The following is a 335569-nucleotide window of genomic DNA, read 5'->3' on the forward strand; positions in this document are numbered from 1 at the left end:
GCTGCAGTGGGTGCTGGATATCGCCTACTTTGACCGGCTGGGCCTGCCCCGCCTCGCCTAACCTCAACCTCTCGAACCGCCCGGTGCGGACCCGCACGCCGGGTGGTGTGGCAGGGGCGCAGCCACGATGGCTGTCCCCTATGCCGATTGCCCCGGGGATACCCCACTTCATGGCGCGGGTGCACAGTTGTACGGTTTCCGGCTGCCACAGTACAATGGTTCGCCGCAGTCCCACCCTCAGGGGCGGAGCCCGCGCCGGTGCACACGCCGGACGCGCCCCGTGCCCGCAACAGGTCACGCGCATCGATATGAGCATTGGCTGCATTCCCTGATTTGGTATTCCGCCGCAAGACCTCTTGCCTGAGCTGTACCCGGCCGGCCCCGTCAGGCGCCCTGGCCCGCAGCGTTTCTCGGATTTCCCTGGCGCGATACCGTGTACTCCAAAACGCAAATCGATCCGGTAGTTAGCTTCCGCAACTCGCAGGGCGAGCAGGTGCGGGGCACGATCATCAATCTCCAGCGCAAGTCGCTGGTGATGGAAATCTACAATCCCTATTCCATTGTTCAGGTCAGCGAGGTGCTGAGCGAACTGAGCGTGCGGATGGGTACGAAGAACGCCTATCTGGGCAAGGCCGTCGTCATGAGCCTGGTGAATACCGGTCTGACTGCGGTGGTGTCCCTGACGCTGATCGATGAATGGCGCGAGCTGACGGATGTCAACGACGCACCCAAATCGGTCGCGCGCGAGGCCGAACTCTTTGTCAAGGACTGGGATACGCGCTTCAACATCCGGCGCGACTACCAGATCGTGGTCAACGAGATGCGCGCGTATCTTTCGGAAGTCTCGCGCTGGGTCGAGCAGGTGGACCTGACCGAGTCCCTGCCGAAGAAGGAAGGGCGCCTGCGCGAAGACGTGTTCTATGAACTGGCCGTGCCGCTGATGGGGAAGGTGAAGACCTACCTCGACTGGCTGGAGGGCGAGGCGGAACAGGTGGACCCGGAAATCGCGCCCGTGCACCGCACCTACGCGCAGGCCGCGCTGCACCCGTTGCTGCTGCGCGCGCCATTCGTCTATCGCACCTTCACCAAGCCGCTCGGCTACGCCGGCGACTACGAAATGGTGAACCAGATCCTCAGCGATCCGCAGCAAGGTCCCACCACGTATTTTCAGATCGTCAATACGGCCTTCCTGAAGGCGGCGGTGGCGACGGCGCACCGCAACCGGATCGACCTGCTGGTGGACTTCCTGACCCGCCAGGCCGAACGTGCGCGGGCCGCGGGCCGCCCGTTCCGCGTGCTGAACGTGGGCTGCGGGCCGGCGTTCGAGATCCAGCGTTTCGTGCGCGAGTATGCCAATCCGGAGCTGTTGTCGTTCCAACTGGTGGACTTCAGCGAGGAAACCCTCGAATACACGCGCGGATCGGTGGAACGCTCCGCTGCAGCGGCCGGGCACAAGGCATCGGTGGAGATGGTGCACCAGTCCGTGCACGACCTGCTCAAGCGCCGCATTTCGCCGGACGACCCCGGCGCGCGTGAGTTCGATGCCGTCTATTGCGCTGGCCTGTTCGACTACCTGTCCGACAAGGTCTGCGCACGGCTGCTGTCGTATTTCGCGTCGCGCACCAAGCCGGGCGGTCAGTTGCTGGTGACAAATGTCCACGCCGACAATCCCGAGAAGTTCGGGATGGAGCACCTGCTGGAGTGGTATCTGATCTATCGCGACGAGGCCGGAATGGCCTCGCTGTTGCCGGAGAACTCGCATGCCCACCGACTCTATGTCGATGAAACCGGCGTCAATGTCTTCGCCGAAGCCACCATCCAGTGAGAGTGAAGCGGTAATCCCTGTTCCATCGATGAGCGCCAATCAACTCTATGCGGGATACCAGTCCGAACTGGCGGACTTTCGCCTGGCGTTCAGCCGGGGCGGAGCGTACACGGCCATCGTGCTGGTGATGCTGGGCATGGGACTGGACTTTGGCCAGTACCCGCAGTGGCAGTTGCCCTTTGCCGTGGCGCGGGTGCTGGTGTCGCTGATGATCGCCGGCGTGGTGGTCATGCTCTACAGCCAGGCCGGACGGCGCTATGCGCCGTGGCTCACGCTGACATGGCTGCTGCTGCCGCAGATCATGATCGCGTGGATGATCTCGCAGACCGAGGGTGTGGAGTCCCCGTACTACGTGGGCCTGAACCTGGCCATCTTCGCTTCGGGTATCGCATTACCGTTCGGGCTCTGGCAGAACCTCGTCTTCGGCATCCTCTCCTATCTGCTCTACGCGCTGGCCTGCCTGCTGCACCCGGGCGGCATCGAGCCGGTAGGCACCTTCATTGTCAATTCGCTGTTCCTGCTGTTCGCCGCGGCGGCCAGCGGCGTCTACACGTTCTTCAATGAGCGCGCGCGCTTCATGCTGTTCCGCCTGAAGGCCGAGGTCGCGGACAAGAACACCGAGCTGGAAGTGATCAATCGCAAGCTGGTCGACATCAAGGGCCAGATGCTGCAACAGGAAAAGATGGCGGCCATTGGTACGCTGGCGGCGGGCCTGCTGCACGAGGTCAATAACCCGGTGAATTTCTGCCTGATGGCGATCGAGGTCGCCATGGAAGAGCCCGCGGCCAAGGCCGAGCCGGCGCTCGAGGAATGCCTCGTGGACGCCAAGCAGGGGATGCAGCGGATCCAGCATATCGTGTCGGACCTGAAGACCTTCGCGTACCGCAAGCCCGGTGCCGAGGTGGAAGGCACGCCATTCTTGTTCGAGAAAGCGCTCGACTCGTCGGTCCGGCTGACCGCGCACGAACTGCGCGGCGTCAAGGTGACTCGCGAATTGCCGGACGACACGCTGGTGATGGGTGACGAGGCCGCGATCATCGGCGTGCTGATCAACCTCTTTTCCAACGCGGCGCTGGCCATGCGCAAGGTTGGCACGCAGAACCCGGCCATCCATACCACGGTGAAGTGGGCCGCCGGCCGACTGCACGTCAATGTGCGCGACAACGGCCCCGGCATTGCGCCGGAGCATCTGGCGCGCGTCTTCGAACCCTTCTTCACCACGCGCGAGGTGGGGCAGGGGCTGGGCCTGGGCCTGTCGATCAGCTATGCGGTGATCGAGCGCCATGGCGGCCAGTTGTTTGCCGAAAGCGAACTCGGCCAGTGGGCCGCGTTCAGCTTCGACCTGCCGCGCGCGGAGTGAGGGTTCCATGACTGACACGAGCCAGCCGCGCCCGATCATTCTCTACGTCGATGACGAGGAGATGGCGTGCAAGTATTTCGCGCGGGCGGTCGGCAGCGAGTACGAAGTGTTGTCGGCCACCAGTGCCGACCAGGCCGTCGGCATCCTGCGCGCGCACCACACGCAGATTTCCGTCCTGGTGACCGATTTCCGCATGCCGGGCCGCGACGGTGGCGACTTGCTGCGCCAGGTCGCGCAGGAATATCCACAGATCGTCCGCATCCTTGTCACCGCCTATGCGGACAAGGACATGCTGCTGGAGACCGTTAATACCGGCGAGGTGTTCCGCATCCTGGAGAAACCGATCTCGGTGAGCGATGTGCGGGAGGTCCTGCGCATGGCCGGCGAGCGTCATCGCGAGCGCGCGGTACGGCAGCAGCGGCTGATGGCCATCGACGAGACGCTGGCCTTCCTGGCGCACGAACTCAATACGCCGCTGGCCGCGATCGCCAATTTTGCGCGTGGCATCGAGACCCGCGTGGCCGGCGAGTACAGCCCGCAGCGGCACGCCGAAATCGGCCAGGCCGCAGGCGCCATGCATGACAACGCCCAGTATTGCCTGGCCGTGCTGTCGTCGTTCCTCCAGTCGGTGCGCAGCAGTGCGGGCGGCGCCACGCCCCGGCCCGGCCCGGGAGGCGACATCACCGCCGGCGCATTGGTGGCATCCCTGCTGGATACCTATCCGTTTGCCGATAACCAACGTAACTGGGTGCAAGTGGAAATGCACGGCGACTTCCCGGTGCTGACGCTCCCCAACTGCGTGGCGCTGGTGTTGTCGTCCGTCATGAGCAATGCGTTGCGAGCGCTGGCCGACGTCGACGAGCCTGTGCTGCGCTTCGTGGTCGTCGCCGGCGAACGCCCGGAGATCCGCATCGCCGACAACGGGCCTGGCATCCCGCCCGAGGTGATGGACCGGCTTCTGGTGGATCCCGTGACCACCTACGCATCGGCCGGCGGCAGCGGACTCGGCATGATTTTCTGCAACCGCGTGATGCAATCCTTTGGTGGCGGCATCCGGATCGCGTCCGCGTCCGGTGCCGGCACGACCGTTACCCTCGATTTCCCCAATTTCAAGAATCGTATGCACAGGAGTGATCGATGAGCGAACCGAATACTACGCAGGCACCCCCGGCGATTCTGTTCGTCGATGATGAAGCCACGGCCGTCAAGTATTTCCAGCGCGCCATCGGGCAGCTGGCGCCGGTGGTGACCGGCGGGTCCGTTGAAGAAGGCAAGGCCCTGCTGGACGCCCATGGCGACAGTCTTGCGGTGCTGGTGTCCGACCAGCGTATGCCGGGCGAGTACGGCAACGAGCTGCTGCGTTACGCACGCGAGCGCTATCCGCATATCGTGCGGATCCTGACGACGGCGTACTCCGAGCTCGACCAGACCGTGGAAGCCGTCAACCAGGGGCAGATCCATCGCTACATCAAGAAGCCGTGGGACATCACCGCGCTGCGCATGGAACTGAAGCAGGCGCTGGAACTGTCCGGGCTGCGCAAGGAGCGCGATCAGCTGGTGCGTGAGAAGCTGTCGGTGCTGCAGAAGCAGACGGTGGCCACGCGCATCGGCATGGTGCATGCCCTGTGCGCCAGCCTGGTCGGCCCGGGCCGCTTCCAGCCCGTGGAAACCTACCTGGCCGGTGCGTCGCTGGCTGGCGCGCGCAATGCCGAGCCGGACTGGCAGCGGATGGACTACGCCGATCTGGTCGGCGCCGAGAGCCAGCGCAGTGGCACGTTCGGCCATGCCGTGGGCACGAAGCTGGCGGAACTGCGCTCGCGCCTGGCTGGCCGCGGGGCTGGCGATGCAGCAGCGGTGCTGGCGGAGACGCTGGGTGAGGCGACGGTCCGGCGCGACGGCGACGCCGTCACCTGGACCGCGCCGGCGACGCTCAGCGAATTCGTGGACAAGCCGGTGGGCGAGGCCGTCTCCGCCGAGCATGCGGGCTGGCTGGCCGTGCTGCTATGGCTGGAAGAGGCCGGCGGCGCCCTGCAGTTGCGGCGCGAGGGGGATGCCATTACCGCCCGAGCCGTCACGCGAGCAGAATCTTTCGCATCGGACCGACTGGCGGTATGGATCGAGCAGCTCTCGGAAACCTGACCGTCGTTGCCACGGCAGAAACGCAAAACGCCCCGCTTCTCATGCGGGGCGTTTTGTTTGGTCGGGCCATCCGATGCGGACCAGGCCTTTCTGATACAGGCAGGCGGCGCCCAAAGAGGTTGTTTCAGAATGAAGCGAAGCGGTCCTGGCTAGGGCGGAGCAGGGGTTTCGGATCGCATGCGATCCGCCTGCGTAGCGACATGCGCCTGCCAGCGCATGTGCGCCCTGCAAGGGTGCGGCCGCAGACACCATACAAGTGGTACGGCAAGCGAGTGTGGCAAAACCAGGCAACGACGCCAGGATCTTTTTGAAACGACCTCCAAAAGAGAAAGGCACCCGCAGGTGCCTTTCTAGTCTTCGTCGACGATTTCCTCGTCAGGCCTGGGCCCCGAAGTTCGGATCGTTGCGATCGGTGGGGTCGCCCGGCTTCTTCTCGCCCTTGACCAGGTCCTCGCGCTTCACGCCCAGCCACATGGCCAGTGCCGCTGCCACGAATACCGACGAATAGATACCGAACAGGATACCGACCGTCAGGGCCAGCGCGAAGTAGTGCAGCGTCGGGCCACCGAAGAAGAACATCGACAGCACCATCATTTCGGTCGAGCCGTGGGTGATGATGGTTCGCGAGATCGTGCTGGTAATCGCGTTGTCGATGATCTCGTGCGTGGTCATCTTGCGGTACTTGCGGAAGTTCTCGCGAATCCGGTCGAAGATCACCACCGACTCGTTCACCGAGTAACCCAGCACGGCCAGGATCGCCGCCAGCACGGAGAGTGAAAACTCCCACTGGAAGAACGCGAAGAAGCCCAGGATGATCACCACGTCGTGCAGGTTGGCGATGATGCCCGCCACCGCGAACTTCCACTCGAACCGGAACGACAGGTAGATCATGATGCCGGCCACCACGCACAGCAGCGCCAGCAGGCCGTCCGTCGCCAGTTCCTTGCCCACCTGCGGGCCCACGAACTCCACGCGCTGCAGCTTCACTTCCGGCGTGGCGGCCTGCAGCGCGCCCATCACCTGTTCGCTCTGCTGGGCGGATGTGACCGTCTTGCCGTCCGGGCCCTTCTGCAGCGGCAGGCGGATCATCACGTCGCGCGAGGTGCCGAAGTTCTGCACCTGCACGTCGCTATAGCCGAGCTTGCCGACCTGGCCGCGGATCTTTTCAAGATCGGCCGCCTGCTGGTAGTTGACCTCCATCACCGTACCGCCGGTGAATTCGATCGACAGATGCAGGCCCTTGTGCCAGAGGAAGAAGACAGCGGCGGCAAACGTCAGGAAGGACACCACGTTGAAGACCAACGCGTGCTTCATGAACGGAATGTCGCGCTTGATGCGGAAAAATTCCATGATGTTGTCCTGATATGTCTGGCTTACTTGGCGACCGGAGTGTCGGCGTCCGGCTTCCAGATCTGGCCGATGGCCACGCTCTGGAGCTTCTTCTTGCGGCCGTACCAGAGGTTGACCAGGCCGCGATTGAAGAACACCGCCGAGAACATCGAGGTCAGGATGCCCAGACAGTGCACCACGGCAAAGCCGCGCACGGGGCCGGAGCCAAAGGCCAGCAGCGCTAGGCCGGCGATCAGCGTGGTGACGTTCGAGTCAAGGATCGTGGCCCAGGCGCGATCGAAGCCGACCGCGATGGCCATCTGCGGCGAGGCACCGGCACGCAGTTCTTCCCGGATCCGCTCGTTGATCAGCACGTTGGCGTCGATGGCCATGCCCAGCACCAGCGCGATGGCGGCGATGCCCGGCAGCGTCAGCGTGGCCTGCAGCATCGACAGCACGGCGATCAGCAGCAGCAGGTTCACGCCCAGTGCGGCGACCGAGAACACGCCGAACAGCATGTAGTACAGCACCATGAACGCGGCGATGGCGCCAAAGCCATAGGCCACCGAGTCAAAGCCCTTCTGGATGTTGTCGGCGCCGAGCGACGGGCCGATCGTGCGTTCCTCGATGATCTCCATCGGTGCGGCCAGCGAACCGGCGCGCAGCAGCAGCGCCAGGTCGTTCGCGGCTTCGGTGGAGTAGGAGCCGGTGATCTGGAAGCTGGAACCAAGCTCGGACTGGATCGTCGCCACGGTCAGCACTTCGCCCTTGCCCTTTTCGAACAGCACGATGCCCATCGGCTTGCCGATGTTCTCGCGCGACACGTCGCGCAGCACGCGGCCACCCTGGGCATCCAGCTTGATGTTCACGGAGGGGCGCTGGTTCTGGTCGAAGCCGGCGGAGGCGCTTTCGATGCGGTCGCCCGTGAAGATCACCTGCTTCTTCAGGATGACCGGGGCACCGTTACCCTGCGTGAACAGCTCGCTGCCGAATGGCACCGGATCGCCCGCGCGCGGGTTGCGCGGTGCATCCGGGTCGGCGAGGCGGGCCTCCAGCGTGGCGGTGCGGCCGATGATGTCCTTGGCCTTGGCGGTGTCTTGCACGCCCGGCAGCTGCACGACGATGCGATCGGCGCCTTGCTGCTGGATCACGGGCTCGGCCACGCCGAGTTCGTTCACACGGTTATGCAGGGTGGTGATGTTCTGCTTGACGGCGGCGTCCTGCACGGCCTTGCGGGCGGCGTCGGTAAAGGTGCCGACGACGTTGTTGCCGTCCATCGCGAAGGCCAGTTCGCGCAAGCTGTCGGCCAGGATGGTGCGCGCGCGTCCGGCTTCGTCGGCGTTGTTGAAACGCACGGTCAGGCGGTCGCCTTCGCGATCGATGCCGCCGTGGCGGATGTTCTTGTCACGCAGCAGCGTGCGGGCATCGCCGGACAGGCTGTCGAGCTTCTTGTCGACCGCGCCCTTCATGTCCACCTGCAGCAGGAAGTGCACGCCACCGCGAAGGTCCAGGCCCAGGTACATCGGCAGCGCGTGCAGCGCGGCCAGCCAGCGCGGGGACCCCGACAGCAGGTTCAGCGCGACCACGTAGGTGGGGTCGGACGGATCCGGGTTCAGCGAGCGGGACAGCACGTCCTTGGCCTTGAGCTGCTCGTCGGTGGTGCGGAAGCGTGCCTTGACCGAGCCGGACTGGCCAGCCACGTCGAAGAACATGCCATCCGGCTGAAGCTGGCTCTGCGCCAGGATCTCTTCGACATGCTTCTGCATGGCCAGGTCGACCTTGACCGTGGCCTTGGCCGACGACACCTGCACGGCGGGTGCCTCGCCGAAGAAGTTCGGCAGGGTATAGATGATGCCGATGGCCAGGGCCACCAGGATCACGATGTACTTCCAAAGCGGATAACGATTCATCTCTGGCCAGTCATTGCGGTTGGCGTGGCCGACTCTGGCGCGCGATACGCGCCGGATCGGCCGGACCGGTTGGCAAACAGCCGCCTGGCAGCCCTCGCCGGGTCCGATGCGGACCCGCGGGCCGGTTCAGGCGGCTGCAGGGGCATGCGCAGGCGTGGCGCCATGGGCATGCCGGAAAAGGCTGGAGCGGGGTCGGATCAGAGCGACTTCAGCGAGCCCTTCGGCAGCACCGTGGTGACGGCGTTCTTCTGCACGGTGATCTCCGTGCCTTCGGCCACTTCCAGCGTCACATACTGGTCAGCCACCTTGGTCACACGACCCAGGATGCCACCGGCGGTCACGACTTCGTCGTTCTTCGCCAGTGCTTCCAGCATTGCCTTGGATTCCTTCTGGCGCTTCATCTGCGGGCGAATCATGATGAACCACAGCACTGCGAACATCAGGATGATGGGCAGGAAACTCATCAGGCCACCGGCCGCGCCGCCGACACCGGCAGTCTGGGCAAAAGCGTTCGAAATCAGCACGTTACTTCTCCGTCACAAAGTTCAATCAGGGAATCGGGCATTCTATCACCCGGTGTTGTCCCGCCTAGGCATTCTAGGGCGAATTGCGGGTTTGCTCGGGGTGCCTTCCAAGTACTTTGTCGCACGTTACGGAAGGTCACCCGGACAGGCAGATATTCGACCGCCGCGCGGCGGAAAGTTCGCCTGCCTGTCTTGAAACTAGAACATTGGCTGGGCGCGTGCGGATCAGCGTGTGCCGCGCGCGCGGTGCTCCGCAAACTGGCGGCGGAACGGCTCGAAACGGTGTTCCTCGATGGCCGCGCGCATCTCGCGCATCAGTTCCAGGTAGTAATAGAGGTTGTGAATGGTGTTGAGGCGCGCGCCAAGGATCTCGCCGACCCGGTGCAGATGGTGCAGGTAGGCGCGCGAGAAGTTGCGGCAAGTGTAGCAATCGCAACTTTCGTCGAGCGGGCGAGGGTCGTTGCGGTGCGCCGCGTTGCGGATCTTGACGTCGCCAAAGCGCGTGAAGAGCCAGCCGTTACGCGCGTTGCGGGTCGGCATCACGCAGTCGAACATGTCCACGCCGGACGCCACGCCGGCCACCAGGTCTTCTGGCGTGCCGACGCCCATCAGGTAGTGCGGCTTGTTGGCCGGCAGGCGCGGGGCCACGTGCTCCAGCACCCGCATCATGTCTTCCTTGGGCTCGCCCACGGACAGGCCGCCGATCGCGTAGCCGTGGAAATCCAGTTCCGACAGGCCCGCCAGCGATTCGTCGCGCAGGTCTTCGAACATGCCGCCCTGGACGATGCCGAACAGCGCATTCGGGTTGGCCAGGCGGTCGAATTCGTCGCGCGACCGCTTGGCCCAGCGCAGGCTCATGCGCATCGACCGTGCCGCTTCGTCGTGCGTGGCCGGGCGGCCCTCGATCTCATAAGGGGTGCACTCGTCGAACTGCATGACGATGTCCGAATTCAGCGTGCGCTGGATTTGCATCGAGATCTCGGGGGACAGGAACAGTTTGTCGCCATTGACCGGCGACGCGAACGTGACGCCATCCTCCGTGATCTTGCGGAGCTCGCCCAGCGAAAACACCTGGAAACCGCCCGAGTCCGTCAGGATCGGCTTGTCCCAGCCCACGAACTTGTGCAGGCCCTGGTGCGCGTCGACGACGTCCAGTCCCGGGCGCAGCCACAGATGGAACGTGTTGCCGAGGATGATCTGCGCACCGATCTCGTTGAGTTCGAGCGGCGACATCGCCTTGACCGACCCATAGGTGCCCACGGGCATGAAGATCGGCGTCTCCACGACACCGTGGTTCAGGGTGACGCGCCCACGGCGGGCATTGCCGTCGGTTGTCAGGAGTTCGAAGTTGAGCATGGCGTTTTCTTGTATTCGGTCAGACCTGGCGGGTCAGCAGCATGGCATCGCCGTAGCTGAAGAAGCGGTAGCGTGCCTCCACGGCGTGGCGGTAGGCCGCGCGGATGGCCTCCACGCCGGCCAGCGCGGACACCAGCATCAGCAGCGTGGACTTGGGCAGGTGGAAATTGGTGATGAGCGCATCGACCAGCCGGAAACGGTAGCCCGGCGTGATGAAGATATCGGTGTCGCCGCTGCCGGCGGCCAGCGTGCCGTCGGCGGCCGCGGCCGATTCCAGCGCACGCAGCGACGTGGTGCCCACGGCAATCACGCGGCCGCCGCGCGCGCGGGTCTCGCGCACGGCCTCGGCCAGTTCCGATGAAATCGCGTACCACTCGGCGTGCATCTTGTGCTCGGCGAGATTTTCGGTCCGCACCGGCTGGAACGTGCCGGCGCCCACGTGCAGCGTCAGGAAGGCGCGGCGCACGCCGTGGGCATCGAGCCGGGCGAACAGCGCATCGTCGAAGTGCAGGCCGGCCGTCGGGGCGGCCACGGCGCCCGGGTTGCGGGCGTAGACGGTCTGGTAGCGCGTCTCGTCGTAGGCGTCCGGGTCGTGGGTGATATAGGGCGGCAGCGGCAGGCGGCCATAGCGTTCGATCAGGTCCAGCGCCGGTTCCGGGAAGCGCAGCGTGAAGAATTGGTCCACACGCGGGCCAACGGTCACTGCGAAGGCGTTTTCGGTCAGGTGCAGCTTGCTGCCCTCGGGCGGCGTCTTGGACGCGCGTACCTGGGCCAGCACGGTGTGCGAATCCAGCACACGCTCCACCAGCACTTCCACGCGACCGCCGCTGGGCTTGTTGCCGAAGAAGCGGGCTTTGATCACGCGGGTGTCGTTGAAGACCAGCAGGTCGTTGGGATTCAGGAATTCCAGGATGTCGCTGAATGCGCGGTCGATCAGCCGCACGGCGTCGGCGCGATCCTCCGGGGCGGTCCGTTCGACCACCAGCAGGCGGCTGGCGCTACGGTCGGGCAGGGCGGACTGCGCGATCAGTTCGGGCGGCAGCGGGAAATCGAAGTCGGACAACGTCAGCATGGCAGGCACGGCAGGGGTGGGTGGCATCCCGGCTGGGGTGCCACCGCAGGCATAGGTACAATCGGCGAATCCGACATTGTAAGGCTTGGGCGCCCGGCGTCGCCCGGCCGCCCGTGATTGACGCCTATATTCCCGCGCTGATGCCAGGCACCGCCACCGATCCGATCGCTGATTCCGCTCCCGTCCCCGCCGACAAGCCGTCCCGCGGCGGCAAGCCCGCGAAGACCGCCGACGCCCGGCCGTCCTCGGCTGCGGCACGCCTGGCCAAGCTGGGGCTGCGGCGCAGCGTCGATCTAGTGCTGCACCTGCCGATGCGCTACGAGGACGAGACCACGCTGGAGCCGATCGGCGAGGCCATCCGGCGTGCCGGGATCGGCCTGCCGGCACAAGTCGAAGGGGAGGTGATTTCCAACGAGGTCACCTTTCGCCCGCGGCGCCAGCTGGTGGTCCGGATTGCCGACGACACCGGCGAACTGACGCTGCGCTTCCTCAATTTCTACGGCAGCCAGACCAAGCAGATGGCGGAAGGCGTGCGCCTGCGCGTGCGCGGCGAAATCCGCGGTGGCTTCTTCGGTGCCGAAATGGTCCACCCGGCGGTACGGCCGGTGACGGCGGGCGAGGCGTTGCCGGACCGGCTGACGCCCGTCTATCCGGCCACGGCTGGCATCTCGCAAGCCTATCTGCGCAAGGCGATTGGCGGCGCGCTGTCTCGCACGCCGATGCCGGAAACGCTGCCTCAGTCCGTGCTGCACGGCCCGCTCGCCGGGCTGAAGCTGGCGCCGCTGACCGATTGCCTGCGGCTGCTGCACAACCCGCCCCCGCAGGAAAGCGAAGCCGCGCTGGCGGACCGGTCGCACCCCGCCTGGCAGCGGATCAAGTTCGATGAACTACTGGCGCAGCAGATCTCGCTGCGCCGGTCACAGGCCGCCCGGCGCGAGAAGAACGCGCCCTCGATGCCGCGCCGCGCCGATGGGCTGCTCACCCGCTTCCTGGCCGCGTTGCCTTTCCGGCTGACCGGTGCGCAGCAGCGCGTGGTCGAGGAAATCGCCGCCGACATGACCCGGCCGCATCCGATGCATCGGCTCCTGCAAGGCGATGTGGGCAGCGGCAAGACCATTGTGGCGGCGCTGGCCGCGTGTCAGGCCATTGACGCCGGCTATCAGGCCGCGCTGATGGCGCCGACCGAAATCCTGGCCGAACAGCATTTCCGCAAGTTGTCCGCATGGCTGGAGCCGCTGGGCGTGCCCGTGGTCTGGCTGGCCGGCAGCCTGCGCGCGAAGGAGAAGCGTGAGGCGGCTGCGCGCGTGGAATCGGGGGATGCCCAACTGGTCATCGGCACCCATGCACTGATCCAGGACACTGTACGTTTCGCACGGCTGGGATTGTCGGTGGTCGACGAGCAGCACCGCTTCGGTGTGGCGCAACGGCTGGCGCTGCGGGGCAAGGCGGGCGAGGCCGATGCGCCGGGAGGATCGGAGGGATCGGCAGCCAACAAGGCGGCGCCGCAGGTACCACACCAGTTGATGATGTCCGCCACGCCGATTCCGCGCACGCTGGCCATGACGTACTACGCGGACCTGGACGTCTCCGTCATCGACGAACTGCCGCCGGGCCGCACGCCAATCGTCACGCGGCTGGTCAACGACGCGCGTCGCGACGAAGTCATCGAACGCGTGCACCATGCCGCGGCGGAGGGTCGCCAGGTCTACTGGGTGTGCCCGCTGATCGAGGAAAGCGAGGCGCTGCAGCTGCAGACGGCGGTGGAAACCTTTGAGACCCTGGTGGCCGCCTTGCCCGACCTGCGCGTAGGGCTGGTGCATGGCCGCCTGCCGCCTGCCGAAAAGGCGTCGGTCATGGACGATTTCAGCGCCAACCGGCTGCAGGTGCTGGTGGCCACSACCGTGATCGAGGTGGGCGTGGACGTGCCCAAYGCCTCGCTGATGGTGATCGARCAYGCCGAGCGCTTSGGCCTGGCSCAGCTSCACCAGYTGCGTGGGCGGGTCGGGCGGGGCAGCGCGGAATCGGTCTGTCTGCTGATGTATCAGGCGCCGCTGTCACCCACGGCGCGGGAGCGGCTGGCGACGATGCGCGAGACCACCGATGGCTTCGAGATCGCCCGGCGCGACCTAGAGATCCGCGGCCCGGGGGAATTCCTCGGGGCGCGCCAGTCGGGCGAGGCCATGCTGCGCTTTGCCGACCTGAATACCGACGCGTGGCTTGTGGACTATGCGCAGGAGGCTGCGGAGATGATGCTGGCGCGCTTTCCGGATGCCGTGGAAGCCCATTTGTTGCGCTGGCTGGGCGGCCGCGAGCACTTTTTGAAGGCCTGATTGGCGGCTCGGCGTGATCGCCACACTCGCGCATGTGTTGCGTAAGAGACTTTGATACGGCGATCTGACAGATGGCGGAATCGAAGTTAAAATCTATCGCCTAACCGAACCTGATAAGTCATGACGCTCACCGAACTCAAGTACATCGTCGCGGTCGCGCGCGAGCGCCATTTTGGCCGTGCGGCCGAGGCGTGCTTCGTTTCGCAGCCGACGCTGTCGGTCGCCATCAAGAAGCTGGAAGACGAGCTGACCGTGCAGATATTCGAGCGCGGGACCTCGGAGGTGTCGGTGACCGCCATCGGCGAGCAGATCGTGGCCCAGGCCCAGCGCGTGCTGGAGCAGACCATGGCCATCCGCGAGATCGCCAAGCAGGGCAAGGACCCGCTGGCCGGCCCGCTCCGCGTGGGCGTGATCTATACCATCGGACCGTACCTGCTGCCGATGCTGGTCAAGCAGATGATCGGTTCTGTCCCGCAGATGCCGCTGATGCTGCAGGAGAACTACACCAACAAGCTGATCGAACTGCTCAAGCAAGGCGAGATCGATTGCGCGATCATGGCCGAGCCGTTCCCCGATTCCGGCCTGACCGTGCGCCCGCTCTACGACGAACCGTTCGTGGTTGCCGTGCCGCGCGGCCATCAGATGGCGCAACAGCGCCAGGTCGATCCGGACGAGCTCAAGCAACAGACCATGCTGCTGCTGGGCAGCGGCCATTGCTTCCGCGACCATGTGCTGGGCGTCTGCCCCGAACTGTCGCGCTTCTCGCAGGCGGCCGACGGCATCCAGAAGACGTTCGAGGGGTCGTCGCTCGAGACGATCCGCCACATGGTGGCCAGCGGCGTCGGTATCACGGTGCTGCCGCGTACCTCGGTGCCTGACATGAAGCCGCGCAACGACATGCTGGCTTATGTGCCGTTTGCCGATCCGGTGCCGGATCGTCGCGTGGTGCTGGCCTGGCGCAAGAGCTTCACGCGCCTGCCGGCCATGGAGGCACTGGCCAATGCCGTGGCGGCTTGCGATCTGCAGGGTATCCACAGGATCGGCGATGCGCAGGCGGTCGAGGCGGAAGCCGCCTGACGGCACGACAATTCGCGGTATTTGTCACTTCAAACGCAAACGGCAGGGTCCAGACCCTGCCGTTTTTGTTTGGTGCTGGCCATCCGAGACGGGATCATCTGGCCGCCCGAGCGACGCGTCTGAGACGAGATAGTCATTTGCTATTCTATAGTTATAGATTATCAAATACAAAGATCGATAAAAAATAACTACACTTCACTCAGCCAGTGCCTCAGGCGATTCCGTCGGAACGCCGGGCAACCAATCATTGAAGTGGAGGACCCCATCATGGCGATGATCAATCTGTTCGCGACCGAATTCCGGCAACTCCGCGCGGACGCGGCCCATGATTCGCGCGATCGCGAGGCCGGCCGGCTGCGCCGCAAGCTCGTGCGCAAGGAGATTGGCATGGCCATCGTCACGCTGGGCGCGATGGCGATGTTCCTCGATGCGGCGCGGGGGTTGTCCTTTCTTGCGACCTGATCCTGATGCGATAATGGTCGCTGCCGTCCGCGCAACAAGCGGACTCGAATCCTCGTGGCTAGACCAGAACGGAGCTGAACGACCATGGCAAAGAAGAATGAGATGAGCGTGAATATCGGGATATCCGACAAGGACCGCAAGAAGATCGCGGAAGGCCTGAGCAAGCTGCTGGCCGATACCTATACCCTCTACCTCAAGACCCATAACTTCCACTGGAACGTGACGGGTCCGATGTTCAACACGCTGCATCTGATGTTCGAGACGCAGTACACCGAACTGGCGCTGGCCGTGGACGCCATCGCCGAGCGCATCCGCGCGCTGGGCTACCCCGCACCGGGCACCTACAAGGAATACGCCAAGCTGTCCTCGATCGCCGAGGAAGAAGGCGTGCCCGAGGCCACCGACATGATCCGCAAGCTGGTGGAAGGCCAGGAAGCTGTTGTGCGCACCGCGCGCTCGCTGTTCCCGGTGATTGATGCCGCTGGCGACGAGCCGTCGGCCGACCTGCTGACCCAGCGCATGCAGACGCATGAGAAGACCGCATGGATGCTGCGCGCGATGCTGGCGTGAGCCCTGTCTCGCCAGACCCGGCCGCCCGCGTGGTGGCCGGCACAACGCGTCACGGCTTGCCATGCCGGGACGCGTTTTTTGTTTAGCTTTCCCAGAAGTTACCGCTGTCACCATGTCCGAACGTTCCGCCGCCCCCGCCCAACCCGGCCGTCTCGCCCTTTACGCGCGTCTGGTCCGGATCGACAAGCCCATCGGCACGTTGCTGTTGCTGTGGCCCACGCTGTGGGCATTGTGGATGGCCGCCGGCGGGCCGCCGGGCTGGGGCATTTTCTGGATCTTCTTCCTTGGCACGTTCCTGATGCGATCGGCCGGCTGTGCGATCAACGACTGGGCCGACCGTGACTTCGACAAGCATGTGAAGCGCACGAAGGAGCGACCGCTGACCGCCGGGCGCATTGCCGCATGGGAGGCGCTGGCCGTGGCTGCCGTGCTGGCGCTGATCGCTTTCGCGCTGATCCTGCCGCTGAACGGGCTGACCAAATGGATGGCCGTGGTGGCGGCGTTCGTCGCCGGCACCTATCCGTTCTTCAAGCGGTTTTTTGCGATTCCCCAGGCCTACCTGGGCATCGCGTTCGGATTTGGCATTCCGATGGCATTTGCCGCCATCCAGGGGCAGGTGCCGCCGGTGGCGTGGCTGATGCTGGCGGCCAATGTGTTCTGGGCGGTGGCCTATGACACGGCCTACGCGATGGTCGACCGCGACGACGACCTGCTGATCGGCATCAAGACATCGGCGATCACGTTCGGTCGCTTCGACGTGCTGGCCATCATGCTGTGCTACGCCGCCTTCCTTGGCCTGATGGCCTGGGCGGGCGTGCTGCTGGGATTCGCGGCAACGTCGGCGTGGGCCTACTATGCTGGCCTCGTGGCGGCGGCCGCGATGGCCGGCTACCACTACACGCTGATCCGCGACCGGGACCGCATGCGCTGCTTTGCGGCGTTCCGCCACAACAACTGGCTGGGCGCCTGCGTGTTCGCCGGGACGGCCGCAGCCTATCTATTGAAGTCGGCCTGACTGTTGGCGTCGGCCTGACAAGGCCGTTGGAGCCATATGCGGCTGCGCGGCAGTGATGGCGCGCGGCTGACAAGGCCCACACCGGTGATACAGCCGACACGGCTGGTACGGGTGACACGGTCATGTCACCCGTGGCCCCAATCTTCTCCGCTAGCTGGCGGGAGACCAGAGCCGGTACCTCAATCCTTCCCGAACTCCGCGCCCATTTCCTTGCCGCGCGCCGCCGCCGCGTGCATGGCGCGCACGAAGGCGTCCTTCACCTTGTCCGCTTCCATCGACACCAGCGCCGCGTGGGTCGTGCCGCCCTTGGACGTCACGCGCTCGCGCAGCGTCGATACCGGCTCGGGCGACTCGCCCGCCAGTGCGGCAGCGCCACGGAAGGTCTCCACGGCCAGCGTACGGCCCTGCTCGGCGGAGAGGCCGAGTTCCGTCGCCGCGCGCTCCATGGCCTCGATGAAATAGAACACGTAGGCCGGGCCGCTGCCCGACAGGGCCGTCACGGCGTCGATCTGGTCGTCGCCATCGACCCACACGCATTTCCCCACGGCCTCGGCCACCGCGGTGGCAATCGCGCGGTCCCGCTCCGACAGTCCCGGTGCCGCGGCCAGCCCCGTCATGCCCATGCCGGCCAGCGCCGGCGTGTTCGGCATGGCGCGCACCAGACGCGTGCCGCCCAGCCAGCGCTGCATGTCCTGCAGGCGGATGCCGGCGGCCACGCTGATGATCAGGTTGCCGGCGCCGGCTTTGGGCAGAAGCGGTGACAGCTGAGCGGCGGCATCGCGGAACTGTTGCGGCTTGACGGCCAGCACGATCACGTCGCTGGCGCCAAAGGCGGCGTCGGGTGCCGCCAGGGCGTGGACGCCCAAGGTCTGCGTAAGCCGCTGGCGGGCGTTGGCCGACGGATCGATGACACGGATGGCGCCGGCGGGCACGCCACGGGCGACGAGGCCGCCGATCAGGGCGGAGGCCATGTTGCCGCCGCCGAGGAAGCCGAACGTAAGAGAGTCGAGCATGTCTGTCCTAAGAGGCACTATCAAAATGATTCTGGCGTCGTTGCGCGGCCTTGCCGTACCACTTGTACTGTCTGCGGCCGCGCGCCTAGCCAGAACCGCTGGCGCTTCATTTTGATAGCGCCTCTAATGTCTACCCGCACGATGCCTGTCAGGCGCGTGCGCCGAAAATCGCGGTGCCGATCCGCACCAGTGTGGCGCCTTCGGCGATGGCGGCGTCCATGTCAGCGGACATGCCCATCGAAAGCGTGTCGACGTTTAGCCCGGATTGCCGTAGTTGATCAAGCAACGCGCGCAGGGCGGCAAACGGTTGACGTTGCGCGGCGGGATCCTCGGCCGGCGCCGGAATCGCCATCAGCCCGCGCAGTTGCAGGTTCGGCAGCGCCGCCACGGCCCGCGCCAGCGGCAGCACGTCCTGTGGCGCCACGCCACTCTTGCTGGTTTCCTGGCTGATATTGACCTGGATGCAGACCTGAAGGGGCGGCAGGCCGTCCGGGCGCTGCGCGGAGAGCCGCTCGGCGATCTTCAGGCGGTCGACGGTGTGGACCCAGTCGAACTGCCCGGCCACGGACCGCGTCTTGTTGCTTTGCAGCGGGCCGATGAAATGCCACTGGATCCGGCTGCGCAGGTCATCCAGCGCGGCGATCTTGTCGAGCCCTTCCTGGACGTAGTTCTCGCCAAACGCTGTCTGCCCGGCCTGGAAAGCTTCGCGCACCGTGGCCGGCGGGACTGTCTTGGAAACCGCCAGCAGGGTGACCGTCGAAGGGTCCCTCCCGGCTTGTTGTGTGGCCGCCGCGATGTCATTTTTCACGGCTTGCAAGTTGGCGGCGATTACAGACATAATCCGGCGAACATACCAAAGAAGTAAAACAATAAGTCATTAATTTAGGGTGGGGTCATTATAGATGGACATCGCGCAGCTATTGGCTTTTGCGGTAAAGAACAAGGCATCCGATCTCCACCTCTCGGCAGACATGCCGCCGATGGTGCGTATCCACGGCGACATGCGTCGGATCAACGTCGCGGCGATGGCGCACAAGGACGTCCATGCCATGGTGTACGACATCATGAGCGACGTTCAGCGCAAGGCGTACGAAGAACGCCTCGAGGTTGATTTCTCGTTCGAAATTGCCGGCCTGTCCCGTTTCCGGGTCAATGCCTACACGACCCAGCGCGGTTCGGCGGCGGTGTTCCGGACCATTCCCTCCAAGGTACTGACGCTTGACGACCTGCACGCGCCGGCCGTCTTCGCCGACCTCTGCATGAAGCCGCGCGGGCTGGTGCTGGTGACCGGACCAACCGGCTCCGGCAAGTCCACCACGCTCGCGGCGATGGTCGACCATCGCAACGACAACGACATGGGTCACATCCTGACGGTGGAAGACCCGATCGAATTCGTCCACAACTCGAAGAAGAGCCTGATCAACCAGCGCGAGCTGGGGCCGCATACGCACTCGTTTGCCAATGCGCTGCGCTCCGCGCTGCGTGAGGATCCGGACGTGATCCTGGTGGGCGAATTGCGTGACCTGGAAACGATCCGCCTGGCGCTGACCGCCGCGGAAACCGGCCACCTGGTCTTTGCCACGCTGCACACCAGCTCCGCCGCCAAGACGATCGACCGGGTGGTCGACGTGTTCCCGCCGGAAGAGAAGGACATGGTGCGGACGATGCTGTCCGAATCGCTGGAAGCCGTGATCTCGCAGACGCTGTTGAAGACGCGCGATGGCAATGGCCGGACCGCGGCGCACGAGATCATGATCGCCACGCCCGCCATCCGCCACCTGATCCGCGAAAACAAGATCGCGCAGATGTACTCGATGATGCAGACGTCGAGCGGCCTGGGCATGCAGACGCTGGACCAGTGCCTGGGCGACCTGATCAAGCGGGGCATGATCAACTACAACGACGCCAAGGCGATTGCAAAGAATCCCGACGCTTTCGTGGGATAAGGAGTCGACACCATGCTCGATCGCGATTCCGCCGCCAAATACATCAACGACCTGCTGGAGCTGATGGTCAACAACCGCGGGTCGGACTTGTTCATCACGTCCGATTTCCCGCCGGCCATCAAGGTGGACGGCAAGATCACGCCGGTTTCCCAGCAACCGCTCAATCCCACGCAGGCGCTCGGCCTGGTGCGTTCGATCATGAACGAGCGCCAGATCAAGGAGTTCGACGAGACCCGCGAGTGCAACTTCGCCATCACCGCGCCGAATGCGGGCCGCTTCCGTTGCTCCGCGTTCATCCAGCAGGGCAAGGCGGGCATGGTCGCGCGGACGATCAACACACGCATCCCGTCCGTGGAAGACCTGGATCTGCCGCCGGTGCTGCATGAGATCGTGATGGCCAAGCGCGGCCTGGTGATCGTGACCGGCGCCACGGGCTCGGGCAAGTCCACCTCGCTCGCCGCGATGCTGGATCACCGCAATGCGCATTCGTACGGCCACATCATCACGATCGAGGACCCGATCGAGTACGTGCATGCGCACCAGAACTGCATCGTCACGCAGCGCGAGGTCGGCATCGACACCGAGTCGTGGCACATCGCGCTGAAGAACACGCTGCGTCAGGCGCCCGACGTGATCCTGATCGGCGAAATCCGCGATCGCGACACGATGGAGTACGCGATGCAGTACGCGGAAACCGGCCACCTGTGCCTGGCCACGCTGCACGCGAACAACGCCAACCAGGCGATCGACCGGATCGTCAACTTCTTCCCCGAGGAAAAGCGCCAGCAGTTGCTGATTGACCTGTCGCTGAACCTGAAGGCGATGATCTCGCAGCGCCTGCTGCCGCGCGCTGGCCGCAAGGGTCGCGTACCTGCCGTCGAGATCATGATCGGCACGCCGCTGGTGGCCGACCTGATCTTCAAGGGCGAGATCCATGAGCTCAAGGAAGTCATCAAGCGGTCCCGCGAGCAGGGCATGATCTCGTTCGACCAGGCGCTGTTCGAGCTCTACGAGGCGGAGAAGGTTACCTACGAGGACGCACTCAAGAACGCGGACTCGCTGAACGACCTGCGCCTGATGATCAAGCTGCATAGCGCCCGCCATCGCGACGCCGACCTCGGTGCCGGCACCGAGCACCTCAACGTCATCTGAGCGGCATTCGCAGGAACCTGACGGGCGCGGTATCCTCACACCTGTCAGGCCCAACACCCCAAGCGGAGACCGCCATGAGTAACGTCTACCAGTTCGAAGCCAGTTCCCTGTCCGGCACACCGGTGCCCCTGGCCGATTTCCGAGGCAAGGTGCTGCTGATCGTCAACACCGCCAGCGAATGCGGATTCACACCGCAGTACGCCGGGTTGCAGACGTTGCAGGATGCCTATCACGAGCGCGGGCTCGACGTGCTCGGCTTTCCCTGCAACCAGTTCGGCAAGCAGGAGCCCGGCGACGCCGCGCAGATCGGCCAGTTTTGCGAATCGCGCTTCCAGGTCAGGTTCCCGATGTTCGACAAGATCGAGGTGAATGGCCCGGGTGCGCATCCGCTCTACAAGTGGCTGACGTCCGAAAAGCGTGGCGTGCTGGGCACGCAGGCGATCAAGTGGAACTTCACCAAGTTCCTGCTGCGCCGCGACGGCACGATCTTCAAGCGCTACGCGCCGACGACCAAGCCCGAGGATATCCGCGCCGATATCGAAAAGCTGCTGAGCGATCCCGCGGCCTGACGCGCGCGATCAGCCTTGCGTGCCGGATTGCACCGCGCGCAGGAAGCCGTTGAGCGAGCGGTCCGGCGTCTCGTGGAAATGATCCTCGAGCATCTCGATGGCGCGGCAGCGGTCCAGCCGGAAGCTGCGATAGTCTGACCGCGTCGTGCACCACGCGGCCAACAGCCAGACATTGCCCCAGAAGAACAATCCCAGCGGCTGCACCACGCGCACCGTGGTGCGCTGCTGCGCATCGCTATAGTCGATCTGCAGCAAACGCTGGGCGCCGATGGCACTGTGTACGGTGTCGAAGGCGTCTCTTACCGCCGGCTGGTTGACGTACTCGGGCGCGAAGATCCGGCTCTGCTGGGCTGCCACGCGCCGGTGCGGCGGCAGCGCGGCCATCAGTTTTTCCAGTGCCGGATCGGCAGCCGCGGCCAGCGCGCCGCCGCCCCACGCCTTGAGCAGGCGCAGCCCGGCGACCATGGCTTCCACTTCCAATGCAGTGAACATCAGCGGCGGCACGTCGTAGTCCGGCCGCAGGCGATAGCCGATGCCGGCTTCGCCTTCGACCGGCACGCCCGAGAGGGAAAGCGCCTGGATGTCACGGTAGACCGTGCGCTCGGAGACCCCGAGCCGCTGCGCGAGCAGTGCCGCCGTGGTCAGGCGGCGCCCGCGCAGGACCTGGACGATCTGGAAGAGACGGTCGGCGCGGCGGCTCATGGGCGGCTTGTCAGTGCGTCACCGGCTCGTGCAGGCCGATCCGGTTGCCTTCGCTGTCGGTAATGTGGGCATAGCGGCCCATGTTGTCCGGCAGTTGCACGGGACCATGCACGGTGCGGCCGCCGGCGTAGGACACGCGGGCCAGCACGTCATCGAGCTGCGGCGCATTGAGGTACGGGACCGGGCCATAGAACGCGCTGGAGCGGTAGCGTTCGCCGGACACCAGCGCGCCCGCGGATTCGGCGTGGGTGAATACGGCCAGATCGACATCACCCATGGTCTCGCGGCGCAGCGGGCTCTCGAATACGGCCTCGTAGAACTCGACGGCGCGGCGCATGTCGGTGACGGGAATTTCCAGCCAGTTGATCAGGGCATTGGCCATGATGGCTCTCCTCTCGGGGTATTGGGAGAACGCATGATGCGCGGGGGCTCCTGACAGCGTCCTGTCAGGAGTATGTCAGGGGCCTGGCAGGCATTGTCAGTGGGGCATCCATGTTGCCAGCACGGGTACCAGGATCGCCGTGAGGACGCCGTTGAGGCCCATGCCGAGTGCCGCGAATGCGCCGGCTTCCTGGCTCACCTGGAACGCCCGCGCGGTGCCGATGCCATGCGCCGCCACGCCGGTGGCGAAGCCACGCACGGTGTAGTCGCGCACGCGCAGCAGGTTCAGCAGGCCGGTGGCGCTGACGGCACCGATGATGCCGGTGGCCATCACCAGCACGGCGGTCAGCGACGGCAGGCCGCCGATCTTTTCCGATACGCCCATGGCGATCGGAATCGTCACGGATTTCGGCGCCAGCGACCGCACGACCTCCGGCGAGGCCCCCAGCGCGTACGCGATGCCAACCGCCGACACCACCGCCACGATCGAGCCGGCCACCAGGCCGCACAGCAGCGGAATCACATGCGTGCGTAGCTTGGGCAGTTGCAGGTAGAGCGGCACGGCCAGCGCGACCGTCGCGGGGCCCAGCAGGAAGTGCACGAACTGTGCGCCGTCGAAATAGCTCTTGTAGGGCGTGCCGGTGACGGTGAGCACGGTGACCAGGATCGCCACCGAGATCATCACCGGATTGGCCAGCGGCGAGAAGCGCGCGCGCTCGTAGATACGGTACGCAAATACATAGGCGATCAGCGTGGCGGTCAGCCCGATCAGGGGGCTGGCGGCCAGATAGACCCAGATCTCGTTCAGGCGCGGCGACATCATGGCTGGGCCTCCGTCGGTTCGGCGGCATCGGCCACCGCCTCCGGGGGCTTGCGCATCAGCGCGCGCGTGACCAGCGCGGTGACGGCGATGGCCAGCCACGTGGAGACGACCAGCGAGATGACGATCGGCATCCATTCTCCGCCGATGCGGCTGGCGTGGACCATGATGCCGACGCCGGCGGGCACGAACAGCAGCGACAGATGCTTGAGCAGGTCGCTGGTGGTGTTCTGGATGATGGGCAGCAGGCGGTTGTCGAACACCAGCCAGCCGAAGAGCAACAGCATCCCGATCACGGGGCCGGGCACGGGCAGGCGCAGCGCGTAGCTGATCACCTCGCCCACGGTCTGGAAGACCAGCAGGATGGCAAACGTCTGGAGCATGGGGGCACGTCGGGGTCAAAATGTGCCGACATGGTACTCCGATGGCGCCGGTTATGGCGCCAGCGCCCCACCCGGTTGCGGGGCGCGGCGCCGGCGCCCCCGTGCCGGCTACGCCTGCGGGCTCACCATCCGGTCCACCAGTTCCACCCAGTGCATGACCGGCGTCTCCGTGCCGCCCTGGAGATGGGTGATGCAGCCGATATTGGCCGACACGATCGCCTCGGGCGACGTCGCTTGCAGCTTCGCCAGCTTGTCGTCACGCAGCTGGTACGACAGTTCCGGCTGCAGCACCGAATATGTCCCCGCTGAGCCACAGCACAGGTGGCTGTCGGCGCAGAGCCGGACCTCGATGCCGAGCCCTGTCAGGAGGGCCTCCACCTTGCCGCGGATCTGTTGGCCGTGCTGGAGCGTGCAGGGCGGGTGGTAGGCTACGCGGCGGCTGTCGCGCGGTACGGCGCCGGCAAGCTTGTGCAGGTCGTCCGCGAAGGCCGGCAGGATTTCCGACAGGTCGCGCGTCAGCGCCGATACACGCGCCGCGCGTTCGGCATACCGCGGGTCGTTGCGCAGCAGGTGCCCATAGTCCTTGACCATCGCGCCGCAACCCGAGGCCGTCATGACGATGGCCTCCGCACCGGCCTCGATATGCGGCCACCATGCGTCGATATTGGCGCGCATGTTATCGAGCCCGCCGTCGTGGTCGCCGGTATGGAAACGAATCGCGCCGCAACAGCCGGCCTCGCGCGCGATCACCAGTTGCACGCCGAGCTTGTCCAGCACGCGCGCCGTGGCGACATTGATGTTGGGCGACATGGCCGGCTGCACGCAGCCATCGAGCAACAGCATCTTGCGTGGATGGACCGTGCGTGGCCACGTGCCGGCGGTGGCGGTGTGCGCGGGCACCTTGTTGCGCAGCGTCTGCGGCAGCAGCGGGCGCACCATCTGGCCGAGCTTCAGCGCCGGGCCGAACAACGCCGGGCGCGTCAGCCCCTCGCGCAGCATCCAGCGCGCGAAGCGCTCCTTGGCCGGACGGCGAATGCCTGCCTCCTCCAGCCGGTCATCGACGACCTGCCGGCCGATATCGACCAGCCGCCCGTACTTGACGCCCGAGGGACACGTCGACTCGCAATTGCGGCAGGTCAGGCAGCGGTCCAGGTGCAGGCGTGTCCTTTCGGTGATTGCATTGCCTTCCAGCACCTGCTTCATCAGGTAGATCCGGCCACGCGGGCCGTCCAGCTCGTCGCCGAGCAACTGGTAGGTGGGGCACGTGGCGGTGCAGAAACCGCAATGCACGCACTTGCCGACGATGGCTTTGGCTTCTTCGCCTTCGGGGGTGTTGCGCAGGAATTCGGCCAGGGTGGTTTGCATGGTGGGGACGTGTCGCCGGACGGTGAGAGGGGGTCAGAGACCGGTGTACATGCGCTGCGGATTGAAGATGCCCGCGGGATCGAACGTGGCCTTCAGGCGCTGATGGATGGCGGCCAGCGGCGAGGACAGCGGCGTGAACACGCCCACGGACTTGTCGCCGTTGCGGAACAGCGTGGCGTGGCCACCCGCGGCCTGGGCGATGGCGCGCACGTTGTCGGCCGACGCGGCATGGTCCTCGGGCGCCAGCCACCAGCGCTGGCCGCCGCCCCATTCCACAAGCTGCCCGCCAGGCAGGTCCAGCGGCGGCGCGACGGGTGGCACGGCGATGCGCCACAGCGCGCGGCCCGACTGCGTGGGGGCGAAGAAGGCATGCGTCTGTTCGCGCAACGCGGCCCACAATGCCTGCGCTTCGGCGGCATCGACGACATCGCCGCCAAGCTTTTCGCGCGCGGCCCGCACGGCGGCGGTGGCACCGGAAAGCCGCACATGCAGCGTGCCGTCGTGCCATGCCGACGCGGCAATCGGCAACGGTTGCCCGCCCCAGGTATTCAGGCGGTCGATGGCGTCGGCCTGCGTCACGGCGAAGCGCAGCGTGGCGTCGGCGAACGGCACCGGCAGCACCTTCAGCGACACCTCCAGGATCAGGCCCAGCGTGCCGAGCGATCCGGCCAGCAGGCGGGAGACGTCGTAGCCGGCCACGTTCTTCATGACCTGGCCGCCGAAGTCCATGATCTCGCCGTGGCCGTCCATCAGCTGGGTGCCAAGCACGAAGTCGCGCAGGGCACCCACCGACTGCCGACGCGGACCGGACAATCCCGCTGCCACCGCGCCGCCGAAGGTCGCGGCGCCCGGAGCGCCGAAATGCGGCGGCTCGAAGGCGAGGATCTGGTGCTTCTCCGCCAGCGCGGCCTCGATGTCCGACAGCGGCGTGCCGCAACGCGCGGTGATCACCAGTTCGGCCGGGTCGTAGTCGACGATGCCGGCGTAGGGCCGCGTGTCGATCACCTGGCCGTCGAAGGACTGCCCGTAGAAGTCCTTGGTGCCGCCGCCGCGCAGGCGCAGCGGGGTGCGGGATTCCGTGGCCTGGCGGACCGTGTCGCGCAGGGAGTCGAGGATGGTTTGCATGTGGGGATCTTGTGGGGTCTTATCGGGAGTCGGGTCGCGGCGCCTAGTGGCCAGGCGGAAGAGGTGGCAGCGGATGGCCGCAGTGCTTGCAGAAATCCGCGTCCACGTCGTGCCCTTCGAACAGGCATTCCGGGCATTGCCGCGTGGTCGGCTTGTTGCGCAACAGGGTGGCCGCCAGCTCCGCGCCGACGATGCCGGTGGGGAAGGCGATGATCCCGTAGCCGAGCAGGATGGTCAGCGAGGTGATGAACTGCCCCAGCGGCGTCTTGGGCACCACGTCGCCGAAGCCCGTCGTGGTCAGCGTGACCACCGCCCAGTAGATGCTGACCGGGATGCTGGTGAACCCGTGCTGCGGCCCCTCGACCACGTACATGATCGTGCCGAGGACCACCGTGATGATCCACACCGTGCCGAGAAAGACGAAGATCTTGCGCCGGCTGGCGACCAGCGCGCGGTACAGCATCTGCGATTCCTCGAAGTAAACCGTGAGCTTGAGAATCCGGAACATCCGCAGCAGGCGCAGCAGGCGCACGTCGATCAGATAGGCCATCTCGGGCACGAAAAACGCCAGCCAGGTCGGCATGATCGAGATGAAGTCGATGATGCCGAAGAAGCTGAATACGTAGTGCAGCGGACGCTTCACGACGACGATGCGCATCACGTACTCGATCGTGAAGAACACCGTGAACATCCATTCCAGCACCAGCATGTGGTACCGGGCGTTGTTGTGGATCGAGGGCACGCTGTCGAGGATCACCACGCCCACGCTGGCCAGGATGGCGGCCAGCACGATCAGGTCGAAAGCCCGTCCGGCACGCGTGTCGGACTCGTAAATGATGGTGTATCCGCGCCGGCGCCATCCCGACTCGGGTCGACCGAGCCTGCGGGCGGCGGATTCGTCCTGGAGTGGGTGGCGCATGGGGGTGCTCACTGGCAATGCTCGCGGTCAGAAGCGCGGCAAATCCGGGTGCGGCAGCAGCCCGCGCTTGATGTGCATCTTGCCGTACTCGGCGCAGCGGGCCAGCGTGGGAATGGCCTTGTCCGGGTTGAGCAGCCGGGCGGGGTCGAACGCCGCCTTGACGCCGAAGAAGGCCTCGCGCTCGGAGGGGGAGAACTGCACGCACATCGAGTTGAGCTTTTCCACGCCCACGCCGTGTTCGCCGGTGACGGTGCCCCCGAGTTCCACGCAGGACTCCAGGATGTCCGCGCCAAACAGCTCGGCACGGTGCCATTCGTCTTGATCGGCACCATCGAACAGGATCAGCGGATGCATGTTGCCGTCGCCCGCGTGAAAGACGTTGATGCAACGCAGGGCGTACTTGCGCTCCATCTCCTCGATCCGCTTGAGCAGCGTGCCGATGTGCTTGCGCGGGATCGTGCCGTCCATGCAGTAGTAGTCGGGCGAGATGCGGCCCGCGGCGGGAAAGGCATTCTTGCGGCCACTCCAGAAGCGCAGGCGTTCGGCCTCGCTTTGCGACACCGTGATGCGCGTGGCGCCGGACTGGCGCAGCACCTCGCTCATGCGTTCGATTTCCTCGGCCACTTCCTCGGGCGTGCCATCGGATTCGCACAGCAGGATCGCGGCGGCGTCCAGGTCATAGCCGGCCTTGACGAATTCCTCCACCGCGACGGTGGCCGGCCGGTCCATCATTTCCAGCCCGGCGGGGATGATGCCGGCGGCGATCACGTCGGCCACGGCATTGCCGCCTTTCTCCACGTCGTCGAAGCTGGCCATGATCACCTGTGCCAGTTGCGGTTTGGGGATCAGCCTGACGGTGACCTCGGTCACCACGGCCAGCATGCCCTCGGAGCCGATCACGGTGGCCAGCAGGTCCAGGCCCGGCGCGTCCGGAGCCTCGGAGCCGAAGACGACGACATCGCCGGCCATCGTCACCGCGCGCACGCGCAGCACGTTATGAACGGTCAGGCCGTACTTCAGGCAGTGCACGCCGCCGGAATTCTCGGCGACGTTGCCACCGATCGAGCAGGCGATCTGCGAGGAGGGGTCCGGCGCGTAGTACAGGTTGAATGCCGCGGCCGCCTCGGAGATGGCCAGGTTGCGCACGCCGGGCTGGACCACGGCCGTGCGCGAGCGCGGATCGACCGCGATGATTCGCTTGAACTTGGCCAGCGAGAGCACCAGGCCGCCGGCAATCGGCATCGCACCGCCGGACAGGCTGGTGCCCGACCCGCGCGGCACCACGGGCACGGACAGTTCGTGGCACAGGCGCAGGATCGCGCAGACTTGCTCCTCGGTATCGGGCAGCACCACGGCGTCGGGCACCTGGCGGTAGGCGGCCAGGCCGTCGCACTCGTAGGGAACCGTGTCCTCGGCTTTCCACAGCACGGCGGCTTCCGGCAGTATGCGGGCGAGCCCGGCCAGCAGCGTGGCACGGCGGCTGTCGGCGGCATCGCCGGCAACGGTGTGGGCGTCTTGCGGGGCGTTCATGGCAACTCCTGTGACGGACCGGCCGCTGCGCACGACTTCACTCGCCCGGCCGGGACGGCAGACTATAGCGCAGGCACCTTGCCACGGGAGCCTACGCCCACGTGAATTCGGCATGGCAAGCCGATCAAAATGGCTCATGCCGGGCGCCGCAGTGTGGCGGGCGCCAGTTCCAGCCTAGTGGCCCGGACGCTACCAGTCCAGTCCGAGCAGCCAGTCGACGAAGTAACGCGCCTCCGGCTTGAGTGGCGCCTGTTCGCGTTCCACGATGTAGTAGCCGTGCGGCGAGACCGACTCCACATCGAGCAGCTTCACCATCTGCCCGGCCGCCAGCCATTGCCGGGCCATGCGCTGGCGCACCAGCCCCACGCCCTGGTTGGAGACGATGGCCTCCAGCATCAGGCCGATGTCGTTGAACTGGGGGCCGATCTGGGGCTCGGGCCAGTCCAGTCCCGCGTGCTCGAACCAGGGCCGCCACGGTTCCAGGGGGCTGCGCAGCAGCACCAGGTTGTGCAGGTCCTCGGGCTTGACGATGGCGCGTCCGTCCACGCGTTCGTAGTATTCGCGGCCGCAGGCCGGAAAGACGGGCTCCACCAGCAGCTTGGTGGTCTTCAGGTCCGGGTAGCGGCCCGTGCCATAGCGGATCTCGACGTCGGTGTCCTCGGCCTTCACATCGAGGAACGGCACGGCCAGGTGCAGCTCCAGGTCGATGTGCGGATACAGCGCGCCGAACTCGGGCAGGCGCGGCACCAGGTGCTGGCGCCCGAACGTTGGCGGAATGGCCACGCGCAGCCGCGTGCGCAGCTTGTTGTACTCGGGACGCGCCAGCTCGTTCAGCGACTTGAGCGCGTCCTGCACATTGCGCTGGTAGCGCGTGCCCGCTGCCGTGAGCCGCAGCGCGGCGTTGGAGCGGACAAACAGATCATCGCCCCACAGCTCTTCCAGGTTCTTGATGCGGTGCGACACCGCACTGGGTGTCACCGACAACTCTTCCGCCGCCCGCGCGAAGCTGCCGAGCCGTGCGGCGGCCTCGAACGCGATCAGCAGGTGCAGCGGCGGGACGCGGTGGAATACCGATGCCATGGCGCGGGTCCCCGCTCAGCGCGCCGCGCTGAAGATCTTGCCGGGATTCAGGATGTGGTTCGGATCCAGCGCGTCCTTGATGGCACGCATCAGGTCCAGCGCATCCTCGCCATGTTCCTGCACGAGGAAGCCCATCTTGTGCAGGCCCACGCCGTGCTCGCCCGTGCAGGTGCCGCCCATCGCCAGCGCGCGCTGCACGATGCGGCGGTTGATCTCCTCGGCCTCGGCCATTTCCTCGGGCTTGTCCGGGTCGACGAGGATCGCCACGTGGAAATTGCCGTCGCCGACGTGGCCGACGATCGGGCAGGGCAGCGACGACGCGTTGAGGTCCACTTCCGTTTCCATCACGCAGTCCGCCAGGCGCGAGATCGGCACGCAGACATCGGTCGTCACGGACTTGCAGCCCGGCTTGAGCTGCAGCATCGCGAAGTAGGCGGTATGGCGGGCATTCCACAGGCGGCTGCGGTCCTCGGGCCGCGTGGCCCATTCGAAACCCTGGCCGCCGTGTTCCGCGGCGATCTGCTGGACGGTCTCGGCCTGTTCGCGCACGCCGGCTTCGGTGCCGTGGAATTCGAAGAACAGGTGCGGGGTTTCCGGCAGGGTCAGGTTGTCATGGCGGTTGATCGCCCGGATCGCCAGGGCGTCGACAAATTCCACGCGCGCCACGGGCACGCCCAGCTGGATCGTGTCGATGGTCGCGCGCACGGCGCTGCCCATGCTAGGAAACGCGCAGACCGCGGCGGAGATGGCCTCCGGTTGCGGATACAGGCGCACGGTCACTTCGGTGATGATGCCCAGCGTGCCCTCGCTGCCGACGAACAGGCGCGTCAGGTCATAGCCGGCCGACGACTTGCGGGCATTGGTGCCGGTGCGGATGACGCGGCCATCGGCCGTCACGACGGTCAGCGCCAACACGTTTTCGCGCATCGTGCCGTAGCGGACCGCGTTGGTGCCGGACGCGCGCGTGGCGCACATGCCGCCCAGCGACGCATCGGCGCCCGGATCGATCGGGAAGAACAGGCCGGTGTCCTTGATCTCCTGATTCAGCTGCTTGCGGGTGACGCCGGGCTGCACGGTGACGGTCAGGTCCTCCGGATGCACGGTCAGCACGCGGTTCATCTGCGACAGGTCCAGGCTGACGCCGCCGGCCACGGCCAGCAGGTGGCCTTCCAGCGACGACCCGGCGCCGTAGGCAATCAGGGGTACGCCATATTCGTTGCAGAGCCTGGCCACGCCGGCCACTTCCTCGGTGGAGTGGGCAAACACCACAGCATCCGGCAGCGCAGGCGGGAAGGGCGACTCGTCGCGGCCATGGTGCTCGCGCACGCCCGGGGAGACGGAAAAGCGGTCGCCAAAGCGGGCGGACAGGGTTTCGGCCAATGCTGCCGGGAACGGACGGCGCGTGAGCGCGGCGGCGGGGGTGGGGTGGTTCATGCGTGTCTCCGGCGGGTCCGTGCGGGTTTGCGGCGGGCGGACGGCGGTCCGGCCCCTGCCGGCGACTGGCGCGCGACCCGGTTGGCATTGGAACGAATGCCGCCATTCTACGCCGCCCGCGTCACCTGGCGGCTGGCCATCGCCCCGGGAAGCCACCCCCATGGGGGCCGAAGCGCGCCATAATTGCGCCACTTCGATATCGACAAAGGGAGACTGGCATGGGCAACCGCCTGTCCAAGATTGCCACCCGTACCGGCGACGCCGGCACCACGGGGCTTGGCGATGGCAGCCGCACCGGCAAGAACAGCCAGCGGATCGCGGCCATCGGTGACGTGGACGAGCTCAACTCGCACATCGGTCTGCTGCTGACCGAGCCGGACCTGCCGGAGGACGTGCGCGGCGCATTGCTCCATATCCAGCACGACCTGTTCGACCTGGGCGGCGAGCTGTCCATCCCGGGATACACGCTGGTGAAGCCGGAACAGGTGGCGCAACTCGACGACTGGCTGGCGCACTACAACGCCAACCTGCCCCGCCTGGCGGAGTTCATCCTGCCCGGCGGCAGCCGCGCCGCAGCCCAGGCCCATATCTGCCGCACGGTCTGCCGGCGGGCCGAGCGGGCGCTGGTGGCGCTTGGCGCGACCGAGGCGCTCAACGAGGCGCCCCGGCAGTACCTGAACCGGCTGTCCGACCTGCTGTTCGTGCTGGCCCGCGTGCTGAACCGCTCCGCCGGCGGTAGCGACGTGCTCTGGCAACGCGCCCGGCAATCCTCGTAAGTTATTCAAAAGGCACTTAAGAGGGCGAGGGCTGCGGGGGCGATTAGCCGAGAAAATTACTCGGAATTGCCATTTCTGCCCTTGAAAAGCCCTCGGCCGGCCACATTTCGCACTCAGGTTGAATTGCAGTCCCTGCCACGACGCAGGACTCAATAGGAGAGAACACTATGGGTAAGATCATCGGTATCGACTTGGGTACCACCAACAGCTGCGTGTCCGTGCTGGAAGGCAACACGCCGAAAGTCATCGAAAACTCGGAAGGCGCACGCACCACGCCCTCGATCATCGCCTACATGGAAGATGGCGAGATCCTGGTCGGTGCCCCCGCCAAGCGCCAGGCCGTCACGAATCCGCGCAACACGCTGTACGCCGTGAAGCGCCTGATCGGCCGCAAGTTCGAAGAGAAGGAAGTCCAGAAGGACATCGGCCTGATGCCGTATTCCATCGTCAAGGCCGACAACGGCGACGCATGGGTGGGTGTGCGCGACCAGAAGCTGGCGCCGCCGCAGGTGTCTGCCGAAGTCCTGCGCAAGATGAAGAAGACCGCCGAGGACTACCTGGGCGAGCCGGTGACCGAGGCCGTGATCACCGTGCCGGCTTACTTCAACGACTCGCAGCGCCAGGCGACCAAGGACGCGGGCCGCATCGCCGGCCTGGACGTGAAGCGCATCATCAACGAGCCGACCGCCGCCGCGCTGGCGTTCGGCATGGACAAGAACGAGAAGGGCGACCGCAAGATCGCCGTGTATGACCTCGGCGGCGGTACGTTCGACATCTCGATCATCGAGATCGCCGACGTGGACGGCGAGAAGCAGTTCGAAGTGCTGTCGACCAACGGCGACACGTTCCTCGGTGGCGAGGACTTCGACCAGCGCATCATCGACTACATCATCGGCGAGTTCAAGAAGGACCAGGGCGTCGACCTGTCGAAGGACGTGCTGGCGCTGCAACGCCTGAAGGAAGCCGCCGAAAAGGCCAAGATCGAACTGTCGAGCTCGCAGCAGACCGAAATCAACCTGCCGTACATCACGGCGGACGCCTCCGGTCCGAAGCACTTGAACCTGAAGATCACGCGCGCCAAGCTGGAAGCGCTGGTCGAGGAACTGATCACCCGCACGATCGAACCGTGCCGCACCGCCATCAAGGATGCGGGCGTCAAGGTCAGCGAGATCGACGACGTGATCCTGGTGGGCGGCATGACCCGCATGCCCAAGGTGCAGGAACAGGTCCGCGAGTTCTTCGGCAAGGAAGCGCGCAAGGACGTGAACCCGGACGAAGCCGTGGCCGTGGGTGCCGCGATCCAGGGTTCCGTGTTGTCGGGCGACCGCACCGACGTGCTGCTGCTGGACGTGACGCCGCTGTCGCTGGGCATCGAGACGCTGGGTGGCGTGATGACCAAGATGATCAGCAAGAACACGACCATCCCGACCAAGCATGCCCAGGTGTTCTCGACGGCTGACGACAACCAGCCCGCAGTGACCATCAAGGTCTTCCAGGGCGAGCGCGAGATGGCCACCGGCAACAAGCTGCTGGGCGAGTTCAACCTGGAAGGCATTCCGCCGTCGCCGCGCGGCATGCCGCAGATCGAGGTCTCGTTCGACATCGACGCCAACGGCATTCTGCACGTGGGCGCCAAGGACAAGGCCACCGGCAAGGAAAACCGCATCACCATCAAGGCGAACTCGGGTCTGTCGGAAGACGAGATCCAGCGCATGGTGAAGGATGCCGAGGCCAATGCCGAGGAAGACAAGCGCGCCCGCGAGCTGGCAGACGCCCGCAACCAGGCGGATGGTCTGGTGCACTCGACGCGCAAGGCGCTGACCGAGCACGGCGACAAGCTGGAAGCCGGCGAGAAGGAAAAGATCGAAGTGGCGATCAAGGATCTGGAAGACGCCGTGCGCGGCGGCGACAAGGCCGAGATCGAGACCAAGATCAACGCGCTGTCCGAAGTCAGCCAGAAGCTGGGCGAGAAGGTCTACGCCGACATGCAGGCGCAGGCTGGTGAAGCCGGCGCGGCCGGTGCAGCGGGTGCCGCAGGTGCGGGCGCCGCGGGTGGCCAGCAGCACGCCCAGCCGCAGGACGATAACGTCGTGGATGCCGAGTTCAAGGAAGTGAACGACAAGAAGTAAGCGGGGTTGCGGGCGGCGGCGCGGGTGATGCCGGCGCCGCCCCCGTCCCGACGCCGGGCGATGGTGATCTGATCCAAGGTGAAAACCGCGGTCGGACGCCTCGCTCGGCTTTTTTGCTTATCGCCAGGCGGGTGCTGGACTTGCCCGCCGGGCCAATGAGGTAAGAGCCACCATGGCAAAACGTGACTACTACGAAGTGCTCGGGGTAGGCAAGAACGCGAGCGACGACGAGATCAAGAAGGCTTATCGCAAGCTCGCGATGAAGTATCACCCGGACCGCAATCCGGACAGCAAGGACGCCGAGGAGCATTTCAAGGAGGTCAAGGAGGCCTACGAGATGCTCTCCGACACCGAGAAGCGCGCGGCCTACGACCAGTATGGCCACGCCGGCGTGGACCCGAACATGGCCGGCGGCTTCGGCGGCGGCGGGTTTGGCGGGGGCGGCTTCGCCGAGGCGTTCGGCGACATCTTCGGCGACATCTTCGGCCAGCAGGCCGGTGGACGTCGCGGCAACGGTCCGCAGCCCTACCGTGGCGCCGACCTGCGCTACAGCATGGAGATCTCGCTGGAGCAGGCCGCGCATGGCCACGAGGCGCAGATCCGCGTGCCGCACTGGGACGACTGCGAACACTGCCACGGCAACGGCGCCGAGCCGGGATCGTCGGTGGAAACCTGCCCGACCTGTAACGGCGTGGGCCAGGTGCGCGTGTCGCAAGGCTTCTTCACGATGCAGCAGACCTGCCCGAAGTGCCACGGCAGCGGCAAGTTCATTCCCAAGCCGTGCACCAAGTGCCACGGCCAGGGCAAGCTCAAGTCGCAGAAGACGCTGGAGGTGAAGATCCCCGCCGGCATCGACGAAGGCATGCGCATCCGGTCCTCCGGCAACGGCGAACCGGGCATCAATGGCGGCCCGCCGGGCGACCTCTATGTCGAGGTGCACATCAAGCCGCACACGGTGTTTGAGCGCGACGGGGACGACCTGCACTGCCAGATGCCGATCTCGTTTGCCACCGCGGCGCTGGGCGGCGATCTCGAGGTGCCGACGCTGGGCGGTCGCGCCAGCTTCCCGGTGCCGGAAGGCACGCAGGCCGGCAAGACCTTCCGCCTGCGCGGCAAGGGCATCAAGGGCGTGCGATCGGGCTATCCGGGCGACCTCTACGTGCACGTGAACGTGGAAACGCCGGTGAAGCTGACCGACGCCCAGAAGGACATGCTGCGTCAGTTCGACCGCTCGGTGCACGAGGGCGGATCGCGCCACAGCCCGCAGGAGCAATCCTGGCTGGACAAGGTGAAGAGCTTCTTCAGCTGATCCCGCACCGGCCATCGGCAGCGGATCGATCCGCTGGCGGGACGATGAAACCGGCTACGTGACAAACGTGGCCGGTTTTTTTTCGCCCGCGGCGGCGATAATGCGGCATCGACGCATCCTGCAGAGTCTTCCCCTCTGCGTTTCTCTCTCGTGGTACCGCAGTCCCTCATTCCCTCTCCGTTCGTCCTGCTGGACGATGCCGCCGCCGCGCCCGGCGTGGCGGCATCGCGCCTGTACACCGGTCTTGTTCGCGAGGACATCGTCCCGCAGGGCACGGACCCCGCCGCGCTGGACGGGCTGCTCGCCCAAGGCTGGCGGGACGGCTTGCAGGCGACGCTGTTCGCGCCCTATGAGTTCGGCGGCGCGATTGTCGGCGCGCCCGTGCACGTGGGCGACGCGCTGCCGTTCCACGATGGCGCGCTGCGCCTGCTCTGGTTCCGGCATATGGCACGGCTGGACACCGGCGGCGTGGCCGCATGGCTGGCCGCGAACGCCCAGGCGGGACCCGCGGGGGCGATGGATGTGCAGGCCGATACGTCGCGCCAGACGTATGCCGAAGCCATCGCCCGTATCCACGACTACATCGAGGCCGGCGATACCTACCAGGTCAACTTCACGCAACGGCTGCGGTTTTCCGCATTCGGGGACCCCGTCGCGTTCTACGCCGCGCTGCGCGCGGCGCAGCCGGTGCCGTTTGGCGTGCTCGCGCAATTGCCGGGCGATGGCTGGGTGCTGTCGCTGTCGCCGGAATTGTTTGTCGAGCATGACGGCGCGGGGCACCTGGTGGCCCGGCCGATGAAAGGCACGGCGCCGCGATCGGGCGATGCGGAGGAGGATGCGCGCGCGGCGCGGAGGCTGGCCGCCGACGCCAAGAATCGCGCCGAGAACGTGATGATCGTCGACCTGTTGCGCAATGACCTGGGGCGCATCGCCGTGCCCGGCAGCGTGGCGGTGCCGGATCGCTTTGTCGTGCAGCCGTTTGGTCGCGTGCTGCAAATGACATCGACCGTGACGGCCACCGCGCGGCCCGATACGGGATTTGGCGCACTGATGCGCGCGCTGTTCCCGTGTGGATCGATCACGGGCGCGCCGAAGCGCCGCACCATGCAGATCATTGCCGAGCTGGAGTCGTCTCCACGCGGACTCTATACGGGGGCCATCGGCTGGATGGACGCGCCAGTCACGCCCGGCGGTTGTGGTGCGTTCGGGATGTCCGTGGCGATCCGCACGCTGGTCCTTGGCCCGCGCGGCCACGATGGGCTGCGTCGGGGCGAGATGGGCGTGGGCGGCGGCATCGTTCATGACAGCGTGGCCGACGACGAATATGCGGAGTGCGGCTGGAAGGCCCGCTTCCTCACTGGCCACGATCCCGGTTTCACATTGTTCGAGACCATGCACGCGCACGATGGCGTCGTACTGCATCGCGAGCGCCACCTCTCGCGGCTCGGGCATTCGGCGGCGACGTTCGGCTATGCGCTCGACCTGCCCGCCACACGGGCGGCCCTGCAGGCCGAGGCGGCGCGACTGGGGGATGGCGACTGGCGCTTGCGCATGAGCGTGAACAAGGCGGGCACATTGGCGTTTGCGAGCGGTGCGCTGGTGCCGCTGGCGGAGACGATTGTCACGCTGGATCTGGCCGACATCCCGTTGCCCGACGCCGACCCGATGCGCCGCCACAAGACCAGCGCCCGTGCGACGTTCGACGCAGGCTGGCAGGCGGCCGAGCGCGCGGGCGGCTTCGATTGCCTGTTCTTCAACACGCGCGACGAATTGCTGGAAGGCGGACGCAGCTCCGTGTTCCTCAAGGTGGATGGCCGATGGCTGACGCCGCCGCTATCGGCGGACATCCTGCCGGGCGTGATGCGGGCGGTCGTGCTGGAGGCAGGCGACGCGTTGATCGACGGGCCAGTCGAGGAAGGCGTGGTGACGCGCGAGATGGTGCGGCGTGCCGGGGCGATCGTGATCGCCAATGCCTTGCGTGGAACGATGCGGGCACGGTTGCGCTGAGGGGAGGGACGCCGGCCGGCGCGGCAACCGCTAGCGGTGTTTCGTATCGAGCTGTCCCTCGCCCAGCTTCCATCGCACCACGCCGGGCAGGTTGATCAGCTCGCGGTCGTGACACACCATCACGACGCAGCGGCCCTCCGCCACCAGTTCGCCGATCAGCGCGATTACCTGTTCGCGTGCGTGACCGTCGAGGCTCGACGTCGGTTCGTCGAGCAACAGCAGCTCGGGTTCCAGCACCTTTGCCCGCGCCAATGCCACGCGCTGGATCTCGCCTCCCGACAGCTTGTCTGGCGCCGTGTCCTGCACGTGTACGATGCCGGCCCAGCCCAGCGCGGCGCCCACGCGGCGGTTGATCTCGTCGTGCGGCAGTCCGCGGGCGCGCAGCCCGTAGGCGATGTTGTCCCGAACCGAGGTCCGGAACAGGTAGGGATGCTGGTGCATGTAGGCGACCTGCCGGCGCAGCGCCTGCGGCAGTGGCGTCAGCGGTGTCGTGCGCGGCGTGCCATCGGCTTCGGTCCACGTCACCGTGGCACCCGGCGCGGGCTCCAGCCCCGCGATCATGCGCAGCAATGTGGATTTGCCTGCGCCATTGACGCCGGTCAGCGCTACCGCCGTCGCACGCCGGAATACCAGCTCGGCAATGTCGAACAGGTGCCGCGTGCCGACGCGCCGCGTCAGCCCGCGCACCGTCAGGAGCGGCGCATGAGTGGATTCGCTCATCGGCGGAATCCTCCGGCGCCTTGCAGCCACGCCATCAGCACGTTGACGATCAATGCCAGTCCCACCAGCACGATGCCCAGCGCAATGCCTTGCGCGAACTCGCCCTTGCTGGTTTCCAGCGCGATGGCGGTGGTGATCGTGCGCGTGGAGCCTTCGATATTGCCGCCGATCATCAGCGCGGAGCCCACTTCGGCGATCACGCGACCGAAACCGGCCACCACGGCCGCCATCAGACCAAATCGCAACTCACGCAGCACGGTCAGGAAGGTGCGCCAGCGGCTTGCACCCAGCACCCATGCGGTTTCCCGCAGACGCGGGTCGGCGGCCTGCAGCGCGGAAAGCGAGAACGCCAGAATCACCGGAAACGCAATCACGGCCTGCCCGAGCACCATGCCCGCCGGCGTGAACAGCAGGCCAAAGCCGCCCAGCGGCCCCTGGCGCGTGAACAGCAGGTAGAGAACCAGTCCGACCAGCACGGTCGGAAACGAGAGGGTGGCCTGCGCCACCACCACCACCGCGCGCCGGCCCGGGAACTGATGCGTGGCAACCAGGTACGCGGCGCCGATGGCCGGCACGGTGGCCAGTGCGAGGCCCGACACGGCCACCATCAGCGAGGTCCAGACGATGAACCACAGCGCGCCGTCGCCACTGGCCAGCAGGCGGAAAGCGGCGAGCGTCGCGGTGCCGATCTCCACGTGGCGCTCAGGCCGAGAACGTGTGTTCCGCCGCCGGGAAGCTGCGGTCCTTCACCGCGGCCACATAAGCGCGCACGGCCGCTTCGACCGAGGTCTGGCCCTCCATGAAGTTGCGCACGAACTTGGCCTTGCGGCCCGGGTAGATGTTGATCATGTCCTGCAGCACCAGTACCTGGCCGGAGCATTCCACACCCGCGCCGATGCCGATGGTCGGGATCGTCAGCTGGGCCGTCACCTCGGCGGCCAGCGTGGCCGGCACCGCCTCCATCACGATCAGTTGCGCGCCCGCGGCCTGCAGCGCCAGCGCATCACGCTTGAGCTGGGCCGCGCCCTCGTCGGTCTTGCCCTGGACCTTGAAGCCGCCCAGCGCGTGCACGGACTGCGGAGTCAGGCCGATGTGGGCGCACACCGGGATGCTGCGCTCCACCAGGAATTTCACGGTCGGGGCCAGCCAGTCGCCGCCTTCCAGCTTGACCATCTGCGCGCCGGCGCGCATCAGCGCCGCGGCGCTCTCGAATGCGCGCTCTGGGGTCGGGTAGGTGCCAAAGGGCAGGTCCGATACCAGCAGCGCGGTCTGGTTGCCGCGCGCCACGCATTCGGTGTGATAGACCATATGGTCCAGCGTCACCGGCAGCGTGGTCTGCTGGCCCTGCATCACGTTGCCGAGCGAATCGCCGACCAGGATGACTTCCACGCCGCAGTAGTCGAGCAACGCGGCGAAGCTGGAGTCGTACGCGGTCAGCATGACGATTTTCTCGTCGGCGGCGCGCATGGCCTGCAGTTTGGGAATGGTGACGGTCTTGCGGGAGGGATCGAGGAGGTAACTCATGGCAGTGCCCGTGGATGTGACGGCCGTGCTGCGCGTGGCATTCATCGGCATCAGGACGCCGGAAGAAGGCCGGGCGCGGCGGTGCGGCCGGCGGTGGCCTCCCGGAATCGGTTCCGGCGGCGACCGCTGTCGTTATCGTGTTGTGCTGCCTGGGCCTGAGGCGGTCAGGGCGCCGCGAGATTCAGGAAGGCCTTGCGGCCCCGCATGTTCTCGATGCGCGACAGTAGTGTACGGAAATCGCCGTCGTTGTCCACCGGATTGAAACGTGCCGTGTCCACGATCAGCACCGGTGCGTCGTCGTAGCGATGGAACAGTTCGCCGTACGCTTCCGTCAGGCGCTGCAGGTAGTGCTCGTCGATATTGGCTTCGCCCGCCAGGCCGCGGCGCGCGATGCGTTCGCGCAGCAGCGAGGGCGTGGCCTGCAGCATGATGACCAGGTCCACGCGCTGGGCGGGCAGCTGCATGCGGGCGACGAGCGCATCGTAGAGGGCGAGTTCGTCTTCCTCGAGCGTCAGCGAGGCGTACAGGCGATCGCGCGCGTAGAGGAAGTTGGTGACCATGCGCTGGCTGGCCAGCAACGCGGCGTGCCACTGCGCCAACTGCGTGGCGCGCTGGTTGAGGCAGGCCAGCTGCATCGGCAGGGCATAGCGCTGCGGCTCGCGGTAGAAGCGTTCGAGGAAGGGGTTGTGGCGCGCGCCGTCGGGCAGTTCGCCCGCGTGCAGGTATTGTGCGAGCCGTTGGGCCAGCGCGCTCTTGCCCGAGCCGACAGGGCCTTCGACGACGATGCGGCGCAGATGATCGAGCATGGGTCAGGCGTGGCGCGTTGCCATCATGCCTGGGTGCCGCCTTCCTGCAGGCGCGAACACTTGCATGAGGAGAATTTCTCGATGCGCTGGTCCTGCACGCCGGCCAGGAAACTGGCGGCGGGGCCGCGGCCCGGGATGGCGAGGTTGGCATCGAGTTCGATCAGCGGCACGAGCACGAATGCGCGTTCGGTGATGCGGGGATGCGGCACCGTGAGGTGCTCGGTATTGATGGTTTCCGCGCCGAAGAGCAGCAGGTCCAGGTCCAGCGTGCGCGGTGCGTTGCGGAACGGGCGCTCGCGGCCGAACTGGTCTTCGATGTGGTGACAGATGCGCAGCAACTGCAATGCCGTGAAGGACGTCTCGATCCTGACGACGGCATTGAAGTAGTCCCCGCCAGTGGCGTCGACCGGCGCGGTGCGATAGAACGAAGACTTGGCGGCCACCGTGACGCCCACCTGCTGGGCCAGGCACACGATGGCATCCTTCAAAGCCTGGCGGGCGTCGCCAAGATTGGCGCCGATACCGATGTAGGCCAGTGTCATGTTATTCCTCCGGCTGGGCGCGGCCGGACTGGTCTGCGGCCTGACCCCCTCCTGCCGCGTCCGTGTCGCCCCGGGAAGAAACTTTATCTGATTTCCGCGGACTGCGCCGACGGCGCTTCTTGCGCGCCGGGCCCTCGCCATCGGGCCCGCCCTGGCCCTCCGGGCCGCCCTTGCCGCGTGTCTGGCGAACGGCGTCGATCAGGTCCTCACGCTCCTCGGGCGGCGCATTCTGGAAATCGGTCCACCACTGGCCCAGTTCGGCCGGTTGTTCGCCGGATTCGCAGCGCAGTTGCAGGAAGTCGTAGCCGGCGCGGAAGCGGGGCGATTCCAGCAGGCGGAATGGCATGCGGCCCACGCGCTTCTCGAAGCGCGGCTGCATGCCCCAGATGTCACGCATGTCGGTCACAAAGCGGCGCTGGATGGCCAGCTGGCCAGTCTGCTTTTCCAGCACCATGTCCATGGCGGTATTGAGCGCGGCGATCGGATGCTCGCCTTCGTCGCGCTGCTTGTTCCAGCGTTGCAGCACGTGGTGCCACAGCAACGCCGCAAACAGGAAGCCGGGCGAAACCGGCTTGCCGGCCTGCACGCGGCGGTCGGTGTTGTCCAGCGCCAGTTGCACGAAGCGCTGGCCCATCGGCTGTTCCAGCGCCACGTCGAGCAGCGGCAGCAGGCCCTTGTGCAGGCCCGCCTTGCGCAGTTCCTGCAGCGATGCCCAGGCGTGGCCGGACATCAGCAGCTTGAGCATTTCGTCGAACAGACGCGCGCTTGGCACGTTGTGGATCAGCGTGGCCAGCCCGGCGATGGGCTCGCGCGTGGCCTCGTCGATCGAGAAACCGGTCTTGGCTGCGAAGCGCACCACGCGCAGCATCCGCACCGGATCTTCACGGTAGCGCGTGAGCGGGTCGCCGATCATGCGCAGCGTGCGCGCGCGGATGTCTTCCATGCCGTGATGGTAGTCATGCACGGTTTGCGCGGCCGGATCGTAGTACATCGCGTTGATGGTGAAGTCGCGGCGCTCCGCGTCTTCCGCCTGCGATCCCCACACGTTGTCGCGCAGCACGCGGCCGCTGGCGTCGATCGCATGGGTCTTGGTGTCGAGTTCGGCGCGCTTCAGGCGGCGGCCCTCGGGCAGCGTCTCGCTGGCGATCGCGTCGACCAGTGCGCGGAACGTGGAGACCTCGATGATCTCCTGCTCCCGCCCACCGTAGAACGTCACGTGCACGATCTGGAAGCGCCGGCCGATGATGCGCGAGCGGCGGAACAGCGCCTGCACCTGGTCGGGCGTGGCGTTGGTCGCCACGTCGAAGTCCTTGGGCTTGATGCCTACCAGCAGGTCGCGCACGGCGCCGCCCACGATGAAGGCCTGGAAGCCGGCCTGCTGCAGCGTGGAGGTGACCTTGACGGCGTTGCGCGAGATCAGCGTGGGGTCGATCTGGTGTTCGTCCACGCCGACGATGCGCGGCGCATGCGCGCGCCCGGTGCGACGCTGCTTCGGGCCAGGTTTGCCGAGCAGCCGGTTGATGAGCTTCTTGATCACGTCAGAACAGGTCCATGATGCGCCAGCCGGCCGCGGCCGCATGGTGGCGCAGGCGGTCGTCGGGGTTGGCGGCGATCGGCTCGCTGACCTTTTCCAGCAGCGGCAGGTCGTTGGCGGAATCGCTGTAGAACGTCGTGGTCCCGAAGTCTTCCCACTTGGTGCCCAGGCTCTTGAGCCAGCTCTCCACGCGGGTGATCTTGCCCTCGCGGAAGCTCGGCACGCCGAAGACCTCGCCCGTGAAGGCGCTCTCGGCCTTGCCGTCCAGCGTGGCGGGCTCCGTGGCGATCAGGTGCTTGATGCCGAAGGCCTGCGCGATCGGCGCCGTGACAAAGCTGTTGGTGGCGGTGACCACCGCGCACAGGTCGCCGGCTTCCAGGTGCTTGTAGACCAGTGCCCGGGCCTGCGGGGTGATGACGGGGTCGATAACCTCACGCATGAAGCGGCTGCGCCACTCGTCCAGGCGATCGCGAGGATTGGCTGCCAGCGGCGCCAGCGCAAAGCGCAGGAACGCCTGGATATCCAGGGTGCCCGCCTTGTATTGGCCATAGAACTCGTCGTTCTTGCGGCGATAGGATTCCTCGTCGACAACGCCCATGCGGACCAGGAAGCGGCCCCATTCGTGGTCGCTGTCGGTGGGGATCAGGGTGTGGTCGAGGTCAAACAGTGCCAGATTCATGGGCGGCGATTTTACATGACGTTCAGGGGGCGGTCCGGGCGGCCAGGGCCGATAAAGGGGCCCGGGCGCACGTGGAGCGGGTTTTTTGCCAGCATCAGGCGCAAATGCGGGTATCAGGGGGCAGACGCTTATTCCCGGAATTCGGCGAACATCTCGCGCAGCAGCGGCAGCGTGACGGCACGCTTGCGCTCCAGCGAATAGGTGTCCAGGGCATCGAGCAAGGCCATCAGGCTCGGCATGTCGCGGTAGTGGCGCGTCACCAGCCAATGCGGGATTTCGGGCGACAACTGCAGCCCGCGCTCGCGCGCGGCCTGTAGCAGCGCCGCCACCTTGTCGTCGTCGGACAGGGACGCGACCTGGTAGACCAGGCCCCAGCCCAGTCGTGTGCGCAGATCTTCACGCACGGGCATGGCGCGCGGCGCCAGGCCGCCCGCCACGACAAGGGCGGTCCGGACGTGCGCGCGGACTTCGTTGTACAGCGAGAACACCGCGATCTGGCGCGCCTCGTCCAGCAATTCCACGTCGTCGACGGTGTAAAGCTGACAGGAAGGGTCGAAAATGAAATCGGACAGCGCGTGGTGCGGGCTCAGGTAGCGGCAGTTCAGGCCGGTATGCAGCGCCGCGTCACAGACCGCATGCAGCAGGTGAGTGCGGCCGGAGCCGACCTCGCCCCACAGGTAGATCAGCCGGTCGGTGGCGTGCTCCTGCGCGATCAGGCCCGGCAGTTCGCGCAGGCGCTGCACCGGCTCGCGGTTGGCGGCCACATAGAAATTCTCGAACGTGGACGGCGGCGGGCTGCCAAGTTCGAGAGAGAGCTGCTTTTGACGCGATGACATGACGGATTCGTTACTTGCGCGAGGCACGCCTCAATTTCGATACAGATCGCTGGCCATATAAACGCGCCGCACCTGACGGGCGCCGACCAGCAGTACGGCGCAGGTCGGCAGCGCCAGCAGCACCCCGAAGAAGCCAAACAGCTGCCCGAACGCCAGCAGGGCAAAGATCACCACCAGCGGGTGCAGCCCGATGCGCTCGCCGACCAGGCGCGGCGTCAGGTAGAAGCTTTCCACGAACTGGCCGATGCCGTATACCACCGCAACGGCACCGAGCCCGTACCAGTTGCCGAACTGCAGCAGCGCGGCCAGGATCGCCAGCGCCAAGCCCAGCCCGAAGCCAATGTAGGGGATGAACACGGCCAGCCCGGTGAACACGCCCACCGGCACGCCCACTTCGAATCCGGCGATGGTCAGGCCGATTGCGTAAAGCGCCGCCAGGATCACCATCACCAGGATCTGGCCGCGCAGGTATTGCGACAGCAGCGCATCGGTCTCGTTGGACAGCTCGCGCACCTTCGGCACCCAGCGGCGCGGCACCAGGCGCTCGATGCGCCGCATGACCATGTGCCAGTCCATCATCAGGTAGAACATGACGATGGGGATGATGAACAGCATCCCGGCGACGCTGATCAGCGCCGAGCCGGAGACCTTGGCGTAGGCCAGCAACACCTGCAGCAGGTCTTCCGGGCTGGCCGCAAAGCGGTCCTGCAGCATGTTGCGCAGGCCTGGAAAGTCAAAGCGCACGCGCACACCAAGCTCCGCCAAGCGCGGGGCCACCAGTTTGTTGAGCTTCTGCAACAGGATCGGCAATTGCTCGCGCACCTGCGGAATTTCGCGCTGGAGCACGGCAATCAGCAGCAGCACCAGCAACACCAGGATCACCGCCAGCAGCCCGATCATCAGCGCCACGCCGATGGCGCGCGGCACGCGGTGGCGCTGCAGCCAATCCACGCCGGGCGTGAGGATGTACGCGAAGATAAAGGCGAACAGGAACGGCGTGAGCACGGGCGCCAGCGCCACGATGGTGGCGAACAGGCCCGCGGCCACGACGATCCAGAGCAGGATACGTTTGGAATCTTGCGAGAGCAGGGGGGCGTTCATCGATAGGGTCCGGGGCGGGCAGTTGGCGGTCCGCTGGCAGGGAATGGCCGCAAAACTGGTAGCCGGGAGCCTGTATCCGTTAAAATTGCGATTCTACTGGACTCGCGCCCGCACTCCGCGCCCGATCCGGCGGCTTACATCGATGTATGCCGCCCCGGTTCGCGCCCAAGGTGCCATCGTCGAGCGCCGGATACCACACTTTACCTCCTCAAAGACAAGCAGGATCTCATGAGCGCATCCCCGACCGCCGGCCAGGCAGGCCTTTCCTACCGCGACGCCGGTGTTGACATCGATGCCGGCGACGCGCTGGTCGACCGCATCAAGCCGTTTGCCAAGCGCACCATGCGCGAGGGCGTGATGGCCGGTATCGGCGGGTTTGGCGCGCTGTTCGAACTGTCGAAGAAGTACCAGGAACCGGTTCTGGTGTCCGGCACGGACGGCGTGGGCACCAAGCTCAAGCTGGCCTTCCAGCTGAACCGCCACGACACCGTGGGCCAGGACCTGGTGGCCATGAGCGTCAACGACATCCTGGTGCAGGGTGCCGAGCCGCTGTTCTTCCTCGACTACTTCGCTTGCGGCAAGCTGGACGTGGACACCGCCGCCACCGTGATCCAGGGCATCGCTCGCGGTTGCGAACTGGCCGGCTGCGCGCTGATCGGCGGCGAGACCGCCGAAATGCCGAGCATGTACCCGGACGGCGAGTACGACCTGGCCGGCTTTGCGGTCGGTGCGGTGGAAAAGCGCAAGATCATCGATGGCAGCACGATCGTCCCGGGCGACGTGGTGCTGGGCCTGGCCTCGTCGGGCGCCCACTCCAATGGCTATTCGCTGGTGCGCAAGATCATCGAGGTCGCCAAGCCCGACCTGAACGCCGATTTCCACGGCCAGCGCCTGCAGGACGCCATCATGGCGCCGACCCGGATCTACGTGAAGCCGCTGCTGTCGCTGATCGAGACCCTGCCGGTCAAGGGCATGGCCCACATCACCGGCGGCGGCCTGACCGAGAACGTGCCGCGCGTGCTGGCCGACAACGTCACCGCCGTGATCCGCCAGGACGCCTGGACGCTGCCGCCGCTGTTCCAGTGGCTGCAGGCGCAAGGCCGTGTGGCCGATGCCGAGATGCACCGCGTGTTCAACTGCGGCATCGGCATGGTCGTGATCGTGGCCAAGGAAGACGCCGAACGCGCGATTCGCCACCTGCAAGCGGCCGGCGAGGCCGTGTGGCAGATCGGCGAGATCAAGGAACGCGAGGAAGGCCAGGCGCAGACTGTGGTGGTCTGATGGCCTGAGCATGGATCGGCGGTGCGTCACGCGCGGTCCGCGCCGACAAAAGAGAACGCCCGATGTCATGCATCGGGCGTTTTTTTATTGGCGCGACGTCGGCTTAATCTGGCCGGCCCAGTTTCGCCAGCGCGTCGCCGGTGACCCGGCAGATGCGCCAGTCAGGCATCACGTCGGCACCCATCGCCCGGTAGAAATCGATCGACGGCTGGTTCCAGTCCAGCACTGACCATTCAAAGCGGCCACAGCCACGTTCCACGGCAATCGCCGCCAGATGCCGGAGCAGCGCCTTGCCCAGCCCATGGCCGCGCCAGGCGGGATCGACGAACAGGTCTTCAAGGTACAGCCCCGGCTTGGCCAGGAACGTTGAGAAATTGTGGAAGAAGAGGGCAAAGCCAACGGCCTGCTTGCCGCCGTCGGCGTCCACTTCCACGAGCACGGCCTCGGCATGCGGGCGCGGGCCAAACAGTGCGTCGCCGATTTTCTGCGGCGTGGCTTCCACCAGGTGCGTCAGCTTTTCGTACTCGGCCAATGCATGGATCAGGCGGAACAGCGTCTCGCTGTCGGCCGGCGTGGCGGGGCGGATCGTGAAGGCAGTAGCGGTCATGGGGCAATGCGGGGATCAGTCGGAACGACGATTATCGTCGATGCCTCGCATGCTCACCATCAGGCGCGCTCACCATCGCGCGCCGTTACAGCGTGGGTCGTCACCATCCCGCGGCGCGCGCGACCTGCGCGACGTAGTCGGGCGCCAGGCAGTCCACGGCCAGCCGCTCGGGCGTGCTGCGCAGCCAGGTCAACTGCCGCTTGCAGAGCTGGCGGGTTGCCGCAATGCCGCGCTCGCGCATCGTGGCGTAGTCACAATCGCCATCGAGGTATTCCCACACTTGCCGATAGCCCACGCAGCGAATCGACGGCAGGCCCGGATTCAGGTCGCCGCGCGCGCGCAGGCGTTCCACTTCCCCGATCAGGCCGCCGGACAGCATGGCATCGAAGCGGTCGGCGATACGGGCGTGCAGCACCGCGCGATCCGAAGGCTCCAGCGCGATCACGCGGAAGCGCGCGTCCGCGGCACCGGTGAACGTGCGGGCGTCGGCCTGGCGGGCGAGCAGGGCGGACATCGGCTGGCCGGTCAGGCGGTGGATTTCCAGCGCGCGCTGGATACGCTGCGCATCGTTGGGCGCCAGCCGTGCCGCCGTCACGGGATCGACCCCGGCCAGCATCGCGTGCAATGCCGGCCAGCCGCGCTCGGCCGCCAGCGCATCGAATTCCGCGCGCACCGTCGCATCCGCCTGCGGCAGGTCGTTCAGGCCCTGCGTCAGCGCCTTGTAGTACAGCATCGTGCCACCGACGATCAGCGGCGTGCGGCCCCGGGTGCGGATCTCCACGATCAGCCGCTCCGCATCGGTCACGAATTGTGCCGCCGAATAGCTGTCGGCCGGATCGATGATGTCGATCAGATGGTGGGGCACGCTGGCCAGTTCGGCCGCCGTCGGCTTGGCGGTGCCAATGTCCATCTCGCGATAGACCAGCGCCGAGTCCAGGCTGATGATCTCGACGGGCGTGCGCGCGGCCAGCGCCAGCGCGGCGGCCGTCTTGCCGGAGGCGGTCGGGCCCAGCAGGCAGACGACCGGCGGGTGACCGGATGAGGAGGATTGCAGGGACATCGTGACGCTTGTGGTTGACCGTGCCTGGGGATCGCCGCTGGCCGGCCGGACCTGCTGGCAGCGCTTGTTAGCCGTGCGCGCTGGTGGCGCGTGTCGGTGCCGCCTGTTTGCGACCCTTATCTGGCGACGCTTATTGGCCGCGCAGGAACAGGCGGTCCAGCTCCGCCACCGTCAGTTGCACCCAGGTCGGACGGCCGTGGTTGCATTGGTCCGCACGCTCGGTTTGCTCCATCTGGCGCAGCAGCGCGTTCATCTCTTCCAGCGTGAGCTTGCGATTGGCGCGTACGGCGCTATGGCAGGCCAGTGTCGCCAGCAGTTCGTTCTGGCGCTCGGCCAGCACGCGCGAGCCGCCGTAGGCCTGCAAGTCGCGCAGCACGTCGCGGGCCAGCGCCTCGGCGTCGGCTTGCCGGAGCAGGGCCGGGATGGCGCGCACGGCCAGGGTAGTCGGCGAAACCGGGGCGATATCGAAGCCGAGCAGTTGCAGCGTTGCCTGATGCTCCTCGGCCGCGCCGATCTCCACCGGGTTAGCGGGCAGCGTGACCGGGATCAGCAGCGGCTGGACGGCCAGTTCGCGGGCGTCGAGTGCGGTCTTGATCTGTTCGTAGAGGATGCGTTCGTGGGCCGCGTGCATGTCGACCAGCACGAGCCCGCGCGCGTTCTGTGCCAGCACGTAGATGCCATGCAACTGGGCCACGGCGTAACCGAGCGGGTGGTCGGCGTCGCTCGCGTCTTCGGCGGCATCGTTGAAGGGCGACGCCGTGCGCGCCGGCAAACTGTCCAGCAGGCTGGGCGGTTGATCGGCACGGGCGGCCTGCGCGTCAGCCAGCCAGGCCGGCGGCCGCGCGGCGGGCTGCCACGGGCGCGTGCCGCCATCGGCGTCGCCAGTGGCATCGCGCACCATGCCCAGGTACGCCTGACGGGGCTGGGCGATGCCGAGTTCGGTCTGGCGGCCGGCGGAATAGTTGATCCATTGCGGGGCGGCGCCAGGCACACCGCCGGGGCGCGCGCCGTCGAAGGCGGGACGTGCCCCGGCCATCGCCTCGCCGTCCGTATGCAGGCTGTCGCCCTGTTCGCCAGCCTGGCGCGCCAGGCAGCGTTGCACCGCGTGATAGACAAACTGGTGCACCGCGCGCGATTCGCGGAAGCGCACCTCGATCTTGGACGGATGCACGTTCACGTCGACCATTTCGGGCGGCAGGTCCAGGCACAGCACGTACGACGGGAAGCGGTCGCCGTGAAGCACATCCTGGTACGCGCTGCGCACGGCATGGGTGAGCAACTTGTCGCGCACGAAGCGGCCGTTGACGAAGAAGTATTGCTGGTCAGGCCGCCCGCGCGAAGCCGTGGGCAGGCCGGCAAAACCATACAGATGCAGCGTGCCGGCTTCCTCGTCCAGCGGCAGCCGGGCGCGGGAGAAATCGCCGCCGAGCACCTGCGCCGTGCGTGCGGCGACGTCGCCAGAATTCCAGTGCTCGAGCGGCTTGCCATTATGGTGGACGGAAATCGTGACGTCAGGCCGCGCCAGGGCCGCTCGCCGGATCATCTCCAGGCAGTGGCCCAGCTCGGTTTGTTCCGATTTCAGGAACTTTCGGCGCGCCGGCGTGTTGAAGTACAGGTGCTGCACGTCGATCATCGTGCCGACGCCGCCGGAGGCGGGTTGCAGGTGGCCGGTGTCTGCGCTGACCTGCGTGGCGTGGGCTGCGTCGGCCGTGCGGCTGGTCAGCACGAGATGGGAGACGGACGCGATCGAGGCCAGTGCCTCGCCGCGGAAGCCGAGCGTCAGCACGGACTCCAGTTCGTCGAGCGAGGCGATCTTGCTGGTGGCGTGGCGCATCAGGGCGACGGGCAGTTCGTCGGCCGGAATGCCGCAGCCATTGTCGGTGATGACAATACGCCGCACGCCGCCTTCCTCAAGCCGGATGCCAAGCTGCGTGGCGCCGGCATCGAGTGCGTTTTCCAGCAGTTCCTTGACGACCGAGGCCGGCCGCTCCACCACTTCGCCGGCGGCGATCTGGCTGATCAACTGGTCCGGCAGGGGACGGATCGGGCGGCTGGGCTGGGCGGTGCGGTGGGCGTCTGCAGGCATGCGGCGATTATACGTGCGGCCGGACACGTTTTCGGCACAGCGAACCGGCCAGGGTGACGGCTACGCCCGGGCGCTCTTGTATGATGAAGACCTTCTTGGATTGGGGACAGATTTGGATACCGCATTGCAACTGATCGACATGGTCCTTCACGTCGACAAATTCCTTGGGCAGTTCGTCCAGGACTACGGCGTCTGGGTGTACGGCATCCTGTTCGCGATCGTATTTGCCGAGACGGGCCTGGTGGTGCTGCCATTCCTGCCGGGCGATTCGCTCCTGTTTATCGCCGGCGCGATGTGCGCCACGGGCGCGATGAACGAATGGATGCTGGCGGGGCTGCTGCTGGTGGCCGCCGTGACCGGAAACACGGTCAACTATTTTGTGGGCAGCTGGATCGGGCCCAAGGTGTTTGACCATCAATGGCGTTTCCTGGACCAGCGCGCGCTACGCAAGACGCATGACTTCTATGAACGTCACGGCGGCAAGACGCTGGTGATGGCGCGTTTCATCCCGATCGTGCGGACCTTTGCGCCGTTCGTGGCCGGGGTGTCGCAGATGACGTTTGCGCGCTTCCAGATGTTCAACCTGATCGGCGCGGTGGCCTGGGTGTTCGGCCTGGTGTTCGCGGGCTACTTCTTCGGCAACCTGCCGTTCATCAAGCAGTACCTGAACCTGATCGTGCTGGCGGGGATCGGCGCGGCGGTGGTGCCGCTGGTGCTGGGCGGGTTGTGGAAGCTGGTGCGCGGCAAGACCCGCGCATCCGCCGACAATCACTAGTTGAGGCTGCGGCTCATCATCCGCAGGGCCGGCATGCGATCCCGGATCTGGGTCGTGTCGGCCGCATCGGGGCGGGCCTGGAGGTAGGCTTCCAGGTCCTCCAGCGCCGGCCGGAAGCATTCCAGGTTGGCATAGGCCAGGCCTCGGTCGCGCACTTCCTCGATCGAATTCGGCAACAGGATCACCAGGCGGTTCTGCACGGCCAGCAAGCGTTGCCAGCGCGATTCCTGCAGGTAGATCGCCTTCAGGTTGCGCAGCATGCGGGCAATGATCTCGCGGTGGCTGGCCATCTGCAGGAACAGCCCCAGCGGGACCTGGTTCGGGTCCGAAATGCCCTCCCGTTCGAGGTAGGGGTCCAGCATCTCCTGCAACTGTTCCTTGGATAGCGTCTCGCCGGTCAGCGGATCGAGCACCACTTCGCCAGCCGGAATCGACATCCGCACCAGGAAATGGTTGGGGAACGACACGCCCTTGAGAGGAAGGCCGATCTGCTGGCCCAGCTCCATGTACAGCACGGCCAGCGAGATCGGGATGCCCCGGCGCTGCCTGACCACCACGTTCAGGTACGAGTTGTCGGGGTCGTAGTAGTCGTTGGCGTTGGCGCCGAAACCCAGGTCGCGGTAGAAGAAATGATTGAGCAGGCGCAGGCGCTGGATGGCCGGAGTGCCTTCGGCGATCCGCCGCTTGAGCCGCATGGCCAGCACATCCAGTGCGGCGAGTTCGGCTTGCAGGTCGAGGTCCGGGTAGGCGTCCTGGGCGATGGAGAGCGCGGTTTCCGTGAGCGGAATGCCGTCTTCGTCCGCCACGAGGCTGGCGAAGTAATCCAGGACTTTCGTGGATGTCATTGCGGGTTCCTGACTAGCCGGCGCGACGCCGGAAGGCTGCATAGCGCAGGCCCATGAGCCACAGTGTACCGAAGTAGACCACCGCCGCAAGTACCAGGCACGAGGCCATCAGCGCGATCCGCAGCGATGGCGTGGCGCCCATGCCGACCCAGTCGAAGTTGCGGGCAAACCAGAGCAGCATGCCGGCCAGGAGCAGCACGGCCGCCAGCAGTCTTGCCAGGAACAAGCCCCAGCCCGGCGCGGGCCGGTAGAAGCCGCGGCGGCGCAGGCCGAAGAACAGCAGCAGGGCGTTGACCGTGGCGCCAAAGCTGATCGACAGTGCCAGTCCCGCATGGCCGAAGATCGGCACGAAGACATAGTTCGACGCCTGCGTGATGACCAGCACCAGCAAGGCAATCTTGACCGGCGTGCGGATGTCCTGGCGGGCGTAGAAGCCGGGCGTCAGGATCTTGATCAGGATGAGGCCGAGTAGCCCCACGCCGTACGACACCAGCGCCTGACGCGTCATCTCCACCGCATGGGCATTGAATTTGCCGTAATTGAACAGCACGGCGGTCAGCGGCGTGCCGAAGACGAACAGGCCCACCGCGCACGGCACGGCCAGCAGGAACGTCAGGCGCAGTCCCCAGTCCAGCAGCCCCGAATATTCCTCGCGATTGTCCTCGGCGCTGGCGCGCGACAAGCTGGGCAACAGGATCGTGCCCAGCGCCACGCCCAGCAGCGCCGTGGGAAATTCCATCAGCCGGTCCGCATAGGTCAGGTACGAGACGCTGCCCGCGGCCAGGTGCGAGGCGATATTGGTGTTGATGATCAGGCTGATCTGGGCCACCGACACCGCCAGCAGCGCCGGCAGCATCTGCCGGATCACGCGGCGCACCCCGGCGTCAGACCAGGCGGCGCGCAGGTTGATGGACACGCGGGGCATCACGCCGAGCTTGCGCAGCGCGGGAACCTGGATCGCCAGTTGCAGCACGCCGCCCGCCAGCACGCCCCACGCCTGCGCGTAGATTGGCTGGCTCATGTGCGGGCCGACAAACAGCGCGGCAATGATCAGGCACAGGTTCAGCAGTACCGGCGTGAACGCAGGCACGGCGAAATTGCGCCACGTATTGAGAATGCCGGACGCCAGGGCGACCAGCGAGATCAGGCCGATGTACGGAAACATCACGCGCGTCATGAAGACCGCGGCGTCGTACGTTTCGGAGTCGCCCCGGAAGCCGGTGGCCACCACGGTCATCACAAGCGGCGCGGCGATCACGCCCAGCAGCGACACGCCCATCAGCACCCAGGTCATCACCGTGGCCACGGCGTCCACCAGGTGCCGGGTCTCGTCGGGCCCGCGCTTGCCGTGGTACTCGTTCAGGATGGGCACGAAAGCCTGCGAGAAGGCGCCTTCGGCGAACACGCGGCGCAGCAGGTTGGGAATGCGGAACGCCACGTTGAAGGCGTCGGTCATGTCCGAGGCGCCGAACGCCCGGGCAATCAGGATTTCGCGCACCAGCCCTGTGATGCGCGAGAGCATCGTCAGGCTGCTGATAGTGGCAAGCGCTTTGAGCAGGTTCAAGATGAATCGGGAAGGGGTGCGTGGGGCCGGGCCACCGGAACGACCGGCCGGCGACCGCATTTCAGACGTGCATCGGGCCGTAAAGTTGCCGCAACGCCACGCCCGGCCGGGAATGTGGCGCCTATTATACGGATCGGCCCGCCCGCCACGCCCGTCGCGCGGCAGGCACGGATCATCCTTGCCTACGCGTGCAGCGTGTGTGTATAATCGCCGATTCGCAAGGACAGTCGCGTTCCGGATTCGTGTGTCAGAGCATCCCGGGTCGCACGATGTGACTTAATTGTTGCGTCCCAAATTATTGCGTCCCCCGGGCGCGCATTCTGAATTCAGGAAGATATCTACATGGCAAATTCCGCACAAGCTCGCAAGCGCGCGCGTCAAGCCGTCGCCCAGAACGCTCATAACTCCAGCCTGCGCTCGCGTCTGCGCACCGCCGTCAAGGCTGTTCGCAAGGCCATCGACGCCGGCGACAAGGCTGCCGCTGCTGAAATCTTCAAGCAGTCGCAAACCGTGATCGACAGCATCGCCGACAAGAAGATCGTGCACAAGAACAAGGCTGCACGTCACAAGTCGCGCCTGTCGGCTGCTATCAAGGCCATGGCCGTCTGATAGCTGCCAGGGTCGCCACGACGGCCCTGCGGTACGGTCGGGGTTTCGGCCCCGGCATGAAAAAAGCTCGTCATCGCGACGAGCTTTTTTGTTTTTCGGCGACCGGATCTGCCTGGTGTGTCGTTCCACGGCGTGATCCCTGATCCCTGCTTCACTCTCGCCCTGTTGCCCGGGCATCCTCCCGGAGGTCGTTGCGCCCGGTCAGTCGCCCAGCGAGCAGGCTTCCACCACCTGCAGGTTATTGTCGCGGGCGAAATTCAGGACGAAGTCGAGCGCCTTGGGCTCGATGGCGCGCAGCCGCGTATCCACCACCACGTTCTTGATCCCGGCAACGATGACCGGCCGTACGTACGGCGAGTAGGTCAGGCGGGGATCCCCGGTATCCCCCTCGGGACGGAATTGCGCCATCACGCCGCACAGCCGCTCAGCCCAGTCGCTCGGTCGGAAGGTCTTGCCTTCCTTGGTAATGCCTTGGATGAAGTATTCGCGAACGTTGGGGGTGGTCATGGGACTGCGGGGATCAGGCTGGTGACTCGACGGTAAACCCGCCGGACGGGCGCCCGTTTGACGCGGCCGGAGGGCGATTGGTTCGCGCTCATCCAGACGGGAAAGCGGGGCGTCGGTGTCGGCGGGGGCACTTTTGATGCCGGCGGCGGGCGGTGGCATGGGTATGCCGGGCCCCGCGTGAATCAGCCAGTATTATATCTTATATAAGACTTGCGCATAGGGGCGAATCCTGTCGGAAACCTGTCATTGGCCGCCAGGGCCGGGTCGGCCCGGGCTCGCCAAAGCTGGAATAATCCCTTATGATTCTTGCAATTACATTGCGTAAGCGACGCGAAAGGCGGCTCCGCGACACGCTCCGGCCCTCCGGCATGACCTCCCCAGGCATCCGGGCCGCGAGTCCCCAGCGAGTCGCCTTCTTTGTTTTATGAGCTCAACCCCGATCAAGCATTACCTCCAGTTCAGCGACCTTAGTGCCGACGAGTACGAGTACCTGCTGGACCGCGCGCGGATCCTCAAGGCCAAGTTCAAGAACTACGAGACATGGCACCCGTTGCATGACCGCACGCTGGCCATGATCTTCGAGAAGAACTCCACGCGTACGCGCCTGTCTTTCGAAGCGGGCATCCACCAGTTGGGCGGCCACGCCGTGTTCCTGAACACGCGCGATTCGCAGCTCGGCCGTGGCGAGCCGATCGAGGACGCCGCGCAGGTGATCTCCCGGATGGTGGACATCATCATGATCCGTACGTTCGGTCAGGACATCCTGGAACGCTTTGCGGCTCATTCGCGCGTGCCGGTCATCAACGGGCTGACCAACGAATACCATCCGTGCCAGGTGCTGGCCGACATCTTCACGTACATCGAGCAGCGCGGCAGCATTGCCGGCAAGACGGTGGCGTGGATCGGCGATGCCAATAACATGGCCTATACGTGGATTCAGGCTGCGGAACGCCTGGACTTCACATTCCATTTCTCGGCGCCTGCGGGCTACCAGCTCGATCCGGCGATGGTGCCGGCCTCCGCCGCCAGCCGGGTCAAGGTGTTCGACAACCCGCTCGACGCTTGCCTGGGTGCGCACCTGGTGACGACCGACGTCTGGACCAGCATGGGCTTCGAGGCCGAGAACGAGGCGCGCAAGCGCGCGTTCAAGGACTGGATGGTGACTACCGCGATGATGGATCGTGCCGCCGCCGATGCGCTGTTCATGCATTGCCTGCCGGCGCACCGCGGCGAGGAAGTGGAAGCGGCGGTGATCGACGGCCCGCGCAGCGTGGTGTGGGAAGAGGCGGAAAACCGCCTGCACGTACAGAAAGCACTGATGGAATACCTGCTCTGCGGCCGTTACTGAACGTGCCGGCGTGAGCCAATCGAAGGGGCCGCCATGGCCCCTTTTCTACGTCTATCGAAACCGAAAGATCCGAGGAGAGTGAGAATGAGTCAGTTCGACAACGTGTCCGTCGTCAAGAAGGCTAACCTGTACTTCGACGGTAAGTGCGTGAGCCACACGGTGCTGTTTCCGGATGGCACCCGCAAGACGCTGGGTGTGATTTTCCCGGCGACGCTGACCTTCGGCACCGGCGCCCCGGAGATCATGGAAGTCAACGCCGGCAGCTGCCGCGTGCGCCTGGCCGGCACGGAAGAGTGGAAGACGTATGGCGCCGGTCAGCAGTTCAGCGTACCGGGCAACAGCAAGTTCGACATCGAAGTGACCGAGACGCTGGACTACGTCTGCCACTTCGGCTGATTCCGTCCGAAGCAAACGTTGCTTACAGAATGACGGGCTCCGGCTCGATCCGTACGCCAAAGCGTGCCTGGACCGTATCCGCGATACGGTCCGCCAGTTTCAGCAACGTGGCGCCCGTGCCGCCGCCGTGGTGCACCAGCACCAGCGCCTGCTTGCCATAGACGCCCACCGGGCCGTCGTCGAGCCCCTTGAACCCGCATTGATCGATCAGCCAGCCTGCCGCCAGCTTGTAGCCGCCGTCGGGCTGCTGATAGCTGACCAGCGTCGGATGCCCGGCCAGCAGCGCGTCGCGCGTGGCCGCATCGACCACGGGATTCTTGAAGAAGCTGCCGGCGTTGCCCACCTGCGCGGGATCGGGCAGCTTCCGCGAACGGATGGCAATCACGGCGTCGCGGATTTGCGATGCGTCGGGCGAATCGACGCCTTCCAGCTCGCGCGCCAGCTCGCCGTAGTTCAGCACCGGCTGCCACGCCTTGGGCAGACGCAATGTGACGGCGGTGATGATGTAGCGGTCGCGCCCCGCGCGCTTGAACAGGCTGTCCCGGTAGCCAAAGGCACACTGCTCCAGGTCCAGCGTCACGAAATCGCCAGTCTGGCGGTCATAGGCCCGCAGGCCGGCGAATCGCTCGCGCAACTCCACGCCATAGGCGCCGATGTTCTGGATCGGGGCGGCGCCAGCGGTGCCGGGGATCAGGGCGAGGTTCTCGAGCCCGGGCAGGCCGTCCGCGATGGTCCGCCCGACCAGGGCATGCCAGTTCTCGCCGGCGCCCACGGTAACCCGCCAGCTGGCGTGCTTGTCCGTGGCGTCATCCGCCCGGGTTTCCGTCACTTCGTAGCCGGGGATCTCCATCAGGAGCACCAGCGCGTCCAGGTCGCCGGTCAGCACCACATTGCTGCCGCCGCCCAGCACCACCACCGGCAGCGTGCTGGCGCGCGGGTCCGCCAGCGCGGCGACGAGGTCTGACTCGCTGCGGATGTGGGCGGCCAGCCGGGCGCGTACGTCGAAACCGAATGTATTGTGTCGACGCAGGGGATAGAATTCGTGGAAATCTGCCATGCAAGGAAGGGATTCTGGCCGCCACGGCGGGCGGCCCGGACTGCGGGTAGGCCCGATTATACGTAACCGTTATGGACGATCCGCCGCAACAGCCGGCGGATGCGCAACACCAGGAGAATCGAAATGCCGTCGTTTGACGTAGTGTGCGAAGCAAACATGGTCGAAGTGAAGAATGCCGTGGAGCAATCCAACAAGGAAATTTCCACGCGCTTCGACTTCAAGGGCTCGGACGCCCGGGTCGAACACAAGGAAAACGAACTGACCGCGTTTGCCGACGATGACTTCAAGCTCGATCAAGTCAAGGATGTGCTGATCAACAAGATGGCCAAGCGCAACGTGGACGTGCGCTTCCTGGACTATGGCAAGACCGACAAGATCAGCGGCGACAAGGTCAAGCAGGTCATCACGATCAAGAAGGGCGTGACCGGTGACCTGGCCAAGAAGATCGTCCGCATGATCAAGGACAGCAAGATCAAGGTCCAGGCCAGCATCCAGGGTGACGCTGTGCGCGTCTCCGGCACCAAGCGCGATGACCTGCAATCCGTGATCGCGCTGCTGCGCAAGGACGTTTCCGAGGCCCCGCTGGACTTCAACAACTTCCGCGACTGAGCCTCGCAGGCCAGTCGTCAGGGCGCGGCCAACCCGCCGCGCCGTCCTGTCTTATTGCGCGGGCCGCGACTGCGGCAGGCCGCCAATCTTTGCGCCGGGCTTGATGCCCTTCTGCGCGAACCACCCCTTGTTCATCTCCAGCGCATAGCGCACGGCCGCGCGCGGGCAGTGATTGTCCTCGGTCTGCGGTGCCATGTCCTCGATGTTCACGATGCTGCCGTCATCGGCCAGGAAGGCGATGGAGAGCGGCAGGTTCGTATTCTTCATCCAGAAGCAGTGGCCGGCCTTTTCCTCGAACACGAACAACATGCCGGTATTGGCGGGCATCGACTGGCGGTACATCAGGCCGCGCTCGCGCGCTTCCGGAGAGGCCGCGACTTCTGCCTTGATGGCGTACATGCCGGCTGTCAGCGAGACGACGGGCAGCGCGGACTGCGCCTGCGCAAGGGTCGTCAGGACGGTGGCGCCGACGGCCACGAGGGTTTTAAGCACAGGGTGCATGGCGAAGGACTGGAGTTGGAGGTTCAACCGCAGGCGAGAGCATAGCGCAGCCCGTCAAAAGCGTGCGCGCATGAAAAAAGGCAGGTCGCACGGGGCGAACCTGCCTTTGATGCGCGAACGGCCCCGGCATGTCGCCGGCGCCCGTCGCGCTGCCGCCTTACTGCGCGGCCGGAGCCGAAGCTGCCGCCTTCTTGGAGGCGTGCTTCTTGCTATGCTTCTTGCTGGTCTTCGCGGGCTTCGCAGCTTCCTTGGCGGCCGGCGCGGCGGCGTCAGCAGCGGGAGCCGAAGCCTGGGCGAAAGCGCCGGTAGCGAACAGGCCAACAACCAGGGCAGCGATCAGTTTTTTCATTGCGAGTACCTCGAGGATATTTGTCCAGTATTTGGAGAGTTGACGCGTATTGACGTGTCAGCCACAAAAACGGGATGTCCGAGCGGGGCGTTGACGTCGGAGTTGTCAGGATTTGTAACGGCGTCTTACCGGTGCTGCCGGCCGTTGCGCCGTCTGTGTATCCACCTGTTTGTTCCCCCGATTGCCCACCTGTTTTTCTGCTCGTTTCACAGCCGGCTTTCTCGTGCCCGGGCTGCGCGCCAACGTCGCGGGTGGGCGAGAGGTCGGGCTGGGTAGCCCCACCACGCCCGGATCGATTTCGCACCATTGGCCTGGCTCCAGCCCCAGCGCTGGCAGCGACAGGTTGCCGATCGCCACGCGTATCAGCCGCAAGGTGGGGAAACCGACGGCAGCGGTCATGCGACGAACCTGTCGATTCTTGCCCTCGCGAATCTGCAGTTCCACCCACGACGTGGGAATGGCCGCGCGGTAGCGAATCGGCGGGTGGCGAGGCCACAGCCATGCCGGTTCATCGACTACGCGAGCCGCCGCAGGTAACGTGCGGAAATCGCCCAGGTCCACCCCCGTGCACAACTGCGCCAGCGCGGCAGCATCCGGCACGCCTTCCACCTGCACGAGGTAGGTCTTGACGAGCTTGTGGAGCGGATCGGCGATGCGTGCCTGTAGCGCGCCGTCGTCGGTCAGCAGCAGCAGGCCTTCGCTGTCGGCATCGAGTCGCCCCGCCGGATAGACGTCCGGCACGGACACGCAATCGGCCAGGGTCGGCCGCGTGGGGTGCGCCGAGAACTGGCTCATTGTGTTGAAGGGTTTGTTGAGGGCGATCAGCGTCATGGGCGCGAAGTATGCCCCAACCCGTCAAGTTGGCGGACGATCGCAGATTGCTGCATAATATGAGATTAGTCTTATGTCTTATATAAGACTCATAGTCGATCATCTGTGGTGCGGCGCGACATGGTGAGTCACGGGCCGAACCGAGAACGCCCGTTACAATGCCTCGCGGCCCCTTTGCATTGCGTTGCCGGACCACGTGCCTGGCGACCGTCACAACCCCGTTCCGTAGTGGAGACGTCCATGTACCAGCACATCAAGGTCCCGGCAGGCGAGAAGATTACGGTGAATGCCGATTACTCGCTCAACGTGCCGGACAATCCCATCATCCCCTATATCGAAGGTGACGGCACCGGTCTCGATATCACGCCGGTGATGATCAAGGTCGTGGACGCGGCCGTGGAAAAGGCCTACGCCGGCAAGCGCAAGATCGCGTGGATGGAGATTTACGCGGGCGAGAAGTCCACCCGGGTGTACGGCCCGGACGTCTGGCTGCCGGACGAAACGCTGGACGTGCTCAAGGAATACGTGGTGTCGATCAAGGGCCCGCTGACCACGCCGGTCGGCGGCGGCATCCGCTCGCTGAATGTCGCGCTGCGCCAGCAGCTTGACCTCTACGTCTGCCTGCGCCCGGTACGCTATTTCAAGGGCGTGCCGTCGCCTGTGCGCGAGCCGGAAAAGACCGACATGGTGATCTTCCGTGAGAACTCGGAGGACATTTATGCCGGTATCGAATGGGAAGCCGAGAGCGAGGGCGCGAAGAAGCTGATTGCCTTCCTGCAGAACGAAATGGGCGTGAAGAAGATCCGCTTCCCGGAGACTTCGGGGATTGGCGTCAAGCCGGTGTCGAAGCAGGGCACCCAGCGGCTGGTGCGCAAGGCCATCCAGTATGCGATCGACAACGACAAGCCGTCGGTGACGCTAGTGCACAAGGGCAACATCATGAAGTTCACCGAAGGTGGCTTCCGTGACTGGGGCTACGAGCTGGCGCAGAAGGAATTCGGAGCCGCGCTGGTGGACGGCGGCCCGTGGTGCAAGTTCAAGAACCCGAAGACCGGCAAGGACATCGTCATCAAGGACGCCATCGCCGACGCCTTCCTGCAGCAGATCCTGCTGCGCCCGGCCGAATATTCGGTGATCGCCACGCTGAACCTGAACGGCGACTACGTTTCCGACGCACTGGCTGCGCAGGTGGGCGGCATCGGCATCGCCCCGGGCGCGAACATGTCGGATTCGGTGGCGATGTTCGAAGCCACGCACGGCACGGCGCCGAAGTACGCGGGCAAGGACTATGTGAACCCGGGTTCGGAAATCCTGTCGGCCGAAATGATGTTGCGCCACATGGGCTGGACCGAAGCAGCGGACCTGATCATTTCGTCGATGGAGAAGTCGATCCTGTCGAAGAAGGTTACGTACGACTTTGCCCGCCTGCTGGAAGGTGCGACGCAGGTATCGTGCTCGGGCTTCGGCCAGGTGATGGTCGACAACATGTAACGGGCTCTCAGGCTGCATTCGGCCTGCTGCGCAAAACCCCGGGCGGTCAGACGGCCTCCGGGGGTTTTTGTTGCCGGACACCCAATCGACCATCCGGACTCCTGAACTCCTTTCCCTTCGTGACAGCTGCCGATGCAGCGCCTCGGAACCGAGGCGCTGGCGGCATGCGAAGCCATCCACTACAACATCAGGATTGGCTGATAGATGAGGAGGCTCACATGGAAGACCCCTTCCGACGCACGGCTTTCGGGGCCGCGGTCTATTACAAGGATCCGGTGGCTGCGCTGGACTGGCTCGAACGTGCGTTCGGCTTCCGACGCGTGATGGTGATCTCGGATCAGGACGGCAAGCTTGTTCATTCGGAAATGCGCTTCCGCGACAGCTATCTGATGGTCGGCAGCGAGTGGGCGGAGTACACGGCCAGCCCGGCGTCGCTGGGCGGCAAGAACACGCAGTCCGTCCATGTTCATATGCCGGATGGGCTGGACGCGCATTGCGAGCGCGCCCGGGCGGCCGGCGCGACCATCGTCAGGGAGCCGGAGGACCAGTTTTATGGGGACAGGGTCTATGCCGCCCGGGATCCGGAGGGGCACGTCTGGAGCTTCGGTCAGTCGGTGCGGAAGCTCAGTCGCGAGGAGGCCGAAAAGGCCAGCGGGCTGAAGATCGACGGCTGGTCCGACTGAGGGAAATGCGGCGTGGGAAGATCGACCGGCCGACCGGTCGGTCGGGTCGCACAAATTGCGCGAACGGCATCGACAGCCCCAAAGCAAGACGCCCGGCTCATCACCGGGCGTCTTGTCGGATGCGTAGCGTACCGCCTTGCAGCGTGTCCCGGCAGGCATTGCCATACCGTGACACAGGATCCCGTTCCAGGGGACAGTGTCCCCCCTCGCATCCTGGTGACCGCCGCGGCTCTGCGTCCGGTGCGGTCGCGGCGCTCTTTTACTGTGCTGCGTCCTGGATGTTGGTGGCTTGCTTGCCCTTGGGGCCTTGAACCACTTCGAACACGACGCGCTGGCCTTCCTTCAGCGTCTTGAAGCCCGCCATCTGGATTGCCGAAAAGTGCGCAAACAGTTCTTCCTCGCCATCGTCCGGCTTGATAAAGCCGAAACCCTTGGCGTCATTGAACCATTTGACGATACCGCTTGCCATAAACTCCCCCAACGAAAAAGCTGATTTCAAGCGGGGAAACCGATGGCCAGCCGAATGACACGTCGGCGCGCATGCCGGACCGGATCCTGTCGGATCCGGCAGACCAGAATGCGTCGCTGAATGGAATTCGCGGGGCAATCCGCCTGAAACCGCCAGGTCAATGGCGGAAAACGGTTTGCCGACGCCGGTCGTGGGCCTCCCTGCTCACGGAATCATCCTGGCCGGCCTTATTCGCTTGGCTCGCTGGCCGGGCCTGGATGTGCGACCGATTTTTCTGTCAAACCAACATACTGTCAAGCTGGCAGATTCCCCACTCGGCGTAGGGTGTGGTGGGATTGAAACGGCGTGGAATGGTACCTTTGGCGGGATGGTGGATCCGCGTTCGCGGGCACCGGTGGTGGGCACCAAAGCCGGCATGTCAGGTCAGGATCCATGCACCAGCAACGTGCGTCTAACGCCCTCTGTGCGGCTGGGCACGTAAGAATTTTCCGATGAGTGGGGCCTTGAATACGTGCCCATTTCCCCAAATTGCAGACTTGCGAGTAAGAGTTAGAATAAAGCCATGGCGACACGGCTGGCGAATACCCCACAACGCGAGGCAGGCACTGTCATCGAGCGGAAAGAGCAGCAGCTCAAGCCGCCTGCGATGTACAAGGTGGTCCTCCTCAACGACGACTACACTCCGATGGAGTTCGTCGTGATGATCCTGCAGCAGTATTTCAGCAGGGACCGGGAAACGGCGACGCAGATCATGCTGACCGTTCACCGGGAAGGCAAGGGCGTCTGTGGTATCTACACGAGAGATATCGCGGCGACCAAGGTCGAGCTTGTATCAACCCATGCGCGGCAGGCGGGGCACCCGTTGCAGTGCGTGATGGAGGAAGCATGATTGCGCAAGAATTGGAAGTGAGCCTTCATATGGCTTTTGTCGAAGCCCGCCAGGCGCGCCACGAGTTCATTACCGTGGAACACCTGCTGCTGGCGTTGCTCGACAACCCCACGGCTGCCGAAGTGCTGCGCGCTTGCGCGGCCAACATCGAGGACTTGCGCACCAGCCTGAAGAACTTCATTGCCGACAACACGCCGGTTGTACCCGGTACGGACGAGGTGGACACGCAACCTACGCTGGGTTTCCAGCGTGTGATTCAGCGCGCGATCATGCACGTGCAATCCACGTCCAACGGCAAGAAGGAAGTCACCGGCGCCAACGTCCTGGTGGCGATCTTCGGCGAGAAGGACTCCCATGCCGTCTACTACCTGCAGCAGCAGGGTGTGACGCGCCTGGACGTCGTCAATTTCATCAGCCACGGTATCCGCAAGGACCAGGCGGAGCCGGCCAAGCATGGTGAAGGCAATGCCGAAGGCGAGGGCGGTGACGGCAAGGAAAGCCCGCTCGAGCAGTACACCCAGAACCTGAACTCGCTGGCCAAGGCCGGCAAGATCGATCCGCTGATCGGCCGCGAGAGCGAAGTCGAGCGCGTGGTGCAGGTGCTCTGCCGCCGGCGCAAGAACAACCCGCTGCTGGTGGGCGAAGCCGGCGTGGGCAAGACCGCCATCGCCGAAGGTCTGGCATGGCGCATCACCAAGAACGAAGTGCCCGACATCCTGGAAAAGGCGGTCGTCTACTCGCTCGACATGGGCGCGCTACTGGCCGGCACCAAGTATCGTGGCGATTTCGAGCAGCGCCTGAAGGGCGTGCTGAAGTCCCTCAAGGACAATCCCAACGCGATCCTGTTCATCGACGAGATCCACACGCTGATCGGCGCGGGCGCCGCCTCGGGCGGTACGCTGGACGCCAGCAACCTGCTCAAGCCGGCGCTGTCGTCGGGCCAACTCAAGTGCGTGGGTGCCACCACGTTCACGGAATATCGCGGCATCTTCGAAAAGGATGCGGCACTCTCCCGTCGTTTCCAGAAGATCGACGTGGTGGAGCCGTCCGTCGACCAGACCGTCCAGATCCTGCGAGGCCTGAAGTCGCGGTTTGAGGAGCACCACGGTGTCAAGTACGCGGCGTCAGCGCTGACGGCCGCCGCGGAACTGTCGGCCCGCTTCATCACCGACCGTCACCTGCCGGACAAGGCCATCGACGTGATCGATGAGGCTGGCGCCGCGCAGCGCATCCTGCCGAAATCCAAGCAGAAGAAGACCATCGGCAAGACCGAAATCGAGGACATCGTTTCGCGCATTGCCCGCATCCCGCCGCAGAGCGTCAACCAGGACGACCGCAGCAAGCTGCAGACCCTGGAACGCGACCTGAAATCGGTGGTGTTCGGCCAGGACCCGGCGATCGAGGCGCTGGCATCCGCGATCAAGATGTCGCGCGCGGGGCTGGGCAAGACGGACAAGCCGATCGGTTCGTTCCTGTTCTCGGGGCCGACGGGTGTCGGCAAGACCGAAGTGGCCAAGCAACTCGCGTTCATCATGGGCATCGAGTTGCTGCGCTTCGACATGTCCGAATACATGGAACGCCATGCGGTCAGCCGACTGATCGGCGCGCCGCCGGGCTACGTCGGGTTTGACCAGGGCGGCCTGCTGACCGAGGCGGTCACCAAGAAGCCGCACTGCGTGCTGCTGCTGGATGAGATCGAAAAGGCGCATCCGGATATCTTCAATATCCTGTTGCAAGTGATGGACCATGGTTCGCTGACCGACAACAACGGTCGCCGGGCCGACTTCCGCAACGTCATCATCATCATGACGACGAACGCGGGGGCGGAGACCATGAACCGCGCCACGATCGGCTTTACCAGCGCCCGCGAGCAGGGCGACGAGATGGCCGACATCAAGCGCATGTTCACGCCGGAGTTCCGCAACCGCCTGGACGCCACCATCAGCTTCCGCTCGCTGGACGAGGAAATCATCCTGCGCGTGGTGGACAAGTTCCTGATGCAGCTGGAAGAGCAGCTGCACGAGAAGAAGGTGGAAGCCAGCTTTACCGAGAAGCTGCGCAAGTTCCTGGCGAAGAAGGGCTTCGATCCGATGATGGGTGCCCGTCCGATGCAGCGCCTGATTCAGGACATGATCCGCAAGGCGCTGGCCGACGAACTGCTGTTCGGCAAGCTGGTATCGGGCGGCAAGGTGGCCGTGGACCTGGACGACAGCGACCAGGTCAAGCTGACCTTCTCCGAGGCCGACCCCGAACCGCCGGAGGCACCGGAGAGCGAACAGCGCGCCGAAGCCTGACGCACGGGGCTGGATGTGCGGGGTTGAAAATGCAATCGGCCGGGTAGAACCCGGCCGATTGTTTCACTTCTGGGCGATCAGCGGCGCCTTCGCCTGCAACGTGGGCGATCATCGGGCAAAATACAGGGCGGCATCATGCCGCCTTTTTCTTTTTTGTACCGCGGTCGCCTGGCCGCCCAGCCCGAGTCCCTGATGTCTTCTGCCGAACGCACGCGGCTGCGCCGTATGCTGCTCAAGTCGCTTCCGATGGGTGTCATGCCCGCCTCACTGGCGTCGCTTGCTTCCTTCGCCCAAGCCGAGACCGCTGCCGGCGGCCGTCCGATCTCGATGGTGTTGCCGTTTCCGCCTGGTGGCAGCGTGGACATCGTGGCGCGCCAGTTGCAGCCGGGCCTTAAAGCGGGCCTCGGGCAGACCGTGGTGGTGGATAACAAGCCCGGCGCGGGCGGACTGATCGCCAGCAATGTGGTGGCACGCGCCAAGCCGGACGGCAATACGCTGCTGATGGCGTTTGATACCCACGCGATCAACCCGTTTGCATACAAAAATCTGCCCTACGACACTTTCAAGGACTTCACGCCAATTACCCAGTTGGTGCGTTTTCCTCTGGTGATCGCGGCGAATCCTGCGCTGCCCGCGTCGAACGTCAGGGAACTGATCGAGCTGGCCCGTGCCAAGCCGAACGGCGTGCGCTACGCCTCGTCGGGCATCGGCAGCCTGAACCAGCTGGCCGCCGAGGCGCTGGCCACCGAGGCCGGCGTGCATTTCCTCCACGTACCCTACAAGGGCGGCGGTCCGGCCGTGCAGGCCGTGCTGGCCGGTGAGGTCGACCTGTTCTTCAGCAGCTTCGCGGCCGTCCAGGCCCACATCGCGGCCAAGACCATCAAGGTGCTCGGCGTGACCGGCACCAGTCGGATCAAGCAGATGCCGCAAGTGCCGACCGTGGCCGAGCAGGGCTTCAAGGGCTTCGAGGCCTATTCGTGGATCGGTGTGTTCGGCCCGGCCGGCATGCCGCAAGAGACCGTTGCGCGCCTGCATGACGCGCTGGCCGGTTCGATTCGACAGCCAAAGGTGGTGGAGGCGCTGTCGGCGCAGGGGTTTGAGATCGCCGTCGGCACGCCGACGGAACTTGGCAACCTGGTGCGGCACGAACACGACAAATGGCAGGCGGTTGCCCGCAAGGCCAACATCCAGTTCGACTAAGACATGCATCAGCCATTGGAACCGTTTGACCACGCCGTGGTGGTCTGCGGCGATCTGGACGCCGCCGCGGCCAACTGGCGTGCGCTGGGTTTTACGCTGACGCCGCGCGGGTATCACACGCTCGGGTCGCAGAACCACTGCATCATGCTGGCGCGCGACTACCTGGAGCTCCTGCACGTCACGGCGCCCAACCCCAGCCGCCAGTATTACTGGGACGCCCAGCAGCGGGGCGGCGGGTGCGCGGCCACGTCATGCAAGAGCCGTGATGCATTTGCCACGGCTGACCGCCTGCGCGCGGCTGGCTACAAGACCTCGGACCCGATCGAATTCTCTCGCCCCGTCCGGCTGGACGATGGCAGTGAGCAGCCGGCCACATTCCGCGTCACGGCGCTGGATGACGCCCCCGGTGCCCGCTATTTCGTCTGCGAGCACCGGACGCCCGAACTGTTGTGGCGTCCCGAATGGATGAGGCACGCCAACGGCGCCAATGCCATCGCGGCAATGTATCTGGTGGTGGAGGCAGGACAGTTGGAGGCGGCCGCAAAGGCCTATGCCGAGATGACCAGCGGGGCACTGACGATGCCGGCGCCACTGGCGCAAGCCGGTGACCAGATCGCCAGCATTGCGATCGACGGCGCGGCGCTGGTGATTGCCACCCCGCAGGCGCTGGCGTCCGCGACCGGTGTGCCCCAGATCCGCCGCGTGGAGCCCGGCTATGCGGCCATCCGGCTACGCACCAGTGATCTGGCGAAAGCACGCGCTCACTGGGCGGCTAACCAGGTGCAGGTGATCGACCTGACGCCGGCCACGTCGCTGGTTCCCGCCGACAGCGCCAACGACGTGGCGCTGATCTTCGATCAGACGGCGTAACGCTCCCGGGGGCAGTTCGACCTCTTAGCCCGCCTTGACGTGGGCGACGCCGGTCGAGCCAAAGCCGCCAGCACCGCGGGCGGAATCTTCCGAGAACTCGGTGACGGTGGTGAACACCGGGCGCAGCACCGGCACGAACATCATCTGCGCGATACGCTCGCCGGGCTGGATCACGATCGGCTCGGAGCCGGGCGCGTTGCGATTCCACACGCTGACCATGATCTGACCCTGGTAATCGGCATCGATGACACCAATCGAATTACCCAGCACCAGGCCCTTCTTGTGACCCAGGCCCGAGCGCGGCACGATCGTCGCCGCCATGTACGGATTGCCCATGTGCACGGCGATGCCTGCCGGCACCAGTTGCGCGGGCGTGCCAGCCTCGATTGTCACGGGGCCGTCCACGCAGGCGTGCAGGTCGATGGCCGCGGCCATGTCGCTCTGGTAGCCGGGCAGGCCCCAATCGTTCAGGCGGGCGTCCAGCACCTTGATCTCGACGGACGGGTTCAGGGGAGCGGTCATGAGTTCGGTTTCCTGCAAAAATCTGACAAAGGCGGCATCTTACCGCGTCGGCAGCCCGCGGCGTTCAGGCGCCCCCGGTGAGCTCGAACGCTTCGGCCAGCAACTGGTAGGTGCGCAGGCGCGCCTGGTACGACGCGGCCACGCTCAGCACCACCAGCTCATCGGCGGCAAAGCGCTCGCGCAGCGCCATCATCCGCGCGGCTACGCGCTCCGGCGTGCCGCAGATCGTGCGGGGCCGCTCGCGTTCGATGATCATGCGGTCGCGCTCGGTGGGCGTGAAGTCGGCGGCCTGCGCCAGCGACGGAATCGGCGCGTTGACGCCATAGGCCATCTGCAGGCGCCGCACGTCGACGGCGCGCTCCAGCGCCGCAGCCTCCTCATCGGTATCCGCGCAAATCACGAAAATCGCGGCCGCGCTATACGGCTGGTCCTCATAGCCGGGTTCGAAATCCTCCCGGTACTGCTGGGCCACCGCATGGCCGCCTTGCGCATTGATGAAGTGGGCGAAGGCGAAGCGCAGGCCGAGGCGGGCGGCCAGCGCGCCGCCGAAGTCGCTCGATCCCAGCACCCAGAGTTCCGGCCGGGTATCGATGGCCGGCTGCAGCAGCACGCCTTCGGCCAGGTGGTCGGGGGGTACCTCGCCGCGCAGCAGCCACACCAGGTCCTGCACCTGCTGCGGAAACTGGTCGCCACGGTTGTACAGGCCCGTTGCCACAGCCTGCGCGGTGCGCATGTCGCCGCCCGGTGCGCGGCCCACGCCCAGGTCGATCCGGTTCGGGAACAGGCCTTCCAGCATGCGGAATTGCTCGGCCACCTTGAACGGGCTGTAGTAGGGCAGCATCACACCGCCCGAACCGATCCGGATACGTTTTGTGACGCTGCCCAGGCGGGCGAGCATGACCTCGGGCGCCGGGTTGCAGACGCCGTGCAGGCCGTGGTGTTCGGCGCACCAGTAGCGCGTGTAGCCGAGGTCATCGGCAAGCTGCGCCAGGTCGACGGTAGCCGCCAGCGCATCGCGGGCAGTGTGGCCGGCGATGACCGGGCTCTGATCCAGCACCGAGAGGCGCAGCTTCGGACGATTCTCAGACATGGCGACGATAGGCCCAGTGAAATGCGCAGCGACGCGCGCGATGAAACAGATGAAGTTGGAAAGGTGCCCGGCTCAGACCGGCTTGCGCGGCAGGCGCTGACCGATGGCCGCTACCAGTTGGCGAGCGAGCGAAAGCTTGTCCGCGCGGGGCAGGCGCGTCATGCCGTTGGCATCGAACAGCACGATCTCGTTGTCGTCCATGCCGAACGTGTGGTGGCCGATATTGCCGACCAGCAGCGGCACGCCCTTGCGTTGACGCTTCTGCTCGCCGTACTGCTCCAGGTTCTCGCTCTCGGCGGCAAAGCCGACGCAATACGGCGCATGGGCGCGCGCCGCCACCGTGGCCAGGATGTCCGGGTTTTGCACGAACTGCAGTGTCGGGGTGTCGGTGTCGTTGGCTTTCTTGAGTTTTTGTCCGGCCACCTCGGCAGGACGCCAGTCGGCGACGGCTGCCACGGCGACGAAAACATCCACGTCGCGCAACTGGGCCATCACGGTGTCATGCATCTGCTGGGCGCTGCGCACGTCGGTGCGGACCACGCCGCGTGGCGTGTCCAGTGCGGTGGGGCCCGCCACCAGCAGCACCTCGGCGCCGGCCTCGCGGGCCGCGCGGGCAATCGAAAAGCCCATCTTGCCTGATGACAGGTTGGTGATGCCGCGTACCGGGTCAATGGCCTCGAACGTCGGGCCGGCGGTGATCAGCACGCGTTTGCCGGCCAGTGGCTTGGGCTGGAAGAACGCAATCAGGTCCTCGACGATTTCTTCAGGCTCCAGCATCCGGCCATCGCCGATTTCGCCGCAGGCCTGGTCGCCGGTGCCCGGGCCGAGAATCGCTACGCCATCGGCACGCAACTGTGCCGCATTGCGTTGCGTGGGCGCGGCGGCCCACATCTGGCGGTTCATGGCCGGTGCCACCAGCAGCGGGCATTCGCGCGCGATGCACAGCGTGGTCAGCAGGTCGTCGCAGAGACCATTGGCCAGCCTGGCCAGGAAGTCGGTGGAGGCGGGGGCGATGAGGATGGCGTCGGCCTCGCGCGAGAGGTCGATATGCGCCATGTTGTTGTCGATGCGGGCATCCCACTGCGACAGGAACACAGGCCGTCCGGACAGCGCCTGCATGGTCACGGGCGTGATGAAGTGGGTCGCCGCCTCGGTCATCGCCACCTGCACGGTGGCGCCGGCCTTGGTGAGCAGCCGGACCAGCTCAGCCGACTTGTAGCAGGCGATGCCGCCGGTCAGGCCAAGGACGATGTGCTTGCCGCTCAAATCCATGGGAGGACTCTTCTGAAAACGGGGGTTTCGCATGATACCGCCGGGACGGCGGACGTGCCGAAGGCGGCGATCGGAGGGGGGCGCCGGGCCACAAGGAGCGTGGCCCGGCGTCTGGCAGGCTGGCGGCGCAGTGCTGCCTCAGTGCCGGCGCACGCGCCGCAGTTCGTCCACGATCAGCAATACGGCGCCCACCGTAATCGCGCAATCCGCCACGTTGAACGCGGGGAAGTGCGTGTTGCGCAGGTGGAAGTCCAGGAAATCGATCACGTGGCCGTGGATGATGCGATCCACCACGTTGCCGACGGCGCCGCCAAGGATCAGCGATACCGCCAGGCAAAACAGCTTCTGGCCCGTGTGGCGATACAGCAGCCAGACGATGAACGCACCGACCACCACGCCCAGCAGCGTGAAGAACCATCGCTGCCAGCCGCCGGCATCGGCCAGGAAGCTGAACGCGGCCCCCTTGTTATAGACCAGCACCAGGTTGAAGAAGCGGGTCACGGGACGCGACTCGCCATACTGGAACGATCGCGTGATCACGACCTTGAAGAACTGGTCGATCATCACCACCAGCAGCGCAAAGGCCATCCACAGCCACGGGGTAACGTTGCTGCTGCCTTTGCTCTTGCTGCGGGCGGGCGTCGATCGCGCCGGGCGGGTGGAAGACGATGCCATCAGGCGTGGCTCCTGTGTTCACCGGCGCCGAACAGATTGCTGTCGCAGCGGCCGCAAAGGGTGGGATGTTCCGGGTTGTGGCCAACGTCGGCGCGGTAGTGCCAGCAGCGTTCGCACTTGGCGTGCGCGGATGGCGTCACCGTGACCATCAGGTCCCCGCCTTCCGGCGCGGCCGCGACCTTTGCCGCCGACGTCAGCAGCACGAAGCGCAAGTCGTCGTGCAGGCTCTGCAGGGCGGCCAGTACCGGGCCGCCGGCCGCGATGGTGACCTCGGCCTGCAGCGACGAGCCGATCTCGCCTTCCACACGCACCGCTTCGAGCTGCTTGGTGACCTCTGCACGCACGTCACGGATATCGTGCCACTTCTGCATCAGCGTATCGGCGTCGTCGATGGCCGGCACATCGTAGTAGGTGCTGGTGAAGATGGTGTCCTTGTGCTCCGTGCCATGGGCGAAGATCTGCCACGCTTCCTCGGCCGTGAACGACAGGAACGGTGCCATCCAGTGCAGCATCGCCTGCGTGATGTGGTACAGCGCGTTCTGCGCGGCGCGGCGGGCCTTCGAGTCCGGTGCCGTGGTGTACAGGCGGTCCTTCAGCACGTCCAGGTAGAAGCCGCCCAGGTCTTCGGAGCAGAACGTCTGCAGCTTGGCGACCACCGGGTGGAATTCGTACGACTGATAGTGCGACAGCACTTCCTTCTGCAACCGGTCCGTCAGGGCCACGGCGTAGCGGTCGATCTCCAGCCATTCCGACGGCGGCAGCGCGTGCTTGCCGTGATCGTAATCGGTCAGGTTGGCCAGCAGGAAGCGCAGCGTGTTGCGGATGCGGCGGTAGCCCTCCACCACGCGCTTCAGGATTTCGTCGGAGATCGACAGTTCGCCCGAGTAGTCCGTCGAGGCCACCCACAGGCGGATGATTTCGGCACCCATCTTGTTGGCGACATCCTGCGGCGACACCGTATTGCCGACCGACTTCGACATCTTGCGGCCTTCGCCGTCCACGGTGAAGCCGTGGGTCAGCAGCGCCTTGTACGGCGGCTTGCCATACAGCATCGACGCGGTCAGCAGCGACGAATGGAACCAGCCGCGATGCTGGTCCGAGCCTTCCAGGTACAGGTCGGCCAGGCGACCGTCCGGCTCGTCGGCGGAAGGATCGTAGAGATCTTCACGGTGGGATCCACGGATCACGGTCCAGTGCGTGGTGCCAGAGTCGAACCACACGTCCAGCGTGTCGCGGTTCTTTTCATACAGCGCGGCTTCCTCGCCGAGCAGTTCCTTCGGATCCAGCGTCTGCCAGGCCTCGATGCCGTGCTGCTCGACGCGCCTGGCGACTTCTTCCAGCAATTCCGGCGTGCGCGGGTGCAGCGCGCCGGTTTCCTTGTGCAGGAAGAACGCCATCGGTACGCCCCACTGGCGCTGGCGTGAGAGCGTCCAGTCCGGGCGGTTGGCGATCATGTTGTGCAGGCGTTGCTTGCCCCAGGCCGGGAAGAACTCGGTGGCCTCGATGCCGGCCAGCGCGGTCTCGCGCAGGGTCGGGCCGTTGTCCACCGGATCCACGTCCATCCCCGCGAACCATTGCGACGTGGCTCGGTAGATGATCGGCGTCTTGTGACGCCAGCAGTGCATGTAGCTGTGCTCGTACTTGTGCGAGTTGAACAGGTTGCCGGATTCGCGCAGCACGTCGACGATCTTCGGATTGGCATCCCAGATCGACAGGCCGCCGAACAGCGGCAACGTGCTGGCGTAGACGCCATCGCCCATCACCGGGCTGATGATTTCCGAATCGGGCATGCCGTGCGCCTTGCACGACTGGAAGTCTTCCACGCCGTAGGCCGGTGCCGAGTGGACGATGCCGGAACCCGTGTCGGTGGTCACATAGTCGCCCAGGTAGACCGGAGCGGTACGCGCATAGCCGGCATCCATCTTGGCCAGCGGATGATGGAAGCGGATTTCCGACAGGGCGTCGCCACGTGCGGTGGCCACGACGTGGCCCTGCAGCGCGTAGGTCTTGAGCTGTTCCTCGACGCGATCCTTCGCCAGGATCAGGAAGCCGCGCGGGGTGTCCACCAGTGCGTATTCCACTTCCGGGTGCATGTTCAGCGCCTGGTTGGACGGGATCGTCCACGGCGTGGTGGTCCAGATCACGACCCAGCCGGGCTTGCCTTGCAACTGTGCCAGCGGCACGTGGAAGGCGTGAGCGAGTTTGTCGGCCTCCGCGAACGGGAAGCCCACGTCGATCGACAAATCAGTCTTGTCCTTGTACTCGACCTCGGCCTCGGCGAGTGCCGATCCGCAATCGAAGCACCAGTTCACGGGCTTCAAGCCGCGAAAGACGTAGCCCTTTTCCATGATCTTGCCCAGCGCACGCAGCTCGTCGGCTTCGTTGCTGTAGTTCATGGTCAGGTACGGGTTGTCCCAGTCGCCCAGCACGCCCAGTCGCTCGAAATCCTTCTTCTGGCGGGCGATCTGCTCGGTGGCATAGGCGCGCGCCTTGGACTGGACTTCCTGGACGGGCAGGCCCTTGCCGAACTGCTTTTCGATCTGGATCTCGATCGGCATGCCGTGGCAGTCCCAGCCCGGCACGTAGACCGCGTCCAGGCCGGTCAGGCCACGGGCCTTCACGATCATGTCCTTCAGGACCTTGTTGACGGCGTGGCCGATGTGGATGTCGCCGTTGGCGTACGGAGGGCCGTCATGCAGCACGAACTTCTTCGCGCCCTTGCGCGCCGCGCGGATCTTCTTGTAGAGCTGCTTGTCTTGCCATTGCCTGACCCACAGCGGCTCGCGCTTGGGCAGGTCGCCACGCATGGGGAACGGGGTGTCCAGCAGGTTGACCGGGTACTTGCTTTTCTCGGGCTTGGCGCGTTTGTCGTCGGACATGTCAATTCTCGGGGCAATTCAGTCGGGCGCGTCGGTCGGATGACCGCCGTGCGCGTGTCAGTGAGGTAAGGCAGGGCGGGTCCCGGCAGCTGCGGTGCGCAGCGCTGCCGGCCGCTAGCTAATTCGGTCGGTGGCGGAAGTGGCGAAGTCGCGCCGGCCGGCGGCTGCGTCAGGCGCGGTCAGGCCAAAGAACGCGCGAGCGTCGAGGGTGTCCTTCGCGATGGCGGCCGTCAGCGCGTCAAGGGTGTCGAAGCGTTCCTCGTCGCGCAGCTTCTTCATGAATTCCACCCGCACCAGCTTGCCGTACAGGTTTTCGTTGAAGTCGAACAGGTGGACTTCCAGCAGCACGCGGCCCGCGTCTTCGACGGTCGGGCGCACGCCAATGCTGGCCACGCCGGGGAGCGGGTGGTCGGCAAGACCGTGCACCTGCACGACGAAAATGCCGTTGACGGCGGGACGCTTGTGCGAAATCTTCAGGTTCAGCGTGGGAAAGCCGAGGTCCCGGCCCAGCTTGCGGCCGTGGATCACGTGGCCGCTGATGGCATAGCCGTGGCCCAGCAGCCGGCGCGCGTGTTCGAGGTCGCCACCGGCCAGCGCCTGGCGCACGGCCGAGCTGGAAATCCGGATGCCGCCCTCGGAGACGGAGCCCATTTGCTCGACGTCGAATCCGTACTGGCGGCCCGCTTCCCGCAGGTAATTGAAGTCACCGGCGCGTTTGGCGCCAAAGCGGAAGTCATCGCCCACCAGCAACCAGCGCGTGTGCAGGCCATGCCAGAGCACGTTTTCCACGAAGGCTTGCGGGGACTGGGCGGCGAAATGGGCGTTGAAATGTTCCACCACCACGCGATCCACACCATTGCGGCGCAGGGCGTCCAGCTTGTCGCGCAGCAGGGCGATGCGGGTGGGAGCGTGTTCCGGCGCGAAGAATTCCCGCGGGTGGGGCTCAAAGGTCATCACGCATAGCGGCAGGCCGCGGGCATCCGCGGCCGCGCGGGCGCGTGCGAGCAACGACTGGTGGCCGCGATGCACACCGTCGAAATTGCCGATGGTGAGCGCGCAGGGCGCCCGGCTCTCGGCGTTGGGCAAGCCGCGGAAGACTTTCACGAGGACGGCGAAAAATGCGATTTGGGTAAAGGGAGCATTATAAGGCGAATGACCCGGCTTCTCCCCTGTTGGCGGCAGGCGCGTGCCCGCCGGGGATGCGCCCTGCCCACAACTGACCGATTTGTGCGGAATTCGGCTGCCGGGGCGTGGCGCGGCGCCGCAAAAGGCGGCATGATATGCGCGACTCAGATCACAACCGCGCGATCCCTGCAACGACCGCCTCATGCAGGCCTCCGGCCACGGCGCCGTCTTGCAGCCAATGTCTTCGCCTTCCTTGCCTGGGCCACACTTGAACGCGCTGCTCAACAAATTGCTGCCCCCACCCGGGCCACAACTCGACACCGAGACACGGGCCAAGCTGCTGGCCACCGTCCACCGGGTATCTCCGACGGGTATTGCCGCATCGGTCCTGCTGCCGGCTTTGACGGCGGCCGCCTTCTGGAACGAGGCCAGCCACGTCGCGCTGGTCATCTGGTGCGCCATCATGCTGGCGCTGACTGCCGGAGGTACGTGGTTCTACCTCGGCTACCAGCGTGACAGCGGCAAAATGAGCCGTTCGGCGCACACGCGCAAGTGGTGGAACAACATGCGCGCCATCGCGTTCCTGACTGGGCTGACCTGGGGCAGTTCGGCGCTGCTGCACCTGTACACGAGCTCGGTGGTGTTTTCCAGCGTGCTCTACCTGCTGACACTGGGCGTGCTGGCGGGCGGGGCGACCTCGCAGTCGCCGGTGCCATCGAACCTGGTCTTTGCCGGCGTGCCGATCCTCGTGCCCAATGTGCTGCTGGCCGATTTCGCTTTCCCGGGACACGGCGGCTATGTCCAGTTGTTGCTGGCCGTCTACGCGCTGATGCTGGCGCGCCACGCACTCAACCTGCAGCAGACGCTGGTGCGCGCCATCCAGCTGGAAAGCGGCAGCCGGCGGCTCGCCAAGCAATTCCAGGAAGAAAAAGAACGGGCGTTGCATGCGAGCGAGGAGAAATCCCGCTTCCTCGCGGCGGCCAGCCACGACCTGCGGCAGCCGGTCCACGCGCTGGTGATGCTGGTGGAAGCGTTGCGTGCGCGCAACCAGTCGAGCTCCCTGCATCCGCTGGTGGAGCAGGTGGCGGCCGGCACCCAGACCATCGATCTGCTGTTCCGATCGCTGCTGGACCTGTCGAAGCTCGAAGGCCGCAAGGTCTTGCCGACGCTCGAGCCGTGCGAGCTGGGCGCGCTGATCAACGACGTCATGAGCCAGTTTGCCGCCGATGCGCGCGAAAGCGGGCTGTCGCTGAATCCGCGCGTGCCGGACGAACTGTATGCGATGGCGGAGCCGGTGCTGCTGCGGCGCGCGCTGTTCAACCTGGTGCAGAACGCGCTGCGATACACCAAACGCGGCGGGATCCTGGTGACCGCGCGCCAGCGCCGCAAACATATCCGGCTGGAGGTGTGGGATACCGGCGCAGGCATTACACCCGAACATCTGCCGGACATTTTCTCGCCGTATTACCAGGTTCATAACCCCCAGCGCGATCCGTCGCAGGGACTGGGCCTCGGGTTGGCCATCTTCAAGGAATGCGTCCGACTGATGCGCGGCACGTACGGCGTGCGCTCGGTGCCTGGCAAGGGTTCGGTGTTCTGGTTCGCGCTGGCGCCGGTGCCGGCCGAGACCGTGGCGAGCGTGCGCGCAATGCGGGCCAATGCGCAGGCGGCGGAAGCCAAGCCGGAGCGCTTGCGCGGTACGGTGCTGGTCGTCGATGACGACAGCCAGATCCGCAAGGCGTGGATTGCGCTGATGGAAGCGTGGGGGATTCGCGTCGCCTGTGCCGCGCATGGCGCCGACGCCGACGCCCTGTTTGCCAAGGGCCTGAAACCGGACATCATCTTCTGCGATCTGCGGCTGCCCGGCAGCGAAAATGGCCTGGACTTGCTGGAACGATGGCAGACCACGCAGCCGCAGGCACGCAGCGCGTTGCTGACGGGCGACCTGAAATCCGCCGCATTGAACGCTGCGGAGGAGGCGGGCTACTTCGTGCTTCCCAAGCCGGTGGATCCAGCCAACCTGCGCATGTTGCTGCGGCGGTGGTTGCACCCGGCGTAATGGTATGGATGGGTATCGTTCTGCCATGCAAAACGCCGCCACGAGGGCGGCGTTTGTTTTTGCTGGCGTCGGATGCGCGAGTTGCCTTTACTGACGCAGGCGGAATCGTTCCATGCGCGACATGACTTGCATGCGGGTGCGCACGCCCAGCCTTTGCAGGATCGCAGACACGTGTTCCTTGACCGTGTTCTCGGTCAGGCCCAGCTTGCGGGCGATGACCTTGTTTGGCAGTCCTTCGAGCACCAGCGCCAGCACGGAACCCTGGCGCGGCGTCAGGCCAAGTTCGGCCGGCGTGACCGGAATGCCATGCGCGGGGCCGAATGACTGGGAGCGTCCGGAAAGTGCTTCGTCGGAAGGAAAGCTGGTGTCGCCAGCCAGGACCTTGCGTACGGCCGCAGTGAAGGCGTTGGCATCGAGGTGCTTGCCGACGAAGCCGCACGCGGACAGCGCGCGGGCGCGGCCCACGATTTCCGGCGTGGCCTCGGCCGACATGAAAATGAAGCGCGCGGCCGGAATCACGGTCTTGAACGTCTGCATGGCATCGAAGCCAGTGCCGTCGTTCAGCCAGATATCAAGCAGCACGATATCGGGACGAAGTCCCTGGTGCAGTGAATGGAGAGCTTCCTTGGCGCTGCCGGCAGCATGGACTGCGACATCGGGCATGACTTCCGCGAGAAACGCGGTAGTACCAGAGAGGGCCATAGGATGATCATCGACCACCAACAAAGTCGGTGCAGCGTTCGACATGCGTATTCCCGTCTAATTTCCCGTCTCGTCCTTGTTGTCACCTACCTTGCAGAAGGGGGCGCGTGGACGTAGGGCCCACTCTATCAGAGCGGGTGAGGCGTCACAATCCATCACACAGGGGTATATGCATCGTACTGCATGCATATGGTGCAGCCTCCGTGCGGGGTTTGGCGTGAATTAAGTACCTAATGCGCTCGCTTTGCAAGAGTTTGCATCCCAGCTTGGTAGAATCGCGCCGATGAAAAATATTGTGATCCTGATTTCCGGGCGTGGAAGCAACATGGAAGCCATCGTCCGTGCCTGCGAAGCCGAGCGATGGCCGGCACGCGTGGCGGCTGTGCTCTCGAATCGCCCGGACGCTTCCGGCCTGCAGTTTGCCGCCGAACATGGTATCGCCACCGGCGTGGTGGACCACAAGCAGCACCCCGATCGTGCCAGTTTTGATGCCGCGATGCGCGACGTCATCGACAGCTACCAGCCCGACCTAGTCGTCCTGGCTGGCTTCATGCGGATTCTGACGCCTGAGTTCGTCGATCATTATTCAGGGCGGATGCTCAACATTCACCCGTCGCTGCTGCCCAGTTTTCCCGGCCTGCACACGCACCGCCAGGCCCTGGAAGCCGGTGTCAAACTGCATGGCGCGTCGGTCCATTTTGTCACCTCGGAACTCGATCACGGCCCAATCGTGATTCAGGCAGCACTTGATATTCTGCCTGGCGATACTCCGGAGTTGCTGGCCGAGCGTTTGCTCGACAGCGAGCATGTCATCTACCCGCGCGCAGTGCGCTGGTTCGTCGAAGACCGCCTGCACGTGCAGGACGGTGTCGTTCAAGTTCAACCGGCCGAGCCACAGTGGTTCATGGCCATCTCCGCCAAGGCGGCAGGAAATCAGCCATGAGTCGTAATCCCGCAACACCCCAGGACAACCGTCAGCGTTCGCGTGCCAGCAAGGGCAAGTCGAGCCCCATCCGCAGGCCGTCCACGCCGCGCCCGCAAGGTGTGGATGGCGCCCACGGCCGCGCGCCGGGTGGCCTGCAGGCTTTCCATCTGCAACACATCGACCGCCTGCTGGGCAAGGTCCTGTTGTTCGCGCGTCCCTCCGATGCCGTGGTGAGCCACTACTTCCGCGAGAACAACAAACTGGGTCATCGCGACCGCGGCATCATCGCCGAGGCGATCTTTGCAGTGTTGCGTCGACGCGTCGAATTCGGTCAGTTTGCCGAGAGCGGCTCGGGTGCGGCAGCGCGCCGGCTGGGCCTGCTCGGGCTTGCCGCCACGCTGGGTCGGGATGTGCTGAGCCCGTTCCTGTATCCGGAAGAGGCCACCTGGCTGGACCGGCTCACGACGATCGAACGCTCCAGTCTGTCCCCGCGCGTGCGCACCAACCTGCCGGAATGGCTGTACGACGATCTGGTCGGGCGCCATGGCGAAGCCTTCACCTCAGCCCTGGGCGACGCATGGCTGCGCCCGGCGCCGCTGGACCTGCGGGTCAACACGGCAAAGCTGTCGCGTGAAGAGGCGCTGGCTGAACTGGAGACCGCAGGCATTGCCGCGGAACCGGCCCCGATGGCTCCGGCCGGTATTCGCCTGAAGGGGAAGCCCGCGCTGAACCAACTGCCGCTGTTCATCAATGGCGGCGTGGAAGTGCAGGACGAAGGCAGCCAACTGCTGTGTCACCTGGTGGCCCCCAAGCGCGGCGAGATGGTGGTGGACTTCTGTGCCGGCGCTGGCGGCAAGACACTGGCACTGGGCGTGGCGATGCGCTCGACGGGCCGTCTCTATGCTTTCGATGTGTCGGAAAAGCGCCTGGCCAACCTGAAGCCCCGGCTGGCGCGCAGCGGCCTGTCGAACGTGCATCCTGTACTCATCGACTCCGAACGTGACGCCAAAATCAAGCGACTGGCCGGCAAGATCGACCGTGTACTGGTCGATGCGCCGTGCAGCGGCTTGGGCACGCTGCGCCGCAATCCGGACCTGAAATGGCGCCAGACGCCGGAATCGGTGCTGGAACTGACCGCCAAGCAGAGCGCAATCCTCGACTCCGCCGCACGCCTGGTGAAGGGTGGCGGACGCGTGGTCTACGCCACTTGCAGCGTGCTGGAGGCGGAAAACGAGGCGATCATCCGCGATTTCCTCGCGAGCCACGAGAATTTCCGCCTCGTGCCGGTAGCCGAGGTGCTGGCCGAGCAGAAGATCGATATCCCGTCTTTGCCGGCAGAAGGCGGCATGTTGGCGCTGTATCCGCACATCCACCAGACGGATGGCTTCTTTGCCGCCGTGCTGGAACGCACGCGCTGATCCATGAGTCCGGATTCACTGGAACAGCTCAGGATGTCGCATTCCATGTTTGGCAAGATGCTCGATGACCTGATCCGCGATGCGGGCGGGCCTGGCTTCTTCTGGCAGCTCGGTGTGCTGGCCGGCTGCCTGCTGGTGGCATGGCCGCTGGCGCGCTTCGTGGTCAAGCGTCTGGATGCGCGCTACGAGACCTCGAGCTTTTCGCTTCGTCTGGCTGTGGTCAGCCTGGAGCGGGCCATGTTCCCGCTGTTCGGCTGGCTACTGGTGTTGACGGCGCGCTTCGCGCTCGCGCCACTGGTGTCGGTCAGCGTGCTGCGGCTGGCGTTGGTGCCGCTGTTTGGCATCACGTCGCTGTACGTCACCTTCTACATCCTGCGGCGCGTGATGTCCGGCAACGGGCAATTGCACGGCATGCTGGTTCTGGTGGAGAAGGTGCTGACCACGCTGGTATGGATCGGCATGGCGCTGTACGTGCTTGGCGTCCTGCCGGACGTCATCGCATGGATGCAGGCGGTGCGCTTCTCCATCGGTGGCAAGCAGCACATCAATCTGGCCGATACGCTGATGGCGGTGGTCTGGATCCTGCTGACCGTGCTGGTGGCGATGTGGTTCGGTTCCTGGCTCGAGGACCGGCTGATGCGCGCCCCGAGCCTGGACACCAATCTCAAGGTGGTGCTGACGCGTATCGCCAAGGCGTTGCTGCTGCTGGTGTCGCTGCTGCTGAGCCTGTCGCTGGTGGGGATCGACCTGACCGTGCTGTCGGTCTTTGGTGGGGCGCTGGGTGTGGGTCTGGGTCTGGGTCTCCAGAAGATCGCCAGCAACTACATCTCGGGCTTCATCATTCTGCTGGACCGCTCGGTCAAGCTGGGCGACCAGATCACGGTGGACAAGTACACCGGCATCGTGTCGCAGATCCGCACGCGCTATACCGTTGTGCGGAACGGGGATGGTGAGACGCTTGTGCCGAATGAGCAACTTGTAGCCCAGTCGGTCCAGAATCACTCGTTCTCCGGCACCAATGTGCGCGTTGCCACCCGGGTGCAGGCTGACTACAGTGCCGATCCCGAGACGGTGATCTCGCTGTTGCAGGAGTGTGTGCGTGATCTGCCACGTGTGCTGCCCGAGCCGGCCCCAGCGGCCTTCCTGGTCCTGTTTGGCGACAGCGGTATCGAGTACGAAGTGGCCGTCAACATCGCCGATCCGCAGAATGGAAAACTTGGTGTGCAATCGGCGATGAACCGCGCAATCTGGCGTACGTTCCAGCAGCACGGCATCTCCATCCCCTATCCCCAGCGAGAGGTCCGGGTGTTGAATCAGGCGCAGGCAGTGCCATCTGTCCTGGAAGGCGCCTCCGCGGGAGAGTGAGTGCTGGGCGGCGCTGGCGGCACACCGGGAACGAAAGCCTTGGCGGGGCCTCCAAATCGGGGAAAAAGCGGATGTCCGAGCCGCCGCAATCCGGTAGAATGCCGGGTTGTCGCGGGTTTGCGATGCAGCCCGCCACCCCACACCAGACAACCGCCAGATTGCAGCGGTTCGTGCCTTCGCCCGGCACCCCCAAGGGTTTTGCCAGGCGCCAGAAAGCAATCGCAATCGCTGATTTTGCAGTCCTTTTTCTGCGCGTTAGATGCGTTGCACTGCGTGCCGCATAGCAAGACACCTGTATAACCGACGGAGAACAGTTTGTTCGACTCAATTCTTGACTGGGCCGCGAACGGCCTTGCCAACTGGTCCTGGTGGGAGATCGTGATCTACACCCTCGTGGTGACGCACATCACGATCGCCGGCGTGACCATCTTCCTGCACCGCTGCATGGCGCACCGGTCGCTGGATCTGCATCCGATTGCCCAGCATTTCTTCCGTTTCTGGCTGTGGCTGACCACAGGTATGGTCACCAAGGAATGGACGGCGATCCACCGCAAACACCACGCCAAGTGCGAGACCGAGGACGATCCCCACAGCCCGCAGACCCGCGGCATCCGCAAGGTGCTGCTGGAAGGCGCCGAACTGTATCGCGCCGAGGCCAAGAACAAGGAAACCATTGCCAAGTTCGGCCATGGCACGCCCAATGACTGGGTCGAGCGCAACGTGTACTCGCGCTTTGGCTGGCAGGGCGTCGGCCTGATGCTGATCATCGACCTGGCGCTGTTCGGCCTGGTCGGCATGTCCGTATGGGCCGTGCAGATGCTCTGGATCCCGATCCACGCCGCCGGCATCATCAACGGCCTGGGTCACTGGTGGGGCTATCGCAACTACGATTGCGAGGACGCTTCGACCAACGTGTCGCCGTGGGGCTTCATCATCGGTGGCGAGGAACTGCACAACAATCACCACACGTACCCGACGTCGGCCAAGTTCTCGGTCAAGTGGTACGAGATCGACGTGGGCTGGTGGTACATCCGTGCGATGCAGTCGGTGGGTCTGGCCAAGGTCAAGAAGACCCCGCCGAAGGCGCGCCTTGGGGATGCCCGCCCGGTCGACCACAACACGCTGGAGGCGATCATCGCCAATCGTTACGACGTCATGGCCCGCTATGCCAAGGCCGTGAAGTCCGCGTACCGGGAAGAACTGCAGAAGCTGAAGGAAGGCCGCACGGCCGAGTACAGCAGCTTCAAGCCGGCCCGCAAGTGGTTCCACCGCGAGGAAGCCAAGCTGGCCGCGCCGCAGCGCCAGCAACTGGCCAGCATCGTGGAGCAGAACAAGGCGCTGCATACCTTCGTGGAAATGCGCCGCGAACTGTCCGCGATCTGGGGTCGCTCCAACCTGACGCGCGAGCAACTGCTGCAGCAACTGCAGGCCTGGTGCCACCGCGCCGAGGCCAGTGGTATCCAGGCGCTGCAGGAGTTTTCCCTGCGCCTGCGCCGGTACGCCTGATACAATCCCGACGCGCCCGCATGGCTAAAAGCCCCGCCCCTGGCGGGGCTTTTCTTTTCGCTAAACTCCCCCATGTCCTGGTCAGATCGCGTGACGTCAAGCGCGGCGGCCTACGGGTGCACCGAGGAGTACTGCAGAGATGACCCCACAAACGATCAAGACCGTCGAGTTCGAAAAGCCGAACCTGGTGGATGCCGAGAACGCCGCAGGCGCAAGCTGTGTGGCGCATGCCTGGGCCAAAGTGCCTCCCGTGCTGACGCCCGATGAACGCCAGGCGCTCAAGGCGCGTATCCGCCGCTTGCTGAAGGAACGCAACGCGGTCCTCGTCGCGCACTATTACGTCGACGGCGACTTGCAGGACTTGGCCGAGGAGACCGGCGGCTGCGTGTCCGATTCACTGGAAATGGCCCGCTTCGGTCGCGACCACGAAGCCAAGACGCTGGTGGTGGCTGGTGTGCGCTTCATGGGCGAAACCGCCAAGATCCTGAGCCCGGAAAAAACCATCCTGATGCCGGACCTGGACGCCACGTGCTCGCTGGATCTGGGTTGCCCGGCTGACGAGTTCGCCGCGTTCTGCGACGCACATCCGGACCGCACTGTTGTGGTCTACGCCAACACCAGTGCTGCCGTAAAGGCGCGCGCGGACTGGATGGTGACCTCGAGCATCGGCCTGAAGATCGTTGAGCATCTGCACGCCCGTGGCGAGAAGATCCTGTGGGCGCCGGACAAGCACCTCGGCAGCTACATCCAGAAGCAGACCGGGGCCGACATGCTGCTGTGGCAAGGCTCTTGCCTGGTGCATGACGAATTCAAGGGCATTGAACTGGATCTGCTGCGCAAGGAACATCCGAACGCCAAGATCCTGGTGCATCCGGAATCGCCGGCCAATGTGGTGTCGCAAGCCGATGTGGTCGGCTCCACCAGCCAGCTGATCGCTGCCGCCCAGACGCTGGACGCCAACGAGTTCATCGTCGCCACCGACAATGGCATCCTGCACAAGATGCGCATGGCCGCGCCCGGCAAGCTGTTTATCGAGGCGCCGACTGCCGGCAACAGCGCGACGTGCAAGAGCTGCGCGCACTGCCCGTGGATGGCCATGAACGCGCTGACCAATCTGGCCGAAGTCCTGGAGACTGGCCGCAACGAGATTCACGTCGACCCGGCCATCGGCCGGCGCGCCGTTACCTGCATCGATCGCATGCTCGATTTTGCCGCGCAACAGAAGGCCAACGTCCGCCCCGCCGCCGACCTCGCCAAAGAGGCCGCGCTGTTCCAGGGAGTGGGCCCGGCATGAGCGTGAATCCGGTATTCGACAGTTACGGCCCAGCACTGCGTGCGGCGCTGGAAGCGAACGTCAAGGCGGCAATTGCCGAGGACGTCGGCAGCGGTGACCTGACCGGCCTCCTGGTGCCTGCCGAGAAACTGGCGCGCGCGCGCGTGATCGTGCGAGAGCCCGCCGTGCTGTGCGGTCAGCCGTGGTTCGAGGCCTGCATGACGGCCGTCGATTCGCGCTTGCAGGTGCGCTGGCTCAAGGAAGAGGGCGCGCGCATGGCGCCCGACGACGCGGTTTGCGAAATCACCGGCCCTGCCCGTGCCTTGCTGACTGCCGAGCGGCCATCGCTGAATTTCCTGCAACTGCTGTCCGGCGTTGCCACAGCCACGCGCCGCTACGCTGACCTGATCGCGGGCACTCGGGCACGGGTGCTCGATACACGCAAGACGCTGCCCGGCCTGCGGCTGGCGCAGAAATATGCGGTCAAGCTGGGCGGGGGCGAGAATCAACGCCTGGCGCTCTATGACGGCATCCTGATCAAGGAAAACCATATCGCCGCAGCCGGCAGCATCACGGCTGCGATGCAGGCGGCTTTTGCGCTGGGCAGCGATGCAACGGTGCAGGTCGAAGTCGAGTCGATTGCTGAGCTTGAAGAAGCGCTCAATGCAGGTGCGAAGTCGATCCTGATCGACAACTTCACGCTCGAGATGATGCGCGAGGCCGTGGCGATCAATCGCGAGCGGGCATTGCTGGAGGTGTCCGGCGGCGTGAACTACGAGACGATCCGCGCATTTGCGGAAACGGGCGTGGATCGCATCTCGGTAGGTGCGCTCACCAAGGATGTGCGCGCGACGGACTACTCGTTGCGGATCATCGGCTGAAAGCAGTCGGGCCCGGCAATGCGGACCCGATGCTCGGTTGTGGGAGGGAAGGCCTGCTCGTCAGGCCTTTTGTTTTTTCTGCCGATGCTGCGCGGCGCGGCCCGTCAGCGGTTGTAGCACCGTCGGCAGCGCCTTGGGCAGCGTGTCCGGATAGTCACGGCTGAAATGTAGGCCGCGGCTTTCGTGGCGCGAGTACGCGCTATCGACGATCAGCGATGCCACTTCGACCAGGTTGCGCAATTCCAGCAGGTCCCGCGTGACGCGGAAGTTCGCGTAATACTCGGCAATTTCCTCGCGCAACAATCCAATGCGGTGCTGGGCGCGCTCCAGGCGCTTGTCGGTGCGCACGATGCCCACGTAGTTCCACATCATGCGGCGCAGCTCGTCCCAGTTGTGGGACACGACCACTTCTTCGTCAGCATCCGAGACGCGGCTTTCATCCCACGCCGGCAGTGTGATGTCCGGCGCGCCGGCCTTGTCCTGCGCGGCAATGTCCTCGGCCGCGGCTCGGCCGATCACCATGCATTCCAGCAGCGAATTCGATGCCAGGCGATTGGCGCCGTGCAGGCCCGTGCAGGCCGTTTCGCCCACGGCATACAAGTTGGCGATGTCCGTGCGTCCGGACGTATCGGTCACCACGCCGCCACACGTGTAGTGGGCCGCGGGCACAACGGGAATCGGCTCGCGCGCGATGTCGATGCCAAACTCCAGGCAGCGAGCGTGGATCGTCGGGAAGTGTTCCTTCAGGAACGACTCCGGCTGGTGCGTGATGTCCAGGTACACGCAATCCAGGCCACGCTTCTTGATCTCGAAGTCGATCGCCCGGGCCACCACGTCGCGCGGCGCCAGTTCGGCACGTGCATCGTGTTCCGGCATGAAGCGGGTGCCGTCCGGCAGCTTCAGCAGCCCGCCTTCGCCTCGCACCGCTTCGGAAATCAGGAAGGACTTGGCGTACGGGTGATAGAGGCAGGTCGGGTGGAACTGGATGAATTCCATGTTCGACACACGGCAGCCCGCGCGCCAGGCCATGGCGATGCCGTCGCCCGTGGCCGTGTCCGGGTTGGTCGTGTAGAGATAGACCTTGCCGGCGCCGCCGGCGGCCAGCACCGTGTGCGTGGCCGTGATCGTGCGAACGTCGCCCGTGGCGTCATTGAGCACGTAGAGGCCATAGCAGCGATTGCCCGGCAGGCCCAGCTTGCTGGCCGTGATCAGGTCGATCGCGAAATGGTCCTCGATAATCGTGATATTGGGGTGCTGCCGCGCCTGCTCGGCCAGCGTGGTCACCACGGCATGGCCGGTGGCGTCCGCCGCGTGGATGATCCGGCGGCGGCTGTGGCCGCCTTCGCGGGTCAGGTGGAAGCCCAGCTCGGCCTGCGCGTCGCGCGTGAACGGCACGCCCCGGTCGATCAGCCACTGGATGGCTTCGCGGCCATGCTCGACGATGTAGCGCGTCGCGTCCTCGTCGCAAAGACCCGCGCCGGCAACGAGCGTGTCCTGCGTGTGTTCGTCATGGCTGTCGCCGGAATCCAGTACCGCGGCGATCCCGCCCTGGGCCCAGTCGCTGGCGCCTTGTGTCATGGCGCGCTTGCTGAGGATGACAACCCGGTGGGAATCGGCCAGCTGCAGCGCGACGGTGAGGCCGGCCAGCCCGCTGCCGACGATCGCGACATCGAAGTTCATGGTGCAGGGATCGCGTGGGGGCGAAAGAGCGTTGGGGAAAGCTGGCAAGTGTACACCCGCATGCATCCCGGCGTGCTCTCAATCCCTTGTGGCGCAAGGGTTTGCCGCGTAGTCATCCCAAACTTCGGGCGGGCTTCCGCCGGCCGCAAAAACAAAAAGCCCCGCTTGGAGCGGGGCTTTTTGCCAGAAAACCGGATCAATTACTTGATCTTGGTTTCCTTGTAGGGCACGTGCTTGCGGGCGACGGGATCGAACTTCGAGATCTCCATCTTTTCCGGCATGGTGCGCTTGTTCTTGGTGGTCGTGTAGAAATGACCCGTACCTGCGGTCGATTCCAGCTTGATCTTGTCGCGTCCGCCTTTGCTGGCCATGGTGTACTCCTACTATTTAGACTTCGCCGCGTGCGCGCAGGTCGGCGAGCACGGAGTCGATGCCTTTCTTGTCGATCAGGCGCAGGCCGGCGTTCGAGACGCGCAGGCTCACCCAGCGGTTTTCCGATTCAACGAAGAAGCGGCGATTCTGCAGGTTGGGCAGAAAGCGGCGCTTGGTCTTGTTGTTTGCGTGGGAAACGTTGTTGCCGACCATCGGCGCTTTCCCGGTCACTTGACAGACGCGTGCCATGAAGCACTCCTAAATCTTATTCGTGGACAATGTTCGCAACAGATCAACAAAAGGCGCGCGGGCCCGGACTGCAGCGGATTGAGACTTCAGCAAAACGAGCATTATAGACCGGAAACGATTGGCGGATCAACGCCTTCCGTACTTTTCGGAAGGAGGTGTTGCGCCGTGCCGCTTGCGTCACGCGAGTGAGGCGAGGGGAGCCGGTCATGCTCTGCGAACGAGTAGATATCGCTGCCGGCGACAATGTAATGGTCCAGCAGCTCGATGTCCAGCACGGACAGCGTCCGCGCCAGGGCCCGTGTGCTGGTGAGATCGCTGCGGCTTGGCACGGCTTCCCCGCCGGGGTGGTTGTGGGCCACGATCACGTAGGCGGCGTTGTGCACCAGGGCCTCGCGGGCCACTTCGCGCGGGTAGACCACGGCTTCGCACAGCGACCCGCGCGCCAGTTCCACGCTGGCCAGCAGCCGGTAGCGGGAATCCAGGTAGAGGCAGTGGAAGACTTCATAGGGCAGGTGGGCCAGCGTCATCCGCAGGTAGGCGCGGACCGCGCGAGAGGAATCGAGCCCTCCGGATTCCTTGAGCGTTTCGGCGAGCGATCGCCGCGCCAGCTCCGGCACGACCCGCAATTGTGCGTACTTCACTGCACCCATGCCCTTGACGCCGGCAAGGGCATCGCCATCCGCGGCGAATAGCCGCGTCAGCGATCCAAAGCTCGTCAGGAGTTCACGGGCCAGATCGACAGCGCTCTTGCCCGCGCTGCCCACGCGCAGGAAGACGGCCAGCAATTCGGCGTCGGACAGCGCGCTGGCGCCGGATTTCAGCAGTTTTTCGCGCGGCCGCTCGCAGGCGGGCCATTGGGGAATTGACATCGAATCGTCTCCGTTCAGCGCCACACTTGGCGGCAGGATGGCGACACGGAGGGCGGCGCGTCGGCGTCGGTTGGTCCAGTCGAATACAATACGGGTTGTTGACCGGTTGAGCACCCATGAATCTGCAAACTTTTGCGTCGGAAGCGGCAGGCGGCGACGCGGCTGCCCGCAAGACCGTCGGGGCGGACTCGTTCCTGACGCTTCACTACAGTATCGCCCTCGAGAACGGCACCGAAGTCGTGAGCACGTTCGAGGAAAAGCCCGCCACGTTGCTGCTCGGCCAGGGCCAGTTGGCCCCTACGCTGGAACAGGCCCTGCTCGGCATGCCCGAGGGCGAGCGCACGACCTATCGCCTTGCGCCCGAGCATGCGTTCGGGCCGCGCAATCCTGAACTACTGCAGTGGGTTTCTCTGGCCACGCTGCGCGAGAACAGTTCGTTCGAGGAAGACTATTCGCCAGGCGATCTGGTCGAATTCAATGCACCTGGCGGCGGAAAGTACGCCGGCGTGCTCAAGGAATTCGGAGACACCGCGGCGCTGTTTGATTTCAACCACCCACTGGCCGGACAGACCATCTTGTTCGACGTCCAGTTGATCGGAATTCTCTGATGTCAGTCGTCGAGTCGGACCACCGCATGCACGAAATGACCATCTCCAGCGACGCCGAGATCCTGATGGCGCAACCGCGCGGCTTCTGTGCCGGCGTGGACCGCGCGATCGAGATCGTCGAGCGCGCCCTGTCCCGGTTTGGTGCACCGATCTACGTGCGCCACGAGATCGTCCACAACGCCTACGTGGTGGCCGACCTGCGCCGCAAGGGCGCCGTCTTCGTGGACGAACTTGACGAGGTGCCCGAGGGATCGACCGTCATCTTCAGTGCCCACGGGGTCTCCAAGGAAGTACGTGCCGATGCCACCGCGCGTGGGCTGAACGTGTTTGACGCCACCTGTCCGCTGGTGACCAAGGTGCACGTGGAAGTCGGGAAGATGCGTGCCGAGGGCTGCGAGATCATCATGATCGGCCACAAGGGGCATCCCGAGGTCGAAGGCACGATGGGCCAGTCTGAACTGGGCATGCTGCTGGTGGAGTCGGTCGAGGACGTGAACCAGCTGGCCGTGTGCGACCCGCTGCAACTGGCCTACGTCACACAGACCACGCTGTCCGTGGACGAGACCGCCGAGATTGTGGCCGCGCTGAAGGCGCGCTTTCCCGAGATCCGCGAGCCCAAGAAGCAGGACATCTGCTATGCCACGCAGAACCGGCAAGACGCCGTGAAGTTCATGGCGCCGCAGGTGGAAGTCGTGATCGTGGTGGGCAGCCCGAACAGCTCCAATTCCAACCGCCTGCGCGAACTGGCGGACCGTCTGGGCGTGCCTGCCTACATGATTGACGATCCGGAGCAGCTCAAGCCCGAGTGGGTGGCGGGCAAGCGCCGGATCGGCCTGACCGCCGGCGCTTCGGCGCCGGAGGCGCTGGCCCAGGCCATCGTCGAGCGCCTGCGTACGTTTGGCATCAAGAACGTGCGCGCGCTGGAAGGCGTGGAGGAAAACATGTCCTTCCCGCTGCCGCGCGGCCTTGCCAGCGTGTCCGTGAAGTCCTGATCTTCGCGACCCGGACGTTGCCCTGGCGGCAACGTCCGCGATCCTTCCGCCGCATCCCGCTGTAGTCACCCTCTGCGTCACCCTCGGCATCACCGCCAACGCGGCCTCGCCCGCAGTCCTTCCTCTTTCCCCGTTTTTCCAGTGCTTGAGCAGCCCGCTCCGTTGCACGGTCCCGGTGCGCATGGCGGATAGGGTCTGCGCACGGACGATTGCTGGCTACAGACATTTCCCGCCCGGAAGCCCGTATCCCGCCGATTTGCTTTTCAATACCTGTCTTAACACCCAGACAATATCAGGGTAATCCCCGAGAATGGGGTTTTCCCTATTATGGTGCGACGCTACATTCTGCACATTAGAGAAGTTGCCCGGTAATTGAAATGAAATACCTAATTAATAACGTGCCATTATGGGTGGCGCTGACGCGGCTTAATTGGTGCCGCATGAGGCCCCGCCGGGCCCTAGGCACGATTCTTGTAAGGATAAAGGACGGGTCCGCCGAATGGGCGGAGATTGCCCCAATCTGTGCATTGGGGAAATTCCCTAGCTCATTTGGTGGGTAAATGGTTCAGGTTGTTGCGTCGCATATTGCATCTGCAAAGAAAGGGGATACAATGCGCGCGTTTCAAATTGAAACTAAACAAGGGCGGTCCAGGGAGTGCGTCCGGGAGGCGCAGTTTATTTCCCTGTTTTTGTGAATCCTAGGAGATCACTCATGCAATTCACGTTTGCCAAGATTCTGCCGATCGCGGCCGCAGTGGCGCTGGTCGCCGCATGTGGCAAGAAGGAAGAAAAGCCGGCTGATGCGGCAGCATCGGCACCTGCTGCAGCCGCTGCCCCCGCAGCCGCTGGCGGTGGCGAAACCGTCGTCAAGATCGGCCACGCGGCTCCGCTGACGGGCGGCATCGCTCACCTTGGCAAGGACAACGAGAACGGCGCCCGCCTGGCCGTTGAAGAAGTCAACAAGGCCGGCCTGGAAATCAACGGCAAGAAGATCAAGCTCGAACTGGTCGGCGAAGACGACGCGGGCGACCCGAAGACCGGCACCGCCGTGGCGCAGAAGTTGGTGGACGCGAAGGTCGCGGCCGTGGTCGGTCACCTGAACTCGGGCGTATCGATCCCGGCCTCCAAGATCTATAGCGATGCCGGCATCGTGCAGATCTCGCCGTCGTCGACCAACCCCGACTACACCAAGCAAGGCTTCAAGACCACCTTCCGCGTGGTGGCCACCGATGCCCAGCAGGGTCCGGCGCTGGCCAACTACGCCGCCAAGAGCCTGCACGCGAAGAGCGTGGCCATCGTTGACGATGCCACCGCCTACGGCAAGGGCCTGGCTGACGAGTTCGAGAAGACCGCCAAGGCGGCAGGCGTGAACGTGGTGGCGCGTGAAGCCACCAACGACAAGGCCACCGACTTCAAGGCCATTCTGACCAAGATCAAGGGCAAGAAGCCGGACGTGATCATGTACGGCGGCATGGACGCCACCGGCGGCCCGTTCGCCAAGCAAGCCAAGGAACTGGGCATTTCGTCCAAGATCGTTGGCGGCGACGGCGTTTGTACCGACAAGGTGGCCGAACTGGCTGGCGATGCCGTGTCCAACATCATCTGCTCGGAAGCCGGCCTGGCCCTGTCGAAGATGGAGCAGGGCGCGGATTTCGACAAGCGCTACCAGGCGCGCTTCAATGCGCCGGTGCAGATCTACGCACCGTTCACCTATGACGCCGTGATGGTCGTCGTTGACGCCATGAAGCGCGCCAACTCGACCGAGCCGGCGGCCATCTTGGCCGAGATGCCCAAGACGAACTACAAGGGCATAATCGGCAACATCGCCTTCGACGAGAAGGGCGACATGAAGGAAGGCACCATCACGCTGTACGAGTACAAGGACAAGAAGAAGTCCGTCCTCGACGTCGTGAAGATGTAATCCGGGCTTACCGGCCCATCCGAACGGCACCGCGAGTATGTTGCGGTGCCGTTTTTTTAGCCTTGCCGCACGTGCAGCATCCTTACCATGGGTGGAGTAGGCAGGCCGCTGACCAGCAAATAACCACACTACCAAGCCACCCACATATCAACGTCCCCCCGGCATCCACCCCATGCCGAGGGAATTTGGACGGAAGCAAGGAGTTTTCATGGATATCCTTATCCAGCAGATCGTGAACGGTCTGGTGCTCGGCAGCATCTATGCGCTGATCGCACTTGGCTACACCATGGTCTACGGCATTCTCGGGATCATCAACTTCGCCCACGGCGACGTGCTGATGATCGGCGCGCTGACCGCGCTGTCAGCCATACTTGGCTTGCAGAAATTCGCCCCCGGGCTTCCCGAATGGCTCACGCTGGTGATCGCTACGCTGATCGCCATGCCGGTCTGCGCCGTGCTGGCCTACACCATCGAGCGAGTGGCCTATCGACCGTTGCGCAACGCACCGCGGCTAGCCCCGCTGATCACCGCCATCGGCGTGTCCATCATCCTCCAGACGATAGGCATGCTGATCTGGTCGCGCAATCCGCTGACCTTCCCGCAACTGCTGCCCTCGTCGCCGATCGACATCGGCGCGACCGGCGCGACCATCACGGGCAAGGAAATCGTCATCATCGGCATGGCGCTGATGGTGATGGCGGGCCTGCTGACCCTGGTCAACCGCACCAAGCTCGGCCGCGCCATGCGCGCCACCGCCGAGAACCAGAAGGTGGCGGGGCTGATGGGCGTGAACCCGAACTTCGTGATCTCGGCCACATTCATGATCGGCGCCGCGCTGGCAGCGCTGGCCGGCGTGATGATGGCCACCAACTACGGCAATGCCCACTTTTACATGGGCTTCATCCCCGGTCTGAAGGCGTTCACCGCCGCGGTGCTGGGCGGCATCGGCAACCTGGCGGGCGCCATGGTCGGCGGCATGCTGCTGGGCCTGATCGAAGCGCTGGGTGCCGGCTATATCGGCGATCTCACCGGTGGCGTATTTGGCTCCAACTACCAGGACGTGTTCGCCTTTATCGTGCTGATCATCGTCCTTGTCTTCCGTCCGTCCGGCATCATGGGCGAGCGGGTTTCTGAACGCGCCTGAGGAGAGAGAATCCATGAATACCCCGATTCCATCCCCGGCGGCGCCGGCAGCGCCGCTGACCAAGACGCCGGCCAAGACCATGGCCGCGCTACTGGCTTTCCTGGTGATCGCCCTGTGCGCGCCGTTCCTCGTGCAGACTCTGGGCGGCAACTACTGGGTGCGCGTGCTCGACTTCGCGCTGATCTACATCATGCTGGCGCTTGGCCTGAACATCGTGGTGGGCTTCGCCGGCCTGCTCGACCTCGGCTATATCGCCTTCTATGCAGTTGGCGCGTACATGATGGCCTTGCTGGGTTCGCCCCACCTGTCTAACCAGTTCGAGTGGATCCACCAGCTCTTTCCCAATGGCCTGCACCTCACCATGTGGCTGGTGTTGCCGCTGGCAGTGCTGGTGGCGGCGACCTTCGGCGTGCTGCTCGGTGCGCCGACGCTTAAGCTGCGCGGCGATTACCTCGCTATCGTGACCCTGGGCTTCGGCGAGATCATCCGCATCTTCCTGAACAACCTCGACCGGCCGCTGAACATCACCAACGGCCCGAAGGGGATCACCGCGGTGGACCCGGTCCACATCTTCGGCTTCAATTTCTCCAAGACACACGAGATCTTCGGTCTGAAGTTCACGCCAGTATTCATGTACTACTACCTGCTGGTCGTGCTGGTGATCGCCATCGTGTTCATCTGCCTGCGGCTGCAGAACTCGCGGATCGGCCGCGCCTTCGTCGCCATCCGCGAAGATGAGATCGCCGCCAAGGCGATGGGCATCAACACCCGCAACATCAAGCTGCTGGCCTTCGCCATGGGCGCCTCGTTCGGCGGCGCGTCGGGCGCGGTGTTTGGCGCCTTCCAGGGTTTTGTGTCACCTGAGTCGTTCGTGCTGTGGGAGTCCATCTACATCCTTGCTATCGTCGTGCTCGGTGGCATGGGCCACATTCCGGGCGTGATCCTTGGCGGCATCCTGCTGGTGGGTTTCCAGGAACTGTTGCGCGCCGTGGCGGAGCCGGTGCAGAACCTGATATTCGGCCATATCATCGTCGACGCCGAAGTGCTGCGGCAACTCCTGTTCGGCCTGGCACTGGTTGTCGTGATGCTGTATCGCCCGGCGGGCCTGTGGCCATCGCCGCGAAGGGAAGACCGGCCGGTGATCCGCCGCCCGGGAAGCGTTGGCCGTTTCTGACCAGGAGGATGATATGAGCAATGGGAATTTCCTCCTGTCGGTACAGGGGGTCAACAAGCGATTCGGCGGCCTGCAGGCCTTGTCCGATGTGGGCCTGGAGATCCATCCGGGCGAAATCTACGGCCTGATCGGTCCCAACGGAGCCGGCAAGACCACCTTCTTCAACGTGATCACCGGCCTGTACACGCCTGATTCCGGCGAGTTCGTGCTGGGTGGAAAGGCCTACCAGCCGACCGCCGTGCACGAAGTCGCCAAGGCTGGCATCGCCCGCACCTTCCAGAACATCCGTCTGTTCGGCGAGATGACCGCGCTCGAGAACGTGATGGTGGGGCGCCATGTGCGCACCAAGGCGGGCCTGCTCGGCGCGGTATTCCGTCCGCCCTCGGTGCGGCGCGAGGAAGAGTCGGTGGAAGACTGGGCGCACGACCTGCTGGAATACGTGGGCATTGGCAAGTACGCCCACTTCACCTCGCGCAACCTTTCCTACGGCCACCAGCGCCGCCTGGAAATCGCGCGGGCGCTGGCCACCGAGCCCAAGCTGCTGGCACTGGACGAACCCGCCGCCGGCATGAACGCCACTGAGAAGGTGGAGCTGCGCGGCCTGCTCGACAAGATCCGCGGCGACGGCAAGACCATCCTGCTGATCGAGCACGACGTGAAGCTGGTGATGGGCCTGTGCAACCGCATGACCGTGCTCGACTACGGCAAGGTCATCGCGCAGGGCCTGCCGCAAGAAGTCCAGAGCAACCCAGCGGTGATCGAGGCTTACCTCGGTACCCCGGCGCACTGACGGGGGAAAGAACAATGAAAGACACACTACTGAAGATATCTGGCCTGAAGGTCGCCTACGGCGGCATCCAGGCGGTCAAGGGCATCGATCTCGAGATCCGGTCAGGCGAGCTGGTGACGCTGATCGGCGCCAACGGCGCCGGCAAGACCACCACCATGAAGGCCATCACCGGCCTGCAGCACTGGGCCGGCGGCGACGTGGAGTACATGGGCAAGTCCATCAAGGGCGTGCCCAGCTACGCGCTGCTCAAGCAGGGCCTGGCGATGGTCCCGGAAGGGCGCGGCGTGTTCGCGCGCATGACCATCACCGAGAACCTGCAGATGGGCGCGTACACGCGGACCGACGAGGCCGGCATCAAGGCCGACATCGACCGCATGTTCGGCATCTTCCCGCGCCTGAAGGAACGCGCCAACCAGCTGGCCGGCACGATGTCCGGCGGTGAACAGCAGATGCTGGCCATGGCGCGCGCGCTGATGAGCCAGCCCAAGCTGCTGCTGCTGGATGAGCCGTCGATGGGTCTGTCGCCGATCATGGTCGAAAAAATCTTCGAGGTGGTGCGCACCGTGTCGGCACAGGGCGTGACCGTGCTGCTGGTGGAGCAGAATGCGCGCCTGGCGCTGCAGGCCGCGCACCGTGGCTATGTGATGGAGTCCGGCCTGGTCACCATGAGCGGGGATGCCAAGCAAATGCTGGATGACCCGAAGGTGCGCGCGGCCTACCTGGGCGAGTAATCGCCTGCGGTTTTCTCGCAGCAACGAAAAAGCCTCGCGAAAGCGAGGCTTCAGATTGCCGACGAACCCCACATTTTCCGGAGTGTGGGGTTTTGTTTTTTTCATGGGTGACGGTGCGGCGACGGGCCGTCAGCGAGGCCCGATCCCACCATGCCCGTACGGACGGACCGCAACGGCCGGTACGGCTGACCGGCCGGGCCGCACAGGCTAGCTCCTTCAGGCCAGCTTCTTCAGCAGCGTGCGCAGCATGCTGATCATCTGGTCGATTTCCTCGCGCGTCACGTTCAGCGCCGGCATGAAGCGCAGCAGGCTGGGGCGCGGCGAGTTCAGCAGCAGGCCTTGCGGCGCCATCTCGCGCGCCTCTTCCACGATCTGCGGGCCGATGTCCTTGTCCAGCACCAGCGCGCGCAGCAGGCCTTCGCCACGTTCGCCGCCCAGGCCGAACTCGGCCGACAGCGCCAGCAATTGCTCGCGCAGGTACTGGCCCTTGGCCTTCACATCGTCCAGGAAGCCCGGCGCGGTCAGCTGCTCGATCACGGCGCTGCCCACGGCGGTCATCAGCGGGTTGCCGTTGTAGGTGCCGCCCTGGTCGCCGGCTTCGAAGCTTGCCACCTCGGCCTTGCACAGCAGCGCGGACAGCGGCACGCCGCCGCCGATGCCCTTGCCCAGCGTCATGATGTCCGGCTCCACGCCCGACAGCTCGTACGCGAACAGCGTGCCGCAGCGGCCGCAACCGGTCTGCACTTCATCGACGATGAGCAGCAGCTTGTGCTTGTCAGCCAGCGCGCGCAGGCCCTGCATGAACTCGCGCGTGGCGGGGATCACGCCGCCTTCGCCCTGCACGGGCTCCAGCATGATGCCGACGGTCTTGTCGGTGATCAGCTTCTCCACGGATGCCAGGTCGTTCAGGTCGGCCTTCGGGAAACCCGGCACCTGCGGGGCGAAGATGGTGTCCCAGCCGGCCTTGCCGGATGCGCTCATGGTCGCCAGCGTGCGGCCATGGAAGCTGTGGTCCATCGTGATGATCTCGTACGCGCCGTTCTTGTGCTTGCGGCCCCATTTGCGCGCCAGCTTGATCGCACCTTCGTTGGCCTCGGCGCCGCTGTTGGCAAAGAAGACCTTGTCGAAGCAGCTGTTGTCGGTCAGTTGACGGCCCAGCTTCAGCATCGGCTCGTTGTAGAACGCCGGGCTCGGGTTCAGCAGCTTGCGCGCCTGGGTTTCGAGCGCCTGGATCATGCCCTCGTTCGAGTGGCCCAGCGCGTTGACCGCCCAGCCTTGCACGAAATCGAGATAGCGCTTGCCGTTATGGTCCGTCAGCCACGACCCCTTGCCTTCGGTGAAGACCAGCTCGGGCCGGTTGGTGATGTACATCAGGGATTGGACGGGATACTCAGCAAATGCCATGGCGGACTCCTGGGGTCGGCATGAAACGATGGACGGACAAAGGGAAGAGCAAAGAGACGGAAGAAAACAAAAAGCCACGGGGATTGCCCGTGGCTTGTTGACCTGAACAGACGCTGTTGACGGTCAGCCGCGCGGCACCCCGGTGGGGAGCAACGTACGTGCGCGGCGTCGGAGCATAACGGTGTTCATGGCGGCCAATATAAAACGCATGCGCCCGGGTGTCAAAACGAAATGTGGCAGACCCGGGTGGCATTGTTGTGTCGACGGAACGGCGGCCGCGGCGCTCAGGCCGCGCCGGCCGGGTGCATGTCGGCCTCGGACGTGAAGGAATCGGCGAAGAACGCGTCCTCGTGCAGGCGGCATTGGGCCGTGAAGTCCGTGCGGGCGGCGTTCACCATCACCGGAGCGCCGCAGGCATAGACCTCGTGCCCGGACAGGTCCGGGAAGTCGGCCATGACGGTCTGGTGGACAAAGCCGGTACGACCCGTCCAGGCATCGTCGGGCTGCGCGTCGGACACGACGGGCACGTACTTGAAGTTCGGCAGGTCGCGAGCCCACTGCTCGCACAGCGCGTGCATGTAGAGGTCGCGCGGGCGGCGGCCGCCCCAGTACAGCGTCATCGGGCGCGTGATGCCGGTGTACGCGGCGTGCTCGACGATGGCCTTGATCGGTGCGAAACCAGTGCCGGAGGCCAGCAGGACGATCGGCTTGTCGGAATCCTCGCGCAGGAAGAAGCTGCCCAGCGGACCTTCGAAGCGCAGGATGTCGCGCTCCTTCATGGCCGGGGCGCCTTCCTTCGCGCCGAACACGTAGTCGGTGAAGGCGCCGCCCGGCATGTGGCGGATATGCAGTTCGATCGGGCCTTCCTCGTGCGGCGGCGTGGCGATCGAGTAGCTGCGGCGCTTGCCGTCGCGGAGCAGGAATTCCACGTACTGGCCGGCCAGGTACTGCATGCGCTCGGTCGCGGGAAGCTGCAGGCGGATGGCGATCACGTCGTCCGCCAGGCGCTCCAGCGTGCTCACGCGGCACGGGATCTTCTTGATGGGGATGTCGCCGGCGCCGTGGACTTCACGGCACTCGATCGTGATGTCGGAGGCGGCATTGGCGCAGCAGAACAGCGCGCGGCCTTCGGTCTTTTCCTGGGCTGTCAGCGCCGATGCGGCGTGGTCGCCCTGCACGATGGTGCCCTCGACCACGCGGCCCTTGCAGGACCCGCACGCGCCGTTCTTGCAGCCGTACGGCAGGCCGATACTATGACGCAGGGCCGCGCCGAGGATAGTTTCGTCGGCGGCCACCTCGAACTTGTGGCCGCTGGGCATGACGGTTACTTGATAAGCCATAATCAGATCTATGAGCCAAATTCTGTCGCCGATTCCGGCGTTGTCTACCCCAAGGGCCGCGCGCCGACTAGGCCGTCCGCGTCTGCTGATCGTCGGTTGCGGCGATGTCGGCACGCGCATCCTGCGGCTGCTGTCAGCCCGCATGCGGGTGTTTGCCGTGACGTCGCAACCGGGCCGTCGGGCCGAGTTGCGCGCAGCGGGCGCGGTACCGCTGGTGGCCGACCTGGATCGGCCTGTCACGCTGGCGCGGCTGCGCGGCCTGGCGGACCGGGTCATTGACCTGGCGCCGCCGCCCGCGCAGGGCCATGGCGATCCGCGCACACGCGCCTTGCTTGCCGCGCTGAGGCGGACCGCATGGCGCCGGGCACGGGCCGGACGCTTCGCATCCGGAGCCGCCAGCGAGGCCGACATTCTACCCGACCGGGGTTGGCACCGGGCGTTCGAGGCGGCCGCGCACCATGTGCCATCGCGCGTGTTCGTCTATGCCAGCACCACTGGCGTCTATGGCGACCGGGGCGGTGCCCGCGTGCAGGAATTTGACGCGGTCCGCCCGCAAACGCCACGCGCGCGGCGCCGCGTGGCGGCTGAATCCGCGGTTCGCCGGTTTGGCCGCGATGCGGGATGGCGCGCCAGCATCGTCCGGATTCCAGGCATCTACGCCGAAGACCGCCTGCCGATCGCGCGTCTGAACAAGCGCACGCCGGCCCTGTCGCGGCAGGACGACGTGTACACCAGCCATATTCATGCGGATGACCTGGCGCGCACGATGATCGCCGGGCTGTGGCGCGGACGCCCCCAGCGCGTGGTCCACGCCAGCGACGACACGGAACTGCGCATGGCCGATTACTTCGACCTCGTGGCGGACCGGCGTGGCCTGCCCAGGCCCCCGCGCATCAGTCGCCAGCAGGCGGGCGAGGTCATCGATGCGTCGCTGCTCAGCTTCATGAGCGAATCGCGCCGCCTGGACAACCGTCGGCTCAAGCGCGAGCTGCGTCTGCGCCTGCGCTATCCCACCGTGGCGTCCTTCTTCGACGCCTGAACTCCCCGGCCTCTCTTCCCTGGCACACCGCTTGCAAGCGGTGTGCCGGCCGTGTCGCTGTCTATACAGGATTTATCCGAAACGCCCCGCAAGGGTGCATTTTGCGGATATTTGCGCACTTTTCTGGGCGCAGACTAGTGCAAACCCTTCGTTGACTTGTATAGACAGGCATAGCACCATTGCCGGCATCGAGTGATGGCCACACGCATGGCCGCACCATCGACCGGCTGCATCCAAGCCTGTCCGACATACACCAAAGGAGCCGACAGCATGTCCCAGCAACGCCGTGCAACGCTTGCCGCAATCGCCCTGGCCGTATCGGCCGCCGCCACCGTCGCCCACGCCCAGAACACACCCGTCACGCTCGGCATGAGCGGCTGGACCGGGTTTGCCCCCCTGACGCTGGCCGACAAGGCCGGCATCTTCAAGAAGCACGGCGTGGACGTCGACATCAAGATGATTCCGCAAAAGGACCGTCACCTGGCGCTGGCCTCGGGCGCGATCCAGTGCGCGGCCACCACCGTGGAAACCCACGTGGCATGGAATGCCAACGGCGTGCCGATCACGCAGATCGTGCAGCTGGACAAGTCCTACGGCGCCGACGGCCTGGCCGTGCGCAGCGACGTGAAGGGCTTTGCCGATCTCAAGGGCAAGACCATCGGCGTGGATGCGCCGGGCACGGCGCCGTACTTCGGCCTGGCATGGATGCTCAAGAAGAACGGCATGACGCTGAAGGACGTCAAGGTGACCACGCTGTCGCCACAGGCGGCCGCGCAGGCCTTCGTGGCCGGGCAGAACGATGGCGCCATGACCTACGAACCGTATCTCTCCACCGTGCGCGCCAATCCGGACAAGGGCAAGATCCTGGCCACCACGCTGGATTACCCGATGGTGACGGACACGCTGGGTTGCGCGCCCAAGTGGCTCAAGGACAATCCCAAGGCCGCGCAGGCGCTGGTGGACAGCTATTTCGAGGCGCTGGAGATGATCCGCAAGGAGCCGGAGCGCGCAAACGAGATCATGGGCGCGGCGGTCAAGCAGACCGGCGAGCAGTTTGCCAAGTCGTCGGCCTACCTGCGCTGGCAGGACAAGGAAGCCAACCGCACGTTCTTCTCGGGCGAGCTGGCGAGCTTCAGCAAGGAAGCCGCCGGCGTGCTGATGGACATCGGCGTGATTCGCCAGGTGCCGGATGTCACCACGCTCTATGACGCACGATTCCTCAAGTAAGCCGGAAGGGGTAGTCATGTCTTCTCAAGCTTCCACCTCCGCGCCGGCCGCACGCGTGCCGGCCGCCACCGGCACCCTGGCCGCGCCGCGCGCGCGTCATCCGTGGCTGTCGCCGCTGGTGCCGGTAGCGCCGCGCACGCGCTGGCTGCTCGGCCTGTCGTTCTTCGCCGTCTTCTTCGGCCTGTGGGCCGTCGTCACGCTCGGCGGTTTCGTGTCGCGCACATTCCTGGCCGATCCGCTGACCATGGCGCGTGAAGGGGTGACGCTGTTCACGCAGTACAACTTCATCGGCGATATCGGCATGACGGTCTGGCGCGTGGTCGGCGGCTTCGTGCTCGCCGCGGCGATTGCCGTCCCGCTCGGCATCTTCATGGGCGCGTACAAGGCGGCCGAGGCGTTCTTCGAGCCGTTCGTGTCGTTCTGCCGTTACCTGCCGGCGTCGGCGTTCATCCCGCTGCTGATCCTGTGGGCCGGCATCGGCGAAACCCAGAAGCTGCTGGTGATCTTCATTGGTTCGTTCTTCCAGATCGTGCTGATGGTGGCCGTGACCGTCGGCGGCGCGCGCAAGGACCTGGTCGAGGCGGCCTACACGCTGGGTGCCACGCCGCGCGGGATCGTGCGCCGCGTGCTGATCCCCGGCGCCGCGCCCGGCATCGCGGAGATCCTGCGGCTCGTGCTGGGCTGGGCCTGGACGTATGTGATCGTCGCGGAGCTGATCGGCTCGTCCTCGGGCATCGGCCACATGATCACTGACAGCCAGGCGCTGCTGAACACCGGGCAGATCATCTTCGGCATCATCGTCATCGGCTGCATCGGGCTGGTGTCGGACCTCGTCTTCAAGGTGGCTAACCAGCGCCTGTTCCCGTGGAGTTCGATCAAATGAGCGCGCTGTCCATCCAGCAGGTATCGCGGACCTTCACCAATCCGCGCGGCGGTGAAACGCAGGCGTTGCTGCCCGTCGATTTCGAGGTGCGCGACAATGACTTCGTGACGATTCTCGGCCCGTCCGGCTGCGGCAAGTCCACGCTGCTGCGCATCGTGGCAGGGCTGGATACACCCACCGGCGGCCGTGTGCTGCTCGACGGCCAGCCCGTGGCCGGCCCGGGTGCCGATCGTGGCATGGTGTTCCAGTCGTACACGCTGTTCCCGTGGCTGACCATCGAGCAGAACGTGCGGTTTGGCCTGCGCGAGCGCGGCATGAGCGTGGCGGACCAGAAGGAGCGCAGCGATTTCTTCATCGCCCGCGTGGGGTTGCGCGGGTTTGAACACCACTATCCCAAGCAGTTGTCCGGCGGCATGCAGCAACGCACGGCCATTGCGCGGGCGCTGGCCAACGATCCCAAGATCCTGCTGCTCGACGAGCCGTTCGGCGCGCTGGACAACCAGACGCGCGTGCTGATGCAGGAACTGCTGCTGGGCATCTGGGAGTCGTCGCGCAAGACGGTATTATTCGTCACGCACGATATCGACGAGGCCATCTTCATGGCCAACCGCGTGGCGGTGTTTTCCGCCAGGCCGGGTCGGATCAAGAGCGAGATCGCGGTGGACTTCCCCCATCCGCGCCATTACACGATCAAGACATCGCCCGAGTTTTCCGCGCTGAAGGCACGGCTGACCGAGGAGATCCGCGCCGAGGCCATGGCCGCGGCCGAGCACTGAACGCCATGAATCACCCCGCCACCAGCCAGGCATCCGCCTCGTCCAACGCCCCCGCCGCGCTCTACCAGCAGGTGAAGGAGTACATCGCCCGCCAGATCCAGAGCGGCGCGTGGCAGCCCGGGGACCGCGTGCCGTCCGAGCAGGAGCTAGTGAACCGCTTCTCCGTGTCGCGCATGACCGTCAACCGCGCGCTGCGCGAGTTGTCGGAGCAGGGCAGGGTAGTGCGCGTGGCGGGCGTCGGCACGTTCGTGGCGGAGCACAAGCCGCAGTCCACGCTGCTGTCGGTGGTCAACCTGCAGGACGAGATCCGCATGCGGGGCCACGACTATGCGTGCGATGTGATGCTGGTGGAGCGCGTCTCCGCGTCGATCGAAGTGGCCGCCGCACTGGAGCTGCGCACCGGTGAATCGGTGTTCCATTCGGTCTGCGTGCATCGCGAGGATGGCGTGCCCGTGCAGCTGGAGGACCGCTACGTCAACCCGCGCGTGGCGCCGGACTTCATCACGCAGGATTTCAGCGATACGCAGCCCGGCGAATACCTGCTGCGCAACGTGCCGTACGACCAGGTGGAGCACGTGGTCGACGCGATCTCGGCCACGCCGGAGCAGGCCGCGCAACTGGAAATGCCGCCCGCGCAACCGTGCCTGTTGCTGACGCGACGCACGTGGACTCACGGCGTACCGGTCACATTCGTGCGTTGTCTGCACCCGGGCAACCGTTATCGCCTCGGCAGCCGCTTCCGCGCCGACGGCAATCCTGCCTTCGGCTGATATATCTGCCTGACGCCAGCTTTTTTGCTGGCCATCGGGCTATCTTTTCGACTAACCTGTATAGACAGGCTCATACAAGTCGCAGGACGAGCCAACGACTACTCGCAGTGCGCCGCAGCGCACTGCACAGACAAGACCAGAGGACATGCTCATGACGGCACCCCGCACTCACTCCGATTCCCGCCCCGTGCTGACGCTCCAGCCGGGCCACGTATCGCTGGCCGACCTGCGCCGCATCTACCGTGGCGAAGTGCGCCTGGCGATGGCGGAATCCGCCTGGGCCGGCGTGCGCGCCGCGCAAGCCACCGTGCAGGACATCATCGATGCCGACGCCGTGGTCTATGGCATCAACACCGGCTTCGGCAAGCTGGCCCAGTCGCGCATCCCGCACGACAAGCTGGCGCAGCTGCAACGCAACCTGGTGCTCTCGCACAGCGTGGGCACGGGCCCGGACCTGGCGGTGGACACCGTGCGCCTGATCCTGGCGATCAAGGCGGTCAGCCTGGCGCGCGGCCATTCGGGCGTGCGGCCGGAACTGATCGAGGCGCTGCTGGCGCTGGCCAATCACGATGTGACCCCCTGCATCCCGGCCAAGGGCTCGGTGGGCGCATCGGGCGACCTGGCGCCGCTGGCGCACATGTCGTGCACGCTGATCGGCGTGGGCGACGTGTATGTCGACGGCCAGCGCGTGCCGGCCGCGCAGGGGCTGGCCCACGCGGGACTCGACGCGTTTGCGCTGGGCCCCAAGGAAGGCTTAGCGCTGCTGAACGGCACGCAGGTTTCCACGGCACTGGCGCTGGCGGGCCTGTTTGCCGCCGAGGATGCGTTCGCGGCCGGTCTGGTGGCCGGCGCGCTGTCGCTGGAGGCGATCAAGGGATCGGTCAAGCCGTTCGATGCACGCATCCATGAGGCACGCGGGCAGGCCGGCCAGATCGACGTGGCGCACGCGGTACGGGCGATGCTCGACGGCAGCGAGATCGTCGACTCCCACAAGACCTGCGGCCGCGTGCAGGACCCTTATTCGATCCGCTGCCAGCCGCAGGTGATGGGCGCCTGCCTGGACAACCTGACGCACGCCGCGCGCATCCTGCGCATCGAGGCCAATGCGGCATCCGACAACCCGCTGGTGTTCCCCGAGCAGGGTGACGTGGTGTCCGGCGGCAATTTCCACGCCGAGCCGGTTGCCTTTGCGGCCGACATCATCGCGCTGGCCATCGCCGAGATCGGCGCGATCTCCGAGCGCCGGCTGGCGCTGCTGCTGGATACGGGCCTGTCCGGCCTGCCGCCGTTCCTGGTCCGCGAGGGCGGCCTGAACTCCGGCTTCATGATCGCGCAGGTCACGGCCGCCGCACTGGCTTCCGAAAACAAGGCGCTGGCGCATCCGTCCAGCGTCGACAGCCTGCCCACCTCCGCCAACCAGGAAGACCATGTGTCGATGGCGACGTATGGTGCGCGCCGCCTGGGCGAGATGGCCGCCAACACGGCCGTGGTAGTCGGCATCGAGGCGATGGCGGCCGCGCAGGGCATCGAGTTCCATCGTCCGCTGAAGTCGTCGCCGCTGGTGGAGCAGGAACTGGCCCGCATCCGCGCGCGCGTGGCCTTTGTCGAATCCGACCGCTACCTGGCGCCCGACATCGAGGCCATGAAGCAGTGGGTCCAGCAGGGCGATGCCGGCGCGGGGTGGCCCGACGCGGTGCGCGCGGTCCTTCCGACCAACGCCGCCGCCTGATCCGCGACCCCGACAACCCGATCCACAACCCGATCCACAACCCGACCTACGAACCGATCCACGACCCGAACCGAATTCCACGCAGGAGAGACGAGACATGAACGCCAACGAACACCAATTCACCGAGACCCTGCGCGGCCCGCGCGAAATCCGCGCACCGCGGGGCAGCCAGCTGCACTGCAAAAACTGGCTGATCGAGGCCGCCTACCGCATGATCCAGAACAACCTGGACCCGGACGTGGCGGAGCGGCCGCAGGACCTGGTGGTCTATGGCGGTATCGGCAAGGCCGCGCGCAACTGGGAATGCTTCGACGCGATCCTGGACAGCCTGCGCCGCCTGGGCGAGGAAGAATCGCTGCTGGTGCAGTCCGGCAAGCCGGTGGGCGTGTTCCGCACCCATGCCGATGCGCCGCGCGTGCTGATCGCCAATTCGAATCTCGTCCCGCACTGGGCCAACTGGGACAAGTTCAACGAGCTCGATCGTGCCGGCCTGATGATGTACGGCCAGATGACGGCGGGGTCGTGGATCTACATCGGTACGCAGGGTATCGTGCAGGGCACCTTCGAGACGTTTGTGGAGGCGGGCAACCAGCACTACAACGGCGACCTGGCCGGCAAGTGGATCCTGACCGCGGGCCTGGGCGGCATGGGCGGCGCGCAGCCGCTGGCCGGTGTGCTGGCCGGTGCCTGCGTGCTGGCGATCGAATGCCAGGAGTCGCGTATCGACTTCCGCCTGCGCACGCGCTATGTCGACAAGAAGGCCACCACGCTCGATGAAGCGCTGGCGATGATCGCCGAGGCGACGAAGAACAAGGAGGCGATCTCGGTGGGCCTGCTGGGCAACGCGGCGGAAATCGTGCCGGAACTGGTGCGCCGCGCCCAGGCGGGCGGCATGCGTCCGGACATGGTCACCGACCAGACGTCGGCGCACGACCTCGTCAACGGCTACCTGCCGGAAGGCTGGACCGTGGATCAGTGGGAAGACGCGCGCAAGAATGATCCGAAGTCCGTCGAGGTGGCCGCCAGGGCGTCGATCGTCAAGCACGTCAACGCGATGCTGGCCTTCCAGCAGATGGGCGTGCCGACGCTGGACTACGGCAACAACATCCGCCAGGTGGCCTTCGACGAAGGCGTGAAGAACGCGTTCGATTTCCCGGGCTTCGTGCCGGCATACATCCGTCCGCTGTTCTGCCGGGGCAAGGGGCCGTTCCGCTGGGTGGCGCTGTCCGGCGATCCCGAGGATATCTACAAGACCGATGCAAAGATGAAGGAGCTGTTCCCCGAGGACAAGCACCTGCACCGCTGGCTCGACATGGCGCGCGATCGCATCGCATTCCAGGGGCTGCCGTCGCGGATCTGCTGGGTAGGCCTGGATGAGCGTCATCGCGCCGGCCTGGCCTTCAACGAGATGGTGAAGTCGGGCGAGCTGAAGGCGCCGATCGTGATCGGCCGCGATCACCTCGACTGCGGCTCGGTCGCGTCGCCGAACCGCGAGACCGAAGCGATGCGCGACGGCTCCGATGCGGTGTCCGACTGGCCGCTGCTCAACGCGCTGCTGAACACGGCCGGCGGCGCCACCTGGGTCAGCCTGCACCACGGCGGTGGCGTGGGCATGGGTTTCTCGCAGCACGCGGGCGTGGTGATCGTCTGTGACGGCACCGACGCCGCCGCGAAGCGCATCGAGCGTGTGCTGTGGAACGACCCGGCCACGGGCGTCATGCGCCATGCCGATGCCGGCTATGACATCGCAATCGACTGCGCGCACGAGAAGGGCCTGAATCTGCCGATGGTGAAGGGAGCGAAGGGCGCATGAGCGGTTTGCCATCCGGGGCGGTCCGGTTTTCGTTGGACGCCATCGTGCCGACGCCGTGGAAGAACGGCGGCGGCACCACGCGCGAGATTGCCGTGTGGCCGCCGGGCGCGGGCATGGACGCCTTCGCGTGGCGCATCAGCGTGGCCGACATCGCCGCGGACGGGCCGTTCTCGGCCTTTCCCGGCATCGACCGCCAGATCGTGCTGCTGGAGGGCGCGGGTGTGCACCTGCAGGCCCACGACGATTCGTTCTGCCACAAGCTCACGCGGATCGGCGAGCCATACCCGTTCTCGGGCGATACGGCCGTGCATGCCACGCTGGTCGACGGCCCCACGCGCGACTTCAACGTGATGACCCGACGCGATCGCTGCCGCGCACAGGTCGACCTGCAGCGCGAGCCGTTCGATGCCACGGCAGGTGCCACCTCCGGCGCCGACACCGTTCTCGTATTCGTGATCCGGGGCGACTGGCGCGTTGCCGATGGCGAGCACCTGCAAGCGGGCGAGGGCATACTGGTGCCGGGGGACGTGCCGCCCGGGCAACTGGCTTTCGCTCCCACCGAGATCTCCGCGCTATGCCTGCGCGTGACCCTGCATATGGAGCCTGTCCGATGAGGATTTCCGACGCGCCGTCCGCCGACGGCGTCTGGCACCACTGCCACTTGCTGCCCGATGCGGATCCCGCACGCGCGATCCGGGACGGGGCGATCGTCGTCGAGCACGGCCGCATCGCCTGGGTGGGCGCTCAGGCGGCGTTGCCCACGGCGTATCGCCACCTGCCACTCCACGATGGCGGCGGCGCGTGGGTCACGCCGGGCCTGGTCGATTGCCATACGCACCTGGTCTACGGCGGCCAGCGTGCCGACGAGTTCGCCATGCGGCTGGCCGGCGCCAGCTACGAGGACATCGCGCGGGCCGGTGGCGGCATCGTCTCCACGGTGCGCGCGACCCGCGAGGCCGACGAGGCCGCGCTGTTCGCCCAGGCGGCTGCGCGATTGCGACCGTTGCTGGCCGAGGGCGTGACCGCTATCGAAATCAAGTCCGGCTACGGGCTGTCGCTGGACGCCGAGCGCAAGCAGTTGCGCGTGGCACGCAAGCTAGGCGAGGCGTTTGGTGTTGCGGTACATACGACGTTCCTCGGCGCCCACGCGCTGCCGCCCGAATATGCGGGGCGTGCCGACGACTACATCGAGCTGGTCTGCAACACGATGCTGCCGGCGCTGGCCGGGGAGGGCCTCGTCGATGCCGTCGACGCCTTCTGCGAAGGGATCGGCTTTTCGCCCGCGCAGACCACGCGGGTATTCGACGCCGCCGCGCGCCACGGCCTGCCGGTCAAGCTGCACGCCGAGCAACTGAGCAATCTTGGCGGTGCCGCGCTGGTGGCGAGACATAAAGGATTGTCCGCCGATCACCTCGAACATCTGGACGAAGCTGGCGTGGCCGCGATGGCCGAGGCCGGCACGGTGGCGGTGCTGCTGCCGGGCGCCTACTATTTCCTGCGGGATACGCATCTGCCGCCGATCGCGCTGCTGCGCCAGTACGGGGTGCCGATGGCGATCGCCACCGACCACAATCCCGGCACCTCGCCGACGACGTCGCTGCTGCTGATGATGAACATGGCATGCACGCTGTTCCGCATGACCGTGCCCGAGGTGCTCGCGGGCGTGACGACGCATGCCGCCCGCGCGCTCGGTGCCGCGGATCGTCATGGCGTGCTGGCGGCAGGCCGTGGCGCCGATTTCGTGCTGTGGCAAGTGGCGTCTCCCGCGGAGCTGGCGTATTGGTTCGGCCGCAATCCTTGCGCGGCCGTCGTGCGGCAGGGACGCGTGTTTCGCGCGGAAGAGGGGAGCGCACCATGAGCGCAGGTCAGTTGTTCGCCCGGCAGGCGTTGCTGCCGGAAGGCTGGGCGCAGGACGTTCTGCTGGAGTGGGATGCCGACGGCGATCTGGTCACCGTCCACCCGGATGCCGACAGCGCCGCTGCCACCGCTGCCGGGGTGCCGCAGGCCGCGGGCCCGGTGCTGCCGGGCATGCCCAACCTGCATTCGCACGCGTTCCAGCGCGGGTTTGCCGGCCTGGCCGAGTACCGCAGCGTAACGCATGGCGACGATCCCGCCGGTGGCGACTCGTTCTGGAGTTGGCGTACGTTGATGTATCGGTTTGCGCTGCGGTTGTCGCCCGATGCGCTGGAGGCCATCGCCACGCAGCTTTATATCGAGATGCTGCGCGTGGGCTATACGAGCGTGTGCGAGTTCCACTACGTTCACCACGATCGCGACGGCAAGCCGTATGCGGACCCCGCCGAGATGTCGCTGCGCCTGTTGCGCGCGGCGAAGGCCGCCGGCATCGGCATGACGCTGCTGCCGGTGCTCTACCAGACCGCAGGCTTCGGCGCCAAGCCCGCGCAGGTCGACCAGCGCCGTTTCCTGAACGATACCGATGCGATGCTGGCCCTGCTCGCGCGGCTGGCGCCGGAATGCGCCGCGCATGGTGCACGGCTGGGGCTGGCGCCCCATTCGCTGCGCGCGGTGCCGGCGGAAAGCCTCTCCCACGCCGTGGCCGGGCTGCATGCCATGGATGCGACGGCCCCGGTGCATATCCACATCGCGGAACAACAGAAGGAAGTGGACGACTGCCTGGCATGGTCCGGCGTGCGGCCCGTGGAGTGGCTGCTCGACCATGTGCCGGTGGATGGCCGCTGGTGCCTGGTCCACGCCACGCATATGGACTGGGACGAGCGGCGCCGGCTGGCGCACAGTGGCGCCGTGGCAGGCATCTGTCCGACTACGGAGGCCAACCTGGGCGACGGCGTGTTCGATGCCGCGCCTTACCTTGCGCAGCACGGCGCGTGGGGCATCGGCTCGGACAGCCATGCCAGCGTCAGCGTCGCCGAGGAGCTTCGCCTGTTCGAATATGGGCAGCGTCTGGGCCTCCAGCGCCGCAATGTGCTGGCGTCTGAACGTCACGCGCAGGTGGCGGATCGGCTATGGCTCGATGCCGTGGCCGGCGGCGCCCGTGCGGCGGCGCGCCCGGTGGCCGGGCTGGCAATCGGGCAGCGGGCGGATTTCGTCGTGCTGGATGGGCATCACCCCACGCTGGCCGGGCTGGACGGGCCGCAGGCGCTGGCCACGCACGTGTTCGCCAGCCACGGGCATGAGACACTAGCGGAAGTCCGCACCGGTGGCACGTGCCGCGTGCAGCACGGCGTGCATGCGCAACAGGCGGATGCCGGCCGGCTGTTCGCCGCCGCGCGCGCTCACCTGATGGCCGACTGATCCCCAAGCAGCCCCTACGAGAAGATGTCCTTCACCACCGATACCCCCGCTTTCACCCTGCATCGCGGCACGCGCCCGCTGCTGGTGTCGATGCCGCACGTCGGCACTTACCTGCCCGCGCAACTGGCCGCCCGCCTGACGCCGGAGGCGCGCACCGTGCCCGACACCGACTGGCACATGGATCGCCTCTATGACTTCGCGCGCGCGCTCGGCGCGTCGATCCTGGTGGCGACCCACTCGCGCTACGTGATCGACCTGAACCGCCCGCCCGATAACGCCAACCTGTACCCGGGCCAGGACACCACCGGCCTGTGCCCGGTGGATACCTTCGACAAGACGCCGATCTATGCCGATGGCACGAACGGTCCGGACGATGCGGAGATCGCCCAGCGCCGCGATGCGATCTGGCATCCGTACCACACCGCCCTGCAGGACGAACTCAAGCGCCTGCGCGCCGCGCACGGCACGATCGCCTTGTGGGATGCGCACTCGATCCGCTCGGTGCTGCCGCGTTTCTTCGAAGGCAAGCTGACGGACTTCAACCTCGGTTCGGCGGACGGCAAGAGCTGCGATACCGGCCTGGCGGCAGATGTGCTGGAAATCGCCAGCGCGGTGCCGGACCACACTGCCGTGCTCAATGGCCGCTTCAAGGGCGGCTACATCACGCGCCAGTACGGCAACCCGGCCGAAGGTGTGCATGCGATCCAGCTCGAGCTGACGCAGTCCTCGTATATGGAAGAGGTCTATCCGTTCGCCTACGCCCCGGCCAAGGCGGCCGCGATCCAGCCGGCGATCCAGCGCATGTTGGAGACGGTGCTCACGTTCGTGGAGTCGCGCTGAGATTGACTGACCGAGGGCTCGCGATCAGGCGGAGAGCATCACGGCGATCGTCCTGCGATCGTCGCTCGAGAATTGCATGACCGTGAGCGCGTCGTTCAGCGTGGCCGTGGTCGACCTGATGGCTGAGGAAATCGTCGATACGGCCTCGCGGATCTCGGCCGTCTTCATCTCGCGCTGACGCGGCGGTAGCTTCTGGTCGCCGACAACGTCTTGCAGCTCGGCAGCTTTTTCGCGCAACTGGGCCTGCAGTTCGCGGATCTTGATCATCAGCTTCTTGATCTCCTCCGGATACTTGCTGTCCCGGATCGCACGTGTCGCCGCATCGGTGCCATCGTCCGCTGTCCTCGACAGCACGCGGCCACCATGGGACACCGTGATTCGATTCGACTGATTCCGGGCTGAGGTCGGGGCAGCCGCGCCCTCGCTGGCGTCCGTCTGTTCGGACGATGCCGGCGTCGTGGTTGCGGTGCCTGCTGTGGCCGCCGGGGCCTCGGGCATCGCGTGGCTCGAAATCCCCGGGGCGCTGGTCACTTGCATGATGGTCGTCCTTTATAAATGGCAACGCTCCGCAATGCTGCCTCGGAGCCATGCCTTGTAGATCGGACGTCGGCACGCACGGTTAATGACGCCAGCGCGAAAACTCTGTTCCATCACGCGCAATAATGATGATGATCAACATGTAAATCGACCAGATGAACGACCCCGAAACTAGGGCTGCCCATCTGGTCGAAAGCCTCCCCCGCGCAGGCGGGAGAGGCCTTTCTTCGGCGAATGCGCGACCTACTTCTTCGTCACGTTCTTGTTCGCCTTGCTTCCCGTCGCCTGGTTGTACCGCTCCACATACTCCTCGAACAGCTTGCGGATCGACTTGCCGATCTTCGCGTAGTCGGACTCGTTGAGGTTGGCCAACGACACGCGGCCGGACGGATGCCGTGTGCCAAATCCGCGGCCCGGCAGCAGCACCACGCTTGCCTCCTCGGCCAGCCTGAACAGCAGCTCCATCGGCTCCACCGACTTCATCACCCATTTCACGAAGTCCGGGCCTACGGCCTTGCCGCCCAGCTGCTCGATATCGAGCAGCGTGTAGTAGTCGACCACGTTCGGGTCATCGTCTTCCGGCGCGATGCCGATCTCGCGGTACAGCGCAGCCTTGCGATTGCGGATCAGGCGCTTCATCGCCTGCTTGTAGGCGTCCGGCGTATCCATCAGCGAGAACAGCGAGAACAGCACCATCTGCACCTGCTGCGGCGTGGACAGCCCCGCCGTGTGGTTCAGCGCCACCGTGCGGCTGTCGGCCACCAGTCGGTCGATGAACTTGAGCGTGTCCGGCGTGGTCGTGATCGAGTTGTAGCGCTTGTGCAGCTGCTTGCGCTGGTCCTCCGGCAGGGCGGCCAGCTTCTGGTCGAAGATGTTGTCCTGGTGCGTGGCGATGACGCCCAGCCGCCAGCCCGTTGCGCCGAAGTATTTCGAGAACGAGTACACGAGGATCGTGTTGCGCGGACATAGCGCGAACAGCGAGACGAAGTTGTCCGCGAACGTGCCGTACACGTCGTCGGTGAGGATGATCAGGTCCGGGCGCGAGTCGACGATCGAGGCCAGATACTCCAGGCTTTCGTCGCTCATCCTCACTGACGGCGGGTTGCTCGGATTGACCAGGAAGAAGGCCTTGACCTTCGGGTCGCGCAGCTTGTCGAGTTCCTTGTTCGAGTATTGCCAGCGCGCATTGGGGTCCGCATCGATATTCAGTTCTACGAGCTGGTAATCGTTGAGTTCGGGAATCTCGATATATGGCGTGAAGATCGGCATGCCCAGCGCAATGGTGTCGCCAGCCTTGAGTAGATGGTTCTCTCGCATCGAGTTGAACAGGTAGGTCATCGCGGCCGTGCCGCCTTCCACCGCGAACAGATCGAAGTCGCCGATGAACGGTTGCTTGCCGATCATCTCCTTGCGGATGTACTGGCCGACGATCACTTCCGACAGCTTGAGCATGCGGTCCGGCACCGGGTAGTTGCAGGCAAGAATGCCTTCACACATTTCATACAGGAAGTCGCCCGCGCTCAGGCCCAGCTGGTCGCGTACGTAGGACACCGCGCCGGCCAGGAAGCGCACGCCCGGCACATCGTCGTATTTGCGCGCGAACAGATCAAAGCGTTCCTCGATACCTTCGCGGCGCGGAAAGCCTCCCACGCCTTCTGGCATGTACGAGAACGACCGCTCCGATTCGCGCATCGCGAAGAGGCCGAGTTGCCAGAAGCCGTGGCGCGGCACGGTGGCGAGGAAGTTGGGATTGCCGCGCCCGGCGTTCAGCATCAGGCGGTTGGCGTTGCCTTTGGCCAGCTTGATCAGCTCGTCCTTGAGTTCGAACGGCGAGAGGCTGGACAGCGTGGAGAGATCCGGTTTGCTCATGGCGTTGCTCCTCTGGGAATCGGTGGGCCGACTGAGAACGATGCCGGCCCGGAAACATCGACAGGAAAGGCGATGCGCTAGACAAGTCCGACCACGAGCGGGCCGAGCAGTGTCAGCAGCACGTTGGCCAGCGCGTACGTGATGGCGAATGGCACGGTGGGTACCGGGCTTTCCGCCTTATCGAGAATGCCGCCGAAGGCGGGATTGGCACTGCGCGAGCCCGCCAGCGCGCCGGCCAGTAGCGCGGCGTTGTTGTACTTGAGCACGTAGCGGCCAAACAGCATGGTCAGGAACAGCGGCAACAGCGTCACCACCGCCCCCAGCAGGAAGATCGTCACACCGCTTTCGCGCAGCGTGCTGACCGCCTGCAACCCCGAGTTGATGCCGACGATGGCCACGAAGGCCGCCAGGCCAAAGTCCTTCAACAACTGGCAGGCTGCCGTCGGCATGGCGCCGTACATCTGGTGCTTGGACCGCGCCCAGCCGAACACCAGACCCGACAGCAGCGCGCCGCCGCCGGAGCCGAGCGTGAGCGGAATCGAGCCGACGCGCACCACCAGCAGGCCGATCAGCAGCCCGACCAGCACGCCGGCGCCGAAGTAGACGAAGTCGGTTTTCTCGCTCGGAACCAGCTCATACCCCGCGCGCTCCACGGCACGCTTGGTGTCGGCGGGTGTGCCGTAGAACGTGACGATGTCGCCGTGCTGGAGCTTGAGGTCTGGCAGGATCGGCAGCGCGTTGTTGAAACGCTCGATCCGCTCCAGATACACACCGTGGCGCATCTCGCGGCTGATGTTGGCGACGATCTCGCCCAGCGGCTTGTTGTTCAGCCCCTTGCGCGTGAACACGGCGCGGCGCGTCTGCATCACCATGCCCATGCCTTCGGCGTCGGCCACTTCATTGCCGATCACCAGCGCCGTCGGCACCATGGCGTCGCGCCGGCCCACCAGCAGGACCAGGTCATCGGCCTGCAGCACGGTGTCCTGCGCGACCTCGAGGGCCTTGCCGGCGCGCTGGATCTTCTCCACGGTGACCAGATCCTCGCCGCCGATTTCCACCTGCGACACGGTCTTGCCTGCCGCGCCGGTGACGCGGAACAGACGCCCCACCAGGCGCGGCAGTGCGCCGACCTGGCCGGGGCCGAACTGCGGCAGGCCGCCCTGCATCTCGGCCTCCACCTTCTTGGCGTCGGCTTTCAGGTCGGCACCCATGAAGCGCGGCAGAATATTCACGCAGACGATGATCGCGCCGAGCGACCCGAACACGTACGTCACCGCGTAGCCGATGGCGACGTTGGCCTGCAGCGTCTTCACCTGGTCCGGCGGTAAGCCGAGCTTGGTGATCGCGTCGCCGGCCGTGCCGATGATGGCCGACTGCGTCATGCCGCCCGCCGCCAGGCCGGCGGCCAGGCCCTTGTCCAGGTGGAACAGCTTGGCCAGGACCACGATCGTTATCAGGCCCGCCACCGCCATGAACACCGACATGGCGATCTCGCGCAGCGAGTTGCGGTTCAGCGAGTTGAAGAACTGCGGACCGCTTTCATAGCCCACGGCGTAGATGAACACGGCGAACATCACCGCCTTGACGCCGTTGTCGATTTCCACGCCAACCTGGCTGATGACCACGGCCGCCAGCAGCGACCCGGCCACGCCGCCCAGCTGGAACTTGCCGAACGTGATCTTGCCGATGGCATACCCGACGGCCAGCGACAGGAACAGCGCTGACTCGGGTGACTTTTGAAAGATAGTGTGCAACCAATCCATGGGACCTCCTGATACGCGTGACGAAGGTTGGTGACTCTTGCGCAGGCCGCTTGTGGCGACCGGTGCACGATGGATGCGCTAGTGCGCCGCCAGGGCGCTGGCCATCACGACAGCGATGGGGCCCAGCAACGGCAGCAGGACATTGGAAATGGCGTAGGTGATCGTGTAGCCGATGACGGGCGTGCCGTTGCCGGCGGCGTTGGTCAGCGCCATGATCGTCGGCGTGCTGCAATGCTGGCCGGCCACGGCACCCAGCAGGATCGGCATGTCGAGCTTCAGCCAGCGCCGCCCGATATACAGCGATACCGCCGCCGGGATGATGGAGACCAGTACACCGGCCACGGGCAGCAGCAGGCCGAACTTCTCGATCAGGAGCAGCGCGTCGCGGCCGGCGGAAAGACCCACGGCGGCGATGAAGGTGGCCAGCCCGAAGTCCTTCAGGATTTCCGCCGCCGGGGCCGGCAGCGATCCCATCACCGGAAAGCGCGCACGCAGCCAGCCGAATGCGAGCCCCGCCACCAGGCATCCACCGCCGGTGCCGAGCGTGAGATCCACCTGGCCGATCTTCATGCTCAGCGAGCCAAGCAGCATGCCCAGCAGCACGCCGATGCCGAGGAAGACGAAATCGGTGCGGATGGTCGGCGTGACGGCGTAGCCCAGTTCGGGCACCACGCGCCGGATGGCTTCGTCGGGGCCGGACAACGTGAGGACGTCGCCGCGCTCCAGTACGGTTTCGGGCAGCGTCGGCACGCGATGCTGCATGCGGGTGATGCCGGCAAGAAAGACGCCGCGCCCCATGCCCACGTCCACCGCCTGGCGCAGCCGTGTGATCGTCAGGCCCACGACCTCGCGCCGCGTCAGCAGCACGGCCTGCTCAGCCTGAATCACGGCATCCATTCCCGGCTCTTCGGGCATTTCCGGGCCCACGGCGGCGGCGAACGGAATCATGGCGTCGCGCCGGCCGACGGCCAGCACGATATCGCCCGCGTGCAGGACTTCATCGGGCGAAGGCTTGATCGTCTCGCCATCGCGACGAATACGCCGGATGGTGACGCCGAGCGCCACCTGCCGCTCGGCCTCCAGCACGTGCATGCCGGCCACGCCCTCCACGCGCAGCACGCGCGCCACCAACAGCGGCAAGGCGGCGGTCTGGCCCTCTTGCATGTCGTTTTGCCCGCCGAGCTTGTGCCAGAGACGTGTGGCGGATTCGCGCAGGTTCTCGCGCAGCAACCACGGTGCCAGCTGACTGGTGAACAAGACGATGGCGATCAGTCCGAACAGGTAGGTGACGCTGTAGGCGGTGACGATGTTGGTTTGCAGCACGCGCACGGCGTCTGGCGTCAGGGTCAGTCGCGCGATGGCCTCGGACGCGGTCCCGATCACGGCCGATTCCGTGGCGGCGCCGGCCAGCAATCCGGCAGCGGTGCCCGGATCGAGGCGCATCAGCGGCACGGCAATGGCCAGCAGCGCCAGCAGCACGAAGACTTCGACGAGCGACAGTACGCCGATGCGCCATTCACGCGCCACGTTGGCAAAGAACTGGGGTCCGCCCGTGAATCCGAGCGCAAAGATGAACACGGCGAAGGCGACGTTCTTGACATCGTCATCGAGCCGCACGCCGGTTTGGCCGATGACGAGCGACGCGATGAGCGTGCCGCAGATGCCGCCGAGCTGGAACGGACCAAAGCGGATTGCACCCACGGCATGTCCGACGGCGAGGGCCAGGAAAAGCGCAATCTCGGGTTGTCTGGCGAGGAGGGCGAATGCGGATTCCATGGCGCGGCGGGGGCCTCCATTGGCTCATGGCATTGCCGTGCAGAGACCCGCCGGCGTGAAGCATTATCCGCGTGGGGTTGTGGCGCGCGTAGTGAAAGCTTTCGAGCGCGTATTAAGCGCAATCAAACCGACGGCGATCGGCAAGGGTGCCGAAAGGAAACGGAAAGGGAACGGCAAGAAAGCCGGATGCGGCGCTGCGGCGCGACCAGTGGCCGCGCCGCAGCATGCTTGCGTGTTACTTGCCGCTGGCGATGCGATCCTGGATGTGCTGGGCGCGCGCGGCCGAGCCCGGATGCGAGCTCATGAGGCTGGACTGGCCTCCGTCAAGCTTCGCCAGTTTCTGGAACGCGGTAACCAGTGCCTGGCGGTTGGCGCCGTTCTTGGTCAGCAGGTCGAACGAGTAGTCATCGGCCTGGCTTTCCTGGCGCTGGGAAAACTGGGCATTGATGAACTGCTCGCCGAGTTCACCCAATTGGGAGGATGACAGCGCGGTCAGCGTGGCGCTGCTGGTGGACCCCAGCAACCCGCGCGCTGCTGCGGTGGTGTAGGCCACCTGCATCGCCGCCTTGGTATGCCCCAATGCCACGTGGCCGATCTCGTGGCCGAGCACGCCGCGGACTTCATCGTCGCTCATCATGTCCATCAGCCCGCTATAGACGCGCACGCAACCGTTGGCCATCGCCCAGGCGTTGATGTCCTTGGTCACATACACCTTGGCGTCCAGCGGCAGCCCGGTGTTCTTGAGCCCGCTCATGATGGTGACCAGGCGTTTGGAATAGGTGCTGTCTGGCGTGGCCAGCGTGTTCTTCTTGTCCATTTCCGCGCACGACTGGTCGGACAGTTGCTTGACGTTGGCGTCCGACAGCGTGGCCGCCGTGAACAGGCTGCCGCCGGCCTGGGACAGGCTGTCGTAGTTGGCACCGGCACAGCCGGCCAGCAGCAGCGCGCAGCCCATGGCGGCGCCAGTAGCGATGAAGCGCTTCATGATCGGTTCCCTGAAAGTCGACGTTATGGTTTGCGGACATCTGGCGCGCATGTCCGATGCCGCAGGCTAGGAGCATAGGCAACGAAGCCGGGGGTGCGCCAGTGGAGTCCGTCCGACATGGACCGACCAGAATCGGCGTTCTCTGATTGCGGCGGGGTGGGGGACGAGGGTTGCAAGCGTGCGGGGCTCGGCGGGGCATCTTGCGAAACTGGCTTGAATTGCCTTAAGATAAGAACAATTCTCATTTACATTGTCGCGCTCACCGTTGGCGGGGCCCGAGACAACCGAAGGTTCTGCAGATGGGCGGCGCCGACTCCACACTCCAGCAGCAGGTTCACACCCTTTATAGCGATCACCACCGGTGGTTGCAGGGGTGGCTGCGCCGTCAGCTTGGCAATGCCTGCGATGCTGCCGATCTCGCCCAGGACGTATTCCTGCGCCTTTTACGGCGGGAACCCTGCGATATTCGCGAGCCGCGCACCTATCTGAGCACCATCGCGCGCGGGTTGGTCATCGAACACTGGCGTCGCCGCGAACTGGAACTGGCCTGGCTGGAGACGCTGGCACAACTGCCCGAACCGCAAGCTCCGTCGCCGGAGAGTCGTCTTCAGTTCCTGGAGACGCTGATCGCGATCGACCGCATGCTCGATGCGCTGAAACCCCAGGTGCGCACCGCATTCCTGTGGGCGCAGCTCGAAGGGCTGACGTGTCGCCAGATTGGCGAGCGCCTGGGTGTGTCGCTTGCCACTGCGGAACGCTATGTCGCCACCGCGCTGCGCCACTGCTACACGCTGCGCTTTGGTGGGTGAGCCCCGATGACTGATCGCGGCAGGCCTGTGCAGCAGCCTGAGCCCTCTGTTCCGTCAGATATTGTCGACCAGGCCATCCGCTGGGCGGTCAAGCTCGACTTCGGCGAGAGCAATGCGGCTGCGCAGAAGGCCTTTGGACAATGGATCGACGCCAGTCCGCTGCATCGGCTGGCCTGGCAGCGTGTGCAGGGCCTGAAGGACGATTTCAGCCGGATGCCGCCGGCCCTCGCGCTGGATACGCTGAAGGCCGTGAGCGATCGTCGTGGCACGCACCGCATCAAGCGGCGCCAGGCGCTCAAGATCCTGGCGCTGGCCGGCGTCTCGGTGCTCGCTGCCGGCACCGCGCACGAGCGGGCACCCTGGCAGCGTTTGCTGGCCGATGCCAGCACCGCCACTGGCGAACAGCGCATGGTGCAGCTCGACGACGGCAGCACGATCGTGCTGAATACCGATACCGCGATCAGCACAAGCCTCCATGCCGAGCGCCGCGTCGTCACGTTGCGGCGCGGGGAGATTCTGGTTGCCACCGGGCGCGATTCGCGAATCGCAACCGCCCGTGGCGCGGCCCGGCCGTTCTGGGTGGAAACGCCGTTCGGCGGACTGCACGCGCTGGGCACGCGCTTCGTGGTGCGGCTGGAGGACGGCCGTGCGCGCGTCAGCGTGCTCGAGGGCGCGGTAGCCCTGCATCCCGCGAACGGTCGGGCTGACGACCGCAACGCCAACGTGGCGCAACCCGGCACAAGCTGGTGGCTGGCACCCGACGGCAGTACACCGGCGCCAGCCCGGCCCTTTACAGAAGACGGCTGGGCCGAAGGCGTGATCGCTGGCAACGACATGCGTCTGGCGGACCTGCTGGCCGAGCTGTCGCGCTACCGCAGCGGACGCATCGTCTGCGATCCACGCGTGGTGGACCTGCGCGTGTCCGGCGCGTTTCAGGTGGGCGACACCGATCGGGCGCTGGCATTCCTTGCGCAGGCGCAGCCCATCGACATCCGCTACCGCACGCGTTTCTGGGTCAGCGTGGGCCCGCGCTGAACGACGATGCCAGGGGTGCCAGAAGAATTTTCAGAAACAATGAGGGGATTTCGATTCTCGACCGGCCTACAGCGTAGGAACCCGAAACTTATCGCTGCCGGAGAGAATGATGTCTGTATTGTGTTGTGCCAACGCTCACCTTTCACCGCTGCCTCGCGTGGCGTGCCCATCGCGGCCCAGGCCGCTGGCAGTCGCGCTGCGCCGTGCCTGCGTCTGCCTGACATTGGGGGCGACCGTGGCACCGGTTGAAGTGCTGGCGCAGGCCGCCGACCCGCAAACGCTGCCTGCCGTGACCGTCAGCGCCAGCGCCGATAGTGCCGGTAACCTGCCTGACGCGTACGCGGGTGGCCAGGTGGCGCGCGGCGGCCGGCTCGGGCTGCTGGGCAACAAGGGCGTGATGGACGCCCCGTTCGCGACGACCAACTACACGGCGCAGCGCATGGAAGACCAGCAGGCCGTGACGCTGGCGGAAGTACTGGGGAGCGACCCATCCGCGCGCTTCACGGGCCAGATTGGCGGCGTGACCGATTCGTTCTACATCCGCGGCTTTCCGATCAACGAGGGTAACCTGTCCGAGGTGGCCTTCGACGGCGTCTACGGCGTTTCCCCCAACTACCATCTCTTCACTGAGTACCTGGAGCGGGTCGAGGTGCTCAAGGGCCCGGCCGCGTTGCTGTATGGCATGTCGCCCAACAGCGGCGTGGGCGGTGTGGTCAACGTGGTGCCCAAGCGGGCGCTGGCCACAGACCTGACGCGCTTCACGCTCGACTACGCTTCCGACGCGCAGGTGGGCGGAGCCGTTGACCTGAGCCGTCGCTTCGGCGAGAAGCGCGAGTGGGGGGTGCGGTTCAACGGCTTGCACCGCCAGGGCCCGACGCCGCTGGACAACCAGAAATCGCGCGCCGAAGTGGCCGCGTTGTCGCTGGACTATCAGGGCGACCGCCTGCGCGCCTCGCTCGACGTGATCGAGCAATACCAGTGGATCGATGCGCCGACGCGCCCGTTCCTCGTTGCCGCCGGCGTGGAGGTGCCGTCGGCACCGGATGGCCGGCGCAATGTCTCGCAGCCGTGGGGCTGGTGGAAGTCCAACGATGTCTCGACGCTGCTGCGCGCCGAGTACGATCTCACGGACAACATTACCATCTTTGCCGATACCGGTGGCACCCGTTCCGACGTCGCGCGCTTCTCCGACCAGACTCCCAGCATCCTGAACGCCAGCGGTGACACCTCGGCCTTGCCGCAGAACTGGAAGTTCCAGATCAATCGCTCCTCGTTCGATACCGGCGTGCGGGCCAAATTCGAGACCGGCCCCGTCAAGCATGCGCTGGCGCTGCAGGCCAACCTTTATATGGATCGCTTCGCGAGCGCCAACAATGCGGGCACCGCGGTGCGCTCGAATATCTACAACCCGGTGGCCGGCCCCGAGCAGAACGTGGCCGCGCCGAGCTTTGTACCCAAGGTGTCCGACTCGACGCTGTCCGGCGTGGCGCTGGCCGACATGCTGAGCGGGTTCGACGATCGGTTGCAGCTGACGTTCGGCCTACGCTACCAGCAGGTGAAGTCCGGCAACTACAGCAGCAATGGCGTCAAGACGGCCTCGTATGACGAGAGTGCCGTTACGCCGCTCGCAGGTATCGTGTACAAGCCCTGGCAGCATGTGTCGCTGTACGCCAACTACGTGGAAGGCCTGAGCAAGGGTGACATCGCGCCAGCCACCGCGTCGAATGCGGGCCAGGTATTCGCGCCATACAAGACCAAGCAGCAAGAGGTTGGCGTGAAGCTCGACGCCGGCAAGGTCATGGCCACGCTGGCTGTATTCCGCATGACCAAGCCCAGCGGACAGCTGTTCGGCACGGTCTATGCGATCGACAGCGAACAGCGCAACCAGGGCGTTGAGCTCGCGCTGTCCGGCGAGGCATACAGGGGCGTGCGCCTGATTGGTGGCGTGACGCTGCTGGACGGGGAGCTGACCCAGACCAACAGCGCGGCCACCCTTGGCAATCGCCCCGTTGGGGTGCCCAAGGTGATGGCCAACGCCGGCGCCGAATGGGACCTGCCGTGGGTGCAGGGACTGACGCTGACCGGCGCGGTGAACTACACCGGGAACGCCTACGTCAATCAGGCGAATACTCAGCACGTACCGTCGTGGACCACGGTGGATCTGGGCGCGCGCTACCGAACCAAGGTCAGCGGTCATGCGACCACCTTCCGCGCGGCGCTGATCAACGCCTTCGACCGCAACTACTGGTCCGGTGTGGCGTCATACGGCACCATTTCGCAGGGCGCTCCGCGCACCGTCATGGCGTCTGTGGCAGTGGACTTCTGAGCGGAGAGGCGTGGGCAAGTCGCCGTCGCACCGATCCCCGGCCACGGCGTCGTGGCGTACGCGCTGCGCGGCGGCCACGGCAGGCGCACTGCTTGCCGTCTCGATGTTGGCTGGCGGCGCGCCGTCGGCACGGGCGCAAGACAACGGGCGTGTCGCCGACATGCGCGCTTTCGCCATCGCGCCCGGTCCGCTCACGGTCACGCTGAACCGCTTTGCCAGCGCCGCCGGCATCAATCTCTCCTACGATGCCGCGCAACTGGCCGATGTCCGCAGCGACGGCCTGCATGGCAGCTACTCCGTGGCCGATGGTTTTCGCGTGCTGCTGGCGGGCAGCGGACTGGAGGCGGTGCCGATGGCCGGCGGCGGCTACACCGTGCGGCGCGTCGCCGTGCAAGGCGGCCTTGCGCCGGACACGCTGCCCGAAGTTCTTGTCATCGGCAAACATGACAGCGAGCCGCCACCCCTGGCGGGTGGACAGGTAGCGCAAGGCGTGCGTCTGGGTTTGCTCGGTAACACCGACAACATGGACGCGCCCTTCAACGCCGTGGGATATACCGCGGAGTTCATCGAGAACCAGCAGGCACGCACCGTGGGCGACGTGCTGGCCAACGATGCATCGGTGCGCTACGTCAGCCAGCCCGGCGGGATTCTTGATGCCTTCAGCATCCGCGGTTTTCCGGTCGGCAACGGCAACTTCGGCGAGATCGCGTTCGATGGCGTCTACGGCGTGGCTTCCAACTATCGCGTGTCCACCAGCTATGTCGAACGTGTGGAACTGATCAAGGGACCCACGGCGATGCTCATCGGCATGGCGCCCAGCGGCAGCGTGGGAGGCGGCATCAATATCCTGCCCAAGCGCGCAGGTTCCGTCGACATATCCCGAGTCACGGCCGACTATGCGGCGGCTTCGCAGTTCGGCGGCAGCGTGGATATCAGCCGCCGGCTGGGCGGTGCGCGCCCGTTTGGCATCCGCTTCAACGGCAGCTATCTCGGTGGCGGCACCGCGCTCGACAACCAGTCGCGCCGCGCCACGTCGGGAGCGCTCGCGCTGGATGTGATCGACCAGCGCGAGCGGATCTCGGCGCCGTCGCGGCTACTGCATATCGTGCCAGGCATCGCCGTGCCCGAAGCGCCCGATGGACGCCGGAATATCTCGCAGCCGTGGGAGCAATCCCATATCCGCGACAACTCGCTGCTCTTCCGCGCCGAGTACGACGTAGCCAACGGCGTGACGTGCTTCGCCAACGGTGGCGGTGGGCAGACGCGCGTGGCGCGGCTGTTTGCGATCACACCCACCATCATCGATGCAGCGGGCGATGTGGCAGTGACCGACTCCAACTACCGCTTCCATGTGGCGCGCGTCAGCGCCGACACCGGCCTGCGCGCGCGCTTCGAGACCGGACCGGTGAGTCACCAGCTGAGCGTCGTGGCCAGCGGCTACCACGACCGGCTTGGACGCAGCTTCAACACCGCGAGCACGACTTCGCTGACCAATCTCTACGCGCCCGCGATGCTGCCGTTTCAGGACGTGCCGGCGCCATCGAGCGTGCCGACGGTGTCGAAGACAACGCTGGCGGGCGTGGCGCTGGCCGATACGCTTTCGGTGCTCGATCGCCGCTTGCAGCTGACGCTGGGTCTGCGCCATCAGCGCGTGCAGTCGGACAACGTCAATCCCGACGGCGCGCCGGGCTCGCGCTACGACCAGGGTGCGTGGACACCGCTGGTGGGGCTGGTGGTCCGGCCCTGGCAAGCGGTGTCGTTTTACGCCAATCGCATCGAGGGGCTCAGCAAGGGCGATATCGCGCCAGGCAGCGCGGGCAATGCCGGGGAAGTGTTCGCGCCGTACAAGTCGCGGCAATACGAGGTCGGGGTGAAACTGGAGCAGGGCGGCATGCGTGCGACGCTCAGCGCATTCCAGATCACCAAGCCAGGCGGGGAGCTTGCCGGATCGATGTTCGCGATCAACGGCGAGCAGCGTAACCGGGGCCTCGAGTTTGGCCTGTACGGTGAGCCCACCAGACATGTGCGGCTGCTGGCCAGCGCGACGCTGCTCGACGCCACCATCACGCGCGACGCCGACGCGGGAACGGTGGGCAAGACCGCGATCGGCGCCCCGAGATTGCAGGTCAACTTCGGCGCCGAATGGGATGCCGTCTGGCTGCCAGGTCTGACGCTGAGCGGTGCGCTGGCCTATACGGGGCGCCAGTATGTCGACCAGTCCAACACCCAAAGCGTGCCAGCCTGGACCCGGGTGGATCTGGGAGCACGCTACCGGACGAGGGTGGCTGGCAAGGAAACCACCTTTCGTCTCGCTGTGCGCAACGTGTTTGACCGCCACTATTGGGCGGCGGTGGACAGCTACGGTGGCCTGGCCATCGCCGAGCCGCGCGCGCTGATGCTGTCGGCGACGGCGGCCTTCTGAGGCGTCCGGAATGACCTGATCGCCGGCGCCGGCAACAAAAAACCCCGCGAAGCCAGGCTGGGCGGGGTTTGTCGGACTGCGATGGATCTGTAATCTGGTGCCCGGGGTCGGACTCGAACCGACACGCCTTGCGGCGGGGGATTTTGAGTCCCCTGATGTTGGGATGGATTTTATATAATGTATTGATTTTACGTAGTTTTTTAGCATCGTTACGACGGTGGTTTTACGGAAAAGTGGTGAAGTATGCCCGGAAAGTATAGAATCTGCGGAAAATTTGCGGAAATTCCGGGTGCCTTGTGACAGAAGAGAAAAAACTTGCAGCACGAGATAAGGCGCAGAGAATTAATCTCTCCAGAAGCGCGGTCTTTGGCGGGGCAATTCGGAAGCCGGGTAGATACACGGACAAGGATTTTCCTTCTCTCGGTCTCCAAGTCTCGCCCAAACTCAAGGCCGTCTGGTTTGCTCGATTCCGTGATTCGGCCGGGCTAGAACACCGACTTACCAAGAAGGGGGTCGCGGCCCATGCAGGACTCGCAGATGGCCTGACATCGTTTGACTACGAGCAGGCGAAGGCTTGGGCGATTGCGCAAATGCAGCAAGCTAACAAATCGCCGGACCAGCGAGCTGCGGAAGTGGCCGATGCTGAGTATTCCACTCTGGCCAAAGTATGGGACACATTTCTTCGAGACAGGCGAACAAGGGGCGGGCAGCCGCTCAGCCCAGCAACAAAGACTGACTATACGAAGTGGTATCGTGCGGCTCTCCAGCCGGTTAAGGACCTGAAACTGACAGACGTGTCCGTCACCGAGTGGACGAAGTTCCTAGGCGATGTTGATACGACGCATGGAAAGTCGAAAGCGTTGTACATGCTCAACATTGTGTCGGCCGTATATAGTTTTTTGATGGGCCTGGATAAGGCCGACGTCAATCCGATGACCAAGGTACGGCTACGGCGCCTTTTCATTGCTCCGACACCACGCGCAAGGCACCTCCCAGCAATTCGGCTACGAAGCTTCTATCAAGGAATAGATGTCGCTTTAACGCGGCGAGATAGTAAAGATGCGTTGAAGCTTCTTTTCATGAGTGGGATGCGGCTCTCTGGTGCGCTGGGCATGCGTTGGGACCAGTTAAATCTCGATGAAGGGTTCTATTACGTATTGCCTGGGCAGGCGGGTTGGAAGGGCTTCACCGGGGTGGTGCCACTCAGTGACTACGTTATCGAGTTGCTAAGAAGTAGGAAAGGACGCGATGATAGTCAGGTCCCCTATATCTTTCCCAAGCGACACGGAACAAGCTCGCCTCCGCACCTTAGTAGGGTGAGCGACGCCTTAAAGACAGTGTGCATGGAATGCGATTTGCCGCGTGTGTCGGCTCATGACCTGCGTCGGACCTTCGCATCAGCAGCTAGATTGCGATTCGGAGCCGAGATAGACAAGGTGGCAGTGCTGCTAACTCACAAATGGGCTGTGGATGATAGGAATATGGTGGTGTCTGCCAGTCAGATTACGAAGCAGTACATTCAGCACGACTTAACCACTTTGAGAACCATAGCCAATGACGCCGCTGAGTTTTTGCTTGAGCTGGTGGGCGAGCGGCCGATGTCTGAAAAAACTGCGGAACGTCTCAAACAAGCGGGTCATTCTGTTGACGACTTTAAATTGCTCTCGCTGCCAGAAGGAGGCGAAGAGAGCGCTCTTCTACAAGCTGCCTAGGTGCTGGACATGATGGAGCTCGGCAAGTACTTTCGATGAGCTTGGACTCCGACATAAGCTTTAGTTCGGTATCACGAAGCCCCCTCTCTCGTATTTCGAGTAGGTGAATTTGGCCGGGTCAAGGGCGGGCGAAGCCTGGCGCAGCGAACCCTTGAGGCGGCCAGATTCATGGTTACGCTGCAGGGTCGTGGAGCCTGGTTAAGCTTTGCTTCGCCAGGCTCCCGAGCCCGTCCGGCGGAGAGGACTGCCTTGCCCGTCCCAAGAGCCAGAAAACAGGCTTCGTTCGATGCAATCCTACAAATCGCAATCTACGGCTTCGAGTTCGAGCGCATCGGCAATAGCTGCATAGGTCAACAGATGCTCGTCCCCATATCCTGTTAGGGCTTCCAGCGCCCGGAAATGTCGGTCATTTACCCACAGGATGTCACTTTCCTCGCGCAACGCATGAACGAAAGCATCGAGGTCTTCTCGGCTAGAAAAAAGCTTCTGGAGATAGGTTTCGTCATCCATTACTCCGGCTTCGACGGCAGCAGTTAGACTGTCGAGGACCCAGGAAATGACTGCAGCCCCCGGCATAGTCGCCAAATCTGCGACGCGAATCGACCCGAGCTTGCGGGTCTTCGTGCACCACCCGCCAAATTCGATGTAAGCGCTAGCTGCCTTCTCACCATCCACATGCTCAAAAATTATGGGAGTCGGCTTTGCTGCATACCCTTTGGTCGCTGTCATTCCTTATTCCTTGTCTTGAAGCTTAGGTTTGATACTCAGGGCCGGCATCAATACCGGCTATCACTTATCGGCAGCAGCTATCGCTACCTTAAGGAGATGCCCCGATTTGCAGGGGCCTCTGGGTGAGTTCCGCTGCTACGAACCCAGCGCCCAATGGCTTTTCCCTAGGTCAAGAGCGGCCGTCTTCATGTCCAAGCGGCTCATCGCTGTCGCCAGCAGGCTACGGTCATCCGTGTACAGGAGCACCTCACTGCGGGCACGGCTAATGGCAACGTAGTACAAGCTCTCGTTGGCCATCGAGCTCGATACGTCCGCGTCTATCATCACCCGCTCGCAAGTCTGTCCTTGTGCGCTGTGCACAGTAGTGCAGTAACCGTGTTCCAAGTGCAACGGCTGGTGCAGGTCCAGTACTACCTGCATCCCCGTTTCTTTTGTTAGCGTGAGCGTCTCGGGCGTCAACTCTGATACCGTGCCGAACTCTCCGTTGATGAGACCGAACCCATAGTCATTAGCACTGACACGCACCCGGTCGCCGACGGCCATATGACGCTCGACCATTCGATACACGGCCACGTGCGGATTCTGGGCCGGACGCCACTCCACCGTCTTGCCGTCCTCGCGAAGCAGGGTCACTCGGCCAGGTTGTGCGGATACTACCTTGGCCAACTCCCCGCGCGCCAAGCCCAGCGCGGCATAGTCCTTCTGCACCTGCACTACGTCGTTCGGTTGGTACGACATCGCGCATTTGCGCTGCGCCTCGGTCAGGTCCCGTCCCACCAGGATGCGCACCGGGGTGCCGGTGAGGTTCAGCCGCGCACGCACCTCCGCATTGATTGCTTCGCGCGCCGCATGCGTGCCGGCCACGATGAGCGTCTCTTGCCGTGCCTGCGGAAGTAGCGCTGTGTAATGGCGTGCGATGGTCGCATAACGCTCACGCGCATGGGCCACCTCGGCAATGCGGGGCGCGAGCAGCCTGAGCGACGCCGCCACCTCGCCCTCGGCCGCGCGCTCCACCGCCGCTTTGAGAGTCGCACTGGTTTGGCGCTGGATATCCTGCATGTGTGCGGTCGCCATCCCCGCCATCTGCAACTGCGCGAACGGAATACCCGCCTGGACCGCCTTCAACTGCCGCGTGTCGCCCACCAGCACGATGCGGGCGCCGGTGCGCTCCACCGCCGCCAGCACCGCATGCATATCGCGGGCAGCCACCATTCCGGCCTCGTCCAGCACTACTAGCGTGCGGGCATTAAGCCCGCCGCCGTTGCGCGCGAGGAAGGCGGCAATGGTCTTCGCCTCGATGCCGGCCGCACCCACCTCCTTCGCAGCCGCCGCCGAAGGTGCCAGTCCCACGCAGCGCCAGCCGTGCATGGCCGCCGTGTCGCGCACCTGGGTCAACATGCGAGTCTTGCCCGTACCGGCACGCCCTTGTACCCCTACCACCCGGTGCGCACTTGTCAGTATCAGACTTGCCGCGCCCCACTGCCCGGCATTGAGTGCGCCGTCGTCTGTGCTTGGCCGCCAGCCCTGGCGCACAATTGGCGTGAGCGTCCCGCGCCCCCGTGCCTCTATGTTCAGCAGTTCACGCTCCAGCGCTTGCGCGGCGGCGGTCGTGTACCAGCCGTCCGAGGCCAGCAGGCTCCCATCGGCCATGCGCGCCGCCAACGCGGCTTCGATGTCGGCTAGCGTTGCCGCCCCGGTGGCACCGCCCAGCGCCCAGCCCACTACGGCCTCATGCCGCACGACGCTTTGGCGCTCGGTTAGGTGCAAGATGGCGAAGTCCACGGCCGTGGCGGCCCGCGCCTGGCGCTCGTCCTCGCTCAGCATCTCGGGGGCCTGCGCCGTGTAGTCGATGGAGAGCGCTGCGCTCTTGTCCTGCCACAGCTGGCGCAGCGTCGTGCGGTCTAGCTCACCCTTGGTCTTGCGACTGGCCAGTGTGGCAATCTCGCGCTCGGCCGCTGTCGCCGTGCTGCGGTCCTTGCCCAACGCCGCCAGCGCGCTCGCTATCGCTTGGCTGCGGCTGCTGAAGGCTGCCACATGCGCGTCTGTGAGATGCGCCAGCTCGAAGCGGCCATCCGTGTGTGTCAGCCGCACCGCATATCCCAGTGCCTGGACCTCGCGTGCGAGCTCGGCCCGGTATAGTGCCCCCAGCATTTTTTGCTGTGCATAGAGCTCCGTGGCATCAAGCGCGCGCCACTGCCCATCGTCGCGCTGCGTGAGGTTCAACAGTACCGCGTGCGTGTGCAACTGCGGGTCGGCATCACGCGACAGGTCATGCCGGAAGCTGGCCACCACGAGGCTGCCGGTCGATTCCGTGCGCGTGTGACGCCACTCTGTCACCCGACACGCAGCAAGCCGGTCCTCGATGTGCGCCAGCACCCGCGCCACGGCCGTGTCGTGCGCCGCCAGCAGGCAACGGTCGCCCGCAATCAGCGCCTGCATAGACACGCTCTTGGGCGCACTGAATGTCAGGTCCGTGCCCGCCCGGCGCGGACCCTCGCCGCCGTGGTGCATTGTGGTGCCGTCCGGCAGTTCACCATCCAGCAGCGCCTTGAAGGCTGCCGTATCGACCGTCCCGGCCAGGCCCAGCGCTTCGGCCCCGCCGCCCCACCAGACGCTGGGCGCCTGGCCGTTTTCGGCATAGTAGTCGTCGGCCGCTTCGTAGTAGCTAGCAGCGGCCGCCCCGGAGGTCACCGGCGCCAGCGTCAGCATGCAGCCTCTTCGGCGTAGGCCTCGGTCACCGTGTCGCGCGTCTGCGGAACCAGGGCAACGCGGCGCACCGGCGTATCACCGGTCAGGGCCAGGTAGCCCTGCAGATTGGGCAACGTGGCAATTTCAGACGGCAGCACCAGCCGCTCCTGCACGGTCGCAAGGCTTGCGCCCCGGCTCGTACCCTGGCTGCCCTGCGAACGAGAGGCCTCCGCCCGCTGCACCTCGCGCTCGCCCAGAGAGCGCGACAGTGCTTCGCAGGTGTCGGGGTCGGTGCGCGCAATCGCTAGCACCAGCAAGTTTCGGAAGCAGGAACGCAGCACAACCGCCGCATCCGGCCCGTAGAGCCGGTCCAGCTGCGCCGTGCTCTGCAGGCCAGCCACGACGCACAGGCCATGCTTGCGCCCCAGCGTCAGCGCCGCCTCCAGCGAGGCCAGCGGCCCCAACGCGGCCAGTTCGTCCACGATGAGCCACAGGCGCCGGCCCGGGTCGGCCGGCAATGACAGTACAGCATTGGCCAGCACATCCACCCAGGTGCCCACGAGCGGCGCCAGCGCCGTCTGCATGTCCGCGCGCCAGGTCAGGAACAGACTGCCCGCCTCAGTCTCCAGCCAGGTGCGCAGGCTGAACGCACCCGGCGCCAGGTAACGCTGCGGTGCAAGCCGCGTGGCCAGCACGAAGCGCGTCGAGGCCAGCGCCTTGGCTGCCTCGGGGTCGAACAGGCCCGCCGCCGGAGTGCCCGCCAAGAGGCGCGCGAGCTCGGCGGCCGGGGCGACGCCGCTCCAGTGCAACAGGCGCTCGGTTGACGTGTCACCGGTGCGCACCAGCGCGCGCAGCAGTTCGGCCAGCAGCCCCTGCGCATAGCCGTGCCAGGCCGCGCTCTCGCCCTGGCCGTCGGGCACTACACTGCGCGCTAGGCGCTCGGCATCGAAGTCGCGGCGCAGCTCGTTGAACAGGCTCCAGCGCTCGCTGCGCGCGTCGAAGGGGTTCAGCAGCCGGTCGCCGTCCTCGGCGAAGGCAGCGAGATACCCGCCATTGGGGTCGCACACGATGCAGCGCTCGCCGCGCGCCCGGATGCCGGCGAGCAGCTCGCCAACGGCGGTGGTCTTGCCTGCGCCCGTGCTGCCGGCCAGCAGCCAGTGCAGTGGCTCGGATTCGCGCGGCAGCGGCACGCCGGCAAGCGTAAGGGTGCCATGCATGTCAGCCCTCCAGCTTCGGGCCGCGCACGTGACCACCCCGCAGTTCGCCCTTTCGGCGCCAGCGGGCGAACAGCCACGCGCACAGCACACTGGTGCCCAGCACCGCCACCGCCAGCGTCAGCGCGAACAGCGTCACGGTCAGCCGCTCGGCACCGCCGGTGAACACCGCTTGCAGTTGCTGCACGGCCAGCCCCCACGACAGGCCCAGGCCGCGCTGCCACACCGCCGCCCACAGCACCATGAAGTTGACGCTCGTAAGCGTGAGCCACATGCAGGTCCGGTCCAGCACGATGAGCAAGCTACCAAGGAAGGGGTCGCGCGTGCTCATGCCCGTCCTCCCTGCGTCTGCTGCGCCAATTGGGCGCGCACACGCCCCAGGATTTGCGCGTCGCGCGCTGCCGCCAGCTCGCGCAGCAGCAACACTGCTTCCAGTGCCAGCGTGCTGTCCGTGGACCGTGCAGGCGCCGCCACCAGGCCACGCAGGGCTGCGAGCTCGGCTTGCACGTCCAGCGTGCGGTGGACCGCCAGCACCTGCTCGCGCACGTACTCGCTCATAGTCTGGCCGGCCGCATCGGCATGGCGCGCGATGCCGGCGTACTCGCCCGGCGCCACCCGCACCTTGATGAACTTGCTGCGCACGCCTGCTGCCCGCGAAGCCGCGCCAGCACTGGGCGTGGTCACTTTGTGGACCGCTGCACTCGGGGTGGGTCTACGCGCCGAGCCACGCGTGGCGCGGGTTTCGGGCGCGAATGCGCCGCAATCGGAGATTGCAGGGGTGTGTACTTTCTCTGTACGGCCCTCGAGGGCCAGTTGGGGGTCAAACATGAGTCGCTCCTGACAATTGGGATGCAATGTGTAGCGAGCCCGGTCCAGCGCCTGTTCAAGGCGGGCCGTGGCTCGGCAGACCCGCAGGTGCAGGTCTACGTCAGGAGTGTGCGATTCGGGTTTAGCCTTTTAGCGGAGACAGGCCTCCGGCCAGGCTTAGCCGGGAGTTTTAGACGCCGCCCATCAGGCGGCTAAGAGTGAACAGGGGGCCAGGACAATGCCCCCGTATTACGAGCGCTGGTGGGTCGGACCCGAGTCGACACACCTTACTGAGGATGCCAGCTCCGCCGCTGGCGAACAGGCAAAAAGACAACGCCCGCTCTGGGGCGGGCGTTTGGCGAGAGCAAAAAGCGGCGCGGGCTCGTGGAGCGGAGCGCCCCAGTGATGTGGAAGCTGCCCTTCTGCGGCGCAGCTCTTACTGTGACGTTGGCGAGCTTGAATCCCGGCGCCGTCCTTTAATCTGTTGGCGCAAGATACCCAATGCTTCCTGTTCTAACTGCCACGCTTCGTCACGAAGACGATTCGCGCAGAGTACGAGCTCAGCAATTTCAATTGTCTTATCCTTGCTTACCGTCGGTACTGGTATTCTCGCAACCATGAATCGGTCGATTTCAATGATAACCGAGCCATAGCTAAATCGAGTGAGCAATGTTTGCCCGTACTCGCTGCTGAGCCACGCGTAAAGATAGCCTGCAGCAATTGAATCCTTTGGGACAACTCGAATAGTATGCTCACTATTGGCCCAGCCGTGCATGTACTTCGGAACGATTTGCACGCGCCCAATCGTCCCAGAGCGCGTAATTGCTATCATGTTTTCCGCCAGACAAATCTCTTCTAAGTCGCCCTCGTGCGCGCCTTTCGCGAGCCTTTTTTGCTCAATAGGGTCGATTTGGAACAGCTGTTTGCTGGAAAGTAAGGGAATACCACCGTTTGGAACGTAAACGCGTTTCCGAAATTTAGTGACCCCATTGACAGACACCGACCAGTCCGGGTGGTTCAGCGGCACAATCTTGTGCTTCGAGGCTTCCAGGGCTTCTACCAGCCCGTTGGCGACAGGGTCGTGGTACGTCGCATCCAACCGACCTTGCCAGTTTGAGGCGTTGATTCTATTTACGATAGGACCATGGACTGGGCGTTCAAGTGGGGGTAACTTCAAAGCCTTGCGCAAAGCTACATCGGCTTCATCAAGCTTCTCATTGGCTTCGTCCCGAAGCTGTGCGGCACGCACAAAGCTGCGTCCAATTTGTATGCGCGCTATGGCGGGCAGGGCTGGCGCATAGACGCGGTTCAAATGGTGAGGCTCAATGTGCTGTACCACCGAGCCGTAAGTCATCCCGGTGAGTTGTGGCCTGCCCCATTCGGACCGCAGAAACGCCGCCACAAAGCCAGCGGTCTCCGAATCGGGTGCCGTCAATCTAATCACATGCTGTGACACGGCCCATTCAGCCATTCGTGGCGAGGCGAGACTTATGTTGCCGATAGTGCCCGAGCACGAAATCAGCACCTCCCATGGCTGAATCTTTAGCTCGTCGAGTCGAGGGGTCTTCAGGCTAAGGTAATTCCCCCGCTCAGGTCGCAATCCAATAATGTCGGAGCTAGAAAGGAACGGGACTCCACGCTCGGGACCAACATAAATACGAGGGAAGCGAAAGGCGTTATTTCCGCTAAGACACATTCCTCCCGGACCAAGCAATGGCTGCAAAGAGTGGCGGGACTCTTTGAGCTCGGCAACGGCTTTTCGTGCGTCCAGCGCATAGGCAGATGCTTCAAGCCTTATGCCGGCCTGGAAGACCTCAGATAGCCTGACACCCACACTTCGGCTTGCAAGGTGTTCTCTTGCGGCTTCGGACCGCGCGCGCTTTACCATCCGAGCACCGCCTCTTGCTTCCACGTCAGAAATTCACGTGCGACGACAGGCGTATCATCGTCAACCTGCTTGCTCGGTCTTAGAATGCGACGCGAAGCCTCTCCCGATGCCGAGAGTTCAAAAAATTCAGCTTCTTCACCTGTGGGCGGGAAGAGAATTTCCTCGCCGTCGTCATTCCGTTTGTAGACAGTATTGCCGCGTTTGTCGTGTCCAATAGCAAGAGTCTGCGCCATGAAAATTTCGTAATCGTCAAGGCGGCCTTGTCGCTCTTCTTTTCTCATTTCTTGTTCAGTCTTGCGCTGCAAGACTAGGACTGATGTCTGCGTACCGTTGTTCGGTTGGAATGTGTCGGGGTGCAAGTCGACACTAGCAACAATTCTGCAATGCACCATGAGCCAAAATCGAACGTACTCGAGGTCAGGATTCCCAAGAATGCCATCGGGGAGGACTATCGCCATGCGTCCACCTGGGCGGAGGAACTGCCAACAACGCTCGATAAAGAGAATCTCTGGCGGACGTGAGCCGTGAAAGTCGTCCGTCATAATCCATTGACCCGCTTCCTCCTTCCAAACGCGCGCAAGCTGATATTGCGAGAGCGTTTCTCGGTCGGATATCGGTAGTTTCCCACCAAAAGGCGGGTTCGTTGCAATTATGTCGAAATGACCGAGGTCGTCTGGCCCTCGAAGCTCAGATGCTTCGATTTCCAGTGCGCTTGCGAGCTTATCGCGGAATTCTGGCTCCCACTCATGCGGATGGGATAAGCTATCGCATTGAAGTATATTGCCAGAGCCGTCATTGTTCATGACCATATTCATCTTGGTGGCTTTGACCAGCTCCCGGTTAATGTCAAAGCCGAAGAAACTCCGCGAAGCCGTATCTCGTATTTTTTCGCTTAAGGCTTGCCGATAGGCATCGCTTTCCGGGATGCCACGCAGAGAGCCTCTTAGACGGGCTATTACTTCGTTCATCGCAATCACAAGGAAGCCACCGGTCCCACAGGAGGGGTCAAGAATTCGCTCTCCTGGCTCGACGTCGAGCATCTGGATAGCCATGCGCTGAACGTTGCGGGGGGTAAAAAACTCTCCCCGGTCACCACGAAGATTGCTTCCAACCAACTCTTCGTATGCCTTTCCTTTAACGTCAATATGGGTGTCAAGGAAACTGTAACGCTGAATCTCTCCAACGATATGCGCAAGTGAGCGAGGTTTCAGCGTAATAACATCGTTCGCATCAAAAATGGCAGGGTAGCGTTTCTTCACTTCAGTGAATATTTTCCCAAGCCGTTTTTGTACTGTCAGTCGGCCATCTTGGCTTGCTTTTTCTTTGGCTGTTGCATAGAACTCAAGCGGACGAGGGATGTTGCGCTCATCATGAATTTTGCAAAAAATAACTTTCAGAAGCTCGAAAAATGCTTTGTCTTTTGGCAGGCCGTCCGTAATGTAAATGTGGTCATGGCACGTGCGAAATGAGAACAGGAGGTTGTCATCGGTGGACCGTACGAGCTTGTCTCGTGAAGGCCTGTTGGTGTCGTCAATGTTCCCGTCATGAGCTGGAATGTCGTTGGGCTCCTCCCAAACGACCCTTCCCTTGACATCGATTCGCCGAAAAACTGATTTGTGACGGCCGTTGGTCCACATACCCCAGGCAGCGTTGGGGCAAGAGGAAAGGTAGGACTTGAGTTGGTCTTCACCATCCTTCTTGTCCGTAGGCTTCACTTTTTCGTGCTTGCACTCGATGATGATATCGATGTGCTGCTGAAGGTGCTGAGCACCTTCTGGGAAAATGGCAATGTCAACTCGCTTGGTTGACGACCCGACCTTGATGGGGAACTCAATAGCAATCCGCTCGGGCTTGTAGCCGAGTTCTTTTACAAGGCGTCGCTCGATATTCTGGCGAACATACTCTTCAGGAGTGTCGTTGCGGATGGTCCCATCAATGAAGTCGCAGACCTTACCGTCGGGAAGCGTAGTGATTGGTGGTTTGCCTGACATCCTCGTATTCCTTCGCGCAGATTGCCGGTCACCGAGACCGACTGTTCTAAGATAACCCTGCATGATAGCAGCCGGCCTTCGACGGACCTAGATGGATTAGGGCTTGCCGGAGAGTTAGTTTGCAGAATGTGTGAGTGCAGCGAGGGTCGATTTAGTGTCAACTGAGGCTGAGCTGAGTAGCAGGTATCGATGTCAGCGGAGTTGCAAGACGGGGGATAAAATATGGGGAAGTCAGTGCGGAAAATTTGCGGAAAATTCGTGCGGCTATGCCTCTTGAAGAGAGGGCTGTTCCAGTGTGCTTGCGCTGGAGAATTTTCTTTTGAATCAGTCGCTTGAGGCTGATGGTGCCCGGGGTCGGACTCGAACCGACACGCCTTGCGGCGGGGGATTTTGAGTCCCCTGCGTCTACCTGTTTCACCACCCGGGCAGGGTGTGCGGCGATGACCCAGAGCGGACATCGCGCGGCAGCAATGAACCGCGGATTATGCCGCAAATCCCCCCTCGGAACAACCGGGTCCCGGTCAGTGCCCCCTGCGGGCCTGGGTGTGGCGGCTCCGGTCATAGAAGCCCGGCGGCTTGCGGGCGATCCAGCGGATGAAATCCGCCATGGCCGGATGGGCGCGCAGGGCGTTCCAGTCGTGATACGTCGTGGCGAGTTCGGCCTCCGTGAACACCGAATGGATCTTCTGATGGCAGACCCGGTGCATCGGCACCGCCTCGCGGCCGCCCCGGCTGCGCGGCACCGGGTGGTGGAGGTCCGTGCTGGCATCGGCCAGCAGCGGGCGTCCGCACAGCGGGCAGGTGGCATCGGGGGGCACCGCTTCGGCAGGGGGCGGTCCGAGCTGACGATCCTGGCCCGCGCGCAGGCGGCGTTTGACGACCATGCGGATTCCTGTGAAGTCAGTAAGTTCGCGGCTTGGGGTAGGATAGCGCGCAACGCCGTCTTCGATGTCCGGGCCCCGTCGGCGGCGTACCCGGACCTGATCGAGACCCGATCGCCAGCCCCATCGCCAGACCTCACCGGAGCGGATTGTCATGTCAGCCCAGCCATCCCTGGCCAGTCTTGCCGAATTGCCTTCGCAGGACCCGGCGTTCTACGCCCGCGCCTACAACAACCGGGCCCTGGTGCCCGACAACGCCGTGCACATGGCGCGCTGGGCCGCCGACTCCGCACTGGTGCGTGCCGCCGCGATGTCGTTCTTCGAGGACCTGGCATACGGCGACCCCGCCTCGTCCCATGCCGACGCCGAGCGGCTCGACTACTTTCCCGCCACGCTGCGCCCCGCCGGCTCACCCGCGCCGTTGCTGATCTTCCTACACGGCGGCTATTACCGCGCGCTGGACAAGCGCGACCACAGCTTCGTGGCCAGTGTGTTGCCGCGGCGTGGCGTATCGGTGGCGGTGATCAACTATTCGCTGTGCCCGGCCGTCACGGTCGAGGCAATCGTGCGGCAGGTGGTGCAAAGCGTGGCGTGGCTCTACCGGCAGGCCGATGCACTCGGTCATGATCGCCGCCGCATCTTCCTGGCCGGCCATTCCGTCGGCGGTCATCTCGTGGCGATGCTGATGGCGGCGCTCTGGCCGCAGGTGGGCGCGGACCTGCCGGCGGACCTGGTCAAGGGCGGGCTGTCGATCAGCGGCCTGTATGACCTGGAGCCGCTGCGCCGCGCGGACTTCCTGCAAGCCGACCTGAAACTGACGGAGGCGGACGTCGCACGGTTGTCGCCGGCGTTCCTGCAGCCGGCTACCCGTGCGCCGCTGATCACGGCGGTGGGCGAGATCGAATCGAGCGAATACCATCGCCAGAACGCGCTGATCCGCGCCGCATGGCCGGATAACGCGCGCGAGGATATTCCGCTGCCGGGCCGCCACCATTTCAACGCGATGGACGACCTTGCGCACGACGGCAGCCCGCTGATTCGCGCCCTGCTGGCAATGATCGGCGGCGTCTAGGGCTGTTGCTGTTCCAGCACGCGCAGCAGGGACGACGTGTCGTCCTTGCCCCAGCCGTTGTCCATCAACTGACCCAGTTGCGCCGACGTGGCGCGCGTCGCGGGCAGGTCCAGGCCGATTTCATCGGCGATGTCCTGCGCCAGCCCGAAGTCCTTGGCGTGCAGCCGGGATTCGATGCCGGCCGCGAAGTCGCGCGCGACCATCTTCGGACCCATCATGTCCAGCATGCGGCTGGCCGCCAGCCCGGTGGACATCGCCTGGAACACCTTTGCGGTATCCACGCCTTGCGCGCCTGCAAAGCGCATCGCCTCGGCAATGCCCTCGATGTTCACCACCTGCGCGATCTGGTTGCACAGCTTGGCCACCTGGCCGGCGCCGTGGTCGCCGATATGCGTGATGGTCTTGCCGAGAACTTCCAGCAGCGGGCGCACCGTTTCCAGATTTTCCGCCTTGCCGCCGACCATGATCGTCAGCGTGCCGGCCTGCGCACCCATCGTCCCGCCCGAGACCGGGCAGTCCAGCGCCTCGATGCCGCGCGCGGCCAGCGCCGTGGCGATCTCGCGCGTGACGATCGGCGAGATGGTGCTGTGGTCGACGCAAATGGTGCCCGGCGCGGCGCCTTCGGCCACGCCATCCTTGCCGAGCAGGACCTCGCGCACATCGTCCGACGAGGTCACGTTGGTGAAGACGACCGCCGCGCCGCGGGCGGCTTCCGCGGGCGTGAAGAACGGTTCCGCGCCCAGCTTGCGGGCGGCGTCGGCGGCCTCGGCGCGACGCACGAACGCGCGCACTGTGTGGCCGGCCGCGATCAAGTGGCCGACCATCGGCGCGCCCATCGCGCCCAGGCCAATAAATGCAACTGTGGTCATGAGTGATTCCTTGAGCCGTGTTTTTTGGCTTCCTTCCGTGACATCGCGCCGTGTCTGCCCGAGGCAGGGGCGCGCGGCGGACTACTTGTCTCCCGCGTAGGCAAACTTGCCGTTGCGGACGATGCCCATTACGCGCGCGCGCTGGTCGAAGCCCTGATGGTCCTTCGCACCCAGGTTCAGCACGCCGTTGGGCACGGTGAGTTGCTGCGTGGTTTCGATGGCGTCGCGCAAGGCGTGGCGGAAGGCCGGCGTGCCGGGCCGCGCGCCGCTCTGGAGGGCGCGCCGGCTGGCATCGTCGAGGAGCTGCCATGCTCCCCATGCGTCGCCGGCAAACTGCGTCACGGTGTCCGCGCCGTACTTCGCCTCATAGCGCGTCACGAATTCAAGCGCCACCTTCTTTGCCGGATGCATATCGGGCAACTGGCGCGCAACCACCACCGGCCCGGTGGGGAACAGCGTGCCTTCCACGTCCTTGCCTCCCACGCGCAGGAAATCCCACGTGGCGATGCCATGTGTCTGGTAGATCTTGCCCTTGTAGCCGCGCTCGCCCAGCGTCTTCTGCGGCAGCACGGCCGGCGTACCGGACCCGGCCACAAGGATCGCGTCAGGATTGGCCGAGATCAGCTTGAGCACCTGGCCGGTGACCGAGGTATCGGTGCGGCCAAATCGCTCGTTGGCCACCACGCGCAGCCGGCGCACGTCGGCCATCTTCGAGAATTCGCGCCACCAGCTTTCGCCGTAGGCGTCGTTGAAGCCGATGAAACCCACGGTCTTCACGCCCTGGTTGGCCATGTGTTCCGTCAGGATCGTGGCCATCAGCGAATCGTTCTGCGGCATCTTGAAGGCCCAGCGGCGGCGCGCGTCGGTGGCGGGCTCGATGATCGCGGCGGAGGCCGCCAGCGCCACCATTGGCGTTTCCCCTTCCGCAATGGCATCGAGCGCGGCAATCGCCGTCGGCGTGATGTTGGGGCCGACGATCACGTCGACCTTTTCCTCCGAGATGAACTTGCGCACATTGCGCACCGCCGACGCGGGGTCGGAGGCGTCATCGAGGATCACATACTGCGCGCGCTGCCCGCCGAGCGTGGGCGGCCACATCTGCACGGTATTGCGCGACGGGATGCCGATTGCCGCGGCCGGCCCGGTGGTGGACAGGTCGATGCCGACGCGGATGTCGGCGTGGGCGAATCCCGCTGACAGCAGGGTCGTGACCAGCAGCAGCTTGCGCAGGAGCATGGGCGTTCTCGTCGAGCGGTGAGATCGGTGAGGCAGATGCGGGTTGAGTGCTTATTATTTGGCCGCCAGGCGCCACAGCGACGTCACCTCGGCCTTGCGGGCGGCGTGCAGCGGATCGTCGGGGTCGGTGATCTTGGGGTGGCGCGGGCGAATGTCGGAGCGGCCGAGGACCTTGAGCCCGGCGCCGTCGATCCAGCCGAGCAGTTCCTCGCGCGAGCGCAGGCCCAGGTGTTCGGCGAAGTCGGAGAGCAGCAGCCAGCCCTGGCCGGCGGGTTCCAGATGGGCGGCCAGCCCGTCCAGGAAGCCGCGCAGCATGCGGCTCTCGGGGTCGAACACGGCGTGCTCGATTGGCGAGCTCGGGCGCGCGGGCACCCAGGGCGGATTGCAGACGACCAGTGGCGCGCGGCCTTCCGGGAAGAGATCGGCCTCGATGACCTCGACGTCCTGCGCATACCCCAGCCGCTCAAGATTGGCGCGGGCGCAGCCGAGGGCGCGCGGGTCTTGGTCGGTGGCGACCACGCGGCGCACACCACGTTGCGCCAGCAGGGCGGCCAGCACGCCGGTGCCGGTGCCGATATCGAACGCCAGCTTGTCAGTGGGCAGTGGCTCCTTCGCGACGAGGTCGATGTATTCGCCGCGCACCGGCGAGAACACGCCGTACCACGGGTGCACGCGTTCACCGAGTGCCGGGATCTCCACTCCCTTCTTGCGCCATTCGTAGGCGCCGATCAGGCCCAGCAGTTCCCGCATGGACGCCACGTACGGGGCATCGGCCGCGCCATAGACCTGCGCGCAGGCTTCGGCCACATCCGGCGCGCGGCGCAGCGGCACGACGTGGCCGGCCTCGAAAGGCAGCAGCAGCATGCCAAGCGTGCGGGCGCGCTGGGATTGCGCCAGGCGATGCTTGTGGAACGCCTCGGTGGTGCTGGCGGGCGGCTTGCCCGGCCGCTTGGGCTTGCGGTCGGTCCGGCGGGCCATGGCATGCAGCAACTGGCGCGCGTTCTGGAAGTCGCCACGCCAGAGCAGGGCGACGCCCTCGCTGGCCAGCCGGAAGGCGGTGTCGGCCGGGGTCTGGTCGTCGACGATCACCACGCGCCTGGGCGGCTGCAGGCCGGCCTCGGAGCGCCACAGGGCGCTGCGTTCGGCACCGTCCTCGGTCCAGTGGATGGTGGGTAGGGAAGGGTTGGCAGACATAGTTATATAGAGAGAGCGGCGGGGCTCACGTAAATATGGCGCTTAGAGCTCATAAGCCTCGTGATCGCYGGACATCGCCTGTTCCACGAGCTTGCGGTTCAGGGTCGGCGAGAACAACTCAATGAAGGTGTAGACGAAGCTGCGCAGATACGCACCTTGCTTCACGGCCAGGTGCGTGACGTTAGTCCCGAACAGGTGGCCGGCGGGAAGGCCGCGCAGGTTGCGGTCGCGGTCCGCGTCGAACGCGACGCCGGCCACGATCCCCACGCCCAGGCCGATCTCCACGTAGGTTTTGATCACGTCGGCATCGACGGCCGCCAGCACGATGTCCGGCTGAAGCTGGCGCAGCTCGAACGCCTTGTCGATCTTCGGCCGGCCGGCAAAATTCGGGTCGTAGGTGATCAGCGGGTAGTTGGCCAGATCCTCCAGCGTCAGGTGCTTCTTTTCCAGCAACGGATGGTCGGGCGGGGTGATGACCACGTGCTGCCACTGGTAGCCGGGCAGGGACACCAGGCCCTTGTCGCCGGAGATGCCCTCCGTCGCGATGCCGATATCGGCCTGGTCATGCAGGATCATGTCGGCGATCTGCGCCGGATTGCCCTGCTGGATCGACAGCCGCACCTTCGGGTAACGCTTGGTGAACTCGCCGATCACGCGCGGCAGCGAGTAGCGGGCCTGCGTGTGCGTCGTGGCGATCGTGAAGTTGCCCTGATCCTGGGCCGCATAGTCCTTACCCACGCGTTTCAGGCTTTCCACCTCCTGCAGGATCTTTTCCACCGAGGTCAGGATACGGCGCCCGGGCTCGGTCAGGCTGCGGATCCGCTTGCCGTGCCGCGTGAAGATATCGACACCCAGCTCCTCTTCCAGCTCGATAATGGCCTTGGAAACGCCGGGTTGTGACGTATAAAGCGCCTTGGCAGCCTCCGTCAGGTTGTAGTTCTGGCGGACGGCTTCTCGGACGAAGCGAAACTGGTGCAGGTTCATATAACTTCGGGCGTATAAACAAACAACTTCTTATTAGTTTGGGATATGAGGCGAGTTTATTACGATTCTCGAACTTTGTTAATGAACGCCCTGCCCGTATTGCGTCCACGCCCAGCCTGATCCTGGCGGCGAAGCGCGGTGGACGGTAAGGCACTGTAGAGAAAAGCCCCCGATGTCCCTTGCCTATACCGTTTCCGGTCTGCTGGTAGGTCTCCTGGTTGGTCTGACCGGAGTCGGCGGGGGCTCGCTCATGACGCCGCTGCTGACGCTGCTGTTCGGCTTCTCGCCGGCCACCGCAGTCGGCACCGACCTGGCCTTCGCGTCCATCACCAAGGGCTTCGGCACCATCGCCCATCGCGCGCACGGCCACGTGCAGTGGCAAGTGGTGCGCCGCCTGTGCCTGGGCAGCCTGCCTGCGGCGCTGGCCGCGATCCTCGTGCTCAAGAGCGCGGGCGAGCTGAACGCGCAATGGCTGCACGCCATCCGCCTGACCATCGGCGTGTCCGTGCTGCTGACCGTATTGTCGCTGCTCTTCCGAAAGCAGATGCTGGCCTGGCTCGAACGCAACCCGCGCTTTCAGCTGGAAGGCCGCGCGCAGGTGGTGGCCACCGTGGTGGTGGGCGCCGTGATCGGCGTGCTGGTGACCGTGTCGTCGATCGGCGCCGGCGCGGTTGGCGCCACGCTGATCCTGCTGCTGTATCCCCATATGAAGCCGGCCGAAGTGGCCGGCACCGATATCGCCTACGCCGTGCCGCTCACGGCCGTAGCCGGGCTGGGCCACGTGTGGCTCGGCACCGTCGACTGGAATTTGCTGCTGGCGCTGCTGGTGGGTTCGATCCCCGGCATCTGGCTGGGCGCGCAACTGTCGCGGGCGCTGCCCGAACGGCTGGTGCGCGCCGCATTGGCCACCACGCTCACGCTGGTGGCCATCAAGCTCGTTTCCTAAGCATTCACCGAATACTGAACGGACCCACACCATGTATCAGTACGATCAATACGACCAGCGCATCGTCCAGGAGCGCGTTGCCCAGTTCCGTGACCAGGTGCGTCGCCGCCTGTCCGACGAGCTGACCGAGGAAGAATTCCTGCCGCTGCGGCTGCAGAACGGCCTGTACATGCAGCGCCATGCCTACATGCTGCGCGTGGCCATTCCGTACGGCCTGCTGGCTTCGAAGCAGATGCGCATGCTGGCCCACATCGCCCGCGAATACGACCGCGGCTACGGCCACTTCTCCACCCGCCAGAACATCCAGTACAACTGGATGGAGCTGGAGCGCGTGCCCGACGTGCTGGCGGACCTGGCCAGCGTGGAAATGCACGGCATCCAGACCTCGGGCAACTGCGTGCGCAACATCACCACCGACCATTTCGCTGGCGTGGCCCCGGACGAATCCGTGGACCCGCGGGTGCTGGCCGAACTGCTTCGACAGTGGAGCACGTTCCAGCCGGAATTCGCGTTCCTGCCGCGCAAGTTCAAGATCGCCATCTCGGCCTCGGCCGATGACCGCGCCGTAGTGCAGATGCACGACATCGGCATCTACGCCTACCGGAACGCGCAGGGCGAGACGCGCCTGCGCATCTTGGCCGGTGGCGGCCTGGGCCGTACGCCGATCCTGGGCACGGTCATCAAGGACGACCTGCCGTGGCAGCACTTGCTGACCTACGTCGAGTCGGCGATCCGCGTGTACAACCGCTATGGCCGCCGCGACAACAAGTACAAGGCCCGGATCAAGATCCTGGTGAAGGCCATCGGCGCCGAGAAGTTCGCCGCCGAGGTCGAGGAAGAATGGCAGCACAGCAAGGACGGCCCGGCCACGATCACGCAGGCCGAGTTCGACCGCGTGGCGCAGTACTTCCAGCCGCCCGCCTACGAGAAGCTGCCGGACACCGATACCTCGTTCGAAAACCACCTGCTCGAAGACAAGGCCTTCGCGCGCTGGGTCAGCCGCAACGTGCACGGCCACAAGGTGCCGGGCTACGCAGCGGTGACGCTGTCGACCAAGCCGGGTCCGGTCTCGCCCCCGGGCGATGCCACCGACAAGCAGATGGACACCGTGGCCGACCTGGCCGACCGTTACGGCTTTGGCGAACTGCGCGTGGCGCACGAACAGAACCTCGTGCTGCCGGACGTGAAGAAGCGCGATCTGTTCGCGCTGTGGCAGGAAGCGAAGAAGGCTGGCCTGGCCACAGCCAACATCGGCCTGCTGACCGACATCATCGCCTGCCCGGGCGGCGATTTCTGCTCGCTGGCCAATGCCAAGTCGATCCCCATCGCGCTGGCGATCCAGGAGCGTTTCGACGATCTCGACTACGTCTACGACCTGGGCGAGATCTCCCTGAACATCTCGGGCTGCATCAACGCCTGCGGCCACCATCACGTGGGCAACATCGGCGTGCTGGGCGTGGACAAGGATGGTTCCGAGTGGTACCAGGTCACGCTGGGCGGTGCCCAGGGCAACAAGTCGGCGCTCGGCAAGGTCATCGGCCCGTCGTTCAGCGCCGAGGAAATGCCTGAAGTGATCAGCCGCATCATCGATACCTTCGTCGCTCACCGTGTCGAGGACGAGCGCTTCATCGACACGCTTGGCCGTATCGGCATCGCCCCGTTCAAGGAGCGTGTGTACGCCGACAAGCAGCGCGAAGAACGCGCCGAAGCCTGAAGACCGGAGAGACTGAACATGGCAAAGATCATTCAACTGCAACGCGATGCCGCCGAGGTCCGTCCCGTCATCGTCGACGACAACTGGACCGTGCTGCGTGCCGCCGAGGGCGAGACGCTCGACGAAGCGAAGGTAGCCGCCGCCGCGCAAGGCCAGGACGCCGTGCTGTTCCCGCTGTCGGTGTGGCGTGCGCACGAAGCCCTGCTGGCTGGCCGCGACAAGGCCATCACCGGCGTGTGGCTGGCACCGGAAGACGAACCCGGCGATGCGGAGGCCGTTCTCGACCGCGTCTCGCTGGTGGCCGTGGATTTCCCGGTGTTTCGCGATGGACGCGGCTTCTCGACGGCATACCTGCTGCGCACCCGTTATCACTGGGCCGGTCAGCTGCGCGCCATCGGCGATGTGCTGCGCGACCAGCTCAACTTCATGAAGCGCTGCGGGTTTGACGCCTTCGCGGTGCGTGCCGACAAGAACATCGATGACGCCATCAAGGGCTTCACCGAATTCACCGTGGCCTACCAGGCCTCCGTGGACGAGCCGCTGCCGCTGTTCCGTCGCGCGCGCGCCGACGTGACGGCCGGCAGCACCCGGGGCGCGGCATGAGCACTGCGCTTTCCGACATCTCCGTGGTGGAAGAGGCGGCCACGTCGACCCTGCGCCCCCCAACGCTGTGGTCGATGCCGCTCTACACCGGCACGGTGGAGGCGCTCGAGGCCAAGGAACGCGCGCTGGCCGAACGTCTGGCCGGTATCGCCGGGCGCTTCTTCCGTGCGCGCTTTGCCACCAGCCTGGCCGCCGAGGACATGGTGCTGACCGACGCGATCCTGCGTGGCTCCGACGCCGTGCGCGCCGGCGTACGCGTGTTCACGCTGAACACGGGCCGCCTGCACGCGGAGACGCTGGCCGTGCTGGATCAGGTCGAGTCGCACTACGGCTACACGATCGAGCAGTTCACGCCCGATCAGGAAGCCGTGGACAACTACGTGAAGAAGAATGGCCTGAACGGCTTCTACGACAGCGTGGACCTGCGCAAGGACTGCTGCGGCATCCGCAAGGTGGAGCCGCTGAATCGCGCGCTGTCGCATGCCGATGCATGGATGACGGGCCAGCGCCGCGAGCAGGCCGTCACGCGCGCCGAGCTGCCGTTCGAGGAACTGGACGAAGCACGCGGCATCCCCAAGTTCAATCCGCTGGCCGACTGGACCGAAGCCGAGGTGTGGGCCTACCTGGTGCGCCACAACGTCCCGGTCAACGCGCTGCATGCCAAGGGCTACCCGAGCATTGGCTGCGAGCCGTGTACGCGGGCCGTCAAGGCCGGCGAGGATGTGCGCGCCGGACGTTGGTGGTGGGAGAGCAAGGACTCGAAAGAGTGCGGCCTCCACGAGCAGAACATCAAGCATTAAACAGATAACTGAGGCCAGGAACGACATGGGCATCATGAACGACATCGCAGACGCAGGCGTTGAACACCTGCTTCAGGTCCAGAACGACCACCTCGACCGGCTGGAAGCCGAATCGATCTACATCATCCGCGAGGTGGTGGCCGAGTGCCGCAACCCGGCGCTGCTGTTCTCCGGCGGCAAGGACTCGATCGTCATGCTGCACCTGGCGCTGAAGGCTTTCCGCCTGGGCGACCGCAAGGTGGAGCTGCCGTTCCCGCTGGTGCATATCGACACCGGCCACAACTATCCAGAAGTCATCGCGTTCCGTGACCAGCGCGTGGCCGAACTGGGCGCGCGCCTGGTGGTGGGCCATGTGGAAGATTCCATCAAGCGCGGCACCGTGCGCCTGCGCAAGGAAACCGATTCGCGCAACGCCGCGCAGGCCGTGACGCTGCTGGAAACCATCGAGGCGAACAAGTACGACGCGCTGATGGGCGGCGCCCGCCGCGACGAAGAGAAGGCCCGCGCCAAGGAGCGCATCTTCTCGTTCCGCGACGAGTTCGGCCAATGGGACCCGAAGGCCCAGCGCCCGGAACTGTGGAGCCTGTACAACGCACGCATGGCGCAGGGCGAACAGATGCGCGTGTTCCCGATCTCCAACTGGACGGAGCTGGACGTGTGGCAATACATCGCCCGCGAGAACCTGGCCCTGCCGCCGATCTACTACGCGCACCAGCGCGAAGTGGTGCGCAAGAACGGCCTGCTGGTGCCGGTGACGCCGATCACGCCGAAGCAGGATGGCGACGAAAGCGAAGTGCTGTCGGTCCGCTTCCGTACCGTGGGCGACATCAGCTGCACCTGCCCGGTGGCCAGCACCGCCGCCACGCCGGTGGAGATCATCGCCGAGACCGCGGTGACCGAGATCACCGAACGCGGTGCCACGCGCATGGACGACCAGACCAGCGAGGCATCGATGGAGCGCCGCAAGAAGGAAGGCTACTTCTAAAATCGGATGCATAGACGGGCACGGCGCGTGGTTGCGCGAGTGCTCGTGTCCCGCAGTACACGTCGCCCTCGCGCGCCTGGCGCCGTATCCCATCCATGCGCCGGAGCAAGCGGCGTGGGGCGAATGAACAAGGAATTTCCAATGTCGCACGAATCTCAACACCAGGGCCTGCTGCGCTTCATCACCGCCGGGTCTGTCGATGACGGCAAGAGCACGCTGATCGGCCGCCTGCTGTACGACAGCAAGGCCGTGCTGTCCGACCAGCTGACCGCGCTGGCCAATGCCAAGAACAAGCGCACCGCGGGCGAGCAGATCGACTTCTCGCTGCTGACCGACGGCCTGGAAGCCGAGCGCGAGCAGGGCATCACGATCGACGTGGCGTACCGTTATTTCTCCACCGCGCGCCGCAAGTTCATCATCGCCGATACCCCGGGGCATGAGCAGTACACCCGCAACATGGTGACGGGCGCTTCCACGGCGCACGCCGCCATCGTGCTGGTGGATGCCACGCGCGTGACCGTCAAGGACGGCCGTGCCGAATTGCTGGCGCAGACCAAGCGCCATTCGGCCATCCTGAAGCTGCTGGAGCTGCAACACGTGATCGTGGCCATCAACAAGATGGATCTGGTCGAATTCAGCGAGCAGCGCTTCAACGAGATCCGCACCGCCTATCGCGAACTGGCGGACCAGCTCGGCCTGAAGGACGTGCGTTACGTGCCGGTGTCGGCGCTGCGTGGCGACAACATCGTGCATGCCAGCGAAGCGATGCCGTGGTACCAGGGTGAGCCGCTGCTGCCGCTGCTGGAGGCCCTGCCCGTGGAAGATGTGGCCCCCGAGGGCGATGCCGCGCTACGGTTCCCGGTGCAGCTGGTGGTTCGCCAGGACGGCGCGCAGTCCGACGATTTCCGCGGCTACGCGGGCCGTGTCGAAGCCGGCACCGTGCGCGTCGGCCAGAAGCTGCGCGTGCTGCCGGTCAACCGTGAAGCGGTGGTGGCGGAAGTGCTGACGCCGAATGGCGCGGCCGATTCGGCCAGCGCCGGCGACACGGTGACGGTACGTCTGGCGGAAGACGTCGATGTGTCACGCGGTGACATGTTCGTCGCCGCCGAGGCCACGACGGTGTCGGCCAAGAAGCTGACGGCCGACCTCTGCTGGTTCGACGATGAGTCGCTGAACCCGTCGCGCAAGTACGTGCTCAAGCACACCACGGCTAGCGTGTTCGCGCGCATTTCGGCGGTGGATCGCGTGCTGGACGTGCACACGCTGTCGCACGAGACCGGCCGGCACGACATCCGCCTGAACGATATCGGTTCGGTGCAGATCTCGCTGCAGAAGCCGATCGTGTGCGATGCCTACGGCGACAACCCCGCCACGGGCGCGTTCGTGCTGATCGACGAGGCCACCCACCACACCGTGGCGGCCGGCATGATCCGTGCATACTCCTGATCTGAACAGGTCAGACAGTAAGCGGAACGAGGATTGAGATGAACAAGCAGCAGGGCAAGGCGGCCGGGAAGGTGTACCTGATTGGTGCAGGCCCCGGCGCGGCCGACCTTATTACGGTGCGTGGTGCACGACTGTTGGGCGAGGCCCAGGTCGTGCTGCATGATGCGCTGGTGTCCCCGGAGATGCTGGCCTGGTGTCCCCAGGCCCAGCTCGTCGAGGTGGGCAAGCGCTGCGGCCAGCGTTCCACCGCGCAGCTGTTCATCAACCGCCAGATCGTCGACCTGGCCACCAAGTACGAACGCGTGGTGCGCCTGAAGGGCGGCGATCCGATGCTGTTCGGCCGTGCCGACGAGGAACTGCAGGCGCTGGAAGCGGCTGGCATCGAGTACGAGGTGGTGCCGGGCATTACGGCGGCGCTCGCAGCGGCCAGCGCGATTGCCCGGCCGCTGACGAAGCGCGGCGTGTCGCGCAGCGTGGCGTTTGCGACGCAGGCCAAGGCTGCCGACGCCGTGGACGTGGAAGCCGATGTGAAGGCCGACACCATCGTCTACTACATGGGGCGGGACCAGGCCGCCAATATCGCGACGCAGCTGATCGCGCGCGGCAAGCCGGCATCGACGCCGGCTTGGGTGGTGGAAGCCGCCACCACGCCCCGGCAGCGCAGCCGGCAGTTCACGCTGCGACAGATGGCCGTTGGCGAGGCCGCACACTGGATGGACCCGGTGCAGCCGAGTCTGCTGATGATCGGCGAGGCATTGGGAACGCGGGCGACCGAGGTCATCGAGCCCCACGAGCACGGCGAGCGCGCTGCCTGAGGATTTCGCAGAAGGCGGATAGCGGAAAGCAGAAAGCAGAAAGGCCAGAGTCAGGACTCTGGCCTTTTTTGTTGTTGCCGGTTGTGTGCCGCTCGTTGCCGGTTGTTGTCAATTGCACGTCGGTTGTGCGTCCCTTGTGCGCCGCGCTGCCCCGACAGGGCGCTTTCGCAAGATGGCGAGGGACCCGGCGTTCAGCTCGTCAGCGCCCCGGCGCAATACGCCGCGATGGCATCCAGCACGCTCTCCGCTTCGCCGACGGCGGCTACGCTGCGAATCTGCAGCGCGGGGTACTGCTGGCGGCACTGGTCGATCAGCGCCGGCAGGTCGCGGCGCAGGTGGCCGCCTTGCCCGAAGAAGACGGGTACCACCGTGATGTCGGTCGCGCCCGTGCCGGCCAGCTCCGCCAGCGCGTCCGGCAGCGCCGGCGTCATCAGTTCCAGGAACGCCAGACGCACGGCGCATTGGGGCAGCAGGGCGGCCAGCTTGGCGTGCAGGCGGTCGAACGGCTCGCGCCAGCGGGCATCGCGCGCGCCGTGTGCAAACAGTACGAGGCCCTGTGTGCCGGTGGGTGTCGTCATGGCGCGGCCATCCGGGCTCAGTGGCGATCCACCCAGCGCAACGCCGTCAGCCCCACCATGAGGTATAGCGTGCCGGGCACCAGCGCCGAGACGATCGGCGGCCACGTGTGCAACAGGCCGACGTGCGAGAACAGCGTGTTGGACAGGTGGAACGACAGGCCCAGCATGATGCCGCCGAACACCTTCACCCCCACCGCGCCGGCACGGGCATGCAGATAGGCGAACGGCAGGGCCAGCGCCACCATCACGAACAGCGTGAGCGGGTAGACCACCTTTTTCCAGAACGCGATCTCGTAGCGCTGGGTGTCCTGCTTGTTGTCGCGCAGGTGGCGGATGTAGCGGAACAGGTCCACCGTGGACATGCGCTCCGGCGTCACCAGCAGCACGGAAAGGATCTGGGGCGTCAGTTCCGAATGCATGACCATGTTCGGGAACTTGGCCTGCTCCGCGCGGAAATCCGGCGCCAGTGCGTCACGATTGCCGCCTTCCTGATGCGGCAGTTCGAAGAAGCGCGTCTCGTTGACGTTGTTGAGTTGCCAGGACTGGCCGCCCTGATAGCGGCCTTCCTCCGCCACGCGAATCACGCGCAGGCGATAGTCCTTGTCGAACTCGTAGATCGTGATGCCATTGATGCTCTGGTCGGGCTTCAGGCCCTGCACGTTGACGAAGCGGGTCACCTCGCTGCCAGCGCCTTCGGGCGTGTTGTCCTTGTCGCGATCCTTGACCCAGACCCCGGACCGGAAGCCCGCCGACACCGTGGCGCCGATGGCCTCCAGCTTGATCTTCTGGGCATATTGCTCGGCCGCCGGGCCGATGAACTCGCCGAAGATGAACGTCGTGACGGCCAGCGGAATCGCCAGCTTGAACAACGAGAACAGCGCCTGGCGCGTATTCAGGCCGGCAACGCGGAAGATCGTGAACTCGGACTGGCTGGCCAGTTGCGAGAACACGTAGATCGCGCTGATCAGCACCGCGATCGGCAGGACCTCGTAGATCCGCGTGGGGGCTTCCAGCATCACGTGGAAGAACGCGATCAGCGAGGTATAGCGACCCTGCACGCTCTCCAGCTCGCTAAGCATGTCGAAGAACACGAACAGCGCCAGCACGGCGAACAGGATGAAGAAGAAGACGCCGTAGATCAGGCGGGCGAAATAGCGCTCGTAGACGTACAGCACCCTCATGCCTTGCCTCCCGCCTGCTTGCGGCCAAGGCCGAAGACGGCGCGCCAGCCACCCAGGCTGCGGTTCTGCCGGTAGCGGAACAGCATGAGCGCCCCCAGGAAGACGGCCAGGTGGATCGGCCACAGCGCCATCCAGAACGAGAGCGATCCGGAGCGCACCCATGCCTGGGACAGGTTGATCATGTTGGAGTACGTCAGGTAGATCAGTACCGCAAAGACCAGTGGCGTGTACCGGCCAAGGCGCGGGTTCACATACGCCAGCGGGATCGCAATCATCACAAAATTAAAGGCCAGGATCGGCAGGGAAATACGCCAGAGTAGTTCGCCCAGGTTCTCCCGCGTCGGGTTGCGGATCAGGTCGAGCGTGTAGCGGCTCTTCGCGGGCATGTCCGCCTCGGTCTCGGGCGGCTTGTTGTCCACCTTGACCGCGTAGCGGTCGAATTCCAGGATGCGGTAGTTCAGCTGGCCCGGGGTGCCCGCGTAGCGGCGGCCGTGCTCCATGACCACGAGGCGGTCCCCGTTGGGCATGGTCTCGAACTGGCCCTGGTGGGACAGCGCCACGCCGATCTTGTTGGCCTCGGCGTTGGCCACGAACACGTTGCGCGCGTGTTTCATGTCGCCGTCGATGCCTTCGATGAACAGCACGTAGGTGCCGTTGGCCGGCTCGATGAAGCGGCCCGAGGCGATCATCGACAGCACGCCGCGCTGCTGGAACCGGTCACGGAACAGAGAACTTTGCTGATTGGCCCACGGCCACGCGAACATGCCCAGCAGCAGGGCCATGACGAAGAATGGCGCGGCGAACTGGAGCACGGGCTTGACGAAATCGCGCAGCGAAATCCCGGCCGAGAACCACACCACCATCTCCGAATCCTTGTACCAGCGGGTCAGGACGATGAGCGTGGAAATGAACAGCGTGGCGGACAGCAGGATCGACAGGTAGCCGATGGTCGCCAGGCCGATGAGCATCAGCACGTCGTTGGGACTGGCCTTGCCATTGGCGGCCATCCCGAGGATGCGGATCACAAGCGACGTGAGCATGAAGGTCAGCATCACCAGGAACACCGCACCGGCGGTGTAGGCGAGCTCACGTCGCAGGGCTTGTTGAAAGATCATGCGGAATCGCTTCCGGCTGCCGGCCGGAGCGGGCGATGTACCGGGGGCCGAGGGACTGGCAGGACCGCGGGCTGTCAGCGTGGCGGATCGGCGGCGGCGGATCGCGGATGAAAATCGCGGATAATGGGGGCTTTCTTTTCGACGAGCCCCTGGAAGGAAGCGCGATGGAATTTAGCACAAAAGCCCTGGATTGGAGCAAAGCCGGCCAAAATGGTTTCCTGGCCACGAAGACCGACTGCCTGGTGGTTGGGCTGTTCGAAGGCCAGAATCTGGCCGGCGTGGCCAAGGCGCTGGACGTTGCCACCAAGGGGCTGGTGGGCCGTCTGGTCAAGCAGGGCGACTTCGAAGGCAAGCGCGGCACCCAGGTGATGCTGCCCGAGGTGTCGGGCATCGGTGCCGCCCGTGTCCTGCTGGTAGGCCTGGGCAAGGAGGCCGAGTTCTCCGACAAGGCCTTTGCCGAGGCCGTGCGCACCGCCATGCGTGCGCTGTCCGGCACGCGCGCCACTTCCGCGCTCTGGTGCCTGGCCCAGCAGCCGCCGCAGCAGCGCGACGTGGCCTGGGCCGTGATCACCACGATCACGCTCGTGCGCGACGCCGGCTACCGCCTGCTGGAGCGCCATCCCGAGCTCAAGCGTGCGCCCAAGGGCGCCGCCGCCAACGACAAGCCGTCGCTGCGCAAGATCGTGCTGGCCGTGGATGCCGACAACGCCAAGGCGGCCACGCAGGCCGTGGTGCGCGGCACCGCCATCGCCAACGGCATGGAACTCACGCGCGACCTGGGCAACCTGCCGTCCAACATCTGCACGCCGACCTACCTGGCCAACACTGCCCGCGGCATCGCCAAGCGGCACAAGCTCAAGGCCGAGATCCTGGGCCGCAAGCAGATCGAGGCGCTGAACATGGGCGCCTTCCTGGCCGTGACCAAGGGTAGCGTGGAGCCGCCGCAATTCATCGTCCTGCGCTATGACGGCGCCAGCGCCAAGCAGGCGCCGGTGGTGCTGGTGGGCAAGGGCATCACCTTCGATACCGGCGGCATCTCGCTCAAGCCGGGCGAGGGCATGGACGAGATGAAGTACGACATGTGCGGCGCGGCATCCGTGCTGGGCACGATCCAGGCGGTGGCCGAGATGGGCCTGAAGCTGAATGTCGTCGCCGTGGTGCCGACCTGCGAGAACATGCCGAGCGGCATCGCCACGAAGCCGGGCGACGTGGTCACCAGCATGTCCGGCCAGACCATCGAAATCCTCAACACGGATGCCGAAGGCCGCCTGATCCTGTGCGACGCGCTGACCTACGTGGAGCGCTTCAAGCCTGCCGCCGTGGTCGACGTGGCCACGCTGACCGGCGCGTGCATCATCGCGCTGGGCCATGTGAACAGCGGCCTGTTCGCGCGCAGCGACGTGCTGGCCGACCAGCTGCTCGACGCCGGCCGCAAGGCGATGGATACGGCCTGGCGCCTGCCGCTGGACGACGACTACCAGGACCAGCTCAAGTCCAACTTCGCTGACATGGCCAACATCGGCGGCCGCCCGGCCGGCAGCGTCACGGCGGCCTGTTTCCTGTCGCGCTACACGGAAAAGTATGACTGGGCGCACCTGGATATCGCCGGGACGGCCTGGAAGAGCGGCGCAGCCAAGGGTGCCACGGGCCGGCCGGTGCCGCTGCTGACGCAGTTCCTGATGGACCGCGCGTCTTAATATCGCCATAGAGCAGGTAGCCGGGATGACTCGCATCGACTTCCACAGCAACGTGCCGGACACGCTGGCCTATGTCTGCCGGCTGGTCCGCAAGGCGTATGGTGCCGGCCAGAAGGTGGTCGTGCACGGTACGCCGCAGCAGCTGTCGCAACTGGACGCGCGGCTGTGGTCGTTTTCGCCGCTGGACTTCCTGCCGCACTGCGGGCTGGACAGTCCGCACGCGGCCGTGACGCCGATCATCCTGGCCGCCACGCTCGATGGCGTGCCGCACCACCAGTTGCTGGTGAACCTGGCGGAGCAGGCGCCCGCGCAGTTCGCCAGCTTCGAGCGCCTGATCGAGGTGGTCGGCATCAGCGCGGAGGCCCGCGACGCCGGGCGCGAGCGTTATCGTTTCTATCGTGAGCGGGGATATCCGCTCACGCACCATGACATTGGCCAGTCCGCCAAAGGAGAGTCCGCATGAGCGAACGCACGACCTCGCGGGTGATTCCGCGGCTGGGCCCGAACGACAGCGTGCCGCTGCTCACGGAAGTCATCGAACTGCCCGACGCCGTATTCGAGGCGCCCGCCGTGGCGCCAGCTTCGACCCCTCAACCCGCATCGCACCCGGCACACCCGCAGCAGGCGACGGTCATCGATACCGCCGACATGCCCGAGTCGGGCCTGGTGACGGCGGTGGGGGACACGGAATTGGCGCCGATCGAGGACGCCGCCGCGCCCGAGGCGCATGCCGCGATCATTGACCCGGCGCCCTTCCTGCCGGGCGAAGACGACCTGCGCGCGGTGCGCACGGAATTGCTGACGCGCGTGATGATGCGGTTCCGCACCGAATGGCCGCAGGTGGTCGAAGCCCACACGGAGGCCACGCTGCAATCGCGCCTGGCACCGCTGACGGCGCAGCTCGCCACCGAGCTGACGCAGGCGCTGGAGGCGCGGCTGGTGGAGTGGCTGGACGCCACGCTGGAAGAGATCGAGCGGGATCCGGGCGGGCTCTGACGGGGGCCGGGCCCCGGGCCTGGATGCCTTGTCCGTACGAACGCCACGAAAAAAGGCCTGCGAAATCGCTTCGCAGGCCTTTCTTGTTTTCAGCGCTTCCGACAATCAGTCGGACGATCAGTCCGGCATCAGCCAGGCATCAGTCCGTCACGGCGCCCTTGCTGGCCGTCGATGCCAGCTTCGAGAACTTGGCCAGCACGCCACGCGTGTAGCGCGGTGCCGGCTGCTTCCAGGCTGTGCGGCGCTTGGCCAGTTCCTCGTCCGGCACGTTCAGTTGCAACAGCAGCTTGTGTGCGTCGATGGTGATGGAATCGCCTTCCCGCACCAGTGCGATCGTGCCGCCCACGAACGCTTCCGGCGCCACGTGGCCAACCACCATGCCCCAGGTGCCGCCCGAGAAGCGGCCGTCGGTGATGAAGCCCACGGATTCGCCCAGGCCCTTGCCGATGATGGCCGACGTCGGGGCCAGCATTTCCGGCATGCCCGGACCACCCTTCGGCCCCAGGTAACGCAGCACCAGGATGTCGCCGGCCTGGATCTTGTCGGCCAGGATCGCATCCATCGCACTCTGTTCGTCCTCGAACACGCGGGCCGGGCCGGTGATGACCGGGTTCTTCAGGCCGGTGATCTTGGCCACCGCGCCTTCCTCGGCCAGGTTGCCCTTCAGGATTGCCAGGTGGCCCTTGGCGTAGAGAGCCTTGTCGATCGGCAGGATGACGTCCTGGTCAGCGCGGGGCTGGTCGGGCACGTGTTCCAGTTCCTCGGCCAGCGTGCGGCCGGTGATGGTGAGGCAGTCGCCATGCAGCAGGCCGGCGCGCAGCAGGATCTTCATCACTTGCGGGATGCCGCCCGCGCGGTGCAGGTCGGTGGCCACGTACTGGCCCGAGGGCTTCAGGTTGCAGATCACCGGCACGCGCAGACGGATGCGCTCGAAATCGTCGATGGTCCATTCCACTTCAGCCGAATGGGCGATGGCCAGGTAGTGCAGCACGGCGTTGGTCGAGCCGCCGGTCGCCATGATCAGCGTCACGGCGTTTTCGATCGATTTGCGCGTGATGATATCGCGCGGCTTGATGTCCTTCTTGATGGCTTCGACCAGCACGCGGGCGGACTCGGCGGCGCTGTCGACCTTTTCCTGGTCCGGATTGGCCATCGTCGACGAGTACAGCAGCGACATGCCCAGCGCCTCGAACGACGAGCTCATCGTGTTGGCGGTGTACATGCCGCCGCACGAACCCGTGGACGGGCAGGCGTTCTTTTCCACGCCTTCGAAGTCTTCCTGGCTCATGCGGCCGGCGGTGAATTCGCCCACGGCCTCGAACGACGACACGATGGTCAGGTCCTGGCCCTTCCACTTGCCCGGCTTGATGGTGCCGCCGTACACGTAGATGCCCGGCACGTTGGTGCGGGCCAGCGCGATCATGCCGCCCGGCATGTTCTTGTCGCAGCCGCCGATGACGACCACGCCGTCCATCCACTGGCCCTGGGCCGCGGTCTCGATGCAGTCGGCGATCACCTCGCGCGAGATCAGCGAGTACTTCATGCCCTCGGTGCCCATCGACATGCCGTCCGAAATCGTCGGCGTGCCGAAGATCTGCGGGTTGGCGCCGGAGGTCTTCACGGCGTCCACGGCGGCGTCGGCCAGGCGTTGCAGGCCGGCGTTGCAGGGGGTGATCGTGGAATGGCCGTTGGCGATGCCGACCATCGGCTTGTCGAAGTCTTCCTTCTCATAGCCGAGCGCGTAGTACATCGACCGGTTGGGGGAGCGCGCGACGCCCTGTGTGATGTTTTTGGAACGTTTGTTGAAAGCCATGATGGGGTCTCTCCGGGGGGATTCCGGGGCGCAGCGGCCAGTCGAGGCGCGCGCCCGCCGTGTTGTGGGCAAGAGAATGCCGCTTGCGTTTTGTGGTGTCAAATATATTATTTGACCTTCATTGAGTCGAAAAACATATCAGGAGCCCGTGTGGACTTGCGTCAGCTGCGGTACTTCGTCACGGTGGCGGAGGAGTTGCATTTCGGCCGCGCCGCGCGCCGGCTGGCCATGACACAGCCACCGCTGTCGCAGCAGATCCAGGCGCTGGAGGAGGAAATCGGCGTCCAGCTGTTCGCCCGCACCCGGCGCTCCGTGATGCTCACGCCTGCCGGCCAGCAGTGGCTGCCCGAGGTGCGCCGCGTACTGGCCGATGCCGCCGCGTTGCCAGGGCTCGCCCAGCGGCTGGCCCGGGGGGAAATCGGGTCGCTGGCGCTGGCGTTCGTCAGCACTGCCGACTACGGGATCCTGCCCGAACTGCTGCGGCATTTCCGCGCACGTCACCCGGAGGTCCAGCTGCAATTGCGCGAAGCCACGAGCGATGTCCAACTGGAGGCGCTGATCGATGGAACCATCGACGCGGGCCTGGTCATCCGCCCGCAATTGCTGACGATGCCGCACGGGCTCTCCTACCTGCCGCTGGTGCGCGAGCCCCTGGTGCTGGCCGTGCCCGACGGCTGGCGGCCCGCCGGCCGCGACGCGGACGCGACGACGCTGCAGGCCGTGTCCCTGCGCGAGGCCGCGCACGAGCCGCTGATCATCTTCCCGCGGCGAAGTGCGCCGGCGTTTTATGACATCATTACGGGCTACTACGCGCGCGACGGCCTGGTGCCCGTGATTGCCCAGGAGGCGATCCAGATGCAGACGATCGTCAGCTTGGTCTCGGCTGGCATGGGCGTGGCACTGGTGCCCGCGTCGCTGTGCAATTTGCGGCGGACGGGGGTGTCCTACCTGGCGCTGCGCGATGCCGGGCCGGAGATCGAAACGGGGCTGGTCTGGCGCGAAGGCGCGGCCGGCGTGGCACCCGTGCTGCGGTCCTTCATCGACATTGCCACGGGGCTCGCCACCGCCATCGGGCTGACGCACGATGCTGGCATAACGTCATAGCCGGACCGTCCGCGCCGCCAACCACAACATCCAGCCACTTTCACGACAGCCATGCTCGTTCATCCGCAATTCGACCCGGTCGCCATCCATCTGGGGCCGCTGGCCATCCGCTGGTACGGCCTCATGTACCTGGCCGGCTTCATCATGTTCCTGTGGTTTGGCCGCCTGCGCATCCGCCAGCCGCACATCGCGGCGCGCGGTTGGGTCACGCGGGACCTGGACGACATGCTGTTCTACGGTGTGCTCGGGGTCATCCTGGGCGGCCGGCTTGGCTACGTGCTGTTCTACAAGCCGAGCTACTACCTCACGCATCCGCTGGAGATCTTCAAGGTCTGGGAAGGCGGCATGGCATTCCACGGTGGCTTCCTGGGCGTGCTCGTCGCAATGTGGGTGTTCTCCAAGGTGCGGCGCCGGCATTGGATGGAAGTCACCGATTTCATCGCGCCAATGATTCCGTGCGGCCTGGCAGCGGGACGGATCGGCAATTTCATCAACGGCGAACTCTGGGGCCGCCCGACCGACCTCCCGTGGGGGATGATCTTCCCGCAGGCTGGCGACAACATTCCCCGCCACCCGTCGCAGCTCTACCAGTTCGCGGGGGAAGGCGTCGCGTTGTTCATCATCCTGTGGCTGTTCGCCCGCAAGCCGCGGCCGATGGGTGCCGTGTCGGGGGCGTTCCTGATCGGCTACGGCGGTTTCCGCTTCCTGGCCGAGTTCGCGCGCGAGCCCGACACTTTCCTCGGGCTGCTGGCGCTGAACTTCTCGATGGGGCAGTGGCTCAGCCTACCGATGATCCTGATCGGCGTGCTGTTGATGGTGTGGGCCTATCGCCGCCAGGCAGGCGCAGCCGCAGGGGCCGCGCGCTGATGTCCTCGCCGGCCCATTGAGCGTGATCGCCTACTGGCCGGCGTTGCGTATGGCTTCGATCCGCTCGCGCGTGAGCGGGTGGGTCGAGAAGAAGCCGGAGGCGTCGTCCCCCTCCGTCTCCTTCCGGTCCCGTCCGGCCCGCTGATTTTCCTTGCCATTTCCGGCGCGCCGTTCGTGCGCGTCTTCCAGCTTCTGCAACACATCGGCAAACGCCGATATCGGCAACCGGTTCCGCCGCATCACGTCCACCGCGTAGGCGTCGGCCTCGCGCTCGTGATCGCGCGAGTAGCGCATCGTCAGCAGCGCAGCGGGGACTGTGGCCAGCATCGATGAGAAATCGCCAAACATGTAGGCCGCCAGCGCACCCACGGCCGAATCCTGGATGACCTGCTGCAGGCCATGGCGCTGCGCCACGTGGCCGGCCTCGTGGGCGAGTACGCCCAGCATTCCCGCATCCGTGCCGATCAGCCGCACGAGTTCGTCGGTCACGACGATCGTGCCGCCGGGGAGCGCCAGGGCATTGGGGCCGATCCGCCCGCCTTTGCGAAAGAGGATCTGATAGTCATGGCCGGGATCGTCCGGACGGCGCAGCGCGGCAAATCCTTCACGGATGCGCTGCTGCTCGGCGGCAGGCAGCGCGGTGGGCGCGACAAGGCCGTGATCCAGACTGTCGAGCGTGGCGTGACCCAGTTGCGCCTCGATCGAAGCCGGCACCGCATCGGCCAGCCACGACGCCGACCAGGGCAGCAGGTAGTAGTAGGAAAGGACGATGACGACGATCAGCCCGAGCGCGGATGCACCCGCCAGCCGCCAACTGTTCTGCGCGCGGGACACCCAGCCTTCGCGATGGCCGGTGGCCGCCAGCATGGCCTCGAAGGTGGCGTGGTCGGCAATCTCGCAGTACGCGCCATCGTCGAACGTCACCAGCCGCGGCGCGCGCTTGTTGCGTTCGGAGACGCGCAGCGAGGCCAGCGGCGTGCGCCGCAACTCTTCGCCATCGGCGTCATGGAGGATGGCCTGGCCGCCGGTCACGATCAGTACCACCGGGTGGGCGCGCGAAGAGCGCGTGTCGAAATACTGGGCGGCGACCATGGCGATCCTTCGTTGACGCTCAGAGAGCGATGTCGATGTCGTACCAGTCGACCGCCGCATCGCCGAGCGCGCCGACCTGTTCGGCTTCTCCGGCGACAAAGGCATCGAGCGGGCCAGCCGCCAGCATCGTCATTGACTCCACGCGATAGCGCGTGGCCCGGACACGTGCGAACGGCAGGAACAGACCGAGCGTCAGCACGATGCCAATCAGGTTGGTCAGCGAGATGAAGAGCAGGCGGCGCGCACGGACCTCGCTGCGGAAGCGGTGCGGGGCCAGGGTGGTGTGGTTCCAGACCAGGTTCTGCAGGCGTGCGGTGAAGTACGGGCGAATCATCAAGAAGCCCAGCGAAGTGCCGATCGTCATCATGCCGAGGATCACCGCTACGACCGCCCCGGGCTGGCCGGCCGCAGCGCCAAGCGCGACGCCTGCAACGGCGGACGCCAGCATAAACGCGGCCACCACGAGTCCCGTGCGCAGATACGTGCCATAGAAGTCGCCGGCGGTAGCGTCAAAGGCAAACGGCGCGGTGCCGAACCGGGTGTTGTTGTGCTGATAGCGCTTGAAGCGCTGATGCGCCAGCGGGGCCAGGGCGTACAGGGACAGGGCCGTCAGGATGGGCCAGAGCAGAAAGACCTTGTAGGCCTCCGCATCGTTGCCGGCGAAGGCGAACCGCAGGCCGCGATAGCTCGAATTGGCCATGCGGAAACGCAGCGAGCGCAATAGCAGGAACGGGAACACACCGGCGAATACCAGGACCAGCGCGAGCGTCAGCAGCGGCGACACGATGCCACTGAACTGGAACAGCCCAGCCAGCACGAAGACAATGGCGCGGCCCTTGAGAATCGCCATCGGGCGGCCGTGATAGTCGAACGTAGCGCCGTCCAGGCTTGTATTGCGGTAGAAGTACTGCAGCGTGCGGACCTTTGCCCACGCCGAGTAAATGCCCAGCGTCACGATCGATAGCAGCGTGTTGACGATCCAGATCCGGAAGAACTCGGACCCTGATCCGGTGAAGGACAGCTGAAGCGAACGCTGCGGAATGTCCTCCACGGGTGTGCCGCCGCCCATGGTGACGCCGTTGTGCGAATCCCATTGCATGATTGACCTCTCCCTGATTCGGGCATGGCTTGCCCTTGTTTCGTTTTTGCAACCGTTTGGAGCGGCGCGTTAGTGCTTCGCGCCACACATTGTCGCATCGCTGTAGCGGCAAAGGATCACAAAGCGGGCCCCGGACCGGGCATGGACGGCATTCGCTGCGATCGATAGCGTAGCCGAGGTCGTAACGACGGAGAAACATCCTGTTACATCGCTGCCATCTTGTAACAAGTCTCGGATCATCCCCCTTAATGGAATCAATGACTTGCCGGGTCTGGCACGGTCCTCGCTTTTAAGTCTGTTACAAGAACAGGCGGGCCAGGCAAAGCCAGCCAGCGGGAGCGCCGGGGGCAGGACATGCACGGGCGATGCATGGGGCGCTACCGATAACGGAAAAGAGATAGCCAGCGGGAAATCCCGCGTCCGCCAGCCGGACGCTTTTGACAGGGGGGGCACGGGGCCAGTGCCCGGCATGTCAACTCTGACCCACGTGCGACCGGTCTTGCCGGCCGACGATGAGACGTCTGATAGCGGTTCTTTCAGGCGCGGGCGGTCTTCTGCAGGGAGGCAGGGGATCGTCCGCCGCACCTCGTTGATTCCCTTCGTATCATTTCTGCCACGGCAAGCGCCGCGTTCGCGCATCGATCGATGCCCGCGCGCCACAGGTTTGTGGCCAATTGCCGCTTTGCAACATCGAAAGCACTTGATCCGGTGACACCGTTCTCCATAATTATGAATTATTGCGGCGTAATCGCCGCCTGGCCGCAGTGCTTCCGGCGTGGAGAGCCCTCATGCGTATCGTCCAGCAGGCGTTGTACCTGGAAGTGGCGGACCGGCTGCGGGCCATGATCGATGACCGCTCGCTGATGCCGGGTGCCTGGATCGATGAAGTGGCGCTGGCCACCTCGCTTGGCATATCGCGTACCCCGTTGCGCGAGGCGCTCAAGGTCCTCGCGGCCGAAGGTCTCGTGCGGCTGGAGCCGCGGCGTGGCTGCTTTGTCAACGCGCTCACCGAGCAGGACCTCGACGAGATATTTCCGCTGATGGCGCTGCTGGAAGGACGCTGCGCCTATGAGGCCGCCCGCAATGTCACCCAGGCCGATCTGGACGCGCTGGAAGGGCTGCATGCCGAACTGGCGCGCTACGCGCAAGCCGGCGACATCGATGCCTACTACGAAACCAATTACCAGATCCACGAGGCGATCCAGCGACTGGCGGGCAACCGCTGGTTGTCCGGCGTGGTCAGTGATCTGCGCAAGGTGCTGCGCTTGTCGCGGCACAAGAGCCTGAAGCTCCAGGGGCGCATCCATGAATCGTGCGCGGAACACATGTCGGTGTTCTCCGCGCTGAAGGCGCATGACCCGGAAGGTGCCGAGGTGTCGATGAAAACCCACGTGCTGCGCCAGCGCGGCGCGTTGCGTGCGCTGGATCAGGCGGACCCCGCGCCAGTGCCGGTGCCGCCAGCGGTACACGAGGCGCCCACTATCCGTAGCCGCCTGCGGCTGGCGGGGGAGGGTTGAGCCAGCCCCATTGATTCCCGTGTCCGTCATGTTTCGATGGCCGGTTTGCCGCACGCGTTGCATCCGCGGATCCGCCCGACTCGCTTTGCTTGCATCCCTCGCTTAACTCGTTGACCGCAGGACATCTCATGAGCGCCCTCGATCCCGTCGAACAGAAAGTCAGCGCCCCGCTGGAGGCCACCGAGCCCGCCGGCGATACACTGCTCTCCCGCTTTGGACGCTGGTGGAGCCGCAAGGGCGAAGCCGATGCGAACGCCAGCAAGCCGGCGAAGGCGAGCACGCCTGAGACGCTCTCCACACGTGCGATCAAGCGTCAGCGCGAGCAGTTGCGCCAGTGTTTCGACGCACGCCTGACCGATGGCGCCGCCAACGCCGCCGCGCAAAGCTGGCAGGCCGAATACGAGGCGGCGGGCGAACCGGTGCGCCAGGCCATGCTCGCCGTGCTGGCGGAAGTTGCTGCCGGCAGCGATGCGGCCGGAGCGCAGCCGGCCACGGCGACCGGGCTATCGCAAGCGTTGTCCAATGCACGCATCCGATTCTTCAAGCGACTCGCGGCACTGCACGGCCAGCGTGGCAACAGCGCCTGCGGGCTGCATTTCCTGATCCAGTTGCGCGCGGACATGTTGCGCTGGCACAAGCGGGTGCCGGGCCTGCGCGTGCTCGACGAAGACCTGGAGGCGCTGTTCTCCAACTGGTTCGACGTCGGCCTGCTGGAGCTGCAGCCGATCACGTGGGATTCGCCGGCATCGTTGCTGGAAAAGCTGATTCGCTACGAGGCCGTGCACGAAATCTCGTCATGGACCGACCTGCGCAATCGGCTCGATTCCGATCGCCGCTGCTACGCATTCTTCCACCCGCGCATTCCGCGCGAGCCGCTGATCTTCGTGGAGGTGGCCTTCGTTCCCGAGATGGCCGCCAACGTCCACGCGCTGCTCGACGAAGCCGCGCCGCTGGAAGACCTGCGTCGCGTGAAGTGGGCCATCTTCTATTCCATCTCCAATACGCAGGCTGGCCTGCGCGGCGTCAGCTTCGGCAATTTCCTCTTGAAGCGTGTCATTGAAGAGCTCCAGCGCGAGTTTCCGAAGCTCAAGCAATTCGCCACGCTGTCACCGATCCCGGGGTTTGCCGACTGGCTCCGCAAGCAGGATGGCGAAGCGATTGCACGCGTGCTGGGTGACAAGCGGCTGTCGCGCTGGGCGGACCGCCTCGGCGCAGCACCGGCGGATGGTGCCGCATGGCTGGCCGCGCTGCTGGCCGATGCGGAGGAACCGGTGGTGCGCGATACCGCGCTGACGCTGGCTGCGCACTACCTGGTACGCGCGGGCGGAAAGGGCCAGCCAGCCGATCCGGTGGCGCGTTTTCACCTGGGCAATGGCGCCTGCGTGGAGCGGCTGAACTGGGGTGCGGATCTGTCGAAAAAAGGCCGCACCCAGTCCTGCGGGATGATGGTGAATTATCTTTACGAGCCAGAAGCGCTGGATGACAATCTGGCACGCCTTGGCGATGGCAATCCCCGCATCAGCAGAGCGGTGGCAAAGCTGCTGTGACCCGTGGGTCGGGCACGGATAACGCCAGGCAAGGTTTTACTTTTGTCGGGTGGTTTGCAGTACTTCGATTGACTTTCCGCATCCAGTAGAGAGAGGAGACAGTACATGAATCGTCGTCAGTTCAATCTGACCGCGTTTGCGCGCGTGTGTGGGGTGGTCGCCGGCGTGGCAGCCGGTGCCGCGGGGTCGTTGTACGCACCGGCCGCGCAGGCCGATACCTGGCCAAGCAAGCCGGTCACCGTGATCGTGCCGTTCCCTGCCGGCGGCGGCACTGACGCGTTTGCGCGTCCGCTGACGGCACAGCTTTCCAAGCAGCTCGGCAAGCAGTTCGTGATCGACAACCGCGGCGGCGCGGGCGGTACGCTGGGCGCGAGCCTGGCCGCCAAGGCGGCTCCCGATGGCTACACCATCTTCATCGGCGGCGCGCACCACGCGATTGCCCCGTCGTTCTACAAGAAGCTCGACTACGACATCGAGAAAGACTTCGTTCCCATCACCGTGATTGCCCAGCCGCCGCAGGTCATCGTGGTCAACCCGGCCAAGGTGCAGGCCAACACGCTGAAGGAACTGATCGCGCTGGTCAAGGCGAATCCCGGCAAGCTGAACTACGGCTCGGCCGGCAACGGGTCCGCGCATCATCTGGCGGGCGAACTGTTCAAGCTGCAGACGCAGACCTTCATCACCCACATTCCCTACAAGGGCGCGGGCCCGGCGCTGTCCGACCTGATCGCCGGGCAGGTGGACATGATGTTCGACGGCCTGGGCTCTTCGGCGCAGCACATTCGCGCGAACCGCATCAAGGCATTGGCGGTGGCCTCCAAGACGCGATCGGCGGCGTTCCCCAACGTGCCGACGGCGGCGGAGGCAGGGGTGCCCAACTACGAGGTGTCCACGTGGTACGCGCTGTGGGCGCCGAAGGGCACGCCGAAGGATGTCGTCGACAAGCTCTACGCCGAGACCACCAAGGCGCTGAACAGTCCCGAGATGAAGCAGATCTGGCTGCAGAACGGTTCGGATACGCCGGCCTTCACGCCGGACCAGTTCGCGCAGTTCCAGCACGCCGAAATCAAGCGCTGGGCGGACGTGGTGCAGCGCTCGGGCGCCAAGATCGACTGATGAGCGGCACTGTCACGTTCGCGCGCGACGGGGCCGTGGCCACGGTCACGCTGTCGCATCCCGGCAAGCTCAACGCGATCTCGGCGGAGATGTGGCAGGCGCTGACCGCCGGATTCGCGGGGCTGGCGGCGGATCGTGCGCTGCGCTGCGTGGTGGTGCGCGGGACTGACGGCAACTTTGCCGCAGGGGCCGACATCGCCGAGTTTCCGGTGGTGCGGGGCGACGAGGCGTCGCTGCGCCGCTACCACATGGATATCATCGCGCCCGCGCTGACGGCCATCGCGAATTGCCCGCATCCCACGCTGGCGATGATCGAGGGCGTCTGCGTCGGCGGCGGGCTGGAGATCGCCTGCCACTGCGACCTGCGCATCGCTGCAGCCGGCAGCCGCTTTGGCGTGCCGATCAACCGGCTTGGCTTTCCGATGGCACCCGGCGAATTGCGCGGCCTGCTGGCCCTGGCCGGCCGGGCCGTGACGCTGGAAATCCTGCTCGAAGGCCGCGTGTTCGATGCCGCCGAGGCCGAGCGCAAGGGCCTTTTGACCCGGGTGGTGCCGGAGGCTGCCTTGCATGACGAAGTGGCCGCCACCGTGCAACGGCTCTGCGCCGGCGCGCCGCTGGCGGCCCGCATCAACAAGGCGACGATTCGCCGCCTGGCGCCCGACCCCGCACCGCTCACGCAGGCCGAGCTTGACGCGCACTTCGCCTACGCCGGCAGCCGCGATCACGCCGAGGGGGTGGCCGCCTTCCTGGCGCACCGGCCGCCCGATTTCACCGGGGAGTAAGATGGCGGCCGGCCGGGCAAACCGACGCCCGGCGCCGCCAGCAATCCCGGCATCTTCATTTCATCGATCCGTACCATGAACGCCAATCTGTTCGCCCTGTTCGAATCCCGTTTCCCGGACGACCGCACCGCATGCTGCATCGAAACCCATGACGGCCTGTACTACACCTGGGAGGACCTGGACCGCGCCACGGCCAAGCTGGCCAACCTGCTGACCGCGCTGAAGTTGCCCGCTGGCGCGCGCGTGGCGGTGCAGGTGGAGAAGTCGCCCGAGGCGCTTTTCCTGTACCTGGCCACGCTCCGTGCCGGCTACGTGTACCTGCCGCTGAACACGGCGTACCAGGAGGCGGAGATCGACTACTTCGTCGGCAATGCCGAGCCGGCCGTGGTGGTGTGCAGCAGCAACAATTTTGGCTGGGTGTCGAAGGTGGCCTTCCGCCACGGCACCGCCCACGTGTTCACGCTGGACGAGAACCGCACCGGATCGCTGCTGCAGCGTGCCGCCGCGCAGCCTGACACGTTCCGCACCGTCGACATGGCGGAGGACGATCTCGCGGCCATCCTCTATACCTCCGGCACCACGGGGCGCAGCAAGGGTGCGATGCTCACGCACCACAACCTGGCATCGAACGCGCAGACGCTGCACGCGTACTGGGGCTGGCGCAGCGACGACGTGCTGCTGCACATGCTGCCGATCTTCCACGTGCACGGCCTGTTCGTCGCCTCCCACGGCGCGCTGCTGGCCGGCGCCAAGATGATCTGGGCACCCCGGCTCGATATGGCGCAGATCCTCAAGTTCTTGCCGCGTGTCACGGTCATGATGGGTGTGCCCACGTACTACGTGCGCATGCTGCAGGAACCGCGCTTCGACAAGGAGACCTGCCGGAACATGCGGCTGTTCGTGTCGGGTTCCGCGCCGCTGCTGCTGGAGACGTTCGACGCATTCCGTGAGCGCTCCGGTCATACGATCCTGGAACGCTACGGGATGAGCGAGACAGTGATGCTGGTGTCGAATCCGTACGAGCCGGCGCTGGGCGAACGCATCGGCGGGACTGTGGGCATGCCGCTGCCGGGCGTTTCGGTGCGCGTGGTGGACGGCGAGGGCCATGCCTGCGCGCCGGGCGTCATCGGCAATGTGGAGGTCAAGGGCCCGAATGTGTTCAAGGGCTACTGGCGCATGCCGGAGAAAACGGCAGAGGAATTCACGGCCGATGGCTGGTTCAAGACCGGCGACGTGGGCCGGTTTGGCGGCGCGCTCGTCAGCCAGGCTGGCGAGCGCGCAGTGCCTGACACGTACCTGACGATCGTCGGCCGTAGCAAGGACCTGATCATCTCTGGCGGCTACAACGTGTACCCGAAGGAGATCGAGAGCTTCATCGACGAAATGCCGGGGGTGGCGGAGTCCGCCGTGATCGGCGTACCGCATGCGGATTTCGGCGAGGCGGTGGTGGCGGTGGTGGTGCGCAAGCCCGGCGCCGAGATCGACGAGGCCGGCATGATCGGCTCGCTGAAGGGGCGCATCGCCAACTTCAAGGTACCCAAGCGCGTGCACGTGGTGGATGAACTGCCGCGCAACACGATGGGCAAGGTGCAGAAGAACGTGCTGCGCCAGCACTTCGCGACGCTGTAAAAACTGTCGCCACATGGCTCGCAGCGAATTCCATGCAGGCGCATGGGGTTCGCCGCAGGATGCGTTGGAAAGGCCTCCGAAACCTGCTCAGAAAAGAGAGGCCAGCTGCTGGTCCCACTCATGCATATCCACGTCGCAAGTCCTGAGCCCAATCGTCATGGATCGGGTTGCTTCCGAATACGCGACATCGGTGACGGTGAAGCGGGAGAATGGCAGGAACACGACTTCCTCCTCACCGTCGCGTAGCAAGTCGGTAATGTTGGGTCCGGCAAGAGCTGTCGTGCGCTCTATTTCATAGAGAACGTTGATTACGTCAGGCCCGAGATATTCCAGCTCGGCACGGAACGAATGCGCCACGTCATCGCTTCCGGATGCACTGGTAAAGGCGTGAAAGGTGATATTCGTTCCTTCCTCGATCTCCAGCATGTCGGCCAGTTTCCTGGTTTCGCCCCGGTAGAGCATGTCGTCGCAGTGGTGGGTATTGTTCGCTTTTTCCACCATGATCTGGTGCATCAAGGCCCGGGTCAGCTGCACGACTACGGCGTTATCGAAAGCGCCTTCCGGGTAGTCCCTCACCAGTCGATTGATGCCGACATATCCGGCTTCGCCGTAGTCGCTGATGGCATACCAGTCAACAAACAGACATCGCCGGAATGCCGATGCGTTGTTGAACATTTCAATCTGGTCGTCCAGATCGAGCGTGGTCTGGCTATCGATATAGTCCGGCATATAGACAGTCAGGAGCTCGGCACGGGCAAGCTGACTATTTTCCAGGCGGCGGCTGACGGGTTCCCCATGCAGCAGTGCATCGAGATATCGAAGGTGTTGGGCTTCCCCCGTCCGGATATCAGTAGCCCAGCGCGCGTGGGGAGCGGTAGGGGATACGGGGCTTTGAGACGAGACGCGAAGCATGACTGACGATTTCCTCGGATGAGCGCAAGCAACCGCTGGTGGCATGGGTCCGGAAGCGTGTGGATGCCGTCGCAAGGTGGCCGAATGCCCTGTTTTGCATAGGCCACTTATACCTGCCAGGTTGGCATCGTGGCTTCCATAAAGCGCGTAATTAGGCTGGGGTGCGGGCAATGAGCAATGGAGATGTCGAGCACCGATGGGGAGTCGGGATGGGTCGACGAGGGGTACCCGCAAGGGGCGGGTGAGAGGCTGCGCCGGCTCCACTGCCAGAGGCGGTGGATAGCCGGACGGGGATGCGCGTCATGACAACGATGGTCGTCATGACGGCTGAGCGAGGAGTGTTGTGGCCCGCGGAGGGCGCGCGTCTGCGCGCCGACTTCTTACTTCAGCATCTGAACCGACCCATTGACCGATACGGTCACCTGGGTCTTGCCGCCTTCCACCGGAATCGGCGCGCCGGCATCGGCGGACATCGCCTTGGCCGCATACATGCGCGGCATCGGGGGCACCATGCCGCCGGATTCGTTCACCGACACTTCCCGGATCGAATAGCTGCCATAGCCGAACAGCTTGGTCGTGGCCTGCGCCTTGTCGCGGAATGCGGCGACGGCCTGGTCGGCCAGTTTCGTCTCCGCCGCCTGGCGGGCCTCGCGGGACAGCGAGAACGCGACGTTCTGCACCTGCATCTGGTTGGCCAGCTCACCGGCCAGCTTGGACACGGCGGCAAAGTCCTTCGACTGCAGGACGATTTCCGAGCGGCCGCGCCACGTGCTGATGCGCCCGTTGCGATCGGTATTCGGATGGATCGTGAAGCCACCCGACTGGGCCTCCACGCCTGCGGTACGCTTGGCCTGCGCCAGCACGGCCTGCGTACGTGCCGACAGTGCGGACGAAATGGCTGACGGCTCGGCGCCCTCCTGTTCGGCAGCCAGCGTGAGGTGGACCACATCGGTAGGCACCTCGGTCGCGGCCTGCGCGGAGAGGGACAGCACGCCAGAGGGCGGCGGCACGGTCTGCGCGGATGCTATTGCGGCGGTGGTGCTGAGCAGCGAGGCAGCAAGCAGTTTCTTCATATTGTTCTCCCGATCAAAGTGATGGCAATCAGACGCATCGCCTCGCGCTTCGTTCCGCATGGGACACTTCGCGACTGTATCCGGGTGTTTCAACGGATCAGAAGGTCTGCCAGGCTTTCCAGAGCATGTAGGTGGCCAGGCACAGCAGCAGCGCGGCAAAGACCCGGCGCAGCACGCCCATATCCATGCTGTGGGCCGCCCGCGCGCCCAGCGGCGCGGTCAGCACGCTGGCGATGGCGATCACGGCCAGCGCGGGCAGATAGACGAAGCCGAGCGACCCGGGCGGCAGGCCCGTCTCGTTCCAGCCGCCCCACACGTAGCCAACGACGCTGGCCAGTGCGATCGGAAAGCCCAGTGCCGCGGACGTGGCCACGGCATTGTGAATCGGCACGTTGCACCACGTCATGAAGGGCACTGAGATGAAGCCGCCACCGGCACCGACCAGGCTCGACACCATGCCGATGACGGAGCCCGCGCCGACCATGCCCGCCGGCCCCGGCAACTGACGTGACGCGGGTGGCCGCCGGCTGCGCAACATCTGCAATGCCGAGAAGCCGACGAATCCCGCGAACATCAGAGAGAGCCATCCGGTCTTGAGCACGCTGAAGATCTTGCCGCCGCCAATCAGCCCGCCGAGCAGGATGCCCGGCGCCAGTGCCAGAACGATCGGCCAGCGTACCGCGCCTCGCTTGTGATGGGCGCGCACGGAGGACAGCGACGTGAACAGGATGGTAGCCATCGACGTGGCGATGGCCATGTGAACGATGGCGGCGTCGGGAAACTGCATGCCGGTGAAGAGCAGCGTCAGGAACGGCACCATCAGCATGCCGCCGCCCACGCCCAGCAGGCCGGCGCAAAAGCCGGTGAACGCGCCCAGGACCAGCAGCCCGGGAATCAGGACAGGATGCATATCCGGCCAGTCACTTCATCAGCCGCTCGGTGATGTAGCGCCACTCCGCGGGCGTGACCGGCGTGATGGAAAGCCGGTTGCCGCGACGGAGCACGACCATGTCGGCCAGGGCCTCGTGTTCGCGCAATGCCGGCAGCGGAATCAGCGCGCTCTTCTTCACGAAGCGTACGTCGACGAGCGACCAGCGCGGGTCTTCCTTTTTGGAGGCCTTGTCGTAGTAGTCGCTCTTGGCGTCGAACTGCGTGGGGTCGGGGTAGGGCTGCGAGCAGACCTCGGCGATGCCGGCAATGCCGGGTTCGGGGCAGGACGAGTGGTAGAACAGCACGCCGTCGCCGATGCGCATCTGGTCGCGCATGAAGTTGCGCGCCTGGTAATTGCGGACACCGGTCCAGGGCAGCGTGCCCCGCTCGGAGAGATCATCGATGCTGGCTTCGTCCGGTTCGGACTTCATCAGCCAGTACTGGCGGGCGCGTTGGGCGTTGGGAGGCGTCACGGTACCAGTCGGTCAGTACGACGGCGCTCATGAATCGGTGTTCATGAAACGATGGTCATAAAAAAAGGCGGTGGTTCGTGAAAACCACCGCCTTCTGAGGGGTCCCCGCCTCGGCCGCTGGGTCGGCATCCTGAACCCAAGTGAGGTTCAGAGTGGCTGCGGAAGTCGTATTTTGGGTACATCACCCACTCAGGGAGTCCAAGCTTGGCCCAGACTGTGAGTGCGGCGACGCGCTCGCCCACACGACATAATCCCGCACCATGCAATGCATATCGGTTCAAGGAGTTTATGACCCTCACGAACCAGGCAGGGAAACTGTCAAACGTCTGACTCTCGGTTCACACCACGTACGGGACGGGAGTGATGTCAGACGTTTGCCGTTTCTAACTAGGATGGGATGAAAACGGCGGCCGGGCGCGATAACCCGACCTTTTTGCTGCACCTGCGATGCTCCGTGCAGTCTGGCTACACTATACACCGCGTCGACTGGCATACCAAGTTCGACTTGCCGCGTCGTTACATTTTCCACAACGCTGATAGGGTGCGCGGCATCGGCTTCACATGGACGTCATATGTGGCCGCGTCCACGCAATTCAAGGCCCCGCGTTCTCCTTGCTTAACCTTGCGCGCGTGTGCCCGTGCCCACGTGCGCGTACTGGCGCAGTGCTTCATCGGCGCGTTCGTTGAGCTCCCGGATGCGCGCACGTACCGCGTCCACGGGAATCGCGCCGTCTTCCTCCTGCTTGCGGCGCATGGCCAGCAAGTCGGATGCGATGCTGATGGCCGCCATCACGGCCACGCGCTCCACACCTTTCGCGGAGACATTGCCGCGCAGCTTGTTCATCTGGTTGTCGACCAGGGCCACCGCTTCCAGCAGCGCGGCCTCGTTGTCCGGCGCAATGGCAAAGCGATAGGGCTGGCCAGCGATGTTCACTTCGACTTGCTTGTTGCTCATGCGTGTTCTCCTGGGGCCTTGTGCGCGCCATCCGCCGCCGCGCTGGTGGCGCTGTCGCCCAGCAGGTCGAGCTGGCGCGCATCGCTGGCCGTGGGCAGCTTGTCCAGGATCGACTGGATGCGCAGCTGGGCTTCCTCGATCTTGATATTGAGCAGTTCGCGGTCGGCCGCCATGGCTTCGCGGTCCGTGCGCAACTGGCTCGCTTCGGCCTGCAGGCGGTCGATCTCCGCGCGCAGCCGCTGGTTTTCCGCCGCCAGGGTGTCTGCATGATGCAGCACGCGCCCGATCTTGGCGGCCAGTTGTTCGAGTTCGTTGAGCATAGTGCCTGTCGTGTCCGGTGGGAGTGTGGGTCAGGTTTCGGGATTCTAGCCGATGCGTGGTCGGTCACGTCGTCAACGAGCGGGTTCTGACCCCGTTGTCGCATGGAAGTTGCATGGAACAGCACCGAATGGCGTAGTTCTTCCGGCGTGTGGGGCGATTGCCGCAGCATCCGTGCCGCATTTGACGCGAACTTTGAAACTCCCTACACTCGCGCCGTTCCAGGTGCTAGCAGACCCTGATCAGGGCTGCAGTTCAACGGGAAACAGGAAGCCAGGCGCCGACGCCACGTCGGGGCAGGCCAACCTGTGCTGCCCCCGCAACGGTAAGCGACCGCGAACACGCGCCACACGTCAGCATCCCACAGAATCCGGATGGAGCCGGGAGGCGCCCTCGCAGGGCCGGCCAACACGCCACTGATCCACACCGTACACGGTGCATCGGGAAGGCGGCCGACCTGATGTCGCCAGCCCGGATACCGGCCTGAACGCGGGCGACCGCCCCACGCGGCTCGCCTCATCGCCACATGGCCCGCGGGGGAACGGGCCCGGCCGTTCTCTTCCATCCTGCATCATGCGTTCAACGCTCTACAGGTCGACCGTCGCGGCAATGCCGTCGGTCCGTCCGTCCGTGCCCGCCATCCTGGCGGCCATCGCCGCCTTTGCCATGCCCGTCATGGCCGCCCACGCGCAAGACGTGCCGACGGCCGAGGCGCCATCGGCATCCTCACCGGCACTCCCGGCTGCACCCGCATCCGCGACCACATCCACATCCGCATCGACGTCCGCATCGACGCCCGCGTCAACGTCCGGCCTCAAGGCCGCACGCACGTCCGCGCCCGCGGCACCGTCGCTGGCGCCGGTGGTCGTCACCGCGTCGCGCACATCGCAATCCGTGACGGAAGCGCTGCCCCACACCACGGTGGTCACGCAGGACGACATCGTCAATTCCCAGGCCCCGGACCTGCGCTCGCTGCTGCGCGGCCAGGCCGGCGTGGAATTCGCCACCACCGGCGGCATGGGCGCCAACACCACACTGTTCATGCGCGGGGCCAACTCCAACCAGGTGCTGATCCTGATCGACGGCGTGCGCATTGCCGGGGTGAGCGGCGGCACGGCCCAGCTGGCCAATATCCTGCCGGACCAGATCGACCATATCGAGGTGGTTCGCGGCAACGTGTCGGCGCTGTATGGCTCGGACGCCATCGGCGGCGTGGTGCAGATCTTCACCAAGAACGGCGTGGGCCAGGCGCCCGCCGCCAACGCGCAGGTCGAATACGGCAGCAACAACACGCGCCAGGGGACCGTGGGCTACGGCGGCCAGGTGGGCGATACCTCGTTCAACGTGACGGGGTCGATGTTCAAGACCGATGGCTTCTCCTCGATCAATGCCGCGCAATGGAATGCTGACAATCCCACGCGCGCCGCACGCAATATCGGTCCGAACCCGGCCGACAACCCGTACGAGAACAAGAGCGTTTCCGGCCAGGTGAAGCACAAGTTCACCAAGGACTGGGACGCCGGCGTGGCCGCGTACTACTCCAACAGCCAGCTGTCGTACGACAGCACCAGCGGCAAGCCGACCGACGACTTCCGCATGGACAGCGAGCTCTATACGCTCTCCGCCTTCGTCAACGGCAAGCTGCTGCCGGACTGGACCACGCATTTCAAGATCGCCCAGAGCGAAGACCGCAGCGAGGGTACCAAGAACGGCCTGTTCGACAGCCTGTTCAGCACGCGGACGCGCCAGTTCAACTGGCAGAACGAATACGCGCTGACGGCCAACCATACGCTGCTGTTCGGCACGGACTACCTGCAGCAGGAGCTGAACTCGAGTTCGTACACCGCGCCATCGCGCAACGTGTTCTCCGTCTATGGCGGGTATGAGGGCCGCATCGGCCGCCACCAGCTGCAGCTCAACGCGCGCAACGACCACTATTCGGATTTCGGCAACCAGGGCAGCTTCTTTGCCGGCTATGGCTTCAACGTGACCGATGCCGTCAAGCTGATTGCCAACGTCAGCAACGCGTTCCGCGCGCCGACGTTCAATGAGCTCTACTTCCCGAATTTCGGCCAGCCAAACCTGCAGCCGGAGCGCGCCAAGTCCGCCGAGCTGGGCGTACAGGTCGACACCGCCAGCGTCGGCCTGCTGCGCGTAACGGCGTTCGAGACGCGCTACAACGACCTGATCGTCTCGACGCAGCAGGCCAACGGCCTGTTCCTGGCGCAGAACGTCAACAAGGCCAAGGTGCAGGGCGTGGAGGCGTCGTGGCGCGCCACAGTGCTCGGCACGGACCTCGGCGCCAGCGTGACGTTCCAGAACCCGGTGGACGAAACCAACAATACGCAGCTGCTGCGCCGCGCGCGGCGTCACGCGTCGTTCGATGCCGGCCGGAATTTCGGCAACTGGCGCTTTGGCGGCGAGTGGTTGGTGTCGTCGTCGCGCCTGGACAACGGGTCGCGTACGCTGGGCGGATACGGTATCGTCAACCTCAACGCCCGCTACAACATCGACAAGCAATGGTTCGTCGCCGCCCGCGTGGAAAACCTGTTCGACAAGAACTACCAGCTCGCCTACCCGTACAACACGCAGGGCCGGGCGGGGTTCGTCACGCTGGGATGGCGCCAGAAATGACGCCACGCACCCAGCCGCAGCAGCAGGGGCGCCATGGCTGAGTTCCGGCGCGCGCTGGCTGTCTGGCTGGTACTCGGGGTAGCGGGGCTGGCCGTGTTTGGCCTGTCGCTGGCGCTCGGCAGCGTCTCGCTGGACGCCGCGCAGCTCTGGCAGGCCCTGACCGGGGCCGATACCGGCACCGCTGGCGCCATCGTGCGCGAACTGCGCCTGCCACGCGCCGCCGCGGCCTTTGCCTGCGGCGGCCTGCTGGCGTTGTCCGGCGCGCTGATGCAGGTACTGCTGCGCAACCCGCTGGCGGAGCCCTATGTGCTGGGCGTCTCCGGCGGCGCGTCCACGGGCGCGCTGCTGGCGATGCTGCTGACGCTGCCACTGTGGGCAGTGCAGGCAGGCGCGGCCGGCGGAGCATTGTTCTCGATGGTGCTGGTGGCCACGCTGGCACGCCGTGACCTGCTGCATCCGCAGGTGCAGGGCGGTCATCACGAGGCCGGTGCCCGGCTGCTGCTGACCGGTGTGATCCTGGCCGCGGGCTGGGGCGCGCTGATCACGCTGATCCTGGCAATTGCGCCGGAATCGCGGCTGCGCGGCATGCTGTTCTGGCTGACCGGTGACCTGGGCGGCACCGCCAGCTACGGTGCCGCGCTGGCCACGCTGGTCGTGGCCCTCGGGCTGTCCATGCCGATGGCGCGCTCGCTCAACGTGATGCTGCTGGGCGAGACCGTGGCGCAATCACTCGGTGTGCGCGTCGGCCGCGTGCGGCTGGGCACGTTCCTGATTGCGTCGTTTTCGATTGCGGCGGCCATCACCACGGCCGGGTCGATCGGCTTTGTCGGGCTGGTGGTGCCGCACCTGGTGCGCCTCGCATGGGGCAACGACCAGCGCCTGCTGCTGCCAGCGTCCGTGCTGATGGGCGGCGCGCTGCTGATGGCCGCCGACCTGATCGCGCGGACCGTGATCGCCCCGGCGCAATTGCCGGTGGGGGTCATTACCGCGCTGCTTGGCGTTCCCACCTTTCTCTATTTGTTGCTGCGGAGGCCGCGATGAGCCACTGGTTCGAGCCGCTCGCGCCGTGCCCCCGGCTGGCCTTGCACGACGTGCGCCTGCGCGCGGGCAACCGGGTGCTGGTCGATGGCCTGTCGATGCAGATCGAAGCGGGCCAGCTCTGGTGCGTGGTTGGCCCCAACGGCGTGGGCAAGTCCACGCTGATGGGCGTCCTGGCGGGACTGCGCGCACCCGACGGCGGCGAGGTGCGGGTCGACGAGACCCCCGCCACGGACATCGCCCCGGCGGCGCTGGCGCGCCAGCGCGCCTACCTTCCACAGGCCGTGCACGATACGTTCTCGATGATCGTGCGCGATGCGGTGCGCGTTGGCCGCCATCCGCACCTGAGCGGTTGGGGCTGGGGCAAGGGGGATGACGACGCCGTGGTGCGCGACGTCATCCGCGAACTCGATCTCGAATCGCTTGCCGTGCGTGACGTGCTCACGCTTTCGGGCGGCGAGCGCCAGCGCGCATCGCTGGCGGCGGCGATGGCGCAGCAAGCACCGCTGCTGTTGCTCGACGAACCCGTGGCCCACCTGGACCTGCGCCACCAGATCCTGGTTCTGGAACTGCTGAAGCGGCTGACCTCCGCTGGCCGCCACGCCGCGCTGGTCATCCTGCACGATCTCAACCTGGCGCGCCGCTATGCGACGCACGCGCTGCTGATGGCCGAGGATGGCCACGCATTGCACGGCCCCGCCCACCAGGTACTCACCCCCGCGCAGTGCTCCCGGGCGCTGCGCACGCCCATCGTCAGCGTCAGCGACGGCACGCACACCGCGCTGATTCCCGATGGCATTTCGCGTCCGGTAACGGACGCCAATGGAAACCAGACATGAGCGATATCGATACCACCCCCGAAAACGCCGGACGCGATGCCCGCCACAAGGCGCGCATGGAGCGCAAGAAGGAAGTCGTCGATGCAAAGATCGCGTCCGCGCAAACCGAGCGCGGCGTGATCGTCATCACCACGGGCAACGGCAAGGGCAAGTCGAGTTCCGGCTTCGGCATGGTGGTGCGCGCGATGGGCCACGGCATGCAGACCGGCGTGGTCCAGTTCATCAAGGGCGCCATCCCCAGCGGCGAGGAAATGTTCCTGCGGCGGTATCCCGAACAGTGCGAATTCCACGTGATGGGCGAGGGCTACACCTGGGAGACCCAGGACCGTGCGCGCGACGTCGCAAAGGCGCAGGCCGCATGGGAAGTGGCCCGCCGCCTGCTGCGCGACCCGGCCATCGGCCTGGTGCTGCTGGACGAACTCAATATCGCGCTGAAGCTGCACTACCTCGATGTCGAACAGGTGATTGCCGACCTGCGTGCGCGGCCCGCCATGCAGCACGTGGTCATCACGGGTCGCGGCGCGCCGCCCGCGCTGGTGGAAGCCGCCGACACCGTGACCGACATGACCCCGGTGAAGCACGCGTTCCAGCAGGGCATCAAGGCCCAGCGCGGTGTGGAAATGTAATCCCGTTGCCACCACGCCAACCGTCAGCGATCGTCAATCCGGATTCGAAACATGCCGCCTCTCTCCGAGAATCTCCCCGCGCACCTTTCGGCGCATCTTGCCGATTACGCCGTGCCGCTCCCCCCGATCGCGCCGCTCGATGAAGCGCTGCGTCCGGTGCTGCAGGCCGCCATCGACGACAAGACCAAACCGCCCGGTTCGCTGGGCCGGCTGGAATCGCTCGCCATGCAGATCGGCCTGATTCGCGGCGAGACAAAGCCCGAGCTGACCCGTCCGGCCATCATCGTGTTTGCCGGCGACCACGGCGTGGCCGACGCGGGCGTCAGTGCGTTTCCGGCCGAAGTCACCGCCCAGATGGTGCTGAACTTCCTGGGCGGCGGCGCCGCGATCAACGTGTTCACGCGGCTGCACGGCATGGCGCTGGAAGTGGTGGACGCCGGCGTGCGCGCGCCACTGCCGGCGGCGCCAGGCTTGGTGAACTGCCGCGTGGCCAATGGCACGCGCAACTTTGTCGACGAACCGGCGATGACGCGCGAGCAGACCGGCGCGGCCATCCAGGCCGGCATCGCGCGCGTGCTGAGCCACGCGCAGCAGGGCACGAACGTCATCGGCTTTGGCGAAATGGGCATTGCCAATACCTCCGCCGCGGCTTGCGTGATGAGCCGGCTGACCGGCCTGCCGCTGGCCGAATGCACCGGCCGCGGCACGGGCCTGGACGATGCCGGCGTGGCCCGCAAGCGCGCGGTGCTGGAGCAGGCACTGGCGCGGCACGCCGAGGTCACCGCGCCGCTCGACGTACTGGCCACGTTCGGCGGCTTGGAGATCGCGGCGATGACCGGCGCCTATCTGGCCGCAGCCGCCAGCCGCATGGTGATCCTGGTCGATGGCTTCATCGCATCGGCTGCGCTGCTGGTGGCCGCCCGCATCGACCCGACCGTGTTGCAGTACTGCGTGTTCTCGCATTGCTCGCACGAGCGCGGCCATCGCGCGTTGCTGGCCGAGTTCCGCGCCGAGCCGTTGCTGGCGCTGGACCTGCGCCTGGGCGAGGGCACCGGCGCCGCGCTGGCCTGGCCGCTGGTGGCGTCCGCCGCCGCATTCCTGCGCGAGATGGCCACGTTCAGCGGCGCGGGCGTCAGCACCGCATCGGCCTGAAACACAACGCAGCCATGGCCAACGAGCTCCGCTTCTTCCTGACGGCCCTCGGCTATTTCACGCGCGTGCCGTTGCCGCCTCGCCTGGCGGACTGGGTCGGGTTCGAGCCGCACTACCTCAATGCAGCGGCGCGGTATTTTCCGCTGGTCGGCCTGCTGGTCGGGCTGGCGGGCGCACTGGTCACGGCGGGTGCGATGGAGTTGTGGTCGCCCTCGGTGGCCGTGGTGCTGGGCATGGCGGCGACGTTGCTGCTGACCGGGGCGTTTCATGAAGACGGCCTGGCCGACTGCGTGGACGCGTTTGGCGGAGGCAACCGGCGCGAGGACGTGCTGGCGATCATGCACGATTCGCGCGTGGGCGCGTTCGGGGCGATTGCCATCGTCATCGCGCTGCTGCTGAAGTGGCAACTGCTGCTGGCCGTGGGCAATGCGGGCGGACTGGTGGTGCTGCTGGCCGTGCTGGTGGCGGCCCATGGCGCCAGCCGGACCATGGCCATCACGTTCCTGGCCACGCACGAATATGTGCGGGCCGAGGGCAAGGCCAAGCCGGTTGCGCAGCGCCTGTCGGGTCTGGGGCTGCTGTTCGTACTGGCGTGCGGCGTGGTGCCGCTGGTGCTGCTGTCGCCGATGTTCGCGGGCGTGGCCGTCCTGGTGCTGGCCGTCCTGCGCGCGGCACTGGGCGCGTACTTCGTGCGGCGGCTGGGCGGCTATACCGGGGATTGCCTCGGCATGGCCCAACAGCTTGCGGAATTGTCGATCTATCTGGTGGCCGCGGCATGGAATTGGTCCTGATCCGGCACGCGCGTCCCGAGGTGGCGCCGAATATCTGCTACGGCATACTCGACCTCGCCCTGGCGATGCCGGTTTCGCCGGCGCCGGCGCGCATCGTGTCGACGCTGCACGGCTTGTGGCCGGACCGAATCATCACGAGTCCGGCGGCCCGTGCACGCGAGACCGCCGCGCAACTGGTGCGGTGGCTGGACAGCATCGAACCGGACAAGGCCGGATCGCTGGCGTGCGAGGTTCAGCCCCGGCTGCGTGAGCTGGACTTCGGCGAATGGGAAGGGCGCCACTGGGACACGATCCCGAGCGCGGATCTGGATGACTGGGCGGCGAACCTGATGGAGGCGCGCCCGCATGGCGGCGAGAGTGCCGCGCAGGTCATGGCGCGCGTCGTGGAGTGGGCCGATTCGCTGCCTGCCGGCCAGGATGGCCAGGAGCGCTGCCTGTGGGTCGTGACCCACGCCGGCCCGATGCGGATGCTGGCGGCGCACTGGCTGGGCCTGACGCTCGCCCAGACCATGCAGTGGGAACTGGCGTTCGGCGCCACGTGCCACTTCCGGCTGGGCGACCCGCGTGGAGCAGGGACTGCGCGGCTCGGCTGGTGGAACCGCCTGGCAGACTGAGAGGTCGTTTCAAAACGATCCTGGCGTTGTTGCGCGGCCTTGCCGTACCACTTGTGCTGTCTGCGGCCGCGCGCTTTCGATCCAACCACTAACCGGGCCGGCCGGCCCTGCGTGAGCGCGCGATTTCCAGATCCTTGCAGATCTCCGCCGCGCCCTTGACCACGCGCGGACCGGCGCGATTGACCAGATCGCCGTCGATGATGAACAGGTTGTTGCGCGCCACGGCGGTCACCTGCTTCCACTTCTCCCACATCGAAAAATCTGCGAGCGGCTTGTCCGGGCGCGTGGCGCCGATGCCTGCCGTCAGCATGGCCTCGGGATTCCCGGCGATCACGGCTTCCACCGATACCGTCGGCACCAGCGGGGTTTCGTTCGCAAACAGGTTGCGGCCGCCGCAGAGCGCCAGCAGGTCGCTGACCAGGTGCTGGCCGTTGAGGGTCATCAGCGGCTGCTGCCAGACCTGGTAGAACACCGTCACGGGCGCGCGGCTGGCGTAGGTCTTGCGCAGCGTCTCCACCTGCTGGCGGAAGTCGGTCGCGGCGCGTGTGGCCACCGCCTCGGTGCCCATCAGCGTGCCGAGTTTTTCCAGGTTCTCGGGGATCGATTCCAGCTTGCGCGGCTCGCTGAAGAACAGTGGCATGCCCAGCGCGCGCAGGCGGTCCGTCTGCTTCTGCGCGTTGCCGTGGCGCCAGACCACGATCAGGTCCGGCTTGAGCGCGGCGATGCGCTCCAGATCGAGCGCCTTGTTATCGCCCACGCGCGGAAGGTCGCGCGCCTCTGGCGGAAAGTCGCTGTAGCTCACGGTGCCGACGATGCGGTCGCCGCCGCCGGCTGCGTAAATCAGTTCGGTCACGTGCGGTGCCAGCGAGACGATGCGGCGCGCCGGCTGGGCCAGTGTGACGGTCTGGCCGGAATCGTCCACCGCCGATACGGCGGCGTGGGCGAGTTGGGGGGCGATCAGGGCAGCGGCAGCCAGCGCGGCGCGTGCTGTGAAGTGGGTCATCATTGGCAGGTCGTCATTACGGGTGTCGGCTGGCGGGTCGTCATGTGCCGGTCATCCACGAGGCATTCATGAGGTGTCGGCGATCAGTCAGGATTCGAGGGCGCGGATTTCGAGGGCGCAGATGGCGGCCGCCAGCGCGCGGTCCAGCCGCTGCCAGGCCGCATCGTCGTCAGGAGGCAGCCCCAGACGCAGGCTTGGGGCGCAATCGCCCGCGGCGTCGAACAGGCGGGTCCAGACGCCTTCGCGCGCCAGGGCCTCGTGCAGTGCGGCAGCGTGCGGGGTGGGCACCCAGCTGAACAGTGGCTGCGAAACCGGCGTGAGGCCGTGGTCGCGCAGCAGCATGGCAAGCCGCTGGCCCGCCGTCGCCAAACGCGCCCGCGTGGCCGCGTGCCATGCCGTATCAGTCAGCGCGAGCCGCGCGACGGCGCGGGCCGGGCCGGAGACGGTCCAGTGGCCGAGCAGTTCCGCCAGCGCGGCCAACAGGTCCGGCGCCGCCAGCACAAAGCCGCAGCGCAACCCGGCCAGCCCGTAGAACTTGCCGATGGAGCGCAGCACGACGAGGCCCGGCGCATCGGCGCACGCGGCCAGTGACGCGGCCAACGGTGTCGCCAACGATAGCGCCGATGGTGTCGCCAGCGGTGGGGTCACCACGCCGTCCATGAATGCCTCGTCGACGATCAGCGTGCCGCCGCGCGCCGATAGTTGCGCGTGCCAGCGCAACAGTGTGTCCGCCGGCAGCAGGCGCGCGGTCGGATTGTTGGGATTGACGACGACCAGATGATCGAGCCCCTCCACCAGATTGTCGTGCGCGAAGTCCGCTTCGGTCAGCGGCACAACGGTGTGGCCGGCCTGCGCAAAGGCCGGCGCGTACTCGCTGTAGCCGAGCGCGGCCATGCCGACGCGCCCCGGCGCGAGCAGGCGCGGCAGCGCGCGGATCGCGGCCTGCGAGCCGGCCACCGGCAGTGCATGCGGCGCGCCGTAGGCCTGCGCAGCGATCTCCGCCAGGCCTTCGTCGTCCTGCGGCAGCCGTTGCCACACATCGGCGGGAAGCGGCGGGACGGGATAGCCATCCGGATTGATGCCGGTCGAGAGGTCGAGCCACGCGGCGGCAGGCCTGCCATAGCGGTGCACGGCGGCCAGCAGGTTGCCGCCGTGACGGATCGGGGGAATGGGGGGAATGGGGGGAATGGGGGGAATCGCCGGCGTTGGCGAAGTCGATGGCACGGGAGCGACGCCTGTCACGAGGTTCGGCGCGAGGCTTGTGTCGCGGTTCGCCGCAGGATCGATTGCAGGATGCTTCATGGCATTTGTCGTGGGATTCGGCACCACGTTCGTCACGATGCCAGGCCCAGCGCGCGGGCCACGGGCACGCTCACCATTGCCAGCCCAAGCCAGAGCCACAGCGTGCGTTGCACCAGCCGCAGGCAGGCGTGCACATGGGCCGCGCCGGGGGGCTGGCCCGCGCCGAGTGGCGGTCGCTCTTCCCACTCGCCGTGGTAGCGCGCGCCGCCGCCGAGTGCCACGCCCACCGCGCCCGCGCCGGCCGCCATGACCGGGCCCGCGTTCGGGCTGGACCACGCGCCTGCCTGCGTGCGCCAGCAGCGCAATGCCTGCGACGTGGCGCCGAGCAGCGCGTACGACAACGCGGTGAGCCGCGCGGGAATCAGGTTCAGGAGGTCGTCGATGCGTGCCGCCGCCCAGCCGAACATCAGCAGGCGCGGCGTGCGATAGCCCCACATCGCATCCAGCGTGTTGGCCAGCCGGAAGGCGATGACTGCTGGCGCGCCGCCAACGAGGAACCAGAACAACGCGCCGAAAATGGCGTCGTTGCCGTTCTCGAGCGCTGACTCGCAGGCGGCGCGGGCTAGCGCTTCGGTGTCGGCATCGTGGGTGTCGCGCGAGACGATCCGCGCGGTCAGCGCGCGCGCGGCGGGCAGGTCGCCCTGGGCCAGCGCACTGGCGATCGGGGCGATGTGTTGATCGAGACTGCGCGCGCCGAGCGCGGCGTACAGCGCGATCGCGTGCAGCAGCCAGGACAGGGCAGGGTGCACGGCTCGCGCGAGGTCGACCAGCAGCCACGCAACTGTGGCCGGCCCCAGCACCATCAGCGCCCACGCCAGCAGGCCCGCGATGCGCTGGCGCAGGTTGGCGCGTTCAGGTCGATTGAGGCGGCGTTCCAGCGCCGCAGCCAGCCGGCCGAAGCCGACCAGCGGATGCCACCGGCGCGGCTCGCCGAGCCAGCGGTCCAGCAGCACGCCGGAGATGGCGGCCGCCACGCAGGCCGGCCAGGACAGCATGATCATGCGGGATCCGCACCCTTGACCGCGACGGGAATCCCGGCCACCAGCAACCGCACGCGATCCGCCGCGGCGGCCAGCTTCTGGTTCAGGCGGCCCAGTTCGTCGACATAGAAGCGCGTGACCGCGCCGGTCGGCACCACGCCGAAGCCGATCTCGTTGGAGACCAGGATCACGTGTCCGGGCAGCAGCGGCAGGGCCGTGAGCAGCGCGTCGATTTCCTCGGTGAACGCCGGCGGCGGCGTGATGACGCCGTGCTCGGGGTAGCTGCGGTTCTCGTCGAAAAGCAGGTTGTTGAGCCACAGCGTCACGCAATCCACGAGGATGCAGCCGTCATGGCTGGCATGCGCATACAGCGCGTCCGCCAGATGGACCGGCTCTTCGACAAGCGCCCAGTCCGCCGGCCGGCGCGCGCGATGCAGCGCAATGCGCAACTCCATTTCCTCGTCGGCCGGATCGGCGTCATGGCGGGCCGTGGCGATGTACGTGACGGGGCCACGCGTCATGGCGGCGTGGTCGGTGGCCAGCTGTTCGGCGAAATGGCTTTTGCCGGAGCGCGCGCCACCGAGCACCAGCGTGAGCTCGCGCGGCGCCATGCCGCCCGGGGCTTCGCGCGGGGCGACCTGCGTGGCGGGTTCGCTGGCGGTGGCGGCGCCTGCCGATGCGGGTTCAGCGCTGGCGGTGATGCCCAGCGCGCGGGCGGTAGCCTTGGTTTCCATGCGGCGTATTGTAGCGGTCGCATCCGGGCGCCGCACGCACGGATCTTGCAGAGTGCGTGACCGTTTTCGGGGTCGCCCTGCGATAATTCGCCGATGCGACCCGATCCCGCCTCCGTTCCTGCATTTCCGTTTGCCCCGCGTGCCCTACGCGGCACCCTGATGGTTCAGGGCACCACCTCCGATGCGGGCAAGAGCACCGTGGTGGCTGGCCTGTGCCGCGTGCTGGCGCGCGCCGGCGTGCCGGTGGCGCCGTTCAAGCCGCAGAACATGGCGCTGAACAGTGCCGTCACGGTCGATGGCGGCGAAATCGGCCGGGCCCAGGCCCTGCAGGCGCTGGCGGCCGGACTGGCCCCCCATACCGACATGAATCCGGTGCTGCTCAAGCCCAGCAGCGACATCGGCGCGCAGGTCATCATTCACGGCCGCGCGCGCATGGACCTGGACGCCCGCGCCTATCACGCCTACAAGCCGCAGGCGATGGCCGCCGTGCTGGAGAGCCATGACCGTCTGAAACAGGCGTATGACGTGGTGCTGGTGGAGGGCGCCGGCAGCCCGGCGGAGATCAACCTGCGCGACCGCGACATCGCCAATATGGGCTTTGCCGAACGCGTGGACTGCCCGGTCGTGCTGGTCGCCGATATCGACCGTGGCGGCGTGTTCGCGCATCTGGTCGGCACGCTCGACTGCCTGTCGGAGACCGAGCGGGCCCGCGTGACCGGCTTCATCATCAATCGCTTTCGCGGGGACATCGGCCTGCTGCAGCCGGGGCTCGACTGGCTGACCGCGCGCACGGGCAAGCCGGTGTTCGGCGTGCTGCCTTACCTGCACGGGCTGCACCTCGATGCGGAGGACGCCATCATCGGCGCGCAGGCGGCCAAGCGTGGCACGCCGGACGCGCTGCTGCGCGTGATCGTGCCGGTGCTGCCGCGCATTTCCAACCATACCGATTTCGACGCCTTGCGCGCCCACCCGGGGGTGGACCTTCAGTTCATCGGGCCGGGCATGCCGATTCCTGCGGCGGACCTGGTCATCCTGCCCGGCAGCAAGAGCGTGCGGGCCGACCTCGACTTCCTGCGCGCCCATGGCTGGGACCGCGCGCTGGCGCGGCATCTGCGCTATGGCGGCAAGCTGATCGGGATCTGTGGCGGCATGCAGATGCTGGGCCGCCAGATCCACGATCCGGACGGCCGGGAAGGGCAAGCGGGATCGAGTCCGGGACTGGGCTGGCTCGATTTCGACACGACGCTGGCCCCGGAAAAGCAGTTGCGGCAGGTCAGTGGCCGGCTGGCCCTCGCGGAAGAGGTCGGCGAAAGCGCCGGGGAGAACGCCCGGAAAGACGCCACGGTGCGTGGCTACGAGATCCACCTGGGCGTGACGGCGGGGCCGGCGCTCGATCGTCCGGCGCTGTGGCTGGATGGCAACAGGCCGGACGGGGCCCGGTCCGCCGACGGACAGGTGCTGGCGACCTATGTCCACGGGCTGTTCGACGACCCTGCCGGCTGCGGCGCGCTGTTGTGCTGGGCGGGGCTCGGGAGCGCGGAGGGCGTGGATCTGGCCGCGCTGCGCGAGGCGTCGATCCACCGGCTGGCCGACAGCCTGGCCGCCCACCTGGACCTGGAAGCGATGTTGGGGCCATTGCGGATGCCGGAATAAGGGGCGAAACCGCTACACTAGCGGAGGGCTTGGCCGGCCCGCCATGACGCCGCCAGCCCGGGCGGCGTTTTTCATGGGTTTCACGGCAGTTCATGGCAGCCATCGGACATTGGAGGATTTTCATGCCGGTAGTCGTGATCGCCAATCCCAAGGGCGGCGTGGGGAAGACCACGCTGGCGACCAATCTCGCCGGGTATTTCGCCAGTCACGGGCATGCCGTGATGCTCGGCGATACCGACCGCCAGCAGTCCTCGCGCGCCTGGCTGGGCCTGCGCCCGGCATCCGCCCCCCCGATCCTCAGCTGGGACATCAACGCCGACCACATCGCCAGGCCGCCCAGGGGCACCACACATGTGGTGCTGGATACCCCGGCGGGGCTCCACGGCTGGCGATTCTCCGACGTCATGAAGCTGGCCCACCGCGTGGTGGTGCCGCTGCAACCCTCGATGTTCGATATCCTCGCCACCCAGGAATTTCTCGCCAAGCTGGCTGACGACAAGCGCGTGCGGCAAGGCGAGGTGCCCGTCGGCGTCATTGGCATGCGCGTGGACATGCGCACGCGCGCGGCCGAGCAACTGCGGCGCTTCGTGGAGGGTCTGGGGCTGCCGGTGCTGGGTTACCTGCGCGATACGCAGAACTACGTCCAGCTGGCCGCGCACGGGCTGACGCTGTGGGATGTGGCGCCATCGCGCGTGGCGCGCGACTGGGAGCAGTGGCAGCCCATTCTGCACTGGCTCGACGGCGGCGCGCCACCGTCCGGGATCGACGGGGCTACGCCCGCGCCAGCCGGCTGACCAGCACGTCCACGTCCATCCAGGTGACGCGACGGATCGGCACCATCACGTCGGTGCCGGGGAACGGATCGTCAAAGCGGTCCGATTCCTCGCCTTCCAGGCGCCGGTAGAACGTGCGCGCCTGCTCGTTGCCATCCAGCACGTACAGAAACAGCGGCTTGCCGGGCCACTCGGCGGCGACGTGCGCGGCGCAGTGGTGCATGAGCCGCTTGCCGAGGCCCATTCCATGGAACGCTGGCAGCACGTGCAGGTTGTCCAGGTAGATGCCATAGCCCGGCTCGGCCAGTGGCATCAGGCAGGAAAATCCGGCGGGTTTGCCATCCACGCGCAGGATCGTGACATCCAGCGGCCCCTCCGCGCCATCGAGCATGCGCGCGCGCCAGGTGGCCAGGCGCTCGGCGTGCGCGTGGTGCCGCAGATAGTCGTCGGGAATCAGGCCGATGTAGGCGTGCCGCCAGCTATCGGCGTGTAGGTTGGCCAGCAGGTCCGCATCTTCGGATGTGGCAGGGACGAGTTCGATGTCAGACATGGGGGGCGATGTTGGCGATGCGCGACGGGGCGGCGGGGGCGTCGTTTTCCGATCTTAGCCGATCTTAGCGCGGCGCTGATAGAATCGCGAATCCTTCGTATTTGCATTTGCGGCAATCCGCACAGATGCTGCTGCGACAGATATATATAGCCCGTCGTGCGATGCCTCGCCACGCCGGATCGACACCGTCCTAGCCCCCCTCCATGGTCTCCGGCCGTCTGCGCACCGTTTTCGTCAAGCTTCATCTCTACGTTGGCCTGAGTTTCGGACTGTTGTTCGTGCTGATGGGGCTGACCGGTACTGTCATCGCCTGGCGTGATGAACTCGACACCTGGCTGAACCCCGACCTGCTCCAGGCATCGTCCGCCACGCGCATTCCGGTCGGCGCCGCCACGGTGGAATCGGTGACGGCCAAGCTGATGGCGGACCCCCACTACGGCAAGCCGAACCTGCTGATGCTGCCGATGGAGGAGCACGGCGTCTTCATTGCGTACTATCCGATCAAAGGGCCGGAGGCCGGCGTCGGTCGTTCGCGCCAGGTCATGATCGACCCGATCACGCTGGCCGTGAAGGGCGAGCGGCTCTGGGGCGTGCCGGGCCTGTCGCGCCAGCAACTGTTGCCGACGGTGTTCCATCTGCACCGCTACCTGCTCTCGGGGGATACCGGCAAGACCATCACGGGCGTGACGGGGATGATGCTGCTGATCACGGTGCTGATGGGCGTGGCGCTCTGGTGGCCCAAGTTGCAGCTGCGCGCGCTGAAGCAGTCGGTGCGGATCCGGCACGGCGGTTCCTGGTCACGGTTCACGTACACCTTCCACCGCGTAGGCGGCATTTTCATGGCGCCGGTGCTGGCGACGATCGCGTTCTCGGGCTGGTACCTGAACCTGCCCAAGTGGGTCACGCCGATCATCAGCAGCGTGATGACGGTGAGCCCGCCGGAGAAGCACCAGTCGGCCACCCCCGCGCCCGGCGCCCACCCCCTCACCCCGGCACAGGCGATGACGGCCGCCCAGCAGCAGTACCCGGCCGCGCTGGTGACGCGTATCAGCCTGCCGCGCAAGCCCGGCGACGCCTACGAAGTGCGTCTGCGCCAGCCGGGCGAAGTGCGCGCGGACAGCGGCGCCACGCGACTCTGGCTCGACGCCTACACCGGCCAGCGACTCGGCGCGCGCGACCCGCATGACGCGTCGTCCGGCGATACCTTTATCAACTGGCTGTTCCCGCTGCACACGGGCGAGGCGTTCGGAATCCCCGGCCGCGCGTTCATCACGCTGTTCGGGCTGATGCCGCTGGCGTTTGCCGTGACGGGTGTGCTGATCTGGTGGAAGCGGCGCACCGGTCATCGCCGGCACGTGGTGCGCACGCAGGAGCGGGAGCGCGTACGGCGAGCGTAGCGTGTCGCGCGGTGCCGGGGGCGGCGCGTCTTGCAGCCGTCCCGGGGGAATCAGTCAAAGCCAGCAAAAACAAGCAAAAAGGCCTGCATCGAAAGTTCGAGAGCAGGCCTTTTTTTCGTCCGCCAGTGCGGTCGGGATCAGATTTCCAGATTGTCGATCAGGCGCGTCGGTCCCAGTTTGGCGGCGGTGAGCACCACCAGCGGTTCGCCGGCCGCGAATTCCTCGCGCGTCGGCGCCTGCAGGTTGCTGCGCTTGCGGATCGACACATAGTCCGGATTCCAGCCGCGCGCCTGCAGCCGGGATACGGCATCGGCCTCCACGGCCAGCAGGTCCACGCCATCCGCGCCCAGCACGGTGTCGCGCACCTCGTGCAGCGTCTTGTAGAGGACGGGCGCCTCGGCGCGCTCGGTCGGGCTCAGGTATCGGTTGCGCGAGGACAGCGCCAGGCCATCCTCGGCGCGCACGGTCTCGGCAGGGATGATGTCGATCGGCAGCGCGAACTGGTTGACCATGCGGCGCACGATCATCAGTTGCTGGTAGTCCTTCTTGCCGAACACCGCCACGCGCGGCTGCGCGCACGAGAACAGCTTCATCACCACCGTGCACACGCCCTTGAAGAAGCCGGGGCGGAATTCGCCTTCCAGGATGTCGCCCAGGTCGTGCGGCGGCTCCACGCGGTATTCCTGCGGCTCGGGATACATGTCGCGCTCGGTCGGGGCGAACAGCACATACACGCCTTCCTTCTGCAGCTTCTCGATGTCGTCCTGCAGCGTGCGCGGGTACTTGTCGAAGTCCTCGTTCGGGCCGAACTGCAGCCGGTTGACGAAGATCGACGCCACCACGGGGTCGCCATGCTGGCGCGCCAGGCGCATCAGCGACAGGTGGCCTTCATGCAGGTTGCCCATGGTGGGGACAAACGCCGCGCGGTTCTGCCCGCGCAACTGGTCCCGCAGTTCTTGAATGGTGGAGATGACTTTCATGAACGTGGAGTGCTGTCGTGGTAGGAGCGTCCCGGTGACTGGCATCGGGGGTGCCGGGCTCTGTAACGTCCTGGCCGGCTGTGGGCGGATTGTAGAGCATGCGCGGCGCGCGGGGCGCCGCCGGTGGCGCAAAAATCGGCGGGATCAGGTCGGCGTGTACGCCAATCGCACATAAACTGGCGCGAACGGCTCGGCCTGCGTGATCTCCACGAGCGCCTCGCGCGACAGTTCCAGCATGGCGATGAAGTTCACGACCACCACCGGCACGCCCTTGCCGGAGCGGATGGCGTCTTCGAACAGTTCGGTGAATTCCATGAACCGCGCGTGTTGCAGCCGGCGCAGGATCTGGCTCATGTGCTCGCGCACGGACAGTTCCTCGCGCGAGATCTTGTGATGCTGGTTGAGCTTGGCGCGCTTGAGCACGTCGGCCCAGGCGGCCTGAAGGTCTACCGTTTCCACGTCCGGGAAGCGCGGCGCCAGGCTTTGCTCGATATAGACCTGCGAGCGCAGGAAATCGCGCCCGAGCTGCGGTACGGTGTCCAGCCGCTGCGCGGCTAGCTTCATCTGCTCGTATTCCAGCAGGCGGCGTACCAGTTCCGCGCGCGGATCCTCGGCTTCCTCGTCGCTGTCGGCCTTCTTGACCGGCAGCAGCATGCGGGACTTGATCTCGATGAGCATGGCGGCCATGAGCAGGTACTCGGCGGCCAGTTCCAGGTTGGTCTTCCGGATCTCCTCGATATACAGGAGATACTGACGCGTCACCTGGGACATCGGGATGTCCAGCACGTTGAAGTTCTGCTTGCGGATCAGGTAGAGCAGCAGGTCCAGCGGGCCTTCGAACGCTTCCAGGAAGATCTCGAGCGCATCGGGCGGGATGTACAGGTCTTGCGGCAGCTTGAACAGCGGCTCGCCATACAGGCGCGCGAACGCCATGCCGTCGACCATGTCGCCGGGGCCGGGCGGGATGCCGGCCGCGCCCGGGGCCACGCTGGGCAGCTCCACGGGCAGGGTCAGCTTCTCCTGCGCGTCCTTTTCGCTCGGATGCATCCGGTCGGGTCCCGTTCGGGGTCCGGAATCAGTTGCCGGACGAATATACGTACGGCTTTTGCGCCACGCGCGAGGCGTCGGCGCGGGAGCGCTCTTCCAGGTCGATCGGCGTCTTGTCCCACAGCAGGGCGCGGCCCTCGCGCTGTTCCGCTTCCAGGGCGGGACGCTCTTGCTTGAGCGTCTTGATGAACTGGGTAATGTCCGATTCGTACATGGCCATGATGAAACCTGCGCCCTTGGGCTGAGTAGGGGAATAGTGGGGCTGGATTTTACCGTATCGGGCACGGGCGCCGGCAGGAATCCGTGGGCCGGAGCCCCCGGATGGCCCGCCAGGCCGCCACCGGGGCCGATTTCGGCTTCGGACGCCGTGCCGGGTGTGGTCAAATAGCGACTTTGCTGGTTCGACACGGACGGATGGGGATCGATTTGGGTCACTTGGCCGCGAAGATCGCTGCAAGCCTGGCGCCGCGCCGCACCCCGACGGGTGCCGGCCATCGCGCGCCCGCGATCCGCGCCGGCCTCGCGGCGTTGACGCTGGCGCTGGCCACGGCGCTGGCCTTGTTCGCCCCGGCTGCCCCGGCCGCCAGCGCCGCCTACAAGGTGGAAATCGACGCCCCCAAGGCGCTCAAGGGCATCCTCGAAGAGCACCTGGACCTGGCGCGCTACGCAACCCGCACCGATATGTCTGACGACCAGTTCGACTACATGGTGGAAACCGTGGGCGAGCAGGTGCGCCAGTTTGCCTCCACCGAGGGCTGGTTCGATCCCGTGACCAAGGCCACCGTGGAAGGCGAGGGCAAGGATCGCGTGGTCCATATCACCGTGGACCCGGGCGCCCGCACGCTGATCCGCCGCGTGGACCTGGAGGTGACCGGGCCGGCCGCCACGCAAAACCCGCAACAGGTGGCGCAGATGCGCGCCAAATGGGGCCTGCCCGTGGGCGATCCGTTCCGCCAGGCCGATTGGGACAAGGCCAAGGAAGACGCGCTGGTGACGCTGCAGAGCCACACCTACTACGGCGCCAAACTGGCGGCGTCGCGGGCGCGCGTGGAACCGGACGAACAGGCGGCGGACCTCTCCGCACGCTATGAGAGCGGACCGGCCTACGTGCTGGGCCCGCTGCAGGTGGAGGGCCCGCGCCGCTATCCTGAACTGATCGTGCGCAACGTGAACCCGCTCGTGGAGGGCGAGCCCTATCGCGTGGAGCGCCTGCTCGAATTGCAGCGGGCGATCCAGAACCAGCCTTACTTCTCGAACGTGCAGGTCGACCTGGTGGACCCGACCCCGGTGAAAGCCGATGGGCCGGAGGGCGCCGCGGGAGCCGCCGGTGGCGCCGTGCTGCCCGATACGGTGGTGGCTCCGGTCAGGGTGCGCGTGCGCGAGAATCCGCCCCACCGGCTCAACTCCGGCGTGGGCTATACGACCGATACTGGCGCGCAGGTGGAAGGGCGCTATTCGTACTACAACCTGTTCAATCGGGCGTGGGTGCTCGACTCGCAGGCGCGGATCGAACAGAAGCGACAGTATGGGTTCCTGGAAGCCGCGATGCCGCCCGATACGCACACCTTTCGCAACAGCATCTACGGCAGCTACGAACGCACGATCGACCTGGAGAGTACCGACCTGACCAGCTGGCGCGCCGGCCTCAAGCGCTCGCGCTCGCGGGAGAGGTACGACACCACGGTGTCGCTGGACTACTACTACGACAACCTGGTGCCGTTCGGCCAGCCAAGCCAGTTGTCCAAGGCGCTCGTGCCGGCGTTCGCGTGGACGCGGCGCGATGTCGACAACCCCGTCTTCCCGCGCCGGGGCAACGTGATCAACACCCAGGTCGGCGTGGCCGCCAAGGGTTTTCTCAGCGATGCGACCTTCCTGCGGGTCTACGGTCGCATCCGGCAGTACGTGCCGGTGGGCAACCGCGACCTGTTCATCGCGCGTCTGGAGGTGGGGGCCGATATGACATCGAGCGATCCGGCCAACATCCCGGCCTCGCTGCGCTTCCGCGCGGGTGGCACCGATTCCATCCGTGGCTACAGCTACCAGTCCATCGGCACGCCGGATGGAGCCAGCGTGCTGCCCGCGCGCTATCTGGGCACCGGCAGCGTGGAATACCAGTACTGGTTCAAGCCGGAGTGGGGCGCGGCGGTATTCTGGGACATGGGCACCGCCACCAACAACCTCGACGGCATCAAGATCTATCACGGCGTGGGCGTCGGCGCGCGCTGGCGCAGCCCGGTAGGCCCGGTGCAGCTGGATGTGGGCTACGGCATCCAGCAGAAGCAGTTCCGGCCGCATATCTCGCTGGGGGTGGCGTTCTGATGGCGACGTGCAAGACATGGCGAACGGAGGCGGCGGCATGAGCGTGCCCGACATGCCCCCCGTGCCGCGCCGCGACCAGAACGCGCCACGTCCGGAAGGCGGACGGGGCGGGCGAGGCTGGCGGCACGTCTGGCACGCGCTGGCCTGGATCGTCGGCGTGGTGCTGATACTGGCCGTCGTTGCCGCAACCGCCATCGTGCTGGCGCTGCGTACCGAAGCCGGCACGCGGCACCTGTGGAACCTGGCGACGCGCGTCTCCGCCGGCATGCTGGCCGGCAAGCTCGACGGCGGCACGGTGGCGAGCGGGCTGCGGCTGCGCGACGTGGTGTTCGAGAGCGGCGACACCCGCGTGGCCGTGGATCGTATCGATACCCGATGGGATGTGGTGTGGTCCCCGGCGCGATTGCATGTGGCATGGCTGCGGATCGGCAAGGTGGACGCGCGCCTGCCGGCGTCGCCGCCGTCGACCGAGCCGGCGAAGATGCCGGCTTCGCTGGAACTGCCGCTGGCGATCGATATCGACACGCTGACGATCGAGCGCCTGACGCTGCTGCAAGGCCCGCCGGCCACCGCCACGCCGCTCGAGTTTTCCGAGCTGTCGGGCGCACTGCATTCCGATGGCCAGCGCCACCGCGCCGTGGTGGACCGGCTCACGACGCCTTACGGCAAGCTGCAGGCCAACGCGCAGATCGCGGGCAAGGCGCCGTTCGCGCTATCGGCGGAAGCGCTGCTCGAGGGGCGGTGGCAGCAGGAGTCCTTCGCGCTGGCCGCCACCGCGAGCGGATCGCTGGAGGCCCTGCGCGCCGAGGCGGAAGCGACCGGCGACCGGATTCGCGGCCGTGCCGCCATCGACCTCACGCCATTCGGCAAGGTGCCGTTCACACATTTGCTGCTGGACGGCGAGCGGATCAATCCGCGCCTGTTCAGCCCCTCCGCGCCGCAAGCGAACCTGACCGTGCACGCCGACTTGCGCCCGGTGGAGGCCGTGGCGCCGCCCCCGAAGATCGCCACGCCGACGCCGGGCCAGTCCACCGCCAGTGCCGTGGCGGCGGCCTCTGCCGCGTCGGCATCCGCGCCTGTGCCCGCACCGGCGCCACAAACACCGCCACAGCCGGTGCCAAAGCCAACGCCGCTGGCCGTCGCGGGCGAGGTGTCCGTCCGCAACCTCGATCCGGGTCCGATCGACAAGGAACGCCTGCCCGTGCACAGCGTGCAGGCGCGCGTGGAACTGAGCGAGATGGCGCAGACGCTGCGTGACCTGCGCATCGCCTTGCCCGGCCGCGCCGAAATCGTCGGCCAGGGGATGCTGCACGAGGGGCGAGGCGGCTTCGACCTCGATGTGCATCGCCTCGACGCCGCCGCGCTCCACACGAGCCTGGTGCCGACCAATCTCTCGGGCCCCGTGATCCTGCGGCTGGAGCCGGGCCGCCAGAGCGTGGCGCTGGACTTGGCCGGCGGCGAACTCAAGCTGTTTGCCGACGCCCATGTCGACGAGGAGTCGGTCACGCTGTCGGCACTGCGCGCGGGCCTGGGTGCCGGCACGCTGACGGCGGAGGGCAAGCTCGGGCTTAAGGACACGCAAGCGTTCAGCTTCAAGGGCAAGCTGGCGAACTTCGACCCCGCGCGACTGGCCAAGGTGGCGCCGGGTCGGATCAATGCGGACTTCACGGCCACGGGCTCCCTCGCCAAGGTCCTGCGCGTGGCAGTGGACTTCGGCCTGCAGGAAAGCGAATACGCCGGCCTGCCGATGACGGGCAACGGCAAGGTGCGCCTGGAAGGAGAGCGCCTGCTGCCGAGCGAGGCGTCTCTGTCGATGGCGGGCAACCAGGTCAACCTGCGGGGCAGCTTTGGCGCGCGCGGCGACCACCTCAGGGTCAACGTGGACGCGCCCCAGCTCGACCGGCTGAAATTCGGCGTGTCCGGCCGCGCGAAGCTCGATGCCGATATCACGGGCACGCTCCGGCGGCCCGAGGTCGTTGGCGACTACAGCGCACAGGCGTTGGTCATCGGCCCGCACAAGGTGGCCAGCGCCAGCGGCCATGCCGAACTGCGCGGCGGCCTGGACGGCACGCTGTCCGCGCAACTTTCCGCGCGCGACTACCAGGGGCCGCAAGCCAGCCTGCGCACGCTGGACGCCAATCTCTCCGGCACGCAGGGCAGCCACACGTTCGATGCGAAGGCCGTCGGCACGCTGCACGAGCAGTCGCTGCAGCTGGCGCTGTCCGGGCAGGGCGGATGGCATGGCGAGAAGGGCTGGAACGGCACGATCCGCACGCTCGAGGCACGCAGCGCGGCCAACATGCGGCTGGCGGCGCCCACGGAACTGCTGGTCGCCGTTCAGCACATCCGGCTGGGCCCGGCGCGGCTGCTGCTGGATCGCGCGACGCTCACCGTCGATGGCTTCGAGTTCGACCACGGCCGCATCCGCACCCAGGGCAATCTCGACGGTCTGCAGGTCGGCAATGTGCTGAAGCTGATGCAGACGCTGACGGGCGAGGCGCCGCCGATCCGGTCCGACCTCGTGCTCGATGGTAGCTGGAACGTGAATCTGGCCGAGACCGTCTCCGGGTTCGCCGAGATCCGTCGCCGCAGCGGCGATGCGTCGGTGAATGCCGGGCGTGGCTGGACCACGCTGGGCCTCGGCGAGACCGCGCTGCGGGCCGAGTTCGCCGGCAATCGCATGACGCTGCGCGGCGGCACGTCCTCCACGCGGATCGGCAAGCTCGCGATCGATGCCTCCGCGGGGCTGGTGGCTGATCAGGGCCTGCTGACGGTCGGTCCGGCATCCACGCTGGGCGGCACGGTGTCCGCGGACATCCCGCGCCTGAAGTCGCTGGAAGCGCTGACTGGTCCCCAGTACGCGTTCGACGGCAAGCTGGCGGCGGCGCTGCGGCTGGCCGGCACGGTCGGCAGCCCGCTGCTGACGGGCACCATCGATGGCAGCGACATCGGCATCACGCTGTACGACCAGGGCATCCGCCTGACCGACGGCGTGGTGCAAGTGGTGCTGGACCAGAACACGGTGGAACTGAAGCAGGTGCGCTTCCGCGGTGGCGACGGCACGCTGACCGCGACGGGCAATGTGAAGCTGGGCGAGGCGGATCCCAACCTGACGGCCAGGATCGTGGCGGACAAGCTCCAGCTGTTTGCCAGCCCCGAGCGCACGCTGATCGTGTCGGGCGAGGCCGGCATCGCCAACGAGAACCGCCAGGTGGTGATTCGCGGCAAGTTCCGCGTCGACCGTGGCTTGTTTGACCTGCCCAAGGCCGGCGCACCGGTGCTGGGCGACGATGTGGTCGTGGTGCGCCGCAGCGACCAGCGCGAGGTGAAGACGGCGGCCACGCCGGTGCCCGAAACCCAGCCGGCCAGCCGCTTCAGCCCGGTCATCGATGTCACGGTGGACCTGGGCAACGACTTCCGCTTCCGTGGTGCCGGGGCGGACCTGCTGCTCGCGGGCCAGCTCGGCATCAAGAGCGAGCCGCTGGCGCCGATGCGCGCGACCGGCACGGTGCGCGTGGTCGATGGCACGTACGAGGCGTTCGGCCGCAAACTCAACATCGAGCGCGGCATCATCAACTTCAACGGCCCGGTGGACAACCCCAACATCAATATCCGCGCCATGCGCCGCAACCTGGAAGTGGAGGCGGGGGTGGAGGTCACCGGCACCGTGCGCCTGCCGCGCGTGCGACTGGTTTCCGAGCCGAACGTGCCGGACGAAGACAAGCTGTCCTGGCTGATGTTCGGCTACGGTGCGGAAAGCGCCGGCGCGGGCCAGCAGCGCCAGCTCAGTGGCGGCGCGCTCGGTGGCGCGGCGCTGGGCATGATCGGCGGGAAAGCCGGCAAGAGCGTCGTGTCGCATTTCGGCATCGACGAATTCTCGATCGGTCCGTCCACGGCCGGCCTGAACGACCAGCAGGTGGTCAGCATCGGCAAGGCGGTGACCGACCAGATTTCCGTCGGCTACGAGCAGAGCCTGACTTCCGCGTCCAACGTGGTCAAGCTGACCTGGGCGTTTTCGCGCCGCTGGTCGCTGATCGCCAAGGGGGGCTCGATCAACGGATTGTCGGTGCTGTTCAACCGCCGCTTCGGTAGCTGGAGTAGCCTGTTCTCGGGCGGTGCCGGCGGACGGCGCGCGGCGGATGCGGACAGCCCGGACGGTGCCGCCAGCGCCCCGGCCGGGGACCCGGTGGAGGCCATCAAGCGATGAGCGTTCTTATCGAACTGGAGTTGACATGCCATTTACTGACGCGTCGCGCAGACGCCTTCTCGCCATGGGACTGATTGCCTCCTTGCTCGCGCTGGTTGGCTGCGACCAGCAAAAAGTGGACGAAGCCATGAAGCGCGCCGGCGACGTCGCACGCAATACGTGGAACAGCGTGAAGCCCGACAGCCAGTTGTTCAAGGGCATCGAGATCGGCAAATCGACGGAGGAGGATATCCGTCGTCAGGCGGGCAAGCCGGAGATCGTCTGGGAGGAAGCCGACGGCGGCAAGCGCCTGGAATACCCGCGCGGCCCCGAGGGCGCGACCACCTGGATGGTGACAACGAGCGCCGACGGCACCGTGCGCAGCATCGAGCAGGTGCTGACCGCGGACAATTTCGCGCGCGTGCGGCCGGGCATGAACAAGGACCAGATCCGCCGGATGCTTGGCAAGCCCACCAAGGTGGAGGCCTTCGCGCTCAAGCAGGAGGAGGTCTGGGGCTATCGCTGGTTCGAATCGTCAACCGACCGCGCGTTCTTCAACGTCCATTTTGATAATCAGGGCACCGTGACGACGACGTCGCGCAGCGACGATCCGTCGAAGCGGCAGGGCGGATGAGCCTGGGGCGGGCGGGGTAAAGAAAAACGGCGGTCGGCCGGGAGGCGCCGCCGTTTTTTTTCGAGGGTGATGCGTGAGAGGCTTAGCGGATCCGCATTCCCGGCACCGCGCCGCTGTGCGGCTCCAGGATGTACAGCCCCGGCGCGGCCTTCTCGTCGGCGGCGGAGGCGGCCAGCACCATGCCCTCGGACATGCCGAACTTCATCTTGCGCGGCGCCAGGTTGGCGACCACCACGGTCAGCTTGCCCACCAGTTGCTCCGGCGTGTAGGCCGACTGGATGCCGGAGAACACGTTGCGCGTCTTGCCTTCGCCCAGGTCCAGCGTGAGTTGCAGCAGCTTGGTCGAACCCTCCACGCGGTCGCAGGCGACGATCTTCGCCACGCGCAGGTCGATCCTGGCGAAATCGTCGATGGTGATCGTGTCGGCAATCGGCTCGACGGACGGCGCGCCGGACGCGCCACCGGCGGCTTGCAGCGAATCCCGGTTGGCGGCCAGCAGGGCTTCGATCTGCTTGGTATCCACGCGGGTCATCAGATGCTGGTACGGCTGCACCGGGCGGTCGGCGGACAGCTGCTTGTCGATCGCACGCCAGTTCAGCGGGTCGATGTTCAGGAAGCGTTCCACGCCAGCCGCCATTTCCGGCACCACGGGCTTCAGGTAGATCGTCAGCAGGCGGAAGGCCTCCAGGGACACCGAGCACGCGGCGTGCAGCGCATCGCGCTTCGCTTCGTCCTTGGCCAGTTCCCACGGCTTGTTGGTGTCGACAAACGCGTTGACGGCGTCGGTCAGCTCCATCACCAGGCGCAGCGCCTTGCTGTACTCGCGGCCTTCATAGAACGCGGCCAGTTGCGGGGCGGCCTCGCGCAGTTGCACCAGCAGCGGGTTGCCCAGCGCGGCCTCGCTGACCTTGCCGTCGAAGCGCTTGACCAGGAAGCCGGCGGCGCGGCTGGCGATGTTCACATACTTGCCGATCAGGTCACTGTTCACGCGGGCGACGAAGTCGTCCAGGTTCAGGTCCAGGTCTTCCATGCTCGCGTTGAGCTTGGCGGCAAAGTAGTAACGCAGCCATTCCGGGTTCATGCCGGTGTCGATATAGCTCTGCGCGGTGATGAAGGTGCCGCGCGACTTGCTCATCTTGGCGCCATCCACGGTCAGGAAACCGTGCGCGAACACGTTGGTCGGCGTGCGATAGCCGGAGAACTTCAGCATCGCGGGCCAGAACAGCGTGTGGAAGTACAGGATGTCCTTGCCGATGAAGTGATATTGCTCGGCAGTCGAGTGCGGGCCCACCCAGGCGTCGAAGTCGATGCCGCGCGCCGCGCACAGGTTCCTGAAGCTGGCGTAGTAGCCGATTGGGGCATCCAGCCAGACATAGAAGTACTTGCCTGGGGCGCCCGGGATCTCGAAGCCGAAATACGGGGCGTCGCGCGAGATGTCCCAGTCGGACAGCGTGGAGGTCTCGCCCTCGGCACCGAGCCATTCCTGCATCTTGTTGGTGGCTTCCGGCTGGGCCAGGTCGGCCACCCATTCGCGCAGGAAGGTCTCGCAGCGCGGATCGGAGAGGCGGAAGAAGAAATGCGTCGACGACTTGCGCACCGGCGTGGCGCCGGAAACCACCGAGTACGGGTTCTTCAGGTCGGTCGGCACGTAAGTTGTGCCGCATACCTCACACGAATCGCCGTATTGGTCCTTGGCGCCACACTTCGGGCACTCGCCCTTGATGAAGCGGTCCGGCAGGAACATGTTCTTGACCGGGTCAAAGAACTGCTCGACTTCGCGTTCGGCGATCAGGTCCTGGTCCTTCAGCGCCAGGTAGATCTTTTCGCAAAGCTGGCGGTTTTCGTCGGCGTCGGTGCTGTAGTAGTTGTCGAACGACACCAGGAAGCTGTCGAAATCCCGCTTGTGCTCGGTCCAGACGCGATCGATCAGCTGCTTGGGCGTGATGCCTTCCTTTTCGGCCCGGAGCATGACCGGGGTGCCGTGCGTGTCGTCGGCGCCCACGTAGTAGACCTCGTTGCCCATCATTCGCTGGAAACGCACCCAGATGTCGGTCTGGATGTACTCCACCAGGTGGCCGATGTGGATCTGGCCGTTGGCGTACGGCAGGGCAGAGGTAACGAGGATGCGGCGTGCGGTCATGTAAAGAGCCAGGGAGGAGCCAGGAGGATGGAAATGCGTGCCCGGTTGCGTGGCCGGGAAACGGCTATTTTAGCAAGCGGTGCGCGCGGGCGCCCAGTTCGGCGCCGATCCGGGCTGAAATCCGTGGCAGCGCGACGGCCCGTCGCCCGGCAAAAGTCGGCATGCAACAAAGCGGACGCGCAAAAAAAAGCGCCGGTGAAGCACCGGCGCAGCTTTCCACAACGGAAAAGGAGGAGAAATCAGGTACCGCCCGGGAGGTCAGCCACCCATCGCGAGCCAGCAACGGTGGCAAGCGGTACCTGAACTGTATGACCAGCTCATCCCTGAATTGGTTTCAAGAAAATTTCGACACGGCGATTTTGGGTGCGTCCGGCCTCGGAGGCGTTGTCTGCGACAGGCTGGGTCTGGCCGCGGCCCTCGGCGGTCAGGCGGTTGCGTGCGACGCCGCGATCACCCAGGTACGACGCCACGCTCTGGGCGCGACGCTGCGAAAGTTGCAGGTTGTAGCTCGGATTGCCGGTGCTGTCGGTATGGCCGACGACGTTAGCCACCACATCCTGATGCTGACCCAGCGTCTGGGCCACCTGGTCCAGCACGCCGCGGAACGACGGCTTGATCGTCGAGCTGTCGGTGTCGAAGGTCACTTGGCTCGGAATGTTCACCTTGAGTGACCCATCCGGCTGTTCGGTGATCTGGGTGCCCGTGCCGGCCGTATCCTTGTTCAGCTTGCCGCGAATGGCGTTCCAGTTGTAGCCGGTGGTGCCACCCACCGCACCGCCCACTGCCGCCCCGATCAGCGTCCCGGTGGAGTTGCCGCCGATCAGGTTACCCAGTCCGGCACCCACGGCTGCGCCTACGCCGGTACCGACCGCCGTGTTCGTTTGCTGTTCAGTGGCGCAACCCGCCAGTGCCGCAGCTGCGACGAGCGAGACGGTGACGAACTTGAATTTCATGCTTTCTCCTTCTGGTGAATCCTGTAAATGTTCTGCCGACGGCATACCGCATGGTAACTGCTTCCGGCCGCAGGGCGCAGATCAGGCCGACAAGTTTCATCATGCCTGTAAAAACGCGCGGAATGGCCCCGCGGGTGACAGCCGGCCATGGGGTCGCCGGACGCAAGCGCACTACAATAGGGATATGGCGGGACGCGCACAAGCGCGAGAATGTGAGAGATGTAAATGTCTGTAATTCCCCACTCAGCACAGGGGGACTCACCGCGCTGCGGCACACTGCTGGCTGCTGCTCCATACTTTGCTACATTACGCGCCTCATCCCCATTGACTGATAAAGAAGCGGAGTCTGTCTTGAGCCTCACCATTGAACAGGTAACCGAAGCCCTGCGCACCGTGATCGATCCCAACACGGGCAGGGACCTCGTGTCCACGCGGTCGGCCCGCAACGTGCGGGTCGATGGCGGCGAGGTCTCCTTGGAAGTGGAACTCGGGTATCCAGGCAAGAGCCAGCTGGAACCGATCCGCAAGCTTGTCATTGGTGCGCTGCGCAATTTGCCGGGCGTCACCAATGTCAGCGTGACGGTATCGATGAAGATCGTCGCGCACGCCGTCCAGCGCGGCGTCAAGCTGCTGACGGGCGTCAAGAATGTGATTGCCGTGGCATCGGGCAAGGGCGGCGTCGGCAAGTCCACCACGGCGGTGAACCTCGCGCTGGCCCTGTCCGCGGAAGGCGCCCGCGTCGGCATGCTGGACGCCGATATCTACGGCCCGAGCCTGCCCATGATGCTGGGCATCGACGGCCGCCCCGAATCGGCCGACGGCCAGACCATGGAGCCGCTGGAGGGCCACGGCCTGCAGGCCAATTCCATCGGCTTCCTGATCGAACAGGACAATCCGATGGTGTGGCGCGGTCCGATGGTCACCTCGGCACTGGAACAACTGCTGCGCCAGACCAATTGGCACGACCTGGACTACCTGATCGTCGACATGCCGCCGGGCACCGGCGATATCCAGCTCACGTTGTCGCAGAAGGTGCCCGTCACGGGCGCCGTGATCGTGACCACGCCGCAGGACATCGCGCTGCTGGACGCCAAGAAGGGCCTCAAGATGTTTGAGAAGGTGGGCATTCCCATCCTCGGCATCGTCGAGAACATGGCCGTTTACTGCTGCCCGAACTGTGGCCATGTCGAGCACATCTTCGGCGAAGGCGGCGGCGACAAGATGAGCGCCGAGTATGGCGTAGACCTGCTGGGCAGCCTGCCGCTGAACCTGTCGATCCGCGAACAGGCCGATTCGGGCCGCCCGACCGTGGTGGCCGATCCGGACAGCCCGATCTCCGCGATCTACCGCGAAGTCGCGCGCAAGGTGGCCATCAAGGTGGCCGACAAGGCGCGGGACATGACCAACAAGTTCCCGAGCATCGTCGTCCAGAACACCTGAGGCGCCATGGACACCCCGGTCAGCTCCTCCCCGCCCGACACGCCGCCCCCCGGCCGGCCCACCGTGACGATGGCGGTGGTGATGCGCAAGGTGGCGCTGACCAATCGCTGGCAGCCGTGGAAATGGGAACTCGATGCGGTGCTGCCGGACCTGGGCGAATTCGGCACCGTGCCGATGCGGCTTGATGCCGACAGCCACGGCGCGCGCTGGCTGTATCCCGGCTATGACGTCACCCTGTTCCGCGACGAAGGCGAGGGTTACTACCTCAACCTGACGTCCACCACGCCATGCTGGTTCGTGCTGTGGCGGATGGCGGACGAGCCCGAGGCCGGCGGCGATCCCGATCCGGGGGGCGATACCGACGTCGATGACGGCCGGCGGCCTGTCCCGGTGACGGTGACCCTGTCCTACAACGAGGCCGGACGCTGGCTCGATGCCGGCGAGAATGTCGAAAACGTGCCGCTGGAGCCCGCGCAGCGCGACTGGCTGCAGGCATTCACGAACGAGCACTATCGTCCCGAGCCCAAGAAACGCCGCCGGCCCGAATCATTCAAGGCGCCGGACGAGCGGGCGCGCTACTGAACCCTGGGGGGCGACGGCGATGAGCGATTTCCGATGAGCGATTCCGACTCGACCTTCCTGTCCCGCTGGTCGCGCCGCAAGGCGGCGGTGCGCGGGGGCCAGCCGGTGCCCGATGAAGCGCCGGTGGCGCCTGACCCCGCGACCAACGTGCCGCAAGTCGGCCCGCAAGCTAACCCGCAAACCGGCCCGCAGGCCGCCCAGCCTCCCGTTGCCGCCGAGACGCCGCCGCCCACGCTGGCGGACGTCGCGCTGCTCCAGCCCGGCGACAACATCGCCCGCTTCGTGGCACGTGGCGTGGACGAGACCGTCAAGCGCGCCGCGCTGAAAACCCTGTTTGCCGATCCGCACTTCAATGTGATGGACGGGCTCGATACCTATATTGACGACTACGGCAAGCCAGACCCGATTCCGCCCGAGGTGCTGCGCCAGTTGCGGCAGTCGGAGACGCTGGGCCTGTTTGCTCCGCTCGACGAGGAAGCTGCCGCCAATCCAGCCGCCAGGATTGCCGATGCCACCGATGCCGGTGAGTCCGGCGATACAGCCGAGCCGGCCGATACGACCGATGCGACCGATACGGCTGACATCGGCACGCCGGTGGCAGCGACCGGCGAAGAAGACTCTCACAAGTCGCCCAAATCGCCTGACGCGGCAATCGCGCTGGCGCCGGCAGCCGCCAGTGCGCCATCATCGCAAGACCATGCCGTGCCGGTCCCCGAATCCGCGCCCGGGCCCGCCCTTGTTCCTGCGGGCAAACACGCGTAGCCGCGCGCCGCGTGCCGGCCTAGAATAGGCCACCCCACAAATCCACCGGCTGCAAGACCCTCGCAGAGGGCACCAGGCCGGCCAGCGGCCATTCCCCATGCCGACGCTGATCTGCAATTGCAACGACACGATGCCGCTTGACGGGGCGGCGCTGTCCGAAGCCAATCCGGACGCGGGTCCCCTGAAGGTGCACCGACTGCTGTGCCGTCGCGAGATAGGCGATTTCCGCCAGGCGCTCGACGGCACCGAGGATGTGATCGTCGCCTGCACGCAGGAAAGTCCCCTGTTCACCGAGGTCGCCGCGCAAACCGCGCGCGATGCCGGCGTGGTCACGGCGCCGGTCCGCTTCGTCAATATCCGGGAAACCGGCGGCTGGTCGCAGGGCGCCCGCCGCGACCCCGCCACGGCCAACGCCAAGATTGCCGCGCTGCTGGCGGCTGCGGCGCTGCCCGAGCCGGCGCCGGTGCCCGTCGTCGACTACCGGTCCCAGGGCGCGGTGCTGGTGATGGGCCCCGCCGAGCGCGCGCTGCCCTGGGCCTCGCGGCTAACGGAGGCCGGTCTGGAAGTCACGGTCCTGCTGAGCGGCCATGCGGCCAGTCACGCCAGCCAACCGGCCGAACGCGCCTGGCCCGTGCACAGCGGCACGCTGACGGCGCTTACGGGCTGGCTGGGCGCGTTCACGGCAACGTGGGAGACCGGCGCGGGCAAGAGCAATCCCATCGATCTGGACCTCTGCACACGTTGCAACGCCTGCATCGCGGCCTGCCCGGAGCAGGCCATCGATTTCAGCTACCAGATCGACCTCGACCTTTGCCGCGATCATCGCGATTGCGTGAAGGCCTGCGGCGCGGCGGCCGCCATCGACTTCGACCGGCCCATGGCGGTGACCGAAGCGCGCTTCGATCTGGTCTTCGATCTCAACGACGCGCCCGCATTCACGATGCACCAGCCTCCGGAGGGTTACCTGCATGCCGGCGGCGACGTGGTGCGGCAGCAGGCGCAGGCCCTGTTGCTGCAGCAACTGGTCGGGGACTTCGAGAAGCCGAAGTTCTTCCGCTACAAGGAAAGCCTGTGTGCCCATGGCCGCAACCAGACCACCGGCTGCACGGCTTGTATCGACATTTGCTCGACCCAGGCGATCCGCTCGCAATGGCATGACGGCAAGGGCCGGATCGAGGTCACGCCCAACCTGTGCATGGGCTGCGGCGCCTGCACCACGGTCTGTCCGAGCGGTGCCATCAGCTACGGCTATCCCGGGCCCGAGACGCTGGGCGAACGCTTGCGCACGCTGGTCTCGGCCTATCGCGCCGCCGGTGGCCGCGATGCCGTGCTGCTGCTTCATGGCGAGGAATATGGCAATCCGGCGATTCTGGCGCTGGGCCGCGCGGCACGTGCCGGGCAGGCGCAAGGCGTGCCGCCCAACGTCATTCCCGTTCCGATGTTTCACCCGGCTGCCGCAGGGATCGAGCTCTGGCTGGCGGCGCTGTGCTGGGGTGCCGATGGCGTGGCCGTGCTGCTGACCGGTGACGAGGCGCCACAGTATCGGGCCGCGCTAGCCGGGCAGATGGCCGTGGCGCGCGCGATGCTGGAGGGGCTCGGCTATCGCGGACGGCGTCTGGCGCTGGTGGAAGCCGGCGATCCGGCATCGCTCGATGCCGGGCTGGCGGCTATCGCCACTCCCGGTCCCGAATATCGCGCGGACGGTCGCACGGAAGGTCGCATGACGCCGTTGCCGGCCGCCGGATTCCGCGCCGCGCTGGCCAAGCGTGAAACGCTGGACTTTGCCATCGACCATCTGGTCCGCCACGCGCCTGTGCCGGCGGAAACCGTGCCGTTGCCGGCGGGCGCGCCGTTCGGCGCCATCGCGGTGGATACCGGACGCTGCACGCTCTGCATGGCTTGCGTGGGCGCATGTCCGTCCCAGGCGCTGCGCGACAATATCGACAAGCCGGTGCTGGCCTTCATCGAGCGCAACTGCATCCAGTGCGGCTTGTGCGAAAAGACCTGTCCGGAAGATGCGATCTCGCTGATCCCGCGCCTGCTGACGGGGGAGGGCGCGCGGCGTGCCATCACGCTCAACGAGACCCAGCCGTTCCATTGCATCCGCTGCGCCAAGCCATTCGGCACGGCGCAGATGGTGCAGTCGATGCTGGTCCGGCTGGCCGGCCACCCGGCGTTTGCCGGTGCCGCCGCCGAGCGGCTGAAGATGTGCCCCGACTGCCGCGTCGTGGACATGATGGAAAAGGACACGGGTGCCGCCAGCGGCGCGACGCTCCAATAAGACATATCAAGACATGACGGATTTCCAGCCGATCCAGCTTATCCCTCCCGCGCCGGCCCGTGGCGAGCCGGACCCCGAGGACGTCGCGCGGGCCGATCTCTACGGCCTGCTTGCCACGCTGTTCCATCAGGCGCCGGATGCAGCATTGCTGCACCACATCGCCGCCAACCGGGCGGTGGGAGACGACGCTGACACGGTGCTGGGCCGGGCGTGGAACGATTTGTGCGATGCGGCATCGACGAGCCGTACAGACGACGTTGCCGACGAATACCAGGAACTGTTTATCGGCGTCGGCAAGCAGGAGATCTTTCTCTACGGGTCCTACTACCTTGCCGGCTTCCTGAACGAGCGCCCGCTGGTGGCGCTGCGCGACGACCTGGCGCGCTACGGGCTGACGCGGCACGAGGGCATCAGCGAGACGGAGGACCATATCGCCGCGCTATGCGAGGTCATGCGTTTCCTGGTGGCCGGCGACGACGTGGCGGTGTCCAACCTCGGCGAGCAGCAGCGTTTTTTCTCGCGGCACCTGCAACCGTGGGTGGAAAAGCTCTGCGACGCCCTGGCCAGCCATCCGAAGGCACGTTTTTACCGCAGTGCAGCGGGACTGTTGCGGGCGTTCGCGGGCGTGGAGGCGGTGGCGCTGGAGATGACCTGAGGGGTCGCTCGCATCGGGGTTTGTCCGGAGTTTGAGGATTTTCCGATTGTCTGCGTAGTCAATCGAATATCTTGCACCTAGAATATGCAAAACAGGGCATAAATCGCCCGTCCATCGGTATTGCTAAACCGAGGAGTCTCCATGAAAGACAAGCAACCCCGGGTCGCACGCCGCACCTTCCTCGTCGGTGCCGGCGTGGTTGCAGCCGCCGGCGCCGCCACGGTCGCCACGCGCGGGCAGCCTGCCGTGGCTGAAGCGATCGCCAATGCCGAGCCGGCGGACCCCGCGCCGGACAGCCAGGGGTACCGGGTCTCGGCGCATATTCGCAAGTACTACCGGACCACGCTGATCTAGGCGGCACGCGCATGGCGTGCCGGCCGGCGCGCCATGGCTGCAATGTCGCCGCTCCTCACACTCCGAGGCAAGACATGATCCTGACCCGCAAACGCGCGGACCAAGGCCAGACCGAACGGCTCGCGAACCGGCACACCACATCCCCATCCGAACCCGCCCCGGCGTCGGGCCGCCTGTCCTCGCGCCTGGCCGCTGGCCTTGCCGGCGCGATGCCGACCATGGACCGGCGCAGCTTCCTGAAGCGATCTGGCATTGGGGTCGGCGCCGGCCTCGCGGCCACGCAACTCACGATGATGCGCAAGGCCGACGCCGAAGACGGCAAGCCCGGCGCGGCCGGCGGCAAGGGCGACATCGTCGTGCGCCGCACCGTGTGCGGACACTGCTCGGTCGGTTGCGCGGTGGACGCCGTGGTGCAGAACGGCGTCTGGGTGCGCCAGGAACCGGTGTTCGATTCGCCGATCAACCTGGGCGCGCACTGTGCCAAGGGCGCGGCGCTGCGCGAACACGGCCACGGCGAATATCGGCTCAAGTACCCGATGAAGCTGGTCGACGGCAAGTACCAGCGCATCTCGTGGGACAAGGCACTCGACGAGATCACGGCAAAGTTGAAGTCCATCCGGCAAGAGACCGGGCCGGATTCACTGTTCTTCGTCGGATCCTCCAAGCACAGCAACGAGCAGTCCTACCTGCTGCGCAAGTGGGTGTCGTTCTTCGGCACCAACAATACCGATCACCAGGCGCGCATCTGCCACTCCACCACCGTGGCGGGCGTGGCGAATACCTGGGGCTACGGGGCGATGACCAACTCGTACAACGATATGCAGAATGCCAAGGCGGCGCTGTATATCGGGTCGAACGCGGCCGAGGCCCACCCGGTGTCCATGCTCCACCTGCTGCACGCCAAGGAAAACGGCTGCAAGGTGATCGTGGTCGATCCGCGCTACACGCGCACGGCGGCCAAGTCCGATCACTATGTGCGGATTCGTTCCGGCACCGATATCGCGTTCCTGTTCGGCGTGCTGTATCACATCTTCCAGAACGGCTGGGAGGATCAGAAATACCTGAACGACCGCGTCTACGGCATGGACAAGGTCAAGGCCGAGGTGCTGGCCAAGTGGACGCCGGACAAGGTGGAGGAGGTCTGCGGCGTGCCCGAGGCGCAGGTGCGCCTGGTAGCCGAGACCATGGCGAAGAACCGTCCGTCCACGCTGGTCTGGTGCATGGGCCAGACCCAGCACACGATCGGCAACGCCATCGTGCGCGCGTCCTGCATCGTGCAGCTGGCGCTGGGCAATATCGGCGTATCCGGCGGCGGCGCCAATATCTTCCGCGGCCACGACAATGTGCAGGGCGCCACCGACGTGGGCCCGAATCCCGATTCCCTGCCGGGCTACTACGGCCTGGCCACCGGCGCGTGGAAGCACTACGCCGCGGTCTGGGGCGTCGACTACGAATGGATCAAGAAGCAGTACGTGTCGCAGGCGATGATGGAGAAGTCCGGCACGACGGTATCGCGCTGGATCGACATCGTCACGGAAAAGAGCGAGCTCATCGACCAGGACAACAATGTGCGCGGCGTGTTCTTCTGGGGCCACGCGCCGAACTCGCAGACGCGCGGGCTGGAGATGAAGCGGGCGCTGGACAAGCTCGACCTGCTGGTGGTGATCGACCCGTATCCGTCCGCCACGGCCGCGATGGCCAACATGACCCCGCCCGAAGGCGAGAAGATCAACCCCAATCGCGCGGTCTACCTGCTGCCGGCCTGCACGCAGTTCGAGACCTCCGGCTCGTGCACGGCATCGAACCGCTCGCTGCAATGGCGCGAGAAGGTCATCGAACCGCTGTTCGAGTCGATGCCCGACCACACCATCATGCAGGCGTTTGCCGAGAAGCTTGGCTTCGGCAAGGAATTGTCGAAGAACTACAAGATGATCGAGGTCAAGCGCGCCGGCCGGACGTGGCAGGAGCCGGAGACCGAGTCTCTCCTTCGGGAGATCAACGCCAGCAACTGGACCATCGGCTACACCGGCCAGTCGCCGGAGCGGCTGAAGTCCCATATGCGCAACATGCAGATGTTCGATGTGCGCACGCTGCGCTGCAAGAGCGGCAAGGACCCGCTCACGGGCTACGACCTGACCGGCGACTACTTCGGCCTGCCCTGGCCCTGCTATGGCACGCCCGAGCTCAAGCACCCGGGGTCGCCGAACCTCTACGACACCAGCAAGCACGTGATGGACGGCGGCGGCAACTTCCGCGCCAACTTCGGCGTGGAGCGCGATGGCGTGAACCTGCTGGCCGAGGATGGTTCGTGCTCGCTGGGCGCCGAGATCACCACGGGCTACCCGGAATTCGACCACGTGCTGCTGAAGAAGCTGGGCTGGTGGGATGACCTGACCGATGCCGAAAAGAAGGCGGCCGAGGGCAAGAACTGGAAGACCGACCTGTCCGGCGGCATCCAGCGCATCGTGCTGAAAAACCACGGCTGCCACCCGTTCGGCAACGCCAAGGCGCGCGCGGTGGTGTGGAACTTCCCGGACCCGGTTCCGCAGCATCGGGAGCCCCTGTACTCCACGCGGCCGGACATGGTCGCCAAGTACCCGACGCACGACGACAAGATGGCGTTCTGGCGCCTGCCCACGCTGTACAAGTCGCTGCAGCAGCGCAACATCGAGAACAAGGTCTACGAAAAATTCCCGATCATCCTGACGTCCGGCCGGCTGGTCGAGTACGAAGGTGGTGGCGAGGAAACCCGCTCGAATCCGTGGCTGGCGGAACTGCAGCAGGAGAACTTCGTCGAGATCAATCCGCAGGCGGCCAGTGCGCGCGGCATCCGCAACGGTGACTACTGCTGGGTCAGCACGCCGACTGGCGCGAAGCTCAAGGTGCGAGCGCTGGTGACCGAACGCGTGGGCGTGGATACGGCGTTCATCCCGTTCCACTTCTCGGGCTGGTGGCAGGGCAAGGACCTGAAGGCCTTCTATCCCGAGGGTGCATTCCCGATCGTGCGGGGCGAGGCCGTCAACACCGCCACCACGTACGGGTATGACTCGGTGACGATGATGCAGGAAACCAAGACCACGATCTGTCAGATCGAAAGGTTCTCGTAAGAGCGGAGACGCACATGGCACGCATGAAATTCATCTGTGACGCCGAGCGCTGCATCGAGTGCAACAGCTGCGTCACCGCCTGCAAGAATGAGCACGAGGTACCGTGGGGCGTCAACCGGCGTCGCGTGGTGACGGTCAACGATGGCGTGGTGGGCGCCGAGAAATCGATCTCGGTGGCCTGCATGCATTGTTCGGACGCCCCCTGCATGGCGGTCTGCCCCGTGGATTGCTTCTATCGCACCGAGGACGGCGTGGTGCTGCACGACAAGGACGTCTGCATCGGCTGCGGCTACTGCTCGTACGCCTGCCCGTTTGGCGCGCCGCAGTTCCCGAGTGAGGGCACGTTCGGGGTGCGCGGCAAGATGGACAAGTGCACCTTCTGCGCGGGCGGCCCGGAGGCAAACGGCAGCGAGGCGGAGTTCGAGAAATACGGCCGCAATCGCCTGGCCGAGGGCAAGCTGCCGCTGTGCGCGGAGATGTGCTCGACCAAGGCGCTGCTGGGCGGCGACGGCGACGTGATCGCCGACATCCTGCGCAATCGCGTGGTCAAGCGCGGCAAGGGCGGCGATGTGTTCGGCTGGGGCACCGCCTATGGCAGTGCGCGCGGCAACGCGCAGGCCGCACCGGCTGCGCCGACGGCTCCTGCTGCACCCGCCGCGCCGGCAGCCCCGGCGGCCACGCCTGCCACCGGAGGGCAGCCATCATGACCCGCGCCGCGCTGATCGCCCTGATGGTGGCCGGCGGGACCCTGCTGGCCGCATGCGGCGAGAAGCCGCAGACGGCCACCCCCGCGCAGAAGAAGTCCGATGCGGTGGCCTGGCAGGGTGCGCCTGGCGATCCGTTCGTCGCCCAGGGATGGAAGCCCGGGGACAAGGACAGCTGGCAGCGCCAGATCCATGAGCGCAACCAGTACCAGAACGAATACAACCGCGCGCCATGACAGGCAGAGCGCCGTATGGCGCCACATCGCACCACGTCATGGCAAGTCGGTCCGAGGGAGGGCTCATGATGCCGATGCACGCTTCCGGCCGCGCCGCCCGCCACGGCGCGCGGGCACTGATTGCGGGCGCGCTGGCCTGGCTGGCGATGGCCGCTGGCGGCGCGCTGGCCCAGGCGCCGCAACAATCCACCGCCGCGCCGGCCCAGCCTGCCGCCGCCGCGCAGTCGCAGGCTGACGCCAACAATCCCGCCACGCACCCGGCCCAACCGCTGGCCGGCATCGCGTCGGAGAACATCTTCAACGTCCCGCGCCGCGACATCGCCGCCGAGGCCCAGTCCCAGCAGGAGCGCACGCGGACGCAGCCCGGCAATAACGCACCGGTCTGGCGCGAAATCAATTCGGACCAGCCGCACTACAGCAGCCTGCCGGCGAAGGAGGCTGGCGTGCTGATCCAGCGCACCGGCCAGAAATGGCGGCTGTTCCGCAACGGCGTCATCACGATCTGGGGAGGATGGCTGATCGTGCTCGTGCCGGCCGCCATCCTGGCCTTCTTTGCGTGGCGCGGGACGATCCCGCTCAAGGCGCCCCGCACGGGCCGCATGATCGAACGCTTTACGCCCGTCGAGCGCATCGTCCACTGGACCATGGCGATCTCGTTCGTGATCCTGGCGATCTCCGGCATCGTGATCCTGTTCGGCAAGTACTTCCTGCTGCCGGTCATGGGCCATACGCTGTTCGGCTGGCTGACCTACCTGCTCAAGAACCTGCATAACCTGACCGGGCCGGTGTTCACGATGTCGATCATCGTCGCGTTCGTGATCTTCGTGCGCGACAACCTGCCGAGCCGCGACGACCTGACCTGGTTCGCGCGCCTGGGGGGCCTGGTGTCCGGCCATCACGTGCCGAGCGGGCGGTTCAATGCGGGCGAGAAGATGTGGTTCTGGATCGGGCTGGTGGTCTTCGGGCTGATCCTGTCGGCATCCGGCTGGGTACTCGACATGATCGTGCCGGGCATGGACTACTACCGCGCGACGATGCAGATTGCCAACGTCATCCACGCGATTGGCGCCGTGCTGATGATTGCCATGGCCTGCGGGCATATCTACATGGGCACGATCGGCATGGAGGGCGCGTATCGCGCCATGCGCGACGGCTACGTGGATGAAGCCTGGGCCAGGGAACACCACGAGCTGTGGTACGACGATATCAAGGCCGGCAAGATTCCCGCCCAGCGCTCAACTCCGCCCGACGAGGCGCCGGGACGCTCCCGGCAGCGTCCGGGCGAGGTCTGACGCGCTGCAGCATCCGCAACCTGCCCGAGACGACCATGACGCGCCTGCTGCCTCTTCCTCCTACGGCCACTGTTGTGGCCACTGCTACGGCCATTGCCACTGCAGATTCTGCTTCCGCGCCCATGGCCAAGGCGCGCTTCGCCGCCCTGATGCTGGCCCCGCTCCTTGCCGTGGCCGCGACGGGCGCCCTCGCCAAACTGCCCGCGCCCGACGCCGCCCAGCAGGCGAAACTCGCCGAGACCCGCGCCCGTGCGGCCTGGAGCGACAAGGTTGCCGCGTACCAGTTGTGCAAGGCGCAGGACAAGGTCGTCGCCCGCTATCAGGAATCGATGAAGGCCAGCGGCAAGACCGTTCCGTCTGGCACGCCGGGCGCCCCATGTGCGGATCCGGGCCCGTTTGCGATGCCCACTCCGGCCGACGACGCAGCGAAGGTCGCTGGCGGCCCGGCCACGGCGCCGGTTGGAACACCCTCCGATCACAAACCGGCGGCCGCGCCCGCTGGTCAGGCGGTACAATCGCCACGGCAATCACCGTAAGAGGAGGGTTCGGCATGAAACGTGTACTTTTCGGTCTGGCAATGGGCGCTGCCGCGGTAGTGGTGGCAGGTTGTGGCACCGGCGGCGGCAGTACTCCGACGGCGGCGGCCAGCCCCGGCAGCGCGGCGATGGCCGCGGGCGGCAAGGCTGCGGCCACGCTGGCGCCCAAGAGCGGTACAGCCACCGCGGGCCGCGTCACCTTCGATCAGCAGTCGGGTGGCGTGATGGTCGTGGTGGCGGTGACGGGCTTGCCCCCGGGCACCTCGCACGGCTTCCACGTGCATGAGAAGGGCGACTGCTCGGCGCCCGACGCGATGAGCGCGGGCGGGCACTTCAATCCCACCGGAAAGCCGCACGGCCAGATGACCATGCCTGACCATCATGCCGGCGACATGAACAACCTGACGGCGGATTCCGCCGGCAATGCGCGCGTGCAGTTCGTGATGTCCGACGTGACCGTGGCACCCGGCCCCAACAGCGTCGTGGGCCGCGCCGTGGTCGTGCACAAGGATCCCGACGACTATCGCACTCAGCCGACCGGCAATTCGGGCGGCCGCATCGCCTGCGGGGTCGTCGCCGCATCGTGATATCCGGCGGAAGATCGCCTGACTGAAAATGTCCTGATGTTCCCACCGCCGGCCGGATGGCTTGCCCGTTCCGTGCCGGCCATCCTGGCCACTGCGCGGCCAACGCGCGGCCATTTGCCATCAGCCCCCGACATGTCCCTGCGCCCCGAACTGACCCACGCCTCCGTCCCGCTGATCGAGGAGGTCGAGGTCGTCGATGAACTGGGGCGTCCGCGCCCGGCCTGGCTGCCCGGCGAGCGCCCGCTGACGGTCTATCTCGACAAGCGCGAACTGGTGACGCTGATGACGCTGGGCGGCGCGCCCGAGCACCTGGTGCTGGGTTACCTGCGCAACCAGCGGCTGGTGGACTCGATCGAGGAGATTGCGGCGATCCAGGTCGATTGGGAGACCGAATCGGCCGCCGTGACCACGCGCTCGGGCGTGGACCGCATCGAGGAACGCACCGCGCGGCGCGTGGTGACCACCGGTTGCGGGCAGGGCACCGTGTACGGATCGCTGCTCGACGAGATCGACGGCGTCCGGCTGCCGGGCGATGCCATGCTGGACCAGGCGACGCTGTACGCGATCATCGACACCATTCGGCTGCAGCAGTCGGTCTACAAGCAGGCCGGTTCCGTGCACGGCTGCGCGCTGTTCCAGGGCAGCGAGCTGCTGATCTTCATCGAGGACGTGGGCCGCCACAACGCCGTGGACGCCATCGCCGGGCGCATGTGGCTGGAGGACATGAGCGGCGCCGACAAGGTGTTCTACACCACCGGGAGGCTGACCTCCGAGATGGTCATCAAGGCCGCCCAGATGGGGATTCCGTTCCTGCTGTCGCGCTCCGGCGTGACGCAGATGGGCTACCAGATGGCACAGCGCGTCGGCATCACGCTGTTCGCGCGCTGCACCGGCAAGCATTTCCTGCTCTACACGGGGCGAGAACGCTTCCGGCATGCCCAGCCGACCCCGCTGACGGCCGAGGGCGCCCCGGCCTGAGCCGTCCGCGGCGTGGCCCGGCCGGAGTGACGGCCCCGTAGCCGATTGGTTGTACAATGCGGCCCATTCCAGCGGTACCGGTCCGTCCGGCCCACCGCGCGTCCATTCCGCCACGCCCTTATGAGCATCAAATCCGACAAGTGGATCCGCCGCATGGCGGACCAGCACGGCATGATCGAACCGTTCGAGCCCGGTCAGGTACGGGAGGCGGACGGCCGCAAGATCGTCTCCTACGGCACTTCGAGCTACGGCTACGATATCCGCTGCGCCGACGAATTCAAGATCTTCACCAACATCAACAGCACCATCGTCGACCCGAAGAACTTCGACGAGAAGTCCTTCGTGGACTTCAAGGGCGATGTCTGCATCATCCCGCCGAACTCGTTCGCGCTGGCCCGCACGATGGAGTACTTCCGCATTCCGCGCAGCGTGCTGACCATCTGCCTGGGCAAGAGCACGTACGCGCGCTGCGGGATCATCGTCAACGTGACGCCGTTCGAACCCGAATGGGAAGGCTACGTGACGCTGGAGTTTTCCAACACCACGCCGCTGCCCGCCAAGATCTACGCGGGCGAGGGTTGCGCGCAGGTGCTGTTCTTCGAGTCCGACGAGATCTGCGAGACCTCGTACGCCGACCGGGGTGGCAAGTACCAGGGCCAGCACGGTGTCACACTGCCCAAGACCTGACCGCATTACAATGCCGGCGTCCGTCGCCGGGTGAGTCCGCCGGCCATGGACCGGCAGGCCGCCAATACCTGACTAAAGAGCCACATGCCGCCGCTGCGGGGAACCTCCCGCCGGCCATGTGGCTCAAGTCTTTCCAAGCACGCTCATCAAGGATGCCCGATGAAATTCCGCTTTCCCGTCATCATCATCGATGAAGACTTCCGCTCCGAGAACATTTCCGGCTCGGGCATTCGCGCGCTGGCAGAGGCCATCGAGCGCGAAGGCATGGAAGTGATGGGCCTGACCAGCTACGGCGACCTGACGTCGTTCGCCCAGCAGTCGAGCCGGGCATCGACCTTTATCGTGTCGATCGACGACGACGAATTCGTTCGCGCCGACGACCAGCCGGAAGCCGCCGCCATCGAGAAGCTGCGCGCGTTCGTCAACGAAGTGCGCCGCCGCAATTCGGACCTGCCGATCTTCCTGTACGGCGAGACCCGCACCTCGCGCCATATCCCCAACGATATCCTGCGCGAGCTGCACGGCTTCATCCACATGTTCGAGGACACGCCGGAGTTCGTGGCGCGCCACATCATCCGCGAGGCCAAGGTCTACCTGGATTCGCTGGCGCCCCCGTTCTTCAAGGCGCTGATCGACTACGCGCAGGACAGCTCGTACTCGTGGCACTGCCCGGGCCACTCGGGCGGGGTGGCGTTCCTGAAGAGCCCGGTGGGCCAGGTGTTCCACCAGTTCTTCGGCGAGAACATGCTGCGCGCGGACGTCTGCAACGCCGTGGAGGAACTGGGCCAGCTGCTGGACCACACCGGCCCCGTGGCGGCATCCGAACGCAACGCCGCGCGGATCTTCAACTCCGACCACATGTTCTTCGTGACCAACGGCACGTCCACGTCGAACAAGATGGTCTGGCACGCCAACGTGGCGCCGGGCGACATCGTGGTGGTGGACCGCAACTGCCACAAGTCGATCCTGCACGCGATCATGATGACGGGCGCGATCCCGGTCTTCCTGATGCCCACGCGCAACCACTACGGCATCATCGGCCCGATTCCCAAGAGCGAATTCGATCCGGAGACGATCCGCCGCAAGATTGCCTCGCATCCGTTCGCCAGCAAGGCGAAGAACCAGAAGCCGCGCATCCTGACGATCACGCAGGGCACGTACGACGGCGTGCTGTACAACGCCGAGCAGATCAAGGAGATGCTGGCGTCGGAAATCGACACGCTGCACTTTGACGAAGCCTGGCTGCCGCACGCCGCGTTCCACGACTTCTATCACAACATGCACGCCATCGGCCGCGACCGGCCGCGCAGCAAGGACGCGCTGGTATTCGCCACGCAGTCCACGCACAAGCTGCTGGCCGGCCTGTCGCAGGCGTCGCAAATCCTGGTGCAGGACTCCGAGAAGCGCAAGCTGGATCGCTACCGCTTCAACGAGGCGTACCTGATGCACACCTCGACGAGCCCGCAGTACTCGATCATTGCCTCGTGCGACGTGGCTGCGGCGATGATGGAAGCGCCGGGCGGCACCGCGCTGGTCGAGGAAAGCATCCAGGAAGCCCTCGATTTCCGCCGCGCCGTGCGCAAGGTGGAAGCCGACTACGAGGCCGGCAACAATGGCGACTGGTGGTTCAAGGTGTGGGGTCCGGACACGCTGGCCGAGGACGGCATGGCCGAGCGCGAGGACTGGATGCTCAGGGCCAACGAGCGCTGGCACGGTTTCGGCGACCTGGCCGATGGCTTCAACCTGCTGGACCCGATCAAGGCGACGATCATCACCCCGGGCCTGGACGTGGACGGCGAGTTCAGCGACCGCGGCATTCCGGCGGCCATCGTCACCAAGTACCTGGCCGAGCACGGCATCATCATCGAGAAGACGGGCCTCTACTCGTTCTTCATCATGTTCACCATCGGCATCACCAAGGGCCGCTGGAACTCGCTGGTGACCGAACTGCAGCAGTTCAAGGACGACTACGACCAGAACCAGCCACTGTGGCGCGTGCTGCCGGAATTCGTTGCCAAGTACCCGCAGTACGAGCGCATGGGCCTGCGTGACCTCTGCGACGCCGTGCACAGCGTCTACAAGGCCAACGACGTCGCGCGCGTGACCACGGAGATGTACCTGTCGGACATGGAACCGGCGATGAAGCCGTCGGACGCGTGGGCCATGATGGCGCACCGCGAGATCGAGCGCGTGCCGGTGGACGAGCTGGAAGGCCGCGTCACCGCCATCCTGCTCACGCCGTACCCGCCGGGCATCCCGCTGCTGATTCCGGGCGAGCGCTTCAATCGCATCATCGTCCAGTACCTGAAGTTCGCGCGCGAATTCAACAAGCTCTTCCCGGGCTTCGAGACGGACGTGCACGGGCTGGTGGAGGAAGAGGTGGACGGGCAGATCGCCTACTTCGTGGATTGCGTGAAGCAGGGCAACTGATCGCTGCGCAAGATGCCCCGGCCCGCCACATGGCAGGCCGGGGTTTTTCTTTTTTCGGCCCCGATGCGACCCCGATTGCGACCCCGGTGGCGAGCTCAGGCCGTCCAGTCCACGCCGTGATCGCTCAGGTAGTCGTCCACCGCCGCGCCGACAGTAGGGTGGAAGACGTCTTGCCCCAGCTGGTCGAACAGTTCAAAGCGCTTGAGCTTGTCCTTGACCGGGTCCTTCATCTCGGCGAAATGCAGTTCGATGCCGCGATCACGCAAGGTGTTGTCCAGCTCGCGCAGCATGTCGGCCGACGTCACGTCGACGCTGGTCACCGGTTCGGCGGCCACCACCACGCGCCGCACCGGCGTCGGGGATGCCTCGATGGCCGCCAGCACACACTCCTGGAACAGCTCCGCGTTGGCGAAGAACAGCGGCGCATCCCAGCGGAACAGCACCAGCCCCGGCACGCGCCGCGCATTCGGATAGCGCTGTACGTCGTGATAGCCGCGCACACCCTCGGCGCGGCCCAGCACCGCATGGTGCGGGCGCCAGCCATCCCACAGGAATTCGATGACGGCGAGCCCTACCGCCAGGCAGATGCCCGGAATCGCGCCGAACACGGCAACGCCGGCAAAACAGGCCATCGACAGCCAGAACTCCCATTGCTGGATCCGATAGATCCGCTTCAGGTCCGCGAATTCGAACAGGCCGATCGCCGCGGCGATGACCACCGCGGCCAGCGCGCTGTTGGGCAGGTGGCGCATCAGGTCCGGCGCAAACAGCAGCAAGGCGGCAACCGCCAGCGCGCCGATCACGCCCGTCAGCTGTGTCCGGGCGCCGGCCGCCTCGGCCACCGGGGTGCGTGACGAACTGCTGCTGATCGGGAAGCCCTGGAACAGTCCCGCTGCCAGATTGGCGGCGCCCAGGCCCACCATTTCCTGGCTGGGATCCACCGGCCGCTTCATGCGCGCGGCATAGGTGCGCGACAGCACGCTGGTATCCGCGAATGCCACCAGCGCGACGGCGCAGCCGCCCAGCGCGATGTTGGCCAGATCCACTCCGCTGAGCCAGGGCAGCGAGAAGGTGGGCAGCCCCTGCGGCATCTTGCCGAGCACCTTCACGCCGAAATCTTCCAGCCCGAACAGCGCCACGGCGAGCGTGGCCAGCACCACGGCAATGAGGATGCCGGGCACGCGCTCGAAGCGCTTGAGTAGCAGGATCAGCACCAGCGCGCCGGCACCCACCGCCAGGCTGTACCAGTTGGCCTGACCGGCCTGAATGGCGCTGCCCAGACTCAGCACGTCCCGCAAGGGCCCGGCGCTGTCGATGGAAATGCCGAACAGCTTGGGTAACTGGCTGATCAGCACGGCGAAGGCGATGCCGTTCATGTAGCCGTAGCGGATCGGCTTGGACAACAGCTCGGTGATGAAACCCAGTCGCAGCACGCCGGCCAGGATGCAGACCGCGCCGGAGACCACGGCCATCATGCTGGCCACGGTGATCGCCCGCGCCGGGTCGCCAGCCGACAGCTGCACCACGACGGCCAGGATCGGCGCCGCCAGCGCGGAGTCGGGGCCCAGTACAAGGATGCGGCTGGGGCCGAACAGCGCGTAGGCAAGGAGGGGAATGATGGTGGCATACAGCCCGTAGATGCCGGGCACGCCGGAGGCTTCCGCATAAGCGATGCCCACCGGTACCAGCATGGTGGTCAGCACCAGGCCGGCTGCCAGGTCATGCGGCAGCCATTTCGCCTCATACTCGCGCAGCATCTGCACGCCCGGCACCCAGCGCAGCCAGCCCGATGCCGCGCGCTGGCCCGCACGCGCCGGGGGCACGGGACTGTTGAAGGGATAGTCGGGCAAGGCGTCCTCTCCGGGTTGGCGACCGCACAGGCGGATCGGCCGGGCCAGCGCCGATCAGGTTGTCAGACGGGCCGGGCTCCTGCCTGGCGGCGTTCCAGCACCACGCGCAGCCCGGTGGGCATCATGGTGAAGGCAAAGGTCTCGCTGACCGGCCCCGAAGCGGGCGCCAGCCTGACGGTGAAATGCTGGCACACCATCGAAAGCGCCGCCTTGGCTTCCAGCAACGCCAGGCTGCGGCCGGGGCACAGGCGCGGGCCGGAGCCGAACGGCACGAAGCCGCTGCGATGATGCGCCGCCGCGGAGGTTTCCAGCCAGCGTTCCGGCCGGAACTCGCCCGCCGCGGCAAACTGGCTCTCACGCAAGGCGTTGGGCCGTGTCACCAGCACGATCAGCGTGCCCTTCGGCACCAGGTACCCGGCGATCGCCACATCCTCGTTCGGCTCCAGGTAGATCAGCGGCGCAACGGGCTTCAGGCGCAGCGATTCGTGCGCCACCGCATCCAGGTAGACCAGCCGCGCGGCATCCTGCATGTCGGTCAGCACGTCGGCCGTCCCCAGCACCGCGCCGGTTTCCTCCTGCATCCTGCGCTGGACCTCCGGGTGCAGGCACATGATGTACAGAATCCACGCGATGGTATTGGCGGTGGTGTCCTCGCCCGCCAGCAGCAGCGTGAACGCGTTGGCGAACAGCTCGTCATCGCTCAGCGCGGCCTCGCCGGCAGCTTGCGCGGCAATCATCGACTCCAGGAAGTTGCGCGGGTGCGCCGCCAGTTCGGGCGACTGCGACAGCCGCTCGCGCGTCGCGGCGATGATGTCGCCAAGCGCCGCGCGCACGGCTTCCACCGACCGGTCGAAGGCGCGGTCCGCCGGCAGGCGGATGTAGTGCCAGTAAGGAAAGGCCGAGTTCAGGCGGCGGGCAATCATGGGCAGGATGTGCTCGAGGTGATGCTGGACCTCGCCGCCGTGGCCCTCCAGGGTGTTCATGTCATGGCCGAAGGCCAGGCTGGTGGTGACGTCGACGGCGTACTGCATCAGGTCGTGCTGCACATGCACCGACCGTCCTTCGGCCGCCGCCTGATCCCAACGCCGCTGCAGGCGCCGGGTGACGTTGACCAGCGTCGGAAAGAAATCGCGCAGGTGGCGGGCGTCCAGCGCCTGGGCAACCGGCCGGCGGTGCCGCAGCCACGCCTCGCCCTCGGCGGAGAATACGCCCACGGTGCCGATCTCGCGTGACAGCGCCTCGATGACGCTGGCGCGTCGAAAGGTACCGGGCCGGTCACGCAGGATCCGGTCGATCCATTCGCCATCCGAGATGACCACGACCGGGCGGTTCATCAGGCTGAAGCGGTAGATTGGGCCGAATTTCTCGCCCCAGCGTTCGAGGTCGGTATGCAGGTGTGTCTTGCGCAGTTGCAGCGCGTTGCCGAGCCAGGGCAGCCCATGCGGGCAGGGGAGCGCCGTCAGCGGCCGGGCCGGCATATCGGAAAAACGGGTCTCGGATTTGTCCGAGGCCGGCTGGCTTCGGGCGTCGAGCCGGGCCTTCCAGGCGAGGATCTCCGCGCGATCCACCCACACATCGTCGCCCTCGACGGTGGCCGTGAAGCGCCACAGGCAGACATCAGGCTGACCGACCCGGATCCCCGACATGCCATCGAAGCGCCAGCCATGCCCACGGCAGGTCAGGATGCCGTCCTCCAGCGATCCTTCCGCCAGTAGCGTGCCTTGATGGGGGCAGCGGCCCTGAAAGGCGGAGACGGCGCCTTCGCGGCCAACCAGCACGAGATCCACGCCGTCGACCTGTATCGGCAGGACGCCACCACCCGCCAGCGCCGCCGCGGACGCGACGCGTATCCGGTCCCCGGTGCCCTGGTGCGGCGCGGCATACCGTCCAGCCGTGGTCGCCCCGACCGTCAGCGGTTCACCGGGTGTGTTCATGTCGCCTCCTTGTGACCACGGGACCTGTTCTGGCCCTGGACGGTGAGGGCCACTACGTCGTTTCCGGGGACCCTGCACTCAGAGTAGCGAGGCGTGACCGGCTTGCAAGGCCGCTATCGGTTTGCGCGTGCCGGGGCGGGGCCAAATGCCGTTTTCGCCGCAACCGGCCTGCCGCCCAAAGAAAAAGGCTGAGTCCGCGTCATGCAGGACTCAGCCCTTTCGGTCCGGCTCCGATTCGCCCAACTGAAGGGGGACGATTCGGAGCCGGGGATCTTGCTTGCCGGCTATCCGGCGATTGCCATCAGTTCTTCTTGTCGAACTCGAACTGTGGCGCGGCCGGTTCGCTCGGAGCGGAACTGCCCGGCAGCTCCAGCGTGGCCGGGCCCGACGCGGCGCCCGGCACCGAGGCTGGCTTGTCCGCCTCCGGACCGCCTCCGCCAAGCGGGATACTCACCTCGGCGGCATTGCTGTGTTTCAGCGACCCCTTGTCGAGCAGCCCGGTCACCATGCCCGGCCAGAACATGACCAGCAGCACCATCACCATCTGCAGGCCCACCCAGGGCAGCGCGCCCCAGTAGATGTCCGAGCTCTTGACTTCCTTCGGTGCGATGCCGCGCAGGTAGAACAGCGCGAAGCCGAAAGGCGGGTGCATGAACGACGTCTGCATGTTCACGCACAGCATCACGCCGAACCACACCAGCGCCGCCGTCGCCGCGGCTTCGGGGTTGCCGCCCATCGAGTCCATCACCACCGGCGCCAGCACCTTGACGGCCACGGGTGCCAGCATCGGCACCACGATGAAGGCGATCTCGAAGAAGTCCAGGAAGAAGGCCAGGAAGAAGATGAACAGGTTCACCACGATCAGGAAGCCGATCCAGCCGCCGGGTAGCGAAGTGAACAGATGCTCCACCCACGCGCCGCCATCCACACCCTGGAACACCACGGAGAAGCAGGTGGAGCCGATCAGGATGAACACCACCATGGCGGTCAGCCGCGCGGTGGACTGGTAGGCGTCGACGATCAGCAGGCGCAGGTCGGTCAGCTGGCCGGCGCGGATCAGCAGCCAGAGCACGACCAGGTAGGCCACGGCCAGGGGGACGCGGAACAGATGGGAGCCGAAGGCGAAAAAGCCCACCGCGGCCGCCACCAGCGTGGCCACCATGCCCACGCGGTAGATGTTGCGGTCGATCTTGCTGAAGCCCTTGTCGCGGATCACGGCCAGCACCAGCGCGCCGACCGCGCCCATGGCGCCCGATTCCGTCGGGGTGGCGATGCCCAGCATGATCGTGCCCAGCACCAGGAAAATCAGCACCGCGCAGGGGATGATGCCGCGCAGGCATTTGCGCCACAGCGCCCAGCCACGCAGCGTACGGGCCTCGGCGGGCACCGGCGGCAGCCAGTCGGGCTTGATGCGGGTCAGCACGAAGGTGTACAGCGCGAACAGCGCGATCTGGACCACCGACGGACCCCAGGCACCCAGGTACATGCTGCCCACGTCGGCGCTGCCGGCGGGCGTCTTGAGCTGGTCGGCCAGCACCACCAGCACCAGCGACGGCGGCACCAGCTGCGTGATCGTGCCCGATGCGGCCAGCACGCCCGTGGCGTACTTCATGTTGTAGCGGTAGCGCATCATCACGGGCAGCGAGATCATCGCCATCGCGATCACCTGCGCCGCCACCGTGCCGGTGATCGCGCCCAGGATAAAGCCGACGATGATGACCGAGTAGCCCAGGCCGCCGCGCACGGGGCCGAACAGCTGGCCCATCGAGTCCAGCATGTCCTCCGCCAGCCCGCATTTCTCCAGGATGGCACCCATGAACGTGAAGAACGGGATGGCGAGCAGCAGCTCGTTGGCCAGCACGCTGCCGAACACGCGGCTGGGCACGGCCTGCAGGAACTGGATCGGGAAGTAGCCCCATTCGATGGCCAGGAAGCCAAAGGCCAGGCCCACTGCCGAGAGGGAAAACGCGACCGGGAACCCGATCAGCATGAACACCACCAGGCCGCCGAACATCAGCGGCGGCATATATTCCAACGGAATCATTGCACCGGCCTTTCGTATTTTGATTCGATGCGCACCAGACCCTTCAGGGCGGCGAAGCGCTTGATCAGCTCGGAAATCCCCTGCAGCGTCAGCAGGGCGAAACCGACGGGCACCACCAGCTTGATCGGGTACCGCGGCAGGCCGCCGGAGTTACCGGATTGCTCGAGAATGCGCCACGAGGGCAGGAACAGCGAATCCCACGACAGCCACGTGAACAGGATCGTGGACGGCAGCAGAAAGACGACGATGCCGAAGATGTCGATCCAGTGTTGCGCGCGCTCCGACACGTTGCCGTAGATCAGGTCGACGCGCACATGCTCGTTGCGCTGGAACGTGTAGGAGGTGCCGAACATCACGGCGATGGCAAACATGTACCACTGCAGTTCGAGTGGCCAGTTGTCGCTGAGGTTGAAGCCGTAGCGGAGCAGGGCGTTGCCTGCGCTGATCAGGCACGACAGCAGGATCATGATGTTTGCAAGCCTGCCAGTGTGCTGATTCAACCTGTCGATCTGTCGTGACAGACCAAGCAAGTAATACATGGGTTGTCTCCCCGGTTTTTGCGGCGATTAGTGTATCTGTAACAAAATCTATCGGCGCTTGGGGGTTGTACCTACCGGATTGCGCAAATCCAACGATAGCAATGAAAAAAGCCGCCGTGGCATCCGCCCGGCGGCTTTTTACTTGCGCGACGCTTACGCGAAACTTACAGCGCGGCGCGTGCGGCGGCGATGGCCGCGCGGACCTGATCGGGCGCGGTGCCGCCGATATGGTTGCGGGCCGCGACCGAGCCTTCCAGCGTCAGCACGGCGTGGACGTCGTCACCGATCAGCGTGGCCTTGTCGCCCAGGCCGGACACGTCGCGCAGCTCGGCCACGGTCAGGTCGGCCAGGTCGCAGTGGCGGTCGTCGCAGGCGCGCACGGCATGGGCCACGGCCTCGTGGGCGTCCCGGAAAGGCAGGCCGCGCTTGACGAGGTAATCGGCCAGGTCCGTCGCGGTGGCATAGCCCTGCAGCGCGGCGGCGCGCATGGCCTCCGGCTTGACGGTGATGCCCGGCACCATGTCGGCGAAGATGCGCAGCGTGTCCACCACGGTGTCGACGGTGTCGAACAGCGGTTCCTTGTCTTCCTGGTTGTCCTTGTTGTAGGCCAGCGGCTGGCCCTTCATCAGCGTCAGCAGGCCGATCAGGTGGCCGTTCACGCGACCGGTCTTGCCGCGCGCCAGCTCGGGCACGTCCGGGTTCTTCTTCTGCGGCATGATCGAGCTGCCCGTGCAGAAGCGGTCTGCGATGTCGATGAAGCCGACGCGCGGGCTCATCCACAGCACCAGCTCTTCCGAGAAGCGCGACACATGCGTCATCACCAGTGCGGCGGCCGCGCAGAATTCGATGGCGAAGTCGCGGTCGGACACGGCATCCAGCGAGTTGCGGCACACGCCGTCAAAGCCCAGCTGGCTCGCCACGAATTCGCGGTCGATCGGGTAGCTCGTGCCGGCAAGCGCGGCGGCGCCCAGCGGCAGACGGTTGATGCGCTTGCGGCAGTCGGCCATGCGCTCGGTGTCGCGCGTGAACATTTCCACGTAGGCCAGCAGGTGGTGGCCGAACGTGACCGGCTGTGCCACCTGCAGGTGGGTGAAGCCGGGCATGATGGTCGCGGCGTTCGCGTCCGCCAGGTCCAGCAGCGCGCCGCGCAGGGCGCCCAGCAGGCCGATGATGTTGTCGACCTCGCTGCGCAGCCAGAGGCGGATGTCGGTCGCCACCTGGTCGTTGCGCGAGCGGCCCGTATGCAGGCGCTTGCCGGCGTCACCGACCAGCGCGGTCAGGCGGGCCTCGATGTTCAGATGGACGTCTTCGAGGTCCAGCTTCCACTCGAATGCGCCCGATTCGATCTCGCCGCGGATCTGCGTCATGCCGCGCTCGATCTCGGCGCGGTCGGCCTCGGCGATGATGCCTTGCTTCGCGAGCATGGCCGCGTGGGCCAGCGACCCGTGGATGTCGAAGAGCGCCAGGCGCTTGTCGAAGAAGACCGATGCGGTGTAGCGCTTCACCAGGTCGGACATCGGTTCGGAGAAGCGGGCGGACCAGGCTTCGCCTTTCTTGGCAAGTTGGGAGGTCATGGGCGACGAGACGGTTGGATGGCGAGCGCCAGGGCGGCGGCGGGGCCGGGCGGTGGCGCAAGCGGAAAATCGGGAAACCGCGATTATATCGCCCCACAGCCCGCCCAATGCCCGAATCCGTGCCGGATGCGGCCCGGGATTCCGCGCGGGATGCGCTCCGGGATGCGCCCGGGCTAGACCGGCTGGTTGACCAGGCGGCCCTGGAACACCACGGGACCCGATGGCCCGTCCGGGTTGGGCGAGCCGCCGGGCGGCTCGATGCTGATCGCCAGCGCCGGCACGGTGCCCGGCGCGGCCTTGACGGCCATCCGGACCTCGTGGCGCTGGCCGATCACACCGAGCGACTGCGGCTTGCCGCCTTCAGGCAGTGCCCAGAGCTGCAGCACCTGCTTGTCGGTCAGCTTCAGGTGATCCAGGCGCCGCACCGTGACCATGCCCGCACGGGCATCCCAGGTGACCAGCGCGGCGGGCTGGGCTTGCGCGTCATTGAGGATCGCCACCGCGGATACCTGCGGGGTGAGTTCGAGCTGGTTCACCAATATCCTCGACACGCCGATGGCCAGCACGGTCACCATGGCCAGCGCGGCCGTGCTCACGCGCCAGAACGTGGGCGCCGCCCACAGCCGCTGCCACCACGGTTGCGCGGGCTTTGCACCGGGTGCGGGCTTCCAGCCCAGCCGCTGCTCGATGCCGCACCAGACCGCCTCGACCGGCTCGGCGGCGGGCTGCAACTCCGCCAGCCCGGCCAGCCGCGCCTGCCAGTGGCCGATCGCCGTGCGCACGGCCGCTTCCTCGCGTGCCAGTTGCTCCAGGCGGCGCCGGGCACCGCCGCGCAGCACCCCCAGCGCGTACTGGGCGGCCAGACGGTCGAGCAGGTCGGGATGGCCGGTCAGCCTCATGTCAGGCCCTCCAGGCAGGTGCGCAGCCGTTCCAGCCCGCGCCGGATCCACGATTTCACCGTGCCCAGCGGCACGCGCAATTGCGCGGCCAGATCCGCGTGGCTCATGTCGCGCAGGTACGCCAGCGCGATCACCTGTCGCTGCGAGGGTTCCAGCCGCTGCAGGCAGCGGTCCAGCGCGCGCGCCCGTTCGCTGGCCAGCACTTCCTCTGCCGGACCGGCGTGATCGTCGGCCAGCCATTCGGCGAGGTCATCGTCCGGGTCGGCCGCCTGGCCAAGATGGGCCGCGGCCTGTCGGCGCAGGCAATCCAGCGCCCGGTTGCGCACGATCGCCGTCATCCACGTGGTGGGCGCGGCCAGATGCGGGCGATAGTCGCCGGCGTGATGCCAGATGCTGACAAAACTCTCCTGCACGACGTCCTCCGCCCAGTCCCGCCTGTGAGTGATACGCAGCGCAAGGCCAAACAGTTTCGTTGCCGTGAGGTCGTACAGGGTGCGCAACGCCTGGCGGTTGCCCAGGCTGATGTCCTGCAGCAGCGCGGCCAGCCGCCCGGCGTCCGCCGGCGGGGCGTATTCAGGGCGGCCCGATGGATCGGCCCCGGCGCGGGACGACGCATCAGCGGAGGAGGGGAAGGAAGCGGGCACCTGGCTCGATGTGATGTGCGATGGGCTCCGCCTGAGTATAGACATCCGCGCCCCTCGGGCGCGGGCCGTTTGCGCGGGACGTGCATCCGATGTGCATCCAATCGGGCGGCGCGAACGTATATGAGTCAGGCGCGCTGCCAGACAGGCGCCAGTCCACCCCATCAGGAGACCACCATGACCCGTTTCGAACGCACACCGGAATCGCGCATCGTCACCCTGCCGGACGCCCGCAGGCGCGGCCTGCTGAAAGTCCCCGGGCTATTCGCCCTCGGTTCGCTGGCCGTGATCTCGCTTGGCGAATCGATGCCGGCCTGGGCGCAGACCCAGTCGGGGAGCACCAAGGACGATATCAACATCCTCAATACCGCGCTCGGGCTCGAGTACCAGGCGATCGCCGCCTATCAGGTGGGCGCGGAAAGCGGCCTGCTGCAGAAGCCCGTGCTGGATACCGCCGTGAAGTTCCAGGGCCACCACAAGGCGCACGCGCAGGTCCTGTCCGGCACGGTCAGCAAGCTGGGCGGATCGCCCGTCATGCCGAAGAAGCCGTCCGAGTACAACTTCCCGGCGGAGCAGCTGAAAACGCAGGCCGATGTGCTGCGCTTTGCCGCCGGGCTGGAGAAAGGGGCGACCGCGGCCTATCTGGGCGTGCTGCCGAGCTTCCACAACCGGGAACTGACGAAGGCAGCCGGCAGCATCCTGGGCGATGAAGCCATGCACTGGGCCATCCTGCTGCAAGCGCTGGGCGAAGACCCCGTGCCGGGCGCATTTGTGGGTTGAGGAAGGAGCGAAGGGAATGGGACAGGGCGAGAGGGCGGGTGCAGCGGGGTCGAGTGCGCCGTCGACGATTCCGGGGACCGGGAGCCAGCGCTGGCTCGCGACGCATCCATGCTGCGTAAGCCTGCCCTCTCGCCCTGTCCCATTTCCCAGGCCGATGCAACGGCCTGCCTGTCACGGCCGGCACCGGGGGCGATTGCCCCGGTGCCGGTGTCCGGTCAACCGCTGTTGCGCAGGCCGGCCGCTACCCCGTTGATGGTCAGGTGGATCCCCCGGCGTACGCGCACGTCGTCGGCATCCTTGCCGGCCCGGTAGCGCTTGAGCAGTTCCACCTGCAAGTGGTTCAGCGGGTCCAGGTAGGCAAAGCGGTTCTTGATCGAGCGCGCCAGCAGCGGATTGTCCGCCAGCCGTTCCTGCCGGCCGGTGACCAGCGCCAGCATGTCGCACGTCAGATGCCATTCGGCGCTGATGCGGGCGAACACGGACTTGCGCAGCGCGGCGTCATCGCAGAGTTGCGCGTAGCGCGATGCCACGGCCAGATCAGTCTTGGCCAGCACCATGTCCATGTTCGACAGCAGCGTGGAGAAGAACGGCCACGACTTGACCATGCGCCGCAGCGTGGCCACGGTGGCCTTGCGCGACTTCTCGTCCGCCGCGCCGTCCAGCAGGGCCTTGACGGCGCTGCCGAAGCCGAACCAGCCCGGCAGCAGCAGGCGGCATTGCCCCCACGAGAAGCCCCAGGGGATCGCGCGCAGATCCTCGATGCGACGATGGCGCTTGTCCATCAGCTTGCGCGATGCCGGCCGCGAACCCAGGTTCAGGTCGGCGATTTCCGTGATCGGCGTGGTGGCGAAGAAGTAATCCTTGAAGCCCGGGGTCTCGTAGACCAGGTCGCGGTATGCGCCGAACGCGTGATCGGACAGCTGCTGCATGATGCCCTCGAACGTCGTCAGGTCCTTCGGCGCATTCTGCGTGGGCAGCAGCGATGCCTCCAGCGTGGCGGCAATCACCGTCTCCAGGTTGCGTCGGCCGATCTCGGCGTTGGCGAACTTGCTGTTGATGATTTCGCCCTGTTCGGTCAGGCGGATCTGGCCGTTCACTGTGCCCGGCGGCTGGGACAGGATGGCCTGGTAGGTCGGGCCGCCGCCGCGCCCCACGGTGCCGCCGCGACCGTGGAACAGGCGCAGCTTCACGCGGCGTTCCTGGAACAGCTTCACCAGTGCCAGCTCGGCCTTGTAGAGTTCCCAGTTCGACGTCAGGAAGCCGCCGTCCTTGTTGGAATCCGAATAGCCCAGCATGACTTCCTGCTCGACGCCGTGATGGGCGATGACCGAGTCGAAGCCGGGCAGGTCGAGGAGGGACTGCATGATCCCGGCGGCGTTGCGCAAGTCTTCGATGGTTTCGAACAGCGGAATGACCATCAGCTCCATGCGGGCCGGGTCCGCCTTGCTGCCCAGCGTGCCGCGCAGCATGCCGGATTCCTTCTGCAGCAGCATGACTTCCACCAGGTCGGACAGCGTTTCCGTGTGCGAGATGATGTAGTTGCGTGCCACGCGCTTGCCGTAGCGGGCGCGCAGGTCGCGCGCCATCGCGAGGATGGCCAGCTCCTTGCGGGTCTGCTCGGAATAGTCGTGCCACGGCATGGTCAGCAGGCGCGGCTGGCGCAGCTCGGCCAGCAGCAGTTCCAGCTTGCGCGCTTCCGGCAGGGCGGCGTAGTTCTTTTCCACGCCGGCGGCTGCGAACAATTCTGCGATGACGGCTTCGTGCACGTCCGACACCTGCCGCATGTCCACCGATGCCAGGTGGAAGCCGAAGATGGCGATGGCGCGGGACAGCGCGTCGATGCGGGCGCGGGCCAGCGCCTCGCCGTGGTGGGTGCGCAGCGAATCGACCACGATCTGCACGTCGGCGGCAAACGCCTCGGCGCTCTCGTACGGCGCCGTGTCCGCCACCGGATGGCGCTGGGCCACGTGGCCGGTCAGCTGCTGCGAGGTGGCGGCAAGGCGCGCGTACATGCCGATCAGCGCACGGCGGTACGGTTCGTCGGCGCGGTGCTCGGAGTGGTCGGGCGAGGCTTCCGCCAAGGCCAGCAACTCGGGGCCCGCTTCGACCATCAGCGAGGACATCGACAGCTCCGCGCCCAGCGCGTGCACTTCGTCGAGGTACCACTCCATGATCAGCGCCGACTGCTGGCGCGCCGCGTGCTCGAGCGTTTCGGCGGTGACGTTCGGATTGCCGTCGCGATCGCCGCCAATCCACGACCCCATCTGCAGGAACGGTGCGAGCGGCGCGGGCGGGGCGCCGGCGCGGCCCTTCTTGGTGGCCGGAAAGGCTGCGGCGATGTCCTCTTCCAGCTCGGCCATCAGGCGCGGGATGCCGTGCAGGAACGTGGTGCGGTAATAGGAGAGGGCGTTCTCGATTTCGTCGACCACCATCAGCCGCGTGTTGCGCAGCATGCGGGTTTGCCAGAGCGTCGTGACGCGGGCGCGCAGTTGCGCGGTGTTGTGGTCGCGCTCGCGCGCGGTCATCGGCAGGTCGCGCTCGGCCAGCAGGCGCGCGATCTCGCGCTCGGCATCCAGGATGCTCTTGCGCTGGACTTCGGTCGGGTGCGCGGTCAGCACCGGCACGATCAGCGCCTCATCGAGGAACTTGCGCAGTTCCTTGCCGGTGACGCCGGCGGCGTCGATGGCTTCCAGCGCCCGGGCCAGGCTGCCCGGCTGCGGCGGCGAACCCGCCAGCGCGTGGATGCGGCGGCGGCGGTTGTGGTGCTGATCCTCGGCGATGTTGGCCAGGTGCGAGAAATAGCTGAAGGCGCGTACCACCGAGTTGGTCTGGTCGCGCGACAGGCGCTTCAGCAGGCGGTCCAGTTCGGCGCCGGCCGCACGGTCGTTCTCGCGGCGGAAACGCACGGCGGTCTGGCGGATCGTCTCGACCAGGTCGAAGGCGGCTTCGCCCTCCTGTTCCCGTACGCAATCGCCCAGCAGACGGCCCAGGAAGCGGATGTCCTCGCGCAGCGGCAGGTCCTTGTCGGCGGCGGCGCGGCGGGCCGGGGCGGCGCCGGGCACGGTGGCGCCGTTGGTGGCCACCACGGCCAGATGGGTCTTTGCCGTCTTGGCCGAAGGCTTGGCCTTGGCGGGCGCGGGGGATGTCGATTTGGTGGAAGCGCCGTCGGCGTCACGCGGGCCGGAGGCCTTCAGGACAGACTTGCGGCCGGTGGAACGGGGGCGGCCAGTGGGGCGCGCAGCAGGCTGCGTCATGCACAATCTCCTCGTATCTCTTATAGGTGAGGGCGTACGGGTGGCGCCCTCCTTCATATGACCGGCGGCAAAGCCTTGCGGGGACGGCATTTTGGGGCCTGAGGCCGCCGGGGTGCGTGCTAACATGCGCGCATGCAAGCACCTGCCTTCCCGTCTTCTTCGTCCGCTGCCGTATCTCGCAGCATGCCGCACAAGCTCGTGATCGCCTCGCGCGAAAGCCGGCTGGCGATGTGGCAGGCTGAACATGTGCGTGCTGCGTTGCAACAATACTATCCCGCGTGCGATGTGTCCATTCTCGGAATGACGACACGGGGTGATCAAATTCTCGATAAGACCTTGTCCAAGGTAGGCGGCAAAGGCTTGTTCGTGAAGGAACTCGAGGTGGCCATGGCCGAGGGCCGTGCCGACCTGGCCGTGCACTCGCTCAAGGATGTGCCGATGGAGTTGCCCGAGGGCTTCGTGCTCACGGCCGTGATGGAGCGCGAGGACCCGCGCGATGCGCTGGTGTCGTCGCAGTTCGCATCGCTCGCCGAGATGCCGCCCGGCACCGTGGTGGGCACGTCGAGCCTGCGCCGGGAGGCCGCGCTCCGCAGTCGTTATCCGCATCTGGTCATCAAGCCGCTGCGTGGCAATCTCGACACCCGGCTGGGCAAGCTCGATCGTGGCGAGTACGGCGCCATCATCCTGGCCGCGGCCGGCCTCAAGCGGCTCGGCCTGGGCGACCGCATCCGCGCGCTGATCGATCCCGAGTCGTCGTTGCCGGCGGCGGGTCAGGGCGCGCTGGGCATCGAGATTCGTTCCGGACGGCCCGAGCTGGCCGAATGGCTGGCGCCGCTGAACCATCTGCCGACGCTGCTGGCGGTGTCCGCCGAGCGCGTCGTGTCACGCCGCCTGGGTGGGTCCTGCCAGGTTCCGCTGGCCGCGCATGCGCGCTGGCATGGCGCCGACCTGCAGCTCGATGCCTTCGTGGCCCTGCCCGACGGCAGCCGCCAGCTGCGCGCGCACGCGTCGATGCCGGTCGATACGGTCGCCGAGGCGGAGCAGCTCGGCGCATTGGTCGCCGGTGACCTGCTCGCCCAGGGTGCCGGCGAGGTGCTGGCGACGCTGTCCACCACAGCCCCGACCTGAGAACGGCGCGATGCCCCGCCCGACCGTCGTAGTTACGCGACCTGCCGGGCAGTCCCGGCAACTGACAGAGGCGCTGCAGGCCGCCGGTCTGGACGTGCTCGGCTTCCCGCTGCTGGCCATCGGCCCCGCGCCCGACGACGGTCCGTTGCGCGCCGCGCTGGCCCGGCTGGCCGAGTTCTCGCTCGTCGTCTTCGTCAGTCCCAACGCGGTGGCGTATGCCCTCGATGCGCTGGCGCAGGTCCAGAACGCACCGGCCGGTGGCCAATGGCCGGTGGATGTGGCGCTGGCCGTGGTCGGCCCGTCGAGCGTGGCGGCGCTGGCGGAACGCGGCATCGCCGCGCCCGCGCATCGCGTGATCGCGCCGGCCGGCGCACACGGCAACCCCGAAACCAGCCATGAGACGGCCCGTTTCGATTCCGAGGCGCTCTGGTCGGAGCTCGACACCACGCCCGGCGCGTTTGCGGGCCGCCGCGTGCTGATCATTCGCGGCAATGGCGGGCGCGACTGGCTGGGTGACCGCCTGCGCGAATCGGGTGCCACGGTCGAGGCCGTCGAAGCCTACAGCCGCACGCTGCCCGAACCCGGCGCGATGCAATGGCAGGCGGTGCGCGAGGGCCTGAAGCCCGAGGCGTCGCCGTGTGCCTGGCTGCTGACCAGTTCCGAGGCCGTGCGCAACCTGGATGCGCTGGCCCGCCTGCAACTGTCGCCGCAAGAACACGAACGCCTGAAGCAGGTGCAGTGCATCGCACCGCATGCGAGAATTGCCGCGCAGGCCGAGGCGCTCGGTTTTGCGCATGTGCTGCCCGCCGCACCGGGCGACGCCGGTTTGCTGGCCGCCTGCAAGCAATGGGCCGATGCCCACGCGGGCCCGTCCGCACCGGCCGCCATGATGGCGCCGCCTGTGGCACCGGCACCCCCGGCGCCAGCGGTACCCGCGGCATCGTCGCCATCGCCGGCATCGTCGGTACCACAGGCCGCGGCCCCGGATCCGATGTCCGCCCCTGCGCCGGCAGGCACTGCTACCCCGCAATCCACGTCAACGAAGGTCGATCGCGTGACGACAGACACTACGTCCACTTCCGCCGCTACCCCGCCGCCAGTCGCCGGGCACGCTTCTCTTTCCGCCACGCCGCGCCGCATGAACCCGTGGTGGATCCTCGTCGCCGTGCTGGTGCTGGCCACCGCCGGGGGCTTCTGGTGGTTGCAAACGCGGGTGGAGCGACTGACGCAGGAACTCGCACGCCGCCAGCAGAGCAACGACGCGCTGGTCCAGGAAACGCGCGTGTTGTCGCGCAACGCGCAGGACACCGTCAAGGAATTGCAGGCCAAGGTCGGCGCGCTGGACGGGCAGGTGGGTGAGACCCGCGACAAGCAGGCCGCGCTCGAGCAGGTCTACCAGGACCTGATGCGCAACCGGGACGACTGGGAGCTGGCCGAGATCCAGCAATTGCTGACCAATGCCGGGCAGCAACTGCAACTCACGGGCAGCGTGCAGGTGGCGCTGGCCGCGCTGCAGAGCGCCGATGCCCGGCTGGCCCGCAGCGACAAGCCGCAGTACAACCTGCTGCGCCGTGCCATCGCGCGCGACATCGCCCGCATGAAGGCAGTGCCCGATACGGACCTGACCGGTGCCGCGATCAAGCTGGACGAATCGATCAACCAGATCGACGCGCTGCCGCTGCTGTCGGGTGAACGCATGCTCGACCGTACGCCGGGCGACGCCGACAAGGCCGCCGCGCAGAAGGGTGCCTCGGGTTCGCCGGCGTCTCCCACGTCTGCGGCCAATCCGGCTGCCGGCTCGGCCAGCACAGGGGGCAACTTCGTCTCGCGTCTCTGGAACTACGTGCTCGACGAACTCGCACAGGTGATCCGCATCCGCAAGGTCGATGATGCCAACGCGCTGCTGCTGTCTGGCGACCAGGGCTGGTTCCTGCGCGAGAACGTCAAGCTGCGCCTGCTCAACGCGCGCCTGGCCCTGCTGTCGCGCAACGAGCCGGTGTTCCGCAATGACCTGGCCGTCGCGCAGGCGATGATCGCGCGCTACTTCGATACCCGCTCGCGCCGCGTGCAAGGGGTGCTGACGCTGCTCAAGCAGGCCCAGGCCAGCGCCGTGACGGTGGCTCTGCCAACGATGGCGGAGAGCCTTGGCGCGCTGCGTGCGCTCAAGAAGGAGTAGCGCATGCGGCTTCTTTTCTGGGTAGCGGTTCTGTTCGGGGGCGCTGTCGGGCTGGCGCTGTTCACCCAATTCAATCACAGCAACGTGGTGCTGTTCTATCCGCCGTACCGGGTGGAGATGTCGCTCAACCTGGCGCTGGCGCTGCTGTTGCTGGCGTTCTTCGTGGTCTGGACCATCCTGACCACGTTCCGCCACCTGTCCGAGATGCCGCGCCGTGCCGCCGCGTACCGCGAGCGCAGCCGCATGAGCAAGGCGCAGGCGGCCCTGCGCGAATCCATCGAGAACCTGTTTGCCGGCCGTTTTGCCCGGGCGGAACGCGCCGCGCGCGAGGCGCAGGCCTGGCCCGAGCAGGCCCAGACCGCCGCGCTGGTGGGCGCGCGGGCCGCGCACCGGATGCAGGAATCGGAGCGGCGCGACGCGTGGATGGCGCAGGTCACGGACCCGGATCGCGAACAGGCGCGGCTGGTGTCGATGGCCGAGTTGCTGGTCGATGCCCGCGACGCCGAGGGCGCGCTGGAAACCATCGCGCAACTGCAGGAAAAGGGCGGCCGCCAGATCCACGTGCAACGGATCGCCTTGCGCGCGCACCAACACCTGAAGAACTGGAACGAGGTGCTGAGGCTGGCGCGTTCCCTCGAAAAGCGCAATGCGCTGCACCCGGTGCTGGCGCTGCGGCTCAAGCAGATGGCGGTGGAAGCGATGCTGGAAGAGCGCCGCCACGATGCCGAGGGCCTGTATCACTTCTGGCGATCGCTGTCCGCCGACGAGCGTCACGCGGTGCGCATCGCCGAACCCGCCGCGCGCTATTTCTCCGTACTGGGCCGCCAGAACGAGGCGCGCCGGATCGTCGAGGAAGCGCTCAAGGTCAACTGGGACAGCCGGCTGGTGCAGCGCTACGCCGACTGCGCGGAACCGGGCAAGGCGTTGCCGCAGATCCAGCAGGCCGAGAAGTGGTTGACCGAGCATCCCGCCGATGCCGATCTCTACTACACGCTGGGCGTGTTGTGCCTTGGGGAGCAACTGTGGGGTAAGGCGCAGTCGAACTTTGAACGTGCGCTCAGGTATGCCGATCCGGACGCGCAACGCCGGCTGCGCGTGCGTGCGCACCTGGCACTGGCGCGGCTGTTCGAGGAAACCGAGCGGCCCGACGATGCGCAGCGCCACTATCGCGAAAGCGCGATGCTGGCGGCGTAAGGGCGGAAGTGCCAGGTGTCGGCGGAGAAACGTCGGCGGAGAAACCCTGGTGGGGAAACGGAAAGCCGGACATCGCGTCCGGCTTTTTCTTTTCTAATGGCCGTTGTCTGGCTCGTGCGCCGTTTCGTCCGGCGCCCGCTTTTCTTTCTCCAGTGCCGCTTTTGCTGCAGCCGTGGCCTTCGGTGTCTTGACCAGGGCGTAGCGGGCCAGCGTTTCCTGCCGCGCGACGTCGTGCCGGACGATCGGCCCTGGATAGTTGTCGCCCAGCCTGACGCCAGCGGCCGCCAGCACATCGTCCGGGGCCGTCCAGGGGGCATGAAGGTACTTGTCCGGCAGATTGGCCAGCACGGGCAGGTACCTGCGGATGAACCGGCCCTGCGGATCAAACTTCTCCGATTGGGTGACCGGGTTGAAGATCCGGAAGTACGGCTGGGCATCGCAGCCGGTGGAGGCCGCCCACTGCCAGCCGCCGTTGTTGGCCGAGAAATCGAAGTCGTTGAGCTGGTCAGCGAAATACTGCTCGCCGCGCCGCCAGTCCACGCCCAAGTCCTTGACCAGGAAGCTGGCCGTCACCATGCGCAGCCGGTTGTGCATATAGCCGCTCTGGCGGATCTGCAGCATCGCGGCGTCCACCAGCGGGTAGCCGGTCCGCGCGTCGCGCCACGCTTCGAAATAGCGGTCGCCGGTGGCGCGGTCGATCCAGCGCAGCCCGTCGTATTCCGGATGGTATGACTTGCCGTCGGCCACGCGCGGATGGTGGTGCAGGATCATGAAATAGAAGTCGCGCCAGATCAGTTCGGATAGCCAGACGGCTGCCCCCACACTGTCCGCGCCGCCGCGCAACACCGTTTCGTGCGCGGCGCGGGCCAGCGTGCGAATCGAGAGCGTGCCGAAGCGCAGGTGCACCGACAGGTAGCTCGGCCCGCGCAGGGCAGGGAAGTCTCGGCGGCGTCCGTAATCCCCGATGCGGTCTATGAATTCGTCGAACAAGGCATGGGCGCCGTCGCTGCCCGTGGGCATCGCCACCTCGGCCAGGTTGCTCGGCGCAAATCCCAGAGCTTCCAGCGTTGGCAACGCCTTGCGGTGGTTCGCCGGCACGGGGGTCAGGGCCTTCAGGTACTTGTCGACCGGGTACGGCCGCAGGTCGAAGGGCCGTAATGCCCGCAGCCATGCGTTCTTGTAGGGGGTGAAGACCGCAAAGGGCGCGCCCTGGCCGTTAAGGATCTCGTCGGCCTCGAAGATGACCTGATCCTTGAACGTGAAGAGCACGCGGGAAGCCGCCGCCAGCGCCTTGCGGACTGCGGCATCGCGCGCATTGGCGGAAGGCTCGTAGTCGTGGTTCGCGAACACTGCCTCGACGTCGAGTTCAGCCGCAAGCCGGGGGATGGCCTCGCGTGCGGCATCGTCCAGTACGATCAGCCCGCCTCCGGCCCGCTCCAGCGCGGCGCGCAGTGGCTCCAGCGACCGCAGGATGAACTCGACGCGCCGGTCGGCCCGGAGCCCGCGTTCGCGCAGCGGATCCAGGATCTCGCGGTCGAATACGAATACGCACCACACCTGCCGGCAGTGCTTCACGGCATAATGCAGCGCCGCGTGGTCGTCGGCGCGCAAGTCGCGCCGGAACCAGACCAGGCCCCGCCCGAACTGGCCATCGATCCAGTAGGGCAGGCGGCCCGCGGCAGCGGCGTCCGCATCAGGGCGTTGTGAGGGCGATTCAGGCATCGCCGTACCCTAACATACGATAGGCCCGCATCACCGGGCCATCACCGGGCTAGTCCCCAGCATTCCCGAGCCATTCCCATGTCCATGACTCTCGACCGTATTCTGCAATCCCAGGGCTTCGGCACGCGCCGCTACTGTGGCGACCTGGTGGGCGCCGGGCTGGTGGAGGTCAACGGTGAATTGTGCGAGGACCCGGGTGCCCGCTTTGACGTGGACGGCCTGCGGCTGACCGTGGACGGAGAGGAGTGGCTGGCCTGCACCAAGGCCTACCTGATGCTGCACAAGCCCACCGGCTATGAATGCTCCCAGCGCCCGCGCCACCACCCGAGCATCTACAACCTGCTGCCAGTGCCGCTGCGCCAGCGGGAGGTGCAGGCCGTGGGCAGGCTCGATCACGACACCACGGGCCTGCTGTTGCTGACCGACGACGGCCAGTTCATCCATGCCCAGACGTCGCCCAAGCGCAAGGTACCCAAAATCTACGAAGTGACGACGTTCGATCCGGTGACGCCGGAGCAGGTGGAGGCGCTGCGCACCGGCGTGAAGCTGGAGGACGAACCGGCGCCGATCGCCGCCGATGCTTGCGAGGCCACCGGGGAGCGCAGCCTGCGGCTGACCCTGATCCAGGGTAAATATCACCAGGTGAAACGCATGGTGGCGGCCGTCGGCAACCACGTCACCGCCTTGCATCGCAGCGCCATTGGCGGTCTGGAACTGGACCCGGCGCTGGCCCCGGGCGAGTGGCGCTGGCTGACCGCCGCGGATCTTGTGGCGCTGAAGGCGTCAGAACAGTAGACCGACGCGTCAAAGTGACGAATACTGCTCGGGCGGCCTGACGGGGCTGCCTCAGAACTTTTCCGGACGTCCGGCAGCGATTTGATAAAATGCAGGCATGGCGAAGCCCGAAGCTCCAATCAATCTCACCAATCAGTTCCTGATTGCCATGCCAGGCATGGCTGATCCGACCTTTTCGGGCTCCGTTGTCTACCTTTGCGAGCATAACGAGCGCGGCGCGCTCGGCCTGGTGATCAACCGGCCGATCGACATCGACATGGCCACGCTCTTCGACAAGATCGATCTCAAGCTCGAAATCCAGCCAGTGGCCCACCAGCCGGTCTATTTCGGCGGCCCGGTCCAGACCGAGCGCGGCTTTGTGCTGCACGATCCGGTCGGCGTCTATGTGTCGTCGCTGGCGGTACCCGGCGGGCTGGAAATGACCACTTCCAAGGATGTGCTGGAAGCCGTGGCCAACGGCAGCGGCCCGCATCGCTTCCTGCTGACGCTGGGCTATGCCGGCTGGGGCGCCGGCCAGCTTGAGGAGGAACTCAGCCGCAATGGCTGGCTGACCGTCCAGGCCGACCCGGAAATCATCTTCAGCGTGCCTCCCGAGGAACGCTTTGCCGCCGCTATCCGCCTGCTGGGCATAGATTTCACGATGCTCTCGGGCGAGGCGGGGCATGCCTGATCAGCCGGGGCGCGAGACGCCCCACGACGGTACTGTCCTCGCCTTCGACTATGGCGAGAAAAAAATCGGCGTTGCACTCGGGAATTTCATCACCCGGCAAGCCAGCGCCCTCACCATCCTTCCCAATATCACTGTCGAGGCGCGTTTCGAGGCCATCGGCGCGCTGATCCGCGAATGGTCGCCCGTGCGACTGGTGGTTGGCATGCCGGTCAATCCCGAAGCCGGCCCCGACGATGAAGAACAGGCCTCGATGCGGCTTGCGCGCCGCTTTTGCAACCAGTTGAACGGCCGGTTCGGCCTGCCGGTGGAGTGGGTGGACGAGCGTTATTCCTCGCGAGCCGCCGCCATGGCTGGCGCCAGGCGCGGTGCGCTGGATGCCGAGGCCGCCCGGATCATCCTGCAACAGTATTTCGACGAGTTTCCGCTATGACCCAGACCTCCACTCCCGACGCCGAGGCGCTGTATCACGCGCTGCGCGACCAGGCCCAGGCCCTGATGCCCACCAGCGAGCGTGCAAACTGGTCCGTGGCCGGCATCTACTCGGGCGGCGCCTGGATCGCCGAGCGTCTGGCGGCGGACCTCAAGCTGGCTGGCCACGGCGTGATCAACGTGGCCTTCCACCGTGACGACTATGCCAAGAAGGGGCTGCACAGCCAGGCGGAGCCGACCTCGCTGCCGTTCGACGTGCAGGACCGCAACATCCTGCTGATCGACGATGTGCTGGCCACTGGCCGCACGATCCGCGCCGCCGTGAACGAGCTGTTCGACTACGGCCGCCCGGCCCGCGTGGCGCTGGCCGTGCTGGTCGACCGCGGCGGACGCGAGCTGCCGGTTGCCGCCGACTTCGCCGCGATGACCGTGGAACTGCCGCGCGACAAGACCCTCGTGCTGTCGCGCCAGGGTGAGGGCGCCGCGACGCGCTTTGCCTTTGCCACCGAAGCCCGCGCCTGACGGGCCCCAGAGCTCTCCCCCAAGATAACCCAGACCGACCCCTGCCCGCGCCTGACCTGCCATGACCAAGACGTTCCGCAACCCGCAGCTGACCAAGAACGGCGAACTGAAGCACCTGTTGTCGATCGAGGGGCTGTCGCGTGACATGATCACGCACATCCTCGATACCGCCAGCCAGTTTGTCTCGCTGTCCGATTCCGACCGCGACGTCAAGAAGGTGCCGCTGCTGCGCGGCAAGAGCGTGTTCAACCTGTTCTTCGAGAACTCCACGCGCACGCGCACGACGTTCGAGATTGCCGCCAAGCGGCTGTCCGCCGATGTGCTGAACCTGAACATCAACGCGTCGTCCACCAGCAAGGGCGAATCGCTGCTGGACACCATCAACAACCTGTCGGCCATGTCCGCAGACATGTTCGTGGTGCGCCATGCCAGCTCGGGCGCGCCTTACCTGATCGCCGAGCACGTGGCGCCGCATGTCCACGTGATCAACGCCGGCGACGGGCGTCACGCGCACCCGACGCAGGGCCTGCTGGACATGTACACGATCCGGCATTTCAAGAAGGACTTCACCAACCTGACGGTGGCCATCATTGGCGACATCCTGCACTCGCGGGTGGCGCGTTCCGACATCCACGCGCTGACCACGCTGGGCGTGCCCGAAGTGCGCGCGATCGGGCCGCGCACGCTGCTGCCGTCCGGCCTGGAGCAGATGGGCGTGCGCGTCTTCCACAACATGGAAGAGGGGCTCAAGGGCGTGGACGTGGTGATCATGCTGCGCCTGCAGAACGAGCGCATGAGCGGCGCGCTGCTGCCATCGGCGCAGGAATACTTCAAGGCCTACGGGCTGACGCCGGAACGGCTGGCGCTGGCCAGGCCGGATGCCATCGTCATGCACCCGGGTCCGATGAACCGCGGGGTGGAGATCGACTCCGCCGTGGCGGACGGCCCCCAGTCGGTGATCCTGAACCAGGTGACCTTCGGCATCGCCGTGCGCATGGCCGTCATGGGCATCGTGGCCGGCAACAACGATTAAGGCAGCCCCCAAGAACAACCGAACGCCAAGCGACAAGACATGAAGATTCACATCCAGGGTGGCCGCCTGATCGATCCGGCCGCGAATCTCGACGCCGAACAGGACCTGTTTATCGCCGCCGGCAAGGTCGTCGGCGTGGGCCGCGCGCCCGCTGACTTCAACGCCAACAAGACTATCGATGCGAAGGGCCTGATCGTCTGCCCGGGCCTGGTCGACCTGTCCGCACGCCTGCGCGAGCCGGGCTACGAGTACAAGGCCACGCTGGAATCCGAGGTGGCCGCAGCCACCGCCGGCGGTGTGACCAGCCTGGTGTGCCCACCCGATACGGACCCCGTGCTCGACGAGCCGGGTTTGGTCGAGATGCTCAAGTTCCGCGCCCGCACGCTGAACCAGACGCACGTCTACCCGCTGGGCGCGCTGACCGTCGGGCTGAAGGGCGAAGCCCTGACCGAGATGGGCCAGCTGACCGAGGCCGGCTGCGTCGGCTTCAGCCAGGCCGAGGTGCCGATCAAGAACACCCAGGTGCTGCTGCGTTCGATGCAGTATGCGCAGACCTTCGGCTACACGCTATGGCTGCGCCCCGAGGACCCGTTCCTGGGCGGCGGCGTGGCCGCCAGCGGCGCGGTGGCGTCGCGGCTGGGCCTGTCCGGCGTGTCCGTCATCGCCGAGACCGTGCGCCTGCACACGATCTTCGAACTGATGCGCACGACCGGCGCGCGCGTGCACCTGTGCCGGCTGTCGTCGGCCGCTGGGCTGGAACTGGTGCGCCAGGCGCGCCGCGAAGGCCTGCCCGTGACCTGCGACGTCAACATCCACCACGTATCGCTGACCGACGTGGACATCGGCTTCTTCAACAGCCAGATGCGCTTTACGCCGCCGCTGCGTGGCACGCGCGACCGTGATGCGATCGTCGCGGCACTGGCCGATGGCACCATCGATGCCTTGTGCTCCGACCATACGCCGGTCGATGACGACGAGAAACTGCTGCCGTTCGACGAGGCGTCGCCGGGCGCAACGGGCCTGGAGTTGCTGCTGCCGCTGACGCTGCGCTGGGCCGCCGAACACAAGGTGCCGCTGGTCAAGGCGCTGGGGCGCATCACGAGCGATCCGGCCCGCGTGATCGGCCTCGCCGCCGGCACGCTGACCACCGGCAGTGCCGCTGATGTTTGCGTGTTCGATCCGAAGCAGATCTGGAAGGTGGAACGCAGCGCGCTGAAGAGTCAGGGCAAGAATTCGCCATGGCTCGGCTACGAGATGGAAGGGCGCGTGCGCATGACGCTGGTCGGTGGCCAGGTTGTGCACGAGCAGCGCTGATTCTCGCGGCGAATCCCAGGGGCTAGGACATGATCTGGTTACGCAAGGCGCGGCTTGGGTGTCATCTGTTGCGCGGGATGCTCGTGTGCGCAACGGTTTTCCCGTGGGCGAGCGCTCACCTGCGCGAGCGCCTGATCCGCGGCTGGTCGCGCAAGCTGCTGGCCATCTGCCGCATTGAGGTCGAGGTCCAGGGCCTGGCACCCGGACAGGCGGTACCGCAAGGCGCGATGCTGGTGTCGAACCATATCTCGTGGCTCGACATCTACGTGATCCACAGCTGGCAGCCGGTGCGCTTTGTGGCGAAGTCGGAAATCCGCGGCTGGCCGATCGTCGGCTGGCTTTGCGACAAGACCGGCACGATCTTCATCGAGCGCGGCCGGAAGCGTGACGCGCATCGAGTGCTGCACCACATCACGGAAGTCATGCAGCAGGGCGATCTGGTGTGCGTGTTTCCCGAGGGCACCACGACCGATGGCAGCGAGGTGCTGCCTTTCCATGCGAATCTGATGCAGGCGCCGGTGGCGGGTGGATTGCCGGTCCAGCCTGCAGGGCTGACTTATCTGGATGCGGCCACGGGCAAGCCGACCGTGGCACCGGCGTATATCGGCGACCTGTCGCTGTTGCAATCGCTCGACATGATCCTGCAGGCACCGCCGATCAAGGCAAGGTTGGTGCTGGGGCCGCAGTTGCGGGCGGCTTCCGCAAGCCGACGTGAGCTGGCAGAGTCGGCGCGGGAAGTGGTGGTGCATCTGGTGGAGGGGGAGCATGAGGCAGCGGCGCAAGCCGTTGCTTCGTTCCACGCCCGGCCGGTGTTGAGCGTCATACCGGCTGACATGCAGGGTGCCGTGTCAGTATCGGGTACCTGATCGGTATCCGGCTCCTGTCAGGGCCGGATCTGCCGAACGAAAGTCCTGATCAGCCCCCGCCGCTCTGGCTGAGATCGCCGCGGTTTCGGGGACATTGCCCAGCTTTTCATCGTTTGCATGTGGCGATTATTCCCATGTGGCGGAAAGTACCCCGCTATCGGGCTGTCCCGGAGTCGATTCGGATAGAATACGGCCACAGTGCCGGCGCCGGCGCGTCTACACCGGTATCTCGTCGGTACTCACAACAGTTAGAAGAACAGTTGCCGGCTGCCGTTCGCAAATCTTCTCCAGCGGGCTTTCGGCAGGGCACGCCAATCTAGCTGCCCGGAACCGTCCCACGAACAACGCCGCATGAAAAAGGTTGCCATTCTCCAGTCGAACTATATTCCCTGGAAGGGATATTTCGACATGATCGCAAGCGTAGATGAATTCATTCTCTACGACGACATGCAGTATACGCGCCGCGACTGGCGTAATCGGAACCAGATCAAGACGCCGCAAGGCGTGCAATGGCTGACCGTCCCGGTCCAGGTCAAGGGGCGCTATGAACAGAAAATTCGCGAAACCAGGATCGACCAGGATTCGGACTGGGCGCATTCGCACTGGAAAACCCTCGAGCAGAATTATCGGCGTGCCGCACATTTCGATGAGATCGCAGCGTGGCTGCGGCCCATCTATATCGATACCGCGCATGACAATCTGTCTCAACTTAACCGCACGCTGATCGAAGCGGTATGCGGATATCTGGGGATCCGGACGAAGCTCAGCTGGTCATGGGACTACGAGCTGGTAGATGGCAAGACAGAACGGCTGGCCGATCTGTGCGCACAAGCGGGAGGAACCGTGTACGTATCCGGCCCATCCGCGAAGGACTATGTGGATGAATCGGTGTTCGCCGCGCGCGACATCAGCCTGTCGTGGTTCGAGTACACGGGCTACCCCGAGTATCAGCAATTGTGGGGCGAGTTCACCCACGGCGTAACCATTCTCGACCTGCTGTTCAATTGCGGGAAGGCAGCGCCGCAGTATATGAAACATGTACGTTCATGAACCTATCGATCGTTGCAACGCTCTACCAGTCCGCAGCCTATATTGCCGAGTTTCATCGGCGCGCCGGCGCCGTCGCCCGTGAGTTGGCTGGTGACGACTACGAGATTGTCTTCGTCAATGACGGATCGCCGGACAACAGCCTCGAAATTGCGGTTGCGCTGAGCGAGGTTGACTCGCACGTGGTGGTAGTGGACCTGTCGCGCAACTTCGGTCACCACAAAGCGATGATGACCGGCCTTGCTCATGCGCGGGGCGAGCAGGTGTTCCTGATCGACAGCGATCTTGAGGAGGAGCCGGAGTGGCTGCTCTCATTCAAGACCAAAATGGAAACAGAATCCTGCGATGTAGTGTATGGCGTGCAGGAAACCCGCAAGGGTGGAGCGATCGAGCGTGTCACGGGTATGCTGTTTTATCGGCTGTTTCGTCTGCTGACCGGTATCAGGCAGCCCAATAACATCGTCACAGCCCGGCTGATGACGCGGCGCTATGTCAATGCGCTGCTGTTGCACCGCGAGCGTGAGCTCAATATTGGCGGGTTGTGGGTCATCACGGGGTTCGCGCAGCGTCAGCATGTCGTCAAGAAGCACTCGACCAGTCCGACGACCTATTCGTTCTCGCGGAAATTCAGTCATCTGATTAACGCGGTAACCTCGTTTAGCAGCCTGCCGCTGGTGTTCACGTTTTATTCCGGGCTGGTGATTTCGCTGACAGCCATGGCGTACATCGCGTTTCTGTTGTTCCGCTATTTCTTTGTTGCATCACCGCCCGATGGTTATACGTCGATCATTGCATCCATCTGGTTATTTTCGGGTCTGATTATCTTCTTCATGGGCATTCAGGGTATTTACATCGCGAAGGTGTTCTTCGAAGTAAAACGCCGCCCGTATTCAATCGTGCGGGATGTCTACCGCAATGCTCCGTACGACGGTGTCAGGGAAGGGCAATCATGACCAGCAAGCGGATTGAGGCCTATGGCGTGCTGCGTCAGCGGCAATGCAATTCCCGCTATGACGCGGTTGCGGAAGAGGTGCGCGAGCGTGGATATTCCGTTCTGGAAGCCGCTTGCACGTCTCAGGAGGTGCAAGCTCTATCGGTTGCGTTCGATAGCGTGCGAGAACGCTATATCAATGGCTACGGCGAGTCGCGACTGCGTGCCCTCGACGAATACAACACGATTCGCGCGCTCCTCACCCATGGCGAAGAGGCTTTTCTACGACTGGCGTTGAACGAGCACCTGCTGGCAACACTGCGTCTCCTGATTGAAGGCAAGTTCGTGCTGAACCAGCAGAACGGTATCATCAATCCCTCGCGCGAGAAGTACAACCAGGGCAAGTGGCATCGGGACCTGCCATACCAGCATTTTGTATCGAGCCGTCCGTTGGCAGTCAATGCACTATTCTGCCTCGACGATTTCACGTTGGAGAATGGTGCAACCTTTGTTCTGCCGGGCTCTCACAAGACCGAGGAACTGGGCTCCGACGGGTATGTGGAGCGCAACAGGCTGCAGATTGAGGCCAAGGCAGGATCATTTATTGTGCTCGATTGCATGCTCTATCACACCGGAGGCACGAACCAGACAGACTCCCCGCGCCGTGCGGTGAATCATGTCTTCACGATCCCGTTCTTCAGACAGCAGATTCAGTTGCCCCGGAATCTGGACGACGCCCGGCTAACCCCCACGGCGCGGGATGTGCTTGGCTTCGACTATGTTGAGCCTGTGTCTGTTGAGGACTATTTCACCTCGAGAGAGCGGAAACAGAGCCGATGAGTCATGAACAACAGGGGATGAGCGCAATGGCGTCGCTGAATACACTGAAAGACACACGGCCCGTATTGCCGCCCGGTACATTGTTGCAACTGATGTACCTCAAGGAACGCTTGCAGACCATGCCCCCGGGGAGGTTTGTCGAAATCGGTCCGGGCGCCGGCGAAATCACGAAACTACTGCTCGATAGCGGGTGGACTGGCTGCTCCTATGACCTGGAGGCACGCACCATCTCCGCATTGAAAGAGCGATTCGGAAAGGAAATTGCCGCCCAGCGCTTCGCTGCCATCAATCAAGACTACGTTGCGTCCGAAACGGATGAGCCGGTGGATCTGGTGATTTCATGCATGGTCATGGAACATCTTGATAATGCCCAGGAGTCGGCCTTCATGCAGCAATCGCGCGCGCGTCTAGCGAAGGGGGGGCGAATGATCGGTCTGGTACCGGCGTCTCCGCGACATTGGGGCATCGAGGACGACATCGCGGGGCACTGCCGTCGCTACACGCGTCCGTCGCTGCACGACCTGGCCGCAGGAACCGGCTGGACGCTGCACCATATGGCCGGCCTGACCTTTCCGGTGTCGAACTGGCTGCTGCCGGTGTCGAATTATCTGGTCAATCGCAGTGAGCGTCAGAAGCTTTCGATGTCTGCACTCGAACGTACCAAGCAGTCGGGAAGACGGCAGGTCCGTTACAAGACGACGTTTCCAAACGTTTTGAGGTGGCTTCTCAACGAGCACACGATGTACCCGTTGTTCCAGTTGCAGAAGCTATTTTCCGGATCGGAGCGCGCTCTGGTTCTCTATTTTGAAGCTGCGCCGGCTGTGGAGAAGGAATCGGCATGAGTCGAGAGAATACGCCGTTGCTGGCCGAAGTAGCCAGCTACTACTCAGGCAAGCTCGCCGAGCACGGGGCCAACGCGCGCGGCGTCGACTGGAACGGAGAGGCATCACAGGCGCTGCGCTTCCAGCAATTGTGCAGGGTGATCGAAGATCAAGGCTCGAGCGGCTTCTCCATTAACGACCTCGGCTGCGGCTATGGTGCGCTCTATGAGTATCTGCACCGGGATTTCGCCGATGTCAGCTATCTGGGCATCGATGTCTCGGCGGAGATGATTGGCGCGGCGCGCGAGCGCTTCGACGGTAATGCCCAAGCGCGGTTCCTGGTAGCCAATGCCCCGGATGCTATCGCCGATTATGGCGTGGCCAGCGGTATCTTCAACGTACGCATGGGGCGATCGGACGAAGACTGGGCGAGGTACCTCGAATCGACGCTCGATGTGCTCGACGGGACGAGTCGACTGGGATTTGCATTCAATTGCCTGACGTCTTACTCGGATGCGGACAAGATGCGGCCGGATCTCTACTATGCCGATCCGTGTCGACTGTTTGACCTCTGCAAGCGCAAATACTCACGTCAGGTCGCGTTGCTGCACGACTATGGCCTGTACGAGTTCACCATGATTGTGAGAAAGGTGCCATGAAGCGGAAGCTCGTTATCTTCGGGGCTGCTGATATTGCCGACGTTGCGTGGTTTTACTTCGACCGTTTTTCGGAGTACGAGCCGGTTGCCTTTACAGTGGACGCCGCTTACGTGAAGGAGCCGTCATTCAATGGCCTGCCGGTTGTGCCCTTTGAGGATATCCATAGCGCCTTCCCGCCCGAGGAATGCGACATGTTCGTAGCCGTGAGCTACGCTCGCCTCAACACGGTACGCAAGGAAAAATACCTGTCGGCTAAGGCTGCGGGATACCGCATGGGATCATACGTAAGCCCTCAGGCGACTGTGCTCAACGACGGCAGGATTGGCGATAACTGTCTGATCCTTGAAGACAATACGATTCAGCCGTTTGTTCAGATCGGTAACAACGTCACGCTCTGGAGCGGGAATCACATCGGCCATCACTCCGTGATTCATGATCATTGTTTCCTGGCGTCGCACATCGTTGTGTCGGGTGGCGTGGAAATTGGCGAGCAGTGCTTTATCGGCGTCAACGCCACGTTGCGTGATCACATTAAGATTGGCGCCCGGTGCGTGGTTGGTGCGGGAGCACTATTGCTTTCGGACGCCGAGTCCGAGGGCGTTTATGTGGGCGAGGCAACCGAGCGCTCACGCGTGCCCAGCACACGTCTGAAGAAGATCTAGCATGACGTGGCAAAAGGCCGGGCAACTCTACATTCCGGGCGGAGTCCATCCGAAGCTGGCAACGCATGCGGCGAATCCATTGCCGATCTGGTTGCGTGGCGACGTCTATCGCGTTTTTTACAGCGGGCGGGACGAGCAGAATCGCTCCTCGGTGGGTTTTGTCGATGTGGATGTCGTACGCGGTACGGTGGAGTATGTTCACGACCGCCCCGTGTTCGTCCATGGCGAGCCGGGTTCGTTCTATTCCCATGGTGTAAGCATCGGCAATTGCTACGAGGCCGATGGCAAGCGATACATACTGTTCATGGGATGGCAATGCCCGGATGGCGCGCATTGGTTCGGTGAAGTGGGCCGCTTGCGCCTTGACGAAGACTGGACGCTTCATCTCGATGGCGATGGCCCGTTCATGGCGCTGGACGCCGAGGATCCCGTCAGCCTTTCATATCCATGGGTCCAGAGGGAGGCCGACGGCTCGTTCCGGATGTGGTATGGCTCGACGAGCACGTGGGACGCCGGCAATGGAGAAATGGTCCACGTCATTCGAGGTGCCGTGTCCGATGACGGTCACCAGTGGCGCAAGACCGGACTCGCCGTGCCGTTTACATTGGGAGTGGCGCAGGCTTTCTCCCGTCCCACCGTGGTGGCCGATGCGTCGGGTTATCACATGTGGTTTTCGTATCGTTCGGGGAATAATTCGACTTACAGGATTGGTTATGCGGGCAGCGCCGACGGTAACGAATGGGCGCTGCGCCTGAATGAGACTGGTATCGATGTGTCGGAGGCGGGCTGGGACGCGGACATGATTGAGTATCCATTCGTGTTCGAGCACGCCGGACGCAGGCTGATGCTTTACAACGGAAATGGTTATGGCAAATCGGGATTCGGTCTCGCGATTCACGATCCTGCGAGATAGTGGATTGTTCCCGACGCTGGTGCGGTATGCATTGGTCGGAGTATTTTCAAATGCATGTGGCTATTGTCTCTACCTGGGGGTGACATGGCTTGGCGTGCCGCCGCTCGTCGCCATGTCGCTGCTATACTTCGTCGGCGCGACGATCGGCTTTCTGAGCAATCGGAAATGGGCTTTTTCGCATCGAGGCAAGGTAATGCCAAGTCTGGTGCGATACGGGATCACACATGCCCTCGGTTACGGACTGAATTTCCTGCTGCTCCACGTGTTCGTCAATCGTCTTGGCTACCCGCATCAGTTGGTTCAAGGGATCGCAATTCTGGTGGTGGCGGGTTTTCTTTTCATCATGTTCAGGTTTTTTGTCTTTCCGGAAGGCAAGACAATGCTCGTTTCATGATTGCCTGTTTTTGACTGGTGCATCGACGCAATGAATAAATCGTCTCGAATTCCCTTCAACCTGCCTTACATGACGGGACGGGAGTTGCACTACATCGCCGAAGCTCACATGAACGGCAAGCTCGCCGGCGATGGCCCGTTTACGAAGCGCTGTCACGGATGGATTGAAAGCCAGACCGGAACCTCAAAGGCGTTGCTGACCCATTCCTGTACGGCGGCGCTGGAGATGGGGGCTTTGCTGATGGACCTGGAGCCTGGCGACGAGATCATCATGCCGTCGTACACATTCGTGTCGACCGCGAATGCGTTTGCATTGCGCGGCGCTGTTCCGGTCTTCGTGGACGTCCGGGAAGACACGCTGAACATTGACGAGCGCCTGATCGAGGCAGCGATTACCCCACGCACGCGCGGCATTGCGCCGGTCCACTATGCTGGCGTCTCCTGCGAGATGGATACGATCATGGCCACCGCACGCCGTCATGGCTTGCGTGTGATCGAGGACGCTGCGCAAGGTGTGATGGCGAGCTATAAGGGGCGAGCCCTCGGCAGTATCGGTGACCTTGGTGCGTTCAGCTTCCACGAGACCAAGAATGTGATTTCAGGCGAAGGCGGGGCACTCCTCGTCAATGATCCGGAGCTTGCCCTGAGGGCCGAGATCATTCGCGAGAAAGGCACCGACCGCAGTCGGTACTTCAGGGGCGAGGTGGATAAGTACACGTGGCAGGACGTGGGATCCTCGTTTCTGCCAAGCGAGATGACTGCGGCGTTTCTGTGGGCGCAGTTGGAAGAAGCGGCCGACCTCACGGCGCGCCGCCTCGCGCTCTGGAATGCGTACCATGAAAGCCTTGCCGCGCTGGAGCGTGCCGGGGTGCTGCGGCGTCCAATTGTGCCTGCCGGGTGCGCGCACAATGCCCACATGTACTATGTATTGCTCGAGCCAGGCATCGATCGCCAGAAAGTTCTGGATTACCTCGGGGCGCAAGAGATCAATGCCGTTTTCCACTACGTGCCGCTGCACTCGGCCCCGGGCGGACTGCGTTTCGGGCGCGCCCACGGCACGCTCGAAGTTACTGACAGCATCGCCAGCCGTCTGGTCAGGCTTCCCCTGTGGATCGGGCTGACGACCGAGCAGCAGGCGCGCGTGGTTGATACGCTGGCGGCCGCGATCGAGCGAGCCTGATCCTCAGGCAAACGGATCCTGGTGCTGCGGACACTCGACCTGGATCAGTGTTCGTGCGGAGGGATCCGCCGCCATGCGTACGGCAGTCAGCTTTCCGCCCCAGACGCAGCCCGTATCGAGCGCAACAAGATCGGGTCGCATCACGAGACCAAGGGTCGACCAATGCCCGGTGACCAAGGTCACGTCCCTGGTACGGCGCTCAGGGACATCGAACCAAGGCATCAGACCGGTCGGCACATTGTCCAGACCATCCTTGGTCTTGAGATCCATGACGCCATCCGCGGAACAATAGCGCAGGCGCGTGAGCGCGTTGACGACAACACGGTGACGATCGATGCCGCGCAGGCTGGCGCTCCACCGGTCCGAGGCATTACCGAAGACATCTGCCAGAAAGCCTTGCCAGTTTGAGCCGCGTAGTTGCTCTTCGACTTCCTTGGCCAGATCCACGACTTGCGATGCGGACCATTGGGGGAGTACCCCGGCGTGCACGATCAGGAAGCCATCTTCGCGCAACGCCATGGGGCGAAATCTCAACCAGTTAAGAATTTCGTCGGAATCAGGGGCAGAGAGGATCTCGTCAAGGGTGTCCGACTTCCCTTTCTTGCGAACACCCGCAGCCACGGCTAGCAGGTGGATATCGTGGTTGCCGAGCACGGATTCGGCATTTGCGCCAAGTGCGCGGACCGCCCTAAGCGTTTCCAGGGATGCGGGGCCGCGGTTCACCAGATCACCGACGAATCGGATCGGGGCGCCTGGCGGCAGTTGTTCGACCAGGGCGGCAAGCGAACACGCGCACCCCTGAAGGTCGCCGATGGCGTAGGGAAGCGGGAAGGCCTTCTGGCGATTGTGGGTCAGGGACATGCGGAATGCGATTTCGGTGGTTTTGCGGTGGTTTTGGCGGGATTGACCCCATGCCGGTTCAGATAGAATACAGCCACTCGCGGCGGCCGGTGATGTTGCCTGCGCTTGGCGTCCCGGCCCGAGGTCGTACGCGTTTCGGAAATCTGGGAGATAGCAGTTGTCGCATATTCTTGTTACCGGCGGAGCCGGATTCATCGGCAGCAACTTCGTGCTTGACTGGCTGAAGGACGAGCGCGCGGACCGTGTCATCAATGTCGACAAGCTGACGTATGCCGGGAATCTGATGAGCTTGGCGACTGTGGACGGCGACTCGCGTCATCTGTTTTCTCGGACGGATATCTGCGATCAGGCTGCGCTGGAGGAACTGCTCGCCAGATATGCCCCGCGTGCCGTAGTCCATTTTGCCGCGGAAAGCCATGTGGACCGTTCGATCCACGGGCCGGGCACGTTCATCGAAACGAATATCAAGGGTACGTTTGCGCTGCTGGAAGCTGTGCGTGCCTATTGGGGTGGCCTGCAAGGCGAGGCGCGCGCGCAGTTTCGCTTCCTGCATGTGTCGACCGACGAAGTATTTGGCTCGCTGGCGCCCGGCGACGCACCGTTCTCGGAAGTGACCCCGTACGCGCCGAACAGCCCCTATTCGGCCTCGAAAGCGGCATCCGATCATCTGGTGCGCGCCTATCACCATACCTATGGTCTGCCGGTCCTGACAACCAATTGCTCGAATAATTATGGGCCTTACCAGTTCCCGGAAAAGCTGATCCCGCTGATCATCGCCAACGCACTGGCAGGAAAGCCCTTGCCGATCTATGGCGATGGTTTGAACGTACGTGACTGGCTGTTCGTGACGGACCATTGCAGCGCTGTGCGCGAAGTGCTCGCACGCGGCTTGCCGGGCGAAACCTACAACGTCGGCGGCTGGAACGAGAAGACCAATCTGGAGGTCGTTCACACCGTCTGCGATCTGCTTGACGAGATGCGGCCGGATCCGCTGGGTTCGCACCGCCGTCTGATTGCGTTCGTGACCGATCGCCCAGGCCATGATCGCCGCTACGCGATCGACGCGCACAAGCTTGAGCGTGAGTTGGGCTGGCGCCCAGCGGAAACATTCGAGACCGGTCTGCGCAAGACGGTTCAGTGGTACCTCGACAATCAGGCGTGGATGCAATCCGTGACGTCGGGCGAGTACCGGAACTGGATCGCGCGGCAGTATGCCGCCTGATGACATGCCGACCATTCTGATCACCGGGGCGGATGGTCAGCTCGGCTTCGAGTTGCGTCGTAGTTTTGCGCCGCTGGGGGAAGTGATCGCTCTTGATCGCAAGGCATGCGATGTCACGCACATTGATGCGGTGCGACAAGTCTTTGTGCAATACCGGCCGGACGTCGTGCTCAACGCCGCCGCCTACACGGCGGTCGATCAGGCCGAGAGCGATGTCGAATCGGCCTATGCCGCCAATGCATTGGCGCCTGGCATTCTCGCGGACGTAACGCGTGATGCAGGCGGCCTGCTTGTTCACTATTCGACTGACTATGTGTTTGACGGGCGACAGGCTCAGCCCTACACCGAGGCCGATATCCCGGCCCCACTTTCGGTGTACGGTCGCACGAAACTGGAAGGGGAGCGAGCGGTTGAGGCCGCTGGAGGACAGTCGCTGGTTTTGCGAACGTCCTGGCTTGCCGGTGCTCACGGCGCCAATTTTGCCAGAACGATTCTGGCGCTGGCTGGAAGGGAACGTCAGTTGCGGGTGGTCGCCGATCAGATCGGCACCCCCACGATGGCTGCGCTGGTGGCGGACGTCACCGCGCAGATCGTGTCGCGCTATTGGCTAGCGGGCGCCCAGGAGGCATTCCCATCGGGCCTCTATCACCTGACGGCACAAGGGCGGGCGTCGTGGCATGCGTATGCGTGCGAAATCGTACGGGTTGCGCGGGCTCGAGGGGCAGTGCTCAAGGCGCGAGTCGAGGACATAGAGGCCATCGCGTCGGTGCCGGGGACGCAGCGTGCCCAGCGGCCCGCTTGCGCAGTGCTCGATACAGGCAAGCTGCAATCAACTTTTGATATCCATTTGCCGCCCTGGGAGCAAGGTGTGCATTGGCTGCTGGAACAATTACTTTCATAAGAGCTAAGGCAATGCGTAAGGGCATCATTCTCGCCGGCGGATCCGGCACGCGGCTATATCCGGTCACACGTTGCATCTCGAAGCAACTGCTGCCGGTCTACGACAAGCCGATGATCTACTACCCGCTTACCACGCTGATGCTGGCGGGGATTCGCGACATCCTGTTGATCACGACGCCGGAAGACGAGTCGCGCTTCGTTGATCTGCTTGGCGACGGCTCGCGCTGGGGCATCAACCTGTCGTACGCCGTGCAAGCTTCGCCAGATGGCCTGGCCCAGGCGTTCATCATCGGCCGCGACTTTATCGACAACAAGCCCAGCACGCTGATCCTGGGCGACAACATCTTCTATGGCGATGACCTCATGCGCCGCTTGCAGCGCACCGCGGCGGGTTCGTCTGGTGCGACGGTCTTTGCCTATCACGTCCAGGACCCGCAGCGCTACGGCGTGGTCGAGTTCGATGACAAGTTTCGTGCAGTTTCGCTCGAAGAAAAGCCCGTGGCACCGCGTTCCAACTATGCAGTGACGGGGCTGTATTTCTACGACAACCAGGTTTGCGATATTGCTGCCGATATTAAACCGTCGGCGCGTGGCGAACTCGAGATCACCGATGTCAACAAGCGCTACCTCGAAATGGGGCAACTCGACGTCGCGATGTTCGGGCGTGGCCATGCCTGGCTTGACACCGGTACGCACGAGTCGCTGCTGACCGCGGCCAGTTTCATTGCGACGTTGCAGAACCGCCAGGGTCTGATGGTCGCATGTCCCGAGGAGATTGCTTACCGGAATCGCTGGATCACCGCAGAGCAGGTGATTGAATTGGCGCAACCGTTGCGCAAGGTCGGCTATGGTGAATACTTACTTCGAATTATCGCCGAGCTGTCCGGGGAGGCGCGCCCTTGAAGCTGCATGTCACTCGGCTGGCCTTGCCGGACGTATTGATCATCGAGCCGAAGATCTTTCACGATCACCGCGGATTCCTGTTCGAAAGCTTCAACGCTGCCGAGTTCGCACAGGCCACCGGACTCTTGCGCGATTTTGTGCAGGACAATCACTCGCACTCGCACCGTGGTGTCCTGCGAGGCCTGCACTATCAGCTCGGTCATCCACAGGGCAAGCTCGTTCGGGTGGTGTCCGGTGAGATATTCGATGTCGCAGTAGACGTCCGCCGCGACTCACCATCGTTCGGGCAATGGGTAGGTGCCACGCTGAATGCGGAGAATCGCCGGCAGATGTGGATTCCGGAGGGTTTTGCACACGGCTTTCTTGTCGTGTCGGATAGCGCCGACGTCTTGTACAAGGCTACCGACTACTACCATCCGGAGTCCGAGCATTGCATTCTCTGGGACGACGCCGACATCGGCATCGCATGGCCGGACCCAGGCATCCCGCTGATCATGGCCACGTCCCGGCCAGGGGTACCCCTGGCCGAAGCTGAACACTTCTGAACGTCCACCGGTATCGTGAATTCCGAAAATCAACGCGCGCCTCTCGCATGGGGCTTCGTGGCACTTTTTTGCGCCATTCTCGGTGCAGGCCTGCTGGTGCCTGTCTATGGCGACGAGGTCGCCAGTGTTTTCATGCGGGGGATGTTTCGCGACAATGGCTGGCGATTGAATTCACTGATGCCGCAATGCGGCCCGGATTTTCTGCTTCAGGTGCCGTGGTTTCATCTGCCGGGTGCGCTGGCTTCCGAGGCTCTGTATGGCGCCACCACCCCGCTCGGGGTTCGCATTCGAGGTCTGGTCATTATCTTTGTCTGGCTCGGCCTGACAGCAATGGGGATTCGCGGATTGTTTCGAGCCCGTGTGTTGGGCACGTGGATTCTTGCAGGTTTCGTTGCGGTGCTCGGTCTCGGAGTACTGCCCCTGACGCTGGTCATGATGCGGGGCGAGCAGATGTTGCTCCTGCTGATTTCTGTATTCCTTTGCTTCCCGATCGTGGCAGGACGATGGGCTAAGGTCAGGGATCACGGCCGACTTGCACTGCTGGCCGCTGGATTTTCCCTGACGGCCAGCACTTTCTTCTATACGCACCCGAAGACGCTCTTCTTCGTCCCGCTGGTACTGCTCTCTGCCCTGGCAAGTTTTGCGGGCCGTAGCCGGATCTGGTGCGTTGCAGTTTCAGTCTTTGTGCTGGGCTGCGCCTGGCAAACATTTCAGTTTGCCGCGATCGTGACGCAGTGCCCCGACGCGCCGGCGCTGAAATCGCTGCTGTCATCGAATGCCATGTCACTGAGTGGGGCGATCAGTGACCCGCGCGCGTTTGTGAGTGAGATGATCGCGAACATCCAGGCTGCGCCCGACGCGATGCTCAAGCACATCTGGTTCGCGAACAGCTATCAATCGGCGTGGTTGGCGCCGGTTCCCGGCATCGCTGAATGGTGGGGTGCGGTCCGTGTCAACGAATACATTGGTAACGTTGTGCGGTCTGTTTACTGGGTCGCCCTCTGGCTGCCGCCGCTGGTTATCCTGTATCAGCTGGTGCGGCGTGCACCTTTCCGTGTGCTGCCGTGGCTCTGTGTGCTGTGGATTGGTTTGCTGGCTCACTTGGCGCTCTTCAAGACCTGGAATTTCTACTCGGCATCGTTGGTCATCCCGCTGGCAGCATGGTGCATCGTGTTGTCGCTTGCAGCGATTCTGGACGGCCGGCCTATCGCCCGTTTCACGCGTGCAGGCTGGATGGTTGCGGCACTCCTGTCGCCCTTGCTCCTGCTATTCCTCGCGAGTACCGCGATTTTGGCCTTTCGCGTGTTGCCGCCTACGGCCGACTCCATGAGGTCGGCGGATCCTGGTCTGTTGCAGCAGGGGCTTTCGATTCCAACGCTCAGTTATCCGGCGCAGCGCCTCAAGATCCGTGATTTCGCCAGGCAATGCCACGTTGGTGGGGACGGTGCGCGCCACCTTGTGGTGGACAATCTCACCTTCTTCGCATTCGACGGCCTGCGCGAGCCCCTGCAGTCTGACTACCTCTACGAGCACGGATTCGGGGTTGACCTCCAGGGCGACGCTTTGCCCAGGCTCCTGAAACGGCTGGGCTCGCAGGCAGTGATTGCGCAGTGCACTATTTTCCCGGGGGCCTTCGCCGGCAAAGTGCACCGCGAAGGCAATCTCTGCTGCGTCGACCTGAGCAGCAGCCCATAAGTGTCAAGACTTTTGCTGTAGAGGCGGCGAATGTGTTGCGAAATGTGGAATTGTGCTCGCTCATGCGCCAAACGGTTACAGCAAGCAACAAATCGGCCAATTTCTGGCGGGCCCGCGTTCTGCCCTCAGATAAAATGTGGCCCCACGTCAAAGTGGCATGAGGAGATGGCGGGAGGTAGCTTGGAGTCGCCAAAAGTGATTTATACGCAACTTAGATTGTGCGTGCAGTACTAGAAGTCAAGGTTTCCCGAAAGCGATGTGTGAGGATTTGCTGGTGACCTAGTCTGGCACAAGCCGGCAAACCGTTCCGATCCAGACGTTCCGGTTTGGATCACGGCTTCACTTTCGAGGAGATTGCATAACTATGAAAATATCTGTCCCCCCCCGGCTGGCTCATGCGTGATTTGAGAGTAATCGGCTTGCTTGCCGGGGCAACGCTCGTCAAGGCACTCGCTGGACTTGCCACTGCTAAAATCATCGCAACATCGGTGAGTCTCGGGCAATTCGGGCAGCTTTCCCAGTTCATGGCGCTGACGGCCTTTGCGGGCATGTTTGCGGCCGGCGGCATTGCACCGGGTGTGACGCGCGTGATTGCTGCACACAAGGGCAGCGTGCAGGAGCGGGACTGGATCGGCGTCATCACGCAGATCTACATGGTGACGACCGTCGTCATGGCGTTGGCGGTGCTGCTGTTCTCGTCGCAGCTTTCGTCGTTGGTGTTTGGTACCGATGACTATCGCTGGACCGTCTCGCTGCTTGGTGTCACGCAGGCGCTTGTCGGCTTTTGCGGGCTATATCAGGCCTTCGCATCCGCCTACGGAAGGTACGGGACTATCCTGGCATCCAATGCGGCGGGGGCAATCGCCGGCATCGTTCTGCTGGCAGTGCTTGCTCACTACGGCGGCTACGAGGGCGCAGCCGTCGGCGTGGTTTTGCTGCCTGCCATGCCGGGGCTCGCATTGGTCCTGCTCAAGTTGCGGAGCCTGCCGGGCAAAATGAAGATCGACCGCAAGTCGTTCGATTTTGCCAAGGTCGGGCACATGTTCTCGTTCTCCGCGATCACGCTGGCAGGCGCGGCCAGTATCACGCTCGGACAGATGGCGGTTCGCGATCTGCTCGGTGCGGTGTCAGGCTGGGAGCAGGTGGGGTACTGGCAGTCGACCATCCGGATTTCGGATGTGTACATGCAGTTTGTCAGCGTGTTCCTGCTGAGCTATGCAATGCCGAAGCTTGCCGGCGTCAATGACGCCGAACTTCGCCCGGCGTTTGCCGTGATTCAGCGGAAGGTGCTTCTTCTGTTCTGCCTCGGAGGCATTTTCCTCTGGGGAATTCGGCATGAGTTGTACAGGTTGCTGTACTCGGCCGAGTTTGTTGGGGCCAGCGGGCTGCTTGTCCCGCAACTGGTCGGTGATGCGTTCCGCGTGGTTGCCGTGAGCATTTCCACGCTATTCATGGCGCGTGGCACGATCAGAGTGTCGCTGGTCTACGAGATCCTGCAAGGGATATTGCTGTTTGTTGGTACCACGCTGCTGGTGCATCACTATGGTGGCAGTGCCCCGGTCTACGCCTATGGGGCAACCTACCTGGTGCTGATGGTTGGCATGGTGCTGGCGTATCGAGCACGATTCAGGCTGACGACGAAATGAAGATCGTCCTTCTATGCACCGGTTATTCGCTGGACGCGGATACCCCATCGTTATCGGATGAAATGGCCGAGGCCCTCGTGCGCAAGGGCCACGAGGTCAGCGTATTCGTGGTGAACTGGTCGAAGCGTCCGCTTGGCAAGCCGGTTTCCATCCGCAACGAGAAGCTCAGCGTCTATGTCGCCGATCCGTTCCAGCTCAACTTCGGGCCGCAGCTCCTCAGGAAGATCGCGAAATGGACGCTCTCGTCAATGAGCGTGGTCGGTCAACTCCTGAAGTTCCGCCGGAACAACAAGGCAGATGTGGTGGTTGGCTTCTCGCCGGCCACCGCGATGCTTGTGCCCATCGTACTGATGACGGCTTTCTCGAGGGCGCGGACGTTCCTGGTGCAGTGGGACTTCTTTCCGAACCATCACGCGCAAATTGGCCTGCTGAGCGGGACGATGATGGTTCGCGTGCTGAAGTGGCTGGAAACGTGGCTGATGCGGCGATTCGAAGTGATCGGCTGCATGTCGCCCAAAAATATCACGTATTTGCTAGGTAACTACAATTTGTCGTCCAGGCAGAAAATTGTAGAATTGCCAATTTGGTCGTCATTTCCGCCGTCCGGGCATGTCGGGCGGAGTCTCGCGCGCCAGGAATTCGGGCTTCCAGCCGATACGACGGTTCTGGTTTTCGGCGGACAGTTGTCCAAGGGACGCGGGATCGAGGACATTCTAGAGGCGGCAAGCCAGGCGGCACTGCAGGCGCTGCCGTGTGTATTCCTCATCGTCGGCAATGGCGAGCAGGAAGGTATGGTCAGGGATGCAATAGGCGGAGGGGCGCACAACGTCATGCATATGGCGGGCCTGACGAGAAAGAAATACCTGTCGCTGCTGTCGGCCTGCGATATCGGAATCGTGAGTACGGTGCGGGGGGTGGATGTGCCGACTTTCCCTTCGAAGACCCTGGACTATATCAATATCGGTCTGCCGGTACTCGCATCGGTGGAAGAGGCCACGGACTTCGGTGAGTTTGTGAAGGACAGTGGAATCGGTCTGTCGGTGCCGGCGGGTGACGCCGGCGCATTCGTTCGCGCTATCGAGCAGATGATTTCGGCTGGCCCGGCTGCGCCCTGGAATAACACGCAGGCCTTTGCCAGGGCCAGGGAGCGCTTCCAGGTCGACGGGGTTTCCGACTATTTGCTGGAATCCGTTGGGCAGCATTGAATGCAGACAGAAGTTACCAAGGACCTACCTGCCGGGGAATTTTCATTGCGCGACGCATCGATCGGCGTGCGCTTTGCCCCGCTGGTCTTTTTTTGCGTCTGGGCGCTGCTGCCGCTTTTCCTCATGTTCTGGGGGCCGTTCGATTTTCAACTCGACAACCCCGACACGCTGATCGGATTCCTTTTTGCCTGTGTCTTGGCATTCGGGCTCGGTTATACGCTGTTCGCGCCGTCCACACGGGTGGAAATCGCGCGCCACCCGCGCCCGCATCCGCGTATCAATGCGTTCTTTGTCGCGGCGTGCGTGCTGTCGGCCTTGCTGGTCGAGCCGTCCATTTACGCTTATACCGGCAAACATGTGTGGCAGATCGATTCGGTCCTGAATCAGCGCGAAGTCTATCTCGAGTTACTGAGTGCCCTTGAGCAAGGCTCGCCGTTGCGCAAAGTCATGTCGGCATTACGCGGACTCAGCGCCCCGCTGATTTTGCTGGTTCTCCCGACTGCGGCGGTGTACTGGCCGGATCTGGCACGTCGTGCCCGCTGGTCCATTCTGGGCGTGGTGCTGTGCTTCCTGCTGTTTTCGCTGTTTCGCGGAACCGACAAGGAAATGGGAGACCTGCTGGTCTTCTTCTTTACAGGCATTGCAATTGCAGCCGGGTTCCGGTCGCTGCGTGGCGCTCAAATCGATCGCAAGGCCTTTGTGCGTCGTGCCGCAATTGGCTTCTGTGTAATCATGGTGTTTGTGACCTTGTTCACACTGCGCAAGGCGGCACGCATGCAGGGTGCACTGTCCTTTTGCCTGTACAATGACGTCGCCTGTTTTACCGTGGACACTGGCTCGGATTTTGTCAACTTCATCCGATTTTCGTTCGGCATGCTGTCCGCGTATCTGAATCAGGGCTATTACGGTCTGAGCGTGGCACTGAATACCGATTTCAACTGGACTTACGGTATTGGCCATTCGTCGTTCCTGGTGTCGTTTTTCAGTTCTTTCTTCGATTCGGAAAGCATCTATCAGGACGGCCTGATGTACGCCCTGCGGGCGGGCGGCTGGGACGATCGCTACGTCTGGTCTTCTGCCTTCCCGTGGCTCGCCTCGGACCTGACGTTCTGGGGTGTGCCGCCATTCATGTTCCTGATTGGCGCAATTTATTCCCGAGCCTGGTTTGCTGCCATTGCAAAGCGCAGCCTGTCCGGGATCATGGTTTTTGCCCTGTTGTCGATTTTTATAGTCTATTTGCCCGCTAATAATCAGCTGGCGCAAAGCCCGGATTATTACGTCGCAACGGTGGTTTGGTTGGCTATTTTTGTACTTGAGGGTGTGCGAAATGTTTCTCGGAAAGACTTTGTTGATCACGGGCGGAACCGGGTCGTTCGGTAACGCCGTTCTGCGCCGCTTCCTGAATTCGGACATCGGCGAAATCCGCATCTTCAGCCGCGATGAAAAGAAGCAGGACGACATGCGCAAGCGCTATGCCGATCCGAAGCTCAAGTTCTATATCGGCGACGTTCGCGACATGGGAAGTGTTGGCGCAGCCATGCGGGGCGTCGACTACGTATTCCATGCCGCTGCGCTCAAGCAGGTGCCGTCGTGCGAGTTCCACCCGATGCAAGCCGTCCGGACCAATGTACTGGGTACGGAGAACGTGCTTGAGGCGGCCGTCAATGCGCACGTCAAGCGTGTGGTGTGCCTGAGCACGGACAAGGCGGTGTATCCCATCAATGCCATGGGCATCAGCAAGGCAATGATGGAGAAGGTCATGGTGGCCGCCAGCCGGAATCTCGAAGGCACGGGCACCGTCATTTGCGGTACGCGCTACGGCAACGTCATGGCCTCGCGTGGCTCGGTGATCCCGCTGTTCGTCGATCAGGTCCTGGCTGGACGTCCGATCACCATTACCGATCCGACCATGACGCGTTTCATGATGACGCTGGGTGACGCCGTGGACCTCGTGCTGTACGCGTTCGAGCATGGCAACAACGGCGACATTTTCGTCCAGAAGGCGCCGGCGGCCACCGTCGAGGTGCTGGCCAAGGCCATTCTGGAACTGATGCGGAAGCCCGAGCATGCTGTCAACGTCATTGGCACGCGTCATGGCGAGAAGCTCTATGAGGCGCTGTTGAGCCGGGAAGAAATGGCGTGCGCGGAAGACATGGGTGAGTACTTCCGCGTCCCGCCCGATGGGCGTGACCTCAACTACGAGAAGTTCGTTGAGAAGGGCGAGCAACGCATCACGCAAAGCCTCCACGGTGAGGACTACAACTCGCACAACACGACGCGGCTGGATGTGGAAGGCATGAAGAAGTTGCTGCTGAAGCTGGACTTCATGCAGCGAATTGCGCGTGGCGAGCACGCGGTCGCTGAGGAGTAAGTCGCATGAACGTGCTGATCACCGGCGCTGACGGCTTCGTTGGCAAGAACCTGCGGCTGCATTTTGCCGAGCGCAAGGATGTACAGGTGCGAACCTTCACGCGTGATGACGACGTGGCGAGCCTGCCGGCGCTGCTGAGCGAAGCCGACTTTGTCTTTCACCTCGCAGGCGTGAACCGGCCGCAGGATCCGGCCGAGTTCGTCTCCGGCAATGCGGGCCTGACGGAGTTGCTTTGCAAGGCGCTTTGCGACGAGGCGGCGACCCGTGGCCGCCGCGTGCCGGTCATCTACACATCGTCCACGCAGGCCGAGCGCGACAATGCCTATGGTGCGAGCAAGCGCGCCGCCGAACAAGCCCTGTTCGCTGCGCAGGCAAGCCACCAGGTTCCGGTTCATGTATTCCGTTTGCCGAACGTGTTCGGCAAGTGGTGCAAGCCCAACTACAACTCCGCGGTCGCCACGTTTTGCCACAACGTCGCCCGGGATTTGCCCATCCAGGTGAACGATCCCGCGGCGCCTGTCACGCTGGTCTACGTCGACGATGTCGTGGAACGCTTCGTGCAGCTGATGGATGGCGCGGACAGCCAGACCGACGCGGACGGCTTTGCCACCGTCACGCCGCAGTACACGACTACCGTAGGCGAACTGGCCGACAACATCCGCACGTTCCGCGATAGCCGCAACACACTGGTGACGGAGCGCGTTGGCACTGGCCTCGTGCGAGCGCTCTATGCCACGTACGTGAGCTACCTGCCCGTCGAATCGTTCGCGTACACGGTGCCGCAATACGGTGATCCGCGAGGTGTCTTCGTCGAAATGCTCAAGACGCCGGACTGCGGCCAGTTCTCGTACTTCACGGCCCACCCGGGGATTACGCGCGGCGGTCACTATCACCACACCAAGACCGAAAAGTTCCTGGTCATCAAGGGGCAGGCGCGCTTCAAGTTCCGTCACATGCAAACCGGTGAGACGCATGAACTGGTGACCAGCGGTGACAAGGCTGAAATCGTGGAAACCGTGCCCGGCTGGACGCACGACATCACGAACATCGGCCAGGACGAGATGATCGTCATGCTATGGGCCAACGAAGTGTTCGACCGTGCCCGCCCGGATACCTTCGCCTGCCCGCTGTAAGCGGCACGCGATTCGATAGATGCGAATTACGATGAACAAACTCAAAGTCATGACCGTGGTCGGCACCCGACCCGAGATCATCCGCCTGTCCCGCGTGCTGGCTCGTCTCGACCAATACTGCGATCACGTTTTGGTGCATACCGGCCAGAACTACGACTACGAGCTGAACCAGATCTTCTTCGACGATCTGGGCATCCGCAAGCCGGACCACTTCCTGAACGCAGCCGGCGGCAATGCCGCGGAGACGATCGGCAAGATCATCATTGCGATGGATGAAGTGCTCGGCCGCGAAAAGCCCGAAGCGCTGCTGGTGCTCGGCGATACCAATAGCTGCCTGTCGGTGATCCCGGCCAAGCGCCGCAAGATTCCGATCTTCCACATGGAAGCGGGCAACCGTTGCTTCGATCTGCGCGTTCCGGAAGAAACCAACCGCCGCATCGTCGACCACACTGCGGATATCAACCTGACCTATAGCTCGATCGCGCGCGAATACCTGCTGCGGGAAGGCCTGCCGCCCGACATGGTCATCAAGACCGGCAGCCCGATGGCAGAGGTGCTTGCACATTACCGGCCCGCCATCATGGCCTCCGACGTCCTGTCGCGCCTGGGCCTGAAGGAGGGGCAGTTCTTCGTCGTGAGCGCGCACCGCGAGGAGAATATCGATTCCGATGCGAACTTCGGCAAGCTGGTCCAGGTACTGAATACCGTGGCCGAGCACTATGACTTGCCGGTCATCGTCTCGACGCATCCGCGCACCCAGAAGCGTGTGGATGCGATGGGCGCGCGCTTCCACGCGAACGTGCAGCTGCTCAAGCCGTTGGGCTTCACGGACTACAACAAGCTGCAGCTTTCCGCGCGAACGGTGTTGTCCGATAGCGGCACGATCAACGAGGAATCGTCGATCATGAACTTCCCGGCGCTGAACCTGCGTGAAGCCCACGAGCGCCCTGAGGGCATGGAAGAGGCTGCGGTGATGATGGTTGGCCTGGAGGCCAATCGTGTCATGCAGGGCCTGGCCATCCTGGAAGATCAGGCACGCGGCGACAGCCGCCTGCTGCGTCAGGTGGCGGACTACAGCATGCCGAACGTTTCCGACAAGGTACTTCGGATCATCCAGAGCTACACCGACTACGTGAACCGCGTGGTCTGGAAGAAGTACTGATTGATGGCAACCCGAGTCCTCCTGCTGACCCAGTGGTTCGACCCTGAACCGACGTTCAAGGGGATGGTGTTCGCGCGCGAACTGGTGCGGCAGGGCTTCGAAGTGGATGTGCTGACCGGCTTCCCGAACTACCCGGGGGGACGGCTATACCCTGGCTATCGCATGCGCTGGCGCCAGCGGGAGACCATCGACGGCGTCCGGGTGACGCGCGTTCCGTTGTACCCGAGCCACGACCAGTCCGCGATCCAGCGCGTGCTGAACTATGTCAGCTTCGCGGCGGCCGCGTTGAGCCACGGCGTGTTCGCGCGTCGTTGCGATGTCGTCTATGCCTATCACCCGCCGTTGACGGTGGGTATCGCGGCATCCCTGCTGCGGCTGATCCGCCGCATGCCGGTGGTCTACGATATCCAGGACATGTGGCCGGATACGCTGCGTGCCACCGGCATGATCGGCAATCCACGTGCGCTGGGCATTGTGGGCGCTGTCTGTGCGTGGGTGTACAAACGTGTCGACCAGATCGTGGTGCTATCGCCGGGATTCAAACGGCTGCTGCTCGATCGCGGCGTGCCCGACGACAAGATCAATGTCATCTGCAACTGGGCGGACGAGGCCGCGCTTGCCGCCCCGTCCGGCACGCTGCCGGCGAGCTTTCCCGGCCCCGAGCGTTTTCGCGTTGTATATGCGGGCAACATGGGGCGCGCCCAGGCCCTCGACGTCGTTCTCGACGCCGCGGTGTTGCTGAAGGCTCAGGGTTCGGCAGTCAGCTTCGTCCTGGTCGGTGGCGGGATCGAAGTCGAAAGATTGTCGCGACGCGCAACAGAGCAAGGCCTGGACAACGTAGTGTTCCTCCCGCCGGTACCGATGAGTGAGGTAGGCATCTTGTTGAACGCTGCTGACGCGCTGCTGGTGCATTTGCGCCGCGACCCGCTGTTCCAGATCACGATTCCTTCCAAGACGCAGGCCTACATGACCGTCGGAAAACCGCTGCTGATGGCGGTGGATGGTGATGCGGCGGATCTTGTGCGAGAGTCCGGCGGCGGCGTCGTGGCGGAATCGGAGAACGCAAGGTCACTTGCCGAAGCCGCACAGGCTCTGGCCGGGTTGTCGCCGGAGGAGCGCGAGGCCATGGGCGCGCGCGCGCGGGCGTACTATCGTGAGCATCTATCGCTGGAAGTCGGTGTTTCCAGGTTTGGTGCCATTTTCAAAAAGATGGTTCGAGGCCGATCCGCATGAAGCGCCTTTTCGATTTCTGTGTTGCCGCCTTTGCGCTTGTCGTGCTGGCAGTCCCGCTGTTCTGCCTGGCGATACTGGTGCGGACCAGGCTGGGCAGCCCCGTGCTGTTTGCGCAGACCCGCCCCGGCAAGGATGGCAAACCGTTCCGCATGGTCAAGTTCCGGACCATGACCGATGAACGGGGCCCGGATGGTACATTGCTGCCCGACGCCGAGCGCCTGACGCGCTTTGGCCGGCTGCTGCGCGCCACCAGCCTCGATGAGTTGCCCGAGCTGTGGAATGTGCTCAATGGCGACATGAGCCTGGTGGGTCCGCGGCCGTTGCTGATGGAGTATCTGCCGTTATATTCACCCGAGCAGGCGCGACGGCATGAAGTGCGCCCGGGGGTGACCGGCTGGGCGCAGGTGAACGGACGCAATGCGCTGAGTTGGGAAGAGAAATTCGCGCTGGATGTCTGGTATGTCGATCACCAGTCGTTCTGGCTAGACATCAGGATCTTGTGGCTTACGGTGCGCAAGGTGCTGGTTCGTGAGGGGATCAGCGCATCGGGCGAGGCCACGATGTCCAGATTTGCCGGTTCGAAGCATTAAACGTGCGACCACGACTACTATGAAGCGATTTGCGATATTTGGAGCGAGCGGATTCGGCCGCGAGGTCATGCCTGTCCTGCGTGAACAGCTGGAGCGCACGGAGACGGCGCCATGGGATCTCGTTTTCGTTGACGACAATCCGCCTGTCGAGAGCCTGAACGGACATCGTGTCCTCACCTACGATCAATGGCTTGCCGAGCCGGCGACCTATCGCGCCATCAGTCTGGCCATCGCCAACAGTGCCGTGCGCGAGAAGCTGGCGGTGCGTTGTGCCGAGGACGGCGTCGCCTTTGTCGAGCCGCGTGCGGCCAACGTCGTCGCCATGGACGACGTACAGGTGGGCGAGGGGGCCATCCTTTGTTCGTTCGTGATGCTGACCAGCAACGTCCGCATCGGCCGCCAGTTCCACGCGAACATCTACAGCTACGTTGCCCATGATTGTGTGGTGGGCGACTTTGTCACGTTGGCCCCCGGGGTGAAGTGCAATGGCAACGTCGTGATCGAGGATCACGCGTACATCGGCACTGGCGCCATTCTCAGGCAGGGCAAGCCAGGCGAGCCGCTGGTGATTGGCCGTGGCGCCGTGGTTGGCATGGGCGCCGTGGTGACAAAGAACGTTCCGCCGGGCGTGACTGTGGTGGGCAATCCCGCCAAGCCGCTAGAGCGCCGCACAAGCTAAACTGACCGAGGGAGACAACCATGCTCAATACACCGTTTTCCCCCTGGCCGAGTTTCACCACGGAGGAAGCCGACGCCGTGCAGCGCGTGCTGCTGTCCAACAAGGTGAACTACTGGACTGGTACCGAATGCCGCGAATTCGAGAAGGAGTTTGCTGAGTGGGCCGACACGCGCTACGCGCTGTCGCTGGCCAACGGCACGCTCGCCCTGGATGTCGCGCTCAAGGCGCTGAACATCGGCCCGGGCGACGAGGTCGTCGTGACGCCGCGCACGTTCATCGCAAGCATCTCGTGTGTGGTCAATGCCGGCGCCACGCCGGTGTTCGCCGAAGTGGAACCGGATAGCGGCAACCTCTCCGCGCGGACGATCGCCAAGGTGCTTTCGCCACGCACGCGTGCCGTCATCTGCGTGCATCTTGGTGGCTGGCCGTGCGACATGGACCCCATCATGGCGCTGGCTGCGCAGCACGATTTCAAGGTGATCGAGGATTGCGCGCAGGCCCATGGCGCGCGCTATCGCGGCCGCAGCGTTGGCTCGATCGGCCATGTCAGCGCCTGGAGCTTTTGCCAGGACAAGATCATGACCACCGGTGGCGAAGGTGGCATGGTGACAACCAACGACGAGAGCCTGTGGCGCGCCATGTGGTCGTACAAGGACCATGGCAAGAGCTACGAGGCCGTCTATGAGCGTCAGCATCCGCCCGGTTTCCGCTGGCTGCACGAGAGTTTCGGCACCAACTGGCGCATGCTCGAAATGCAGGCCGTCATCGGCCGCATCCAGTTGCGTCGCATGTCGGACTGGACTGCCCGTCGCACGAAGAACGCCGAGGCCATCTGGAATGCATGCCGCCCATTCGCGGCCGTGCGTGTTCCCGAGGTACCGGATGGTTCGGTGCATGCGCACTACAAGTGCTATGTCTACCTGAATCCCGGTCTGCTGTCATCCGGATGGACGCGTGACCGTATCGCGGAAGCCATCAATGCTGAAGGGGTTCCCTGCTATCAGGGATCGTGCTCCGAGGTGTACCTGGAAAAGGCATTTGACGATACGGGCTGGCGCCCGGAGGAACGATTTGCAGTGGCGCGCGAGCTCGGCGAGACCAGCCTGATGTTCCTTGTGCATCCGACGCTGACCGATGCCGAGATCCAAAAGAGCTGCGCGGTGATCGCAGACGTACTGGGACGGGCCAGCCGGTGAACAAACTCATAGCGCTCCTGCTAGGGTTGCCGCGTCCTGCCAAGCGATGCGTGGTGGTGGCCCTGGACCTGGTGCTCTCGGTGGCATCGGTCTGGCTAGCGTTCTACCTTCGCATCGACCAGAGCGGCCTGCCGTTTCTCCAGCAGAAGTACGTCTACCTGCTGGCGCCGTTGCTGGCGTTCCCGCTGTTTGTGCGCATGGGCCTGTACCGCGCGATCTTCCGCTACACCGGTATGGCCGCGCTGGCCACGACCGCAAAGGCGGTAGGCATCTACGGTGCGCTGTTCTTCGGGGCGCTGGTGCTGTTCAAGTGGGATGGCGTGCCACGCAGCGTCGGGCTGATCCAGCCGATGCTGTTCCTGCTTCTGGTCGGTGCCAGCCGTGCCCTGGCGCGCATCTGGCTCGCGGGCAACACCGCCCGGAGTCGGCAATGGGAGGGACGGCTGCTGATCTATGGCGCTGGCGATGCGGGCGTGCAGACGGCCTCGGCACTTGCGTACGGCTGCCAGTTCGCGCTGCTCGGATTCATCGACGGCGATCCGGCCAAGATCGGCCGCACCATCAACGGTCTCGACATCATCAGCCCGTCCGACGTGCGCGAAGCCGTGGAAAGCATGGGTGTGACCGACATCCTGCTCGCAGTGCCCTCGCTTGGTCGGATGCGGCGCAACGAGATCATTGCCAGCCTGCGCGGACTGCCGGTGCACGTTCGCACGCTCCCCGGCATGGCTGACCTGGCATCCGGTCGGGTGACCATTCGCGACTTCCAGGAACTCGATGTGGAGGATCTGCTGGGCCGTGCTCCCGTACCGCCCGATCAGGCACTGCTCGCTCGCAATCTGGCGGACAAGTGCGTGCTCGTGACCGGCGCTGGTGGCAGCATCGGCAGCGAGCTGTGCCGGCAGATCGTATTCGAGAAACCGCGCCGCATCCTCCTGGTCGAGCACAATGAATTCGGGCTTTACACGATTCATCGCGAGCTGGAAGGGCTGTGCCAGGAAAACAAGCTGGCTGTCGAGATCGTACCGTTGCTGGCGAGTGTGTCGAAGCTGGGCCGCCTGCGCGAGATCTGCCAGAAGTACCGGCCTGCCACGGTGTACCACGCCGCGGCTTACAAGCACGTGCCGCTGGTGGAGTGCAATCCGTCCGAAGGCGTGCTGAACAATGTCTTCGGAACGCTCAACATGGCGCGCGCCGCCTTGGAAAGCGATGTCGAGTATTTCGTGCTCATTTCGACCGACAAGGCCGTGCGTCCGACCAATGTAATGGGTGCGACCAAACGCATGGCGGAGCTGGCGCTGCAGGCGCTGGCGGGGTCGCGCACGATCGACTTCGAGGAGATCGACAGGCGCCCGAGCACCGTGACACCCAACCGCACCGTCTTTGCGATGGTCCGGTTCGGCAATGTGCTGGGCAGCAGCGGCAGCGTGGTGCCGCTGTTCAGGCGCCAGTTGCACGAAGGCGGCCCGCTGACGGTCACGCATGAAGAAGTCACCCGCTACTTCATGACCATTCCCGAGGCGGCGCAGTTGGTCCTGCAGGCGGGCGCCATGGCGCATGGCGGCGAAGTATTCGTGCTCGACATGGGGCAGCCCGTGCGGATCATGGATCTGGCCCGGCGGATGGTCCAGCTTTCGGGCCTGACGGTGCGCGATGAGTCAAATCCGACAGGTGATATCGAGATCCAGGTGACTGGTTTGCGTCCCGGCGAGAAGCTCTATGAAGAGCTGCTGATCGGTGACAATCCAGAACCGACGGCGCACGAACGGATCATGAAGGCGCGGGAAGACTACGTGCAGTGGGAGAAATTCGTCACCGTGCTGGCTTCGATGCGTCATGCTGCCGAGCAGAATGACGACGCGCAGATCCGGAGCATTTTCGGGGAATATGTGCACGGCTACGGCCGGCGGGAATTGGCGTGTGGCGATGCCACGGTAGCGTAGGGCAGTAGTGCCTGGTATTGGCTGTTAGCTGCCCGGGAAGGTAGACCCGGGCTTGACGGGAGCACAAAAAAAATGAACCACGGATCTTTTCTCATCAAGGACAATTTCTTCTCGCCCGAGGAGCTGGAGCCGATCAGGCAGTTGTGCCTGAAGCTGGATGCCCGGAAGAGCAATGTCCATGAAGAAGGGCGTTACAAGGACCTGCAGTGGCACAAGGTCGATCTGGTCGCCGAAGAACATCCGTTTCTCGAGAGGATCTATGACTTCCTCGGGGCGAAGCGCGACGGGCTGTGTGTGTTCTACTACTTGTCGCCGGGCGCGATGCTGCACCCTCATCGCGATCTGACCGGCGCGTCTTCGAATGCGCGGATCCGTTTCCACGTTCCCGTGATTACCAACGACAACGTGATCTTTGAGGTATCCCACAAGCGCGTCAAGATGCTGCCGGGTCAGCTCTGGTCGCTGGATACCTCGTACCTGCATAGCGTGGAAAATCGCAGTGACCAGACGCGCGTGCACATCGTGATTGAATGCGATATCGACGAGAAGGTCATGAAGCATCTTCCGCCGAAGACCATTGCCTCGCGTCTGCACGATATTCACTACTTCTCGATCCTGGGTCTGGCGTTTGCCAAGGCCATGGCGATCAATTCCTGGAAGAATCCCGCCTATTTTGTCAATCAGCTGCGCATGATCGCGAAGTTCGTGGGCTGGCGATTCCTGGGGCAAAACCGCAAGGACATCTAGTCCGGAAAGCAAAAATGCCGCGGTGTCGAACGAGTCAACACCGCGGCATTCAGGTTGTGCAGTTTGCGGCCGCGATTATCCGCGGATACGCGTCAGCACAAACAGTGCAATACCGAAGATCAGGCCTGCCAGCGCGCCCAATCCCACATACACCGTCCGGCCCGGAGAACTCGGCGTGGCGGGTACGTACGGTGCATCCATGATGCGGGTCGAGTAGGTTCGAATCGGCTCCAGGCTGTCTTCAAGCTGGGTCTTGCGACGCTGCAAATCGATCACCTGGCGGGATACCGTCGCCGCAATGTTGGTGGTGAACAGATCCCGTACTGCCGGGCCGTCACGCCCCTGAGATACCTTCAGCGAATCATAGGCCTTCGCATATTCCTGCTCGGCAACCGTCAGCTTCGCGTTGGTATCGGCAAGCTCCTTCTTCATTCTCTCGACGACGTCGTTGTACATCTTCTGGTGTTCACGCTCAATCAGCGCGAACGACGCTGTCAACGCCTTTGCGGCGAGCTCGGGAGAGTGCGCGTTGACCTGGACAGCGAGCAGATCCGTACCACGTCCGGGTGCGGCGCGCAGCGAATCGAAAATCAGTGTGGCATCGGCGTTCCCACCATCCGGCGCGGGCAAGCCAAGGTTCTTCAGTACGTTGAAGCGATAGGCGGGCTGGTTAATCTGGTCTACCGCGGTCATCTGCGATTCGATTGGCCGGACCGCCACGCCGGATTCGGCAAAAGTGGTGATCTGTCCCAGCTTCACAAGCATCCTGGCGGTCCACCGCGGTTCATGAAGATGAAACAGTGCAAAGCCAATCAAGCCGCCGACGATTGTGGTCGCCAGTACCATCTTTGCCGATCGGGCGGCAAATATGGACAACGCGGTAATCATATTGAACTCTGTGCGGGGGCTTGCTTGCATTTGGTTACGTATGGTGGAGCCAAATCAGGGAATTGCTATTGTAGCTTGTTTGTTTATTGGGTTTGCCCGCGATCTGGCGGGCTACTCCACCGCTTCTGTGCCACGTCGTGCGTGGTTGGGACCGTTGCCAGCAATTCATCCCAACGGGTTTCGATTGCCTTCAGCGAGAATGCACGTGCGTCGGTTCTTGCCTGTTCGGCGAGCTTTTCGCGCAGGATTTCATCCCGCATCAATTGTGTGAGCGCGCGCGCCAGCGCGCTGGCGTCGTCGGCGGGCGCGATCCAGGCATTCTCGCCGTGGCGCAGGATCTCGCGCGGTCCTGCTTCGCAATCGGTTGATACCACGCCAAGGCCGAAAGACATCGCCTCGACCAGTACGAGACCGAAACCTTCGTATCGGGAGCTCAGACAGAAGATGGATGCATCGCGATAGAACTGTTCCACATTGTGCGACGTCCCTGGCATGCTGACGGATTCCCCCAGGCCGAGTTCGCGAATCATCGACTCCAGGGTTTCACGTTCCTCACCGTCACCGACAATCTGAAGCGACCATCCAGGGCACGACGCGGCCACTTCGGACCATGCTTGGAGCAGGACGTCGAATCCCTTGGCGCGTGTCAACCGGCCGACGGACAAGACGCGTTGTGTGCGGCCGGACGCGGCATCGGCAGGGAAGGGAAATGGCAGGGGATTGGCAATGGCATGAACCTCGCATCGGGGATGCAATTGCTGAAGCCAGCGCTGCTTGTCCCGCTCCGTGAGGACCACGGCTGCGCTGTTGAATCGCCCGGCCAGCCACCGCGCCACCCGCCGCGCCCGCCTTCCCAGATCCTCATCGAAATGACAATGCTCCCAAGCAATGCGTCGCACCTTCAATCCCAGCGTCGCGGGCAGCGTGAATAGCGTGAGCATGGTATCGACTTCGACCAGCACCTCGACGCCGTGCTCGCGGACAAACCGTCGAATGCCGCGCACCGTGGAAACGTACTTGCGCTTGAACGACGGTCGTTCGTCGAACAGTGCGTGGTGCTCGACATCCGCGTGAAGCGGAAACACGCTGGCCCGATCCCACAGACTCAGCACGAGCACGCGATACCCGCGCTCCGCCAGCGCATTGGCGATGACCGCAGTCATGCGTTCCGCACCCGCAAACGCATTCAGCGTACCGGTCAGAAAGCAGACGGTGGGCAGCTTGTTCATGCCGACGCCACCTCTCGCACCGGGCGATGGCGCCACCAGAGGGTCAGGCCGACGAGCACGGCCACGCCATTGCCCAGCGCGTAGCCGGCGATGGCGCCCAGGTTGCCGTAACGCGGAATGATGACCAGGTCGAAGGCAAGCGTGGCGCCCAGAACCAGCGCCCATTTGATGGCAAGCCAGCGCGGCCTGCGCAGGTACACCGCGAGCAGTGTCAGCCCGACATCGGCGAAGACGAGCGCGGAGGCCACCGCGGCGGCGCGCAGCAGTGTCACGGTTGCGTCGAACGCGGAGCCGTAGAGCAGGCGCACGATCCAGGGCGCGCAAGCGGAAATGGCCAGCCCACCTGCAAGACCGAGCGCACCCAGCCCGATCGCGATGCGGCCGATGTTGGCGTGCGCCTCGTCGAACGACTTGCGTGCGTAGACATAGGTCGGCGCAATGCCGGCGGCCAGAATGCCGGCCACCATTGTGAAGTTGTCGAGGACCTGCATGCAGGCAGCGTAGGCGCCGAAGTCCACGGCCGGCACGACGGGCTGCAGCACGAGCTGGTCGACGCGGCGCGCGCCCATCATGAGGATGAAGCTGACCCAGAACAGCGCGCCGCTGTTCATCAGCGCGCGCGCCAGCGCGGGCTGCCAGCCAAAGTCGCGCACCGGCGAACGTGACAGGTAGTAGCTGACCAGAAGTGCCGCCACCAAGAAGGGTTCGATCGTGAACGCGGCGGCGTAGCCGCTCACCTCGCGAACGCCGGTGGCAAACAGCGCAGCGACGATAAGCGCCTTGATGATCAGTGCGACGAGGCTGAACAAGGTGCCCGGCCGATTGTTGGTGTGGGCCTGCATCCAGGCGACCACCACGCCGAACGGTTCGCGCAGCAGGATCGCAAGGCCAAGCCACAGCGCCGCGTGCCACACTTCCGCCGCCGGCGACGTCACGCCCAAGTAGGCACACATCAGCAGGTAGCCGGCCGTGCCACCGGCCAGGCGCAGCACGAAGGCATGGGCGAGCAGCCGATACTGCGCAGCTGGTGCCGGTTCCGCAACGAGCCGGGGTACCACCACCTCGCCGCTACAGACGAGTGCCAGGGACGCGGCAATCAGGACAATCGATTGCGCGTACTGGAAGTGCGCAAAGCCGGCCGGACCCAGCGCCCGCGCCAGCATGGCCACGACACCGATGCCGATGCCGACCTGGAAGCCGCGCTCGGCCAGCATCCACAGAAGATTGCCCGTCACGCGCCGGCGCATCAGGCAACCCCCACCTGCGGCAGCGAGGCCGTCCTGGCCACGCTTGCGTACAGATTCAGCCAGCGCGCGGCGATCGCGTCGAGCGAGAAAGCGGTAAGGGCACGCTCCCGTCGGGCGGCTACGTCGACTGTCGTACCCCGGCCTTGCCGAAGCGCCGCTCCCAGTGCATGCGCGAATGCCTGGGCATCGCCGCGCGGCACAATGGTGCCCTGGTCGAGAAGGACTTCCTCAACGCCTGGCGCGTCGGTGGCGACCACGGGGCAGCCGCAGGCGAGTGCCTCTACCAGGACCATTGGCAATCCCTCGATGTTCGATGACAGCACGAAAGTGTCCGCCGCATTGAGCAGGGCGGGTACGTCGTCGCGCGGGCCCAGCAAGGTGACGCGTGGTGACAGGCCCATCGCGGCAATCTGGTCGGCCAGCGCCCCGTGGAGTGGCCCGCCACCTGCGATGAACAGGTGCGCGGGTGGCGTGGTGTCAAGATGGACGAATGCGTGAAGCAGCAGGTCCTGTGCCTTCTCTGGAACCAGCCGTCCGACGTTCAGCACCAGCCGTGTATCGCTGCCGATGCCCAGGCGCGCGCGCGTGGCGTCGCGCAAGGTCGTATCCGGGCGAAACCGGTCGATATCGATGCCGTTTGGCATGACCGTGATGCGATCGCCCGGCACCGCCCCTGCCGAGATCATGCCGGCGCGACCGTCGTTGCTGACGTGGGTCGTCAGTGACGTCCACCGGTCCGTCAATCGATAGGCCAGCATACGCATGCGGCCGCCCTCGCGAAAGCTGTGTGCGGTGCAAATCAATGGCGGGCAGCGCACGATGCGGGTCAGAACGCGTGCAAACAGGTTGGCATGCACCATGTGCGCGTGGATGACATCGGGTTGCCACGACCTGACCAGCGCGCGCGCGCGCCAGAGCGCCCGGACGATGCCCGCGGGTGTCTTGCGCATGCCGAGTTCGACGACATGGGCGTCAGCCGGCAGGTCGAGCTCGCGACCGGGCGACAGGCTGAGGATCGCGACGGCGTGGCCCATCGCCAGATACGCGCGTGCCAGGGCAACGACCTGATGCTCGGCGCCGCCGACCTTCAGGCCGGTCGTGACCAGCAGAATCCGCATCGGCGCGCCAGTGGGCGTGGTGCGGACCATCATCGCGCCCCATACCCCGTCAGCAGCGTCCGCACGGTCTTGACGCAAATCAGCAGGTCGAGCGCGAACGAGCAATGCTTGACGTAGTAGAGGTCATAGCTGAGCTTGGTGACGGTTTCCGCATGGGAGCCCACATAGCCCTGCTGTACCTGCGCCCAGCCGGACAGCCCCGGGCGCACGAGATGGCGATATGGGTAGTAGGGGATGGTTTCCGCGAACTCATCGACCATCGGCACCTGCTCCGGGCGGGGGCCGATCAGGCTCATGTCGCCGACCAGCACATTCCACAGTTGCGGCAGTTCATCGAGCCGGTACTTGCGAATCACGCGGCCCACGCGGGTGATGCGAGGGTCCAGCCGCGAAGCGAACTGCGCGGGGGCATCGCGCTGGACGCCCATGCTGCGAAACTTCAGCATCGTGAAGGGGTTGCCGAACAGTCCGACGCGCGTCTGGCGGAACAGTACCGGTCCCGGCGATTCCAGTCGGATCGCCAGCGCGGTCAGCAGCGATGCCGGCAAGGCAACCGGCGCCAGGCAGAGCACCGCGGACAAGTCCAGCACGCGCTTGGCGAAGCCATAGAGGTAGTGCCGCGCGTAGTCATCCAGGAAGTTCTCGTCGATATGGGCCAGGCCCACGCGGCCGGTCAGCATTTCGCCAACACGTTCCACGGAGTACATCCGCACATGGCTGAGCTTGAGTCGGGCAAGCGCCCGCGTGCGCTCGGGGTCGGCCGTGGCCGTGCGATCGAGCATCAGCCCGTTGTAATGCACGGCTTCCTCGATCGAGCGGATTTGCTCGAATCGCATGGGGCTGGGCGGCGTGGCGCCCGGCATGGCCAGGATGTCGCGGAGTTGATCGAGCGCGCGCGGGTCGGTGTAGCCGAACACCGGTACGTAGTTCTGCACGAAGCGGCGATAGCCAAAGCCGCTCCAGGCGAGGGTGGTCACATAGCCGAGCAGCAGCGCACCGCGCGAATACTCGATATGGAATGAGGCAAACACCAGGAGCAGCAGGCCAAATGGCAGCGTGGCGGCCACGCCAACCAGGCTGTTGCCCTCGATGGATGGCAGGTGCAGGGACCGGTGCAGCAGCACGAAGGTGCACAGGTAGGGCACGATCGACCACAGCAGCGTGCGTGTAAAGACGTACGTGACGATGCCGGTATGGTGGAGATACTCCGCCAGCGCGGTGTTCAGGCCGAACAGGACGAGGCCGAGCAGCGCCCAGGCCAGCATCCGGCTCACGCGTCGGACGGTTTCGGATCCGCGGGCGTTACCGGCGCCGGCCCGATGGCCGTGCATGGGCGCCGCTTCCTTGTTGGCCGACATCTCAGGCGTCTCCTGTCCGGACCGGGGCCGCGCTGGCGGCCTGGCCAATGGCTTGCTGGTAGACCCGCCAGGTCGCATCGGCCATCGGCCCGAGTTCGAAGGCGCGCGCCCAGCGGCCGCGGGCGGCCTGGCCGAGCACGATGCGCCGTTCGGGGCTGGTTGCCAGCGCACTGAGGATGCTGGCCAGCGAGACGTCATCGTTGCCGCTCAACAGCACACCAGCCAATTCCGCGCCGAATTGTTCGCGGATGCCCGGCAGATCCGTGGCGACGACCGGCAGGCCGGCGCGCATGGCTTCCAGAATCGACAGCGGCAGGCCCTCGTGATCGGAGACCAGTACGAAGAGCTGCGCGGATGCCAACAGGCCGGGAATATCGTCGATATTGCCCGGCAAGTGAATGCGGCCGGGCGCCAGCTGATTGGCCAACGCACGCATGTCGTCGCGCATGGGCCCGTCTCCGGCGATGACCAGTTCGCAGTCGTCAATGCCGGCGCGGGCGAACGCGCGGATCAGCACTTCCGGCCGTTTCGGCGCGGCAAAGCGGGCGACCATGACGATGCGGCGCAGCGGCTCGCCGGGTGCGGCACGCTCGGGTGTGTCGGCAATGCCGTTGTGGATCACACTGACCCGCGTCGATGCGATCGGCAGGCTAGCGGCCATGGCGCGCTCCGCGTCCGCGACGCAGATCAGATGCGAGGTCAGCGGTGCCAGGCACCATTCGGCCAGACGCGACGCTATTCGGCGCACGGCGGGAGCGGCCGGCTTGAAGGCGAAGCCATGCACGGTATAGACAACCGGGATTCCCAGCCACCAGCCCGCCAGACGGCCCAGCGCACCGGCTTTGGCGCTGTGGACGTGGATGACGTCGGGCGCCGCCTGGCGCAATGCAGCCACGATCTGCCGCAATGTGGAGACGGCCCGAAGCGGTGACATCGCATTGTCCAGCAGGGACAACCGTACGGTGTTGGCGCCAGTTGCCCTGGCTGCAGCGAACAATGGGCCGTCGCCACCGGCCAGAACCGTGGCATCGACCTGGCCCCGCAGCGCTCGCAGGAGATCCGCGACGTGCGCCTGTGCGCCCCCGATCTCGGAATTCGTGATCAGGTAGGCGATTCGGGGCCGGGGCAGGGGCGATGAGGTGTGCACGAGGGCGGAGGAAAGTCTGTTCGGGAGCACTGGCGGCCAGGCTCAGGCCGTATCCGGGCTTTTGGGGGCTGCGGCTGACAAGGACTTTGCGGTGCCGTCCGCGAGGGCCCGTCGCATGTGTGTTCACCGAGTGTGCCCCGGCGCACTAGGCGGCGATCCGGCATGGCTCGGTGATTATAAACTGGCGCGGTCGCCGTAATCCGGCAAAATATCGCCTTTGGCGCAACTTTGGCAGTGTGGCCGCTCTCCTTCACGGCTGCTGACGCAGCGCAACTAGCACGGGACCATCTATGCAAATTGACCCCACGATCTTCAAGGCCTATGACATTCGCGGCATCGTTGGCAAGACGCTGACGCCTGAAGTCGCGCGCTTCATCGGGCAGTCCTTCGGTTCAGCCGCCGTCGAGCTTGGCGAGAAAACCGTCGTGGTTGGCCGCGATGGCCGACTGTCCGGACCGGACCTGCTGGGCGGCCTCGTGGAAGGCCTGCGTGCCGCGGGGGTCGACGTGATCGACCTCGGCATGGTGGCCACGCCGATGGTCTACTTCGGCACCAATATCGAGCTCGACGGCCGCAGCGCCACGTCCGGCATCATGGTCACGGGCAGCCATAACCCGCCCGACTACAACGGTTTCAAGATGGTGCTGGGCGGCAAGGCCATCTACGGCGACCAGATCCAGGCGCTGCGCCAGCGCATCGAGGCCCGCAAGTTCACGCAGGGTGCCGGCACCTACAAGCTCGTGGGCGTACGCCAGCAATACCTCGACCGCATCGTCGGCGACGTGAAGCTCGCCCGCCCGATGAAAATCGCGCTGGATGCCGGCAACGGCGTGGCCGGTGCGTTCGTGGGCGACCTGTTCCGCGCCCTGGGCTGCGAGGTCGTTGAATTGTTCTGCGATGTGGACGGGCATTTTCCGAACCACCATCCCGACCCGGCCCATGTGGAAAACCTGCAGGACCTGATGAAGTGCCTGCGCGAGACCGACTGCGAGCTGGGCCTGGCTTTCGATGGTGACGGCGATCGCCTGGGCGTGGTGACCAAGGATGGCCAGGTCATCTTCCCCGACCGGCAACTGATGTTGTTCGCGGAGGAAATCCTGTCGCGCAACCCGGGCGCGCAGGTCATCTACGACGTCAAGTGCACGGGCAAGCTGGCACCGTGGATCCGCCAGCATGGTGGCAACCCGCTGATGTGGAAGACCGGCCATTCGCTGGTCAAGGCCAAGCTCAAGGAAACCGGCGCGCCGATCGCCGGGGAGATGAGCGGTCACGTGTTCTTCAAGGACCGCTGGTACGGTTTCGACGACGGCCTGTACACAGGCGCCCGCCTGCTGGAAATCCTGTCACGCCACGCCGATCCGAGCGCGGTGCTGAACGCGCTGCCGGACTCCAACTGCACGCCGGAGCTGCAGCTCAAGTGCGCCGAGGGCGAGGCCTTCACCCTGCTGGACAAGATCCGCGCCAACGCGAAGTTCGAGGGCGCGAAGGAAGTCATCACGATCGACGGCGTACGCGTGGAATATCCCGATGGCTTCGGCCTGGCGCGTCCGTCCAACACCACGCCCGTGGTGGTGATGCGCTTCGAGGCGGATAACGATGCCGCGCTGGCCCGTATCCAGGCCGAATTCAAGCGCGTGATCTTGGCAGAGAAGCCGGATGCAAAGCTCCCGTTCTGATGCAATGGGGGATCCGGTCATGACGACACCGTCGCCGCTGGCGGCGGTGTCGCCGTATGCATTGCCGGCGCGTCCGCGCATCCTGATCGTCAAGGTCTCGTCGCTGGGCGATGTCGTGCACAACATGCCGCTTGTGCACGACCTGCGCGCGTGCTGGCCGGATGCAGAGATCGACTGGGTGGTGGAGGAGGGTTACGTCGACCTCGTGCGCCTGCTGCCCGATGTCCATCGCGTGATCCCGTTCGCGCTGCGGCGCTGGCGCAAGCGGTTCTGGCAGGGCGATACGTGGGCCGAGATCGGTGCGCTGCGCTACGCCATCCGCGAACGTCCGTATGACGCCGTGCTGGAGACGCAGGGCCTGCTCAAGACGGCCATCGTCGCGCGTACCGCCGCGCGGGCGGCCGGCGCGCCGGTGATCGGCCTGGGGAACGCCACGCAGGGCTCGGGCTACGAGCCTGCCGCGCGGTTGTTCTACACATCGCCGGTCAAGGTGCCGCGCCAGACCCATTCGGTCCGGCGCTCGCGCCTGCTGGGCGCCGCGCTCACGGGCGCCACGCCACCCGAGCCGCCGCGCTTCTTCGGTCCGACGGCCCGGACGCTCCATGTCAACGATCCGCTCTGGGCCGACCTGCCGCCGCGCTATGCCGTGTGCTTCCACGCCACGGCGGGTGCGAAGAAGCGCTGGCCGGTGGCCAGCTGGCATGCGCTGGGCCTGCGGCTGCAGGCCGAAGGCCTGACTGTGCTGTTGCCCTGGGGCAATGAATCGGAACGACGCGACGCGGAGGGCATTGCCGCCGGCATTCCCGGGGCGCAGGTGCTGCCGCGATTCTCGGTGATGCAGGGGTTTGGCCTGATCAATCGCGCCGAGGTGGTGGTGGGCGTCGATACGGGGCTGGTCCACATCGCCGCGGCGCTGTGCCGGCCGACCGTGGAAATCTATACCGCTACCTGGCGCTGGAAGACGGAAGGCTACTGGTCCGACCGGATCGCCAATGTGGGCGATGACGGCGTGGTGCCCTCGGTCGATGACGTCTATTCCGCCGCCGTGCGGGTGCGCGGAGTGGTCGGCTGATGCTGCGTGTCGTCTATACCCTGTTGTGGCTGGTCATCCTGCCACTGGCATTGCTGCGCCTGGTCTGGCGCGCACGCAAGGAGCCGGGCTACGTCCGGCACGTGGGCGAGCGGCTGGGCGCCTATGGCGCGCTGTCCGCCACGGGCCCGTGGATCTGGGTCCATGCCGTGTCGGTGGGCGAGACCCGCGCCGCGCAGCCGTTGATCGACGCGTTGCTGGCGGCCTACCCGGCGCACCGCATCCTGCTGACGCACATGACGCCGACCGGCCGCCAGACGGGCCAGCAGCTTTATGGCGCGAATGCACGCATCCAGCAGTGCTATCTGCCGTATGACCTGCCGTGGCTGGTGAGGCGTTTCCTGTCGTATTTCAGGCCGGATACCGGCCTGATCATGGAGACGGAAGTGTGGCCGAACCTGGTGCACGTGACGCGCCGCGTCGGCGTGCCGCTGTTCCTGGTCAACGCGCGGCTGTCGCCACGCAGCTATCGCCGGACGGCGCGGTTTGGTGGCGCGGCGGCTGCGCTCTACAACGATTTCACGGCTGTGCTGGCCCAGACGGCGGGCGATGCCGAGCGCTATCGCGCGCTGGGCGTGCGGGCGGTGCAAGTCACCGGCAACCTGAAGTTCGACATGCAGCCGCCGGAAGCCGGCGTGGCGCGCGGCCGCATGCTGCGCAAGGCATTCGGTGACCGGCACGTGCTCGCGGCGGCCAGTACGCGTGAGGGGGAGGAGCCTCTGATCCTGGATGCTTTCGCGCGCTGGCCGGGTCCGGATCGTCCCGCGCTGTTGCTGGTGCCGCGCCATCCGCAGCGCTTTGACGAAGTGGCCGCGCTGGCCGCGAAGGCCGGTTTCAGCGTGCAGCGCCGCAGCCAGCTGGATGTGGCAATCGAGGCGACAATCGCCGCCGACATCGTGCTGGGCGATTCGATGGGCGAAATGGCGATGTACTACGCTGCGTCGGACATCGCCTATATCGGCGGCAGCCTGATTCCGCTGGGCGGCCAAAACCTGATCGAGTCATGTGCGGTGGGCACGCCGGTGTTGATGGGGCCGCACACGTTCAACTTTGCCCAGGCCACCGAGGACGCCATCGCGGCGGGTGCCTGCGAGCGCGTGGCCGATGCCGACGCGCTGATGGCAACGGCCGCCGCGGTGCTGGCGGATCCGGCGCGCCTCGCCGATATGCGGGCCCACGCGCTGACCTTTGCTGGGCTGCACCGAGGTGCCACCGCGCGCACGCTCGCCGCGTTAGAACCAGTGTTGCGCTGACATACACGCGCAACGCAGGGTTCTACACTGCAAGGCGGGGCAGGGCGGATCACATGTAACACGTACGTGTCGATTGCGCCGCCCCGCCAGAAAAAGGAGCCGATTCATGCAGCATCCATCCCTCGCATCTTCCCGACTGCGCGGCCTGGCAGCAATGCTGGCGGTTGCCGCCACAGCCTTCGTGTCCGCCTGCGCGACCGGCTCGGTGCCGGATCAGCCTTCCGCGAACGCCAGCCTGAACGAGACCCGATCGGGTGGCCCGAGCCGCTGGGAGTTGGTGCGCTGGCAGCAGGCCGATGGCACCTTGCGTGACATTCCGCATGGCGATAACGGCCAGCCGATCATTTTCGATTTCAATGACGGGATCGACTCGCAGCAGGGCACGGTGAGCGGCACCAGCGGCTGCAACCGGTTCACGGGCGGCTATGGCAAGACCACCACCGGCATCCGCTTTGACCGCATCGCGGGCACGCGCATGGCATGTCCGGGGCCACGGATGGCCCTGGAAGCGGCGTTGCTCAAGGCGATGCAATCACCGTTCGCGACCGTCGGCACGCAGCCTTCGGCGGGATCCACCGGTCGGCAGATCGTCTGGAAGACCGTCGATGGCGATTTGTTGCAGTTTGTCGAGCGCGAAGGGGTGGGCCAGCGCGGCGCGAAGCTGGATGCGGCCGCCGGAAAGGAGAAGATTGTCTACATCGACTCCCAGCGCGTGGAGTGCTCGGGCGTGGGCAGGATGCAATGCTATCGCTGGCGCGAGTCGCCCGACGCGCCGTGGCAACTCTGGTATGGGCCGATCGAGGGGCTCGATTTCGAACCGGGCGTCAGCTACAAGCTGCGCGTGCGCGAATACCAGGTTCAGAACCCGCCAGCGGATGCTTCGTCGATCCGCTGGGAGTTGCTCAATGTGGAATCGCGTGCCCGGGCGAAATAGGCGGTGAAGCGCAGGGGCCGCATAGCCGATCGTTTACAATCCGGCCTGATCTCCAGCGCCCCACATATACATGGCGTATTCGTCGCTTCTTTAAGCCCTTTTATGACCATAAGCAACGCCCGGCTCTCCAGGATGGCCGACATCCTCGTCCTTGCCTTTCCCATACTGATCCTGTGCGTGCCGCGAGGCGCAGGGGTCTTTCTCGCGGGCGTCAGCGTCCTGGCACTGATGGGTTGGCGGGGCGCGGGGCGCGCGTGGCGTGAGCATGCCGAAGTGCTGATGCCCCTGGCCATCTCGGTCCTGGCCTTCATGGCGGTCCATATCGCGTCGAAGCTGTACTTCGATGTGCCCTGGAATGTGATCGATAACCCATCTCGGGCGCTGCTTGCGATCCTGACGTGCTGGGTGATCGTACGTTCGGCACCGATCCCCGGCCGCCTCTGGCGCGGCATCACCGTGGGGCTCTTTTTTGCGCTGCTGATTGTTGCCTACCAGAAGTTTGCATTGGGCTACGAGCGGCCATCGGCATGGACGCAAGCCATCGCCTTTGCCAATATGGTCGCGGCGCTGGCGCTGGTTGGCTTTGCCCGGCCGGGCGAGACGCGGATGGCGCATGCCGAGGCATGGTTCAACGTCTTGTGCGGCGTCATGATCCTGATGCTGAACGGCACCCGTGGGGCGGTTGTTGCCTTGCTGGTGACCGTCGTGCCGATGCTGCTGATCCGCTATCGGCGCTTTACCTTGCGCATGTTTCTCGTGTCGGTGGCAGCCGTCGCCGTGCTGGCGGTTGGCGCCTATATGGTTCCTGGTAGCCCGGTCTCCAAGCGTGTCGACCAGGCTGTGACGGAGATCCAGCAGTACGAGCAAGGCGATATCGAGACGTCGGTCGGTGTGCGCCTCAAGATCTGGCATCTCGGCATGCAGTACTTCATCGAGCATCCGTGGACCGGTTCGGGCGTGGGGCAGTTTGCGCATATTCTTCACAACGCACCGTTTTGCCAGCAAACGACATCGGCGGCGTGCGTGCTTGAGCATGCTCACAACGATATTGTCGAAGCGGCTTCCACGACAGGCATTCCCGGACTCCTGACCACACTGGGACTCTTCCTGGTGCCGGTGTGGCTGTTTGGCCGTGCATTGCGCGCATGCCGTGCCGGCGGCAACGATCAGGGCATGAGCCTGGCCGTTGCGGGGATGGGCGCTGTATTGTCTTCGCTGATCTGTGGCCTGACTCAGGTCACGATGGCGCATCAGGCCAATGTCGTGTTCTATGCGGGACTCATCGGCTTGCTGCTGGGGCTGGCCGGACTCGAGGCGCGCGCAACGCGTCGTCTCGACACCCGTGCCACTGCCGAAAGCGTGCCGCCTGTCGGCGTAACTCGTGCAAGCGTCAGCGGCATCTAGGCAGAAGCCTCAGGACTGAGGCAGTCAGGACCGTGGTGCTGCGGCCGGAACCATGCTTTCGCGCCGGCCGCGTTCCCCACGTGCCGGCGCTGGCGCGGGGGCCGCGCCCATTCGCGTCTTTGCCGGCAGCTTGTACATCGACCCCGGCACGGATGTCAGCAGCGTGTTGATCTGCACGACGTCATCCTCGGACAGCACGCCGGTCGAAGCCTTCAACCGCATGCCGTTCATGATCGTGTCGTACCGTGCCTTCGCCAGATCACGGCGCGTCGAGAACAGCTGCGCTTCGGCATTCAGCACGTCGATATTGATCCGCACGCCCACTTCATAGCCGAGCTGGTTCGATTCCACCGCACTTTGCGCCGAGCGCTCGGCCGCTTCCAGTGCCTTGACCTGGGCCAGGCCATTGAACACGCCCGAGTAAGTCTGTCGCGCCGATTGCGCGGCGGTACGGCGCGCGAACTCGAGGTCGCTCGCGGCCTTGTCGGCCAGTGCCAGCGTCTCGCGCACACGTGACTGGATCTGGCCACCCGCGTAGATCGGGATGCTCAGCTGCACACCCACCACGCCCGAGTTGTAGCGGCTGCCGATATTGCTGAGCTGCGTGGCCGTGCCCTGGGCGTTGGTGTAGCCATAGGACGCGACGAAGTCGACAGAGGGCAGGTGGCCGGCCTTGGCCTTGTTCGTTTCACGCTGCGCGGTTTCGAGGTTGTAGCCGGCGATGCCCACCTGCGGATTGGTCTGCTCGGCCTGCGCGGCCCATGCGTTCACGTCGGCCGGCATGGGGCCGGGGATCGCGGCTTCGGGGCGCAGGCCCATGAGTTCGTCGACGGGGTTGCCGGTGATCTGCTGCAGCGTGGCGCGGGTGACTTCGAGCGCGCTCTGGGCGGCGATCTCGGTGGACGTCGCCAGGTCATAACGTGCCTGCGCATCGTTGGCATCGGTAATCGTGGCCGTGCCGACTTCGAAATTGCGCTTGGCCTGTTCGAGCTGCTCGCCGATGGCCTTCTTCTGGGCGCCGGCCAGATAGAGATTGTCCTGCGCGGCCAGCACGTCGAAGTACGCCTGCGACGCGCGCGTGATCAGGTCAAGCTGCGCCTGCTGGAACGTGATTTCGCCCGCCAGCGAGGCCAGTTCGCCCTGCTTGTAGGTTTCCCAGCGATCCCAGCGGAACAGCGGCTGCGTCAGCTGCAGTGCCCAGGTGTTGGCATTGAAGTAGCGCGTGATGTCGACCGGCGAACTGTAATCGGCCATGGTCCGTTGCACCCCGGCCGTGCCGCCCACCAGCGGCAGCAATCCCGCGCGCGCCTGCGGCAGGCGCTCTCGCGTGGCCAGCAGCTGGGACCTCGCGCTGGCGAACTGGGCGTCATTGGATTGCGCATCGCGATAGACCTGAAGCAGGTCCGCTGCCAACGCAGCCGGGACATGCAGCAAGGCCAGCAGGGACACGGCGACCGCCAGGGGTTTCCTGGCCGCGCCGGGCACGGCGAGAAGCGCAAAACTCATGACATCTCCAGCTTGCCGCGGCGCGCGCGGTCAACGTTCAGGTGGTGGTACGGGTGGTACGGCAAGGACGAGATACGGCGGTACAGCGGGGCGATGCTTGAATACGGCTTGAATACGGCCTGGGGTACTGCGGGATGGGCGATGGCCCGGGCGAAGGATCGGCCGGGCCTTTGTCGCTCAGTACTGCGGAACGGAGGGGTCCACGTCGGTCGACCAGGCATGGATGCCGCCGGTCAGGTTGTAGACGTTGGCATAGCCCTGCCGCTCCAGGAAGTTGGCCACCTGCATGCTGCGCGCACCGTGGTGGCAGATGCAGACGATCTCGGCGTCTTCTTCCAGTTCGTTCATCCGGGCCGGGATCTGGCCCATCGGGATATGCGTAATGCCGGGCATGGCAGCGGTGCGGACTTCCAAGTCCTCGCGCACGTCCAGCAGTACCGGCTTGGCGCGGCCGGCATCCGCCAGCCACTGCGCCAGTTGCGTTGCGTTGATGACCTGCATGGCGGGCTCCCGGATCAGAACTTGAAACGCGAGGGCTGTGCGGCGCCTTGCAGGGGCGTGGCCAGCGTCTCGAACAGGTTCACGGACTGGTATTCGTTTTCCGATACGCGGGTGACCAGGCGGGCTTCCATCACCGGTGCGGTGCCGACGATCGCGGCGATGCGGCCGCCGACCTTGATCTGCGACAGCATCGACTGCGGGATCTCCGGCACCGAGCCCGAGACGCAGATCACATCGTACGGAGCGGCGGCGGCCCAGCCTTCGGCGGCGTTGCCTTCGGCCACGTCCACGTTGGTCACGCCGGCGTCAGCCAGGTTCTTGCGGGCCAGCGTCACCATTTCGGGCTCGATATCCACGGTCAGCACGTGGCGGGCGCGGTTGGCGAGCAGGGCGGCCATGTAGCCGGAACCGGCGCCGATTTCCAGGACGTTTTCATGCTTGCGCACGTTCAGGTCCTGCAGGATGCGGGCTTCCACGCGCGGAGGCAGCATGTTCTGGCCGGCCGGCAGGGGGATCTCCATGTCGACGAAAGCCAGCGCGGCGTAGGCCTGCGGCACGAACTGCTCCCGCTTGACCACGGCGAGCAGGTCCAGGATTTCCTGGTCCAGCACGTCCCACGGGCGGATTTGCTGTTCGATCATGTTGAACCGGGCTTTTTCGAGATCCATCTTGCGTATCCTTCCAATGCTTGCTGCGCTTGCGTTGCCGGCCGTCGCCGGCGATCGCTGCCAGTGCTGTTGATTCTGGTTGACTCTGTTTCCCGGCCGGCTGGTGCGCGCGCCGGGAAGTTGCGTAAAAGCCCGCTATTTTACCCCTGCGGACCCCCCTGGGATGTTTACAGATTATTGGTGAAGGCTTCCCCGGGGGGGAGTGTTGCGCCGGGGCACCGTTCCTCAGCCGTCCTCGGCGCGCCCCTGCGCGGCGGCACGCTCGGCCATCATTTCGTCGCGAATGCGTTCCCAGACATATGGGCCCGCTTGTGGGGGCAGCGGCGTGTCGCGCGCCGGGCCGGTCGTCAGGCCAAACAGCAGGATCTGCAGCAACTGGTCGACGAATGCGCCCGGATCGATCTCCTGGACGGCGACCTGGCTGAACGCGCGCTGCCACAACATCAGGAACACCAGCGGTGCGCACATCAATGTCGTGGTGGGATTGGCGGGCGTCGCGCGGAACTCGCCGCGCGCCACGCCACGCGCCAGCACGCGTGCGAACAGTTCGTCGCCCGGGCCCATGACCTCGTCCTGGTAAAACTGTGCGATATCCGGGAAATTTCCCGATTCCGCCATGATCAGCTTGGTCAGCCCCGCCACCGGCGTGGCGCCGATCAGCCCCCACCAGCCGAGCAACAACTCGCGCAGCAGTTCCGGGGTCGAGCCTTCGAACGTGTCCACCAGGTCCATGCCCTTGGCGAGCGCTGGCACCAGGTTCTCGCGAACCACGGTCTTGAACAGTTCTTCCTTGTTGGCGAAGTAGAGGTAGACGGTGCCTTTGGATACCCCTGCGGCGGCGGCCACGTCTTCCAGCCGGGTGGCTGCAAAGCCGCGTTCGACGAACAGATCCAGCGCTGCCGCGACCAGTTCTTGCGGGCGCGCGGCCTTGCGCCGGTTCCAGCGGCGGGCGTCAGGATCTTTCTTGGGCGATGCAGGGGTCACGGGGCAGGGATGGCGAGAGTATGCGTCCGCACGCTGTCGCATCAAATAAATAACTTGTGGGTCAGTAATGTAGAGGAGCCGAGACACGTGGTCAAGCAAGGGCCGGTCGGCATTTTCCCATGCGCCGGGTGCGTGTCTGCATTGCTCGAAAGTGATGTATGAGGCCGGAGTTTCCCTTTGTTGCAGGTCTGGCAGTCATGCTCAGGCAAAATGGCGCCTTTGTATTGACGGCGTTTGCGTCAGAACCTTCACCATGTCTTGTCAGTCTGACCTGTCCTGTCGCGCCGGCTGCGGCGCCTGCTGCATCGCGCCGTCGATCGCGTCGCCGCTGCCGGGCATGCCGCAGGGCAAGCCCGCAGGCCAGCCCTGCGTCCAGCTGCTGCCCGATATGCGCTGCGCCGTATTCGGCCAGCCCGGGCGCCCCGCGTTTTGTGGTGGCCTGCGCCCGTCCGCCGAAATGTGCGGGGATTCGCGCGAGGCGGCACTGCACTGGCTGACGCGGCTGGAGATCCTGACGGCGCCCGCCTTCGTTGCAGCCTGACCGACGGGCCCGCAACCTGTTTCCTGGAGGTTTCACGATGATCGCGATGACACGCCGGCGCTGGCTGACGGCTGCCGGCATCGCCACCGCTGCCGCGGCTACCGTCTGGATCGCTGCCTGCAGCGGCCTGACCAATGAGTACACGTTTTCCCAAAGTCAGTTGCAGTCGGCATTGGAGCGCAAGTTTCCGTTCAACAAGCGCTATATGGAATTGTTCGATATCCAGCTGGCCAATCCGCAGCTCGCGCTGGATGCCCCGCGCAATCGCGTGACGGTGCAGTTCGACGCCACCATCGACAATCGCCTGTTCTTTCGCCAGCCCCTGACCGGTCGCTTCGCGCTGGAAAGCGCGCTGCGCTACGACGCGCCCACGCGATCGCTGGTGCTGCAGGACCCCGAGGTCAGGCAGTTCGACGTGCAGGGCATGCCCGCGCAGTTCGCGCGCCAGCTCAATGCGCTGGGCGGTATCTTGTCGGAGCAGTTGCTGCAGGGCTATCCGCTCTATACATTCAAGCCGGAGCAATTGCGCGTGGCCGGCACTAACGTTGAGCCCGGTACAATCACAGTCCTGCCGGACGGTATCAACGTCAAGATTAATCGGCCGTAAATCCAGATCAACAATAATGCCGACGCGCCCGCACGAGCCGTGCGGGCCTGACCGCGCCCTCCATCCTTCCTGAATCCGCATGGACATTGCACTCGCCCTGAAAGCCGTCATCCTCGGCATCGTCGAAGGACTGACTGAGTTCCTGCCCATTTCCAGTACCGGTCACCTGATCCTTGCCGGGCAGTTGCTGGATTTCAACGACGAGAAAGGCAAGATTTTCGAGATCGTCATCCAGTTTGGCGCGATCCTGGCGGTGTGCTGGGAATTCCGCCGTCGCATCGGCAGCGTCGTGGGCGGCCTGGCCTCCGATCCCAAGGCCCAACGCTTTGCCATCAACGTAATCGTGGCCACGGTGCCCGCCATCGTGCTGGCGCTGGTTTTCGGCAAATGGATCAAGGCCCATCTGTTCAACCCGATCACGGTGGCGATGGCGTTCATCGTTGGCGGCGTGGTGATTCTGCTGGCGGAATGGCGCGATGCGCGCCGCGGCACGGTTTCCCATCCGCAGGGCAATGCCTTGCTGGAAGCCGCCAAGGCTGGCGCGCCGCGCATCGAGTCCGTGGACGACCTGAACTGGCGCGATGCGCTCAAGGTCGGCCTTGCCCAGTGTTTTGCGCTGGTGCCGGGCACCTCGCGCTCCGGGGCGACGATCATCGGCGGCATGCTGTTTGGCCTGTCGCGTCAGGTGGCCACCGAGTTCTCATTCTTCCTGGCGATCCCGGTGATTTTCGGCGCCACGGTGTACGAGCTGTACAAGGCCCGTGCGCTGCTGTCGGCTGATGACCTGGGCGTTTTCGGCGTGGGTTTCGTGTTCGCGTTCCTGTCGGCGTTCCTGTGCGTGCGCTGGCTGCTGCGATTCGTGGCCACGCACGACTTCAAGCCATTCGCCTGGTATCGCATCGTCTTCGGCATCGTCGTGCTGGTAACGGCGTGGACCGGCCTGGTGTCCTGGCACGCGTGATGGCGGCCTGAATTTGGCTCGATAGCGGCTTGATGGCGGCTCGATGGCAATCCGAGACGCCAGCAAATGCCAAACAAAAAAGGCGTGGCCCCGATGGGAGCCACGCCTTTTAGTTTTTGGCGAGGAAGTACGGATCAACGCTTGCGGAACACCACGTCCCACACGCCGTGCCCCAGGCGGATGCCGCGCTTCTCGAACTTGGTGATGGGGCGATAGTCCGGGCGCTCGGCAAAGCCGTCGGCGGCGCTGGACGTGTTCTCCAGCATCGGCTCCCCTGCCAGCACTTCGACCATCTGCTGGGCGTATTCCTCCCAGTCCGTCGCGCAATGGAGATACCCGCCCGGCTTGAGCCGGCTGGCCAGCAGCTTGACCAGGGGAGGCTGCACCAGCCTGCGCTTGTTGTGGCGTTTCTTGTGCCAGGGATCGGGGAAGAAGATATGCACGCCGTCCAGCGAGTCCTCGGTCAGCATGTGGGCGACCACTTCGACCGCGTCGTGCTGGAGGATGCGCACATTCTCGATGCCGCGTTCGCCCGTCAGCTTGAGCAGGGCGCCCACACCCGGCTCATGGACCTCGCAGCCCAGGAAGTTGTCCTGCGGGCGCAGCTGGGCGATATGGGCGGTTGTCTCGCCCATGCCAAAGCCGATCTCGAGGATGGCCGGCCCGGTACGCCCGAACGTTGCCGCCCAGTCGAGCGGGGCGGGGCTGTAGGGCACCAGGAAGCGCGGGCCGAGTTCATCGATGGCGCGCTGCTGGCCGGTCGAGGTCCGTCCGGCGCGGCGCACGAACGAGCGGATACGGCGCGGGTGCGCGACGTCGTCGCCCGGCTGCTGCGTGGCGTCGGAGGCGGAGTCGGGCTGTCCGGACGCGGTCTCGGCGTCCTCTGCCGGCGTCGGTTCGGTACTGGCGTCTTGGGGGAGCATGGCAACAAAAAGCCGCCGGGCGGATCGCCGATCGGTGTTTCGACCGGGTGCCAGAGGCGGCTCGTTCAATCAGAGGTGGAGCGGGCGATGGGAATCGAACCCACGTCTTTAGCTTGGGAAGCTAAGGTAATGGCCATTATACGACGCCCGCAAGAAGCGCGATTCTACGCGGGATGGTGCGGTCAACGCAAGCCGCTGACGTGATGTCTTCGCCTCATTGCGAGGCGAAGACTCTCCCGGATGATCTCAGGCGGGGAGGGCGCGTAGTCCCGTCGATGGCTGAGGCGTCCTGCGCGTGTGGTGTGTCGTGTCCCCGCCAATCCGGAACACCGCCACGGCGTCAGACAATCTCTGCGCCTGCTCCTCCAATGATCCTGCCGCCGCCGCGGCCTGCTCCACCAATGCCGCGTTCTGCTGCGTGACTTCGTCCATCTGCGCCACGGCAACGTTGACCTGGTCGATACCGCTGCTCTGCTCGGCGGCCGCCGCGGCGATCTCGTTCATGATCTCGCTGACGCGCGCGATGGCACTGACGATTTCCCCCATCGTCGCGCCGGAGCGTTCGACCAGCCCGGCGCCGGTCTCTACCCGTGCCGTGGAAGCATCGATCAGGCCCTTGATCTCCTTGGCCGCTCCGGCGCTGCGCTGCGCCAGGGCGCGCACCTCGCTCGCCACCACGGCGAAGCCGCGACCCTGTTCGCCGGCGCGGGCCGCCTCCACCGCCGCATTGAGGGCGAGGATGTTGGTCTGGAACGCGATGCTTTCGATCACGCTGACGATGTCGCCGATCTTGCGCGAATCATCAACGATGTTCTGCATCGTGCCGACCACTTCGTGTGTGAGCTCGCCACCCTGCGCGGCAAGGCCCGAGGCGCCCTGGGCCAGGTTGCTGGCCTGCCTGGCGCTCTCGGCAGTCTGTTTGACGGTCGACGTGAGCTGCTCCATGCTGGCCGCGGTTTCCTCTAGCGAGGCGGCCTGTTCCTCAGTGCGCTGCGACAGGTCGGTGTTGCCGGCGGAAATTTCCTGAACGCCCGTGTTGATGGACTCGGTGCCGTGGCGCACGGTGCCGACGGTCTGGATCAGGGAGGCCTGCATGGTCTGCAGCGCGGCGCTCAGCTTGCCCATTTCGTTGTCGCTGCGGACCGTGACTTCCCCTGTCAGGTCGCCCTTGGCGATGCGCTGGAACTGGGCGATGGCGGCGTCAACGGGGTCGACGATCGCGCGCATCAGCGCCGCGCGGCCCAGCCAGCTCAGCAGCAACGCGCCCGCCAGGCCGACCGCCACGGCGATGCTGACCTGCCTGAAGCGTGCCTGTGCCTCCTGATACCGCTGCTCGCCTCGGTCGAGCTGGAGCTTTTCCAGGGCGAGCATGGCTTTTTCATAGGCGCCATAGAGCGGCGGCAGCTTGTGGGCCTGCACGTCGAGGAACGTTTGCTTGTCGCCGCCCTTCAGTGCCGCGAGGGCCGGATCGATCCCCTCCTTGAGGAACTTGTCGCGTTTGGCCTGCATTTCGCCGATCAGGCCCTGCTGGCCGGCATCGCCCTTGTCGACACCGGCCAGGTAGTGGTCCTGGCGTTCCGTGGACGCCTTCAGGTACTGGTCAAACCGTTTGAGCACGGCAGCGGCGCCTTCCTGGTCGCCGAGCTCCGTGAGCGAGGCGTAGGTGGCCAGCGCCAGCCGCAGGCGTAGCAGTTGACCGGCGCTGCCTTCCAGATCCGCCACTGCCGGCGTATCGACCGTGTACATCTGCCTGAGCGAGGTATTGTTCGCCTGCATGGACAGCAGGCCGGTGGCGGCGCCGATTCCTAGTGCGACAGCAAAAAAAGCGACCATGAGGCTGAGATAGCCCCGAATGGATAACTGCTTCAACATTGTCTCCTCCCTTGTAGCTTCGACGCCTGGCGTCCGGCCTCTATTGCGGGTCAGGGCGCAACCGGAACGTGCCATGCACGTTTGGCGGCGCTATTTCGGTCTACGGCAGGGGGCGCGGGAATCTGTAGGGTTGGGCTACCTCAGGGGGGTGTCCGGTCGCCGGCCCCCCCGATATGGGCATCCGTGTCGGGGGCGTTGTCGGAAAACCCCCCCGGCCCCGGGCATCCGGGCGCAAAATAGCGGCCACAACAAGATCCGAGACATCCGCCGTGCATCCCGCCCCTGCCCAACGATTCACGAGTGAACTGCTGCCCCGCATCGTCGAGCGCATCCGCAAGCTGTCCCAGGGCACGCTCCACACCGAAGTGCTTCCCGCCGATCGTGCGGATTTGCCTGCGCGCTTGCGTATCTGGGGCACCGCCCGCGCGAGCGGCGGCCGCTTTGCGCATCCGCTGGATATCACGCTGTCATGGGACGGCTACGAGGTGGACAGATTGTTCTCGTCGGGCGGAGAGATCCGGTTTGCGGAATATCTGGATGCCTTGCCCGCCAAGCTCGACGCATGGCAGGAGCCCCGTCAGATCGATTTCAATTCGAGGACCCAGGCCGATCCCTCGGTGCTGATCGGCGGGCTCGACTTCGAACACTTGATTCGATAGAAACCGCCGAAGTCGTGGCAGGGCGATGGCCGGGTGATCTTCCGCAGCCTCGGCATCAACCGTTGCGGATGACGTCGCCAGCCAGCAGTAGCCGGCACACGGCGCTTTCCTCCTGCCCCGCGGCCAGCCACCGCAATCCTTGCCCGTGGTGGATGGCGTTCGGCAGGCCCAGCCACGGCTCCACGCAATAAAAGTCCGAGTCGTCGCGCTCCGTCCATGTGGTCACCGCGTGCCAGCGCGCGCCGTGTAGATCTTCGCCGTCGGCATCGTCCAATGCCAGCCGGATCGAGCGTCCCGGCAACGCCAGGCTGACCGGGCCCGGCGCACGCAACACGTGAAAGGTGTCCTGCAGTCGTCCGTCGTCGAGCCGATACTCGCCATCGCCGGCCTCCGGCTTTGTGAGACCACCATCCGGTGATTGCCGTACGCGCTCTGCGGCCGGCATCGACAATTCACTCGCTGCGCGCTGCACATGGGGCAGGGCGAAGTAGAAATGATGCCCGGCGTAATACGGCAGCGGTCGATCCCCCGTGTTGCGGGTTTGCAAAGCGACCTCGAGCCCGTCGGCCAGTAGCTGATAGCGCACGGAGAACGCGAATTCGTACGGGTAGCCTTCACGCGTGGCAGCGGAAGACGCCAGCGTCATGCACACGGCGACGTCGGAAAACGCCGAGACCGTAAAAGGCAGATCGCGTGCAAATCCATGCTGCGCAAGTTCGTGCACGGCACCTTCGGGGTCGCGCCATTTGCCGGGCGCGCCGTCGACGAAATGCCTGCCGATAAACGGAAACAGCAACGGATTGCCGCCGCGCACCTTGGCAACGCGCGCCCAGTCGGCATCGTCTGGCCAGTAGAGGATGTCTTCGCCGCGATGCACCCAGCGCACCAGCCTGCCGCCGTGTTCGGGTGCGAGCAGCAGATAGCTGTCGCCCTCGCCGATCCGCACCAGGTGCTGGCCCTGAAATCGTTCGGTCGTTGCTTGTGCCATGCGCGGCCTCCTGGAAGTTCAGAACCCCGAGGGTATCGCATGCCACCGCTTTGGGGCGACTCGCCGCCGCCCGCATCGATTCGGCGCGTGGGCAGGTACGAAGCCGGTGCAGGCGTGCGCAATGCCGACGGCAGGAGATAGGTCGCCAGCACATTCGCCCCAACATTGCGTGGCGCGAATGTTGCGACGAAAGGCGGGCCCTCTCACGCTGAACAGGAGCCTTCCATGTCCCAGCTGCCCGCGCATCAGGCGTCTGCGCTCAAGCCGCCCGCCCAGTCTCCCACGGATTTTTCCCACGTCCGTCCACAAGATACCGGGTATGTCGACCAGGGGCTGCGTGACTTTTTCCTCTATCGCGATCTGGGCATCGCCGATGCCACCCATGGCAAGGTCCTCGTGCAACTGGTCAAGGCCAACTTGCCGCCGGAGCAGGGCACGGGCTGGCACCGGCATGTGGCGGACTTCCATATCGTGCTGATGCTCAAGGGCTGGGCACGCTTCATGTATGAGGATCAGGAGACGTTGGTGGCCGCGGGGGACTGCGTACACCAGCGCCCGGGCATCACGCACTACCTGTTCGATTATTCGCCGGACATGGAGTACCTGGAGATCGTGGGCCCGGCCGATTTCCAGACCATCGATGCGCTCGCGCCGTGCGACGTTCCCGCGGTGACGCCGTGGCCCCAGACGGCTCAGCAGGCGTGGCGCGACGTTGCAGTCTGATCGTCGCGTCAATGGCCCGGCGCCAATCGGCGCCTGCCGTCATGCGTCATTCGCGCGCGCCGCCTACTCGCTCATGTGGATGGTCTCCCGCAACAGCGGGTAGACCTGAGATTCCCAGCGCTTGCCGTTGAACACGCCGTAGTGCCCCACACCCGTCTGGATGTGATGCATGCGCATATACGGCCGCAGGCTTGCGCACAGGTCCTGCGCAGCCATGGTCTGGCCGATGGCGCAGATGTCGTCGCGCTCACCCTCCACGGTCAGCAGGGCGGTGCGACGAATCGCGTGGGTGGAGACGCGCCGGCCGGCCACGTCGAGCAGGCCCTGCGCGAGCACGAAGCGCTGGAATATCAGGCTGACCGTTTCCAGGTAGAACTCCGCGGTCAGGTCCATCGTAGCGAAGTACTCGGTGTAGAACGCCTGGATCGCGTCGGCCTGGTCATGTTCGCCGCGGGCGCGCAAAGCGTAGAGATCGCGCAGCGCCTGCTCGTGGCGTTCACGATTCATGCTCATGAACGCGATCAGTTGCACGAAGCCCGGGTAGACCCGCCGCATGGCTCCGGCAAAGCGAAATGGTACGTATCCGATCAGCGTGCTCTCGAACCACTCGATCGGCCGGCTCATCGCCAGCTCGTTGACCTTGGTTGGATTCACGCGTGCGTCGATCGGGCCCGCCATCAGCGTGAGGCTCGGTGGCTGGGCGGGATCGCCGTCCTCGGCCATCAATGCCACGGCCGCCAGCGCCGCCACGGTCGGCTGGCACACGGCCACCAAGTGGGTGTTGCCGCCGAGTACGTGAAGGAAGGTGATGAGATGCTGGACGAACTCGTCGAAGCCGAACCGCCCGTGGATGAGCGAGACGTCGCGCGGGTTGTGCCAGTCGGTAATGTAGACGTCATGGTCGCGGAGCATTGTCTCCACGGTGCCGCGCAGCAACGTGGCGAAGTGGCCGGACATCGGTGCCACCAGCAGCACGCGTGGCTGTTGCGGCGCACCTTCGCGGCGAAAGCGCAGCAATGTGCAGAAAGGCGTGCGCGTGACGATTTCCTCGACGACGGGGACGTGTTCGCCGCGGATCTTGACGCTGTGGATGGCGAATGGCGGACGATAGTGCGTGAGTCGCGCCAGCGCCAACACTTCGCAGGCGGCGCGCACAGTTCGCAGCGGCTCGGAATGATCGCCGCGGGGATAGCCGGCAAGCAGGGTCGCGGCGATATCCGCCAGCGAGCACGCTGGCTGCATCATGTCCGCGTAGGTCTGGTAGGCCTGGTACAGCATCGATTGGTCCCTCGCTATCGTCGGACCCCATTGCCGCAATATATATGCCATCGGCATGAATGTTGGCACGCGCCTTGCGATTTTCGTGCTCGACGACACGCAGATCGATGCGGCGTGGCGTAACGATCGCGTGCGGGTGTGCGCGCCGACGCGTGACGGCAGCGCGAGCCTCCGGGTGGTGCCACGTCACGCACCGGCAGGGTGCGCCTTGGCGAATCGCGCGGCTGCCACCGATACTGCAATCGAACATCGCGCACGTTGCCCCGGGGGGCAGAGGAGGCATGATGGCAAAGACGACGCTGACTATCAGCAGCAAGACGTATTCGTCGTGGTCGCTGCGAGGCTGGCTGCTGGCGAGGTTTGCCGGGCTGGAGTTCGAGGAAGTGCTGGTGCCACCGGATGACCCCGCCGCCCGGGCGGAAATCCTGCTGCTGTCGCCCTCCATCCTGGTGCCGTGCCTGCGCCATCAGGGCGTGACGGTGTGGGACACGCTGGCGATTGGCGAATATCTCAACGAGATCCGCCCCAAGGCGCGGCTGCTGCCCGATGATGTGCCCGCGCGCGCCCACTGCCGCGCCATCTGCGGTGAGATGCACTCGGGCTTTGCCGCCATGCGCGCCGCCTTGCCGATGAACCTCAAGGGCCACTTTCCGGGGTTGAAGGTCTGGTCGCGCGCGCAGGCGGACATCGACCGCATCACCGCCATCTGGACCGAATGCCTGACGCGCTACGGCGGGCCATATCTGTTCGGCGAACACCGGACCATGGCCGACGCGATGTACGCGCCGGTGGTGACGCGTTTTGTGACGTATGGCGTGATGCTGGACCCGCTGCCCGTGGAGTACTGCAAGGCGATCCTGGCCATGCCGGAGATGCAGGAATGGATTGCTGCCGCGCGCGAGGAACCCGACGAGATCAGCGAACTGGATGTCGAGTTCTAAGCGCGCTCCTGCGTTCCTCGCCCCCCACGCGCCTACGCGACGAGCGCCGCCCGGGCGAGGTACGCCGCCGCATAGGCGAAGTACCAGTCCAGGCTGTCCGGGTTGGCCATCGCGTCGCGGTTGGCGATCTGCTCCGGCGGGTGGCCGAGCAAGAGCTTCTTGATCGGCACCTCCATCTTCTTGCCGGACAGCGTGCGCGGTACGCCCGGCACCTGCAGGATCTCGTTCGGCACGTGTCGCGACGACAGCGCCACGCGAATGCGTGCGCGCAGCGTGTCGCGCAACGCATCGTCCAGCACCATGCCGTCGCGCAGGACCACGAACAGCGGCATGTAGGAATCGCGCCCCAGGTACTCCAGGTCGACGACCATGCTGTCCAGCACCTCGGGCAGCTCTTCCACCACGCGATAGAGCTCGCTGGTGCCCATGCGGATGCCGTGGCGGTTGATCGTCGCGTCCGAGCGGCCGTAGATGATCGCGCCGCCATGCGGCGTGATGCGGATCCAGTCACCATGGCGCCACGCATTGGGATACGTGTCGAAGTAGCTGTCGCGATACCGCTTGCCGTCCGCATCGCCCCAGAGGAACAGCGGCATCGACGGCATCGGCTCGGTGCACACCAGTTCGCCGACGGCGTCGATCAATGGCTGGCCGTTGTCGTCGAACGCTTCCACCTTCGCGCCCAGGCAGCGGCATTGCATCTCGCCCGAGCGGACGGGCAGCAACGGGCACCCGGCCACAAATGAGCCGGCGAAGTCAGTGCCGCCAGACATTGGCACGAGCCAGATATCGCTGCGCACTTGCGCATAGATCCATTCGTAGGCGTCGGCCGGGAGCGGCGATCCCGTCGAGCCCAGCCCGCGCAGCCGCGAGACATCGGCGATGGCGGCAGGCGCCACGCCTGCCTTCATGCAATTGGTGAAGAACGCCGCCCCGGCGCCAAACATCGTCACGCGCGCGTCGTCAACGAAGCGCCACAGCACGCCGGCATCGGGCCAGGCGGGATTGCCGTCGTAGAGCGCGATCGTCGTGCCCAGCAGCAGCCCGGCCACCTGGGCGTTCCACATGATCCATCCGCTGCTGCTGTACCAGTGGAAGACATCGTCCGGGCCGAGGTTGTTGTGGAAGGCCATCAGCTTGAGCTGCTCGACGACGATGCCGCCGTGGCCGTGCACGATCGGCTTCGGCATGCCCGTGGTGCCCGACGAATAGACGATCCAGAGCGGATGATCGAACGGCACCGATTCGATCCGCAGCGGGACATCGTGTGCGACGACTGCGGCCCAGTCATGGCGCCGCACCGGGCTTTCGAGAGGTAGCGGGCTGCCGATGGCGGGCACGATGACCAGGTCGGTCAGCGAGGGCAGGGCGGCCACCAGATCGGCAATGACCGGTGCCCGGTCATAGGTCTTGCCGCCGTAGCGGTAGCCGTCGACGGCGATCAGTACCTTGGGGGCGATCTGGCGGAAGCGATCGATCACGGCCACCTGGCCCATGTCGGGCGCGCAGCCGGACCACACCGCGCCGACGCTGGCGGTGGCCAGGAAGGCGACGACCGTCGCCGGCACGTTGGGCAGGTAGCCGGCCACGCGGTCGCCGCGCGCCACGCCCATCTGCCGGAGCGCGTGCGCCAGCGAGGCTACCTGGGCTTCGAGCGCGTCCCAGCTGAGATCGGCCAGCGGCTGGGCCTCGCCCGCGTGGCGGATGGCGGTGCGCTGGCGGGCCTCGCCGTGGCCGGCGTGGCGGAAGACTTGCTGCACGTAGTTGAGCGTGGCGCCTTCGAACCAGCGTGCGCCAGGCATGATGCGGCGATCCAGCACGCGCACGGCGGGTGTGTCGAACCGGACGTCGAAGTACCCACGGATGGCGTCCCAGAAGGCTTCGATCTCCGTGACCGACCATTGCCAGAGGCTGTCGTAGTCACGGAAATCCAGGCCGCGCTCGCGGCGCAGCCACGTCATGAAGGCCGCCAGTTGGCTGCCATCGGCAAACGCCGCGGAGGGCGTCCACATCGGTTTCCCTGCTGCGAGGGTCATGCTTGTCTCCTCCCAGGCCCGTCTCGTGGTGTGTCTCGCGGGCGTTGGCGGGTCCGGCCGGCGTGGCCGGGGCGGTCGTGGTGGTCGGTGCGGCCCGAGGCTTCTTTGCCGCCTCAGTGCCGCCCGGCCATCATACCGGCCTGCGGCGTCACTTGCTGGCCGGACGGTCGAACAGGGTCTCCCAGAGGCCGTCCACGCGTGCCTTCACCGCCGCGTCCATGGTGATGGTGCGGCCCCATTCGCGCGTGGTTTCGCCGGGCCACTTGTCGGTGGCGTCGATACCCATCTTCGACCCGAGACCGGATACCGGCGAGGCGAAGTCGAGGTAGTCGATCGGCGTGTTGTCGACCAGGACGGTGTCCCGGCTGGGGTCGACGCGCGTGGTGATCGCCCAGATGACTTCCTTCCAGTCACGCACGTCCACATCGTCATCCACCACGACGATGAACTTCGTGTACATGAACTGGCGCAGGAAGCTCCAGACGCCGAACATCACGCGCTTGGCATGGCCGGCGTACTGCTTCTTCATGCGAACCACGGCCATGCGGTAGCTGCAGCCTTCCGGCGGCAGGTAGAAGTCCGTGATCTCGGGAAACTGCTTCTGCAGCAGCGGCACGAAGACCTCGTTCAGTGCCACGCCCAGTACGGCGGGCTCGTCGGGCGGCTTGCCGGTATAGGTGGAGTGATAGATCGGGTCGCGCCGCATGGTGATGCGGTCGATCGTGAAGACCGGGAACCAGTCCTGTTCGTTGTAATAGCCGGTGTGATCGCCGAATGGGCCTTCCAGCGCGTGCTGGTAGCCGGAGGGATGGCCCGGGTCGGGCTGGATATGGCCTTCCAGGACGATTTCCGCGGACGCCGGCACGGACAGCTCGGAAAGCGTCGGTGTGATGCAGCCGGCCAGGGCGGTGCGGCTGCCGCGCAGCAGGCCGGCGAACTGATATTCGGACAGCGTGTCGGGCACCGGCGTCACGGCGCCGAGGATCGTGGCCGGGTCCGCGCCCAGCGCCACGGCGATCGGAAACGGCTGGCCCGGGTTGGCCAATGCGTGCTCGCGGAAGTCCAGCGCGCCGCCGCGATGGGTCAGCCAGCGCATGATGACCTGGTTGCGGCCGATGACCTGCTGTCGATAGATGCCCAGGTTCTGGCGCTTCTTGTGCGGGCCCTTCGTGACGACGAGACCCCATGTGATCAGCGGCGCCGCGTCGCCGGGCCAGCAGGTCTGGATCGGCAGCCGCGCCAGGTCGACGTCGTTGCCTTCCCAGACGATCTCCTGGCAGGCCGGGCTGCTGACGCGCTTGGGCGCCATGTCCCATACGGACTTGACGAGGGTAAAGAGCTTGCCGGCCTCGCGCAGGCCGCGCGGCGGCTCCGGCTCCTTCAGCGCCGACAGCACGCGGCCGATGTCGCGGAGGTCCCCCATCGACTCCGCCCCCATGCCCATCGCCACCCTCTGTGTCGTCCCGAACAGATTGGCGAGGACGGGCACCTTATAGATAGTGTCAGTCGCGGGTCCGCCTGGTTCCTTGCGTGGATGCTCGAACAGGACCGCCGGGCCGTTGGCGCGCAGGAGGCGGTCGCAAATCTCGGTCATCTCCAGGTTTGGAGACACCGGCGCGGCAATGCGTTTGAGCTCACCGAGCCCTTCCAGTTGGCCGATGAAATCGCGCAAGTCTTTGTATTGCATAGTGAAATCGATTGGAAATGTGGCGTCGCGCCAATTCGGGGAGAGTCGCTGGGATGTGTGTGACGATACACACGCAGCCTCATCGGCGCAAAAAAATCGTGCCTGACTGCATCTGGAAATTGTAAATATTCCGCGCTTCCGGAGGGGTGGCCCACAGGGCGGGAGCCTAGGCAGGCGCTACGATTCGGGGGTCCGACGTGACCCGGACGGTACGTAAATGCCCTTGTTACATATTTCTAAAAGTAGTTAATAGAAAACTCTTAATGCTTGACGGGTTATAAAAGGGTTCCTACAATCCGTTCTGCTCTGTGGGATGTTGCGTCGCAGCATGTCTTTTTGCCCTCTGTCAAGAGGGATTGCAGAAAAAAGACGTGGATGCCAATCCCCACATGACCATCATCAAGCGGCCCGCAAGACGGGCCCGATACGTGGTCCTCTGGCGAGAGCCGGAGTGTAGTGAGTCTTAGTGGCAGGGTGCGTTTCCCCAAGAGCGTACCCTGTTTCTCGTTGGGCGCATGGGGAGCGCCCGCCAACAGATGCTGGACACCCCTGCTAGGTGGCGCAGCATCCTTACTTGAGTACGTTGAAATCGGGCAAGCGCAGTTGTCGGGCGCGCGCGGCGAGCAGCGGATGGAGGTAAGTATGAGCGGTTGGAAAACCCTTCATCTTCCCGGCGTCGGGCGGGCATTGCAGGTCCGCTTCAGACAACCGGTTCCCGGTGTGAGCCGCGCGCTTCAAATGCGCCTGGCCCATCCGGTTGCGGGCCGCGCCTTGCTGCGTGGTGGCCGCACAACCTTGAAATACACCCTGAACAGTCTCGGGGTCCTGTCGGTGGCCGCAGCGGTCACCCTGACCGTCAGCCAGCAATGGCGGACATCGCTCGCCGGAGTACTGGCCGGCAAGGAAGCGCCGGCCGTGCTGATGGACGCCGCCATGCCTGCTGCCCATGCCAGCAGCGGCGTGCCGCCGTTCTCGGCCGATGTGGCGGCCGCGCGTCTGAACCACGGCACCTCGGGCTTGCCCACGGTGTCTGGCGTGGATGAGTGGGGCGGTTCGTCCGCCGGCAAGGTGCCGTCGGTCGCGCACCTGGCCGCACAGATTCCGGTCCAGCGCGTGGCGCTGGATGCCCGCAACACGGCTGCCCTGGGCTCCGCCCGTGAGCAGGCCGCCGTGGCCGACTACATCGCCCGCAAGTACCGCGTGGCGGCGCAGGCCACCACACAACTCGTGAAGGCGGCCTACATGACTGGCCGCGAGGTTGGCATCGATCCGCTGCTGATCCTGGGCGTGATCGCCATCGAGTCCAGCTTCAACCCCTACGCGGAAAGCGGTGTGGGTGCGCAAGGGCTGATGCAGGTCATGACCAAGGTCCACCAGGACAAGTACGAGGCCGTGGGCGGCGTGGCTGCCGCACTGAACCCGTATGCCAACATCAAGATCGGCGCGCTGGTCCTGAAGGATTGCATTGCGCGTGCTGGCTCGATCGAGGGTGGCCTGAAGTACTACGTGGGCGCCACGACCAACACGGACGGCGGCTACGGCGCCAAGGTTCTGGCCGAGCGTGCCCGTCTGCGTCAGTTGCTGGGCCTGCCCGCCGTGGAGGCAGCGACCAAGGCGACTGCTGCCGATGGCAAGACCCAGGCCGAGCATCGCCAGGGTACAGAGAAGCTGGAAGCGGCCGGAAACACGGCGCAGGCTGCCTGATCGCGGCTTCCTGATGGCGGCACCGAGCGGCGCCGAGCGGCACCGTCAGCGCCCATGCAAAAGAGCACCCCTCGGGGTGCTCTTTGCGTTTGTGCGTTCGGGCGTTTGTGCCGGGTGCGTGTTTCGATCCGCGATCAGCGGAGGAAATGGTGGAGCCGATGCATCGCCTCCTCGATGTTTTCCATCGCTGTCGCGTAGGAGATCCGCATATAGTCGCGCGCCGTATGCGGGCCGAAGTCCGTGCCCGGCACCATCACCACGCCCGCATCGTGAAGGATCGCCTGCGTCAGGCGGTCCGCATCGCCGGCGAACGGGTGATTCACGTGACGACAGTCGGCATAAACATAGAAGGCACCATCCGGCTTGACCGGCACGCGCAGTCCGAGCGCCTCCAGCGCGGGCACGATGGCGTCGCGCCGGCGGCGGAATTCCGCCTTGCGTTCGTCGTAGATCGCCAGGGCCTCCGGTGTGAAGCAGGCCAGCGCGGCATGCTGGGCCACGGCGGAAGCACAGATGAACAGGTTCTGCGCCACCTTCTCGAATGCCGGCACCAGCGCGTCCGGCACCACCAGCCACCCCAGCCGCCAGCCGGTCATGTTGAAGTACTTGGAGAAGCTGTTGACGGTCACGACGTTGTCGTCGAGAGACAGTGCCGACACCGGTGGCGCGTCATATGACAGCCCCTGGTAGATCTCGTCGAGGATGGCAAATCCGTTGCGCCGGCGGACTTCGGCCAGGATCGCCTTGAGCTCGTCCGGCAGGATCGACGTGCCGGTCGGGTTGGACGGCGAAGCCAGCAGCACGCCGCGCGTATCCGGGCCCCAGTTGGCGGACACCTGGGCGGCCGTCAGCTGAAAGCGCTCGGCGGGCCCGCTCGGGATCATCCTGGCGCGCCCATCGAATGCCGCCACGAAATGGCGATTGCATGGGTAGCTCGGGTCCGGCATGAGGACTTCGGCGCCGATTTCCACCAGCACGGCGCAGGCCAGCAGCAGGGCGCCAGACGCCCCGGCGGTGACAATCACGCGGCGCTCGGGGACGTCGATCCCGTAGGCCGTCTTGTAGTAGCCGGCGATTGCCTCGCGCAGCGCGTGGATGCCGAGCGCGCCCGTGTACTGCGTCACGCCGCGCCGCATGGCGGCTTCTGCAGCATGGATGACCGGCGCGGCGGCCGTGAAGTCCGGCTCGCCAATGCCCATATGGATGATGTGGCGCCCGGCGCGTTCGAGTTCGGCCGCCTGCTTGGCCAGCTCCATCACGTGGAAGGCGTCGATGTTGGCAAGGCGGGAGGCGGTAGCAAGGCGCTGGAGGTCCATGGCAGTCAGGGCTGGGCCATCAAGAGGGTTGGGCGTGGCCCGGTGGGGTCACGCGAAAATAAAAACACCCGCCGGGGCGGGTGTCATGCCGGCAACCGGCGTCACGCGGCGACGCCGGTCGGCGGATGCATCTGCCGGTTCGCGTCAGCGACGGGCGGCGACTTCCGGGGCGCGCACCTGGGCGGCCAGCTTGTCGAGCACGCCGTTGACGTACTTGTAGCCTTCCACGCCGCCAAAGGTCTTGGTCAGCTCGACGGCTTCGTTGATCACGACCTTGTACGGAATATCCAGGCAGTGCACGAGCTCGAAGCTGCCCACCAGCAGCGCGGCGCGCTCCACCGGGGACAGTTCGTTCACGGTGCGATCCAGGAAGGGTTCGAAGGCAGCCGTCAGGCGGGCTTCCTCGCGCACGGCGCCATTGAGCAGCGCGTCGAAGTGCTCGCGGTCGGCCTTGTTGAAGCCTTGTGCGTCATGCAGGTGGGCCTGGATCGCGCCGATATCGTTGCGATTCAGCAGCCACTGGTACAGGCCCTGCAAGGCCAGCTCGCGAGACCGGCGGCGCGCGCTCTTGGGCGGGGCCTTCGGCTCGGTACGGGGCTTGGCGCCGGCCGGCTTGCCGCCAGCGTCACCCGTGTCGCCCGTGTCGGTGGCGTCACTCATCATTCTTCCTCATCTTCATCGTCACCTTCCTGGCCGCGCAGCGAATCCAGCGCGACGACCAGGTTGGCCATTTCCACCGCCGCGCGGGCGCAGTCGCGGCCCTTCTCGCGGGTGCGGGCATGGGCCTGCGCGTCCGTGTCCACGGTCAGGATGCCGTTGGCGATGGGCACGTTGAAATCCAGGCTCACACGGCTGATGCCGGCGCCGGACTCGTTCGAGACCAGCTCGAAGTGGTAGGTTTCGCCACGCACCACCGCGCCGAGCGCGACCAGCGCGTCGAACTGGCCGCTCTCGGCCATCTTCTGCAGCGCCAGCGGGATTTCCAGCGCGCCCGGGACGGTCACCACGAGCGTGTCTTCGCCTTCCACGCCAAGTTTTTCCAGCTCGGCCACGCAGGCCTCGCGCAGCTCGTCGCAGACGGGCTCGTTGAAGCGTCCCTGCACAATGCCGATGCGCAGGCCTTCACCTTCGAGGTTGCTGGGGTAGAAGCCGTGATCCATTGTCATTTCTCCAGTTGTTCGGGGAGGCAGTCCGGTGCACCCGGGCTGCCTGTTGTATTCAGTCGCGCATTCAGTCGCAGTTCGATTCGCCATCCATCGGCTGGCAGCCGGTGACCTCGAGGTCGTAGCCGGTCATGCTGGGCATCTTCTGCGGAGACCCCAGCACGCGCATCTTGCCCACGCCGATGTCGCGCAGGATCTGGGCGCCCATGCCGTACGTGCGCAGGTCCGGCTTGCGGCGCGGACGGCTTTGCGGCGCGTCCAGCGCGGCGAATTGCGAGAACAGCTGATCGGCCGAATCGCCGCAGTTCAGCAGCACCATCACGCCTTGCTCGGCGCCGTGCAGCACTTCCAGCGCGGCCGGCACGCTCCACGAGTGCGTGGTGCGCGACGATTCCAGCAAGTCCAGCACCGACAGGGGCTCGTGCACGCGGACCAGCGTCTCGCGATCCGGGCGCGGCTGGCCCTTGACCAGCGCCAGGTGGGCGCGGCCCGTAGGCTTGTCGCGATACACCACGCTGTGGAACGTGCCCCACGGCGTCTGCATGTCGCGCTCGCCCACGCGTTCGATGATGCTTTCGGTGCGGCTGCGATAGTGAATCAGGTCCGCGATGGTGCCGATCTTGAGGTTGTGCTCGCGCGCGAACTCGATCAGGTCCGGCAGGCGTGCCATCGTGCCGTCGTCCTTCATGATTTCGCAGATCACCGAGGCAGGCGTCAGGCCAGCCAGGGTGCCGAGGTCGCAGCCGGCCTCGGTATGGCCCGCGCGGATCAGCACGCCGCCGGGTTGTGCCGTCAGCGGGAAGATGTGGCCCGGTTGGACCAGGTCGGTGGCCTTGGCGTCACGGGCCACGGCAGCCTGCACGGTACGCGCGCGGTCGGCTGCGGAGATGCCGGTGGTCACGCCTTCGGCCGCCTCGATCGACACCGTGAAGTTGGTGCCATGCACGGTGCCGTTGCGGGACACCATCGGGTACAGCTCGAGCTGGCGGCAACGCTCGGCGGTCAGCGTCAGGCAGATCAGGCCACGGCCATACTTGGCCATGAAATTGATGGCTTCCGGCGTCACGAAGTCGGCCGCCAGCACCAGGTCGCCCTCGTTCTCGCGGTCTTCCTCGTCGACGAGGATGACCATGCGGCCGGCACGAATGTCGGCAATGATGTCTTCAGTACGGGCGATAGTCATGGCTGGGGCGACGATTGACGAATTTTGGAAACGGCGGATGGCGCGATCGGCGGGCAGGGCCGGCGGCAGGTGAAGCAAAGCCGGCGAAATCAAGGCCGCTATTGTACGCCAAGCGACCGCATTCCGGCCCGCCAGCCTCGGGGGGCAGGTGGGAACCACGACCGGTGTGTGGTGCCTTATAGGGCACTTGGCGGCTTGGATCGCCGGGCATGTGACTGGTACGCTTACCATAGCGAAAACGTGTCTCCCGCAGACGCGACAACAACAATCCAGGAGATCCCCCCATGCCGGTGCCAGTCGTGCCCATGCCCGCGTCCGTGCCGTCCGTGCCAGCACCGGGCAGGCGGCTCCCGTTCACGCCCCTCCAATCCAGATCCTCAGGAGTCCGCGATGCATCGTGATGTGCTTGTGGCCGGTGTCGGCATGATCCCTTTCAGCAAGCCGGGGGCGCATGCGCCGTATCCGGAGATGGCGGCAGTGGCGACACGCGCCGCGCTGGCGGACGCCGGCATCGGCTATGACGACGTGCAACAGGCCTACGTTGGCTATGTCTACGGCGATTCCACTTCCGGCCAGCGCGCCCTGTACGACGTCGGCATGACTGGCATTCCGATCGTCAACGTCAACAACAATTGCTCGACCGGTTCCACGGCGTTGTTCCTGGCTCGCCAGGCGGTTGCCAGCGGCGCGGCAGACTGTGTGCTGGCGCTCGGGTTCGAGCACATGAGCCCGGGCGCGCTGGGCGAGGTGTTCAAGGATCGGCCGAGCCCGTTCGAGCGCTTCGAGAACGCCGCGTCCGACCTGGTGGGCGACGTGGATGTGCCGCTGGCCCTTCGCTACTTCGGTGGCGCGGGACTGGCGCACATGCGCGAATTCGGCACGCAGTTGTCCACCTTCGCCAGGATCCGCGCCAAGGCCAGCCGGCACGCGGCGAACAACCCGCTGGCGCTGTTTCGCACACCGGTGACGGAGGACGAGGTGATGAACGCGCCGGTGCTGTGGCCGGGCGTGATGACGCGGCTGATGGCATGCCCGCCGACGTGCGGCGCCGCGGCGGCCGTGATCTGTTCGCCCGCGTTTGCCGACCGCCATGGCTTGCGGGTGCCGGTCCGCATCCGCGCGCAGGCGATGACCACGGATCGCCCCGCGACGTTCGAGGCGCGCGACATGCGCGAGGTGGTGGGATTCGGCATGGCGCGTGACGCCGCGCGGCAAGTGTACGAAGCAGCGGGCATCGGGCCGGAAGACCTGGACGTGATCGAGTTGCACGATTGCTTTGCCCAGAACGAGTTGATCACCTATGAGGCGCTGGGCCTGTGCCCGGTGGGCGGCGCCGAGAAATTTGTCTGCGATGGCGACAACACCTACAGGGGCAAGTTCGTGACAAATCCCTCGGGCGGTCTGCTTAGCAAGGGGCATCCGTTGGGCGCCACGGGACTGGCCCAATGCTTCGAGTTGACTCATCAGTTGCGCGGGACGGCGGACAAGCGGCAGGTGGAAGGCGCACGGCTGGCGCTGCAGCACAACCTGGGTCTCGGCGGCGCCTGCGTCGTCACGCTGTACGAACGCCTGTGAAGGAGCCAGTCACCATGACGCCGCCACTGCAGGGAATCCGCATCGTCGAATTCGAAGGGCTCGGCCCGGGGCCGCTGGCCGGCCGGATGCTGGCCGACATGGGCGCCGAGGTCATCGTGATCTCCCGCCGGCAAAAGGTTGCCGTGGCCGAAACGCTGGGCGGGAACAAGGACAGCCCGCTGCGCCGCGGCAAGACGATCGTGCCGCTGGACCTGAAACAGGAAGGTGGACTTGCCGAGGCGCGTGCGCTGGTGGCCGGCGCTGACGCGCTGATCGAAGGCAATCGCCCCGGTGTGATGGAGCGGCTTGGCCTCGGCCCGGCCGATTGTGCCGCGCTGAACCCGAAGCTGGTGTACGGCCGCATGACGGGCTGGGGCCAGACCGGGCCGCTGGCCCAGACAGCCGGACACGACCTGAACTACGTGGCGCTGACGGGCATGTTGTCGCTGTCCGCGCGGCCGGGCGAGCCGCCCATCATTCCGCCGACAGTGGTGGGCGACGCAGGTGGCGCGCTGGGCCTGGCCTTCGGCATCGCTTGCGCCTTGCTCGACGCGCGGGCGAGCGGCCGGGGCCGCGTGGTGGACGGGGCAATCGTGGATATGGTGGCGATGCTCGGCAGCATCGCGCTATGGGTGCGCAACAACGGCCAGCTCGACGGCCCCACGCCGAGCCCGTTCCACCAGTCGCCGTTCTATGACGTGTATGCGTGCGCCGACGGCGGTTTCATCACGATCGGCGCGCTCGAGCCGCAGTTCTATGCGTTGCTGCTGGAGAAGCTTGGCATGGACGATGTCGATCCGACCGCGCAATACGATCATGCGACGTGGCCAGCCTTGAAGCAGCGCTTTACGGCGCTGTTCGGGAGCCAGCCGCGCGCGCATTGGGATGCATTGCTGGCCGGCGCGGATGTCTGCTATGCGCCGGTGCTCAGCATTGCCGAGGCGGTAGCGCATCCGCACAACGTGGCGCGCGGCATCTTTACTGCGCAGGCCGACGGGTCGCTCGACGCAGCGGCGGCGCCGAGGTTCGAGTCGACACCCGCATCCCGGCCCTGAAATTCCTTTCCCTAAACTCTTCTCCCTGAATCGACACGATCCCCCGCCATGAATGACTCGCGCGCATTTGCACGGACGCTTCTTCTGGTAACGGCTTCGGTTGCTGTTTCTGTCGCCGCACTGTTTGCCGCGCCGGCCCGCGCGGCCCCGGACGAGGACAAGCTTGGCAAGGCACGGGGATATCCCGTGGGCAGCCTCCAGACTTACTTCTTTGACGAGTCGGTGCGCGTCGGATCGTTCTCGGCGCAGGCCGAGATCCCCGGCATCAGGATGCATGAGCTTGCCGCGAGCGCAGCGCCCATGCCGTTGCCGCACAGCGCCAGCGAACCAGACATTCGCTGGGACGTGGACCAGCTCAGACGGCTGACGGTGGACGACTATTTGTCCCGACAGCGCATCATGGGTCTGCTGATCATCAAGGACGGTGTGATACAGGTCGAGCGATACCAGTACGACCGCAAGCCGTCGCAGCGCTTCCTGTCCCAATCGATGGCCAAGTCGATCACGTCACTGGCCATCGGCTATGCGCTGCAGGAGGGCAAGATTGCATCGCTGGATGACAACGCGGAGCGCTATGACCCGCAGCTCTCGGGGACGCTGTACGGCGGCACTTCGATCCGCAATCTCCTTCGGATGGCTTCCGGCGCACGCTTTACCGAGAACTACGATGGCCACGACGACGCCGCACGATTCAGCGCGGCTGCCGCTCGCCATGGCGTGGAGGCGGCGGCGAGGCTCATCACCGAGCGGGAAGTGCCGCAGGGCACCCGCTTCTCCTATTCCGGTGCCCAGACCGATGTGCTGGCAGCCGTGCTGCGTGGTGCCACGGGAATGTCGCTCAGCGAGTACCTGACCACCCGGCTGTGGCAGGCCGTGGGCGCCGAGACGACAGCACTGTGGCGCGTGGACTCGACCGGGCTGGAGATTGCCGCAGGAAATTTCAATGCAACGCTGCGCGACTATGGCCGCCTTGGGATCGTCTTGGCCAATGACGGGGTGCGACCCGACGACCCGCAGCGCAAGGCCGTCATCCCGCGCGACTATCTGCTGGAAGCCACGGACTGGCATCGCTTTCCGGAAGCCTTCCAGCCTCGCAAGGCGACGCCGTACTTTGGATATGGCTACCAGTTCTGGGTCTACCCGGGGGAGACGCGGCGCTTTGCCCTGCTTGGCGTGTACGGGCAGATGATCCTGGTCGACCCGGAACTCAAGCTTGTGGTGGTGCAGACGGCGGCGAATGCCACCGCGAAGGCGGGCCAGACCACGCTGGCTCGGGAAGCGGATGCATTCTGGCGTGGTGTGGTGCGGTACTACGGCAGTTGGTAACTGGTAGCTGGTGGCTGGCCGCGCGCCACCGCTAGCCAGCCGGCGGCGCGGAGAACCATGAGCTCAGAAAGGCTTGGTGGGGAGGTACTTTCCGTCCAGGGTGATGACGGCGCGCTCACCGCCCTCGGGGTCAGGCACTTTCTTGATGTCGAGCTTGAAGTTGATGGCGCTGATGATGCCGTCGCCAAACATCTCATGTACCAGCGCCTTCAACGTGGACCCGTAGATCTGCACCATTTCATAGAAGCGATAGATGGTGGGGTCGGTGGGAACGCCCCCCGGGATGCTACCGCGCACTGGAATGGTCTGCAGCAGTCGGGTCGCCTCTTCGTCCAGTCCGAGCTTGTCGGCAACGACGCGCGCCGCATCCGCGGGGAGAGGATGTTGGCCCAGGAGCGCTGCCGTGACGAAGGCCAGGCTCAGGCCCGTTCCCTCATTGATTTGTGCAAACGACATGTCTTTACGGACCTTGGCGTCGAGAATGATGTCGGACAGTGCCAGGCGCGGAACCGGGCTGTATTGGGATTGCGTCATGATGAAATTCCTGTGTAAGTCGTGGATGGACGAGGTTGAAGCGAACTGCAGGGTGAGGCAGAGGTGGCGCGGTCAGGCGGCCTGCGCGAGCGGGCGGGAAGCAGGGGCTACCTGGGAGTGATCCGCCAGCGGCTGAAAACGCTTGCCGGCACTGTCGAGCGCGTCGATCCGGCCGGTGGCGATGTCATATATCCAGCCGTGCAAGGTCAGCTTGCCTTGCTCGATGGCGCGGGCAACGGAAGGGTGGGTCTTGATGTTGGCGAGCTGTGCGATGACGTTCTCGCGGACCATGCCGTCCACGCGATCCCTGACGGAGCTGTGTGCGTGGCCTTCATTGACGGCGCGCGCGGCATCGGCGTGCCTGAGCCAGCCTGCGACTGCCGGCATATGGTCCAGGCACTTGCAGGTGGCCACTGCGGTCATGGCGCCACAATCGGAGTGACCGCAGACCACGATGTCCGTGACGCCGAGGCCGGCCACGGCGTATTCGACAGTGGCCGATACCCCGCCCGCCTGGCTGCCGTGGGCCGGAACAATGTTGCCCGCATTGCGAATCACGAACAGGTCACCGGGTTCGCGCTGCGTGAGCAGCTCCGGCACGACACGGCTATCGGAGCAGGCAATGAACAGCGTGCTCGGATTCTGGTGAGTGGCCAGCCGCTGGAATAGTTCGGAACGTTGTGGGTAGGCGTCGCGCTGGAACTTGAGTACGCCGTCGATAATGTCTTTCATCCAGTGCTCCTTTGTCTTGTGTCACGAGTCGATGGAAGAAGCATGGACGGACTTGCCCGGCGGGTCCAAGACCGGTTCGTTATCCTTTTCATAGCTACCGCAAATAGTTCGGAGCCATGCCTTTGCGCCACATCCGCGATTTCCTGGCGGTTGCCGAGGCCATTAACTTCGCCTCGAGATGCCGCAGGAGCAGATGGAGCTCTTGCCCTTGTTGGGCGAAGATGAAATCGAACTTGGGGTTGACTCGCACGAAGTGCGATTGCCGGAGATCGACGCGTTGCCGCTATTGCGTGAGGAGATGGCGCTTGTGGCGGGAGCCGTCCGGAATCTCCGCGGACATGAGCAGGAAGATGGAAGCTGCAATGCCGGGTGAGCTGCCCCTGGCGTTGCTCACGCGCGAACTTGCCACCAGGTGTGATGCGAAGTGGGGGACGTCGGGAAGGCGTAGACCAGATGGACTGACCTGATGGATCCGCCGAATGACATATGCCTGCGCGGAAGGCGCAGGCATATCGTCATGAAACCCGTCTCGATGTGCGGGCTGGCGGTAGCTCCCGCCAGCTATCGGTAGACGGTGAGGGTGCTGAAATTCGCTTAAATCGACGGCTGGGGCGCGTCGGCGGATGCCGACAGCATCCGCTCCACGTACCGCGCGATCAGGTCGATCTCCAGGTTCACGCGCGCGCCAGCCTTCAGTTCGTTGAGTGTGGTGACTTCCACGGTGTGGGGGATCAGGTTGATCGAGAATACGCAGCCGTCAGCTTCGTCGCTGACGCTGTTGACCGTCAGCGACACGCCATTCACCACCACGGAACCCTTGTAGGCCAGAAAGCGGCCCAGTTCACGCGGCGCACGGATGCGCAGTTCATGCGATTCGCCTACCGGTGCGAAGCGCACCACCTCGCCCAGCCCATCGACGTGCCCCGACACCAGATGACCGCCAAGTCGATCCGCCAGCCGCAGCGCCTTTTCGAGGTTGACGCGTCCGGCCTTGTCGAGGCCGGCAGTCTTGTCCAGCGACTCGCGTGAGACATCCACGTCAAAATGGCCGGCGCCCATCGCCACGACGGTCATGCAGGCGCCCTGAATAGCGATGCTGTCGCCGATGATCACATCGGTCAGGTCCAGGTCGCCGGCCGCGACGCGCAGGCGCATGCCTGCGTTGGCGTCGCCCAGCGGCGAGACGGATTCGATACGGCCAACGGCCGCCACAATGCCAGTGAACATGCTTGCCTCGTATTTCGGATGTTGTTCCAGATATCGTCAATGCTTGCTGTTGCCGCGGCGGGCAATCAGCCGGAGGTCGTCGCCAATCTGGCGCACCTCGTGCCAATGGAATGTCGCCGCGTCCTCGAGTCTGGCGAGCGGCGGCAGGTTGAACATGCCCTGCGCATCGCCGAGCAGCCTTGGTGCCAGGTAGATCAGCAACTCGTCCGCACAGCCTTCGCGGATCAGGGAGCCGTTGAGCTTGAAGCCGGCTTCCACATGCAGTTCGTTGATGCCGCGCTTGCCCAGTTCCTCCAGCATGCGGCGCAATTCCACCTTGCCGTGCGGATTGGGCAGGATCACGACCTCGACGCCGCGTTCTTCGAGCGCACGCTGGCGGGCCTTGTCCTCGACCGCGCCGAACACCAGCACGGGTTTGGCGAAGTCGCCGGTGTCCCGATGCAGGATCTGGGCATCGAGAGGGACTTCCAGCCGGGAGTCCACCAGCACGCGCTGCGGCTGGCGGGGTGTGGGAATGGCACGCACCGTGAGTGCCGGATTGTCGTCGCGCACGGTGCCGATGCCAGTCAGGATGGCGCAGGCCCGTGCGCGCCACGCATGGCCATCGTCGCGGGCGGCCTGGCCAGTGATCCACTGGCTGGTGCCGTCGTGCAGCGCAGTGCCGCCGTCAAGGGACGCGGCCACTTTCACCCGAACCCACGGCAGGCCGCGGGTCATGCGCGAGACAAAGCCGATGTTCAGGTCACGCGCCTCTTTTTCCAGCAGGCCACAGCGCACATCGATGCCCGCATCGCGCAGGCGTTGCAGACCCCGGCCGGATACTGACGGATTGGGATCTTCCATGGCCGCCACGACGCGGGCAATGCCGGCGCGGGCCAGCGCATCGGCGCAGGGCGGCGTACGGCCGAAGTGGCTGCAGGGTTCCAGCGTGACGTAGGCCGTGGCGCCGGCGGGATCATGCCCTCGCGCAATGGCGTCCTTCATCGCCTGGATCTCGGCGTGATCCTGTCCGGCGGGTTGCGTGTAGCCCTGGCCGATCACCTGTCCGTCCTTCATGAGCACGCAGCCAACGCGTGGGTTGGGCGTGGTCGTGAACATGCCGCGCGCGGCGAGCGCGAGGGCCTGTTCCATGGCAGTGTGATCGGCGTCGGAAAACATGGGCGTGGCGATTTGGGCCGTAAGGTGAGGGTGGCGGTGCGGTCAGTCGCAGTCGACATCGGTGCCGGGGCGGCAAATCCGGATGCGCCCCTGGGCGCCAAGCCTGACTTGCCGCAGCGCACCGTGGCAGCGCACCTGGAACGTGGCAGCGAAAAACCCGCCCTGTTCAGAGCGAGAGTATCCCACAGCTGTCAGTCTGAGCGTGGGCGGGCCCGCGGCCCCCCCGGTGCCGCGTAGGCTGATATGCAGGCAGGGCTGGTCCAGGGTGACGACAGCGAATGGGGGCGACGCGAGATCATCGGGTGCGGATGGTCCGGGCGCCGCGACGAGCTGCCAGCCGCGGTCGAAGCTCTCGGCCCCGGTGGGCGGCTGCAACAGGACTTCCACGCGCCGGCTGGCGGCGGTGGTGCGCGCCAGCGCCAGGGAGCCGGCCAGCCGGTCCGCAGCATGGGAAACCGTATAGACCGCCGGGGCATCGCGCATCAGCGGCCATGCCGTGCCGGTCAGGATGGCAGCCACGGCAAGCGCCACCAGCAACTCCGGGAGCGCAATGCCACGAGGGAATGTGTCAGCTTGTGCCTTCATTTCAGCACTCCGGGGGCAGATGAACGGGCTCACCGCCACTGGCGGGCAGGGAAAGCCACTCGCCGTAACTGCGCAGCACCAGCGAGCCGCAGCGCAGGTCGGGCGAAACCGGCGTCGCGCGAACCTCCACACATCGGGAAAGATCCATCCCTGCGCAACTGGTGGCCGTCAGCCAGTGGCGCGGCGTAGCTGGAGGCGGCGGAACGGGCTTGGGCCAGTGTCCGGCAGGCGTCGAATTGTCTGACGCGCTGGCGAATGTCAACGCAGCCAACGCATGTTGTTCGAGCGCCAGCATCGTCGCGACGAGTTCCGCTCGTGCCTGCATGCGCCACCCGCGCTGCAGGCGCTGCTGCCATGCTGGCAGGGCCGCCAGCGTCAGCACGGCGGCAATGGCGAGTGACACCATCAATTCAATCAGGCTGAAGCCGCAGGTGGACTGAGGTAACCCAGGACGTAATCTGGGCAACGAGTCGGGCAACGGGTCGGGCAGCAATTCGGGCAACGAGGCGGACGACGGGTCGAACAATGAGCGCGATGCATCACAGCGGTGTCCGGATCAGTTCGCGCCAGCCAAGACGTCCGCGTCGGCGGGTCATGCGTGCCTGCTGAAGGAGATGCGAGCTGTCGCCATCGAGTCGCCAGACAGAGACCTCGTAGACATCGAGTCGCCCGACGCCGGGTGATGTGTCCGGTCCTTGCGAGACACGCGACAGCGTGACGACAGGCGTTCCCTGGCTGTGGTCGAACGGCAAGCCGGTGATCGCGTGCGAGGGTGAGCCGTCCTGCGCGGCGACGATGACGGATTCCCCAGTGGCGGCATCGATCAGCTAGCTTCGGGCGCGGCCGTCCGGCGTGCGCGTGGTGAACGCGAGGTGGACTGGATTGGCCATCTGCAATTCGGCGACTTGCTCACCGGGGTGAGGCAAGTCCAGCGTCCATCCGGTGTCATCGGCGGAAGCACGACGCGCGGGCCCGCGCAGAACAACCCCTTCTCCAGCTGGTGGCGCGTCAATCTGGCGCGGCGCGCCGGAGGCCGACTGCTGATCCGGAATCGCGGACAACTCGCCGCCGGTGCCATACACCACCAATGGCCCTGAGGCCGTGACGACAACGATCGGAGGTTCGTCGCCCGCGCCCGTCGCCGAACGTTGCCGATAGAGGATGCCCGGATGCCAGTGAAACCTGTGTGGAGATCCTGCCAGCCTGACGCACCAATTGCGCAATGACAGCCAGCGCGCGATGTCCACGCTCTTCCATCAGGATGCTGTCCGCGACAGCTGCGTAGGCATTCCGGACGACGAGAAAACAAGCGGGCCAGCGATGCCACGATGGCGAGCGCCATGCCGACCATCATGCCGGTCAGCGTAAAGCCGCAGGCGCGGGTCCTGGCCCTCATGGCTTCACCCACAGCGCGATGTATGCCGTGGCGAGGGACATACCCGGGGGCCCTCTTTGTCGTACTGCGGATCGGCCCGGCGAGTGCGATGCGCGTGCCCGGCGCGCAGTGTGGCGGATGTTCGCCGGATGCGGCATCCACCACATCGCAAAGGCGGGCATGCCGCCCATCGCCGTTTACCATCGGCGATGATTCGGACGCTGTCTCAGCCCGCTCCGCCGCCACTCGTATCGCGAGTGGCAACGCGCCAAGCCCGACAAGGGCCACGCACAGCAAGGGGAGCGGGCCGCGTGCTGTCGCGCTAGCGGTAGATGGCACGACGGCTCAGCCGCGCCCTCAGCCGGCATGCGAGCATCAAGGCATGGCGCAGGTAGTTGTGTCCACGTCGGGATTGCACACGCGCGAGCGGCCCAACAGGCTGACTTCCACGACGCGTCTGGAGGTGCCGATCTGGAAGCCCGCTGTCATGGACATCTGTGCCTTGTCTGCGTTCTGGGAATAGCCGACCGGCGAGAAGGTAATGTAGTTCAGGCCCGCGGGAGTGCTGACATCTGTGATGATGACGTCTGTCGGCAACTTTTCGTACACGCCGATGAGCTTCTCGGTGTTCTCATAAGTGCCATTGGGCGTTGCGCCCTCGGAGAAGACTCTCCAGCCGCTGCTCCAATTGCTGCCATCCATCGGCGCCACGGTGACATAGCTGTTGGTGGCGGCAGCAATCGACCGGGCCTTGGTGACGGCCGTGCTGAAGCTGTCCGCGACGGTCAGCGCGCGATGATTACGCATGAAATTTGCCATGCTGGGAACGGCAAAACCTACCAGCACGACGCCGACTGCCATCGTGGTGATCAGCTCCAGCAGCGTGAAGCCGCGCGGACGCAGGGTCGTGGGTCGATTTGCACGCATGATGATCACCAGCAGTTAGGGACGGTTGTCGGCGTGGTGCCGCTGATGATCGCGAGCTTCTCACCCGTGCTGCGATAGACCAGCGTGCCGCAGGTGGCGTCCGCGCTCCTTGGCGCCGCCTGCAGTTCGATACATTGACCCGTATTGCCGCAATCGACCGCCCGGATCGTGTACTTGCCGCTGGTGGCGTTGTCGCCGGAGTATGGCTTGTAGCCGTTCCAGACCGTGGTCGTGCCAGCGGAAAAATACGTGTTGACCTGCGAGTAATGGCGCTCGAACAGTTGCATGTTCTCCATCAGCGATGCCTTGGCCTCGGTGCGCCGTCCTTTCAGGATGAACTCCTGATAGGACGGGTACGCGAAGGCGCTCAGGATGCCGATGATGGCAACCGTGACCATCATCTCGGCAAGTGTGAAGCCGCGATGACGATTGGATAAGCGTGGTGTCATGGCAGTCCTCTGCGGATCAGTTGGGTATCTTGAAGTTGCGGACTTCGCGCCAGGTCAGCCGGCCCGGGCGCGACTTCGACATTGTCGAGGGCGACGTCGTGGCTGCGCCCGACGTGCCGAAGCCGATCACCTGGGTCGTCGTCGTCTGTGGCAAGCCACCAATGGAGCCCCGATCTCCCACCACAACGTTGGTGATGATGATCGACGGTGCTCCCAGCAGACCGATCGACGAGAGGTAGCCGGAAACGCCAGTGGTGGGCATGCCGGTCAGCGTGTTCAGCGCGTAGCTGCGGCTGCCGCCCGCCGTACCGCAGGTGCCGGTCGCGGTGTAGATCGAGTTGAAATACACCAGGCCGCCCGATACCACGGCCGCCGTGATCTGGCGCTCGGTCGGGTCGAGGAAGTCAATGACCCAGCCCGGCTTGCGCGGGGCGACATAACCAGGTGCCGCCGTGCTGCCGCTGAACGCGATCGACTTGCCGTTGTCGGTGGAGGTCAGCGTCAACTGATTCAACTGGCTGCGGTTGCTGACGAAATTGGTGCCGTTGCTATCGTAGATGCCATAGAACGAGTTGGATTGCGTCGCGTTGGTGTTGGTATCCGCCAGTTCGTAGTACTTGCCGGTCCCGAAGAGCACCATGTATCCGCCCGGTGCGTAGACCACCTGCGGCTGCATGGTGATCGGCTGGCGCACGCCACTGGTCGAGGTCGCCACGAACAGCGGTCGGCCCGGCGTGCCGCCGTAGACGGGCAGGGCGCCGTTGGTATTGCCGTTCCAGGTGGAGGGCAGGCCAGACACCACGAACTTCCAGAGGTTGCCCTGAAGATCCCCCGCGTATAGGGCGGTGGCACTGCCGTTCGTCGCGGTAATCATCGCCGGCGTGCTCAGGCCGTTGGCCGATGTGTACGGCGGCGTGGCGGAAGGGGAGGGCGTGACGATCTTCCAGTAGTTGCCGTTCAGCGACCAGCCCGTGCCCGGTGCCTTGTCCAGCGACAGGATGAACAGCACACCCGGCGCGCGATCGTTGGCGGCGCCGTCTGCCTGGTTGGAGTTCAGGCCATTGCCGACAATCACAAACCACTTGTAGACGGGCAGGTTGCTGCTGTCGGTCCCGGTCTGCAGCTTGGCGATCACCGGCGTGCCCATGACGTTGCCCATGTCGGCGTCGTCCTTGTCGGTGAATTCCCAGATCACGTTGGATGCGCCAAAAGCGGATCCGCTGCGGCTGCCGGTCGGGTCGGTGACATCCAGCGCGTAGACGCCCTGGGCGCCACCGCCGAAACCCCCAGTCAACACCGACTTCCAGGTGCCGCCGATCTGCGCTTCGGAAATGACCGGCGTGGCGTCTACGTAAGCGCGGTGTACATACGTGGGCGAGGTCAGCTGGTTCAGGTTCCCCATCACGGCATTCGGCACATAGGCGAACACTTCATCGCCCGTGGTGGCGTTGAATCCGTGCAGCATGCCATCGTTGGCGCCGACGTAGACCATCGGCGTCCGGGTGACGTAGGTCGACAGGAAATTCGAGTAGCCGGTGCCGTAGCGCGAGGTGGACGGAGCGCCCACGTACGCGGGGCCGGAATTGATGATGTCGCCGAATACCGTCTTGCGGGCACGGAAGATGCCGCCATTGCCCAGGGCGTCTCCTTCCTGGCTGCGGTCGCCGCGCAGGTAGTCCACGCGCTGCTGGCCACGGCCGTCGCTGGTGCCGGTACCCGGGTTGAGGTTCAGGGCGTCCTGCTGAGCCTTGCCGAGGTTAGACCAGGCGAAAGCCGCCCCCGTGTTGGTCGTACTGCTGGTGGTGAAGATTGAGCGCGTGGAGAAGGTCTTGGTGGCCAGGCGAGAACTCGCTTCCCATACTTGCGTGGAAGAGATTGACACGGTGCCGTCGGATGCCTTGATCAGCGGATATGCGGTCAGCTTGCCGTTCCATTGCTGGTCAAAGCCGGGCGTGTAGACATACTCGTTCTGGATGATCCGGCTGCTGCTCAGCGCCACACCGGAAAGCGTGCCGGCCGAGCTGGTGATCTGCGTGAAGATCTGCTTGATCGCACTGATCATCTTTGCTGGCTGGCTGGCCAGGAACCAATTGGAGGGGATGCCCGAGCCTGTCGGTGCTGCTTCCCACTCCGTATTGTTCGTGACCACCGTACCGCCGGTCCCCAGCGTCTTGAAGGGGTTGCCATCCTTGTTGCCGCCGTCGGTGGTTTCCTCCTTGAAGCCGCCGTACTTGGCGGCCAGGAAGATCTGGCTCTGCTTCTGCGTATCGCCCACCGTGCCATTGCCGTTTTCGTTCACGTCGATGCCGAACGTCGTGACACGCGCTTCAGGCATTGTCGGGCGGAACGCCGAGGTATGGGCCCAGTAGGCCACGCCAGCCATGTAGTACGTCGAGTTCGAGGAGGTCGGGTGGTTTTTCGTGCCCAGGCTGGTAAATGCCGAGCCGAGCGGATTCGAGTTGCCGGCCGCGGGCGTATTCGTTTCCAACGCGCCAACCCTGTTGGTCCAGTCCACCACGTCGAAGTTGCTCCACGTGTCCTTGGGGCGCGCCGGATCGCCCTGATTGGCGATCGAATTGCCGGGGATGTAGTGGTCCTGGTGGGTGTTGATGTCGCCGATCGTCAGGACATAGTTGCGCTGGCAGCTATTGAGCATCGGATCGGTATCCCACGTGGTGTACACGGGGAAATTGTCAGCGTATGCGGTGGTCAGGTTGCCGACCGCCTCCGGCGTCGGGCCGTTCGGGTGGAACTGCAGGTAGCGGATGCTTTCGTAATACAGCTCGCCCAAGGGGTCGAAGGTCTTGTAGGCGCCCAGCGGATTGTCCGTCGGCTGACCCAGGTTCGTGACCATCGTGCGGCCGAACTTGTTCAGGTAATTGATGACGCCACTGTTGCTGTTTGTCGTGATGTTCAGCGGATTTTGCAGCAGCACGCCATACGTATCCCATTCCTTCGCGGGGTTCGTGATCGTGTTCAGCGACGTGTTGACTGCGTTGTCGCCCACATACTTCATCGGCGCGCGCAGCACGCCACCGTAGCGTTCGTTCTGCGGCTTGGAGGTGTCTTTGGTGCCGTCGTTCAGGTAGCCGAAGGCAGCAAAGCGCACGCGGTCCGCATTGCGCTGCATTTCGCCGACGGGCTTGTAGTTGGTGCCGTCATAGCTGTAGCAGAGGTCGGTGCGCGTGGTGGCTTCGCTGCTGTCGCAGACCTGGACCTGGACACGGAAGCCGCGGCGCTCGGTGACGGCGCCGTTCTTGGTGACATCCGCATACTTGCCCAGGCTGGCGCATGTCGCCGTGCCGTCGGCATCCGAGAAGAAGATGTGATTGCCGCAAGATGCCATGTACAGGGTGGAGTACTTGAATGGCGTCACCTTGCTGGGCGCGCTGTTCGTACCGCCCCCGTTGATGCTCTTGAGCGGGAAATAGCTACCGCTCTTGAAGAAGTCCCCTTGCAACAACGCGCGCTGGAGCACGGTCTGCGTGCGGCTGTCGATCACGCGGTCACCGCCCGTCATGGCCAGGCGAAGTTCGTCAATTGCCGACGAGGCCGCCCAGTTCATGAAGTTGCCGCTGAAGTCTCCCGAGCATTCGTGCGTATCGCTGGTGGCGTTGCCAGAGATCTTGAAATAACCGTTCGTCGCGTCGTACGTGTAGCACTTCGTGTTGTTGAAGTAACCCAGGTACGCGGCGCTCTTGTCGTAGGCCCCGCGATAGGCCGCACCGGTCGTGGGGAATTCCACGGACAGGGTCAGCATCAGGTTCGGGTGGATGTTCTGAGACTGGCCGTAAAGCGGCGTCGACGAGATGGATACGGTCGGCACGCTGGCCGGCGCGGCGGCCAGCATCACGCTCCACAGCATGGCGCACACTGGCGCCAGACGTTGAATGATCTTCATGAATTCTGTCCCGTTGCGTTTGGGGTGACCCGTCGTGGGAATGGAATTAGGAGTCGGACTTGCGGTAGGACGACTGCACCATCGCGCGCGTGGTGTCGTTCGGGCCGAACCCCACTGCAGTAATCCGGTACATGTATCTCGTGGCAGTCGGGTCGCTGGCCAGTCCGCCGGACGAAGTTTCCCGCAGTAGCTCAATCAGATAGCGCGGCTTGCGGCCCGGCGTCAGACCGGAACCGGTGGGAAAGCTGCGCCCCGTGAAGGTGCCGTACTCGACCGTGGTGTTGCCCACTGTCGCGGTCCAGTCGATCGTGTTCCAGATAGGTTCGCCCGTTGCGGCGAAGGTGTCGCACAGGCCAAGGTTGGTGCCGGTATTGCAGCCACCGGGGAGGAACCCCTCCGGCGAGAACGGCGAGAATTTGGTGGAGCGGCTGTTCGGCCCAACAGCATTCTGGATGTCCATCTCGGCATCACGCAACGCGGCTTCCGCTGCCTGATAGGCGATTTCAAAGTCGCGCTGGTTGCGGGTGGATCGCTTAGTGTCCAGCGCGATGCGCGCGCCGCCCAACGCCAGCAACGTGATGACCAGCAGCATGATCACGGCGGTGATGAGCGCCACGCCTTGTGCGTTGGCGCGACGGACAAACTTGGCATGGCGGATGGTCAAATGCATGACGGATCCTCGGCAAGGCACGACTGATAGTTGCGAATCTGGACGGTCGCGAAATACAGCTTGCGGGCGGCTCGTGTATCGGTTGCTGGCGTGTACGTGGCATTCGCGCCGGTGTATAGCGGGCCGAAGAGCTGGAACGTTGCCGGGCCACCGGCATCCGCGCTGGCGTTATCCGCGCGGATGACCAGCGCGATCTTCGCGGTCACCACGTTGCGCCAGTCGGTGGCGGCCACGCTTGTCGCGGGCACGTATTTGTATGGCACCTCATCGCCAGCAGTGGTTACGCCGTAGAGCACCTGCATCGTCTCCACGCCGGGAACGAGTTCCTGGGTCACGAACGTGCTGTCGGTTTCCTTGCCAGCGACACGCACGCGGTACTTGCACATCAGCGATGGCTTGCCGTTCGCGCCATTGGCGACAAAGAGTATTGACAACCCACGCTTGGTGTCGGCCTGGTCGGGGTCGTTAGTGCCTGCCACGCCCAGGCCAGAGCAATCCACGACCGAGCCGTCCGGAAGACTTGGATCGGCTGCCGAGCTGACGCCGTAGTAGCGGATCATCAGCGTGTCGCTGCTGTTGATGGCAGCGCCCGGGCCGCAAGCCAGCGTTTCGCTGTCGTTGGGTGTGGAGCAGCTATCCAGGCCATTGATCATCTGTGCGCTGACCGACATCGGAGCGCCACTACCATCTGGACCTTGCGGCACATACGCCGTCTGGCGAGCCAGACGGGTGAGGACGGACAGCGCGAAGTTGCCTCGCTCTTCGAGGTTGGCGTTGTCGTCGATCGTCGCGTAGCTGTTGCGACTCATCAGATAGAAGGACAAGCCGGCGATCAGGATCAGCATCGTGATAACGAGCGTCACCATCAGTTCGACGAGCGTATAGCCGCCGCTGCGGCGCTTGGGACGGGGGTTATATGTGCGCGGCATCAGCTTTTAATCCCCGGCAGAACGACAACAACCATTTGCGGCGTCGCTGCACCATTGGCGCCCACCGAGTCGGTCATGGTGGTGCCGGTCGCGATGTCCGTTCCCTGGCGGTCCGTGAAACGCGAGACCCAACCGATCTTGATGACGAGCGGCGTGTCGGTGGTGGAATTCGTTCCACCGGTTGCCGCGTTACATGCCCATTGGTAGCCAGTCGTCAGGCCGTAAGTGGTGGCGTCGCGGCAAATGATGGCGCGCCCGCCCGGCAGGTTGTTCTGGACGCGCTGCGTCCATTCCGCGAGTTCGAAGTTTGCGGCAAGAGGCGCACAGGCTGCGGCCCCGCCCGTACAGGCGCCGTTGTAGAGATTGCCGGGGCCCGTGACTACCGGTGCGCCGTTCTGGGTATCGAATGCATTGAATGTGCCCGAATCCGCCAGATTGCCGTTCGACCGCATGCGATCCGCCATGTCATTGGCGAGTTGCATTGCAACGATGTCGTACGAGGATTGTTGGGCGAAGCGGAAAGACTTGATCAGGAGGTTGGCCACGCCGAGCACGCCGAAGGCGAGCACGACGATTGCTACCAATGCTTCGAGCATGGTAAAGCCGGCCGCCCTCCGGCAGCGTGACTGACCCATTTGTGACTCCCGTCCAAAAATCGAACTGATTTTTTGCTTTTTACGGACGGCGCGCCGGAGATTTATGCGTCCCGGCCCTCTGTCGGGGTCGGTTCCGCGGTTCGCGCGCTCGCCAACTGGCCTCCATACCCGAAGGAGGTCAGTGCAGATTAGACAGCTTTTTTTGTGAGGTAGCTACCCCTTTCGTGGGGTAGGGGGCGAAAACTCGTCGAGCACGTCGCGAAATTCAGACACATCTTCAAAACTGCGATAAACGGAAGCAAAGCGAATATAGGCAATTTTGTCGAGTTTGCGCAGTTCGCGCATGACCAGCTCGCCCACCTGGCTGCTGGGGATTTCCTTCTCGCCCAGCGCCAGCAGTTTTTCTTCGATGCGGGTAATGGATTGGTCGATGGCCTCGGCCGACACCGGCCGCTTGCGCAGGGCCAGTCGCATGGAGTCCTTCAGCTTGGCGCGGGTGTAGTCCACGCGCGAGCCGTTTTTCTTGACGATGGCGGGAAAGAAGAGCTCGATGCGCTCGTAGGTGGTGAAGCGGCGGTCACAGGCCTCGCAACGCCGGCGGCGGCGCACGGTGTCGCCGTCTTCCGAGACGCGACTGTCAAGGACCTGGGTATTGGAATGACCGCAGAAGGGGCATTTCATGCCGGACCACCTGATGAATTGAGCCGGGCCGCATTGTCCATCTTTTACTTCTGTTGCGACCTTGCGGCAGGTTAAACGGCGCCGCCGGAGCGGCGCCGTTTTTGGCGCGCACTGCACGCACTATATATACAGGCAGCCGCCGATGTCGACTGCCCGTCGTGCCGCTCAGCCGTAGACCGGGAAGCGGCGGGTCAGGGCGGAGACCTGCTCGCGCACCGCGGCGATGTTGGCTTCGTCGTGCGGGTTGTCCAGCACGTCGGCGATCAGGTTGGCCACCTGGCGGGCTTCTTCTTCCTTGAAGCCGCGCGTGGTCATGGCCGGCGAGCCCAGGCGGATGCCCGAGGTCACGAACGGCTTTTCCGGATCGTTCGGGATGGCGTTCTTGTTGACGGTGATATGCGCATCGCCCAGGATCTTCTCGGCTTCCTTGCCGGTGATCTTCTTAGCGCGCAGGTCCACCAGCATCACGTGGCTTTCCGTCTTGCCGGACACGATGCGCAGGCCGCGGGCGATCAGGGTTTCCGCCAGCACGGCGGCGTTCTTCACCACTTGCTGCTGGTAAGCCTTGAACTCGGGCGTGAGCGCTTCCTTGAAGGCCACGGCCTTGCCGGCGATGACGTGCATCAGCGGACCGCCCTGGATGCCCGGGAAGATGGCCGAGTTGATGGCCTTCTCGTGCTCGGCCTTCATCAGGATCACGCCACCACGCGGGCCGCGCAGGCTCTTGTGGGTGGTGGTGGTCACGAAGTCGGCGTGCGGCACCGGGTTCGGGTAGACGCCGGCGGCGATCAGGCCCGCGTAGTGGGCCATGTCCACCATGAAGTAGGCGCCGATGGCCTTGGCCACCTTGGCGATGCGCTCAAAGTCGATGCGTAGGGAGAAGGCCGAGGCGCCGGCGATGATCAGCTTCGGCTTCTTTTCCTGGGCGAGCTTTTCCAGGGCGTCGTAATCGATGTCTTCCTGGGCGTTCAGGCCGTAGCTCACCACGTTGAACCACTTGCCGCTCATGTTCAGCGCCATGCCATGGGTCAGGTGACCGCCTTCGGCCAGGCTCATGCCCATGATGGTGTCGCCCGGCTTGAGCATGGCGAAGAACACGCCCTGGTTGGCCTGCGAACCCGAGTTGGGCTGCACGTTCGCGGCTTCGGCGCCGAACAGTTGCTTCACGCGGTCGATGGCCAGCTGTTCCACCACGTCCACGTACTCGCAGCCACCGTAGTAGCGCTTGCCGGGATAGCCCTCGGCGTACTTGTTGGTCAGTTGGGAACCCTGGGCGGCCATCACGGCCGGCGAGGTGTAGTTCTCGGAAGCAATCAGCTCGATGTGGTCTTCCTGGCGCTGGTTTTCCTTCTGGATCGCGGCAAAGACTTCGGGATCGATCTGGTCGATCGTGAAACGGCTGCGTTCAAACATGGCGTGACTCGTCTGTAAAAAGAGATACCGATGGAAAGACCGGGTGTCGGATCAGGCGCTATCGGTACTTTTGGGATACTTCGCGGGTAGGGCGCGCGGGGAAGGCATCGGCGTCCAGCACCGGGGACGTGGTTAGCGTCCATCCAGTGCAGGGCGCACCCTGCTTCCCATTCGCTGCCCAGGCGAGCGGCAGGCGCTTGTGCTTCACGCCCAAAGAACTTGCGCTTCCTCGTGGTAGTACCCACTGACTTCGCCAGTCGCGCAAGGTGGAATGGTTGCGGCAGAGTTTACGCGAGCCGGCGCCTTGCCGCAAGACGGTGCACCGGCCAGCCCGCCTCCCGCAAAGCCGCGCGGGGCCTGGCTCGCAACTTGCTGTTGCAAAGTCTCCTGCGGGTTTACCTCCGTTCGGGCATCGTGCTCCGCTACAATGCCGCCCATGCCGAACTTTGTCTGGCCGCTGCGGGTGTACTGGGAAGACACCGATGCAGGCGGTGTGGTGTTTTACGCCAACTACCTCAAATTCTTCGAACGGGCGCGCACCGAATGGCTGCGCTCGCTCGGGATCGAACAGCAAGCCCTCGCCGATCTGTCCGGTGTGGTCTTCGTCGTACGCAGTACCGCCGTGGAATACAATGCGCCCGCCCGGCTGGATGACCAGCTGGAGATCCGTACGCATATTGAACGGGTCGGGCCGGCTTCGGTCCAATTCGCCCAAGAAGCGTGGCGAGGTGACCTCCAACTGGCCAGCGGCAACATCCGGGTCGGATGTGTTGATAAAAGCACGTTTCGCCCGGCCCCGATTCCTGCCCCTGTCCTCGCAACCATCAAGAACGCTCGATGAATCCAGTGACTGTCACGCAAGACCTGTCGATCATTTCGCTGGTGCTCCACGCCAGCCTGCTGGCACAGGCCGTCATGGCACTGCTGCTGGTGATGTCCCTCTTCTCGTGGACCTACATTTTCCGCAAGCACCTGGCGCTGCGTTCGGCACGCACCCAGACGGAAGGCTTCGAGCGCGACTTCTGGGCTGGCGGCGACCTGCAGGCGCTTTATAACAGTGCCGTCAACAATCGCCACAACACTGGCGCGCTGGAACGGATCTTCGAGTCGGGCATGGGCGAATTCCTGAAGGCCCGCGAGCGCAGCAACGATGCCGGCGCGCTGCTGGATGCCGCCCGGCGCGCCATGCGCGCCGCGTATCAGCGCGAAATGGACGTGCTGGAATCGCACCTGCCGTTCCTGGCCTCGGTCGGCTCGGTCAGCCCGTATATCGGCTTGTTCGGCACGGTATGGGGGATCATGAACGCCTTCCGCGGTCTTTCGAATGTGCAGCAGGCAACGCTTGCATCCGTGGCGCCCGGTATTGCCGAAGCGCTCGTTGCCACGGCGATCGGCCTGTTCGCCGCCATTCCGGCGGTGATCGCCTACAACCGTTACGCGACGGAGATCGATCGCCTGGCGATCCGCTTCGAAAGCTTCATGGAAGAATTCCTGAACATCCTGCAACGGCAGACCCGCTAAACCACTGTATCCGGAGCCCCAGCCATGGCAGCCATTCAGCGCCGAGGCGGCTCGCGCCGCCGGGCAAGTGCCGAGATCAACGTCGTTCCGTATATCGACGTGATGCTCGTGCTGCTCGTCATCTTCATGGTGGCGGCACCCATCGTGAACCCGGCCGTGGTCGACCTGCCGTCGGTGGCCAACGCCACGCCGCAGCAGAAGACCCCGCCGGTCATCGTCACCGTGCACGAAGACGGCGCCTTGACCGCGCGCGGCAAGGACAACGCCGGCAACGCGTTCGAGCGCAAGCTCGACAAGCGCGGCCTGCTGGAGTTCGTGCATCAGCGCCAGAACGAGAACCCGGACCAGCCCGTCGTGATTGCCGCCGACCGTGCCGTCAAGTACGAAGCCGTGCTCGACGTGATGTCCGTCCTGAAGTCCGATGGCGTGAAGCGCGTCGGCCTGATGGTGAAATCAAAGTAAGCGTCGCGACAAAGTGGCCAGCCTTTCGTCACGTCATCCAGGCCAACGGCCATCGCGCGCCATGAAGGTGGCCGCCTATCCGTATCAGCCCGTCAAGGAACGCGGCACGACGCGATCCTTCCTGTTGGCACTGCTCATGCACCTGTTGCTGGGCATCGTGTTGTATTACGGCGTCCACTGGCAGAGCAGTACGCCGGTAGGGGCCGAGGCCGAGTTGTGGGAAGAGGTTCCCGATGTCGCGCCCGCGCCGCCACCCCCGCTCGTGGTGCTGCCGCGGCCGGCGCCGCCCGAACCCGCCGTGCGCAGCAAGGCAGAGGAAGACGCGGACATCGCGCTGGAACGTCAGAAACGCAAGCAGGCCGAGGAGGTCGCCGAGCGCGAGGCCGCGCGCCAGGAAGCCGCCCGCAAGGAACAGGAAAAGAAGGACGCCGAAAAGCGCGAGGCCCAGCGCAAGGAAGAGCAGCGCCAGCAGCAGCTCGACGCCCAGCGCAAGGAAGACGCGAAGAAGAAGGCCGAACAGGATCGCAAGGAGCAGGCCGAGCGCGACCGCAAGGAAGCCGCTGACGCCAAGGCCAAGGCGGATGCCAAGGCACGCGCCGATGCCGAGCAAAAGGCGAAGGCCAAGGCTGAAGCCGACGCCGAGCAGAAGGCAAAGGCCAAGGCCGACGCGGATGCCAAGGCCAAGCGCGAGGCCGCGGCCAACGCGCAGCGCAAGAGCGAGCTGGCGCGCCTGCAGGCCATGGCCGGTGGTGGTGCCACCGCGAGCGGTGGTGGCGTGGGCAATTCGGCCGGCTCGGGCGCGGGGTCGGGCGGCAAGGCGTCGCCCGGGTACTCGGATCGCGTGCGTCGACGCGTCAAGCCAAACATCATCTTTGGCGGCGATGTGGAAGGCAATCCGCCGGCGGTAGTGTCCGTGTCGCTGGCGCCGGATGGATCGTTGCTGTCTGCGCGGGTGACCAAGTCGAGTGGCAACTCCGACTGGGACAACGCCGTGCTGCGTGCGGTGCAACGATCGGACCCGCTGCCGCGCGATGAAGACGGCAAGGCACCGTCGAGCTTCACGATCACGTTCCGTCCGAAGGACTGAGTGTCGAACACGTCATGATTTGCAACATAATGCAACCTTCAGCGTGGGCCACCAGTCCGATTGCTACCATTGACGGTTGCCTGACGCGGCCGGCAGCGTGCAAGACGTGCGCAAACGGGGTATGCGCCAAGTCGCATGCCGTCCGTCTCGCCGTTCTTGCTGTGCCCGCCGTACCGATGAATTCTGAAATCGACTGAGGAGCAGCATGCGAAAGCTTTGGGCCCCCAATTGGCTGTCCGCGAGGCGGCACAACGCTCACCCCACCCGCGAGCAAAGCCGCCACGCACTGATGGCATGGCTGGCTGCGGCGCTGATGTCAGCGGGCGTCGCGCACGCTCAACTGAACGTGGAAATCACCGGTGTTGGTTCGAACCAGTTCCCGGTGGCCACGGCCAACTTCCAGGGCGAGGCACAAGCCCCGCAGAACCTGACCGCCATCATCCGCAGCGACCTCCAGAACAGCGGCCGGATCCGCAACGTCGATCCGGCCGGTGCCACGGTGGCCGAGTCCGCCCAGGTGGACCTCGGCAGTTGGAAGACACGCGGCGCCGACGCATTCGTGGCCGGCAGCGTGACCCCCTCCGGCAATGGCCAGTATGAAGTCCGCTTCCGCCTGTACGACACGGTCAAGGGCCAGAGCCTGGGCGGTCTGGCGTTCAACGTCTCGCAGAACCAGCTGCGCGTGACCGCGCACAAGATCGCCGACTATATCTACGAGAAGCTGCTGGGCGAGCGCGGTGTGTTTGCCACGCGCCTGTCCTACGTGTCCCGCGTGGGCGGTCGCTACCAGTTGCTGATTTCCGATTCGGACGGCCAGAACGCCCAGGTGGCGCTGACCAGCAACGAGCCGATCATCTCGCCGTCGTGGTCGCCGGATGGCCGTCGCGTGGCCTACGTCTCGTTCGAAGCCCGCAAGCCGGTGATCTACGTGCACGACCTGGCCACGGGCAAGCGCGTGCTGGTATCGAACCAGAAGGGCAACAACAGCGCGCCGTCGTGGTCGCCTGATGGCCAGCGTATTGCTGTGGCGCTCTCGCGCGACGGCAACACGCAGGTCTATCTGGTCAACGCGGATGGCTCCGGCCTGCGCCGTCTGTCGCGCAGCAGCGCGATCGACACCGAGCCGCAGTTCTCGCCGGATGGCCGTAGCATCTATTTCACCAGCGATCGCGGCGGTGCGCCGCAGATCTACCGCATGCCGGTCTCGGGCGAAGAGGGCGGGGCGGCGCAACGCGTGACCTTCAAGGGCAACTACAACGTCAGTCCGCGCATCTCGCCGGACGGCAAGTACCTGGCCTTCATCTCGCGTACGGGCGGCTTCAAGCTGCAGCTGCAGGACCTGTCCAATGGTGATGTGACATCCCTCACCGATACGTCCAACGACGAAGCCCCGAGCTTCGCCGCCAATGGCAAGTACATTCTCTACGCCACCCGTGTGGGCGGCCGTGCAGTGCTGGCGGCGGTCTCCACGGACGGCCGTACGAAACAGGTTCTGTCTCTCCAGTCCGGCGAAGTTCGCGAGCCGTCCTGGGGTCCTTTCATGCAGTAGAAAAAGAGGAGTCTCTCGCCATGTCCCAAATGATGACCAAATCGCTCGCCATCGCCGCACTGCTCGCCCTGGGTGCCTGCAGCTCCGGCGTAAAGCTGGATGACGCCGCCAAGTCGGGTGCCGGCACCACGCCGGGCGCGGATGCCCGCAACGTGGCCCCGGTGGATGTCTCGCGCGATCCGCTGAACGATCCGAACGGTCCGCTGGCCAAGCGCAGCGTGTACTTCGACTTCGACAGCTACAGCGTCAAGTCGGACTACCAGGGCATGCTGCAATCCCACGCCCAATACCTGGGTGGCAACAAGGGCCGCAAGATCCTGATCCAGGGCAACACCGACGAGCGTGGTACGAGCGAGTACAACCTGGCCCTGGGCCAGAAGCGTGCCGAGGCCGTGCGCCGTTCGCTCTCGTCGCTGGGCGTGCCCGAGGCGCAAATGGAAGCCGTGAGCCTGGGCAAGGAAAAGCCGAAGGCCACCGGTCACGACGAAGCCTCGTGGGCCGAGAACCGTCGCGCCGATATCGCCTACTGATCTACGGATAAGCCTTCATGAATGCTCGCGTTTCCACCCTGCTGTGGCTTGCTGCCGTTTCCGGCGGTGGCATGCTGGCGGCCACTTCCGCGCACGCCGGCGTCTTTGACGACGACGAGGCGCGCCGCGCGGTGATCACCCTGCGGGACCAGTTCAACGGTTTCCAGGCGACGGCGTCGCAGCGTATCGACCAGAACAGCCGGACCCAGCTCGACATGCAGAACCAGCTCGAAGGCCTGCGACAGGAGGTGGCACGGCTGCGCGGTCAGAACGAGGTGCTGCAGAACACGGTGGACGCGCTGCAGAAGCAGCAGAAGGACTACTACGCGGACCTGGACGCGCGCCTGAAGAAATTCGAGCCGCAGCAGGTCACCGTGGATGGTCGCGAGGGCGTGGCCCAGGCGACCGAGAAGCCTGAGTACGACGCGGCGCTCAAGCAGTTCCAGTCGGGCGATTTCAAGGGCGCGGGCAGTGCGTTCTCGGCCTTTGCGAAGAAGTACCCGCAAAGCCCGTACCTGCCGCTGGCGCAGTTCTGGCTCGGCAATTCGCTCTACGCGCAACGCGACTACAAGGGCTCGACAAACGTCCTGCAGAACATGGTCCAGGCTTACCCGACGCATCCGAAGGTGCCTGACGCCATGATCGCCATTGCCAACAACCAGCTCGAGTCCGGCCAGAAGGCTGCGGCGAAGAAGACGCTGGAGACGGTGGTGGCCAAGTACCCGGGCACGGAAGGGGCCCAGGCCGCGAGCAACCGGCTGAAGACCCTGAAGTAATCGCAGTACTGGCAGTACGAGAGTCAGGAAAAGACCCGCGCAAGCGGGTTTTTTCTTTCCGGGGCCGATCAATCCGGCCAGTCTGGCCGATCCCCGGCCGATCCCCGGCTGATTCCCGGCCGATCCAATCCCCCGGTCGATGCCCGCCGCCATCCCCACCATCACCCCAGCCTGATTCCGGCCACCCGGACCGGCGCGCTAAAATACACGATTCGCCGCCCAGGCGACCCTCTTTCACGCGGCCCCCCTGCGCCTCACATCATCATGACCAAACGCGCCATCGTCCTGCTTTCCGGCGGTMTCGACTCCGCCACCGTCCTTGCCATGGCCAATGCGGCGGGTTTCGAAACCTACGCGCTGTCGATGCGCTACGGCCAGCGTCATTCGTCCGAACTCGACGCCGCCAGGCACGTGGCTGCAGCGCTGGGCGCCAAGCGACACGAGATCATCGACCTGGACCTGCGCCGCTTCGGCGGCTCGGCCCTGACCGATGATTCGCTGGACGTGCCGACCGACGGCGCGACCAGTGGCATCCCCATCACCTATGTGCCGGCTCGCAACACGATCATGCTGTCGCTGGCACTTGGCTGGGCCGAAGCCATCGGCGGCCGCGATCTGTTCTTCGGCGCCAACGCAGTGGACTATTCCGGCTATCCCGATTGCCGTCCCGAGTATGTGTCCGCCTACGAGTCGCTGGCCAATCTGGCCACCAAGGCGGGCGTGGAGGGGGACCGCTTCCGCGTCCACGCGCCAATCATCGACATGACCAAGGCGGAAATCATCCGCGCCGGCGTGAAGCTGGGTGTGGACTACGGCCTGACGGTGTCGTGCTACAAGGCCGACGATGAGGGGCGGGCCTGCGGTGTCTGCGACTCCTGCCGCATTCGCCGCGCTGGCTTCGAAGCCGCCGGCGTGCCCGATCCGACCCGCTACCAGGCTGCCTGACACCCCAGCGTTGCAGACAGACGAGGGCGCCGGCGGAGCGCCCGCAAGAGAACAACAAATCCAAGAGCCACCCCCGGTCCGACATGCCCGATATCGATATTCCTGCGCTCACGCACACCGTGCTGTTGAGCACCTTCGTACTGACCTTCCTGTTTGGCGCCGTGCTGCAACGCACGCATTTCTGCACGATGGGCGCCATCTCGGACATTGTGAATATTGGCGACTGGAGCCGCATGCGCATGTGGGTCATGGCGATCGGCGTGGCGATGATCGGCACGGGCGTGCTGGCCTGGGCTGGCCTGATCGATCCGACCAAGACGATCTACACGACGGCAAAGCTCAGCTGGCTGTCGGCTGCCGCGGGTGGGCTGATGTTCGGCTTCGGCATGGTGCTGGCGTCCGGTTGCGGCAGCAAGACGCTGGTGCGCATCGGTGCGGGCAATCTGAAGTCGCTGGTGGTGTTTGTATTTCTTGGCCTGTCGGCATACATGACGCTGCGGGGGCTCTTCGGCGTGGTGCGCGTGAACACCGTCGACACGGTGGCCGTGGCGCTGCCGTCGACGCAGGACCTGCCGTCGCTGGTGGCGCAGGGTAGCGGCATCGCGCGCGGCACGCTGCAACTGGCGCTTGGCGGCGTCATCGGCGCGGCGCTGATCCTGTGGGCGCTGGCGGGCAGGGGCTTCCGCACGTTCGACAACCTGTTGGGCGGGCTGGCCGTGGGGCTGATCATCGTCGGCATGTGGTACGTGTCCGGCCACGTCGGCTACGTGGCCGAGGACCCCAATACGCTCGAAGAGCTGTTCGCGGCGACCAATAGCGGCCGCATGGAGAGCCTGAGCTTTGTTGCGCCATATGCCTACACGCTGGACTGGCTGATGATGTTCAGCGACAAGAGCAAGGTGCTGACGATCGGCATCGTCAGCGTGATCGGCGTGATTGCCGGCGCCGCGTCCTATGCGCTGGCATCGCGCACGTTTCGCTGGGAAGGGTTTGGCAATGCGGAGGACGTGGCGAATCACATGGTTGGCGGCATGCTGATGGGGGCTGGCGGCGTGACCGCGCTGGGCTGCACGATCGGGCAGGGGCTGTCAGGTGTATCGACGCTGGCGGTCGGCTCGTTTATCGTTTTTGCCGCGATCCTGGCCGGCGCCGTGCTGGCCTTCAAATATCAGATATGGCGGCTGGAGCGCATGGCCTGAGCGGGGTGACGGCCCCGTCGGCTTGACACCCCTAGGGGCCATCCCTATAATCGCGGATTCAGTTTTTCCGGGTCGTTAGCTCAGTCGGTAGAGCAGCGGACTTTTAATCCGTTGGTCGCGTGTTCGAGTCACGCACGACCCACCAGTTTTTCGAAAGGCGTAGCGGGCAACCGCTACGCCTTTTTTGCATTCTGGCTGAGCAGAATCTGCTCTTGCCGGCGGTCGCTGGCATCTGCCGGATTCTTCCGGAATCACACTTTCCAGCCCGGCTATCAATGCCGCTGACATGGGCCGGACCCAATGGCGGCGGCACGCGTACGCCTGTGGCCCATCGCCAACACCGGCCAGGTGCCACGCCCGCGCCCTGCGTGCTGATGTCTTACGTATTCCAGCGCACGTTGCATCGGCGCGATCGGCGCACAATACTGATCTCATCCGCGTGGGACCTCGTCGCTCAATCCAGATATCGATGAGAAGACATGAACCGGCTTATGGGCCGTCTGGCCCCTCTCATTGTCTTGGGTCTTTTCGTTGGCGCCAGCGCGCAGGCGTCCGATATCTCCTGCAAATCGTCGCTGCATTCGACCACGGTCCGTTGCGACGATTCGATTGCCGGTGGCCCGCTGTGCGCAAGACATGCCGACAAGCGCCCATCCGCCGAACGCCTGATCTGCGACTACGCCATGCTCAATATGACGTACGAGCGCATTTATGCCGACCAGCGCCATATGCTCAACGCGGGCAAGATCCGCCCCTCGGAAGTCCTGGCGTGGCGCAGGAAGCGGGATGCCTGTACGACCGTCAAATGCGTGGACCAAGTCTTTGCCGACTGGCAGCGGCAGGCCGTCACGAGAAGGCTTGCCGCCAATCCCGTTCAGCCTTCCAGGAAACCATTTGCCGCATCGGGGCAAGGCATGCCCGAGGGCAAGCCAGCAGGCGAGCAGCCGATGCGAGACGAGGTACAGGTATCGATGTCGCCGATGTCGCCGACGCCGGATAGCGTCGCGCCATCGCTGACATCGCCATCGCCATCGCCATCGCCATCGCCGTTGATGGAGACCTCCGCCATGCCCTCGACGCCGCTTGCATCCGCGCATGACATGCGGGGATCGCGTCCGGCGCCCGATGCGCCGGCATTGGTCGAGCACGGACGCGAGCGTGCTGCCTGGGCACCCCCGGTTGGCCTGGCATGGCTTGCGCGACTGGCACCGCTGATTGCGCTTGGCGTTGGCCTGGACTGGGTGTTGACGCGCAGACGGGTCGAGTGGCCGTCGGGGGCGGCGGCAATCGTCGCGCGGGTCAGGGGCGTGCCGCGGATCGCGTTCGTCCTTGGAGCGCTGCTGCTGCTCAACGGCGTGCTGCTGGCCGTGATCTTCGCCACGGGTTAGGGCGCGGCGGCCTGTTTTCGCCTTGCTGCCGTGGTGGCTCCCGATTAACCAGTCTGAGGTAGAGACACCGCCACCGCGCTCATCGAGAATGAAAGCGTCGCGCCGGTTTGTGCTGGCGCCGACCCTTTCATCAATGGCGCTGGGGTCCAGGCCGGCGCGGGAAGTTTCTATGCAGCAAGCTGGAGGCGCCCTGCCGGCCAATGAGCACGTCTTACGCATCATCTGGCCGTTCGTCCCCGTCGTCATGACGTTGGCATTGTTCTGTATTGCCAGCGTGGACGTCCTGTCGTCTGCCCGCGCCTTCGTGGCCGGGGAGAGCCTCTGGACCAAGGGCCAGAAGGATGCCGTGATGCATCTGCTGCGCTACGCCGAAAATCGCCAGGAATCCGAATACCAGGCCTACCAACTAGCCATTGCCGGCCCGCTGGGCGACCGCCAGGCGCGGCTCGAACTCGAGCGCCGTCCGGATTTTGATCGCGACCGCGCGGTGGAGGGCCTGATCATCGGCGGCAATCATCCAGACGATATTCCGGGGATGATCCGGCTCTACCGATACTTCCGCAACGTGGCCGAAATCGATGAAGCCATCGCGATCTGGACGGCGGCTGACACGGAGATCCAAAACCTCAGCGTCGTGGCGCAACGGCTGCGCGAGCGCGTGAAGGATCCTGGTTGCGACGATGCCTGCCTCGCGCCGCTGCAGCGCGAAATCACGGAGCTCGACGCGCAGCTCACTCCAATGGAGGCGGCGTTCTCCTATAGCCTGGGCAAGGCGTCCCGCCGCGTAAGCGGCCTGTTGCTGATTGGCACCGTGGCGATGACGGCATTGTTGCTGCTGTGCGCAAGCCTGCTATCCCGGCGGATCATGCGCAAGGAACGGCAACTGCGCGCGGCGCTGGCGAGCAGCGAGGAGCGGCTCCAGCTGGCCGTGGCTGGTAGTTCCGACGGCCTCTGGGATTGGCATCCGCATCGGGGGGAGCTGTACTTCTCCGCCCGATGCGCGGAAATGCTGGGGTATGCCGAGAACGAACTGCCGCACGCACGCGAAACGCTGCTGGCGCTGATGCATCCCTCTGACATGGCCGATTTTGACCGGCAGTTGTCGCGTCACGTGCGAGAAAATTCGCCCTACGATGTCGAACTCCGCCTGCGCAAGAAGGCGGGCGGCTACCTATGGGTGCGTGCCCCGGGGTCGCATGGTACGGAGCGCCGTGGGCAAGGCGGTGCGGATGGCCGGATCGCTGAGCGATATTTCGGACCGCAAGCGATCCGAAGCGCAACTGTTTGCCGAAAAGGAGCGTGCGCAAGTCACGCTGCAAGCGATCGGCGATGCGGTGGTGACCACCGACGTCTGGGGGCGGATTCAGTCGCTGAATCCCGTGGCCGAACGGCTGACCGGCTGGAGCGATGCGGAGGCGGCGGGGTGCTTTCTCGCCCAGGTCTGCCCGCTGCAGGACGAGGCCACGCGCGCGCTGGTGTCGGACCTAGTGCCCCGCGCGCTGGAGGACCGGTGGCCTATCCAGTCCGTGATGCTGCTCTCCCGGCGCACTGGCTGAGCTTTACCCACAAGCTTGGCTCGCTATCCCGAATTAAAGATACGGAACATCTCTGTGATTTCGTGCAAGACGAGGAAGCCTCGCCAGATGACGGTAGCGCCGGGCGGAGGATCGTTGCGGCGATTCAGGTAGCCGCCAAGGGT

General features: G+C 65.2%; 302 protein-coding genes, 3 tRNA genes, 1 other RNA gene, 2 pseudogenes and 2 riboswitches. Of the genes and pseudogenes, 170 read left to right on the plus strand and 138 right to left on the minus strand.

Annotation, left to right across the window (positions count from 1 at the left end; all coding sequences use genetic code 11):
- The first annotated feature begins 433 nt into the window (after positions 1-433).
- Genes AC1DOX_RS09935 through AC1DOX_RS09950 form a run of 4 tightly spaced genes read left to right on the plus strand, consistent with a single transcriptional unit; the run spans position 434 to position 5324 of the window.
- A complete protein-coding gene (locus tag AC1DOX_RS09935) occupies positions 434-1825 on the plus strand; it encodes a class I SAM-dependent methyltransferase (protein WP_092135279.1) in 1392 nt (463 codons plus the stop codon).
- Between the two features lie 28 nt (positions 1826-1853).
- Positions 1854-3185: a sensor histidine kinase gene (locus tag AC1DOX_RS09940; RefSeq protein ID WP_441615671.1), complete on the plus strand. Its 1332-nt coding sequence runs from the start codon at positions 1854-1856 to the stop codon at positions 3183-3185.
- Positions 3186-3192: 7 nt separating this feature from the next.
- The gene (locus tag AC1DOX_RS09945; protein ID WP_092135276.1) at positions 3193-4326 is read left to right on the plus strand and encodes a hybrid sensor histidine kinase/response regulator; all 1134 of its coding nucleotides are present in this window, start codon (positions 3193-3195) and stop codon (positions 4324-4326) included.
- Positions 4323-5324 carry a response regulator gene (locus AC1DOX_RS09950; protein ID WP_441615673.1) on the plus strand — a complete coding sequence of 334 codons (1002 nt, stop codon included), beginning with the start codon at positions 4323-4325 and terminating at the stop codon, positions 5322-5324. Before AC1DOX_RS09945 ends, AC1DOX_RS09950 begins: the two co-directional genes overlap by 4 nt.
- 375 nt (positions 5325-5699) lie before the next feature.
- Here the strand turns inward: AC1DOX_RS09950 and secF are convergent, their stop codons facing one another.
- The 5 genes from secF to queA form a co-directional block, all read right to left on the minus strand.
- Entirely contained in the window at positions 5700-6674 is a 975-nt protein-coding gene (gene secF, locus AC1DOX_RS09955) for a protein translocase subunit SecF (protein WP_441615675.1), read from the minus strand.
- A 23-nt stretch (positions 6675-6697) separates the two neighbouring features.
- Positions 6698-8563: a protein translocase subunit SecD gene (secD, locus tag AC1DOX_RS09960; protein WP_441615677.1), complete on the minus strand. Its 1866-nt coding sequence runs from the start codon at positions 8561-8563 to the stop codon at positions 6698-6700.
- Positions 8564-8760: 197 nt separating this feature from the next.
- Positions 8761-9087 (minus strand): preprotein translocase subunit YajC, encoded by a 327-nt coding sequence (gene yajC / locus AC1DOX_RS09965; protein WP_092135270.1) that lies wholly within the window; start codon positions 9085-9087, stop codon positions 8761-8763.
- A 225-nt stretch (positions 9088-9312) separates the two neighbouring features.
- A complete protein-coding gene (tgt, locus tag AC1DOX_RS09970; protein WP_441615679.1) occupies positions 9313-10443 on the minus strand; it encodes a tRNA guanosine(34) transglycosylase Tgt in 1131 nt (376 codons plus the stop codon).
- 19 nt (positions 10444-10462) lie between these two features.
- Complete coding sequence (gene queA, locus AC1DOX_RS09975) at positions 10463-11515, minus strand: tRNA preQ1(34) S-adenosylmethionine ribosyltransferase-isomerase QueA (RefSeq protein WP_441616112.1); 1053 nt, start codon at positions 11513-11515, stop codon at positions 10463-10465.
- Between the two features lie 140 nt (positions 11516-11655).
- Between queA and recG the strand changes: the two genes are divergently transcribed.
- The 5 genes from recG to ubiA all read left to right on the plus strand — a co-directional run bounded on the left by recG (position 11656) and on the right by ubiA (position 16969).
- Entirely contained in the window at positions 11656-13845 is a 2190-nt protein-coding gene (recG, locus tag AC1DOX_RS09980) for an ATP-dependent DNA helicase RecG (RefSeq protein WP_477114018.1), read from the plus strand.
- Between the two features lie 120 nt (positions 13846-13965).
- Positions 13966-14922 carry a LysR substrate-binding domain-containing protein gene (locus tag AC1DOX_RS09985; protein ID WP_092135266.1) on the plus strand — a complete coding sequence of 319 codons (957 nt, stop codon included), beginning with the start codon at positions 13966-13968 and terminating at the stop codon, positions 14920-14922.
- Positions 14923-15189: 267 nt separating this feature from the next.
- Positions 15190-15384, plus strand: a complete 195-nt coding sequence (locus AC1DOX_RS09990) for a hypothetical protein (protein ID WP_092135264.1) — start codon at positions 15190-15192, stop codon at positions 15382-15384.
- Positions 15385-15468: 84 nt separating this feature from the next.
- The gene (locus AC1DOX_RS09995; RefSeq protein WP_092135263.1) at positions 15469-15954 is read left to right on the plus strand and encodes a Dps family protein; all 486 of its coding nucleotides are present in this window, start codon (positions 15469-15471) and stop codon (positions 15952-15954) included.
- Positions 15955-16066: 112 nt separating this feature from the next.
- The gene (gene ubiA / locus AC1DOX_RS10000; protein ID WP_441615682.1) at positions 16067-16969 is read left to right on the plus strand and encodes a 4-hydroxybenzoate octaprenyltransferase; all 903 of its coding nucleotides are present in this window, start codon (positions 16067-16069) and stop codon (positions 16967-16969) included.
- A gap of 179 nt (positions 16970-17148) precedes the next feature.
- Here the strand turns inward: ubiA and proC are convergent, their stop codons facing one another.
- Positions 17149-17982, minus strand: a complete 834-nt coding sequence (gene proC, locus AC1DOX_RS10005) for a pyrroline-5-carboxylate reductase (protein WP_441615684.1) — start codon at positions 17980-17982, stop codon at positions 17149-17151.
- A 148-nt stretch (positions 17983-18130) separates the two neighbouring features.
- Complete coding sequence (locus tag AC1DOX_RS10010) at positions 18131-18820, minus strand: YggS family pyridoxal phosphate-dependent enzyme (RefSeq protein WP_441615686.1); 690 nt, start codon at positions 18818-18820, stop codon at positions 18131-18133.
- A 64-nt stretch (positions 18821-18884) separates the two neighbouring features.
- On the opposite strand from AC1DOX_RS10010, the gene AC1DOX_RS10015 reads away from it, so the two are divergent.
- The 3 genes from AC1DOX_RS10015 to AC1DOX_RS10025 all read left to right on the plus strand — a co-directional run bounded on the left by AC1DOX_RS10015 (position 18885) and on the right by AC1DOX_RS10025 (position 21649).
- Positions 18885-19928, plus strand: a complete 1044-nt coding sequence (locus AC1DOX_RS10015; protein ID WP_092135257.1) for a type IV pilus twitching motility protein PilT — start codon at positions 18885-18887, stop codon at positions 19926-19928.
- 12 nt (positions 19929-19940) lie between these two features.
- Positions 19941-21080, plus strand: a complete 1140-nt coding sequence (locus tag AC1DOX_RS10020) for a PilT/PilU family type 4a pilus ATPase (protein WP_092135255.1) — start codon at positions 19941-19943, stop codon at positions 21078-21080.
- 74 nt (positions 21081-21154) lie between these two features.
- Positions 21155-21649 (plus strand): glutathione peroxidase, encoded by a 495-nt coding sequence (locus AC1DOX_RS10025; protein WP_092135254.1) that lies wholly within the window; start codon positions 21155-21157, stop codon positions 21647-21649.
- A 9-nt stretch (positions 21650-21658) separates the two neighbouring features.
- Here the strand turns inward: AC1DOX_RS10025 and AC1DOX_RS10030 are convergent, their stop codons facing one another.
- The 10 genes from AC1DOX_RS10030 to AC1DOX_RS10075 form a co-directional block, all read right to left on the minus strand.
- Positions 21659-22351, minus strand: a complete 693-nt coding sequence (locus AC1DOX_RS10030; RefSeq protein ID WP_441615689.1) for a helix-turn-helix transcriptional regulator — start codon at positions 22349-22351, stop codon at positions 21659-21661.
- Between the two features lie 10 nt (positions 22352-22361).
- Positions 22362-22733, minus strand: a complete 372-nt coding sequence (locus tag AC1DOX_RS10035; RefSeq protein WP_092135250.1) for a VOC family protein — start codon at positions 22731-22733, stop codon at positions 22362-22364.
- A 96-nt stretch (positions 22734-22829) separates the two neighbouring features.
- Entirely contained in the window at positions 22830-23555 is a 726-nt protein-coding gene (locus tag AC1DOX_RS10040; protein ID WP_092135249.1) for an LrgB family protein, read from the minus strand.
- Positions 23552-23935, minus strand: coding sequence for a CidA/LrgA family protein (locus AC1DOX_RS10045; protein WP_441615692.1), 384 nt, complete (start codon positions 23933-23935; stop codon positions 23552-23554). Before AC1DOX_RS10045 ends, AC1DOX_RS10040 begins: the two co-directional genes overlap by 4 nt.
- A 108-nt stretch (positions 23936-24043) precedes the next feature.
- Positions 24044-25300 (minus strand): glycolate oxidase subunit GlcF, encoded by a 1257-nt coding sequence (gene glcF, locus AC1DOX_RS10050; protein ID WP_477101319.1) that lies wholly within the window; start codon positions 25298-25300, stop codon positions 24044-24046.
- Between the two features lie 33 nt (positions 25301-25333).
- Positions 25334-26425 carry a glycolate oxidase subunit GlcE gene (gene glcE, locus AC1DOX_RS10055; RefSeq protein ID WP_441615696.1) on the minus strand — a complete coding sequence of 364 codons (1092 nt, stop codon included), beginning with the start codon at positions 26423-26425 and terminating at the stop codon, positions 25334-25336.
- A 43-nt stretch (positions 26426-26468) separates the two neighbouring features.
- Complete coding sequence (locus AC1DOX_RS10060; RefSeq protein WP_441615698.1) at positions 26469-27344, minus strand: ion transporter; 876 nt, start codon at positions 27342-27344, stop codon at positions 26469-26471.
- Positions 27345-27371: 27 nt separating this feature from the next.
- Complete coding sequence (locus AC1DOX_RS10065) at positions 27372-28874, minus strand: FAD-linked oxidase C-terminal domain-containing protein (protein ID WP_441615700.1); 1503 nt, start codon at positions 28872-28874, stop codon at positions 27372-27374.
- Between the two features lie 189 nt (positions 28875-29063).
- A complete protein-coding gene (locus tag AC1DOX_RS10070) occupies positions 29064-29954 on the minus strand; it encodes a LysR substrate-binding domain-containing protein (protein WP_092135240.1) in 891 nt (296 codons plus the stop codon).
- A 15-nt stretch (positions 29955-29969) separates the two neighbouring features.
- Positions 29970-31388, minus strand: coding sequence for an FAD-binding oxidoreductase (locus tag AC1DOX_RS10075; protein WP_441615702.1), 1419 nt, complete (start codon positions 31386-31388; stop codon positions 29970-29972).
- A gap of 218 nt (positions 31389-31606) precedes the next feature.
- Here AC1DOX_RS10075 and AC1DOX_RS10080 point away from each other — a divergent pair, with 218 nt between their 5' ends.
- The 4 genes from AC1DOX_RS10080 (at position 31607) to pabB (ending at position 37609) form a co-directional block, all read left to right on the plus strand.
- Complete coding sequence (locus AC1DOX_RS10080; RefSeq protein WP_092135238.1) at positions 31607-32164, plus strand: cob(I)yrinic acid a,c-diamide adenosyltransferase; 558 nt, start codon at positions 31607-31609, stop codon at positions 32162-32164.
- A gap of 167 nt (positions 32165-32331) precedes the next feature.
- Positions 32332-34293 carry a molecular chaperone DnaK gene (dnaK, locus tag AC1DOX_RS10085; RefSeq protein ID WP_092135236.1) on the plus strand — a complete coding sequence of 654 codons (1962 nt, stop codon included), beginning with the start codon at positions 32332-32334 and terminating at the stop codon, positions 34291-34293.
- A gap of 172 nt (positions 34294-34465) precedes the next feature.
- Positions 34466-35602: a molecular chaperone DnaJ gene (gene dnaJ, locus AC1DOX_RS10090; RefSeq protein WP_441615705.1), complete on the plus strand. Its 1137-nt coding sequence runs from the start codon at positions 34466-34468 to the stop codon at positions 35600-35602.
- 150 nt (positions 35603-35752) lie between these two features.
- A complete protein-coding gene (pabB, locus tag AC1DOX_RS10095; protein ID WP_441615707.1) occupies positions 35753-37609 on the plus strand; it encodes an aminodeoxychorismate synthase component I in 1857 nt (618 codons plus the stop codon).
- Positions 37610-37639: 30 nt separating this feature from the next.
- Here the strand turns inward: pabB and AC1DOX_RS10100 are convergent, their stop codons facing one another.
- From AC1DOX_RS10100 to AC1DOX_RS10140, 9 genes are all read right to left on the minus strand, one after another.
- On the minus strand, positions 37640-38329 hold the full coding sequence (locus AC1DOX_RS10100) for an ABC transporter ATP-binding protein (RefSeq protein ID WP_441615709.1): 690 nt from the start codon (positions 38327-38329) through the stop codon (positions 37640-37642).
- Complete coding sequence (locus AC1DOX_RS10105) at positions 38326-39024, minus strand: ABC transporter permease (RefSeq protein ID WP_441615711.1); 699 nt, start codon at positions 39022-39024, stop codon at positions 38326-38328. The genes AC1DOX_RS10100 and AC1DOX_RS10105 overlap by 4 nt, the downstream gene beginning before the upstream one ends.
- 7 nt (positions 39025-39031) lie before the next feature.
- Positions 39032-39853: a 3-methyl-2-oxobutanoate hydroxymethyltransferase gene (gene panB / locus AC1DOX_RS10110; protein WP_092135495.1), complete on the minus strand. Its 822-nt coding sequence runs from the start codon at positions 39851-39853 to the stop codon at positions 39032-39034.
- A 164-nt stretch (positions 39854-40017) separates the two neighbouring features.
- A complete protein-coding gene (locus AC1DOX_RS10115; RefSeq protein ID WP_092135229.1) occupies positions 40018-40659 on the minus strand; it encodes a deoxynucleoside kinase in 642 nt (213 codons plus the stop codon).
- A gap of 23 nt (positions 40660-40682) precedes the next feature.
- Positions 40683-41201 (minus strand): 2-amino-4-hydroxy-6-hydroxymethyldihydropteridine diphosphokinase, encoded by a 519-nt coding sequence (gene folK, locus AC1DOX_RS10120; RefSeq protein ID WP_441615714.1) that lies wholly within the window; start codon positions 41199-41201, stop codon positions 40683-40685.
- Position 41202: 1 nt separating this feature from the next.
- Positions 41203-42738, minus strand: coding sequence for a polynucleotide adenylyltransferase PcnB (gene pcnB / locus AC1DOX_RS10125; protein ID WP_092135226.1), 1536 nt, complete (start codon positions 42736-42738; stop codon positions 41203-41205).
- A gap of 1 nt (position 42739) precedes the next feature.
- On the minus strand, positions 42740-43414 hold the full coding sequence (locus tag AC1DOX_RS10130; RefSeq protein WP_441615716.1) for a histidinol-phosphatase: 675 nt from the start codon (positions 43412-43414) through the stop codon (positions 42740-42742).
- A gap of 128 nt (positions 43415-43542) precedes the next feature.
- On the minus strand, positions 43543-44250 hold the full coding sequence (hda, locus tag AC1DOX_RS10135) for a DnaA regulatory inactivator Hda (RefSeq protein WP_092135223.1): 708 nt from the start codon (positions 44248-44250) through the stop codon (positions 43543-43545).
- A gap of 30 nt (positions 44251-44280) precedes the next feature.
- Entirely contained in the window at positions 44281-45351 is a 1071-nt protein-coding gene (locus tag AC1DOX_RS10140) for an AI-2E family transporter (protein ID WP_092135221.1), read from the minus strand.
- Between the two features lie 228 nt (positions 45352-45579).
- Here AC1DOX_RS10140 and purM point away from each other — a divergent pair, with 228 nt between their 5' ends.
- A complete protein-coding gene (purM, locus tag AC1DOX_RS10145) occupies positions 45580-46632 on the plus strand; it encodes a phosphoribosylformylglycinamidine cyclo-ligase (RefSeq protein WP_092135220.1) in 1053 nt (350 codons plus the stop codon).
- A gap of 103 nt (positions 46633-46735) precedes the next feature.
- Here purM and AC1DOX_RS10150 read toward each other — a convergent pair whose 3' ends face one another.
- The 3 genes from AC1DOX_RS10150 to mutL form a co-directional block, all read right to left on the minus strand.
- On the minus strand, positions 46736-47239 hold the full coding sequence (locus AC1DOX_RS10150; RefSeq protein WP_441615719.1) for a GNAT family N-acetyltransferase: 504 nt from the start codon (positions 47237-47239) through the stop codon (positions 46736-46738).
- A 100-nt stretch (positions 47240-47339) separates the two neighbouring features.
- Positions 47340-48299 (minus strand): tRNA (adenosine(37)-N6)-dimethylallyltransferase MiaA, encoded by a 960-nt coding sequence (gene miaA, locus AC1DOX_RS10155; protein ID WP_441615721.1) that lies wholly within the window; start codon positions 48297-48299, stop codon positions 47340-47342.
- Positions 48300-48429: 130 nt separating this feature from the next.
- Entirely contained in the window at positions 48430-50385 is a 1956-nt protein-coding gene (gene mutL / locus AC1DOX_RS10160) for a DNA mismatch repair endonuclease MutL (RefSeq protein WP_441615723.1), read from the minus strand.
- 124 nt (positions 50386-50509) lie between these two features.
- Between mutL and AC1DOX_RS10165 the strand changes: the two genes are divergently transcribed.
- Entirely contained in the window at positions 50510-51160 is a 651-nt protein-coding gene (locus AC1DOX_RS10165) for a VTT domain-containing protein (protein WP_255371094.1), read from the plus strand.
- Here the strand turns inward: AC1DOX_RS10165 and AC1DOX_RS10170 are convergent.
- Together AC1DOX_RS10170 and murJ are read right to left on the minus strand one after the other, a co-directional pair.
- On the minus strand, positions 51157-52005 hold the full coding sequence (locus AC1DOX_RS10170) for a SirB1 family protein (RefSeq protein ID WP_092135212.1): 849 nt from the start codon (positions 52003-52005) through the stop codon (positions 51157-51159). The genes AC1DOX_RS10165 and AC1DOX_RS10170 overlap by 4 nt on opposite strands.
- 13 nt (positions 52006-52018) lie before the next feature.
- The gene (gene murJ, locus AC1DOX_RS10175) at positions 52019-53569 is read right to left on the minus strand and encodes a murein biosynthesis integral membrane protein MurJ (protein WP_441615726.1); all 1551 of its coding nucleotides are present in this window, start codon (positions 53567-53569) and stop codon (positions 52019-52021) included.
- Between the two features lie 342 nt (positions 53570-53911).
- On the opposite strand from murJ, the gene rpsT reads away from it, so the two are divergent.
- Positions 53912-54178: a 30S ribosomal protein S20 gene (gene rpsT, locus AC1DOX_RS10180; protein WP_092135209.1), complete on the plus strand. Its 267-nt coding sequence runs from the start codon at positions 53912-53914 to the stop codon at positions 54176-54178.
- 201 nt (positions 54179-54379) lie between these two features.
- Here the strand turns inward: rpsT and AC1DOX_RS10185 are convergent, their stop codons facing one another.
- A complete protein-coding gene (locus AC1DOX_RS10185) occupies positions 54380-54685 on the minus strand; it encodes a DUF3579 domain-containing protein (RefSeq protein ID WP_092135208.1) in 306 nt (101 codons plus the stop codon).
- 424 nt (positions 54686-55109) lie between these two features.
- Between AC1DOX_RS10185 and argF the strand changes: the two genes are divergently transcribed.
- The gene (argF, locus tag AC1DOX_RS10190; RefSeq protein ID WP_092135206.1) at positions 55110-56033 is read left to right on the plus strand and encodes an ornithine carbamoyltransferase; all 924 of its coding nucleotides are present in this window, start codon (positions 55110-55112) and stop codon (positions 56031-56033) included.
- Positions 56034-56117: 84 nt separating this feature from the next.
- Positions 56118-56429, plus strand: coding sequence for a pyrimidine/purine nucleoside phosphorylase (gene ppnP / locus AC1DOX_RS10195; RefSeq protein ID WP_441615729.1), 312 nt, complete (start codon positions 56118-56120; stop codon positions 56427-56429).
- Positions 56430-56451: 22 nt separating this feature from the next.
- On the opposite strand, the gene murB is transcribed toward ppnP, so the two are convergent.
- Positions 56452-57486 (minus strand): UDP-N-acetylmuramate dehydrogenase, encoded by a 1035-nt coding sequence (murB, locus tag AC1DOX_RS10200; RefSeq protein WP_441615731.1) that lies wholly within the window; start codon positions 57484-57486, stop codon positions 56452-56454.
- A 123-nt stretch (positions 57487-57609) separates the two neighbouring features.
- Between murB and AC1DOX_RS10205 the strand changes: the two genes are divergently transcribed.
- Positions 57610-58095 (plus strand): YajQ family cyclic di-GMP-binding protein, encoded by a 486-nt coding sequence (locus AC1DOX_RS10205; protein ID WP_092135201.1) that lies wholly within the window; start codon positions 57610-57612, stop codon positions 58093-58095.
- A gap of 51 nt (positions 58096-58146) precedes the next feature.
- Here the strand turns inward: AC1DOX_RS10205 and AC1DOX_RS10210 are convergent, their stop codons facing one another.
- The 3 genes from AC1DOX_RS10210 to AC1DOX_RS10220 all read right to left on the minus strand — a co-directional run bounded on the left by AC1DOX_RS10210 (position 58147) and on the right by AC1DOX_RS10220 (position 59776).
- Positions 58147-58596 (minus strand): DUF192 domain-containing protein, encoded by a 450-nt coding sequence (locus AC1DOX_RS10210; protein WP_441615733.1) that lies wholly within the window; start codon positions 58594-58596, stop codon positions 58147-58149.
- 157 nt (positions 58597-58753) lie between these two features.
- Positions 58754-58945 carry a hypothetical protein gene (locus AC1DOX_RS10215; protein WP_092135198.1) on the minus strand — a complete coding sequence of 64 codons (192 nt, stop codon included), beginning with the start codon at positions 58943-58945 and terminating at the stop codon, positions 58754-58756.
- 105 nt (positions 58946-59050) lie between these two features.
- On the minus strand, positions 59051-59776 hold the full coding sequence (locus AC1DOX_RS10220) for a pseudouridine synthase (protein ID WP_441615735.1): 726 nt from the start codon (positions 59774-59776) through the stop codon (positions 59051-59053).
- A 240-nt stretch (positions 59777-60016) separates the two neighbouring features.
- Between AC1DOX_RS10220 and icd the strand changes: the two genes are divergently transcribed.
- Both icd and AC1DOX_RS10230 read left to right on the plus strand, forming a co-directional pair.
- On the plus strand, positions 60017-61267 hold the full coding sequence (gene icd / locus AC1DOX_RS10225; protein ID WP_092135194.1) for an NADP-dependent isocitrate dehydrogenase: 1251 nt from the start codon (positions 60017-60019) through the stop codon (positions 61265-61267).
- Between the two features lie 218 nt (positions 61268-61485).
- Positions 61486-61950, plus strand: a complete 465-nt coding sequence (locus AC1DOX_RS10230) for a VOC family protein (RefSeq protein WP_441615738.1) — start codon at positions 61486-61488, stop codon at positions 61948-61950.
- A 259-nt stretch (positions 61951-62209) separates the two neighbouring features.
- On the opposite strand, the gene AC1DOX_RS10235 is transcribed toward AC1DOX_RS10230, so the two are convergent.
- A complete protein-coding gene (locus AC1DOX_RS10235; RefSeq protein ID WP_092135191.1) occupies positions 62210-62419 on the minus strand; it encodes a cold-shock protein in 210 nt (69 codons plus the stop codon).
- A gap of 562 nt (positions 62420-62981) precedes the next feature.
- Here AC1DOX_RS10235 and clpS point away from each other — a divergent pair.
- From clpS to AC1DOX_RS10255, 4 genes are all read left to right on the plus strand, one after another.
- Positions 62982-63308, plus strand: a complete 327-nt coding sequence (gene clpS, locus AC1DOX_RS10240; protein WP_160472928.1) for an ATP-dependent Clp protease adapter ClpS — start codon at positions 62982-62984, stop codon at positions 63306-63308.
- Positions 63305-65602 carry an ATP-dependent Clp protease ATP-binding subunit ClpA gene (gene clpA / locus AC1DOX_RS10245; protein ID WP_092135189.1) on the plus strand — a complete coding sequence of 766 codons (2298 nt, stop codon included), beginning with the start codon at positions 63305-63307 and terminating at the stop codon, positions 65600-65602. The genes clpS and clpA overlap by 4 nt, the downstream gene beginning before the upstream one ends.
- Before the next feature lie 192 nt (positions 65603-65794).
- Entirely contained in the window at positions 65795-66802 is a 1008-nt protein-coding gene (locus AC1DOX_RS10250; RefSeq protein WP_477101321.1) for a Bug family tripartite tricarboxylate transporter substrate binding protein, read from the plus strand.
- A 3-nt stretch (positions 66803-66805) separates the two neighbouring features.
- Entirely contained in the window at positions 66806-67672 is an 867-nt protein-coding gene (locus tag AC1DOX_RS10255) for a VOC family protein (protein ID WP_441615743.1), read from the plus strand.
- Between the two features lie 24 nt (positions 67673-67696).
- On the opposite strand, the gene dut is transcribed toward AC1DOX_RS10255, so the two are convergent.
- The 6 genes from dut to AC1DOX_RS10285 all read right to left on the minus strand — a co-directional run bounded on the left by dut (position 67697) and on the right by AC1DOX_RS10285 (position 75214).
- Positions 67697-68194, minus strand: a complete 498-nt coding sequence (dut, locus tag AC1DOX_RS10260; RefSeq protein WP_441615745.1) for a dUTP diphosphatase — start codon at positions 68192-68194, stop codon at positions 67697-67699.
- Positions 68195-68258: 64 nt separating this feature from the next.
- The gene (locus tag AC1DOX_RS10265) at positions 68259-69284 is read right to left on the minus strand and encodes an LLM class flavin-dependent oxidoreductase (RefSeq protein ID WP_441615747.1); all 1026 of its coding nucleotides are present in this window, start codon (positions 69282-69284) and stop codon (positions 68259-68261) included.
- A gap of 72 nt (positions 69285-69356) precedes the next feature.
- Entirely contained in the window at positions 69357-70556 is a 1200-nt protein-coding gene (coaBC, locus tag AC1DOX_RS10270) for a bifunctional phosphopantothenoylcysteine decarboxylase/phosphopantothenate--cysteine ligase CoaBC (protein WP_441615749.1), read from the minus strand.
- A 138-nt stretch (positions 70557-70694) separates the two neighbouring features.
- The gene (gene lspA / locus AC1DOX_RS10275) at positions 70695-71231 is read right to left on the minus strand and encodes a signal peptidase II (RefSeq protein WP_092135179.1); all 537 of its coding nucleotides are present in this window, start codon (positions 71229-71231) and stop codon (positions 70695-70697) included.
- Positions 71231-74110 (minus strand): isoleucine--tRNA ligase, encoded by a 2880-nt coding sequence (ileS, locus tag AC1DOX_RS10280; protein ID WP_441615751.1) that lies wholly within the window; start codon positions 74108-74110, stop codon positions 71231-71233. The genes lspA and ileS overlap by 1 nt, the downstream gene beginning before the upstream one ends.
- Positions 74111-74224: 114 nt before the next feature.
- On the minus strand, positions 74225-75214 hold the full coding sequence (locus AC1DOX_RS10285) for a bifunctional riboflavin kinase/FAD synthetase (protein WP_092135176.1): 990 nt from the start codon (positions 75212-75214) through the stop codon (positions 74225-74227).
- A 259-nt stretch (positions 75215-75473) separates the two neighbouring features.
- Between AC1DOX_RS10285 and AC1DOX_RS10290 the strand changes: the two genes are divergently transcribed.
- Positions 75474-77294 carry an ATP-binding response regulator gene (locus AC1DOX_RS10290; RefSeq protein WP_092135492.1) on the plus strand — a complete coding sequence of 607 codons (1821 nt, stop codon included), beginning with the start codon at positions 75474-75476 and terminating at the stop codon, positions 77292-77294.
- Between the two features lie 87 nt (positions 77295-77381).
- Here AC1DOX_RS10290 and AC1DOX_RS10295 read toward each other — a convergent pair whose 3' ends face one another.
- Positions 77382-78041: a response regulator gene (locus tag AC1DOX_RS10295; RefSeq protein WP_092135174.1), complete on the minus strand. Its 660-nt coding sequence runs from the start codon at positions 78039-78041 to the stop codon at positions 77382-77384.
- Between the two features lie 238 nt (positions 78042-78279).
- Here AC1DOX_RS10295 and purN point away from each other — a divergent pair, with 238 nt between their 5' ends.
- The 6 genes from purN to nadC all read left to right on the plus strand — a co-directional run bounded on the left by purN (position 78280) and on the right by nadC (position 85364).
- A complete protein-coding gene (purN, locus tag AC1DOX_RS10300) occupies positions 78280-78939 on the plus strand; it encodes a phosphoribosylglycinamide formyltransferase (RefSeq protein WP_441615756.1) in 660 nt (219 codons plus the stop codon).
- Positions 78936-80339, plus strand: coding sequence for an RsmB/NOP family class I SAM-dependent RNA methyltransferase (locus tag AC1DOX_RS10305; protein WP_477101322.1), 1404 nt, complete (start codon positions 78936-78938; stop codon positions 80337-80339). The genes purN and AC1DOX_RS10305 overlap by 4 nt, the downstream gene beginning before the upstream one ends.
- A 3-nt stretch (positions 80340-80342) precedes the next feature.
- Positions 80343-81704 (plus strand): mechanosensitive ion channel family protein, encoded by a 1362-nt coding sequence (locus AC1DOX_RS10310; protein WP_441615760.1) that lies wholly within the window; start codon positions 80343-80345, stop codon positions 81702-81704.
- A gap of 315 nt (positions 81705-82019) precedes the next feature.
- Positions 82020-83210, plus strand: coding sequence for a DesA family fatty acid desaturase (locus tag AC1DOX_RS10315; protein ID WP_441615762.1), 1191 nt, complete (start codon positions 82020-82022; stop codon positions 83208-83210).
- Positions 83211-83349: 139 nt separating this feature from the next.
- Entirely contained in the window at positions 83350-84504 is a 1155-nt protein-coding gene (nadA, locus tag AC1DOX_RS10320) for a quinolinate synthase NadA (RefSeq protein WP_441615764.1), read from the plus strand.
- A complete protein-coding gene (nadC, locus tag AC1DOX_RS10325) occupies positions 84501-85364 on the plus strand; it encodes a carboxylating nicotinate-nucleotide diphosphorylase (RefSeq protein ID WP_092135164.1) in 864 nt (287 codons plus the stop codon). The genes nadA and nadC overlap by 4 nt, the downstream gene beginning before the upstream one ends.
- Before the next feature lie 60 nt (positions 85365-85424).
- Here the strand turns inward: nadC and nadB are convergent, their stop codons facing one another.
- From nadB to radC, 4 genes and pseudogenes are all read right to left on the minus strand, one after another.
- Positions 85425-87044, minus strand: a complete 1620-nt coding sequence (gene nadB / locus AC1DOX_RS10330; protein WP_441615766.1) for an L-aspartate oxidase — start codon at positions 87042-87044, stop codon at positions 85425-85427.
- A gap of 200 nt (positions 87045-87244) precedes the next feature.
- Complete coding sequence (gene rpmG / locus AC1DOX_RS10335; RefSeq protein WP_008644909.1) at positions 87245-87415, minus strand: 50S ribosomal protein L33; 171 nt, start codon at positions 87413-87415, stop codon at positions 87245-87247.
- Positions 87416-87431: 16 nt separating this feature from the next.
- Entirely contained in the window at positions 87432-87665 is a 234-nt protein-coding gene (gene rpmB, locus AC1DOX_RS10340) for a 50S ribosomal protein L28 (RefSeq protein WP_006575661.1), read from the minus strand.
- Between the two features lie 194 nt (positions 87666-87859).
- A pseudogene (gene radC, locus AC1DOX_RS10345) lies at positions 87860-88534 on the minus strand (RadC family protein); the annotation flags it as partial.
- Between the two features lie 116 nt (positions 88535-88650).
- Between radC and AC1DOX_RS10350 the strand changes: the two are divergent.
- From AC1DOX_RS10350 to AC1DOX_RS10380, 7 genes are all read left to right on the plus strand, one after another.
- On the plus strand, positions 88651-89142 hold the full coding sequence (locus tag AC1DOX_RS10350; protein WP_092135159.1) for an FKBP-type peptidyl-prolyl cis-trans isomerase: 492 nt from the start codon (positions 88651-88653) through the stop codon (positions 89140-89142).
- Complete coding sequence (ispH, locus tag AC1DOX_RS10355) at positions 89142-90134, plus strand: 4-hydroxy-3-methylbut-2-enyl diphosphate reductase (protein WP_441615769.1); 993 nt, start codon at positions 89142-89144, stop codon at positions 90132-90134. Before AC1DOX_RS10350 ends, ispH begins: the two co-directional genes overlap by 1 nt.
- 712 nt (positions 90135-90846) lie before the next feature.
- Positions 90847-92055, plus strand: coding sequence for a branched-chain amino acid ABC transporter substrate-binding protein (locus AC1DOX_RS10360; RefSeq protein WP_441615771.1), 1209 nt, complete (start codon positions 90847-90849; stop codon positions 92053-92055).
- A 208-nt stretch (positions 92056-92263) separates the two neighbouring features.
- On the plus strand, positions 92264-93199 hold the full coding sequence (locus tag AC1DOX_RS10365; protein ID WP_441615773.1) for a branched-chain amino acid ABC transporter permease: 936 nt from the start codon (positions 92264-92266) through the stop codon (positions 93197-93199).
- Between the two features lie 13 nt (positions 93200-93212).
- Positions 93213-94373, plus strand: coding sequence for an ABC transporter permease subunit (locus tag AC1DOX_RS10370; protein ID WP_441615775.1), 1161 nt, complete (start codon positions 93213-93215; stop codon positions 94371-94373).
- Between the two features lie 13 nt (positions 94374-94386).
- Complete coding sequence (locus AC1DOX_RS10375; RefSeq protein WP_441615777.1) at positions 94387-95163, plus strand: ABC transporter ATP-binding protein; 777 nt, start codon at positions 94387-94389, stop codon at positions 95161-95163.
- 14 nt (positions 95164-95177) lie between these two features.
- Entirely contained in the window at positions 95178-95894 is a 717-nt protein-coding gene (locus tag AC1DOX_RS10380; RefSeq protein WP_441615779.1) for an ABC transporter ATP-binding protein, read from the plus strand.
- A gap of 216 nt (positions 95895-96110) precedes the next feature.
- Here AC1DOX_RS10380 and AC1DOX_RS10385 read toward each other — a convergent pair whose 3' ends face one another.
- Positions 96111-97298 (minus strand): acetylornithine transaminase, encoded by a 1188-nt coding sequence (locus tag AC1DOX_RS10385; protein WP_441615781.1) that lies wholly within the window; start codon positions 97296-97298, stop codon positions 96111-96113.
- A 284-nt stretch (positions 97299-97582) separates the two neighbouring features.
- Positions 97583-98638 (minus strand): CDP-6-deoxy-delta-3,4-glucoseen reductase, encoded by a 1056-nt coding sequence (locus tag AC1DOX_RS10390; protein ID WP_441615783.1) that lies wholly within the window; start codon positions 98636-98638, stop codon positions 97583-97585.
- Positions 98639-98648: 10 nt separating this feature from the next.
- Between AC1DOX_RS10390 and AC1DOX_RS10395 the strand changes: the two genes are divergently transcribed.
- The 11 genes from AC1DOX_RS10395 (at position 98649) to hutG (ending at position 110988) form a co-directional block, all read left to right on the plus strand.
- Positions 98649-99677 carry an NAD-dependent epimerase/dehydratase family protein gene (locus tag AC1DOX_RS10395; protein WP_477101323.1) on the plus strand — a complete coding sequence of 343 codons (1029 nt, stop codon included), beginning with the start codon at positions 98649-98651 and terminating at the stop codon, positions 99675-99677.
- Between the two features lie 270 nt (positions 99678-99947).
- A complete protein-coding gene (locus AC1DOX_RS10400; RefSeq protein ID WP_477101324.1) occupies positions 99948-100904 on the plus strand; it encodes an ABC transporter substrate-binding protein in 957 nt (318 codons plus the stop codon).
- Between the two features lie 16 nt (positions 100905-100920).
- A complete protein-coding gene (locus AC1DOX_RS10405; protein ID WP_092135144.1) occupies positions 100921-101787 on the plus strand; it encodes an ABC transporter permease in 867 nt (288 codons plus the stop codon).
- On the plus strand, positions 101784-102563 hold the full coding sequence (locus AC1DOX_RS10410; RefSeq protein ID WP_092135142.1) for an ABC transporter ATP-binding protein: 780 nt from the start codon (positions 101784-101786) through the stop codon (positions 102561-102563). Before AC1DOX_RS10405 ends, AC1DOX_RS10410 begins: the two co-directional genes overlap by 4 nt.
- A 5-nt stretch (positions 102564-102568) precedes the next feature.
- On the plus strand, positions 102569-103333 hold the full coding sequence (hutC, locus tag AC1DOX_RS10415; protein WP_092135141.1) for a histidine utilization repressor: 765 nt from the start codon (positions 102569-102571) through the stop codon (positions 103331-103333).
- A 151-nt stretch (positions 103334-103484) separates the two neighbouring features.
- Positions 103485-105062 carry a histidine ammonia-lyase gene (gene hutH, locus AC1DOX_RS10420; RefSeq protein ID WP_441615792.1) on the plus strand — a complete coding sequence of 526 codons (1578 nt, stop codon included), beginning with the start codon at positions 103485-103487 and terminating at the stop codon, positions 105060-105062.
- 97 nt (positions 105063-105159) lie between these two features.
- Positions 105160-106875, plus strand: a complete 1716-nt coding sequence (hutU, locus tag AC1DOX_RS10425) for a urocanate hydratase (protein ID WP_441615794.1) — start codon at positions 105160-105162, stop codon at positions 106873-106875.
- Positions 106872-107489 carry a HutD/Ves family protein gene (locus tag AC1DOX_RS10430; protein WP_441615796.1) on the plus strand — a complete coding sequence of 206 codons (618 nt, stop codon included), beginning with the start codon at positions 106872-106874 and terminating at the stop codon, positions 107487-107489. Before hutU ends, AC1DOX_RS10430 begins: the two co-directional genes overlap by 4 nt.
- The gene (gene hutI, locus AC1DOX_RS10435; RefSeq protein ID WP_441615798.1) at positions 107486-108733 is read left to right on the plus strand and encodes an imidazolonepropionase; all 1248 of its coding nucleotides are present in this window, start codon (positions 107486-107488) and stop codon (positions 108731-108733) included. Before AC1DOX_RS10430 ends, hutI begins: the two co-directional genes overlap by 4 nt.
- Positions 108730-110148 carry a formimidoylglutamate deiminase gene (locus tag AC1DOX_RS10440; RefSeq protein ID WP_441615800.1) on the plus strand — a complete coding sequence of 473 codons (1419 nt, stop codon included), beginning with the start codon at positions 108730-108732 and terminating at the stop codon, positions 110146-110148. Before hutI ends, AC1DOX_RS10440 begins: the two co-directional genes overlap by 4 nt.
- Positions 110149-110172: 24 nt before the next feature.
- The gene (hutG, locus tag AC1DOX_RS10445) at positions 110173-110988 is read left to right on the plus strand and encodes an N-formylglutamate deformylase (protein ID WP_441615802.1); all 816 of its coding nucleotides are present in this window, start codon (positions 110173-110175) and stop codon (positions 110986-110988) included.
- A gap of 24 nt (positions 110989-111012) precedes the next feature.
- On the opposite strand, the gene AC1DOX_RS10450 is transcribed toward hutG, so the two are convergent.
- From AC1DOX_RS10450 to loiP, 5 genes are all read right to left on the minus strand, one after another.
- Positions 111013-111525 (minus strand): hypothetical protein, encoded by a 513-nt coding sequence (locus AC1DOX_RS10450; protein WP_441615804.1) that lies wholly within the window; start codon positions 111523-111525, stop codon positions 111013-111015.
- Positions 111526-111768: 243 nt separating this feature from the next.
- Positions 111769-113394, minus strand: coding sequence for a bifunctional aspartate transaminase/aspartate 4-decarboxylase (locus tag AC1DOX_RS10455; protein WP_441615806.1), 1626 nt, complete (start codon positions 113392-113394; stop codon positions 111769-111771).
- Between the two features lie 77 nt (positions 113395-113471).
- Complete coding sequence (aspT, locus tag AC1DOX_RS10460) at positions 113472-115157, minus strand: aspartate-alanine antiporter (protein ID WP_441615808.1); 1686 nt, start codon at positions 115155-115157, stop codon at positions 113472-113474.
- Positions 115158-115235: 78 nt separating this feature from the next.
- Positions 115236-116933: an aspartate-alanine antiporter gene (gene aspT / locus AC1DOX_RS10465; RefSeq protein ID WP_477101326.1), complete on the minus strand. Its 1698-nt coding sequence runs from the start codon at positions 116931-116933 to the stop codon at positions 115236-115238.
- Between the two features lie 235 nt (positions 116934-117168).
- On the minus strand, positions 117169-117918 hold the full coding sequence (gene loiP / locus AC1DOX_RS10470; RefSeq protein WP_441615812.1) for a metalloprotease LoiP: 750 nt from the start codon (positions 117916-117918) through the stop codon (positions 117169-117171).
- A gap of 299 nt (positions 117919-118217) precedes the next feature.
- Between loiP and AC1DOX_RS10475 the strand changes: the two genes are divergently transcribed.
- From AC1DOX_RS10475 to AC1DOX_RS10495, 5 genes are all read left to right on the plus strand, one after another.
- Complete coding sequence (locus AC1DOX_RS10475) at positions 118218-118727, plus strand: sigma-70 family RNA polymerase sigma factor (protein ID WP_092135124.1); 510 nt, start codon at positions 118218-118220, stop codon at positions 118725-118727.
- 6 nt (positions 118728-118733) lie between these two features.
- Positions 118734-119762 carry a FecR domain-containing protein gene (locus AC1DOX_RS10480; RefSeq protein WP_441615815.1) on the plus strand — a complete coding sequence of 343 codons (1029 nt, stop codon included), beginning with the start codon at positions 118734-118736 and terminating at the stop codon, positions 119760-119762.
- A 106-nt stretch (positions 119763-119868) separates the two neighbouring features.
- A complete protein-coding gene (locus AC1DOX_RS10485) occupies positions 119869-122088 on the plus strand; it encodes a TonB-dependent receptor (protein WP_441615817.1) in 2220 nt (739 codons plus the stop codon).
- A 10-nt stretch (positions 122089-122098) separates the two neighbouring features.
- The gene (locus AC1DOX_RS10490; protein WP_441615819.1) at positions 122099-124510 is read left to right on the plus strand and encodes a TonB-dependent siderophore receptor; all 2412 of its coding nucleotides are present in this window, start codon (positions 122099-122101) and stop codon (positions 124508-124510) included.
- Positions 124511-124806: 296 nt separating this feature from the next.
- The gene (locus AC1DOX_RS10495; protein ID WP_477114006.1) at positions 124807-126222 is read left to right on the plus strand and encodes a tyrosine-type recombinase/integrase; all 1416 of its coding nucleotides are present in this window, start codon (positions 124807-124809) and stop codon (positions 126220-126222) included.
- A 294-nt stretch (positions 126223-126516) separates the two neighbouring features.
- On the opposite strand, the gene AC1DOX_RS10500 is transcribed toward AC1DOX_RS10495, so the two are convergent.
- The 9 genes from AC1DOX_RS10500 to AC1DOX_RS10540 form a co-directional block, all read right to left on the minus strand.
- Positions 126517-126951, minus strand: a complete 435-nt coding sequence (locus AC1DOX_RS10500; RefSeq protein WP_477114007.1) for a hypothetical protein — start codon at positions 126949-126951, stop codon at positions 126517-126519.
- Positions 126952-127086: 135 nt separating this feature from the next.
- Positions 127087-129660 carry a MobF family relaxase gene (gene mobF, locus AC1DOX_RS10505; RefSeq protein WP_477114008.1) on the minus strand — a complete coding sequence of 858 codons (2574 nt, stop codon included), beginning with the start codon at positions 129658-129660 and terminating at the stop codon, positions 127087-127089.
- A complete protein-coding gene (locus AC1DOX_RS10510; protein WP_477114009.1) occupies positions 129654-130856 on the minus strand; it encodes a type IV secretion system DNA-binding domain-containing protein in 1203 nt (400 codons plus the stop codon). Before AC1DOX_RS10510 ends, mobF begins: the two co-directional genes overlap by 7 nt.
- A gap of 1 nt (position 130857) precedes the next feature.
- Positions 130858-131184, minus strand: coding sequence for a hypothetical protein (locus tag AC1DOX_RS10515; RefSeq protein ID WP_477114010.1), 327 nt, complete (start codon positions 131182-131184; stop codon positions 130858-130860).
- Entirely contained in the window at positions 131181-131681 is a 501-nt protein-coding gene (locus AC1DOX_RS10520; protein ID WP_477114011.1) for a plasmid mobilization protein, read from the minus strand. Before AC1DOX_RS10520 ends, AC1DOX_RS10515 begins: the two co-directional genes overlap by 4 nt.
- Positions 131682-132096: 415 nt before the next feature.
- The gene (locus tag AC1DOX_RS10525; RefSeq protein ID WP_477114012.1) at positions 132097-133548 is read right to left on the minus strand and encodes a restriction endonuclease subunit S domain-containing protein; all 1452 of its coding nucleotides are present in this window, start codon (positions 133546-133548) and stop codon (positions 132097-132099) included.
- Complete coding sequence (locus AC1DOX_RS10530; protein ID WP_477114013.1) at positions 133542-135539, minus strand: type I restriction-modification system subunit M; 1998 nt, start codon at positions 135537-135539, stop codon at positions 133542-133544. The genes AC1DOX_RS10525 and AC1DOX_RS10530 overlap by 7 nt, the downstream gene beginning before the upstream one ends.
- Before the next feature lie 342 nt (positions 135540-135881).
- A tRNA-Leu gene (locus tag AC1DOX_RS10535) sits at positions 135882-135966 on the minus strand.
- A gap of 94 nt (positions 135967-136060) precedes the next feature.
- On the minus strand, positions 136061-136423 hold the full coding sequence (locus AC1DOX_RS10540) for an HNH endonuclease family protein (RefSeq protein WP_441615821.1): 363 nt from the start codon (positions 136421-136423) through the stop codon (positions 136061-136063).
- Between the two features lie 151 nt (positions 136424-136574).
- Here AC1DOX_RS10540 and AC1DOX_RS10545 point away from each other — a divergent pair, with 151 nt between their 5' ends.
- Positions 136575-137492, plus strand: a complete 918-nt coding sequence (locus tag AC1DOX_RS10545; RefSeq protein ID WP_441615823.1) for an alpha/beta hydrolase — start codon at positions 136575-136577, stop codon at positions 137490-137492.
- Here AC1DOX_RS10545 and AC1DOX_RS10550 read toward each other — a convergent pair.
- From AC1DOX_RS10550 to AC1DOX_RS10565, 4 genes are all read right to left on the minus strand, one after another.
- Positions 137489-138361 carry an NAD(P)-dependent oxidoreductase gene (locus tag AC1DOX_RS10550; protein ID WP_441615825.1) on the minus strand — a complete coding sequence of 291 codons (873 nt, stop codon included), beginning with the start codon at positions 138359-138361 and terminating at the stop codon, positions 137489-137491. The two genes, AC1DOX_RS10545 and AC1DOX_RS10550, sit on opposite strands and share 4 nt — an antisense overlap.
- Before the next feature lie 81 nt (positions 138362-138442).
- Entirely contained in the window at positions 138443-139597 is a 1155-nt protein-coding gene (locus AC1DOX_RS10555) for an ABC transporter substrate-binding protein (RefSeq protein WP_441615827.1), read from the minus strand.
- A 54-nt stretch (positions 139598-139651) separates the two neighbouring features.
- The gene (locus AC1DOX_RS10560; protein WP_092135113.1) at positions 139652-140791 is read right to left on the minus strand and encodes a methyltransferase; all 1140 of its coding nucleotides are present in this window, start codon (positions 140789-140791) and stop codon (positions 139652-139654) included.
- Positions 140792-140833: 42 nt separating this feature from the next.
- Positions 140834-141775 (minus strand): CysB family HTH-type transcriptional regulator, encoded by a 942-nt coding sequence (locus tag AC1DOX_RS10565; protein ID WP_477114014.1) that lies wholly within the window; start codon positions 141773-141775, stop codon positions 140834-140836.
- 172 nt (positions 141776-141947) lie between these two features.
- Between AC1DOX_RS10565 and AC1DOX_RS10570 the strand changes: the two genes are divergently transcribed.
- The 7 genes from AC1DOX_RS10570 to cobA all read left to right on the plus strand — a co-directional run bounded on the left by AC1DOX_RS10570 (position 141948) and on the right by cobA (position 149084).
- Positions 141948-142721, plus strand: coding sequence for a sulfite exporter TauE/SafE family protein (locus tag AC1DOX_RS10570; protein WP_092135109.1), 774 nt, complete (start codon positions 141948-141950; stop codon positions 142719-142721).
- A 31-nt stretch (positions 142722-142752) separates the two neighbouring features.
- Positions 142753-144435: a nitrite/sulfite reductase gene (locus AC1DOX_RS10575; RefSeq protein WP_441615830.1), complete on the plus strand. Its 1683-nt coding sequence runs from the start codon at positions 142753-142755 to the stop codon at positions 144433-144435.
- Between the two features lie 18 nt (positions 144436-144453).
- Positions 144454-145038 (plus strand): DUF934 domain-containing protein, encoded by a 585-nt coding sequence (locus AC1DOX_RS10580; RefSeq protein ID WP_441615832.1) that lies wholly within the window; start codon positions 144454-144456, stop codon positions 145036-145038.
- The gene (locus tag AC1DOX_RS10585) at positions 145035-145838 is read left to right on the plus strand and encodes a phosphoadenylyl-sulfate reductase (RefSeq protein ID WP_441615834.1); all 804 of its coding nucleotides are present in this window, start codon (positions 145035-145037) and stop codon (positions 145836-145838) included. Before AC1DOX_RS10580 ends, AC1DOX_RS10585 begins: the two co-directional genes overlap by 4 nt.
- Positions 145839-145863: 25 nt before the next feature.
- Positions 145864-146823, plus strand: a complete 960-nt coding sequence (gene cysD / locus AC1DOX_RS10590; protein WP_092135102.1) for a sulfate adenylyltransferase subunit CysD — start codon at positions 145864-145866, stop codon at positions 146821-146823.
- A 141-nt stretch (positions 146824-146964) separates the two neighbouring features.
- Positions 146965-148269 (plus strand): sulfate adenylyltransferase subunit 1, encoded by a 1305-nt coding sequence (locus AC1DOX_RS10595; RefSeq protein ID WP_477101327.1) that lies wholly within the window; start codon positions 146965-146967, stop codon positions 148267-148269.
- Positions 148270-148307: 38 nt separating this feature from the next.
- Positions 148308-149084 (plus strand): uroporphyrinogen-III C-methyltransferase, encoded by a 777-nt coding sequence (gene cobA, locus AC1DOX_RS10600; protein WP_441615839.1) that lies wholly within the window; start codon positions 148308-148310, stop codon positions 149082-149084.
- Between the two features lie 191 nt (positions 149085-149275).
- Here cobA and AC1DOX_RS10605 read toward each other — a convergent pair whose 3' ends face one another.
- From AC1DOX_RS10605 to lptF, 3 genes are read right to left on the minus strand one after another with little or no spacing between them, the layout of a single operon-like run.
- The gene (locus AC1DOX_RS10605) at positions 149276-149662 is read right to left on the minus strand and encodes a sirohydrochlorin chelatase (RefSeq protein WP_441615841.1); all 387 of its coding nucleotides are present in this window, start codon (positions 149660-149662) and stop codon (positions 149276-149278) included.
- A 17-nt stretch (positions 149663-149679) separates the two neighbouring features.
- Positions 149680-150843: an LPS export ABC transporter permease LptG gene (gene lptG, locus AC1DOX_RS10610; RefSeq protein ID WP_441615843.1), complete on the minus strand. Its 1164-nt coding sequence runs from the start codon at positions 150841-150843 to the stop codon at positions 149680-149682.
- Positions 150840-151958: an LPS export ABC transporter permease LptF gene (gene lptF / locus AC1DOX_RS10615; protein ID WP_441615845.1), complete on the minus strand. Its 1119-nt coding sequence runs from the start codon at positions 151956-151958 to the stop codon at positions 150840-150842. Before lptF ends, lptG begins: the two co-directional genes overlap by 4 nt.
- A gap of 164 nt (positions 151959-152122) precedes the next feature.
- On the opposite strand from lptF, the gene AC1DOX_RS10620 reads away from it, so the two are divergent.
- The 3 genes from AC1DOX_RS10620 to AC1DOX_RS10630 are packed head-to-tail and all read left to right on the plus strand — an operon-like array spanning position 152123 to position 154651.
- Positions 152123-153655 carry a leucyl aminopeptidase gene (locus AC1DOX_RS10620; protein WP_441615847.1) on the plus strand — a complete coding sequence of 511 codons (1533 nt, stop codon included), beginning with the start codon at positions 152123-152125 and terminating at the stop codon, positions 153653-153655.
- 25 nt (positions 153656-153680) lie between these two features.
- A complete protein-coding gene (locus AC1DOX_RS10625) occupies positions 153681-154118 on the plus strand; it encodes a DNA polymerase III subunit chi (protein ID WP_092135091.1) in 438 nt (145 codons plus the stop codon).
- Positions 154115-154651: a hypothetical protein gene (locus tag AC1DOX_RS10630; protein ID WP_441615850.1), complete on the plus strand. Its 537-nt coding sequence runs from the start codon at positions 154115-154117 to the stop codon at positions 154649-154651. The genes AC1DOX_RS10625 and AC1DOX_RS10630 overlap by 4 nt, the downstream gene beginning before the upstream one ends.
- Before the next feature lie 139 nt (positions 154652-154790).
- Here AC1DOX_RS10630 and ilvD read toward each other — a convergent pair whose 3' ends face one another.
- Positions 154791-156464, minus strand: a complete 1674-nt coding sequence (gene ilvD, locus AC1DOX_RS10635; RefSeq protein WP_441615852.1) for a dihydroxy-acid dehydratase — start codon at positions 156462-156464, stop codon at positions 154791-154793.
- Between the two features lie 150 nt (positions 156465-156614).
- Between ilvD and AC1DOX_RS10640 the strand changes: the two genes are divergently transcribed.
- Together AC1DOX_RS10640 and lgt are read left to right on the plus strand one after the other, a co-directional pair.
- Positions 156615-157568: a LysR family transcriptional regulator gene (locus tag AC1DOX_RS10640; RefSeq protein WP_441615854.1), complete on the plus strand. Its 954-nt coding sequence runs from the start codon at positions 156615-156617 to the stop codon at positions 157566-157568.
- 51 nt (positions 157569-157619) lie between these two features.
- The gene (lgt, locus tag AC1DOX_RS10645) at positions 157620-158435 is read left to right on the plus strand and encodes a prolipoprotein diacylglyceryl transferase (protein ID WP_092135085.1); all 816 of its coding nucleotides are present in this window, start codon (positions 157620-157622) and stop codon (positions 158433-158435) included.
- Between the two features lie 30 nt (positions 158436-158465).
- Here the strand turns inward: lgt and AC1DOX_RS10650 are convergent, their stop codons facing one another.
- Positions 158466-159527 (minus strand): M48 family metallopeptidase, encoded by a 1062-nt coding sequence (locus tag AC1DOX_RS10650; RefSeq protein WP_441615856.1) that lies wholly within the window; start codon positions 159525-159527, stop codon positions 158466-158468.
- Between the two features lie 19 nt (positions 159528-159546).
- Entirely contained in the window at positions 159547-160596 is a 1050-nt protein-coding gene (locus AC1DOX_RS10655) for a YjgN family protein (protein ID WP_441616116.1), read from the minus strand.
- An 818-nt stretch (positions 160597-161414) separates the two neighbouring features.
- On the opposite strand from AC1DOX_RS10655, the gene AC1DOX_RS10660 reads away from it, so the two are divergent.
- From AC1DOX_RS10660 to AC1DOX_RS10680, 5 genes are all read left to right on the plus strand, one after another.
- Entirely contained in the window at positions 161415-162143 is a 729-nt protein-coding gene (locus AC1DOX_RS10660; RefSeq protein WP_441615858.1) for a GntR family transcriptional regulator, read from the plus strand.
- Between the two features lie 128 nt (positions 162144-162271).
- Positions 162272-163690, plus strand: coding sequence for a malonyl-CoA decarboxylase domain-containing protein (locus AC1DOX_RS10665; RefSeq protein WP_441615860.1), 1419 nt, complete (start codon positions 162272-162274; stop codon positions 163688-163690).
- A gap of 105 nt (positions 163691-163795) precedes the next feature.
- On the plus strand, positions 163796-164806 hold the full coding sequence (locus AC1DOX_RS10670; protein WP_441615862.1) for a Bug family tripartite tricarboxylate transporter substrate binding protein: 1011 nt from the start codon (positions 163796-163798) through the stop codon (positions 164804-164806).
- Positions 164806-165588, plus strand: coding sequence for an enoyl-CoA hydratase/isomerase family protein (locus AC1DOX_RS10675; RefSeq protein WP_441615864.1), 783 nt, complete (start codon positions 164806-164808; stop codon positions 165586-165588). Before AC1DOX_RS10670 ends, AC1DOX_RS10675 begins: the two co-directional genes overlap by 1 nt.
- Positions 165589-165663: 75 nt before the next feature.
- Entirely contained in the window at positions 165664-167217 is a 1554-nt protein-coding gene (locus AC1DOX_RS10680; RefSeq protein WP_441615866.1) for a malonate--CoA ligase, read from the plus strand.
- 87 nt (positions 167218-167304) lie between these two features.
- Here the strand turns inward: AC1DOX_RS10680 and AC1DOX_RS10685 are convergent, their stop codons facing one another.
- From AC1DOX_RS10685 to AC1DOX_RS10715, 7 genes are all read right to left on the minus strand, one after another.
- Positions 167305-168129 (minus strand): hypothetical protein, encoded by an 825-nt coding sequence (locus tag AC1DOX_RS10685; RefSeq protein ID WP_441615868.1) that lies wholly within the window; start codon positions 168127-168129, stop codon positions 167305-167307.
- A 380-nt stretch (positions 168130-168509) separates the two neighbouring features.
- On the minus strand, positions 168510-169202 hold the full coding sequence (locus tag AC1DOX_RS10690) for an SIMPL domain-containing protein (protein ID WP_441615870.1): 693 nt from the start codon (positions 169200-169202) through the stop codon (positions 168510-168512).
- A gap of 97 nt (positions 169203-169299) precedes the next feature.
- Complete coding sequence (locus tag AC1DOX_RS10695) at positions 169300-170112, minus strand: sulfite exporter TauE/SafE family protein (protein WP_441615871.1); 813 nt, start codon at positions 170110-170112, stop codon at positions 169300-169302.
- Between the two features lie 10 nt (positions 170113-170122).
- Positions 170123-170563: an EVE domain-containing protein gene (locus tag AC1DOX_RS10700; RefSeq protein WP_092135485.1), complete on the minus strand. Its 441-nt coding sequence runs from the start codon at positions 170561-170563 to the stop codon at positions 170123-170125.
- Positions 170564-170703: 140 nt separating this feature from the next.
- Positions 170704-170921: non-coding RNA, 6S RNA (gene ssrS, locus AC1DOX_RS10705), on the minus strand.
- Between the two features lie 300 nt (positions 170922-171221).
- Positions 171222-171560 carry a cell division protein ZapA gene (locus AC1DOX_RS10710; protein ID WP_092135069.1) on the minus strand — a complete coding sequence of 113 codons (339 nt, stop codon included), beginning with the start codon at positions 171558-171560 and terminating at the stop codon, positions 171222-171224.
- On the minus strand, positions 171557-171880 hold the full coding sequence (locus AC1DOX_RS10715; RefSeq protein WP_441615872.1) for a hypothetical protein: 324 nt from the start codon (positions 171878-171880) through the stop codon (positions 171557-171559). Before AC1DOX_RS10715 ends, AC1DOX_RS10710 begins: the two co-directional genes overlap by 4 nt.
- Positions 171881-172084: 204 nt before the next feature.
- Positions 172085-172379, plus strand: a riboswitch (cobalamin riboswitch).
- A gap of 72 nt (positions 172380-172451) precedes the next feature.
- Here AC1DOX_RS10715 and AC1DOX_RS10720 point away from each other — a divergent pair.
- Genes AC1DOX_RS10720 through cobC form a run of 7 tightly spaced genes read left to right on the plus strand, consistent with a single transcriptional unit; the run spans position 172452 to position 179572 of the window.
- Positions 172452-174512, plus strand: coding sequence for a TonB-dependent receptor plug domain-containing protein (locus AC1DOX_RS10720; protein ID WP_441615873.1), 2061 nt, complete (start codon positions 172452-172454; stop codon positions 174510-174512).
- A 33-nt stretch (positions 174513-174545) separates the two neighbouring features.
- Complete coding sequence (locus AC1DOX_RS10725; protein ID WP_441615875.1) at positions 174546-175553, plus strand: FecCD family ABC transporter permease; 1008 nt, start codon at positions 174546-174548, stop codon at positions 175551-175553.
- Positions 175550-176389 carry an ABC transporter ATP-binding protein gene (locus tag AC1DOX_RS10730; RefSeq protein WP_441615877.1) on the plus strand — a complete coding sequence of 280 codons (840 nt, stop codon included), beginning with the start codon at positions 175550-175552 and terminating at the stop codon, positions 176387-176389. The genes AC1DOX_RS10725 and AC1DOX_RS10730 overlap by 4 nt, the downstream gene beginning before the upstream one ends.
- Positions 176386-177015, plus strand: coding sequence for a cob(I)yrinic acid a,c-diamide adenosyltransferase (gene cobO / locus AC1DOX_RS10735; protein ID WP_441615879.1), 630 nt, complete (start codon positions 176386-176388; stop codon positions 177013-177015). The genes AC1DOX_RS10730 and cobO overlap by 4 nt, the downstream gene beginning before the upstream one ends.
- Positions 177016-177066: 51 nt before the next feature.
- A complete protein-coding gene (gene cobT, locus AC1DOX_RS10740; RefSeq protein ID WP_441615881.1) occupies positions 177067-178167 on the plus strand; it encodes a nicotinate-nucleotide--dimethylbenzimidazole phosphoribosyltransferase in 1101 nt (366 codons plus the stop codon).
- A 14-nt stretch (positions 178168-178181) separates the two neighbouring features.
- Entirely contained in the window at positions 178182-178958 is a 777-nt protein-coding gene (locus AC1DOX_RS10745; RefSeq protein ID WP_441615883.1) for an adenosylcobinamide-GDP ribazoletransferase, read from the plus strand.
- Complete coding sequence (cobC, locus tag AC1DOX_RS10750; RefSeq protein ID WP_441615885.1) at positions 178943-179572, plus strand: alpha-ribazole phosphatase family protein; 630 nt, start codon at positions 178943-178945, stop codon at positions 179570-179572. Before AC1DOX_RS10745 ends, cobC begins: the two co-directional genes overlap by 16 nt.
- An 88-nt stretch (positions 179573-179660) precedes the next feature.
- Here cobC and AC1DOX_RS10755 read toward each other — a convergent pair whose 3' ends face one another.
- From AC1DOX_RS10755 to cobU, 4 genes are all read right to left on the minus strand, one after another.
- A complete protein-coding gene (locus tag AC1DOX_RS10755) occupies positions 179661-180575 on the minus strand; it encodes a cobalamin-binding protein (RefSeq protein WP_441616118.1) in 915 nt (304 codons plus the stop codon).
- Positions 180576-180662: 87 nt separating this feature from the next.
- The gene (cobD, locus tag AC1DOX_RS10760; protein ID WP_441615887.1) at positions 180663-181877 is read right to left on the minus strand and encodes a threonine-phosphate decarboxylase CobD; all 1215 of its coding nucleotides are present in this window, start codon (positions 181875-181877) and stop codon (positions 180663-180665) included.
- Between the two features lie 32 nt (positions 181878-181909).
- Positions 181910-182878, minus strand: coding sequence for an adenosylcobinamide-phosphate synthase CbiB (gene cbiB / locus AC1DOX_RS10765; protein WP_441615889.1), 969 nt, complete (start codon positions 182876-182878; stop codon positions 181910-181912).
- On the minus strand, positions 182875-183591 hold the full coding sequence (gene cobU, locus AC1DOX_RS10770) for a bifunctional adenosylcobinamide kinase/adenosylcobinamide-phosphate guanylyltransferase (protein ID WP_441615891.1): 717 nt from the start codon (positions 183589-183591) through the stop codon (positions 182875-182877). Before cobU ends, cbiB begins: the two co-directional genes overlap by 4 nt.
- A 93-nt stretch (positions 183592-183684) precedes the next feature.
- On the opposite strand from cobU, the gene AC1DOX_RS10775 reads away from it, so the two are divergent.
- Positions 183685-185244: a cobyric acid synthase gene (locus AC1DOX_RS10775; RefSeq protein ID WP_441615893.1), complete on the plus strand. Its 1560-nt coding sequence runs from the start codon at positions 183685-183687 to the stop codon at positions 185242-185244.
- Between the two features lie 122 nt (positions 185245-185366).
- Positions 185367-186038 (plus strand): nucleotide-binding protein, encoded by a 672-nt coding sequence (locus AC1DOX_RS10780; RefSeq protein ID WP_441615895.1) that lies wholly within the window; start codon positions 185367-185369, stop codon positions 186036-186038.
- On the opposite strand, the gene AC1DOX_RS10785 is transcribed toward AC1DOX_RS10780, so the two are convergent.
- The gene (locus AC1DOX_RS10785; protein WP_441615897.1) at positions 186016-186567 is read right to left on the minus strand and encodes a GNAT family N-acetyltransferase; all 552 of its coding nucleotides are present in this window, start codon (positions 186565-186567) and stop codon (positions 186016-186018) included. The two genes, AC1DOX_RS10780 and AC1DOX_RS10785, sit on opposite strands and share 23 nt — an antisense overlap.
- A 203-nt stretch (positions 186568-186770) precedes the next feature.
- On the opposite strand from AC1DOX_RS10785, the gene AC1DOX_RS10790 reads away from it, so the two are divergent.
- A complete protein-coding gene (locus AC1DOX_RS10790) occupies positions 186771-187964 on the plus strand; it encodes a PepSY-associated TM helix domain-containing protein (RefSeq protein WP_477114015.1) in 1194 nt (397 codons plus the stop codon).
- A gap of 137 nt (positions 187965-188101) precedes the next feature.
- On the opposite strand, the gene panC is transcribed toward AC1DOX_RS10790, so the two are convergent.
- The 3 genes from panC to AC1DOX_RS10805 all read right to left on the minus strand — a co-directional run bounded on the left by panC (position 188102) and on the right by AC1DOX_RS10805 (position 190211).
- On the minus strand, positions 188102-188944 hold the full coding sequence (panC, locus tag AC1DOX_RS10795) for a pantoate--beta-alanine ligase (RefSeq protein WP_092135043.1): 843 nt from the start codon (positions 188942-188944) through the stop codon (positions 188102-188104).
- Between the two features lie 144 nt (positions 188945-189088).
- Positions 189089-189991: a segregation and condensation protein A gene (locus AC1DOX_RS10800; protein WP_092135042.1), complete on the minus strand. Its 903-nt coding sequence runs from the start codon at positions 189989-189991 to the stop codon at positions 189089-189091.
- Positions 189992-190019: 28 nt separating this feature from the next.
- Positions 190020-190211 carry a DUF3460 family protein gene (locus AC1DOX_RS10805; RefSeq protein WP_092135041.1) on the minus strand — a complete coding sequence of 64 codons (192 nt, stop codon included), beginning with the start codon at positions 190209-190211 and terminating at the stop codon, positions 190020-190022.
- Between the two features lie 194 nt (positions 190212-190405).
- Between AC1DOX_RS10805 and AC1DOX_RS10810 the strand changes: the two genes are divergently transcribed.
- The 3 genes from AC1DOX_RS10810 to bamE all read left to right on the plus strand — a co-directional run bounded on the left by AC1DOX_RS10810 (position 190406) and on the right by bamE (position 197130).
- Positions 190406-192310: an autotransporter assembly complex protein TamA gene (locus AC1DOX_RS10810; protein WP_477101329.1), complete on the plus strand. Its 1905-nt coding sequence runs from the start codon at positions 190406-190408 to the stop codon at positions 192308-192310.
- 37 nt (positions 192311-192347) lie between these two features.
- On the plus strand, positions 192348-196517 hold the full coding sequence (locus AC1DOX_RS10815; protein WP_441615904.1) for a translocation/assembly module TamB domain-containing protein: 4170 nt from the start codon (positions 192348-192350) through the stop codon (positions 196515-196517).
- A 64-nt stretch (positions 196518-196581) separates the two neighbouring features.
- On the plus strand, positions 196582-197130 hold the full coding sequence (gene bamE, locus AC1DOX_RS10820) for an outer membrane protein assembly factor BamE domain-containing protein (protein ID WP_441616120.1): 549 nt from the start codon (positions 196582-196584) through the stop codon (positions 197128-197130).
- An 82-nt stretch (positions 197131-197212) separates the two neighbouring features.
- On the opposite strand, the gene metG is transcribed toward bamE, so the two are convergent.
- Positions 197213-199270, minus strand: coding sequence for a methionine--tRNA ligase (gene metG, locus AC1DOX_RS10825; RefSeq protein WP_441615906.1), 2058 nt, complete (start codon positions 199268-199270; stop codon positions 197213-197215).
- 317 nt (positions 199271-199587) lie between these two features.
- A complete protein-coding gene (locus AC1DOX_RS10830; RefSeq protein ID WP_092135035.1) occupies positions 199588-200223 on the minus strand; it encodes a YiaD family glycine zipper/OmpA-like lipoprotein in 636 nt (211 codons plus the stop codon).
- 351 nt (positions 200224-200574) lie between these two features.
- Between AC1DOX_RS10830 and apbC the strand changes: the two genes are divergently transcribed.
- From apbC to AC1DOX_RS10905, 15 genes are all read left to right on the plus strand, one after another.
- The gene (gene apbC, locus AC1DOX_RS10835; protein WP_441615908.1) at positions 200575-201663 is read left to right on the plus strand and encodes an iron-sulfur cluster carrier protein ApbC; all 1089 of its coding nucleotides are present in this window, start codon (positions 200575-200577) and stop codon (positions 201661-201663) included.
- A 6-nt stretch (positions 201664-201669) separates the two neighbouring features.
- The gene (locus AC1DOX_RS10840) at positions 201670-202245 is read left to right on the plus strand and encodes a DUF3305 domain-containing protein (protein WP_441615910.1); all 576 of its coding nucleotides are present in this window, start codon (positions 201670-201672) and stop codon (positions 202243-202245) included.
- Between the two features lie 33 nt (positions 202246-202278).
- Positions 202279-203007, plus strand: coding sequence for a DUF3306 domain-containing protein (locus AC1DOX_RS10845; RefSeq protein ID WP_441615912.1), 729 nt, complete (start codon positions 202279-202281; stop codon positions 203005-203007).
- Between the two features lie 97 nt (positions 203008-203104).
- Entirely contained in the window at positions 203105-205288 is a 2184-nt protein-coding gene (locus AC1DOX_RS10850; RefSeq protein WP_441615914.1) for a 4Fe-4S dicluster domain-containing protein, read from the plus strand.
- 13 nt (positions 205289-205301) lie between these two features.
- Positions 205302-205943 (plus strand): TorD/DmsD family molecular chaperone, encoded by a 642-nt coding sequence (locus AC1DOX_RS10855; RefSeq protein WP_441615916.1) that lies wholly within the window; start codon positions 205302-205304, stop codon positions 205941-205943.
- A gap of 141 nt (positions 205944-206084) precedes the next feature.
- Positions 206085-206297 (plus strand): formate dehydrogenase, encoded by a 213-nt coding sequence (locus AC1DOX_RS10860; RefSeq protein ID WP_441615918.1) that lies wholly within the window; start codon positions 206085-206087, stop codon positions 206295-206297.
- Positions 206298-206371: 74 nt separating this feature from the next.
- Positions 206372-209404, plus strand: a complete 3033-nt coding sequence (locus tag AC1DOX_RS10865; RefSeq protein WP_441615920.1) for a molybdopterin-dependent oxidoreductase — start codon at positions 206372-206374, stop codon at positions 209402-209404.
- Positions 209405-209418: 14 nt separating this feature from the next.
- Positions 209419-210111 (plus strand): formate dehydrogenase FDH3 subunit beta, encoded by a 693-nt coding sequence (gene fdh3B / locus AC1DOX_RS10870; protein ID WP_092135022.1) that lies wholly within the window; start codon positions 209419-209421, stop codon positions 210109-210111.
- The gene (locus AC1DOX_RS10875; protein ID WP_441615923.1) at positions 210108-210344 is read left to right on the plus strand and encodes a hypothetical protein; all 237 of its coding nucleotides are present in this window, start codon (positions 210108-210110) and stop codon (positions 210342-210344) included. The genes fdh3B and AC1DOX_RS10875 overlap by 4 nt, the downstream gene beginning before the upstream one ends.
- A 65-nt stretch (positions 210345-210409) precedes the next feature.
- A complete protein-coding gene (locus tag AC1DOX_RS10880) occupies positions 210410-211636 on the plus strand; it encodes a formate dehydrogenase subunit gamma (RefSeq protein WP_441615925.1) in 1227 nt (408 codons plus the stop codon).
- A gap of 35 nt (positions 211637-211671) precedes the next feature.
- Positions 211672-212172, plus strand: a complete 501-nt coding sequence (locus AC1DOX_RS10885) for a hypothetical protein (protein ID WP_441615927.1) — start codon at positions 211672-211674, stop codon at positions 212170-212172.
- Between the two features lie 14 nt (positions 212173-212186).
- Positions 212187-212759 (plus strand): superoxide dismutase family protein, encoded by a 573-nt coding sequence (locus tag AC1DOX_RS10890; protein ID WP_441615929.1) that lies wholly within the window; start codon positions 212187-212189, stop codon positions 212757-212759.
- 132 nt (positions 212760-212891) lie between these two features.
- On the plus strand, positions 212892-213737 hold the full coding sequence (locus AC1DOX_RS10895) for a formate dehydrogenase accessory sulfurtransferase FdhD (RefSeq protein ID WP_441615931.1): 846 nt from the start codon (positions 212892-212894) through the stop codon (positions 213735-213737).
- 120 nt (positions 213738-213857) lie between these two features.
- Entirely contained in the window at positions 213858-214424 is a 567-nt protein-coding gene (dcd, locus tag AC1DOX_RS10900; RefSeq protein ID WP_019451696.1) for a dCTP deaminase, read from the plus strand.
- A gap of 159 nt (positions 214425-214583) precedes the next feature.
- Positions 214584-216854, plus strand: coding sequence for an arginine/lysine/ornithine decarboxylase (locus AC1DOX_RS10905; RefSeq protein WP_092135016.1), 2271 nt, complete (start codon positions 214584-214586; stop codon positions 216852-216854).
- 95 nt (positions 216855-216949) lie between these two features.
- On the opposite strand, the gene AC1DOX_RS10910 is transcribed toward AC1DOX_RS10905, so the two are convergent.
- The 7 genes from AC1DOX_RS10910 to AC1DOX_RS10940 form a co-directional block, all read right to left on the minus strand.
- Positions 216950-218611, minus strand: coding sequence for a SulP family inorganic anion transporter (locus tag AC1DOX_RS10910; RefSeq protein ID WP_441616122.1), 1662 nt, complete (start codon positions 218609-218611; stop codon positions 216950-216952).
- Between the two features lie 155 nt (positions 218612-218766).
- Complete coding sequence (locus tag AC1DOX_RS10915) at positions 218767-220638, minus strand: cytochrome P450 (protein ID WP_441615935.1); 1872 nt, start codon at positions 220636-220638, stop codon at positions 218767-218769.
- Positions 220639-220939: 301 nt separating this feature from the next.
- Positions 220940-222682: a TRAP transporter large permease gene (locus AC1DOX_RS10920; RefSeq protein ID WP_441615937.1), complete on the minus strand. Its 1743-nt coding sequence runs from the start codon at positions 222680-222682 to the stop codon at positions 220940-220942.
- On the minus strand, positions 222679-223221 hold the full coding sequence (locus AC1DOX_RS10925; protein ID WP_092135011.1) for a TRAP transporter small permease subunit: 543 nt from the start codon (positions 223219-223221) through the stop codon (positions 222679-222681). Before AC1DOX_RS10925 ends, AC1DOX_RS10920 begins: the two co-directional genes overlap by 4 nt.
- 164 nt (positions 223222-223385) lie before the next feature.
- Positions 223386-224795, minus strand: coding sequence for an argininosuccinate lyase (gene argH, locus AC1DOX_RS10930; protein WP_441615940.1), 1410 nt, complete (start codon positions 224793-224795; stop codon positions 223386-223388).
- Positions 224796-224968: 173 nt separating this feature from the next.
- Complete coding sequence (locus AC1DOX_RS10935) at positions 224969-225694, minus strand: anti-sigma factor (RefSeq protein WP_441615942.1); 726 nt, start codon at positions 225692-225694, stop codon at positions 224969-224971.
- Positions 225691-226338, minus strand: a complete 648-nt coding sequence (locus tag AC1DOX_RS10940; protein WP_441615944.1) for an RNA polymerase sigma factor — start codon at positions 226336-226338, stop codon at positions 225691-225693. Before AC1DOX_RS10940 ends, AC1DOX_RS10935 begins: the two co-directional genes overlap by 4 nt.
- Before the next feature lie 174 nt (positions 226339-226512).
- Between AC1DOX_RS10940 and AC1DOX_RS10945 the strand changes: the two genes are divergently transcribed.
- Entirely contained in the window at positions 226513-227115 is a 603-nt protein-coding gene (locus AC1DOX_RS10945) for a ferritin-like domain-containing protein (protein WP_092135004.1), read from the plus strand.
- Positions 227116-227330: 215 nt separating this feature from the next.
- Here AC1DOX_RS10945 and ppc read toward each other — a convergent pair whose 3' ends face one another.
- Positions 227331-230369, minus strand: coding sequence for a phosphoenolpyruvate carboxylase (ppc, locus tag AC1DOX_RS10950; protein ID WP_477101332.1), 3039 nt, complete (start codon positions 230367-230369; stop codon positions 227331-227333).
- A gap of 132 nt (positions 230370-230501) precedes the next feature.
- Here ppc and hemC point away from each other — a divergent pair, with 132 nt between their 5' ends.
- The 3 genes from hemC to AC1DOX_RS10965 are packed head-to-tail and all read left to right on the plus strand — an operon-like array spanning position 230502 to position 234867.
- Positions 230502-231497, plus strand: a complete 996-nt coding sequence (hemC, locus tag AC1DOX_RS10955) for a hydroxymethylbilane synthase (protein WP_441615948.1) — start codon at positions 230502-230504, stop codon at positions 231495-231497.
- A 10-nt stretch (positions 231498-231507) separates the two neighbouring features.
- On the plus strand, positions 231508-233673 hold the full coding sequence (gene hemDX / locus AC1DOX_RS10960) for a fused uroporphyrinogen-III synthase HemD/membrane protein HemX (protein WP_441615950.1): 2166 nt from the start codon (positions 231508-231510) through the stop codon (positions 233671-233673).
- A 3-nt stretch (positions 233674-233676) separates the two neighbouring features.
- Positions 233677-234867, plus strand: coding sequence for a heme biosynthesis protein HemY (locus tag AC1DOX_RS10965; RefSeq protein ID WP_441615952.1), 1191 nt, complete (start codon positions 233677-233679; stop codon positions 234865-234867).
- A 93-nt stretch (positions 234868-234960) separates the two neighbouring features.
- Here the strand turns inward: AC1DOX_RS10965 and AC1DOX_RS10970 are convergent, their stop codons facing one another.
- Positions 234961-236589, minus strand: a complete 1629-nt coding sequence (locus tag AC1DOX_RS10970) for a cryptochrome/photolyase family protein (RefSeq protein ID WP_441615954.1) — start codon at positions 236587-236589, stop codon at positions 234961-234963.
- A gap of 84 nt (positions 236590-236673) precedes the next feature.
- Here AC1DOX_RS10970 and AC1DOX_RS10975 point away from each other — a divergent pair, with 84 nt between their 5' ends.
- The 16 genes from AC1DOX_RS10975 to rffA all read left to right on the plus strand — a co-directional run bounded on the left by AC1DOX_RS10975 (position 236674) and on the right by rffA (position 249664).
- On the plus strand, positions 236674-237384 hold the full coding sequence (locus tag AC1DOX_RS10975) for a pseudouridine synthase (protein WP_441616124.1): 711 nt from the start codon (positions 236674-236676) through the stop codon (positions 237382-237384).
- A 97-nt stretch (positions 237385-237481) separates the two neighbouring features.
- On the plus strand, positions 237482-238054 hold the full coding sequence (locus tag AC1DOX_RS10980) for a YqgE/AlgH family protein (RefSeq protein WP_092134993.1): 573 nt from the start codon (positions 237482-237484) through the stop codon (positions 238052-238054).
- The gene (gene ruvX, locus AC1DOX_RS10985) at positions 238047-238484 is read left to right on the plus strand and encodes a Holliday junction resolvase RuvX (RefSeq protein WP_441615957.1); all 438 of its coding nucleotides are present in this window, start codon (positions 238047-238049) and stop codon (positions 238482-238484) included. The genes AC1DOX_RS10980 and ruvX overlap by 8 nt, the downstream gene beginning before the upstream one ends.
- The gene (gene pyrR, locus AC1DOX_RS10990) at positions 238481-239005 is read left to right on the plus strand and encodes a bifunctional pyr operon transcriptional regulator/uracil phosphoribosyltransferase PyrR (RefSeq protein ID WP_092134990.1); all 525 of its coding nucleotides are present in this window, start codon (positions 238481-238483) and stop codon (positions 239003-239005) included. Before ruvX ends, pyrR begins: the two co-directional genes overlap by 4 nt.
- 61 nt (positions 239006-239066) lie before the next feature.
- On the plus strand, positions 239067-240038 hold the full coding sequence (locus tag AC1DOX_RS10995; RefSeq protein WP_092134989.1) for an aspartate carbamoyltransferase catalytic subunit: 972 nt from the start codon (positions 239067-239069) through the stop codon (positions 240036-240038).
- A gap of 39 nt (positions 240039-240077) precedes the next feature.
- Complete coding sequence (locus AC1DOX_RS11000; protein ID WP_441615960.1) at positions 240078-241352, plus strand: dihydroorotase; 1275 nt, start codon at positions 240078-240080, stop codon at positions 241350-241352.
- 29 nt (positions 241353-241381) lie between these two features.
- Positions 241382-242218 (plus strand): lysophospholipid acyltransferase family protein, encoded by an 837-nt coding sequence (locus tag AC1DOX_RS11005; RefSeq protein ID WP_441615962.1) that lies wholly within the window; start codon positions 241382-241384, stop codon positions 242216-242218.
- 351 nt (positions 242219-242569) lie between these two features.
- Complete coding sequence (locus AC1DOX_RS11010; protein WP_441615964.1) at positions 242570-243268, plus strand: WbqC family protein; 699 nt, start codon at positions 242570-242572, stop codon at positions 243266-243268.
- Entirely contained in the window at positions 243265-244218 is a 954-nt protein-coding gene (locus tag AC1DOX_RS11015; RefSeq protein WP_441615966.1) for a glycosyltransferase family 2 protein, read from the plus strand. The genes AC1DOX_RS11010 and AC1DOX_RS11015 overlap by 4 nt, the downstream gene beginning before the upstream one ends.
- Positions 244215-245036 carry a phytanoyl-CoA dioxygenase family protein gene (locus AC1DOX_RS11020; RefSeq protein ID WP_441615968.1) on the plus strand — a complete coding sequence of 274 codons (822 nt, stop codon included), beginning with the start codon at positions 244215-244217 and terminating at the stop codon, positions 245034-245036. Before AC1DOX_RS11015 ends, AC1DOX_RS11020 begins: the two co-directional genes overlap by 4 nt.
- Positions 245033-245878 carry a class I SAM-dependent methyltransferase gene (locus AC1DOX_RS11025; RefSeq protein ID WP_441615970.1) on the plus strand — a complete coding sequence of 282 codons (846 nt, stop codon included), beginning with the start codon at positions 245033-245035 and terminating at the stop codon, positions 245876-245878. Before AC1DOX_RS11020 ends, AC1DOX_RS11025 begins: the two co-directional genes overlap by 4 nt.
- A complete protein-coding gene (locus tag AC1DOX_RS11030; protein WP_441615972.1) occupies positions 245875-246516 on the plus strand; it encodes a class I SAM-dependent methyltransferase in 642 nt (213 codons plus the stop codon). The genes AC1DOX_RS11025 and AC1DOX_RS11030 overlap by 4 nt, the downstream gene beginning before the upstream one ends.
- Positions 246513-247178 (plus strand): acetyltransferase, encoded by a 666-nt coding sequence (locus tag AC1DOX_RS11035; protein ID WP_441615974.1) that lies wholly within the window; start codon positions 246513-246515, stop codon positions 247176-247178. The genes AC1DOX_RS11030 and AC1DOX_RS11035 overlap by 4 nt, the downstream gene beginning before the upstream one ends.
- Before the next feature lies 1 nt (position 247179).
- On the plus strand, positions 247180-248091 hold the full coding sequence (locus tag AC1DOX_RS11040; RefSeq protein WP_441615976.1) for a glycoside hydrolase family protein: 912 nt from the start codon (positions 247180-247182) through the stop codon (positions 248089-248091).
- A 4-nt stretch (positions 248092-248095) separates the two neighbouring features.
- Complete coding sequence (locus AC1DOX_RS11045) at positions 248096-248485, plus strand: GtrA family protein (RefSeq protein ID WP_441615978.1); 390 nt, start codon at positions 248096-248098, stop codon at positions 248483-248485.
- A 30-nt stretch (positions 248486-248515) separates the two neighbouring features.
- Positions 248516-249664 (plus strand): dTDP-4-amino-4,6-dideoxygalactose transaminase, encoded by a 1149-nt coding sequence (rffA, locus tag AC1DOX_RS11050; RefSeq protein ID WP_441615980.1) that lies wholly within the window; start codon positions 248516-248518, stop codon positions 249662-249664.
- A gap of 3 nt (positions 249665-249667) precedes the next feature.
- Here the strand turns inward: rffA and AC1DOX_RS11055 are convergent, their stop codons facing one another.
- Positions 249668-250525 carry a symmetrical bis(5'-nucleosyl)-tetraphosphatase gene (locus tag AC1DOX_RS11055; RefSeq protein WP_441615982.1) on the minus strand — a complete coding sequence of 286 codons (858 nt, stop codon included), beginning with the start codon at positions 250523-250525 and terminating at the stop codon, positions 249668-249670.
- A 157-nt stretch (positions 250526-250682) separates the two neighbouring features.
- Between AC1DOX_RS11055 and rfbB the strand changes: the two genes are divergently transcribed.
- The 17 genes from rfbB (at position 250683) to AC1DOX_RS11140 (ending at position 269695) form a co-directional block, all read left to right on the plus strand.
- Complete coding sequence (gene rfbB, locus AC1DOX_RS11060; protein ID WP_441615984.1) at positions 250683-251747, plus strand: dTDP-glucose 4,6-dehydratase; 1065 nt, start codon at positions 250683-250685, stop codon at positions 251745-251747.
- Between the two features lie 4 nt (positions 251748-251751).
- Positions 251752-252648, plus strand: a complete 897-nt coding sequence (gene rfbD / locus AC1DOX_RS11065; protein WP_441615986.1) for a dTDP-4-dehydrorhamnose reductase — start codon at positions 251752-251754, stop codon at positions 252646-252648.
- A gap of 11 nt (positions 252649-252659) precedes the next feature.
- Entirely contained in the window at positions 252660-253550 is an 891-nt protein-coding gene (gene rfbA / locus AC1DOX_RS11070) for a glucose-1-phosphate thymidylyltransferase RfbA (RefSeq protein ID WP_441616126.1), read from the plus strand.
- Positions 253547-254095, plus strand: a complete 549-nt coding sequence (gene rfbC, locus AC1DOX_RS11075; protein ID WP_441615988.1) for a dTDP-4-dehydrorhamnose 3,5-epimerase — start codon at positions 253547-253549, stop codon at positions 254093-254095. Before rfbA ends, rfbC begins: the two co-directional genes overlap by 4 nt.
- A 15-nt stretch (positions 254096-254110) precedes the next feature.
- Positions 254111-255790, plus strand: coding sequence for a hypothetical protein (locus AC1DOX_RS11080; RefSeq protein WP_441615990.1), 1680 nt, complete (start codon positions 254111-254113; stop codon positions 255788-255790).
- A gap of 395 nt (positions 255791-256185) precedes the next feature.
- Positions 256186-257436 carry an oligosaccharide flippase family protein gene (locus AC1DOX_RS11085; RefSeq protein ID WP_441615992.1) on the plus strand — a complete coding sequence of 417 codons (1251 nt, stop codon included), beginning with the start codon at positions 256186-256188 and terminating at the stop codon, positions 257434-257436.
- Entirely contained in the window at positions 257433-258641 is a 1209-nt protein-coding gene (locus AC1DOX_RS11090) for a glycosyltransferase family 4 protein (RefSeq protein ID WP_441615994.1), read from the plus strand. Before AC1DOX_RS11085 ends, AC1DOX_RS11090 begins: the two co-directional genes overlap by 4 nt.
- Positions 258642-260021 (plus strand): hypothetical protein, encoded by a 1380-nt coding sequence (locus tag AC1DOX_RS11095; RefSeq protein WP_441615996.1) that lies wholly within the window; start codon positions 258642-258644, stop codon positions 260019-260021.
- A complete protein-coding gene (locus AC1DOX_RS11100) occupies positions 259969-261012 on the plus strand; it encodes a polysaccharide biosynthesis protein (protein ID WP_092134956.1) in 1044 nt (347 codons plus the stop codon). Before AC1DOX_RS11095 ends, AC1DOX_RS11100 begins: the two co-directional genes overlap by 53 nt.
- A 5-nt stretch (positions 261013-261017) precedes the next feature.
- Positions 261018-262145: a UDP-2-acetamido-2,6-beta-L-arabino-hexul-4-ose reductase gene (gene wbjC, locus AC1DOX_RS11105; protein ID WP_441615998.1), complete on the plus strand. Its 1128-nt coding sequence runs from the start codon at positions 261018-261020 to the stop codon at positions 262143-262145.
- A 31-nt stretch (positions 262146-262176) separates the two neighbouring features.
- Positions 262177-263307: a non-hydrolyzing UDP-N-acetylglucosamine 2-epimerase gene (gene wecB / locus AC1DOX_RS11110; protein ID WP_092134953.1), complete on the plus strand. Its 1131-nt coding sequence runs from the start codon at positions 262177-262179 to the stop codon at positions 263305-263307.
- Between the two features lie 63 nt (positions 263308-263370).
- Positions 263371-264540, plus strand: a complete 1170-nt coding sequence (locus tag AC1DOX_RS11115) for a glycosyltransferase family 4 protein (protein WP_441616001.1) — start codon at positions 263371-263373, stop codon at positions 264538-264540.
- On the plus strand, positions 264537-265130 hold the full coding sequence (locus tag AC1DOX_RS11120; RefSeq protein WP_441616003.1) for a sugar transferase: 594 nt from the start codon (positions 264537-264539) through the stop codon (positions 265128-265130). The genes AC1DOX_RS11115 and AC1DOX_RS11120 overlap by 4 nt, the downstream gene beginning before the upstream one ends.
- Positions 265131-265149: 19 nt before the next feature.
- Positions 265150-265809, plus strand: a complete 660-nt coding sequence (locus tag AC1DOX_RS11125; RefSeq protein ID WP_441616005.1) for an acetyltransferase — start codon at positions 265150-265152, stop codon at positions 265807-265809.
- Positions 265810-265829: 20 nt separating this feature from the next.
- Positions 265830-267005, plus strand: coding sequence for a DegT/DnrJ/EryC1/StrS family aminotransferase (locus tag AC1DOX_RS11130; protein ID WP_441616007.1), 1176 nt, complete (start codon positions 265830-265832; stop codon positions 267003-267005).
- Between the two features lie 197 nt (positions 267006-267202).
- Positions 267203-268948 carry a polysaccharide biosynthesis protein gene (locus AC1DOX_RS11135; protein WP_441616128.1) on the plus strand — a complete coding sequence of 582 codons (1746 nt, stop codon included), beginning with the start codon at positions 267203-267205 and terminating at the stop codon, positions 268946-268948.
- Positions 268949-269020: 72 nt separating this feature from the next.
- Complete coding sequence (locus AC1DOX_RS11140; RefSeq protein ID WP_441616009.1) at positions 269021-269695, plus strand: aspartyl/asparaginyl beta-hydroxylase domain-containing protein; 675 nt, start codon at positions 269021-269023, stop codon at positions 269693-269695.
- Between the two features lie 75 nt (positions 269696-269770).
- On the opposite strand, the gene AC1DOX_RS11145 is transcribed toward AC1DOX_RS11140, so the two are convergent.
- The 6 genes from AC1DOX_RS11145 to AC1DOX_RS11170 form a co-directional block, all read right to left on the minus strand.
- A complete protein-coding gene (locus AC1DOX_RS11145) occupies positions 269771-270583 on the minus strand; it encodes a GumC domain-containing protein (protein ID WP_143018415.1) in 813 nt (270 codons plus the stop codon).
- A gap of 83 nt (positions 270584-270666) precedes the next feature.
- Positions 270667-271812, minus strand: coding sequence for a glycosyltransferase family 4 protein (locus AC1DOX_RS11150; protein WP_441616012.1), 1146 nt, complete (start codon positions 271810-271812; stop codon positions 270667-270669).
- A complete protein-coding gene (locus AC1DOX_RS11155) occupies positions 271809-273059 on the minus strand; it encodes a lipopolysaccharide biosynthesis protein (RefSeq protein WP_441616014.1) in 1251 nt (416 codons plus the stop codon). Before AC1DOX_RS11155 ends, AC1DOX_RS11150 begins: the two co-directional genes overlap by 4 nt.
- On the minus strand, positions 273059-274210 hold the full coding sequence (locus AC1DOX_RS11160) for a glycosyltransferase (protein ID WP_441616016.1): 1152 nt from the start codon (positions 274208-274210) through the stop codon (positions 273059-273061). Before AC1DOX_RS11160 ends, AC1DOX_RS11155 begins: the two co-directional genes overlap by 1 nt.
- Entirely contained in the window at positions 274207-275535 is a 1329-nt protein-coding gene (locus tag AC1DOX_RS11165) for a sugar transferase (RefSeq protein WP_441616018.1), read from the minus strand. Before AC1DOX_RS11165 ends, AC1DOX_RS11160 begins: the two co-directional genes overlap by 4 nt.
- A 1-nt stretch (position 275536) precedes the next feature.
- Positions 275537-276712 carry a glycosyltransferase family 4 protein gene (locus tag AC1DOX_RS11170; protein ID WP_441616020.1) on the minus strand — a complete coding sequence of 392 codons (1176 nt, stop codon included), beginning with the start codon at positions 276710-276712 and terminating at the stop codon, positions 275537-275539.
- A 260-nt stretch (positions 276713-276972) separates the two neighbouring features.
- Between AC1DOX_RS11170 and AC1DOX_RS11175 the strand changes: the two genes are divergently transcribed.
- The 5 genes from AC1DOX_RS11175 to AC1DOX_RS11195 all read left to right on the plus strand — a co-directional run bounded on the left by AC1DOX_RS11175 (position 276973) and on the right by AC1DOX_RS11195 (position 283039).
- Positions 276973-278358, plus strand: a complete 1386-nt coding sequence (locus AC1DOX_RS11175; protein ID WP_441616022.1) for a phosphomannomutase/phosphoglucomutase — start codon at positions 276973-276975, stop codon at positions 278356-278358.
- Positions 278359-278377: 19 nt separating this feature from the next.
- Positions 278378-279430, plus strand: a complete 1053-nt coding sequence (gene waaC / locus AC1DOX_RS11180; RefSeq protein ID WP_441616024.1) for a lipopolysaccharide heptosyltransferase I — start codon at positions 278378-278380, stop codon at positions 279428-279430.
- The gene (waaA, locus tag AC1DOX_RS11185; protein ID WP_441616026.1) at positions 279430-280701 is read left to right on the plus strand and encodes a lipid IV(A) 3-deoxy-D-manno-octulosonic acid transferase; all 1272 of its coding nucleotides are present in this window, start codon (positions 279430-279432) and stop codon (positions 280699-280701) included. The genes waaC and waaA overlap by 1 nt, the downstream gene beginning before the upstream one ends.
- A gap of 106 nt (positions 280702-280807) precedes the next feature.
- Positions 280808-281635 (plus strand): META and DUF4377 domain-containing protein, encoded by an 828-nt coding sequence (locus AC1DOX_RS11190; RefSeq protein ID WP_441616028.1) that lies wholly within the window; start codon positions 280808-280810, stop codon positions 281633-281635.
- A 3-nt stretch (positions 281636-281638) separates the two neighbouring features.
- The gene (locus tag AC1DOX_RS11195) at positions 281639-283039 is read left to right on the plus strand and encodes an O-antigen ligase family protein (RefSeq protein WP_441616029.1); all 1401 of its coding nucleotides are present in this window, start codon (positions 281639-281641) and stop codon (positions 283037-283039) included.
- 24 nt (positions 283040-283063) lie between these two features.
- Here AC1DOX_RS11195 and AC1DOX_RS11200 read toward each other — a convergent pair whose 3' ends face one another.
- From AC1DOX_RS11200 to AC1DOX_RS11215, 4 genes are all read right to left on the minus strand, one after another.
- Positions 283064-284545: a TolC family outer membrane protein gene (locus tag AC1DOX_RS11200; protein WP_441616031.1), complete on the minus strand. Its 1482-nt coding sequence runs from the start codon at positions 284543-284545 to the stop codon at positions 283064-283066.
- Positions 284546-284722: 177 nt separating this feature from the next.
- A complete protein-coding gene (locus tag AC1DOX_RS11205) occupies positions 284723-285046 on the minus strand; it encodes a rhodanese-like domain-containing protein (protein WP_092134924.1) in 324 nt (107 codons plus the stop codon).
- A 14-nt stretch (positions 285047-285060) separates the two neighbouring features.
- On the minus strand, positions 285061-285714 hold the full coding sequence (locus AC1DOX_RS11210; RefSeq protein WP_477101336.1) for a protein-L-isoaspartate O-methyltransferase family protein: 654 nt from the start codon (positions 285712-285714) through the stop codon (positions 285061-285063).
- Positions 285715-285939: 225 nt separating this feature from the next.
- Complete coding sequence (locus AC1DOX_RS11215; RefSeq protein WP_441616035.1) at positions 285940-286740, minus strand: TetR/AcrR family transcriptional regulator; 801 nt, start codon at positions 286738-286740, stop codon at positions 285940-285942.
- A gap of 211 nt (positions 286741-286951) precedes the next feature.
- Between AC1DOX_RS11215 and AC1DOX_RS11220 the strand changes: the two genes are divergently transcribed.
- From AC1DOX_RS11220 to AC1DOX_RS11230, 3 genes are all read left to right on the plus strand, one after another.
- Complete coding sequence (locus AC1DOX_RS11220; RefSeq protein ID WP_441616037.1) at positions 286952-287239, plus strand: YkgJ family cysteine cluster protein; 288 nt, start codon at positions 286952-286954, stop codon at positions 287237-287239.
- Positions 287240-287276: 37 nt separating this feature from the next.
- The gene (locus AC1DOX_RS11225) at positions 287277-287846 is read left to right on the plus strand and encodes a DUF1439 domain-containing protein (RefSeq protein WP_092134918.1); all 570 of its coding nucleotides are present in this window, start codon (positions 287277-287279) and stop codon (positions 287844-287846) included.
- 79 nt (positions 287847-287925) lie between these two features.
- Complete coding sequence (locus AC1DOX_RS11230; protein ID WP_092134917.1) at positions 287926-288807, plus strand: undecaprenyl-diphosphate phosphatase; 882 nt, start codon at positions 287926-287928, stop codon at positions 288805-288807.
- A gap of 134 nt (positions 288808-288941) precedes the next feature.
- On the opposite strand, the gene trmB is transcribed toward AC1DOX_RS11230, so the two are convergent.
- The 3 genes from trmB to AC1DOX_RS11245 all read right to left on the minus strand — a co-directional run bounded on the left by trmB (position 288942) and on the right by AC1DOX_RS11245 (position 291602).
- Positions 288942-289730, minus strand: coding sequence for a tRNA (guanosine(46)-N7)-methyltransferase TrmB (gene trmB, locus AC1DOX_RS11235; protein WP_441616040.1), 789 nt, complete (start codon positions 289728-289730; stop codon positions 288942-288944).
- Between the two features lie 76 nt (positions 289731-289806).
- A tRNA-Gly gene (locus tag AC1DOX_RS11240) sits at positions 289807-289881 on the minus strand.
- A gap of 95 nt (positions 289882-289976) precedes the next feature.
- A complete protein-coding gene (locus AC1DOX_RS11245; protein WP_441616042.1) occupies positions 289977-291602 on the minus strand; it encodes a methyl-accepting chemotaxis protein in 1626 nt (541 codons plus the stop codon).
- Between the two features lie 269 nt (positions 291603-291871).
- Here AC1DOX_RS11245 and AC1DOX_RS11250 point away from each other — a divergent pair, with 269 nt between their 5' ends.
- Positions 291872-292261 carry a DUF5594 family protein gene (locus tag AC1DOX_RS11250; RefSeq protein ID WP_441616044.1) on the plus strand — a complete coding sequence of 130 codons (390 nt, stop codon included), beginning with the start codon at positions 291872-291874 and terminating at the stop codon, positions 292259-292261.
- A gap of 55 nt (positions 292262-292316) precedes the next feature.
- On the opposite strand, the gene AC1DOX_RS11255 is transcribed toward AC1DOX_RS11250, so the two are convergent.
- Entirely contained in the window at positions 292317-293249 is a 933-nt protein-coding gene (locus tag AC1DOX_RS11255) for an aldose epimerase family protein (RefSeq protein WP_441616046.1), read from the minus strand.
- 225 nt (positions 293250-293474) lie between these two features.
- Between AC1DOX_RS11255 and AC1DOX_RS11260 the strand changes: the two genes are divergently transcribed.
- Positions 293475-293972 (plus strand): cupin domain-containing protein, encoded by a 498-nt coding sequence (locus AC1DOX_RS11260; RefSeq protein WP_441616048.1) that lies wholly within the window; start codon positions 293475-293477, stop codon positions 293970-293972.
- A 63-nt stretch (positions 293973-294035) separates the two neighbouring features.
- Here the strand turns inward: AC1DOX_RS11260 and AC1DOX_RS11265 are convergent, their stop codons facing one another.
- The gene (locus AC1DOX_RS11265) at positions 294036-295250 is read right to left on the minus strand and encodes a polyhydroxyalkanoate depolymerase (protein ID WP_441616050.1); all 1215 of its coding nucleotides are present in this window, start codon (positions 295248-295250) and stop codon (positions 294036-294038) included.
- A 284-nt stretch (positions 295251-295534) separates the two neighbouring features.
- Between AC1DOX_RS11265 and AC1DOX_RS11270 the strand changes: the two genes are divergently transcribed.
- A complete protein-coding gene (locus AC1DOX_RS11270) occupies positions 295535-296191 on the plus strand; it encodes a glutathione S-transferase family protein (RefSeq protein WP_441616130.1) in 657 nt (218 codons plus the stop codon).
- Between the two features lie 32 nt (positions 296192-296223).
- Here the strand turns inward: AC1DOX_RS11270 and AC1DOX_RS11275 are convergent, their stop codons facing one another.
- Both AC1DOX_RS11275 and ubiD read right to left on the minus strand, forming a co-directional pair.
- Positions 296224-298227 (minus strand): acetoacetate--CoA ligase, encoded by a 2004-nt coding sequence (locus tag AC1DOX_RS11275; protein WP_441616052.1) that lies wholly within the window; start codon positions 298225-298227, stop codon positions 296224-296226.
- Positions 298228-298375: 148 nt separating this feature from the next.
- Entirely contained in the window at positions 298376-299914 is a 1539-nt protein-coding gene (gene ubiD / locus AC1DOX_RS11280) for a 4-hydroxy-3-polyprenylbenzoate decarboxylase (RefSeq protein WP_477114016.1), read from the minus strand.
- Positions 299915-300556: 642 nt separating this feature from the next.
- Between ubiD and AC1DOX_RS11285 the strand changes: the two genes are divergently transcribed.
- Positions 300557-301618 (plus strand): lytic transglycosylase domain-containing protein, encoded by a 1062-nt coding sequence (locus tag AC1DOX_RS11285; RefSeq protein ID WP_441616056.1) that lies wholly within the window; start codon positions 300557-300559, stop codon positions 301616-301618.
- Positions 301619-301752: 134 nt separating this feature from the next.
- On the opposite strand, the gene AC1DOX_RS11290 is transcribed toward AC1DOX_RS11285, so the two are convergent.
- The 4 genes from AC1DOX_RS11290 to ribBA form a co-directional block, all read right to left on the minus strand.
- Entirely contained in the window at positions 301753-302934 is a 1182-nt protein-coding gene (locus tag AC1DOX_RS11290) for a pyridoxal phosphate-dependent aminotransferase (protein WP_441616058.1), read from the minus strand.
- A 144-nt stretch (positions 302935-303078) separates the two neighbouring features.
- A complete protein-coding gene (gene nusB, locus AC1DOX_RS11295; protein WP_092134900.1) occupies positions 303079-303594 on the minus strand; it encodes a transcription antitermination factor NusB in 516 nt (171 codons plus the stop codon).
- Positions 303594-304094 carry a 6,7-dimethyl-8-ribityllumazine synthase gene (gene ribH, locus AC1DOX_RS11300; protein ID WP_092134899.1) on the minus strand — a complete coding sequence of 167 codons (501 nt, stop codon included), beginning with the start codon at positions 304092-304094 and terminating at the stop codon, positions 303594-303596. Before ribH ends, nusB begins: the two co-directional genes overlap by 1 nt.
- Positions 304095-304164: 70 nt before the next feature.
- A complete protein-coding gene (gene ribBA / locus AC1DOX_RS11305) occupies positions 304165-305280 on the minus strand; it encodes a bifunctional 3,4-dihydroxy-2-butanone-4-phosphate synthase/GTP cyclohydrolase II (protein WP_092135471.1) in 1116 nt (371 codons plus the stop codon).
- A 390-nt stretch (positions 305281-305670) separates the two neighbouring features.
- On the opposite strand from ribBA, the gene AC1DOX_RS11310 reads away from it, so the two are divergent.
- Genes AC1DOX_RS11310 through AC1DOX_RS11320 form a run of 3 tightly spaced genes read left to right on the plus strand, consistent with a single transcriptional unit; the run spans position 305671 to position 309236 of the window.
- Positions 305671-306855: a lipid-transfer protein gene (locus AC1DOX_RS11310; RefSeq protein WP_441616061.1), complete on the plus strand. Its 1185-nt coding sequence runs from the start codon at positions 305671-305673 to the stop codon at positions 306853-306855.
- A gap of 14 nt (positions 306856-306869) precedes the next feature.
- Positions 306870-307910, plus strand: a complete 1041-nt coding sequence (locus AC1DOX_RS11315; protein ID WP_441616063.1) for a CaiB/BaiF CoA transferase family protein — start codon at positions 306870-306872, stop codon at positions 307908-307910.
- A gap of 48 nt (positions 307911-307958) precedes the next feature.
- Positions 307959-309236 (plus strand): serine hydrolase domain-containing protein, encoded by a 1278-nt coding sequence (locus AC1DOX_RS11320; RefSeq protein ID WP_441616065.1) that lies wholly within the window; start codon positions 307959-307961, stop codon positions 309234-309236.
- Positions 309237-309299: 63 nt separating this feature from the next.
- Here AC1DOX_RS11320 and cynS read toward each other — a convergent pair whose 3' ends face one another.
- Together cynS and AC1DOX_RS11330 are read right to left on the minus strand one after the other, a co-directional pair.
- Positions 309300-309770: a cyanase gene (cynS, locus tag AC1DOX_RS11325; RefSeq protein WP_441616067.1), complete on the minus strand. Its 471-nt coding sequence runs from the start codon at positions 309768-309770 to the stop codon at positions 309300-309302.
- Positions 309771-309842: 72 nt separating this feature from the next.
- The gene (locus AC1DOX_RS11330) at positions 309843-310502 is read right to left on the minus strand and encodes a carbonic anhydrase (RefSeq protein WP_441616069.1); all 660 of its coding nucleotides are present in this window, start codon (positions 310500-310502) and stop codon (positions 309843-309845) included.
- A 193-nt stretch (positions 310503-310695) separates the two neighbouring features.
- Between AC1DOX_RS11330 and AC1DOX_RS11335 the strand changes: the two genes are divergently transcribed.
- A complete protein-coding gene (locus tag AC1DOX_RS11335; protein ID WP_441616071.1) occupies positions 310696-310875 on the plus strand; it encodes a hypothetical protein in 180 nt (59 codons plus the stop codon).
- Positions 310876-311096: 221 nt separating this feature from the next.
- On the opposite strand, the gene AC1DOX_RS11340 is transcribed toward AC1DOX_RS11335, so the two are convergent.
- The 14 genes from AC1DOX_RS11340 to glyA all read right to left on the minus strand — a co-directional run bounded on the left by AC1DOX_RS11340 (position 311097) and on the right by glyA (position 324413).
- Positions 311097-311729, minus strand: coding sequence for a riboflavin synthase (locus tag AC1DOX_RS11340; RefSeq protein WP_441616073.1), 633 nt, complete (start codon positions 311727-311729; stop codon positions 311097-311099).
- A 36-nt stretch (positions 311730-311765) separates the two neighbouring features.
- Positions 311766-312887 (minus strand): bifunctional diaminohydroxyphosphoribosylaminopyrimidine deaminase/5-amino-6-(5-phosphoribosylamino)uracil reductase RibD, encoded by a 1122-nt coding sequence (ribD, locus tag AC1DOX_RS11345; RefSeq protein WP_441616075.1) that lies wholly within the window; start codon positions 312885-312887, stop codon positions 311766-311768.
- Positions 312888-312929: 42 nt separating this feature from the next.
- Positions 312930-313472, minus strand: a complete 543-nt coding sequence (locus AC1DOX_RS11350; RefSeq protein WP_441616077.1) for a GspH/FimT family pseudopilin — start codon at positions 313470-313472, stop codon at positions 312930-312932.
- Position 313473: 1 nt separating this feature from the next.
- Complete coding sequence (locus tag AC1DOX_RS11355; RefSeq protein WP_441616079.1) at positions 313474-313998, minus strand: type IV pilin protein; 525 nt, start codon at positions 313996-313998, stop codon at positions 313474-313476.
- Between the two features lie 13 nt (positions 313999-314011).
- Positions 314012-314224 (minus strand): hypothetical protein, encoded by a 213-nt coding sequence (locus AC1DOX_RS11360; RefSeq protein ID WP_441616081.1) that lies wholly within the window; start codon positions 314222-314224, stop codon positions 314012-314014.
- Positions 314225-314299: 75 nt separating this feature from the next.
- Positions 314300-314719, minus strand: coding sequence for a hypothetical protein (locus AC1DOX_RS11365; protein WP_441616083.1), 420 nt, complete (start codon positions 314717-314719; stop codon positions 314300-314302).
- A gap of 503 nt (positions 314720-315222) precedes the next feature.
- Entirely contained in the window at positions 315223-315774 is a 552-nt protein-coding gene (locus AC1DOX_RS11370; RefSeq protein WP_441616132.1) for a GspH/FimT family pseudopilin, read from the minus strand.
- A 5-nt stretch (positions 315775-315779) separates the two neighbouring features.
- Entirely contained in the window at positions 315780-316223 is a 444-nt protein-coding gene (locus AC1DOX_RS11375; RefSeq protein ID WP_441616085.1) for a type IV pilin protein, read from the minus strand.
- Between the two features lie 16 nt (positions 316224-316239).
- The gene (locus AC1DOX_RS11380) at positions 316240-320124 is read right to left on the minus strand and encodes a pilus assembly protein (protein ID WP_441616087.1); all 3885 of its coding nucleotides are present in this window, start codon (positions 320122-320124) and stop codon (positions 316240-316242) included.
- A 46-nt stretch (positions 320125-320170) separates the two neighbouring features.
- Complete coding sequence (locus AC1DOX_RS11385) at positions 320171-320794, minus strand: pilus assembly PilX family protein (protein WP_441616089.1); 624 nt, start codon at positions 320792-320794, stop codon at positions 320171-320173.
- Positions 320785-321723 (minus strand): PilW family protein, encoded by a 939-nt coding sequence (locus AC1DOX_RS11390; RefSeq protein ID WP_441616091.1) that lies wholly within the window; start codon positions 321721-321723, stop codon positions 320785-320787. Before AC1DOX_RS11390 ends, AC1DOX_RS11385 begins: the two co-directional genes overlap by 10 nt.
- The gene (gene pilV / locus AC1DOX_RS11395; protein ID WP_441616093.1) at positions 321723-322319 is read right to left on the minus strand and encodes a type IV pilus modification protein PilV; all 597 of its coding nucleotides are present in this window, start codon (positions 322317-322319) and stop codon (positions 321723-321725) included. Before pilV ends, AC1DOX_RS11390 begins: the two co-directional genes overlap by 1 nt.
- Before the next feature lie 213 nt (positions 322320-322532).
- Entirely contained in the window at positions 322533-323000 is a 468-nt protein-coding gene (gene nrdR, locus AC1DOX_RS11400; protein WP_092134870.1) for a transcriptional regulator NrdR, read from the minus strand.
- Positions 323001-323165: 165 nt separating this feature from the next.
- Positions 323166-324413, minus strand: a complete 1248-nt coding sequence (gene glyA, locus AC1DOX_RS11405; RefSeq protein ID WP_092134868.1) for a serine hydroxymethyltransferase — start codon at positions 324411-324413, stop codon at positions 323166-323168.
- A gap of 169 nt (positions 324414-324582) precedes the next feature.
- A riboswitch (ZMP/ZTP riboswitch) is annotated at positions 324583-324684 on the minus strand.
- A gap of 165 nt (positions 324685-324849) precedes the next feature.
- On the opposite strand from glyA, the gene ybgC reads away from it, so the two are divergent.
- The 13 genes and pseudogenes from ybgC to AC1DOX_RS11470 all read left to right on the plus strand — a co-directional run bounded on the left by ybgC (position 324850) and on the right by AC1DOX_RS11470 (position 335426).
- Positions 324850-325254: a tol-pal system-associated acyl-CoA thioesterase gene (gene ybgC / locus AC1DOX_RS11410; protein ID WP_441616096.1), complete on the plus strand. Its 405-nt coding sequence runs from the start codon at positions 324850-324852 to the stop codon at positions 325252-325254.
- A complete protein-coding gene (gene tolQ / locus AC1DOX_RS11415) occupies positions 325251-325934 on the plus strand; it encodes a protein TolQ (protein ID WP_066731701.1) in 684 nt (227 codons plus the stop codon). Before ybgC ends, tolQ begins: the two co-directional genes overlap by 4 nt.
- Before the next feature lie 24 nt (positions 325935-325958).
- A complete protein-coding gene (tolR, locus tag AC1DOX_RS11420) occupies positions 325959-326396 on the plus strand; it encodes a protein TolR (protein WP_092134867.1) in 438 nt (145 codons plus the stop codon).
- Between the two features lie 61 nt (positions 326397-326457).
- Positions 326458-327483: a cell envelope integrity protein TolA gene (gene tolA, locus AC1DOX_RS11425; RefSeq protein WP_441616098.1), complete on the plus strand. Its 1026-nt coding sequence runs from the start codon at positions 326458-326460 to the stop codon at positions 327481-327483.
- 205 nt (positions 327484-327688) lie between these two features.
- Positions 327689-329032 carry a Tol-Pal system beta propeller repeat protein TolB gene (gene tolB, locus AC1DOX_RS11430; RefSeq protein ID WP_441616100.1) on the plus strand — a complete coding sequence of 448 codons (1344 nt, stop codon included), beginning with the start codon at positions 327689-327691 and terminating at the stop codon, positions 329030-329032.
- Positions 329033-329052: 20 nt separating this feature from the next.
- Complete coding sequence (gene pal, locus AC1DOX_RS11435) at positions 329053-329562, plus strand: peptidoglycan-associated lipoprotein Pal (protein WP_441616102.1); 510 nt, start codon at positions 329053-329055, stop codon at positions 329560-329562.
- A gap of 17 nt (positions 329563-329579) precedes the next feature.
- The gene (ybgF, locus tag AC1DOX_RS11440; RefSeq protein ID WP_441616104.1) at positions 329580-330338 is read left to right on the plus strand and encodes a tol-pal system protein YbgF; all 759 of its coding nucleotides are present in this window, start codon (positions 329580-329582) and stop codon (positions 330336-330338) included.
- 264 nt (positions 330339-330602) lie between these two features.
- On the plus strand, positions 330603-331283 hold the full coding sequence (gene queC, locus AC1DOX_RS11445; protein ID WP_477114017.1) for a 7-cyano-7-deazaguanine synthase QueC: 681 nt from the start codon (positions 330603-330605) through the stop codon (positions 331281-331283).
- An 83-nt stretch (positions 331284-331366) separates the two neighbouring features.
- Positions 331367-332482 carry a YeeE/YedE family protein gene (locus AC1DOX_RS11450; protein WP_441616108.1) on the plus strand — a complete coding sequence of 372 codons (1116 nt, stop codon included), beginning with the start codon at positions 331367-331369 and terminating at the stop codon, positions 332480-332482.
- A 69-nt stretch (positions 332483-332551) separates the two neighbouring features.
- Positions 332552-332627 (plus strand) — tRNA-Lys (locus AC1DOX_RS11455).
- Between the two features lie 334 nt (positions 332628-332961).
- A complete protein-coding gene (locus AC1DOX_RS11460; protein WP_441616110.1) occupies positions 332962-333870 on the plus strand; it encodes a hypothetical protein in 909 nt (302 codons plus the stop codon).
- Positions 333871-334876: 1006 nt separating this feature from the next.
- Positions 334877-334999 (plus strand): annotated as a pseudogene (locus AC1DOX_RS11465) (PAS domain-containing protein); the annotation flags it as partial.
- Between the two features lie 100 nt (positions 335000-335099).
- A complete protein-coding gene (locus tag AC1DOX_RS11470; RefSeq protein ID WP_441616134.1) occupies positions 335100-335426 on the plus strand; it encodes a PAS domain S-box protein in 327 nt (108 codons plus the stop codon).
- The last annotated feature ends 143 nt before the right edge of the window (positions 335427-335569 follow it).

It is taken from the genome of Cupriavidus sp. 01L415, from assembly GCF_056400065.1.

Excerpts from the sequence above, each read along its gene's own strand:
- hda (WP_092135223.1), bottom strand. The coding sequence starts at position 44,250 with ATGTCATCGCGTCAAAAGCAGCTCTCTCTCGAACTTGGCAGCCCGCCG.
- AC1DOX_RS11015 (WP_441615966.1), top strand. The coding sequence starts at position 243,265 with ATGAACCTATCGATCGTTGCAACGCTCTACCAGTCCGCAGCCTATATT.
- AC1DOX_RS11290 (WP_441616058.1), bottom strand. The coding sequence starts at position 302,934 with ATGGACCTCCAGCGCCTTGCTACCGCCTCCCGCCTTGCCAACATCGAC.
- AC1DOX_RS10700 (WP_092135485.1), bottom strand. The coding sequence starts at position 170,563 with ATGAAGTCCGAACCGGACGAAGCCAGCATCGATGATCTCTCCGAGCGG.
- AC1DOX_RS11470 (WP_441616134.1), top strand. The coding sequence starts at position 335,100 with ATGGCCGGATCGCTGAGCGATATTTCGGACCGCAAGCGATCCGAAGCG.
- AC1DOX_RS10680 (WP_441615866.1), top strand. The coding sequence starts at position 165,664 with ATGAACGCCAATCTGTTCGCCCTGTTCGAATCCCGTTTCCCGGACGAC.
- tolR (WP_092134867.1), top strand. The coding sequence starts at position 325,959 with ATGGCAGCCATTCAGCGCCGAGGCGGCTCGCGCCGCCGGGCAAGTGCC.
- hutU (WP_441615794.1), top strand. The coding sequence starts at position 105,160 with ATGAACGCCAACGAACACCAATTCACCGAGACCCTGCGCGGCCCGCGC.
- ribBA (WP_092135471.1), bottom strand. The coding sequence starts at position 305,280 with ATGACTATCGCCCGTACTGAAGACATCATTGCCGACATTCGTGCCGGC.
- AC1DOX_RS11125 (WP_441616005.1), top strand. The coding sequence starts at position 265,150 with ATGAAGCGATTTGCGATATTTGGAGCGAGCGGATTCGGCCGCGAGGTC.
- AC1DOX_RS09950 (WP_441615673.1), top strand. The coding sequence starts at position 4,323 with ATGAGCGAACCGAATACTACGCAGGCACCCCCGGCGATTCTGTTCGTC.
- AC1DOX_RS10995 (WP_092134989.1), top strand. The coding sequence starts at position 239,067 with ATGACCAAGACGTTCCGCAACCCGCAGCTGACCAAGAACGGCGAACTG.
- AC1DOX_RS10675 (WP_441615864.1), top strand. The coding sequence starts at position 164,806 with ATGAGCGGCACTGTCACGTTCGCGCGCGACGGGGCCGTGGCCACGGTC.
- AC1DOX_RS11165 (WP_441616018.1), bottom strand. The coding sequence starts at position 275,535 with ATGTCGGCCAACAAGGAAGCGGCGCCCATGCACGGCCATCGGGCCGGC.
- AC1DOX_RS11260 (WP_441616048.1), top strand. The coding sequence starts at position 293,475 with ATGTCCCAGCTGCCCGCGCATCAGGCGTCTGCGCTCAAGCCGCCCGCC.
- cobU (WP_441615891.1), bottom strand. The coding sequence starts at position 183,591 with ATGGAAACCAAGGCTACCGCCCGCGCGCTGGGCATCACCGCCAGCGCT.
- AC1DOX_RS11150 (WP_441616012.1), bottom strand. The coding sequence starts at position 271,812 with ATGAACAAGCTGCCCACCGTCTGCTTTCTGACCGGTACGCTGAATGCG.
- AC1DOX_RS11310 (WP_441616061.1), top strand. The coding sequence starts at position 305,671 with ATGCATCGTGATGTGCTTGTGGCCGGTGTCGGCATGATCCCTTTCAGC.
- AC1DOX_RS11315 (WP_441616063.1), top strand. The coding sequence starts at position 306,870 with ATGACGCCGCCACTGCAGGGAATCCGCATCGTCGAATTCGAAGGGCTC.
- AC1DOX_RS11350 (WP_441616077.1), bottom strand. The coding sequence starts at position 313,472 with ATGAAGGCACAAGCTGACACATTCCCTCGTGGCATTGCGCTCCCGGAG.
- pal (WP_441616102.1), top strand. The coding sequence starts at position 329,053 with ATGTCCCAAATGATGACCAAATCGCTCGCCATCGCCGCACTGCTCGCC.
- AC1DOX_RS10965 (WP_441615952.1), top strand. The coding sequence starts at position 233,677 with ATGCGGCTTCTTTTCTGGGTAGCGGTTCTGTTCGGGGGCGCTGTCGGG.
- hutC (WP_092135141.1), top strand. The coding sequence starts at position 102,569 with ATGAATCACCCCGCCACCAGCCAGGCATCCGCCTCGTCCAACGCCCCC.
- AC1DOX_RS10935 (WP_441615942.1), bottom strand. The coding sequence starts at position 225,694 with ATGAGGCTGACCGGCCATCCCGACCTGCTCGACCGTCTGGCCGCCCAG.
- purM (WP_092135220.1), top strand. The coding sequence starts at position 45,580 with ATGAGCGCATCCCCGACCGCCGGCCAGGCAGGCCTTTCCTACCGCGAC.
- AC1DOX_RS11190 (WP_441616028.1), top strand. The coding sequence starts at position 280,808 with ATGCAGCATCCATCCCTCGCATCTTCCCGACTGCGCGGCCTGGCAGCA.
- AC1DOX_RS10560 (WP_092135113.1), bottom strand. The coding sequence starts at position 140,791 with ATGTCTGCCAACCCTTCCCTACCCACCATCCACTGGACCGAGGACGGT.
- panC (WP_092135043.1), bottom strand. The coding sequence starts at position 188,944 with ATGAAAGTCATCTCCACCATTCAAGAACTGCGGGACCAGTTGCGCGGG.
- AC1DOX_RS10800 (WP_092135042.1), bottom strand. The coding sequence starts at position 189,991 with ATGCATCCGAGCGAAAAGGACGCGCAGGAGAAGCTGACCCTGCCCGTG.
- AC1DOX_RS10100 (WP_441615709.1), bottom strand. The coding sequence starts at position 38,329 with ATGAGCGAATCCACTCATGCGCCGCTCCTGACGGTGCGCGGGCTGACG.
- secD (WP_441615677.1), bottom strand. The coding sequence starts at position 8,563 with ATGAATCGTTATCCGCTTTGGAAGTACATCGTGATCCTGGTGGCCCTG.
- AC1DOX_RS10755 (WP_441616118.1), bottom strand. The coding sequence starts at position 180,575 with ATGACCCACTTCACAGCACGCGCCGCGCTGGCTGCCGCTGCCCTGATC.
- AC1DOX_RS10130 (WP_441615716.1), bottom strand. The coding sequence starts at position 43,414 with ATGAATCTGGCACTGTTTGACCTCGACCACACCCTGATCCCCACCGAC.
- AC1DOX_RS10605 (WP_441615841.1), bottom strand. The coding sequence starts at position 149,662 with ATGACGACACCCACCGGCACACAGGGCCTCGTACTGTTTGCACACGGC.
- AC1DOX_RS10520 (WP_477114011.1), bottom strand. The coding sequence starts at position 131,681 with ATGTTTGACCCCCAACTGGCCCTCGAGGGCCGTACAGAGAAAGTACAC.
- AC1DOX_RS11380 (WP_441616087.1), bottom strand. The coding sequence starts at position 320,124 with ATGAAGATCATTCAACGTCTGGCGCCAGTGTGCGCCATGCTGTGGAGC.
- AC1DOX_RS10630 (WP_441615850.1), top strand. The coding sequence starts at position 154,115 with ATGAGCGAACGCACGACCTCGCGGGTGATTCCGCGGCTGGGCCCGAAC.
- AC1DOX_RS09985 (WP_092135266.1), top strand. The coding sequence starts at position 13,966 with ATGACGCTCACCGAACTCAAGTACATCGTCGCGGTCGCGCGCGAGCGC.
- lptF (WP_441615845.1), bottom strand. The coding sequence starts at position 151,958 with ATGATCTTTCAACAAGCCCTGCGACGTGAGCTCGCCTACACCGCCGGT.
- rfbD (WP_441615986.1), top strand. The coding sequence starts at position 251,752 with ATGCCGACCATTCTGATCACCGGGGCGGATGGTCAGCTCGGCTTCGAG.
- AC1DOX_RS10310 (WP_441615760.1), top strand. The coding sequence starts at position 80,343 with ATGAGTCCGGATTCACTGGAACAGCTCAGGATGTCGCATTCCATGTTT.
- loiP (WP_441615812.1), bottom strand. The coding sequence starts at position 117,918 with ATGAAGCGCTTCATCGCTACTGGCGCCGCCATGGGCTGCGCGCTGCTG.
- AC1DOX_RS10890 (WP_441615929.1), top strand. The coding sequence starts at position 212,187 with ATGAAACGTGTACTTTTCGGTCTGGCAATGGGCGCTGCCGCGGTAGTG.
- ubiD (WP_477114016.1), bottom strand. The coding sequence starts at position 299,914 with ATGCAATACAAAGACTTGCGCGATTTCATCGGCCAACTGGAAGGGCTC.
- secF (WP_441615675.1), bottom strand. The coding sequence starts at position 6,674 with ATGGAATTTTTCCGCATCAAGCGCGACATTCCGTTCATGAAGCACGCG.
- AC1DOX_RS11120 (WP_441616003.1), top strand. The coding sequence starts at position 264,537 with ATGAAGCGCCTTTTCGATTTCTGTGTTGCCGCCTTTGCGCTTGTCGTG.
- AC1DOX_RS10715 (WP_441615872.1), bottom strand. The coding sequence starts at position 171,880 with ATGCTCAACGAACTCGAACAACTGGCCGCCAAGATCGGGCGCGTGCTG.
- AC1DOX_RS11265 (WP_441616050.1), bottom strand. The coding sequence starts at position 295,250 with ATGCTGTACCAGGCCTACCAGACCTACGCGGACATGATGCAGCCAGCG.
- glcF (WP_477101319.1), bottom strand. The coding sequence starts at position 25,300 with ATGCAAACCACCCTGGCCGAATTCCTGCGCAACACCCCCGAAGGCGAA.
- AC1DOX_RS10455 (WP_441615806.1), bottom strand. The coding sequence starts at position 113,394 with ATGAGCAAACCGGATCTCTCCACGCTGTCCAGCCTCTCGCCGTTCGAA.
- AC1DOX_RS10215 (WP_092135198.1), bottom strand. The coding sequence starts at position 58,945 with ATGAAAAAACTGATCGCTGCCCTGGTTGTTGGCCTGTTCGCTACCGGC.
- AC1DOX_RS11135 (WP_441616128.1), top strand. The coding sequence starts at position 267,203 with ATGGGCCTGTACCGCGCGATCTTCCGCTACACCGGTATGGCCGCGCTG.
- AC1DOX_RS10045 (WP_441615692.1), bottom strand. The coding sequence starts at position 23,935 with ATGCTCCAGACGTTTGCCATCCTGCTGGTCTTCCAGACCGTGGGCGAG.
- AC1DOX_RS10845 (WP_441615912.1), top strand. The coding sequence starts at position 202,279 with ATGAGCGATTCCGACTCGACCTTCCTGTCCCGCTGGTCGCGCCGCAAG.
- murB (WP_441615731.1), bottom strand. The coding sequence starts at position 57,486 with ATGGCAGATTTCCACGAATTCTATCCCCTGCGTCGACACAATACATTC.
- AC1DOX_RS10550 (WP_441615825.1), bottom strand. The coding sequence starts at position 138,361 with ATGACCACAGTTGCATTTATTGGCCTGGGCGCGATGGGCGCGCCGATG.
- AC1DOX_RS10360 (WP_441615771.1), top strand. The coding sequence starts at position 90,847 with ATGCAATTCACGTTTGCCAAGATTCTGCCGATCGCGGCCGCAGTGGCG.
- lptG (WP_441615843.1), bottom strand. The coding sequence starts at position 150,843 with ATGAGGGTGCTGTACGTCTACGAGCGCTATTTCGCCCGCCTGATCTAC.
- AC1DOX_RS10945 (WP_092135004.1), top strand. The coding sequence starts at position 226,513 with ATGACCCGTTTCGAACGCACACCGGAATCGCGCATCGTCACCCTGCCG.
- AC1DOX_RS10920 (WP_441615937.1), bottom strand. The coding sequence starts at position 222,682 with ATGATTCCGTTGGAATATATGCCGCCGCTGATGTTCGGCGGCCTGGTG.
- AC1DOX_RS10375 (WP_441615777.1), top strand. The coding sequence starts at position 94,387 with ATGAGCAATGGGAATTTCCTCCTGTCGGTACAGGGGGTCAACAAGCGA.
- AC1DOX_RS11085 (WP_441615992.1), top strand. The coding sequence starts at position 256,186 with ATGCGTGATTTGAGAGTAATCGGCTTGCTTGCCGGGGCAACGCTCGTC.
- nadB (WP_441615766.1), bottom strand. The coding sequence starts at position 87,044 with ATGAACTTCGATGTCGCGATCGTCGGCAGCGGGCTGGCCGGCCTCACC.
- AC1DOX_RS11175 (WP_441616022.1), top strand. The coding sequence starts at position 276,973 with ATGCAAATTGACCCCACGATCTTCAAGGCCTATGACATTCGCGGCATC.
- cobD (WP_441615887.1), bottom strand. The coding sequence starts at position 181,877 with ATGAAGCATCCTGCAATCGATCCTGCGGCGAACCGCGACACAAGCCTC.
- AC1DOX_RS10650 (WP_441615856.1), bottom strand. The coding sequence starts at position 159,527 with ATGGTCGCCGCCCAGTATTTCGACACGCGCTCTTCGCGCGCCCACCCG.
- AC1DOX_RS10170 (WP_092135212.1), bottom strand. The coding sequence starts at position 52,005 with ATGACATCCACGAAAGTCCTGGATTACTTCGCCAGCCTCGTGGCGGAC.
- purN (WP_441615756.1), top strand. The coding sequence starts at position 78,280 with ATGAAAAATATTGTGATCCTGATTTCCGGGCGTGGAAGCAACATGGAA.
- AC1DOX_RS10295 (WP_092135174.1), bottom strand. The coding sequence starts at position 78,041 with ATGTCGAACGCTGCACCGACTTTGTTGGTGGTCGATGATCATCCTATG.
- argF (WP_092135206.1), top strand. The coding sequence starts at position 55,110 with ATGAGCTCAACCCCGATCAAGCATTACCTCCAGTTCAGCGACCTTAGT.
- AC1DOX_RS10690 (WP_441615870.1), bottom strand. The coding sequence starts at position 169,202 with ATGAAGAAACTGCTTGCTGCCTCGCTGCTCAGCACCACCGCCGCAATA.
- AC1DOX_RS10500 (WP_477114007.1), bottom strand. The coding sequence starts at position 126,951 with ATGACAGCGACCAAAGGGTATGCAGCAAAGCCGACTCCCATAATTTTT.
- AC1DOX_RS10840 (WP_441615910.1), top strand. The coding sequence starts at position 201,670 with ATGGACACCCCGGTCAGCTCCTCCCCGCCCGACACGCCGCCCCCCGGC.
- glcE (WP_441615696.1), bottom strand. The coding sequence starts at position 26,425 with ATGCAAACCATCCTCGACTCCCTGCGCGACACGGTCCGCCAGGCCACG.
- folK (WP_441615714.1), bottom strand. The coding sequence starts at position 41,201 with ATGACACTGGCCTACATCGGTATCGGCGCCAATCTTGGCGACGCCCGC.
- cobC (WP_441615885.1), top strand. The coding sequence starts at position 178,943 with ATGGAATTGGTCCTGATCCGGCACGCGCGTCCCGAGGTGGCGCCGAAT.
- AC1DOX_RS10685 (WP_441615868.1), bottom strand. The coding sequence starts at position 168,129 with ATGCTTCGCGTCTCGTCTCAAAGCCCCGTATCCCCTACCGCTCCCCAC.
- AC1DOX_RS10525 (WP_477114012.1), bottom strand. The coding sequence starts at position 133,548 with ATGGTAAAGCGCGCGCGGTCCGAAGCCGCAAGAGAACACCTTGCAAGC.
- AC1DOX_RS10405 (WP_092135144.1), top strand. The coding sequence starts at position 100,921 with ATGTCTTCTCAAGCTTCCACCTCCGCGCCGGCCGCACGCGTGCCGGCC.
- AC1DOX_RS10905 (WP_092135016.1), top strand. The coding sequence starts at position 214,584 with ATGAAATTCCGCTTTCCCGTCATCATCATCGATGAAGACTTCCGCTCC.
- ppnP (WP_441615729.1), top strand. The coding sequence starts at position 56,118 with ATGAGTCAGTTCGACAACGTGTCCGTCGTCAAGAAGGCTAACCTGTAC.
- AC1DOX_RS10380 (WP_441615779.1), top strand. The coding sequence starts at position 95,178 with ATGAAAGACACACTACTGAAGATATCTGGCCTGAAGGTCGCCTACGGC.
- AC1DOX_RS11115 (WP_441616001.1), top strand. The coding sequence starts at position 263,371 with ATGGTGTTCGCGCGCGAACTGGTGCGGCAGGGCTTCGAAGTGGATGTG.
- cynS (WP_441616067.1), bottom strand. The coding sequence starts at position 309,770 with ATGACGCAATCCCAATACAGCCCGGTTCCGCGCCTGGCACTGTCCGAC.
- AC1DOX_RS10530 (WP_477114013.1), bottom strand. The coding sequence starts at position 135,539 with ATGTCAGGCAAACCACCAATCACTACGCTTCCCGACGGTAAGGTCTGC.
- lspA (WP_092135179.1), bottom strand. The coding sequence starts at position 71,231 with ATGGCATCGTCTTCCACCCGCCCGGCGCGATCGACGCCCGCCCGCAGC.
- AC1DOX_RS10410 (WP_092135142.1), top strand. The coding sequence starts at position 101,784 with ATGAGCGCGCTGTCCATCCAGCAGGTATCGCGGACCTTCACCAATCCG.
- AC1DOX_RS10575 (WP_441615830.1), top strand. The coding sequence starts at position 142,753 with ATGTATCAGTACGATCAATACGACCAGCGCATCGTCCAGGAGCGCGTT.
- AC1DOX_RS10785 (WP_441615897.1), bottom strand. The coding sequence starts at position 186,567 with ATGTCTGACATCGAACTCGTCCCTGCCACATCCGAAGATGCGGACCTG.
- tgt (WP_441615679.1), bottom strand. The coding sequence starts at position 10,443 with ATGCTCAACTTCGAACTCCTGACAACCGACGGCAATGCCCGCCGTGGG.
- ribD (WP_441616075.1), bottom strand. The coding sequence starts at position 312,887 with ATGTTTTCCGACGCCGATCACACTGCCATGGAACAGGCCCTCGCGCTC.
- AC1DOX_RS10915 (WP_441615935.1), bottom strand. The coding sequence starts at position 220,638 with ATGAACACACCCGGTGAACCGCTGACGGTCGGGGCGACCACGGCTGGA.
- AC1DOX_RS11255 (WP_441616046.1), bottom strand. The coding sequence starts at position 293,249 with ATGGCACAAGCAACGACCGAACGATTTCAGGGCCAGCACCTGGTGCGG.
- panB (WP_092135495.1), bottom strand. The coding sequence starts at position 39,853 with ATGAGTTACCTCCTCGATCCCTCCCGCAAGACCGTCACCATTCCCAAA.
- hemC (WP_441615948.1), top strand. The coding sequence starts at position 230,502 with ATGCAAGCACCTGCCTTCCCGTCTTCTTCGTCCGCTGCCGTATCTCGC.
- AC1DOX_RS11245 (WP_441616042.1), bottom strand. The coding sequence starts at position 291,602 with ATGTTGAAGCAGTTATCCATTCGGGGCTATCTCAGCCTCATGGTCGCT.
- tolB (WP_441616100.1), top strand. The coding sequence starts at position 327,689 with ATGCGAAAGCTTTGGGCCCCCAATTGGCTGTCCGCGAGGCGGCACAAC.
- AC1DOX_RS11200 (WP_441616031.1), bottom strand. The coding sequence starts at position 284,545 with ATGAGTTTTGCGCTTCTCGCCGTGCCCGGCGCGGCCAGGAAACCCCTG.
- waaC (WP_441616024.1), top strand. The coding sequence starts at position 278,378 with ATGACGACACCGTCGCCGCTGGCGGCGGTGTCGCCGTATGCATTGCCG.
- AC1DOX_RS10775 (WP_441615893.1), top strand. The coding sequence starts at position 183,685 with ATGCGACCCGATCCCGCCTCCGTTCCTGCATTTCCGTTTGCCCCGCGT.
- wecB (WP_092134953.1), top strand. The coding sequence starts at position 262,177 with ATGAACAAACTCAAAGTCATGACCGTGGTCGGCACCCGACCCGAGATC.
- AC1DOX_RS10365 (WP_441615773.1), top strand. The coding sequence starts at position 92,264 with ATGGATATCCTTATCCAGCAGATCGTGAACGGTCTGGTGCTCGGCAGC.
- AC1DOX_RS11330 (WP_441616069.1), bottom strand. The coding sequence starts at position 310,502 with ATGAAAGACATTATCGACGGCGTACTCAAGTTCCAGCGCGACGCCTAC.
- AC1DOX_RS10210 (WP_441615733.1), bottom strand. The coding sequence starts at position 58,596 with ATGCACCCTGTGCTTAAAACCCTCGTGGCCGTCGGCGCCACCGTCCTG.
- AC1DOX_RS10660 (WP_441615858.1), top strand. The coding sequence starts at position 161,415 with ATGCGTATCGTCCAGCAGGCGTTGTACCTGGAAGTGGCGGACCGGCTG.
- AC1DOX_RS10010 (WP_441615686.1), bottom strand. The coding sequence starts at position 18,820 with ATGTCTGTAATCGCCGCCAACTTGCAAGCCGTGAAAAATGACATCGCG.
- AC1DOX_RS10540 (WP_441615821.1), bottom strand. The coding sequence starts at position 136,423 with ATGGTCGTCAAACGCCGCCTGCGCGCGGGCCAGGATCGTCAGCTCGGA.
- AC1DOX_RS10255 (WP_441615743.1), top strand. The coding sequence starts at position 66,806 with ATGCATCAGCCATTGGAACCGTTTGACCACGCCGTGGTGGTCTGCGGC.
- ruvX (WP_441615957.1), top strand. The coding sequence starts at position 238,047 with ATGCCTGATCAGCCGGGGCGCGAGACGCCCCACGACGGTACTGTCCTC.
- AC1DOX_RS10220 (WP_441615735.1), bottom strand. The coding sequence starts at position 59,776 with ATGACGCTGATCGCCCTCAACAAACCCTTCAACACAATGAGCCAGTTC.
- clpA (WP_092135189.1), top strand. The coding sequence starts at position 63,305 with ATGATTGCGCAAGAATTGGAAGTGAGCCTTCATATGGCTTTTGTCGAA.
- AC1DOX_RS09995 (WP_092135263.1), top strand. The coding sequence starts at position 15,469 with ATGGCAAAGAAGAATGAGATGAGCGTGAATATCGGGATATCCGACAAG.
- AC1DOX_RS11055 (WP_441615982.1), bottom strand. The coding sequence starts at position 250,525 with ATGTCCCTGACCCACAATCGCCAGAAGGCCTTCCCGCTTCCCTACGCC.
- AC1DOX_RS10030 (WP_441615689.1), bottom strand. The coding sequence starts at position 22,351 with ATGAGCCGCCGCGCCGACCGTCTCTTCCAGATCGTCCAGGTCCTGCGC.
- AC1DOX_RS10695 (WP_441615871.1), bottom strand. The coding sequence starts at position 170,112 with ATGCATCCTGTCCTGATTCCCGGGCTGCTGGTCCTGGGCGCGTTCACC.
- wbjC (WP_441615998.1), top strand. The coding sequence starts at position 261,018 with ATGAACGTGCTGATCACCGGCGCTGACGGCTTCGTTGGCAAGAACCTG.
- AC1DOX_RS10745 (WP_441615883.1), top strand. The coding sequence starts at position 178,182 with ATGGCCAACGAGCTCCGCTTCTTCCTGACGGCCCTCGGCTATTTCACG.
- AC1DOX_RS11155 (WP_441616014.1), bottom strand. The coding sequence starts at position 273,059 with ATGCGCCGGCGCGTGACGGGCAATCTTCTGTGGATGCTGGCCGAGCGC.
- AC1DOX_RS11010 (WP_441615964.1), top strand. The coding sequence starts at position 242,570 with ATGAAAAAGGTTGCCATTCTCCAGTCGAACTATATTCCCTGGAAGGGA.
- AC1DOX_RS10585 (WP_441615834.1), top strand. The coding sequence starts at position 145,035 with ATGAGCACTGCGCTTTCCGACATCTCCGTGGTGGAAGAGGCGGCCACG.
- AC1DOX_RS10580 (WP_441615832.1), top strand. The coding sequence starts at position 144,454 with ATGGCAAAGATCATTCAACTGCAACGCGATGCCGCCGAGGTCCGTCCC.
- ybgF (WP_441616104.1), top strand. The coding sequence starts at position 329,580 with ATGAATGCTCGCGTTTCCACCCTGCTGTGGCTTGCTGCCGTTTCCGGC.
- AC1DOX_RS10655 (WP_441616116.1), bottom strand. The coding sequence starts at position 160,596 with ATGGGCGGCGGCACACCCGTGGAGGACATTCCGCAGCGTTCGCTTCAG.
- AC1DOX_RS10880 (WP_441615925.1), top strand. The coding sequence starts at position 210,410 with ATGATGCCGATGCACGCTTCCGGCCGCGCCGCCCGCCACGGCGCGCGG.
- AC1DOX_RS10860 (WP_441615918.1), top strand. The coding sequence starts at position 206,085 with ATGAAAGACAAGCAACCCCGGGTCGCACGCCGCACCTTCCTCGTCGGT.
- proC (WP_441615684.1), bottom strand. The coding sequence starts at position 17,982 with ATGCTCGACTCTCTTACGTTCGGCTTCCTCGGCGGCGGCAACATGGCC.
- AC1DOX_RS11450 (WP_441616108.1), top strand. The coding sequence starts at position 331,367 with ATGCCCGATATCGATATTCCTGCGCTCACGCACACCGTGCTGTTGAGC.
- AC1DOX_RS10710 (WP_092135069.1), bottom strand. The coding sequence starts at position 171,560 with ATGAGCAACAAGCAAGTCGAAGTGAACATCGCTGGCCAGCCCTATCGC.
- rpmG (WP_008644909.1), bottom strand. The coding sequence starts at position 87,415 with ATGGCCAGCAAAGGCGGACGCGACAAGATCAAGCTGGAATCGACCGCA.
- AC1DOX_RS10070 (WP_092135240.1), bottom strand. The coding sequence starts at position 29,954 with ATGGCATCGGTATTCCACCGCGTCCCGCCGCTGCACCTGCTGATCGCG.
- AC1DOX_RS10570 (WP_092135109.1), top strand. The coding sequence starts at position 141,948 with ATGTCCCTTGCCTATACCGTTTCCGGTCTGCTGGTAGGTCTCCTGGTT.
- AC1DOX_RS10350 (WP_092135159.1), top strand. The coding sequence starts at position 88,651 with ATGAATCTGCAAACTTTTGCGTCGGAAGCGGCAGGCGGCGACGCGGCT.
- AC1DOX_RS11215 (WP_441616035.1), bottom strand. The coding sequence starts at position 286,740 with ATGCGACAGCGTGCGGACGCATACTCTCGCCATCCCTGCCCCGTGACC.
- AC1DOX_RS11005 (WP_441615962.1), top strand. The coding sequence starts at position 241,382 with ATGATCTGGTTACGCAAGGCGCGGCTTGGGTGTCATCTGTTGCGCGGG.
- cobA (WP_441615839.1), top strand. The coding sequence starts at position 148,308 with ATGAACAAGCAGCAGGGCAAGGCGGCCGGGAAGGTGTACCTGATTGGT.
- AC1DOX_RS10065 (WP_441615700.1), bottom strand. The coding sequence starts at position 28,874 with ATGAACGCCCCGCAAGACGCCCACACCGTTGCCGGCGATGCCGCCGAC.
- argH (WP_441615940.1), bottom strand. The coding sequence starts at position 224,795 with ATGACCTCCCAACTTGCCAAGAAAGGCGAAGCCTGGTCCGCCCGCTTC.
- clpS (WP_160472928.1), top strand. The coding sequence starts at position 62,982 with ATGGCGACACGGCTGGCGAATACCCCACAACGCGAGGCAGGCACTGTC.
- AC1DOX_RS11320 (WP_441616065.1), top strand. The coding sequence starts at position 307,959 with ATGAATGACTCGCGCGCATTTGCACGGACGCTTCTTCTGGTAACGGCT.
- cobT (WP_441615881.1), top strand. The coding sequence starts at position 177,067 with ATGCCGCCTCTCTCCGAGAATCTCCCCGCGCACCTTTCGGCGCATCTT.
- ppc (WP_477101332.1), bottom strand. The coding sequence starts at position 230,369 with ATGACGCAGCCTGCTGCGCGCCCCACTGGCCGCCCCCGTTCCACCGGC.
- AC1DOX_RS10390 (WP_441615783.1), bottom strand. The coding sequence starts at position 98,638 with ATGGCTTATCAAGTAACCGTCATGCCCAGCGGCCACAAGTTCGAGGTG.
- AC1DOX_RS11335 (WP_441616071.1), top strand. The coding sequence starts at position 310,696 with ATGGAGCTCTTGCCCTTGTTGGGCGAAGATGAAATCGAACTTGGGGTT.
- AC1DOX_RS11035 (WP_441615974.1), top strand. The coding sequence starts at position 246,513 with ATGAAGCGGAAGCTCGTTATCTTCGGGGCTGCTGATATTGCCGACGTT.
- AC1DOX_RS11285 (WP_441616056.1), top strand. The coding sequence starts at position 300,557 with ATGAGCGGTTGGAAAACCCTTCATCTTCCCGGCGTCGGGCGGGCATTG.
- AC1DOX_RS10885 (WP_441615927.1), top strand. The coding sequence starts at position 211,672 with ATGACGCGCCTGCTGCCTCTTCCTCCTACGGCCACTGTTGTGGCCACT.
- AC1DOX_RS10140 (WP_092135221.1), bottom strand. The coding sequence starts at position 45,351 with ATGAACGCCCCCCTGCTCTCGCAAGATTCCAAACGTATCCTGCTCTGG.
- AC1DOX_RS10115 (WP_092135229.1), bottom strand. The coding sequence starts at position 40,659 with ATGCTCGATCATCTGCGCCGCATCGTCGTCGAAGGCCCTGTCGGCTCG.
- AC1DOX_RS10875 (WP_441615923.1), top strand. The coding sequence starts at position 210,108 with ATGACCCGCGCCGCGCTGATCGCCCTGATGGTGGCCGGCGGGACCCTG.
- AC1DOX_RS11270 (WP_441616130.1), top strand. The coding sequence starts at position 295,535 with ATGGCAAAGACGACGCTGACTATCAGCAGCAAGACGTATTCGTCGTGG.
- AC1DOX_RS10185 (WP_092135208.1), bottom strand. The coding sequence starts at position 54,685 with ATGACCACCCCCAACGTTCGCGAATACTTCATCCAAGGCATTACCAAG.
- AC1DOX_RS10725 (WP_441615875.1), top strand. The coding sequence starts at position 174,546 with ATGGCTGAGTTCCGGCGCGCGCTGGCTGTCTGGCTGGTACTCGGGGTA.
- AC1DOX_RS10815 (WP_441615904.1), top strand. The coding sequence starts at position 192,348 with ATGAGCGTGCCCGACATGCCCCCCGTGCCGCGCCGCGACCAGAACGCG.
- AC1DOX_RS10970 (WP_441615954.1), bottom strand. The coding sequence starts at position 236,589 with ATGCCTGAATCGCCCTCACAACGCCCTGATGCGGACGCCGCTGCCGCG.
- AC1DOX_RS11160 (WP_441616016.1), bottom strand. The coding sequence starts at position 274,210 with ATGATGGTCCGCACCACGCCCACTGGCGCGCCGATGCGGATTCTGCTG.
- AC1DOX_RS11145 (WP_143018415.1), bottom strand. The coding sequence starts at position 270,583 with ATGATTACCGCGTTGTCCATATTTGCCGCCCGATCGGCAAAGATGGTA.
- dnaK (WP_092135236.1), top strand. The coding sequence starts at position 32,332 with ATGGGTAAGATCATCGGTATCGACTTGGGTACCACCAACAGCTGCGTG.
- AC1DOX_RS10430 (WP_441615796.1), top strand. The coding sequence starts at position 106,872 with ATGAGCGGTTTGCCATCCGGGGCGGTCCGGTTTTCGTTGGACGCCATC.
- AC1DOX_RS11030 (WP_441615972.1), top strand. The coding sequence starts at position 245,875 with ATGAGTCGAGAGAATACGCCGTTGCTGGCCGAAGTAGCCAGCTACTAC.
- ribH (WP_092134899.1), bottom strand. The coding sequence starts at position 304,094 with ATGGATCACGGCTTCTACCCCAGCAACCTCGAAGGTGAAGGCCTGCGC.
- AC1DOX_RS11025 (WP_441615970.1), top strand. The coding sequence starts at position 245,033 with ATGAGTCATGAACAACAGGGGATGAGCGCAATGGCGTCGCTGAATACA.
- icd (WP_092135194.1), top strand. The coding sequence starts at position 60,017 with ATGTACCAGCACATCAAGGTCCCGGCAGGCGAGAAGATTACGGTGAAT.
- AC1DOX_RS11040 (WP_441615976.1), top strand. The coding sequence starts at position 247,180 with ATGACGTGGCAAAAGGCCGGGCAACTCTACATTCCGGGCGGAGTCCAT.
- pyrR (WP_092134990.1), top strand. The coding sequence starts at position 238,481 with ATGACCCAGACCTCCACTCCCGACGCCGAGGCGCTGTATCACGCGCTG.
- AC1DOX_RS10910 (WP_441616122.1), bottom strand. The coding sequence starts at position 218,611 with ATGCTGCGCGAGTATGAGGCGAAATGGCTGCCGCATGACCTGGCAGCC.
- AC1DOX_RS11020 (WP_441615968.1), top strand. The coding sequence starts at position 244,215 with ATGACCAGCAAGCGGATTGAGGCCTATGGCGTGCTGCGTCAGCGGCAA.
- AC1DOX_RS10975 (WP_441616124.1), top strand. The coding sequence starts at position 236,674 with ATGACTCTCGACCGTATTCTGCAATCCCAGGGCTTCGGCACGCGCCGC.
- AC1DOX_RS10265 (WP_441615747.1), bottom strand. The coding sequence starts at position 69,284 with ATGTCTGAGAATCGTCCGAAGCTGCGCCTCTCGGTGCTGGATCAGAGC.
- dcd (WP_019451696.1), top strand. The coding sequence starts at position 213,858 with ATGAGCATCAAATCCGACAAGTGGATCCGCCGCATGGCGGACCAGCAC.
- AC1DOX_RS10020 (WP_092135255.1), top strand. The coding sequence starts at position 19,941 with ATGCTCGATCGCGATTCCGCCGCCAAATACATCAACGACCTGCTGGAG.
- AC1DOX_RS10805 (WP_092135041.1), bottom strand. The coding sequence starts at position 190,211 with ATGGCCATGTACGAATCGGACATTACCCAGTTCATCAAGACGCTCAAG.
- AC1DOX_RS11140 (WP_441616009.1), top strand. The coding sequence starts at position 269,021 with ATGAACCACGGATCTTTTCTCATCAAGGACAATTTCTTCTCGCCCGAG.
- AC1DOX_RS10515 (WP_477114010.1), bottom strand. The coding sequence starts at position 131,184 with ATGAGCACGCGCGACCCCTTCCTTGGTAGCTTGCTCATCGTGCTGGAC.
- rfbA (WP_441616126.1), top strand. The coding sequence starts at position 252,660 with ATGCGTAAGGGCATCATTCTCGCCGGCGGATCCGGCACGCGGCTATAT.
- hutI (WP_441615798.1), top strand. The coding sequence starts at position 107,486 with ATGAGGATTTCCGACGCGCCGTCCGCCGACGGCGTCTGGCACCACTGC.
- coaBC (WP_441615749.1), bottom strand. The coding sequence starts at position 70,556 with ATGGATTTGAGCGGCAAGCACATCGTCCTTGGCCTGACCGGCGGCATC.
- AC1DOX_RS11370 (WP_441616132.1), bottom strand. The coding sequence starts at position 315,774 with ATGCGTGCAAATCGACCCACGACCCTGCGTCCGCGCGGCTTCACGCTG.
- AC1DOX_RS10555 (WP_441615827.1), bottom strand. The coding sequence starts at position 139,597 with ATGCTCCTGCGCAAGCTGCTGCTGGTCACGACCCTGCTGTCAGCGGGA.
- aspT (WP_477101326.1), bottom strand. The coding sequence starts at position 116,933 with ATGGAATCCGCATTCGCCCTCCTCGCCAGACAACCCGAGATTGCGCTT.
- AC1DOX_RS11375 (WP_441616085.1), bottom strand. The coding sequence starts at position 316,223 with ATGACACCACGCTTATCCAATCGTCATCGCGGCTTCACACTTGCCGAG.
- AC1DOX_RS11130 (WP_441616007.1), top strand. The coding sequence starts at position 265,830 with ATGCTCAATACACCGTTTTCCCCCTGGCCGAGTTTCACCACGGAGGAA.
- nusB (WP_092134900.1), bottom strand. The coding sequence starts at position 303,594 with ATGAGTGACGCCACCGACACGGGCGACACGGGTGACGCTGGCGGCAAG.
- AC1DOX_RS10625 (WP_092135091.1), top strand. The coding sequence starts at position 153,681 with ATGACTCGCATCGACTTCCACAGCAACGTGCCGGACACGCTGGCCTAT.
- trmB (WP_441616040.1), bottom strand. The coding sequence starts at position 289,730 with ATGCTCCCCCAAGACGCCAGTACCGAACCGACGCCGGCAGAGGACGCC.
- AC1DOX_RS10450 (WP_441615804.1), bottom strand. The coding sequence starts at position 111,525 with ATGCAAGTGACCAGCGCCCCGGGGATTTCGAGCCACGCGATGCCCGAG.
- AC1DOX_RS11220 (WP_441616037.1), top strand. The coding sequence starts at position 286,952 with ATGTCTTGTCAGTCTGACCTGTCCTGTCGCGCCGGCTGCGGCGCCTGC.
- AC1DOX_RS10400 (WP_477101324.1), top strand. The coding sequence starts at position 99,948 with ATGTCCCAGCAACGCCGTGCAACGCTTGCCGCAATCGCCCTGGCCGTA.
- AC1DOX_RS11090 (WP_441615994.1), top strand. The coding sequence starts at position 257,433 with ATGAAGATCGTCCTTCTATGCACCGGTTATTCGCTGGACGCGGATACC.
- rpmB (WP_006575661.1), bottom strand. The coding sequence starts at position 87,665 with ATGGCACGCGTCTGTCAAGTGACCGGGAAAGCGCCGATGGTCGGCAAC.
- AC1DOX_RS10895 (WP_441615931.1), top strand. The coding sequence starts at position 212,892 with ATGTCCCTGCGCCCCGAACTGACCCACGCCTCCGTCCCGCTGATCGAG.
- queA (WP_441616112.1), bottom strand. The coding sequence starts at position 11,515 with ATGCTGACGTTGTCCGACTTCGATTTCCCGCTGCCGCCCGAACTGATC.
- bamE (WP_441616120.1), top strand. The coding sequence starts at position 196,582 with ATGGGACTGATTGCCTCCTTGCTCGCGCTGGTTGGCTGCGACCAGCAA.
- dut (WP_441615745.1), bottom strand. The coding sequence starts at position 68,194 with ATGACCGCTCCCCTGAACCCGTCCGTCGAGATCAAGGTGCTGGACGCC.
- AC1DOX_RS10205 (WP_092135201.1), top strand. The coding sequence starts at position 57,610 with ATGCCGTCGTTTGACGTAGTGTGCGAAGCAAACATGGTCGAAGTGAAG.
- ubiA (WP_441615682.1), top strand. The coding sequence starts at position 16,067 with ATGTCCGAACGTTCCGCCGCCCCCGCCCAACCCGGCCGTCTCGCCCTT.
- AC1DOX_RS10925 (WP_092135011.1), bottom strand. The coding sequence starts at position 223,221 with ATGTATTACTTGCTTGGTCTGTCACGACAGATCGACAGGTTGAATCAG.
- ybgC (WP_441616096.1), top strand. The coding sequence starts at position 324,850 with ATGCCGAACTTTGTCTGGCCGCTGCGGGTGTACTGGGAAGACACCGAT.
- AC1DOX_RS09990 (WP_092135264.1), top strand. The coding sequence starts at position 15,190 with ATGGCGATGATCAATCTGTTCGCGACCGAATTCCGGCAACTCCGCGCG.
- AC1DOX_RS10250 (WP_477101321.1), top strand. The coding sequence starts at position 65,795 with ATGTCTTCTGCCGAACGCACGCGGCTGCGCCGTATGCTGCTCAAGTCG.
- AC1DOX_RS10370 (WP_441615775.1), top strand. The coding sequence starts at position 93,213 with ATGAATACCCCGATTCCATCCCCGGCGGCGCCGGCAGCGCCGCTGACC.
- mobF (WP_477114008.1), bottom strand. The coding sequence starts at position 129,660 with ATGCTGACGCTGGCGCCGGTGACCTCCGGGGCGGCCGCTGCTAGCTAC.
- AC1DOX_RS10595 (WP_477101327.1), top strand. The coding sequence starts at position 146,965 with ATGTCGCACGAATCTCAACACCAGGGCCTGCTGCGCTTCATCACCGCC.
- miaA (WP_441615721.1), bottom strand. The coding sequence starts at position 48,299 with ATGTCCCTGCAATCCTCCTCATCCGGTCACCCGCCGGTCGTCTGCCTG.
- AC1DOX_RS11390 (WP_441616091.1), bottom strand. The coding sequence starts at position 321,723 with ATGCCGCGCACATATAACCCCCGTCCCAAGCGCCGCAGCGGCGGCTAT.
- dnaJ (WP_441615705.1), top strand. The coding sequence starts at position 34,466 with ATGGCAAAACGTGACTACTACGAAGTGCTCGGGGTAGGCAAGAACGCG.
- AC1DOX_RS10230 (WP_441615738.1), top strand. The coding sequence starts at position 61,486 with ATGGAAGACCCCTTCCGACGCACGGCTTTCGGGGCCGCGGTCTATTAC.
- AC1DOX_RS10980 (WP_092134993.1), top strand. The coding sequence starts at position 237,482 with ATGGCGAAGCCCGAAGCTCCAATCAATCTCACCAATCAGTTCCTGATT.
- AC1DOX_RS10060 (WP_441615698.1), bottom strand. The coding sequence starts at position 27,344 with ATGCGCCACCCACTCCAGGACGAATCCGCCGCCCGCAGGCTCGGTCGA.
- AC1DOX_RS10730 (WP_441615877.1), top strand. The coding sequence starts at position 175,550 with ATGAGCCACTGGTTCGAGCCGCTCGCGCCGTGCCCCCGGCTGGCCTTG.
- AC1DOX_RS10040 (WP_092135249.1), bottom strand. The coding sequence starts at position 23,555 with ATGATGTCGCCGCGCCTGAACGAGATCTGGGTCTATCTGGCCGCCAGC.
- AC1DOX_RS10865 (WP_441615920.1), top strand. The coding sequence starts at position 206,372 with ATGATCCTGACCCGCAAACGCGCGGACCAAGGCCAGACCGAACGGCTC.
- AC1DOX_RS10545 (WP_441615823.1), top strand. The coding sequence starts at position 136,575 with ATGTCAGCCCAGCCATCCCTGGCCAGTCTTGCCGAATTGCCTTCGCAG.
- ispH (WP_441615769.1), top strand. The coding sequence starts at position 89,142 with ATGTCAGTCGTCGAGTCGGACCACCGCATGCACGAAATGACCATCTCC.
- hemDX (WP_441615950.1), top strand. The coding sequence starts at position 231,508 with ATGCCCCGCCCGACCGTCGTAGTTACGCGACCTGCCGGGCAGTCCCGG.
- AC1DOX_RS10235 (WP_092135191.1), bottom strand. The coding sequence starts at position 62,419 with ATGGCAAGCGGTATCGTCAAATGGTTCAATGACGCCAAGGGTTTCGGC.
- AC1DOX_RS10080 (WP_092135238.1), top strand. The coding sequence starts at position 31,607 with ATGGGCAACCGCCTGTCCAAGATTGCCACCCGTACCGGCGACGCCGGC.
- hutH (WP_441615792.1), top strand. The coding sequence starts at position 103,485 with ATGACGGCACCCCGCACTCACTCCGATTCCCGCCCCGTGCTGACGCTC.
- AC1DOX_RS11230 (WP_092134917.1), top strand. The coding sequence starts at position 287,926 with ATGGACATTGCACTCGCCCTGAAAGCCGTCATCCTCGGCATCGTCGAA.
- rpsT (WP_092135209.1), top strand. The coding sequence starts at position 53,912 with ATGGCAAATTCCGCACAAGCTCGCAAGCGCGCGCGTCAAGCCGTCGCC.
- mutL (WP_441615723.1), bottom strand. The coding sequence starts at position 50,385 with ATGCCTGCAGACGCCCACCGCACCGCCCAGCCCAGCCGCCCGATCCGT.
- waaA (WP_441616026.1), top strand. The coding sequence starts at position 279,430 with ATGCTGCGTGTCGTCTATACCCTGTTGTGGCTGGTCATCCTGCCACTG.
- AC1DOX_RS11275 (WP_441616052.1), bottom strand. The coding sequence starts at position 298,227 with ATGACCCTCGCAGCAGGGAAACCGATGTGGACGCCCTCCGCGGCGTTT.
- AC1DOX_RS10440 (WP_441615800.1), top strand. The coding sequence starts at position 108,730 with ATGAGCGCAGGTCAGTTGTTCGCCCGGCAGGCGTTGCTGCCGGAAGGC.
- rffA (WP_441615980.1), top strand. The coding sequence starts at position 248,516 with ATGAATAAATCGTCTCGAATTCCCTTCAACCTGCCTTACATGACGGGA.
- AC1DOX_RS10035 (WP_092135250.1), bottom strand. The coding sequence starts at position 22,733 with ATGGCCAATGCCCTGATCAACTGGCTGGAAATTCCCGTCACCGACATG.
- fdh3B (WP_092135022.1), top strand. The coding sequence starts at position 209,419 with ATGGCACGCATGAAATTCATCTGTGACGCCGAGCGCTGCATCGAGTGC.
- AC1DOX_RS10075 (WP_441615702.1), bottom strand. The coding sequence starts at position 31,388 with ATGAACCACCCCACCCCCGCCGCCGCGCTCACGCGCCGTCCGTTCCCG.
- glyA (WP_092134868.1), bottom strand. The coding sequence starts at position 324,413 with ATGTTTGAACGCAGCCGTTTCACGATCGACCAGATCGATCCCGAAGTC.
- AC1DOX_RS09945 (WP_092135276.1), top strand. The coding sequence starts at position 3,193 with ATGACTGACACGAGCCAGCCGCGCCCGATCATTCTCTACGTCGATGAC.
- AC1DOX_RS09940 (WP_441615671.1), top strand. The coding sequence starts at position 1,854 with ATGAGCGCCAATCAACTCTATGCGGGATACCAGTCCGAACTGGCGGAC.
- AC1DOX_RS10780 (WP_441615895.1), top strand. The coding sequence starts at position 185,367 with ATGCCGGTAGTCGTGATCGCCAATCCCAAGGGCGGCGTGGGGAAGACC.
- AC1DOX_RS10485 (WP_441615817.1), top strand. The coding sequence starts at position 119,869 with ATGATGTCTGTATTGTGTTGTGCCAACGCTCACCTTTCACCGCTGCCT.
- ilvD (WP_441615852.1), bottom strand. The coding sequence starts at position 156,464 with ATGGCTTTCAACAAACGTTCCAAAAACATCACACAGGGCGTCGCGCGC.
- AC1DOX_RS11225 (WP_092134918.1), top strand. The coding sequence starts at position 287,277 with ATGATCGCGATGACACGCCGGCGCTGGCTGACGGCTGCCGGCATCGCC.
- nadA (WP_441615764.1), top strand. The coding sequence starts at position 83,350 with ATGACCCCACAAACGATCAAGACCGTCGAGTTCGAAAAGCCGAACCTG.
- AC1DOX_RS10290 (WP_092135492.1), top strand. The coding sequence starts at position 75,474 with ATGTCTTCGCCTTCCTTGCCTGGGCCACACTTGAACGCGCTGCTCAAC.
- AC1DOX_RS11095 (WP_441615996.1), top strand. The coding sequence starts at position 258,642 with ATGCAGACAGAAGTTACCAAGGACCTACCTGCCGGGGAATTTTCATTG.
- AC1DOX_RS10620 (WP_441615847.1), top strand. The coding sequence starts at position 152,123 with ATGGAATTTAGCACAAAAGCCCTGGATTGGAGCAAAGCCGGCCAAAAT.
- tolQ (WP_066731701.1), top strand. The coding sequence starts at position 325,251 with ATGAATCCAGTGACTGTCACGCAAGACCTGTCGATCATTTCGCTGGTG.
- AC1DOX_RS10395 (WP_477101323.1), top strand. The coding sequence starts at position 98,649 with ATGAGCCAAATTCTGTCGCCGATTCCGGCGTTGTCTACCCCAAGGGCC.
- AC1DOX_RS11385 (WP_441616089.1), bottom strand. The coding sequence starts at position 320,794 with ATGCATTTGACCATCCGCCATGCCAAGTTTGTCCGTCGCGCCAACGCA.
- AC1DOX_RS10385 (WP_441615781.1), bottom strand. The coding sequence starts at position 97,298 with ATGGCATTTGCTGAGTATCCCGTCCAATCCCTGATGTACATCACCAAC.
- aspT (WP_441615808.1), bottom strand. The coding sequence starts at position 115,157 with ATGGATTGGTTGCACACTATCTTTCAAAAGTCACCCGAGTCAGCGCTG.
- AC1DOX_RS10475 (WP_092135124.1), top strand. The coding sequence starts at position 118,218 with ATGGGCGGCGCCGACTCCACACTCCAGCAGCAGGTTCACACCCTTTAT.
- AC1DOX_RS10855 (WP_441615916.1), top strand. The coding sequence starts at position 205,302 with ATGACGGATTTCCAGCCGATCCAGCTTATCCCTCCCGCGCCGGCCCGT.
- AC1DOX_RS10830 (WP_092135035.1), bottom strand. The coding sequence starts at position 200,223 with ATGAAATTCAAGTTCGTCACCGTCTCGCTCGTCGCAGCTGCGGCACTG.
- cysD (WP_092135102.1), top strand. The coding sequence starts at position 145,864 with ATGGGCATCATGAACGACATCGCAGACGCAGGCGTTGAACACCTGCTT.
- cbiB (WP_441615889.1), bottom strand. The coding sequence starts at position 182,878 with ATGATCATGCTGTCCTGGCCGGCCTGCGTGGCGGCCGCCATCTCCGGC.
- AC1DOX_RS11205 (WP_092134924.1), bottom strand. The coding sequence starts at position 285,046 with ATGCAGGTCATCAACGCAACGCAACTGGCGCAGTGGCTGGCGGATGCC.
- nrdR (WP_092134870.1), bottom strand. The coding sequence starts at position 323,000 with ATGAAATGCCCCTTCTGCGGTCATTCCAATACCCAGGTCCTTGACAGT.
- AC1DOX_RS10670 (WP_441615862.1), top strand. The coding sequence starts at position 163,796 with ATGAATCGTCGTCAGTTCAATCTGACCGCGTTTGCGCGCGTGTGTGGG.
- AC1DOX_RS10150 (WP_441615719.1), bottom strand. The coding sequence starts at position 47,239 with ATGACCGCTACTGCCTTCACGATCCGCCCCGCCACGCCGGCCGACAGC.
- AC1DOX_RS11340 (WP_441616073.1), bottom strand. The coding sequence starts at position 311,729 with ATGTTCACTGGCATTGTGGCGGCCGTTGGCCGTATCGAATCCGTCTCG.
- AC1DOX_RS10480 (WP_441615815.1), top strand. The coding sequence starts at position 118,734 with ATGACTGATCGCGGCAGGCCTGTGCAGCAGCCTGAGCCCTCTGTTCCG.
- metG (WP_441615906.1), bottom strand. The coding sequence starts at position 199,270 with ATGACCGCACGCCGCATCCTCGTTACCTCTGCCCTGCCGTACGCCAAC.
- AC1DOX_RS10850 (WP_441615914.1), top strand. The coding sequence starts at position 203,105 with ATGCCGACGCTGATCTGCAATTGCAACGACACGATGCCGCTTGACGGG.
- ileS (WP_441615751.1), bottom strand. The coding sequence starts at position 74,110 with ATGTCCGACGACAAACGCGCCAAGCCCGAGAAAAGCAAGTACCCGGTC.
- AC1DOX_RS10015 (WP_092135257.1), top strand. The coding sequence starts at position 18,885 with ATGGACATCGCGCAGCTATTGGCTTTTGCGGTAAAGAACAAGGCATCC.
- tolA (WP_441616098.1), top strand. The coding sequence starts at position 326,458 with ATGAAGGTGGCCGCCTATCCGTATCAGCCCGTCAAGGAACGCGGCACG.
- hutG (WP_441615802.1), top strand. The coding sequence starts at position 110,173 with ATGTCCTTCACCACCGATACCCCCGCTTTCACCCTGCATCGCGGCACG.
- AC1DOX_RS10810 (WP_477101329.1), top strand. The coding sequence starts at position 190,406 with ATGGGGATCGATTTGGGTCACTTGGCCGCGAAGATCGCTGCAAGCCTG.
- AC1DOX_RS10025 (WP_092135254.1), top strand. The coding sequence starts at position 21,155 with ATGAGTAACGTCTACCAGTTCGAAGCCAGTTCCCTGTCCGGCACACCG.
- pilV (WP_441616093.1), bottom strand. The coding sequence starts at position 322,319 with ATGCTCGAAGCATTGGTAGCAATCGTCGTGCTCGCCTTCGGCGTGCTC.
- AC1DOX_RS11460 (WP_441616110.1), top strand. The coding sequence starts at position 332,962 with ATGAACCGGCTTATGGGCCGTCTGGCCCCTCTCATTGTCTTGGGTCTT.
- AC1DOX_RS10665 (WP_441615860.1), top strand. The coding sequence starts at position 162,272 with ATGAGCGCCCTCGATCCCGTCGAACAGAAAGTCAGCGCCCCGCTGGAG.
- AC1DOX_RS10305 (WP_477101322.1), top strand. The coding sequence starts at position 78,936 with ATGAGTCGTAATCCCGCAACACCCCAGGACAACCGTCAGCGTTCGCGT.
- AC1DOX_RS10720 (WP_441615873.1), top strand. The coding sequence starts at position 172,452 with ATGCGTTCAACGCTCTACAGGTCGACCGTCGCGGCAATGCCGTCGGTC.
- AC1DOX_RS10510 (WP_477114009.1), bottom strand. The coding sequence starts at position 130,856 with ATGCATGGCACCCTTACGCTTGCCGGCGTGCCGCTGCCGCGCGAATCC.
- cobO (WP_441615879.1), top strand. The coding sequence starts at position 176,386 with ATGAGCGATATCGATACCACCCCCGAAAACGCCGGACGCGATGCCCGC.
- nadC (WP_092135164.1), top strand. The coding sequence starts at position 84,501 with ATGAGCGTGAATCCGGTATTCGACAGTTACGGCCCAGCACTGCGTGCG.
- AC1DOX_RS11000 (WP_441615960.1), top strand. The coding sequence starts at position 240,078 with ATGAAGATTCACATCCAGGGTGGCCGCCTGATCGATCCGGCCGCGAAT.
- AC1DOX_RS11100 (WP_092134956.1), top strand. The coding sequence starts at position 259,969 with ATGTTTCTCGGAAAGACTTTGTTGATCACGGGCGGAACCGGGTCGTTC.
- AC1DOX_RS10790 (WP_477114015.1), top strand. The coding sequence starts at position 186,771 with ATGGTCTCCGGCCGTCTGCGCACCGTTTTCGTCAAGCTTCATCTCTAC.
- lgt (WP_092135085.1), top strand. The coding sequence starts at position 157,620 with ATGCTCGTTCATCCGCAATTCGACCCGGTCGCCATCCATCTGGGGCCG.
- AC1DOX_RS11210 (WP_477101336.1), bottom strand. The coding sequence starts at position 285,714 with ATGGATCTCGAAAAAGCCCGGTTCAACATGATCGAACAGCAAATCCGC.